Annotated in this window: 463 protein-coding genes and 6 tRNA genes (1 of these 469 running past the window's edge); 242 read left to right on the top strand and 227 right to left on the bottom strand. The window is 69.0% G+C overall.

Features of this window, described 5'->3' with window-relative positions:
• Positions 1-924: the 3' portion of a formate/nitrite transporter family protein gene (locus P1Y20_RS02345; RefSeq protein WP_304447048.1), read on the top strand. Its footprint begins 12 nt before the window's first position; the window shows 924 of its 936 coding nt (coding positions 13-936); its start codon lies beyond the left edge, outside the window; the stop codon is at positions 922-924.
• Here the strand turns inward: P1Y20_RS02345 and P1Y20_RS02340 are convergent, their stop codons facing one another.
• Complete coding sequence (locus P1Y20_RS02340; RefSeq protein ID WP_304447047.1) at positions 925-2,235, bottom strand: 5'-deoxyadenosine deaminase; 1,311 nt, start codon at positions 2,233-2,235, stop codon at positions 925-927.
• A 103-nt stretch (positions 2,236-2,338) separates the two neighbouring features.
• Between P1Y20_RS02340 and P1Y20_RS02335 the strand changes: the two genes are divergently transcribed.
• The 3 genes from P1Y20_RS02335 to P1Y20_RS02325 all read left to right on the top strand — a co-directional run bounded on the left by P1Y20_RS02335 (position 2,339) and on the right by P1Y20_RS02325 (position 3,895).
• Entirely contained in the window at positions 2,339-2,671 is a 333-nt protein-coding gene (locus tag P1Y20_RS02335) for an ArsR/SmtB family transcription factor (RefSeq protein ID WP_304447046.1), read from the top strand.
• A gap of 73 nt (positions 2,672-2,744) precedes the next feature.
• The gene (locus P1Y20_RS02330; RefSeq protein ID WP_368662156.1) at positions 2,745-3,050 is read left to right on the top strand and encodes a DUF8036 family membrane protein; all 306 of its coding nucleotides are present in this window, start codon (positions 2,745-2,747) and stop codon (positions 3,048-3,050) included.
• A gap of 161 nt (positions 3,051-3,211) precedes the next feature.
• On the top strand, positions 3,212-3,895 hold the full coding sequence (locus P1Y20_RS02325; protein WP_304447044.1) for a ferritin-like domain-containing protein: 684 nt from the start codon (positions 3,212-3,214) through the stop codon (positions 3,893-3,895).
• 155 nt (positions 3,896-4,050) lie between these two features.
• Here the strand turns inward: P1Y20_RS02325 and P1Y20_RS02320 are convergent, their stop codons facing one another.
• The 9 genes from P1Y20_RS02320 to P1Y20_RS02280 all read right to left on the bottom strand — a co-directional run bounded on the left by P1Y20_RS02320 (position 4,051) and on the right by P1Y20_RS02280 (position 11,976).
• Positions 4,051-4,239 (bottom strand): hypothetical protein, encoded by a 189-nt coding sequence (locus tag P1Y20_RS02320; protein ID WP_304447043.1) that lies wholly within the window; start codon positions 4,237-4,239, stop codon positions 4,051-4,053.
• Positions 4,240-4,581: 342 nt separating this feature from the next.
• Entirely contained in the window at positions 4,582-4,773 is a 192-nt protein-coding gene (locus P1Y20_RS02315) for a DUF7576 family protein (RefSeq protein ID WP_304447042.1), read from the bottom strand.
• 78 nt (positions 4,774-4,851) lie between these two features.
• Positions 4,852-5,703, bottom strand: coding sequence for an SDR family oxidoreductase (locus tag P1Y20_RS02310; protein ID WP_304447041.1), 852 nt, complete (start codon positions 5,701-5,703; stop codon positions 4,852-4,854).
• Between the two features lie 30 nt (positions 5,704-5,733).
• On the bottom strand, positions 5,734-6,942 hold the full coding sequence (gene glmU / locus P1Y20_RS02305) for a bifunctional sugar-1-phosphate nucleotidylyltransferase/acetyltransferase (protein WP_304447040.1): 1,209 nt from the start codon (positions 6,940-6,942) through the stop codon (positions 5,734-5,736).
• 381 nt (positions 6,943-7,323) lie between these two features.
• Positions 7,324-9,159, bottom strand: coding sequence for an FAD-binding protein (locus P1Y20_RS02300; protein WP_304449453.1), 1,836 nt, complete (start codon positions 9,157-9,159; stop codon positions 7,324-7,326).
• Positions 9,160-9,195: 36 nt separating this feature from the next.
• Entirely contained in the window at positions 9,196-10,080 is an 885-nt protein-coding gene (locus P1Y20_RS02295) for a succinate dehydrogenase/fumarate reductase iron-sulfur subunit (protein ID WP_304447039.1), read from the bottom strand.
• 4 nt (positions 10,081-10,084) lie between these two features.
• Positions 10,085-10,450, bottom strand: a complete 366-nt coding sequence (locus tag P1Y20_RS02290; RefSeq protein WP_304447038.1) for a succinate dehydrogenase/fumarate reductase transmembrane subunit — start codon at positions 10,448-10,450, stop codon at positions 10,085-10,087.
• Positions 10,450-10,842 (bottom strand): succinate dehydrogenase, cytochrome b556 subunit, encoded by a 393-nt coding sequence (gene sdhC / locus P1Y20_RS02285; RefSeq protein WP_304447037.1) that lies wholly within the window; start codon positions 10,840-10,842, stop codon positions 10,450-10,452. The genes P1Y20_RS02290 and sdhC overlap by 1 nt, the downstream gene beginning before the upstream one ends.
• Before the next feature lie 114 nt (positions 10,843-10,956).
• Positions 10,957-11,976, bottom strand: a complete 1,020-nt coding sequence (locus P1Y20_RS02280) for a succinylglutamate desuccinylase/aspartoacylase family protein (protein WP_304447036.1) — start codon at positions 11,974-11,976, stop codon at positions 10,957-10,959.
• Between the two features lie 112 nt (positions 11,977-12,088).
• Here P1Y20_RS02280 and P1Y20_RS02275 point away from each other — a divergent pair, with 112 nt between their 5' ends.
• Positions 12,089-13,444: a putative ATP-dependent zinc protease gene (locus P1Y20_RS02275; protein ID WP_304447035.1), complete on the top strand. Its 1,356-nt coding sequence runs from the start codon at positions 12,089-12,091 to the stop codon at positions 13,442-13,444.
• A 316-nt stretch (positions 13,445-13,760) separates the two neighbouring features.
• Positions 13,761-14,315 (top strand): DNA-3-methyladenine glycosylase family protein, encoded by a 555-nt coding sequence (locus tag P1Y20_RS02270; RefSeq protein ID WP_304449452.1) that lies wholly within the window; start codon positions 13,761-13,763, stop codon positions 14,313-14,315.
• Between the two features lie 29 nt (positions 14,316-14,344).
• On the opposite strand, the gene cysE is transcribed toward P1Y20_RS02270, so the two are convergent.
• Complete coding sequence (gene cysE / locus P1Y20_RS02265; RefSeq protein WP_304447034.1) at positions 14,345-14,917, bottom strand: serine O-acetyltransferase; 573 nt, start codon at positions 14,915-14,917, stop codon at positions 14,345-14,347.
• A gap of 355 nt (positions 14,918-15,272) precedes the next feature.
• Entirely contained in the window at positions 15,273-16,427 is a 1,155-nt protein-coding gene (locus P1Y20_RS02260; protein WP_304447033.1) for an acyl-CoA dehydrogenase family protein, read from the bottom strand.
• Between the two features lie 123 nt (positions 16,428-16,550).
• Between P1Y20_RS02260 and P1Y20_RS02255 the strand changes: the two genes are divergently transcribed.
• The 11 genes from P1Y20_RS02255 to P1Y20_RS02205 all read left to right on the top strand — a co-directional run bounded on the left by P1Y20_RS02255 (position 16,551) and on the right by P1Y20_RS02205 (position 27,476).
• Complete coding sequence (locus P1Y20_RS02255; protein ID WP_304447032.1) at positions 16,551-18,521, top strand: 3-hydroxyacyl-CoA dehydrogenase/enoyl-CoA hydratase family protein; 1,971 nt, start codon at positions 16,551-16,553, stop codon at positions 18,519-18,521.
• Positions 18,522-18,637: 116 nt separating this feature from the next.
• Positions 18,638-18,712 (top strand) — tRNA-Glu (locus P1Y20_RS02250).
• 165 nt (positions 18,713-18,877) lie between these two features.
• A complete protein-coding gene (locus P1Y20_RS02245; RefSeq protein ID WP_304447031.1) occupies positions 18,878-19,984 on the top strand; it encodes a tyrosine-type recombinase/integrase in 1,107 nt (368 codons plus the stop codon).
• Positions 19,985-20,146: 162 nt separating this feature from the next.
• Positions 20,147-21,559 (top strand): hypothetical protein, encoded by a 1,413-nt coding sequence (locus tag P1Y20_RS02240; protein WP_304447030.1) that lies wholly within the window; start codon positions 20,147-20,149, stop codon positions 21,557-21,559.
• Between the two features lie 1,619 nt (positions 21,560-23,178).
• Complete coding sequence (locus P1Y20_RS02235) at positions 23,179-23,799, top strand: hypothetical protein (RefSeq protein ID WP_304447029.1); 621 nt, start codon at positions 23,179-23,181, stop codon at positions 23,797-23,799.
• A 395-nt stretch (positions 23,800-24,194) separates the two neighbouring features.
• Positions 24,195-24,269, top strand: a tRNA-Glu gene (locus P1Y20_RS02230).
• 372 nt (positions 24,270-24,641) lie between these two features.
• Positions 24,642-25,229, top strand: a complete 588-nt coding sequence (locus tag P1Y20_RS02225) for an LURP-one-related family protein (protein ID WP_304447028.1) — start codon at positions 24,642-24,644, stop codon at positions 25,227-25,229.
• 176 nt (positions 25,230-25,405) lie between these two features.
• Positions 25,406-25,804: a cupin domain-containing protein gene (locus P1Y20_RS02220; RefSeq protein WP_304447027.1), complete on the top strand. Its 399-nt coding sequence runs from the start codon at positions 25,406-25,408 to the stop codon at positions 25,802-25,804.
• Positions 25,805-25,855: 51 nt separating this feature from the next.
• Positions 25,856-26,317, top strand: a complete 462-nt coding sequence (locus P1Y20_RS02215; RefSeq protein ID WP_304447026.1) for a hypothetical protein — start codon at positions 25,856-25,858, stop codon at positions 26,315-26,317.
• Between the two features lie 275 nt (positions 26,318-26,592).
• Positions 26,593-26,898, top strand: coding sequence for a HalOD1 output domain-containing protein (locus tag P1Y20_RS02210; protein WP_304447025.1), 306 nt, complete (start codon positions 26,593-26,595; stop codon positions 26,896-26,898).
• A 155-nt stretch (positions 26,899-27,053) separates the two neighbouring features.
• Positions 27,054-27,476, top strand: coding sequence for an Hsp20/alpha crystallin family protein (locus P1Y20_RS02205; RefSeq protein ID WP_304447024.1), 423 nt, complete (start codon positions 27,054-27,056; stop codon positions 27,474-27,476).
• A 98-nt stretch (positions 27,477-27,574) separates the two neighbouring features.
• Here the strand turns inward: P1Y20_RS02205 and P1Y20_RS02200 are convergent, their stop codons facing one another.
• From P1Y20_RS02200 to P1Y20_RS02180, 5 genes are all read right to left on the bottom strand, one after another.
• The gene (locus tag P1Y20_RS02200) at positions 27,575-28,999 is read right to left on the bottom strand and encodes a DASH family cryptochrome (RefSeq protein ID WP_304447023.1); all 1,425 of its coding nucleotides are present in this window, start codon (positions 28,997-28,999) and stop codon (positions 27,575-27,577) included.
• Positions 29,000-29,077: 78 nt separating this feature from the next.
• Positions 29,078-31,075 carry a SpoVR family protein gene (locus tag P1Y20_RS02195; protein ID WP_304447022.1) on the bottom strand — a complete coding sequence of 666 codons (1,998 nt, stop codon included), beginning with the start codon at positions 31,073-31,075 and terminating at the stop codon, positions 29,078-29,080.
• Positions 31,068-32,387 (bottom strand): YeaH/YhbH family protein, encoded by a 1,320-nt coding sequence (locus tag P1Y20_RS02190; protein ID WP_304447021.1) that lies wholly within the window; start codon positions 32,385-32,387, stop codon positions 31,068-31,070. Before P1Y20_RS02190 ends, P1Y20_RS02195 begins: the two co-directional genes overlap by 8 nt.
• Positions 32,378-34,657 carry a PrkA family serine protein kinase gene (locus tag P1Y20_RS02185; protein WP_304447020.1) on the bottom strand — a complete coding sequence of 760 codons (2,280 nt, stop codon included), beginning with the start codon at positions 34,655-34,657 and terminating at the stop codon, positions 32,378-32,380. The genes P1Y20_RS02190 and P1Y20_RS02185 overlap by 10 nt, the downstream gene beginning before the upstream one ends.
• Positions 34,654-36,726, bottom strand: a complete 2,073-nt coding sequence (locus P1Y20_RS02180; RefSeq protein ID WP_304447019.1) for a PrkA family serine protein kinase — start codon at positions 36,724-36,726, stop codon at positions 34,654-34,656. Before P1Y20_RS02180 ends, P1Y20_RS02185 begins: the two co-directional genes overlap by 4 nt.
• 403 nt (positions 36,727-37,129) lie before the next feature.
• Between P1Y20_RS02180 and P1Y20_RS02175 the strand changes: the two genes are divergently transcribed.
• The 3 genes from P1Y20_RS02175 to P1Y20_RS02165 all read left to right on the top strand — a co-directional run bounded on the left by P1Y20_RS02175 (position 37,130) and on the right by P1Y20_RS02165 (position 38,870).
• A complete protein-coding gene (locus P1Y20_RS02175) occupies positions 37,130-37,522 on the top strand; it encodes a DUF5820 family protein (RefSeq protein WP_304447018.1) in 393 nt (130 codons plus the stop codon).
• Between the two features lie 25 nt (positions 37,523-37,547).
• A complete protein-coding gene (locus P1Y20_RS02170) occupies positions 37,548-38,000 on the top strand; it encodes a UPF0179 family protein (RefSeq protein WP_304447017.1) in 453 nt (150 codons plus the stop codon).
• 66 nt (positions 38,001-38,066) lie between these two features.
• Positions 38,067-38,870 carry a hypothetical protein gene (locus P1Y20_RS02165; protein ID WP_304447016.1) on the top strand — a complete coding sequence of 268 codons (804 nt, stop codon included), beginning with the start codon at positions 38,067-38,069 and terminating at the stop codon, positions 38,868-38,870.
• On the opposite strand, the gene P1Y20_RS02160 is transcribed toward P1Y20_RS02165, so the two are convergent.
• On the bottom strand, positions 38,851-39,633 hold the full coding sequence (locus P1Y20_RS02160) for a M14 family metallopeptidase (RefSeq protein ID WP_304447015.1): 783 nt from the start codon (positions 39,631-39,633) through the stop codon (positions 38,851-38,853). The two genes, P1Y20_RS02165 and P1Y20_RS02160, sit on opposite strands and share 20 nt — an antisense overlap.
• Positions 39,634-39,687: 54 nt before the next feature.
• Positions 39,688-40,170: a DUF309 domain-containing protein gene (locus tag P1Y20_RS02155; protein ID WP_304447014.1), complete on the bottom strand. Its 483-nt coding sequence runs from the start codon at positions 40,168-40,170 to the stop codon at positions 39,688-39,690.
• A 158-nt stretch (positions 40,171-40,328) separates the two neighbouring features.
• Between P1Y20_RS02155 and P1Y20_RS02150 the strand changes: the two genes are divergently transcribed.
• Positions 40,329-40,973, top strand: coding sequence for a helix-turn-helix domain-containing protein (locus P1Y20_RS02150; RefSeq protein WP_304447013.1), 645 nt, complete (start codon positions 40,329-40,331; stop codon positions 40,971-40,973).
• Positions 40,974-41,131: 158 nt separating this feature from the next.
• Here P1Y20_RS02150 and P1Y20_RS02145 read toward each other — a convergent pair whose 3' ends face one another.
• A complete protein-coding gene (locus P1Y20_RS02145) occupies positions 41,132-41,572 on the bottom strand; it encodes a hypothetical protein (protein WP_304447012.1) in 441 nt (146 codons plus the stop codon).
• Positions 41,573-41,615: 43 nt separating this feature from the next.
• Positions 41,616-42,047, bottom strand: a complete 432-nt coding sequence (gene nikR, locus P1Y20_RS02140) for a nickel-responsive transcriptional regulator NikR (RefSeq protein ID WP_304447011.1) — start codon at positions 42,045-42,047, stop codon at positions 41,616-41,618.
• A 328-nt stretch (positions 42,048-42,375) separates the two neighbouring features.
• Between nikR and P1Y20_RS02135 the strand changes: the two genes are divergently transcribed.
• Positions 42,376-42,460, top strand: a tRNA-Leu gene (locus tag P1Y20_RS02135).
• A gap of 129 nt (positions 42,461-42,589) precedes the next feature.
• Positions 42,590-43,453, top strand: a complete 864-nt coding sequence (locus P1Y20_RS02130) for an MOSC domain-containing protein (protein WP_304447010.1) — start codon at positions 42,590-42,592, stop codon at positions 43,451-43,453.
• On the opposite strand, the gene P1Y20_RS02125 is transcribed toward P1Y20_RS02130, so the two are convergent.
• From P1Y20_RS02125 to P1Y20_RS02110, 4 genes are read right to left on the bottom strand one after another with little or no spacing between them, the layout of a single operon-like run.
• Positions 43,338-43,796 (bottom strand): DUF3006 domain-containing protein, encoded by a 459-nt coding sequence (locus P1Y20_RS02125; protein WP_304447009.1) that lies wholly within the window; start codon positions 43,794-43,796, stop codon positions 43,338-43,340. The two genes, P1Y20_RS02130 and P1Y20_RS02125, sit on opposite strands and share 116 nt — an antisense overlap.
• Before the next feature lie 42 nt (positions 43,797-43,838).
• A complete protein-coding gene (locus P1Y20_RS02120) occupies positions 43,839-44,108 on the bottom strand; it encodes a DUF3006 domain-containing protein (protein ID WP_304447008.1) in 270 nt (89 codons plus the stop codon).
• Positions 44,101-45,600 (bottom strand): lamin tail domain-containing protein, encoded by a 1,500-nt coding sequence (locus P1Y20_RS02115; RefSeq protein ID WP_304447007.1) that lies wholly within the window; start codon positions 45,598-45,600, stop codon positions 44,101-44,103. The genes P1Y20_RS02120 and P1Y20_RS02115 overlap by 8 nt, the downstream gene beginning before the upstream one ends.
• 15 nt (positions 45,601-45,615) lie before the next feature.
• Positions 45,616-45,876: a DUF8072 family protein gene (locus P1Y20_RS02110; RefSeq protein ID WP_304447006.1), complete on the bottom strand. Its 261-nt coding sequence runs from the start codon at positions 45,874-45,876 to the stop codon at positions 45,616-45,618.
• Between the two features lie 66 nt (positions 45,877-45,942).
• On the opposite strand from P1Y20_RS02110, the gene P1Y20_RS02105 reads away from it, so the two are divergent.
• Together P1Y20_RS02105 and P1Y20_RS02100 are read left to right on the top strand one after the other, a co-directional pair.
• Positions 45,943-46,791, top strand: coding sequence for an inositol monophosphatase family protein (locus P1Y20_RS02105; RefSeq protein ID WP_304447005.1), 849 nt, complete (start codon positions 45,943-45,945; stop codon positions 46,789-46,791).
• An 81-nt stretch (positions 46,792-46,872) separates the two neighbouring features.
• Positions 46,873-48,048, top strand: coding sequence for a DUF63 family protein (locus P1Y20_RS02100; RefSeq protein WP_304447004.1), 1,176 nt, complete (start codon positions 46,873-46,875; stop codon positions 48,046-48,048).
• A gap of 377 nt (positions 48,049-48,425) precedes the next feature.
• Here the strand turns inward: P1Y20_RS02100 and P1Y20_RS02095 are convergent, their stop codons facing one another.
• The 3 genes from P1Y20_RS02095 to P1Y20_RS02085 form a co-directional block, all read right to left on the bottom strand.
• Entirely contained in the window at positions 48,426-50,132 is a 1,707-nt protein-coding gene (locus tag P1Y20_RS02095; RefSeq protein WP_304447003.1) for a YcaO-like family protein, read from the bottom strand.
• Positions 50,133-50,204: 72 nt separating this feature from the next.
• Positions 50,205-51,017, bottom strand: a complete 813-nt coding sequence (tbsP, locus tag P1Y20_RS02090; RefSeq protein ID WP_304447002.1) for a transcriptional regulator TbsP — start codon at positions 51,015-51,017, stop codon at positions 50,205-50,207.
• An 84-nt stretch (positions 51,018-51,101) separates the two neighbouring features.
• Complete coding sequence (locus tag P1Y20_RS02085; protein WP_304447001.1) at positions 51,102-52,778, bottom strand: CHAT domain-containing protein; 1,677 nt, start codon at positions 52,776-52,778, stop codon at positions 51,102-51,104.
• Positions 52,779-52,874: 96 nt separating this feature from the next.
• Here P1Y20_RS02085 and glyA point away from each other — a divergent pair, with 96 nt between their 5' ends.
• Entirely contained in the window at positions 52,875-54,125 is a 1,251-nt protein-coding gene (glyA, locus tag P1Y20_RS02080) for a serine hydroxymethyltransferase (protein ID WP_304447000.1), read from the top strand.
• A 5-nt stretch (positions 54,126-54,130) separates the two neighbouring features.
• Here glyA and P1Y20_RS02075 read toward each other — a convergent pair whose 3' ends face one another.
• The gene (locus P1Y20_RS02075) at positions 54,131-55,123 is read right to left on the bottom strand and encodes a DUF4352 domain-containing protein (protein WP_304449451.1); all 993 of its coding nucleotides are present in this window, start codon (positions 55,121-55,123) and stop codon (positions 54,131-54,133) included.
• A gap of 55 nt (positions 55,124-55,178) precedes the next feature.
• Positions 55,179-55,559, bottom strand: coding sequence for a hypothetical protein (locus P1Y20_RS02070; protein ID WP_304446999.1), 381 nt, complete (start codon positions 55,557-55,559; stop codon positions 55,179-55,181).
• 198 nt (positions 55,560-55,757) lie between these two features.
• Here P1Y20_RS02070 and P1Y20_RS02065 point away from each other — a divergent pair, with 198 nt between their 5' ends.
• Entirely contained in the window at positions 55,758-56,696 is a 939-nt protein-coding gene (locus P1Y20_RS02065; protein WP_304446998.1) for a bifunctional methylenetetrahydrofolate dehydrogenase/methenyltetrahydrofolate cyclohydrolase, read from the top strand.
• A complete protein-coding gene (locus P1Y20_RS02060; protein ID WP_304446997.1) occupies positions 56,696-57,193 on the top strand; it encodes an NUDIX domain-containing protein in 498 nt (165 codons plus the stop codon). Before P1Y20_RS02065 ends, P1Y20_RS02060 begins: the two co-directional genes overlap by 1 nt.
• A gap of 105 nt (positions 57,194-57,298) precedes the next feature.
• Here the strand turns inward: P1Y20_RS02060 and P1Y20_RS02055 are convergent, their stop codons facing one another.
• The 3 genes from P1Y20_RS02055 to P1Y20_RS02045 form a co-directional block, all read right to left on the bottom strand.
• Positions 57,299-57,643: a cupin domain-containing protein gene (locus P1Y20_RS02055; protein ID WP_304446996.1), complete on the bottom strand. Its 345-nt coding sequence runs from the start codon at positions 57,641-57,643 to the stop codon at positions 57,299-57,301.
• 47 nt (positions 57,644-57,690) lie between these two features.
• A complete protein-coding gene (locus P1Y20_RS02050; protein ID WP_304446995.1) occupies positions 57,691-58,482 on the bottom strand; it encodes an SDR family oxidoreductase in 792 nt (263 codons plus the stop codon).
• A 278-nt stretch (positions 58,483-58,760) separates the two neighbouring features.
• Entirely contained in the window at positions 58,761-59,468 is a 708-nt protein-coding gene (locus tag P1Y20_RS02045; RefSeq protein WP_304446994.1) for a DUF7117 family protein, read from the bottom strand.
• A 31-nt stretch (positions 59,469-59,499) separates the two neighbouring features.
• Here P1Y20_RS02045 and P1Y20_RS02040 point away from each other — a divergent pair, with 31 nt between their 5' ends.
• The 3 genes from P1Y20_RS02040 to P1Y20_RS02030 are packed head-to-tail and all read left to right on the top strand — an operon-like array spanning position 59,500 to position 61,214.
• Positions 59,500-60,039, top strand: a complete 540-nt coding sequence (locus P1Y20_RS02040) for a DUF7528 family protein (RefSeq protein ID WP_304446993.1) — start codon at positions 59,500-59,502, stop codon at positions 60,037-60,039.
• 46 nt (positions 60,040-60,085) lie between these two features.
• Entirely contained in the window at positions 60,086-61,012 is a 927-nt protein-coding gene (locus P1Y20_RS02035) for a DUF1028 domain-containing protein (protein WP_304446992.1), read from the top strand.
• A gap of 55 nt (positions 61,013-61,067) precedes the next feature.
• Positions 61,068-61,214, top strand: a complete 147-nt coding sequence (locus tag P1Y20_RS02030) for a DUF8555 family protein (protein WP_304446991.1) — start codon at positions 61,068-61,070, stop codon at positions 61,212-61,214.
• 290 nt (positions 61,215-61,504) lie between these two features.
• Here P1Y20_RS02030 and P1Y20_RS02025 read toward each other — a convergent pair whose 3' ends face one another.
• Entirely contained in the window at positions 61,505-61,786 is a 282-nt protein-coding gene (locus P1Y20_RS02025) for an amphi-Trp domain-containing protein (protein WP_304446990.1), read from the bottom strand.
• A 194-nt stretch (positions 61,787-61,980) separates the two neighbouring features.
• On the opposite strand from P1Y20_RS02025, the gene P1Y20_RS02020 reads away from it, so the two are divergent.
• Positions 61,981-62,268 carry a PadR family transcriptional regulator gene (locus P1Y20_RS02020; protein WP_304446989.1) on the top strand — a complete coding sequence of 96 codons (288 nt, stop codon included), beginning with the start codon at positions 61,981-61,983 and terminating at the stop codon, positions 62,266-62,268.
• Positions 62,269-62,372: 104 nt separating this feature from the next.
• Here the strand turns inward: P1Y20_RS02020 and P1Y20_RS02015 are convergent, their stop codons facing one another.
• The gene (locus P1Y20_RS02015; RefSeq protein ID WP_304446988.1) at positions 62,373-63,608 is read right to left on the bottom strand and encodes an AI-2E family transporter; all 1,236 of its coding nucleotides are present in this window, start codon (positions 63,606-63,608) and stop codon (positions 62,373-62,375) included.
• An 82-nt stretch (positions 63,609-63,690) separates the two neighbouring features.
• On the opposite strand from P1Y20_RS02015, the gene P1Y20_RS02010 reads away from it, so the two are divergent.
• The 3 genes from P1Y20_RS02010 to P1Y20_RS02000 all read left to right on the top strand — a co-directional run bounded on the left by P1Y20_RS02010 (position 63,691) and on the right by P1Y20_RS02000 (position 66,715).
• Positions 63,691-64,947, top strand: a complete 1,257-nt coding sequence (locus P1Y20_RS02010) for an MgtC/SapB family protein (protein ID WP_304446987.1) — start codon at positions 63,691-63,693, stop codon at positions 64,945-64,947.
• Positions 64,948-65,010: 63 nt separating this feature from the next.
• Positions 65,011-66,354, top strand: a complete 1,344-nt coding sequence (locus tag P1Y20_RS02005) for an aminotransferase class III-fold pyridoxal phosphate-dependent enzyme (RefSeq protein ID WP_304446986.1) — start codon at positions 65,011-65,013, stop codon at positions 66,352-66,354.
• 160 nt (positions 66,355-66,514) lie between these two features.
• Complete coding sequence (locus P1Y20_RS02000) at positions 66,515-66,715, top strand: hypothetical protein (RefSeq protein WP_304446985.1); 201 nt, start codon at positions 66,515-66,517, stop codon at positions 66,713-66,715.
• Positions 66,716-66,942: 227 nt separating this feature from the next.
• Here the strand turns inward: P1Y20_RS02000 and P1Y20_RS01995 are convergent, their stop codons facing one another.
• The 3 genes from P1Y20_RS01995 to tenA are packed head-to-tail and all read right to left on the bottom strand — an operon-like array spanning position 66,943 to position 68,638.
• Complete coding sequence (locus tag P1Y20_RS01995; protein ID WP_304446984.1) at positions 66,943-67,263, bottom strand: ribbon-helix-helix protein; 321 nt, start codon at positions 67,261-67,263, stop codon at positions 66,943-66,945.
• Between the two features lie 44 nt (positions 67,264-67,307).
• The gene (locus P1Y20_RS01990) at positions 67,308-67,979 is read right to left on the bottom strand and encodes a TenA family protein (protein WP_304446983.1); all 672 of its coding nucleotides are present in this window, start codon (positions 67,977-67,979) and stop codon (positions 67,308-67,310) included.
• Positions 67,976-68,638 carry a thiaminase II gene (gene tenA / locus P1Y20_RS01985; protein ID WP_304446982.1) on the bottom strand — a complete coding sequence of 221 codons (663 nt, stop codon included), beginning with the start codon at positions 68,636-68,638 and terminating at the stop codon, positions 67,976-67,978. The genes P1Y20_RS01990 and tenA overlap by 4 nt, the downstream gene beginning before the upstream one ends.
• A gap of 118 nt (positions 68,639-68,756) precedes the next feature.
• Between tenA and P1Y20_RS01980 the strand changes: the two genes are divergently transcribed.
• The 9 genes from P1Y20_RS01980 (at position 68,757) to P1Y20_RS01940 (ending at position 79,225) form a co-directional block, all read left to right on the top strand.
• Entirely contained in the window at positions 68,757-69,668 is a 912-nt protein-coding gene (locus P1Y20_RS01980) for an HhH-GPD family protein (RefSeq protein ID WP_304446981.1), read from the top strand.
• 52 nt (positions 69,669-69,720) lie between these two features.
• Entirely contained in the window at positions 69,721-70,299 is a 579-nt protein-coding gene (locus P1Y20_RS01975; RefSeq protein WP_304446980.1) for an NADPH-dependent FMN reductase, read from the top strand.
• 58 nt (positions 70,300-70,357) lie between these two features.
• The gene (locus tag P1Y20_RS01970; protein WP_368662133.1) at positions 70,358-71,080 is read left to right on the top strand and encodes a YIP1 family protein; all 723 of its coding nucleotides are present in this window, start codon (positions 70,358-70,360) and stop codon (positions 71,078-71,080) included.
• Positions 71,080-73,230, top strand: coding sequence for a DHH family phosphoesterase (locus tag P1Y20_RS01965; protein WP_304446979.1), 2,151 nt, complete (start codon positions 71,080-71,082; stop codon positions 73,228-73,230). The genes P1Y20_RS01970 and P1Y20_RS01965 overlap by 1 nt, the downstream gene beginning before the upstream one ends.
• Positions 73,231-73,353: 123 nt before the next feature.
• Complete coding sequence (locus P1Y20_RS01960) at positions 73,354-75,123, top strand: DUF7289 family protein (protein ID WP_304446978.1); 1,770 nt, start codon at positions 73,354-73,356, stop codon at positions 75,121-75,123.
• Between the two features lie 56 nt (positions 75,124-75,179).
• On the top strand, positions 75,180-76,832 hold the full coding sequence (locus P1Y20_RS01955) for a tRNA uridine(34) 5-carboxymethylaminomethyl modification radical SAM/GNAT enzyme Elp3 (protein ID WP_304446977.1): 1,653 nt from the start codon (positions 75,180-75,182) through the stop codon (positions 76,830-76,832).
• Between the two features lie 62 nt (positions 76,833-76,894).
• Positions 76,895-77,599 (top strand): MBL fold metallo-hydrolase, encoded by a 705-nt coding sequence (locus P1Y20_RS01950; RefSeq protein WP_304446976.1) that lies wholly within the window; start codon positions 76,895-76,897, stop codon positions 77,597-77,599.
• 45 nt (positions 77,600-77,644) lie between these two features.
• Complete coding sequence (locus P1Y20_RS01945; RefSeq protein WP_304446975.1) at positions 77,645-78,148, top strand: SHOCT domain-containing protein; 504 nt, start codon at positions 77,645-77,647, stop codon at positions 78,146-78,148.
• Positions 78,149-78,205: 57 nt separating this feature from the next.
• The gene (locus P1Y20_RS01940) at positions 78,206-79,225 is read left to right on the top strand and encodes an NAD(P)/FAD-dependent oxidoreductase (RefSeq protein ID WP_304446974.1); all 1,020 of its coding nucleotides are present in this window, start codon (positions 78,206-78,208) and stop codon (positions 79,223-79,225) included.
• On the opposite strand, the gene P1Y20_RS01935 is transcribed toward P1Y20_RS01940, so the two are convergent.
• Entirely contained in the window at positions 79,218-79,844 is a 627-nt protein-coding gene (locus P1Y20_RS01935) for an MBL fold metallo-hydrolase (RefSeq protein ID WP_304446973.1), read from the bottom strand. The genes P1Y20_RS01940 and P1Y20_RS01935 overlap by 8 nt on opposite strands.
• 95 nt (positions 79,845-79,939) lie before the next feature.
• On the bottom strand, positions 79,940-80,134 hold the full coding sequence (locus tag P1Y20_RS01930) for a cold-shock protein (protein ID WP_304446972.1): 195 nt from the start codon (positions 80,132-80,134) through the stop codon (positions 79,940-79,942).
• Positions 80,135-80,281: 147 nt separating this feature from the next.
• Between P1Y20_RS01930 and rqcH the strand changes: the two genes are divergently transcribed.
• The 3 genes from rqcH (at position 80,282) to P1Y20_RS01915 (ending at position 84,267) form a co-directional block, all read left to right on the top strand.
• Entirely contained in the window at positions 80,282-82,408 is a 2,127-nt protein-coding gene (gene rqcH, locus P1Y20_RS01925) for a ribosome rescue protein RqcH (RefSeq protein WP_304446971.1), read from the top strand.
• A gap of 143 nt (positions 82,409-82,551) precedes the next feature.
• Complete coding sequence (locus P1Y20_RS01920; protein WP_304446970.1) at positions 82,552-83,247, top strand: DUF4013 domain-containing protein; 696 nt, start codon at positions 82,552-82,554, stop codon at positions 83,245-83,247.
• Between the two features lie 36 nt (positions 83,248-83,283).
• On the top strand, positions 83,284-84,267 hold the full coding sequence (locus P1Y20_RS01915) for a DUF4013 domain-containing protein (protein WP_304446969.1): 984 nt from the start codon (positions 83,284-83,286) through the stop codon (positions 84,265-84,267).
• A 51-nt stretch (positions 84,268-84,318) separates the two neighbouring features.
• Here the strand turns inward: P1Y20_RS01915 and P1Y20_RS01910 are convergent, their stop codons facing one another.
• On the bottom strand, positions 84,319-85,380 hold the full coding sequence (locus P1Y20_RS01910) for a zinc-dependent alcohol dehydrogenase family protein (protein WP_304446968.1): 1,062 nt from the start codon (positions 85,378-85,380) through the stop codon (positions 84,319-84,321).
• 144 nt (positions 85,381-85,524) lie between these two features.
• Between P1Y20_RS01910 and P1Y20_RS01905 the strand changes: the two genes are divergently transcribed.
• A complete protein-coding gene (locus P1Y20_RS01905; RefSeq protein WP_304446967.1) occupies positions 85,525-86,592 on the top strand; it encodes an mRNA surveillance protein pelota in 1,068 nt (355 codons plus the stop codon).
• A 206-nt stretch (positions 86,593-86,798) separates the two neighbouring features.
• Here the strand turns inward: P1Y20_RS01905 and P1Y20_RS01900 are convergent, their stop codons facing one another.
• Positions 86,799-87,542, bottom strand: a complete 744-nt coding sequence (locus P1Y20_RS01900; RefSeq protein ID WP_304446966.1) for an MBL fold metallo-hydrolase — start codon at positions 87,540-87,542, stop codon at positions 86,799-86,801.
• Between the two features lie 107 nt (positions 87,543-87,649).
• On the opposite strand from P1Y20_RS01900, the gene P1Y20_RS01895 reads away from it, so the two are divergent.
• The gene (locus tag P1Y20_RS01895) at positions 87,650-90,391 is read left to right on the top strand and encodes an ATP-dependent helicase (protein WP_304446965.1); all 2,742 of its coding nucleotides are present in this window, start codon (positions 87,650-87,652) and stop codon (positions 90,389-90,391) included.
• A 15-nt stretch (positions 90,392-90,406) separates the two neighbouring features.
• Here the strand turns inward: P1Y20_RS01895 and P1Y20_RS01890 are convergent, their stop codons facing one another.
• From P1Y20_RS01890 to P1Y20_RS01880, 3 genes are read right to left on the bottom strand one after another with little or no spacing between them, the layout of a single operon-like run.
• Positions 90,407-91,675 (bottom strand): FAD-dependent monooxygenase, encoded by a 1,269-nt coding sequence (locus P1Y20_RS01890; protein ID WP_304446964.1) that lies wholly within the window; start codon positions 91,673-91,675, stop codon positions 90,407-90,409.
• A gap of 2 nt (positions 91,676-91,677) precedes the next feature.
• A complete protein-coding gene (locus P1Y20_RS01885; RefSeq protein ID WP_304446963.1) occupies positions 91,678-92,193 on the bottom strand; it encodes a DUF6789 family protein in 516 nt (171 codons plus the stop codon).
• Between the two features lie 51 nt (positions 92,194-92,244).
• A complete protein-coding gene (locus tag P1Y20_RS01880; protein ID WP_304446962.1) occupies positions 92,245-94,923 on the bottom strand; it encodes an AAA domain-containing protein in 2,679 nt (892 codons plus the stop codon).
• A 100-nt stretch (positions 94,924-95,023) separates the two neighbouring features.
• Between P1Y20_RS01880 and P1Y20_RS01875 the strand changes: the two genes are divergently transcribed.
• Positions 95,024-95,404, top strand: coding sequence for a hotdog family protein (locus P1Y20_RS01875; protein ID WP_304446961.1), 381 nt, complete (start codon positions 95,024-95,026; stop codon positions 95,402-95,404).
• Positions 95,405-95,410: 6 nt separating this feature from the next.
• Here P1Y20_RS01875 and P1Y20_RS01870 read toward each other — a convergent pair whose 3' ends face one another.
• Positions 95,411-96,220, bottom strand: a complete 810-nt coding sequence (locus P1Y20_RS01870; RefSeq protein ID WP_304446960.1) for a manganese catalase family protein — start codon at positions 96,218-96,220, stop codon at positions 95,411-95,413.
• 296 nt (positions 96,221-96,516) lie between these two features.
• Positions 96,517-97,293, bottom strand: a complete 777-nt coding sequence (locus P1Y20_RS01865) for an enoyl-CoA hydratase/isomerase family protein (protein ID WP_304446959.1) — start codon at positions 97,291-97,293, stop codon at positions 96,517-96,519.
• Positions 97,294-97,377: 84 nt separating this feature from the next.
• Between P1Y20_RS01865 and P1Y20_RS01860 the strand changes: the two genes are divergently transcribed.
• The 5 genes from P1Y20_RS01860 (at position 97,378) to P1Y20_RS01840 (ending at position 100,626) form a co-directional block, all read left to right on the top strand.
• The gene (locus P1Y20_RS01860; RefSeq protein WP_304446958.1) at positions 97,378-97,929 is read left to right on the top strand and encodes a hypothetical protein; all 552 of its coding nucleotides are present in this window, start codon (positions 97,378-97,380) and stop codon (positions 97,927-97,929) included.
• A gap of 30 nt (positions 97,930-97,959) precedes the next feature.
• Entirely contained in the window at positions 97,960-98,337 is a 378-nt protein-coding gene (locus P1Y20_RS01855) for an AtzH-like domain-containing protein (RefSeq protein ID WP_304446957.1), read from the top strand.
• The gene (locus P1Y20_RS01850) at positions 98,337-98,558 is read left to right on the top strand and encodes a DUF8527 family protein (protein WP_304446956.1); all 222 of its coding nucleotides are present in this window, start codon (positions 98,337-98,339) and stop codon (positions 98,556-98,558) included. Before P1Y20_RS01855 ends, P1Y20_RS01850 begins: the two co-directional genes overlap by 1 nt.
• Positions 98,559-99,100: 542 nt before the next feature.
• Positions 99,101-100,267 (top strand): thiolase C-terminal domain-containing protein, encoded by a 1,167-nt coding sequence (locus P1Y20_RS01845; RefSeq protein WP_304446955.1) that lies wholly within the window; start codon positions 99,101-99,103, stop codon positions 100,265-100,267.
• Entirely contained in the window at positions 100,264-100,626 is a 363-nt protein-coding gene (locus tag P1Y20_RS01840) for a Zn-ribbon domain-containing OB-fold protein (protein WP_304446954.1), read from the top strand. Before P1Y20_RS01845 ends, P1Y20_RS01840 begins: the two co-directional genes overlap by 4 nt.
• Positions 100,627-100,632: 6 nt before the next feature.
• Here P1Y20_RS01840 and P1Y20_RS01835 read toward each other — a convergent pair whose 3' ends face one another.
• The 3 genes from P1Y20_RS01835 to P1Y20_RS01825 form a co-directional block, all read right to left on the bottom strand.
• Positions 100,633-101,559, bottom strand: a complete 927-nt coding sequence (locus P1Y20_RS01835) for a TSUP family transporter (protein ID WP_304446953.1) — start codon at positions 101,557-101,559, stop codon at positions 100,633-100,635.
• A gap of 90 nt (positions 101,560-101,649) precedes the next feature.
• Positions 101,650-102,597, bottom strand: coding sequence for a zinc-dependent metalloprotease (locus tag P1Y20_RS01830; RefSeq protein WP_304446952.1), 948 nt, complete (start codon positions 102,595-102,597; stop codon positions 101,650-101,652).
• 37 nt (positions 102,598-102,634) lie between these two features.
• Positions 102,635-103,087 (bottom strand): hypothetical protein, encoded by a 453-nt coding sequence (locus tag P1Y20_RS01825; protein ID WP_304446951.1) that lies wholly within the window; start codon positions 103,085-103,087, stop codon positions 102,635-102,637.
• Positions 103,088-103,287: 200 nt separating this feature from the next.
• Here P1Y20_RS01825 and P1Y20_RS01820 point away from each other — a divergent pair, with 200 nt between their 5' ends.
• Entirely contained in the window at positions 103,288-104,337 is a 1,050-nt protein-coding gene (locus tag P1Y20_RS01820; protein WP_304446950.1) for a M20/M25/M40 family metallo-hydrolase, read from the top strand.
• Here the strand turns inward: P1Y20_RS01820 and P1Y20_RS01815 are convergent.
• The 6 genes from P1Y20_RS01815 to P1Y20_RS01790 all read right to left on the bottom strand — a co-directional run bounded on the left by P1Y20_RS01815 (position 104,334) and on the right by P1Y20_RS01790 (position 112,112).
• Positions 104,334-104,960, bottom strand: a complete 627-nt coding sequence (locus P1Y20_RS01815; protein WP_304446949.1) for an isochorismatase family protein — start codon at positions 104,958-104,960, stop codon at positions 104,334-104,336. The two genes, P1Y20_RS01820 and P1Y20_RS01815, sit on opposite strands and share 4 nt — an antisense overlap.
• Positions 104,961-104,963: 3 nt before the next feature.
• A complete protein-coding gene (locus P1Y20_RS01810; protein WP_304446948.1) occupies positions 104,964-106,817 on the bottom strand; it encodes a hydantoinase B/oxoprolinase family protein in 1,854 nt (617 codons plus the stop codon).
• Between the two features lie 2 nt (positions 106,818-106,819).
• Positions 106,820-108,877: a hydantoinase/oxoprolinase family protein gene (locus tag P1Y20_RS01805; RefSeq protein WP_304446947.1), complete on the bottom strand. Its 2,058-nt coding sequence runs from the start codon at positions 108,875-108,877 to the stop codon at positions 106,820-106,822.
• A gap of 87 nt (positions 108,878-108,964) precedes the next feature.
• The gene (locus P1Y20_RS01800) at positions 108,965-109,609 is read right to left on the bottom strand and encodes a helix-turn-helix domain-containing protein (RefSeq protein ID WP_304446946.1); all 645 of its coding nucleotides are present in this window, start codon (positions 109,607-109,609) and stop codon (positions 108,965-108,967) included.
• A gap of 203 nt (positions 109,610-109,812) precedes the next feature.
• A complete protein-coding gene (locus P1Y20_RS01795; RefSeq protein ID WP_304446945.1) occupies positions 109,813-110,904 on the bottom strand; it encodes a LeuA family protein in 1,092 nt (363 codons plus the stop codon).
• On the bottom strand, positions 110,904-112,112 hold the full coding sequence (locus P1Y20_RS01790) for a CaiB/BaiF CoA transferase family protein (RefSeq protein ID WP_379736912.1): 1,209 nt from the start codon (positions 112,110-112,112) through the stop codon (positions 110,904-110,906). Before P1Y20_RS01790 ends, P1Y20_RS01795 begins: the two co-directional genes overlap by 1 nt.
• Positions 112,113-112,272: 160 nt before the next feature.
• Between P1Y20_RS01790 and P1Y20_RS01785 the strand changes: the two genes are divergently transcribed.
• The 3 genes from P1Y20_RS01785 (at position 112,273) to purF (ending at position 114,318) form a co-directional block, all read left to right on the top strand.
• Positions 112,273-112,458 carry an LSM domain-containing protein gene (locus P1Y20_RS01785; RefSeq protein ID WP_304446943.1) on the top strand — a complete coding sequence of 62 codons (186 nt, stop codon included), beginning with the start codon at positions 112,273-112,275 and terminating at the stop codon, positions 112,456-112,458.
• Entirely contained in the window at positions 112,455-112,628 is a 174-nt protein-coding gene (locus tag P1Y20_RS01780) for a 50S ribosomal protein L37e (RefSeq protein WP_304446942.1), read from the top strand. Before P1Y20_RS01785 ends, P1Y20_RS01780 begins: the two co-directional genes overlap by 4 nt.
• Positions 112,629-112,821: 193 nt before the next feature.
• On the top strand, positions 112,822-114,318 hold the full coding sequence (purF, locus tag P1Y20_RS01775) for an amidophosphoribosyltransferase (RefSeq protein WP_304446941.1): 1,497 nt from the start codon (positions 112,822-112,824) through the stop codon (positions 114,316-114,318).
• On the opposite strand, the gene P1Y20_RS01770 is transcribed toward purF, so the two are convergent.
• Genes P1Y20_RS01770 through P1Y20_RS01755 form a run of 4 tightly spaced genes read right to left on the bottom strand, consistent with a single transcriptional unit; the run spans position 114,315 to position 117,555 of the window.
• Positions 114,315-115,004 carry a TOBE domain-containing protein gene (locus P1Y20_RS01770; protein ID WP_304446940.1) on the bottom strand — a complete coding sequence of 230 codons (690 nt, stop codon included), beginning with the start codon at positions 115,002-115,004 and terminating at the stop codon, positions 114,315-114,317. The genes purF and P1Y20_RS01770 overlap by 4 nt on opposite strands.
• Positions 115,005-115,055: 51 nt before the next feature.
• Positions 115,056-115,823, bottom strand: coding sequence for an ABC transporter ATP-binding protein (locus tag P1Y20_RS01765; RefSeq protein WP_304446939.1), 768 nt, complete (start codon positions 115,821-115,823; stop codon positions 115,056-115,058).
• On the bottom strand, positions 115,820-116,539 hold the full coding sequence (locus tag P1Y20_RS01760; RefSeq protein WP_379736906.1) for an ABC transporter permease: 720 nt from the start codon (positions 116,537-116,539) through the stop codon (positions 115,820-115,822). The genes P1Y20_RS01765 and P1Y20_RS01760 overlap by 4 nt, the downstream gene beginning before the upstream one ends.
• Positions 116,536-117,555 carry an ABC transporter substrate-binding protein gene (locus P1Y20_RS01755; protein ID WP_304446937.1) on the bottom strand — a complete coding sequence of 340 codons (1,020 nt, stop codon included), beginning with the start codon at positions 117,553-117,555 and terminating at the stop codon, positions 116,536-116,538. The genes P1Y20_RS01760 and P1Y20_RS01755 overlap by 4 nt, the downstream gene beginning before the upstream one ends.
• Positions 117,556-117,887: 332 nt before the next feature.
• On the opposite strand from P1Y20_RS01755, the gene P1Y20_RS01750 reads away from it, so the two are divergent.
• The gene (locus P1Y20_RS01750) at positions 117,888-118,748 is read left to right on the top strand and encodes a hypothetical protein (RefSeq protein WP_304446936.1); all 861 of its coding nucleotides are present in this window, start codon (positions 117,888-117,890) and stop codon (positions 118,746-118,748) included.
• A 1-nt stretch (position 118,749) separates the two neighbouring features.
• On the top strand, positions 118,750-119,772 hold the full coding sequence (locus tag P1Y20_RS01745; protein ID WP_304446935.1) for a thioredoxin domain-containing protein: 1,023 nt from the start codon (positions 118,750-118,752) through the stop codon (positions 119,770-119,772).
• A 151-nt stretch (positions 119,773-119,923) separates the two neighbouring features.
• Here P1Y20_RS01745 and P1Y20_RS01740 read toward each other — a convergent pair.
• Positions 119,924-120,006 (bottom strand) — tRNA-Ser (locus P1Y20_RS01740).
• A 40-nt stretch (positions 120,007-120,046) separates the two neighbouring features.
• On the bottom strand, positions 120,047-120,805 hold the full coding sequence (locus P1Y20_RS01735; RefSeq protein WP_304446934.1) for a hypothetical protein: 759 nt from the start codon (positions 120,803-120,805) through the stop codon (positions 120,047-120,049).
• 55 nt (positions 120,806-120,860) lie between these two features.
• Here P1Y20_RS01735 and P1Y20_RS01730 point away from each other — a divergent pair, with 55 nt between their 5' ends.
• Both P1Y20_RS01730 and P1Y20_RS01725 read left to right on the top strand, forming a co-directional pair.
• The gene (locus tag P1Y20_RS01730; RefSeq protein WP_304446933.1) at positions 120,861-121,067 is read left to right on the top strand and encodes a hypothetical protein; all 207 of its coding nucleotides are present in this window, start codon (positions 120,861-120,863) and stop codon (positions 121,065-121,067) included.
• A gap of 91 nt (positions 121,068-121,158) precedes the next feature.
• Complete coding sequence (locus tag P1Y20_RS01725) at positions 121,159-121,623, top strand: universal stress protein (RefSeq protein WP_304446932.1); 465 nt, start codon at positions 121,159-121,161, stop codon at positions 121,621-121,623.
• 27 nt (positions 121,624-121,650) lie between these two features.
• Here the strand turns inward: P1Y20_RS01725 and P1Y20_RS01720 are convergent, their stop codons facing one another.
• The 8 genes from P1Y20_RS01720 to P1Y20_RS01685 all read right to left on the bottom strand — a co-directional run bounded on the left by P1Y20_RS01720 (position 121,651) and on the right by P1Y20_RS01685 (position 128,744).
• Positions 121,651-122,115 carry a GNAT family N-acetyltransferase gene (locus P1Y20_RS01720; RefSeq protein WP_304446931.1) on the bottom strand — a complete coding sequence of 155 codons (465 nt, stop codon included), beginning with the start codon at positions 122,113-122,115 and terminating at the stop codon, positions 121,651-121,653.
• 80 nt (positions 122,116-122,195) lie between these two features.
• On the bottom strand, positions 122,196-123,866 hold the full coding sequence (locus P1Y20_RS01715) for an acetate--CoA ligase (protein WP_304446930.1): 1,671 nt from the start codon (positions 123,864-123,866) through the stop codon (positions 122,196-122,198).
• Positions 123,867-123,872: 6 nt separating this feature from the next.
• Positions 123,873-124,394 carry a hypothetical protein gene (locus P1Y20_RS01710; RefSeq protein WP_304446929.1) on the bottom strand — a complete coding sequence of 174 codons (522 nt, stop codon included), beginning with the start codon at positions 124,392-124,394 and terminating at the stop codon, positions 123,873-123,875.
• Entirely contained in the window at positions 124,391-125,965 is a 1,575-nt protein-coding gene (locus P1Y20_RS01705) for a sodium:solute symporter family transporter (RefSeq protein ID WP_304446928.1), read from the bottom strand. The genes P1Y20_RS01710 and P1Y20_RS01705 overlap by 4 nt, the downstream gene beginning before the upstream one ends.
• Complete coding sequence (locus P1Y20_RS01700) at positions 125,962-126,489, bottom strand: hypothetical protein (protein WP_304446927.1); 528 nt, start codon at positions 126,487-126,489, stop codon at positions 125,962-125,964. The genes P1Y20_RS01705 and P1Y20_RS01700 overlap by 4 nt, the downstream gene beginning before the upstream one ends.
• 69 nt (positions 126,490-126,558) lie before the next feature.
• On the bottom strand, positions 126,559-127,164 hold the full coding sequence (locus P1Y20_RS01695) for a uracil-DNA glycosylase (protein ID WP_304446926.1): 606 nt from the start codon (positions 127,162-127,164) through the stop codon (positions 126,559-126,561).
• Positions 127,165-127,206: 42 nt separating this feature from the next.
• Complete coding sequence (aroC, locus tag P1Y20_RS01690) at positions 127,207-128,358, bottom strand: chorismate synthase (RefSeq protein ID WP_304446925.1); 1,152 nt, start codon at positions 128,356-128,358, stop codon at positions 127,207-127,209.
• Between the two features lie 77 nt (positions 128,359-128,435).
• Positions 128,436-128,744: an MTH1187 family thiamine-binding protein gene (locus tag P1Y20_RS01685; RefSeq protein WP_304446924.1), complete on the bottom strand. Its 309-nt coding sequence runs from the start codon at positions 128,742-128,744 to the stop codon at positions 128,436-128,438.
• Positions 128,745-128,818: 74 nt separating this feature from the next.
• Between P1Y20_RS01685 and P1Y20_RS01680 the strand changes: the two genes are divergently transcribed.
• Positions 128,819-129,682 carry an alpha/beta fold hydrolase gene (locus P1Y20_RS01680; protein WP_304446923.1) on the top strand — a complete coding sequence of 288 codons (864 nt, stop codon included), beginning with the start codon at positions 128,819-128,821 and terminating at the stop codon, positions 129,680-129,682.
• 113 nt (positions 129,683-129,795) lie between these two features.
• Here the strand turns inward: P1Y20_RS01680 and P1Y20_RS01675 are convergent, their stop codons facing one another.
• Complete coding sequence (locus P1Y20_RS01675; RefSeq protein WP_304446922.1) at positions 129,796-130,065, bottom strand: hypothetical protein; 270 nt, start codon at positions 130,063-130,065, stop codon at positions 129,796-129,798.
• Positions 130,066-130,269: 204 nt separating this feature from the next.
• On the opposite strand from P1Y20_RS01675, the gene P1Y20_RS01670 reads away from it, so the two are divergent.
• Positions 130,270-131,499, top strand: coding sequence for a sulfatase (locus P1Y20_RS01670; RefSeq protein ID WP_304446921.1), 1,230 nt, complete (start codon positions 130,270-130,272; stop codon positions 131,497-131,499).
• A 1-nt stretch (position 131,500) separates the two neighbouring features.
• Here P1Y20_RS01670 and P1Y20_RS01665 read toward each other — a convergent pair whose 3' ends face one another.
• Complete coding sequence (locus P1Y20_RS01665; RefSeq protein ID WP_304446920.1) at positions 131,501-131,740, bottom strand: DUF2061 domain-containing protein; 240 nt, start codon at positions 131,738-131,740, stop codon at positions 131,501-131,503.
• A gap of 160 nt (positions 131,741-131,900) precedes the next feature.
• On the opposite strand from P1Y20_RS01665, the gene P1Y20_RS01660 reads away from it, so the two are divergent.
• Entirely contained in the window at positions 131,901-132,236 is a 336-nt protein-coding gene (locus tag P1Y20_RS01660) for a hypothetical protein (protein ID WP_304446919.1), read from the top strand.
• A gap of 341 nt (positions 132,237-132,577) precedes the next feature.
• Here P1Y20_RS01660 and P1Y20_RS01655 read toward each other — a convergent pair.
• A tRNA-Gly gene (locus P1Y20_RS01655) sits at positions 132,578-132,648 on the bottom strand.
• 214 nt (positions 132,649-132,862) lie between these two features.
• On the opposite strand from P1Y20_RS01655, the gene P1Y20_RS01650 reads away from it, so the two are divergent.
• The 26 genes from P1Y20_RS01650 (at position 132,863) to P1Y20_RS01525 (ending at position 148,734) form a co-directional block, all read left to right on the top strand.
• Positions 132,863-133,738 (top strand): putative RNA uridine N3 methyltransferase, encoded by an 876-nt coding sequence (locus tag P1Y20_RS01650; RefSeq protein WP_304446918.1) that lies wholly within the window; start codon positions 132,863-132,865, stop codon positions 133,736-133,738.
• 2 nt (positions 133,739-133,740) lie between these two features.
• The gene (locus P1Y20_RS01645) at positions 133,741-134,748 is read left to right on the top strand and encodes a 50S ribosomal protein L3 (RefSeq protein ID WP_304446917.1); all 1,008 of its coding nucleotides are present in this window, start codon (positions 133,741-133,743) and stop codon (positions 134,746-134,748) included.
• Positions 134,745-135,491, top strand: a complete 747-nt coding sequence (gene rpl4p, locus P1Y20_RS01640) for a 50S ribosomal protein L4 (protein ID WP_304446916.1) — start codon at positions 134,745-134,747, stop codon at positions 135,489-135,491. The genes P1Y20_RS01645 and rpl4p overlap by 4 nt, the downstream gene beginning before the upstream one ends.
• Before the next feature lie 58 nt (positions 135,492-135,549).
• A complete protein-coding gene (locus P1Y20_RS01635; RefSeq protein WP_304446915.1) occupies positions 135,550-135,801 on the top strand; it encodes a 50S ribosomal protein L23 in 252 nt (83 codons plus the stop codon).
• Position 135,802: 1 nt separating this feature from the next.
• The gene (locus tag P1Y20_RS01630; RefSeq protein WP_304446914.1) at positions 135,803-136,534 is read left to right on the top strand and encodes a 50S ribosomal protein L2; all 732 of its coding nucleotides are present in this window, start codon (positions 135,803-135,805) and stop codon (positions 136,532-136,534) included.
• Positions 136,531-136,959 (top strand): 30S ribosomal protein S19, encoded by a 429-nt coding sequence (locus tag P1Y20_RS01625; RefSeq protein ID WP_304446913.1) that lies wholly within the window; start codon positions 136,531-136,533, stop codon positions 136,957-136,959. Before P1Y20_RS01630 ends, P1Y20_RS01625 begins: the two co-directional genes overlap by 4 nt.
• Positions 136,960-136,966: 7 nt before the next feature.
• The gene (locus P1Y20_RS01620; RefSeq protein ID WP_304446912.1) at positions 136,967-137,428 is read left to right on the top strand and encodes a 50S ribosomal protein L22; all 462 of its coding nucleotides are present in this window, start codon (positions 136,967-136,969) and stop codon (positions 137,426-137,428) included.
• Positions 137,428-138,462 carry a 30S ribosomal protein S3 gene (locus P1Y20_RS01615; RefSeq protein ID WP_304446911.1) on the top strand — a complete coding sequence of 345 codons (1,035 nt, stop codon included), beginning with the start codon at positions 137,428-137,430 and terminating at the stop codon, positions 138,460-138,462. Before P1Y20_RS01620 ends, P1Y20_RS01615 begins: the two co-directional genes overlap by 1 nt.
• Positions 138,462-138,683, top strand: coding sequence for a 50S ribosomal protein L29 (rpmC, locus tag P1Y20_RS01610; protein WP_304446910.1), 222 nt, complete (start codon positions 138,462-138,464; stop codon positions 138,681-138,683). The genes P1Y20_RS01615 and rpmC overlap by 1 nt, the downstream gene beginning before the upstream one ends.
• A 1-nt stretch (position 138,684) precedes the next feature.
• Positions 138,685-138,993, top strand: a complete 309-nt coding sequence (locus P1Y20_RS01605; RefSeq protein WP_304446909.1) for a ribonuclease P protein component 1 — start codon at positions 138,685-138,687, stop codon at positions 138,991-138,993.
• Positions 138,984-139,358 carry a 30S ribosomal protein S17 gene (locus tag P1Y20_RS01600; RefSeq protein ID WP_304446908.1) on the top strand — a complete coding sequence of 125 codons (375 nt, stop codon included), beginning with the start codon at positions 138,984-138,986 and terminating at the stop codon, positions 139,356-139,358. Before P1Y20_RS01605 ends, P1Y20_RS01600 begins: the two co-directional genes overlap by 10 nt.
• A 2-nt stretch (positions 139,359-139,360) precedes the next feature.
• Positions 139,361-139,759: a 50S ribosomal protein L14 gene (locus P1Y20_RS01595; RefSeq protein WP_304446907.1), complete on the top strand. Its 399-nt coding sequence runs from the start codon at positions 139,361-139,363 to the stop codon at positions 139,757-139,759.
• Positions 139,756-140,118, top strand: a complete 363-nt coding sequence (rplX, locus tag P1Y20_RS01590) for a 50S ribosomal protein L24 (RefSeq protein WP_304446906.1) — start codon at positions 139,756-139,758, stop codon at positions 140,116-140,118. Before P1Y20_RS01595 ends, rplX begins: the two co-directional genes overlap by 4 nt.
• On the top strand, positions 140,111-140,818 hold the full coding sequence (locus P1Y20_RS01585) for a 30S ribosomal protein S4e (RefSeq protein WP_304446905.1): 708 nt from the start codon (positions 140,111-140,113) through the stop codon (positions 140,816-140,818). Before rplX ends, P1Y20_RS01585 begins: the two co-directional genes overlap by 8 nt.
• Positions 140,815-141,333, top strand: coding sequence for a 50S ribosomal protein L5 (locus P1Y20_RS01580; RefSeq protein WP_304446904.1), 519 nt, complete (start codon positions 140,815-140,817; stop codon positions 141,331-141,333). Before P1Y20_RS01585 ends, P1Y20_RS01580 begins: the two co-directional genes overlap by 4 nt.
• A gap of 1 nt (position 141,334) precedes the next feature.
• Positions 141,335-141,514, top strand: a complete 180-nt coding sequence (locus P1Y20_RS01575; RefSeq protein WP_304446903.1) for a 30S ribosomal protein S14 — start codon at positions 141,335-141,337, stop codon at positions 141,512-141,514.
• A gap of 2 nt (positions 141,515-141,516) precedes the next feature.
• Positions 141,517-141,909, top strand: a complete 393-nt coding sequence (locus P1Y20_RS01570; RefSeq protein ID WP_304446902.1) for a 30S ribosomal protein S8 — start codon at positions 141,517-141,519, stop codon at positions 141,907-141,909.
• Entirely contained in the window at positions 141,909-142,445 is a 537-nt protein-coding gene (locus P1Y20_RS01565; protein ID WP_304446901.1) for a 50S ribosomal protein L6, read from the top strand. The genes P1Y20_RS01570 and P1Y20_RS01565 overlap by 1 nt, the downstream gene beginning before the upstream one ends.
• A complete protein-coding gene (locus P1Y20_RS01560; RefSeq protein ID WP_304446900.1) occupies positions 142,445-143,179 on the top strand; it encodes a 50S ribosomal protein L32e in 735 nt (244 codons plus the stop codon). The genes P1Y20_RS01565 and P1Y20_RS01560 overlap by 1 nt, the downstream gene beginning before the upstream one ends.
• Complete coding sequence (locus tag P1Y20_RS01555) at positions 143,172-143,615, top strand: 50S ribosomal protein L19e (protein WP_304446899.1); 444 nt, start codon at positions 143,172-143,174, stop codon at positions 143,613-143,615. The genes P1Y20_RS01560 and P1Y20_RS01555 overlap by 8 nt, the downstream gene beginning before the upstream one ends.
• 2 nt (positions 143,616-143,617) lie before the next feature.
• Positions 143,618-144,172, top strand: a complete 555-nt coding sequence (locus P1Y20_RS01550) for a 50S ribosomal protein L18 (RefSeq protein ID WP_304446898.1) — start codon at positions 143,618-143,620, stop codon at positions 144,170-144,172.
• Complete coding sequence (locus P1Y20_RS01545; RefSeq protein WP_304446897.1) at positions 144,169-144,807, top strand: 30S ribosomal protein S5; 639 nt, start codon at positions 144,169-144,171, stop codon at positions 144,805-144,807. Before P1Y20_RS01550 ends, P1Y20_RS01545 begins: the two co-directional genes overlap by 4 nt.
• The gene (gene rpmD / locus P1Y20_RS01540) at positions 144,807-145,271 is read left to right on the top strand and encodes a 50S ribosomal protein L30 (protein ID WP_304446896.1); all 465 of its coding nucleotides are present in this window, start codon (positions 144,807-144,809) and stop codon (positions 145,269-145,271) included. Before P1Y20_RS01545 ends, rpmD begins: the two co-directional genes overlap by 1 nt.
• Positions 145,271-145,765 carry an uL15m family ribosomal protein gene (locus tag P1Y20_RS01535; protein WP_304446895.1) on the top strand — a complete coding sequence of 165 codons (495 nt, stop codon included), beginning with the start codon at positions 145,271-145,273 and terminating at the stop codon, positions 145,763-145,765. The genes rpmD and P1Y20_RS01535 overlap by 1 nt, the downstream gene beginning before the upstream one ends.
• Complete coding sequence (secY, locus tag P1Y20_RS01530; protein ID WP_304446894.1) at positions 145,765-147,270, top strand: preprotein translocase subunit SecY; 1,506 nt, start codon at positions 145,765-145,767, stop codon at positions 147,268-147,270. The genes P1Y20_RS01535 and secY overlap by 1 nt, the downstream gene beginning before the upstream one ends.
• 93 nt (positions 147,271-147,363) lie before the next feature.
• Entirely contained in the window at positions 147,364-148,734 is a 1,371-nt protein-coding gene (locus P1Y20_RS01525; protein WP_304446893.1) for a DUF8148 domain-containing protein, read from the top strand.
• A 90-nt stretch (positions 148,735-148,824) separates the two neighbouring features.
• Here P1Y20_RS01525 and P1Y20_RS01520 read toward each other — a convergent pair whose 3' ends face one another.
• The 4 genes from P1Y20_RS01520 to P1Y20_RS01505 are packed head-to-tail and all read right to left on the bottom strand — an operon-like array spanning position 148,825 to position 155,582.
• Positions 148,825-149,214: a DUF8076 family protein gene (locus P1Y20_RS01520; RefSeq protein WP_304446892.1), complete on the bottom strand. Its 390-nt coding sequence runs from the start codon at positions 149,212-149,214 to the stop codon at positions 148,825-148,827.
• 2 nt (positions 149,215-149,216) lie between these two features.
• Complete coding sequence (locus P1Y20_RS01515; RefSeq protein ID WP_304446891.1) at positions 149,217-151,862, bottom strand: DUF1156 domain-containing protein; 2,646 nt, start codon at positions 151,860-151,862, stop codon at positions 149,217-149,219.
• Positions 151,863-151,864: 2 nt separating this feature from the next.
• Positions 151,865-152,803, bottom strand: a complete 939-nt coding sequence (locus tag P1Y20_RS01510; RefSeq protein WP_304446890.1) for a hypothetical protein — start codon at positions 152,801-152,803, stop codon at positions 151,865-151,867.
• Positions 152,796-155,582: a hypothetical protein gene (locus tag P1Y20_RS01505; protein ID WP_368662132.1), complete on the bottom strand. Its 2,787-nt coding sequence runs from the start codon at positions 155,580-155,582 to the stop codon at positions 152,796-152,798. Before P1Y20_RS01505 ends, P1Y20_RS01510 begins: the two co-directional genes overlap by 8 nt.
• Before the next feature lie 553 nt (positions 155,583-156,135).
• On the opposite strand from P1Y20_RS01505, the gene P1Y20_RS01500 reads away from it, so the two are divergent.
• A complete protein-coding gene (locus tag P1Y20_RS01500) occupies positions 156,136-156,393 on the top strand; it encodes a hypothetical protein (protein WP_304446889.1) in 258 nt (85 codons plus the stop codon).
• Between the two features lie 5 nt (positions 156,394-156,398).
• Here the strand turns inward: P1Y20_RS01500 and P1Y20_RS01495 are convergent, their stop codons facing one another.
• Both P1Y20_RS01495 and P1Y20_RS01490 read right to left on the bottom strand, forming a co-directional pair.
• Complete coding sequence (locus tag P1Y20_RS01495; RefSeq protein WP_304446888.1) at positions 156,399-157,700, bottom strand: site-specific integrase; 1,302 nt, start codon at positions 157,698-157,700, stop codon at positions 156,399-156,401.
• Positions 157,701-157,858: 158 nt separating this feature from the next.
• Complete coding sequence (locus P1Y20_RS01490; protein ID WP_304446887.1) at positions 157,859-158,032, bottom strand: hypothetical protein; 174 nt, start codon at positions 158,030-158,032, stop codon at positions 157,859-157,861.
• Between the two features lie 105 nt (positions 158,033-158,137).
• Here P1Y20_RS01490 and P1Y20_RS01485 point away from each other — a divergent pair, with 105 nt between their 5' ends.
• Complete coding sequence (locus tag P1Y20_RS01485) at positions 158,138-159,562, top strand: hypothetical protein (RefSeq protein ID WP_304446886.1); 1,425 nt, start codon at positions 158,138-158,140, stop codon at positions 159,560-159,562.
• A gap of 5 nt (positions 159,563-159,567) precedes the next feature.
• On the opposite strand, the gene P1Y20_RS01480 is transcribed toward P1Y20_RS01485, so the two are convergent.
• The 4 genes from P1Y20_RS01480 to P1Y20_RS01465 form a co-directional block, all read right to left on the bottom strand.
• Complete coding sequence (locus P1Y20_RS01480) at positions 159,568-160,752, bottom strand: iron transporter (protein WP_304446885.1); 1,185 nt, start codon at positions 160,750-160,752, stop codon at positions 159,568-159,570.
• A gap of 66 nt (positions 160,753-160,818) precedes the next feature.
• A complete protein-coding gene (locus P1Y20_RS01475; RefSeq protein ID WP_304446884.1) occupies positions 160,819-161,139 on the bottom strand; it encodes a hypothetical protein in 321 nt (106 codons plus the stop codon).
• 109 nt (positions 161,140-161,248) lie between these two features.
• Positions 161,249-163,495: an amino acid permease gene (locus tag P1Y20_RS01470; RefSeq protein ID WP_304446883.1), complete on the bottom strand. Its 2,247-nt coding sequence runs from the start codon at positions 163,493-163,495 to the stop codon at positions 161,249-161,251.
• Between the two features lie 33 nt (positions 163,496-163,528).
• Positions 163,529-163,948, bottom strand: coding sequence for a universal stress protein (locus P1Y20_RS01465; protein WP_304446882.1), 420 nt, complete (start codon positions 163,946-163,948; stop codon positions 163,529-163,531).
• A gap of 168 nt (positions 163,949-164,116) precedes the next feature.
• Between P1Y20_RS01465 and trkA the strand changes: the two genes are divergently transcribed.
• The 3 genes from trkA to P1Y20_RS01450 all read left to right on the top strand — a co-directional run bounded on the left by trkA (position 164,117) and on the right by P1Y20_RS01450 (position 168,577).
• Positions 164,117-165,445: a Trk system potassium transporter TrkA gene (trkA, locus tag P1Y20_RS01460; RefSeq protein WP_304446881.1), complete on the top strand. Its 1,329-nt coding sequence runs from the start codon at positions 164,117-164,119 to the stop codon at positions 165,443-165,445.
• Complete coding sequence (locus P1Y20_RS01455; RefSeq protein ID WP_304446880.1) at positions 165,442-166,929, top strand: TrkH family potassium uptake protein; 1,488 nt, start codon at positions 165,442-165,444, stop codon at positions 166,927-166,929. The genes trkA and P1Y20_RS01455 overlap by 4 nt, the downstream gene beginning before the upstream one ends.
• A 64-nt stretch (positions 166,930-166,993) precedes the next feature.
• Positions 166,994-168,577: a TrkH family potassium uptake protein gene (locus P1Y20_RS01450; protein ID WP_368662155.1), complete on the top strand. Its 1,584-nt coding sequence runs from the start codon at positions 166,994-166,996 to the stop codon at positions 168,575-168,577.
• 15 nt (positions 168,578-168,592) lie between these two features.
• Here the strand turns inward: P1Y20_RS01450 and P1Y20_RS01445 are convergent, their stop codons facing one another.
• Both P1Y20_RS01445 and P1Y20_RS01440 read right to left on the bottom strand, forming a co-directional pair.
• Entirely contained in the window at positions 168,593-168,955 is a 363-nt protein-coding gene (locus tag P1Y20_RS01445) for a DUF7975 family protein (protein ID WP_304446878.1), read from the bottom strand.
• A gap of 148 nt (positions 168,956-169,103) precedes the next feature.
• Complete coding sequence (locus tag P1Y20_RS01440) at positions 169,104-169,250, bottom strand: hypothetical protein (protein ID WP_304446877.1); 147 nt, start codon at positions 169,248-169,250, stop codon at positions 169,104-169,106.
• 58 nt (positions 169,251-169,308) lie between these two features.
• Here P1Y20_RS01440 and P1Y20_RS01435 point away from each other — a divergent pair, with 58 nt between their 5' ends.
• The 5 genes from P1Y20_RS01435 (at position 169,309) to P1Y20_RS01415 (ending at position 172,544) form a co-directional block, all read left to right on the top strand.
• On the top strand, positions 169,309-169,956 hold the full coding sequence (locus P1Y20_RS01435) for an adenylate kinase (RefSeq protein WP_304446876.1): 648 nt from the start codon (positions 169,309-169,311) through the stop codon (positions 169,954-169,956).
• A 73-nt stretch (positions 169,957-170,029) separates the two neighbouring features.
• Positions 170,030-170,917: a DUF106 domain-containing protein gene (locus P1Y20_RS01430; protein ID WP_304446875.1), complete on the top strand. Its 888-nt coding sequence runs from the start codon at positions 170,030-170,032 to the stop codon at positions 170,915-170,917.
• Between the two features lie 41 nt (positions 170,918-170,958).
• On the top strand, positions 170,959-171,537 hold the full coding sequence (gene cmk / locus P1Y20_RS01425) for a (d)CMP kinase (protein ID WP_304446874.1): 579 nt from the start codon (positions 170,959-170,961) through the stop codon (positions 171,535-171,537).
• Positions 171,538-171,544: 7 nt separating this feature from the next.
• Positions 171,545-172,408: an RNA-guided pseudouridylation complex pseudouridine synthase subunit Cbf5 gene (locus P1Y20_RS01420; protein WP_368662131.1), complete on the top strand. Its 864-nt coding sequence runs from the start codon at positions 171,545-171,547 to the stop codon at positions 172,406-172,408.
• 63 nt (positions 172,409-172,471) lie between these two features.
• Positions 172,472-172,544 (top strand) — tRNA-Pro (locus P1Y20_RS01415).
• Between the two features lie 74 nt (positions 172,545-172,618).
• Here P1Y20_RS01415 and P1Y20_RS01410 read toward each other — a convergent pair.
• Positions 172,619-173,422, bottom strand: a complete 804-nt coding sequence (locus tag P1Y20_RS01410) for a hypothetical protein (protein WP_304446872.1) — start codon at positions 173,420-173,422, stop codon at positions 172,619-172,621.
• Between the two features lie 403 nt (positions 173,423-173,825).
• Between P1Y20_RS01410 and P1Y20_RS01405 the strand changes: the two genes are divergently transcribed.
• The gene (locus P1Y20_RS01405) at positions 173,826-174,401 is read left to right on the top strand and encodes a hypothetical protein (protein WP_304446871.1); all 576 of its coding nucleotides are present in this window, start codon (positions 173,826-173,828) and stop codon (positions 174,399-174,401) included.
• 281 nt (positions 174,402-174,682) lie between these two features.
• Here the strand turns inward: P1Y20_RS01405 and eif1A are convergent, their stop codons facing one another.
• Positions 174,683-174,967 carry a translation initiation factor eIF-1A gene (eif1A, locus tag P1Y20_RS01400; RefSeq protein WP_304446870.1) on the bottom strand — a complete coding sequence of 95 codons (285 nt, stop codon included), beginning with the start codon at positions 174,965-174,967 and terminating at the stop codon, positions 174,683-174,685.
• A gap of 138 nt (positions 174,968-175,105) precedes the next feature.
• Positions 175,106-175,843: a PGF-CTERM sorting domain-containing protein gene (locus P1Y20_RS01395; RefSeq protein WP_304446869.1), complete on the bottom strand. Its 738-nt coding sequence runs from the start codon at positions 175,841-175,843 to the stop codon at positions 175,106-175,108.
• 204 nt (positions 175,844-176,047) lie between these two features.
• Between P1Y20_RS01395 and P1Y20_RS01390 the strand changes: the two genes are divergently transcribed.
• On the top strand, positions 176,048-176,326 hold the full coding sequence (locus P1Y20_RS01390; RefSeq protein WP_304446868.1) for a hypothetical protein: 279 nt from the start codon (positions 176,048-176,050) through the stop codon (positions 176,324-176,326).
• A 92-nt stretch (positions 176,327-176,418) separates the two neighbouring features.
• Here the strand turns inward: P1Y20_RS01390 and P1Y20_RS01385 are convergent, their stop codons facing one another.
• The gene (locus P1Y20_RS01385) at positions 176,419-177,390 is read right to left on the bottom strand and encodes a hypothetical protein (protein ID WP_304446867.1); all 972 of its coding nucleotides are present in this window, start codon (positions 177,388-177,390) and stop codon (positions 176,419-176,421) included.
• A 96-nt stretch (positions 177,391-177,486) separates the two neighbouring features.
• On the opposite strand from P1Y20_RS01385, the gene P1Y20_RS01380 reads away from it, so the two are divergent.
• The 4 genes from P1Y20_RS01380 to P1Y20_RS01365 are packed head-to-tail and all read left to right on the top strand — an operon-like array spanning position 177,487 to position 180,131.
• Positions 177,487-178,182 (top strand): glycosyltransferase family 2 protein, encoded by a 696-nt coding sequence (locus P1Y20_RS01380; RefSeq protein WP_304446866.1) that lies wholly within the window; start codon positions 177,487-177,489, stop codon positions 178,180-178,182.
• Between the two features lie 49 nt (positions 178,183-178,231).
• Positions 178,232-179,200, top strand: a complete 969-nt coding sequence (locus P1Y20_RS01375; RefSeq protein WP_304446865.1) for a beta-ribofuranosylaminobenzene 5'-phosphate synthase family protein — start codon at positions 178,232-178,234, stop codon at positions 179,198-179,200.
• 52 nt (positions 179,201-179,252) lie between these two features.
• Positions 179,253-179,573 (top strand): transcription factor S, encoded by a 321-nt coding sequence (locus P1Y20_RS01370; RefSeq protein ID WP_304446864.1) that lies wholly within the window; start codon positions 179,253-179,255, stop codon positions 179,571-179,573.
• A 42-nt stretch (positions 179,574-179,615) separates the two neighbouring features.
• A complete protein-coding gene (locus tag P1Y20_RS01365) occupies positions 179,616-180,131 on the top strand; it encodes a hypothetical protein (protein WP_304446863.1) in 516 nt (171 codons plus the stop codon).
• A 1-nt stretch (position 180,132) separates the two neighbouring features.
• Here the strand turns inward: P1Y20_RS01365 and P1Y20_RS01360 are convergent, their stop codons facing one another.
• The 4 genes from P1Y20_RS01360 to P1Y20_RS01345 form a co-directional block, all read right to left on the bottom strand.
• The gene (locus tag P1Y20_RS01360) at positions 180,133-180,993 is read right to left on the bottom strand and encodes a ZIP family metal transporter (protein WP_304446862.1); all 861 of its coding nucleotides are present in this window, start codon (positions 180,991-180,993) and stop codon (positions 180,133-180,135) included.
• Between the two features lie 54 nt (positions 180,994-181,047).
• Positions 181,048-181,740 carry an SDR family NAD(P)-dependent oxidoreductase gene (locus P1Y20_RS01355; RefSeq protein ID WP_304446861.1) on the bottom strand — a complete coding sequence of 231 codons (693 nt, stop codon included), beginning with the start codon at positions 181,738-181,740 and terminating at the stop codon, positions 181,048-181,050.
• A 49-nt stretch (positions 181,741-181,789) separates the two neighbouring features.
• Positions 181,790-182,893 carry a hypothetical protein gene (locus P1Y20_RS01350; RefSeq protein WP_304446860.1) on the bottom strand — a complete coding sequence of 368 codons (1,104 nt, stop codon included), beginning with the start codon at positions 182,891-182,893 and terminating at the stop codon, positions 181,790-181,792.
• Positions 182,894-183,001: 108 nt separating this feature from the next.
• Complete coding sequence (locus P1Y20_RS01345) at positions 183,002-183,454, bottom strand: DoxX family protein (RefSeq protein ID WP_304446859.1); 453 nt, start codon at positions 183,452-183,454, stop codon at positions 183,002-183,004.
• A 171-nt stretch (positions 183,455-183,625) separates the two neighbouring features.
• Here P1Y20_RS01345 and crtID point away from each other — a divergent pair, with 171 nt between their 5' ends.
• The 4 genes from crtID to P1Y20_RS01325 are packed head-to-tail and all read left to right on the top strand — an operon-like array spanning position 183,626 to position 187,378.
• Positions 183,626-185,137 (top strand): bifunctional phytoene desaturase/3,4-desaturase, encoded by a 1,512-nt coding sequence (gene crtID, locus P1Y20_RS01340; protein WP_304446858.1) that lies wholly within the window; start codon positions 183,626-183,628, stop codon positions 185,135-185,137.
• Positions 185,134-186,009: a prenyltransferase gene (locus tag P1Y20_RS01335; RefSeq protein ID WP_304446857.1), complete on the top strand. Its 876-nt coding sequence runs from the start codon at positions 185,134-185,136 to the stop codon at positions 186,007-186,009. Before crtID ends, P1Y20_RS01335 begins: the two co-directional genes overlap by 4 nt.
• Positions 186,002-186,847, top strand: a complete 846-nt coding sequence (gene cruF / locus P1Y20_RS01330) for a bisanhydrobacterioruberin hydratase (protein WP_304446856.1) — start codon at positions 186,002-186,004, stop codon at positions 186,845-186,847. The genes P1Y20_RS01335 and cruF overlap by 8 nt, the downstream gene beginning before the upstream one ends.
• A gap of 42 nt (positions 186,848-186,889) precedes the next feature.
• Positions 186,890-187,378, top strand: coding sequence for a CBS domain-containing protein (locus tag P1Y20_RS01325; RefSeq protein ID WP_304446855.1), 489 nt, complete (start codon positions 186,890-186,892; stop codon positions 187,376-187,378).
• Between the two features lie 3 nt (positions 187,379-187,381).
• Here P1Y20_RS01325 and P1Y20_RS01320 read toward each other — a convergent pair whose 3' ends face one another.
• The gene (locus P1Y20_RS01320) at positions 187,382-188,338 is read right to left on the bottom strand and encodes a phytoene/squalene synthase family protein (protein WP_304446854.1); all 957 of its coding nucleotides are present in this window, start codon (positions 188,336-188,338) and stop codon (positions 187,382-187,384) included.
• Between the two features lie 174 nt (positions 188,339-188,512).
• Here P1Y20_RS01320 and P1Y20_RS01315 point away from each other — a divergent pair, with 174 nt between their 5' ends.
• Positions 188,513-188,911 carry a universal stress protein gene (locus P1Y20_RS01315; RefSeq protein ID WP_304446853.1) on the top strand — a complete coding sequence of 133 codons (399 nt, stop codon included), beginning with the start codon at positions 188,513-188,515 and terminating at the stop codon, positions 188,909-188,911.
• 36 nt (positions 188,912-188,947) lie between these two features.
• Here P1Y20_RS01315 and P1Y20_RS01310 read toward each other — a convergent pair whose 3' ends face one another.
• The 5 genes from P1Y20_RS01310 to P1Y20_RS01290 all read right to left on the bottom strand — a co-directional run bounded on the left by P1Y20_RS01310 (position 188,948) and on the right by P1Y20_RS01290 (position 193,351).
• Positions 188,948-190,345 (bottom strand): FAD-binding oxidoreductase, encoded by a 1,398-nt coding sequence (locus P1Y20_RS01310; protein WP_304446852.1) that lies wholly within the window; start codon positions 190,343-190,345, stop codon positions 188,948-188,950.
• Positions 190,346-190,514: 169 nt separating this feature from the next.
• Complete coding sequence (locus P1Y20_RS01305; RefSeq protein WP_304446851.1) at positions 190,515-191,756, bottom strand: ornithine cyclodeaminase, nickel-pincer nucleotide-dependent; 1,242 nt, start codon at positions 191,754-191,756, stop codon at positions 190,515-190,517.
• Positions 191,757-191,803: 47 nt separating this feature from the next.
• Complete coding sequence (locus P1Y20_RS01300; RefSeq protein WP_304446850.1) at positions 191,804-192,190, bottom strand: hypothetical protein; 387 nt, start codon at positions 192,188-192,190, stop codon at positions 191,804-191,806.
• 41 nt (positions 192,191-192,231) lie between these two features.
• Entirely contained in the window at positions 192,232-192,510 is a 279-nt protein-coding gene (locus tag P1Y20_RS01295; RefSeq protein WP_304446849.1) for a hypothetical protein, read from the bottom strand.
• A gap of 67 nt (positions 192,511-192,577) precedes the next feature.
• A complete protein-coding gene (locus P1Y20_RS01290; RefSeq protein WP_304446848.1) occupies positions 192,578-193,351 on the bottom strand; it encodes an SDR family NAD(P)-dependent oxidoreductase in 774 nt (257 codons plus the stop codon).
• Positions 193,352-193,433: 82 nt separating this feature from the next.
• Between P1Y20_RS01290 and P1Y20_RS01285 the strand changes: the two genes are divergently transcribed.
• Positions 193,434-194,117 (top strand): SOS response-associated peptidase, encoded by a 684-nt coding sequence (locus P1Y20_RS01285; protein ID WP_304446847.1) that lies wholly within the window; start codon positions 193,434-193,436, stop codon positions 194,115-194,117.
• On the opposite strand, the gene P1Y20_RS01280 is transcribed toward P1Y20_RS01285, so the two are convergent.
• A complete protein-coding gene (locus tag P1Y20_RS01280) occupies positions 194,118-194,630 on the bottom strand; it encodes a gamma carbonic anhydrase family protein (RefSeq protein ID WP_304446846.1) in 513 nt (170 codons plus the stop codon).
• A gap of 83 nt (positions 194,631-194,713) precedes the next feature.
• On the opposite strand from P1Y20_RS01280, the gene P1Y20_RS01275 reads away from it, so the two are divergent.
• Genes P1Y20_RS01275 through P1Y20_RS01265 form a run of 3 tightly spaced genes read left to right on the top strand, consistent with a single transcriptional unit; the run spans position 194,714 to position 197,328 of the window.
• Positions 194,714-195,424 (top strand): fumarylacetoacetate hydrolase family protein, encoded by a 711-nt coding sequence (locus tag P1Y20_RS01275; RefSeq protein ID WP_304446845.1) that lies wholly within the window; start codon positions 194,714-194,716, stop codon positions 195,422-195,424.
• A gap of 41 nt (positions 195,425-195,465) precedes the next feature.
• Positions 195,466-196,647: a M24 family metallopeptidase gene (locus P1Y20_RS01270; protein WP_304446844.1), complete on the top strand. Its 1,182-nt coding sequence runs from the start codon at positions 195,466-195,468 to the stop codon at positions 196,645-196,647.
• 30 nt (positions 196,648-196,677) lie between these two features.
• The gene (locus P1Y20_RS01265; RefSeq protein WP_304446843.1) at positions 196,678-197,328 is read left to right on the top strand and encodes an HAD family hydrolase; all 651 of its coding nucleotides are present in this window, start codon (positions 196,678-196,680) and stop codon (positions 197,326-197,328) included.
• 1 nt (position 197,329) lies between these two features.
• On the opposite strand, the gene P1Y20_RS01260 is transcribed toward P1Y20_RS01265, so the two are convergent.
• The 3 genes from P1Y20_RS01260 to P1Y20_RS01250 all read right to left on the bottom strand — a co-directional run bounded on the left by P1Y20_RS01260 (position 197,330) and on the right by P1Y20_RS01250 (position 199,165).
• On the bottom strand, positions 197,330-198,325 hold the full coding sequence (locus tag P1Y20_RS01260; protein WP_304446842.1) for a mechanosensitive ion channel family protein: 996 nt from the start codon (positions 198,323-198,325) through the stop codon (positions 197,330-197,332).
• 91 nt (positions 198,326-198,416) lie between these two features.
• The gene (locus P1Y20_RS01255) at positions 198,417-198,761 is read right to left on the bottom strand and encodes an avidin-fold protein (RefSeq protein ID WP_304446841.1); all 345 of its coding nucleotides are present in this window, start codon (positions 198,759-198,761) and stop codon (positions 198,417-198,419) included.
• A 122-nt stretch (positions 198,762-198,883) separates the two neighbouring features.
• Positions 198,884-199,165 (bottom strand): hypothetical protein, encoded by a 282-nt coding sequence (locus P1Y20_RS01250; RefSeq protein WP_304446840.1) that lies wholly within the window; start codon positions 199,163-199,165, stop codon positions 198,884-198,886.
• A 368-nt stretch (positions 199,166-199,533) separates the two neighbouring features.
• Between P1Y20_RS01250 and P1Y20_RS01245 the strand changes: the two genes are divergently transcribed.
• Both P1Y20_RS01245 and P1Y20_RS01240 read left to right on the top strand, forming a co-directional pair.
• A complete protein-coding gene (locus P1Y20_RS01245; RefSeq protein ID WP_304446839.1) occupies positions 199,534-200,727 on the top strand; it encodes a redox-regulated ATPase YchF in 1,194 nt (397 codons plus the stop codon).
• A gap of 71 nt (positions 200,728-200,798) precedes the next feature.
• On the top strand, positions 200,799-201,197 hold the full coding sequence (locus P1Y20_RS01240) for a DUF5789 family protein (protein WP_304446838.1): 399 nt from the start codon (positions 200,799-200,801) through the stop codon (positions 201,195-201,197).
• Positions 201,198-201,463: 266 nt separating this feature from the next.
• Here P1Y20_RS01240 and P1Y20_RS01235 read toward each other — a convergent pair whose 3' ends face one another.
• A complete protein-coding gene (locus P1Y20_RS01235) occupies positions 201,464-202,510 on the bottom strand; it encodes an AI-2E family transporter (RefSeq protein ID WP_304446837.1) in 1,047 nt (348 codons plus the stop codon).
• A gap of 176 nt (positions 202,511-202,686) precedes the next feature.
• On the opposite strand from P1Y20_RS01235, the gene P1Y20_RS01230 reads away from it, so the two are divergent.
• Complete coding sequence (locus tag P1Y20_RS01230) at positions 202,687-204,021, top strand: M14 family zinc carboxypeptidase (RefSeq protein WP_304446836.1); 1,335 nt, start codon at positions 202,687-202,689, stop codon at positions 204,019-204,021.
• Here the strand turns inward: P1Y20_RS01230 and P1Y20_RS01225 are convergent, their stop codons facing one another.
• The 4 genes from P1Y20_RS01225 to P1Y20_RS01210 form a co-directional block, all read right to left on the bottom strand.
• On the bottom strand, positions 204,022-204,261 hold the full coding sequence (locus tag P1Y20_RS01225; protein ID WP_304446835.1) for a DUF8593 domain-containing protein: 240 nt from the start codon (positions 204,259-204,261) through the stop codon (positions 204,022-204,024).
• A 61-nt stretch (positions 204,262-204,322) separates the two neighbouring features.
• Positions 204,323-205,525, bottom strand: coding sequence for a M20 family metallopeptidase (locus P1Y20_RS01220; protein WP_304446834.1), 1,203 nt, complete (start codon positions 205,523-205,525; stop codon positions 204,323-204,325).
• Positions 205,518-206,921, bottom strand: a complete 1,404-nt coding sequence (locus P1Y20_RS01215; protein ID WP_304446833.1) for an APC family permease — start codon at positions 206,919-206,921, stop codon at positions 205,518-205,520. Before P1Y20_RS01215 ends, P1Y20_RS01220 begins: the two co-directional genes overlap by 8 nt.
• A gap of 71 nt (positions 206,922-206,992) precedes the next feature.
• Positions 206,993-207,688: a helix-turn-helix domain-containing protein gene (locus P1Y20_RS01210; RefSeq protein WP_304446832.1), complete on the bottom strand. Its 696-nt coding sequence runs from the start codon at positions 207,686-207,688 to the stop codon at positions 206,993-206,995.
• A 189-nt stretch (positions 207,689-207,877) separates the two neighbouring features.
• Here P1Y20_RS01210 and P1Y20_RS01205 point away from each other — a divergent pair, with 189 nt between their 5' ends.
• Positions 207,878-208,429, top strand: coding sequence for a metal-dependent hydrolase (locus P1Y20_RS01205; protein ID WP_304446831.1), 552 nt, complete (start codon positions 207,878-207,880; stop codon positions 208,427-208,429).
• A gap of 55 nt (positions 208,430-208,484) precedes the next feature.
• Positions 208,485-208,874, top strand: coding sequence for a pyridoxamine 5'-phosphate oxidase family protein (locus P1Y20_RS01200; protein WP_304446830.1), 390 nt, complete (start codon positions 208,485-208,487; stop codon positions 208,872-208,874).
• On the opposite strand, the gene P1Y20_RS01195 is transcribed toward P1Y20_RS01200, so the two are convergent.
• Together P1Y20_RS01195 and P1Y20_RS01190 are read right to left on the bottom strand one after the other, a co-directional pair.
• Positions 208,868-210,103: a beta propeller repeat protein gene (locus P1Y20_RS01195; RefSeq protein ID WP_304446829.1), complete on the bottom strand. Its 1,236-nt coding sequence runs from the start codon at positions 210,101-210,103 to the stop codon at positions 208,868-208,870. The two genes, P1Y20_RS01200 and P1Y20_RS01195, sit on opposite strands and share 7 nt — an antisense overlap.
• A gap of 47 nt (positions 210,104-210,150) precedes the next feature.
• Positions 210,151-211,200, bottom strand: coding sequence for a DUF7972 family membrane protein (locus P1Y20_RS01190; RefSeq protein ID WP_304446828.1), 1,050 nt, complete (start codon positions 211,198-211,200; stop codon positions 210,151-210,153).
• Between the two features lie 145 nt (positions 211,201-211,345).
• Here P1Y20_RS01190 and P1Y20_RS01185 point away from each other — a divergent pair, with 145 nt between their 5' ends.
• Complete coding sequence (locus P1Y20_RS01185; protein WP_304446827.1) at positions 211,346-211,708, top strand: nuclear transport factor 2 family protein; 363 nt, start codon at positions 211,346-211,348, stop codon at positions 211,706-211,708.
• A 141-nt stretch (positions 211,709-211,849) separates the two neighbouring features.
• Positions 211,850-212,806: a nucleoside hydrolase gene (locus P1Y20_RS01180; protein WP_304446826.1), complete on the top strand. Its 957-nt coding sequence runs from the start codon at positions 211,850-211,852 to the stop codon at positions 212,804-212,806.
• On the opposite strand, the gene P1Y20_RS01175 is transcribed toward P1Y20_RS01180, so the two are convergent.
• The 12 genes from P1Y20_RS01175 to P1Y20_RS01120 form a co-directional block, all read right to left on the bottom strand.
• Positions 212,803-213,999 (bottom strand): MFS transporter, encoded by a 1,197-nt coding sequence (locus P1Y20_RS01175; protein WP_304446825.1) that lies wholly within the window; start codon positions 213,997-213,999, stop codon positions 212,803-212,805. The genes P1Y20_RS01180 and P1Y20_RS01175 overlap by 4 nt on opposite strands.
• 90 nt (positions 214,000-214,089) lie before the next feature.
• Positions 214,090-214,716, bottom strand: coding sequence for a VOC family protein (locus P1Y20_RS01170; protein WP_304446824.1), 627 nt, complete (start codon positions 214,714-214,716; stop codon positions 214,090-214,092).
• Positions 214,717-215,060: 344 nt separating this feature from the next.
• Positions 215,061-215,606, bottom strand: coding sequence for a hypoxanthine/guanine phosphoribosyltransferase (hpt, locus tag P1Y20_RS01165; protein ID WP_304446823.1), 546 nt, complete (start codon positions 215,604-215,606; stop codon positions 215,061-215,063).
• Positions 215,607-215,700: 94 nt separating this feature from the next.
• Positions 215,701-217,218: an aldehyde dehydrogenase family protein gene (locus tag P1Y20_RS01160; protein ID WP_304446822.1), complete on the bottom strand. Its 1,518-nt coding sequence runs from the start codon at positions 217,216-217,218 to the stop codon at positions 215,701-215,703.
• Positions 217,219-217,346: 128 nt separating this feature from the next.
• Complete coding sequence (locus P1Y20_RS01155; protein WP_304446821.1) at positions 217,347-217,586, bottom strand: hypothetical protein; 240 nt, start codon at positions 217,584-217,586, stop codon at positions 217,347-217,349.
• A gap of 2 nt (positions 217,587-217,588) precedes the next feature.
• Positions 217,589-218,737 carry an XdhC family protein gene (locus P1Y20_RS01150; RefSeq protein ID WP_304446820.1) on the bottom strand — a complete coding sequence of 383 codons (1,149 nt, stop codon included), beginning with the start codon at positions 218,735-218,737 and terminating at the stop codon, positions 217,589-217,591.
• On the bottom strand, positions 218,734-220,047 hold the full coding sequence (locus tag P1Y20_RS01145) for a VWA domain-containing protein (RefSeq protein ID WP_304446819.1): 1,314 nt from the start codon (positions 220,045-220,047) through the stop codon (positions 218,734-218,736). Before P1Y20_RS01145 ends, P1Y20_RS01150 begins: the two co-directional genes overlap by 4 nt.
• Positions 220,044-220,958: an AAA family ATPase gene (locus P1Y20_RS01140; protein ID WP_304446818.1), complete on the bottom strand. Its 915-nt coding sequence runs from the start codon at positions 220,956-220,958 to the stop codon at positions 220,044-220,046. The genes P1Y20_RS01145 and P1Y20_RS01140 overlap by 4 nt, the downstream gene beginning before the upstream one ends.
• A gap of 102 nt (positions 220,959-221,060) precedes the next feature.
• A complete protein-coding gene (locus tag P1Y20_RS01135; RefSeq protein WP_304446817.1) occupies positions 221,061-221,951 on the bottom strand; it encodes an FAD binding domain-containing protein in 891 nt (296 codons plus the stop codon).
• Positions 221,951-224,404, bottom strand: a complete 2,454-nt coding sequence (locus P1Y20_RS01130) for a xanthine dehydrogenase family protein molybdopterin-binding subunit (RefSeq protein ID WP_304446816.1) — start codon at positions 224,402-224,404, stop codon at positions 221,951-221,953. The genes P1Y20_RS01135 and P1Y20_RS01130 overlap by 1 nt, the downstream gene beginning before the upstream one ends.
• On the bottom strand, positions 224,401-224,958 hold the full coding sequence (locus tag P1Y20_RS01125) for a (2Fe-2S)-binding protein (protein WP_304446815.1): 558 nt from the start codon (positions 224,956-224,958) through the stop codon (positions 224,401-224,403). The genes P1Y20_RS01130 and P1Y20_RS01125 overlap by 4 nt, the downstream gene beginning before the upstream one ends.
• The gene (locus P1Y20_RS01120) at positions 224,955-225,599 is read right to left on the bottom strand and encodes an SRPBCC family protein (RefSeq protein ID WP_304446814.1); all 645 of its coding nucleotides are present in this window, start codon (positions 225,597-225,599) and stop codon (positions 224,955-224,957) included. Before P1Y20_RS01120 ends, P1Y20_RS01125 begins: the two co-directional genes overlap by 4 nt.
• A gap of 193 nt (positions 225,600-225,792) precedes the next feature.
• Between P1Y20_RS01120 and P1Y20_RS01115 the strand changes: the two genes are divergently transcribed.
• Positions 225,793-225,957, top strand: a complete 165-nt coding sequence (locus P1Y20_RS01115) for a hypothetical protein (protein ID WP_304446813.1) — start codon at positions 225,793-225,795, stop codon at positions 225,955-225,957.
• The gene (locus P1Y20_RS01110; RefSeq protein WP_304446812.1) at positions 225,954-226,628 is read left to right on the top strand and encodes a nucleotidyltransferase family protein; all 675 of its coding nucleotides are present in this window, start codon (positions 225,954-225,956) and stop codon (positions 226,626-226,628) included. The genes P1Y20_RS01115 and P1Y20_RS01110 overlap by 4 nt, the downstream gene beginning before the upstream one ends.
• A 12-nt stretch (positions 226,629-226,640) precedes the next feature.
• Here the strand turns inward: P1Y20_RS01110 and P1Y20_RS01105 are convergent, their stop codons facing one another.
• The 5 genes from P1Y20_RS01105 to P1Y20_RS01085 form a co-directional block, all read right to left on the bottom strand.
• The gene (locus tag P1Y20_RS01105) at positions 226,641-227,270 is read right to left on the bottom strand and encodes a PH domain-containing protein (RefSeq protein WP_304446811.1); all 630 of its coding nucleotides are present in this window, start codon (positions 227,268-227,270) and stop codon (positions 226,641-226,643) included.
• Complete coding sequence (locus P1Y20_RS01100) at positions 227,248-228,048, bottom strand: PH domain-containing protein (protein WP_304446810.1); 801 nt, start codon at positions 228,046-228,048, stop codon at positions 227,248-227,250. The genes P1Y20_RS01105 and P1Y20_RS01100 overlap by 23 nt, the downstream gene beginning before the upstream one ends.
• 169 nt (positions 228,049-228,217) lie before the next feature.
• On the bottom strand, positions 228,218-229,648 hold the full coding sequence (locus P1Y20_RS01095; protein ID WP_304446809.1) for an oligosaccharide flippase family protein: 1,431 nt from the start codon (positions 229,646-229,648) through the stop codon (positions 228,218-228,220).
• A 126-nt stretch (positions 229,649-229,774) separates the two neighbouring features.
• The gene (locus P1Y20_RS01090; protein ID WP_304446808.1) at positions 229,775-231,256 is read right to left on the bottom strand and encodes a sulfatase family protein; all 1,482 of its coding nucleotides are present in this window, start codon (positions 231,254-231,256) and stop codon (positions 229,775-229,777) included.
• On the bottom strand, positions 231,256-231,414 hold the full coding sequence (locus tag P1Y20_RS01085; protein WP_304446807.1) for a hypothetical protein: 159 nt from the start codon (positions 231,412-231,414) through the stop codon (positions 231,256-231,258). The genes P1Y20_RS01090 and P1Y20_RS01085 overlap by 1 nt, the downstream gene beginning before the upstream one ends.
• A 161-nt stretch (positions 231,415-231,575) precedes the next feature.
• Here P1Y20_RS01085 and P1Y20_RS01080 point away from each other — a divergent pair, with 161 nt between their 5' ends.
• From P1Y20_RS01080 to P1Y20_RS01060, 5 genes are all read left to right on the top strand, one after another.
• A complete protein-coding gene (locus P1Y20_RS01080; RefSeq protein ID WP_304446806.1) occupies positions 231,576-233,048 on the top strand; it encodes a sulfatase-like hydrolase/transferase in 1,473 nt (490 codons plus the stop codon).
• Positions 233,049-233,186: 138 nt separating this feature from the next.
• Positions 233,187-234,584: an O-antigen ligase family protein gene (locus P1Y20_RS01075; protein WP_304446805.1), complete on the top strand. Its 1,398-nt coding sequence runs from the start codon at positions 233,187-233,189 to the stop codon at positions 234,582-234,584.
• Positions 234,585-234,674: 90 nt separating this feature from the next.
• Positions 234,675-235,985 carry a sulfatase-like hydrolase/transferase gene (locus P1Y20_RS01070; RefSeq protein ID WP_304446804.1) on the top strand — a complete coding sequence of 437 codons (1,311 nt, stop codon included), beginning with the start codon at positions 234,675-234,677 and terminating at the stop codon, positions 235,983-235,985.
• Positions 235,986-236,088: 103 nt separating this feature from the next.
• Entirely contained in the window at positions 236,089-237,243 is a 1,155-nt protein-coding gene (locus P1Y20_RS01065; protein ID WP_304446803.1) for a glycosyltransferase family 4 protein, read from the top strand.
• A gap of 126 nt (positions 237,244-237,369) precedes the next feature.
• The gene (locus P1Y20_RS01060; RefSeq protein ID WP_304446802.1) at positions 237,370-239,169 is read left to right on the top strand and encodes an ABC transporter ATP-binding protein; all 1,800 of its coding nucleotides are present in this window, start codon (positions 237,370-237,372) and stop codon (positions 239,167-239,169) included.
• Between the two features lie 72 nt (positions 239,170-239,241).
• Here P1Y20_RS01060 and P1Y20_RS01055 read toward each other — a convergent pair whose 3' ends face one another.
• The 4 genes from P1Y20_RS01055 to P1Y20_RS01040 all read right to left on the bottom strand — a co-directional run bounded on the left by P1Y20_RS01055 (position 239,242) and on the right by P1Y20_RS01040 (position 244,550).
• Positions 239,242-239,949 carry a glycosyltransferase family 4 protein gene (locus tag P1Y20_RS01055; RefSeq protein WP_304446801.1) on the bottom strand — a complete coding sequence of 236 codons (708 nt, stop codon included), beginning with the start codon at positions 239,947-239,949 and terminating at the stop codon, positions 239,242-239,244.
• 711 nt (positions 239,950-240,660) lie between these two features.
• Positions 240,661-241,893: an adenine nucleotide alpha hydrolase family protein gene (locus tag P1Y20_RS01050; protein WP_304446800.1), complete on the bottom strand. Its 1,233-nt coding sequence runs from the start codon at positions 241,891-241,893 to the stop codon at positions 240,661-240,663.
• 58 nt (positions 241,894-241,951) lie between these two features.
• Positions 241,952-242,830, bottom strand: a complete 879-nt coding sequence (locus P1Y20_RS01045; RefSeq protein ID WP_304446799.1) for a glycosyltransferase family protein — start codon at positions 242,828-242,830, stop codon at positions 241,952-241,954.
• Between the two features lie 49 nt (positions 242,831-242,879).
• Entirely contained in the window at positions 242,880-244,550 is a 1,671-nt protein-coding gene (locus P1Y20_RS01040; RefSeq protein WP_304446798.1) for a hypothetical protein, read from the bottom strand.
• Between the two features lie 455 nt (positions 244,551-245,005).
• Between P1Y20_RS01040 and P1Y20_RS01035 the strand changes: the two genes are divergently transcribed.
• Positions 245,006-245,884 carry a hypothetical protein gene (locus P1Y20_RS01035; protein WP_304446797.1) on the top strand — a complete coding sequence of 293 codons (879 nt, stop codon included), beginning with the start codon at positions 245,006-245,008 and terminating at the stop codon, positions 245,882-245,884.
• Here the strand turns inward: P1Y20_RS01035 and P1Y20_RS01030 are convergent.
• On the bottom strand, positions 245,849-246,037 hold the full coding sequence (locus P1Y20_RS01030) for a hypothetical protein (RefSeq protein WP_304446796.1): 189 nt from the start codon (positions 246,035-246,037) through the stop codon (positions 245,849-245,851). The two genes, P1Y20_RS01035 and P1Y20_RS01030, sit on opposite strands and share 36 nt — an antisense overlap.
• A gap of 234 nt (positions 246,038-246,271) precedes the next feature.
• On the opposite strand from P1Y20_RS01030, the gene P1Y20_RS01025 reads away from it, so the two are divergent.
• Together P1Y20_RS01025 and P1Y20_RS01020 are read left to right on the top strand one after the other, a co-directional pair.
• Positions 246,272-247,405, top strand: a complete 1,134-nt coding sequence (locus tag P1Y20_RS01025) for a glycosyltransferase family 4 protein (RefSeq protein ID WP_304446795.1) — start codon at positions 246,272-246,274, stop codon at positions 247,403-247,405.
• Entirely contained in the window at positions 247,402-248,940 is a 1,539-nt protein-coding gene (locus P1Y20_RS01020; RefSeq protein ID WP_304446794.1) for an O-antigen ligase family protein, read from the top strand. The genes P1Y20_RS01025 and P1Y20_RS01020 overlap by 4 nt, the downstream gene beginning before the upstream one ends.
• On the opposite strand, the gene P1Y20_RS01015 is transcribed toward P1Y20_RS01020, so the two are convergent.
• Both P1Y20_RS01015 and P1Y20_RS01010 read right to left on the bottom strand, forming a co-directional pair.
• Positions 248,910-250,184, bottom strand: a complete 1,275-nt coding sequence (locus P1Y20_RS01015) for a glycosyltransferase (protein ID WP_304446793.1) — start codon at positions 250,182-250,184, stop codon at positions 248,910-248,912. The genes P1Y20_RS01020 and P1Y20_RS01015 overlap by 31 nt on opposite strands.
• A complete protein-coding gene (locus tag P1Y20_RS01010; protein WP_304446792.1) occupies positions 250,181-251,266 on the bottom strand; it encodes a glycosyltransferase family 4 protein in 1,086 nt (361 codons plus the stop codon). The genes P1Y20_RS01015 and P1Y20_RS01010 overlap by 4 nt, the downstream gene beginning before the upstream one ends.
• Positions 251,267-251,471: 205 nt before the next feature.
• Here P1Y20_RS01010 and P1Y20_RS01005 point away from each other — a divergent pair, with 205 nt between their 5' ends.
• The 6 genes from P1Y20_RS01005 (at position 251,472) to P1Y20_RS00980 (ending at position 255,807) form a co-directional block, all read left to right on the top strand.
• Positions 251,472-252,134 (top strand): hypothetical protein, encoded by a 663-nt coding sequence (locus P1Y20_RS01005; protein ID WP_304446791.1) that lies wholly within the window; start codon positions 251,472-251,474, stop codon positions 252,132-252,134.
• 90 nt (positions 252,135-252,224) lie between these two features.
• Positions 252,225-253,349: an inorganic phosphate transporter gene (locus P1Y20_RS01000; protein WP_304446790.1), complete on the top strand. Its 1,125-nt coding sequence runs from the start codon at positions 252,225-252,227 to the stop codon at positions 253,347-253,349.
• 55 nt (positions 253,350-253,404) lie between these two features.
• A complete protein-coding gene (locus tag P1Y20_RS00995; RefSeq protein WP_304446789.1) occupies positions 253,405-253,824 on the top strand; it encodes a universal stress protein in 420 nt (139 codons plus the stop codon).
• Between the two features lie 169 nt (positions 253,825-253,993).
• Positions 253,994-254,602 (top strand): GAP family protein, encoded by a 609-nt coding sequence (locus tag P1Y20_RS00990; RefSeq protein WP_304446788.1) that lies wholly within the window; start codon positions 253,994-253,996, stop codon positions 254,600-254,602.
• 242 nt (positions 254,603-254,844) lie between these two features.
• Positions 254,845-255,039 carry a cold-shock protein gene (locus P1Y20_RS00985; RefSeq protein WP_304446787.1) on the top strand — a complete coding sequence of 65 codons (195 nt, stop codon included), beginning with the start codon at positions 254,845-254,847 and terminating at the stop codon, positions 255,037-255,039.
• A gap of 162 nt (positions 255,040-255,201) precedes the next feature.
• The gene (locus tag P1Y20_RS00980) at positions 255,202-255,807 is read left to right on the top strand and encodes a class I SAM-dependent methyltransferase (RefSeq protein WP_304446786.1); all 606 of its coding nucleotides are present in this window, start codon (positions 255,202-255,204) and stop codon (positions 255,805-255,807) included.
• 9 nt (positions 255,808-255,816) lie between these two features.
• Here the strand turns inward: P1Y20_RS00980 and P1Y20_RS00975 are convergent, their stop codons facing one another.
• Together P1Y20_RS00975 and P1Y20_RS00970 are read right to left on the bottom strand one after the other, a co-directional pair.
• Positions 255,817-258,165 carry a cation:proton antiporter domain-containing protein gene (locus tag P1Y20_RS00975; RefSeq protein WP_304446785.1) on the bottom strand — a complete coding sequence of 783 codons (2,349 nt, stop codon included), beginning with the start codon at positions 258,163-258,165 and terminating at the stop codon, positions 255,817-255,819.
• 229 nt (positions 258,166-258,394) lie between these two features.
• Positions 258,395-258,646 carry a DUF7861 family protein gene (locus tag P1Y20_RS00970; RefSeq protein WP_304446784.1) on the bottom strand — a complete coding sequence of 84 codons (252 nt, stop codon included), beginning with the start codon at positions 258,644-258,646 and terminating at the stop codon, positions 258,395-258,397.
• Between the two features lie 186 nt (positions 258,647-258,832).
• Between P1Y20_RS00970 and P1Y20_RS00965 the strand changes: the two genes are divergently transcribed.
• Positions 258,833-259,648 carry an enoyl-CoA hydratase/isomerase family protein gene (locus tag P1Y20_RS00965; RefSeq protein ID WP_304446783.1) on the top strand — a complete coding sequence of 272 codons (816 nt, stop codon included), beginning with the start codon at positions 258,833-258,835 and terminating at the stop codon, positions 259,646-259,648.
• 388 nt (positions 259,649-260,036) lie between these two features.
• On the opposite strand, the gene P1Y20_RS00960 is transcribed toward P1Y20_RS00965, so the two are convergent.
• The 5 genes from P1Y20_RS00960 to P1Y20_RS00940 all read right to left on the bottom strand — a co-directional run bounded on the left by P1Y20_RS00960 (position 260,037) and on the right by P1Y20_RS00940 (position 265,607).
• Positions 260,037-260,771 carry a universal stress protein gene (locus P1Y20_RS00960; RefSeq protein WP_304446782.1) on the bottom strand — a complete coding sequence of 245 codons (735 nt, stop codon included), beginning with the start codon at positions 260,769-260,771 and terminating at the stop codon, positions 260,037-260,039.
• 2 nt (positions 260,772-260,773) lie between these two features.
• Positions 260,774-262,204, bottom strand: coding sequence for an APC family permease (locus P1Y20_RS00955; RefSeq protein WP_304446781.1), 1,431 nt, complete (start codon positions 262,202-262,204; stop codon positions 260,774-260,776).
• Between the two features lie 305 nt (positions 262,205-262,509).
• Positions 262,510-263,334 (bottom strand): CPBP family glutamic-type intramembrane protease, encoded by an 825-nt coding sequence (locus P1Y20_RS00950; protein WP_304446780.1) that lies wholly within the window; start codon positions 263,332-263,334, stop codon positions 262,510-262,512.
• A 228-nt stretch (positions 263,335-263,562) separates the two neighbouring features.
• Positions 263,563-264,813, bottom strand: a complete 1,251-nt coding sequence (locus tag P1Y20_RS00945; protein WP_304446779.1) for a DCC1-like thiol-disulfide oxidoreductase family protein — start codon at positions 264,811-264,813, stop codon at positions 263,563-263,565.
• Complete coding sequence (locus P1Y20_RS00940) at positions 264,810-265,607, bottom strand: hypothetical protein (protein ID WP_304446778.1); 798 nt, start codon at positions 265,605-265,607, stop codon at positions 264,810-264,812. The genes P1Y20_RS00945 and P1Y20_RS00940 overlap by 4 nt, the downstream gene beginning before the upstream one ends.
• A 434-nt stretch (positions 265,608-266,041) precedes the next feature.
• Between P1Y20_RS00940 and P1Y20_RS00935 the strand changes: the two genes are divergently transcribed.
• Positions 266,042-266,998, top strand: coding sequence for a DUF2334 domain-containing protein (locus tag P1Y20_RS00935; RefSeq protein ID WP_304446777.1), 957 nt, complete (start codon positions 266,042-266,044; stop codon positions 266,996-266,998).
• A 55-nt stretch (positions 266,999-267,053) separates the two neighbouring features.
• On the opposite strand, the gene P1Y20_RS00930 is transcribed toward P1Y20_RS00935, so the two are convergent.
• The 10 genes from P1Y20_RS00930 to P1Y20_RS00885 form a co-directional block, all read right to left on the bottom strand.
• The gene (locus P1Y20_RS00930; protein WP_304446776.1) at positions 267,054-268,073 is read right to left on the bottom strand and encodes a deoxyhypusine synthase; all 1,020 of its coding nucleotides are present in this window, start codon (positions 268,071-268,073) and stop codon (positions 267,054-267,056) included.
• A gap of 44 nt (positions 268,074-268,117) precedes the next feature.
• Positions 268,118-268,879: a Nif3-like dinuclear metal center hexameric protein gene (locus P1Y20_RS00925; protein WP_304446775.1), complete on the bottom strand. Its 762-nt coding sequence runs from the start codon at positions 268,877-268,879 to the stop codon at positions 268,118-268,120.
• 261 nt (positions 268,880-269,140) lie between these two features.
• A complete protein-coding gene (speB, locus tag P1Y20_RS00920) occupies positions 269,141-269,971 on the bottom strand; it encodes an agmatinase (protein ID WP_304446774.1) in 831 nt (276 codons plus the stop codon).
• A 2-nt stretch (positions 269,972-269,973) separates the two neighbouring features.
• On the bottom strand, positions 269,974-270,348 hold the full coding sequence (locus P1Y20_RS00915; protein ID WP_304446773.1) for a translation initiation factor IF-5A: 375 nt from the start codon (positions 270,346-270,348) through the stop codon (positions 269,974-269,976).
• Positions 270,349-270,487: 139 nt separating this feature from the next.
• Positions 270,488-270,844 (bottom strand): hypothetical protein, encoded by a 357-nt coding sequence (locus P1Y20_RS00910; protein ID WP_304446772.1) that lies wholly within the window; start codon positions 270,842-270,844, stop codon positions 270,488-270,490.
• Positions 270,845-270,955: 111 nt separating this feature from the next.
• Positions 270,956-272,023 (bottom strand): aminotransferase class I/II-fold pyridoxal phosphate-dependent enzyme, encoded by a 1,068-nt coding sequence (locus P1Y20_RS00905; RefSeq protein WP_304446771.1) that lies wholly within the window; start codon positions 272,021-272,023, stop codon positions 270,956-270,958.
• Positions 272,024-272,065: 42 nt separating this feature from the next.
• On the bottom strand, positions 272,066-273,901 hold the full coding sequence (locus tag P1Y20_RS00900; protein ID WP_304446770.1) for an ABC1 kinase family protein: 1,836 nt from the start codon (positions 273,899-273,901) through the stop codon (positions 272,066-272,068).
• Between the two features lie 6 nt (positions 273,902-273,907).
• Positions 273,908-274,264: an Hsp20/alpha crystallin family protein gene (locus P1Y20_RS00895; RefSeq protein ID WP_304446769.1), complete on the bottom strand. Its 357-nt coding sequence runs from the start codon at positions 274,262-274,264 to the stop codon at positions 273,908-273,910.
• A 103-nt stretch (positions 274,265-274,367) separates the two neighbouring features.
• The gene (locus tag P1Y20_RS00890) at positions 274,368-275,153 is read right to left on the bottom strand and encodes a hypothetical protein (protein ID WP_304446768.1); all 786 of its coding nucleotides are present in this window, start codon (positions 275,151-275,153) and stop codon (positions 274,368-274,370) included.
• A gap of 52 nt (positions 275,154-275,205) precedes the next feature.
• The gene (locus P1Y20_RS00885; protein WP_304446767.1) at positions 275,206-276,420 is read right to left on the bottom strand and encodes a cytochrome P450; all 1,215 of its coding nucleotides are present in this window, start codon (positions 276,418-276,420) and stop codon (positions 275,206-275,208) included.
• Between the two features lie 126 nt (positions 276,421-276,546).
• Between P1Y20_RS00885 and P1Y20_RS00880 the strand changes: the two genes are divergently transcribed.
• The 3 genes from P1Y20_RS00880 to P1Y20_RS00870 are packed head-to-tail and all read left to right on the top strand — an operon-like array spanning position 276,547 to position 279,935.
• A complete protein-coding gene (locus P1Y20_RS00880) occupies positions 276,547-277,782 on the top strand; it encodes a molybdopterin molybdotransferase MoeA (RefSeq protein WP_304446766.1) in 1,236 nt (411 codons plus the stop codon).
• The gene (locus P1Y20_RS00875; protein ID WP_304446765.1) at positions 277,779-279,662 is read left to right on the top strand and encodes a molybdopterin biosynthesis protein; all 1,884 of its coding nucleotides are present in this window, start codon (positions 277,779-277,781) and stop codon (positions 279,660-279,662) included. The genes P1Y20_RS00880 and P1Y20_RS00875 overlap by 4 nt, the downstream gene beginning before the upstream one ends.
• 42 nt (positions 279,663-279,704) lie before the next feature.
• Positions 279,705-279,935 carry a hypothetical protein gene (locus tag P1Y20_RS00870; RefSeq protein WP_304446764.1) on the top strand — a complete coding sequence of 77 codons (231 nt, stop codon included), beginning with the start codon at positions 279,705-279,707 and terminating at the stop codon, positions 279,933-279,935.
• Position 279,936: 1 nt separating this feature from the next.
• Here the strand turns inward: P1Y20_RS00870 and P1Y20_RS00865 are convergent, their stop codons facing one another.
• The 5 genes from P1Y20_RS00865 to P1Y20_RS00845 all read right to left on the bottom strand — a co-directional run bounded on the left by P1Y20_RS00865 (position 279,937) and on the right by P1Y20_RS00845 (position 283,135).
• The gene (locus tag P1Y20_RS00865) at positions 279,937-280,587 is read right to left on the bottom strand and encodes an HAD family hydrolase (RefSeq protein ID WP_304446763.1); all 651 of its coding nucleotides are present in this window, start codon (positions 280,585-280,587) and stop codon (positions 279,937-279,939) included.
• 31 nt (positions 280,588-280,618) lie between these two features.
• Positions 280,619-281,008 (bottom strand): LWR-salt protein, encoded by a 390-nt coding sequence (gene lwrS, locus P1Y20_RS00860; RefSeq protein ID WP_304446762.1) that lies wholly within the window; start codon positions 281,006-281,008, stop codon positions 280,619-280,621.
• Position 281,009: 1 nt separating this feature from the next.
• Positions 281,010-281,285 (bottom strand): 4a-hydroxytetrahydrobiopterin dehydratase, encoded by a 276-nt coding sequence (locus tag P1Y20_RS00855; RefSeq protein ID WP_304446761.1) that lies wholly within the window; start codon positions 281,283-281,285, stop codon positions 281,010-281,012.
• 162 nt (positions 281,286-281,447) lie between these two features.
• Positions 281,448-282,908: a sodium:solute symporter family protein gene (locus P1Y20_RS00850; RefSeq protein ID WP_304446760.1), complete on the bottom strand. Its 1,461-nt coding sequence runs from the start codon at positions 282,906-282,908 to the stop codon at positions 281,448-281,450.
• A complete protein-coding gene (locus P1Y20_RS00845; RefSeq protein ID WP_304446759.1) occupies positions 282,905-283,135 on the bottom strand; it encodes a DUF3311 domain-containing protein in 231 nt (76 codons plus the stop codon). Before P1Y20_RS00845 ends, P1Y20_RS00850 begins: the two co-directional genes overlap by 4 nt.
• Positions 283,136-283,681: 546 nt before the next feature.
• Here P1Y20_RS00845 and P1Y20_RS00840 point away from each other — a divergent pair.
• The gene (locus P1Y20_RS00840; RefSeq protein ID WP_304446758.1) at positions 283,682-283,939 is read left to right on the top strand and encodes a GNAT family protein; all 258 of its coding nucleotides are present in this window, start codon (positions 283,682-283,684) and stop codon (positions 283,937-283,939) included.
• A gap of 190 nt (positions 283,940-284,129) precedes the next feature.
• Complete coding sequence (dnaG, locus tag P1Y20_RS00835) at positions 284,130-285,572, top strand: DNA primase DnaG (protein ID WP_304446757.1); 1,443 nt, start codon at positions 284,130-284,132, stop codon at positions 285,570-285,572.
• 23 nt (positions 285,573-285,595) lie between these two features.
• On the opposite strand, the gene P1Y20_RS00830 is transcribed toward dnaG, so the two are convergent.
• Both P1Y20_RS00830 and P1Y20_RS00825 read right to left on the bottom strand, forming a co-directional pair.
• Positions 285,596-286,042 carry a GNAT family N-acetyltransferase gene (locus P1Y20_RS00830; protein WP_304446756.1) on the bottom strand — a complete coding sequence of 149 codons (447 nt, stop codon included), beginning with the start codon at positions 286,040-286,042 and terminating at the stop codon, positions 285,596-285,598.
• Positions 286,042-287,382: a DUF92 domain-containing protein gene (locus P1Y20_RS00825; RefSeq protein ID WP_304446755.1), complete on the bottom strand. Its 1,341-nt coding sequence runs from the start codon at positions 287,380-287,382 to the stop codon at positions 286,042-286,044. Before P1Y20_RS00825 ends, P1Y20_RS00830 begins: the two co-directional genes overlap by 1 nt.
• A 117-nt stretch (positions 287,383-287,499) precedes the next feature.
• On the opposite strand from P1Y20_RS00825, the gene P1Y20_RS00820 reads away from it, so the two are divergent.
• Positions 287,500-288,108 (top strand): undecaprenyl diphosphate synthase family protein, encoded by a 609-nt coding sequence (locus P1Y20_RS00820; protein WP_304446754.1) that lies wholly within the window; start codon positions 287,500-287,502, stop codon positions 288,106-288,108.
• A gap of 129 nt (positions 288,109-288,237) precedes the next feature.
• Here P1Y20_RS00820 and uppS read toward each other — a convergent pair whose 3' ends face one another.
• A complete protein-coding gene (gene uppS, locus P1Y20_RS00815; RefSeq protein ID WP_304446753.1) occupies positions 288,238-289,155 on the bottom strand; it encodes a polyprenyl diphosphate synthase in 918 nt (305 codons plus the stop codon).
• A gap of 94 nt (positions 289,156-289,249) precedes the next feature.
• Between uppS and P1Y20_RS00810 the strand changes: the two genes are divergently transcribed.
• Together P1Y20_RS00810 and P1Y20_RS00805 are read left to right on the top strand one after the other, a co-directional pair.
• Positions 289,250-289,444 carry a cold-shock protein gene (locus P1Y20_RS00810; RefSeq protein ID WP_304446752.1) on the top strand — a complete coding sequence of 65 codons (195 nt, stop codon included), beginning with the start codon at positions 289,250-289,252 and terminating at the stop codon, positions 289,442-289,444.
• Positions 289,445-289,547: 103 nt separating this feature from the next.
• On the top strand, positions 289,548-289,943 hold the full coding sequence (locus P1Y20_RS00805; protein ID WP_304446751.1) for a DUF5778 family protein: 396 nt from the start codon (positions 289,548-289,550) through the stop codon (positions 289,941-289,943).
• A 23-nt stretch (positions 289,944-289,966) separates the two neighbouring features.
• Here the strand turns inward: P1Y20_RS00805 and P1Y20_RS00800 are convergent, their stop codons facing one another.
• The gene (locus P1Y20_RS00800; RefSeq protein WP_304446750.1) at positions 289,967-290,125 is read right to left on the bottom strand and encodes a hypothetical protein; all 159 of its coding nucleotides are present in this window, start codon (positions 290,123-290,125) and stop codon (positions 289,967-289,969) included.
• Between the two features lie 142 nt (positions 290,126-290,267).
• Here P1Y20_RS00800 and P1Y20_RS00795 point away from each other — a divergent pair, with 142 nt between their 5' ends.
• The 7 genes from P1Y20_RS00795 (at position 290,268) to P1Y20_RS00765 (ending at position 296,180) form a co-directional block, all read left to right on the top strand.
• The gene (locus P1Y20_RS00795; protein ID WP_304446749.1) at positions 290,268-290,624 is read left to right on the top strand and encodes an SHOCT domain-containing protein; all 357 of its coding nucleotides are present in this window, start codon (positions 290,268-290,270) and stop codon (positions 290,622-290,624) included.
• Positions 290,625-290,670: 46 nt separating this feature from the next.
• Positions 290,671-291,117 (top strand): DUF63 family protein, encoded by a 447-nt coding sequence (locus P1Y20_RS00790; protein WP_304446748.1) that lies wholly within the window; start codon positions 290,671-290,673, stop codon positions 291,115-291,117.
• Positions 291,118-291,199: 82 nt separating this feature from the next.
• Positions 291,200-292,306: a siroheme decarboxylase subunit beta gene (ahbB, locus tag P1Y20_RS00785; protein WP_304446747.1), complete on the top strand. Its 1,107-nt coding sequence runs from the start codon at positions 291,200-291,202 to the stop codon at positions 292,304-292,306.
• Positions 292,303-292,947 carry a precorrin-2 dehydrogenase/sirohydrochlorin ferrochelatase family protein gene (locus P1Y20_RS00780; RefSeq protein WP_304446746.1) on the top strand — a complete coding sequence of 215 codons (645 nt, stop codon included), beginning with the start codon at positions 292,303-292,305 and terminating at the stop codon, positions 292,945-292,947. Before ahbB ends, P1Y20_RS00780 begins: the two co-directional genes overlap by 4 nt.
• On the top strand, positions 292,944-294,344 hold the full coding sequence (gene hemA / locus P1Y20_RS00775) for a glutamyl-tRNA reductase (RefSeq protein ID WP_304446745.1): 1,401 nt from the start codon (positions 292,944-292,946) through the stop codon (positions 294,342-294,344). Before P1Y20_RS00780 ends, hemA begins: the two co-directional genes overlap by 4 nt.
• Before the next feature lie 153 nt (positions 294,345-294,497).
• Positions 294,498-295,133: a hypothetical protein gene (locus P1Y20_RS00770; protein WP_304446744.1), complete on the top strand. Its 636-nt coding sequence runs from the start codon at positions 294,498-294,500 to the stop codon at positions 295,131-295,133.
• On the top strand, positions 295,134-296,180 hold the full coding sequence (locus P1Y20_RS00765) for a methyltransferase (RefSeq protein ID WP_304446743.1): 1,047 nt from the start codon (positions 295,134-295,136) through the stop codon (positions 296,178-296,180).
• Between the two features lies 1 nt (position 296,181).
• Here P1Y20_RS00765 and P1Y20_RS00760 read toward each other — a convergent pair whose 3' ends face one another.
• A complete protein-coding gene (locus P1Y20_RS00760; RefSeq protein ID WP_304446742.1) occupies positions 296,182-296,757 on the bottom strand; it encodes a GNAT family N-acetyltransferase in 576 nt (191 codons plus the stop codon).
• 267 nt (positions 296,758-297,024) lie between these two features.
• On the opposite strand from P1Y20_RS00760, the gene P1Y20_RS00755 reads away from it, so the two are divergent.
• Both P1Y20_RS00755 and P1Y20_RS00750 read left to right on the top strand, forming a co-directional pair.
• Positions 297,025-297,699, top strand: a complete 675-nt coding sequence (locus P1Y20_RS00755) for a helix-turn-helix domain-containing protein (RefSeq protein ID WP_304446741.1) — start codon at positions 297,025-297,027, stop codon at positions 297,697-297,699.
• Positions 297,700-297,813: 114 nt separating this feature from the next.
• Positions 297,814-298,722 (top strand): HFX_2341 family transcriptional regulator, encoded by a 909-nt coding sequence (locus P1Y20_RS00750; protein ID WP_304446740.1) that lies wholly within the window; start codon positions 297,814-297,816, stop codon positions 298,720-298,722.
• Between the two features lie 20 nt (positions 298,723-298,742).
• Here P1Y20_RS00750 and P1Y20_RS00745 read toward each other — a convergent pair whose 3' ends face one another.
• Positions 298,743-299,432 (bottom strand): DUF1405 domain-containing protein, encoded by a 690-nt coding sequence (locus P1Y20_RS00745; RefSeq protein WP_304446739.1) that lies wholly within the window; start codon positions 299,430-299,432, stop codon positions 298,743-298,745.
• A gap of 94 nt (positions 299,433-299,526) precedes the next feature.
• Between P1Y20_RS00745 and pdxS the strand changes: the two genes are divergently transcribed.
• The gene (gene pdxS, locus P1Y20_RS00740; RefSeq protein WP_304446738.1) at positions 299,527-300,435 is read left to right on the top strand and encodes a pyridoxal 5'-phosphate synthase lyase subunit PdxS; all 909 of its coding nucleotides are present in this window, start codon (positions 299,527-299,529) and stop codon (positions 300,433-300,435) included.
• A 39-nt stretch (positions 300,436-300,474) separates the two neighbouring features.
• Positions 300,475-300,915: a universal stress protein gene (locus tag P1Y20_RS00735; RefSeq protein WP_304446737.1), complete on the top strand. Its 441-nt coding sequence runs from the start codon at positions 300,475-300,477 to the stop codon at positions 300,913-300,915.
• Positions 300,916-301,014: 99 nt separating this feature from the next.
• Here the strand turns inward: P1Y20_RS00735 and P1Y20_RS00730 are convergent, their stop codons facing one another.
• From P1Y20_RS00730 to P1Y20_RS00710, 5 genes are all read right to left on the bottom strand, one after another.
• A complete protein-coding gene (locus tag P1Y20_RS00730; protein WP_304446736.1) occupies positions 301,015-301,461 on the bottom strand; it encodes a helix-turn-helix transcriptional regulator in 447 nt (148 codons plus the stop codon).
• Between the two features lie 120 nt (positions 301,462-301,581).
• The gene (locus P1Y20_RS00725; protein WP_304446735.1) at positions 301,582-302,736 is read right to left on the bottom strand and encodes a Gfo/Idh/MocA family protein; all 1,155 of its coding nucleotides are present in this window, start codon (positions 302,734-302,736) and stop codon (positions 301,582-301,584) included.
• A gap of 70 nt (positions 302,737-302,806) precedes the next feature.
• A complete protein-coding gene (locus P1Y20_RS00720) occupies positions 302,807-303,859 on the bottom strand; it encodes a glycosyltransferase family 4 protein (protein ID WP_304446734.1) in 1,053 nt (350 codons plus the stop codon).
• Positions 303,860-304,017: 158 nt separating this feature from the next.
• Entirely contained in the window at positions 304,018-304,440 is a 423-nt protein-coding gene (locus tag P1Y20_RS00715; RefSeq protein WP_304446733.1) for an SCP2 sterol-binding domain-containing protein, read from the bottom strand.
• Between the two features lie 91 nt (positions 304,441-304,531).
• A complete protein-coding gene (locus P1Y20_RS00710; RefSeq protein WP_304446732.1) occupies positions 304,532-305,410 on the bottom strand; it encodes a homoserine kinase in 879 nt (292 codons plus the stop codon).
• 88 nt (positions 305,411-305,498) lie between these two features.
• On the opposite strand from P1Y20_RS00710, the gene P1Y20_RS00705 reads away from it, so the two are divergent.
• Positions 305,499-306,401 carry an acetamidase/formamidase family protein gene (locus P1Y20_RS00705; protein WP_304446731.1) on the top strand — a complete coding sequence of 301 codons (903 nt, stop codon included), beginning with the start codon at positions 305,499-305,501 and terminating at the stop codon, positions 306,399-306,401.
• Between the two features lie 41 nt (positions 306,402-306,442).
• A complete protein-coding gene (locus tag P1Y20_RS00700) occupies positions 306,443-306,616 on the top strand; it encodes a hypothetical protein (protein WP_304446730.1) in 174 nt (57 codons plus the stop codon).
• 153 nt (positions 306,617-306,769) lie between these two features.
• Here P1Y20_RS00700 and P1Y20_RS00695 read toward each other — a convergent pair whose 3' ends face one another.
• Entirely contained in the window at positions 306,770-307,387 is a 618-nt protein-coding gene (locus P1Y20_RS00695) for a DUF6149 family protein (protein WP_304446729.1), read from the bottom strand.
• 130 nt (positions 307,388-307,517) lie between these two features.
• Here P1Y20_RS00695 and P1Y20_RS00690 point away from each other — a divergent pair, with 130 nt between their 5' ends.
• The 7 genes from P1Y20_RS00690 (at position 307,518) to P1Y20_RS00660 (ending at position 315,973) form a co-directional block, all read left to right on the top strand.
• Positions 307,518-308,777, top strand: a complete 1,260-nt coding sequence (locus tag P1Y20_RS00690) for an NAD(P)/FAD-dependent oxidoreductase (protein WP_304446728.1) — start codon at positions 307,518-307,520, stop codon at positions 308,775-308,777.
• A 98-nt stretch (positions 308,778-308,875) separates the two neighbouring features.
• On the top strand, positions 308,876-309,289 hold the full coding sequence (locus P1Y20_RS00685; protein WP_304446727.1) for a DUF7124 domain-containing protein: 414 nt from the start codon (positions 308,876-308,878) through the stop codon (positions 309,287-309,289).
• A 49-nt stretch (positions 309,290-309,338) separates the two neighbouring features.
• Positions 309,339-310,205: a DUF7847 domain-containing protein gene (locus P1Y20_RS00680; protein ID WP_304446726.1), complete on the top strand. Its 867-nt coding sequence runs from the start codon at positions 309,339-309,341 to the stop codon at positions 310,203-310,205.
• A gap of 43 nt (positions 310,206-310,248) precedes the next feature.
• Positions 310,249-310,467, top strand: coding sequence for a hypothetical protein (locus P1Y20_RS00675; protein WP_304446725.1), 219 nt, complete (start codon positions 310,249-310,251; stop codon positions 310,465-310,467).
• A 50-nt stretch (positions 310,468-310,517) separates the two neighbouring features.
• Positions 310,518-311,048 carry a DUF5815 family protein gene (locus tag P1Y20_RS00670; RefSeq protein ID WP_304446724.1) on the top strand — a complete coding sequence of 177 codons (531 nt, stop codon included), beginning with the start codon at positions 310,518-310,520 and terminating at the stop codon, positions 311,046-311,048.
• A 194-nt stretch (positions 311,049-311,242) separates the two neighbouring features.
• Positions 311,243-314,443, top strand: a complete 3,201-nt coding sequence (gene carB, locus P1Y20_RS00665) for a carbamoyl-phosphate synthase large subunit (RefSeq protein ID WP_304446723.1) — start codon at positions 311,243-311,245, stop codon at positions 314,441-314,443.
• A gap of 402 nt (positions 314,444-314,845) precedes the next feature.
• Complete coding sequence (locus P1Y20_RS00660) at positions 314,846-315,973, top strand: hypothetical protein (protein ID WP_304446722.1); 1,128 nt, start codon at positions 314,846-314,848, stop codon at positions 315,971-315,973.
• Between the two features lie 6 nt (positions 315,974-315,979).
• Here the strand turns inward: P1Y20_RS00660 and P1Y20_RS00655 are convergent, their stop codons facing one another.
• The 4 genes from P1Y20_RS00655 to P1Y20_RS00640 form a co-directional block, all read right to left on the bottom strand.
• The gene (locus P1Y20_RS00655) at positions 315,980-317,467 is read right to left on the bottom strand and encodes an MATE family efflux transporter (RefSeq protein ID WP_304446721.1); all 1,488 of its coding nucleotides are present in this window, start codon (positions 317,465-317,467) and stop codon (positions 315,980-315,982) included.
• Positions 317,464-318,063: a TetR/AcrR family transcriptional regulator gene (locus tag P1Y20_RS00650; protein WP_304446720.1), complete on the bottom strand. Its 600-nt coding sequence runs from the start codon at positions 318,061-318,063 to the stop codon at positions 317,464-317,466. Before P1Y20_RS00650 ends, P1Y20_RS00655 begins: the two co-directional genes overlap by 4 nt.
• A gap of 416 nt (positions 318,064-318,479) precedes the next feature.
• Positions 318,480-320,231 carry an Nramp family divalent metal transporter gene (locus tag P1Y20_RS00645; RefSeq protein ID WP_304446719.1) on the bottom strand — a complete coding sequence of 584 codons (1,752 nt, stop codon included), beginning with the start codon at positions 320,229-320,231 and terminating at the stop codon, positions 318,480-318,482.
• Positions 320,232-320,369: 138 nt separating this feature from the next.
• Entirely contained in the window at positions 320,370-320,942 is a 573-nt protein-coding gene (locus P1Y20_RS00640; protein WP_304446718.1) for an ArsR family transcriptional regulator, read from the bottom strand.
• Positions 320,943-321,361: 419 nt separating this feature from the next.
• Between P1Y20_RS00640 and P1Y20_RS00635 the strand changes: the two genes are divergently transcribed.
• Positions 321,362-323,083, top strand: coding sequence for an L-lactate permease (locus P1Y20_RS00635; RefSeq protein ID WP_368662130.1), 1,722 nt, complete (start codon positions 321,362-321,364; stop codon positions 323,081-323,083).
• Between the two features lie 22 nt (positions 323,084-323,105).
• Here the strand turns inward: P1Y20_RS00635 and P1Y20_RS00630 are convergent, their stop codons facing one another.
• Entirely contained in the window at positions 323,106-323,240 is a 135-nt protein-coding gene (locus P1Y20_RS00630; protein ID WP_304446717.1) for a hypothetical protein, read from the bottom strand.
• Between the two features lie 309 nt (positions 323,241-323,549).
• Between P1Y20_RS00630 and P1Y20_RS00625 the strand changes: the two genes are divergently transcribed.
• Positions 323,550-323,789, top strand: coding sequence for a HalOD1 output domain-containing protein (locus P1Y20_RS00625; RefSeq protein ID WP_304446716.1), 240 nt, complete (start codon positions 323,550-323,552; stop codon positions 323,787-323,789).
• Positions 323,790-324,150: 361 nt separating this feature from the next.
• Positions 324,151-324,438, top strand: a complete 288-nt coding sequence (locus P1Y20_RS00620; protein ID WP_304446715.1) for a PadR family transcriptional regulator — start codon at positions 324,151-324,153, stop codon at positions 324,436-324,438.
• A 1,291-nt stretch (positions 324,439-325,729) separates the two neighbouring features.
• Here P1Y20_RS00620 and P1Y20_RS00615 read toward each other — a convergent pair.
• Positions 325,730-326,905 carry an endonuclease/exonuclease/phosphatase family protein gene (locus P1Y20_RS00615; RefSeq protein WP_304446714.1) on the bottom strand — a complete coding sequence of 392 codons (1,176 nt, stop codon included), beginning with the start codon at positions 326,903-326,905 and terminating at the stop codon, positions 325,730-325,732.
• Positions 326,906-327,038: 133 nt separating this feature from the next.
• Between P1Y20_RS00615 and P1Y20_RS00610 the strand changes: the two genes are divergently transcribed.
• The 3 genes from P1Y20_RS00610 to P1Y20_RS00600 all read left to right on the top strand — a co-directional run bounded on the left by P1Y20_RS00610 (position 327,039) and on the right by P1Y20_RS00600 (position 329,782).
• Positions 327,039-327,587, top strand: coding sequence for an HD domain-containing protein (locus P1Y20_RS00610; RefSeq protein ID WP_304446713.1), 549 nt, complete (start codon positions 327,039-327,041; stop codon positions 327,585-327,587).
• Between the two features lie 40 nt (positions 327,588-327,627).
• On the top strand, positions 327,628-328,344 hold the full coding sequence (locus P1Y20_RS00605) for an SDR family oxidoreductase (RefSeq protein WP_304446712.1): 717 nt from the start codon (positions 327,628-327,630) through the stop codon (positions 328,342-328,344).
• A 124-nt stretch (positions 328,345-328,468) separates the two neighbouring features.
• Entirely contained in the window at positions 328,469-329,782 is a 1,314-nt protein-coding gene (locus P1Y20_RS00600) for an RDD family protein (protein ID WP_304446711.1), read from the top strand.
• A gap of 4 nt (positions 329,783-329,786) precedes the next feature.
• On the opposite strand, the gene carA is transcribed toward P1Y20_RS00600, so the two are convergent.
• Positions 329,787-330,854, bottom strand: coding sequence for a glutamine-hydrolyzing carbamoyl-phosphate synthase small subunit (carA, locus tag P1Y20_RS00595; protein ID WP_304446710.1), 1,068 nt, complete (start codon positions 330,852-330,854; stop codon positions 329,787-329,789).
• A gap of 104 nt (positions 330,855-330,958) precedes the next feature.
• On the opposite strand from carA, the gene P1Y20_RS00590 reads away from it, so the two are divergent.
• Together P1Y20_RS00590 and P1Y20_RS00585 are read left to right on the top strand one after the other, a co-directional pair.
• Complete coding sequence (locus tag P1Y20_RS00590; protein ID WP_304446709.1) at positions 330,959-331,372, top strand: Lrp/AsnC family transcriptional regulator; 414 nt, start codon at positions 330,959-330,961, stop codon at positions 331,370-331,372.
• Between the two features lie 54 nt (positions 331,373-331,426).
• Positions 331,427-332,383, top strand: coding sequence for a diacylglycerol/lipid kinase family protein (locus P1Y20_RS00585; protein WP_304446708.1), 957 nt, complete (start codon positions 331,427-331,429; stop codon positions 332,381-332,383).
• A 20-nt stretch (positions 332,384-332,403) separates the two neighbouring features.
• On the opposite strand, the gene P1Y20_RS00580 is transcribed toward P1Y20_RS00585, so the two are convergent.
• Positions 332,404-333,120 carry a PHP-associated domain-containing protein gene (locus tag P1Y20_RS00580; protein WP_304446707.1) on the bottom strand — a complete coding sequence of 239 codons (717 nt, stop codon included), beginning with the start codon at positions 333,118-333,120 and terminating at the stop codon, positions 332,404-332,406.
• A gap of 52 nt (positions 333,121-333,172) precedes the next feature.
• On the opposite strand from P1Y20_RS00580, the gene P1Y20_RS00575 reads away from it, so the two are divergent.
• The 4 genes from P1Y20_RS00575 to P1Y20_RS00560 are packed head-to-tail and all read left to right on the top strand — an operon-like array spanning position 333,173 to position 335,855.
• The gene (locus tag P1Y20_RS00575; RefSeq protein WP_304446706.1) at positions 333,173-334,111 is read left to right on the top strand and encodes a diacylglycerol/lipid kinase family protein; all 939 of its coding nucleotides are present in this window, start codon (positions 333,173-333,175) and stop codon (positions 334,109-334,111) included.
• A 50-nt stretch (positions 334,112-334,161) separates the two neighbouring features.
• On the top strand, positions 334,162-334,740 hold the full coding sequence (locus tag P1Y20_RS00570) for an NUDIX hydrolase (RefSeq protein ID WP_304446705.1): 579 nt from the start codon (positions 334,162-334,164) through the stop codon (positions 334,738-334,740).
• 57 nt (positions 334,741-334,797) lie between these two features.
• Entirely contained in the window at positions 334,798-335,496 is a 699-nt protein-coding gene (locus tag P1Y20_RS00565; RefSeq protein WP_304446704.1) for an SDR family NAD(P)-dependent oxidoreductase, read from the top strand.
• Between the two features lie 56 nt (positions 335,497-335,552).
• Positions 335,553-335,855: an amphi-Trp domain-containing protein gene (locus P1Y20_RS00560; RefSeq protein WP_304446703.1), complete on the top strand. Its 303-nt coding sequence runs from the start codon at positions 335,553-335,555 to the stop codon at positions 335,853-335,855.
• A 164-nt stretch (positions 335,856-336,019) separates the two neighbouring features.
• Here P1Y20_RS00560 and P1Y20_RS00555 read toward each other — a convergent pair whose 3' ends face one another.
• Positions 336,020-336,490 carry an SHOCT domain-containing protein gene (locus P1Y20_RS00555; RefSeq protein ID WP_304446702.1) on the bottom strand — a complete coding sequence of 157 codons (471 nt, stop codon included), beginning with the start codon at positions 336,488-336,490 and terminating at the stop codon, positions 336,020-336,022.
• Positions 336,491-336,771: 281 nt separating this feature from the next.
• Between P1Y20_RS00555 and P1Y20_RS00550 the strand changes: the two genes are divergently transcribed.
• On the top strand, positions 336,772-338,154 hold the full coding sequence (locus tag P1Y20_RS00550) for an NAD-dependent succinate-semialdehyde dehydrogenase (protein ID WP_304446701.1): 1,383 nt from the start codon (positions 336,772-336,774) through the stop codon (positions 338,152-338,154).
• Here the strand turns inward: P1Y20_RS00550 and P1Y20_RS00545 are convergent, their stop codons facing one another.
• Positions 338,155-338,667 (bottom strand): DUF6789 family protein, encoded by a 513-nt coding sequence (locus tag P1Y20_RS00545; RefSeq protein ID WP_304446700.1) that lies wholly within the window; start codon positions 338,665-338,667, stop codon positions 338,155-338,157.
• 130 nt (positions 338,668-338,797) lie between these two features.
• On the opposite strand from P1Y20_RS00545, the gene coxB reads away from it, so the two are divergent.
• Genes coxB through P1Y20_RS00530 form a run of 3 tightly spaced genes read left to right on the top strand, consistent with a single transcriptional unit; the run spans position 338,798 to position 342,368 of the window.
• Positions 338,798-339,616 (top strand): cytochrome c oxidase subunit II, encoded by an 819-nt coding sequence (gene coxB, locus P1Y20_RS00540; protein ID WP_304446699.1) that lies wholly within the window; start codon positions 338,798-338,800, stop codon positions 339,614-339,616.
• Positions 339,613-342,108, top strand: a complete 2,496-nt coding sequence (locus P1Y20_RS00535) for a cbb3-type cytochrome c oxidase subunit I (RefSeq protein ID WP_368662129.1) — start codon at positions 339,613-339,615, stop codon at positions 342,106-342,108. The genes coxB and P1Y20_RS00535 overlap by 4 nt, the downstream gene beginning before the upstream one ends.
• 2 nt (positions 342,109-342,110) lie before the next feature.
• Complete coding sequence (locus P1Y20_RS00530) at positions 342,111-342,368, top strand: cytochrome C oxidase subunit IV family protein (RefSeq protein ID WP_304446698.1); 258 nt, start codon at positions 342,111-342,113, stop codon at positions 342,366-342,368.
• Here P1Y20_RS00530 and P1Y20_RS00525 read toward each other — a convergent pair whose 3' ends face one another.
• Genes P1Y20_RS00525 through P1Y20_RS00510 form a run of 4 tightly spaced genes read right to left on the bottom strand, consistent with a single transcriptional unit; the run spans position 342,369 to position 345,320 of the window.
• A complete protein-coding gene (locus tag P1Y20_RS00525) occupies positions 342,369-342,647 on the bottom strand; it encodes a DUF7410 domain-containing protein (RefSeq protein ID WP_304446697.1) in 279 nt (92 codons plus the stop codon).
• A 6-nt stretch (positions 342,648-342,653) separates the two neighbouring features.
• On the bottom strand, positions 342,654-344,093 hold the full coding sequence (locus P1Y20_RS00520) for a hypothetical protein (protein ID WP_379737776.1): 1,440 nt from the start codon (positions 344,091-344,093) through the stop codon (positions 342,654-342,656).
• A 32-nt stretch (positions 344,094-344,125) separates the two neighbouring features.
• The gene (locus P1Y20_RS00515) at positions 344,126-344,839 is read right to left on the bottom strand and encodes a DUF7546 family protein (RefSeq protein WP_304446695.1); all 714 of its coding nucleotides are present in this window, start codon (positions 344,837-344,839) and stop codon (positions 344,126-344,128) included.
• Positions 344,840-344,879: 40 nt separating this feature from the next.
• Entirely contained in the window at positions 344,880-345,320 is a 441-nt protein-coding gene (locus tag P1Y20_RS00510; RefSeq protein ID WP_304446694.1) for a hypothetical protein, read from the bottom strand.
• A gap of 106 nt (positions 345,321-345,426) precedes the next feature.
• On the opposite strand from P1Y20_RS00510, the gene P1Y20_RS00505 reads away from it, so the two are divergent.
• Positions 345,427-347,022: an acetolactate synthase large subunit gene (locus P1Y20_RS00505; protein ID WP_304446693.1), complete on the top strand. Its 1,596-nt coding sequence runs from the start codon at positions 345,427-345,429 to the stop codon at positions 347,020-347,022.
• Between the two features lies 1 nt (position 347,023).
• Here the strand turns inward: P1Y20_RS00505 and P1Y20_RS00500 are convergent, their stop codons facing one another.
• From P1Y20_RS00500 to P1Y20_RS00490, 3 genes are read right to left on the bottom strand one after another with little or no spacing between them, the layout of a single operon-like run.
• Positions 347,024-347,479, bottom strand: a complete 456-nt coding sequence (locus P1Y20_RS00500; protein WP_304446692.1) for an amphi-Trp domain-containing protein — start codon at positions 347,477-347,479, stop codon at positions 347,024-347,026.
• Positions 347,480-347,534: 55 nt separating this feature from the next.
• Positions 347,535-347,894 (bottom strand): DUF7977 family protein, encoded by a 360-nt coding sequence (locus P1Y20_RS00495; RefSeq protein WP_304446691.1) that lies wholly within the window; start codon positions 347,892-347,894, stop codon positions 347,535-347,537.
• A complete protein-coding gene (locus tag P1Y20_RS00490; protein ID WP_304446690.1) occupies positions 347,887-348,933 on the bottom strand; it encodes a zinc-binding dehydrogenase in 1,047 nt (348 codons plus the stop codon). The genes P1Y20_RS00495 and P1Y20_RS00490 overlap by 8 nt, the downstream gene beginning before the upstream one ends.
• Positions 348,934-349,030: 97 nt before the next feature.
• Here P1Y20_RS00490 and P1Y20_RS00485 point away from each other — a divergent pair, with 97 nt between their 5' ends.
• Positions 349,031-349,681, top strand: a complete 651-nt coding sequence (locus P1Y20_RS00485) for a MogA/MoaB family molybdenum cofactor biosynthesis protein (protein WP_304446689.1) — start codon at positions 349,031-349,033, stop codon at positions 349,679-349,681.
• Positions 349,678-350,514: a sugar nucleotide-binding protein gene (locus tag P1Y20_RS00480; protein WP_304446688.1), complete on the top strand. Its 837-nt coding sequence runs from the start codon at positions 349,678-349,680 to the stop codon at positions 350,512-350,514. The genes P1Y20_RS00485 and P1Y20_RS00480 overlap by 4 nt, the downstream gene beginning before the upstream one ends.
• A 128-nt stretch (positions 350,515-350,642) precedes the next feature.
• Here the strand turns inward: P1Y20_RS00480 and P1Y20_RS00475 are convergent, their stop codons facing one another.
• Together P1Y20_RS00475 and P1Y20_RS00470 are read right to left on the bottom strand one after the other, a co-directional pair.
• Positions 350,643-350,960, bottom strand: a complete 318-nt coding sequence (locus P1Y20_RS00475) for a cupin domain-containing protein (protein WP_304446687.1) — start codon at positions 350,958-350,960, stop codon at positions 350,643-350,645.
• Positions 350,961-350,985: 25 nt separating this feature from the next.
• Positions 350,986-351,507 carry a hypothetical protein gene (locus tag P1Y20_RS00470; protein ID WP_304446686.1) on the bottom strand — a complete coding sequence of 174 codons (522 nt, stop codon included), beginning with the start codon at positions 351,505-351,507 and terminating at the stop codon, positions 350,986-350,988.
• A gap of 107 nt (positions 351,508-351,614) precedes the next feature.
• Here P1Y20_RS00470 and P1Y20_RS00465 point away from each other — a divergent pair, with 107 nt between their 5' ends.
• Genes P1Y20_RS00465 through P1Y20_RS00455 form a run of 3 tightly spaced genes read left to right on the top strand, consistent with a single transcriptional unit; the run spans position 351,615 to position 353,567 of the window.
• A complete protein-coding gene (locus P1Y20_RS00465; protein ID WP_304446685.1) occupies positions 351,615-352,433 on the top strand; it encodes an aldo/keto reductase in 819 nt (272 codons plus the stop codon).
• Between the two features lie 47 nt (positions 352,434-352,480).
• Positions 352,481-353,197, top strand: coding sequence for an MBL fold metallo-hydrolase (locus tag P1Y20_RS00460; protein ID WP_304446684.1), 717 nt, complete (start codon positions 352,481-352,483; stop codon positions 353,195-353,197).
• Between the two features lie 46 nt (positions 353,198-353,243).
• Entirely contained in the window at positions 353,244-353,567 is a 324-nt protein-coding gene (locus tag P1Y20_RS00455) for a hypothetical protein (protein ID WP_304446683.1), read from the top strand.
• Between the two features lie 113 nt (positions 353,568-353,680).
• On the opposite strand, the gene P1Y20_RS00450 is transcribed toward P1Y20_RS00455, so the two are convergent.
• The 4 genes from P1Y20_RS00450 to P1Y20_RS00435 all read right to left on the bottom strand — a co-directional run bounded on the left by P1Y20_RS00450 (position 353,681) and on the right by P1Y20_RS00435 (position 357,242).
• Positions 353,681-353,998: a DUF7126 family protein gene (locus tag P1Y20_RS00450; RefSeq protein WP_304446682.1), complete on the bottom strand. Its 318-nt coding sequence runs from the start codon at positions 353,996-353,998 to the stop codon at positions 353,681-353,683.
• A 2-nt stretch (positions 353,999-354,000) separates the two neighbouring features.
• The gene (gene guaA, locus P1Y20_RS00445) at positions 354,001-354,918 is read right to left on the bottom strand and encodes a glutamine-hydrolyzing GMP synthase (RefSeq protein ID WP_304446681.1); all 918 of its coding nucleotides are present in this window, start codon (positions 354,916-354,918) and stop codon (positions 354,001-354,003) included.
• Positions 354,918-356,558 (bottom strand): CTP synthase, encoded by a 1,641-nt coding sequence (gene pyrG / locus P1Y20_RS00440; protein WP_304446680.1) that lies wholly within the window; start codon positions 356,556-356,558, stop codon positions 354,918-354,920. The genes guaA and pyrG overlap by 1 nt, the downstream gene beginning before the upstream one ends.
• Positions 356,559-356,648: 90 nt before the next feature.
• Positions 356,649-357,242: a dienelactone hydrolase family protein gene (locus tag P1Y20_RS00435; RefSeq protein WP_304446679.1), complete on the bottom strand. Its 594-nt coding sequence runs from the start codon at positions 357,240-357,242 to the stop codon at positions 356,649-356,651.
• Between the two features lie 53 nt (positions 357,243-357,295).
• Here P1Y20_RS00435 and P1Y20_RS00430 point away from each other — a divergent pair, with 53 nt between their 5' ends.
• The 3 genes from P1Y20_RS00430 (at position 357,296) to P1Y20_RS00420 (ending at position 359,806) form a co-directional block, all read left to right on the top strand.
• Positions 357,296-358,150 carry a PspA/IM30 family protein gene (locus tag P1Y20_RS00430; RefSeq protein WP_304446678.1) on the top strand — a complete coding sequence of 285 codons (855 nt, stop codon included), beginning with the start codon at positions 357,296-357,298 and terminating at the stop codon, positions 358,148-358,150.
• A 134-nt stretch (positions 358,151-358,284) separates the two neighbouring features.
• On the top strand, positions 358,285-358,719 hold the full coding sequence (locus tag P1Y20_RS00425; RefSeq protein ID WP_304446677.1) for a hypothetical protein: 435 nt from the start codon (positions 358,285-358,287) through the stop codon (positions 358,717-358,719).
• A gap of 31 nt (positions 358,720-358,750) precedes the next feature.
• Positions 358,751-359,806 (top strand): DUF7972 family membrane protein, encoded by a 1,056-nt coding sequence (locus tag P1Y20_RS00420; protein WP_304446676.1) that lies wholly within the window; start codon positions 358,751-358,753, stop codon positions 359,804-359,806.
• Position 359,807: 1 nt separating this feature from the next.
• Here P1Y20_RS00420 and thrS read toward each other — a convergent pair whose 3' ends face one another.
• From thrS to P1Y20_RS00385, 7 genes are all read right to left on the bottom strand, one after another.
• Complete coding sequence (gene thrS / locus P1Y20_RS00415) at positions 359,808-361,748, bottom strand: threonine--tRNA ligase (RefSeq protein WP_304446675.1); 1,941 nt, start codon at positions 361,746-361,748, stop codon at positions 359,808-359,810.
• Positions 361,749-361,848: 100 nt separating this feature from the next.
• Positions 361,849-362,346: an HTH domain-containing protein gene (locus P1Y20_RS00410; protein ID WP_304446674.1), complete on the bottom strand. Its 498-nt coding sequence runs from the start codon at positions 362,344-362,346 to the stop codon at positions 361,849-361,851.
• A 109-nt stretch (positions 362,347-362,455) separates the two neighbouring features.
• Positions 362,456-363,472, bottom strand: a complete 1,017-nt coding sequence (locus tag P1Y20_RS00405; RefSeq protein WP_304446673.1) for a TIGR04024 family LLM class F420-dependent oxidoreductase — start codon at positions 363,470-363,472, stop codon at positions 362,456-362,458.
• A 41-nt stretch (positions 363,473-363,513) separates the two neighbouring features.
• On the bottom strand, positions 363,514-364,545 hold the full coding sequence (locus P1Y20_RS00400; RefSeq protein ID WP_304446672.1) for a dipeptide epimerase: 1,032 nt from the start codon (positions 364,543-364,545) through the stop codon (positions 363,514-363,516).
• Positions 364,542-365,561 carry an N-acetyltransferase DgcN family protein gene (locus P1Y20_RS00395; protein WP_304446671.1) on the bottom strand — a complete coding sequence of 340 codons (1,020 nt, stop codon included), beginning with the start codon at positions 365,559-365,561 and terminating at the stop codon, positions 364,542-364,544. The genes P1Y20_RS00400 and P1Y20_RS00395 overlap by 4 nt, the downstream gene beginning before the upstream one ends.
• A 53-nt stretch (positions 365,562-365,614) precedes the next feature.
• On the bottom strand, positions 365,615-366,493 hold the full coding sequence (locus P1Y20_RS00390; RefSeq protein WP_304446670.1) for a Vms1/Ankzf1 family peptidyl-tRNA hydrolase: 879 nt from the start codon (positions 366,491-366,493) through the stop codon (positions 365,615-365,617).
• A gap of 24 nt (positions 366,494-366,517) precedes the next feature.
• Positions 366,518-366,862, bottom strand: a complete 345-nt coding sequence (locus P1Y20_RS00385) for a DUF5802 family protein (protein WP_304446669.1) — start codon at positions 366,860-366,862, stop codon at positions 366,518-366,520.
• A 108-nt stretch (positions 366,863-366,970) separates the two neighbouring features.
• Between P1Y20_RS00385 and P1Y20_RS00380 the strand changes: the two genes are divergently transcribed.
• The 3 genes from P1Y20_RS00380 to P1Y20_RS00370 all read left to right on the top strand — a co-directional run bounded on the left by P1Y20_RS00380 (position 366,971) and on the right by P1Y20_RS00370 (position 369,770).
• Complete coding sequence (locus P1Y20_RS00380) at positions 366,971-367,666, top strand: DUF1405 domain-containing protein (RefSeq protein ID WP_304446668.1); 696 nt, start codon at positions 366,971-366,973, stop codon at positions 367,664-367,666.
• Between the two features lie 53 nt (positions 367,667-367,719).
• Positions 367,720-369,018: a hypothetical protein gene (locus P1Y20_RS00375; RefSeq protein ID WP_304446667.1), complete on the top strand. Its 1,299-nt coding sequence runs from the start codon at positions 367,720-367,722 to the stop codon at positions 369,016-369,018.
• A 68-nt stretch (positions 369,019-369,086) separates the two neighbouring features.
• Positions 369,087-369,770: an ArsR/SmtB family transcription factor gene (locus P1Y20_RS00370; protein WP_304446666.1), complete on the top strand. Its 684-nt coding sequence runs from the start codon at positions 369,087-369,089 to the stop codon at positions 369,768-369,770.
• Here P1Y20_RS00370 and P1Y20_RS00365 read toward each other — a convergent pair.
• Complete coding sequence (locus P1Y20_RS00365) at positions 369,767-370,633, bottom strand: sulfurtransferase (RefSeq protein WP_304446665.1); 867 nt, start codon at positions 370,631-370,633, stop codon at positions 369,767-369,769. The genes P1Y20_RS00370 and P1Y20_RS00365 overlap by 4 nt on opposite strands.
• Before the next feature lie 150 nt (positions 370,634-370,783).
• Complete coding sequence (locus P1Y20_RS00360) at positions 370,784-371,254, bottom strand: DUF8526 domain-containing protein (protein ID WP_304446664.1); 471 nt, start codon at positions 371,252-371,254, stop codon at positions 370,784-370,786.
• A gap of 95 nt (positions 371,255-371,349) precedes the next feature.
• On the opposite strand from P1Y20_RS00360, the gene gatD reads away from it, so the two are divergent.
• Positions 371,350-372,591 carry a Glu-tRNA(Gln) amidotransferase subunit GatD gene (gene gatD / locus P1Y20_RS00355; protein WP_304446663.1) on the top strand — a complete coding sequence of 414 codons (1,242 nt, stop codon included), beginning with the start codon at positions 371,350-371,352 and terminating at the stop codon, positions 372,589-372,591.
• Positions 372,582-373,496: a GNAT family N-acetyltransferase gene (locus tag P1Y20_RS00350; protein WP_379736761.1), complete on the top strand. Its 915-nt coding sequence runs from the start codon at positions 372,582-372,584 to the stop codon at positions 373,494-373,496. The genes gatD and P1Y20_RS00350 overlap by 10 nt, the downstream gene beginning before the upstream one ends.
• A 7-nt stretch (positions 373,497-373,503) precedes the next feature.
• Here P1Y20_RS00350 and P1Y20_RS00345 read toward each other — a convergent pair whose 3' ends face one another.
• Genes P1Y20_RS00345 through P1Y20_RS00335 form a run of 3 tightly spaced genes read right to left on the bottom strand, consistent with a single transcriptional unit; the run spans position 373,504 to position 376,241 of the window.
• A complete protein-coding gene (locus tag P1Y20_RS00345) occupies positions 373,504-373,782 on the bottom strand; it encodes a ubiquitin-like small modifier protein 1 (RefSeq protein ID WP_304446661.1) in 279 nt (92 codons plus the stop codon).
• A gap of 51 nt (positions 373,783-373,833) precedes the next feature.
• Positions 373,834-374,991, bottom strand: a complete 1,158-nt coding sequence (locus P1Y20_RS00340; protein ID WP_304446660.1) for a DUF8167 domain-containing protein — start codon at positions 374,989-374,991, stop codon at positions 373,834-373,836.
• Positions 374,991-376,241 carry a TrkA C-terminal domain-containing protein gene (locus tag P1Y20_RS00335; protein WP_304446659.1) on the bottom strand — a complete coding sequence of 417 codons (1,251 nt, stop codon included), beginning with the start codon at positions 376,239-376,241 and terminating at the stop codon, positions 374,991-374,993. The genes P1Y20_RS00340 and P1Y20_RS00335 overlap by 1 nt, the downstream gene beginning before the upstream one ends.
• Positions 376,242-376,317: 76 nt before the next feature.
• Here P1Y20_RS00335 and P1Y20_RS00330 point away from each other — a divergent pair, with 76 nt between their 5' ends.
• Positions 376,318-377,532 carry an NAD-binding protein gene (locus tag P1Y20_RS00330; RefSeq protein WP_304446658.1) on the top strand — a complete coding sequence of 405 codons (1,215 nt, stop codon included), beginning with the start codon at positions 376,318-376,320 and terminating at the stop codon, positions 377,530-377,532.
• Between the two features lie 38 nt (positions 377,533-377,570).
• Here the strand turns inward: P1Y20_RS00330 and P1Y20_RS00325 are convergent, their stop codons facing one another.
• The 5 genes from P1Y20_RS00325 to P1Y20_RS00305 form a co-directional block, all read right to left on the bottom strand.
• Positions 377,571-377,876 (bottom strand): hypothetical protein, encoded by a 306-nt coding sequence (locus P1Y20_RS00325; RefSeq protein ID WP_304446657.1) that lies wholly within the window; start codon positions 377,874-377,876, stop codon positions 377,571-377,573.
• A 157-nt stretch (positions 377,877-378,033) separates the two neighbouring features.
• The gene (locus P1Y20_RS00320) at positions 378,034-379,509 is read right to left on the bottom strand and encodes an HPP family protein (protein WP_304449447.1); all 1,476 of its coding nucleotides are present in this window, start codon (positions 379,507-379,509) and stop codon (positions 378,034-378,036) included.
• 42 nt (positions 379,510-379,551) lie between these two features.
• A complete protein-coding gene (locus P1Y20_RS00315) occupies positions 379,552-380,277 on the bottom strand; it encodes a guanosine phosphorylase (RefSeq protein ID WP_304446656.1) in 726 nt (241 codons plus the stop codon).
• A gap of 70 nt (positions 380,278-380,347) precedes the next feature.
• Complete coding sequence (locus tag P1Y20_RS00310) at positions 380,348-381,214, bottom strand: ATP-dependent ribose-1-phosphate kinase (protein WP_304446655.1); 867 nt, start codon at positions 381,212-381,214, stop codon at positions 380,348-380,350.
• 45 nt (positions 381,215-381,259) lie between these two features.
• Positions 381,260-382,111, bottom strand: a complete 852-nt coding sequence (locus P1Y20_RS00305; protein ID WP_304446654.1) for a DUF63 family protein — start codon at positions 382,109-382,111, stop codon at positions 381,260-381,262.
• Between the two features lie 71 nt (positions 382,112-382,182).
• On the opposite strand from P1Y20_RS00305, the gene deoC reads away from it, so the two are divergent.
• A complete protein-coding gene (gene deoC, locus P1Y20_RS00300) occupies positions 382,183-382,812 on the top strand; it encodes a deoxyribose-phosphate aldolase (protein WP_304446653.1) in 630 nt (209 codons plus the stop codon).
• Here the strand turns inward: deoC and P1Y20_RS00295 are convergent.
• A complete protein-coding gene (locus P1Y20_RS00295; protein ID WP_304446652.1) occupies positions 382,809-383,978 on the bottom strand; it encodes an outer membrane protein assembly factor BamB family protein in 1,170 nt (389 codons plus the stop codon). The two genes, deoC and P1Y20_RS00295, sit on opposite strands and share 4 nt — an antisense overlap.
• A gap of 106 nt (positions 383,979-384,084) precedes the next feature.
• Here P1Y20_RS00295 and P1Y20_RS00290 point away from each other — a divergent pair, with 106 nt between their 5' ends.
• Positions 384,085-385,335: a tRNA (N(6)-L-threonylcarbamoyladenosine(37)-C(2))-methylthiotransferase gene (locus P1Y20_RS00290; protein ID WP_304446651.1), complete on the top strand. Its 1,251-nt coding sequence runs from the start codon at positions 384,085-384,087 to the stop codon at positions 385,333-385,335.
• A 231-nt stretch (positions 385,336-385,566) separates the two neighbouring features.
• Here P1Y20_RS00290 and P1Y20_RS00285 read toward each other — a convergent pair whose 3' ends face one another.
• The gene (locus P1Y20_RS00285; RefSeq protein WP_304446650.1) at positions 385,567-386,763 is read right to left on the bottom strand and encodes a glycoside hydrolase family 26 protein; all 1,197 of its coding nucleotides are present in this window, start codon (positions 386,761-386,763) and stop codon (positions 385,567-385,569) included.
• 117 nt (positions 386,764-386,880) lie between these two features.
• Between P1Y20_RS00285 and P1Y20_RS00280 the strand changes: the two genes are divergently transcribed.
• Both P1Y20_RS00280 and P1Y20_RS00275 read left to right on the top strand, forming a co-directional pair.
• Positions 386,881-387,225 (top strand): hypothetical protein, encoded by a 345-nt coding sequence (locus tag P1Y20_RS00280; RefSeq protein WP_304446649.1) that lies wholly within the window; start codon positions 386,881-386,883, stop codon positions 387,223-387,225.
• 42 nt (positions 387,226-387,267) lie between these two features.
• Positions 387,268-388,881 (top strand): glycosyltransferase family 2 protein, encoded by a 1,614-nt coding sequence (locus tag P1Y20_RS00275; RefSeq protein WP_304446648.1) that lies wholly within the window; start codon positions 387,268-387,270, stop codon positions 388,879-388,881.
• A 32-nt stretch (positions 388,882-388,913) separates the two neighbouring features.
• Here the strand turns inward: P1Y20_RS00275 and P1Y20_RS00270 are convergent, their stop codons facing one another.
• Positions 388,914-389,840, bottom strand: a complete 927-nt coding sequence (locus P1Y20_RS00270) for a cation diffusion facilitator family transporter (RefSeq protein WP_304446647.1) — start codon at positions 389,838-389,840, stop codon at positions 388,914-388,916.
• Positions 389,841-389,923: 83 nt separating this feature from the next.
• Positions 389,924-390,472, bottom strand: coding sequence for an HIT family protein (locus P1Y20_RS00265; protein WP_304446646.1), 549 nt, complete (start codon positions 390,470-390,472; stop codon positions 389,924-389,926).
• Positions 390,473-390,719: 247 nt separating this feature from the next.
• Here P1Y20_RS00265 and P1Y20_RS00260 point away from each other — a divergent pair, with 247 nt between their 5' ends.
• On the top strand, positions 390,720-390,920 hold the full coding sequence (locus P1Y20_RS00260; protein WP_304446645.1) for a DUF7835 family putative zinc beta-ribbon protein: 201 nt from the start codon (positions 390,720-390,722) through the stop codon (positions 390,918-390,920).
• Positions 390,921-391,475: 555 nt separating this feature from the next.
• On the opposite strand, the gene map is transcribed toward P1Y20_RS00260, so the two are convergent.
• Together map and P1Y20_RS00250 are read right to left on the bottom strand one after the other, a co-directional pair.
• Positions 391,476-392,369: a type II methionyl aminopeptidase gene (gene map, locus P1Y20_RS00255; protein WP_304446644.1), complete on the bottom strand. Its 894-nt coding sequence runs from the start codon at positions 392,367-392,369 to the stop codon at positions 391,476-391,478.
• Between the two features lie 259 nt (positions 392,370-392,628).
• Positions 392,629-393,522, bottom strand: a complete 894-nt coding sequence (locus tag P1Y20_RS00250) for an isoaspartyl peptidase/L-asparaginase (protein ID WP_304446643.1) — start codon at positions 393,520-393,522, stop codon at positions 392,629-392,631.
• Positions 393,523-393,675: 153 nt separating this feature from the next.
• Here P1Y20_RS00250 and P1Y20_RS00245 point away from each other — a divergent pair, with 153 nt between their 5' ends.
• The 4 genes from P1Y20_RS00245 (at position 393,676) to P1Y20_RS00230 (ending at position 397,309) form a co-directional block, all read left to right on the top strand.
• Positions 393,676-394,707, top strand: a complete 1,032-nt coding sequence (locus P1Y20_RS00245; RefSeq protein WP_304446642.1) for a thiamine pyrophosphate-dependent dehydrogenase E1 component subunit alpha — start codon at positions 393,676-393,678, stop codon at positions 394,705-394,707.
• Between the two features lie 6 nt (positions 394,708-394,713).
• Positions 394,714-395,724 carry an alpha-ketoacid dehydrogenase subunit beta gene (locus P1Y20_RS00240; RefSeq protein WP_304446641.1) on the top strand — a complete coding sequence of 337 codons (1,011 nt, stop codon included), beginning with the start codon at positions 394,714-394,716 and terminating at the stop codon, positions 395,722-395,724.
• Between the two features lies 1 nt (position 395,725).
• Positions 395,726-396,718: an NAD(+)/NADH kinase gene (locus P1Y20_RS00235; protein WP_304446640.1), complete on the top strand. Its 993-nt coding sequence runs from the start codon at positions 395,726-395,728 to the stop codon at positions 396,716-396,718.
• An 84-nt stretch (positions 396,719-396,802) separates the two neighbouring features.
• Positions 396,803-397,309, top strand: coding sequence for a VOC family protein (locus P1Y20_RS00230; RefSeq protein WP_304446639.1), 507 nt, complete (start codon positions 396,803-396,805; stop codon positions 397,307-397,309).
• A gap of 9 nt (positions 397,310-397,318) precedes the next feature.
• Here P1Y20_RS00230 and P1Y20_RS00225 read toward each other — a convergent pair whose 3' ends face one another.
• Positions 397,319-399,154 carry a 2-oxo acid dehydrogenase subunit E2 gene (locus P1Y20_RS00225; RefSeq protein WP_304446638.1) on the bottom strand — a complete coding sequence of 612 codons (1,836 nt, stop codon included), beginning with the start codon at positions 399,152-399,154 and terminating at the stop codon, positions 397,319-397,321.
• Positions 399,155-399,293: 139 nt separating this feature from the next.
• Here P1Y20_RS00225 and icd point away from each other — a divergent pair, with 139 nt between their 5' ends.
• On the top strand, positions 399,294-400,556 hold the full coding sequence (icd, locus tag P1Y20_RS00220; RefSeq protein ID WP_304446637.1) for an isocitrate dehydrogenase (NADP(+)): 1,263 nt from the start codon (positions 399,294-399,296) through the stop codon (positions 400,554-400,556).
• 93 nt (positions 400,557-400,649) lie between these two features.
• On the opposite strand, the gene P1Y20_RS00215 is transcribed toward icd, so the two are convergent.
• The gene (locus P1Y20_RS00215; RefSeq protein ID WP_304446636.1) at positions 400,650-400,988 is read right to left on the bottom strand and encodes a cupin domain-containing protein; all 339 of its coding nucleotides are present in this window, start codon (positions 400,986-400,988) and stop codon (positions 400,650-400,652) included.
• A 69-nt stretch (positions 400,989-401,057) separates the two neighbouring features.
• On the opposite strand from P1Y20_RS00215, the gene P1Y20_RS00210 reads away from it, so the two are divergent.
• From P1Y20_RS00210 to P1Y20_RS00200, 3 genes are read left to right on the top strand one after another with little or no spacing between them, the layout of a single operon-like run.
• The gene (locus P1Y20_RS00210; RefSeq protein WP_304446635.1) at positions 401,058-401,582 is read left to right on the top strand and encodes a DUF5817 family protein; all 525 of its coding nucleotides are present in this window, start codon (positions 401,058-401,060) and stop codon (positions 401,580-401,582) included.
• Positions 401,579-401,938 carry a hypothetical protein gene (locus P1Y20_RS00205; protein ID WP_304446634.1) on the top strand — a complete coding sequence of 120 codons (360 nt, stop codon included), beginning with the start codon at positions 401,579-401,581 and terminating at the stop codon, positions 401,936-401,938. The genes P1Y20_RS00210 and P1Y20_RS00205 overlap by 4 nt, the downstream gene beginning before the upstream one ends.
• 40 nt (positions 401,939-401,978) lie before the next feature.
• Positions 401,979-402,359 (top strand): hypothetical protein, encoded by a 381-nt coding sequence (locus P1Y20_RS00200; RefSeq protein WP_304446633.1) that lies wholly within the window; start codon positions 401,979-401,981, stop codon positions 402,357-402,359.
• Between the two features lie 6 nt (positions 402,360-402,365).
• Here P1Y20_RS00200 and hmgA read toward each other — a convergent pair whose 3' ends face one another.
• Positions 402,366-403,577: a hydroxymethylglutaryl-CoA reductase (NADPH) gene (gene hmgA, locus P1Y20_RS00195; RefSeq protein ID WP_304446632.1), complete on the bottom strand. Its 1,212-nt coding sequence runs from the start codon at positions 403,575-403,577 to the stop codon at positions 402,366-402,368.
• A gap of 100 nt (positions 403,578-403,677) precedes the next feature.
• Here hmgA and P1Y20_RS00190 point away from each other — a divergent pair, with 100 nt between their 5' ends.
• The 4 genes from P1Y20_RS00190 to P1Y20_RS00175 all read left to right on the top strand — a co-directional run bounded on the left by P1Y20_RS00190 (position 403,678) and on the right by P1Y20_RS00175 (position 406,773).
• On the top strand, positions 403,678-404,520 hold the full coding sequence (locus P1Y20_RS00190; protein WP_304446631.1) for a formate/nitrite transporter family protein: 843 nt from the start codon (positions 403,678-403,680) through the stop codon (positions 404,518-404,520).
• A 246-nt stretch (positions 404,521-404,766) separates the two neighbouring features.
• Positions 404,767-404,976, top strand: coding sequence for a hypothetical protein (locus tag P1Y20_RS00185; protein WP_304446630.1), 210 nt, complete (start codon positions 404,767-404,769; stop codon positions 404,974-404,976).
• Between the two features lie 51 nt (positions 404,977-405,027).
• Complete coding sequence (locus P1Y20_RS00180) at positions 405,028-406,563, top strand: amidohydrolase (RefSeq protein ID WP_304446629.1); 1,536 nt, start codon at positions 405,028-405,030, stop codon at positions 406,561-406,563.
• Between the two features lie 24 nt (positions 406,564-406,587).
• On the top strand, positions 406,588-406,773 hold the full coding sequence (locus P1Y20_RS00175) for a hypothetical protein (protein ID WP_304446628.1): 186 nt from the start codon (positions 406,588-406,590) through the stop codon (positions 406,771-406,773).
• Position 406,774: 1 nt separating this feature from the next.
• On the opposite strand, the gene gpmI is transcribed toward P1Y20_RS00175, so the two are convergent.
• Positions 406,775-408,307, bottom strand: coding sequence for a 2,3-bisphosphoglycerate-independent phosphoglycerate mutase (gpmI, locus tag P1Y20_RS00170; protein ID WP_304446627.1), 1,533 nt, complete (start codon positions 408,305-408,307; stop codon positions 406,775-406,777).
• 94 nt (positions 408,308-408,401) lie between these two features.
• Here gpmI and P1Y20_RS00165 point away from each other — a divergent pair, with 94 nt between their 5' ends.
• Complete coding sequence (locus tag P1Y20_RS00165) at positions 408,402-409,676, top strand: DNA double-strand break repair nuclease NurA (RefSeq protein ID WP_304446626.1); 1,275 nt, start codon at positions 408,402-408,404, stop codon at positions 409,674-409,676.
• Between the two features lies 1 nt (position 409,677).
• Here the strand turns inward: P1Y20_RS00165 and P1Y20_RS00160 are convergent, their stop codons facing one another.
• Positions 409,678-410,022 (bottom strand): DUF7113 family protein, encoded by a 345-nt coding sequence (locus P1Y20_RS00160; RefSeq protein ID WP_304446625.1) that lies wholly within the window; start codon positions 410,020-410,022, stop codon positions 409,678-409,680.
• Between the two features lie 82 nt (positions 410,023-410,104).
• On the bottom strand, positions 410,105-411,046 hold the full coding sequence (locus P1Y20_RS00155; RefSeq protein WP_304446624.1) for a DMT family transporter: 942 nt from the start codon (positions 411,044-411,046) through the stop codon (positions 410,105-410,107).
• Between the two features lie 180 nt (positions 411,047-411,226).
• Here P1Y20_RS00155 and P1Y20_RS00150 point away from each other — a divergent pair, with 180 nt between their 5' ends.
• Positions 411,227-411,712, top strand: a complete 486-nt coding sequence (locus P1Y20_RS00150) for an Lrp/AsnC family transcriptional regulator (RefSeq protein ID WP_304446623.1) — start codon at positions 411,227-411,229, stop codon at positions 411,710-411,712.
• A gap of 1 nt (position 411,713) precedes the next feature.
• Here the strand turns inward: P1Y20_RS00150 and P1Y20_RS00145 are convergent, their stop codons facing one another.
• Positions 411,714-412,934, bottom strand: coding sequence for an MFS transporter (locus P1Y20_RS00145; RefSeq protein ID WP_304446622.1), 1,221 nt, complete (start codon positions 412,932-412,934; stop codon positions 411,714-411,716).
• A 185-nt stretch (positions 412,935-413,119) separates the two neighbouring features.
• On the opposite strand from P1Y20_RS00145, the gene P1Y20_RS00140 reads away from it, so the two are divergent.
• From P1Y20_RS00140 to P1Y20_RS00120, 5 genes are all read left to right on the top strand, one after another.
• On the top strand, positions 413,120-414,934 hold the full coding sequence (locus tag P1Y20_RS00140; protein WP_304446621.1) for an ATP-binding protein: 1,815 nt from the start codon (positions 413,120-413,122) through the stop codon (positions 414,932-414,934).
• 55 nt (positions 414,935-414,989) lie between these two features.
• Positions 414,990-415,412: a universal stress protein gene (locus tag P1Y20_RS00135; protein WP_304446620.1), complete on the top strand. Its 423-nt coding sequence runs from the start codon at positions 414,990-414,992 to the stop codon at positions 415,410-415,412.
• 52 nt (positions 415,413-415,464) lie between these two features.
• The gene (locus P1Y20_RS00130) at positions 415,465-415,869 is read left to right on the top strand and encodes a MoaD/ThiS family protein (RefSeq protein ID WP_304446619.1); all 405 of its coding nucleotides are present in this window, start codon (positions 415,465-415,467) and stop codon (positions 415,867-415,869) included.
• A gap of 38 nt (positions 415,870-415,907) precedes the next feature.
• Positions 415,908-416,549, top strand: coding sequence for a helix-turn-helix domain-containing protein (locus P1Y20_RS00125; RefSeq protein WP_304446618.1), 642 nt, complete (start codon positions 415,908-415,910; stop codon positions 416,547-416,549).
• Positions 416,550-416,634: 85 nt separating this feature from the next.
• A complete protein-coding gene (locus P1Y20_RS00120; protein ID WP_304446617.1) occupies positions 416,635-417,300 on the top strand; it encodes a nitroreductase family protein in 666 nt (221 codons plus the stop codon).
• Positions 417,301-417,325: 25 nt separating this feature from the next.
• Here the strand turns inward: P1Y20_RS00120 and P1Y20_RS00115 are convergent, their stop codons facing one another.
• Positions 417,326-418,279, bottom strand: coding sequence for a DMT family transporter (locus P1Y20_RS00115; protein ID WP_304446616.1), 954 nt, complete (start codon positions 418,277-418,279; stop codon positions 417,326-417,328).
• An 86-nt stretch (positions 418,280-418,365) separates the two neighbouring features.
• Between P1Y20_RS00115 and P1Y20_RS00110 the strand changes: the two genes are divergently transcribed.
• Positions 418,366-419,007, top strand: a complete 642-nt coding sequence (locus tag P1Y20_RS00110) for a ribonuclease H family protein (protein WP_304446615.1) — start codon at positions 418,366-418,368, stop codon at positions 419,005-419,007.
• Between the two features lie 44 nt (positions 419,008-419,051).
• The gene (locus P1Y20_RS00105; RefSeq protein ID WP_304446614.1) at positions 419,052-419,540 is read left to right on the top strand and encodes an HVO_2922 family protein; all 489 of its coding nucleotides are present in this window, start codon (positions 419,052-419,054) and stop codon (positions 419,538-419,540) included.
• Positions 419,541-419,547: 7 nt separating this feature from the next.
• Here P1Y20_RS00105 and P1Y20_RS00100 read toward each other — a convergent pair whose 3' ends face one another.
• Positions 419,548-420,444, bottom strand: coding sequence for an EamA family transporter (locus P1Y20_RS00100; RefSeq protein ID WP_304446613.1), 897 nt, complete (start codon positions 420,442-420,444; stop codon positions 419,548-419,550).
• 181 nt (positions 420,445-420,625) lie between these two features.
• Positions 420,626-422,371, bottom strand: a complete 1,746-nt coding sequence (locus P1Y20_RS00095) for a heme-binding protein (RefSeq protein WP_304446612.1) — start codon at positions 422,369-422,371, stop codon at positions 420,626-420,628.
• 101 nt (positions 422,372-422,472) lie between these two features.
• On the opposite strand from P1Y20_RS00095, the gene pyrH reads away from it, so the two are divergent.
• The 6 genes from pyrH to P1Y20_RS00065 all read left to right on the top strand — a co-directional run bounded on the left by pyrH (position 422,473) and on the right by P1Y20_RS00065 (position 429,417).
• Positions 422,473-423,153: a UMP kinase gene (pyrH, locus tag P1Y20_RS00090; RefSeq protein ID WP_304446611.1), complete on the top strand. Its 681-nt coding sequence runs from the start codon at positions 422,473-422,475 to the stop codon at positions 423,151-423,153.
• Between the two features lie 35 nt (positions 423,154-423,188).
• Positions 423,189-424,865: a lysine--tRNA ligase gene (gene lysS / locus P1Y20_RS00085; RefSeq protein ID WP_304449446.1), complete on the top strand. Its 1,677-nt coding sequence runs from the start codon at positions 423,189-423,191 to the stop codon at positions 424,863-424,865.
• A gap of 55 nt (positions 424,866-424,920) precedes the next feature.
• Positions 424,921-426,696, top strand: coding sequence for a site-2 protease family protein (locus P1Y20_RS00080; RefSeq protein ID WP_304446610.1), 1,776 nt, complete (start codon positions 424,921-424,923; stop codon positions 426,694-426,696).
• Positions 426,697-426,742: 46 nt separating this feature from the next.
• Positions 426,743-427,552 (top strand): molybdopterin synthase, encoded by an 810-nt coding sequence (locus P1Y20_RS00075; protein WP_304446609.1) that lies wholly within the window; start codon positions 426,743-426,745, stop codon positions 427,550-427,552.
• Between the two features lie 273 nt (positions 427,553-427,825).
• Positions 427,826-428,077: a DUF7123 family protein gene (locus tag P1Y20_RS00070; RefSeq protein WP_304446608.1), complete on the top strand. Its 252-nt coding sequence runs from the start codon at positions 427,826-427,828 to the stop codon at positions 428,075-428,077.
• Positions 428,078-428,274: 197 nt separating this feature from the next.
• The gene (locus tag P1Y20_RS00065; protein ID WP_304446607.1) at positions 428,275-429,417 is read left to right on the top strand and encodes a site-2 protease family protein; all 1,143 of its coding nucleotides are present in this window, start codon (positions 428,275-428,277) and stop codon (positions 429,415-429,417) included.
• Here the strand turns inward: P1Y20_RS00065 and thiL are convergent.
• Entirely contained in the window at positions 429,414-430,280 is an 867-nt protein-coding gene (thiL, locus tag P1Y20_RS00060; protein WP_304446606.1) for a thiamine-phosphate kinase, read from the bottom strand. The two genes, P1Y20_RS00065 and thiL, sit on opposite strands and share 4 nt — an antisense overlap.
• A 76-nt stretch (positions 430,281-430,356) precedes the next feature.
• On the opposite strand from thiL, the gene P1Y20_RS00055 reads away from it, so the two are divergent.
• The 4 genes from P1Y20_RS00055 to P1Y20_RS00040 all read left to right on the top strand — a co-directional run bounded on the left by P1Y20_RS00055 (position 430,357) and on the right by P1Y20_RS00040 (position 432,988).
• Positions 430,357-431,379 (top strand): flippase-like domain-containing protein, encoded by a 1,023-nt coding sequence (locus tag P1Y20_RS00055; RefSeq protein WP_304446605.1) that lies wholly within the window; start codon positions 430,357-430,359, stop codon positions 431,377-431,379.
• A 42-nt stretch (positions 431,380-431,421) separates the two neighbouring features.
• Positions 431,422-432,078: a LysE family translocator gene (locus P1Y20_RS00050; protein WP_304446604.1), complete on the top strand. Its 657-nt coding sequence runs from the start codon at positions 431,422-431,424 to the stop codon at positions 432,076-432,078.
• 64 nt (positions 432,079-432,142) lie between these two features.
• Positions 432,143-432,592, top strand: coding sequence for a 30S ribosomal protein S19e (locus tag P1Y20_RS00045; protein WP_304446603.1), 450 nt, complete (start codon positions 432,143-432,145; stop codon positions 432,590-432,592).
• A 45-nt stretch (positions 432,593-432,637) separates the two neighbouring features.
• On the top strand, positions 432,638-432,988 hold the full coding sequence (locus tag P1Y20_RS00040; protein WP_304446602.1) for a DNA-binding protein: 351 nt from the start codon (positions 432,638-432,640) through the stop codon (positions 432,986-432,988).
• 78 nt (positions 432,989-433,066) lie between these two features.
• Here the strand turns inward: P1Y20_RS00040 and P1Y20_RS00035 are convergent, their stop codons facing one another.
• Positions 433,067-433,624, bottom strand: coding sequence for a type 1 glutamine amidotransferase domain-containing protein (locus P1Y20_RS00035; RefSeq protein WP_304446601.1), 558 nt, complete (start codon positions 433,622-433,624; stop codon positions 433,067-433,069).
• A gap of 136 nt (positions 433,625-433,760) precedes the next feature.
• Between P1Y20_RS00035 and hisS the strand changes: the two genes are divergently transcribed.
• Both hisS and P1Y20_RS00025 read left to right on the top strand, forming a co-directional pair.
• Complete coding sequence (gene hisS, locus P1Y20_RS00030) at positions 433,761-435,065, top strand: histidine--tRNA ligase (RefSeq protein ID WP_304446600.1); 1,305 nt, start codon at positions 433,761-433,763, stop codon at positions 435,063-435,065.
• An 81-nt stretch (positions 435,066-435,146) separates the two neighbouring features.
• Positions 435,147-436,610 (top strand): sulfatase family protein, encoded by a 1,464-nt coding sequence (locus P1Y20_RS00025; RefSeq protein WP_304446599.1) that lies wholly within the window; start codon positions 435,147-435,149, stop codon positions 436,608-436,610.
• On the opposite strand, the gene P1Y20_RS00020 is transcribed toward P1Y20_RS00025, so the two are convergent.
• The gene (locus tag P1Y20_RS00020) at positions 436,607-438,061 is read right to left on the bottom strand and encodes a sulfatase (RefSeq protein ID WP_304446598.1); all 1,455 of its coding nucleotides are present in this window, start codon (positions 438,059-438,061) and stop codon (positions 436,607-436,609) included. The genes P1Y20_RS00025 and P1Y20_RS00020 overlap by 4 nt on opposite strands.
• A gap of 182 nt (positions 438,062-438,243) precedes the next feature.
• On the opposite strand from P1Y20_RS00020, the gene truA reads away from it, so the two are divergent.
• The 3 genes from truA to P1Y20_RS00005 all read left to right on the top strand — a co-directional run.
• Positions 438,244-439,047, top strand: coding sequence for a tRNA pseudouridine(38-40) synthase TruA (gene truA / locus P1Y20_RS00015; protein WP_304446597.1), 804 nt, complete (start codon positions 438,244-438,246; stop codon positions 439,045-439,047).
• Positions 439,048-439,127: 80 nt separating this feature from the next.
• Positions 439,128-440,918, top strand: coding sequence for an oligoendopeptidase F (pepF, locus tag P1Y20_RS00010; RefSeq protein WP_304446596.1), 1,791 nt, complete (start codon positions 439,128-439,130; stop codon positions 440,916-440,918).
• A gap of 48 nt (positions 440,919-440,966) precedes the next feature.
• Positions 440,967-441,827, top strand: an 861-nt coding sequence (locus tag P1Y20_RS00005) for an AAA family ATPase (RefSeq protein WP_304446595.1), incomplete at its 3' end; no start/stop codon positions are given.

Below are 441,827 nucleotides of genomic sequence, written 5' to 3'. Positions count from 1 at the left end.
CCCCGAGACCCCGAGTCGGAAGTCCGCGATGCGGTCGACCGGTCCCAGAGCGGGGCGCCCGCCGATGGGAAGGTCATCCGCGACCGCTTCTCGGCCGACGAGATATTCCAGCGCGTCATCGTGAGCGCGGACGAGGAGATAGACGCGACGACGCGAGAGCTGTTCTTCAGCGGACTGGCGGCGGGGTTCGCCATCACGCTGGCGTTCCTCCTGCACGCCGTCGTCACGGCCGCCGTCCCGGGACCGATGGGGCCGACGGTCGGGGCAGTGCTCTACCCCATCGGCTTCGTCTACATCATCATCGGCCGGTATCAGCTGTACACCGAGAACACGCTCCCGCCGGTGGCGCTCGTGCTGACGCGGTTGACGAGCGTCCCGGCGCTGTTGCGCATCTGGGTGGTCGTCCTCTGTGCGAACGCGGTCGGCGCGGCGCTCGGGGCGCTGGTCCTCTCCCAGACCGGCGTGTTCTCGCCGCCGGCGGCCGCGGTCGCCGTCGGGTTCGGGACGGAGGCCCTGGAGACGTCGTGGTGGGACCTCTTCGCGAAGGCGCTGTTCGCCGGGTGGCTGGTCGCGGGGCTGGTGTGGCTCGAACACGCCTCGCGCGACACCATCAGCCGCATCGTCCTCGTCTACGTCATCTTCCTCTGCATCCCCGTCGGGGGGCTGTACCACTCGGTCGTGTCCATCTGCGACGCGTTCTACCTCGCGTTCGAGACCGGAACCGGCATCCTGCCGGTGCTCTGGGAGTTCGTCACGCCGGTCGTCCTCGGCAACACCGTCGGCGGCGTCTTCCTCGTCACGCTGGTGAACTACATGCAGACGCGCGACCGCTACCCCGAACCGCTCGCCGAGCGCCCGACGCTCTCGCTCCGCCAGTGGCTCGTCGGGTGGGGGCGCTCGCCGCGCGTCGACCGCTCGGACTGACTACACGCCCAGTCGGTCGGCGAGCGAGTCGGCGACGTCGCGGGCACGCGCCCGGATGGCGTCGGCGTCCGCGACCACCACCTCTCCCCGGTCCTGTAACACCCGCCCGTCGACCATCGTGAAGCGGACGTCGTCGCCGCGGGCGGCGAAGACGAGGTGCGAGAAGGGGTCGTACAGCGGCGTCGCGCGCGTGAGGTCGGTGGTGAGGCCGATGACGTCGGCGCGCCACCCCGGTCGCAGGGCGCCGACGCGCTCGAAGCCGGCGGCGCGCGCGCCGTTTCGCGTCGCCATCTCGAAGACGGTCCGCGCGGGGGCGGCCCGCGAGTCGAGGCGGTCGACCTTCTGGAGGAGGCTGGCCTGGCGCATCTCCGTGAACGGGTCGAGCGTGTTGTTACACGGGGGGCCGTCGTTGCCGAGCGCGACGTTGATACCCTGGTCGAGGTAGTCGACGACTGGCGCGACGCCGGAGGCGAGTTTCATGTTCGAGGACGGACAGTGCGTGACGTGGGTGCCCGTCTCGGCGAGCACCTCGCGTTCGGCCTCGGAGGTCCAGACGCAGTGCGCGAGGACGACGTCCTCGCCGGTGAGGCCCACCTCGTCGAGCCAGTGGACGTTGCGCCGACCGGTGTCGGCTTCGACCTGCGCTATCTCGTCGCGGTTCTCGCTCGCGTGGGTGTGGATGCGGACGCCGTCGTGGCGGTCGGCGATGTCGCGCGCGCCGCGCAGGCACGCCTCGGTACAGGAGACGGCGAAGCGCGGCGTGACCGCGTAGCGGATGCGGCCGTCGGCCGTGTCGTGGTAGCGCCGGACGAGTCGCTCCGAGTCCGCGAGCGCGTCGTCGGTGTCCTCCAGCAACCCCTCGGGGGCGCGCTTGTCCATCAGCACCTTCCCCATCCGCGCGCGGATTCCGAGGTCGGTCGCGGCCTCGAACGCCTCCTCGCTGTGGGCGACCGAGAGGTGGTCGATGCACGTCGTCGTTCCCGTCTCGACGAGTTCGAGGTAGCCCAGTTCGGCGGCGACGCGCATCTCCTCGGCCGAGAGGGAGGCCTCCATCGGGAGGACGTAGTCGAACAGCCAGTCGAGGAGTTCCGTGTCGTCGGCGATGCCCCGCCCGAGGCTCTGGACGGAGTGGACGTGCGCGCCGACGAGGCCCGGCGCGAGCAGGTCGTACGCGCGTCGGTCGTGGTCCGGATAGCGGTCGACGAGGTCCGTGCGCGGGCCGACCGCTTCGATCGTCCGCCCCGAGACGACGACGGCGCCGTCTTCGAGGACCGTCGTCGAGTCGGCGAGGACCGTCCCTGTGAGTAGCATCTCGATAGCTCCGGCCGTCCAGAGAGCGACCGTCGGCAAGTCAGCTTTGGTCCCGAATGCGGACCGTGTGCGTTCTTTACCCTGGCCGTCGTACCACCCGGTAATGGAGGCGGCGCTCTGGTACGTGCTGACGGGGACGCGTGGCGGTCCGAACCGCGCGCGTATCCTGTGGACGCTCAGACAGCGGCCGCGCAACGCGAACCAGCTCGCAGAGACGCTCGACCTCCACTACGAGACGGTTCGCCACCACCTCGACGTCCTCCAGGACAACGACGTCGTGACGCGCGGCGGCGAGGGATACGGCGCCGTCTACCTGCCCTCCGAGCGCGTCCGCCAGCAGTGGGACGTCGTCGAATCCATCCTCGGAGAGGTCGACATCGAACCGGAGCGCGACGAGCAAGCCGGAACGGATACGGGGGTTGACACGGACCCATGAGAGTACAGACGAGACAGATGACGAGCGAAGGACCGACCCCGAGTGTACGTGCGACGGAGGAGCAGCCGTGACCATGCTCATCGACGCGATGCGCGTGCTCATCGCGGTGAACCTCGTCCTCCTCGGAGTGCTGCTCGCCATCTGGGTGCGCAACTTCGCGCAGTTCCGCTCGAAACACACCTTCGGGCTGACGCTGTTCGCCGCGTTCCTCCTCGGCGAGAGCGCGCTCGCGCTCTACCTGTTCGCGTTCCACCCCGTGTTGGCGCCCTGGGTGGCCGACGCGACGCTCGTCCCCCGTCCCGCCCAGATAGCGATGGTCTCGCTCCGGGTGCTCGAACTGGTCGCCGTCGGGTTCCTCGTCTGGATCACCTGGGACTGACGGCCCGACGCCGACTCCCCCTCTCGAAGACGACGGATGGTAGTATTTTCACGATATTGAGAGTGTTTTGCGGGGAATTCCGCACGAATTTCGGTCCCTCTTCGGGAAACGTTATTTTTCTAACAGGGCGTCAGTCCCAGTTGGCGTACTGACGCCGTACTATGACGGACTTCGACGACACCGACACGACGCAGGAGAACGGTACGGGCCGACGGGACTTCCTCTCGACGGCCGCGAAACTCGGCGGCGGCGCGGCGCTGCTGTCGTTCGCGGGGACGGGGGTGGCGGCCGCCGACGGCCACGAGTCGGACGACGGGCCGACCGACGTGGACATCCTGAACTACGCGCTGACGCTGGAGCACCTCGAGTACGCGTTCTACCGCGACGCGCTGGAGCACTTCGACGAGCGTCACTTCGAGGGCGTGGGCAGCCCCGGCGACCGCGTGTTCAACTCGCCGCGCCCGCGCTACGGCACCTACCAGCGCTTCGAGGAGATTCGCGACCACGAGGGCGAGCACGTCGACGTCATCGCCGCGACGATCGAGGACCTCGGCGGCACGCCCGTCGAGGAGGCGGAGTACGACTTCCCCTACGAGAACGTCGCAGAGTTCGTCACGCTCGCGGCGACCATCGAGAACATCGGCGTCTCCGCCTACGCGGGCGCCGCACCGATGATACAGAACAGCGACGTCCTCTCGGCCGCGCTCAGCATCCACAGCGTCGAGGCGCGCCACGCGGGCTACCTCAACCTCCACGAGCTGCGCCTGCCGTACCCCGACGCGTTCGACCCCGTCCGCACGATGGACGAGGTCACGGAGATCGCGAGCGGCTTCATCGTCGAGTAACGACCCGACCGACCGGAACACGGCTCTCGATTCACGCTGTCTCTCGGGTCGCGCGGGCACTGGGCACGCCCGCGCGGTTCGCTACTGCCGGACGACACGACCGCGAGCGCCGCGGTCGGTCCGGGCCATCGAACCTCGACCGTCGAGCGGCCGCCCTACACCCGGCGGGGGGTGAGCGGTCCGCCGACGCGCTCACAGACGCGCGCCACGAGGATGAGGCCGAGCGCGACGGTCCACATGGCGGCGGCGACGCCGACGGTCAACCCCGCGACCGCGAGACCGATGAACCCGACGAGTTCGAGGACGATGGCGGTGAGGACGAGACCGCCGACCAGGGATTCCATCGTCTACGGGGACGTCGAGAACCCGCATAGTTAGTCTCACGGCAACCGCGAGTCACCGACCACTTACCGCGAGCACCGTCGCCGTCGCTCGCCGTTATCCGGCGGTTAACGCCACGGAGAGACGTCTCCTGTACGACGAGAAACCAAGGTGGGGTGGTGCACCGACGTCCGAAGAGCCCGTGGACGTCGATGCGACCGGTCACAGGTGGGGTCCCGGCGGATGCCGGGTTGGCTCCCGTGTACACTCGACTGGAAGCCAATCTATCTAACTCCGAGGACCATAATATGTGTATCGTCGGTCGGAATCCCTGAATTATCCGGTATCGGGGTACTACGCGCCGGTCAGGCCGGCGGCCCGTCCCACGCGTCCCGGCAGTCGGGCCCACAGAAGTGAGCCGTGTGCGCCTTCGCGTCCTCGACCCAGGTGACGACGCGGTGGTTCGGGTCGCGAATCAGGGGGTCGTCGCAGACCGCACAGCGCGGCGCGTTCGACTCGTCGACGTCGTCGTCGAGGTCCGAGGTGGGGTCGACCATCACTGCGACACCACCGTTCGGGGGCGAGAGAGTGTCATGAGTCGGGAGAACGCCCGCGTCCCACTTAGCTACCGCGACTCACGTCTCCGGCTCGTAGTCGGGGTCGAACAGGCGTGCGGAGGCGGGACCGGGCGAGGCCCCCTCGACGACCGCGTACCGCGAGAAGTCCTCGACGCCCGCCGCCCGGAGGACCTCCTCGTCGTAGAAGGCGTTTCCGGTGCACTCGCTCGGTCGCTGGCGGACGATTTCCCTCACGGTGTCACAGAGGACCTCGGGCGTGCGCCAGTCCTCCTCGGTCCCCATCCCGAAGTAGCGAGTCGCGCGCGAGTCGATGGCGGTCACGGGCCAGAAAGCGTTGACGCCGACGTTCTCGCCCGCCAGTTCGTCGGCCAGCGACAGCGCGAGGAACGTCATCCCGAGTTTCGAGAGGGCGTAGGCGGCCTTCCCGGGCGCCTTCTCGACGCGAATCGGCGGCGACGCCATCAGGACGTGGCCGTACTCCTGTTCGCGCATGTACGGGAGGACGGCCCGCGAGCAGACGTACGCCGCCCGGACGTTGACGTCCATCATGAGGTCGAAGCGCTTCGCGGGCATGTCCGCGACGTTCGCCAGCTGGATGGCCCCCGCGTTGTTGACGAGGACGTCGACGCTCCCGAGTTCCTCGACGGTCCGGTCGACGGCGTCGTGGACCGCCCGCTCGTCGCGCACGTCGAGCGGGATGGCGAGCGACTCGACGCCGCGCTCTCGAATCTCGCGGGCGGTCTGCTCGACGCTCCCGGGGAGGTCGGCGTCGTCGGTCTCGGTCGTCTTCCCCGTCGAGACCACGTCGGCGCCGCACTCCGCGAGCGAGAGGGCGATGGCCTTCCCGATGCCGCGGGTCGTGCCGGTGATGAACGCGACCCGTCCGTCGAGGTCCGGTGTGTCGAGCATGACCGTACCACGCACGCCCGGCGGTAAGGACTACCGGTCGCGCGTCACCGACTCGCCGGGCGTCGTCGTCGCGCCGGCCGAGAGGACGACCCCGGGCGCGAGCGTCGTGTTGATACCCGTCTTCGCGCCGTCGCCCGCGACGACGCCGTACTTGCGCCGCCCCGTCGAGACGCGCTCACCTTTGACGGTCTGTTTCACGTCACCACCGTCGTGCCGGAGGTTCGCCACCTGCGTCCCCGCGCCGAGGTTCACCCCGGGGGCGAGCAGGCTGTCGCCGACGTACGAGAGGTGCGGGACGTTCGACCCGCGCATGACGACGGTGTTCTTCAGTTCGACGCCGTGGCCGACGTGGCAGTCGGGACCGACGAGCGTCGCCCCCCGGAGGTAGGCGTTCGGCCCGACGCTCGCACCCGAACGGACGAGCGCCGGTCCCTCGATGACGACGCCCGGTTCGACGACGGCGCCCTCCTCGACGACGACCGGACCGCGCAGGTCGGCGTCGCCGCGCACCTCGCCGTCGACGCGAGACGAGAGGTCGGCGAGTTTCCACTCGTTGGCCGTGAGCAGTTCCCACGGTCGCCCGACGTCCATCCAGCGTTCGACCTCGACGGCACGGACCTCGTACTCGTCGATGACCCGCGCGAGGACGTCGGTGAACTCGTGTTCGCCGCGCTCGCTCTTCGGGACGTCGAGCCAGTCGCGCGCCTCGGCGGGGAAGACGTACGCGCCCGCGTTCGCCAGTTCGGTCGGCGGGTCGTCGGGCTTCTCGACGATGTCGACGACGCGCCCGGCGTCTCGCGAGTCGGTCCCCTCGTCGCTCGCGAGGGTGAGAACGCCGTAGTTCGTCGGGTTTGCGACCCGGTAGGCGGCGACGGCGGGGCCGCGCTCGAACAGTCGCTCGATGCTCGCCGCGTCGTAGAGGTTGTCGCCGTAGAGGACCGCGAAGTCGCCGTCGATGTACTCCCGGGCGCAGTCGACGGCGTGGCCGGTCCCCAACTGCTCTTCCTGGACGGCGAAGCGGACGGGGACGCCCGCGTACTCCTCGCCGAAGTACTCGCGGACGTCCGCCGCCTCGTAACCGACGACGACGAGCAGTTCCTCCGCTCCGGCCGCCACCGCGGCGTCGGCCGTGTGCGCGACGAGCGGTCGGTCGGCCACCGGAAGCATCGGCTTCGGCGTCGAGTGAGTCAACGGTCGCATTCGAGTCCCCTCGCCCGCGGCGAGGATCACTGCCTGCATACCCGCAGTCCTCGGGCCACCCGCATAGGCCTTTCTCGCTGGGAACGGGCGACAGATTTATGAGAACAGCGTCGACCGAAGCTACACGGTACCGCGTCGACCGGGGGAATGACGCGACGTACCGTTCAGTCACAGCAGTCGTCGGTAGGAGTGGAAGGGGCGGGAATCGAACCACGCGAAGCCCAGCAGGTTCCCGTCACGGACATGTCTGTCCCGACGGTTAGACTTCTACCACGCATGCCCTTCCGCTGACGGGGAAGCGTTCTCTCCCAGGGGTCATATAGGCATGGGTGCCGTACCCGTGATGCCTCGGCCACATAACTTATATCCTCGACACGTCACTGATGTGGGACACTCTCGAAACGAGAAAAGTCGTGCCGGTCAGTAGCTTCGCTCTTTGGGTTCGTACTCGCCGCCCTCCCCCTCCAGGATGACGGGCGTGTAGTAGAGGTCCGGGCGGCCGTCGTTCCAGGCGACCTGCGTGTGCTTGAGCCACTGCTCGTCGTCGCGGAACTGGTACTCCTCGCGCCAGTGCGCGCCGCGGAACTCCTCGCGCGCCAGCGCGCTGAGCGTCAGCGCCTCGGCGAGGTCGATGAGGTTGCGCGTCTCGATAGTGTGGAGCAGGTCCGTGTTGTACGTCCGCGAGGGGTCGCTGACGGCGACGTCGCGGTAACCCTCGCGCGCCGCACGGATGTCGCGCAGCGCCTGCTTCAGCCCCGCCTCGTTGCGGAAGACGTTGACGTTGCGCGTCATCGACTGCTGGAGGTCGGCGCGGATCTCGGCGTGGTTGACGCCGTCGCGTTCCATCAGTTCCTCGACGCGAGCGTTCTCCCGGGCGACGGTCCGTTCGACGACCTCGGGTGCGGGCGCGTCGAGGAGCGCCCCGCCGTCGGCGACGACGTCCTCGCTCCCGGCGTCTATCTCGCCGGGCGTGACGGGCGTGTCGACGTGGCCGTCCTCGGACTTCGCGGAGGGGCCGGTCTGTATCTGGGCCGTCTCGGGCTGGCGGGTCGCGGCGTGGCGGCCCGCGCGGGCGCCGAAGACGATGAGTTCCGGCAGGGCGTTCCCGCCGAGGCGGTTGGCACCGTGGACGCTCACGCAGGCGCACTCGCCGACGGCGTACAGTCCCTCGATGCACGTCTCGCCGTTCTCGTCGGTCTCGATGCCGCCCATCTCGTAGTGCTGGCCGGGCTTGACCGGCATCGGCTCCTCCAGGGCGTTGACGCCCTCGAAGTCCTCCGCGAGGTGGAGGATGTTCTCGAGGCGGTCGATGATGCGCTCCTCGCCGAGGTGGCGCATGTCGAGCATGACGCTGTCGTTCTCGAAGCCGCGGCCCTCGTTGGCCTCGGTCTGTTCGGCGCGCGCGACGACGTCGCGCGAGGCGAGTTCGCCGACGTTGTTGGCGTACCCGCGTTCGAACATGAAGCGCTCACCCTCGCTGTTGTAGAGGATGCCGCCCTCGCCGCGGACGCCCTCGCTGATGAGCACGCCCGTCGAGGGGAGCGTCGTCGGGTGGAACTGGACGAACTCCATGTCCTGCAGGGGGACGCCGGCGCGGTAGGCCATCGCCGCCCCGTCGCCGGTGTTGGCCACGGCGTTCGTGGTGTGGTCGTACATCTGGCCCGGCCCGCCGGTGGCGATGACGACGCCGTCGTTCGCGACGAAGCCGTTGATGCGCCCCGTCTTGATGTCGTAGGCGACGACGCCGTGACAGCGCCGCGCCTCGGGGTCCTCGTGGTCCGTGACCGCGAGTTGCATCACGTAGTGTTCCTCGTAGACGCGGATGCCCCGCTTGACGACCTGCTCGTACATCGTGTGCAGGAGGTGGTGGCCCGTCTCCGCGCCCGCGTAGGTGGTCCGCGGGAACGAGAGGCCACCGAACGGTCGCTGGGAGACGCGCCCGTCGTCGTCCCGGGAGAACGCCATCCCCCAGTGTTCGAGCTGGATGGTCTCCTTCGGGCTGTCCTGACAGAGCGTCTCGACGGCGGGGGCGTCGCCGAGGTAGTCGGAGCCCTTCATCGTGTCGTAGGCGTGGTCCTCCCAGGAGTCGCCGTCGCGCAGCGCGGCGTTGATGCCCCCTTCGGCCGCGCCCGTGTGACTGCGTACCGGGTGGAGTTTCGAGACGAGCGCGACGTCCGCACCCTCCTCGTTCGCCGCGATGGCCGCTCGCATGCCGGCGCCGCCCGCCCCGACGACGACGACGTCGTGTTCGTGAATTGCCATGGTAGTAGTAGTCGTTGTAGTGTCTTCGGATTACCAGAACTTGAGGTTGTTCTTCACCGCCTCGCGCTTGAGTTCCTGGATGTGCTCGGTGAGGGGGATGTCCTTCGGGCAGACCTCGGTGCAGGAGAACTGCGTCTGACAGCGCCAGACGCCGTGTTCCTGTTCGAGTATCTCGAGGCGGTGCTGTTTCAGCTCCTCGCCCTCGCGCTCGTCCATCGCGAAGCGGTAGGCCTTGTTGATGGCGGCGGGGCCGAGGTACTCGTTGTCGCCGGCCGCGATGTTACACGAGGACATGCACGCGCCACACCAGATACAGCGCGTGGACATCTTCACCTTCTCGCGGTTCTCGCGGGTCTGGTGCTGTTCTTCTAGCCCCGAGGGGAGGTCGTTCGTCTGGAAGAACGGCTCGACAGCGTCCATCTGGTCGTAGAAGTGCTGCATGTCCACGACGAGGTCCTTCACCACCTCCTGGTGGGGGAGGGGTTCGACGCGGACGGGGTCGGTGAGGTCCGACAGCTGGGTCTTACAGCAGAGACGCTGGCGCCCGTTGACGAACATCGCGTCGGAGCCACAGATGGCCTGCCGACAGGAGTGTCGGAAGGTGAGCGAGGAGTCGTAGTGGTCGCGCGCGTACATCAGCGCGTCGAGCACCGTCATCCCCTTGTGGTAGGGGACGACGAACTCGTCGAAGCGCGGGCGCTTCTTGCCCTCGACTTCGGGGTCGTAGCGGAACACCTTCAGGGTGTACGTCTCGCCGTCGAGTTCCGTCTCCTCCTCGACGGCCTCGCGCTCCTCCTCCTCGGCGCGGGCACGTTTGCGCTCCATGCGCCGCTGCTGCTGGACGGGCGCGCTCGGCGCCTGTTCGTCGGATTCGGTCTCGGTCTCGGTCTCGGATTCGGGGAGTTGCGTGCTCATTGTGTTAGAGGAAGCCGTTCATCGCCAGTGCCACGTAGGTCCCCTGGGCGACGAGTGCGAGCGCCGCGAGCGCGAGGCCGGCCCGCGCGACGCGCTGCTGGGTCCCGGAGAGCCCCTGGTTGACGAGAGCGTTGTAGACGCCGTTGACGCCGTGGAAGGTGGCCGTCACGAGGAACAGCCACATGGTCGCGAAGTAGCCGACCTGCCCCATGCGGGCCTGCGTGCCCATGAAGGTGATTTCGGCGGCGTGGTTCACGAAGTGAAGTAGCATGAAGTGGAAGGCGAGGACGCCGACGAGGAACACCGCCGTCAGGCGCTGGAGCAGCCAACCGGTGCCCTTGCGCTCGAACGAGGAGTAGTGCTCCGCCATCAGAGCGCCCCCGCGAGGAACGTCGGCACGCTGGCGACGACGATGGCGCCCGTCAGCACGACCGAGGCGTAGAAGCTCTTGTCCTGGGCGCCGAGGCCGACGCCGAGGTCGACGAACAGCAGGCGGACGCCGTTGAGGATGTGGAAGACGGCGACCGCCAGCAGGCCGACCTCGAGGAACCGGACGAGGAGGAGTTCCTCCAGCCCCTGTAGCGTGTTCGTGTACATGTCCGGACTGACCGTCGCCGTGCTCAGGACGGCGATGTGCGTGAAGAGATATCCGATGAGGACCCACCCGGTGAACTTGTGGAACACCCACGCCCACATGCCGGCGGAGAAGTCCCGCCACCGGCCGAAGTCCTCGACGAGGCCCCTGTCGTACGACTGGCTCATGTATGTCCGTGACAGGGGGCCACCGGGTATAGTAGTTACTAACTCACCGTCTGCGCGGGGTCGAGCGGCCCCGAGGCGACGGAATGAGCCTTCGAAAACCGACAGGTTTACTTCTCACGGCGTGCGGGTGATGGCCTGCTCCTGTTCGAGCGCGCGGAGCGTCTTCTCCTCCAGTTTCACGAGGTGACAGAGCGGGTTCCCCGGGTAGACCAGCGGGTTCTCCAGGACGCCGACGAGCAGGCCGGTGAACGGTGCCTCGACCGTCTCCGTGTCGGCGCGGAACGGGTCGGAGATGGTGCAGATGACGTCGTCCTCGTAGACGAGCGTCCCCCGCTCGTAGTTCATGTCGACGAGACCGCCGACGTCGGCGCGGAGCCACGTCTTCTCGCCGCTGTCGTCGATGACGGTCCGCCACCCCGGCCAGCGGACCTGTTCGGCCGGCCGGAGGCCGAACTCCGCGAGGACGCTCAGCACGCCGTCGAGCGCCCGGTCGATGAGCGACCGCTGGAAGCGGTGGGCCTCCCCCATCTCGATGGTGATGGTGGGAGTCCCGGCGTCCGTGGCCTCCCGTCGGAGCGTCCCTTCCGGCCCCTCACTGGAGAGGATGACGTTCGACGCGAAGGCGTTGGCGAGGCGGGCCGTCTCCGTGTGCTCCATGTCGCCCCGGACGTGGAGCATGTTCGTCCGCCCGCGCGTGGAGGTGTGGAAGTCGAGGCCGTAGTCGCAGGGTTCGATGAAGTTGCGGAAGATGCGGTTGGCCATCCGCTTCGCGCCCGTGCTCGTCTCGCTGCCGGGGAACGAGCGGTTCAGGTCGCGGTCGTAGATGGGGAGGTAGCGCTGCTGGGCGATGAACCCGGGGACGTTGAGGACGGGCAGGCAGACGAGGGTCCCCGCGAGGTCGGCGTGGTTCCAGGTGTGGGCGACCTCGCGGACGACCTCGATGCCGTTCAGTTCGTCGCCGTGGGCCGCCGCGCTGAGGAACACGGTCGGGCCCTCGCGTTCGCCGTTGACGACGGTGACGGGGATGCGAACCGGGTCGCCGAGGTAGGTCTCGCTGACGCTGTAGCGGAGGTTCTGCGTCTCGCCGGGGGCGACGGTTCCCCCGTTGTAGGTGAACGCGTCGGGCGCTGCCATGGCAGGACACTGGTGTGACGAGGTAAATACCTCCCCGTCTCGCGGTCGCGGGTCCCGGACGGGCGTCGCTGATACCGGCACGCATTTGGCGACGCCGCGAATGGTACCGTCTATGTCCACCACTGATGAAAACCGAGTACGAGTTGGCGTCCTCTCGCTACACAACAGCAAGGAGACCAAGGCGATCCTCAACGCCGTCGAGGACCTCGGCCACGCCCCGGAGTGGCTCCGCGCCGAGAACACCGCGATCTCCATCGAGGACGGCGACGTCGCGATAGAACCCGAGGTGGACATCGTCGCGAACCGGCTCCTGCTCTCGAACACCGAGGAACCCGCGGAGGGCCTCGGGTTGGCGACGACGTTCAACCGCCTCCGCCCGATGCTCAACCAGCCGGGGGCGGTGCTGACGGCCATCCACAAGTTCGCCACGGCCGTCACGCTCGCGGACTGGAACATCGCCGTCCCCGACGCCCTGCTCGCGCTGTCGAACGACGGCCTCAACCGCAACCGCGACCGCTTCGGCGACGTCGGCGTCTACAAGACCGCCATCGGGACGCACGGCGGCGGCACCTGGAAGGTCGACCTCACCGAACCCGTCAACCCGAAGGTCGGCAACCGACAGGCCTTCCTCCAGAAGCTCATCGAACTCGACGACGAGCGCCACAGCGACCTCCGGGTGTACGTCGTCGGCGAGCACATCGTCGGCGCGATGCGCCGGTACGCCCCCGAGGGCGACTGGCGGACCAACGTGGCGCTCGGCGGTGCCGTCGAGGACATGACCGACGAACTGCCCGAGGAGGCCTCGGAGACGGCGCTGTACGCGGCCGAGGTGCTCGGCCTCGACTACGCCGGCGTCGACCTCGTGAAGGGGAAGGACGGCTGGTACGTCCTCGAGGTCAACCCGACGGCGGGGTTCAAGGGCCTCTACCAGGCCACCGGCTCCAGCCCCGCCCCCTACATCGCGAAGATGGCCATCGAGCGCGCCGGCGGGACCGTCGACGACGAACGGGTCCGCGAGCTCTCGGCGACCCTCGACGACTCGACGCCCTCCTGTGCTCCCCGGGTCGCTCCCTACGACTCCGAGGACCAGCCGCTCATCGGTTACATCGAGGAGGTCGTCGTCAGCGGGACCAGCGGCTCGACGGGCGCGCTGGCGAAGTCCGACACGGGCGCGACGCGGACCAGCATCGACACGTCGCTGGCCGCCGAAATCGGCGCCGGCCCCATCAAGAGCATGACGCGCGTGAAGTCGGGGAGCGTCAAGTCCGGGAAGGCCCGCCCCGTCGTCGACCTCGTCATCGGTATCGGCGGGCGACAGCACACCGTCACCGCGAGCGTCGAGGACCGCAGCCACATGGACTACCCCCTCCTGCTCGGGCGCGACATCCTCGAACACTACCGCGTCGACGTCCGCCGGCGCGCGGACGGTGACTACTCCGACGACGACGAGGAAGCGCTGGAGGAGTAACCCCTCGGCCGTCGACAGACGTCGCCCGAACCGGCCGCCGACCGACTCGCCGCGCGATTCACGCCCGGACCTTCTTGTACGAGAACGCGACCAGCATCGCCGTGACCTGACCGTCGCCGCGAAGCGGGTCGCGACGTCGCTTCGCGCCGTCAGTGGTGCCTGTCCGCCCTTCCGACGTGCCGCGGACGGCGGCCCGCCCTCTCGGGGCCGTGACCGTCCGCGATGCGCAACTGTCGTGAGCCCTCGGCCCGTCGGTTCGAGCACTGTGGAACCCACCGACGACGACGTGCGGACGGTCCTCGGCGACGACCCGGTGATGGCCGACCTCCTCGACCGCCACGACCCCTACGTGGAACCGGAGTGGACGAACGGCTACGAGCGACTGCTCGTCAGCATCATCAACCAGTCCATCTCGACGGCCTCGGCGAGAGCGGTCAGGGAGCGCGTCTTCGCCCTGTTCGACGGCGAGGTGACTCCCGAGGCGGTCCTGAACGCGACCGAGTCGGAACTCGTCGAGGCGGGCCTCGGCGAGCGGAAGACCGAGTACGCGCGCCACGCCGCCGAGGCCTACCTCGAACGCGACCTGACGCCCGCCGGCCTCGCCGACCACTCGGACGAGGAGGTCATCGACGAACTGACCGAGATTCGCGGCATCGGCGCGTGGACGGCCCGGATGTACCTCCTGTTCGTCCTCGAACGCGACGACGTTCTCCCCCTCGGCGACCTCGCGGTCCGCCGCGGCATCGAGACCCTGTACAACGACGGCGAGGAGATGAGCCGCGAGGAGATGCGGTCGCTCGCCAAGCGGTGGCGTCCCTATCGGAGCCACGCGGTCCGATACATCTGGGCGGAGTACGAGTCCGACGAGTAGGCGGAACCAGTCGGACGCACGTTACTGCGCTACCGCGACGGGCAGCCGGGCGCCACTTCGTCCGGTGCCTCGGCGGTTTCGGCCTCGGCCGGCTCGCCGACGGGCTTCGCCGGCACGCCGGCGACGGTCGTCCCCGGCGGGACGTCCTCGACGACGACGGCGCCGGCACCGACGCGTGCGCCCGTCCCGACGGTGATGTCGCCGATGAGCGTCGCGTTCGCGCCGATGAGCACATCGTCCTCGACGGTCGGGTGGCGCTTGACGGGGTCCGAGTCGGCCCCCCCGAGGGTGACGCCGTGGTGCATGTGGACGTCGTCACCGATTTCGGCCGTCTCGCCGACGACGACGCCCATCCCGTGGTCGACGAACAGCCGGTGGCCCACGGTCGCGCCGGGGTGTATCTCGACGCCCGTCAGGACGCGGGCGACGTGCGAGACGACGCGCGCGGCGAGCGCGTGGTCGGCGGCGAGGAGCCGTCGCGCGAGGTAGTGGAACCAGAGGGCGTGCAGTCCCGGATAGGTGAGGACCACCTCAAGCGGACGCTTGGCGGCAGGGTCTGTCTCGTAGGCGGTGCGAACGTCTTCGCGAAGTCTGTCGAACATGGTATGGTAGCTGGCGTGGTGCGATGGGCGTGCGAAACTCGACGAGAAGAGCGGGCTCACCAGCGACAGCGGGGGCACCGACGCGAGCGGTGGACGAACGGTCGGCGACGACGGGTGCTGTCGCGCATGCCCCTCCCTTCCCCCGGTGTGGACAAAAGGGTAACGAGAGTGGTTTCCAGGCTCGTCCGAACGGTCCCCACAGACGGCGAACCGGCAGGTCTAGCCCCCGCACGAGCCCGGCGGCTGCGGTTCACCGTGAGACGCGCGAAGCGCGTCGAGCGACGTCTCTGTCCCGGTTTTGACGCCGAGTGCTGTGCGACCGAGTGGAGTACACCCGAGGTGTCAAAGAGTGGGGTTAGAAACCCTTCCCCAGCAACTCGCGGGCGATGATGTTCTTCTGAATCTCCGTGGTGCCCTCGTATATCTGAGTGATCTTCGCGTCGCGGTAGAGGCGTTCGACGTCGAAGTCGTTGACGTAGCCGGCCCCGCCGTGTATCTGGACGGCCTCGTTGGCGCAGTCGACGGCGACGCGGGAGGCGTACTCCTTGGCCATGGAGGCGAGCGTCGTCAACTGGTCGTCGGAGTTGTCGACGCTCCAGGCGGACTTGTAGGTCAGCTGTCTGGCGGCCTCGGTCCGGGTGTGCATGTCGGCGAGTTTGTGCTGGATGGCCTGGAAGTCGCCGATGGGGCGGCCGAACTGTTCGCGCTCCTTGGCGTAGTCGAGCGCGCGTTCGCAGGCGCCCTTGGCGATGCCGATACCCTGGGCGGCGACCATCGTCCGGGTGACGTCGAAGAACTGCATGAGCTGGAGGAAGCCCATGCCGCGCGTGCCGACGAGGTTCTCCTCGGGGACGCGCAGGTCGTCGAAGACGAGTTCGGCGGTGTCGCTCGCGCGGATGCCGAGCTTGCCCGTTATCTTCTCGCTCGTGAACCCCTCGCGGTCGGACTCGACGATTATCTGTGAGAAGCCGTTGTATCGACCCTCGGCCTCGGGGTCGGTCTTGCACATCACGACGAAGAAGTCGCCGACCGACCCGTTGGTGATCCACATCTTGTTGCCGTTGAGTACCCACTCGTCGCCGTCCTTCTCGGCGGTGGTCGAGACGGAGGAGACATCGCTGCCGGTGTCGGGTTCGGAGATGGCCGCGCCCATGATGGCCTCGCCGATGGCGACGGGTTCGAGGTACTCCTCTTTCTGTTCCTCGGTGCCGAACTCCATGATGGCGTCGCTGCCGAACGTCGTCGCCGTGATGGAGAGGCCGACGCCGGGGTCGACGGCGAACAGTTCCTCGACGACGAGCGCCGTCTCGAGGGCGTTGTAGCCCGCGCCGCCGTACTCGACGGGGATGTTCGCGCCGGTCAGCCCCATCTCGGCGGCCGTCTCCAGCACCTCGAAGGGGAACTTCTCCTCGACGTCGTACTCCCCCGCGACGGGGGCGACCTCGTTCTCCGCGAAGCGCCGGACCTCGTCGCGAATCTGCCTCTGTTCGTCCGTCAGGTCGAAGTCCATGACGCCGTACCTCTCCCCCGATTCCACATAATCGTTTTCCGCAGTTGGTAAACCGACCAGGAGTTGTCGGAGAACGGATGGGAAACGTTGAACTCGACCGCCCGTAAGGCTACGAACGTCACTATGGAATCCGACGACATCCAGACTATCGCGGTCCTCGGGGCCGGGAACATGGGTCACGGCATCGCCGAGGTGGCGGCGATGGCGGGCTACGACGTGATGCTCCGGGACATCAACGAGGAGTTCGTTCAGAACGGCTACGAGCAGATCGAGTGGAGCCTGAACAAACTCGCCGAGAAGGAGCAGTTAACGCAGGAGGAAGCCGACGCCAGCATCGACCGCATCACGCCGGTCGTCGACATGGAGGAGGCCGTCGGCGACGTCGAGTTCGTCATCGAGGCCGTGCCCGAGAAGATGGACATCAAGAAGGACGTCTACGGCGACGTCGTCGAGTACGCGCCGGAGGACGCCATCCTCGCGACCAACACCTCCTCGCTCTCCATCACCGACCTCTCGGAGGTGACTGAGCGACCCGAACAGTTCTGCGGGATGCACTTCTTCAACCCGCCGGTCCGGATGGCGCTCGTCGAGGTCATCTCCGGTGCCCACACCGCCGACGAGACCCTCGACGTGGCCGAGGACCTCGCCGAGGCGTTCGGCAAGACGCCCGTCCGCGTGCGAAAGGACGTCCCCGGGTTCGTCGTCAACCGCATCCTCGTCCCGCTGATGAACGAGGCGTGCTGGGTCGTCGAGGACGGGACGGCCACGATGGCGGAGGTCGACTCGACGGTGAAGTTCGACATCGGCCTGCCGATGGGTGCGTTCGAACTCGGCGACCAGGTCGGCAACGACGTCACCTACCACGTCCTCGAGTACATGCACGACGAACTCGGCGAGGCGTACGCCCCCTGCCCCCTGCTGGAGGAGACGGTCGAGGAGGAGCGCTACGGCAAGAAGGTCGGACGGGGCTTCTACGACTACGAGGACGGCGACGGCGCACAGGTCCCCACCGACCAGACCCGCGACGACGTCAAGCGCCGCCTGCTGGCGACGATGGCCAACGAGGTGGGCCACCTCGTCGAGCAGGACGTCGCCCCGCCGCGCGACATCGACCAGGCCGTGATGCTCGGGGCGGGGTACCCCGAGGGGCCGGCGAAGATGGCCGACAAGGCCGGTCTGGAGACGCTCGTCGAGACGCTCGAAGCGTTGGAGGAATCGACGGGCGCCGAGCGCTACGCGGTCGCGGACGGCCTCCGCGAGGCTGCCGAGGACGGCGGGTTCCACGGGAGTGCCGACGACGGCGAGACGACAGAGTTCACCACCATCAGCGTCGAGTACCCCCGCGAGCGGGTGGGCCACATCGTGCTCGACCGCGAGGCGCGGATGAACACTATCAACCCGGACGTCCTCGACGAACTCTCGGCGGCCGTCGACCTCCTCGAGGACGACGACGACGTGCGCTCGATTCTCCTCACCGGGAAGGGCGACCGCGCCTTCTCCGCCGGCGCCGACGTCTCCGGGTTCGCCGCCAGCGCCGAACCGCTGGAGGCCATCGAACTCTCCCGGAAGGGCCAGTCCACGTTCGGGAAACTGGAGGAAGTCGGCATGCCCGTCGTCGCCGGTATCGACGGCTTCGCCCTCGGCGGCGGCCTCGAACTCGCCGCCTGCGCGGACCTGCGCATCGCCAGCGACCGTTCGGAACTCGGCCTGCCCGAGCACAGCCTCGGCCTCCTGCCGGGGTGGGGCGGTACCCAGCGCCTCCAGCGCCTCATCGGCATGGGTCGGGCGAAGCAGGTCATCTTCACCTCGGACCGCTTCGACGCCGAGACGATGGCGGACTGGGGCTTCGTCAACGAGGTCGTCCCGCACACGGAGTTCGACGAGGCGGCGCTCGACCTCGCGGAGCGACTCGCCGGCGGCCCCCCGGTCGCCCAGCGCCTCACCAAGCGCGCGATGCTGCGTGGCTCGGAGGACATCGAGGCCGGTCTCGAACTCGAAGCGCAGGCGTTCGGTCACCTGATGGGGACCGACGACCTCATGGAGGGTATCACCGCGTTCTCGACCGACCGCGACCCCGAGTTCGAAGGGAAGTGAACGCGGGCGCCCCGACCCGGTGTGGCGGTTTTCTGACTTGCTCGGACTGGTAGGTCGTGTCAGCGACGGCTCGAAGGACAGCCTTTATCAAGAGGTGGTGCGCAGGTACAGTCGCCGCTCGGTTGGTGTAGTCCGGCCAATCATGTTGGCCTTTCGAGCCAACGACCGGGGTTCAAATCCCCGACCGAGCACTGGACGGCTTCGCCGTCGTGTGTTTTCCGCCTGCTCAAACACCAATGAGCAAGCATGCCGACGCCAATTACACAAAATCGGATCACCTCATTCGAGCGCTGTATAGCGATTCTCCCAAATTGTCAGGCCAATTTGAAAAGCTGGTTAGTCGGAGGGGGTTTCCAATGAGCCAGGATGCACTCGATGATACGGTAATCGTCCCTGGCCCGTCCAAAGAGCGATTAAACCAACGCCAGCTACTCGATTATCAAGAGATTAGACGGGAGTTCATCGAATGGTTACTCCATCTCGGCAAGAACCCAGACCGTGCTGTAGGTTACAGTGAATCGACCGTTCGCCAGACTGCTTATCGGACGGACCAATTTTTCCGCGCTGTATGGGATGAGAGAGGGTACACTACCGACGTTACCTCTGAGGATGCTGACGCCTACATACGCGACCTCACATACTCCGACGCCAGTGAGTCACACAAGTCGAATACGCAGAAATCACTCCTTCGATTGTTTCGCTGGAGAGTACACACTAGGGGAGGATCCGAGTGGGAACCACCGTATGCGTTTTCGTCAGGGGACGCAACGAGACCACGGGATTACTTTACCAGATCCGAGAGACGGCAACTCCGCGAGGCGGCACTTGAATACGGGAGTATTCCGGGGTATAACGATCTCACACCGGAACAGCGTGACCGATGGAAAGGGTATTTAGCCCAGCGATTCGGGAAGCCCAAGTCAGACGTACGACCTGCTGATTGGGAACGCGCGAATGGGTGGCAGACCCCTACTCTCGTCTGGGTCAGTCTAGATTGTGGTCTACGCCCTATCGAAGTAGAACGAGCTGTAACCTCATGGGTGGACATAGACAATGGGGTACTCAGGATTCCCAAAGAGCAGTCAAGCAAGAACGTAGACAACTGGATCGTCAGTCTCCAGTCTCGAACGGTTCGCGCACTTGATCGATGGCTGACCGAGCGGAGAGCATACGATCGATATACTGGAACTGACGCTCTGTGGCTGACCCGACATGGTAACCCCTATCGGTCACAATCGCTCCGTCACGTCCTACACCGCCTCTGCGATCTCGCAGATATCTCGACTAAAGGGCGGTCTCTCTCGTGGTACTCTATCCGAGCATCCACAGCGACGTATATGACCCATGAGGAAGATCTGGCGGCAGCACAGGCTCAACTACGGCACAAGAGCCCGACAACAACAATGCGGTACGATCAAGCTCCGATAGAATCTCGACGTGACGCTCTTGACCGTATGGGATGAACAAATATTGGGCGCAGATTCACGATTCTCGGTTAGTCACGCAGGAAGCCGGCGCCCGCCCCGCACTCCCGCAGAGGGGCAAACTCTGAAAGACATTAATCAGGTTCCAATGGAACCCTCATAAATTTATAAGCTCGATTGATATCTGGAGTAATGCGCAGAGTGGGACTCAATATTATCCCAGAGCCAGATTCACACGATACTCCGTATTATGTCCCTGAAAGCGCTCCAGTAGTCAACACGAACGAATCTGATGTCGAATACATCTGTGGTAAGTGTGAAACTACACTGGCCGAACTACCATATCAGGTAACGCTATCCGCTGTACTAGCGAATTTGGATGAACTGGAGACAATTGACGCGGAAATCCATGTGGTACAATGTCCAGAATGTAGTTTATTCAATGAATTCCCACATAAAAATAATAATCCAATGAATGACTCTTCATCACCGCCGGACTTCAAGGAAAATTTAGAGAGACTTCTTCGCCAAAGTGAAAGAATACTTTCAGATGAGGACTATGACCCAGAAGGTCATTTTATTGATCCAGACACGCATTTGCTAAATAATTGGGATGATATTTACAATTTATCGCATAAAGATTTGCTCCAACTCCCGAGATACCTCTCTGATGCTGTTTTCATGACATCCCCGCCCCGGATTTCATACGACCACTTTCTCTATTGGGGATGGACCGCTGCTTTTGCCGTTGAACACCCGATCTCCCAAGAGGAGCCATATCAGGCTGTCGTTAGAGAATATCTTTCTCTCGTTCATTTCATGCTTTTCAAATTACGACATATTAATTCAAGAGTATTCTATACTAGACAAGGGATTGCAACCACCATTGACGGTAAAGAGATTTCATGGGAGGAAGCTTGGAGAGTTGTTGATTGGGGTAACCCGAGTCTTGACCATCTTGGTGTTCTTCCCGACCGATATGCTTCTACGGCTGGATTTGCAGTCTTAGAAGGATTGCTCAATAACCATTGCGACGCTATTTCAAGTAGTGATGGAGATGTCACCACCGATGTGGCGAGCCCGTGGCACCCCTGTCAATCCACACTAAAGGGGGATGTAACGTATCACGATAAACTCCAGATTTGGAGACATCACAGCGCTTCACTCACTGTAGAGAGGACACTGTCACAAATTGACGACCTTACACGTTATAATCGAAATACATTGATCGGAAATATGTCCGGTGTTGAAAAAATAGTTGGGAAGGAATTAGAGTCAACAAACCATTTCCTAAGAGTGGTGGCAGACCAGCGAAACGCGAACCTCCATGGTCAGCTTTCTACTCGGGTAATAGGGAATCTAATTACCACGCTCAGTTCACTTCTCATCTGGGACATGATCCCTGAGGATGGTTTTGAAGAGCATCAAGAGATGGTGGTTGAGAAAGTCAATAATCAAGATAATGAAGCCTTTGAGAACGTCCTATCAGCTCCAGCATTTATGCCGGTGGATCGCGTTCAGCACCTACTAGATATAGATACTGTCACCCCAGCAGACCCTCGGTATCCAGAGGGACTCAGGCATTTCAAGTACGATGATTATCAAGACGAGTGAACAGTAGCCAAAAGCGTGGGATGGTACTGGTCTATCTAATGTAGTTGGTGTCTTTTCGCAAATGGAGGACACACATTATATCAGCAAATGAGCTATTAATTTTGTATATGTAACAAAGCACACAAAGATATATTCACGATAGAATTAGAGAGATTATTCCATTAATCACTGGAGATGTATTTAATACGTATTATGATTAGTCATTACCCCCCGCTTAGTTGCGCAGGAACGCGGCGGCCGCCTCGTGGCTGCTGATAAGGAGACAACTTTAGTATCCCCATGGGTGGTTACCATTAGCCAAGAGTTCACTGGCAGTTTGGCCATGGGCATATTTGCACACTTCATAACTGAATCTCCCTATAGATTGAAAATGTAAATTCTAGCCTCGCGGACAATTTATATACGGATATCGGTACGTGGCCGGTTCGCCTACTTGCAGTTTGAACTGCTGGCCAATCGCTCAGCCAACCAGTTGATTTTGCTGGGCTTGGTCTACCAGAACTTTGGCCAGCCAACTGGCGAAATGAAAGGGGGGCGAAAAGAGGAGTCGTCATCACCATAGCCAAATAGAGACGGTGGCCGGGGGGTCGCGCGTGTGCGGCCGCGCTTAAATTGATGGAATCATATAATAGCAGTTGGTTGTTCTACGGATCTCCCCTACTTCTTGTCTCCTTGTCCAGTAACTAACTTTGGAGACTAGCGCTAGGAGACTAGCACTTGAAGAGGCTGGGGGCCCGCCGGCTTCCTGCGTTAATAATAGAGATTACAAACCGTAACCTACTAACTAGGTTATCTCCACTGGTTAGCTACCTTGGCTAGCTGCTTGACGCAGCGAGCTCTCATCCGCGACGTAGCTAGTTTCCAGCAGTTCAAAACGGCTGCGATGTGGCTGAGAATTCACAGCTTTCGCTCTGAGCGGTTTTATTTAATTCCGAGACCCAAACCACACACTCAAGAAGAAATCGCACAGCGTGCCGCACAGAGCTTCTGGCAGTTTGGGTGAGGTTTCTCCCAAAGACGTTCGGGCCTTGCTCTCAGATTGCGTGTGAGGTCACTCAGCTGCTCCTCACCGTTATGGATGAGTTCTTTCGTCGCGTAAGGGGTAACCCCGGGCTCAGAAAAGATTTTCAGACAGACATCCATGGTCGTCAGGAGACCTTAGAACCGATTCCGACGTTACGCCAGTAAAATATCGTAATTGTTCAGCCAATATCACCGAAATTCTGTGGCCAGGTTACAGTAGTTGGCTCTCCGGGGGGATGGCTGAGTGTAATAACCCCCTACACTACCACGTAACTTGAGCAAGGTGTTTAAGTGATATTTGTATTTTAGCCAGGTTCTGGATATACACCTTTTTTCTCAGAAGTTTTATTTTCTTTTATTCTTCTTTTTCGGTCTCTCTGTGAGAAGTATGGTATCCAACATCGCTAGTTGTTCCATAGAACTCATCGCCAACAAACAGGCGCGGGGCGGCAGGCTTCCTGCTTCGATGGCCAAATTGAAACCTGTAGATGGGCCCGTCTTAATATGGATGCTTCACTCACATCGGAAGCCCATCTAAAGTGAATTACTACGAATCAGTCAGTATATTTAATGTACTGATGTCTTAATGAGTCGATATGATAAGGCTGAATTTCATCAACGGCAGTGGACCAGATTGCGGGAATATTCCTAGTTTGGTGAAAGAATATAAAAATCTGCGGCCGAATGAAAAGGTCCACTATATTCACAATGGAAATACAACTGATGACCAGTACGAATTTAGATCAATATCGAACCACTTGCAACAGCAAGGGCATGTAACGATATTTGAATACGGTAATATAATGAAGATCCGGTCAAATATTTCAGACAACTTTGATTCGAATGCAGGACCTATGATTAAAAAACATACACACGATGCTATTTCGTCTCATCCAAATACACGCCGCCAACTGAGGGAGCTCTGCAAACTCCGAGGAGTGGGGGTGTCTAGAGCCTCAATGCTATTAGCTACGATTTTTCCCAATGATTATTCAATGGTTGACCTACCAAGGATCCGTGCATTCATAAACTGGTATATCCCGCAAGTATCATCGTACTCCAAATATGCAAATCTGATAACTCTTTTCCAGACATATGACACTATCAACGGTTATATAGAATATACTGAAGTTATCAATCAATTATCTCAAAGTTTGGGGATACCACACAGAGAAATCGGTATGGCCCTTTGGGCCTATGATCAATTACAAATATAACCCGAAATCTAAGTCGATATATTTGCCAGCGACAGATTATGATACAGTCGAACAACCAGTTTGGATCGCTATATTTATCTTCTTCAAGAGATTTTTTATATCGATTTATTTTGATAATACAATATCGATACTAACTGCCTATTGGCTGGTCGGATACAGGGGATAAACAAGGCAGTACCTCCGGGCATGCTGGTTCATAGAACACTATTATTGTCGAAATGGTGTCTGAAATCAATTAGCCACCCGGCTAATCGAAGTTGGCTATAGACCAACGACACCGGGTATTATATACGTTGTATCCGATTTTCTTTATAGAGCAGGTAGGATTTGGCCGGGACCAATCGACTAAATCGCAATGCGGCGCGCGAAGCGCGTGGTGCGCAGATACAGTCGCCGCTCGGTTGGTGTAGTCCGGCCAATCATGTTGGCCTTTCGAGCCAACGACCGGGGTTCAAATCCCCGACCGAGCACGTTTTCGAACGGAGTGTGAAAAAGCGCACAAAGAGGGATTCGAGCGGCGAGCAGCCTCGCTGCGAGCGAGTTCACATCCCCGACCGAGGGTTCTGCGACGAACGAACGTGAGGAGCGAACGCGACACTCGGCGGCGTAACGCCGCCTGCGGTGGCGGAACCTGCGGTAACCGCAGTCGTCGTTTCGTTCGGTGCCGGCCGAGGGGAGTTCGGTCGGTCGGCGTACGGACCACGTGGTATCCGTTCGTGGGACCGTGGTCGAACCAGCCGATATCGCGGGTGTAGAGCGACGGACCAGGTGACGTCGATTCGTACTATGACTGTCAATCTCGTGCAGGTTTTAAGTATCGTCGCAGTATAATTGCCCGAGAAGTGACACGAGACTACGAACTCGCGGCCGTCGACCTCGCGGGCAGCCAGTTCACCGTCGAGCAGACTGGACGGGACGAGAACTTTCGACCCGAGTACGAAGCCAGGGACGTCACCGGCGACACGGTCTTCCGCGGCACGTACAATATGTACCAGAATCCAGGCGAGTTCTCCTTCGTCGACGCCGACGGCGACGAGGTCGTTGCCGTGACGGCCAGCGGTGCCCTAGACATCGCCGGCGACTACCTCCTCACGGACAGCCAGACCGGGGAAGACCTCGTGATACTGGAAAACGACCTCTCTCCGTCCCGGGACACGTGGCGGATTCGCGACGCCGACGACCGTTCGGTCCTCGCCGAGATCAACTCACGAGGCGCACTCGTCACGCTGGGCCGCAAGGTCCTCCCGTTCGGCCAGTGGATCGCCCACGAGTACACGATAACCGATACGGAGGGTGAGCGTGTGGGCTCCATCGAGTCCGAGTTCGCGATGTTCGACGAGTACGCGGTCACCCTCAGCGATACCAGTGCGGTGCCGACGGACCCAATCGTGGTCGGGACAGCGGTTATCGACGCGGTTCAGGGGACCTAGAGTCAGTTCGTGGCCGTCGGCAGCGGTGCCCGAGACGAGACGTGTCCACCACTCAGGGCCAGCGAGGTCCGAGGTGAGAGGCGAACGCTCCGAACGGTAACGTCTCCGGTAGATACCGGCGAACGGACACGAGTAGCGGTTATCTCCTCGCGGCGCCTTTCGGTCCATGGTACCAAATGACAAACTACGACACGAGCGGGCGCCACGCCGCCCTCTCCGAGTTCGAGGTGGGGTTCGAGACCGAAGACGGCGTGTGGCGGGAGGCCGAGTGGGGGGAGATGCGGGTCGGGTACGAGACGTACCTGACGGACTTCGACGACGCGCCGTTGCTGGAGGGATTACCGAACGACCGGTGTCAGTGCCCGCACTGGGGGTACTTACTGTCGGGACGGATGACCGTCCGGTACGCCGACCACGACGAGGCGGTCGAGGCGGGCGAGATGTACTACATGGCACCAGACCACACGATGGCCGTAGACGCTGGAACCGTCCTCATCGAATTCAGCCCACGCGAGGAGTTCGCGGCGCTCACGGAGGTCGTCGAGGCGAATATGGCTGCGCTGGAGGGACGGTGAGCGGCACGCGCGGCCGCAACGCTTAACGAGACGACAGGACTCGTGGGACCTATGCCGGGGACAGTAGACCACACCGAGACCGAAGAGACCGAGACCGACATCGAAGACCGCGAGGAGGTCGCGGAGCGCCGGGAGGTGACCGACGAGGAGAGCGAAGAGACGCACGAGGAGGAGACCGAGACCCCCGTGGAGGGTCCACGGAGCACCCCGTTCGAGACGGCGACGGAGGCGCTCGCGACGGTCTTCGATATCGACCCGCGCCGCGGGGAGACCATCACCGACCTGCGGACGAGCGACACCGACGAGGGGCGTCAGCTTGTCGCCGAGGTAGAGCGCTCGCGGAAGACGGCGGTCCGCGCGCGCGTCGCGGACGCGAAGCGCACCGCCCAGCGCGTCGGAAGCCTCGCGCTCGTCCTGGCCGTCGTCGGGGCCGTCGTCTACGGCCTGCGCCAGGGCAAGCGCCGCGGCGGTTCCGACGACGTCGACGACGAGGTCATCAGCCTCGAGGAGTGACCGGCCGCTGACGCCGACACGCGCGAACCGCCGGGCGGACCGAACGGCCGTTTTTCGAACCGATCCGACACCGAGCGACGGGTACCTGCCGGGCGCTACCGACGAATATCGACAGAGCCGGGAATATCCTGTAAAGTACCGTTCCGGGGGCGTCTCTAAAATATACGCAGTAAACGAAAGTAGACGTAATAAAGAATAGTACCACAAACAATAACGTTGTCTGACGAAGGCTTTTATCGGGTACCGACACAGGAGGTGGTGTAACTGGTGTGACAATGGGAACTGCAGAACGCGTGCACGCGACGACACCCCCCGAGCAGACGAGAACCGACCGCGAGGACGAGCGCCCCGAGGACGACGTGGATGGCGACCCCTCCCTGAGCGTCGCCGTCGTGGAGGCCGTCGGCGAGGCACTGGACGTCGACCCACAGGACCTCGACGCGCTGTACGGCGCGGTGGACCCCGACGCACTGGACGCGCTGTTTCGACCCGACGCCGACTGTGACGTCAGCGTCCGGTTCCACTTCGCCGACTGTCTGGTGACCGCACGCAGCGACGGGACGGTCCTCGTCGAACCGTAACCGACGCGACGACCGTCCACCTACCGAACCGGAAAGGCGGCACGTATCCTTTCGGTAACGTAGCGTTAGTTCGCCTCATTAGAGTCTATATCACCTGATATCACGGCTCTCGAAATCTTGATTATATAGGGCGACCATAGAACGTACCGATACGTATGGCACCCCGACGTACCCCCTTCGAGGAGATGGACCGGATGTTCGACCAGATGCGCCGCTCGATGCTCGGTTCGTGGAACTGGGACGGCCAGAGCGGCACCGACCACTGGGAGGCGCTCCCCGGCGGCGCGAACATGAGCGTCGAACGCCGCGACGACGGTATCGTCGTCTACGCCGACGTTCCCGGCTTCGAGCGCGAGGAACTCGACCTCACCTTCGCGGACGGCGTCCTCACGCTCTCGGGCAGCCACGAGACGAGCGACGACCACAGCACGCGCCACCGCACGGTCCACGAACAGGTGTCGGTCCCCGGCGACGTCGACGTCGAGGGCGTCAGCGCCACCTACCGCAACGGCGTCCTCGAGGTCCACCTCCCCACGACCGAACCGGCCCCCGAGGACCACCGCATCGACATCGACTGAGCGCACCGCGACCCGGAGGCCGCGCGTCGCTTCGCCCCCGGTCCGCTTTTCGCCGCACTGGGTCGGCCAGTCTCACCGCCGCGTTCGCCGAACGCGGGTCAGTCGAGCGCGTCGTAGCGCGCGTCCACGTCCACCATCGGGCGCGGGTAATCGACGCCGAGACGGGCGTCGTACAGCGCCTGCCGGTCGTCGGTGAGGTCCCACGGTCGGTGGACGGCGTCGCCCGGCACCGCCGCCAGCTCCGGCACCCAGGTCCGGACGTACGCGCCGTCCGGGTCGTAGTTCTCGGCCTGCCAACGCACGTCGAAGTGGCCGTCGCGCGAGTGGTTGCCGACGCCCGCGACGTACGCCCAGTTCCCCCAGTTCGAACAGGGGTCGTAGTCGACCAGCCGCGACTCGAAGTACGCCGCGCCGAGTCGCCAGTCGAGACCGAGGACGTCCGTCAGGAAACTCGCGACGTTCTGCCGGCCTCGATTGGACATGTAGCCCGTCTCGTTCAACTCGCGCACGTTCGCGTCGACGAACGGGACGCCCGTCTCGCCCGCCGCCCACCGCGCGAACGCCTCGCGGTCGGTCGACCACCCCTTCTCGACGTCCCGAATCCCGCTCCGGGTGAAGAACGCTCCGCCGTGTTTCTCGAACTGGAACTGGAAGAAGTCGCGCCACAGCAGTTCGAAGACCAGCCAGTAGGTGTCCTCGGTGGCCACCCGCTCGCGCTCGTAGCGGCGCACCTCGTCGTGGACGAACCGCGGGGAGAGACAGCCGTGGGCCAGCCACGGTGAGACCTTCGAGGAGTAGTCGGCCCCGAGGAGCCCGTTTCGCGTCCGCTTGTACTCCCGGAGGTGGTCGCCCGTCCAGACGTACTCGTCGAGGCGCTCGCACCCGGCCGTCTCGCCCCCCCGGAAGCGCAGCACGGCACGGTCGTCGTCCGCCGGTTCCGGGACGCCGAGGTCGGCGTGCGTCGGGACGTCGCCTGTGTCGACGTCGGGGAGGGTGAGCGACGCGGGGGTGGCGGCCTGCTCGCGGACCTCGCACTCGGCCTCGGTCTCCTTTCGCCACGGGGTGAACGTGTCGGGGATGCCGTCCACGTCGCTCGCGAGGTCCTCGGGGTGGTAGAGCGTGTGCGTCCAGTGGCGTTCGACGTGCACGTCTGTTGGTTCGAGCGCTTCCTCCACCCCTGCCCCGACGCTCCGCTCCTCGGTCGCGGGGAGCGTCTGGTGGTGGACGATGTCGACGTCGCACTCGCTCGCCACCTCGGGGACGACGTCCTCCGGCGGACCGACCCGGACGAGCAGGTCGCCGCCCAGGTCGCGCAGCGACGCCCGGAGGTCCGCGACGCTCTCCCGGAGGAAGCGCGCCCGGTGGGGACCGGTCTTCGGGAGTCCGAACGCGCTCTCCTCGAACGTCCGCGGGTCGAAGCAGTACAGGGGAACGGTGCGCTCGGCGCGCGCGGCGCGGCGGAGCGGGTCGTTGTCGTGGACCCGGAGGTCGGCGCGGAACCAGACGAGTGCGGTCTCACCCATTCACTGAGTGAAGGCGCGCTCGACACAAGAGGCTCCAGAAGGCGGCAGTCGAGGGAGGGGACGGCGAGCGACCCGCGCTCAGGCCAGCCACTCCTCGGGTTTGGTGTCGTAGTCGACGTCCGTCGCCGCGAGGTGTTCGACGTCGTCCCACGGCAGGTCGCGGACGGCGAAGTCGTCGCCGTCGAAGCGGATGAGCTTCCCGCGCTCCTCCGGCACGGGTTCGCGGTCCCGGCGCCGGGCGACCTCCACGTCGTGGTCGTCGAGTTCCTTCACGATGGTCTTCAGGTTGACGGGGCGACCCCACAGTTCGAACACCCGTTCGAGCACCTGCTCGGCCTGCTTGACGTCGAGCATGACGCCGTTGTACTGGTGGGCGAGCAGGAGCTCGTTGCGGTTGTTGTAGTTGCCGTCCTCGACGACGACCGTCGGCTTGCCGAAGTTGGTGAAGCGAAGCATGAGCTTCTTCTTCACGTCCTCGACGGCCGTGCTGGTCGCGCGGTAGTCCCGCGTCGTGTGGGTGTACTCGTAGGTGAAGTAGTGGTTCTCCTCGACGAACTCCTGGGTGAGGAACTCGTCGAGGAACGTCACGTCGTTGTGACTCTCACGTATCTCGCGCATGCGGTCCCAGCCGCGACACCGGTCGACGGCCGCGAGCGACTCCTCGACGCTCTCGTAGCGCTCGTCGTCGAACATGTAGCGCGCGATGCGTTCGAGTTCGTTCTGCGTCAGGCGCTTCAGGAACCCCCGGTGCTGGCGCTTGACCAGCGAGTAGTGGCGCTCGCAGAGTCCCTCGTAGGAGAGGACCTTCCACGGGTACCGTTCGAGGTCGACCTCGCCGGCCCGCGCGGCCGCGAGACCCTCGGCGTCGACCCGCGAATCCTCGGGGTCGAGGTCGGCGAGGCTCCCCTCGGTGACGGTCGCGATAGAGGGGGCCGGTTCGAGCGCCGCGAGCACGTCGTCCATGTCGACGCGGTCGTGGAAGTTCCGCCAGGTGATACCCCGCACGCGCAGGAGACACTCGGCCACCTCGCGGCGGTTCGTCGTGTTCTCGATGTACTCCCACAGCTCCTTGCCGAGCTTGTAGGGGTTGAACCCCGGCGAGCCGAGCACCATCGACTGGTGGTCGGCGTAGTCGACGAACTCGTTGGGGCCGGCGAAGCGTTCCTCGCCCATCATCATCGACTCCCAGTAGGCGGCCCACCCCTCGTTCATCACCTTCGTCATCTTCTGGGGGGCGAAGTAGTACGCCTCCCGGCGAAGCACGTCGATGACCTCGCGCTGCCAGTCCTCGAAGTCGACGGCCTTCCCCGCCTCGGGGTCGTAGCGCTTGCCGTGGTTGCGCAGGAACGCGAGCACGTCGAGTTCCGGTTCGGCGGGGAACTGCGCCCGGTCGGCGTCCTCGCGCTGGTCGTCGAGCCACTCGTCGCTGAACACCTGGCGCTTGACCTCGTCGCTCAGGCCGAGTTCGTCCAGCCGGGCGGCGATGTCGTCGCCCTCGAACGCCTCCCTGTCGTCGGCCCGCGCCGGCCCGTAGGGCTCGTGCTGGTCGATACAGTCCTCGAGACAGAGGACGTGGTCGATGAACGCCTCGACGTCCTCGCGGTCGACCTCCGGGTCGGACATGTACGACTCGATGAGGCTGGCGTGGCCGGCGAGCATCCGCGCCGCGTCCGGCGTCTCCGCGAACAGTCCGAACCACTGGTTGTGCCGGAAGAAGTCCGAGTGCGCCTCGACGTGCGTGATGACGGCCTTCTGGTCGGCCGTCGTGTTCGACACCTGCAGGAACGCGTGCGCCGGGTTGTCGTTGTTGACGATCTCGAACGCCTTCCCGCCGAGGAACTGGCGCTGTTTCTGCTGCTGGTCGTACTTCATCCCCCACCGCCAGTGCGGGTAGCGCTCCTGGAAGCCGTCGTAGGCGATGAGCTCGTTCATGTCGTCGTAGTCGATGATCCAGTAGTTCACGGGGTAGGGGTCGAGCCCCAGTCTCCGCGCGAGGGCGTTCGCCTCGCGGACGGGTTCGCGCAACTCGGCGGCGACCCGCTGCTTCCGGACGCGTTCGGTCTCTGTCTCACTCATTGTCTTCGGTACTCAGGATGGTGTAGATGGCGTCGACGACGTCGTCGGGGCCGGTGACGTACGCGACGGCGACGTTGGTGCGGTCTCTGAAGTGACGTTCCACCTCGTCTGCGTGGGTCGCGTTGATGGCGTTGCCCGACGGCTGGGTCTCCACGTAGGCGTGGAGGTTCGCCGGAATCTGCTCCATCAGCGGGATGACCCGCTCCTCGGTGTCGTTCGAGGAGTTCTCGCTGTCGCCCGCGGCGAACACGTAGCGGTTCCACTCGTCCCACGGGTACTCCTCCAGCAACTCGGCGGCGAGTTCGTAGGCGCTGGAGATGCGCGTCCCGCCGCCGCTTCTGATGCCGAAGAACTCCTCGCGGTCGACGGCCCACGCCTCCGCGTCGTGGGCGATGTAGACGAACTCGGCGTTGTCGTACTTCCCGGTGAGGTACCAGTCGAGGGGGGTGAACGTGCGCTCGACGAGTTCGCGCTTCTTCTCGCGCATGCTGCCCGAGACGTCGCGGATGTTCACGACCACGACGTTCTTCTCGCGCTCCTCGACGATTTCGGGGTAGCGGAAGCGCTCGTCCTCGCGCCGGAAGGGTATCTGTCGCAGTCCCTCGCGGCGCATGCGCTGGATGGGCGTCTCCGCGTCGACGTTCGCCTCCATCTCCTCGATGCTGCTCCAGCGGTCGCGCTCCGAGTCGGGGATGTCGCTCGCGGCGTCCTGAATCCACGCCCGCGAGACGGGGATGTTGTTCGAGCGCGCCCAGACGAACACCTCGTCGACGCCCCAGCCGGTGACGCGAAGCGCCTCGCGGACGTAGTCGCCGTCGAAGTCCATCGCCAGTTTGCGCTTCAGCCCCTCCTTGAACAGGTGCTCGAAGTCGAGCGTGCTGGCGGGGCCGGTGCGCGTGATGTCGGTGTAGTCGCCCTCCTTCTCCTCGATGACGCGCTTGCCCTTCGGTTCGAGGTCCAGGCCGAGCGCCTCGTCGAGTTCCTGGGCGAACTCCTCGGGGTCCATCTCGTAGTACTCGTGGTCCCCACCGTCCTCGCCGGGCTTTCCCTCCTCGCCGTCGCCGTCACCGTCGCCCTGCTGGGGCTGGCCGACCGGGTCGCCCGGGTCGGGCGTCCCGCCCTGACCCTGACCGACGCCGCCCTGGTCGAGCTGGTCGTAGGCGAACTCGGGGAGGTCGATGATCTTGATGGGGATGCGCACCTCCTCCGGGAGGCTCTGGCCGAGGTCGCCGTACCGGATGAACTCCGAGAGGTCCTGGCGGCGGTCCTCACCCACTTCGCGGTACCGTTCGAGGTCGTCTCTCAGTCCCATCGGTAGCTCACCTGGCTCATGACGTGTCGGCTGGTCAGCTCCGCGCTCGCGGCGCTGTAGCCGAAGAGGTCCTGCATGTTCTCGACGGTCGCTTCCTTCACCGACTCCGTCTCCGTCCCGCTCGGCGGGTCGTCCCACTGGCGGGGGTCGAAGTCCTCGAACACCCGGCGGACGTCGTCCCAGTCGTAGCTCCCCAGGACCGTCTCGATGACGGGGATGTCGCGGAGGTCGACGTCCTGTAGGCGGAACTCGTCGTCGCGGTTGCGCCACGCGTGTCGGTTGAGCGCGGTCATCACCTTTTCGGTCCGGAACGCCCGGACCGGTTCCTCGGGATCGCTCCCGTCGTAGTGCGACTCGTCGAACCGGCCCAGGTGCTCTATCTCGAAGACCTTCATCTTCAGCGGCTCCGGGGACACCTCCTCGCCGCGGGCGTTCGTGATGGTCTCGCCCTCGCTCCAGGCGTAGACGTGCTCGACGTACTCCTCGACGGTGGCCTGGTCGACGCGCTTCTCGCGCATGATGGCCGAGAGCACGTCGCGCTGTTGCTGGCGGAAGACGCGGTTCTTCACCTGCACGAGGCGGTTCTCGAACTCGGTGTGCTCGGCGTTCGAGAACACCGGCGCGTCGACGAAGCCGTCGGCCATCGCGTTCAGCACGTCGCGGGGCATGATGACGTGCTCGACGGGCAGGTCCGGGTGGTGGCGGTCACTGCGCTCGTGGAGCAGGTCCGCGATGGCGTCCCGCGTGTAGGTGACGGGGATGCCGTGCTGGCCGTCGCGGGCGTTCTGCCCGAACTCGAAGTCGTCCTTCTCGCGGCGCTCGTCGCCGTCCTGAATGAAGCCGGCGTCGAACAGCAGCGCCTTGTCCACCAGGTCCAGCCCCGGCGGCAGGTCCTCGGTGTCGAGGCGGGTGACGACGTCGTACAGCGCCGCCGCCTCGACGGCGTGCGGCGCGAGTTCCTTGGTGTGGACCTGCCGGCGGTTGTCACGCACGTCGATGGTGACGGGTTCGCGGATCTTCGCCGCCAGTTCCTCGTAGGAGGTGTCGGTCCAGACGGCCGTCTCGTTGGTGAGCTCCCGGCGCAGGAGTTCGGCCTCCAGCGAGAGGTTCGTCAGGTAGCGGAACTCGTGTTTGTCGAGGCGACGCTTCAGCGCCTTCAGTGGGTCCTGTCCGTGGCGTTCGGCGTGCTGGTTCAGCTGCGCCTCCAGGTCGGGGTTCGAGATGATGAGCAACTGCGTGTCGATGTCCATCCCGATGCCCTTGTCCAGTTTCACGCTCCCCTCGTCGGGGACGTTCAGCAGTTTCTGGAGCAGGTCGGCGTGCTGGGCGGCGTCCTCGACGAGCGTCAGCAGGCCGTTGCCCTGCGAGAGGACGCCGTCGTAGCTGAACGCCTGGGGGTTCTTGCGCCCGCGCGAGTCGAGCGCCTGGAGCATCCCGTGCATCCACGACCCCACGAGGCGTTCCTTCGGCGTGCCGTCGTCCTCGCTGTGGAGGACGCCGATGCCGGTGCCCACGTCGGCGACGAAGTTCTTCACCCGGAGGTGTTTGGGGTCCGTCACCGCCGAGAACAGGTCCTCGCGGCCCTGCCGGCGGTAGCGCTCCTCCAGGTAGTCGTACGCCTCCCGGCAGAACGGGTCGAGGCGCGCCTCCACCTGGACCTCCAGGTGGTCGTCGAGGCGCTCGTTGAGCTGTTCGAGGAGGTCCTCGCGTATCTCGCGGGGGAAGACCGTGAGGGGGTGCGACTGCACCGGGCTCACGTACCACTCCTCCTCGTTGCTCACCGGGGACTCGCCGTAGGTGAACCCCGAGCCGTCGGTGTCGGCGCCGGAGACGTTCCACTCGACGGTGTAGCGCCGCCCCTCGTCGGTCTTCGAGTACTCCCGGAGGCCGTTGATGAGGCAGCGCTTCAGCTCGGACTTCCCCGTCGCGGTGGGGCCCTCGAGCCAGATTATCTTCTCTTCCTTCCCGCGCCGGGCGGCGATGGAGCGCAGGTCGTCGACGAACTCGTTGAGCACCTCCGTGTTGCCGAGGATGGCGTGTTCGCCGTCGTTGTGCGGGTCGTCGAAGAAGCGATAGCGCTCGTTCTCCTCGCCCTCCTCGACGACCTGTCGGGTGCCGGCGGCCTCGATGGCCTCGAGCAGGTACTTGCTCGCGTGCGACGCGATGCGAGGCTCCTCGAAGACCCGCTCGACGTACTCAGCGAGGCCCATCGGTTCCTCGTAGGTCTCGGTCAGCGCGCGGTCGGCCGCCCGGATGAAGTCGTGGCTCATTCCTCCATCTCGGTCCGGGCCACCTCGGCGCCGGCGAACTCGAGCACCTCCTTCGCGCCCTCGCGCGAGTAGCCCTGGTCGGTCAACGCCTCTATCCACGCGTTGCGCTCGTCGTCCTCCAGTTCGCCGCTGGAGACGAGCGCCGAGAAGTTGATGTTGTGCTTCTTGTCCTCCCAGAGCTTGCGCTCGAGCGCGCGGCGCAGGCGGTCGTTGTCCTGGGGGTTGAAGCTCGTTCCCTCGCGTGCGCGCCGCGAGACCCAGTTCGAGACCTCCTGGCGGAAGTCGTTCTTCCGGTCCTCGGGGACGTTGAGCTTCTCCTCGACGCTCCGCAGGAACGTCTCGTCGGGTTCCTGTTCGCGGCCGGTTATCTCGTCGGCGACGGTGTCGTCGTCGATGTAGGCCATGACGTGGTCCATGTACTTCTCGCCCTGGCGCTGTATCTCGTCGACGTCGTACGCCAGCGCGTGGCGGACGTCCTCGATGGCGCGCGCGCGGTACTCCTCGCGGACCATCTCCAGGTAGCGGTAGTAGCGCTCGAAGCGGTCCTCGGGGATGGAGCCGTGGTTCTCGAGGTTGGTCTCCAGGTGGTTGAACGTCGTCAGCGGCGAGAGGAAGTCCCGCCCGCGGTGCATCGAGTCCATGATGGCCTCGGCTATCTCGTCGCCGATGAACCGGGGACTGACACCCTCCATGCCCTCGCCGATGTCGGCGAGGTCCTCGGCCTCCTCGCGGAGCTTCTTCACGTCGATGTCTTCGCCGTCGTCGATCTCGCCGTTGTAGGCCTTCGCCTTCTGGACGATGTCGACGGTGCCGCCCGAGGGTTCCTCGATGCGGGTGAGGACGCCGAACAACCCCGCCATCTCCAGGGTGTGGGGTTCGACGTGGATGTCGGGGACGTCCGCGTTGCGCAGCATCTTCCGGTAGATGCTCGACTCCTCCTCGTACTGGAGCACGTAGGGGAAGTCGATGCGCTTGGTGCGGTCGTTGAACGCCTCCATCTTCTCGTCGCCCTTCTTGTCCTTGTACTCGGGCATGTTGGTGCGTCCGACGATGACCTGGTCGATGTCGATACGGGGGTTGCTCTTCGGCTTGATGGTCTGTTCCTGCGTCGCGTGCAGGAAGTCGTAGAGGAACTCCCGCTGGAGCTTCAACAGCTCCTCGCCGGAGAAGATGCCCCGGTTGGCGTTACAGAACGCCCCGGAGTAGTCGAACGCCCGGGGGTCGGACTCGCCGTAGATGGCGAGCTTCGAGTAGTTGACGTCGCCCGTCAGCTCGGTCTCGTCCTGGTTCTTCTTGTCCTTCGGCTCGAACGTCTCGACGCACTGTCGTTTGTTCTCGTCGGCGACCAGCCGGATGACCTCGACGTGGGTCTCCAGGACGGCCTGGAGGTCGTCGTCGTAGTGGTCGAGCAGCCGGTCCATGTAGAACTCGCTGGCCGGGTCGAGGCTCTGCTCGTTGCGGATGGTGTAGGGCGCGTCGAGGCGCTCGTTCAGGTCGTCGATGACGCGCTCGCGCTGGGCCTGTGGGAGCAGGACGATGGGGTCCTGGTCCATCGGCGAGCGGACCACGTCGTCGGCGGGGTCCTGGTCGCGAATCACGTCGCAGAGGTTCGTCCACCGGAACGTGTACATCCGGCCGTCGTCGCGCGCGGTGTAGTCCTCGAAGTACCGGCGCACTTGCCGGTCGAAGTCGGACTTCCCGGACCCGACGGGACCGAGCAGGAGTTTGATGCGCTTCTCCGGGCCGAGGCCGCGAGCCCCGCTCTTGACCTTGTTCACGAACTCGTGGATGGACTCGTGAATGTTGCGGCCGTAGAAGGTGTTCTCGCCGTCGTGGAGCGGGTCCTCGCTGGCGAGTCGGTACTCGACGACCCCGAGCCGTTCGTCGTACTCGGTGCCGTAGTAATCGAACATGTCCGCGACGCGCTGGTGTGCGTTGCGCGCGATTCGCGGCTCGTCGTACACCTCGCGGAGGTACCAATCGAAGCTCCGGGCCTCTCGTAGGTCCGCTGGTATCGAATCCCGGTACTCCCGACTGAGCTCTTCGAGGGTTTCCATGTCGCCTGTCATGGTATCACGGAGACGGTGTGTCTCGTTCCCGGTTCGCCCCGGGACGGACAGCCACGCTGCCCGCAAGTCCGACGGTCAGGCCCGCCCCGGCCGCCCCACACGGGCGTGTTGCGTGTTATCACGTGTCTGTGTGCGCCACCTACGACTCAGTCGCCGGTCGGGTGCGCACGAGGACGGATGGACGGGCAGTTGACCACCGATACTGCTGCGTTTGTTATCCGCTCACATAGATAAGTCTTACCACGGCGTTCGGAAACCCGATAGGTTCTCGCCCGAAACGAGGCACGGAACCGTACGCCCGCGTTCCTTCTCCGGGAAGTGAGCACCCGGGGACCCGGACCCGTTTATAAGCGCGAGACGCGGCGACCGGACGACTGATAGCCGTCGCCGAGGTACCTCGAGTATGACCGACGACCTCGCCGACGGCTGGCAGGTCTGGAGCGACGCCGACGACCGGCTGGTACTCGCGTACCGGCCGGACGTCTTCAACGGGGGCGACTTCCCCCCACCCTGTCTCCCGACCATCTACGTCACCCGCGGGTCGCGCACCCGCCGTCCCGGCGTCAGGCCGACGCCCCGCCCGGAGGACCCCTGGCACGTGACGCTCTTTCTCGAACCGGAGGTCAAGCGCGACCCCGAGTTCCACGACGCGCGCGAGGCGGCGTTCGAGGCCGCCTTCGACCTCGCCGAGCGCTTCGCCGCCGGCGAGATAGACTATCGGGGACTGTACCAGGTCCCCCGCGAGGCGTACTTCGAGCGCCTCGACGACCTCACGGGCGGCGGGCGGGACGCTTAACCGGCCGCGCGTCCGTCACTCCCACATGGCCACCGTCACCCTCATCGGTCCCCGCCTCGCCGAACCGGGGACCGAGTTCGTCTTCAACGGCGAGTCCCCCCGCTGCGAGGGCTGTCCCTACCGGGGACAGTGCCTCAACCTCACCGAGGGGGTCCGGTACCGCGTCACGGGGACGCGCGACTCGGGCATCCTCGAGTGCGCCGTCCACGACACCGGCGTCACCGCCGTCGAGGTGGAACCCGCCCCCGTGCGCGCGAACGTGAAGTCCACCGGCGCCTACGCCGGGTCCTCGGCGACCCTCGAAGGCCCCTGTCCCTACACGGAGTGCCCCAGCCACGAGTTCTGCGAACCGCTCGGCGCCGACTTCGAGGAGTCGTACAAGATACAGGAGGTGCTCGGCGACCCGCCCCACGACTACTGCGCGCTCGACCGCGACCTGACGCTGGTGGAGTTCGCGCCCCGGGACGTCGACCGGTAGGCTATCTCACGGCAGGGTGTCACACGGTAGCGAAACGTGCATCCCGACGAGTCGAGAACCGCCACCGTGTCCCTCCCGGTCAACCCCGAGCACCCTCTTCCCCACGAACTCGTCGCCCGCGAGTACGTCCCTGCACTCGGTGCACTCGTCGGCGCGAGCCTCGCACGCGTCGACGCCGTCTCCCTCCTGCTGGACGAGTCCGAACTGACGCTCGACGTCGACGACGCGGAGCGGGCCGAACGAACGTGGGAGGCTGTCCGAGACGATTTCTCTCCGAGCGCGGACCCACCGACGACCGCCGACGACCGGGCGTGGTACCGGGCCCCCCTCCCCGACGCGGCCGAGGCGCTCCGGGCGCTCGTCGACCTCACCGACGGTCACGTCGGGCGTCACTTCGTCCAGACGCTGGTGCTCGTCCGCGACGAGGCGGCCGTCCTCCGGGCGGTCCCGCACCACTCGCGGGCGGCCGTCGACGCGTCGCTCCTCGAACGCGGAAACGGGGCGCTCGCGGACCGGTACGCCTGTCTGGTTCCCTGGGCCGAGGGAGTGTGCTGGGAGTCGGCGGACCGGCGGTTCGCCGTCGAGGGCGGGTCGCTCTGTCGAGAGACGCTCGACGGACGCCGCGGCACCTGCTGGGGACTCGCGAACCTGCGGTACGTCGACCGGGGGCCCGACCTGCTCCGACTGACGTGGCGGCCCCCGGCGTGGCCGGACGGTCCCCTCGGACGGGTCCTCTCGGCGACGGTCGGACGGCTCGGGGAACCACCCCAGTCCCTCCCGGTCCCGGACGAAGAGACGTGCGACGCGGTCGCTACGCGGCTGGAGCGGTTCCTCGCGGTCTACGAGCCGACTACCCGAGCGTCCGGGTGAGTTCGGCGGCGTAGCCGAACTCGTTCTCGTAGCCGTAGGAGGACATCAGGACGGGGTAGAACGGTTCCTGTGCGACGAGTTCGTCGTCGCCGGCCGTCGCGAAGGTGGCACCGGGGGCGACGCGCTCGAAGTTCGCCACCCGGACGTCGTAGGACTTCGCCGGGCGTTTCGGGATGAGGCGTTCGAGGCGGTAGACGGGCAGTTCGTCGGTGTGGCGTTCCCTACCGGGGAGCGCGCCCGTCGCCCCGAGGAACTCGCGGACGAGGACCTCGGCGTACTCCTTCGCGCTGTCGGAACCCTGCTCGCCGGCCTCCACCTCGACGACGTCGGCGTACTCGATGAGGCGCCCCTCGGTGAACCCGCCCGCCTCGACGACGGCGTCGATGGAGAGGTAGGGACAGACCGACTCGATGAGGGGGTCGGCGTCGTTCACGATGGCGAACGGGCGGTCGTACGACTGCGTGGAGTGAATCGAGAGGGTCGTACAGCCCCGAAGCTCCTGCATGAGGTCGTGTGCCAGTCTGCGCTCGTAGTCCTCGGAGTCGGGGTCGCCCGGGAACACGCGGTTCAGGTCGGCGTCCGTGTAGCGGACGCCGCGTTCGAGCGCCCGTTCGTTCGCGACGACGAACTTCACCGGCCGTTCGACGGCGGGCTGTTCGTCCAGTATCTTCGTGACGGCGTGCGACCCACACGGCTCGTCGCCGTGGATCGCACCGACGACGGCGAGCTCCGGCTCGCCCTCGCCCAGCTGTTCGACTCGCATTTCCCGACAGTACGGAGGGTGGCCATTTGAGTGACGCGGTCCGGGACGGTCGCGTCAGTGCTCCAACGTCTCGACGTACGCGAAATCGGCGTCGCGCGCGACCGGCCGCTCGCCGTCGAGTTCGATTCGCCACCCCTCGACGGCCGTCGGGTCCGAGAGGGCGTTCGTCAGCGTCGACCGGACGTCGAGCACGTCGACGCCGTAGAAGTCGCGGGGGACGCCGTGGAAGTACTGCAGCGCCGTGCGGAACAGCGAGCGCATCCCGTCGTCGTCGCGGAAGTCAACGTGCTTGTACGCACCCGCGGCCACCTGGACCATCCCGTGGAGGAACTTCGACTCGGTCGAGCCGCGGCCGTAGTTGTACCACTCGTCCTCGAAGCAGTCGTGCGAGGCGTGGTACTCCCCCGAGTTGTAGAGACGGACGCCGTGGACCGTCGCCCGGCGGAGGGTGGCGTGCTCCCACCGCCCGTCGGCGCGCCACCCCGTCGGGTCGCCCTCCGGCGGTGCGACCGACGGGTCGCGGGTGTGGTCGTCCATGGGGGTACCCACACGCCGTCGCGGTGTAGCACTGTCGGTGGCCCCCGGTGACGACGGGACCACACTCGGCGGCCGATTCGACCGCGGACGTTCGCGCGCGTCTACAAAAATAGCTTCGACTGTAAAGGTTTGTATAGCTCCCTGCACGGAGTTCGGACGTGAACCTCATCGCGGAGTTCGATATCGTCTCGCCGACGCTCCGCCGGTCGATACGGGCGGTCCCCGGGACCGTCGTCACGACCGAGGACTTCCGGCGAGTCGACGGGTCGTTGCACTTCGTGTTCTGGGTCGACACCGACGACGCAGAGGCGTTCGAGGCGGCGATGGGGGGAGACGAGACGGTCGCTTCGTTCTCGCTGCTCGCGACGGTCGACGGCCGGCGGCTCTACCGGGCGACGCTCTCCGAGTCGGGCGAGAGCGGGGTTCTCTACCCGTCGATGGCGACGCTCGACGTCACGCTCCTCGACGCGACGGCCACCGAGGACGGGACGCGTGTCCGTGCGCGCCTCCCCTCGCGCGAGGCGCTGTGGGGACTCCGCGAGGCGTGCGAGGAACGGGACGTCCCTTTCCACCTCCGGGGCGTCTTCGGCCTCGAATCGGTCGAGGCGGGTCGCTACGGACTGACCGAGAGCCAGCGCGAGGCACTCGTCGCCGCCCACGAGGCGGGGTACTACGAGGTGCCCCGGGAGACGTCGCTCGCGACGGTCGCCGACCGACTCGGCATCTCCACGCAGGCGCTCTCGGCGCGCCTGCGGCGCGGTCAGTCGAACCTCATCGAGCACACGGTCGTCAACCGGGACTGATATAAAGGGTTGAGTGGACAACCCACGGACTCAGGAACGTTCCGTGAGCGGGTGAACCTGGGTGGGGAGGTGGCCGTGGGGCAACAGCGTGGGGATGCACGCCAGCCGGTGACGCCGTCGGCGCCGCTCCGGCCACCGTACACCCACCGTCCGTTTACTCAGAGGTCCTTCGCGATGCTGTTCAGCGCGTTCATCCGCTGCGAGCGACCGCCGAGGTCGTCGGGGTCGAGGAACCGAGCGAGTCGCGTCTCCCGGACGTGTTCGCGCAGCGTCTCCAGGACGCGGTCCTCGACGGCCAGTCCGCGGAGGTACGTCGCCAGTTCGCGCAACTCCGCCTCCGACGCCCGGCGGCCGCCGTCGGCGCCGGTCAGGTTCCACGCGACGTCGCGCGCGTCGTTGCCCTCCGGGAGCGTGGCCCCGCCCGCGAGCACCAGCGCACGGGCCGTTACCCACGGGACGACGGCCGGCGCGTCGTAGTCGAGGTCGCGCAGCAGGTTCTCGGCGCGGTCCGAGAGGTCGAACTGGCGGCGGGTGGTGCCGACCGAGGCGAGGAGTTTCAGTTCGTCGCCGTCGCGGGTGAGAAACGGGGCGGTCGCCATAGCGGAGGCAGGGCGCGGAGCGTAATGGACCCGGCGGTTCGCCTCAGGAATCGGCGGCGAGCGTCCGCTCGAAGTCGTCGACGGGGATGACGGAGTAGTCCACGGTGAGGGTGTCCTGCGTCGCGCGAATCTTGCCGACGAACGTCGATATCTCCTGCAGGCTCCCCTCCAGGATGAACAGTTCCATGCAGTAGTGGTCGCCGACGTGGTTGTGGACGTTCGAGGCGACCAGCGTCTCGTGTTCGTGGCGCAGGTGCATCATCCGCTCCTCGACGGCCGTCGTCTCGTAGTTGAACAGCACCGTCACGACCGCCATGAGCCGACGCTCCTCGAGGCGTTTGTCCTCGAACTCCCCGAGCAGGTTCCGCGCCGCCTCGCGGACGACCTCGCTGCGGCCCGTGTAGCCGTGTTCCTCGGCGAACTCGTCCAGCCGTTCGAGCAACGAATCGGGCATCGAGACGCTGACTACGGTCATGTATTAACTGAGGCCCCTTCAACTATTATAGCTTAGTATCCGCCGGACGGGAGGTCGGTCGCACGCCGTGTCGTCCGTCGAGAGTCGAGCGTTCTCGGGACGGGCCGGAGACGCGGGCCTCGCACGGATTGTTAATTTGATAATTAGTTTTATTAACCTCGGTCGAGTAGCTCCGGTCGCCCGGTCGACTCCTGCTCGGTGTCGCTGGGTGAATGACTACTGCTCGCATGGTACGCCGGGGTCCTCCCGGCGTCATGTCCGCCGCCGACGAGCGACGGGGCCGGCTTCGCAACGCTTTAGCGCGCGCCGGGACGACTCACGACCGCGTGCGAGGGTAGCCAAGCCTGGCCAACGGCGGCGGACTCAAGATCCGCTCCTGTAGAGGTTCACGGGTTCAAATCCTGTCCCTCGCATCGTGCGAACGATGCGGAAGCCCGCACGGAGCGGCCTTCCCTCGCAAGACTCCTCGGAACGATGCGCAGGGAGCCACGGCTGGACCCCCCGTGGTAACCTTCTTACGTCGTCGCGGGCGAGAGCGACCGATGGCGGAACTCCGGCGCATCACGACGTACCCGGTGAAGTCGCTCGACCCCCGTTCCTCGACGACGGCCCGACTCGACGGGCGCGGCGCGCTCGCGGGCGACCGGGAGTACGCGATGGTCGCGGCACCCCCCGACGCACCGCACGACCCCGAGTCGGCCTCGGTCGGGGGACGTGGCGACTACGTCAACGGCAAGCGCACGCCCCGCGTCCACCGCCTGCGCTCGTCGGTCGACCGCTCGGCGGGGACGCTCACCCTCCGCGAACACGGTCGAGACGAGACGCACGCGTTCGACCTCGACGACCGGACGGCGCTCGATTCGTGGTTGAGCGACTACTTCGGCGAACCCGTGAGCGTCCGCCGCGAACCGACCGGCGGCTTCCCCGACGACCGGCAGTTCTCCGGTCCGACCGTCGTCAGCACGGCGACGCTTCGGGAGGTGGGGTCGTGGTTCGACCTCCCCACGGACGACGTCCGCCGTCGGTTCCGGGCCAACCTCGAGGTCGGCGACGTGCCCGCCTTCTGGGAGGACCGCCTCTACGCCGACCACGGCGAGGCCGTCGCGTTCCGCATCGGGGACGCCGAACTGCTGGGGGTGAACCCCTGTCAGCGCTGCGTCGTCCCCTCGCGCGACCCCGACACCGGCGAGGCGGTGTCGGGCTTCAGAGAGCGGTTCATCGAACGACGGGCGGCCACCCGCCCCGACTGGCTCGACAGCGACCGCTTCGACCACGACTTCCGCCTCATGGTCAACACGCACGTCCCCGCGTCGACTCGCGGGGCGACTCTCCGGGTCGGTGACGAGGTGGCGGTCCTCGGGACGCGGTCGCTCGACGGGGCGGGTAGTCGTCACGCTCGCGGGTGAGACGGTCGAAGCGCTCGCGCGCGGTACGCCGGCGCTCGCGCGTGGCGTCCGGGTCGTACTCGAGCGCGACCACCCGCCCGAAGAGGAGGTGTGCCCGGAAGACCGCGTCCACCGACCGGCCGGCCGGCGGGAGGGCGCTCCGGGGTCGGTGGACCGTCCCGCCGCGGTCGAGCACCAGCACCGCGGTCTCGCCCTCGAACCGGTCGACGACGGCCGTCTCGGTGCTCGCGCCGGGAGCCAGCGGCGGCGCGGGCGACGTGTGGGGTGCGACCGCGCCGAGCGGTGTGAGCGGCGCGACGAGCAACTGGACGAGCGCGAACGGCGTGAACAGGGACAGGGACACGACCGGCGCTGGTCCCGTCCTCGGTCATAAACCCTCGTCCGCCTACTCCTCGTCGTCGGGTCGCCGCGCGAGGCGGTCGAAGCGCGACTGGGCGTCCTCGCGCCGGCGTGTCGTCTCCTCCGGGTCGTAGTCGAGGTCGACGACGGCGTCGTCCTCGATTCGGACCGTGACGACGGCGTCCTGCCGTCGCGCCCGAGACGGCAGGTCCGTCCGGGGGACGACGACGTCCCCGACCGTCTCGCCGTCCTCCTCGAGCAGCAGTACCGCGTCGTCGCCCTCGAACCGGTCGAGCACCGCCGTGTACTCAGGCATACGACTCCGTGAGGGCGCGCTGGCCGTTGTCCCTTTCGACGACGACCGTGTCGCCGTCGTTGTTCCAGACGGGCGACCCGGCGTTCCAGTAGAGGTCGCCGCTCCCGTCGCTCCCGCTCCCGGTGCGCAGCGTCACGCGCTCGTCGGGCGCGAGGTCGACCCCCTCCGGGACGGTGTAGGTCTTCCCCGCCTCGTCGCTGACCGTCCACCCCGAGAGGTCGAGCGACGCCTCGCCCGTGTTCTCGAAGACGACGTACTCGTCGTTCAGGTTCTCCCGGTCGTCGCCCGCCGCGTCGGCGTGTATCGTGGCGACCGACAGCGCCCCCTCGCCATCCGCTTCGTCGCCCTCGGCGTCGTCGCTCCCGTTCGCGCCCGACCCGTCGTCACCGGTGCGCGGCGCGTCGTCGTCCGTCGCCTCCGAGACGGCGCGCCCCTCGACGGTCGCACGGAGGGCGAGGTCCGCCGTCGTCTCGTCCGGTGCCGGCTCCCCCTCGCGGAGCGAGCGCGGGTCTGTCGGGGCGTCGTGCCGGGTGTACACCCCGGCGCGCTCGCCGTCGCTGACGACCGCTATCTCGCCGTGGGTCGCCGTCCAGTAGGTCCGCACGTCGTGGGCGGCCAGCCGTTCGAGCGTCTCCTCGTGGGGGTGGCCGTACTGGGAGTCGTAGGCGCTCGACACCACCGCGACCGGCGGGTCGGTCGCGTCGAGGAACGCCTCGCTCGTGCTGGAGGAACTGCCGTGGTGACCCGCCGCGAGCACCGTCGTCGGGAGGGACCCGCCCGCCTCTTCGAGGGCGGCGCGTTCGCCCGCCGTCTCGGCGTCGCCCGGCAGGAGGAACGTCGTCTCCCCGTAGTCGACGGCGAGGACGACGCTGTTCTCGTTTCGCTCGCGGTTCGCGAGGTAGCCCTCCGGCGGGCCGAGGACGTCGACCGAGGTCCCCGCGAGGTCGACGGTGTCGCCGGCCTGCGTCCGGTAGAGGGGGACGTCGTGGCGCTCGACGGCGTCGAGGTACGACTCGTAGGTCTGCGTGCTGGCGGCGATGCCGGGGTCGTACACCGCGCCGACGCCCTCGCGCTCGGTCTCGTAGTGTTCGATGACGGCCGCGTGACCACCGATGTGGTCGGCGTCGGCGTGGGTGGTGACGAGGTGGTCGACGCGGTCGACGCCGCGGCGGTCGAGCGCCGCGATGACCGCCTCCCCGTCGTCGGTGTAGTCGCCCGAGTCGACGAGCATCGTCTCGCCGGCCGGTGACACGAGCAACGTCGCCGCCCCCTGTCCCACGTTCAGGTAGTGGACCGAGAGCGTCCCGTTCGCGCCGAGCGCCGGCGCCGAGGCGCTCCCGTTCGCGGCGGGCGTTCCCGTGTCGTTGCCGGTCTCGCTCTCGTTGCCGGCGTCGGAACCGTTCGGTCCGGTGGCGTCGGGCGGCGCGCCGGCACAGCCGGCGAGGACGAGCAGACAGCAGACGAGGAGGGCGCCGAACGCGTCACCGCGCATCGTCGGGACCACCCCTCACGCCGCCTCCACGTCGCGTACCTCGCCGACGATCTCCCACCCGGACGCGGTCTGACGGGCGGCGAGCAGCGGGTCGTCCTCGCCGTCGGTGACGAGCCGGAACGTGGTGTCGGTGTCGCCGTCGACGCCCTCGGCCTGGAACGACTCCTGGAAGAACTCGGCGCTGCGCATGGCGAGCGTGACGGTGTCGCCGCCCTCGAAGTGCAGGCGGACGGCGTCGGGCGCGATGTTGTGGACGCGCTTCGCGAGCGTGTTCATACCCCCTCATCACCCGCATCGATTATAATCGGTGATACTTTCGCCCGCGCCGCCGAGGGGGCGAGTATGAGCGACGGGAGCGACGCGAACGACGCGAACGACGCCGGAGAGCGGAGTGCGGCGACGCGACTGGCGGTCGCCGAGCGCGCGGCCCGCGCCGGCGGGGCGCTCGCCGTCGAGCGCTTCCGGCGCGACGTCGACGTGGTGGCGAACCCCGGTTCGATAAACGCGGTGACGCGGACCGACCGCGACGTCCAGCGCCGGGTCGTCGACGTCGTCCGCGAGTCGTTCCCCGACGACGCCGTCGTCGGCGAGGAGGCGGACGCGGGGACGGCCGTCCCCGACGAGGGGCCCGTCTGGGTCGTCGACCCCATCGACGGGACGAACAACTTCGTCAGGGGCCTCCGCACCTGGGGGACGAGCGTCGCCGCCGTCGTCGACGGCGCCCCGGTCGCCGCGGTCAACCACTTCCCCGCGCTCGACGACACCTACGCCGTCGGGCCGGGCGGCGTCACGCGGAACGGGCGGGCCGTCGCGGTCCGGACGGAGGACGACCCCGCGCGGTGCACCGTCGCCCCGACTGTCTGGTGGGACGCGGACGACCGCGAGGCGTTCGCCGCCGCGGCGCGCGCCGTCGTCGAGCGCTTCGGCGACATGCGACGCACCGGGAGCACGCAGGCGACGCTCTCGCGGGTGGCCGCGGGCGGCCTCGACGGCGCCTTCACGGACGTCACGCCGCACCCGTGGGACTCCGTCGCCGGCGCGTTCGCGGTCGAACGAGCGGGCGGGGTCGTCACCGACCTCGACGGCGAGGACTGGCGCTGGGCACCCGACGTCCACGGACTGGTCGCGGCGAGCGAGGCCGCCCACGCCGAGGTGCTCGACGCCGCCCGCGAGCTCCTCGCGGTTCGATAAGGTCTCGCGAGGGAGGGGGTTCGTGCGCTCGCGACGCACGGGACCGGAACCCTCAACACGACGGGGAAAACCTCTCAGGACATGGAACTCGCAGAGCGCTTCGGCCTCGACCGCGTCAGCCCCGAGCGGGCGTGGGTCTACGCCGCAGTCGCCGCCCTCTTCGCGCTCGTCGCGGGGTCGCTCGTCTTCGGCGACCTCGTCTACGACCGCTTCATCTGGCAGTACTTCTGGGGTCCGGTCGTCGCGGACGCGAACAACGCGCAGTGCGCGGTGTTGACCGGCGGGAACGTCGACCTCGTCTACGACGCAGCGACCTGTTCGAGCGCGGAGGCCGAGGGACGCATCGTCGCCGAGCCGGGCTACACGCTCGTCTCGGAGGTGGGCTACGCCGCGACGCTCGTGTTCATGCTCACCGGCGTCCTCTTCCTCGTCCGGGCGCTCGACGTCGTCCGGGAGCCGGCGGCGTTCTTCGCGCTCGTCCCGTACATGTTCTTCGGCGGGGCGCTCCGCGTCGTCGAGGACGCGAACGACGCCGCCGTCGTCGCGAGCGGCGTCGACCAGCTCGTCGCCTACCCGCTGAACACGCTGCTCATCAGCCCGGTCATCTACTTCACCGTCTTCGCGCTCACGCTCGCCTCGCTGCTCGCCGGCGTCGCGCTCGAGCGCGCCGGCGTCGTCGAGCGCTACGAGTCGCCGCTGTTCGCCCTCGGGTGCGTCTACCTCCTGGCGACGTTCGGCTACCTCTACTGGGTCGTCGTCGGCCGCCTCGAACCCGTGCTGTCGAACGCCGGCTTCTACCCCCAGATGCTCCTCCTCACGGTCGCGCTGTCGCTGGTCATCGCCGGCACGATTTACGTCGCCGCCGAGCGCTTGGTCCCCGCGGTCACTGCCGGGACGGGCCTCATGACGCTGGTCGTCCTCTTCGCGCACAGTCTCGACGGCGTCGCGAACGTCCTCGCGACCGACTGGGCGAGCGAACTCGGCCTGCCCTTCCAGTACTCGCCGAAGCACCCCGTCAACGAGTTCATCATCGAGTACTCCTCGGTCGTCCTCCCCGAGAACGTCGTCACCGCCATCGGGAGCGCGTGGCCCTTCCTGCTCGTGAAGGTGGTCGCGGCCGTCCTCGTCGTCTACATCTTCGACGAGGCCATCTTCGAGGAGAGCCCGCGCTACGCCATCGTCCTGCTCGTCGCCATCGTCGCCGTCGGCCTCGGGCCGGGCACCCGCGACATGCTCCGGGCGACGTTCGGCATCTGACCACCGCGCTCGCTCACGCCCCGCCCGCGGCAGGGACGTCGGTCCCGAACGCGTCCCGGTCGAGCGTCGTCGCGGAGCGCGTCTCCCCGCCCGCAACCCAGGTGGACCACCGTCACCGACTCGGGGGGCGACGCGAGGCCGAACGCGGTGCGGGACTCGACGCTGTCGCCGTCGACGAGCGAGACGCCCTCGACGCCGGTGTCGGTGACGAGGGCTGGTTCAGGGGGGGGGTCGGCCCGGTGACGGACCGAGACACCCCGAGAGAGCGACGACCGCGCAGCGGACGAGCGGACGGGCGACTGCCGCACGGCGGCTGTCGGAGAACGTCGTTCCACGCCACTCGTGGCCCTATCGAGCGCGTCGTGTCGCCCGTCGAGTCACGGAAACGGGTGGTGTTCGCGCCGCAGGCGTGCCTCGAACCCGAGCGAGGCGGGGACCGACTCCGCCCGCGCGCCGAAGTACGACTCGTCCACGAACAGCGGTTGTGCCTCGGGGAGGAGCACGCGCACGACCTCGAACCCGAGGGCGTCCACGTCGCGGGGCGTGAGGCGCGCGGCGTAGGCGTCGAGTCCCGCGTCGGCCACCCGGTCGAGGAGGGCGGAGAGCGCGGCCGCGTCGGTCGACGCCTCGACGGCGAGTCCGGACGCGGGGACGGTCGCCTCCGGGGCGACGAACCCCTCGACGGAGTCGGGGCGCGATGCGAAGTGGCCGATGCGTCCCCCCGCGTTCGCGGCGTCGCCCCGGCCCATCCCGCGCAGTTCGAGCCAGTTCTGTATCGCCTCGCAGCACGCCGACCGGGCCGCCCGGGCGGGGTCGAGCGCGCAGGCCGTCCCGAGGGCGAAACGAGGCCACTCTCCCTCGCGGTGGACCGCACAGGCGACGACGGGGACGTCCACGTCCTGGGTGAGCAGCGTCGGCGTCACCGACAGTCCCTCGGCGCGTGCGCGGCGGACGAGCGTCTCGAAGCCCTCGTCGTCGATAGCGAGGCCGAGGGGGTCGTACGTCGAGTACCACGCGAGCATCGACGCGTCCCGTTCGAGGACCTCGGTCAGCCCCGCGACGAGCGCCCCGGCCCCGCCGTTGCCGAGGCCCAGTCCCGTCGTGATGGTCGGCGCCTCCGTCTCGTAGGGGAAGAAGACCCGTTCGGCCGGGAGCGCGACGCTCGCCCCCGAGTGGAGGTCCTCCCCCGGCACCCACGTCGTCGTCTCGTCGTCCCTCGGGACAATCCCCTCGGGAGTGACGAAGCGCGAGAGGGACACCGCCCCGGGGAGCGTGGCGGCGGGGGCGGCGGGCAGGTCTCCTCGGCGATAGACGGCGGCACCGTAGCGTTCGAGCGCCTCGCCGAGGGCCTTCATCATCGCGGCGTCCCAGTCGGGGTCGACGCCGGCGGCGTGCACCGGCGCTCGCACGTCGCTGAACCCCGCCGTGTCGGCGAGCGAGGCGAGGTAGTACGGCAGGGGGAACGACTCCGCCTCCCCCACCTCCGCGACCGGCCCGACGCGCCCGTCGAGCGCCCGCTCCGCCCGCGCGAGGGCGTCGTCGAGCGAGCGCGACTCCCCCTCGCGTCGGAGCGCCCAGTCGCGCTCGGGCGCGCACGAGCAGTGCGGCAGCGCCAGGAACTCACGCTCCGCGTGGGGGACCTCGAGGACGCGCCCCAGGGGCGCGTCGTCGCCGTCGAGCAGGCCGACGGCCGACCGGGCCGCGAGCGTCCCCGCCAGCCGCGCGGTCGGGGCGTCCGGGCCCGCACCGTCCTCGACACGCTCCGCGCTGGCGGCGACCCGACCCCGCAGGCAGTCGTAACAGCCGGTCGACGGGCCGAACCCCGAGACGCTCGCGTCGACGTCGGGGAGCGCGCGGCCGCCGACGCCGCCCAGTTCGACGGCGAGCCAGCGCCGACGGACCTCGTTCGCGGTCGCGAAGACCTGCGCTCCGACCGGCCCGACGACGACGGTGAGGTCGGCGTCCGTCGCGTCCGCGTCCGCGAGGGCGTCGGCGGACGCCGTCGCCACGGGGACCGACGCGTCGGCCAGCGTCTCCCGGAGGGCAGCGAGGGCGGGGCCGTCGCCGACGAGTTCGACAGTCATGCCTGTGAGAGGCGGTGGAGGACGGAAAAGTCGGGCGGTTGTGCGCGCTCGCGGTCGTCGCGGTCTCGCCGTCTACGAGGCCAGGAGGCTCTGGGCGACGTTGGCGAGTTCGTCCGTGTCGGCCTGGCGCAGGCGGTCGTCGCCGAGGACGAGGCGCAGGCGCGGGCGGCCGACGTCGATGGGCACCTTCTCGGTGTCGATGAGGCCGAGTTCCTCGAGACGGGTCTTCGTCCGCGAGAACGTCGCCTTCGAGGCGATGCCGACGTCCTCGCCCCACTTCGAGATGTCGTACAGCAGTTCCTCGTTCTTCGCCGCGACGAGCAGGCTGATGGTCACCTCGTCGAGGCCGTCGCCGTCGCCGCGGGCGGTCTCGAGCGAGGCGAGCACGCCGTCGAAGTCGCCGGCCGCGTCGGTGCCGATTTCGCTCCCGAGCGTCTCGCGGACGCGCGTGATGGGCGGCGTGCGGAGCTTGAAGTCCGTCGCGGCCTCCCAGACGGCGTCGTACTCGTCGCGGGCGTTGCCGACGAAGTCCTCGTCGTCGGTGACGAGGCCGGCGACCCGGTCACCGGCGCTCACGACGGCCATGACGGCGTCGTCGGAGACGAGCAGCGTGTTCGACGGGACGTCGAACGAACGCAGTTCGAGACGGCCGGCGTCGATGAGGTCGGCGGCCGTGCTGGCGACGAGGAAGTCGTCGAGCACGTCCTTCAGCATCCGTTCCTCGCCGAGCAGGCGGACCGACACGTCGTCGGCAGCCGCGAGCGCGTCGACAACCGTCTCGAACGTCGACGCCGAGGGGTTGACGACGTACGTGGTGCCCTGACTGTCGGCGAACGCCGTCGCGAGCAGCGCGTCGATATCCGATTCGAGTATGTTTTCAGTCATTGTTGATTCTATATGGTAACCAGGTATTTAATTTCATTGTTTATCAGTAATTGAAAACGCTCGTCGACTTTATATTCACTCGATTCAGGGGATATCCACCTCCTCGAGGAACGTGTCAGGCCAGTAGAGATTGCCATCGAAAACGACCGGGAGTTGGTGGGTCGTGACGAAGTCGACGACCGCGTCGCGCCCGAGTCTGCGGTCGGCCGTGGTCCCCCGCAGTCTGCGACAGGTCTCGAACGGCGCGTGGAAGCCGTCGCCCACCCGGCCGTCCGCGGGGACGGTGTAGGTGAGGTCGTAGCCGTCCTCGACCTCGTGGAGGTGGACGATGGCGGGTTCCGCGCCCGTCAGCGCGTACGTCCCGTCGCCGACGACGGCGTAGTCGGTGCTCATCATGATCTGTCGCCGGGCGAGTTGCATCGCGCGCTCGATGCCGAACCCGCACATCAGCAGGCGGGCGAACGTCGTCCCGACGGTGGCCGCCGGCCGGTTGAGCACCGTCCGGAGCGTGACGGCGCCCGCGACGCTCCCGCCCTCGACGAGCGCCCGCCCCTGGTGGTACGACCCGCAGGCGTTGAGGAAGAACGTCCGGACGCCCGAGCGCGCGAGGCTCTCGCAGTCGAGCCCGCCGTCCGAGCACTGGAGCCCGCCGACCTCGCAGTGACCGATGTAGTGGAGGAAGTCGTGGTCGGTCTCCAGCAGGTCCGCCAGTTCCGCGACCGAGAGCCCCTCGCGGACGGTCACGTCGACGGGCAGGCCCGCCGACCGCTCGCGGTAGGTGCGCGCGACCGCCTCGTGCTCCCCCTCCATCGCGTCGTCGTTGAGGACGACCGTCACGTCGAGCACGTCGTCGGGCGACCCGTTCCGGAAGCGGTTCTCGAACGCCGCCGCCGAGGGGGTGAACGCCGAGACGGGGACGCCGTCGGCGAGCCACGCGTGGAGTTCGCCGGCCTGTAACTCCGGGTCGACGACGTCGACGGAGGCGACCGGTCCCTGTCCGGGACCCCTGAAGAAGTCGTCCAGCGAGCGTCGGAGGAGCCCCTGGGCGTCGATGTCGGATGACTCGGGGAGGTAGACGAGGCTCATCGCGTCGAGCAGGTAGGGGAGACAGGCCAGCGTCTCCGGGCCGGGGTCGGCGTAGGTCGCGAGGTGCCACTCCGGCCAGTGTGGCGCGAGCGCCTCGGTCGGCACGGTGAGGTACGCCTCGAGGCGCGCCGCCGGTGCCGCGTCGGCCAGCGCCGCCGGGCAGAGGCCGTGGTCGGCGAGCGCCTCGCGCCCGCACGCCGCCACCTCGTCCGGCCGCTCGCGCACGAGGCAGTCGAGGTAGAAGACGTGCCGGAGGAGGGCCGCGACCTCCGTCTGGAACCCCGGCAGCGGCGAGAACTCGTGGGTGACGCCGCAGGTCTCCAGGGCGGGCACGTCGTCCGCCAGCGTGACCGTCGCGCCGAGGTAGTACGCGAGGGGCGCGGCGACGAACAGGTGCTGGCGGTCGGCCGGGAGGCGGAAGTCGACGCCCGTCTCGGGGCGGTCGGCGGCGAGCGTGGGGGGAACGGTGGTGTCGGCCTCGGGGTCGACCCGGAGGAGCGGCGGGTGGGGCCTGAGGTCCGGGTGGGAGCGCGAGGCGGTCGGCTCCCGGACGAGCGCGGAGAGGTTCGTGAGGGCGGTCGCGACGCCCTCGGGCGTATCCGGGAGGTCGAGTATCGGCACGTCGGCGAGGTTCCGACCGACGGATTCCGACATGTCACCGGTGCACTCCCTCATTCATTCATCGATACGAGTAGACTCGTAAAGACCTATCGGCGGGGAAAGCCGGGGGTGAAGGGTAGATTATTCAGGGACCCCTCCCGATTGGCGCACATGGACTACGAACGCGTCCGCGCCGTCGACCCGGCGGTCGCAGACGCGCTGACGGCCGAGGTGGACCGTCAGCGCGAGACCCTGGAGATGATCGCGAGCGAGAACCACGTGAGCCGAGCCGTCCTCGAGGCGCAGGGGAGCGCGCTGACCAACAAGTACGCCGAGGGCTACCCCGGCGAACGCTACTACGCGGGCTGTGAGCACGCCGACGAGGTGGAGGAACTCGCCATCGAACGTGCCCAGGAACTGTGGGGGGCGGAACACGTCAACGTCCAGCCCCACTCCGGGACGCAGGCGAACATGGGCGTCTACCTCGCCATGCTCGACCCCGGCGACAAGGTGCTCTCGCTGGAACTCTCCCACGGCGGCCACCTCAGTCACGGCCACCCCGCGAACTTCACCGGGAAGACCTACGAGGTCGAGCAGTACGAGGTCGACCCCGAGACGGGCTACATCGACTACGAGGGCCTCGACGCGCTCGCGCGCGAGTTCCAGCCGGACATCATCGTCTCGGGCTACTCCGCGTACCCCCGCGAGGTCGACTGGGAGCGCATCCAGGAGACGGCGGAGGCGGTCGACGCCTACCACCTCGCGGACATCGCGCACATCACGGGGCTGGTCGCGGCGGGCGTCCACTCCTCGCCGGTCGGCGTCGCCGACTTCGTGACGGGCAGTACGCACAAGACCATCCGCGCGGGGCGTGGCGGCATCATCATGACGAGCGAGGAACACGCCAGCGCCGTCGACGCGGCCGTCTTCCCGGGCGCACAGGGCGGCCCCCTCATGCACAACATCGCGGGGAAGGCCGTCGGGTTCAAGGAGGCGCTCGAACCCGAGTTCACCGAGTACGCGGAGCGGGTCGTCGCCGACGCGAAGGCGCTCGGCGAGCGCCTCCAGGAGCGCGGCTTCTCGCTCGTCTCCGGCGGCACCGACACGCACCTCGTGCTCGTCGACCTCCGCGAGTCGCACCCCGACACCACCGGCGGCGACGCCGAGCGGGCGCTCGAACAGGTCGGCATCATCCTCAACAAGAACACCGTCCCCGGCGAGACGCGCTCGCCGTTCAACCCCTCGGGTATCCGCGCGGGCACGCCCGCCCTCGCCGCCCGCGGGTTCGACGAGGACGCCAGCCGCGAGGTAGCGGACCTCATCTACCGCGTCGTCGACAACCACGACGACACGGACGTGAAGGCCGAGGTCGCGGAGGACGTGAAGGCGCTCTGCGCGGACTTCCCGCTGTACGAGGAGTAGTCGACCTACCGGAGCGCCCAGAACTCCTTCGCGCCGGGGGCGAGCGCGGTGACGTCGAAGGCGAACAGCACCCGCTCTGCGTCAGTCGGGACGGCGTAGGCGAGTTCACCCCGCCGCGCGTCCCCGGGAGCGACCGCCGCGTCGTCGTCGAACGGCTCGGGGAGCGCGGCAGTGGCGGAGAGCGCCCGCTCGTGGGCGCGACCGGTGCCGTCTTTCACCGCCGTCTGGAGGTCGTTCGAGACGACGAGCGGTTCGTCACCGCGGTTCTCGACGCGGAGCGTCGGAATCACGTACTCCGTGCCCTCCGGCGCCGCGGTGACGCCACCCGTCGCCGTCCGGACCGCCTCGACGGCGACCGTCACGCCCTCGCGGGTGACGTCCGACCCTGGCTCGCGGACCTCGACCGCGAGGTCCTGGTCGAGGACGGCCGGCCGGGCCACCCGGTCGTCCAGGTCGACCTCGACGCGGTCGTGGTCGAACCCGTCGTACCCCCGGAGGTCGAACACCAGCGTCAGGTCCTCCGCATCGGCCGGTACCTCGTACACCAGCGGGCCGCGGACCACCTCCCCGGGGACGAGGTGGTCGCTCGCCAGCGCGCCACCGCCGTCGCCGGTCGCCCCCGAACGCTCGTAGGTCTCGCCCGACCCGTCGCGGACGACGCCCCCGACGAAGCCACCGAACGCGACGACCGACTCGCTCTCGTTCTTCACCGCGAGGTCGACGACGAGGTACGTCCACCCCTCGCGCGCGCTCGACCCGCCGACGTCGGTCGTCCGTTCGACCGAGCGGACCACCATCGTCGACGCGCCGTCGGTGAGCGCCCGGCCCACCCCCACCGGACCGTCGCCCGCCGCCGTGGGCGTCGTCTCGTTACCGAGCGCCGACCCCCCGCCGAGCGACCCGTCTCCCGACGCACACCCGGCGAGGACCACCGTCCCCGCCGTCGCACCCCCCAGTAGCAACTCCCGTCGCGTGATATCGGACTGTCTGCCTCTCATGGCCACCGTTTCGCGGGAGTATCGGGTTCCCGCGTAAAAGCCTTTGTAAACACGTTTACATTTTCACGGCGGCGTGTGACTCACCGTTCTCGACCCGTCGGCGCCCGGATTCGACGGTTCGTGAGAGTCGCCCGATGATACGTGTCCACCGAGTGTGATGTCTCCCCGTGGAGTTTCCTCGCGTCGGCCGTCCCGTGGCCGTGAACGACGACAGGGCGAGGGGGACGGTTCGACGGGTCGCAAGCGCGAGGACGTCGAGGACGCTCACCGTCTCGCGCTCGACCACGCTCAGCAGCGCCTCTCGTTCGAACGCGAGGAGGTACCCCCCGACGAGCAAGGCGATACCCACTACGACCGTCATCCCCGTCCGCACCGGCCGGCCGAGGACGCGCCGAGTGTGGTACGCTAGCGAGCGGACGAACGGCAACCGGTTCACGACGTCCCACCCCGGCCCACCCGGCACTCCTAGAGTCGTGGTACCGTAACGCATTCCAACGCGATGCCCGTATCCCCCGCAGGGTTCACCCCGATACCGGCCGGTTCGATACACGAACGTGCGCACAATTCGCGTTTTTGACCCCAGAAGTGAGCACGGACCCGAGCGTTGAAGGTGTCCGGTCCCGGCCGTTCGGGTATGACCGAGTTGATCGACGGGAACGCCGTCGCCGCGGACGTTCGAGACGGCCTCGCGGACGCCATCGGGACGCTCGCTGACGCGGGACACACGCCCGGTCTCGCCACCGTCCTGATGAGCGACGACCCCGCGAGCCAGACGTACGTCTCGATGAAACAGCGCGACTGCGAGGAGGTCGGCATCGACGGAACCCACGTCGAACTCGACCCCGAGGCCGACGCGTCCGAACTCTACGACACCATCGACGAGCTGAACGGTGACCCGTCGGTGCACGGAATCCTGGTGCAGATGCCGGTCCCGGAGCACGTCGAGACGCGCCGGGTGTTGCGCGCCATCGACCCCGCGAAGGACGTCGACGGCTTCCACCCCGAGAACGTCGGGCGATTAGTGGCCGGAAACGCCCGCTACAAACCCTGTACTCCACACGGCGTCCAGAAACTCCTCGAAGCATCCGACGTCGACCCCGAGGGGAAAGACGCCGTCGTCGTCGGGCGCTCCGACATCGTCGGCAAACCCATGGCCAACCTCCTCCTCCAGAAACAGCCGGGAGGGAACGCGACGGTGACGGTCTGTCACTCCCGGACGAAGGACTTGGCGGCGAAGACCCGGCAAGCGGACATCGTCGTCGCGGCCGCCGGCGTCCCCGAGATGCTCGATGGAAGTATGCTCTCGGAGGGAGTGACGGTCATCGACGTGGGCGTCAACCGCGTCGACGTCGCCGAGCGAAGCTCGGCGGGCAGTCGGACTCCGTCCGACGATGCCGACACGGGAAAGGGCTACGAACTCGTCGGCGACGTCGACTTCGAGAGCGCCAAAGAGAAAGCCAGCGCCATCACCCCCGTCCCCGGTGGCGTCGGGCCGATGACGCGCGCGATGTTGCTCTACAACACGGTGAAGGCCGCCAGCGAGCAGGAAGGAGTGGCCGTCGACCTCCCGTAGTGACCCCGACGCCGGAGGAACTCGTCGCCGCCGCCGCGGGTGACGTCGCCCGGTTCGCGGCGACGGTCTCCCTCCCCGCCGCGGAGTGGGAGTCCGTCCGGGACCGGGGAGACGTCGCGTGGGGGGTCGGCGCGGCGGTCGTGGACGCGGGACGCCTGCTGCTCGTCCGACAGCGGGGGCAGTGGCTCCTGCCGGGCGGGATGCTCGAACCCGACGAACGCCACGCCGAGGGGGCGGCCCGGGAGGTGTACGAGGAGACGGGTGTCCCCGTCGAGGTGACGGGTCTGGGTGCGGTGGTCGAGCAGACGTTCCGCAACGCGGCGACGGACGAGGCGTTCGACGTCGCGTTCGTCGCCTTCCACGCGACCCCCGAACACACCCGCCTCGCCGACGACCCGGGACTGGAGGGTGAGGCCATCGAGGACGTGGCCTGGCACGGGACGGTCCCCGCCGATACGTTCCAGCGCGAGATGGTGACGGCGCTGTTCGAGGGGTAGCGGCGGTTCGAGAGAATGGGACGAGGCGTCCGGGACGTCACGCTCGCCGCACGACGACGCTCGTCACCGCCCCGACCCCCTCCACCTCGGCGCGTGCGAGGCACCTCAGTCGCGGTCCGTCCAGAAGTCGAACGACCGCCCCGGCGCGAAGACGTCGAGGCCGACGGCGCGTTCCTCGCCCGTGTTCTCGACGCGGTGGGCCTCCCACGCGTCGAGCCAGACCGAGTCGTACTGTCCCAGCGTCACCGAGTCGCCCTCGGTGTGTATCGTCAGTTCGCCCGCGAGCACGAGACAGACCTGCTCGTTCTCGTGGTCGTGCATCGGCGAGGCGTGGCCAGGGGGTTTCTCGAACCACTCGAAGGTGAAGGCGTCGCTCCCCGCGAGGGAGACGCGCCGCCAGCCCTCCTCCGGTTCGTACGTCGCTGCCGCGTCGAACTCGACGGGTTCCATGCGCTCCCGTCACCTGCCCGGAAAAAGAGCGTACCGATAGGGGTGACCTACAGGTTCGAGTCGCCGAGGCCCCCGTCGATGGGGACGGCGACGCCGTTGATGTATCCCGAGAGCGGCGAGGAGAGGAAGGCGACGGTGTTACCCAGCTCCATGGGGTCGCCGATGCGTCCGAGCGGGTTCGACGCGCCGCGCGCGTCCAGCCCCTCCTCGTAGGAGTCGTACTCGCCGCGCTCGACGCCCTGCTCGATGAGTTCCCGGATGCGCCGCGTCTCGTGGGGACCGGGGAGGACGGCGTTACAGCGCACCTCGGGGGCCAGTTCCGTCGAGAGCGTCTTCTCCAGCCCGATGACGCCCATCCGGACCGCGTTCGACAGCACGAGCGACGGGATGGCCTCCTTCACCGACCGCGAGGTGATGGTGACGAGGGTGCCGCCGCCGTCGGCCGCCAGGTGCTCCGCCGAGGCGTGGACGAGGCGGACGACGCTCATGACGAGCAGGTCGTAGGCGGCGTACCAGTCCTCGTCGTCGGTGTCGAGGAACGGCCCGGAGGGAGGACCGCCGGCGCTCGTCACGAGGTGGTCGAGGCCGCCGAACGCCTCCACAGTGGCCGCGACCAGCGCCTCGACGTCGTCGGGGTCCGTGAGGTCCGCCCGGACCGGGACGACCTCGCCGGTCGCCACCCGCTCTATCTCCTCGACCGCCTCGGCGAGCGACTCCTCGCTTCGCCCGTTGACGACGACGTTCGCGCCCTCCCGTGCGAGCGCTTTCGCCGAGGCTTTCCCGAGACCGCTACTCGACGCCGTCACCAGTGCCGTGTTCCCCTCGATTTCGAGGTCCATACCTCCCGCTGTTCCGGCGGGGACTTATCCGTTGGTGACGGACGCCCTCGGTTGACTCCGGTGTCGTTCGGCGGGCGTCGGCCGCTGGTTCTGCGACGCCGAACGTCTCGCCCGCGAGCGCGTGAGTTCAAGTACCGGGACGGGACCACCCGACGTATGGTGTGAGAGCCACCGACGGACGAACTGGGCCGGAGCGCCGCCACCCGCCGTCGGCAGCGAGAACGGCGGCCTGTACGCCACACGGGTCCTGTGAGCGACCGCGTCGACCGACGGGGGCCTCACGCCATGGCGTCGAGGCGGTTTCGCGCCGCGGCCAGCGCCCCCTCGTCGCCCTCGACGAGGTACGTCCCGACGTCCTGAGCCGTCCGCGCGAGTCGCTCGCTCTCCGCCGGGTCGACGTCGCCGTCGAGCGCCTCGATGCGCTTCGCGTGGTCGCGTAGCGTGCCCAGCACCCGACTGGCGACCGGGTCGGGGTCGTCCTCGAGGACGGTCACCGCGTCGCGCCGGTACGCGAGGACGGCGTTCGCGTAGGCGAGGCCACGCGCCGCGCGGAGCGACGACGGCACCGCGTCGGGGGCGGGACGCTCGTCGAGGTCGGTGCCCCGGAGTAGACGCAGGAGGTAGAGCTCGGCCGCCTCGTCGGTCCGCATCCGCCGACCGGCCTCGCGGGCGGCGGCGGCCAGTTCCGCCGCCGCGAGGTACGTCTCCGAGAGCGGCTTCAGTTCCCCCTCGTTGATGAACCCCGACCGGCGGGTGAACTCGCGGCACCGCTCGGCGGCCAGGTCGACCGCCGCGTCGAAGTCGTCGTCGGCACGTGCGCGCGCCTCGGTGAGGTCGAGCGTGACCGGCGCGTCGGTGTGGCGGGTCCGCCCGTCGACCCCCCGGCTGCGGAGGCTCCCGCACTCCGGACAGGACACCTCGCCGGTCTCGTAGTACGACCACCGGGTCCCACACTGGCTGCACTCGCGTCGTCCCCGGACCTTCATACCCGGTCTATGCCCCGCTGGGGGGAAAACCGTGGGTGGTCCGCGACGGGTCGACCTGTCCGACCGACAGGGTTTATTCCGTCCGCGGGAGAACGTCGTTCCATGCCTCGGAGTACCCGCGCTCCTGGTCGAGAAATACCCGCGAACTGAGTCCTCACCGGTCGCGAGAGCGACGAGTACCGTCGACGACGACGACATCCCCGTCGTCGTCGTTCGCCTCGACGATGCGACCCACCGGCTCTCGCACACCGAAGCGCGTGCGTTACGCACCTCGCTCGACGACGCCCTCCGTCGCACCGAGGAGTTCGTCCACACCGTCGGCGAGCACCGCCCCGACGGGACGTACGTCGTCTCGCGTCGGCGCGCCGACTCGGCCGGGCATCGGAAGGTGTTCGACGCCTTCGGCACGCTCTGTGGCCTGTACGACGACCTCCCGGAGACCTTCACCGCAGTCGACGTCGAGGGAGTCTCGGGTGGGCGGCGCCACATGCTCGTCTGGCACCTCGTGGAGCACCCAGCGTTCGACTGCCGGATGGTCAGCAAGCAACCGTTGACCGCCCGAAAGGGGTGAACCGTCACGAACGAAGGCTTTTCTCGGTGAGGTCGAACACGCGACCATGCAGCCCAGCCCATCGACGTTCTCCATCGTCGCGCGCGACCCGGAGACGGACGCGGTCGGCGTCGCGGTCCACTCGAAGTTCGTCGGCGTCGGTGCCGTCGTCCCCTTCGCCGCGGCCGACGCCGGTGCCGTCGCCACCCAGAGCTTCGCCAACGTCGCCTACGGGCCGGACGGCCTCGACCTGTTGCGCGACGGCGAGCGCGCGGGCGACGTCGTCGATGCGCTGACCGCGGACGACCCGGACGCGCCGACCCGGCAGGTGGGCGTCGTCGGGCAGGACGGCTCGGTTGCGGCGTTCACCGGCGAGGAGTGCTTCGACTACGCCGACGACGTCCAGGGGGACACCTACACCGTACAGGGCAACATCCTCGAGGGGCCGGAGACGCTGACGGCGATGGCGGAGACCTACGAGGCGACCGGCGGCGGCCTCCCAGAGCGCCTGCTGGCCGCGCTGCGAGCGGGTAACGAGGCGGGCGGCGACAAGCGCGGCGAGCAGGCGGCCGCGCTCTACGTCGCCAAACCCGAGGGCGGCTACGACGGTGGGAACGACCGCTGGATAGACGTGCGCGTCGACGACCACGAGACGCCCATCGACGAACTCGAACGGGTGTTCCGGCTGTACGACGTCACCCTCCTCGCGCGCGCCGAACCCGAGGAGACGCGCGAACTGAGCGGCGAGGCGGCCCTCGGGGTCGAGACGATTCTGGCAGACCTCGGCCTCTACGACGGGACGCCGAGCGAGACGTTCGACGAGGACGCCCGCGCGGCGCTGGAGGACTTCCGCGGGCTGAACAACTTCGAGAACCACTCCCTCGACGTGCTGGAGGACGCACTGGCGAGGGGGTGGGACGACGCGGCGGGCGAGGGCGAGACGCGTCTCGTGAACGCGCTCTGGCACGGTCTCTCGCGGCTCGAACGGCGCTGAATCGCGCGACGTGAGCCGGCCACACGCTTTTGGTTCCGGCGCGGGTGAGTCAGGTATGCGCAGCGAAGAGGAGGTCCGCGAGCAGTACGAGTTCCTCAAGGAGCACCTCGACAGCGAGGACATGCGCCACGAGGGCGTCCGACAACTCTTCACGCACTACCGTCGGGCGCTCGGGTGGGTGTTGGAAGAGGAACACATGTGAGCCGGTGCCGGTAGGTTTATAACACTGTGACGGCTTGTGTCTGATGACGCTTCGCTTGGAGGGCCGAAGCGTCAGCGGGGACCAATTCAGGGCGGCGGGCCCGAGCGGGCGTTTTCATCCCGCTGGGCCCGCTTTCCTTTCCGAGAACTACCATACACGAGCCGAGCGGCCGTTCTGGGTACGTCCGACCGACGAGCCAACGGCCCGTCGACGTCGACGAACGAGCCAGTCGCTCTCTCGTTCCCGTGACTCCGTGTGCGCGACGGTCGAGAGCGCGGTAGGGGTGTGAGTTACTCGACGGAGAGGCCGCCCGACTCGCCGCCGCCGCTCGACTCGCCCTCGCGCCACTCCAGTTCGAACTCGACGCTGAGTTCGGGCGACCCCGACCCGGTCTCGCGTTCGGCTTTCACCTCGAAGGTGGGTCGGTCGGGGACGTCGAGCGACACCGACTCGCCGCCGTCCGAGAGCGTGATACCCTCGCCGGCCTCGAGTTTGTCCGCGACCGCCCGGAGGTGGGCGGCGATGGTCGCGCGCGATTCGGTCTGTTCGGACTTGAAGAGGACTTCCTCCATGTGTGGGGGATGGTGCGCGCGGAAGATAAGTCGGTCGCCGGACGGTCATCGTCTCGTGATTTGACGAGACGGAAGAGTCGGATGCCGACCCGCGAATCGCGGCCGTGTAGCGCGGTTCGGTCCCCGTCGCAGTGAACGGTTGGCCCTCGGCCGACATGTTTATACCGCCGTCGAATTATTATCTTAAAACACACATGTACGACCTGACCGGTTTCCAGCGTGACCTCCTGTACGTCATCTCCGGGCGCGAGGAGCCCCACGGCCTCGCCATCAAGGAGGAACTCGAGGACTACTACGAGAAGGAGATTCACCACGGACGGCTCTACCCGAACCTCGACACGCTCGTCGAGAAGGGACTCGTCGAGAAGGGACAGCGCGACCGGCGGACGAACTTCTACACGCTCACTCGACGCGGCCGCCGGGAGATCTCGGCCCGACAGGAGTGGGAGGAACAGTACCTCAACGGCGAAATCGAGGCGTAAGTCGCCCATCGTTCGTCGGGGCCTTCCACCGCGTCGGCCTCTCTCTTCACCTCTCTTCTCGCGTCGTCGGCCGTCTCCTGTCGCACGAGCGACGGGACCGTGGGTCAGTCGCCGTCGGAGGGGCGGTTCGAGGTCGGGTGGGGCGCGTCGCCGGGCGTCCCCGACGGGTCGGTGGCGCGGTCGGGGTCCGGGTCGTCGCCCACCGTCGCCGTCTCGACGGGCGACCCCTCCGGCAGGTCGAACGACCGCGGGAGGACGCCGGGGTCGACGCTGTAGGGGCGCACCGACCCCTCCGAGAGCAGTTCCGGGAGCACCAACGTCGCGAAGTGGTAGATGAAGACGAGCAACACCGGTCCGAGGAAGATACCGTACCAGCCGAACAGCAGCGGGCCGAAGATGTAGGCGAACATCACCATGCCGATGTGGAGGTTCCGCCCGGAGACGTACGGCCGGAGCACGAAGTCGGGAACTGAGTCGACGACGACGAACGAGACGGCGAAGAACAGCACGACGAACCAGAGCGGCCCGCCGGTCGTGTACTGCTGGACGAGCAGGTACCCGGTGAGCGGGAAGTAGACCAGTTTCATCCCGACGACGGGGATGAGGCTGGCGGCGCCGGTCAGCAGGCCGAGCAGGGTGGGGTAGGGGACCGGTTGACCGGGGACGACCTCGTTCAACAGCGTGTAGGAGACGGCCCCGATGATACCGGTGAAGACGGCGTTGAGGATGTTGCCGAAGAAGATGCTCGCGAGGTCCGTGTCGACCGCCCGGCAGTAGTCCCTGAGGATGCCCCGTCGGTCGTCGAAGCGCCTGTAGAACCACCGCGAGAAGCGTCCGCCGTCGCGCAGGAGGTAGAACGCGAGCGCGAGGACGACGAACACGTGGAGGAGGGCGTTCCCGATGAACCCGAGGTAGCCGAGGGCGTCGTTGAACGCCTGCTGGGCGAAGTCGCGGAGCGTCGGGTCGTTGAGCAGCGTCTGGGGGTCCTCGACGATGTAGGAGACGTCGATGTACGGCCTGATGAGCGGTTCGAGCGGGCCGAGGTCGATGCCCTCGCGGACGGAGAGGCGCTGGTACTCCTGGATACCGACGGCGACGACGTAGGCGAACAGCGAGAGCGCCGGGAGCGCGAGGACGAACAGCGAGACGAGGGCGGCCAGACTGGGCGGGTAGATGCGACGCTTCAGGCGCTCGTAGACGGGCCGCGTCGCGTAGTAGACGAAGAGTCCGAAGATGAACGTCCCCACGAACGAGTAGACGACGAGCGCGAACGCACCGGCGAGGGCGACGCCGACCACCACCCACGCCACCTTCGACCGGTCGAGAGACGGGGGGTCCATACCCTCTCATTCCGGGAGCCGAACAAAAACCCCGCGGCGGAAGGAGCGCTTATCAGGTATTGAGCACTATGTATAACTACATATGTCACAACACACCGCCGGGCTGCTCGACCCGGTCGTCGCCCGGTTGCTGCTCGCCGCGGCGCTGGGACTGTTCCTCGGTCTCGAACGGGAGTGGTCACACCGGTCGGCGGGGGTGCGGACGTTCTCGCTCATCTCGCTGCTGGGTGCCGTCTTCACCGTCCTCGACTCCGAGGGCCTGCTCGTGGTCGGCGCCGTCCTCGTGACGGTCCAGGGGGTCGCGCTGGTGGTCCGTGGACTGGTCGTCGACGAGGGCCTGTCGCTGACGACGGCCGTCTCGATGCTCGTCGCCTACGGCGTCGGGGTGCTCGTGGCGTCCGGTTACGTGACGGCGGGCGTGACCGTCGCCGTGCTCTCGTCGTTCCTGCTCGTCCTGAAGCGCGAACTCCACGGGTTCGCGTGGGGGTTGACCCGCTCGGAACTCCGCTCGACCGTCGAGTTCGGCGTCCTCGCGTTCGTCGTCTACCCCCTGCTCCCCTCCGGCGAGTCGACCGTGACGGTCGCCGACCTCGAGGTGGCCGTCGAACCCCGCCTCGTCTGGCTGCTGGTCGTCAGCGTCGCGGCCATCGGCATCGTCAACTACGCCATCGTGAAGGCCTACGGGAGTCGCGGCATCGCCGTCACGGGTTTCTTCGGCGGCCTCGCCTCCTCGACGGCGGTGGTGGGGACGATGCTCGACCACGTCCGCCAGCGCCCGGAGGCGGTCTCCTACGCCGTCGCGGCCGTCCTGCTGGCCGACGCGGCGATGGCCCTTCGCAACCTCGCCATCGTCCTCGCGTTCACGCTCGGGCGGGGGCCGCTGTTCGGCCTGGTCCTCCCGCTCGGCCTCCTCGTCGTCGGGAGCGTCGCCGTCGCCGCGTTCATCGCCGACTGGGACGAGAGCGTCGAGGTGGAACTCGACAGCCCGTTCTCGCTGCGCACCGCCCTCGGCTTCGGCGCGCTGTTCGCGGTCATCCTCACGGGGTCGGGCGTGGCGCGCGCACTCCTCGGCGACACCGGGTTCCTCGTCGCCGCCGCCCTCTCGGGGCTGGTCTCCAGCGCCGGCGCCACCACCTCCGCCGTCGTCCTCTACAACGGCGGGGCGCTCGACGCGAACACCGCCGTCCTCGGCGTGCTGGTCGCCACCGTCTCCAGCGTCGGCGTGAAGGCCGCCCTCACGCTCGCCAGCCCCGACCGGTCGTTCGGCTACCGGGTCGCCGTCTGGAGCGCCGGCCTCGCCGTCGGCGCGACGGCCGCGAGCGCGGTCCTGCTGTTCTAACCCGCCCGTAACAACTGCCGCAAACACAAGACCTTCTTTACCCCCCGAGTGCCAACCGGATTCATGGACCGCGAGACGACGACGCCGGCGGTTCGGTCGATGCCGGGCAAGCGCGCCCGGCAGTGGGCCGCCCGCCACCGAGAGCACGCCGCCACCACCACCTACGTCTACGACTTCGTCTGGGACCTCACCGGTGAGGCCGACGGCCCGTTCTGCACCGACGTCGACGGGAACGTCCTCATGGACTTCACGAGTCACGTCGGCGCCGCGCCCCTCGGCTACAACCACCCCTACCTCCTCGACCGCCTGCGCGAGTTCGACCTCGTCGACCCGCTGAAGATCGCCGGCCAGGACTTCTACGTCAGCGGCGAGGGCGTCGGTGACGAGGGGCTCCCCGGCCCCACCGGCCTGATGGAGCGCCTCGTCGAGGCGACCGACCACTACGGGATGGATACCGTGTTCCTCTCGAACTCGGGGGCCGAGGCCGTCGAGAACGCCATCAAGATCTGCTACGACGAGTCGGGGGGGAAGTACGGCATCACCTTCCAGGGTGCCTTCCACGGCCGGACGCTCGGCGCGCTCTCGCTCAACCGCTCGAAGGCGGTCCACCGCCGCGGCTACCCGGAACTCGCCGGTATCCACGACGCCCCCTACTGCGACGACCGCCGCTGCACCCCCGCGACCTGTTCCTGTGGGTTCTTCGCGGACGACACCTCCCAGCTCCGGCGCATGCTCGACCCCGAGTCGGGCTACGTCGACCCCGACGAGGTCGCCTACCTCGTCATGGAACCCGTCCAGGGCGAGGGCGGCTACCGCATCCCGAGCGACGCGTTCGTGCGCGAGGTGGCGGACCTCGCGGCCGAACACGACCTCCTGCTCGTCGCCGACGAGATACAGTCGGGGATGGGCCGCACGGGGGAGATGTGGGGCGCCGACCACTTCCCCATCGAACCGGACGTCATCACGGCCGCGAAGGCGCTCCGCGTCGGCGCGACCGTCGCCCGCGAGGACGTCTTCCCGGCCGAGCGGAGCCGGCTCTCCTCGACGTGGGGGGCGGGCGACGTCGTTGCAGCGGCGCAGGGGGCACTCACGCTCGACGCCATCGCCGACCTCGACCTGCTGGAGAACGCGACCCGGCGCGGGCGCCAGTGCGTCGAGACGCTGCGCGACGCCGACCCCGAGGGTGTCGTCGACGTGCGCGGCCTCGGCCTGATGCTCGCCGTCGAGTTCGAGACGAAGACGCTCAGGGACGACGTCATCGACGCGGCGCTCGCCCGGGGGTTCCTCACGCTCGGCTGTGGCTACAAGACCCTCCGCCTCCTGCCGCCCCTCGACGTCACCGAGCGCGAGATAGCCCTCGCCTGCGACCTGCTGCTGGCGGCCGTCGCGGACGCGACGGCGGCCTGAGTGGGGGCGAGACGAGGGGCACGACGACCGTGCCGCACCCGTACGCGTGCTCGTCTGCACCGAGCGCGGTGCGCAGACGCGCCGAGTTCTCCCCGAACGTCACCGAACGACGGTCACTCTCGCGGTAAAGAGTTATGCGTGAACCGTGCGTCCACGCAGCATGGGTTCGGGCACGGAGGTCTCCCACGAGGTGGCGTTGAGCGAGTCGAACACCTTCCGGTTCCTGCCGGGTGCGATGGACGGCGTCTCCTGTCCCTGCTGTTTCCGCGACCTGCTGGTCCGGGAGGTCATCGAGCGCGGCGCGTGTACGGGCTGTGAGGCCTCGCTGGAACTGCGCCTCGTCTCGGAGTGTGCGGAGTAAGGGGATTGGAACACTACCGTCGACCAGTACGAAGGAGAGGACGACCCGAGAGAGCGGCTATCGACCCTCCGAACCCGACGCTCGGCGGAGCGGGTGCGGGAACACGACGACTCGCACCGGGCGCGAACGAGCGAAGCGAGTGAGCGCTCGGCCTTTTTCGTCCAGTTTTTGACGGGGGGTGAGGCGCGGCGAAGCCGTGCCGAGGCTCCCGTGAAAAAGGTGGGTGTCTAGAACTGGTAGCGTCGGCCGTCGTTCTCGGGGGGACTCGGCGCGCCGGTCATCTCCTCGTAGGTCATCCCCGAGAGGTACTCGTCGTAGGTGACGTCGAAGCCGCTTCTGAGGTGGAAGTCGGCCCGGCCCGTCTCGACGGTCGTCTGGAAGAACTGGTGGAGGGCGCGCCGGACGAGTTCGTCCGGGTCGTCGGGGTCGAGCATCGTCGTCAGGAAGGCGAGTTCGGTGCGCGTCTCGCGGTCGAGGTCGACGGTCAGGTCGTCGCCGAGGTCGCGGTAGGAGCGCTGGACCGCGTCGTTGAGGTCGTCGAGGCTCATGGCGTCACCTGTCGTGCCGGAGGGAAACCCGTTGCGTTAGTGGGTCAGTCCTCGACCGGCGCCGCGCGTTCGTAGGCCGCGTCGAAGAACGCCACCTCGTACTCGACGGCCCGCTGGAAGAGGCGGGTCAGGCGGCGCTCGCGGGCCGGCGAGAGCGACCCGTCGAGCGCGTCGAGTTCGTCGCGCAGGAACCCCACGGTCGCCTCGAACGCCGGACCGGTGTGGAGGTCGACCCACTCCGCGAGGTAGAACTGCTCCGGGCGTTCACCCTCCCCGCTCGCCCACGTCAGGTAGACCCACTCGACGGGGACGAGGACGGCGAGCGTCTCGGCGTAGCCGCCGTCGAGCGCCCCCCTGAGCAGGAGGTCCCCGAAGCGCTCGGTGACGGGGTCGAGGGTCGGGTCGGTCCGGTCGCGTTCGGGGACGGCGAGGGCGTCGAACGCCCGGCGGAAGTAGTCGGTCTCGTCGGTCGTCACCGCGCCGAGGAAGCCGGCGAAGTCGGCTTTCGCCTCCAGCGTCGGGGCCTGCGCCGCGGCGTGGGCGACCACGTCGGCGAGGGTGGTGACGAACGCGAAGTCCTGGACGAGGTAGTGGCGGAAGACGGCGTCGTCGAGCGTCCCCGCGTGGAGTTCGCGCGCGAAGCGGTGGTCGGTGGCCGCCGTCCAGTCGTCGCCCGTCGCCGCGCGCAGGCGGTCGGTGAGGCGGTCGTCGGTCATAGCGGCCACTCCTCCCGGCGGTAGGCGGCGTCCCAGAACAGGTACTCGTACCGCGAGGACGTGAGGAACAGCTCCCGATACTCCTCGCGCGCCTCGGGTGAGGCGTCGGCGGCCACGTCGTCCATCAGTTCGCGACACCACGCCGCGAGTTCGGTGAACTCCTCGTCGGAGTAGGTGCGTATCCACTCGGCGTACCCCTCGTGGTCGGGGAGGCCGTCGGCCGCCAGCCGTCGTCCCGTCTCGTTGAACCCCCACATGCACGGCAGGAGCGCGGCCACCGTCTCGCCGAAGCCCTCGTAGCCCGAGCGCACGAGGAAGTCGGTGTACGCCCGCGTGGTGGGGGTGGGTTCGGTCGCCTCGAGGTCGGCCTCCGAGATGCCGAACTCGGCGGCGTACGACCGGTGGAGGTCCATCTCGGTGTCGAGCGTCTCGTGGAGGAGCGTGGCGAACCGGCCCATCCGGTCGAGGTCGGGCGCGTGGGCCGCCCCGAGCGCGAACACCCGGCCGTACTCGACGAGGTAGACGTAGTCCTGGCACACCCACTGCCGGAACGGTTCTTCGGACAGCGTCCCGTCGCCGATACCCCGAACCATCGGGTGGTCCATCGTCGCCGCCCAGATGGGTTCGGCCACCTCGCGCAACTCGTCCGTGAAGGCCATGCGGGGAGTCGGGAGAGGAGGGAGTAAAGCGTTACCACCGGCTTGTACCACGGCGTTTCAACGAGGTCGACAGCGGGAAACCACCACCGCTAAACGCCTCCCGGGCGAGGGGTCGACGATGACCGACCCCGCGGCCTCGTTCTCGCTCCCCGACGACACCGATACGGTGCGCGCGGCGCTCGTCGAGTGGTACGAGGCCGACCACCGCTCGTTCCCCTGGCGCGAGACGACCGACCCGTACCGCATCCTCGTCTCGGAGGTGATGAGCCAGCAGACCCAGCTCGGGCGGGTCGAGGCGGCCTACCGCGAGTTCCTCGATGAGTGGCCGACCGTCGAGGACCTCGCGGCCGCCGACCGCTCCGAGGTGGTGGGCTTCTGGACCGACCACCGCCTCGGCTACAACAACCGCGCGACGTACCTCCACACCGCCGCTGGCCAGGTCGTCGAGGACCACGACGGCGAGTTCCCGACGACGCCCGACGGCCTGCAGGACCTCCACGGCGTCGGGCCGTACACCGCCAACGCGGTGGCGAGCTTCGCGTTCGACAACGGGAACGCCGTGGTGGACACGAACGTCAAGCGCGTCCTCTACCGCGCGTTCGACGTCCCCGACGACGACGCGGCGTTCGAGGCGGCCGCGAACGAACTGCTGCCCGCGGGGGAGTCCCGCGTCTGGAACAACGCGGTCATGGAACTGGGCGGGGTGGCGTGCGGGAAGACGCCGCGCTGCGACGAGGCGGGGTGTCCCTGGCGGGCGTGGTGTCGCGCCTACGAGACGGGCGACTTCACCGCCCCCGACGTCCCGACGCAACCGAGTTTCGACGGGAGCAGGCGCCAGATGCGCGGGCGGGTCGTCCGCGCGCTCCGCCAGCACGGCGCGCTCGAACTGGACGCGCTCGGCCACCGCGTCCGGGTTGACTACACCCCCGAGGGGACCCACGGCCGGGAGTGGCTGACCGACCTCCTGTCGGACCTCGAATCGGACGGCCTGGTGAGCGTCGACGACGACGTCGCCCGGCTCAGTCGCTGACGGCCGGAACGCGATTCGCAGTCGTTTTGCCCCGCAGGCGACACTCTCCACCATGAACGACACGCACGTCGTGGCCATCTGCGGGAGCCTCCGCGACGCGAGTTTCACCCGCATCGCGCTCGACCACGCGCTGTCGGTCGCGGCGGACCTCGGCGCGAGCACCGACCACGTCGACCTCCGTGACCTGGACCTCCCGGTCTTCGACCCGGACGACCGCGACGCGGGCGACGCCGACGAACTGCGCGAGCGGGTGACGGCCGCCGACAGCGTCATCCTCGGCTCGCCGGTCTACCACGGCTCGTACACGGGCGCGCTGAAGAACGCCCTCGACTACTGCGGGTTCGACCACTTCGAGCACACCACGGTCGGCCTGCTCGCCGTCGGCGGCGGCGCGTTCCCCGTCACGACGCTCGAACACCTCCGGTCGGTCTGTCGCGCGCTGAACGCGTGGGTCATCCCCCACCAGGCGGCCATCCCGAGCGCGCGCTCGCAGTTCGACGGCGACGCCTTCCTCGACGAGAAGATAGAGGAGCGCGTCGGGACGCTCGGGCGCCGCCTCGTCGAGTACGCCCACATCGAACCCGACCCGAACACCGTCGAGAGCATCGAGAACGTCGGGGGCGACGACTGATGCGACTGACCCCGCGGGCGCGCGCTCACCACGCGAACCGACCCCCCGCGCTCCGCCCGTGACGCAGTGGGTCGAGTCGGTCGAGGGCGGGCGCGAGCGCGGGGTCGGCGGCCTGGTCCGCGCGTGGGTGGCGGTCCTCACCCGCCCCCGGGCGTTCTTCGAGCGCGGCATCGCCCCCGGCGACCAGGCACCTGGCCTCGTCTTCGCCGTCGCGGTGGCGCTCTGTCACCTCGCGGGCCGCTTCGCGCTCGACCCGAGTGCGGTGCCGACCATCGGTGGCCGCCCGCTCGCCTCGGCGGCGTTCGTCCTCCTGGTGGTGGCGCTCGTGGTTGCACCGCTCGCGCTCCACCTCACGGCGGCGGTCCAGACCGTCCTGCTCGCGGCGTTCGTCCCCGAGCGCGCCGGCATCAGCCAGACCGTCCAGGTCGCCGCCTACGCGACGGCGCCGTGCGCGCTCTCGGGCGCGCCGGTGCCCGCGCTCCGCCTGCTCGCGGCCGGCTACGGCGTCCTCCTGTTCGTCCTCGGGCTGTCGGTCGTCCACGACGTGTCGCTCGCGCGGGCGGCGCTCGTCGGCGCGCTCCCGGCGCTGTTCGTCTTCGGCCTCGCCTACGGCGGCGTGACGGCCGTCGAGACGCTCACCGGCCTCGACCTGGTCGGACCGGCCGACCCCGAAGCGGCGGGACCGCTGACAGGTAGCGTGGCGCTGGTCGGGTCGCGAGGGGGGCGTACTGAGCGGTCGATTCCGACAACCGTTTCAACCCCGACAGATAGCTTCGAGTAATGGGTACCTGTATCATCTGCGGCACCTCCGTCGATGGCCGCATCTGTGAGAGCCACCAAGAGGACGTCGTCTTCGAGTTCCGAGGCAACCACCCGAACCAGCTCGTCCCCGGTCGCTTCTACCGCGGGAGCGTCGACGGCTACGCCGACTTCGGCGTGTTCGTCAACATCGGCGACAGCGTCACGGGCCTGCTCCACCGCAGCGAACTGACCCGCCGGCTGGAGAGCCTCGCCTGGGACGTGGGCGACCCCGTCTACGTGCGCGTGAAGAACGTGCGCGACAACGGCAACGTCGACCTCGGCTGGTCCATCCGGCAGGCCGACCGCGAGTTCCGCGGCGCGCTCGTCCACGACCCGAGCGCCGACCCCTCGACGTTCCTCCCCGAGGACGACGACGAGGACGAGGAGGACTCGACGCCGACCGTCCGGACGCCGGAACCCGATTCGGCGGGCGAAGACGACGCGGAGAGCGGCGACGACGCGGAGCCGACCTCCGACGGCGGGAGCGAGAGCGAGCGCGTGGATTCGGACTCGAACGCGGGGCCCGCTGCCGCCGTCGCCGGCGGTGGCGCGGCCGCCGCGACCGAGGTGACCGACGACACCGACACCGACACCGACGCCAATGTCGACGCCGACGCCAATGTCGACGCCGACCTGCCGCGCGTGGCCGTCGCCGACCTCGACGACCACGTCGGCGAGGACGTCGGGCTGGAGGGGCGCATCGCGAGCGTCCGCCAGACGAGCGGTCCGACGGTGTTCGAACTCCAGGACGAGACCGGCGCGGTCGACTGCGCGGCGTTCGAGGAGGCCGGCGTGCGCGCCTACCCCGACGTCGAACGCGGTGACCTCGTCCGCCTCGACGGCGAGGTGCGCCGTCGCCGCGGCGAACTCCAGGTGGAGACGGAGACGCTGTCGGTCCTCGACGGCGAGGACGCGGCGGCCGTCACCGGTCGCATGGCCGACGCGCTGGACGAGCGCGCGCGCCCCACGGACCTCGACCCCCTCGCGGCCGACGACGCCGTCGAGGCGGCGCTCGACGACGTGCGCGACGCCGCGACGGCCATCCGCCGCGCGGTCATCCAGGGGCGCCCGGTCGTCGTGCGCCACGACGCGACGGTCGACGGCTACCTCGCCGGCGCGGCCATCGAGCGCGCCGTCCTCCCGCTGGTCCGCGAGGAGTACAGCAACACCGACGCGCCGTACCACTACTTCGACCGCCGCCCGCTCGAGGACGGCGTCTACGACATGGACGACGCGACGAAGGACGCGACGATGATGCTCTCGAACCGCGAGCGTCACGGCGAGGAACTCCCCCTCGTCGTCTTCGCCGCGGCCGGCGCGACCCGCGACTCCCTCGACGGGTTCGACCTCCTCTCGGTGTACGACGTCGAGCGCGTCGTCATCGACGGCAGCGCGGCCGACGAGGAGGTGGCCGACGCCGTCTCGACGCTCGTCAACCCCGCGTTCGCGGGGAGCGACGCCGACACGAGCGCCACCGCGCTCGCCGTCGCCGTCGCCCAGCACGTCAACGAGTCCGTCGCGGACGACCTGCGTCACCTCCCCGCCGCGAGCTTCTGGGAGGACACCCCCGAGTCGTACCTCGACCTCGCGGGCGACGCCGGCTACCGGACGAAGGACATCGAGCGCCTCCAGGAGGCCATCGCCCTCGAGGCGTACTACCAGTCCTACCAGGACAAGCGCGAACTCGTCATCGACCTGCTGTTCGAGGCCGAGGCGAACGAGCGCCTCGTCGAGCAGGTGAGCGAGCAGTTCCGCGAGAAGCTCACGTCGGAAGTCGAGACCGCCGAGGCGAACCTCGAACGGCGCTCGGAGGGCGGTATCGCGTTCGCCGTCCTCGACACCGACGCCTACACCCACCGCTTCGACTTCCCCTCGACGGACGTCCTGCTCGACGCGGTCCACCGGCGCAACCGCGACGGCTCGTTCGTCACCCTCGGCGTCGGGACCGACGAACTGCACCTCCGGAGCACGTTCGACATCGACGTGCGCGCGGTCGCCGAGGCCGTCGCCGAGGAGGTCGACGACGCCGGGGTCGCCGCCCGCGGCGGGCGCAACCGCATCGAGTTCGTCGCCGGCGAGCGCGACGCCGTCGTCGACGCCGTCGTCGACGCCATCGCGCGGACGGCGTAACCGTTCGGTCACCCCCGTACACGCGGTAATCGCCCGTTAACCGCCTTCTCCCACGTTCAACTGTTCGTTACACTCACGTTATCCGACGGGTAGCTAACCGTCCGGTGTCCCGAGCGGATGGTGATGCGAGCGAACCGAGGGCGGGTGACGGACGGGGAAGCGCGCGGGCAGTCGGCGGTCGTGGGGTTCGTCCTGGTGGTGGGTCTCTCGATGCTCGGCATCGCGTCGGTGCTGTTCCTGGGTGCGGGGGCGCTCACGGAAGTCGAGGAGCGCGCGTCGCTCGGCCAGGCGGAGAACGCGTTCTCGCAGTTCGACGCGCGTGCGAGCGGCGTCGCACTCGGCGACGACGACGTCGCGCGTGTCGACACCGGGCTCGGAGGGGCCGACGGCGACGTGGCCGTCGCGGAGGACGCGGGGTGGCTACGCGTGACGGTGACCGACGAGGACGGGGAGCGGCAGGTGGTCAACGAGACGCTCGGCGCGGTGACCTACAGCGAGGGCGACACCGTCGTCGCCTACCAGGGTGGGGGGGTCTGGCGGGCCCAGGACGGCGGGACGACATTGGTGTCCTCCCCCGAGTTCCACTACCGGGACGACACCCTCACGCTCCCGATACTCACCGTCGAGGGGGACGACGACGGGGACGGGACGCTGACCGTCCGCCGGGAGGCGACCGAACGCGTCTCGCTCGCCGGGGCGAACCCCCTCGACGGCGCGACCGTCGAGGTGACCGTCCGGAGCGACTACTACCGCGGCTGGGACCGCTACTTCGACGAGCGGACGGAGGGACAGACGAGCGTCGACGACGACGCGCGAACCGCGACCGTGACGCTCGTGGCGCCCGAGACGCGCCCGCCGGTCGGGGACGCGGTCCGTTCGACGGCCCGCAACGGCGACTTCGTCATCGCCGGCAACGGCGCCAAGACGGACGCCTACGACTCCCGTGTCGGGGCGTACGACGACAGCAAACGGAACGGCGGGGACGTCCGCGTGGCCGGCGACGCGGACGTCCGCGGAAACGCCCACGTCCGCGGGGACGTCCGCTCGGGCGGCGACCTCGAAATCAGGAGCAACGCGGCTGGCGTCGACGGCGACGTGTACTGGACGGACGACTCCGACCTCAAACACGACGGCGGGTACGACGGCGGCGAGCGGATAGACGGCGTCGAGACCGTCGAGAGCATCGACGGGCAGGTCGAGTCGGCGGTCGACCGCGCCTACCACGCGGGGTACAACGACAACGGCGACACCGACGCCATCGACGGCGAGCGACTCGTCGACGGGTCGGCGACGCTCGACGCGGGTCGGTACGCGCTCACCGACCTCACGCTGTCGAGCGGCGACCGCCTGACGCTCGATACGACCGACGGCGACGTCACGCTCGCCGTCCGGGACTCGGTTCACCTCTCGGGGGACGCCGAGATAGCCGTCGAGGGGCCGGGGAGCGCGCGCGTGTACACGGGGAGCGCCCACGCCACCGACGGGACGCCGACCGACGGCTGGAACTGGACCGACCCGAACGCGCCGGCGCACGTCCTGGTCGAGAGAGAGGGCGGGGCGGGGCCGCAGGTGACCGTCGAGGGCGACCGGGCGTCCGGGTTCTGGCTCTACGGGACCTCCCGGACCAACGTGCGCTTCGACGGCTCGCAGGGCGGGGTCCCTCGCTTCACGGGTGTGGTGTACGCACCCGCGGGGCCGGTCGGCGAATCGAGCGTCGCGCTGCGCCACGCGGAGGTGTACGGGGGTATCGTGGCGGGCCAGACCACCATCGAACAGGGTGGGGCGGTCCACTACGACCGCGCACTGACCGAGACCGATAGCCTGCCGACGGACGACGAAGAGGACGCGATACGTTACCTCCACGTGACCCGCAACCGGATGACCGTCTCGTAGTCACACGCGGCGAAACCGCAGACTCTTGTCGGTCGCCGCCCTCCCATCGGCAACGAATGAGCACCCAGCCGACCGAGACGGACGCGTTCGAGCGCACCTGTGAGGCGCTCGTCCGGCGTATCCTCGACGGCGAGGTCGACCGCGAGGGGCTCGAACGGGCGAAACTGGAGGCGTGTTCGGAGCACTCCGCACCGAAGGTGCCGAAGAACTCCGAGCTCCTCGACTTCGCGGGCGAGGAACACAGAGACGAACTCGAACCCGTCCTCCGGCGCAAACCGGTCCGGACCGCCTCGGGCGTCTCGCCGGTGGCCATCATGACCAGTCCGCACATGTGCCCCCACGGGAAGTGTCTCTACTGCCCCGGCGGGCCGGCCAGCGAGTTCACCTCGTCGCAGAGCTACACGGGCCACGAACCCGCCGCCGCCCGCGGCGTCCAGAACGACTACGACCCCTACGGGCAGGTGACGCTGCGCCTCGAACAGCTCCGGGAGATCGGCCACCCCGTCGACAAGGTCGAACTCATCCTGATGGGCGGGACGATGACGGCGCGGAGCCACGACTACCAGGAGTGGTTCGTCAAGCGCGCGCTGGAGGCGATGAACGACTACGACGTGACGAAGGAGCCCGAACCCGCCGAGGGCGAGAGCTTCGCACAGGCCCCCGAGGACGTCGACTTCCGCTACCTGGAGGACGTCGTCGCCGAGAACGAGACGGCGGACGTGCGCAACATCGGGACGACCTTCGAGACGAAGCCCGACTGGTGCGACCCCGAGCAGATACACCGGATGCTCGACCTCGGCGGGACGAAGGTCGAACTCGGCGTCCAGACCACCTACGAGCGCATCAACCGCGAGATGCACCGCGGCCACGGCATCCAGGCGTCCATCGACGCCAACCGCCGCCTGCGCGACGCGGGGTTCAAGGTCGGCTTCCACATGATGCCCGGCCAGCCCGGCATGTCCCTCGACATGTGTCTGGAGGACTTCCGCGAGCTGTTCGAGAACACCGACTGGCGGCCCGACTACCTGAAGATATACCCGACGCTCGTCGTCCGCGGGACGCGCACCTACGACATGTGGCACACCGGCGAGTACGACCCGCTGACGAACGAGGAGGCCGCGGAGCTGGTCGCGGAGGTGAAGTCGATGATACCGACGTACACGCGCCTCCAGCGCGTCCAGCGCGACATCCCCGCGGACTTCATCGACGCCGGGGTGTGGAAGTCGAACCTCCGGCAACTGGCGCGCGAGCGCATGGAGGAGCACGGCTGGACGTGCGACTGCATCCGGTGTCGGGAGGTCGGCATGAACGACGCCGAACCGGAGTCGGTCGAACTCGACACCCTCACCTACGAGGTCTGCGGCGGCACCGAGCAGTTCATCTCCTTCGAGGACCCCGACAACGACCTCCTCGTCGGGTTCTGTCGCCTGCGGTTCCCGAACGACCCGGTCCGGCGGGAACTCGCGGACGCCGCGCTCGTGCGCGAACTCCACGTCTACGGGAACGAGGTCGGCGTCGGTCTCGACTCCGACGACGGGTTCCAGCACAAGGGGTTCGGCCGACGACTGCTCCGGGAGGCCGAGCGGCGGGCCGCCGACGCGGGCTACGGGAAACTCGCCGTCATCTCCGGCATCGGCGTCCGGCAGTACTACCGCGAGAAGCTCGGCTACGTCCAGGACGGCCCGTACGTGAGCACGCGCCTGGACTGACCGTCACCCTACTCGACGGCGGTCGCGGACTTCCTTTTCCCTCCGGGGCGCTTCTCTCGACTATGGAACGAGTCAGGGGGGACGTCCACCGCCTCCAGCTGGGCTGGGTCGAGCCGTTCGTCGTCAACGCCTACGTCGTCGACGACGGGGGGACGGTGACGCTCGTCGACACCGGGATGCCGGCCAACCGCCGGTCGCTGCGCGGGGAACTCGCCGCCGCCGGCTACGACCCCGCGGACGTCGACCGCGTGCTCCTGACGCACTACGACCTCGACCACGTCGGCGGGCTGACGGCGCTCGCGCGTCGGCTGGGCGGCCCGCGCTTCGACGCCGAGGTGTACCTCGGCGCGGCGGACGTCGCGCTGGTCCGCGGCGATACCGACCCGCCGTGGTTCCACCACAAGGGGGCGTTCCACCGCCTCGCCCGCGAGGCGTTCGACCTGCGCGACGTGGCGCTCACGCCCGTCGAGGACGGCGACCGCATCGGCGGGTTCACGGCCCACCACACGCCGGGACACAACCCCGGACACACGGCGTACGTCCACGAAGCGGGCGTCGGCTTCGTCGGCGACCTGCTGTGGGAGACCGACGGCGCCCTCGAACTCCCCTTCTGGGGCGACTCCTACGACCGCGCGGCGATGCGCGCGAGCGTCCGCGCGCTCGTCGCGCGCGCCGCCCCCTTCGACGTCGTCTGCGTGGGGCACGGCGTCCCGTTCGTCCGGGGCGGCGGGGAGCGTCTCCGGGCGTTCGCCGCGGGGCTGGCGTGAGGGCACTGCGAACGGTTTTATCCCGGCGGCGGAGTATCCCGAGGTATGGACGACGACGGGCCACTGGCGCGCCTCCGCGAGAACGCGACGGGCGTCGCCACGACGCTGGTGACGGGGCTGTGGCTCGCCGGCCTCTTCACGGGCCAGGAGTGGTGGCTCGCCGCGCTCATCGTCGGCTACGTCGTCGTAATCCCCATCGTCGCGATGCTGTTCGGCGACGAGGAGGACCGAGCAGAGTGGTGGGACGAGGAGGACACTGACTGGTGGGGAGGCGTCGGCGACTGGTTCGGCACGGGACGCGGCGACGAGCGCACCGACGAGGACCACGTCGACGCGTCGACGCGGGACGCCTCAGTACCGGACGACGAGACGCCGCTCGAGACGCTCCGGCGGCGCTACGCGGCCGGCGAACTCACCGACGCCCAGTTCGAGCGGAAGCTCGACCGCCTGCTCTCGACCGACACGCTGGAGAACGCCGAGGACGACCGTGCGCGTCGCCTGAAGCGCGAGCGCGAGCGCGAAGCCGAACGGGAGCGCGAGTCCGAGTGACTCGCCGACGCCGTCCGCCGGACGGGGGTTTTTGCTCGGTGCGTCCCTCGTAACGGTATGGACATCGCCATCGTCGGCGCGGGTGCCGCGGGCGCCGGTGTCGCCTACGCGTTGCGCGAGGCGGACGCCACCGTCACCGTCTTCGAGAAGTCCCGGGGCGTGGGCGGGCGGGCCGCGACCCGTCGGAAACACGGCTGCCGGTACGACCACGGGGCGAACTACGTCAAGGCGAACGAGGACCGTGTGACCGACCTCGTCGGCTCGACGCTCGGGACCGACGGCCTCGTCGACGTCGAGGAACCCGTCTGGACGTTCGACGCCTCGGGGACCATCGAGGAGGGCCGCGAGAGCGACGAGCACAAGTGGACCTACGAGGCGGGCATCACCCAGCTGGCGAAACGTCTGTTCGCACACACCGACGCGACCGTCGAACTGGAGACCCGTGTGGGGGCAATCGAGCGCGAGGGGGAGGGGTGGACGCTGGCCGACGTCGACGGCGCCGACCTCGGGACGTTCGACCGCCTCGTCCTCACGCCGCCGGCCCCGCAGACGGCGGCGTTGCTCGACGCGACGGCGTGGGACCACGACCTCCGGAACGAACTCCGCGAGGCGGTCGAGGCCGTCGACTACCGGACCGTCTACAGCGTCCTCCTGCACTACGACTTCGAACTCGACCGGCCGTGGTACGCGCTGGTCAACACGGACAAGGAACACGACCTCGGGTGGCTCTCGCGCGAGGAGTGCAAGCCCGGCCACGTGCCGGCCGGCGAGTCGCTGCTCGTCGCGCAGATGGCCCCCGAGTGGTCGCGCGAGCGGTACGACGACGACCCTGAGGTCGTCAAAGAGGACGTCGCCGACGTCGTCACCGCCCTCCTCGGTGACGAACGCCTCGCCACCCCCGACTGGACCGACCGCCAGGGGTGGCGCTACGCGCTCCCCGAGGGCGGTCTCGAGGGCGACGCCCACCGGCGCTGTGCGGGCCACGGCCTGTACGTCGCCGGGGACTGGGTCGTGGGCGAGGGGCGCGTCGGCCGGGCGCTCGCCTGCGGCCTCGACGTGGGCGAACGCCTCAGGTAGGCCGGCCGACGAACTCGACGAACGCGCGGAGTCTCTCGCTCGCGTCCTCGAGCACCGACGAGCCGTGATACAGGAGCGCGGCGTCGAAGTCGTAGTCGAGCAGGCGTTCGAGCGACGCCTCCGCCTCGTGGAGGTCCTCCGAGTAGACGGCCGGCGGGAGGACGAAGTACCCCGGCGGGATGCCGCGCTGGTCCGACCCGCTAACCGCGTCGCCGAGGACGGCCAGCGAGCGCCCCTCGTCGACGAGGGCGTGGTGGTCGTCGCGGTGGCCGGGCGTGGCGACGGCGACGAACTCGCCGATGCGGTCGCCGTCCCCGTAGCGGTGGTCGACGCCGTCGACGTCGGACGAACCCCCCTCGGGGAGGTACGTCTCCGCGCCGTACGCCTCGACGACGGCCTCGAGGCCGCCGACGTGGTCGCCGTCGGCGTGTGTGACGACGAGACGTTCGGGCGTCACGCCGGTGGCGTCTACCTCCTCTCTGAGGACGTCGGTCGTATCGGGAAAGCCACAGTCGAACAGCGTCGGTGTGTCGCCGTCGACGAGGAACGCGCGGTAGCGCGCCGCGCCGCGGGTCCGGAGCGTGAGGTCGTACACGTCGGGGACGAGTTCGGTCGGCATACCCGCGGTTCTTCGCGGGCGGGGCGCTAAGGCCTTCGGCCGCGTGCTCGCGTCGTCTCGAAAGAAAGCGTCGTTCGTTCGGTGCTGCGGGCGCCTTACAGGCGCTGCAGGTTCTTCGCGCGCGGACCCTTGTCCGCCTGTTCGATGTCGAATTCGACCTCCTGACCCTCTTCCAGGTCGGGGCCACCGACGTCCTCCATGTGGAAGAACACGTCCTCGTCCGCGTCGTCGCTCTCGATGAAACCGTAGCCGCCCGTGTCGTTGAAGAAGGCGACCGTACCAGTTGCCATTACGTCCGACTCTCCCCCGCGAGGACTCATAACAGTTGCGGACCGGATATCGTCGCGCGAGACGCTGACACCGTCGAGAGCGTCACGTCGACGGGTGCGACCGCGGAGAACGACACGCCTTTTCGCGTCCCCCGTGCAGGGAGGGGTATGGAGCGAAAGCGAGAGCTCACGAGCGTCGACTGCGCGGCCCTCGTCACGGAGTTGGGGGCGTACGAGGGCGCGAAGGTCGACAAGGCCTACCTCTACGGGGAGGACCTCCTGCGGCTCAAGTTGCGCGATTACGACGAGGGACGCCTCGAACTGCTCGTCGAGGTGAGCGACGACGTGAAGCGCGCGCACCTCTCGGCCCCCGAGCGCGTCCCCGACGCCCCGGGACGCCCGCCGAACTTCGCGATGATGCTCAGGAACCGCGTCTCCGGGGCGGACTTCGCCGGCGTCGAACAGTTCGGCTTCGACCGCATCCTCACCTTCCACTTCGAGCGCGAGGACGGCGACACCTACGTCGTCGCGGAACTGTTCGGTGACGGCAACATCGCCGTCCTCGACGAGAACAGGGAGGTGATGGGCTGTCTGGAGACGATTCGTCTGAAGTCGCGCACCGTCGCCCCCGGCGCGCTCTACGAGTACCCCTCCGCACGGCTGGACCCCTTCGACGTCCCCTTCGAGGGGTTCGTCGAACGCATGGAGGACTCCGACACCGACGTCGTGCGGACGCTCGCCACCCAGCTCAACTTCGGCGGCCTCTGGGCCGAGGAACTGTGCACGAGAGCGGGCGTCGAGAAGACGAAGGACATCGCCGACGCGACCGAGGCGGACTACGAGCGCCTGTTCGACGCCGCGGAGCGACTGGAGACGACGCTCCGGACCGGGGCGTTCGACCCCCGCGTCTACTACGCCGACCCCGACGACGGCGACGAGGACGCCGACCCGGTGCGCGTCGACGCGACGCCCCTCGCGATGGAGGACCGGGAGGGCCAGCACGTGGAACAGTTCCCCAACTTCAACGCCGCCCTCGACGACTACTTCTACCACTTTGAGGCGGAGACGGGCGACGGCGGCGGCGTCGAGAGCGCGCGCCCCGACTTCGACGAGGAGGTGGCGAAGTACGAGCGCATCATCGCCCAGCAGGAGGGTGCCATCGAGGACTTCGACGAGCAGGCCGACGCCGAGCGCGAGAAGGCGGAGACGCTGTACGCCCGTTACGACCTCGTCGCGGAGGTGCTCGACGCCGTCCAGTCGGCCCGCGCCGAGGACGTCCCCTGGGACGACATCGAGGCGCGGTTCGCGGAGGGACGCGAGCAGGGTATCGAGGCCGCGGAGGCCGTCGAGAACGTCGACGGCGCGAACGCCCGCGTCACGCTCGACCTGGACGGGACGAGCGTCACCGTCGACGCGACCACGGGCGTCGAGAAGAACGCGGACCGCCTCTACCAGGAGGCCAAGCGCGTCGAGGAGAAGAAGCAGGGCGCGCTGGAGGCCGTCGAGGACACCCGCGAGCAACTCGCGGCGGTGAAGCGCCGCCGCGAGCAGTGGGAGGCGCCCGAGGAGGACGACGGCGAGGGCGAGGGGGAGGACGAGGAGGTCGACTGGCTCTCCCGGCGGTCGATTCCCGTCCGGCGCGACGAGCAGTGGTACGAACGCTTTCGCTGGTTCCGGACGAGCGACGGCTTCCTCGTCCTCGGGGGGCGCAACGCCGACCAGAACGAGGAACTCGTCAAGAAGTACATGGAGCGCGGCGACCGCTTCTTCCACACCCAGTCGCCGGGCGCGCCGGTCACGCTGTTGAAGGCCAGCGAGCCGAGCGAGCCGACCCGCGAGAGAGACCTCCCCGAGCGGAGCCTGGAGGAGGCCGCCCAGTTCGCCGTCTCCTACTCCTCCGTGTGGAAGGAGGGCCTCTACGCAGCGGACGTCTACATGGTCGGTCCCGACCAGGTGTCGAAGACCCCCGAGTCCGGCGAGTACGTCGAGAAGGGGTCGTTCGTGATTCGCGGCGAGCGGACCTACTTCGAGGACACCCCCGTCGGCGTGAGCGTCGGAATCACCTGCGAACCGCAGACGCAGGTCGTCGGCGGCCCGCCGAGCGCCGTCGAACCGCGGGCGGCGACGAGCATCCGCGTCGAACCGGGACGGTACGCCCAGAACGACGCCGCAAAGCTCCTCTACCGGGAGTTCCGCGAGCGCTTCGCGGACACCTCCTTCGTCCGCAAGGTGGCGAGTCCCGACCGCATCGCGGAGTTCCTCCCGCCGGGGGGGAGCCGTCTCGCGGACGACTGAGCGGGACGTCCGTCAGGTCCGGAAACCGGACCTTCCGGCGGTCGAGCAGTGCTGTTTATCTCCTCGAATGTCCTACCGGTGGCGTTGATTTCGCCCCGGAGTGACGGGACTGGCCCGACGGGTGCGTCACAACGGTGATTCCAATGATAACTGAAGCACTCACCTACATCCAGCGCAGCGACGAGGTGGGGAAGACCCTCCTCGTCGGGACCGCGCTGACCCTGTTCAGCTTCCTGCTCGTGCCCGTCTTCCTCCTCGTGGGCTACACCGTCCGGGTGCTCCGTGCGGCGCTGACCGACCGCGACCCCCCGGCCTTCGACGAGTGGGCCGACCTGCTGGTGGACGGCGTGAAGGCGTTCGTCATCGGCGTCGTGTACTTCGTCATTCCCCTGGCCATCCTGGCGATAGCGGCCGTCGCCGGCGGAGTGAGCGTCAACGCCGGGTCGGGTCTCGGCACGATTCTCGCGGGTGGCGTGAGCCTGCTCGTCGGCCTGCTCGCGCTGGTCGTCGGGCTCGCGTTCCTCTACGTCTTCCCCGTCGGTCTCGTCCGGTTCGCCGAGACGGACCGCCTGGGGAGCGCCTTCGAGTTCCGGTCGTTCACCCCGGTCCTCACGAACGGGACGTACGCCGTCGCGTGGCTGCTCGCGCTCGTCGTGGGCGTCGCCGCCGGCGTCGTCAACGGCGTCGTCCTCGGCGTCCCGTTGCTCGGCTTCATCGGCGCGGCGCTGGTGAGCTTCTACGGCGGCGTCGTGACGGCGTACCTCTACGGACGCGGCGTCGCCCTCGCCCGCGGCGAGGAGCGCGCCCCCGAGGAACCGGCCGGCAGAGCCGCTATCTAGGCGGGGGTTTATCACCCGCTACTTCGTTTTTCCGACGTGTTCCGCGACGCCCTGCTCTACCCGCTCTCCGGCGGCCGCGCCGCCGGAGCCTACCTCCTCGGCATCGTCCTCCGCTTCGTCGCGACGGTCGGCGACCTCGTCTGGTTCACGACGGCCGTCGTCCTCGCGGTCGAACTGACCGGCACCACGCCGACGGTCGACGGGTCCGGTGACCTCCCCTCGCTCGCGGCGCTCGGCGGTGTGCTCGCGTTCGGCCTCGGTCTCTCGCTGGTCGCGCGAGTCGCCTTCCGCTCGCACGCCGTGGCCGTCGGCCGGTCGGTCGCCGGGGCGACCGACCCCGTCGCACCCCCCGCCACCTCGTTCGTCCGCGCCCGCGACGCGCTCGGTGGGTGGGCCGTCCTCCTCGGCTACCTCCTTCCCGGGCTCGTCCTCGTCGGCCTCGCGGCCCTCGTCGGTTCGCTCGCCGTCAACGAACCGTTCGCCCCGCTCGTCGACACGGTCGGGGCGCTCTCGTTGCTCGTCGGCCTGCTCGCGCTGGTCGTCGCCGCCTACCTCGTCCCGGCCGCGACCGTCCGGTTCGCCCACGAGGGGAGCGTCTCCGCGGGCTTCGACCTCCGGACGGTCGTGGACGCGACGTTCAGCGAGGACTACGTCGTCGGCTGGGCCATCGCCGCCGGCGTCGTCGTCGTCCTCGTCCCCATCACCCTCCCGTTCTACTTCTTCTTTCTCGTCGGCGTCCTGCTGCACTTCCACCTGAACGTCACCGCGCGCTACCTGCTCGCCCGCTCGGCGAGCGCCGCGCTCGGCTACGACGAGCCCTCCGGGTCCGAGTCCGGGGACGACACACCGGCCGAACGGCCGGAGCGCGGGGAACGCGTCTCGCTCGACGACACCGCCTCCGCGCGGGCCGCCGCGGAGGCCGACTGGCGCGCGACCCGCCCGCGCCCGAGCGAGGTGGGGTCCGACGTCGCCGAGGACGACCCCGCCGCGGAGGAGTTCCGCAGGCGACGCGGTGAGTGACCGACCGGTGCCGTCGCTCTGTACCGCGAAAAACGGGAGGAAGCTGTGGTCTCAGAACGCGTCGATGACGGGGATACCGACGGTGTCGAAGTCGGTCATCGCCTCGAGTTTGTCCGAGACGTCGTCGAGGCCGACCGTCTCGCTGACGACGGCGCTGGGGTTGAGTTTCCCGGTGGCGACCATGCGGAAGATCTCGTCGTAGCGCGTCGGGGGCATGCCGAGCGAGCCGATGAACTCGATCTCCTGCATCGTCATCGCGTCCGTCGGGAGCGACACCATCCCCTGTTCGTCCTGCGTCGTGAGGCCGATCTGGATGTGCTGGCCGCGCCGCCCGAGGCTCAGGACGGAGTTCTGGCAGGTGGTGGCGATACCGAGGGCGTCGACGGAGACGCTCGCGCCGCCGTCGGCGATGGCCTGCACCTCGCCGGGGACGTCCTCGACGTCGCCCGCGTTGACCGTCTCGCTCGCGCCGAGGTCCTTCGCCTTCTCCAGTTTCTCGCCGATGAGGTCGACGGCGATGACGTTCGCGCCGAGGGCGTTCGCGATGTGGACCGCCGAGAGGCCGACGCCGCCACAGCCGTGGATGGCCACCCAGTCCCCCGCGCCGACGTCGGCGCGGTGGGCGAGGCCGTGGAACGCGGTCATGAACCGGCAGCCGAGGCCCGCCATGTCGACCGAGGAGACCCCGTCCGGGAGGTGGACGAGGTTCTGGTCGGCGGCGGGGACGTGCATCTCCTCGGCGAAGGCGCCGGGGACCGCCTCGACGAAGCCGAGCGGCATCACGTTCTCGCAGGTGTTGCCGTGGCCGGTCCGGCACTCGATACAGGTGCCGTCGCCGAGGTTGAACGGGACGGCGACGTGGTCGCCCTCGCTGAACCGGGTGACGTTCTCCCCGACGGCTATCACCCTTCCGGCGGGCTCGTGACCCAGTATCTGGCCCTTCTGGGGCTGGATGCCGAGCCAGTCCCAGTCGCCCTGCCAGCCGTGCCAGTCGGAGCGGCAGATGCCACACGCCTCCATCTCGATGACGGCCCCGTCGGGAGAGGCCTCTGGGTTGTCCACGTCTTCTACTTCGAGCGGTTCGCCGTGCTCTTTCAGGACTGCTGCGCGCATTACACACGGTAGTTGGTTACGTATGGCATAAACGTATCCCGGGCCGTCGAGACAGTTCTCACTCCGAGTACGAACGGTCGGAGAACCACCACGCGTCGAGGGCGGATAGCAGGGCACTTACCACGGCGTCGCGCAGTGTCGTCCATGCGTATCGCCGACCGGCATCGCGTCGAGGGGGGCCGCGAGCGAATCACCGTCGTCCCGGAGACGCTCGACGACCTCTGGCACCTGAGCTACGTGCTCGAACCCGGCGACAGCGTCGGGAGCGACACGACCCGCCGGGTCCGCCGCGACGACGAGAACCTGCGCGACACCGGGGGCGAGCGCGAGCACATGTACGCCACCATCGAGGTGGAGGAGACGGAGTTCGCGCGCTTCGCGAACCGCCTGCGCGTCTCCGGCGTCATCGAGGACTGCTCGCGCGAGGACCAGCTGGGCTTCCACCACACGTTCAACGTCGAGACCAACTCGGAACTGGAGATAACCAAGCACTGGAAGCCGGACCAGCTCGACCGGCTGAAGGAGGCCGAGGAGGCGGCTGACAACCCGGACGTCGCCATCGCCACCGTCGAGGAGGGGGCCGCGCACGTCCACACCGTCGCGCAGTACGGCGCCGAGGAGCGCACCTCGCTGTCGGGCGCGACCGGCAAGGGCGAGTACGCCCGCTCGCGCACGGAGCTGTTCGCCGAGTTGACGACGGTGCTGGAGACGATGGACGCGGACGCAATCATCCTCGCCGGCCCGGGCTTCACGAAGCAGGACGCGGCGAAGTACATCGAGGAGAACGCCCCCGAGATCGCCGAGAAGCTGACGATGGTCGACACGAGCGCCGTCGGCGACCGGGGCGTCCACGAGGTGCTGAAGCGCGGCGCCGTCGAGGACGTGCAGGCGGAGACGCGCATCGCCCGCGAGGCGGAACTCATCGACCGCCTGATGAAGGAGATAGCCGAGGGGGCGAAGGCGGCCTACGGCGTGGAATCGGTCGCCGAGGCCGCCGAGTACGGCGCCGTCGAGACCCTCATCGTGGTCGACGACCGCCTGCGCGAGGAGCGCGGCGGGAAGGGCGACTGGTCAGTCGACGCCAACGAGTTGCTGGAGACGGTCGACCAGAAGGGCGGCGACGTGGTCGTCTTCTCCTCGGAGTTCGCCCCCGGCGAACAGCTCTCGAACCTCGGCGGCGTCGCGGCCATCCTCCGCTACCGGCTCGACTAGCTAGCCGAGCGGTGCGGCCGTGGTGAGGTGTGGTCGAGGCGGCTGGCGAACCGGACAGGTGGGACGCGCGTGGTATACACGTCCTGCGCGCGATGGAACCGTCGACGCGACCCAGAGGCGGGGTGAAAATAGTTGTCGGGGGTGCAGCGCGGGGTATTTCGAGGGGTTCGAGGCGGCAGGGGGCACTTTCACCGACCGGTCGGCATTCAGACCTCGACGGAGAGGCCGTCGCGGGCGAACGTGACGTCGCCGGTGTAGTGCTCGCGAAGCGAGTCGAGCATCGCCCCGTGGCGTCCCTCGGTGTGGGGGTAGAGGTGGGTGAGGAAGACCCGGCCGTACTGGCGCCCCGAGAGCGTCCGCCCCAGCTGGCTCGGGGTGGGGTGGTTGTCCACGTCCACCTCGTCGGGGAAGGAGCAGTCGTGGACGAGGACGTCCGACCCGTCGGCGAGGGCGGCGACGTCGTCGGTGGCTTCGGTGTCGCCGCTGACGGTGAGCGTCGCGCCGTCGGCCTCGAACCGGTAGGCGAGACACGGCATCGAGTGGACCGTCTCGACGGCCTCGACGTCGTAGCCCGCCACCGAGAACGCGCCGGGTTCGACCTCGCGGACGACGAGGTCGAGGCGTCCCTGCATGTAGTCGTGGACGTCCAGCAGCCCCTCGACGAGCGCGGCCGTCCCCGACGGACCGACGAGTTCGAGGTCGGTCGCTCCGGAGAGCCAGCGCGCCTTGAACAGCGCCATGAGGTCGCTCACGTGGTCGAGGTGGTGGTGGGTGAGCAACACGGTCGGGACGCCCTCGTACCCGACGTCGGTGTTCGCGAGCGCCGAGAGGACGCCGCTGCCGCAGTCGACGAGCAGCGGGGCCGCCTCGTCGGCGGTGAGCAACAGCCCCGTCTGGGCGCGCTCGCCGGTCGGCATCGCGCTCCCGGTCCCGAGGAACGTGAGGTGCATGGGCGGAGTATCGGGGTCGATACCCAAAGTTCCCGTGCCGTCGACTGCGGGTTTCAGATTCACTCCGGGGCGAATCGACTTACCCGCGCGGGCCCAACCTCGCCCGAATGAGGGGACGGGAGTTACTCGCGGCCGACGAGTTCGACGTCGACTTCTCGCCGGCCGACGTCCCCATCGACGACGAGGGGGTCCTCGACCTGCTCGACCCGACCGTCGCGCGCTGGTGGGTCGACGCGTTCGGCGAACACGTCCCCCAGAACGGCGGCTTCTTCACCCCGCCCCAGAAGGAGGCCATCCCGCTCATCCACGACCGGCGCAACGCGCTGGTCTGCGCGCCGACGGGGTCGGGCAAGACGCTCTCGTCGTTCACCGCCATCATCGACGACCTCTATCGTCGGGAGCGGGAGGCGGGGCTGGAGAACTCGGTCTACTGCCTCTACGTCTCGCCGCTGAAGTCGCTCGCCAACGACATCCACCGCAACCTCGACGTCCCCCTCTCGGGCATCGCCGAGCGCTCGGACGCGGACGTCGAGATACGCCACGCCATCCGTCACGGCGACACGCCCGACAGCGAGCGCCGGCGGATGCTCGCAGAGACGCCGCACATCCTCAACACGACGCCGGAGACGCTCGCCATCCTGCTCAACTCCCCGAAGTTCCGCGAGAAGCTTCGCACCGTGGAATACGTCGTCGTCGACGAGATACACAGCCTCGCGGAGAACAAGCGCGGCACGCACCTCGCCGTCTCGCTCGAACGCCTCGAGGCGCTCTGCGAGGGGTCGCCGACGCGCATCGGCTGTTCGGCGACGGTCGAACCGCTCTCGACGGTCGCGGAGTTCCTCGTCGGGCGCGAGGACGACGGCACCCCTCGCGAGTACGAGGTGGTCGACGCGCGCTTCGTCCGCGAGTTCGACGTCGAACTCACCTGTCCGGCGGACGACCTGGTCAACACGCCGACCGAGGTGGTCACCGACCGCTTCTACGACACCCTCCACGAGTGGGTGGGCGAGCACACGAACACGCTCGTGTTCACCAACACGCGGTCGGGCGCCGAGCGCGTCCTCCACAACCTGCGGGAGCGCTACGACGCCTACGACGGGACGAACTCCGGCTGTCACCACGGGTCGCTCTCGAAGGAACGCCGCCGGGCGGTCGAGGAGGGGCTGAAGGCCGGCACCCTCGACGTGGTGACCACCTCGATGAGCCTCGAACTCGGCATCGACATGCCGCACATCGACCTCGTCGTCCAGGTCGGTTCGCCGAAGTCGGTCGCGGCGCTCCTCCAGCGCGTCGGGCGCGCCGGCCACCGCCTCGGCCGGACGGTGACCGGCCGGGTGGTCGCGCTCGACCGGGACGACCTGGTCGAGTGCGCGGTGATGCTGCGCAAGGCCGAGGAGGGGTTCGTCGACCGGGTGTTCGTCCCCGAGAACGCCCACGACGTCGCCGCCCAGCACGTCTACGGGATGGCCATCAACGCGGTCCGACCCGAGGCAGAGGTGCGCGCGATTCTCCGGCGGTCCTACCCCTTCCGGGACTACGACGACGAGCGGTGGGAGACGCTGCTTCGCTACCTCACCGCCGACTACCCGGGCCTCGAGTCGCGCAACGTCTACCCGAAGGTGTGGCGCGACGAGAACGACCCCCCAGACGGGGAGTACCACTACCCCGAGTTCCCGGTGGGTATGCCACTCATCGGCAAGCGCGGCCGCCTCGCGCGCGTCATCTACATGACGAACGTCGGCACCATCCCGGACTCGTTCTCCTGTGACGTCTTCGTCCGCGGGGCCGACGAGTGGGTGGGCCAGCTCGACGAGGCGTACCTCGACACCCTCGACGCGGGCGACGTCTTCGTCCTCGGCGGGTCGAACTACGAGTACCGCTACCGCCGCGGGTCGAAGGTGTACGCCGACCCCACGGGTGCCCGACCGACCGTCCCCTCGTGGTTCTCCGAGCGCCTCCCCCTCTCGTACGACCTCGCTCTGGAGGTGCTCACCTTCCAGGCGGACCTCCTCGACCGACTCGAGGAGGGAGGTCCCGCGGCGGTCCGCCGCTGGCTCCGCGAGTTCCCGCTCGACGAGCACAGCGTCCGCGCGCTGACCCGGATGTACGACCGCCAGGTGCGCTACGTCGGCGCCGAGGGGGTGAGCACCCACGACCGCCTCGCCGTCGAGGTGGAACTCGACCGCGCGACCTACCGGCGTCACTACTACGTCCACGCGAACTACGGCCGGCGGTTCAACGACGGGTTCTCGCGGCTCGTCGCCCACCGGTGCGCGCAGGCGGCGAACGCGAACGTCACCGTCGCCGTCGCGGACCACGGCTTCGCGCTCTCGATGCCGCTCAACCGGAAGGTCGACCTCGTCGAACTCGTCGAGGGCATCGACCCCGGGGACGTGCGCGCCGACCTCCGCGCGGCGCTGTCGGGAACGGACCTCCTCAAGCGCTACTTCCGCATCAACGCGACGCGCTCGCTGATGATACTGAAGCGGTACAAGGGGTACGAGAAGTCCGCGAGCCAGCAGCAGGTGTCGAGCGAGATGCTCCTCGGGTTCGCGGCGGACCTGGAGGACTTCGCCGTCCTGGAGGAGACCTACCGCGAGATACTGGAGGACAAACTGAACGTCGAGGCGGTCGAGCGGGCGGTTGCGGCCGTCTCGCGCGGCGACCTCCGGGTGACCCACCACCGCGTCGACTCCCCCTCGCCGCGGGCGTTCGGCCTCGCCGCCCTCGCCGCGAGCGACGTCGTCCTCGCCGAGGACGAGAGCGCGGTCCTCCGGGAGTTCCACGAGCGCGTCCTCAGCGAACTCGGCGAGGAGAGCGCCCGTCCCACGCTCGGCGAGACCGACTGAGACGACGCGCGACTGCTACGCCCACGTCGGCGCGTCGACGAGGTGTTCGCGCGCGACGGTGACCGACGTCGCCCCCCACGCGAACAGTTCGACGGTCCGGCGGGTGCCCGGGAGGTGGGCGGCGACCCCCACCCCGGCGGTGAGCGCCGCCCGGCGGACGGGGTCGGGAACGCGCCCCTGCGAGAGCACTAGCGCCGTGAGCGCCGCCTCCCCGCGGCGCTGGGCGCGGACGACGCGCTCGATGGCCGGGCGACGCTCCGCCTCGAACCGGGCGAGCGCCCGCGCGGGGAGGACGCCGTCGCTCCCGTCGAGCGCCTCACAGATGACGCGGTGGGCGAGGACGGCGTCCTCGACGGCGAGGCCGTTCCCCTGCCCGCCGACGGGGGAGGCGACGTGGGCCGCGTCGCCAACGAGGAGGAGGCCGTCGTCGACCCAGCGCTCGCTCACGCCGGGGTCGATGTGGAGCAGCGAACACGCCTCGAAGTCGGTGAGGTGGTCGTCGAGCGCCGGGCCGAGCGCCGGGTCGACGGCGCGCACCCGGTCGCGGAACGCCTCGATGCCCGCCTCTCGGAGGTCGGGATACGTCCCCGCCTCGACGAACCAGCCGAGTTGCGCCTCCTCCTCGCCGAGGCCGAAGTAGAGCAGCGTCCCGGCGGCGTCGAACCGGGCCTGTGCGTCCTCCCCGACGGCGTCGGCCGGGAGCTTGAACCAGAGCAGTTCGAGCCGGGAGTCGAACAGCCCGGGGTCGATGCCCGCCGCCGCCCGGACCGTCGAGTACCGGCCGTCGGCGCCGACGACGCAGCGCGCCCGGACGGTCACGCTCTCGCCGTCGGCGTTTCGCGCGCGGACGCCGACGACGCGACCGTCCTCGGACAGGAGGTCCCGGACCGGCGTGTGCGGCCGGAACTCGAACCCGTCGTACGTCGCGGCGCGCTCGACGAGCAGGCGCAACAGGGCCGGCTGCTCCATCAGGACGCCGTAGTTGTACGGACCGGGGGACGCGGAGAGGTCGAAGAGGTCGAACGCGCGCCCGTACACGTCGACGCTCGGGCGGCTCACCTCGACGTGGTCGAGGGCGAGGACGTCCGCGAGCAGGCCCATCTGGTCGAACAGGCGGAGCGCGACGGGTTGCCAGAAGTACCCCCGGAACGCACGGTCGAGGTCCGCGCCCCGTTCGAGCAGCGTGACGTCCACCCCGCTCCGCGCGAGCAGGTAGCTCAGGACGCAGCCGGCGGGGCCGGCGCCCACGACCGCCACGTCCGTCTCGGACGCGTGCTCGTCCATCGTCAGACGAGCGTGTCGGGGCGCGTGCTGAAGTAGGTGAAGACGAGGCCCAGACCGAAGCCGTACACCCAGTGGGCGACGAGCGTCAGCGCGACGTAGAGGTAGAGGGCCGTCCCCGTCTGGCCGGCGTAGAAGGCGATGACGAACCCCGTCCACAGCACCGTCCCGAAGGAGATGCCGCGCTGGGCCATCGTCCCGCCGGGGAGGTACGCCTCGACGGACGCGAACAGGAGCGGCCACGTCGTCATCCCGCCGGCGAGGAAGATGAGGTAGCCGGCGGCCTGCAGCGGCCCCTCACCGAGGACGTCCTGCAGGGCGATGAGCCGTGCGAGGTCGGCGAACGACGCCGTCTCGAACGCGCCGAGCCCCTGCGCGATGAGCAGGACCACCGTCATCAGCGCGGTGCCGACGAACCCGCCGGCGGCGCCGACGACGCCGTCGACGATGACGCCCTTCAGCGAGTCGGCCGGGTCGGTCGGGTCGGCAACCGTCTTCGTGTCGGACTCGTCGGTCGACATACCACGCGATACGTGCGCGTGCGACAAAAAGCCGCGCCGGCGCGTCCGCGGTCACGACCGCGCCCAGGTGAGCATCTCCGCGTAGAAGGGGTCGCTCTCCAGCGCCGCCGCATCGCCGACGAGACAGAGCGCCCGCTTCGCCCGCGTGAGCGCGACGTTCACGCGGCGGTGGTCCTCGAAGATGGGGCCGTCGAGGCGGCCCGTGGCGACGAACGAGACGACGATGACCTCCTTCGCGGAGCCCTGGAAGCGGTCGACGGTGTCGACGGCGACCCCCTCGGGGACGCGCCGCGTCAACTCCGCCACCTGTGCCCGGAACGGGGCGATGACGCCCACGTCCCCGGGGTCGACGCCGGCGTCGAGGTACGCCTCGACCACCTCGCGGACGCGCTCGGCCTCCCGCGGGTTGGTGTTGCCGACGGCCGCACCGTCGGGGTCGACGAACGCCACGGCGTCGCGCAGGTCCGCGGGGAGGGCGTCCGAACGGACGCCGTCGAGGTCGGAGAGCCGGCGCCCCGCCACCTCCGGCGTCGCGGGGCGCAGTCGACCGTCGTAGAACGACGCCGAGGAGAAGTACTGGATGCGCTGGTTCATCCGGTACTGGCGGTCGAGCAGCACGGCGGCGTCGGGGTAGCGTTCGGCGAGGCGCTCGAACAGGGAGGTCCCGAGGTCGTTCTCGCTCCTGACGACCGGCGGGAGCTGCTGGTGGTCGCCGACGAGGACGAACCGCTCTGCGAGGTTGGCGGCGGCGAGCGTCGCCGGTTCAGTCAGCTGGCCGGCCTCGTCGACCACGCAGACGTCGAACTCGCACTCGCGGAGGACGCGCGACCCGCAGGAGGCGGTGGTGGCGGCGACGACCGGTGCAGAGCGCAGTTCGCGGACGCGGTCGTCCGGGTCGCCGCGAGGGTCGAGGCGGGCGTCGAGCATGTCCGCGCGGACGCCGGATTCGGTGCCGACGCGGACGAACGCGTCGAACCCCTGGTCGCGGAGGGCCTCGAGGGCGTTGTCGACCGCGCGGTTCGTGAACGCCGACAGCAGGACGCGCTCGCCGCGCTCGACCATCGCGCGCACCGTGCGGGCGAGGGTGTAGGTCTTCCCCGTCCCCGGCGGCCCCTGGACGAGCGCGCAGTCATCGGCCGTGACGGCGAGTTCGACCGCCCGGTTCTGCGCCTCGTTGTTGTCGATGAACGTCTCGTCGACGCGCCCGAACTCGGGGTCGCGCCGGCCGAACAGGACGTCCCTTCGTGCCTCGGACCCCTTCAGCACGGCGTCGTGGAGCGCCGTCAGCATCCGGTCGACCGAGAACTCGGAGGGGTAGACGTCGAGGCGGCGCAACTCGACCGGTTCGTCCGTCGAGACGACGATATCCGGGCGCAACTGCTCGACCCGGGCGAGTTCCGCGGTCCCCCGCGTCGGGTGGCCGTCGCTCGCGAGGACGACGTCGCCGGCGCGTATCTTCGAGACGGCCTCCGTGCTCGCCGCCCGGAGTTCCCAGCGGCCGTCCTCGCGCCGGCGCTGGCCGAGGGGTTCGAGGTCGACGAGCGCCCGGTCGTCGGCCGCGCGTTCCTCGCCGGTCTGTTTCCACAGTTTGGCGTACTCGCGGTGGACCTCCCGGCGCTCCTCCTCGATGGCGCGGTAGAACCGCTCGAAGTAGGTGCGCTCCTCCTCGGGCAGCGGCCGGCCGATGGCGCCCGCCTTCGACTCCTGGTCGAGGCGTCCCGAGACGACCATGCAGGTGTCCTGCTCGAAGCAGTACTCGCACTTCGCGTTCGCCTCGTACCCCGTGGGAACGTCGCCCCGGACCTCCCCTGCGACGAGGGCGTTGCGCTGGCGCAGGACGTACTGGACGAGGCCGGCGCCGATGGAGAAGTCCTTCGCGGGCGTGAGGTCGCCCGTCTCCTCGTTGCGGTCGAGGACGCTGTTCTTGGTGTAGAGGAGCGTTCCGGTGTCGGGGAGGGTGCGGCCGCCGTCGGTGGCCGCCTGGGCGTCGCGCTCGGCCAGCAACAGGGCGTAACAGGCCGCCTGCACCTTGTCCTGGAAGCGGGGGTCCGACCGGAGGTTCTTGCCCGTCTTCAGTTCGACCGGGGCGCCGCGGCGAATCGCGTCGGCGCGGCCCTTGATGCCGACCGTCTCGCCGATGAGCGTCTGCTCGGAGCGCCAGTCGTCCTCCTCGGTGAGTCGCCCCTGCTGGAGCCACCCCTCGATGGCGCGGGCGTTGCGCCGCACGTCGTCCGCCACCTCCGTCGCGTCCCGCCCGAGCAGGCCGAGTTCGAGGCCCGCGTCCGCGACGTGGTCCTCGATGGCCGCCTCGAGGTCCCGGCCCCGCAGGAGGTCGCCGAACACCTCGTGGACGAGCGTCCCCATCACGACGGGGTAGTTGAGCGGCACGCCGGAGAGCTTGTTCAGGTAGTAGAGCCGGGGGCACTGCACCCACGAGCGGATGGCCGTCACGTCGACGAGGAAGTCGGGTTCGACGACGACGAGCGACGACCGCGAGGTGCTGTACTGGGTCTCGCCGTTCCACTCGCGCGTCTCCGGGTCGGTGACGAGCAGTTCCATCCCGGGCGAGAGCACCGCGGCCGTCTCGGTCCACTTCCCCCAGAGCGTCACCGTCACCGGCTCCGCCTCCCCCTCGGGCCGGAGTCGCACTTCCGCCAGCTCGCGCTCGCCGGAGCGCGTCTCGACGGTTCGGGGCTCGTCCACCTCGACGACGGGGCCGCGGAGCGTCACTACCCCGTCATGACGCGTCGGGGAGAATGAGGGTGTCGGTCGCGGGGAGAGTGACGGGACCGGACCACCCTTTTTGTATCGGGGCGGTGGACGGGGCGATATGGTCGACCTCTCCCCGGGCGACACGTACACCTACTCGCGGACGTTCACCCGCGAGGACGTCGAGCGGTTCGTCGAACTCTCGAACGACGCGGGCACGCACCACCTCGAACCGGACGAGGAGGGTCGCCTCGTCGTCCACGGTCTCCTGACGGCGACGCTCCCGACGAAGCTCGGGGGCGACCTCGACTACCTCGCACGCGACATGGTCTTCGAGTTCCGGCGGCCCGTCTACACGGGCGAGGAGATACGCTGTGAACTCACCGTCCTCGACGTCGTCCCGCGCGAGGGGCGCGTCGACCTCACCTCCGAGGCCATCTGCACCAACGAGGCGGGGACGGTGGTGATGACCGGCGAGTTCGAGGGCGTCGTCTTCGAGTGACGCGCCTCACTCGACGTCGTTGTACATCTCGTCGAGCATCTCGTCGACGTCGGGGGCGCCGCCTCCCGGCTGGTAGCCGAAGGAGAACTCGCCCTTCCCGTCGGGCGAGGCGCCCTGCGTCCACGCCTCCTCGGGGTCCTCGTGGCGCTCGCGGAACGTGGACATGAACTGGTAGTTGACGTCCTGGTTCTCCTTCTCCTGGGGGAAGCTGTTGGGCACCGGCACGACGTCGCCGAGGTCCTCGATGGCCGCGTGCCACTGGTTCTGGTGCATCGTGTCGCGCGCGATGAGGTAGGACAGCATGTCCTTCATGCCGGGGTCGTCGGTCATCTCGTAGAGGCGCGCCGCGAGCAGGCGGCCCGTCGACTCGGCCATCACGTTCGCGTACATGTCCGCGGCGAGGTTGCCGCTGGCGACGACGTAGCCGCCGCTGAACGGCACGCCGTTGCTGTCGACCGGCATCGCGTGCAGGCCCGCCGAGAGCGCCTGCCGGGGCTGGCCGCCCTCCATCATCGCCGCGATGACGGGGTCCTCGGCCGCCTCCTCGCGCACCTCCCTGGAGGCCCCCTCCAGGTTCTTCGTGACGGCCGTCGCGAGCATCTCGATGTGCCCGAGTTCCTCGACGGCCGTCTCCATCAGCAGGCGGCGGTACTCCTGCTTCTCGCTCGGCACCGCGAACGCCTGGAACATGTACTGTAGCGCGACGCGCATCTCGCCCTCCGCCCCGCCGATGGCCTGCTGGAGCATCTTCGCGAAGTAGGGGTCCGGTTCGGTGACTTCGACCTCGTACTGGAGTTCGTTTTCGTGGAAGAACATCTCGTTACCTCGTCACGGACGACGGTCGGCGGGGCCATATAAGTTTATGAACGCACAATAATATGGACTATAACACTATTTCTTCATAAATTGTGGAGTCTTGGCAGACGCTCGTCGGCATCGGGCGTTCCTCGACGGCACGGAGTCCCCATACGGGTCGCGTCGGGACGTGCCGACTCGTACCACGGAGCAGTCACTAAGCGACGGGGTTGCAGGTGACGGGTGTACAAGCGGGGAGCGTCGACGCGTTCGAGAGCGCGCCGACCGGACGGACGGCGAACCGGACGGGCGGCGAGCTACTCGAAGTCGGCGTCGCGCTTCTCGACGAACGCCTCCATCCCCTCGCGCTGGTCGTGGGTCCCGAAGAGGCCGCTCCAGAGGCGGCGCTCGTAGGTGAGGCCGGCCGAGAGGTGCGTCTCGTGGACCTGATTGAGCGCCTCCTTCGCGGCCTGGAGCGCGAAGGCGGGCTTCTCGGCGAGGTCGGCGGCCATCCCCGCGACGTACTCGTCGAACTCCTCGGGCGCGACCACCTCGTCGACGAGGCCCATCTGCTGGGCGTCCTGCGCGTCGACGCGTTCGCCGAAGAAGACGAGCTTTCGGGCCATCGAGTCGCCCACGATACGCGAGAGACGCTGGGTGCCGCCCCAGCCGGGGACGATACCAAGGTCGACCTCCGTCTGGCCGAGGACGGCGTCGACGCTCGCCACCCGGAAGTCGGCGGCGAGCGCGAGTTCGCAGCCGCCGCCGAAGGCGTAGCCGTTCACCGCGGCGATGACCGGCGCGGGGAACCCCTCGATGGCGTCGGTGACGCGGTGGCCGACCTCGGCGTACGCCTGCGCCTCCGCCACCGACAACTGCGACATGTACTCGATGTCGGCGCCGGCGACGAACGCATCCTCGCCCGCACCCGTGAGGACGAGCACCCGGGTGTCCTCCTCCCGGGCCGTCGCCAGCGCGTCGAGCAACGCGTCGAGGACGTCGGTGTCGAGCGCGTTCAGTCGGTCGGGGCGGTTGACGGTGAGCGTCACGACGGCGCCGTCGCGGTCCGCGAGGACCGGGGCTGACTCGGACATGTGTGCGAGGTGATGCCGAGCGACGGTATAGTTCTGCCCCCGACGTCGACACGTTCATGCGATTCGATACCAACGGGTGAGACGATGCGCGTACGTGACTGGCAGGACGTCCTCCGGGACGTCGTCGAGTCGAAGGCGGACCCCGGCGAGTGGCGGGCCGTGGCCGGCGACCGGCGGCGCGGCCTCGGCGAGGACCTGTACCTCTCACACCCCCGGGCGGGCGTCTACCAGCTGAAGACCTACGCGAAGAACCCCTACGAGGTGCGCGGCGTCGGCGCCGAGGTCGCACGCCGGGTCGACGACGACATCGACCCCCTCTTCCCGCGTGACGTCGGTGGTCGCTTCGGGGTCCAGTCCCCGCCGGAGGACGAGTCGGCCGCCGAGTCGGCGGCGACCCGCCTCGGGGCGGTCGTCGAGACGCACCTCGACGCGCCGACGACGCCCGACGCCTTCTTCGAGGACGTGATGGACGCCGTCGACAGCCCCGCCTACGGGCCGATGGACTACGGGGGGTTCGCAGGGGGGCGCACGGAGGCGCTCGACGCGCTCGCCGAGACGTTCGAGGAGGCCGAACGCCTCCTCGACGCCGAGTTCGACGACCTCGTGACCGACGACGTGGGCCGCGGGTTCCAGTAGGGGTAAGTCGCCGGCGCCGGTTGGTCGACCATGGACGCCGAGACGACCGTCCGGGAGTACTACGCCGCCCTCCGCGACGGCGACCCGCTCGCGCCCTTCTTCCTCGAAGCCGACGGCGTCGTGAAGTTCGGGCTCTCCGAGCGCCTCGCGGGCTACGACGCGGTCGCTGATGGACTCCACGAGCAGACCCGGACGACGACCGACTGGGTCGTCGAGAGCGCCGCGCTCGTCGTCGAGACGCGCGGCGACGCCGGGTGGTTCTCCGACGACGTGTTCATGGCGTGGACGGACACCGAACGGGGAATCAGGTACGAGTTCGACACGCGCTGGAGCGGGACGCTCCTCCGCGTCGAGGGCGAGTGGCGCGTCGCGGGGATGCACGTCAGCACGACCCAGGAGGGGCTCTGATGGTCGGGCCGATGTCGGACGACGACCGGAACAGTCTCGCCCGCCGGCTGAAGGTGGGGTTCGTCGTCCTCATCGGCGCCTCCGCGGGACTCATCACCTCACAGGGCGAGGCGACGGCGCTCGAGGCGCTCCTCATCACCGTCGTCGGTCTGGCGTTCGGCGCGCTCGTCGTCTGGGTGGTGTTCCCCGAAACTGGTGGTACTGGACGCAACGGTCGCTGACGTTCGTAGGAAGCGTTCGACCCCTCCGGCCCGTCGGGCCTCGCAGGCTCCCCCTGGCCGTCGCGTCGCGGTGTCGAGACCGGTACGGTGGTGCCTCTGACAGCGTCCGATGGCCGTCGACGGTACGACGGTGCTCCTGGTGGTCTCTCCGGCGCCGTCGGGGCGCCGGCCCGCGGATGGCGGTCGGCCGGGTTCTCCCGTGGGGGCGACGACCGAACGGATGACGCATCGTGGGGATGTTCGCGTGCCGTGGGTGGTGACGTGCTCGATGGTCGGTCGACGCCCCCGCGCTGACGCGCCGGGAGTCGAGTGTGACCCCCTCGGGAGAGGTCATCTTCCGCTATGACGATAGGACAAGTCAGAGTTGCGCCTGATAGTGTAGGGTCTATTTTATACCCCGTTCCGAGTCCGCGAGCCCCGAGAGCGAAATCGTTCGATAGAGCGCCGCTACGAGCACCTCGACCGGAGAGCCCGTTCGCCGTCCGGGGAAGCCGTCACCCGCGCGCGCCACACCTTAGTGCGCGGCCCTCGGACGGTGTACCATGACACGAGCGAGCGTCGTAGGCGCCGGGATGACGACCTTCGGAGTCCACGAGTCGACCCTCGCGGAGTTGTTCGCCACCGCGGCCCTCGACGCGTACGACGACGCCGGCGTCGGGCCCGACGACGTCGACGCGTTCTACTTCGGCAACGCGATGGGCGGCCAGACGGAGAACGACACGCACCTGGCGCCGAAGCTGGCCTCGGAGGTGGGCATCGCGGGCGTCCCCGCCCAGCGCTTCGAGGACGCCTGCGCCACCTCGGCCACCGCGTTCAAGAACGCCGTCCAGGCGGTCGAGGCGGGTATCCACGACACCGTCCTCGTCGGCGGCGTCGAACGGTGTACGCCCGAGACGGGCCTCGGGACCGGCGAGATGACCCGCATCTTCGCCAGCGCCTCCCACCGCCAGTACGAGCAACCGACAGGGCTCACCTTCCCGGGCGTGTTCGCGCTGCTCACGAAACGCCACATGCACGAGTACGGCACCACCGAAGAGCAGCTCGCGCACGTCGCCGTCAAGAACCACGCGAACGGCCAGCGCAACCCTCGCGCGCACTTCGGACGGGAACTGACGGTCGAGGACGTCCTCGAGTCGCCCGTCGTCGCCGACCCGTTCCACCTCATGGACTGCTGTCCGTTCTCCGACGGCGCGAGCGCGCTGGTCGTCACGAGCGACGAGCGCGCCGACTCCTACGACGACCCGGTTGACGTGACGGGCGTCGGCCACGCCACCGACATCGTCCCCCTCTCGGCGAAACCCGTCCCGCACGCCACGCAGGCCGCCCGCGACGCCGCGGCGGGGGCGTACGAGCAGGCCGACGTGACCGCCGACGCGATGGACTTCGCGGAGGTCCACGACTGCTTCACCGGCGCCGAGGTGATGGCGAGCGAGGCCATCGGCTTCTTCGAGGACGGCGAGGGGGGCCCCGCCGCCGCCGAGGGGCGCTCCGCGCTCGACGGCGACCGGCCCATCAACCCCTCCGGCGGGTTGAAGGCGAAGGGTCACCCCATCGGCGCGACGGGCGCCGCGCAAATCGTCGAACTCACCGAACAGCTCAGGGGCGACGCCGGCGACCGGCAGGTCGAGGGCGCAGAGCGCGCCGTCGCGCACAACCTCGGCGGCGACGCCGGCACCACCGTGGTGTCGGTCGTGGAGGTGCGCTCGTGAGCCTCTCCTACGACGAGTGGGCGGCGTCGCTCCGGGAGGGGACGCTCCTCGGCGTCACCTGCGCCGACTGCGGGACGACGTACGGCACGCCCTTCTCGGTCTGTAACGAGTGCGGCGGCCGCGACCTCGACGCCACCGACCTCCCCGAGGACGGCGAGGTCTACTCGGTGACGACGGTGAACGTCCCGCCGGTGGGCTTCGAGGGACCGTATCAGGTGGCGCTCGTGCAGGTCGGCCCGGCGCGCGTCACCGCCCGTATCGCCGACGATGACGAGGTGGACATCGGAGACGGCGTCGTCCTCGACGGGGCGATGGAGGCCGACGACGGCCACCCCGCGCCGGTGTTCCGCCGGGCGTAGTCACCCTTAGAGCCCGCCGACCACGGCGGGGACGGTGTTCCGGAGGATGTTCAGCCCGATGACGAGCAGCAGGGCGACGACCGCCCGGTTGAACCACCGCTCGTCGACGCCGACGCGCCGGAGGTACGTCCCGAGGAACAGGCCGACGAGCGTGACGACGGAGATGGCACAGCCGAGCCACAGGAGGTACGGCGTCAGCAGGCCGACGGCCGCGGTCTGGACGATTTTGATGGTGAAGACGACCGCGAACACCATCGACACCCCGCCGACGTAGCGCTCGCGGTCGCGCTCGAACGTGTGGAGGTACGCCGGGAGCAGGGGGCCGAGGTTGGCCGCGCCGAGCAGGAACCCGGTGGCGAGGCCGACGCCGCCGAGCGCGACCGGGTGGTGGGCCTCCTCGACGACGACGAAGTTCTGCACCACCTGGAAGGCGACGTACGCGAGGATGAGCAGCGCGATGAGCATCGGCACGAGCGGGCCCGCCTGGTACCGGGAGAGGAAGGTGACGCCGACGACGGTGCCGACGGCGGCGAGGACGACGAGCGGCCACTCCCGCCTGACGTAGGTGAGGCCGGTGTTCGTCTCGCCTACCTGGAAGACGTTTATCATCCACGGGGGGATGGCGAGGACGACGACGGCGACGACCGGGTCGATGACCGACGAGAGGACGGGCGTGGCGATGAGCGCGTAGCCGAACCCGACGGCCCCCTTCACCGCGCCGGCGACCACGGCGACGGCGAACACGAACGCGAGCGTGGTCGTCGTCACGTCGCCGGAGAACCCAGCGGTGACGCGTCCGCTGCCGGGGTAGAGCGCGACGGCACCGAGGACGACGACCGCGGTCGCGAACGTCATCAGGACCTCGCGGTAGTGAAGCGCGAGGAGGTTGTCGAGGAACGTTCCGGCGTCGAGCGTCGGGGAGTCGGTGGCCATCTACTGAGTGCTCCTGGCCGGGATACACACGCCGGGATGATATACCCGTCAACGGCGGTAACGCTGGCCGAGAGCTACGACGCGGCCACCTCAGGCGACGCGGGTGAGCCAGGCGGTCGGGTTGCCCAGTTCGTCGTCGGAGGGGAGGTTCTCCGGGCGCTCCCACACCAGGCTGGCCGTCTGGAGGTCGCGGGCGCTCACGACCGCCTCGAAGAAGTCCTTGCCGCGCTCGTACTGGCGGCGCTTGCGCCCGAGACCGAGCAGGCGTCGGAACAACTGCGCGATCGGCCCGCCGCCCTGACGCCGGGCGTCGAGTTTCGCGCGGAGGTCCGCGTACTCGTCGTCGAACGTCCGGTCCATCAGCAACTCGGCGTAGCCCTCGACGGCGGTCATCGTCGTGTCGATGGCCCGGAAGTCGTCGCGGTCGAAGCGCGCCGCCGAGAGGTCGCGCAGCGTCGACTCGATGAGGCCCTCGAGGTGGTCGGAGAGCCACGGCGCCGCGCCGAACTCCGCGGCGTGGGTCACCTCGTGGAAGGCGATCCAGCGCCGGAAGCGGTCCTCGTCGGCGTCGAGTTGCCGGGCGACCCGCGAGATGTTGGGGTGGACGAAGTAGAGCGCGTGGTCGTCGCTCCCGCTCAGGAGGCGCGGGTCGTACTGGCCGAGGACGTTGTTCGCGAGGAAGCCGATGGCGAACGCCATCGACCCGGTGTTGACGGTGCGGGCGATGCCGGGGATGAACCCCTGGTCGGCGTCGAGCAGGTCGAGGATGCGCTCGAAGGTGGCGACGTTGGCGTCGACCCAGTGGTGGCGGTTCTGCACCTCGACGGTCGCCGGGAGGTCGAAGTCGACGCCCGCCTCCGCGCGGATGCGGTCGCGCGCCGCGCGCACGTCGGCGGCGTACGCCTGCCGGTCGGTCGCCGAGAGGTCGAGGTCGCCGGGTGCCGTCACTGCCTTCGCGGCGTCGCCGACGGCGACCCAGTCCACCGGCCCCTCTCCAGAGGCGTCCGTGACCGCACGAACCGCGCGATAGAAGTTCATATCGAAGGGAGGTCCGTGCGACTCAAAGCCCTTCCGACTACTCGGCTTCCCGGACAGACTCGGACGCCGGCGCGTCCAGCGTGACGGTGACCTCCGGTTCCTCCGCCTCCTCCTCGTCGCCCCCGCGGAGCTTCACGACGGCCGCGAGCGCCACCACGAACAGCAGGCCGACGACGGCGCCCACGGCGAGTTTCCGGTTCGACTCGTCCTCCTCGCTCTCGAAGCGCTCGGGGTCGAACTCCTCGTACTCGTACTCCGACTCGAACTCGTCGAACTCCTCCGCGTCCTCCTCGTCGCCGCCACGGAACTTCCGGAACGCGAGGAACCCGCCGACGGGGAGCGCGAGGCCGGCGAGGAAGCCGACGAGGACGAACAGTTTCCCGCGGCCGCCGCCCTCCTCGTCGTCCTCGCTCCCGGTCGACTGCTTCGAGAACGGGGCGTTGAACGTCGCCCCCTTGAAATCCGCCTCGAACACGGTGATGTCGGGCATGGTGCGACCATCGTGGCGCGGGGATTTAGAGTTTGGCAGGGTGTCGTGGTCACCCCGCGCTCCCGTGAGTGCCGCCCGTTCGAGGGAACGGGGTAGCGACGAGCACTCGTCTCACCGATACCAGCGTCCCTTGCCGGTGACTGTGACATCGGGCGGGTTGCTATCGGGGCGTTGATACCTCACGGGAGAGAGGGGTACGTATGGACGAAGCTCACAGAGAGTTCCTCGACGAACTCCTCGCGACGCACAGCCCGTCCGGTTTCGAGTCGCCCGCTCTCAGCGCCTGGGTCGACTACGTGAGCGAGTTCGCCGACGACGTGACCGTCGACGCCTACGGCAACGCCGTCGCCACCTCCGAGGGGGACGAGCGCTCGGTCGCGTTCGGCGGGCACGCGGACGAGATCGGGTTCATGGTCCGCGACGTCGACGACGACGGCTTCCTCGCGCTCACGAGGGTCGGCGGGTCCGACAAGACCGTCGTCCGCGGGCAGCACGTCGTCGTCCACGCCGACGACCCGGTCCCCGGCGTGGTCGGTCAGACGGCCATCCACCTGCGCGAGGGCGACGACGAGATTCCGGACATAAACGAGAACTACGTCGACGTCGGGGCCACCTCGAAGGAGGAGGCGGAGGAACTCGTCGAGGTGGGCGACCCCGTCACGTTCGCCAGCCGGGTCGAGAACCTGCAGGGGTCCCGCCTCGCCGCCCGCGGGATGGACAACCGCGTCGGCATCTGGGCGGCCGCCGAGGGTCTCCGGCGCGCCGTCGAACGCGACGCCGACGCCACCGTCCACGCCGTCGCGACGGTCCAGGAGGAGGTGGGCCTCAACGGCGCGAAGATGGTCGGCTTCGACCTCGCGCCGGACGCGTTCGTCGCCGTCGACGTCACCCACGCGACGGACGCGCCGAAGACGCCGAAAGAGAAGTCGACGAGCGTCGACCTCGGGGGCGGCCCCACCGTCGCGCGCGGGAGCACGAACCACCCCGGCCTCGTCAGGGGCGTCCGCGAGGTGGCCGAGCGCGAGGGCATCGACGTCCAGCTGGAGGCGGCCGGCAGTTACACCGGCACCGACGCCGACGCCGTCTTCGTCTCGCGCGGCGGTATCCCGTCGCTGAACGTCGGCGTCCCCAACCGCTACATGCACACGCCGGTCGAGGTGGTCGACACGGCCGACCTCGACGCCGTCGCCGACCTGCTCGGCGCGGTCGGTGCGAGCGTCGACGCGTTCGACCTGACGGCCGGCCTCTAGAGTTCCGAGAGGACGTCGTCGGTCGTCACGACGTCGCCGTACTTCGCGTCGATGTCGAACAGGTTGGCGCGGTGTGGGCCCTCGGCCCGGTCGCCGACGGCGTCGCGGGGGACGATGGTCCGGTAGCCGTGCTGGAGGCTGTCGACGGCCGTCGCGCGGACGCAGCCGCTGGTCGTCACGCCCGCGAGGACGAGCGTGTCGACGCGGTGGGTCGTCAGTTCCGTCGCGAGGTCAGTCCCGAAGAAGGCGCTCGCGTACTTCTTGAGGACGACGCGCTCGCCCTCTCGGGGTTCGAGACGGTCGTCCACCCGCACGGCGTCGGTACCGAGGCGGAGGTCGCGCAGCGCGGGCACCTTCTCGACGAACACGCCGGCGTCGCCGTAGCTCTCCTCGTAGGCGACCGTCGTGAAGTACCGCGGGAGGTCGCGCTCGCGGAACGCGTCGAGGAGTTCTCGGGTACGCTCGACCACGCTCTCCACGTCGGAGCCGAGCGCCGAGTCGGGGTCGGTGAACGCCTCGACGAGGTCGATGACGACGAGCGCCGGTCGGTCGCCGAAGCCGACGTCGCGGCCGAAGTCGCGCTCGTCGTAGGCCGCGAAGGGTGCGTCGGGGTCGCCCGACATCGGTCAGTCGTGACGCGCGTCGAACGCGCGACGCTCCTCGGCGATCTGTTCGGCGAGCGCCGCCTCGTCGGGGAGCGGGCCGAAGTCGAACTGTGGGAGGTCCTCGCGGTTCCCCCGGAGCCTGGACCGGAGCGACTCCGTCTCCGCCTCGTCCACCGCGCCGTCGGCGAGCGCGACGCCGTACGCCTCGCGGGCGGCGTCCGCGCTCACGAGGCCGCGTTCGACCTCTCTGGCGACGAGGTGGGGGTCGCGCGCGAGCGGGTCGCCGAGGCCGCCGCCGCCGGCCGTCTCGAAGACGAGTTTGTCGCCCGCGCTCACCGCGACGTTCTCGACCTTCGAGGGGAGGTCCTCCTCGGTGCCGTCGGTGCGGACGAGCGTCTTCCGGGATGGCTGGGCGTGGGCCCCCCCGTCGACGCCGTAGGGGTAGGTGAGCGCCCGGTCGTCCTGGAAGGTGATGGCGCCGTCCTCCTCGAAGGTGTACACCTTCCGGACGCCGTGGCCGCCGCGGAACTCGCCCGCGCCGCCGGTGTCCGCCCGCGCGGAGTACTCGTCGATGGTGAGGGGGTAGTACGCCTCCTGGTACTCGGCGGGGACGGTCTTGAACATCGGCCACCACGAGTGGCCGTCGAGGCCGTCGCCGCCGGGGCGGGCCGGAATGCCGCCGTAGAGGATTTCGAGCAACTGGAAGTCGTTGCCCTCCGAGTCGGTGCCGGCGTAGACGAGGTTGGGGCTCGTCCCGTAGCTCCCCGCGACGGAGAACTGCTCGCCCAGCGCGTCCGAGAACACCGCCTGCAGGATGTCGAAGTGCCGGGCCATCAGCGTCAGACGGTTGCCGAGGGCGGCCGGGAACTCCGGTTTCAGCACGCTCCCCTCCGGGATGGTGACGTCGATGCGGTCGTAGAACCCGTCGTTGAACGTCAACTGCGGGTCGAACGCCATGATGAGGAACACCCCGGTGAACATCTTGAACATGTTCTCGTTCAGGAGGAAGTTCACCGTGCCGGGCACCTGCGGGTCCGTCCCCGTCCAGTCGATGACGAGGCGGTCGCCCTCGCGGGTGAGTTCCATGTGGAGTTTGATGGGGCCGTTGCCCCGGCCGTCGTCGTCGGCGAAGTCCTCGAAGGTGAACGTCTCGCCCTCCGGGAGCAGGTCGCGGATGAGACGGGTGACGCCCTCGCGGGTGCGGTCGAGGATGGCGTCGCAGGCTGTGAGGTACGTCTCCTTGCCGAATCGCTCGCAGAGTTCCTGGATGCGCGCCTCGGCGGTCGCGGTGCCGGCGGCGAGCGCCTTGATGTCCGCCTCGGCGTGGGCGGGCAGGCGGGTGTTGTGCTTGAACGTCTCCAGGAGTCCCTCGTCGAAGACGCCCTCCTTGTACAGTTTCGTCGGCGGGAGACGCACTCCCTCCTCGAAGATGGTCGAGGCGTCGATGGGGATGCTCCCCGGCGTCTTCCCGCCGACGTCCATCAGGTTCCCCCACTGGCTGGAGAAGCCGACGAGGTCGTCGTCGTAGAAGATGGGTCGCAACAGGAGCATGTCCGGCGTGTGCGACACCGCCCCCTCGCACATGTAGGGGTCGTTCGTCGCGACGACGTCGCCGTCGCGGAGGTCCTCCCACCCGAACGACGCGTTCTCGATGATGTCGTCGATGGCGCTGCCGAACTGGCCCATCACCATCCGCCCCTTCCGGTCGGCCATCATCGGGAACTGGTCGGACTGCTCGCGGATGACCGGCGAGATGGCCGTCGTCTCGACGACGCGGTCCATCTCGTAGCGGGTGTTCGCGAGCGTGCTCTCGACGATGTCGAGGGTGGTCTGGTCGATGTCGTGGTCTCCGACGAAGTCTGGTTGGGTACGCATGTTCACTCACCTCGGGTGACGACGAGCGATTCGAAGCGGTCGACCGTCGCGGTGTGGTCCGGCTGGATGACCACCGTCGAGTCGTCCTCGACGACGACGGCCGGGCCGGCGACGACGTTCCCCGGTCGCAGTTGCGACCGGTCGTAGACCGGCGTGTCGTGGTACTCCCCGTCGAAGTAGACGTCGTGGTGGCCGGTGACGGCGCCGGCGGCGTCCTCGCCGCCCGCCTCGCGCGCCTCGAGTTCGACGCCCTCGATGGTGCCGCGACCGATGACCCGCAGGGTGGCGATTTCGAGCGGTGCGTCGAGCGAGAAGTCGAACTGGCGCTCGTGGCGCGCCTCGAAGGCCGCCTTCAGGCCGTCGAGGCCGTCGCCGTCCACCAGGTCGTCCGTGTCGACCGGGATGGACATCTGGATGTCCTGACGGAAGTAGCGGCAGTCGGCGAAGTAGTCGAATCGGTGGGCGTCGTCCGCGACGCCCTCCGAGCGGAGCCAGTCGGCCGCGTCCGCCTCCAGCGTCTCCAGGGCGTCGCGGACCTCGCGCCCGTCGACCTCCTCGTCGGTCCGGAGGTACGTCTCCGCGAACTCGTTCTGGATGTCGCTGGTGAGGAAGCCGAACGCGGACATGACCCCCGGTGCGGGCGGGATGACGAGCGGGTCGGCACCGATGAGGTCGGCCAGCGCGTTGGCGTGCATCGGCCCGGCACCGCCGAAGGCGACGAGGCCGAACTCGCGGGGGTCGTACCCCCGCTCGACGCTCACGACGCGCAGCGCGCCGTACATGTTCTCGTTGACGATGTCGAGGACGGCCTGTGCGGCCTCCTCGACGCTCGACCCGCGCTCGTCGGCGATACCCTGGATGGCGTCGCGGGCCGCCTCGCGGTCGAGGTCGAGGTCGCCGCCGAGTTTCACCGACGGCGGGATGCGACCGAGGACGACGTTCGCGTCCGTCACCGTGGGGTCGGTGCCGCCGCGGCCGTAACAGGCCGGGCCGGGGTCGGCGCCCGAACTCTCGGGGCCGACGACGAGCGAGCCGTTGATCTGGACGCGGGCGATGGAGCCGCCGCCCGCACCGACGGTGTTGACGTCCACCGCGCGGGACTTGAACTCCCGATACCCCACTTTCGTCTGGCGAGTCGTCGACGCCTGGCCGTCCTCGACGAGGCTCACGTCCGTCGAGGTGCCGCCCATGTCGAGGGTGAGGACGTTCGGGATGCCCTTGCGCTCGGCGATGGCGGCGGCGCCGACGACGCCACCGCTCGGCCCCGAGAGCGCGAGTTCGACGGGCCGGCGCTTGGCCGCGTCCGTGGACATGATACCCCCGTCCGAGCGGACGACGTTGAGCGCGGCCGACGAGCCGGCGGCCTGCAGTTCGTCGTCGAGGTCGTCGAGGTAGCGGATGACCTGCGGGCGGGCGTAGTCGTTGATGACGGTCGTGAGGGTGCGCTCGTACTCGCCGTACTCGGGGACGATTTCCGAGGAGATGGAGACGGGGAGGTCGGGGTACTCCGCTTCGAGTATCTCACGGACCGCCCGCTCCTGTTCGGGGTTGAGATAGGAGTTCAGGAGGGCGACGGTGAGCGCCTCGACGCCGTCGTCGACGAGGGCGGCGGCGGCCTCTCGTACCTCCGCCTCGTCGACGGGCGCGAGTACCTCGCCGTCGGGCGACCCGACGCGCGCGCTCACCCCTCGCGTGTCGACGAGGTCCGCGAGCGGTTCGGGTTTCTCCATCGCCATCCAGCCGTACAGCGGGCCGGGCGTCCACGCCCGCGCGAGGTGGAGTATCTGCTCGTGGCCCGCGGTCGTCAGCAGGCCGACGCGCGCGCCCGTCTCCTCCAGGAGCATGTTCGTGACGACCGTCGTCCCGTGGAAGACGAGGCCGAGTTCGTCCATCCGCGCGTCCGCTTTCTCCATGGCGGCCCCGACGCCCGTCACCACCCCCCGTGAGGGGTTGTCGGGCGTCGAGAGGACCTTGTCGATGGTGAGCGCCTTCGTGTCCTCGTCGAACACGAGTACGTCGGTGAAGGTCCCACCGACGTCGACGCCGAGGTTGTATGTCATTATCTCACTACCACAGACACTCAACCGACTATCGCGGGCTAATAGTTACCCCTCCGCAGGTTGGCCGTTTATATCTGCCTCGGGAAATCACCAGCGCGCGCGGCCGTCGGACTCCCTGAGCATCTGCGAGAGGAGCGTCCCCTCGGCCTTCCGGAGGTGTTCGAGAAAGGTCGGGCGGCTGATGTCGAGGCGGGCCGCGAGTTCCTCGCTCGTCACCTCGCGTGGCCACTCGAAGTAGCCGGCGTCGAGCGCCGTCTCGACCACCTCGCGCTGGCGGGGCGTGAGCGAGGAGGACCCCTCGCCGAACTCCGAGAGGCTCCCCAGCGTCACCGACCCCACCTTCCGGAAGTCCTCGACGATGGCCTTCAGGTCCTCTCGGTCGAAGACGAGGACGTGGTAGACGCGCTCCCGGGAGCCGATGCTCGTCGTGCGTCGGAGGACGCCGTGGTTCTTCAGGATGGCGCCGTAGGCGCCACAGGAGCGCTTCGTCACGAGGAGCGTCTCGTCGTCGAGGCGGTCGACGTGGTGGACCTCCTCGGCCGCGCGGAGGTGGTCCTCCCAGTCGTCGGCGTGCCCGTTCGCGTGCAGGACGAAGGTCACGTTGTGGTCGTGGAGTTCCTCGATGTCGATGTCGAGTGGCCCCTCGTTCTCGTCGGCGAGGGCGGTCAACACGCACGCCTTCTCCTGTTGCAGGTGTAGCTCAGCCTGGTACACGACGTCCCCTCCGGACAAGCGAACAGAGTCGGTCGGACGGGTATAAGTGTTTGTTACGCGACCGCTCGGCGCACACGACCGGCACGACTACGCGAGAGTGACGGCACGTCCTCACTCCGGCTGTCGGAGCGGTTCCCACCTCGACAGGCTCGACAGGTCCGCACGGTCCGGAGTGGTTCGCCCGGGAGACGGACGACGAGGCGTCTCACGGCGTGGCGGTGCTACGAGGCGAACTCCCGGCGCGCCAGGTCGACCGCCTCCTCGGTGTCGAGCGGCCCCTCGGCGGCCAGCCGGTCGAGGTAGGCGGCCACCGTCTCCTCGTCGGCGTCGGCCCCCGCGCGCTCCAGGAGTTGGCGGGCGCCCGAGCGGCCCGTGCCGGCCCCGAAGACGAGGCGACGCTCGGCGCCGAACGCGCCGGGGTCGAACGGTTCGAACGTGCGCGGTTCCCTGAGCATCGCGGCGGTGTGGATGCCCGACTCGTGTTCCATCACCTCGCTCCCGAGAATCGCCTTGCGCGGCGGGACCGACTCCTCGAGAGCGGCGAGGACGGTCCGGCAGGCCGGGACGAGGTCGGCGGCGGTGACGCCGAACGACTCGCCGTACTCGAGGACGCCCGCGATGACCACCTCCTCGACGGCGGGGTTGCCGGCGCGCTCGCCGAGCGAGGCGACCGAGACGTCCGCCTTCCCCACCCCCACCTCGTGGGCGACGAGCGCGTTCGCCGTCGCGCAGCCGAGGTCGTCGTGGAGGTGGACGCCCACGCGCGCCAGGTCGACGCCCTCGCCGAGGGCGGTCAGGTCGTGACGGAGCGAGGCGGGCGTCCGGACGCCGACCGTGTCCGCGAGCGTCACCATCGGGAGGTCCGGGTAGCGCTCGAAGGCGGCGACGAGGTGTTCGCGCTCGGTCCGGAAGGCGTCGACGAGCGTGAGGTGCGGGGTCGCCCCGCCGTCGCGGACGCGTTCGATGGCCGCGTCGAAGCGCTCGAACATCGTCTCGCGGTCCGTCCCGAGGGCGTGCTCCAGCTGGAGCGACGAGAGCGCGCCGAACACCTCGACGACGTCCGCCTCCGCGTCGAGTGCGGCGTCGACGTCGCCGGAGACCGCGCGGGCGAGCGCGACGACGTCCGCCTCGCACTCGTCGGCGAGCGTCCGAGTCACGCGGACGTCCTTCTCGCCGGTGACGGGGAAGCCGGGCTGGATGGCGTCGACGCCGAGGCGGTCGAGCGCGCGGCCGGCCGCCACTTTCTGTGCCTCGGTGTAGTTCCGCCCGGGCATCTGGTCGCCCTCGCGGAGCGTGACGTCGCAGAGGTACATCAGAGCACCCCTCGCTCGCGCAGTTCAGCGAACTCCTCCTCGGAGAGGCCGAGTTCCTCGCGGAAGACGGCCTCCGTGTGTTCGCCGTGGCCCGCGCCGGCGTGTTCGACGGCGCCGGGCGTGCGCGAGAACTTCGGTATCGTCGCGGCCGTCTTCAGCGACCCGAGGTCGGGGTCCTCGACCTCCACGATGTCGTTCCGGGCCGCGTACTGTTCGTCCTCGAAGATGTCCGCGATGTCGTAGACGGGGCCGACGATGGCGTCGACGGCCTCCATGCGCTCGATGGCCTCCTCGGTGGTGTGCTCGCGCGTCCAGGACTCGATTATTTCGTCGAGTGCCTCGACGTTCTCCACGCGGCGGTCGTTGTCCGCGAAGCGGTCCTCCTCGACGATGTCCGGGCGACCGATGGCCTCGGCGACGCGCTCGAAGATGCGCTGGTTCGAGGCGGAGAGGGTCATGTAGCCGTCGCGCGTCTCGTAGACGTTGCGCGGGGCGGCGCTCGGGTGGCGGTTGCCGGTGCGGTCGGCGACGTGCCCCTGCTTGTCGTAGGCCTCGACGTCGCCGACGAACAGCCGAAAGAGCGGTTCGTAGAGGCTCACGTCGACGACCTGCCCCTCGCCGCTGCCCCCGCGGCCGAGGTCGCGTTCGTAGAGGGCGAACATCGTCGCCTGGACGGCGAAGTTGGCGGCCGTGAGGTCCGCGAGCGAGATGGGCGGGAGGAGCGGTTCGCGGTCGGGGAAGCCGTTGGCGTGCGCCCACCCCGAGATGCCCTCCGCGACCGTCCCGAAGCCCGGTTTCTCGGCCCGGGGGCCGGTCTGGCCGTACCCCGAGAGACGGACGACGACCAGTTCGGGGTTGCGCTCGTGGAGCGTCTCCGGCGAGAGGTCCCACTTCTCGATGGTGCCGGGGCGGAAGTTCTCGAAGAACACGTCGGCGTCGTCGACGAGGTCGAGGAGGAGCTCCCGCCCGTCCTCGTCGCTCAGGTCGAGCGTGATGCAGCGCTTGTTGCGGCCGATCGACTTCCACCACAGCGAGGTGCCGTCCTCGAAGGGCGGCCACTCCCGCAGCGGGTCGCGGTACTCCGGGTGTTCGACGAACACGACGTCCGCGCCGTGGTCCGCGAGTTGCGTGGTGGCGAACCCGCCGCTTATCATCCCGGAACAGTCGACGACTCGGAGTCCGTCGAGCGGACCCTCTCGTGTGCGCACATCAACCATGGTGACTCATCCGCCCGACACCGTCGAGCTGTGCTAACAGGCGTCGGTCGAGTAAGAGTAGCTTGCTCCATCCTGCGTAGGGCATTTAAGTACCCTGAGGCGCTGACGGCGTGCCGGTGGTATTAATAGCCCTGCGCGTGCGACTCCGCCTATGACTGGCAGACCTCTCGACGTACTCGAAGAGTCGCTCGGCACCGACGTCACCGTTCACCTGAAGGGCGGCGAGGTGTTCACCGGCGAGCTGACCGGCTACGACCAGCACATGAACCTCGTCATCGACGAGGGGGAAGACATAACGATTATACGCGGCGATAACGTCGTCTCGATAACTCCATGACTGGTGCAGGAACCCCCTCCCAAGGGAAGAAGAACAAGACGACGCACGTGAAGTGCCGTCGCTGTGGGAACAAGTCCTACCACGTGAAAAAGAAGGTCTGCTCGTCGTGCGGCTTCGGCAAGTCCGCCAAGCGTCGCGAGTACGCCTGGCAGTCGAAGAAGGGCGAGTAATCGTTTCGTTCTGCGGTCCTCTCCACCCGCGAGCGGTCGCGCCGCGGGTCCGTCCCCACCTCCCCGACCAGCCGACGGTCCGTGTCGCCCGACCGTCCCGTCCGTTGCACGTTCGTGCATACAACCCCCGTCGAGTAGGGAAACGAAACGCAGGTCGGTGGGGTTTTTACTCTCCGCCGTCCGAGGACGACACATGACAGCTGGGTGGACGGCGGGCCCGACGGAGAAGTGCGGCGTCGTGGGGGTCGCCCTCGCCGACCGAGACGCCGCCCGACCGCTCTACTACGCGCTCTACGCGCTCCAGCACCGCGGCCAGGAGTCCGCCGGCATCGTCACCCACGACGGGTTCCAGCAGTACGACCACGTCGGGATGGGACTCGTCGGCGACGCCTTCACCGAGGCCGACCTCGACGGCCTCAACGGCCGGGTCGGCATCGGCCACGTCCGCTACCCGACGGCGGGGAGCGTCGACAGCTCCTGCGCCCAGCCCTTCTCCGTCTCGTTCAAGAGCGGGTCGCTCGGCCTCTCGCACAACGGGAACCTCGTCAACGCCGAAGAGGTCAGGGAGGACCTGGAGGGACTCGGCCACGCCTTCACCAGCGACGGCGACACCGAGGTCATCGCCCACGACCTCGCGCGCAACCTCCTCGACGGCGACCTCATCCGGGCGGTCCGGCGTACGATGGGACGCATCCACGGCTCGTACGCGCTCACCGTGATGCACGACGACACCGTCGTCGGCCTGCGCGACCCGGCGGGGAACCGACCGCTCTGTCTTGGCGAACTCGACGGCGGCTACGTCCTCGCCTCCGAGTCGGCGGCCATCGACGTCCTCGACGGCGACCTCATCCGCGACGTCCGCCCAGGCGAACTCGTCGTCCTCGAGGGGGACGGCTCGGGCTACGAGACCTACCAGCTCGTCGAGCGCGAGAACACGGCGCACTGCTTCTTCGAACACGTCTACTTCGCCCGGCCGGACTCCGTCATCGACGACGAACTCGTCTACGAGGTGCGCCGCGAACTCGGGCGCGAACTGTGGGCGGAGTCGGGCATCGAGACGGACGTGGTGATGCCCGTCCCCGACTCCGGGCGGGCGTTCGCCTCGGGGTACGCCGAGGCCGCGAGCGAGGCCCGTGACACCTCCGAAGACACCTCCGAGAGCGGCGGTGACGTCGAGTTCGCGGAAGGGCTGATGAAGAACCGGTACGTCGGGCGCACGTTCATCATGCCGACGCAGGACGCCCGCGAACGCGCCGTGAAGCTCAAACTGAACCCCATCCGCTCGACCGTCGAGGGGCGGTCGGTGACGCTCGTCGACGACTCCATCGTCCGGGGGACCACCTCCAACCAGCTCGTCTCGCTGCTCTACGAGGCGGGCGCGACGGCGGTCCACATGCGCATCGGCGCGCCGCCCATCGTCGCCCCCTGCTACATGGGCATCGACATGGCCACCCGCGAGGAACTCATCGCCTCCGACCGGACGACCGAGGAGATACGCGAGGTCATCGGCGCCGACAGCCTCGCGTACCTCTCCATCGACGCGGTGGCGCGGGCGCTCGACACCGCGCGCGCCGACCTCTGTCTCGGCTGTGTCACCGGCGAGTACCCCTTCGACATCGACGGCGAGGCGACCGACCGGGACGTCTCGCGGCCCGCCATCGGCGGCCGGCCGGCGAGTGCGGACGACTAGTCACCCAGCGGTGGGTCGATGGCCCGCGCCGCCGTCGTCTTGAACGCGGCGACCACCTCGTCGCCCACCGCGAGGTCGAGACGGTCGACGCTCTCGCAGGTCACGACGGCCGCGAGGTCGACGCCCTCGGCGACGCCGACCGTGACCGTCGCGATGGCGTCGCCGGCGTCGATGGCGGCCACCGTCCCGGTGAGCCGGTTGCGCAGGCTCGTCCCCGAGGTGGCCCCCGGCGCCACGAGGACCACCGCGTCCGACCGGACGGCGATTTCGACGTCGGTCGCCTCCACCGGCGTCCGGGCCGTGAGGTCGCCAGCCGGGGTGCTGACGGTCGCCAGTTCGCCGTCGCGGTCGACGACCGTCCCCGGAATCACGGACTCGGTGACGGTCGCCACGCCCGCGAGTTCGACGCGGAGGCGCTCGAACCGCCCGACGAGGTCGACCGCCGCGGGCGTGAGTTCCGTCCCGCCGCCGCCCTTGCCCCCCCGGACGCGGGTCGTCAGCGGGCCGAGGGCCTCCTCCAGTTCGACGACCCGCCGCTGGAGGTGTGGATACGACCGCCCCAGTTCCGTCGCCGCGGCGTGCATCGACCCGTGCTCGGCGATGGCCCGGAGCATCTCGACGTCCCGCCGGGTGACGGTGACGTCGTCGGTCGCGAGGTGGGGCTCGAACCCCTTTCTCGTCGTCATGGGTCGTTCGATGTGGGTGTGCGGCGAGGGGAGAAAGCGTCCCCGGTTCGCTCAGTAGACCAGTTCCCCGGAGATGAACTTTCGGGTGCGAGCGTCGGTCGGGTTCTCGAAGACGGCCTCCGTCGGCCCACACTCGCTGACGTCGGCGTCGAGCAGGACGGCGACCCGGTCCGCGACGCGCTGGGCCTGGTGCATGTCGTGGGTGGCGACGACGACGCCGATGCCCCGGTCGCGCGCCTCGGTGATGGCCTCCTCGATGACGGCGGTGTTGCGCGGGTCGAGGTCCGAGGTCGGTTCGTCGAGCAGGAGGACGTCGGGGTCGTACGCGAGCGCCCGGGCGAACGAGACGCGCTGGGCCTCGCCGCCGGAGAGCGACCGCGCCGTCTGCTCGCGGCTGTCGGCGAGCCCGACGACCGTCAGCGCCTCCTCGACGGCGGCGGGGTGGCCGTTCGACCGGACGAGTGAGCGGAGTTCCTCGCCGACCCGGTCGCGCCACGAGCGCCGTATCCGGAGGCCGTACTCGACGTTCCGGGCCACGCTGGCGTCGAACAGCCCGGCGTCCTGGAACACCATCCCGATACGTCGACGGAGCGCGAGGCGCTCGCTCTCGCCGGCGGCCCAGACGTCGACGCCGTCGAACTCGACGGTCCCGTCGTCGGGACGCTCGAACAGCGCCAACAGTCGCAGCAGCGTCGTCTTCCCGACACCGGACGGGCCGATGACCGCGACCACCTCGCCCCCCTCGACGGTGAGCGAGAGGCCGTCGAGGACGGTCGTCCCGTCGTAGGCGAGCGAGACGTCGCGAGCGCGGAGCGTCACCGCACCACCCCCTCGTCGCCGAGGCGGACGACGATGGCGTTCACCACCAGCACGACGCCGACGAGGACGGCACCGAGCACCATCGCCGTCTCGTAGCGCCCCTGTCGCGCCTCGAGCTGGATGGCGGTCGTCAGCGTGCGCGTCTTCGAGATGCCGTCCGCGCCCGCGATGTTCCCCCCGACGATGAGGACGGACCCCACCTCGCTTATCGCCCGGCCGAACCCGGCGAGGACGGCGGTGGCGATGCCGTACCGCGCCTCCTTGAGGGTGACGAGGGCGACGTCGGTCCTGGTGCCGCCGAGGACGCGGGCGGCGTCGCGGACGTTCTGCTCGACGCCGGCGACGGCCGCGAGGCTGATGGCCGTGATGGCGGGCGTCGCCAGCACGAACTGCGAGATGATCATCGCCCGCTTCGTGAACATCAGGTCCAGTTCGCCGAGCGGCCCCTGGTTCGAGACGGCGAACAGCACGACGAGGCCGACGACGACGCTCGGGAAGCCCATCCCGGTGTTGATGACCGACACGGCGAAGCGCTTGCCCGGGAACTCCGTGAACCCGAGCGCCAGCGCGACGGGGAGGCTCACGAGCGAACTCAACAGGACCGCGATGACGCTCACGTACAGCGACACCTCGATGGTGCTCAGGACGTACACGGGTTCGAACGGGAACTCGACGAACGCGAGCGGAGCGGGACTCGCAACGGGAGACACGGTCACTCGCTCGACGCGTTGTTCTCCGTCGCGTTACCGCCCGTCGCGTTGCCCCCCGTCGTATTACTACCGTTCGTGGTACCGTTCGTCGCGGTGCCGTTCGCCGACTCGCTGCTCCACCCCTCGGGCACGTACTGCTGGAAGTCGGGCTCCTCCGAGAGCGCCCGCGGGAAGAAGAGCTGTTCGCCGTTGGCCTCGAAGTCCTCGATGAGCTGCTGGGCCTCCGGGCTGGTGATGTAGCCGATGTACGCCATCGCGAGGTCGTAGTTGACGTTGTCGTGCACAGCGGGGTTCACCGCCATGATGCCGTAGGGGTTCGAGAGCAACTCCGGTCCGCCCTCTATCGGTCCCTGGACGAGGATGACGAGGTCGATCTCCGAGCGCTGCGAGAGGTACGTCCCCCGGTCCGCGAGGGTGTAGCCCTCCTGTTCGTTGGTGACGTTGAGCACCTCGCCCATCCCCTGGCCGGTCTCGTTGTACCAGTCGCCGCCCGGGTCGACCCCCGCCTCCTCCCAGATGGCGAGTTCCTTGGTGTGCGTCCCGGAGTTGTCACCGCGGGAGACGAACGTCGCCTCCTCCTCGGCGATGGTCGCGAACGCCTCCTCGGCGGACTCCGTCCCCTCGATGCCCGCCGGGTCGTCCTCGGGACCGACGACGACGAAGTCGTTGAACATGATGTCACGGCGGTTGACGCCGTACCCCTCCTCCATGAACTCGTCCTCCTGGGAACGCGCGTGGACCATCACCACGTCAGAATCGCCGTTGCTGGCGGTCTCGATGGCCTCGCCGGTCCCCTGGGACACCGAGTCGACGGTCACGCCGTACATCTCCTCGAACGGGACGTTCAACTCGTCGAGGAGGCCCGTGTCGTACGTGCTGGTCGTCGTCGTCAGCGTCAGCGTCTCGCCGGCCACGTCGGCGCCGTCGCCGCTGCCGCCAGCGAGCTGTTCCGTACACCCGGCGAGCCCTGCCAGCGCCCCGCTCGCCGCCGCGGCGAGGAACGCTCGGCGTTGTATCTGCATGGGAACATCGTTGTAGGGGTGATAGAAATACGTTTCGCCGCGGCGACGGGTCACGCTAGCGTGGTCGGTTACGGTTACACTAGTGGTGCTCGGGCATCGAGAACGAAGGGAGACAGTAGGGGGAAATAAAAGTATATAAATAAATTTGGTAACGGCAGTTATTGCTGCTGGACAGGATGTATATGATATAGCTGCTGGCCAAGTAGTCCAACACGCCCGATGTAGATGTTCTAGGCCAATCTAAAACGGCAAATCGCCGATACTCTTAAGTTAATAGACGTCTAAGATGGGAATAGTTCCCCCTTGACACCAACAGGGAACGAGCAAACCGGATGAGTTCACGCCGACAGAGAGCCGCGACCGATAGAGGCCAGCAGACACTTGACGAGGCCATAAAGTCGCGGTTGATACACGAACCGGTCGTAGGTGCAGTCCCCCGTGTTGAGTTGCCTGACGTGGAGTGTGAAGCGTTCATCGAGACCCATCACTGTTCACGCTCGGTGCTCATCAGTCTGGACGATGCCCGGCGGGCTATCAACCGAAACGAGTGGTCAGAGGTCCTCACAGACTACCACATCCCAATAACAACAGCAACGGAGAAAGACGGGATCACCACCGGCCGGAGTATGGACGAGGTCCTCCGTATCCTCGAAGTGATTCAGCCAGCGATTCATGTCCCAGATGTCAGTTTCGCATATGGGTATATGGACGATCTCACGATCGCTGAAGTCGCTGACGCGTATGTCGAATACGTCGTTGAACTCTCTCGCGAAATCAACGATCGCGACTACGATATCCGTCTTATGCCCACGCAGAAGGGGTGGACCACGGACCACTTCGAGCCTTATCGCCGACTTCGAGAGGACTACGGGATTACCGACTATGCGTTCTATTGTGGGCAGTCTATCGGTGGACACGCTGGAAATGCGCTCCACAAAGACCGAAGGGAGGCACGGACCTTCATTACGACTGTTGACCCCGAGAACGTGATGCTAATCGGTCGGATGTCGCCTGACGAACTCCGACAGTTCGAGCCCCGTGTCACGTCGGCTGCTGGGCTAAACTACTGGCGCACACGATGTCAGACGTCCTCCGGATACTCCTACAGACAGTATCGCGAGCTGGACGCTGAAATCGATCAGGCGCTCAAATGGAACCACGAAGCGAAACAGAGCAACTTGAGGATTTACTAACATGGGAAACAACTCCACCCGAGGATCATCCTGGTCCCGAACAGAAGAGCAACCCGAACCGACGGACGAACCCGCCCAAACGGATGTCACTACGTTCTCGGACAGCGACGAGGTGTCGACGAATCAGAGTGGACCTGTTGGGCCCGGAGCCGGTGCAGGAGCAATCGCTGGGAGCTCATCGCTCGTCGGACAGGAGCAGGGCGAGCATGACGAGGAACATCCCGTCAATGATGAAGTTCCTGACGAGGAGTTCCATGACAACGAGTCCGATGAAGGAGAGCAACCGGAGAAGGACGTCGACGAGGACGAAGACGACGAGGAAGAGGACGACACCGTCACTATCACACAGGTCGTCGACCCGCTGAGCTTCGTTTCGTTCGATATGCAGCCAGTGATGAAACGGGTCGCTGAGAACTACGATGAGCAGGTCGATATCGAGTTCGTTCCGGCACCCGTCCGTGAGATCCCGGAGGAACCTCCTGCCGCTCGAAACGGAATGCCATTGGATCCGTCTGTCTGGTCTGATCTCCCTGAGACGACGGAGATGGCTACTCGTGCTTGGATTGCAGCAATGCGTCAGGGATGTGGTGATGAGTATCTCCGACGGACCTGGATAACCGTCTTCGCAGAAGGCATTGCTCCAGATCAGACGACTCTCCGGACCACTGCAGAGGACCTGGATCTCGACGTGAAGCAGTTCGATGCGGACATGGACGATGTCGACCTACCGACTGGTGCGTGTCCCGAACTCCCGGTCACGAACGTGGCGACAGACGTTCCCGCGCCCAAGACGGGTCCGCTGAGATACGCCGAATTGCGGGTACTGCTGGCAACGAGGGGTGTAGCGGCGACTGCTCGTCGGTCGGTGGATGAGTTCGTCGCGGAGCACCAACCAGTCGCAACCGCAGAAGTCCGGGAGGTCTACGAGCATCCTACACTCGAAGAAGCAGTCGCTGCTCTCGAACAAGCAGAAGGGGTCAGTCGGCAACACATCGGCATTGGAACCTTCTGGAGACGTTCCTGATATCAATATTTAGGACCGACGCACCAGACGGTCGCAGGGCATGAGCCCACGCATATTCAACCCAGCTACGATTGGCCACGGGCCACCGTCACATAGGATTAAGTCGGTCTCGTTCCCCAGGTGTGGTGACGCGCACCCAGTACGAGGAAAGCGGTGGGGATGGGATTCGAACCCATGAGGCCATAGGCCACCTGTTTTCAAGACAGGCGCGTTAGTCCACTCCGCCACCCCACCTCGAACGTGGGTTCGATGGCTCCGTCTTAAGACTTGTCGGTTATCGCGTCAGTTGTAACCCGTCTTCCACGACCACGGCGAGGCCGAGGTCGTCCAGACACCCGGTCGTGTGTTCGGGGACGAGGCGGCCGGCGCGCCGACGGGCGCGGAGCAGCGTCAGCACCTCGGCGAGGTCCGCGCCCGTCTCGACGACCGGGAGCATCGGGAGGTAGTCGACGTCGTGGTCGACGTCGAGCGCCCGGTCGGTGAGCGTCTCGACGGCCGGCGGCGCGTAGGCGTCGGCGTAGTCGACGGGGTCGGCGAAGCCGGCGTAGTAGACCCGTCCGCCCGTCGCAGGGCCGAGGACGGTGGCGCTGCTCCGGAGCTTCATCGCCGCGTTGTCGACGTGCGAGCGCTGGAGGAGGGGGACCGTCGGTTCGACGGCCGCGGCAGTGGTGACGCCCTCGCCGTCGAGCAGGTGTGTCAGCGTGTTCCTGACCCGACCGGCGAACGTCTCCCCGACCTGGACCTCGAAGCGCGCCGCGTCCGGGTCGCGCAGGGCGTCGCGGACGACGGCACGTACCTCCGCCTCGGCGGTCGCCCCCTCCGCCCCGCTCGCGCCTCCCTCGGGGAGCGCCTCGTCCGGGCGGTAGTTGACGAGCAACTCCGCACCGCTCGCCTCGACGGCGGCGACGACGTCGCGGAGCATCGCGGCGTAGAGGTCGCTCACCTCCTGCTCGGTGAGCGGCGAGCTCTCGACGAGCGAGGGCAACACGAGACCGGGACGGGGCGGGTCACAGAGGACGGCGACGGTGGTCACGTGTCGTACACGGGCACCCGGCGACTTTATGTCCGTGGGTCGGGACCGGGAGGGCATGTACGGGACGCGTCCGCTCACGTCGCTCGCACTGCTCGCCGTCGTCGGGACCGCCCTCGGCGCCGTCTGGTCGCTCACGGGCCTCGCGGCGAGCGAGTTCGCCACCGCCGGTCTCGCCGTCCTCGCGCTCGTCGTCGCCGCCGTCCTCGTCGCCACCGTCGTCGGGCGGCGCGCGGCGCCGACCCGCGAGAACCCCTACTGGTGAGGACTGACGCGAATTCCGGTCGTTCTCGATTCGATGGAACCAGCTCGCCGTTTTATTGCCCGTCTCGTCGTCGTACTAGTCGGTGAGAACGATGTACGACACGATACTCGTCCCGACGGACGGTAGCCCGGGCGCGCAGAGCGCAGTCGAGAAGGCCTTCGACCTCGCGGAGACGTACGACGCGACCGTCCACGCCCTCAACGTCGTCGAACTGGTCTACACCTACGACTTCGACCCCGGCCGACTGCTCGACCAACTGCGGGCGGCGGGCGAGCGGGCGACCGAGGACGTGGCGACGGCCGGCCGCGAGCGCGGCATCGACATCGTCACCGCCGTCGAGCGGGGCTCGCCCCACGAGGTCATCGTCGAGTACGCCGCGGACCACGACGTCGACCTCATCGTCATCGGTACCCACGGCCGGCGCGGCGTCCGGCGTGCCCTCCTGGGGAGCGTCACCGAGCGCGTCATCCGACTCGCGGACGTCTCGGTGCTGGTCACTCGCCGGAAGGAGGACACGGGCGAGGGCGACGACGAGACGGCAGCGACCGACGCCTGAGTACCTCCCCGGGCCGAGGCCGCTCCGCTACGCCAGGTCGTGGACGAACTCGACCTGTTTCGGTTCGAAGTCGTGTCCGCGATAGAACCGCCTGGCGCCCTCGTTGCGCCACTCGCAGGCGACCTTCAGGAGGTCGTAGCCCTCCTCTCTGGCCATCACTTTCACCGCCTCGACCGCCGCCGAGCCGTAGCCGCGGTCCCGGTACTCCTCCCGTACGAGCAGGTCGACGAGCCGAACGTACTCGGCGCACGTCCGCGACGGGTGAGTCCCCTCCCTGAGGACGAGGTAGCCGACGGTCGCCTCGTCCCGAATCAGCACCACCCTCACGTCCTCGCTCGCGAGGAGTTCTCTGAACCCGTCACCCGAGACGTCGTCCCGACTCGAGTAGGAGAGTTCGTTGAACCGCGAGTACCGCTCCATCTCCGTCGCCAGCGAGAACCACAGGTCGACGAGCGTCTCGACGTCGGCCGGTCCGGCCTCGACGAGGTCCATGCCCCGAGGTTTCGCTCGCGGGGCTTCAGACTACTGCCACCGGGTGAGGTCGTCACACACCCCGGACGACCGACGTGCGTTCAGGATGTGTCGTCCGCAGCCTCGCGCTCGCGGAGCTTTCGGCGCTGTATCTTCCCGGTCGTCGTCTGCGGGAGGTCCTCGACGAACTCCAGTTCGCGGGGGTACTCGTACTTCGCGAGGCGCTCGCGCACGAGGTCCTGGAGTTCCCGGCGAAGGGCGTCGTCGGTCGTCGTCCCCGCGACCGGCTCGACGAACGCCTTGACGACCTCCCCGCGCGTCTCGTCGGGAACGCCGACGACGCCGACCTGCTCGACGGCGTCGTGGTCGAGGAGGGCCGTCTCGACCTCGCCGGGGCCGACGCGGTAGCCGGCGGTGATGATGACGTCGTCGTCGCGGGCCTTGAACCAGAGGTAGCCGTCGTCGTCGCGGGAGGCGAGGTCCCCCGTGAGGTGCCAGCCGTCGACCCGCGCGGCCTCGGTCTTCTCGGGCAGGTTCCAGTACTCCCGGAAGACGACCGGGTCGCCCGCGCGCCGCACGGCCACCTCGCCGACCTCGCCCGCCTCGACCACGTCGCCGGTCTCCGGGTCCACGACCGCCACGTCGTGACCGGGGACGGGTTTACCCATGCTCCCGGGGCGGGCCGGGAACCAGTCCCGGCAGTTACACACCAGGAGGTTCGCCTCCGTCTGGCCGTACAGTTCGTTCACGACGACGCCCGAGGCGTCGTCCGTCCCTCCGAGTTCCTCGTCGGCCCAGTCCAGAATCTCGGGCGTGAGCGGTTCGCCCCCCGAGCAGACGGCCCGCAGCGAGAGGTCGTAGCGTTCGGCGGGTGCGTCGACGCCCATCAGCATCCGGATGGCCGTCGGCGGGACGAACGAGCCGGTCACGTCGAACTCCTCGAGTATCTCGAACGCCGTCTCGGGGTCGAACTTCCCGGTCGGGTAGCCGACGACCGCCTGCCCGTAGTGCCACGCCGGGAAGACGAGGTCGCCGAGCGCGCCGATCCACGCCCAGTCCGCGGGCGTCCAGTAGACCCCCTCCACGTCGCGCTCGAAGTACATCGAGAACGCGGGGCAGTGACCGGCCCAGACCCCGTGACCGTGGAGGACGCCCTTCGGCGGCCCGGTCGACCCGCTCGTGTACATGACGATGGCGGGCGTCTCTGCATCGGTCGGAACGATGTCGAACTCGTCGGGGCGTCCGGCGAGGAGCGCGTCGAAGGCGCGGACGTCCTCGCCCACCGCTCCGTCGCCGTCCGCCTCGACGACGCTCGGTGGCGAGGCGCAGTCGGCCGCGGCCGCGCGCACGGCGTCGATCCGACTCGGGTCCGTGACCACGACGCGCGCGCCGCTGTCGTCGAGGCGGTAGGCGAGGGCGTCCTCCCCGAACAGGACCGAGAGGGGGAGCGAGACGGCGCCGAGCTTCCAGCACGCGAGGTGCGTGAGGACGTTCTCGGGACGCTGGGAGAGGACGACGGCGACGCGGTCGCCGCGCTCGACGCCCAGGTCACGGAGGCCGTGCGCGAGGCGGTTCGACAGGCGGTCGAGGTCCGCGAAGGTGTACGTCTCGCGGCGGCCGTCCGGGTAGCCCTGGTAGAGCGCGATTCGACTCCCGTCCTCGTGTTTCCGCACCAGGTCGTGGGCGGCGTTGTAGTCGTCGGGCAGGTCCCACGCGAACGAGTCGCGGGCGTCGTCGTAGGTGTCGTAGTCGAGTGAAACGTGGAAGGGCATGGCAGGTCAGAGGAAGGCGAACCGCGGCGTCTCGACCTCGCAGTCGACGTGCGAGAACGACTCCCGATTCGCGAGCCGTTCGAGGAGGTCGGCCTGTTCGTCGCCGTCGGCGGTGTTCGAGAGCTCCCACGCGACGCGCTCGCCCGACGCCTCCCACTCGACGACGAGGCGGGCGCGGCGGGTGCGCGTCCCCTGACGGAGGCGGAGCGTGCGGAGAGACGCGAGCGGGACCGAGAAGCCGCGCTCGGAGTGTGCGAGCGCCGCCTCGGGCGTCGCGTCCTCGAGGAACGCGCGGGTCGCCTCGCCCATGTCCGCCCGCAGGAGCATCGACCGGAACGACTCGCCGGCGAAACACCAGACGAGGCGCTCGTCGGTCACCAGCACCTCCCAGAACTCGAAGGAGTTCGGGCGGCGGCGGAGCCACTGTGTGAACCAGCCGACCCGGGGTTCGTCCGGTTCGGGGTCGGTCGGGGAGGCTCCCGACGCCCCCTCCCCGGCCCCCTCCTCGGCGGGTCGCCCCCGGGTCATCGCTCCATGAGCGCCGCGATGTCCGCGGGCACGCGGTTATCGCTCTGGGTGGCGAGCGAGACGAACACGAACAGCGCGATGGCGACCAGCAGCGCGACGACGCCGACGGGGAGGCCGGCGAACAGCGAACCGTAGGCACCGGAGACGCTCTCGGCGGCACCGACGTACCCGAGCGGGTCGAGGATGCGCGGGGCGGCGCTGAACAGCAGGTTGACGCCCATGCCGCCGACGGCGGCGGCGATGGCGCCCCACCGCGTCGCGCCCTTCCAGTTCAACCCGAGGGCGGCGATGGGGAAGATGGCGGCCGCGAAGAAGCCCCAGCCGATGGTCCCGAGGATGCCGACGAGTTCGGTGGAGTAGAACACGACCACCGTCGAGAGGACCGTGAGTCCGACGAGCGCGGCCTGGGTGACGCGGAGTTCGACCCGGTCGTCCTGGATACGCGTCCCGAACGCCCGCGGCAGGTCGCGGGAGACGGCGGCGGCGCCGATGTTGAGGAACGAGTCGCTCGTGGACATGATGGCCGCGAGCAGCGCCGCGAGGATGAGCCCCGCGACGATACCGGGCGTCTGTTCGAGGACGAACAGCGGACCGACGATGGACGCGCTCGCGGGTTCGGCGATGTTACCCGCCTCGACCATCGAGCGCATCGAGAGGCCCGTCGAGAACGCGAGGAGGCTGGACACCGCGTAGGAGATGGCCGCGATGGGCGCGCCCCAGCGCAGAATCTTCAGGTTCCGGCTCATGTAGAACTTCGTGATGAGGTGGGGCTGGCCGGCCGAACCGACCGAGAACAGTATCCACCAGCCGAGCGCGCTGAAGATGGCGAGCGAGGCGGTGTCGCCGAGCGCGCCGAACGGCGAGACGAGCGCCGGGTCGGCCGTGGCGAGGTTCCGCGAGATGTTCTCCATCCCGCCGCCGAAGTCGATGGCGAAGTAGAAGACGAACACCGCACCGACGATCATCGTGATGGCCTGGACGAAGTCCGTCCAGACGCCGGCTATCATCCCGCCGAGCATGCTGTAGAACAGCAGGATGACCGCGCCCGCGAACAGGCCCGTCGTCACGTCGATGCCGAAGATGGCGCGCATGACGTACTGGAGCGCCGCGAGGTTCGTCGCGAGGTAGGCGATGACGCCCACGATGACCGCGATGCCCGTCAACCCGCGGACGGTGTCGCTCTCGTAGCGGACGTACATCCCGTCGGCGAGCGTCAACACGTCGCGGACGTCCGCGAGGATGCGCATGCGCTTGGCGAGGACCACCCACGTCAGCAGGAAGCCGATGGGGGCGCTGAAGAAGATCCACAGCGCGGTCGTCCCGCCGGCGTATATCAACTCCGGGCCGCCGACGAAGCCGAACCCGGACTGGATGACGGAGAACGCCGTCAGCGCGAGCACCCACGTCCCGATGGACTTGCCGGTGATGAGGAAGTCGCTCGTGCTCTCGGTCTGGAGGTAGCCCCACACCCCGATGGCGAGCACCAGCAGCATGTACGCCGACCCGAAGATGAGCACGTACGGGCTGTCGGCGATGGGAATCTCCTGTAGCGGGGCGAGCGGTAGCGTCATTCGCGGTCACCCCCGTCGGTCCGGCCGGCGCCCTCCGCGCCGCCGGGACCTGCGCCCCCGGCGTCGACCGTCGCGCGCTCCGGCGCGAGGGGGAACTCCTCGCGCGACTGGTGCGAGCGCACCTCGGTCATGATGTCCGAGACGACCTCGTCGCCCCCGACGACGGGGAACAGCACGGCGTAGTAGACGGCGCCGAGCAGCGGGAGCACCCAGATGAACACGAGGTAGAACAGCGTCGACCGCGGCACCCCGAGGACGTAGGTGTACTCCGTCTGTCCCGGCGTCCAGAGCAGCCAGATACCGGTCAGCCCTATCAGGAACAGGAGGAGGAGACCGCCCAGTAACCCCGTGTAGGGGTGCAAGTCCAGTTCGCGTCGCCCGCGCTCTATCGACGACGCCCCGACGACGCCGACGATGAGGAGCGCGGCGAGGTACGAGAACACCTGATACTGGCCCGCGACGGCGGCGACGAGCAACGCCACCGTGAGGAGCCCCAATCCGACCATGTACCGGTTCCGTGGCATGACCTAACAGGGCGGTCGGACCCCCATAATGGCCGAGGTTAACATGTGAACCGCGCCGCCCGAACGGGGCTATCGCCCGCGCCTCCCCTTCGTCTGACGGTAATCCCGGTCGAGGAGCGCGCCGAGGTGGTCGACGAACGCCGTCTGCTGGTCCGGCGTCGGGTCGGGGTGCATCGGGACGAGTTCGAACCCCCGGCCCCGGACGGTGGTGGCGTGGTCCGTCTCGATGTCGAAGTCCTCCGGCCGTCGCGTCGTGTACTCCGTCGCCAGCGCCCGGCAGACCCGTTCGCCGACGGGCACGAGTATCTCGGGGTTTATCATCCGTATCTCCGCGGTGAGGTAGCCGTCGCAGGCCAGCACCTCCTCGTCGGTCGGCCCGCGCTCGGGATGCCGACAGCGCGTGAGGTAGGTGAGGAAGGCGTTTTCGGGGACGACCTCGTCCCCCGACCGGTCGACGAAGCCGACCCGTTCGAGGACGTCGAGGACCGCCGTCCCCTCGAAGGGTACCCCCGAAGCGTCGGCCGCCGCGTCGGGGTTCTCGCCGACGACGAGGAACTCCGCGTCCACGGGACCGTACCCGTGGACGACCCGCTCGCGCGTCTCGCACAGCCCGCAGTTCGTGCACGCCTCGTCCATCCCGAACGGGTTGAAGAGGGTGTCCTGGTTGGCGTCCATCGACGGGAAGTCGGGCGGGAAGGGGGTAAAGCCGGCGTCCGGCTACTCGTCGTCGGGACTGCTCGGGTGGTAGTCGGTGTCGTACTCGCCCGGCGCGGCGTCCAGTCGGTCGGGGTTGACGCGCCCGCCGAGCAGCATGAAGTCGAGGACGGTCAGGTTGAGCATCGCCTCGACGACCGGTACCGCCCGCGGCGGGAGGACGGGGTCGTGCCGGCCGATGACCTGCACCCGCTTCTCCTCGCCGGTCTCCCAGTCGACGGTCGTCTGTTCCTTCGGGATGGACGTCGGCGCGTGCCAGGTCACCTCGCCGTAGACGGGTTCGCCGGTGGTGATACCGCCCTGGATGCCGCCGTGGTCGTTCCCGACGGGGACCGGCTCACCGTCGTCGCCGAACGTCCAGTCCTCGTTTCGGTCGTAGCCGGACACCGAACGTGCCTCCCGTCCGAGACCGAACTCGAAGGCGGTGGTGGCGGGGATGGCCATCATCGCTTGCCCGAGACGGGCGGAGAACGAGTCGAAGCGCGGGGCACCGAGGCCGCGAGGGACGCCGCGCGTCTCGAAGTAGATGGACCCGCCGATGGAGTCGCCCTCGTTCTGGTAGCGGTCGATGACGTCGAGCATCTCCTCGGCGGTGTCGGGGTCGGCACACCGGACGGGGTTCTCCTCCGTGTGTTCGAGCATCTCCTCGAAGCTCACCTCGGGGGCGCGCACGTCGCCGATCTGGTTGACGTGGGCTTTCACCTCCACGTCGAAGTGGTCGAGGACCTTCCCGGCGATAGCGCCGGCGGCGACCCAGTTGACCGTCTCGCGGGCGCTGGAGCGACCGCCGCCGCCCCAGTTGCGCGTCCCGAACTTCGCCGAGTAGGTGAAGTCGCCGTGGCTCGGTCGCGGGGCCGTCACGAAGGGTTCGTACTTGCCGGAGCGGGCGTCCTTGTTCTGGATGACCATCCCGATGGGCGTGCCCGTGGTGTAGCCGTCCTGAATCCCCGAGTGAATCTCGACGGCGTCGGGTTCGTCGCGGCTCGTCGTTATCATCGACTGGCCGGGCTTGCGGCGGTCGAGTTCGCGCTGGACGTCCTCGACGGCGAGTTCGAGGCCGGCGGGACACCCCGAGACGGTGACCCCCATCGCGTCGCCGTGGCTCTCCCCGTACGTGGTGACGCGAAAGAGCCGACCGAACTGGTTGCCGTTCATGCCTCCGGGTTGGGACGCTCGCATTTAGCGTTTGCAGAAGACGCAACGGCGTCCGGTGCCCGCCGGTCGCCCGCGACCTACTCGCCCCGCGCGGGGCGACCGAGGTGCTCCTCGACGGCCGCCACCTTCTCGCTGGCGCGCTCGTCGCTCGCGCGCTTGTCGTCTATCTTGAGGACCGTGCTCACCCGGTCGGCGTCGACGGCGGTGTGGGCGGCCTTCACCGCGTCGAGCAGTTCGTCTATCGACGCGGCCTCGACGACGGTCCCCATCGGGTTCGTCTCGTACGCCACGTCGAAGTCGTCGAGCGCGGCGACGGCCGCCGCCACGTCCTCGCCCATGCTCCCCTCCTTCACCGGTGCGACGCTCAACAGTGCGATGACGGTCATGGCGTGAACCGTTCACACGGAACGGGGTAAAGCGTGGCGGTGGACCTTATGGGCGTGCGGGCTGTCACGCCGCCATGAGCTTCGACCGAGGGCGCGTCACCGCCAACGGCGTCGCGTTCGAGTACCTCCAGGCGGGCGACCCCGACGGCCCACTCGCGCTCTGTCTCCACGGCTTCCCGGACGACGCGACGACGATGGAACCGTTACTGGACGCCTTCGCCGACGCGGGCTACCACGCCGTCGCGCCCTACATGCGCGGGTACGCGCCGACCGGCCTGGCGACCGACGGCGACTACTCGGCGGGGGCGCTCGGGCGCGACGCCGTCGCGCTCGCGGGCGAACTCGGCGACGGGCGCGCAGTGCTCGTCGGCCACGACTGGGGCGCCGTCGCCGGCTACGTCGCCGCCCGCATCGACCCGGATGCGTTCGCCACGCTCGTCGGGATGGCGGTCCCCCCGCACTTCGTGACCGTCGCACGGCGCGACCCCCGCCAGTGGCTCCGGAGCTGGTACATGGCTGCCTTCCAGCTCCCGGGGGCCGAACGGCTCCTCCGCGCCGGCGACTTCGCGCTCGTCGAGTTCCTCTGGTCGACGTGGAGTCCCGGCTGGGACTACCCCGAGGAGCGCATCGAGACGGTGAAGAACACCCTCAACGCGCCGGAGACCACGAGCGCCGCCCTCGCGTACTACCGGCAGTTCGCACGCGACCTCGCGACGCGGGAGGCGACCCGCGAACCGCGACCGCTCGAGACGAGCGCGCTCCTCCTCGCGGGGGCCGACGACGGCTGCATCGGTCCGGAACTGTTCGCGGACGCCGACGAGGCGTTCGCCGGTGACTGCCGCGTCCTGCGCGTCCGGGACGCGGGACACTTCCTGCACCGGGAGCGGCCGGCGGTGGTCTCCGAGGCGGCCGTCGACTGGTGCGACGGTCGGGTGTAACCCGGGCGTCGCGCGCGACGGCGTCTCGCGGCGGCGAAAAGAGAACCGGAAACCCGAGCGGGAACGAACGTCGGACGTCCACCCGACGTGGGACGACCGGGCCCGTCGGCCGACTACTCGTCGAGGTAGCCGAGCGAGCGGAGGCGACTGCGGACCTCGGCCTCGTCGACGCGGGGGGCGAGGTCGCCTTCCCGTTCGACGTGGAGCAACACCTCCTCCATCACGTACCGGACGTAGGCGTCGACCGTCTCGAACTCCGTCCCGGGGACGCGCCGGTCGACCCGGTCGTAGAGGTCGGTGGGCAGTGTCACCGTTCGACCGTCGCTCTCCGGGCCGACCCCCTCGCCAGTTTGCTCGTCGATGACGTCGCGCGAGTGGCTCATGTACGGCCGGCTTCCGGGGGGAGACGCATTGTTATATGTCAGTTATCCATCTCGAACGTGGGACGGTCACGACGGCGGCCCGGTCGCGGTCCGTGCGAGGTCGCGACCGGATTCGCCTCCCGTCGGTCGAATACGTTCTATCGAAACGTGACCGTCAGGATAACGATACGACTAACGAAGCGCTCGACGGGGGTACGCCGGGGCATGAGTGACGCGCGTAACCTCGTCCTGGTGACGATAGACAGCCTCCGCGCCGACCGCTGCGGGCTTCGCGGCGACGACGGGACGACGATGCCCGCCCTCGCCCGCCTCGCGCGCGAGGGGTTGACCTTCGAGCGGGCCGTCGCCCCCGCGGCCGCGACCAACGGGTCCGCCTACTCCTTCCTGACGGGAAGCTACCCGCTCGACCGGTCGAGCGCCGACTCGCGCGTCGACTCGCTCCGCGCGCACGTTCGGGCGCGCGAGACTCTCGCCCAGCGGCTCTCGCGGCGCGGGTACACGACGGCCGCGTTCACGGCCAACCCGTGGACCTCCCGCTACTTCGACTTCGACGAGGGGTTCGACCACTTCGAGGACTTCATGTCCGACGACGCCAGCGAGTCGTTCATCCGGGACGGCGCGCCGCGCAACGCCGTCGCGGCCGTCCTCGTCCAGGCGCTCAACTGGTGGCAGGGCCAGGACATGTTCATGGCCTGGGAGGCGTTCTACGACGACATCCGCGAGTGGCTTGCGAACGCCCCCGAACCGTACTTCCTGTGGCTCTTCCTCGTCGACCCGCACATGCCCTACCTCCCGCCGAAGGCGTACCGGAGTCAGTCGCTCGCGCGCACCTACGCCGCCAACGCGTGGCTCTACGCCGGCCGCGACATCGACCCCGACTCGCGGGTCCACGACGCGCTCGTGACCGCCTACGACGACACCGTCCGCTACACCGACGCCTTCCTCGACCGCCTCGCCGGCGACGTCGACGACGACCTGCTGGTCGTCCACGCCGACCACGGCGAGGCCTTCGGCGAGCAGGGCCGGTACGGCCACGGCTACGGCCTGCCCGAGTCCATCGCGCACGTCCCCCTCGTCGTCGCCAACGGCCCGACCGGCCGGGTCGAGGCACCCTTCTCGCTGTTCGACATGCCGGACCTCCTCACGCGTCTCGCCACCGACCCGGACGCCGACCCCGCGAGCGAGCACGACGCCCCCTACGCTCGCGCACGGACGAACCACCCCCAGCGCGTCCTCCGCGGCCGCGACTGGAAGTACGTCCGGAGCCCCGTCGAGGAACGCCTCGTCAGCCCCGACGACGACCGGACGCCCATCGACAGTCCGGAACTGCTCGACCTCTGTCGCGCCCTCGTCGACGACTGGGCGGCCGACGACGCGGAGCGCCGGCGACTGACGGACGCTGCCGAGTCGGTCGCCGGGACCGGGCGAGTGTGAGTCAGTCCGTGGCGACCCCCCACGACACGTGGTCCCAGGCCCGTTCGTAGCAGTAGTACGTCGCCGTCTTCACGACGTTCGTCGCGAGGCCGATGCTGAGCGCGTCGCTCACGTCCCCGACGACGAGCCACGCCACCGCCACCGAGACGACCACCATCACCACCCTGTACAGCGCCGTCTTCAGCAGTGCGCGCTCTCGCGCCTGCAGCGGCCGCCGCGTGAGCGAACCGACTCCGACCATGTCCACTGTTGGTGGACCAGCCGCAAAAGTAATCATATATGGCTACTTCCTTGCCGATTAGAAACTATCAATGGTTTCGTCGCGCTCGGCGACGGCGGAGACGGAACCGTCGGGAGGCACGCCCCGGAACGTACTTGTCCGGTGAGACGGACTCCGACTCGTGTTCTCGCACCGCGACCTCGCGTACCTCCTCGCGCTCCCGGTGGGCGGCCTCGCCGCCTTCCTCGCCATCGGTGTGACCGAGGGGAACGTCGCGCTGCTCGCGCTCCCGCTCGGCCTCTGCCTCCCGCTCGCGTATCAACTCCTCGGGTCCGTGGGTGGAACGGACCGGCTCTCGCGGACCGACCGCGCCACCGTCGTCGCGGGGCTGTTCGCGGTCCCGCTGGCCGCGTTCGTCCCGAGTCCGTACGGATTCGTCGCGCTCTTGCTGGTCGGCATCGGCGTCCCACAGGGGTATCGGGTGGTAACGACGAGGAGGGGGGACGAGGGCGTCTGAATCGTCGCCGGAGCGTGTGGGCGGAGATGAAACTCCGCGCGAGTGGATTCGAGAGGAGTGCGCTGACTGGGATGTGGACCCCGGTCGCTCTGCTCACTTCGTTCGCGTCGCTCCCTGATTCAAATCTCTTCGTCCCGCAGATAGTGATTTCCGAGAGGTGACGCGGAGACGGGACTCCGTGTCGGTGGAAATCACAGAAGTGCGCTGACTGGGATTTGAACCCCGGTCGTTCCGCTCGCGGTGTTCGCTTCACTCCCTAATTCAAATCCCGCCGTATCGACTGCACTCGAATCCGAGAGATGCGCGGAGATGAAACTCCGCGCGAGTGGATTCGAGAGGAGTGCGCTGACTGGGATTTGAACCCAGGTTGTGACCATGGCAAGGTCACGTGATACCACTACACTATCAGCGCGTGGTGTGGTGCTTCGACTGCAACCAATCGTGGGCAGGGGACGGATAAAAACGTACCGGAGTCCCTCGGGGTGTGTGACTCTCAGCCGTGAGACGCTGCTGCACCGAAAACGGTCATGAGAGGCGGTCTCAGGGCTGTGGGGAAACGCTACCCTTTTAGGACTCGGCTGGGTACGACCGGCACAGTCTCGTGCACAGCGAGGAAGCGTACCGGCATGACACGTACCGTACTCGTGCCGTCTTCGCTCGTCCGGGAATCCCGCGACAAACGGGAAGCGACCCGTAAGCTGGGATACGTCGCCCGCGCGGCGACGGTCTTCCGGACCGACCGCCTCGTCGTCTACCCCGACCGTTCGGGGGAGCGCCGATGGGGTGGCGGGTTCGTCCGCACCGTGCTGGCCTACGCGGCCACACCACCCTACCTCCGAAAGGAGGCCTGGGGGCGGCGCGACGAACTGGAGTACGTCGGCGTGCTGCCGCCGCTCCGCGCCGTGACACAGACCGGCTCCGGATCCGACGATTCGGGGTCGTTAAGACAGGGAATCGTGACCGAGGTCGGATCTGACGGGCGCGTTCGGGTCAATTGCGGTATGCAACACCCACTCTCGCTGGTCGTACCGCCGGAGACGGCGGTCGAACAGGGGGAACGCGTAACCATCAGGGTCTCTTCGCGACGGCCACTCCGCGCTCGCATCGTCGACGCCCCACTTCCGGGGCTGGCGGTCGAGGCGACGGAGCTCGATACGGCGCTCTCGCGCCCCGACGCCGGCGTCCGCATCGCCGCGTCGCGCCACGGTGAGGAACTGAGCGTCGCGCGACTGGGCGAACTCGCCCCGCGCGTACGTGACGGGTACACCGTGGTGTTCGGGGCACCGGAACGTGGCCTCCCGGAGATACTGGGGGTCGAGCCCCCGCGGCCCGACCCCCGCGACGACATCGACGCCGTCACAGACGGCGACTCGCGGTCCGCCGAACCGGACGCCCACGACCGGTTCGACCTCTGGCTCAATACGGTTCCGCATCAGGGCAGCGACGTCGTCCGAACGGAGGAAGCGATGTTCGCGACGCTCGCCTGCCTCAACCTCGAATAACAATGCCACAACCAAGCAGACCACGAAAAGGCTCGATGGGCTTCAGCCCACGCGTCCGTGCGTCGAGCGAGGTGCCCCGTATCAGCACCTGGCCCGACGACGACGGCCAGCCCGGGCTCCAGGGCTTCGCCGGCTACAAGGCCGGGATGTCCCACGTCGTGCTCGTCAACGACGAGCCCAACTCGCCGCGGGAGGGGATGGAGGAGACCGTTCCTGTCACGGTCGTCGAAACCCCGCCCATGCACGCGGTCGCGGTCCGAGCCTACGAAGACACCGCATACGGCCTCCGCCCGCTCACCGAAGTCTGGACCGACGAGTTCCACGAGGACCTCGGCCGGGCCATCGACCTCCCCGAGCAGGGCGACGGCCAGGAACAGCTCGTTCGTGACGCCCTGGAGTCCGGCGACCTCGGCGACGTGCGCGTCATCACGCACACGACGCCGGGCGCGCTCCCGGGCCTCCCGAAGAAGAAACCCGACGTGATGGAGACGCGCGTCGGCGGCGGCAGCCTCGAAGACCGCGTCGAGTTCGCGCTCGACCTCGTCGGCGAGGGTGGCGAACACAGCGCCTCGGACGTGTTCCGGGCGGGCGAGTTCGCCGACGTCGCAGGGATTACCCAGGGCAAGGGGACGCAGGGTCCCGTCAAGCGCTGGGGCGTCCAGAAGCGCAAGGGGAAGCACGCCCGTCAGGGCTGGCGGCGCCGCATCGGTAACCTCGGCCCGTGGAACCCCTCGCGCGTGCGCTCGACGGTCCCCCAGCAGGGGCAGACCGGCTACCACCAGCGCACCGAACTGAACAAACGCATCCTCGCCCTCGGCGACGAGGAGGTGACGCCCGACGGCGGCTTCGTCAACTACGGCGACGTCGGCGGCGAGTACATGCTCGTCAAGGGGTCGCTTCCCGGTCCGAAGAAGCGCGTCCTGCGCTTCCGACCCGCCGTCCGACCGAGCGAGAAACCCCGCCTCGACCCCGAGGTGCGGTACGTCTCTACCAAGTCTAACCAAGGATGAAGGCCACAGTACGCGACCTGGACGGCGGGGACGCGGGGGAACTCGACCTGCCGGAGGTCTTCGAGACCCCCTACCGACCCGACCTCATCGGTCGGGCCGTTCGCGCCGCCCAGGCGAACCGAACCCAGGACTACGGCGCCGACGAGTACGCCGGGATGCGAACCCCGGCGGAGTCGTTCGGCTCCGGGCGCGGCATGGCCCACGTGCCGCGACAGAACGGCGTCGGACGCCGCGTTCCCCAGGCCGTCAGCGGGCGCCGCGCGCACCCGCCGAAGGCCGAGAAGGACCGCGGTGAGAAGATAAACAAGAAGGAGCGCAAGCTCGCCACCCGCTCGGCGCTCGCCGCCACGACGGACGCGGACCTCGTCCGCGAACGGGGCCACCGGTTCGACGACGGCGTCGACCTGCCCCTCGTCGTCAGCGACGACTTCGAGGACCTCGTGAAGACGAAGGAGGTCGTCGACGTGCTGGAGGCGCTCGGCGTCGCCGACGACATCGAGCGAGCGGACGCGGGCAAGACGGTCCGCGGCGGTCGCGGGACGACCCGCGGGCGCAAGTACAAGCGCCCGAAGTCGGTCCTCTTCGTGACCGCCGGCGAGCCCTCGAAGGCCGCCCGCAACCTCGCAGGGGCCGACGTGGCCACCGCCCGCGAGGTCAACGCGGAGGACCTCGCCCCCGGCACACACGCCGGTCGGCTCACCGTCTTCACCGAGAGCGCTATCGAGGAGGTCGCAGACAGATGAGTACGCGAGCACGCTCCGCGCGCTCCCTACTCATCGCTTTCACCAGAGGTGAGAACCGATGAGCGTAATCAAGTACCCGAACGTCACGGAGAAGGCGATGAACGAGATGGACTTCCAGAACAAACTGGAGTTCGTCGTCGACGCGGACGCCTCGAAGCCCGAGATCAAGTCGGCGCTCGAAGAGCAGTTCGACATCGCCATCGACGACGTCAACACGCAGATAACGCCCGACGGAAACAAGAAGGCCACCGTGCGTCTGTCCGAGGACGACGACGCACAGGAGGTCGCCTCCCGTATCGGGGTGTTCTGAGATGGGACGCAGGATTCAGGGGCAGCGACGCGGGCGCGGCACGCCGACGTTCCGCGCGCCGTCGCACCGCTACAAGGCGAAGCTCGACCACCGCGCCGTCGAGGACGGCGACGTCGTCCGCGGCGAGGTCGTCGACATCGAACACGACCCCGCCCGCTCGGCGCCCGTCGCGGCCGTCGAGTTCGAGGACGGCGACCAGCGCCTCGTGCTCGCGCCCGAGGGCGTCGCCGTCGGCGACGAGATTCAGGTCGGCGTCAGCGCCGAGATCGCCCCCGGCAACACGCTCCCGCTGCGGGAGATTCCCGAGGGCGTCCCGGTCTGCAACGTCGAACGGCAGGCCGGCGACGGCGGCAAGTTCGCCCGCTCGTCGGGCGTGAACGCGACGCTGCTGACCCACGACCGGAAGGCGGCCGTCGTCCAGCTGCCGAGTGGCGAGATCCGCCGCCTCTCGCCAGACTGCCGCGCCACCATCGGCGTGGTCGCCGGTGGCGGGCGGACGGAGAAGCCGTTCGTGAAGGCCGGGAACAAGTACCACAAGATGCGCGCCCGCGGGACGAAGTGGCCGCGCGTCCGTGGTGTGGCGATGAACGCCGTCGACCACCCGTTCGGTGGCGGCGGCCGCCAGCACCCCGGCCGCCCCAAGAGCGTCTCGCGGCACGCGCCGCCCGGCCGCAAGGTCGGTGACATCGCCAGCCGGAAGACCGGCCGCGGCGGTAACCGAGGGAACAAATGAGCTCAGACTACCAGATCGGTCGCGACAAGGACGAGGAGTTCACGTACCGCGGCCACACGGTCGAGGAACTCCGGGGGATGACCCTCTCGGAGTTCGCGGAACTGCTCCCCGCACGCATGCGGCGAAGCATCGAACGCGGCCTGACCTCGGAGCAGGAGAAACTGCTCGAGAAGGCCGACAAGCGCGACGACGACGAGTCGGCGAACAACCCGATTCGGACGCACCAGCGGGACATGCCGATCGTCCCGGCGTTCGTCGGCAAGACGTTCGCCGTCTACAGCGGCCAGGAGTTCGAGCGCGTCCTGGTAGAGCCCGAGATGCTCGGGCACTACCTGGGCGAGTTCGTCCTCACGCGCACGTCGGTCGAACACGGCCAGGCGGGCATCGGGGCGACGCGCTCGTCGAAGTTCGTCCCCCTGAAGTAAACGAACCATGGGAATCAGCTACAGTGTCGACGCGGACCCGGAGACCACGGCGAAAGCCATGCTCCGAGAGCGTCACATGAGCCACAAGCACAGCAAGGAGATCGCCCGCGCGATCAAGGGCATGACCGCCGGCGACGCGCAGGCGTACCTGCAGGACGTGCTCGACGAGAAGCGCTCCGTCCCGTTCAAGTCCCACAACTCCGGCGTCGGTCACCGAAAGGACATCTCCGGGTGGGACGCGGGTCGCTACCCCCAGAAGGCCACGGAGGCGTTCCTCGACCTCCTCGAGAACGCCGTCTCCAACGCGGACCACCAGGGCTTCGACGGTGACACGATGGAGATCATGCACGTCGCCGCCCACAAGGTCGGCGAGTCGCCCGGGCGCAAGCCGCGGGCGTTCGGTCGCGCGACCTCGTGGAACACCCCGCAGGTCGACGTCGAACTCATCCTCGAGGAGGTGGACGACTAATGGCAGACGAACACGAATTCATCGAGAACGGCCTCCAGCGCACGCAGATAGACGAGTTCTTCGGCGACGAACTCGCGCGCGCGGGCTACGGCGGCATGGAAGTCGCCAAGACGCCCATGGGCACGCAGATCATCCTGTGGGCGGAGAAGCCCGGGATGGTCATCGGCAAGGGCGGGAAGAACATCCGGAAGATCACGTCGGAACTCGAGCGTCGCTTCGACCTCGACGACCCGCAGATCGACGTCCAGGAGGTGGACGAACCGGACCTGAACGCCCAGATCGTCGCCGACCGCCTCGCCAACGCGCTCGAGCGCGGTTGGTACTTCCGCAAGGCGGGTCACACGACCATCGACCGCATCATGGACTCGGGCGCGCTGGGCGCCGAGATCGTCCTGAGCGGGAAGGTCACCGGCGCGCGCTCGCGCGTCGAGAAGTTCAACCGGGGGTACATCAAGCACAACGGCGAACCCGCCGAGTCCATCGTGGACCGCGGCGACGGCGTCGCCGTGATGAAGCTCGGTACCATCGGCGTGACGGTGAAGATCATCCCGCCGGAGGCCGAACTCCCCGACGACTTCGAGATCCACGAGGACATCGACGTCTCCGAGTACGTCCTCGAACCCGAGGAGGTCGAGGGCGACGTCGAGGAACTGCTCGAATCCGAGCCCGGCGAGGCCAGCGAACCGGTCGAGACCGGTGTCGAGGCCGACGCCGAGGACGACTCCGAGGCGGACGACGGCAGCGCGCCGGTCGCCGAGGAGGAGGTCGTCGAGGAGGAAGTCCTCGACGAGGAGCAGGAACTCGCCACGCCCGAGGAGGGCGACATCGAGGAGGAACTCGACGACCTCGACGAGGACGTCGAGGCCGAAGCCGAGGACCTGCTCGATGAGATGGAAGCCGAGGAGACGGCCGAAGTCGACGTCGAGGAGACCGTCGAGGGTGACGACGAGAGCGCCGGCGGCGCCGACGAGGCGTCCGACGCGCCCAACACCCCTGACGAGGAAGACGAATCCGACGAGGAGGTCGAGGAGTAATGGCCATCCTCTACACCGAAGAGCTCCGCGACATGACGCCGGCCGAACGGCAGGTCGAACTCGACGAGCTCGAGACGGAACTGCTCAACGCCCGCGCCGTGCAGGCGGCGGGTGGCGCGCCGGACGACCCCGGCCGCATCAAGGAGCTGCGTCGCACCATCGCGCGCATCAAGACGGTGCAGCGCGAGGAAGGCGACCTCGAAGACGAAGCGAGCGAGTAACATGCTGACAGCCGAGACCCTCCCACGACACGAACTCGTCGGCCTGCACGTGCGGGTCGTCGAGTCGACCGACCCCACGCTCGTGGGCGTCGAGGGCGAGGTCGTCATGGAGACGACCAACACGCTCACGGTGGAGGGGGCTCGGCCCGTGCAGGTGCCGAAGGCGGTCGCGACGTTCGAGTTCGCGCTGCCCGCGAGCGGCGACGAGCCGCGAACCGACGACCGCGAGTACGTCGTCGTCGAGGGCGAGCGACTGGTCGCGCGACCGGCCCGACGCACCGAACGCACACGAGGATCACAATGGCAATAGGACTGAACGTTCCGGAACCGGAGGAGACCTGCTCCGACGCGAACTGCCCGTTCCACGGCACCCTCTCGGTGCGCGGGCAGACCGTCGAGGGGCGCGTCGCCTCCACGGACATGGACAAGACCGTCGTCGTCGAGCGGGAGTACGACGTGTTCGTACCGAAGTACGACCGCTACATGAAACGACGCTCGCGCATCCCGGCACACGCGCCGGCCTGCCTCGAGCTGTCGGAAGGCGACACGGTCCGTATCGCAGAGACACGACCGCTCTCGAAGACGAAATCGCACGTCGCGGTGGAAGTCGTCGAGCGGTTCGAGACAGCGAGCGACACCATCAGCACGCCGACCGTCGAGTCGGAGGGTGAGTGACCATGCAGGCACTCACCGCCGACGTGACGCCCGGTCTGGAGAAGGGCTCGCTCATCACGTGCGCCGACAACACCGGCGCGCGCGAGCTCCGAGTCATCTCCGTCTCGGGCTACCACGGCACGAAGAACCGCCACCCCAAGGCCGGCCTCGGTGACAAGGTCACCGTCTCGGTCACGAAGGGGACCCCGGAGATGCGACGACAGGTCCTCGAAGCCGTCGTCGTACGCCAGCGCAAGGCCATCCGCCGTCCCGACGGGACGCGGGTGAAGTTCCAGGACAACGCGGGGGTCATCGTCGACGAGAACGAGGACCCGCGCGGGACGGAGATCAAGGGCCCCATCGCGCAGGAAGTGGCAGAACGCTTCGGCAGCATCGCCAGTACGGCGACGATGATCGTATGACCCGACAACCACGCAAACAGCGAAACCAACGCGCCAACGCGCCGCTCCACGAGCGGCAGAAGCAGGTCCGCGCACCGCTCTCGCCGGAGCTCCGCGACGAGCACGGCCGGCGGAGCGTCCGCGTCAACGTCGGCGACACCGTCGAGGTGCTTCGCGGCGACTTCGCCGGCGAGACCGGCGAGGTGGCCCGCGTCGACCTCCGGGACGCCGTCGTCAACGTCGAGGGCGTCACCATCGAGAAGGCGGACGGGGAGGAAGTCCCCCGGAGCCTCGACGCGAGCAACGTCCGCGTGACCGACCTCGACCTCTCGGACGAGGTGCGCGAGGCGCGACTGACGGAGGACGAAGACGATGAGTAAACACCAGAAACGACTCTCGGTACCGAAGTCGTGGCCGGTCGAGCGCAAGACGGCGACCTTCACCGTGAAGGCGGGCGCGGGCCCGCACGGTGAGGCGGGGGTTCCCCTGCTCGTGCTGCTGCGCGACGTGCTCGGCTACGTCGACTCGAAGAAGGAAGCGCGCTACGCGCTCGACAACGACAGCGTGCTCGTCAACGGCCAGGCGGCCCGCGACGAGCGCCGCCCCATCGGGATGTTCGACATCCTCGGGTTCCCCGAGCGCGACGAGTACTACCGGGTGTTCCCCGGCACGGGCGGTCGGCTCGCGCTGACGGCCATCGCGGCCGACGCGGCCGACTCGAAGCTCGGGAAGGTCGTCGGCAAGCGCACCGTCGCCGGCGGCGACACGCAACTGACGCTGCACGACGGCCAGACGCTGCTGACGGACGACGACGACGTCGCCGGGAAGGACTCGGTCGTCGTCGACAACGAGTCGAAGGACATCGTCGCACACTTCGCCTACGAGGAGGGCGCGCTGGTCACCGCGGTCGACGGCCGCCACGCCGGCGAGATCGGGACGGTCGAGGAGATCACCGTCACCGCCGGGAGCGGTTCGAACACCGTCTCGGTCTCCCAGGAGGAGGGCGAGGGCTTCGAGACCGTCGAGGAGTACGTCGTCGTCATCGACGAGAACTTCACCGACGGGGTGAGTGACGAATGAGCGAGTCGGCCGAGTTCCACGAGATGCGCGAGCCGACCGTCGAGAAGGTCGTCGTGCACATGGGCATCGGCGAGGGCGGACAGCCGCTGGCGAACGCCGAGGACATCCTCGAGGCGGTCACGGGTCAGGAGTCGGTCCGGACGGTCGCCAAGCGGACGGTCCAGGAGTTCAACATCCGCGAGGGCGACCCCATCGGCGCGAAGGTCACCCTCCGGGGCGAGCGCGCCGCCGAGTTCCTCGACACCGCGCTCGAACTCGCCGACATCCGGCGTCGGCAGTTCGACGAGACGGGGAACTTCAGCTTCGGCGTGGACGACCACACCGACTTCCCCAGCCAGGAGTACAACCCGAGCATCGGTATCTACGGGCTGGACGTGACGGTCAACCTCGTCCGTCCCGGCTACCGCGTCCGCAAGCGCGACGCGGTCACCCGGCAGATACCGTCGAAACACCGACTCACCGTCGAGGACGCCATCGAGTTCCTCGAGGCGGAGTTCGACGTCGAGGTGAACTGATATGAGCGAGAGCGAAACCGAACAGGAGACTGGCGAGCACGCCGCGAAGCGAACCGGCCAGCTCGAGACCTGCCAGCGCTGCGAGCGCCAGCAGGGTCTCGTCGGCAAGTACGACATCTGGCTGTGCCGGCAGTGCTTCCGCGAGATCGCCCGTGGAATGGGCTTCAAGAAGTACAGCTAACCATGGTGGACAACGACCCCCTCGCCAGCGCGCTCTCCGGCCTCGACAACGCCGAGCGCGTCGGCCATCTGACGCAGACGGTACAGCCCGCCTCGAACACCATCGGCTCCGTCCTCGAGGTCTTCTACGACCGCGGGTACATCGACGGCTTCCAGTTCGTCGACGACGGGAAAGCCGGCCGGTTCGAGGTCGAACTGAAGGGTGCCATCAACGAATGTGGCCCCGTCAAGCCGCGCTACTCCGCGAAGGCGGACGAGTACGAACGGTGGGAGAAGCGGTTCCTGCCGGCGCGCGACTACGGGGCGCTCGTCGTCACGACGAGCGAGGGCATCATGAGCCACTACGAGGCCCGCGACCAGGGCATCGGTGGCCAAGTCATCGCGTACGTGTACTAATGACCCGAACCGAAATCGAACTACCGGAAGACGTCAGCGCGTCGCTGGACCACCTCGACCTCACCGTCGAGGGACCCAACGGCTCGGTGACTCGCAAGCTGTGGTACCCCGACGTGTCGGTCGCCGTCGAGGACGGCCTCGTCGTCATCGAGAGCGACGAGGAGGACCGAAAGACCAACGCGACGGTCGGTACCTTCGAGAGCCACGTCCGCAACATCGTCCACGGCGTGACCGAGGGCTGGGAGTACGAGATGAAGGTCCTCTACTCTCACTTCCCGATGCAGGTCAACGTCGAGGGCGAGGACGTCGTCATCAACAACTTCCTCGGGGAGAAGGCTCCCCGACGGACGACCGTCCACGGCGACACCGAGGTCCAGGTCGACGGCGAGGAACTCGTCCTCTCCGGGCCGGACAAGGAAGCCGTCGGGCAGACGGCGGCGGACATCGAACAGCTGACCCGCATCAACGACAAGGACAACCGCGTCTTCCAGGACGGGGTATACATCACGTCGAAACCGAACCGAGGTGATGCCTGATGGCAGACGACGAGAACGACCGGAACGACGAGGACGTCGCGGAGCTCACCGACATCTCCGGCGTCGGCGAGGCGAAAGCCGAGTCGCTGCGGGAGGCGGGCTTCGAGACCGTCGAGGACGTCCGGGCCGCGAGCCAGGACGAACTGGCGGAAGCCGACGGCATCGGGAACGCGCTCGCCGCGCGTATCAAGGCCGACGTCGGCGGACTCGAACTCCGCGAGGAGGACGAGACCGAGGCGGAGATCGAAGACGAGACCCCCGAGGCCGAAGCGCCCGCCGAGGAGGACGTCGAGACGGAACTGCAGCCCCGTGGGCTCGCGGAGAAGACGCCCACGCTGGACGAGGAGACCGACCGGCTGCTCGCCCAGCGCAAGCGCGAGGGCACGCCCGCGTTCCGCCGCCAGGACTACCACAAGAAGAAGCGTACGCCAGAGTCGTGGCGACGCCCCCGCGGCGGCCTGTCGAAACAGCGCCGCGGCTTCAAGGGGAAGGGCCCGAAGGTCCACTCCGGCTACCGGACGCCGAAGGCGGTCCGCGGCCTGCACCCGAGCGGCTTCGAGGAGGTCCACGTGCACAACGTCGCGGACCTCGACGGTGTCGACGGCGACACCGAGGCCGTCCGCATCGCCTCCACGGTCGGCGCGCGCAAGCGCGAGCGCATCGAGGAGGAAGCCGAGGACGCCGGCATCCGCGTCCTGAACCCGACGTACGTCGAGGTGGAAGTCAATGACTGACCTGAGCGCACAGAAGCGACTGGCGGCCGACGTCCTCGACGTCGGGAAGAACCGCGTCTGGTTCGACCCCGACGCACACGGCGAGATCGCGGACGCCATCACGCGCGAGGACATCCGCGAACTCGTCTCGCAGGGGACCATCGACACGAAGAGTGACGCGCGCTCGAACTCGCGCGGTCGCGCCCGCGAGCGCAACCGCAAGCGCGCCTACGGCCACCGCAAGGGCCCCGGCTCCCGCAAGGGGAAGTCGGGCGCCCGCGAGGGCAAGAAGAAGAGCTGGATGAGTCGCATTCGCGCCCAGCGCGCGACGCTGCGCGACCTCCGAGACTCGGGCGAACTCGACCGCTCCGAGTACCGCGAGCTGTACGGCATGGCGAGCGGCGGGGAGTTCGACAGCGTGAGTGACCTCGAACGATACGTGGAGAACAACTACTAACAATGGCAACCGGACCACGATACAAAGTGCCGATGCGGCGCCGCCGCGAGGCACGAACGGACTACCATCAGCGGTTGCGCCTGTTGAAATCCGGCAGCGCACGCCTCGTTGCTCGCACGAGCAACAAGCACGCCAGGGCGCAGCTGGTGACTACCAGCGACGAGGGGGACCGCACGCTAGCCAGCGCTCACTCGAGCGACCTCGCCGACTACGGCTGGGAGGCGCCGACGGGGAACCTCCCCGCGGCGTACCTGACCGGCTACCTCGCCGGCCTGCGCGCCGTCGACGAGGGCCTCGACGAGGCGGTACTCGACATCGGCCTCAACACGGCGACGCCCGGCAGCAAGGTGTTCGCCATCCAGGAGGGCGCCATCGACGCCGGCCTCGACGTCCCGCACAACGACGAGGTGTTCGCGGAGTGGGAGCGCACCCGCGGCGAGCACATCGCCGACTACGCGGAGCAGCGCGACGAGCCGCTCTACGGCGGCGACTTCGACGCGAGCACGCTACCTGAGCACTTCGATGACGTACGAGAACGACTGGAGGAAGACCGATGAGTAACGGAAACGGCTGGGAGCCGAAGACGCGACTGGGCCGGATGGTCCTCGACGGCGACGTCACGGACATGGGCCAGGCCCTCGAGACGGGCCTGCCGCTCAAGGAGCCGGAGGTCGTCGACCGTCTGCTTCCCAACCTCGAAGACGACGTGCTGGACATCAACATGGTCCAGCGCATGACCGACTCCGGGCGACGCGTGAAGTTCCGGTGTTCGGTCGTCGTCGGCAACAAGGACGGCTACGTCGGCTACGCGGAGGGTCGCGACGACCAGGTCGGCGGCGCCATCCAGAAGGCCATCGAGGTGGCGAAGCTGAACATCATCGCCGTCCCCCGCGGCTCGGGGTCGTGGGAGGACCGCCCCGGCGGGGTCAACTCCCTGATGCGCCGAACGACCGGCAAGGCCGGCTCCGTGAAGGTGGAGATCATGCCCGCGCCGCGCGGGCTGGGGCTGGCCGCCGCGCCGACCGTCCGCAGCGTCCTGGAACTCGCCGGTATCGAGGACGCGTGGACGAAGTCCCACGGCAACACCCGGACGACGGTCAACCTCGCGAAGGCGACCTACAAGGCACTGGAGAACGTCTCGCAATCTCGGACGCCCCAGCGCGCCCGTGAAGTCCAGCAGGAGGCCCGCTGATGCGGGCGCTCGTGCAGGTCCGCGGCGAGGTCGACATGAGCGCCGGCGTCCGCGACACGATGTCGATGCTCAACCTCGGGCGCGTCAACCACTGTACGTTCGTGCCCGACACCGAGGCCTACCGCGGGATGGTCACGAAGGTCAACGACTGGGTCGCCCACGGCGAACCCTCGGAGGAGGTCGTCGCGACGCTCGTCGCGACGCGCGCCGAACCCGCCGAGGGGAGCGACGACGTGGACGACGAGTGGGTCGCCGACAACACGGACTACGGCAGTATCGACGCGCTGGCCGAGGCCATCGTGGCCGAGGAGACGACGCTGCGCGAGCAGGGTCTCTCGCCGACGCTGCGGCTCCACCCGCCGCGCGGCGGCCACGACGGCATCAAGCACCCCACGAAGGAGGGGGGCCAGCTGGGCAAACACACCACCGAGGGGATCGACGACCTCCTCACCTCGATGCGATAATGACCAGCAAGAAACGCAGACAGCGGGGCTCGCGCACGCACGGCGGCGGCACGCACAAGAACCGACGCGGGGCCGGTAACCGCGGCGGTCGCGGCCGCGCCGGGCGCAACAAACACGAGTTCCACCAGTACGAACCGCTCGGCAAGTACGGCTTCAACCGCCCGGAGAAGGCGAAGGAGACGGTCGTCACCGTCGACCTCCAGAAGCTCGACGAGGACATCGCGCTCCACGTCGAGGAGGGGGTCGCCGAGGAGACCGACGACGGCTACGCCGTCGACGCGCGCGACGTCGCCGAGGACGGCCACAGCGCCGACGCCGTGAAGGTGCTCGGCAACGGCCAGGTGTTCAACACCCTCGACGTCACCGCCGACGCGTTCTCCGACAGCGCCGTCTCCCTCATCGAAGACGAGGGGGGGAGCGCCACCCTCACCGAACGCGGCGAGGCTCGCCACGCCGAAAAGCATACACCCGACGACTCCGGACCGGACGAGTAATGAGTTGGAAGGAGACCGCCGCACCGGTACTCACGCGGATGCCCACAGTGTCCCGTCCGGAGGGACACGTGCCGTTCCGCCGTAAGCTCACGTGGACGGCGGGCGTCCTCGTGTTGTACTTTTTCCTGACGAACGTGCTCATCTGGGGCCTCCAGGGCTCGGGCACCGACGCGTTCGGTCAGTTCCGCACCATCCTCGCCGGAGGACAGGGGAGTATCCTGCAGCTGGGTATCGGTCCCATCGTCACCGCGAGCATCGTCCTGCAGCTGCTGGGCGGTGCGAACCTGCTCGGGTTGGACACGAACGACCCGCGCGACCAGTCCATCTATCAGGGGCTCCAGAAGCTGCTGGTCGTGGTGATGATCTTCCTGACGGGCATCCCGCTGGTGTTCTTCGGGAACTTCCTCCCGGCGAGCCCTCAGCTCGCGGGTGAGCTCGGCACGTCCCTGTTCGCCGTGCAGGTGCTCATCTTCGCGCAAATCGCCGTCGGCGGTCTCCTCATCCTGTTCATGGACGAAGTCATCTCGAAGTGGGGTGTCGGGAGCGGCGTCGGGCTGTTCATCATCGCCGGCGTGAGCCAGGCGCTCATCGGCGGGTTCTTCGGCTGGAGCGGGCTCGCCGAGGGTGCCCAGGACGGCTTCTTCGCCACCTGGTTCGGCATCCTCACCGGGCAGGTCCAGACCGGGCCGCTCACGCAGCTGAGCGGCATCGAGTTCCTGCTGTTCGGCGAGGGCGAACTGCTCGCGCTGTTCACGACGCTACTCATCTTCGGCATCGTCGTCTACGCGGAGTCCGTCCGCGTCGAGATCCCACTCAGCCACTCGCGGGTCCGCGGCGCGCGCGGTCGCTTCCCGGTGAAGCTCATCTACGCGAGCGTCCTGCCGATGATCCTCGTCCGCGCGCTGCAGGCGAACATCCAGTTCCTGGGGCGCATCCTCGTCTCGCAGAGCCCGGGCCAGCAGGTCATCACCATCTTCGGCACGGAACTGCCGTGGCTGGGGACGTACACGGCCCAGCAGGGACAGCTCCAGCCGAGCGGCGGGCTGTTCTACTACTTCGCGCCCATCTACTCCCCGCAGGAGTGGATTCCGGCGCTCTCGACACAACCCGTGGACATCTTCATCCGCATCGGGGTCGACCTGACGTTCATGGTCATCGGCGGCGCCATCTTCGCCATCTTCTGGGTCGAGACCACCGGCATGGGGCCGGAGGCGACCGCCCAGCAGATCCAGCGCTCCGGGATGCAGATTCCGGGCTTCCGGAAGAGCCCGGGCGTCATCGAGAAGGTGCTCGAACGCTACATCCCGCAGGTCACCGTCATCGGCGGCGCCCTCGTCGGCCTGCTCGCCGTCGCGGCGAACATGCTCGGCACCATCGGCACCGTCTCCGGGACGGGCCTGCTGCTGACGGTCTCCATCACGTACAAACTGTACGAGGAGATCGCCGAAGAACAGCTCATGGAGATGCACCCCATGATGCGCCAGATGTTCGGCGCGAATAGCTGATAATCTGGAAGGCAGCGGGGTTCTCCCGCACGATTCCGTTTCTTCGGGACTTCACGAACATGAGCAGCGCGACTATCTCGGCGAGGTGGTCGCGTGACCTCCGCGGTCGGATGTCAAAGTACCACCTCTGGGGAGGTCCCTGTCCAGAGGCCGTGGGCCGACCATCCACGAGCAGCGGAGAAGACCCAACTCCTCGAATACGCCTGCGAGTGGCCCGAAGGAGCCCCCATTGCGTGCGCGGTACGCGACCTCTTCGGCGAGGAGACGGACCTCGCTGGCGCAGACGCGCAACTCGCTCGGCGCCTCTACGAGAACTACCCAAAACTCTTCGAAACCACCCGACAGGACGGCCTTACGTGGGTTGAACCCCGACCGGCTGCCTTTCACTTGACTGCAAGTAAGCACGGCGCAAAACCGACCGACGGGACCGGGGTCGCCCTGTCGAACGCGAAGAACATGCTCCGCCGTCGTCGGACCATCGACGACGACCCGGTCTGGGGAGACTTCCTCGGGGCGTTCGCAGCGAAACGCGACGCTACGGACGACCGCTTCCACGCCTTCGAAGCGAGGGACAATCCCGACGAGCACCTACTCGTTCCCTACGAGACGCGCTTCAACTCCTCCCGTCGAGTTGCCGGGATGGTCGAGCGCTACAACACCGCCTGGGAGCGCGCGAGTGAGCGCTCCGACCGAGCGGTCCTCGTGACACTGACCACTGACCCGAAGCGCTTCGAGTCGATATACGCGGCGGCTGACTCGCTGAGTACTGACCTGAATCGTTTCCGGTCGTGGCTGGCGAGTCCTGCCCAGCTCGGCGAGCGCCCGCCGTCGCTGGTCGTTCGTGAGTTCACGCAGAGGGGCCTCATTCACGCCCACGTCGTGTTCTTCGGTGTTCCGTGGGTTGCCCCGCAGAAGCGCATCGCGACGTACTGGAGCGCACGTCGCGACCGTGGCGAGATTGTGGACGTACGGCAGCTCACTAACCGCGACGGTCGGTGGCTCTGGCGGAACAGCCGACCGACGGGAGCGGCCTATTCCCCCCGTCGATACCTCGCGAAGATGCTCCACGAATTCGACGAGGTGGCCGACACTGACGTAGCCACTCTCCAGCGGGGAGCGAATGCGCTTCGTGGAGCGACCTCCATGAGTGAGCGACCGGAGACGAGCGAATCGTCGGAACCGCACGCTCGACCAGCGCTCTGCGACCGCGCTCGAACGTGGGCACAGGTCGCGCTGTACTGGGCAACCAACACGCGGGTGTTCACCGCTTCCCCCGTCCTGAAGACAGAGCGGGAAGGTGAGAGGAGACCGGAGTCGTCTCGCTGGCGATACCTCGGTACCGCCCGATACGAGCAGTTCCCGGCGAGTGTAACGAACGGAGCATGCGTTGTCACTCCTGGTTCCCAATACCATCCAACTACGGAGATTACCGACCCGCCGCCTGTAACCACTTGTGTGTCATAGTTATTACCAGCTCTCCTCCGGCTTCCGGGCCCCTATAGAGGTATCTTCACCATCCCCGTTTCGTTGAAGAGTGTCTCCGGCGCAGGCGGTCTACTTCCGCGCGACGGCCTGCGTTGGACTCATCCGCTGAGGTTCCTCGACGAAGAGTTGTCCGACGTCGAGGTACTCAACGTCCCCGCTTCGCTCTACGCGAACGCGGAATTCGTCGTCTTCGACGAGTCGACCATCGATGAGGAACTGTACCGCATCCATCGTCCCGAGTGAGCGAGACTGTCGGATTGTTTGACGCAGGACAGCGAGAATGGCACTACGGTCGTCCCCGCTCGCGTTGTAGAGCAGGTCTTCGAGGCTCGTCACCGTGACTGGCGTCTCGATGGCATCGTTGCTGGCGAGCGCTCGGAAGAACGAGAGCGCCCCAAGTTCGCTATCAGTCTCGATGAGGCGTTCGGTCACGATGTTGTATCCTTGCTGGAGTGTCATAGTTAGAATTGACTCAGGTTCATTTCCATCACGTTCTCGTAGCGCTCGTCGTTGGTCACTTCGGCCATGAATTCGGCGAGTTCCTCTCGGTCGTTAGTCTTCCACTCCTTGAGGTACTCAGCAGTGTTCTGGTCGGTCTTGTACAGGTGGTAGAGATACTGCACCTTGTCGATATCCAGCAACGCGTCGCCGTTCGACCCTTTGTTGAGCTTGCTCTCGATGTAGGTGATGCGTTCATCTGCGGCGACTGGCTCCTTCTTGTTTCGTGGCCCCTTGACAAGTTTCTCGTCTTCGAGGTCGCTCACGTTCAGGTTCTTCGCGAGTAGATGTTTGTTCAGGTTATCAAACTCCTCGGAGCCGCGCTGGCAGAACGCGGCATACGCCTGTGAGAGTGGGTCGATGCTTGCGGGAAGGTTCACGGAGCCTTCGAGCACCTGTTCAATGACCGAGTCGACGGTGTCGAGTGCTTCGGCAATACCAACGTTCTCACCGTCCGTGTAGACGTCGGGGTAGTGCTTCGAATAGTAGTACATGCACTTCCCGCGGAGGATGACGCCGAGGTCAGCCTTCGAGAGGTCCTCGTGACGCTCGCGTTCCTCTGCCTCGATGTCCTGTAGTTCGAAGAAGAGGCTCTGCCTGAGCTCTGTGAGCGTCAGTTCTTCGTCGACTCGCTCCTTGTTGGCGTAGACGAGGATATCGTACTCCGCGTTATCGAGTTCGGAGATGTGGGGGTTGTTCGGCATCTCCGACTGAACCGGGTACGCTCCCGTGATAGTGAATCCACTTCGAATGAGTGCTTCCAGTATCACGGACCACGCTTCGTTCTCGTTGTGGTGGTACGTGAACACCATCTCGCCTTCCGGCTTCAGTACGCGGTTACACTCCGAGAAGACGTTCGCCAGCGACTCGACAAAGAACTCCTCGTCTTTATTCGCGCTGTTGTTCGCGACGATTTCTCGCGCCTTCGGAACGAGTTCTGGTTTGAACTCGTCATACTCATCGTAGAGGCACTCTCTCAGCCAGACATAGAAGTAATCGGAAAGCTCGGAGTACTGGACGTTGTCGTAGTACGGTGGGTCCGTGATGACGAAGTCAACCGACTCGTCAGCTTCGTCGAGCCGTTCAGACGTTTTGCAATTTAGGCCACGAACTCTCCTCTCGGAAATAGACTCACGTTCAACATAGAACTGTTCTACATCACCATTCCTACTATTTTTCACTTTTTCGAATGGTCGTTCACAAAATTCTTTCGCATCGTAAACTTTGTCGAAGAAATTGCTGAGTGAAGATATGTTTCCCGCATTATTCAGGGGGTTAGGCTCAACTGGCTGTACCTTCGGACTGTAGGCGTGCCGTTCAAAAACACTGATACCCTTGGAATTGCCTGGGTGCCACCGACAAAGTTTTGAATTATATTCCAATGACGCAGAGATGGTCGTTATCAACAATTCTGACACCTTAGTTGCCGCGGCATCTTCGAACTGCTGTTGTCTGGTCTCTATCGCCTTCTTGAAGAGCAGACCGAAGGTAAGCAGGTGACGGTCCGTGTACAATTCATTGAATTCCTCATAATTGTAGTTCAACAGAGCGTCTGTCTTGTCACCGCTCGGTATGCTCTGTTGGGGAATTGGAAGCTCAGGACGTTCCCCACTCAAATGGATATCTGCCTTCTTGACGCGTTTCTCGTCTACATCAGTGAACTCCTTGATACGCTTGTCACCGCGAGGAGTTACATATTGCAGAGCGAAACGTTCGAATGTCGGTTGTTCGCCGTGCCGCTGGAGAGTCTCCTTTACGTCATGTTTGTGACCACTCGAGCAAGTGTACTTCCCATATCCGTAGGTACCATCGTTGGGGTCAAATTCATGACCACAGTTCGGACAGACCTCGTGTCCATCTTCTGAGACAGTGATGGTGTCTCCACCAACAACCGAAACCTTGTCTCCTTGCTGACGCCCCTTGTTCCGTTCCTTAAGTTCGATAATCCGGTCGTCGCAACCTTGGTTAGGGCAGTAGAGGGCTCCTGACCGTGTTTTCATGGTTTTTGCAAGCTGATACTTGGGGAACAACTGAACCTCTTCCTTGCAGGTTAGACACGGAATTCGCTGTGATTGGAAGTAGTACAGTACTTCGCACTCCTGTCCTGTCTCGGGGTCAACTGTCGTGTAGTACTCTCCAAGTTCCTCGCGGACCTCCTCCAGAATCCGGTCGAATTCGCGTTTGAGGACATCGAGGTTGACGTCGTCCATCGACTTCTTTTCCGTCCACCACGCGACCGGGTTGAGTTCGTAGCCAATGACGTCCGCTCCGAGGCGGTTCAGTTCGACCAGTGTCGTCCCGCCCCCACCGAACGGGTCGAGGACAGTGACGTCACGGTCGATATGTTTGTCGTTCGGGTTGAGTTGCTCGTTGTACGAATCGATGTACAGTCCATCGTGACTCCCACTGTCCCGTTCAGTCAGGATGTCGTCTTTGTCAATTGTGTCGTCTGTCAGCGCTGCCAGACCGAGACAGCGGAACGTTGAACCGGGGCGACGCGCCCACCATTTGTGTAGCGAGTAGATGGGGCGGTACACGTCGCGCCTGTACGTCTCTTTCTCTGCCAACTGGTCCATCAAATTAAGAGGGAGTTTGTCCCAGGATTCCATGTTCAAGCACCTCCAGCCGCGTTCGTTTCGATGTGCAATACCGGGGTCATGCACTCCGGCAGGCTGAACCCGCCATGCATGATTTTCTTCGTCGCACCCCGTTTCGTCCAGTTGTAGTGACCACGCACGAGATAGTGGTCCCGTACCCGTTGAATAATGTTCGCCTGTTCGAGCAGTTGGTACGCCTGACTGTTCCCGACTTCGCAAAATCGACCGCTGAACTTCGCCGAGAGCGACTCTTCTTGTTTATCGGGCAGTGAGTACGGCGAGTTCCCGAGGTGATTCACGTAGCCGTGGTCGCTCGTCACGAGGAACGACGTGTGGACACTCTCGTGGACGATGTCTTCAAGCAGCGTCTTCGTATCCTCGTAGATGTCCTCGATTTCTTCAGTCGAGTAGTTGCCCTTGAGTGCCTCTTCAAGGCGTTTATCGGGATGTCGCGTCCAAACGTACTCGGGTGACGTGTCGGGGAGCTGTGGCACCTCAAGGTCACCGATGTAGCGGTAGTCCTCACGATCGACGGCCGAGGGACTCTGGACGCCGAACCATTCTGGACAGATGAACTTCGTCTCACTGGGAAGCCGCTCGATGGGCGCCCATGAGAGTGAGACGTTCCAATCGTGTTCGTCGGCAAGCTCTCGTTCGAGGCGGAACCCCTCGCGGAGACTCAATGCGTCCATGATGACGCCACAGCCATCGTCCAAGCTTGTGATAGGGTGGTCACCCATCTGGTCTCGGAGGTCGTCATACAACGTGGGGTAGACCTTCGCCAACTCGCGTTCAAGGAGCCGAGTTCGATACTCTGAGTTGTCGAGCTGACGGTCACTGAGTGCGTCCTCGTCGTCCCAGATACGCCGAAAGCACTCGAATACGCCGTCGAAAACGTTCTCCTTGTGAAGGAGCGCGTCGAACTCCTCGGCCCCGTACAGTCCCTCAGTCATTTTTGTCCACCTTGAGACTGACGTCGAACGATGCCCGTTCGGGAACGTCTAAGTCCCAGACGAGACTCAACAACGCCTGTCGGGACATCGGCTCGGCCGGGTCGACAACAAACGTCTCGTCGAGCGAGACGCGCTGGTCGAGTGCGCCGGCAGTAATGCCGTACGCGGAGAGATCATCGGTCGTCAGCGTGCCTCGGACTCTGATAGTGACCTCGTGAATCTCCCACTCGATGCCAATGTCACGCTCAAGCGTGTCGATGAGGTCTGGCTTGTTGTCGGCATCGATGGTCCCCATGACGGGATGAGGCTGGATTCGTGGTCCGTCATCGTGCTCGATACCGAACTCGCTGAGGAGGTCATCAGCCGACATCCCCTTGATGGAGACCTTCCCTTCCCTGACGTCCGTCGCATCGAACTCAAAGCCACAGTCACAGGTAGTCCCCTGCAGTTCGTCTCCACATTTGGGACACTCCAGTATTGCCGACCCAAATGTCGACGTGGTCGTGGTTGCACCCTCACCACGAGAATCGCCCGTCTTCGTCTGAGCTGTCCCCTCGTCAGTGGTCTGTCGCGTGTCGATGCTGATGGTGTTCGGTTCATCCTCTTCTTCGTCTTCGACGTACTGCTCGTGAGCGAGGTTGGTGTCACTGCCGAGGCTTCCAACGCGTTCCTCGAAATACGTCCCGACCTTGAGCACACCGTCACGACAGAGCGAGTCGATAGCATCTCGCAGTTCGTCCTCACTGGTGAGGGTAGTGTACGCGGTGTTTCGGTAGAAGTCGTTTTTGAGGTATTCGTACTGAATCCCAGCAGGACCAGCTTCCTTGACGGCCTTTTTCACCTCCGAGCGCAGCTGACTGCTGTCGGGTTTGACGACCTCGATGGTCGCTGCGTAGAAGTCCGTGTTCCCGCCTGTCGGGAGGTCCTGTGGAAACAACCCTCGGTCGGTAGAGGTGTGAACGGTCCCATACTTGTCGCGAACGCGGTCGCGGAGGTTCTGGTAGTTCTGGTCGTTGATGCTATCGAAGCCCTCCGGCAGGACGTTCTCTTCGCGGATGAGACACTCGCCAGCGACGACCTTCCGCGCCAGTTCGATGATGCCAGTGTTCGTATCGACACCCGAGCGCTTCCCGGGCGTGACCAAGACGAGCGAGTTGTTGTACTCGCGTTGCTGCCCAGTCGTGAGGTCCTCGAACGCCTCATCGTAGTCTCGACTCGCACCCAGTGAAACGATGATTTTCAGTGCCTTGTTGTCAGGGATGTCCTGTTCGGTGTTGACCGGGTCAAGGATGTAGACGTTGTTGTGACCAGCGAAGAGGTCGTCTCGGATGAGCGATTCGACACGATGAATCGCATCGTGTTTATGGATATCCTGTGATTTCTTCTCGATGCGCGCTGCCGGGTTCTCGTCGACATCGAAGGCGAACTCCCCGTTGATGCGATGGATGTGCCATGCGTGGCCGTAGACCGCCTCAGAGAACGTCTGATAGATGCGGTGGGCATTAGCGCCTTTGCGCATCGTCCCCATCAACATCTGGCGCTTGTTCGCGCCCTCTTCGCCCGCACGGGCGAGACTATGGAGTAAAACGATATTGAGGAGCTCCTCGGTGAACTCCCCGAATGTCCCGTCTGAGTGCTGCAGGCGATGATAGTCGTTGATGTACTTCCCGACGAGCGGAGCGTCGATGTACTGGAACCGGTCTGTATACCCGAAGACATCGATATCACCGGTCAGGATGAGGTCCACTCGCTCGTAGTTATCGCGGAGGATTTCAGCCAGAAACCGAAGGAGCCCCCGCGCATCCGAACTAATCCGCTGTTCGGAGTACTTCTCCATCAAGAGCGTAAGCATGACCGGGTGGAACGGATAGTACCGCTTGATGCGGTCCTGCATCCGCTGATAATCTTCGAGTTGGATCTGGTCGTTCTGGCGGTAGACGTCCGTGTATTCTTTGGCGAGTGCGGCGACGCCGGCTGAATCGTCAACGGTACCGATGAGTCGGTGGAGGATGAACTCAATTTTCTCGTCTCGTCGAGAGGAGAGGTCGTGAGTGAATGGGTTCGTTCGCTGCGTAATCGCCTGAACTGATTCGTTCTCGTATAGGAGCGAGACGAAGACGCTCAACGGTGTGTCGTCACGACCTGCTGCTTCGAGGAGATTCTGTAGGAAGGCGAGATTGTCGTCACGATACTCCGACCGGTTCGACATCCCGAACCACCGCTCGAACTCGTCGATGAGCACCAAGGTAGGGGTCTCGTCGAGGGTATCTCGGATTTGATGAACAGTCGGAGCCCTCCCATCCGTCCACTCGTCGATACCCAGATAGTCTCCGACGGCCACCGAAAGCCGGTCGTAGTCCCTATCCAAGTTGAACATCTGGAGCGCGGCCGTCTGTGTCTCTTGGGGGAGGTCGATATCGAGACCGCGCTGGTCAAGCCATCGCTGGCCGATATCGGGCGAATTGAACAGGTGGTAGACCACGAGTTCGATGTGGCTTTTCCCGCTCCCGTATCCGCCGCCGATGATTTGCCCCCCTTCGTCGAAATCGGCATCGCTGCGGAGCTTACGAGCCGTGTTGTGGATAATCGTCGTGAGCGTTTCTGTGGGGTAGGTGATATCGAGGATACGCTCTGCATCCTGCTCGGGTGATTCGCGGTCGTCGTAGAGATTGTACAGACTGACCTCGTCGAGTAGCCCGGCAGGGTCGATTGTCTCATCTTCCCCTCGAATCTCCTCACTTGGAGAAGCGTACTCAGCGATAACCCGCTCAGTCATCACGGACACCGGTGCCGTTCGGTCTGACTCGGAAATCCATGTCCGTCATGTGAACCAGTACGCTAAAAATGCTTACCATAGTAGAGATTCGCGCAAGCGAGAGATGTCAAATATAATGCTATATCGAGATAATGGACTCCTGAACCCTGGCCTGAACACTACCTACTCCGAGGCCGACGGCCAATAATTTGTATTAATCAAGACACTCCACGAAGTATGTGTTTATATGAATGCTGAATATCCCCCTACGGCGAGTGTGCTGTCGAAGTAGTACACAGCCCCCTACACGTACTCGTCTGAAATATTTACTAATAATTCTGTGAACTCTATAGGACATATCGCTCAATGTTAATTATGATATTGGCAGAGATACTTGAGAAATATAGTTACACTTCTCGGATTCGCATAACGCTTATTCACTTCAGCAGACAACTGGCGTCACAGATGCTGACCCGTTCACGGACGGTATGTTGAAAACACCGCTGTCGTAACCCGCCATACAGCAATTGATTACCCCTTGATTAGAGGTTCGTATAAAACACACTATCACAGAACCATGTCCACAGAAGACAAACCATCCATCGATTCGACTGAACAGCTTACGAACGACCAAGTTGACCTCGCGGAATACCCCGAAGAGCTCCACCAACTAATCGAGTTAGTGTGGTCTCACGAGGAGGCCGCCAAGGAGATTGCAGGGGATGGAAGCCCTGACGCGTACCTGGCCCGAATCCTGTTGGCGCTCGCCTACGGTCGAACGCCTGAAGCCGCAGACCGAGCGCACCTCCTGAGTGATTCCACGAATGACAAATGAAGGGACTACTCGTCGAGGAGACGGTCCATGAGGAGGTTGACAACCTCGTCCTTCCCGAGCTCCTGTTGAAGTCGCGCCCGGAGTTGAGTCCGCTCGGGGTCGTCCGCCTCGTTGATGAGTCCCGCGGAGACGTCTTCGGTCATGCGACTCTTGGCGAGACGGACACCGGGGTCCTTCGGTTCGCCGCACTTCGGGCAGAAGCGCTCGCTCGGTTGGAGCAGCTCACGGCAGTTACTGCACGGGACGGGTTCCATGTCCGGACCGTCGTCTTCGCCAGCAGTTGGGATTCCGAGTTGCGTTCGAATCCCGTCGTTACGCTGGTCGTCCGTCGTCTGGTCGTAGATAGCGAGCATCCGGTCATCGCTCCATCCGGCGACATGTTGGATTTGCTGCGGGTTCAGCCCCCCCTCGTTACTGAGTCGGGTCATCGCCGCGTGGCGGAATGCATGCGGGTTGACCGGCTTGTCGATATCCGCTCGCTCAGCGGTTCGTTCGAGGACACTTCGGATTCCGTCAGGGGACAGTGCACCCTCTTGAGGACGTTCGGGGTCGTATCCCTGCGTGGTCCAGAGCGGAGCGCGAGGGTTCTCGGGGTCTGGATGACCGAAGTTTATCCAGGTCTTCAGTTCGCCCATCGACCAGAGCAGCGGGCGCTTTCTATCATCGAGTCCTTTGTGTCCCCCAACAGCCTCGGAGTTCGGTTTCCAGTGGGCGTCAGGGCCTTCGACCTGTACGTCCCCGACCCGGAGTTGAGAGGTGAGCGTAACACGGGGACCATCGGCGAGAAATGTGATGAGAGCACGGTCTCGCTGCGTGTTCCGGCCACGTCCGGCGGCCTGTTTCAGGTCTTCAACATCCCCCGGGGTGAGGAGCATATCAGGGTCCTTCGCTCTGACCTCTTGGGAGGGAATCTCGATGTCCTCCCAGAAGAGGTATGCTCCGTATTCGTCGCGGTCGTTGAGCCACTCGAAGAACAACCGAAGGACTCGGCAGTAGTTGTACATTCCGCCACCAGTCGGGTCGAGTTCATATCCACCTTCGTCCGCGGGTCGGGTGAGAAGGACCAGGAAGTCGTCGAGGTCACTCTTTCCCATGTCAATCAATGGAGTGGCAGCCCGTTCACCGGCATTTCGGAGAGTGCTCAAGTCGGTCGTGAGCGTGGTCGGGGCCCATCCCTGAGCCTCTCGGTGGTCGTGGAACGCGTGAATCGCTTCGCGGTCACGTTCGTCGAGATTCGAACCTTCGAGGAGTTCGAGCTGCCGAACGTGCTTTTGTTCGAGACCTCCAGCATCGTTTACGTCCGCCATGACAGGAGTACGTGGGGACAGATTATAGGGTTGTCGCACCGAAAATGCGCCAGATGTTCGGACAGTCGAGCGACTGACGGCGACACCCTCCTCGGTGTTTTTCACGGCGAGGAGCGGCGGCTACGCCCGTCGCGTCCGACCCCCTCGGCCGACCGCCCTCACTCCGCGTCGGGGTGTTTGGGGTAGTTCTCGAGCGTGTAGAACTCGTCGTGGTCGCACACCTGACACCGGCCGGGCGGTCTGAACTGGTGGTCGGCCGTGTGGAGGCCGGCGTAGACGACGTGGCACTCGCCGCAGACGTACATCTGTGGCTTCTGTGGGACGTGAGCCATGGGCCACCAGTTGTCACTGGGAACGAAATAGTTCTGCCATCCTGAGAGGGACAGTCACGACCGGCGAACGACACGCTCAACCGCCCCCCGGACGAACGGCGAGTAATGGATACGGAGCGACCGGCGCGCTCGCGTCGACTCCTCTGGCGGTTCGTGTGGACCGCGCTGACGGGGGCGGTCCTGCTCGGGGTCGTCGACACCGTCGCGGCGAGCAACGCGGCCGTGAGCCTCTCGGAGGGGTCCGAGGCGGGTGGCCTCGACATCCCCCGCTGGCTCTACATCATGACCGGCGGCGCGACCATCGGCGCGTCGGCCGTCCTCGCCAGTTTCGTCACCGACCGGCGGTTCATCGAGGACGCCCACGACCAGCGGTTCGTCCTCCCCTCGCGGGCGGGCGTTCGGCGCGGCCTCGTGCTCGCGGCGCGCGCGCTGGGCGTCCTCGCGCTCGTCTACGTCGTCTGGCAGGGGTCCGTCGGCCCGCAGGTCCCGACGGTCAACGCGGCCATCATCCTCGTGTTCGCGGGGGCGCGGGCGGGGCTCACGATGGTCGCCTACCTCGTCGCGAACCCGTGGCCCGCGCTCGACCCGTGGCGGACCGTCGCGAACCGCCTCCCGACGCTCGACCGACCCTACCCCGAGCGACTCGGTCGGTGGCCCGCCGTCGTCGGCTTCCTCGGCCTCATCTGGGTGGAGACGACGACGCTCGTCAGTTCGGTCCCCGCCGTCCTCGCCTGGGCGCTCGTGGGGTACACCGTCCTGACGCTCGCCGGGGCTGTCGTCTTCTCGCCGGCGGCCTGGTTTCACAACGCCGACCCCATCGCCGTCATGTTCCGGTTCTACGGGAGCGTCGCGCCGGTTCGCTGGCGCGAGACGGGGCTGTCGGTGCGCGTCCCGGGCTTTCGCCTCCCCGACACCGACCTCGTCTCCGACGGGGCCGACGTGGCGTTCGTCGTCGCGCTGGTCTGGGAACTGACGTTCACCGGGTTCGTGACCACCACGACCGGCGGAGCCCTCGTCCGGGGACTGGTCGGCGTCGGCCTGCCGCCGCTGGTCGTCTACGCGCTCCTGTTCGTGGGGGGGTACCTCGCGTTCCTCGGGGCGTACCGGTACGCGGCGACGCGCTCGCACCGCGTCTCCGAGACGTACCTCTCGACGCGGACGCTGCTGGTGCGGTTCGCACCGCCGCTGCTCGCCATCGCCGCCGGCTACCACCTCGCGCACTACCTCGGCTTCTTCGTCTCGCTGACGCCGCGGCTGGCGGACGTCCTCACGAGCCCCCTCTCGCCGGCGGCGAACCCGCTCGTCCTCACCGTCCCCACCTGGTTCGGCGCGCTCCCCATCGCGTTCGTCCTCGTGGGACACGTGCTGTCGGTGTGGCTCGCGCACGCGACGGCCTACGAGACGTTCCCGGCGCGGATGCAGGCCATCCGGAGCCAGGCGCCGTTCGTCGTCGTGATGATAGCGTACACGGTCGCCAGCCTCTGGCTCCTGTCGCTGCCGACGGCGTCCCCGCCGTTCGTCGGCGGCTGAGACACCTATCGCTCGACAGTGACGGTCCGCTCGGGCATCTCGAAGAAGGCGGTCTCGTAGCCGTCGTGGCGGGCGACCTGTGGGGGGACCGCCACCCGGAGGGTCACCTCGTCGCCGTCGGCCAGCGCGTCGACGGGGGCAGCGTAGTGCGAGCCGAGGTCCGGCGAGAGGGTCTCGACCAGCCGGTCGTCGAAGGCCGTCTCCCCGCCGCGCCGGACCGTCGCCGACAGCGACATCGAGGGGAGGACGAACTCGTTGTACGGCGTGCGGGCGACGACGACGAGCGTCTCCCCCCCGTCGCGTTCGACCGCGAGCAGGTCGAGGACGGCGTCACCCGTCGTCGTCCGGCCCACGTGCGTCCCCGGGAGGGTCTCGACGGGCGGGACGACGCCCATCGAGTGGCCGCCGTCCATCCCCGTCCCCGCGCTCCCGTTGGCCCCGTCGTCGCGGTCCATGCCGTCGTGGTCCATGCCGCCGTGGTCCGCGTCGCTCCCGTTCGACCCGTTGTGCTGGCCCGTCGCGCCGCCCATCCCCACGTCCATCTTCATGGGGGGAATCGCGTCGCGCTCGCCCGCCCGGTCGCCGGTCCGGTCCAGTTCGAGGCCGTACACCTGGTCGGTGTCGAAGGTGAACGCGAACTCGCCCGAGTGGACGCCCTCGAGGCGGCGCTCGAAGGCACCGGTGCGCTCGACGCCGGGGCGTCCGACGGTCACCCTCGCCGTGTAGTCGCCCTCGCCGTCGAGCGGGAAGTTGTCCCCGTAGTGGAACCCCATCTGCTGGGAGAGCATCGGGTAGAGCACCTCCTGGGTGACGGTCGAGCCGTCACGGTCGACGCGGACCGAGACGTCCGAACCCGTCGGGAGGACCCGGCCCGACGCCTCGTCCCAGACGGCCACCATCAGGTGGACGGCGTCGTCGTTCGTCACGACGACCTTCTCGCGGTCGCGGTTGGTGACGTTCCAGAACCGGTGGGGGTAGGAGTACAGCAGGGCGAGACCGTAGGGGCCGGCGCTGGTCCGACCGTACATACCCATCGACTCGGTCACCGCGGGGACGTAGACGGCGTCCGGTCGGTCCTCTACGAGCGGGGGGTCGCGCCACGCCGACTGGGTCCCGAACCCGCCGAGACAGCCCGCGAGCGCGAGGGAGGCTCCACCTGCGAGCGTTCGGAGTACGTCGCGCCGTCGCATTGGTGAGACTAGTCGACCTGCGCGAATACGCCTATTGGTTCGACGGTCGAAACCCACTCGAGTCGGTCAGTCGTTCGAGCGGTGTCCACCGGCCGAGCGCGTGATGCGCCGCCGGCGGCGGGTGTACGCCCGCCAGAGAACGAGCCCGGTACCGGCGTAGACGGCGAGCAGCCCCCCGGCGAGGCCCCCGACGCCGACCGTCGCGGCGACGGCACCCGGGAGGACGAACAGGACCGTCGCGGCGACGCCCAGCAACACCCCCGGGAGGCCGACGGTCATGTAGGCGACGGCCGTCCCGAACGTGAGCTGTCGCTGACCACAGCCCGGGCAGTTCGACTCCTCGGCCGGGATGGGTCGGCCGCAGGCGACGCACGGTATCCGACTCACGTCACCACGTAGGGGTATCGATATTAATGAATGTTCGCATTAGTTAACTTTCGCTGAGAGTCGTCGGCGGGAGACATCCACGAGCGAGGAGAGGAGTGGCGCGCTGACGTCAGCCGAACAGGCGTTCGCGCAGGCCGCGGTCGCGCTTCTGTTCGGCAAGCAGGACCGAACAGTCCACCTCGTCGACCACGTCGAGGACGAGCGACCCCGTGACGAGACGCTTGAGCAGACCGCGCTCGGTCGCGCCGATGATCATCATCGTCGCGTCCTCGGCGGCGCGGCCGATGGCGTCCTCGACGTCGCCGGTCTCCACGCGGAGCGTCGCGTCGGGGAGGCCGTTCTCGGCCGCCCACTCCTCGAGGAACGCCCGACCCGCGGCCTCGTCGTCGTTGACGTGCAGCAGGGTGATTTCGCTGTCGTACTCCCGGCGCAGGAGGCCCGCGATGGCGGCGCTGAGTTCGGAGTCGGGCCCGCCGGCCGTCGGGACGAGGATGCGCTCGGGGTCGAACCCGCGGTCCTTCAGCACGAGGAAGTCACACGGGAGGTTCGACGTGAGTTCGTCGATGGCGCCCTCGGCGCGGCCGGGCGACCCGTGGGTGTCGCGGCCCCACCCCATCACGACGAGGTCGGCCTCGTGGTTCTTTGCCGCGTCGAATATCTCCTCGAACCCGCGGTGCGAGACGATGGTACTCGTCTCGACGGGGACGCCGAACGTCTCGGCGTCGGTCCGGGCGCGGTCGAGCAGGTCCTGTGACGTGGCGTCGATGGCGTCCATCTGGTCGGAGGCCGCCGTCAGCGGCGTCTGGTCGGGCAACTGGACGATGTGGACGGCGTCGACGGTCCCCCCGCGCACCTTCGCGACGGTGCTCGCGAGCGTGATGAGGTCGCTCTCCGTCCGGGGGTTGGCGAGGGGGACCATCACCCGGTAGCTCCCGCCGTCCGGCTGGGGCTGGACGGTCGCGGCCGCCGACACCGCGCGGTCGGGGAACGTCTCCGGCTTCGAGAGGACGTACCGCGAGAGCACCCCCTCCTTCTCCGTCCGCGAGCGGGCGTAGAACAGGTACCAGAGGACGGCGAACGCCACGAACGCCAGACAGAGCAGGACGATGGTCACCGAGAAGAACGCGATGAGCGCGAACGAGATGACGGCGCCCGCGACCGGGATGGCGGGGTAGAGCGGGACGCGGTAGTCGGGGTCGTAGTCCGCCGGGTTCGCCTGGCGCATCACGACGAGCGCGACGTTCAACAGCCCGTAGATGACGAGGTGGAGGACGCTCCCGGCCGTCGAGAGGAGTTCGAGGTTACCGAAGGCGATGAACACGAGGATGAACGCGCCGGTGAGTGCGATGGAGCGATACGGCGTCCCGTAGCGCGGGTGGATGTTGTTCAGTTCGGGCGTGACGAGGCGGTCCCGTCCCATCGCGAAGTTGATGCGCGAGGAGGCGAGGATGGAGGCGTTCGCCGAGGAGGCCGTCGCGAGCAACCCCCCGAACAGCATCGCCGCCGCTCCCAGCGGCCCGATGAGGATGCGCGCGACGTCGACGACGGCGGTGTCGTTGTTCGCGACGACGCTGTTGTCGACGGCCGCGAGGACCGTCACCAGCACGAGCGCGTAGATGAACGTCACGATGACGACGCTGCCGAGGACCGCGCGCGGGAGGTTCCGCCCGGGGTCCTGTATCTCCTCGGCGACGGAGGTGATCTGGACGAACCCGAGGTACGAGACGAAGATGAGCCCCGTTACCGGGAGCAGCGGGGTGTAGCCGTAGGGGGCGACGGGGCGCAGCGAGGAGACGTCGGCGTTCAGCAGGCCGAAGAGGGTGAACACCGCGAGGATGCCGACGAGCGTGATGACGATGACGTTCTGCAACCGGCCCGTCTCCTTCGCGCCGGCGTAGTTCACGAAGATGAACAGCGCCGCGCCGGCCAGCGCGATGAGTTTCGAACCTGTCAGCGAGACGACCACGAGGTCGAGGGTCGGCACCGCGACGCCGAGGTAGGCGTCGAGCATCGACTGGATGTACTGGCCGAAGCCGAACATGTAGAAGGCGCTCGCGAAGGCGAGGCCCATCCAGTTACCCCAGCCGGCGATGGAGCCGAACAGCGGCCCGAGGGCGTGGTTGACGTAGTAGTACGCGCCGCCGGACTTCGGCATCGCGGTGCCGAGTTCGCTGGCCGAGAACGCCGTCAGGATGGCGATGGCGCCGCCGAGGACGAACGCGACGGCCGCGAGCGGCCCGACCTCCGCCACGGCGGTCCCCGGCAGGATGAAGATGCCGGCGCCGACCATCGTCCCCACCCCGATGGTGAGTGCGGCGAGCGGGCCGAGGTCCTTGGCGAGTTCCTCGTCGCTCACGTCGACGCACCCCTGCGAGAGAAGCGTGCGTCGTTACGCATCGTCGGCTTCACGTGAGGGGAGGGCGACGACGGGACGGTCGCCCTCGGTGACGAGTTTGCGCGTGCGGTCACCGGAGAACAGACGGGCGAGCAGGCCGTCCTCCCGGGGGCGGAAGGCGACGACGCTGGCGTCGAGGTCGGCGGCGGCCGCGAACACCTCCTCGACGACGTCGCGCGCGTAGCGCGTCTCGGTGTTCGCGTCGGGGAACGTCTCGCGGAAGGCGGCGTAGGCGTCGGCGGCGAGCTGTTCGCTCTGTTCGACGGGCGTCTTGTCTGGGACGCCCTCGCCCTTCTCGACGACGTGGACGACGGTGACCGAGTCGGGGTCGTAGGGGGCGAGCGCCCGGGCGGTCTCCCGGGCGTCGTCCTCGTTCGCGACGGGGACGAGGACGTGGTCGAGGAGGGACGTCACGCCGCGACCCCCCGGCGGACAGCGACGGCTGGTGTCGGTATTCTCATACCCACAGGAACGTCGAGGCTCCGCTTAACGCTTCGCACTCGCCGACTCCACCCCGCCGTCGGCCCATGAAAACGGATTTGAGCCCCCGAGTCCACCTCCGACTATGCGAGGGCCACCGGAATGCGCGTAATCGTCATCGGTGCCGGCGAGGTCGGGTCGAGCATCGCCGACAACCTCAGCGGCAGCCACGAGGTGGTCGTCATCGACATCGACACCGAGCGTGCCGAGTCGCTCACCTACGAACTCGACGTGCTCTCGCTCGCCGGCGACGGGACCGACATCGACGTCCTCGAGGAGGCGGGCGTCGAGTCGGCAGACATCGTCATCGCCAGCACCGACGACGACGAGACGAACGTCGTCGCCTGCGGGACGGCCAAGGCCGTGAGCGACGCGTTCACCATCGCCCGGGTGAAGCGCCCCAAGTACCTCCGCACCTGGCAGCGCTCCGAGCAGGCGTTCAACGTCGACTTCATGATCTGTACGGACCTGCTCACCGCCAACGCCATCGTCGGGGTCATCGGCTTCCCGACCGCCCAGGACGTCGACATGTTCGCGAGCGGGGCGGTGCAGATGACGGAGTTCAAGATACCCGGCGACAGCCCCGTGGCGAACCAGACCGTCGCGGAGGCCGACTGCTTCGAGGAACTCACCTTCGCGGCCATCATCCGCGAGGACGACATCGTCATCCCGACCGGGCAGACCCGTATCGAACCGGGCGACGAGGTGGTCGTCATCGGCAACCCCGAGAGCGCCCGCGCGTTCAGCGCGGCCATCGCACCCCGCAGGAACGGCCCGAAGGACATCGTCATCGTCGGCGGGAGCGAAATCGGCTACCAGGTCGCCCGCCTCCTCGAGGAGCGGGGGTTCAGTCCCCGCCTCATCGAGCGCGACGCCGACCGCGCGCGCTGGATCGCGGAACACCTGGACGACACCCTCGTCCTCGAGAGCGACGCGACCGACCGGGACTTCCTCGCCAGAGAGCGCGTCGGCGAGGCAGACGCGCTCGTCGCGGCGCTGGAGAACGACCAGCAGAACCTGCTCGCGACCCTGCTCGCGAAGCGCATCGGTACCGACCGGGCGGTGGCCGTCGTCGACACGGCCGACTTCGCCGACCTCTTCGAGGCCGTCGGCGTCGACGTCGCCATCAGCCCCCGGGAGGTGACCGCGGAGGAGATCATCCGGTTCACCCACTCCCAGCGCACGGAGAACGTCTCGATGATAGAGGGCGACCGCGCCGAGGTCATCGAGGTCGAGGTGGACGCCGACAGCGTCCTCGCCGGCGAGCGCATCAGCGACGCGGCCGCCCGCCTCCCGAACGTCGTCTTCGGCGCCATCACCCGGAACGGCGAGTTCATCACCCCGCGCGGTGACACGGTCGTCGAACCCGGCGACCACGTCATCCTCTTCGCCGAGACGGAGACGGTCGAAGAGGTCGCCGACCTCGTATGATACGGGTCCGGTGGCGGACGAGCGTGAGCTACCTGGGAACGGTGCTGAAGGGGCTCACGGTCCCGCTGCTGGTGTCGGCGCTCGTCTCGCTCGCCTACGGCGAGTCGGTCGTCCCGCTCGGCGCGACGGCGGCGCTCTCGCTCCTCGTCGGCGTGACGCTCGAACGCCTCGAACGCGACGGGCTCGGCCCCCGGGAGACGTTCCTGATGGTCGCGCTCACCTGGCTCTCCATCGCCCTGCTCGGCGCGCTCCCGTTCTTCCTCGCCGGGACCGGCGTCTTCGCCGACCCGGTCAACGCGCTGTTCGAGGGGATGAGCGGCATCACCACCACGGGCGCGACGGTCATCAACGACTTCGAGGCTCACCCGCGGGGCGTGCTGTTCTGGCGGCAGCTGCTGCAGTGGCTCGGCGGCCTCGGCATCCTCATCCTCGCCGTGGCGCTGCTCTCGCAGCTCTCCGTCGGTGGCGCGCGCCTCATGGAGACCGAGAGCCAGACCACCGACCTGACGAAGCTCGCGCCGCGTATCACGGAGACGGCGCGCCTGCTCGGCGGCCTCTACGCCGCCCTCACCGCGGCGATGACGCTCATCCTGCTCGCGCTGTACGCCGTCGGCGCCGCCCCCGGGATGACGCCGTACAACGCCGTCTCCCACGCGCTGACGACCGTCTCGACGGCGGGGTTCTCCCCGGAGGCCCAGAGCGTCGGGGCGTTCTCGCCGGTCGTCCAGTGGGTCGTCGTCGCGTTCATGTTCGTGGGCGCGACGAACTTCGTCCTGCTCTACTACCTCGTCCGGGGCGACCCGACGCGCCTGCGAAAGAGCGAGGAGTTCCGCTTCTACCTCGCGGTCGTCGCCGGGGCGACGCTGCTCACCGCGGGCTTCCTCGCCCTCGACGGGACCTTCCCCGGGACCGAGGAGACCGTCCGCCACGCGACCTTCCAGGTCGTCTCCATCGTCACGACGACCGGCTACGCCTCGACGGACTTCAACACCTGGTCGGTCGGCGCGCGCCACGTCCTCTTCCTCGGGATGTTTATGGGGGGGATGGCGGGCAGTACCACCTGCTCGATAAAGACGTTCCGCTGGCTGGTCGTCCTGAAGTCCTTTCGACGGGACCTCCTCACCGCGATTCACCCCGACGCGATTCGGCCCGTCCGCCTCGGCTCGTCGGTAGTCGACGAGGAGACCATCCGCGACGTCTACGCCTACGTCCTGCTCAGCGTCGTCATCTTCGTCGCGCTCACCGTCTTCATCGTCGTCGACGTGGGCCGCGCGGGCGTCCGGATGGGCGAGTTCGACGTGATGAGCGCCGCCGCCTCCACGTTCCTCAACATCGGGCCGGCGTTCGGCCCCGCCGGCCCCTACGGCTCCTACGACGTCTTTCCCACCACGACGAAACTGGCGATGGTCGTCCTGATGTGGGTCGGTCGCATCGAGATCATCCCCGTCCTCGTGCTGTTCACGCCGCGGTTCTGGCGGGAGTAGCGGCACCCGGGAGCGGTGGATTGATACCGCGGCCGAAGGAGGGAGAGACGTGAACCCGTCGAGAGTGGTCGCGCGGAGGCGGCGTCTGCGCGTCCGGTGGCGGACGAGCCTCGGACTCGTCGGCATCGTCCTCCGGTACCTCTCGGTGACGCTCGTGGTCCCCCTGCTCGTCGCGCTCTACTACGGCGAGGACGTACTCGTCTTCGCCGTCACCATCGTCGTCACCGTCGCGGTCGGGACGCTCCTCGAACGACTCGACCCCGACCCGGACCTCGGGCCCCGCGAGGGGTTGCTCATGGTGGCGCTGACGTGGCTGGCGGTCGCCGGTATCGGGACGCTCCCCTACCTGCTCGCGGGGATGGGGACGGAGTCGACGCTGCGCTACCCGACGAACGCGCTGTTCGAGTCGATGAGCGGCTTCACGACCACGGGCGCGACGGTGATGGGCGACATCTCCTTCGACAGCCACTCGCACGCGCTGTTGCTGTGGCGGCAACTCACCCAGTGGCTCGGCGGCATGGGCATCGTCGTCCTCGCCGTCGCCATCCTCCCCGAACTGTCGGTGGGGGGCGCGCAGTTGATGGACGCGGAGGCACCGGGACCGAGCCTCGAGAAGCTCACCCCGCGCATCGCCGAGACCGCGCGGGTGCTCTGGCTCGCCTACCTCGGGTTGACGGTCCTCGAAATCGTCCTGCTGTACGCGCTGCACCGCGGCGGCCTCGCGCCGAACATGGACTTCTACAACGCCGTCTCTCACGGATTGACGACGATGCCGACCGGCGGCTTCTCCCCGGAGGCGCGCTCCATCGAGGCGTTCTCGGCGGCCGTCCAGTGGGTCATCGTCCCGTTCATGGTCGCGGCGGGGGTGAACTTCGCGCTCGTCTGGCGGGTGGTCACCGGGTCACCCGAGCGCCTCGTGCGCGACTCCGAGTTCCGGACGTACCTCGGGCTCCTCGGCGTCCTCAGCGCGCTCGGCGCGCTCCTGCTGTTCACGGGCGACGGCCTCGCCACCGACAGCGCGCTCGTCGGCGGGGAGTACCTCGCGGACCTCCGCGAGGCCGTCGTCGGCGACGCCGAGCGCTCGCTGCGCGACGCAGTCTTCCAGTTCGTCTCGCTCATGACGACGACCGGGTACGCGAGCACCGACTTCAACGCCTGGAGCGAGTCGACGAAGTACCTGCTGCTCGTGGCGATGTTCGTCGGCGGCTCCGCCGGGTCCACTGGTGGGGCGATAAAGGTGGTCCGATGGCTGGTCATCGTGAAGGCCCTCCGCCGGGAACTGTTCACGACGGCGCACCCGGAGGCGGTCCGTCCCGTCCGCCTCGGGGGACGGGTCGTCGACGAGCGTGCCGTCCGCGGCATCTTCGCGTTCACGCTGCTCTACTTCGTCCTCTTCGTCGTCGGCGTCGGCGTCCTGCTCGTCGACGCCAACCGCTTCGAGTACACCCTCTCGGCGTTCGAGGCGATGAGCGCCGTCGCCGCGACGCTCGGCAACGTCGGCCCCGGCTTCGGGTCGGTCGGCCCGATGGGGAGTTACCTCGGCTTCTCCGGGTTCTCCAAACTGTTCATGGTGTTCCTGATGTGGATCGGACGGCTCGAGATCATCCCCGTGCTGGTGTTGCTGACGGGGGGCTACTGGCGCTCGTAGCGGCTCCACCCGCGCTCAGACGCGGACGACGCGCAGTTCGTACCCCTCCCCGTGGTCGTAGACGCGGCGGAACAGTCCCTCGACGAAGTCGGCGGCGTGTTTCGCGTCGGCGATGGCCGAGAGATAGACCACCCCCTCGGGGGCCTTCCGGGTCTCCGGCTGGGCCACCTTGAACACGTGGAAGTCCGCGAGGAGGGTGTCGAGGCGGTCGCGCTCGTCGGCGTCGCACTCCAGTCGGAGGACGCGGTCGGCGTACCGGACGGTCGCGCGGTCGGTCTCGAAGACGGCCCCCTCGCTGTCGCGGGTCCGGTGGGCCGTGATGGCGTCGACGACGAGCGAGAGGCGCTCGCGGGGCGCGTCGGCCTCGAATCGGGTCATACGGGGAGTAGCGGCGACGGGGACTTAAACCGACCCCGGTGGCGGCCGGTACACGCGATACGGTGGCGGCGAGGAGGGCGGGGACGGACGCGACGCTCACCACCGCGTCGCCCGCCGCGTCGAGCGTCGCGCTCTCCCAGCCGGGACCTCAGCCGACGTCGAGGACGCGGGTGGCGTCGTCGGAGGGACGTGCGAGAAGCCGGTCGAGGAGCGGGCGGGCGGCGGTTCGGTCGGCGTGTCGGCGCTCGTACGCCTCGGCGACGGCCTCGTCGGTGGCGCGCGTGTCGTCGAACACGACCGGAAACGCGGCCGGTTCCTACAAACCTTTTAGCCCGGGGGCAGAGGGATGGGTCATGAGCAATCCGCGAATCCTGCTGATCGGACCGCCGGGTGCGGGCAAGGGGACGCAGAGCAAGAACATCGTCGAGACGTACGGCGTCGAGCACATCACGACCGGCGACGCCCTGCGCGCGAACAAGGACATGGAGACGGAGTACGGCAAGCCCCGCGAGTTCATGGACCGGGGGGAACTCGTCCCCGACCCCGTGGTGAACGAGATCGTCGTCACGGCGCTCTCGGAGGCCGACGAGGGGTTCGTCCTCGACGGCTACCCCCGGAACGGTTCGCAGGCGGAGTTCCTCGACGACCACGCGGACCTCGACCTCGTCGCGCTGCTGGAGGTGAGCCGCGAGGAACTCGTCGACCGGCTCACGGGCCGCCGGGTCTGCCCGGAGTGCGGTACCACCTACCACGTCGAGTTCAACCCGCCGGAGACGACGGGCGTCTGCGACGAGTGCGGCAGTCAGCTCGTCCAGCGCGACGACGACACCGAGGAGACGGTCACGGAACGGCTCTCGGTGTACGAGGAGAACACGGCGCCGCTCGTCGAGTTCTACGAGGAGCGCGGCCTGCTCCGGCGCGTCGACGGCGAGGGGACGCCCGACGAGGTCTGGCACGACCTGCGCCAGGCCATCGAGAGCGCGCTGACGTCGACCGAGTAGACGCCGGTCGACCGCCCGCCCGCCGACGCACGGGATGACAGGGTTGATAGTGGCCCCTCGCTTACCGTGGGCAATGGCACGGGTAGCTACGAAGGTCGAGGACCTCATCCACGAGGACCCCGCCATGGCCGACGCCCTCCAGGTCGTGCTCGACCGGGCCGACGACGGCACCGTCGAGTGGAGCGACGTGGACGACGAACTCACGAGCGGTCAGTGGGGTCGGCTCATCGAGAAGGGAGTCCTCCGGAGCACGAGCGGCGACGGCTTCGCCATCCAGGACCGCGTCGCCGTCGAGGAGGCGCTCTCCGGCGACGGGGCGAAGGAGGCGCAGGCCGCCGCGGCCGACGAGGACTCGGGGTGGTCGTCGTACGACAAGGCCGCCGGCATCGGCGCGCTCGGGATGATGGCCGGGTACATGCTCCCGGACGTCCGCAACGCCATCGGCCAGACGCTCGACGTCGTCGTCGGGCCGCTGAACGAGGCGCTCCCGTTCTACGCCGTCGTCCTCGTCCTCGCGATGGTGACGGGGCTGTACTCGACGCTCCTGCAGGCGAACCTGATGGACACCGAGAAGATGGGCGAGTACCAGGCGAAGGCCAAGGAGATACAGAACCGCCTGAAGGACGCCAAAGAGCGCGGCGACGACGCGGCCGTCGAGCGCATCCAGCAGGAGCAGATGGAGGCGATGGGCGACCAGATGGGGATGATGAAGGAGCAGTTCCGCCCGATGGTGTGGATCATGCTGTTCACCATCCCGGTGTTCCTCTGGCTCTACTGGATGATCCTCGAGAACGGCGGGAGCCTCGGCTCGGTGACGATGCCCCTGTTCGGCGAGGTCCAGTGGACCCAGACGGCGTTCCTCTTCCCCGCCTGGATCTTCTGGTACTTCGTCTGCTCGATGGGGTTCACGCAGGTCATCCGCAAGGCGCTCAACATCAACACGACGCCGTCGACCTCGTAACGTAAGACAACCTCTTTTACCCTCTGTGCCGGAGTAGGGACATGTTGATAACCGTCTCCGGACCGGCCGGCAGCGGCAAGAGCACGGCGGCCGCCGCCCTCGCCGAGGCGCTCGACTACGAGCACGTCAGCGGCGGCGACATCTTTCGCTCCGTGGCCGCCGAGCGCGACCTCACCCCGCTCGAACTCAACCGCCTCGCCGAGGAGGACGACGCCATCGACCGCGACCTCGACCGCCGCCAGCGCGACCTCGCCAGCGAGGCCGAGGACGTGGTGCTCGAATCCCGCCTCGCCGGGTGGATGGCCGGCGACTACGCCGACCTCCGCCTCTGGCTCGACGCCCCGCCCGCGGTCCGCGCCGCCCGCATCGCCGACCGCGAGGGCAAGGAGAGAGCCGTCGCCCGCGAGGAGACCACCGCCCGCGCCGAGAGCGAGGCACTACGCTACCGCGAGTACTACGGCATCGACATCGAGGACCGCTCCATCTACGACCTCGCGCTCAACACCGCACGCCTCGGGCCATCCGGCGTCGTCGGCGTCATCGTCTCGTTCGTCGAGGCCTACCACCCCGACCACGACGAGGGGAAATCAGAGATAACGGGCGTCCGCTACGAGTTCTGACGTGACGATGCGCGGCCCACCCGACGAGCGTTCGACGGACGACCTGCTCGACTTCGGCGTCGTCAACCTCGACAAACCGCCCGGCCCCTCCTCCCACCAGGTCGCCGGCTGGCTCCGCGACCTCGCGGGCGTCGAGCGCGCCGCCCACGCGGGGACGCTCGACCCGAAGGTGACCGGCTGTCTCCCCGTCCTGCTCGGCGACGCCACCCGGACGGCGCAGGTGTTCGACGACAGCGTGAAGGGGTACGTCGCCGTCCTCGAACTCCACCGCCCCGCGCCGACGGACTTCGACGCCGTCGTGCGCGAGTTCGAGGGCGAGGTGTACCAGAAGCCGCCGCGCAAGAGCGCCGTCAGCCGCCGCCTGCGTGCGCGGACGATTCACGAACTGACCGTCCTCGAACGCGAGGACCGCCGCGCCCTCCTGCGCGTCGAGTGCGCGCCGGGCACCTACATCCGGAAGCTCTGTCACGACATCGGCCTCGCGCTCGGCACCGGCGCGCACATGGGCGCGCTCCGGCGCGTCCGCACGGGGTCGTTCGACGACACCGCCCTCGTGACGATGCACGACCTGACCGACGCGCTCGCCTTCGCCGCGGAGGGCGACGAGTCGCTCCTCCGGGAGTGCGTCGCGCCCGCCGAACGCGCGCTGGTCGACCTCCCGCGAGTCACCGTCGCCGAGAGCGCCGCCGAGCAGATAGCCGAGGGCGCGCCGGTCTACGCGCCGGGCGTCCTCGCAGTCGAGGACGCCGGCAGGGGCGAACTGGTCGCCTGCTACACCTCCGACGGCGCGGCGGTCTGCATCGGCAATCTGGTCGGTGACCCCGCGGCCGATTCGGGGGTCGTCGTCGAGCTAGAGCGCGTGCTGGTGTGATGGCACGGCGACGACGAAGCGAAGTGCTTAACCCGGGGACTGCCATCCGTTGAAACGCGAAGCGGGACCGTGGGGTAGCCTGGTATCCTCTGCCGATGGGGTCGGTAGGACCTGAGTTCGAATCTCAGCGGTCCCATATCTTCTGCCGTTCGTAACTCCGTGAGCGGCAGGTCAATAGACGGCACAAGGAACAGACATTGTCACTGGAGCCTACTCAGAAGAGTGTAAATTGTTAAACGTTCGACCAAACGGATCTTCCTGTTCGCAAATAGATATAAGTATATTACGTGCATCATACATTAAATCCTCACCCTCGTCTGTATCTATTTCTTCCCCTTTCTTTATTTTCGAAGCCATCATGCCGATTTTTCCATATGTAGTAGATATCTTACTTATCTCAGATGACGTCTTATTAGGCATCAGATCATATAGAAATATGTCAGGGGTTTCTAAGTAATGTAATCGGCGATGACGCTGTTTAGCGATGGTGCGGAACGCGTAATCTAATTCCCGTTTGATTGTGGGGAGTTTTAGCGCTATATCCCCCATATATGCCTGGGAGTAGTCATTGATTTCGTTAGCAATGTAATCAAAATCCTCTAGGGTGTAGGCACCGAATGTATCCCAATACTCTCTTGCACAATCTATAAGCCACGCTCGCCACTCCTCCGCTACATCTCGTATCGCATCTAATCGTCGTTGTGGAATATCCTCTCTAAAATTATGGTAGAGATTCCCGCGGTGTTTTTTTACCTCCTGCAATATGCCTTCAAATTCACTTGGAGGTTCTCTGTCCACCGTCTCTAAAATCTGTTTTGTAACTGTCCACTGCTCTGCGAGGTTTTCACCAAAGATATCTATTCCTGTGTTTAATACTTCGGTTCCTACGTGTTCCATCACCGTTGCATAATAATTTTCAAGTGTGCAAAATCCGACGCGTCGACTAGCTTGGTTGTCAAAATTTAATTCATCGTAAATGCGGAGGTATTGCTCCCCAAGCGAATTATCTATCATCAATAACTGGAACGAGTTCCTTGATAAATAAATTTTCTTAGAAAAGTTCTTCAATTTGTGAACTGGGGAGTCGCTCACTAATTTCGACGCTGGTTTTCATGTCGGTAAGACGATACAGTTCGTACACGAACTCGTCTATAGGGTGTCAGTATACTGAATCTGAATACGTAAGTGGCCACGGCCATCGCTGAATAAACATCCCAGAATCCCTGTAGCAGCCCTTAACCTAGAATGTATTCAGGCGTGACTGACCTATCTATCTGACGAAAGGTGTAAATCGTTAGCGAGCTTTAACTACTACTCGATTCCGTGCGGGCCGACGTCGACCCACCGCGAATCGGAGACACACATGGCTCACTACGAACGACGGAGAATCGAGAGACCGACGACCAGATGGCTGCGGGTGAGCACCCTCGGCGGGCTGGTCGGCGGGATACTGATGGCGTTGACGGGCCTCGCGCTCCTCAGCGTGCTGAACGAGGCGGAGTTCGTCGTCGTCGAACCCGTCGGGTGGTTCGCGATGGTGCTCCTCGCGCTCGCGCTGCCGGCACTGTACGCCAGCGAACGCGACTGGTTCGGCTGGCCGGGGAAGATAGGGTTCGCGCTGCTGAGTATCGGCTGGGTCGTGGCGACACTCGGCCTCACCGTCGGCACGTACACGATGCCGCCCACGTCGGAGACGGGATTCCTCGTCTTCCTGCTGGCGTTCCTCGTCGCGGTCATCGGGATGCTCGTCTTCGGTGTCGCGGTCCTCCGCAGTGACGGGGCGACCATCCCCCGGTCCGCGGCGTGGCTGCTGATACTGGCGCTCCCCGTGGGGGTGCCCTTCGCCATCGCGTTCACCACGTACGTGATGGGCGAGGGCGCGGACCCGTGGGCCGGCCCGATGCTGTTCTACGGCCTCGCGTGGGTCATCTACGCGCGCTCCCTGCGCCAGCGACGGGCCGAGTCGCCCGCGGTCGAACCGGCCGGACAGTAGTTCGTTCGCCCCCGGTTGCGCTCACCTTCCTGCGACACTCCCTCGGGAGTGACGACCGTCCGACAGTGTCGACAGTGCAACTGTAACCTGCGAGCGATAGGTCCCGTCAGTCGACGCCGGACGCTGGCGACGACCGACGGACTGCGCGCCGGGGTCCGTCGACCACCCGAACGACCACGACGTGATGGAGGTCCGCCGAACGGGAGGTGATAGCAGTCGCTGGTGGGTCACAGCCGGCGGAGACGGTTCGTGGGCTCGCTCGCCGCTCGCCCGGAAAAGTGTCAGTCGATGTGCCCTTCGCGACGGAGCTGGTCCGCGTCCTGGCCGGTGTAGCGCCACTCGATGTTGGCCTTCTCGTCCTGCCAGTCCCAGGGTTCGACGAGGACGACGTCGCCCTCGTTGATCCAGGTGCGGTACTTCATGCGACCGGGGATGCGGCCCATGCGGTTCTTGCCGTCCTCACAACGGACGCGAACGTGGTTCCCCCCGTTGTGCTCGGTCACGACGGCGAACAGCTCGTCACTGTTGGGCATTCGGAGGTTCCGACGCCCTGTGTCTTCGCTCACGGGCGCCCTAGGCGAGACGGACAGTTAAGTCATTGGGGGCGAGGGGTAGCGTTTGACACGCGTTCCGGGGGGTGTCCGGGAACCCGATACCTGGCAGTCGGAGCCGACACCCACCCCGGCGGGAGTCCCGGGTCCGTCTCAGCCGCGACGCGCCAGTGCCGCCACGCACGCCAGCGCGACGAGCGCGGCCACCACGCCGAATCCCGGCCCCTGCACCTCGGTCCCGTCGTCGCTCGCGTTCTCCTCCTCTGCATCGCTCTCGTCCGCCCCGTCCCCGTCGGTGGCGTCGGCCTCCTCGTCGGTCGATTCCTCGGGCGTTTCCGTCTCCTCGGGCGGGTCGGTCGCGTTCAGCTCCTCGTCGTCGTTCGTCCCGTCGCCGTCGGTGTCGGGCGTCGTCGGCGAGAGGCCTTCCTCGACCTCTGTCCCGTCGCGGACGCCGTCACCGTCCGTGTCGTTGTCCGTCGGGTCGGTCCCGCGCTGGACCTCCTCCCCGTCCGAGAGACCGTCGTCGTCCGTGTCCCGGACGGTCGGGTCGGTCTCGAACTGGCGGACCTCGACGTAGTCGGAGAGGCCGTCGCGGTCCGTGTCACGTGACTCCGGGTCGGTGCCGTACTCGTTGACCTCCTCCCCGTCCGAGAGACCGTCGCCGTCCGTGTCGGCGAGGTTCGGGTCCGTGTCGTACACCGACGTCTCGTTCTCGTCGGTGAGGCCGTCGCCGTCGGAGTCGACCGGCCCCTCCGGCGTCGTCTCGTTCGTCTCGTTCGACTGGAGCGCCACCTCCCGTGTGGTGGCCACCGCGCCGCCGGCCGACGCGGCGACCAGCGCGACGGCGAGCGTGAGCGCGAGCGCGGTCGCCCTGACACGTGTGAAAGACATACACACACCTCTGGCTGTCCAGACGATTTGTACTTTCCGACGACTCGACCGCGCCCCGGCCCCGGGCGACCGGTTCACGGTCGACGGGGTTCCCGAACGATGTCGACTAGCCATCAGGAAGGGCGTTCGACTCCTCCGCCCTACACACATAGCCACGAGACACAGGGTCGCAAGCGCGTGAGTGTCAGGTGAGGGGTAGATAGGATGGCACTCACGAAGCAGGACGGGACGAAGGGGGGAACGAGCGAACTGCGCGACCCGGAGGCGCTTCCACCACAGCGCGAGTGTTCACGCTGCGGGGGCGACCGGTTCTACGTCTACGGGCAGGACGGCGAGCGCCCGCACTTCGCCTGTACGGCCTGCGGCGGACGGACGGACGGCGCGGACGAACGCAGCGCGATGGCGTCCTCGTCGTTCGGGACCCTGGTCAGGACCGTCACGGCCGCCCTACCGCTCGTCGCGGCCGACCGACGACGGGACTGACGCCCGGTCGGACGGACCGGCGACCGAACCGCGACGGAACAGGCGACGGCTCCGGTTTTCTCACGACGATTCGGCAGCGGCGCCGACCGCGCTCAGACGTATCCGAGCGCGGCTAGCCGGTCGCGCATCGTCTCCTCGTCGGCCTCGGCGGCACTCGTCACCCCGTCGTCGACCGTCTCGCGGGGTTCGCCGTCGACGACCGCCCACGGCACCTCCACCAGCCCCGGGTGGCGGAGGTTCGGGGGATGGCCGTAGACGGGGCGCCCGAGGGGCCAGACCCGCTGGCCGTAGAGGTTGCCGTGGTCGCTCGTCAGCACCGTTCGCCCCGGCAGGTCGTCGACCAGCGCGAGCGCCGCCTCCAGGCCGGCCGAGAGCGTCGCGGCGTACCCCTCCCACACCGCGTCGAACGTCGTCGTCCCGTCGCGCAGCGCCTTCCAGGGCGTCGTCGCGTCCGGATGCGCCCCCTCCCCGCCGCCCGGCGCCCAGGCCGCGGCCGAGTCGTCGACGCCGAGCGAGGCGGGGTAGAACGGGGCGTGGGGCTGGACGAAGTGGACGACGAGGCGCTTGTCGTCCTCGAACGCTTCGCGGGCGGCGTCGGCCGTCGCCTCCGGCGGCACGGTCCCGATGCCCTCGTCGAACGCCTCGTCCCAGAGGTCGACGAGGCGGTGGAACGAGTCGGGCGCCCACCGGGAGACGAGCGGGTTGGCGTTGACGTAGACGATATCGCCGAACTCGCGGTCGGCCCACGTCTTGCGCGTCCACTCGGCGGTCATGGAGGCGACGCTCGTCGCCCGGCGGTAGTCGTCGAAGCGCGCGAGGTCGGCCACCGTCTCGAAGAGGTCCGCCCGACAGGAGTCGAGGACCAGGAGGTTGTCCCACTCGGCCGCGGGGAGGTCGACGCCGCCGTCGCCGTAGCGCAGACGCGAGACCGGCCCGTCGACCCGCGTGACGACCCGGTTGTAGCGCCACTCCGGGTCGCGGTAGTGCTCGCGGAGTTCGCGCACCGCGTACGAGAGCGCGTCGACGATACGTGCCGGGCGAGAGGGCGGCGAGTCGGAACCCATTGGCGACTGGTGGAGGGGTGGGGCGGTTCGGGGATAAGTCGTGCGGCACGCCCCCCGAACCGCCAGCGTTAACCACTCGCCGGCGGCCCGTCGGGTATGGACGCCACCGTCGTCATCCCCGCGTACAACGAGCGCCGTGTCGTGACGCGCGCGCTCGACGCCCTCGCCGGGCAGGGGGCGACGGTGGTCGTCGTCGTCGGTGGCGACGACGGTACCGACCGCGCGGCGCGCGCACACCCTGCCGCGGACCGCGTTCTCGTCGACGACGGCGAGGACGGGCCCGCGGCCGCCCGCAACCGGGGTGCGTGCGCCGCGGACACCGAGGTGGTCTGTTTCACCGACGCCGACACCGTCGTCCCGCCGGGGTGGGTCGAGCGCCACCTGAGCCACTACCGCGACGAGCGCGTCGTCGGCGTCGGCGGCCCCCTCAGACCGCTCGACGGCGACGCGACGGACCGCCTCCTGTTCAAACTCCTCTCCGACTACTGGTACCGCGTCTCCTGGCCGGTCGGGTTCGTCCAGGCGAGCGGGAACAACTGCAGTTATCGCCGGGGCGCGTTCCTCGACGCCGGCGGCTTCGACGAGTCGCTCCCCTTCATGGAGGACACCGACTGCTCGCTGCGGATGAAGGCCTACGGCGAACAGGTGTACGACCCCCACGCGTGGGTCCGGACGTCGGTCCGCAGACAGCGCGAGGAGGGGTACTGGGGGCTGCTCTGGCGCTACGTCGTCGGCTACGCGCGCTACGCGACGGGGCGGGACCCCGGCACCGGCTACTTCCGCGACTGGTAGGCCTTTCCGGTGACGCAACCGGCATACGACCGCCGCGTGTCCCCCCGGCATGGTTCGAGTCGAGACGGGCGCGCGCCTCCACTTCGGGTTCCAGAACCTCTCGCTGGCCCACGAGCGCCTCTACGGTGGCGTCGGCGTGTCGCTCGACGGGCCGCGCGCGGTCGTCGAGGCCCACCCCGCGGGCGACGTCGACGCCGACCCGGAACTGGCGTCGACCGTCGAGCGCGCCTGCGACGTCCTCTCGGTCCCCGGCGCGCGCGTCCGCCTCGTCGAGGGGTTACCGCGCCACGTCGGCCTCGGGAGCGGCACCCAGCACGCGCTCGCGGCGTTCGCGGCCGTCGCCCGCGCCCACGACCGGACGGCGACGGTCCGCGAGGCCGCCCCCGCGCTCGGCCGAGGCGGCCGAAGCGGCGTCGGCGTCGCCGCCTTCGAGCGCGGCGGCTTCGTCACCGACGCCGGCCACCCCGCGGAGCGCTTCACCACCGCCCCGCCACCGCCCGGCGAGTGGACGGTCCCGGCGGTCCTCGCCCGCCACGACGTGCCCGCCGACTGGCGCTTCCTCCTCGTCGTCCCCGACGCCGCCGACGGGATGCACGGCACCGAGGAGGACGAGAGCATGCGCTCGGTCGTCGAGCGCGCGGACGCCGCCATCGCCGACGACCTCGCGGCGACGCTCCTGCGGCGCGTGCTCCCGGCCGTCGCGGAGGGGAACGTCGACCGTTTCGGGGCGGCCGTCGCCGCCTTCGGCCGCCTCAACGGCGCGTGGTACGCAGACGAGCAGGGCGGCGTCTACCGCCCGCCCGCCGGCGATATCGTCGCCGAACTGCGCTCCTCGCCGGCTGTCAGCGGTGTCGGGCAGTCCTCGTGGGGGCCGGCCGTCTACGGCGTCACCGACGCCGACAGGGAACGGGCGGCGCGCTCGGCCGGCCGCGAGGCGCTCGCCGACGCCGGCGTCGAGGGGAGCGTGTCTGTCGTCGCAGGGCGCAACCGGGGGGCGCGCATCGTCGACGACGGCTGAGGGATGAGCGAGTCGCCCGGTCGTTTTTCACCGACGGCGACGTAGTCGAGCCATGCAGTTCTGTGACGACTGCGGTTCCCTGATGCACGCCGACGGTCCGGAGATGGTCTGTTCGTCCTGCGGCGCGCGTGTCGAGAAGGACGCGGAACGGGCCGCCGAGTTCGTCAGCACGGAGCGCCAGACCTTCGACGACGTCGTCGAGACGACCGAGGACGCCGGCGACGAGGGCCTCCCGAGCGCGAAGGAGGTCTGCGAGCAGTGTGGCCACGACCGAGCGTGGTACACCATCAAACAGACCGGGAGCGCCGACGAACCGCCGACGCGCTTCTTCAAGTGCCAGGAGTGCGGCCACCGCTGGCGGGGCTACAACTGACCGCCGAAGGACGTATGTCTCTCCCTCGCACACTAGCCCGGCGTGAGTACCCCGCTGCGCGTCGAGGTCCACCCGGGCTGTGAGGCCGTCGTGGACTTCGACCCCGACCTGACCTTCGAGTGCGTCGAGTCGTGTACCTGGTGCTGTCACCGCGGCGTCCCCCTCTACGAGGACGAGGCGGCGGGAGCGCCCCCTGCGGCCCGCGCGGCCGTCGAGCGCGCGACGAGGAACGTCGGCGGCCGTGACGTCGTCGGGCGTGAGGACAAAGACCGCGAGGAACACGTCGACGTCGACGGCCGGGCCTGTCGGTTCCTCGACGACGACGGTCGCTGTGCGCTCCACGCCGAGTACGACTGGAAGCCCGCTCGCTGTTCGGTGTTCCCGCTCTCCGTCACCGTCGAAGACGGCGAGATACACGTCGACGTGCACGACGCTGCACGTACCTACTGCGAGGGGCTCGGGGTGTCGGACCGGCGCGTCGTCGACGACCTGGCGGCGTTCCTCCCGCGACCGCTCTGGGAGGTCGACGACCCGACGAGCGAGACCGTCCCGCGGTAGGTCAGGCCCCGAGCGCGACCCACGCGAGGAAGACGGCGAGCGCGCCGAGGCCGGTGCTGGCGACGGCGTGGAGGCGGAGGCGGTCGAGCAGTGCGTGGTCGTCGGCGGTTATCCCAGCTAGTTCCGAGACCTCGCTGCCCACCTCACAGCGCGGCAGGAAGTCCATCGCGATGTGGAGGAAGACCCCGGCGGCGAAGCCGAAGACGGCGGCGTTCGTCGCCGGCGCGCTCGGCAACCCCAGCGCGGCGGCGGGGATGGCCGTCAGCCCGACGCCCGCCGCGGGCAGGAGGAGCACCGACGCCGAGCGGCCGTCGCGCGCGAGGCGGCGGGCGGCGGCGTAGCCCGCCGGCCCCTTGTGCGAGACGATGGCGAGGCCGAGCAGGAGGCCCACCTCCGGCATGGTCCCGTAGACGAGGCCGATGATGAGCCCCGCCGAGAGGGCGTGCGCCGAGAGCTGCGCCGCCGTCGCGTCGAACGGCAGGTCGAGGTGCGAGACCCGGTGGCCGAGGGTGTGCGACCCGAAGCCGACGAGCAGGCCCGCAGCCACGCCGAAACCGCCGAGTTTCGGGTCGAGGCCGATGGCCTGCGGGAGGAGGAACGCCGCGGCGCTGGCGACCATCGCACCGCTGGCGAGGCCGTAGCCCCAGACGAGGCGGCGGGCGTCGACGCTCGCGGCGGCGCGTACACCCAGGGGTGCGGCGCCGGCCATCGCCCCGAACGCGACCCAGCTGATGACGCCCACCTTCCAGAGTCCCGCCGAGAACGCGACGACGGAGAGCGCGACGAACGCGACGACGGCGCTTCCGCCGACGAGCGAGGGAGCGCCGAGCGCCGGCCGGTCGACCGTGTCCGTGATACCCATCTGGTTAACAACTCGACGCTCTATATTACTAAAACCCTCGGTCGAGGGCGAGGCTCAGCGCGTCGCGCGCTTCCACGCCTTCAGGTCGAGGACGCCGCCGTCGAGGTCCTCGGTGGGAGCGTCGGCGGCCGCCCAGTGGAACAGTCCGGCGACGTCGTCGGGGTCCCGGCCGACCCCGCCGGTGAGGTCGGTGTCGACCGTACCGGGGTCGACGACGCCAACGGCGGCGTCGAGTTCGACGGCGAACTGGCGGGCGAGCGCCTCCGCGAACGCCTTCGAGACGGCGTAGGAACCGTACCCCTGCTTCGGGTCGCGGGCGACCGCTCCCGACGGGACGAGGATTCGCGCCCCGTCGTTCAGGTGGGGGACGGCCTCCCTGACCGCGGCGTAGACCCCCCGACCGTTGGTCCGCAGGTGGTCGTCGAAGACGCTGTAGGCCTCCTCGACGAGCGGCGTGTTCCCCGGCGTCCCGTGGTAGACGCCGGCCCCCGCGACGACGAGGTCGATACCGTCGCCCTCGCGGGCGGCCACCTCCATCAACCGCTCGACGTCGAACTCGTCGCGCACGTCGGCCCGGAGGCCGGTGACGTGCCCGCCGTCGGCCTCGATGTCGTCGACGACCGACGAGAGCGTCCCGTCGCTCCGGGCGCAGACGACGACGTATGCCCCCTCGCTCGCGAACCGGCGGGCGACGCTCGCTCCGATGCCCCGACTCCCACCGGTCACCACCGCTGTGGTCCCTTCCATGCGGGTGGGAGGGGAGGAACCGGTTTCGTCGTTTCGTCCGGCGCCTCACTCACGGCGTCGGTCGCTGGACGTCGAGGGGGGTCTCGACGCCGTAGCCGCGTTCGAGGCGGCGAACACCCTCGAACAGACAGAGCGCGGCGTGGGGCACCAGTGTCCCCGAGTCGCTCGCCGCCAGGCGGTCGGCCTCGTCGAGGGACACCCACTGCAGGCCCCCTCGCTCCCAGTTCGGCCGACTGGCCTCGCGGAGGTATCGGGTGAAGGTCGGCGACCCGACGAACAGGAGCGCACAGAGGAGGCCGTTCCCACCGACGAGGTTCACGCCGGCCCCCGTGTAGTCGAGGTGCGCGTCGCCCCGGTCGAGCAGCGTGCGCAACCGCCCCACCCCTTCGTGACCGAGCGGGTCGTCCCCCTCGGTGTCGAAGAACTCCTCGGAGAACTCCGCGAGCAGGCAGCGTTCGAGGCTCGGCGGGTCGCCCGCTACGTCGGGTGCGACGATGCCCGCGCCGGGGAACGCGAGCGCGCCGGGGTAGTGCGCCACATCCGCCGACCGCCGCGCGAGGACCGTGGCGTAGCCGTCGTCCGCCTCGAAGACCGGCAGGACGCCCGCGCCGAGGTGGGTCGGTGACGGGTCGTCGGTGAAGAACGCCGACGCCGTCGGCGCGACGCGCCGCCGCCGGGGGAGGTCGGCCGACCGCACCGCCCGGCGGACCGCCGCGTCGGACGCGTCGCACGCGACGCCCGCCTCGAAGAGCGCGCGGTACAGTTCCTCGGCGAGCGCCTCGGTCGTCGAGAGCCCGGAGAAGAAGTCGGAGCGGACGAGGCGGAAGGGCGGCCCCCGGCGCGTGGACGCGAGTGCGTACGTCGCGCCGTTCCAGAGACCGGCCCCGTCCGACCGGGCGGCGTGTCTGGCGCGAAAGCGCTCGACGAGACGGTCGTCGACGGCGGTCCGCACCCCCTCGACCGTCGGGTCGAGGACGTCGCCGATGGGCCGGGGGGTGAGCCACTCCCGTCTCGCGGCGAGCGGATACGTCCGGCGCTCGCCGTCGACGGTGACGCGATACCGGTGGGCCGCGTCCCGGTAGAACGCGACGGCGGCGCGGCCGGCGAGGCCGGTCCGGACCGCCTCGCGTCGCCACCGGTCGTAGTCGCTCATCGTCGTGGGTTCTCCTCCGCCCGCGAAACGGTTTCGCGCTCGTCCCGTGAGCGCCGGTCGGCCTCGCGTTCGTGCTGCGTCGTCGGCTCGTGTTCCGTCGGTCCTGCGTTACTTCTCGCGGGCGCGCTCGAGGAAGATCAGCGCCGCGCCGAGCATCGCCGTGTTCTTCACGAAGTGGTTCTGCTCGTTCGCCTTCTGGTCCTCGTCGGCGTTCCAGAAGTCGTGCATCGTCGGCGTGATGGCCGCGAGGAAGGTCGCGACGGCGCCCGCGGCGAGCGTCGGGACCCGCCAGAGGACGATGCCGATGCTCCCGAACGAGAGCATCCCCAGCGCGAAGGGGACGAGGCGGTCGGCCTCGGGGACGCCCTTCGACTCCGCGTAGGCGACCTGCCCCTCGATGTTGCGGAGGCTGTCGATGGCGGTGTACGCGAGCACGCTCCCGAACAGGAGGCGACCGAGGAACGACGGCGCGTCGCGGCCGCCCTCGCTCGCGACGTCGACGTCGGTGTCGGTGTCGGTCTCAGCCGAGTCGCTCTCCGTCTCGGTCGTCGTCTGGGCCATCTATCGCTCCCTCGCCGTGGTGCGCGTTACTGGACGGTTCATACCACCCTCTATGGAGGGTACGGGAGTTAACTCCGGAGGTTCTCGGAAGGCTTGCCGGTTCCGGTAACTACGTGACGTGTTCACGTCCGACCACGCGCCTTTTAGACCGCTCCGCGCGAACCGTACGGTATGGTTGTACGTCAGGACGTCGAGGGGACGCCGCTCGCCGGCCGGTCGGTCGTCGTCGTCGGTGGCGGGTTCGGTGGCCTCTCTGCGGCCTGTTACCTCGCACGGGCGGGCGCGGACGTCGAAGTGCTGGAGAAGAACGAACAGATGGGGGGGCGCGCCTCCCGGCTGGAGGCCGACGGCTTCCGCTTCGACATGGGGCCGTCGTGGTACCTCATGCCGGACGTCTTCGAGCGCTTCTTCTCGCACTTCGGGAAGGAACCGTCCGACTACTACGAACTGGAGCGCCTGGACCCCCACTACCGCATCTTCTACAAGGACGGCGACAGGGTCGACGTGACCGACGACCGGGGGGAGATGGTGGAGCTCTTCGAGTCCATCGAACCCGGTGCCGGCGAGGCGCTGGAGGACTACCTCGACACGAGCGAGACGCACTACGAGGTGGCGATGGAGAAGTTCGTCTACGAGGACCGCCCCCGCCTGCGCGACTGGGTGGACCTGGACGTGATGCGGGCGGCCCCCATCGGTCTCCAGCTCGTCGGGACGATGGACGGCTACGTCGCCGACTACTTCGACGACCCGAAGCTCCAGCAGATAATGCAGTACACGCTCGTGTTCCTCGGCGGGTCGCCGAAGAACACCCCGGCGCTGTACAACATGATGGCGCACGTCGACTTCAACATGGGCGTGTTCTACCCCGACGGCGGCATCGGCGCCGTCGTCGACGGCCTCGTCTCCCTCGGCGAGGAACTCGGCGTCGAGTTCACCACCGACGCCGAGGTGACTGAGGTGACGAAACGGCGGGAGGGCTTCCACGTCGAGACGACCGATGGAGCGGTCTACCGCCCGGAGTTCGTCGTCAGCGACGCCGACTACGCCCACACCGAGCAGGAACTCCTCCCCGAACACGAGCGCCAGTACGACGCCGACTACTGGGCGTCGCGCACCTACGCGCCGAGCGCCTTCCTCCTCTACCTGGGCGTCGAGGGCGACGTCGACCCGCTCGAACACCACACGCTCGTCCTCCCGACCGACTGGGATTCCCACTTCGACGACATCTTCGAGGACCCCGCCTGGCCCGACGACCCCGCCTACTACGCCTGCGTCCCGAGTCGGACCGACGACGCCGTCGCCCCCGAGGGCCACAGCAACCTGTTCCTGCTCGTCCCCGTCGCACCCGGCCTGGAGGACACCCCCGAACTGCGCGCGGAGTACCGCGAGTTCGTCCTCGCGGACCTCGCCGAGCACACGGGCGTCGACCTGCGCGACCGCATCGTCTTCGAGAAGTCGTTCTGCGTCGACGACTTCGCCGCCCGCTACAACGCCACGCAGGGGACCGCCCTCGGCCTGGCACACACGCTCCGACAGACCGCGCTCCTGCGCCCGCCCCACCGCTCGAAGGCCGTCTCCGGCCTCTACTTCACCGGCGGGTTCACCACGCCCGGCATCGGCGTCCCGATGTGCATCATCGGCGGAGAGCATACGGCGGGGGCCCTCGTAGACGACGTTCGATGAGCGACTACCCGACGGTCGAGGACCTCCTCCCCCCCGAGGAGACGCGGCTGGGCTACCTGCTCCGCCTCTCGCGCCCGCGCTTCTGGTTCTACCTCGCGGGACCGGTCGTCGTGGGGGCCGTCTACGCCGCCGAGGGGGTGGAAGAACTGTTCGCGCCGCTCGCGGTCGCGCTGTTCGCGTACTTCCTCGTCCCGGCGAACGTCTACCTCTACGGCGTCAACGACGTGTTCGACGCCGACGTGGACGCCCACAACGAGAAGAAATCGGAGCGCGAGGTGCGCTTCGAGGGGAGTCGCCTCGCCGTCCTCGTCGTCGCCGCGAGCGGCCTCCTCGCGGTCGGGTTCGTCCCCTTCCTCCCGACGGCGGCGCTGCTCGCGTTCGCCGCGTTCGCCTTCCTCGCCACCGAGTACAGCGCTCCGCCGCTTCGCTTCAAGACGACGCCGCTGCTCGACTCCGTCTCGAACGGCCTCTACGTCCTCCCCGGCGTGGTCGCGTACGCCGCCCTCGCGGGGGAGTTCCCGCCCGCGGCGGCCGTCGCCGGCGCGTGGCTCTGGACGATGGGGATGCACACGTTCTCCGCGATTCCGGACATCGACCCGGACCGGGCGGCCGGCATCAGGACGACGGCCACCTTCCTCGGGGCACGCCGCACCTACGCCTACTGTGCGGCCTGCTGGCTGGCGGCGGCGCTCGTCTTCGCCACGGTCCACCCCTTCTTCGGCGTCGTCCTCCTCGCGTACCCCGTCCTCGTCTTCGGCATCGTCCGCTCGGGGGTGGCGGTCGAGGGGGCCTACTGGTGGTACCCCGCCATCAACACGCTCGTCGGCACGGTGATAACGCTCGGCGGACTCTGGGTGCTCCTGTATGAGTGAGGTCGGCGCGACGCTGACGCGAGCGCGCGTCGAGACGCGTCTCGACGACCTCGTCCGGGAGAACCGCTTTCTCATCGCCGTGGTCTTCCCCGCCGTCGGGGCCGTGTTGCTCCTCGCCAGCGCGGAGGGCCTGCTCGGCCCGCTGAACTACAACCCCTACCTCATCCTGATGGGGGTGCTCGTGATGCGCCTCCCGCTGGTCGCGGGGGTCGCCCCGCTGGTCGACCGGCGGGCGACCGTGGCGCTGCTGGCGCTCGCGGCCTACGCCTACGGCATCGAGTACGTCGGCGTCTCGACGGGGTGGCCCTACGGTGCCTTCGAGTACACCATCGACCTCGGGCCGATGCTGTTCGGGAAGATTCCGGTGGGACTGCCGGTGTTCTTCTTCCCGCTCGTGCTCAACAGCTACCTGCTCTGTCTGCTCCTGCTCGGCGACCGGGCGCGCCGGGCGGCCGTCCGCCTCCCGGTGGTCGTCGCCGCCGTGCTGGCGATGGACCTCGTGCTCGACCCGGCGGCCGTCGCCATCGGCTTCTGGGAGTACGCGAACGGCGGAATCTACTACGACGTGCCCGTCTCGAACTACCTCGGGTGGGTCGTCTCGGCGACGGTGGCCGTCGCCGCCTTCGACTACGGCTTCGACCGGAGCGGCCTGCGCCGGCGCGTCGAGGAGTGCGAGTTCATGCTCGACGACCTCGTGAGCTTCGTCCTCCTGTGGGGGCCGGTCAACGCCTACTTCGGCAACTGGTTCCCCGTCCTCGTCGCGGGCCTGTTCGGCCTCGGCCTGGTCGTCACCGACCGCTTCGACTTCGACGTGCGCGACTCCGTCCCCTGGCGGTGACGTACCACAACCGATAGTGTCCCCACCCCCGTACGCCCCGCCATGCTCTACGTCCGCGACCTGCTGACCGAACCGGTCGAGACCGTCGCGCCCGACGAACAGGTGAGCGAGGTGCTCTCGAAACTCGCGCGCGCCGACTTCAACGGCTTCCCCGTCGTCGAGGACGACCGCGTCGTCGGCGTCGTCACCCAGGGCGACCTCGTGCGCCTCTTCCAGACCGAGGAGCGCGTCCTCTGGATTCCCATCGGCCTGCCGCCGTTCACCGAGACGCTCACCTACGCGGTGAACGTCTCCTGGGACGACCTCGACCTGGGTATCGACCTCGCGCGGAACGTGAACCGCCCCGTCAGCGAGGTGATGACGGCGGACGTCGTCACCGTCGCACCGGACGACGACCTCGACCGGGTGCTCGAACTGCTCTCCGGCACCATCAACCGCCTGCCGGTGGTCGACGAGGACGAACGGCTGGTCGGCATCGTGACGCGCGAGGACGTCATCCGGGCGCTGCGCGACGAGCGGGCGGCGGAGTGAGAATCAGCGGACGGGCTGGGGTTCGCCGGCGCCGGGTTCGGCGTGGCGGTCGCCCGTCATGGGGATGGCGCTCACCTTCGCGAACACCGTCTCGGGGTCCTTCGAGAACGCCCAGTAGGCGCGGGTCTTGGCCGCGACCCACGTCTTGCGGGCGGTGCTCAGTTGTGGCGTCGTCGAGAGTACGTCGTAGTCCCGCCCCCGGATGAGGCGGTGGTGTTCGGCGTACAGCACCGCCGCGAGCAGGACGGCGAACTGGCAGTCCCTCGGGAGGAACTTGATGCCGGCGACCCCCTCCCGGTAGCGTCCCTCGGCGCGGCGCAGTTCGGCGCGCATCACCTCGCGGAACGCCTCGTCGACCTCGAAGCGCTCCAGTTGCGCGTCGGTGACGTCGTACTTCCGGAGCGTCTCCTGTGGGAGGTAGATACGCCCCCGGTCGACGATGTCCTCCCGGACGTCCCGCAGGAAGTTGGTGAGCTGGAAGGCCTCCCCGAGCGCCCGGGCGTAGGGGCGGGCCTCCTCGTGCTGGTCGGGGTTCATCACCGTCGTCATCATCTCCCCGACGGCGGACGCCGACCCCCGCATGTACGCCTCCAGTTCCTCGTAGGTCTCGTAGCGGGTCTTCTCGATGTCGGTGAGCATCGCGTCGACGAACACCTCCACCTCCTCGTCCTCGATACCCACCTCCTCGCGGAGCTCGCTGAACGCGGCCAGTACGGGGTCCTCGGGGGGCTGCCGCCCGAGCGCCTGGTCGCGGATGTCGGCCAGCCGCGCTCGCTGCTCGCCGGGCGTGAGGTCGGAGTCCTCGTTGTCGACCACCTCGTCCGCGATGCGGAAGAACGCGTAGAGCACGTACGTGGGCCGTCGGACGCGCTCGGGCAGCACGCGCGTCGCGAAGTAGAACGTCGGCCCGGTCTGTCGGTGGATCGACTTGCTCCGGGCGAGCTGCGAGTTGTCTACCATGAATGTGGACCGCCTTTATATTAGGGCGGCGGCGGCTTATGCCTTTGTGCGTCGGCAGCACGAATCGGCTCCGTCCCTCGATTTCACTGAGCCAGTGACAGGACGGCCGTGGGTGGGCGAACGACCCCCGGTCGGCGGGGACGTTTATCACGGTCGGGCGTGTCCCTCTACGGTATGGTACGGTTCGTCGTCGGAACGAACGGTGTCGAGACGAGCGACCGACTGGTGGAGTACCTCTCGGGGCGCGTGACCCCCGACGACGAGGTGTACGTCGTCAACTCCCAGAAGGGCGGCGACGCGACCCGGGGGGACGACGTGCGCGGCGGGACCGAGGCGCTCGAACGCTTCGAGACGGGCCTCGAGTGCAGCGTCGCCACCCACCAGTTCGTCCGCGGTAACAGCCCCGCCGAGGACCTGCTCTCGGCCGCCCACGAGTACGAGGCGGACGAACTCGTCATCGGCATCCGCAAGCGCAACCCCACGGGCAAAATAATCTTCGGCAGCACGGCCCAGGACCTCCTGCTCAGCACGGAACGGCCGGTCGTCGCGGTGCCACTGACCGACGGGCGCTGAACGGGTCGAACAGAGGCGGTCGCGGGCGACCCCCGCTCAGGGAGCCGGTGCGACGTTCTGGTTCATCCGGAACAGGTTCTCGGGGTCGTACGTCGCCTTCAGTTCGGCCAGTCGGTCGTAGTTCTCGCGGTAGGCGGCGCGCTCCTCCCCGACGTCCTCCGGGACGAAGTTGACGTACACCCCGCCGGTCGCGTGGGGCGTCATCGCGTGGTACAGTTCGCGTGTCCACTCGATGCACTGCTCGTCGAGCGCCGGGTCCTCCCACCGGGTGTGGAGGTTCATCAGGAACGCCGCGTCCCGGTGGGGGTACGCCGTCGCCCCCGTCGGGACCTCGTTGATGGCGCCACCGAGCTGGGCGACGGCGATCTCCGACAGCGGCGTCGGGATGGTCTCCGCGTACTCGACGAACGTCGTTATCATCCCGTCGGTCATCTCCTCGAAGTTGTGGGACTTCCAGTAGTTGCGCGCGCCGGGCGTGAGCAGCGGGTCGAACATCCCCTGCCACTCGGCGTAGCGCATCGGACCGACCGCGTCCGCGACGGGGTCGCCGATGTCCCTGACCGGCCGGAGCGCCGCCTCGCCGTCGGCGGCGTCGCCGGCGTAGAACAGCGCGAGGATGAGCACCTTCTCGCCGTGCCACTCCTCGGGCAGGAACGGCAGCGGCGGCGCGTGTCGGAAGACGAACCACGCCGACACCTCGTTCGGCACGTCCGCCACGACCTCACGGTACTCCGTCAGGACGTCCTCGGCGTCGTCGAGTGCGTGGACGACCGGGCCACAGAGCACCTCCGGGCCGACCTCGTGGAGGTCGAACTCGAAGGAGGTCACGACGCCGAAGTTACCGCCGCCGCCGCGGAGCCCCCAGAAGAGGTCCGCGTGCTCCGACTCGCTGGCGCGACGGAACTGCCCGTCCGCGGTGACGACCTCCGCCGACCGGAGGTTGTCCGCGGTGAGGCCGTACGTCCTGCTGAGCCACCCGAACCCGCCGCCGAGCGTGAGGCCGGCGATACCCGTCGTCGAGTTGTAGCCGACGGGCGTGGCGAGGCCGAACGCCTGGGCCTCGTGGTCGAACTCCGCGAGCGTCGCGCCGGGTTCGACGTGCGCCACCTTCGCCTCCGGGTCGACGTGTATCGACCGCATCCGTGAGAGGTCGATGACGAGGCCGTCGTCACAGACCGCGTTGCCCGCGATGTTGTGCCCGCCGCCGTAGACGGAAACGAGCAGGTCGTGCTCGCTCGCGACGGTCACCGACGACACGACGTCGGCGGGGCCCGCACAGTGGGCGATGGCCCCCGGTCGCCGGTCTATCATCGCGTTCCACACCTCGCGCGCCTCGTCGTACGCCGGGTCGCCCGGCCGCAGGACGTCGCCGCGGAGGTACTCCTCGAGCGTCGCTATCGCTTCTTCGCTCACTACTGGTTTGTGTGCTGTCATACTGCCACCCCCGGAGCTAGGCATGCGAACAGTACCCATAGTTCCTTCCCAACGCCGACGGCCGCGGTACTATCGTTTTACGTACAATTTCGCGGCGATGGTGCAACGCGACGGTCGAGACAGAAGAACCACACCGCGCACGATTGCTCGCCGGGGGGCACGACGTCCCTCACTCCTCGCCGCCATAGATGACGTGCTCGGCGAGGATGGGGACGAACGTCCCGATGTCGGTGACCATCCCGACGGCCTGGGCGCTCCCGCGGTCGAGCAGTTGCGTGACCGTCGAGGGGTTGATGTCGACGCAGACGGTCCGCGTCGTCGAGGGGAGGCAGTTACCGACCGCGACCGAGTGCAACAGCGTCGAGAGCAGGAGGACCATGTCGGCCTCGTGGGCCTGCTCGCGGATGGCGTTCTGCGCCTCGATGGCGTCGGTGATGGTGTCGGGCAGCGGCCCGTCGTCGCGGATGGACCCCGCGAGGACGAACGGGACGTCGTTGGTGACGCACTCGTACATCACGCCGGACTCGACGAGTTCCGACTCGACCGCCTCGCGGATGGAGCCCGCGCGGATTACCTCGCTGATGGTGTAGATGTGGTGTTTGTGGCCCTTGCGCGGGTGGTCGAGCGTCTCGGTGTCCATCCCGAGGGAGGTGCCGTAGAGGTCGTGTTCGAGGTCGTGGACGGCGAAGCCGTTGCCCGCCGAGAGCATGTCGATGTACCCCTCGCTCACGAGGCGCGCGAGGTCCTCGCGCGCGCCAGAGTGGATGAGCGCCGGGCCGCAGACGGCGAGTATCTTCCCGCCCTCCTCCTTGACCTCGCGGATGGACTCGGCGATGGCGGCGATGGTGGACTCGGAGGGCCGCTCCGCGGAGACGCCCCCCTGCATGAACCCGAACGGTCCCTCCGACCCGCGGGAGCGTTCGGGCGGGCGCACCCGGACGCCGGCCTCGCCGGCCACGACGAGGTCGCCCTCCTCGACGGCGTTGAGGACCTTCGTGTACGCCCGGGGGCCACCCTCGGCGCCCGGTTCGACGACGACGGCGCAGTCCATCTCGACGCGCTCGACGGGCAGCCAGCGCCCGTCGTAGCGCACGTCCGTCGGGTGGTTGGTCGTCGAGTAGAACCCCTGGGGGACGACCTGGTCCTCGGGGGCGGGCGAGAGGGTGGCGTCCTTCGGGTCGGCGGGGTTGGCGCCGATCTGATGGAGCTCGTGGACGATGGACTGGAGCGCCGAGGCGGAGTCGGCGGAGACGACGAGGCGGGCGTAGGACTCCTCGGTCTTCGAGCGCCCGATCTCGAACGTCTCGACCTCGAACGACCCGTCCATGTCCATGACGATGCCGAAGGCCCCGCCCATCATCCCCGAGTCGATGATGTGCCCCTTCAGCTCGACCACGCGAGAGACAGTCATACCTCCCGCTGAGCGGGGACGGGCCAAAGCGGTTGTGACTCGCGGTGTCAGGCGTCGGCGCGACAGTCGACGGTCCACTCGCACGCCGTCGCCGCCACGAGGCGGTCGTACAGCGCGCGCAGTCCCGCCGACCCCGTCTCGGGGAGGACGTGCAGTTCGACGGTCCCGTCGCGGACGACGACCCGGAAGGTGTCGCGGGTCCCGTCGTCGTGGACGAGGTAGAGCGGCAGGGGGAGGTCGAACCAGTCGCCGTAGCGGTAGGGCCCCCCGTCGAGGACGTCCCTGAGCAGCGCGTCGAGGGACGACTCGTCGCGTTCGACGGCGGGTGCGAGGACGAACACCACCCCGCCGTCGTGCTCGACGGTCGTCGAGGAGAACCGGCGCTCCGGGCGGGCAGGGATGGCGAAGGTCGGGTCCTCGGCGGCGTCGGTCACGGGCACTCCTTGGCCGTCGTCCGGTTTAAAATCGAGGGCGATTACGGCCGTCTGAACGTGTACCTGAGGCCCTCGTCGGCCACGGTGAGTTCGCCCGCCTCGAAGTCGAAGTGGAGCGTCACCTCCCCCGTCGTCGAGAACTCGTGGAGGGGCATCCCGGCGTCGACGCGCCCGTCACGGGCGAGTTCGAGCGACGCGCTCCCGAAGTCGGCGCGGACCGCGTCCGCACCCGCGGTGACCGTCCCCGACCGGGCGAAGCGGTCGAGCGCGTCCACGACGCGGTCCCACTCCCCGAGCGAGAGGGCGAGCGTGTCCTCCATACCGTCCGTTCGAGGCGTGGACGGAAAGACCCGCGGTCGCCCTCGACGTCGACGTCGGTGTCGCCGGTCAGTACCAGGTCGCGCCGGCGTCCACGTTGATGTCCTGTGCGGTCACGTGGCGGGCGTGCGGCGAGGCGAGGTAGGCGACGAGTTCGGCCACCTCGGCGGGCGGGACGAGTTCCTCGATGGGGAGGTCGTCCAGAATCTGGCGCTGTGCGGCCTCCTCGGGGGAGATACCCTCGCGCTCGGTGCGGGCCTCGAAGACCCGGCGGATGCGGTCGCCCTCGACGGCGCCGGGGCAGACGGCGTTGACCGTCACGTCGTCGTCGCCGAGTTCGAAGGCGAGCGCCCGCGTGAGACCGACGACGGCCATCTTCGACGCCGCGTAGGGCGTCCGGAGCGGGTAGGGGCGCTTCCCGGCGATCGAGGAGATGGTGACGAGGCTCCCCCGGTCGCTCTCGCGGAGGTACGAGGCGGCGTGTTTGGCACAGAGGAACGGCCCGAGGACGTTCACGTCCTGGACGCGCAGCCACTCCTCGGCGGTCACCTCCTCGACGGGCGTCGTCGGCCCGGCGACGCCCGCGTTGTTCACGAGGCAGTCGAGGCCGCCGAACTCCTCCGCCGTCACCTCGACGGCCGCGGCGACGGACTCCTCGACGGTGACGTCCGTCGGAACCGAGAGCACCCGGTCGTCGGGAATCTCGCTCGCCGTCTCCGCGAGGCCGTCCTCGTTGCGGGCGGCGAGCGCGACGTTCGCGCCGTGGTCGGCGAGCGTGCGTGCGATTTCTCGGCCTAGCCCCTGGCTGGCACCCGTGACGAACGCCGTCGTTCCGGAGAGCATGGCCCCCGTTCGGAGACGGGTGTGTTAGGTGTTGTGTCGGGACGACCCGCAGGGTCATAGCCGCGGGGACCGTGCTACGACTATGTGCGGACGATACAGCCTCTTCACCCCGCCCGAGGACCTGGAATCGCGCTTCGACGCGACGTTCGACGTCGAGTACCGCCCGCGCTACAACGCCGCGCCCGGCCAGCGTCTCCCGGTGATTCGGGACGCCGCCCCGGGGACCATCGGCGAGTCGCGCTGGGGGCTGATTCCCGCGTGGGCCGACGACGACACCGGGGGGCTCATCAATGCCCGCGCGGAGACGCTGTCGGAGAAGCCCGCGTTCCGCGAGGCCTACGAGCGCCGGCGGTGTCTCGTCCTCGCCGACGGCTTCTACGAGTGGGTCGAGACGGAGGACGGAAAGCGTCCCTACCGCGTCACCCGCCGGGACGACGAACCGTTCGCCCTCGCCGGCCTCTGGGAGACGTGGACCCCCGAGGAGAAACAGACGGGCCTCGACGAGTTCGGCGGGGGCGGTCCGGACCGGTCGGTCGACCCCGTCGAGACGTTCACCATCGTCACCCGCGAGCCGACGCCGTTCCTCGCCGACTACCACCACCGGATGGCGCTGCTGTTGCGTCCGGCCGACGAGTCGGCGTGGCTCGACGGCGAGCGCGTCGAGGCGGTCGAACCGCCCGACGACGACGCCCTCCGCGCGTACCCCGTCTCGACGCTCGTCAACGACCCCTCGAACGACTCGCCCGCCGTCGTGCGGGAGGCCTGACTACTCGAACAGTTCCTCGTGGCGGGCGGCGAGGTTCGCGTACTTGCCCGTCGAGTACGCCTCGAACAGGCCCGCCGCGTCGAGGTTCGTCTCCGAGAGCGGCCGGGTCGACGCCGGGACGCCGGAGACGAAGCTCTCGGGCGGGACGGCGGTGCTCCCGAGGACCACCGCGCCCGCGGCGACGATGCTCCCCTCGCCCACCTCGCAGTCGTTGACCGTCGCGTTGAACCCGACGAGGACGCCGTCGCCGACGTCGGCGTCGTTCAGGACGGCACCGGAGGCGACCATCGACCGCTCGCCGACCGTCGAGACGTGGATGGCGGTGTTCTCCCCGACGTGGGACTCCCGGCCGACGCGGACGGGACCGACGTCCCCGCGGAGGACCGCCCCCGGCCAGACGTTCGCGTTCGACTCCACGGTGACGTCGCCGACGAGCGTCGCCTCGCGGCTCACGTAGGCGTTGCCGTGAATCCGCGGTCCGTCCCCCTCGAAGTGGTAGTGGCGGCTGTCCATACCCCCTCACACGCCGCGTCGTGTCAAATGCGTATCCCGACAGTTCGGTTCACTCATACGTCTCGGCCGCCGACCCCTCGCGCGTGAAACTCGCACGCATCGCGACCGACGACGGCACCGTCACCGGCGAGGTCGACCCCGAGACGGGCGTCGTCACCGCCGACGCCAGCTACGAACCGGAGGCGTACGACCTGCTCGCGCCCTGCGAACCGACGGCGCTCTACTGCGTCGGGCGCAACTACGCCGCCACGCTCGACCAGATGGACTACGACCGCCCCGAGGAACCCGACTTCTTCATCAAGCCGCCCGTCTCCGTCCTCGCACCGGGCGCGCCCATCGAGTACCCCTCCTTCACCGAGGAGTTCACCTACGCCGGCGAACTCGCCGCCGTCGTCGACCGGGAGTGTCACGACCTCGCGCCCGAGGAGGTCGACGACGCGCTCCGGGGGTACACCATCATGAACGACCTCGACGCGCTCGACCAGCAGGGACGCACCGCCCGGAAGGCGTTCGACGGCTCCGGCCCCCTCGGTCCCTACATCGAGACGGACCTCGACCCCGCGGACATCGAGATGCGGACGCTCGTCGCGGGCGAGGAGCGCCAGTCGGCGACGACGGCACAGATGCTCTTCACGCCGCGCGAGGTCGTCTCCTACCTCTCCGAGCGGTTCACCTTCAAGCCGGGCGACGTGGTCGCCTTCGGCAGTCCCGCCAACCCCGGCCTCCTCGAACCGGGCGACGAGGTCGAGATAACGTACGAGGGCGTCGGCACGCTGCGTAACACCGTCGTCTGAGCCCCGCAACCCTTTTGCGCTGGCCTCGTGACCCGAGAGCAATGACGACCCGTCTCCCCGACGGCGAGTACGACGCCCGGCTGGAGCGGGTCCGCGACCGGCTCGCGCGCACCGCCTGCGGCGCGGCCGTCGTGTTCGACGCGACGAACGTCGCCTACCTCACCGGGTTCCACCACGTCGCGACCGAACGGCCCGTCGCCCTCGCCGTGACCGCCGACCGCGTCGCGGTGACGGTCCCGCGCCTCGAAGTCGAGCGCGTCACGGACAACCCCCGTATCGACACCGTCCACGACTACTTCGACTACCCCGGCGGGATGCCGATGGCGACGGTCGCCTCCATGCTCCGCCACCTCGACGTCGACCGGGTGTACGCCGACGCCGACGGCGCTCCGGGCGTAATGGGCTACTCGGGGCCGCCGCTCTCCTCGTACGTCGAGGTGACGGTCCAGGACTGGGTGTCGCGGATGCGGTGGTCGAAATCGGACGCCGAGGTGGCGCTGCTGCGCGAGTCGGCGCGGTGGGCCAACCTCGGCCATCGACGCCTCGCGGACGCCCTCGTGCCCGGCGCGCACCCGGCGACGGTCGGCCAGCGCGCCTCGACGGCCGCCTCGCGGGCCATGCTCGACACCCTCGGGGAGCGCTACGTCCCTCGCGTTCGCGGCGACGGCCCCGTGAGCGTCGGCCTCGTGAGCGACGGGGAGACGGCGCTCCCGCACGGCCACACGCCGAACCGGCGGCTCCGCGAGGGGAGCGTCGTCGTCACGGGCGCGACGGCGAACGTCGACGGCTACGGCGCGGAACTGGAGCGGACGATGTTCGTCGGTGACCCGACCGACGAGGACGTCCACTACTTCGAGGTGATGTGCGAGGCGGGGCGTGTCGCCGTCGACGCGCTCGCGCCGGGCGTCCCCGTCGCCGACGTGGACCAGGCCGTCTGGGACTACTTCCTCGAACAGGGCGTGACCGACCTCGCGCGCCACCACACGGGCCACGGCCTCGGCCTCGCGCCACACGAACCCCCCTACCTCGACCGGGGGTGGGGCGACGCCGACGAGGACCCCGGCAACCACGTCGTCGAACCGGGCCACGTCTACGCGGTCGAACCCGGCCTCTACACCGAGCGTGCCGGCTACCGCCACTCGGACACCGTCGCCGTCACCGAGGACGGCGTCGAGCGACTCACCTACTTCCCCCGGTCGCTCGGGGAGAACGTCGTCCGATAGACTCATTCGGCCTCGCGGAGAGGGGCGACCGTGTCGTACGACGCAGTAGTGTTCGACAACGACGGCGTCCTCACGGAGATAACCGACTGGGCCGTCCTCCGGGGGGCGGCCGCAGACGCGTTCGCCAGTTTCGACGTGGACCCGAGCGACGACGACCTGCGCACGGTCCTCTCGCACGTGACCGTCGACGGACTGGAGGCGGTGTGTGCGCGCCACGGCATCGACCCCGAGGCGTTCTGGTACCGACGCGACACGAACTACGCCGACGTCCAGCGCCGCGAGATACGCGACGGCCGGAAACCGCTGTACGACGACGTCGACGCCGTCCGCGCGCTCGACCTCCCGAAGGGAATCGTCAGTTCGAACCAGCACGCCACTGTCGAATACATCCTCTCGCACTACGGCCTCCACGACCACTTCGAGACCTACTACGGTCGCCAGCCGACCGTCGAGGACGTCCGCCGGAAGAAACCCGACGCGCACTTCATCGACCGGGCGCTCGTGGACCTCGGGACGCGGAACGCCCTCTACGTCGGCGACAGCGAGAGCGACGTCGAGGCGGCGCACAACGCCGGCATCGACTCGGCGTTCCTCCGGCGTCCGCACCGCGCCGACGCGGTCCTCTCGACCGACCCGACCTACGAGTTCGAGACGCTGGCGGCGCTCACGGAACTGGTCTGACTCAGTCGCCGTCGGGAGACCGTTCGAGGGGGCGACGGGGCGGACCGGTCTCGACGCGCCCCGAGAGGTCTATCTGCGGGTAGGGGATGTCGATACCGGCCTCCTCGAAGCGCTCCTTGACGGCGCGGACCACCTCGCTCCGGACGGTGAGGTACTTCCGCCGGTTCGGCGTGTCTATCCAGAACCACGAGTCGAGGCCGACGTAGGAGTCGGCCAGCGGGTCCTCGCTCAACTGCACCGTCGGGGTCGGGTGTTCGAGCACCTTCGGGTGGGCGGTCGCCTCCTCGACGATGATGTCGGTCGCCCGCTGGATGTCGTCCTCGTAGCCGATGCCGAAGGTGAAACTGATACGGAGTCTGTCCCGCGCCGTCGGGTTCAGAATCTCGTTCTCCGTGAGTTTCGCGTTCGGGACGGTGATGATCTCGTTGTCGAACGTCTGGATGCGCGTGACGCGGAGCGAGATGTCGGTGACGATTCCCTGGGAGGGGAGGTCGCCGCTCGAGGGCCACTCTATCCAGTGGCCGATGCGGAACGGCCGGTCGACGTAGATGAACACCCCCGCGACGAAGTTGGCGATGAGGTCGCGCAGCGCGAACCCGATGGCGAGCGTCGCGGCGGCGCCGATGGTCGTGAACGACGAGAGGAGGTTCCCGTAGCCACCGACGGCGAACCCCACCGCGAGCGCCGCGAACGCGAGGACGATGCGTGCGATGCGCACGAGCGGTCGCTGGGCGTCGCCCTCGACGTCCCGCGCGGCGAGCGCGCGGCGGACGAGCGGGAGGCCGACCGTCCGGCCCAGCAGGTAGAGGGCGAGGAACACCCCGACGAGCGTGATGAGCCCCCCGAACACCTCCGCGTACGGGACGCCGACGTCGCGGAGCGTCTCCCCGACGGGGCCGACCCGGTCGGGCGTGAGACTGACGTTCCCCTCGCCCGAGTCGTTCGAGCCGTTGAACTCCGCCTGCAGCGGCGTCAGCACGACGGCTACTCCCCCCATAGAACCACAGTTCGGTCCAGCCATTTGCTCCGTCTCCGACTCACTCGTGGGGGGCTCATATACGGCACGGCTCCGTGGATTCCGCCCGGGGCTAGTCGACCTCTTCGAGGACGGACGCTCCCGTGCCGGGCTTCGACTCCCACTCCCACTCGTCCTCGACGCGGACGCGGCCGTCGTCGAGGACGGAGACGACCCCCACGGAGTGTCCGGTCGCCGTCTCGCCGTCCTCGTGCAACTGTGCGTAGCGGACGTCCCACCGTCGTCCGTCGAACGTGCCGACCAGGTGGCCCGTCACGACCGACCCGCCGGCGTAGCGCGCGTGTATCCGGTCGTCCACCTGTTCGAACTCGAAGGTGGTGTCGCGGCCCACCTCACCCGTGGCGTCGTTGGCGACCCCGGCGAGCGTCCGCCCGTCGAGCGAAATCTCGTCTGCCATACCGGCCCGTTCCGTCCGTCGCGCGTAAACGTTCGCACTCGCGGGTGAGTCGTCTCGTCGACGTGAGAACGACGTTCGAAAGAGACGGCGTCACGACCCCGTGTGGTAGTACGTCGAGCGCGTCAGCGGTTCGGACGGCCCTGGACGCGCACCTGGAACTGCGCGTCGACGCCGGGGACGCGGAGCGTCGTCTCCTCGCCGCGCCGACGACGGGCGACCCGTCCGACGAGGAGCCGGAGGGCGAGGACGGCGGCGAGCGCCGCCGCCGCGAGGGCGAGGTTCTCGGCCGCCCAGAGCGCGAGCGGGACGAGCGCCAGCATGGCGAACATCGTGAGGACCGACCTGGCGTCGGTCGGCGTTCGGGAACCGTACAGCAGGTCGGAGCGGATAGGGTGTCGTGACATGCGGTGAACTCCGTGCCGGGGGCGGTGCAACCGCATCGTCTCCCGGCCGTACTCAGTAGAACGTCCCCGAGGTATAAAAAACATTCTCTAATGTTGATAGGTTGTGAGAAATGCAACCATGTCACACAGTGTGGGTGGGCCGCTCGGACGCTCACGACCCGGTACAATCTGTGACAAGGTGCATGTTATTAGCCCTCACAAACGCCGAGTAACCATTATGTTTCAGCATACATTAGTATGAAATAGCCCTCCATTCGAGCGTCTATATAGATATTCATGGCCCGTCCCGAGGGTCCGTCCCGTGTTCGCACGACACGCCGAGCCGTCGAGTCGCAACCGTTTCGGGGGTCGCTCGCCGAGCGAGTCCAATGAGTTACAAGATCGGTCTCGTGGGCAAGCCCTCGGTGGGCAAGTCCTCCTTCTTCAACGCCGCGACGATGAACGACGTGCCGGAGGGTGCCTACCCCTTCACCACCATCGACCCGAGCGTCGGCGAGGCGTACGTCCGCGTCGAGTGCGCCGCCCCCGAGTTCGGCGAGACCTGCACCCCCGAGACGGGCTTCTGCGAGGGCGGCACCCGGTTCGTCCCGACGAAACTCGTCGACGTGGCGGGCCTCATCCCCGGCGCCCACGAGGGGAAGGGCCTCGGCAACCAGTTCCTCACCGACCTCAACGAGGCGGACGTCCTCGTCCACGTCGTCGACTTCTCCGGGACGACGGACGTCGAGGGCGAGGCGACGGAGGGTCACGACCCCCGCGAGGACATCGCCTTCCTCGAGGACGAACTCGACCAGTGGTACCTCGGCGTCCTGGAGAAGGGCATCGAGCGCTACCGCACCGGCTACCACGGCGCCGACAAGGACGTCGAGGTGTCGCTGGCCGAGCAGATGGACGCCTTCGGCATCACCAAAGACGAGGTGAAGCAGGTCGTCCTCGCGCAGGGGCTGGACCTCGACCCCGACACGTGGACGGAACCGGACCGCCTCGAACTCGCCCGCGAGATACGGAAGCGCACGAAACCGATGGTCGTCGCGGCCAACAAGATGGACACGCCGGAGGCGCAGGCCAACTTCGCGGAGATAACCGCCGACCCCGACTACGACCACCTCACGGTCGTCCCGGTGAGCGCCCACGCCGAGAAGGCGCTGAAGAAGGCCGACGAGGCCGGCGTCGTCGACTACACGCCCGGCGCGTCGGACTTCGAGGTCGTGGGGGACGTCTCGATGGAGCAGAAGACCGGCCTCGAACGCATCCGCGACTTCGTCACCGAGTACGAGGGGACGGGTGTCCAGCGCGCGCTCGAAGCCGCGCTGTTCGGCGAACTCGGGGCCGTGGCGGTCTTCCCCGGGAGTTCGAAGGGCGTCGTCACCGACGAGGGGAAGGTCCTCCGGGACTGTTTCCTCCTCCCTCCGAACTCCACCACGGAGGACTTCGCGTACTTCCTCCACACCGACATCGGCGACGGCCTCCTCCACGGCATCGACTGCCGGAGCAAGCGGCAGATCGGTGCCGACCACGAACTGGACCACCGCGACGTCGTCGAGATACTCACGACGAACTGAGCGGTCGAGACGGCGGCAACGCTCCCGCCCGCCCACAGACCTTTTCGTCGTCCCGGCGTAGCGAGACCCCCATGTCCGGAGACAGAGACCGCGCCCAGGACCGCATCGGCGAGCGAAAGCGCGAGCGGGCGGAGAACGTCGAGTCGTTGCTCGACGAGGTCCAGACCGACCTCGGCGAGCGGGAGTACCCCGTCCGGAGCGAGGAACTGGCGAAGGAGTACGCGGACCAGCCCATCGACCTGCCCAACGAGACGGAGTCGCTCGGGAGCGTCTTCGACCGCATGACCCAGAGCGAGGAGTTCGACACCCCGGAGGAGGTTCGAGAGGCGCTCTACGGTGAACTGACGGGCGAGGCGGGCGGCGACGAGGAGTACAACGCCGGCCGGGACCTCGAAGCGCTCGACGACGACGCGGACGCGGACACGGTCGACGTGGAACCGGAACAGTTCGACGAGGAGACCGACCGGTAGCCGAAACGAACGGGCGTCGAGTCGGTATCCACTGCGGCCGTCACCCCCGACTCGACGACGGTGTGTGCCATCCGAATCCGGCCGTCGTCGGTGCGGCGGGTGACGGGGGAACGGGAACGCGCGTCCGGCGGCGCGAGGCGGCGTGCGTCCACACCCCGCGTCCGCAGGTGTTCCGAGGGCGGACGGCCGCAAGTCGGTTGTAGCTACACCCGTTCCCCGCGGGGTATGAGTATAGGTCGTCCGAGGCGACGGTCGCAGTGGGCGAATCAGCGCGCGATGCTGGAGTCCTCCGCGAGTTCCCGGGCGGTGACCTCGGCGATTCGCTTCGCCATCCCGAGGAGGACCGGCCCGAAGAACAACCCCATGACCCCGAGGAGGGCGAGGCCGCCGAAGATACCGAGCAGGAACAGTCCCGGGTTCAGGTTCGCCTCCCGACCGCCGACGACCGGCCGGAGGTAGTTGTCGGAGAGGCTGACGACGAGCGCACCGTAGGCGAACAGCGCCGCCCCCGGGACCGGTTGTCCGGTGACGACGAGGTAGAGCGACGCGGGGAGCCAGACGACGGACGCCCCGATGAGCGGGAGCAACGAGAGCCCGAACGTGACGACGGTCCAGAAGACGACGTCCGAGAACCCGACGGCGTAGAACCCGATGCCGGTGAGGAGTCCCTGTACCAGCGCGACGACGACGTTGCCGACGACGGCGGCCCACATGAGCCGGTCGCACTCGCCGAGGAGGTCGCGCTGGACCGACGGGCTGAGCGGCAGGACGCGTCGGACCCAGCCGACGACGTCGGCCCCGTCGACGAGCAGGTAGTAGAGCAGGAACAAGGTGACGAACAGGCCGATGCCGAGGTTCGTCACGGTCGTCACGACGTTCAGCGCCTCGGCGAGGACGCGCTGGGTCCCCTCCGACCCGTTCCGGTTGACCATCTCGCCGAGTCGCTCCGGAATCGTCGGCAGGAGCGCGTCGAGTTCGACGGCGACGCCGAACGTCGTCCGGAGGAACCGTTCGAGTCCCTCGTAGTTGGCCGCCCCGGTCCGGAGCAACTCGACGATGCCGAGCGCCTGCTGGGCGGCCACCCCGAGGAGGACCGCGACGGGGAGCAACAGCAACCCCACCGTCACGGTGATGAGCGTCGCCGCCGCCACCCGGGAGCCGACGCGCGGGGCGAGACGCCGCTGGACCGGGTAGAGGAGGTACGCCAACAACACCGCGAGCAGGACGTACTGGAGGAACGGCCGTACCAGCGCGTACGCCAGCGCGGCGGCGACGAACAGCAGGACGACCAGTACCGCCCGGTGTCTGTTCATGCAGCTGATACGTGGTCGGACGCAAAAACCTACCGCGACGGTGTCGGCGAGCGACAGGTCGCCGTGACCGGAGGGTCGAATCGACGGGAGCCCGTCCGGCGGACGACCTCGCACCACTTTCTTTCGAAAAATCGGCCAAAATTATTATACGTAATCTAGTCCAGTTGAACAGTATCATGCGACGACGTACCTATCTGAAAACGACCGGAACGGCCCTCCTAGGGCTGGCGGCGACCGGGACCGCAGTTGCCGACGACGACCGACGCGGGAACTACCGCCCCGGTGGCCCGTGGCCGGGCAGCGAGCACGCGTACAACCTCAACGCCTACCACACGAACGAGGAACTCGCGGCCGACCTGCAGCGCCTCGACCGCAAGAGCGACCGCATCTCGCTGACGCAGATCGGTCGGTCGGCCGGCCTCGGCGGACCCATCTGGGAGGTCACGGTCGGCGACGGCGACACGGGCGTCCACCTCATCAACCAGATTCACGGCGACGAACCCGTCGGGACGGAAGTGACCCTCAGCCTACTGCGCGACCTCGCGCTCGGGAACTCGAAGCAGGTCGACCTCCTGCTCGACGAACTCTCGTTCACCGTGGTCCCCCGGGTGAACCCCGACGGGGCGATGTTCGAGTACGACATCGACGACGACGGGACCGACGAGTGGATCGGCCGCCGGACCAACACCCAGGACTGGGCGGAGGGCGACTCCGCGTACCGGCCGTCCTACCACTACGCGACGCCCGACGACGCGCACCCCGGCTACGACATGAACCGGGACTTCAACATCGCGCTGGACGCGGACGCCATCGACGAGCAGGACGGGTCGTGGTCCCAGAGCGACAGCGGCGTGAACTACTACGACGTCGAGTACGAGGGCTACACCCTGCGGTCGAGCGGGCTCATGCTCGCGCCCGAGGTGCGCGCCGTCGCCGCGAGCGCGCTCCGCGCCGACCCGGACTACGCCATCACGCACCACCACCAGGGGCGCTACCTCTACCCCGGTTCCGGCGACGGCAACCAGCCCCCTAAGCAGACCATCATGAGCGTCATGCCCGCCTACGGCGAGGCGTACCTCGACCGCTCGCCGTTCGACTTCGACGGCGCGGACGTCGAGCAGGTCGTCGACCCGTTCATCGACGCCGAGACGAGCGAGCGGTCGCTCCAACTGAACGTCCTCGTCGAGGAGGCGCTCGGCCAGCGCGGCGACAGCGTCTTCGACAGCGTGACCCGCTACGGCTACTACCCGCTGTGGGGGTCGTACCTCGACACCGTCTGCCCGAACACGGGCGCGGCGGGCCTGCTCTACGAGGTCGCCGGCCAGACCGACGACCGCGGCCAGCAGGGCTTCGGCCAGATGGTCCAGGCGACGACGGTGGGCTTCATGGCCACCTTCGAGGCGATGGCCGACGGCTCCATCGACGACGTGGACGCGGAGAAGTACTGGGACATCCCCCTGACGGGCGACCCGCTGGAGAACCCCCACGGCGTCGACCTCCCGACGCGGTAGTCAGATTCGGAGACGAACCGACTCCTCCTCGACGTCCGCCACGTACTCCCTCTCGAGGCGGTTCGTGTCCTGTTCGACGGCACCACCCCACCCCAGTTCGTCGGCGAGGTCGTCGTCGACGTCCCCGTCGACGGTGACGTGGAGGTCGCCGTCGCTGACCGACGAGACGGTCCCTATCTCCTCGCCGGTCTGGGAGACGACGCGCTTGCCGACCTGCTCGTCCGTGAATTCGGTTGCCATGTGACCGACTTCGACGGTCGCCCAGTTGAACGTTGGGCCGGCACTCGCCTGACGGCCCGGGCTACCCGAGCAGGTCGCTCGCTCCCTCGACGACGATGTCGGCCACCTCGACGACCTCGTCGGTGTAGACGAACTCGCCCGCCCCGTGGATGTTCTCGCCGTCGGGACCGACGATGACCGTCGGAAGGCCCGCCCGCTCGCCGAAGTAGTTGAAGTCGCCGACGCTGGAGAAGTAGGCGATGGCGGGGGCGACGCCCGTCACGCGCTCGGCCGCACCGCGGAGCGACCCGACCAGCGGGTGGTCGGGGTCGGTGACGTAGGGGCCGTAGCGGATGTCCGGTTCGGGTGCCTCCCGGAAGCTCACATCCACCTCGCTCTCGAGGTCGAGCGCCGCGATGGCCGTCTCGGCGTCGGCGCGCACGTCCGCCTCGCTCTCGCCGACGACGACGTGGCGGTCGACCATCAGGCGGGCGCGCTCGGGCACCGAGAGCGTCTGGCTCCCGCCGTCGAGCAGGAGCGGACAGACCGACCCGTCGCCGAGTTCGGGGTGCGTGCCGACCTCGATGTCGGTGAGCGCCTCGGCGACGCGCCCGGCGTCGACGACGGCGTTGACTCCCTTCTCCGGCTGCGAGCCGTGCGCCGCCTTCCCCCTGACCGTGATGTCGTAGAGGAACCGGCCGCGCGCGCCGAGGACGAGCGCCGGGTTCTCGACGTCGTCGCCCTGCGAGAGGACGGGGCCGGGTTCGGTGACGATGGCCGCGTCGCAGTCGTCGGTGTAGCCGTCGCGGACGAGACGGTCTGCGCCGAGGCCGTAGGGGCCCTCCTCGTCGACGACGGCCGTGAACAGCACGTCGCCGGCCAGGTCCCGCTCCGCGAGTGCCTCGAAGGCGACCATGATGGCGGCGAGGCCGCCCTTCATGTCGCAGGCGCCCTGCCCGTACAGTTTCCCGTCCTCGATGCGCCCCGAGCAGGGGTCCTCCGCCCAGTCCTCGACGAGCTTCACCGTGTCCATGTGGGCGTTGAGCAGGAGCGTCGGCGCGTCGGGGTCGTTCCCCTCCAGTCGGGCGACGACGTTGTCCCCCTCGTAGCCGGTGATGTCCGGTTCGCTCACGTGGTGGTACTCGGGGGCGAGGTCGCGGTCGGCGAGCCAGGCGTAGACGAAGTCCGCGAGGTCGTGCTCCTCGAAGTACGGGCTCGGGATTCGCACCATCTCCTGCAGGAGGTCGATGGTCGCGTCGGGGTCGACGACGCGGGCGTCAGTCATCGCCCACCCCCTGCCCCTGGGTGACCTCGCGGTCCGTCGCGGAGACCCCCGGGAGCGTCGAGAGCAGCGCGTCGACGTCGACGTCGCGCTGCTCGCCGCGGTACCAGTACACCGCGAAGACGACGATGCCGACGAGCAGCCACGGGACGTACACCGTCAGCGACCCCTGGTAGGCCTGCGTCAGGAGCGCGCCGGCGCCGAGCGTCGCGACGACGCCCGTCAGCAAGAGCAGGCCGCCGATGTCGAACGCCGCCTGCGAGGCGAGGTCCGGCTTCGTGAAGTAGACGTAGAGGACCGTAATCGAGACGGTGAAGTACGCGATGAGGTAGCTGAACGTCGCGATGACGATGACCTGGTCGAGCCCAGAGCTCCAGAACGTGAGCGCGCTGGCGACGACGTACAGCGTGAGCAGCGACCAGTGAGGCGTCCCGAACCGGTCGTTGACCTCGCAGAAGCGCTTGGGGAACACCTCGTCCCACGCCCACGAGTAGGGCATCTTGATGCCGGCGGCCATCACCGCGTGGACGCTGGAGGCGGTGGCGAGCAGGCCGCCGATGGCGACGATGGCGATGGCGCTGTCGCCGAGGAACGCCTCGGCGGCGGTCGCCATCGGGCGGGCGGAGTTCGCGAGGACCGTGTAGTCCGCGACGACCCCGTAGAGGACGATGGCCGTCCAGACGTACAGCAGGATGAGGATGAGCGTGCCGCCCGCCATCGCCAGCGGGAGGTTCCGGCCGGGGTTCTTCACCTCCGCGCCCATCTGCCCGGCGACGGCGATGCCGATGTAGGCGTAGAAGAGGGGGACGGCGGCGGCGAGGAAGCCGTCGGACCCGCCGGTGAAGAACGGCTGGTAGTTCGCCGGGTCGACGCTGAAACTCCCCGGCACGACCAGGACGAGGATGGCGAGCATCAGGAACGCGAAGATGGCGTTCTGCGAGACGCTGTAGCCCTTGTTGCCGACGAGGTTGATGAGGAAGAGGACCGTGAGCAGGCCGAACCCCGCGAGCGCCGGGTCGACGCTCGGGTAGAACACCTGGAGGTAGCTGCCGAACCCGAGCGCGAGGACGGCGTCGGCGGCCATGTACCCGAGCCACTTCGACCACGTCACGAGGAAGCCCGGGAGGCGGTTCTCGAACGTCCGTGAGATGTAGGCGTAGGAGCCGGCGGCCGCCGGGAAGATGGTGGCCATCCAGCTGTAGTTGATGGCGATGCTCATCGCGAGCACCCCCGAGAGGACGACGACCAGGATGACGCTCGGCCCCGTCGTCGCGCTCGCCGTCCCGAGCGTGACGAACAATCCCGCCCCCAGGGTCCCCGCCACGACGGTGCTCACGGCACCGAAGAGCCCGATGTTACGCGAGAGACTGTTCCCCTCGTTCGTACTCGATGTAGACATATGGTATCACCCGTCACTAGTCGGGCATAACTCCCCTCCCTAGCATGGGTGGCCGGCGGGCGGACCGGCGCTCAGGCGGAGCCCAGGAGCTTCGATTCGGCCTTCCGGAGGTGTTCGAGGAGCGTCGCCTTCGAGACGCCGGCGTCGTCGGCCAGGTCGGCGGCCGTCACCTGCCGGGGCCAGGTGTAGTAGCCCCGACTGCGCGCGAGGTCGAACACCTCGCGCTGGCGCGCCGACAGCGCGTCGAGCTGGAAGATACCGCCGCCGCTGGCCGGCGCCGTGATGAGTTCGACGCGGATGTCGGCGTCCATCTCCTCGCGGACCTCCTCCAGTCGGTCGTGGACGGTCCGGCGCGTCTCGTGGACGAGCACCGTCCAGTACTCCCGGCCGTCGACCATCCGCACCGGTTCGTCGGGGATGAACCCCCGCGAGACGAGCGCGTCGTTGATGCTGTTGTCCAGGTCGTACTGGACGACGATACCTCGCGTCGCGCTCCCCGGGACGACGCTCCCCACCGCCGGGTCGGTCGGCGCGCCCGTCTCCCAGACCGAGTCGGTGAGGTCGGAGTCGCGAATCGCCGCCAGCAGGTCGTCGAGCGCCTCGGCCGTCTCGGCGTAGGCGGTGAACCGACCGGTCGCGAGGCCGTCGATGTGGTGGACGCCGTGGCCGAGCAGGCCGGCGTCGACGTCCGCCGTCACCTCGAGCGTCCAGCAGTCGGGGTGCCAGATGTCGAGCGAGACGCGCACGCCCGGTTCGTTCGTCGCCATCCTCGGTTGTCACACGACGAGCAAGGACTAAGCCCTGTCTCTCGCGACCCGTTCATGGACGGGGGGTCGATACGGTGCGGACCGGTCGCCCGGCGGACCGGTCGACGACGACGAGCGCGGGCGCGTTCACGGCGATACGCGTCGGGCACGACAGAAGTCGTTATATATTCAGTCCCCGACACGTCGGACATGGTAGACGTCTCGGGGCACTTCGCGTTCTGTCTCCTCTTCACCCTCCCCGCCTGGTTGCGCTGGACGGGGCGCACGAGCCTCGCGTTCGTCGGGGTGGCGTTGCTCACCTCGATGCTCCCCGACGTCGACCTCTTCCTGCGGAGTTTCCTCCCCGTCGTCCACCACGGCATCACCCACACCGTGTTCTTCGTCGGTTGCGTCGCCCTCCTCGGTGGGGCCGTCGCCGCCGCCCTCGACACCTCGCGGGTCGAACGGCTGGTCCACGACGCGACGGTCCCCCGCCGGACGGTGTTCGGCTTCGTCGCCGGTGGCCTGTTCGTCGGGGGGGTGAGCCACCTCTTCGCGGACGTCCTCTCCTCGCCGGACGTCGCGCTCCCCATCCGGGCGCTGTGGCCGCTCTCCGACGCCCCGCTCTCGGTCGACCTCATCTACTACGACGCGTCGCTGTGGAACGCCGGGCTGTTCGCCGTCGCCGTCGCGCTCCACCTCGCGGTCGGTTACTACCGCGGCCTCGGGACCCTCCGGACGCCCCGCGTCGAAGGGCGCTGACCCGGTGGGGGTCGGGGACGTCCACCCTTATCCCGGTCGCGCTCGTGCGTGGGCCATGGGAGAGACGGTCCCCGAGGAGGCGGAGCGACTGCTCACGAGCGACCCCGTGATGGCCCACCTCGCGACCTGTCGCGAGGGCCGGCCCCACGTCGCCCCGGTCTGGTACCACTACGCCGACGACGAGGTGGAGGTGCTCACGACGGGGCGAAAGCTCGCGAACGTGCGTGCGAACCCCCGCGTCGCGCTCTCGATACAGCGCGACGAGGGTGGGCACGCCGAGTGGATGGTGTCGCTGCTCGGGACCGCACGCGTCGTCGAGGACGAGGACGAGTTACGGGCGGCCGCGGCGCGCATCAACCCGCGCTACGGTGCCGACCCCGACGCGTGGAGCGACAACACCCTCGTCCGCGTCGACGTCGGGTCGGCCACCTACCGGACCTACTGACCGGCCGAGCGCTCGAGTATCGTCCCGTCGTCGCCGACCGCGAGCGCCCGGCCGTCCCCCACGCTCGCGCCGCGCAGCGACCCCCCCGGAGCGAGGAAGCGCTCCCACTCGCCGCCGTCGCGCTCGAACACCGCGCCCTCCCCGGCGGCGACGGTCAGGTCGTCGTCCGAGGCGAGGGCGACGAGCGCCCCGTCACAGACGCGTTCGGGCGTCCACCGGCCGTCGGCGTAGCGGTGGACGACGCCGTCGTCGGCGCTGACGAGGCAGTCGTGCGCGGCCAGCGTCACGACGTCGGTGAGCGTCCCCGCCGCGTCGCAGCCGACGCGTTCGAAGCTCCGGCCGCCGTCGCCCGTCTCGAACACGCCGTCGTTCGTGTCGCAGGCGTGGCCCGCCTCCCCGGCGAGCGAGAGGCCGCTCATACTCGACCCGCTCCCCGGAGTCTGCGGCTCGTCCCAGGCGACCTCGCCGTCGCGATAGCGCCCCCGGAGGACCGTTCCCGACCCCGTCGCGAGGAGGACCGTCTCGTTCCCCGCCTCCCCGCCGGCCGCGACGGCGCTCCAGGTGTCGGTTCGGTCGCCCGGCGCGGAGTAGTCGACGTGCCGGCCGGTCGCCGCGTCGAACCGGGCGAGCGCCCCGCCGTCGCCCGCGACCCACACCGCGTCCCCGTCGTCGGTGGCGGCGACGCCACGGAGCGCGTTCGACGCCGCCCCGGGCCCGTCGCGGAGCGCGACCGCCCAGCCGTCGTCGTCGTCCGAGAGGACGACGCCGCCGTCGCCGACGGCGTAGGCGGCGTCGCTGGCGACGGCGACGTCGGTGAGGGTGGCCTCGGTCGGCGCGTCGACACGGCGCCACGCCGGCTCCGCGTCGGGGTCCGGCGTCCGGGTCGCCGTCTCCGGGCGCTCGTCGCGCTCCTCGCCCTCGTCGGTGGTCTCTCGGTCAGTCCCGTCGTCGCGTTCGTCTCGCACCTCTCGACCCTCGTCGTCGGGCGTCGCCCCCGCGTCGCCGGCGGCAGGTCGCGCCCCGGTCGGCTCGCGGCCGGTCAGGTAGAGCGCGAGAGGTGGGAGGACGTAGGCCGCGACGGCGACGATGGCGAACCCGCGGTGGACGAACGTCAGGATGCCGAACGCGGTCAGCGCCACGGTACAGAGGGTGTGCACCCACGTCCGCGTGTAGCGGCGATAGAAACCGACGAAGCCGTCCCACTCGGCGGCGTCCGCGTTGGCAGTCATCGGTCGGTACACGAAACCCGCCCCAATCAGCCCTTCGGCTCCGCGTGTCAGCGACGGTCGGGGTCCTCGCCGGGGATGCCGCGCGTCAGATCGAAGGGACCGAAGTCGCCCGCCGTCTGGCGAGCGACCGTCGCGATGCGAACGACGTACACGGAGAGGACGACGAAGGGGCCGACGGCGAGCGTGATGCTCGCGGCGACGAGCGCGACGAGCGGGGGGAAGCCGACGCCCAGTTCCACCAACCGGCCGTGCGTGAGGAGGACGAACCCGCCGACGACGAGCGCCGGGAACCCCACGTACAGCAGCATCCGCGAGAGGTTGGCGAGTTCCTGCTGGAGGTAGACCGTCTTGAAGTAGAGGCGCGCGACGTGCGCGCACTCGAGGAGGACGACGAGTCGCGTCAGCAGCGCGTCTGCCCCCGCGGAGAGCGGTCCGTCGCCGTCCGCACCGTCCGCCCCCGAGGGTCCCAGCGTTCGCAGGGCGCGCGCGCCACGCGCGTACCGGGCGTCGTCGAACGAGAGCGCGACGGAGATGACGTGGAACGTCCCGTAGGTGGCGTCGTCGAGCGTCGCGCTCGCGTCGTCCAGTTCCGCCGCGAGTTCCGCCGCGTAGCGTTCGAGGAGGCGACGGACCGCCGGGTCGCACGAGGCGGCCGCCGTCGCGAGCGCGGCCGTCTCCTCCCCCGCGGCGAGCAGCAGACGGCGGAGGAACGCGCCCGGCGCGGCGGGGACCGCCACGGTGTCGAGCACGGCGGCGACGGACAGCCGGTAGGTCGCCGTCTCCTCCAGCCGGGTGGCGAAGTTCCCCGTCGTCCCGAACTCCTGCGAGAGGATGAGCTGGTTGATGGCGAGGACGACGGTGACGAACGGGAGCATCCCGCCGAGGAGCGCCGAGAGGAGCGTCCCGGCCGGCCCCGGCCGGTCGACGACGAGGACGCCGGCCCACGCCAGGGCGACGCAGCCGACGAACAGCGCCGCGCAGAGGGCGACCGCCATGTAGGTCCGGTCGCCTTCGAGCAGCAGCCAGCGCCAGAGCGCCGCCCGACGCCGTTCGGTCGTCTCGCTCGCCCGCTCGGTCGCGTCGGCCTGCGAGGTCATCGCTCGGGTGCGACACGCGCCAGATGTAATAAACCCCGACGCGGCGAACGTGAACTCGGACCGTGCGAAACCATTACGTCCTCGGCGTCGTACCTCAGCCGTCCCGTCCGCGCGGGCGGAAGAGACACTAACGGAGACCGACACAATGGGGACGACAGACGACACGACGGAAGAGGTACTGGACCGCCACCTGGAGGCGTTCGGCGCGCAGGACATGGACGCCATCCTCGCGGACTACGACGAGGACGCGGTCGTGGTGGCGCAACTGGAGACCTATCGCGGGCTGGACGAGATAGAGGAGCTGTTCGCGGGGCTGTTCGAGGAGTTCGACGACCCCGACGTGACGTTCTCGCTCGACGAGTCGCTCGTCGAGGACGAGTACGGCCACATCGTCTGGCGCGCGAGCACCCCCGAGACGGAGTACGAGTTCGCGACGGACACCTTCGTCATCCGCGACGGGAACATCGTCGCCCAGACCTTCGTCGCGAAGACGTCGGACGCGGCCTGAACGCGGCGGACGACGGGTGCGTCGTCGCACCACCGCGTCGACGCGACCGGTCCGTCGCGTGCCGTCTCGCACCGACCGGACGACGCACACCGTCCGGGGAGCGGACCGATTAATTAAGAGCGTCGCGTGTCACGCTCGCGTATGTCACGACGAGTCATCGTCGACACGGACACCGCCGGCGACGACACGCAGGCGGTGCTCATGGCCGCGCTCGCGCCGTCGCTCGACGTGGAAGCGGTCACGATAGTCGGCGGGAACGTCCCGTTCGACCGGGAGGTAGAGAACGCGAAGTACACCCTCGACCTCGCCGGCGTCGCCGACGAGGTCCCCGTCCACGAGGGCGCGCGCGGCCCGCTGGTCAAGGACTTCGAGCACGTCGAACACATCCACGGCGAGGGGGGACTCGGTGGGTCCCTCCACCCCGACACGGGTATCCCGTCGGCGTCGGGGTTCGCGCCCGACGCCATCGTCGAGGCCGCCCGCGCGTCGCCGGGCGACCTGACGCTGGTCTGTATCGGCCCGCTGACGAACGTGGCGCTCGCCCTCCGGCGCGAACCCGCCCTGGACGACCTGCTCGACTCGGTGTGGGTGATGGGCGGCGCGGTCAACACGCTGGGCAACGACCGTCCCGCGGCCGAGTACAACTTCTGGGTCGACCCGGACGCGGCGAAGGTGGTCGTCCGCGAACTGGACGTGACGCTGGTCGACTGGGGGGTCTGTCTCCGCGACGGCACCTTCGGCGCCGACCGGCTGGCGCGCTTCGAGGAGGCCGACACGCGCTACGCCGAGTTCTTCACGACCGTCTCCGAGCAGGTCCGCGCGTTCAGCCGCGAGCGACTGGGCGAGGACGTCACCACCCAGCCGGACTCGCTGACGATGGCCTGCCTCCTCGCGCCCGACCTCGTGGAGGAGGCGTCGACGTACTTCGTCGACGTGGACGAGCGCGAGGGGATGACCCGCGGCTACAGTCTCGTCGACGAACTGGGCATCACGGATGGCGAGCCCCGGACGCGCGTCGTCGAGTCGGTCGACGAGGAGGGGTTCTACCGGGTGTTCTCCGACATGCTCCTCCACGGGAACCCCGAGCGCTCGCTCTAGACCGGGTCCGAGAGGAACGCGCCGGCGAGGGCCATCGACGCGCCGGCCAGCGCGAGCGCGAGCAGGCCGGGGGCGAACCCGCCCGTGAGGTCGCGCGCGGCCCCCACGAGGAGGGGCGCGACGAACCCGCCGACCTCGCCGACGGCGAACACGAGGCCGACGGCCGTGGCGGTGAGGCGCGGGCCGATGCCCTCCATCTCGGTGGGGAGCGCGCGCACCAGCGGCGCGACGCCGCCGACGCCCACCCCGCAGACCGCGACGGCGAGCGCGGCACCCCACACCGGCGCGGCGGTCGAGACCAGCCCCGCACAGCCGAGCGCCGTGAGCGCGCCGCAGGCGACGACGGGCGCGCGGCGCTTCGCGAGCGCGTCCGACAGCGGCGGGACGACGAGCGTCCCGACGACGCGGGCGACGACGAAGCCGGTGGCGACGCCACCCGCGAGCGCGGGCGTCAGCCCCCGCGATTCGAGGACCGCGGGGAGCCACCCCTGCAAGCCGTGCATGACGAACAGGTACCCCGAGCCGACGACGACCAGCAGGCGGAGTTCGCCGTGGGAGAGCACCCGCGTCAGGTCCCGGCGCACCGACGGGGCGGGGCCGTCGTCGCCGAAGCGGGGGGCGCTGAACCACCACGAGACGACCGCCCAGAGCCCCGCGAACGCGAGGGTGACGAGGCCGCTCGCGACGAACGTCGGTCGCCAGCCGCCGAGCGCGGGCCCGAGCGTCGGGCGGGCGACGAACGCCGCGGCCGTCCCGACGTACGACCCGAGCAGGTAGACCGTCGAGAGCGTCCCGACGCGGGAGGCGGGGAACAGTTCGGAGACGAGCTTCGGCAGGCCGAAGGTGACCGCCGTCGCGCCCACGCCCAGCAGGACCGTCAGCGCGAGCATCGTCGGGTAGTCGGGCGCGACCCCTCGAAGGACCTGTGCGAGGCCGAACAGGACCGTCCCCGCGCCGATGGCCCGGAGCGGCCCGACGCGGTCGACGACCAGCCCGCTCGACAGCGAGAGGGGGACGTAGGTGAGCGGCACCGCGCCGACGAGCAGCCCCGCCTGCGTCGAGGTGAGGCCGAGGTCGTCGGTCATCGGGGTGAGGAAGGCGGAGAGCGCGAACCAGACGAACATGAGCAGGCAGTAGCTCGCGCCGCCGAGGACGACCAGCAGGTACGACCGCGGCGGCGGCGTCTCGTCCATACCGGGAACGCTCGTCGAGGCGGCTACGGCCTTTCGGTTCCGGACGGCCGTCGAAGGACCCGCCGTCCCGACCGAGTACGCGACTCGCCGTCAGACGCCGGCGCCGGTCGGCGCGTCGGGCAGGTCGTAGGGCTCGCTGTCGAGGCCGAGTTCCTCCAGGGCGGCCTCCATGTGCTCCTCCTGGGCGTACTCCGCGCCGTCGGCGACGCGGTGGCGCTGGGTCGCCGCGAGCACCTCCCCGCGACGGTCGTCGGGGATGTCGTACTTGTCGGTGGCGAGTTCGATGACGAGGCCGTTGTGGTCGCGGGTGTACAGCGAGTGGAACACCCCGCGGTCGAACTCGTTGTAGCCGCGACCGGCCGCGTCGAGCGCCTCGCGCGTCTCGACGAAGCGCTCGGGCGCGACGCTGAACGCGAGGTGGTGGACCGCCCCGACCGTGGGGCGCTGGGGGTTGGGATTCGAGGGGCGGTCGTCGCTCACGAAGAAGGTGAGGATGCGCCCGTCGCCCGTGTCGAAGAACAGGTGCGTCGAGGAGGGGTCGTCGAGGTTCGGCTGTCTGAGCACGAGCGGCATCCCGAGCAGGTCGCGGTAGTACGCGAGCGTGTCCGCCTCGTTGCTCCCGATGAGCGTGATGTGGTCGGTGCCCGCCAGCCGGATGGGGCTGTCCGGTCGCTCGGCGGTGACCTCGCTCGCCGCGTCGGTGGACGTGTCGGTCATCGTGTGGTCGACGGTAGGGCCCGCGATCACATACGTCTGCCCACCGACTCGGCGACCGACGCCGCGCGCAGTCCTCGCTGGGTGCGGCGCGCGTCGAGCGAGCGGTCCCGGGCGCGTCGAACAGGGGGCTCTGCTCGCCGGGGATGAGCGTGTCGAGCACGAGCGCCGACGACACGGCGACGCATCACGCCGGCGGAGTCGACGATACCGGTGTTCGACGGGAACGGGGCGACGGGGAAGGCGGCGAACGCCGACCCGCGAGCACTCACGAGGCCGTCGCGCTCGACACGTACGAAACCCGTCGTGTATATACAGGAGCGTGTACGGCCGGAACGCGCGCTGCCTCAGTGGATGGTGACCGCGCCGCCCTCGACGGTGATGTCGACGAGGCTGGTCGCCTCGTGGTCCGTGTCGTCGAGTGCGGTGGGACCGGCCTTCCGGATGACGACGACGATGTCGGCGACCTCGGCACCGATGTCGTCGAAGGCGTCGCAGATGGCCGCGAGCGTCCCGCCCGTCGAGAGCAGGTCGTCGACGACGAGCACGCGGTCGCCCGCTTCGACGTCGTTGATGTACATCTCCGACTCCGAGTAGCCGGTCGTCTGGTGGAGGGCGACCTCGTTCTCGAGCCCGTAGGACCGCTTGCGGATGACGACCAGCGGGATGTCGGTCTGGAGCGAGAGCGCGGTCGCCAGGTGGATGCCCATCGCCTCCGGGGCGACGATCTTGTCCACGTCGAGGTCCGCCGCGCGCGTCACCCCGACGACCACCTCCCGGAGGAGCTGGGGCTGGAGCATCGGCACGCCGTTGCTGATGGGGTGGACGAGGTACTCGTAGCCGTCCTTGTCGACGATGGGGGCTTCGTGCAACGACTCGCGGAGTCGATTCATGGCGAGCGTTCGCACATTCGAGAGAAAAGCGGTTCGTTCTCCCGTGTCTCCCCGCCCACGCGGTCGCGCGGTTCGCGGTGGAGGAGCGGCGTCTCTACCGGAGCGAGAGGTTGATGGTCTTCGTCTGTCGGTAGTGGTCGAGCGTGTCGGCACCGAGTTCCCGGCCGATGCCGGACTGCTTGTAGCCGCCGAACGGGAGGCCGGGGACGAGGTCGTGGTAGCTGTTGACCCAGACGTAGCCCGCCTCGATGTCGCGGGCGGTCCGGTTCGCCTGTGCGATATCGTCGGTGATGACGCCGCCGGCGAGGCCGTAGTCGACGTCGTTGGCCAGTTCCATCATCGAGTCGTAGTCGTCCCAGCGGAACACCTCGAGGACCGGGCCGAATATCTCCTCCTGGACGGCGGGGTGGTCGTGGTCGAGGCCCTCGACGACGGTCGGCTCGACGTAACAGCCGTCGGCGAGCACCTCGTCGTCGGGTCGGTCACCGCCGGCGAGGAACCGGCCGCCGGCCTCCCGCGCCCGGTCGAGGTAGGCGAGCGTCCGGTCGACCTGCTCGCCCGAGACCTTCGGCCCGAGGTCGGTCTCCTCGAGCAGCGGGTCGCCGACGGTCCTCCCGTCGATGGCGGCGACCAGGCCATCGAGGACGGCGTCGGCGACGTCCTCGTGGACGAACAGTCGCGACCCGGCCTCGCAGCACTCCCCGGTGTTGTAGAAGATGGCCGCGCTGACGAGGCGGACGGCCGTCGAGACGTCCACGTCGGGGAAGACGACGACGGGGCTCTTCCCCCCGAGTTCGAGCGTCACGTCGGTGACGTTCTCCGCGGCGGCCTTCATCACCTGCTTGCCGACGGCGGTCGACCCCGTGAACGCCACCTTCCGGACGTCCGGGTGGCCCGTGAGCGGTGCGCCGGCCTCCTCGCCGAAGCCCGTGACGACGTTGACCACGCCGTCCGGGACGACGTCGTCGACGAGTTCGGCGAGGCGGAGCGCCGACAGCGGCGTCTGTTCGGCCGGCTTCAGCACCGAGCAGTTCCCCGCCGCCAGCGCGGGGGCGAGCTTCCACGACGCCATCAGCAGCGGGAAGTTCCACGGGATGACCTGTCCGACGACCCCGTAGGGCTCCGCGACGACCTGCCCGAACCGCGACCCCGCGGTCATCGTCTCCCCGGGGTTCTCGCGGACGACGCCGGCGAAGTACCGGAACTGTTCGGCCGCGCCGCGGACGTCTATCGTCGCCTCCGAGACCGGCTTGCCGTTGTCGAGCGACTCCAGGCGCGCCAGGTCCTCCGTGTGCGACTCGATGGCGTCCGCGATATCGTTCAGAACGCGCTGACGCTTGCCGGCGGAGTATCCCGACCACGTCCCCTCGAACGCCACCCAGGCGGCCTCGACCGCCCGGTCGACGTCGGCCTCGCGCCCGCGAGCGACCGACGCGAGCGTCTCGCCGGTGGTCGGGTCGGCCGTCTCGAACGTCTCGCCGTCCGCCGCCGGGACGAACTCGCCGCCGACGTACAGGTCGGTGTGGTCGGGGACGGCGGCCTCGGCCGCCTCCCGGTGGCGCTGTCTGACCTCGTCTCGCCGCTCGTCGACCGAACGCGTCTCGCTTGCCATGTACGACTACACCCGGGAGTGTGAGCGAGAAAAGCGTTCCTCACCGACGGCGGGAGAAGAAACCACTATCGGTTTCTCTGTCGCGTTTATTGTCCGTGATAGTAACCGATAGAGACGACGTCACGCGCTCACCGGCGGACCGGACTCGGCGCTCCGGCGGTCAACACGTGCTCGTCGGTGTCCGGCGCGTAGAGGACGAGCGCGCCGTCCTCCCGGCGTTCGGCGCGGAACCTCGGCGCCTGGGGGACGTCGTAGTCCCCGGGCGCGTAGTAGTTCGCGGCGATGACCCACTCGCGGACGAGCATCCGCCCCGGCCGTGGCGCGTCGCGCGCGGCGTCGTCCGTCGGTTCGTCGTCGGTACCGGCCATCGTCAGTCGGTGCTCACGTCGACCCGGTCGTGAATCGGCCCCCTGCTCCGGCCGAGGTGGTCCGGCGTCCGGTCGTTGGCGACCGCGAGCAGTTCCGCGACGATGCTGTACGCTATCCGGTAGGGCGTGTCCCCCCCGAGGTTCAGTCCGATGGGGGTGTAGACGCGTTCGAGGTCGGCCGGCGTGAGTTCTACCCCCTCCTCGGCGAGCGCCTCCCGCATCTCGCGGAAGCGCTTCTCCGGCCCCATCAGCCCGACGTACGCCACGGGCGTCTCGAGCAGTTCCGCGAGCGTCAACCGGTCGTCGACGAAGTTGTGGGTCATGACGACGGCGTAGGTGTCGTCGTCCCACTCCCGGAGCGTGGCCACGTCGCGCGGCGCGGCGGACACCACCTCGTCGGCACGGGGGTACCGGTCGCGGCCCGCCCGCCCGCCGCGGAAGGTGACGACCGTGACCCGGAAGTCGACGAGTGTGGCGAGTTCGACGACAGGCCCGGTGTCGTGGCCGGCCCCGAAGACGACGAGTTCGGGCGGCGCGGTCACCGCGTCGAGGAACACCTCGACGGTCCCCTCCTCCCCCTCGAGGGTGACCGTCTCGCTCGCACCCCGTTCGAGGAGACGGTCGAGCGGGTCGGCCACCGCCTCGCGGAGCCACGCCGGCAGGTCGTCCTCGCCTCCGTCGCCGTCCGCGTCGAACCCCCGCCCGGGCCGGTAGACGGCGCGCGCGCCCAGTGGGAGGTCGCCGCCGACCACGGCCGCGACGCCGACGTCCTCGCCGCGTTCGCGCGCCGCCGCCACCGTCCGGTAGGACTCGGTGAGCGGTTCCAGGAGGACGGTGATGACGCCGTTGCAGCCGACGCCCATCCCCCAGACGTCGTCGTCGCCCGTGAGGTCCCACGTCTCGGTGCGCGGTTCGCCGGCCGCGAGGACGTCCGCCGCGAGTTCGCGGACCTCGTCCTCCAGACAGCCGGCGGTGATGCTCCCCGCGCCGCCGCCGGCCGGGTCGACGAGCATCTTCGCTCCCGGTCGGCGGTAGGCGCTCCCCTCGACGGCGACGACGGTCGCCAGGACCGCCTCGCTCCCCGCGTCGAGGACTGTTCGTATCCGTTCGAAGACGTCCGTTTCCGGAACGCTCCAGTCGTTCGTGGTCATGCTAGTGGTGACGGGGTGTCGGAACCCCCCCGTCGCGGGTCGTACTCGTACCCGATGCGACCGCCGGCCCCGTTCCGGCGCAACTGCCGGCCGACCTCCGCGAGGTCGTCGGGTGTGCCGAACGCGAACAGGCCGTCGACGAAGGGGAGCGCGGTCGCCATCCCCCGGGCCGTCGGTTCGTACGACGGCGAGGAGGCGAGCGGGTTGAGCCACAGGACGGCGGCCGCGCGGCGCGCGAGTCGCGCCAGTTCGCGCTCCAACACCTCGACGCGCCCCATCTCGAGGCCGTCGCTGACGACGAAGACGACCGTCCGGCCGTCGACTGCGTCGGGGTGGCTCTCGCGAAGCGTCGCGAGCGACCCGCCGATGCGGGTGCCGCCGCCCCACTCCACCGCCGCGCGGTCGAGGGCGTCGAGCGCGGCGGTCGCCGTCGGCTCATCGAACGCCGCCGACACCTCGCGGGCGTCCTCGTCGAAGAAGACGACCCGCGAGTCGCGCCACTCGGCGCGCGCGCGCCGGAGCACCCCGAGCAGGAACGACCGGTCGACGGTGTCGAGTACCGACCGGCTGACGTCGACCAGCCACAGCGCCCGCACCTCGCTCGGCGGGCGCTCCCGCCGCGGCAGCGAGACGACGGTCCCCCCGGTGGCGAAACTCGACCGCAGCGCGCGCCGGACGTGCGCCCGGTCGTCCCCGCCCGGCCGCCACCGGCGCCCGCGAAGGGTGGCGACGCCCTCGGCTACCTCGTCGACGGCGGCCGCGAGTGCCCGCCCCTCGTCGACGGCCCCCTCTACGGAGGTCCGACTCCCCGTCGGACTGTACCAGGCGGCCTCCGTCGCCTCCCGGTCCGCTTCGTCGCCGGACCGGGAGACGACCGCACCGAGGGTCCCGGTCGTCTCCCACGCACGGTCGTCGCTCTCGTCGTCGCCCGCGTCGGGCGCGTCCCGCGTGTCGAGCGCCACCTCCTCCCCCTCGGCGGGGTCGCCCCCGAGCGGCGCCAGGGCACCCTTCGGTCCCTCGCGCCGGGGTGCCGGACCGCCCGGCGCGAGACCGGCGGTGAGTCGCCGCCAGAACTCCGGGAACTGCCGGTCGAACGTCGGGACGTCGTCGGGGTCGGAGACGAGACACGCCCGGAGCGCGGCCCGCGCCGTCGCCTCGTCGTCGAACCCCACCTCGACGAGCGCGCGGGCGGCGGTCGTCCCGCGGTTGGCCGGCACCGGCACCCCCGCCCGCCGGAGCGACCGGAGGAACCGGACCAGTTCCTCCCGGACGTGGTCGCGCGCCGCGGCGAAGTCGGGGACGTCGCTCATTCCGCCTCCGCCCCGGCCGCGTTCGCCTCCTCGACCAGGGCCGCGAGCAGGTCGTCGTCCACGCGTTCGATGTCCTCGACCTCTTTCAGGAGACAGCCGAGCGTGTTGCGCACCTCCGCGGGCGACAGCGGGTCGGTGCCGTCGTCGCGGCGCAGTTCGGCGACGGCGCGCGCCCAGTCGATGGTCTCCGCCGCCCCCGGCGGCTTGCGGAGCGGTTCCTCGCGGAGGCGGCCCGCCATCCGGCAGAGTTCGGCGGCGACGGCCCCGTCGAGTTCGGGGACCCGCCGGGCGAGGATTGCCCGCTCCTTCTCGACGGAGGGCGGCGAGAGGTGCAGGTAGAGACACCGGCGCTTGAGCGCGTCCGAGAGCGCCCGCGTCCGGTTCGACGTGATGACGACGACGGGCGGCGTCGCCGCTCGGACGGTGCCCAGTTCGGGGACCGTCACCTGGAAGTCGCTCAGCACCTCCAGCAGGAGCGCCTCGAACTCCTCGTCGGCGCGGTCGACCTCGTCGATGAGGAGGACGCGCGGGCCGTCGTCGCCACGGAGCGCCCGCAACAGCGGCCGTTCGAGCAGGTAGGGCTCCGCGAAGACGGAGGCGTCGTCGTCGCCGGCCTGCACCGCGAGCAACTGTTTCGTGTAGTTCCACTCGTAGAGGGCGTTCTCCGCGGTCAGCCCCTCGTAGCACTGGAGGCGGACGAGGTCGGTGTCGAACCCCGCCGCGAGCACCTTCGCGAGTTCGGTCTTGCCGGCGCCGGGCGCACCCTCGACCAGCAGCGGCTTGCCGAGGCGGAGCGCGAGGAGGACGGTCGTCACGATGTCGTCCGCCGCCACGTAGTCCTGCTCGTCGAAGAGCGCCCGGAGGTCGTCGTCGGTCACGTCCGCGAACGCCGTCGTCCGTCGGTCTGTCATGTCTGAATCGGTCTCGTGGTCGTCTGGCTGTCCGTTCGGTGCCCCCGACGGTGACCCCCGGCCCGCGGCGATGCCCACGGGTGCGGGCCGGGGTGTGCCACGTCAGTCGGCCGCGGCGGGCGCGGCGGCGCGGTCGGCCACCTCGCGCAGCGCCCGCTTCGCGTACACCTCCAGGAGTCGAGCGCGGAACTCGGCCGACGCCTGCAGGTCCGACAGCATCATGTCGGTGTCCAGGTCGTCGGTCGCGTGGCCGGCGGCGGCGTCGACGGTGTCGGCGTCCAGCGGTTCGCCGACGAGCGCCTCCTCGACGCCCCCGAGGCGGACGCCGTGGTCCATCGCACCGCTCGCGCCCACCCGGGCCGACGAAACCGTGTCGCCGTCCGTCTCGACGAGCGCCGCGACGCCGACCATCGCGTAGCCCGACGACGGCGACGCCTTCTTCGCGTACGCGCCGAGCGCGTCGGCGGCCGACGGCACCTCGAGACGCGTCAGCAGCTCGTCGGGCGCGAGGTCGGTCGCGTACATCCCGAAGAAGAACTCGTCGACCGGTATCTCGCGCTCGCCCTCGGGCCCCTCCGCGACGAGCGTCACGTCGGAGGCGAGCGTCGCCCCCGGCAGGTCGGAGGCGGGGTCGGCGTGCGCGAGGTTCCCGCCGACGGTCCCCCGGTTTCGCACCTGCCGGTCGCCGACCTGTTCGACGGTGGCGGTCAGCGCCGGCGCGTGCTCGTGGGCCGCGTCGGCGGCGAGGAAGTCGCTGTAACTCGTCATCGCGCCGACGACGAGCGTGTCGCCCTCGACGCGCACGCCGTGCAGGTCCTCGATACCCCCGACGTCGACGAGCACGTCCGGGCTGGACAGCCCGCTCTTCATCGCCGGCAGCAGGCTGTGGCCGCCGGCGAGCAGTTCCGTCTCGGCCGCCGAGTGCTCCTCGAGCAGGTCGAGGGCCTCCGCGACGCTCGTCGCCTCGTAGTAGTCGAACTCGTCGGGGAACATCACTCCGCACCTCCCTGGGTCGCGTCGTCGTCCGGGGGAGCGACCTCGCCGCCGTCGGCGGCCGCACCCTCCTCGACCGCCCGCCAGACGCGCTCGGCGGTCATCGGCATCTCGACGCCGTCGACGCCGAACGGGTCGAGCGCGTCCGCGACGGCGTTGACGACGGCCTGGGGGGCGGCGATGGTGCCGGCCTCGCCGACGCCCTTCACCCCGAGGGGGTTGACGGGGCTCGGCGTCACCGTCGAGTCCGTCTCCATCTCGGGGACGTGTTCGGCCTTCGGGACCGCGTAGTCCTGCATCGACCCCGTGAGGAGCGTCCCGTTGTCGTCGTACTCCGCCCCCTCGTAGAGGGCCTGGCCGACGCCCTGCGCGACGCCGCCGTGGATTTGCCCCTCGACGATCTTCGGGTTTATCTGGTTGCCCACGTCGTCGACGGCGACGTAGCGCTCGAACTCGACCTCGCCCGACTCGGGGTCGACCTCCACGACCGCGACGTGCGTCCCGAACGGGAAGACGAAGTTGTCGGGGTCGTAGAACGAGGTCGCCTCCAGCCCCGGTTCCAGCCCGTCGGGGAGGTCGTGGGCGAGGTACGCCTGCTGGGCGACCGCCTGGATGCCGACCGAGCGGTCGGGCGCGCCGGCGACGTGGAACTCGCCGGCCTCGAACTCGACGTCGTCGGGGTCGGCCTCGAGCTGGTGGGCGGCAATCTCCGTCGCCTTGTCGACGACCTTGCGCGCGCTCATGACGAGCGAACTGCCGCCGACGGCCGCCGAGCGCGAGCCGTACGTCCCCATCCCCTGGGGAATCTCGTCGGTGTCGCCCTCGACGACCTCCACGTCGTCGTAGTCGATACCGAGTTCGTTGGCGACGATCTGTGCGTAGGTCGTCTCGTGACCCTGCCCGTGGCCGGAGGTGCCACAGAAGGCCGTCACCGTCCCCGAGGGGTGGAACCGCACCAGACTGGATTCCCAGAGGCCCGCCTGTGCGCCGAGTTGCCCCGCTAGCTCGGAGGGCGCGAGCCCACAGGCCTCGATGTAACAGGAGAGGCCGATGCCGAGGTAGCGTCCCTCCTCGCGGGCCTCCCGCTGGCGCTCGCGGAAGTCCTCGTAGTCGACGAGGTCGAGCGCCCTGTCGAACGGCTTCTCGTAGTCGCCGCTGTCGTAGACGACCGCGACCTGCGTCTCGTAGGGGAACTTCTCGGTGGGGACGAAGTTGTGCCGGCGGAACTCGGCGGGGTCCATCCCCACCTCCTTCGCGCCGAGGTCCATGAGGCGCTCGACGAGGAAGGAGGCCTCCGGCCGCCCCGCCCCGCGGTAGGCGTCGACCGGCGGGACGTTCGTGAACGCGCCGGTGACGTGGGCGTGGATGGCCGGGATATCGTACTGGCCCGACAGGAGCGTCCCGTAGAGGTACGTCGGGACGGCGGGCGCGAACGTCGAGAGGTACGCCCCGAGGTTCGCCTTCGTGTCGACGCGGAGCCCGAGGACGGTGCCGTCCTCGTCCATCGCGAGTTCGGCTTCCGTCTCGTGACCGCGGCCGGGCGCGTCCGTGAGGTACGTCTCCGAGCGCGTCGCCGTCCACTTGACGGGGCGTTCGAGGAGCTTCGAACACCAGGCGACGAGCGCCTCGTCGCCGTAGTGGTGTATCTTGCTCCCGAAGCCGCCGCCCACCTCCGGCGCCTTCACCCGGAGTTTGTGTTCCGGGTGGCCGATGACCCCCGACATGAGCAGCCGGTGGAGGTGGGGGTTCTGCGAGGTCATGAACACGTCCAGTTCGTCGGTGCCGGGGTCGTAGGTCGCCACGGCGGCCCGCGGCTCCATCGCGTTGGGGATGACGAGCTGGTTCACCAGGTCGATGCTGGCGGTGTGGGCGGCGTCCTCGAACGCCGCGGCGGTCTTCTCCTCGTCGCCGATCTCCCAGTCGAAGGCGACGTTCCCCGTCGCGTCCTCGTGGAGTTGCGGGGCGTCGTCGTCGAGCGCGTCGCCCGGGTCGGTGACCGCGTCGAGGCGGTCGTAGTCGACGGCTATCTCCCGGACGGCGTCGCGCGCCTGGTGGCGCGTCTCCGCGACGACGACGGCGACGGCGTCGCCCTGGTAGCGGGCGTGCCCGTCGACGAGGATGGGGTGCGAGACGGCGTTGAGGCTCGGCAGGAGCCAGCCGACCGGCAGGTCGAACGAACCGCCTCCGGGGGTGTCCTCGCGCCACAGGTCGTCGTTGGTGTAGACGCCGACGACGCCCGACATCTCCTCGGCTGCGCTCGTGTCGACGCCCTCGATGCGGGCGTTCCCGTACTGGCTCCGCACGACGGCCATGTGCGCCGTGTTCGCCAGCTGGATGTCGTCGGTGTACTCGGCCGTCCCCGTGACGAGCGCGGGGTCCTCGCGGCGTTCGATGGCCGACCCGAGGATGTCGGCGGCGCTCACCTCGGAGGGGTCGAGCGAGTCGATGCTCATTCGCCCGCACCCCCCTCGTCCGTCGCGTCGCCGTCGGCGGACGGGTAGCGGCGACGGAGTTCGCCGCCGTCGGCGACGGCGCCGCTCCCCATCGACTCGGCGGCGTTCTCGACGGCGTTGACGATGTTCTGGTAGCCCGTACACCGACAGAGGTTCCCCTCGAGACCCTCGCGTATCTCCTCGCGGGTGGGGTCCGGGTTCTCGCCGAGCAGGTCGGTCGCGGTCATCATCATCCCGGGGGTGCAGTAGCCGCACTGCAGGCCGTGTTCCTCCTGGAACCCCGTCTGAATGGGGTGGAACTCGCCGGCCGTCGCGAGCCCCTCGACCGTCTCTATCTCCGCGCCGTCGGCCTGGACGGCCAGCGCCGTACAGGACTTCATCGCGTCGCCGTCGAGCCGGACGGTGCAGGCGCCACAGAGGCTGCTCTCGCAGCCGACGTTCGTCCCGGTGTAGCCGAGTTCGTCGCGGAGCGCGTGGACGAGGAGCGTTCGCGCCTCGACCGTGAGGTCGTGTGCTGTACCGTTGACCGTCAGCGTGATGTCGTGTTCCGTCATTTCGAATCAGTCGATTGCGACCGCCCGAGGAGTCTGTCGACGAGGCCCGCCTCGTCGTCCTCGTCCGCCTGTGCCTGCGCCTCCTCCACGTCGGCGAGCGTGAGTTCGTGGAGGCGCGACTGCACCGAGGAGAAGAACCGTTTGACGATGCGGTTCGCCACCGGGTTGATGACGCGCTGGCCCATGCCGGCCACGCGGCCGAACACGTCCGCCTCCGTCTCCCAGTCGACTTCGACGCCGTCGTCGCTCTCGCCGAGGGTCATCCCGGAGGCCATCTCGAAGGAACTGTCGCCGGAACTCCCCTCGCCCGAAGCGTGCATCCGCGGTTGCTCGCGCTCGTCGATGGTCACCACCGTCTCGAACGTCGGGTTCACCGGCCCGACGCTTATCTGGATGAGGGCGGCGTAGTGCTCCCCCTCGCGGAACGCCCGCCGGGCGATGACCTCCGGGTCGCCCGTCAGTTCGGCGTCCCGGTCGGCCGCCCGCTCGGCGAGTTCGTCGAAGTCCGGGTCCTCGTCGTCGACGTGGAGCAGGAACTCGCACCCCGGCAACGCGTCGGCTATCAGAACCGGGTCCGAGAGCGCGAGCCACACCTCGTCGACGGTCGTCTCCTCCAGTTCGAACGTCCCGCTGAATTCCATGTCGGGTGAACACCTCGTGGCGGCGCGTGTCAGGCACCTCCATGGGATGGACCCACTATGTTAGTAAAATACTTTGCATTTCTAGAAAATTGAGCAATTGTGAAACCTTCTATGGTTCACTCCAGTCGGGGTAGTAACCAGTCCGAGAGCGAGGAGGCCAAGAGCTATGTCGGCGCTGGGGCGTGTGTGGACCATGTCCCGAGCGGGTCTCGGCCCTCGACGCGCGGCGACAGCGACGTTGCTCGACCACCGCGAGGCGCGCTACGGGTCGGTGGGGCGCGAGACGGGCGCGCCGACGGCCGACCCGCTCGCCCCCGGAGCGTCCGTCCCGGTCGTCCCGCACGGGGTGGTCGAGTGAGCGACGACGGCCCGCGCGTCGTCACCGCCGAGGAGGTGGGCGCCATCGAGGAGAAGCCGCGCCCGTCGGTCGTCGGGGTGGTGCTCGCCGCGGGGACGAGTTCGCGCTTCGGCGCGGCCAACAAACTCCTCGCGGACCTCGACGGCGACGCGCTGGTCCGACACGCCGCCCGGACGCTGCTCGACGCACACCTCGACCGGATAGTCGTCGTCCTCGGCCACGAGGCGGTGGCAGTCGGAGAGGCGTTGGCCGACCTCGCGGTGACGTTCGTCGAGAACCCCGACTACGCGGCGGGCCAGTCGACGTCGGTCGGGGTGGGCGTCCGCGCGGCGGTCGAGGCGGACGCCGACGCCGCCGTCTTCCTCCCCGGCGACATGCCGTTCGTGGGGAGCGAGACCGTCGACCTGCTCGTCGACGCCCACCGCGCCGGGGTCGGGAGCGCGCTCGCGGCCGCCCACGACGGCCGGCGCGGTAACCCCGTGCTGTTCGACCGCCGGCACTTCGACGCGCTCACCCGGGTCGACGGCGACGTCGGCGGGCGCCGCGTACTGCTCGGGAGCGACGACGCGGCGCTGCTCGCGGTCGACGACCCGGGCGTGCGGCGGGACGTCGACACGCCCGAGGACCTCTCGGGGGGCCGTGGCGACCACCACCGGGACCGGGACTCGTAGCCGACGCGTGGGTCACTCCCCCCGGCGCGCTTCGAGGGCACGCCGGAGCGCTCGGACCTCCTCGCGGACGGCCCGCCACTCCGCCGTCGTGCCCGGGAGGCCACCGTCGGGGACGTCCCCCTCCCCGACCCGTCCGATGCGCCGGCTCACGAGCGACTGGACGGTACTCGGGTCGTCGACGTCGCGGAAGCTCAGTTCCTCGCCGGTGCTCCCCGCGGTGTCGAACGTCAGCGTCCCGTAGCCGAAGAGGGTCCCCGTGACCCCCTGCGCGTAGGTGGCGTTCTGGACCGTCTCGTAGCCGACCGAGAGCACCGACCGGGAGAGGACGCCGCGCTTGCGGTAGAGCCCCCGGTCGGTGACGACGTAGTCGGTGTTCCGTACCACGAGGTACGCCGCGAGCGGTATCGACAGCCCCCCGACCAGCACGCAGAGCGCGAGCAGCGTGACCGCCGGGTGGCTCGGGACCGGCCCGACACCGAGGAGGGCGGCGACCCCGAGCGCGAGCAGGACGACGCCGACGGCGACGCCCGGGAGGACCGTCTGGATTCGCGGGCCGCCCCGCCAGAGGACGGTCTCCCGCTCGTCGAGGGCCAGCCAGTCGGGCGTCGCCGTCGGCGACTCACTCGCGGTCCGTGCGCTCATCGCGGTCCTCCGTGGTCCGGGACCGGGTCCGCGTGGACTCGAACTCGTTCTCGGGGAGTCGCCGGCCGGTCCGCGTCCGCCGGGGCTCGTCGGCGCGGTCCCCGTCGGTCGACGACCCGTCCGTCCCTGAATCGTCGGTCGCGTCGAGGGCCGCGTCGCCGTGCCCGTCGGTGGCGTCCGGCTCGTCACCGGGGACGAGGCCCTCGTTCTCGCGCTCACCCTCGCCCTCGACGAGCGTCCGGATGGCGCGGAGTTCGTCGAGGATGTCGCCGAGGACGTCCTCGGGGCGTTCGTCGTCGGCCTCCTCGCTCCGGCCGCCCGGGCGGGCGCGCCGAATCTGGCGGTTGATGCGCTCCTGGACGGACTTCGGGTCGGGGACCGACTGGAAACGCATCTCGACGCCGGCGCCGCCCGCGGTCGAGATGTCGACGTTGCCGTAGCCGACGTACGTCCCGAGCGGCCCCTGCGTGAAGGAGGTGTTCTGGACCTTCTCGAACCCGATCTTCCGGACGTCGCGCGAGAGGATTCCCTGTTTCCGGTAGAGTCCCTCGCTCGTCAGGAGGTAGACGGTGTTCTCGCGGTTCAGGTACGCCCCGACGACGATGGGGATGCCGACCAGGACCAGGGAGAGGGGGATGCCGACGACGAGGGCGGGGACGATGCTGTAGACGTGGGGCTTGCCCGACCAGAGGACCTCCTCGCCCTCGTCGAGGGTGAGCCAGTCGAACGACCCGGCGTCCGCGGCGTCGGCCGCGCCGGAGGGTGCGTCACGTTCCATGCGTGGGTGTTTCGCCCCCGGGTAGATATATCCACGAACCGACTCGGCCGGCCGAGTCGGCCCGTCCCTCGCCCCCCGCCTCAGCCCTCCCGGTCGTCGACCGGGAGGGGAAGGGGTGGGTCGTGTCCGCTCCACACCACGCGGCGACCGACCGGTGGCGTCCCGGTGGCTACCGGACCGCGTCGACGACGACGCGGACGTCGGTGCGTTCGACGCCCCCGACGGCGAACAGGACGGCGAAGTAGCCGACGGGCGCGGCGGCGAGCGTGACGAGCCAGGGGGGCGAGACGACGGCGAAGGCGGCGTACATCGCGAGGGTGGCGACGACGACGCGTCCCAGCCGGCTCCAGTCGGGGACGACCCGGAGGTGCGACTGGAAGGCGACGCCGAGGACGAGGACGGACGCCCCGAACGTGACGAGCGTCGTCGCCGCCGCGCCGGCGACCCCCAGCGCGGGGATGGCCCACCAGTTGAGCAGGACGTTCGCGAGGACGGTCCCCCCCTGGACGACCAGCGGGACGCGCGAGTCGCCGGCGGCGTAGAACAGGTTGGTGTAGAACTCCCCGAGGCCCATACAGAAGAGGCCGGCCGCGACGAGGACGAGCGCGAGCGCCCCCTCGCGGGCGACCGCCGGCGTGGAGAGCAGGCCGATGAGGTCGCTCCCCACGAGCGCGAACCCGGCGATGGAGGGGAGCCCGAAGGTCGCCGCGTAGCGGACGCCGCTGTTCAGGAAGCGTCGAATCGTCGCGTGGTCGCCCTCGGCCCAGAGCTTCGAGAACTCCGGGAAGAACGACGTCGTCACCGGCAGGAAGTAGAGGCGCATGAGGTAGGCGACGGAGTAGGCGACGGAGTAGACGCCCACGGCGCTCGCGCCGAGGAAGTAGCCGACGAGGACGCGGTCGACCCGGTGGAGGAGCGAACTCGACACCGTGCTCCCCATCGCGCCGAGCGAGAACCGGACGCACTCGTGCAACTGGTCGGTCGACGGCCACGCGAGTCCCCCCTCGACCGCGATGGCGCCGTAGGTGAGCAGCGTCAGGCAGGCGTGGACCGAGAGGGTGGCGAGGAGTACCCCCACGATGGTCCCCTCGACGACGAACACGACGGCGGCGACGGCCCCCACCGAGAGGTAGACGTCGACCGCCTCGATGGCCGAGAAGCGCTTGACGCGTCGGGTGGCGCGGTAGTGACTCCGCCCGAGCGTGAACAGCGTGTGGACGAGGACGTAGCCGCCGCCGAGGACGAACAGCGGGGCGTACGACGCCGACTGGAGCGTGTAGCGCGCGAGCGGGTCGGCGGCGAGCGCGAGCGCCCCGCCGCCGAGCGCCGCGACCCCCCCGCCGAGGAGGGTGACGGCGGTGAACAGCCCCGCCGGGCGGCCCGTCTCGTGGATGTACTTGACGTAGCCGGCGTCGAGGCCGAGCAGGCAGACCAGCGAGAGGACGGTCGCGATGGCGTTGACCTGCACGTAGGCGCCGTAGTCGCCGACGCCGAGCGCGACGGTCAGGAGGGGGATGAGGACGAGCCCCCGCACCTTGAGCGAGAGCTTGAACAGCGTGGTGACGAGGATGTCGCCGGAGACCTTCGAGGCGAGGCTCATCGGTCGGGAAGGGGGGTCGCGGCGGTCGTCGAGGCGGTCGGTGCCGGGAGCGGTCGGGGGGAGGCGACGGCGCGGTCGCTCACGCCTCGCCTCCCGTCCGGGTCGGGTCGGTCGCCGCCATCGGCGCTACAGGTACCCGAGGTCCTCGAGGCGCCGCCGGGCGGAGGCGGTCGGTTCGGCGGGGGCGTCCCCGGCGGGGAGCGACAGGTCGCCGTGGTGCCGGTGGAGCGTCGCCCGCAGTTCCCCGCGGATGGGCGACGCCCTGGCGACGTCCTCCGTCTCGCCGGGGTCGGTCGCGAGGTGGTACAGTGCCTCGCTGCCGTCGGTCCCCTCGACGTACTTCCACTCGGTCGTCCGGAGACAGCGAAGCCCCCGGTCGAAGCGTTCGAGCGCGTCGGGCGTGGCTTCGCCTCCTCCAGGTCCGTCCGCGGCGCGCTCGCGGACGACGTCGATCGACGGCTGCGGGGCGGCGTACTCCGCGACGACGTACTCGCGGGCGGGGACCGTCCCCGTCGCGTCGGGGCGGACGGAGTGCGCCGAGACCGTCTCCTCCGTCGGGGCGTCGAGGCCGCAGGCGTCGAGGAGGGTGGGCAGGAGGTCGCGCACCTCGACGAGCGCGTCCGTCGTCGTGCCGGGGTCGAACGCCGGCGGGTAGCGGACGACGAGGGGGACGTGCAACAGCGTGTCGTAGAGGCAGAACTGGTGGTCCATCATCCCGTGGTCGCCGATGTTCTCGCCGTGGTCGCCCACGACCACGAACAGCGTCTCGTCGAGGGTGCCGCGCTCGCGGAGGAAGGCGGCGAGGCGACCGATGCGGTCGTCGAGGTAGTTGAGCTCCGCGCGGTAGAGCGCCTCCAGCGCGTCGAAGTCGCGCTCGGTCATCGTCACGGCCCCGGTGAGGTACGCCCACGCGTTCTGGTTCACGCGGTCGAGGTCCGCCGCCGAGAGGTGGGCGGGCAGGAACCGCTCCCGGTAGCGCGCCGGCGGGTCGTACTCCAGGTGGGGTTCGAAGTAGTTGAGGAAGGCGAAGAAGGGGCGTTCGGAGTCGCGCAGGTGGCGTTTCATCCTGGCGTTCGTCAGCCACGCCCCCGAGTCGTAGGAGTGGCGGAGGGTGCGCGCGTAGAGGGCGTTCACGAGCGTCCGCGGCAGGTCGCGGTCGACCTCCGAGAGGACGGCTCGCAGGCGCTCGCGCGTCCCGTCGTTGCCCTTCGCGATGGCGGCGAGGTCGGCGCCGCCGGGGAGGAGCTCCCAGCCGACGCGGAACTCGTCGAACCCCGCGTCGAAGCCGAACTCCTCGCTCACCCAGGTGTTGTTCGAGTAGGCGACGGTGTGGTAGCCCGCGCTCCCGAGGCGTTCGGCGAGCGTCGGGACCGACGGGTCGAACCGCCGGGTCCGCGCGTGCGCGCCGTGGTCGGTGGTTCGCTGGCCGGTGAACAGCGAGGCGTGGGAGGGCAGCGTCCACGGCGCGGTGGTGAACGCGTTCTCGTAGGTCACCCCCTCGGCGGCGAGGCGGTGGAGGTTCGGCATCACGTCGGGCCGGCCGAGGACGCTGTCCGCCCGGGCGGTGTCCATGACGACGAGGACGACGTCCGGCCGGTCTCCGGTCATCAGCGACCGCTCCCACGGGTCGGCCGGTCGTCGCGCGCCTCGCCCGTCCCACCCGCGGCTGGCGGCCGTCGGGCGCTCCAGCCGGCGAGGACCGCCCAGCGCTCCCGGCGGGGAACCCCACGGCCGAGCCGTCGGCCGCGGTCGGGAGTCCGGTGCATAGTTGTCGGATACTCCCAACGCGGATTGATAAAACTATCCAGTCAGTCGACGAGAGAGGCCGTCACCGTCGGCGTTCACTGTTCGTCTCGTGACAGTCGAGGTCGAATCACCGTATCAACACGGTGATATGGGGTCTGCCCGTTGCGGGAGACATATCGTGGTGAGACGACAACCGACCGTGGTCGTCCTCGTCGGCGACTGTCTCCGGGCGGCGGACGCGACGGACGCCCTCCTGCCGTTCGCCCACGACCTGGCGGACGTGCGGTTCGAGCGCTGCTACGCCCCGAGCACCTGGACGCTCCCCGCCCACGCCTCGCTGTACGCGGGGAGGACGCCCGCCGAGCACGGCGTCACGCGCCGCGGGGACGCGCTGACGGACGCGACGCTCCCCGAACGCGCCCGCCAGGGGGGCTACACGACCGCGCTGTTCAGCGAGAACCCGACGTTCAGCACCCACTACGGCTTCGACCGCGGTATCGACTACGTCGACGACTTCGTCGACTCGAAGCTCGTCCGGAGCGACTTCGCCATGGAGAACCACGTGCGCGAACCGTCGCTCCGGGACGGGCTTCGACTGCTGCGCGACGTCGCCCGGAGTTCGGCCCCCGCGAAGAACCTCCTGAACGCGCTGTACGGCCCCCTCGCGTACGCCTCCCTCGGCTCGTCCACCGAGTACCCCCACCACGGCGACCGCGTCCTCTCGCACCTCGGGTCGTTCCTCCGCGAGCGAGAGGGGGACGGGAGTCCCTCGCTCTCGCTCGTCAACCTGCTCGACCCGCACAACCCCCACCACGCACCCCCGGACGCGGGGGCGATGCTGACGGGCCTCTCGCTTCCCGACGACGAGCGACGGGCGCTCGGCGCCGCGAACGACAACAAGCGCTACCTGCTGGAGCGCGGGGACGACCTGCCGCGGGCGGCGCGGAGCCACTTCGACTCGTGGGAGGCGGTCCTCGCACGCAGACACGACGTCTACCGGGCGCAGGTGCGCGGGACGGACCGGTTCGTCGAGGCGTGGGCCGCCGCGAACGAGACGGCCGTCGAGGAGGCGCTCGTCGTGGTGACGGGCGACCACGGCCAGCTGTTCGGCGCGGAGGGGATGGTCGGCCACCACACCTCGCTGCACCCCCACGGCGTCCAGGTCCCGCTGCTCGTCTCGTTCCCCGACTCGTGGGCGGCGAGCGAGGCGAGTGTGTCGGAACCGGTCGGCTGGCTCGGCCTCTCGGCGGCGCTGTGCGGCGTCGTGAGCGGCGAGGTGGACTCGGGCGAGGCGTTCGTCGAACGGGTGCGCGAGGCGAGTCGGACCGCGGCGGGCGTTCCAATCCTGGCGGACGGCCCGACGTGGAACGTCTCCGAGTTGCGACCGCGCTTCGACGACGACCTGGTCGACCGCCTCTGCGTCCGGAAGGTGGGCTTCGTCGAGGGCGACCGCCAGGTGGTCTACAGCTCCCCGTGGGAGAGCGAGGCGGTCGAGCGCACCGAGTACCGGCTCGCGGACGGGACGCGCGAGGAAGTCGAGTCCGCCGCGGTGGGGACGCCGTCGGTGCCGTTCGCCGACTGGCTGGTCGAGCGCCAGCGCGACGACGGCGAGGCGGTCGTCTCCGACCGGCTGAAACAGCTGGGCTACCTCTGAGGCCGGCGGGTGGGCCAGTTCGGCCCCCGGTGTGACGGCTCGGCCATCCGGCAGTGACGGCGCGCTCGCGGCGGCTCGCCGCGTCCCCGGAGTACGTATGCAAAGAGACATTACTCGCGCCGGGGACTGCTCGAACGTATGAGACTCACCCCGAGGCGGAGCCGCGAGGGCGCCGGCGGGCGCTGGCGGACCCGCCTGGAACGAGTCCTCCTCGTCGCGCTCGCCGTCGCGTACCCCTTCCACTTCAGCTACCAGGGGCCCACCGGCGGCGTGAACGTCAGCTACGGCGACGCCGTCGTCGCCCTGGTGGGGGTGCTGTTCCTCCTCGGCGCCGTCGGTCGCTTCCGCGTCTTCAGATACGCGTGGGCCGTCGCCGCCTTCGTCGGCGTCGCCGTCGTCTCCGTGCTCGTCAACGGCCTCGTCCCGCCCGTCGCCGAGACGTTCTCGTGGACGCCCGCCGTCGCCGAGGTACTGAAACTGCTCGGTGCCGTGGCGTGGATGGTCGCCATCTACGCCCTCTGCGTGACCGACCCGGCGCGGCGGTTCAGGGACTTCTCGCTCGTCTCGGTCGCGCTGGCGGTCGTCTTCGGCGCGTGGAGCGTCTCGATGGTCCTCGCGGGCGCAGTGCGCCACACGGGGCCGTTCACGATGCCGAACGTCTACGCCAACTACCTCCTGCTCAACGTCTTCCTCGCGTGCTACCTCGTCGGCTACTACGGCGTCACCGGGCGGTCGCCGCGGGCGCGCTGGCCGCGCGCCCGGCGCTGGGGGGCGACGCTCGCGCTGTGGACGGTCGTCCCGTTCCTCGCGGGCGCGATGGTCGCCACCGGCTCGCGAGGGGCCGCCATCGGCCTCGCGGTGGGCGGCGTCGCCCTCGCCGTCACCGCCCTCCGGTGGCTCCCCGAGGTGCGCCCCTGGTTCGCGGGGCTCAACGCCGCCGTCTTCGGCGCGTACGCCGTCGGCGGGGTCTACGCCTTCATGCGCTACCAGCCGCGGGTCTTCGACCGCTTCGTGCGCGTGCTCGACGGCGACGCGCGCAACCTCGACAGCCGACTGGAGAACTGGGCCATCGCGTGGGACGCCTTCACCGCGAACCCGCTCCTGGGACTGGGCTACGGCCAGTACCCCGCCCACATGGCCGAGGTCGTCGGCGGGGGCGGCATCGGCGCGCACAACACCTACCTCACCGTCGCGGCGGAGACGGGCATCGTGGGACTGGTCGTGTTGTTAGTGCTGGTGGGGTTGCTGGCGGTCGACGGACTGACGCTCGTCTTCCGGGAGCGCGCGTTCGTCGCCGTCCCCGTCTTCGCCTTCGTCGCGGCCGCGTTCGGCCAGGGCCTCGTCGCCGACGTGAACACCTTCCGCGCGCTCTGGATCGGCGTCGGCGCGCTCGGGGCGTTCTACTACGCGAGCGTCGACCGACCGCTGGATCCGCTTTCTAGCGTGTTTCGACGGTGGGTGGCGGTGGGAGACCCGGAGAGTGTGGTGGGGCGGAAGTTCAGGTCGAGAGTAGACACGTCTGGTCCGTCACAGTGACCGCCCGATAGCGACGGAGTAATCTATTTTTGTCTGAATTGAACGAACCGAATCATATATTCGATGCGGCCACTCACCGCTTAACAATTAATGACGAATATCGCGCTGGTCGTGCTCGACACGCTCAGAAAAGACACGTTCGACGAGTACTTCGACTGGGTACCAGGGCGTAGATACGAGAACGCGTGGTCGACGAGCCATTATACCGTCCCAGCGCACGCGTCGCTGTTCACGGGGAAGTATCCGAGCGAGATCGGAGTCCACGCAAAACACGAAACGCTCGATTGTGACTCGCCGACTCTCGCAGAACAACTCAGTGACGCGGGCTACCGGACCCGTGCCCTCAGCGCCAATCTGCTGGCGTCACCGCTGAACGACTTCGACCGGGGGTTCGACGAGTTCGTTCCAACCGGGAACGCGTCAGGTACTGACGACGACATCTTCAACTGGAGAGACGCGATCGAGAACGCGTCGAATGCAGGCCTACTGAGGGACATCGAAGTCCTTTCTAAGTGCCTACTGAGCGACTCGAAAACGCTGCGGTCGCTCAAATACGGATGGAAAATAAAGACGGATTCCGTCCACAGTGCCGAGGATTCACTCTCGAAAATCGAGCGCATGGAGTTCGGTTCGGACGAGTTCCTCTACGTGAATCTGATGGACGTCCATACACCATACAAGCCCCCGAGGGAGTATCAGACGGTACCGTACGAGGGGGTAAGTATTGAACAATGGGCGGAGTCCGGAGAGCGAAATCCGAACGAGAGGCTAAAAACCGCGTACAACGATTGCGCGCGATATCTGTCGGACAAGTACAGAGAGATCTTCCACGAGCTCGAGGAGCACTTCGATTACATAATCACAGTATCCGACCACGGCGAGCTATTTGGCGAGCACGGCGTCGGACAACACATCTGGGGCGTGTTCCCAGAACTCACACACGTACCGGTCTGTATCAGTGGCTCTCATCGAGAGAACGTGTCGTCTGACCGTCCGACCAGTCTTTTAGACGTGTACCAGACGATATTGGACCTTGCACAGACCGAAAAAGATGCCAGAGGAGAAAGTTTACTTGACTCACCCAGTTCAAACAATTATATCTCTGAGTGCCATGGTCTGAGAATTTCATGGTTGAATAAGTTACAAGAAGCCGGCGTCGAAAGAGAGAGAATAGAGAAATTAGAACAAACAGTACGAGGTGTCGTATTCAAACGCGGTTCGTACGTCTACGAGCAAGCCGAAGGTGATCTAGTTCACGCGGGAGGAGACGATGCAGACACCGCGTTATCGGAGTTCGAGGAGATCGTGAGTGGACTCGACGAGATCTCCGTGGAGGCGGGAGAGCAGCGAGCCTACACAACCGAGGTCCAGTCACAACTGGAAGACCTCGGTTACCTGTAGAGAGGGCGGTCGAGAGTCGTTACAAGTCCATCATCCGACATGACCTCGCCACACGAGACGCCGTACTGGCAGCAAATCAGCGACCGTGAACATCATCCAGCTAATGAACGATAATCCACACATCTGTTTCATCTCGCCGTGGCTCTACAGATACATCGAACAGGAGGACGGGAAGGCGTCGGGCGGGGCGGAGCGCCAGCAACACCTCATCGCGAGCGAACTCCGGGAGCGAGGGTACGACGTCTCCGTCATCGTCGGGGACTTCGGCCAGCCAGAGAGGTACGAGGTCGACGGGTTCGACCTCTGGAAGGGCTGTCCGACGGACGTGGCCGGGCCGCGCGAGATGCTGAACCGGGTGTACCAGCTCCGTAAGACGATGAAGGCCGTCGACGCGGACGTCTACTACGTTCGGGGCGGGCCGCGCCTCCACTTCGTCACGCTCCTGCTCGCCAAGTCGCTCGGGAAGGACCGGCTGTTCTGCATCGCGAACGACTCCGACGTCGATCCCGAGTACCTCGAACGACGCTACGGGAGAGCGTTCACGAAGCTCTACCTCCGGAGCATCGGGGAGACGGAGTACCTCGTCGCCCAGACCGAGCGCCAGCGAGCGCGGATTCGAGAACAGGTCGGCGTCGACCCGACCGTGATTCCCAACGGCTACGACCTCCCGCCGCGCTCGGAGCTACTGGAGCAGGACGACCGCGAGTACGTCCTCTGGATCGGGACGAGCGACCGGGACAAGAAGAAACCGCTGCGTCTCCTCGAATTGGCCGACTCCCTTCCCGAGGAGGAGTTCGTGATGGTCTGCCAGCAGGAGAGCAGCGACGCGTTCTACGCCGAGCTGGCGGGGATAGTCGAGGACCGGCCCAACATGGAGTTCGTTCCCGGCGTGGCTCCCGACGCCATCCACGACTACTACCGCGAGGCGAGCCTGCTCGTCAACACCTCCGACTACGAGGGGTTCCCGAACACGTTCCTCGAAGCGTGGCGCTACGCCGTGCCCGTCGTCTCACAGCGGTTCAGTCTCGACGTCTTCGAGGAGGGTATCGGCATCGAGTCCGGGTCGATGAAGCGACTGGTCGAGGACGTCGGTCGGTTGCAGCGAGACGTGGACGAACGACGCGAGATGGGCGAGCGAGCGCGGGCGTACGTCGAGGAACATTACCAGTTGGAGGCGGTCGTAGACCGGTACGAGGAGGTGTTGAACGGAACCCGGGAGAGAGGAAAGTCGAAGTCAGTCGTCTCGTCGTCCGACTGAGACCAACAGTCGATGAGGGTCGTTCGCACGGTTTTGTAAGGAGCCGCAACCGCGCTAATTATATATTGCCACTCGGAATGAAATAGCACTCATCGGTCGTGATGGGGGTTAAACGAGTACGTCACTATGAGCAGGAATCTATCGACGCGTGATAAACTGCGTGCGCTGTATCGGGTCGCGCTCTTTCGACCGGGCTACGCCGCGGGGGTGATCGCGGCGAGCGTCGTCGCCGCCCTGCTGGAGGGGATCGGCATCAGTTTCCTGTTACCCATCGTCGAGATCGCACAGGGACAGGCCCAGCCCGAGCAGGCGGACGGGATGCTTGGCGCGTTCGCGCAGGTGTACACCTTGCTCGGAATCCCGTTCACGCTGGGCTATCTGGTCGCCGGTGTCCTCCTGATTATGACCGTCCGCTTCACGGCGAGCTTCCTCGTCGGGTGGCTTCGCGCCGCCGTCGAGACGTACTACGTTCGCCACCTACAGGTCAACGCCTTCGAGCGGGCGCTCGACGCTCGCATCGGTTACTTCGACCAGGAGGGCTCCGACGACATCCTGAACGCCATCGTGACGCAGTCGGAGTACGCGGGGCGCGTCATCAAGTACTCGATACAGGCCATCGAGCAGGGACTGCTCTCGTTGATGTACATCTCGATCGCGTTGTACCTCGCGCCAATCCTCACGCTCGTCACCGCCGCGTTCCTCGGTGTCCTGACGTTCGTCTTCCGCAGCGTCCTCGAGCCTGGCTACTCGCTCGGCGACCTGGTCGCGGACGCCAACGAGCGACTACAGGCGTCTGCTCAGGCGGGTACGCAGGGTATCCGTGAAGTGAAACTCTTCGGTATGACCGGCGAACTGTTCGGCAAGTTCACCGAAGCGGTCGACCAGTTTGCGAACTCGCAGATCAAACTCCGTCGAAATCAGGCCGCGATCAAGAACTTCTACCAGCTCGCGACTGCCGTCAGCGTGTTCATGCTCATCTACCTCGCCATCACCTTCGCGTCGCTCTCGCTCGGCGCGCTCGGCGTGTTCCTCTTCGCGATGTTCCGTCTCGGGCCGAAGATCAGTGCGCTCCAGAACCACATCTACCGCGTCGAAGGTGAACTCCCACACCTCGTCCGAACGCAGGAGTTCATCGGCCAACTGGACGAACAGAAAGAGCCGGACGCCGGCGACAGACCAGTTCCGGACCAGCTGGACGAGATCACCTTCGACGACGTGACGTTCTCCTACGAGACGGCGGAGGAGATCGTTCTCCGAGACCTCTCGTTCTCGGTCGACCGGGGCGAGTTCGCGGCGTTCGTCGGACCATCCGGGGCCGGCAAATCGACCATCGTCTCCCTGCTCGTCCGGATGTACGAACCCGACGAGGGGCGAATCACCGCGAACGGAACGCCGATAGACGAGTACGACCTGCGCGAGTGGCGCTCGCGTGTCTCGCTCGTCAGGCAGGACCCCTTCATCTTCAACGATACTCTACGACGGAACATCACCGTCGGGAAGCGAGACGCCACGGAAGAGGAACTGGAACGGGTCTGTGAGATTGCGCAGGTCACGGAGTTCCTTGACGATTTCCCGAGCGGGTACGACACCATCCTCGGTGACAACGGGGTCCGGCTCTCCGGTGGGCAGCGCCAGCGGATCTCGATCGCTCGGGCACTGCTGAAAGACGCCGACCTGCTCATCCTCGACGAGGCGACGAGCGACCTCGACTCGCACCTCGAAGAGAAGGTGCACACGGCGATCGAGGAGATGGAACGGGACTACGCAGTCATCGCTATCGCCCATCGACTTTCGACGGTCGTCGGGGCAGACCGAATCTACACGCTGGAAGACGGGAGGATCACGGAAGAGGGCCCGCATCGCGAACTGCTGTCTCGGGACGGGAAGTACGCCGAATTGTACAGCATACAGTCGTCGGTGCACTAGTTCGGGGACGTCCGGTAACTTTCGAAGCGACGAACCAGTAGCCGACGATAGACGACGGCAGAGGGGGAATTTTCAGCGATTCACCTTCTGCTCGATGAAATCGAGGATGTCACTCGCTCGTTTCGTCCACGTATACTGCTCGACGTCGTTTCGAGCCGTAGCTGCGATTTCCGACGCGAGTTCTCTATCGTCCAGAAGTCTGTTGATCTCGTCGCCGAGCTGATCGGCATCGCCGGGGGGGACGAGCAGCCCGTTTCGTTCGTGCGTCAGCACCTCTTCGATCGTCGGTATCGAACTGGCGACGATGGGGTTGCCGGTCGCCATGTACTCGAACAGTTTGAGCGGGGAGGGCATCCACGCCTCGCGAGTGTACGGCGCGACCAGAACGTCCGCACTGAGCTGGTACGTGTGAATCCGGGACGGTTCGACGAACCCGGTGAACTCAAGGTTATCTGTGGTAGGGACTTGAGACTGTATACGGTCGATGTCCTCCTGATAGCCCCCGACGACGAGGACGGTTCCCTGTATCTCTCGGGCGACTTCAGCGAGAAACTGTACACCTTTTCTCGGGTAGAGGTGACCGGTGTACATCACGAACTTCTCCGCCAGTGGGAGGCCCAGTTCCTCACGGGCGCGTTCTTTGGACGTTCCTCGATACGGAGTGAGGTCGACACCGTCGTGAGCTACGAAGGTGTCGCTCTCGTCGACCATCCCCTCTCGGACCATCTCGTCCTTCAGATAGGTAGTCAGAGGGACGACGCCATCTATGTTTTTGAACATTCGATGCTCGAATCTCGAACCGAGGAGGTTGTGTGGCTCGTGAATGAGCGTCGGAGAACGGCTCTGCGGAAGTCGATGGTACCATTCGGAGAACGCAGCTATCGGGTAGAAAAGCCGACTGTAGATCGTATCTGATCGAGTTATTTCCCCCTCGTATATTTTGTGTAGAAGCCAGTAATTTACCAGTAGTATCTTCGAGATTCCTTCTATTGAATCCGGTATGAATTCCGATTCATCAGAAAGCGTATTGATAGTGCGAATAGAGAATGGATGATTTAGTCCGTAGTAGTCGGAAAGAGAGTCCCATGTTATATTCTGATCCGCGTTTCCATAACTCGGATGAACGAAGCAGATTTCTTCGTCTTTTTCAACAAAAGCATCACACATTTTCATCTGTTGTATTGTGTGAGCTTCTTTACTAGGTAATCGTGCGTTGGAAAGGTAGTATAACATTAGATAACTATTAATATTTATTGAGGTAACCGGGCATCACATGTATCCTAACTTTGCCAATTGTTGTTGAATCTTGTCTTCGTCAACATACTCGTCTCGTTCCCCGGGGCTATTTTGTAAATCATACCACTTTCTATTTATCTCCCGTGCAATTTTTGTTGGGTCCTGAAATCCTTTATATATCTCAGACAATGAGTACATGCGAGATACGATGAATAGCCCTAACTAAACATCATCGGTTTGGGTGAAATAATATATTCATGCTCGTGCATCAAGATAGAGTTCGAGTGAGCTAATCGCTCTGATTTCGTTGCTATGGTCGCGGCCGTCCTGATGTTCCCGCCAAATACGAAGCGGGTCGATTTCAGTATCAATGGTTCGATTACAAAACTTGGAGACCAAGAGATACATCGAGTCCCGCAATTCACAGTCGGTTCGAAATGCTGCCGCGAAATCGATGTAGTTCGTTGCGGGATGGAGATAAGGGATACCCATTTGAGCTGCGATTTCCCGAGCGAGTCCTAATCGTTTACTTCGTATCCAACCCCGAGCCCGGTTAGCCGTGAGTGGAAGACCGAAGTGTGCATCCGTCGGAAGAGAAAATAGTTCCGGGAACGCGTTGAGGAATGCTTCTTTGAATAGATTCCGGTTTTTACGGTGTTGCCGTGGGAGGTTAAGAGCGACATCCAGCCAGCAGGGTCGCAAAAACGGCGTCCGATAGTGATTGGAATGAAGTACGATGGGTGCGATAAGACACTGCTGTCGGAGCGCGAAGTCGAGTTGTTCTTCGTAAGATAACTTCTTTCTCGTAATATAAGGTTCGTCAGGTAGTACCGAGACTGGGTCGAATTGAGAGCTCACAAGCCCGCCACAGTATCGCTCGTGGTCCGCAAAATATTCGCACGCAGCGCCCCAATCCTTGCTGGGCTGATCAGGTTGGTGGCCACCCACAGATGGGTCACCCATAAACCCACTCCAAATCACTGCATCGTCTTCTACAAGGGTTGGAATCTGAGAGTTGACATACCCGTCGAGTACTCGACCGGGGGTTTTTCGACTCGCGGCATATTCTCGAATCGAGCCGAGCGACCAGTCGAATGATCCAACAGACAAATCGATTGCAGTATTACTGACACCAGCGACTTCCGCTACTTGTCGTCCTATTTCCAAGTCCCATGTCCCTGGTGAACCAAAACTAATAGTATGAATATCTGATAAATCTACTGCTGGATGGTCCAACAGACCACCGAGTATGGCACGAGAGTCGAGACCGGCACTCAGAGGGACAACGTGGGTCGTCTCACAATCTGTAAGAGCCAGTTCTGCATCAATCGCTTCACCGAATGCATGCTGGACATTGGTAACGAGTTCATCGCGGTCTAGTGTCGGTACTTGCGCCGACGCAGATCGTGAAATGACATCTGGGAGACTACTACGTGCGCAAACGGGATAATAACCGAAATAGAGGACACTGTCGATTAGATCATTCATTTCTACGTGGTGAGAGATCGATAGCTGTATTCGATTTGGGCTGTAGTATACGTCATCGTTAGCTAAGACGTCTAGCACACACCTCAAGTACTTTCGCAAATTTCTTTTTTCGAATTAAGCTCAACAGAGTTACTAAATTTTTACTCAATCGATCTACTACTATAGTCGTGTCCGCACCAGTAAAGTATACTCTCTTCCCACTCTGGCGATTTATTTCGTCCACTGCCTGCCTAACATCCGCAGATTTGCTAGCACCATGCCCTTCGAGATCAATTAATCGACCATGAAATACTTTCACGGGGCGGCTGACGCAGCCAGGCGACCTGAAAAGACAGTTGTACTCGCGTGACAGAGTATGAACACGGGTGTCAGATTCGAACAAGGCCCGCTTGAACGACGCCTGATCCGGAGGATGCTCCATAACTCTCTCATCGTATTCGTATGCCTTTACCCACTCTTTGAATAAATTATCTGTGTGCGAATTGGAACAGTACGCGATGAGTCCGGTGTTATATTCTGGAATACCCATAGGTAGCGTAGTCAGGGGATGGTCAGGCGGTATTTCGATACCGCCAAAGTCGTAATCGCTGATATTATGAGCAGCCGCCAAGTCCCAGTGTCCTAATATATCGAACAACTCACTTATATCGTCCTCAACGTGTATATCAGTATCTAAATATATCGTCCTATCAAAAGGAGATTTCGAAATATTATATACTTTTTCACCGAAATCATGTGAATTGTCGGAGGATTCAATAGTGATGTCGAATATACTCGGGACATCGTTCTCGGAGTCAGTTATAATAGCAATCGGTATATCTCCCATCGAAGCACGGGCACTTCTAGCAGAAACCGTTGCTTCCTCCACGAAGCGCTGTTCAGTAGCAATATATAGGATACCCCGCTCAGAAGATGCAACCCTCGAACTCTCATGCATTAAGCTTCTATCGAAGTCCAATATCCATATAGATTGGTTTTTGCAAATTCTAATTATCAAATAAGTTATTCTCAATATCTGAAAGACAGATGCCGTTTTTGAAAGTACAGCCGTCACCTCTCGGCTCAAGCGACAGTCGACCTAGGACATTCAGGATTCGAAACGTGTGAATCACCTGTCGGCCCGAATGAATCTCGTCGAACTGGTCTCGGGACATGATTCCCCAGATCGGATTCCCGTCGTACGTTCGGGGTGACATGTACTCTCGATAGATTCGTTCTACCGGGTCTTTCAGTGGCGTTCCGGTGAGAACCCGCTCGATTTTTCGAACCCACGAGGATCGCTCGTGAAACGACGTCTCGACCTCAGAGATCGAACGATCAGCCACGTCTGCATACAGTTCTTTGGTATAGCGTTCGTAGAGTGAACGGTCGTAGCGGTGTTCGGGAGCGACTGTCAGCCAGAAGTTCACGAACTCAGTGTCCCAGAGCGGGTGCCACCAGTCGTATCCCCAGAAGTCGAACAGTCCATTCCGTAGGATGTGTTTCGCTTGTCTTTCCTGCCAGTCCCAGAGTTCGAACGCATCAATGACGTCGTCTCGCGTCGAGAGGCCGTCGATGTCCGTCGCCCTGACGATTCTGTCGCGGAAGACCTCGTCGAATTCGGAACTCCACTCGAAGAGTTCGTAATGGTTCGAGAGAATCGAATCGATGTACTGTTCGAGACTTCCATTATTTGCGTCGATCAACGATGCAGGGATATGATCCCCAGTCGTCGAGGCGGCGTCACCAGTTACGAAGACGGAATCTTCCGGGACTCTACCGTCTTCGGACAGTTTTTTCAACGCAATCGCGGGCCCGATCGTCGGTACTGCGTCGATGATACCAGCGTTCCGGTCAAGTTCGACTCGTTTGTCGGAGTGGTACCACTCGCGCCACTCGTCGTGGTCCTGAGTGACGTAGACCCATTCGAGTCCGAGTGAATCGGCGATCTCCTCACAGTACTTCGACTCGTCACCCGAATACTCGTAGGTGAACGCGATCGTGTTCTCGTACTCCAAGCGAGCGAGCATCGTCGCGAGGAGCCGAGAGTCGTAACCCGCGCTCATGTTGAGTACGATCGGTCGACCGTCTGCGTAGTCGATGAGCCGCGAGAAGGCGGCGACGAGAACGTCGTCCAGATCAGAGAGGAGTTCTCTGGTCGTCGATTCCCTGGGAGTTTCGTGTCGGTACCGGTAGTACTGTTCTCGGTGTGCGGGAGCAGACGCATCCTCACTGAGTACGACGAACTCTCCGGCTTGGACCTGATAGATGTCGTCGAACAGGGTATCGCGACCGGTAACGTATCCCGTGACGATGTACTCCGCTTCGTGTACTGGGTCGCGATTCGAGCGGCCGACGCGGTCGACGATTTGGGAACTGTCCGTCCCGACGAGGACACCGTCTGTCGAGTTCGTGTAGAATAACGGAATACTCTGTATCCTGTCGGTCGCGAGAACCAGGTCGCCATCGACTTCGGTGATTAGGGCGAAGAACCCATTTACGGACCGCAACTTGTCGACCAGTTCGCGTGTGGAGTTCGCGCCCTCGAAGAACGTGCACAGGCGTTCCGTGCTGTAGCACTCCCCAGCGACGAAACCACTCCCCCGAACGCTGGTACTCTCGACAGTCGACCACTCAGATTCGTAGGTCAAGCAGTATTCAGACTTCGTTGAGTTCACGTGATGGTATACCCCTTACCTGCCACTGCTCAGGTCAACTCTATAGAACTTCTCGTTCACAGTTCGCGGCGCGACAGGTGACGGTCAGACGTAATCCATGAATGAGGCGGTTCGAATACCGTTTCCCAGAGCGGAGTATCTATAAATCACTAATGCAACTACTGGACCAAATGGTCGCCCTCCCTATCGTCCTCGCATTCTTGGTGTTACTCGGCACGGCTTATTTGTACGATAACAAGACGTTCAGAGTACTGGCCCCGCTCGCCCTGGTACTCCATCTCGTCGTTGGTCTCGTTATCCTTCCGGAACTACCCTACACGTGGGACATCGGAAACTATCACAACGCTGCGACCACGATACTCGGAGACACACCTCCGGAGGCATCGAGTCGTGTCGCAGCGTTCGGCTCCCTCCAGGCCATCTTCTACGCCGCGTTCGAACCACGGACCGAGACGATGGTCGTGGTCAACTCCTTCCTGGCCGTCCTCCTGCCCATCCCCGCAGTCTCGCTCGCGAGGTCGCTCTACCCCTCCGCGAAGAGCTGGGAGGGTGCAATCGTCGCGCTGGTCCTGTTCTTCCCCGTCTCGTTCCTCTTTCTGACGCTCCCCATGCGGATGTCTATCTCGATGATACTCGCCTTCTCGGTACTCGCGCTCATCGTCCGGTCGTTCGTCGAGTACGAACTGTGGCCGACCGCGCTCGCGTTCCCGATGATCGGGATACTCACGCTCATCCGCCCCGAGCTGGGCCTGATCATCACCGTCGCGTCGGTCGGCGCAGTCGTCGTCCACATCGCCGACTACGTAATCGAACGGGACATCACGATCCCGATGCTCTCGGTGTTCGCGGTACCGGTCGGGGCGCTCGGGTTCGCCGGGTTCACTCGTTTCTTCTCGCTAAAGACGCTCGAAGAGGAACGAGACTGGCGCGCACAGGGTGGCGCGGCGTACCTCCAGGACATGAGCTACGAGTCGTGGACCGACGTCCTCCTCTCCGCGCCTCTCCGGGGAATCTACTTCCAGTTCGCCCCCTTCCCCTGGCAGGTCGAGTCGACGTTCCACCTCCTCGGTCTGAGTTCGCTCCCCATCCTGCTCGTCCTGAGCGCGCTCGCGCTCTACTCCTTCGTGAGGAAAGAGACGGACGTCACCGTCGCGATGCTCCTCCTGACCGTCTACTTCGGCGGCATCGTCGGCTACGGCCTCGTCAACTCGAACTTCGGGACGAACGTCCGCCATCGAATCATCTTCAACTTCCTGCTCGTAATCTTCGCAGGACCGGCGTTCTACGACAGCAAACAGCTACTCGCGCGGAAATACGAAAGTTGGCGCGAGTAGCGCGCTGACGCCGACGAGGAGGGCGACGAGGTAGAAGATCAGTCGATAGGAGGGCAACCCGGTGGTGAATATCCAGACGAAGCCGACGACGGAGAGTATCCACGCGTCGACCCGGAGCGCGGTCGCGACCATCGAGGCGTCGAGAGTGACCATGTACGGACAGAGACAGTCAATAGAGTGTAAATGTTGGCGTTTTCGACCGATGAAGTGGGCCGCAATCGACCGAACGAAAGCACTCACGACATAGGTGGTCCACGGTATCAAACAAGCTTTATATTCAGCACCATACACCCTCTTTAATAATGCCGAGTCCTCCCGCCGGTCCGACCACCTGCGGTATTCGTCTCCGTACCGAGGACTCCCCCCTCTCCACCGACGGTGTCCACCGTGCCTGACGTCGCCCTCGTCCACCCGGAACTCCACCGCAACCGCGGCGGCGCGGAGGCCGTCGCCGCGGCCACCATCGACGCCCTCGAAGCCGACCACGACCTCACCGTCTTCGCCTTCGGGGACCCCGACGTCGAGGTGCTGAACCACTGCTTCGGTTCGTCCATCAGTAGTCGAGCCCTCTCCACCGTCACTCCCTCGCCCTCCCTCCTCTCGAACCTCAGCGCCCGTCGCCCCGAGGGGAAGTTCGGCCTTCTGGAGAGCGCCGTCGTCGTCCGCACCCTCCTCGACCACGCGTCCGAGTTCGACCTCGTCGTCAGCACCAAACCCGAACTCCCCCTCGCGCGAAGCGTCCAGTACGTCCACCACCCCGTGTTCTTTCCCCCTACGACCCCCGACGAGGGGAGCCGCGCGAGCACGCCCGACCGCGCCTATCGCACCCTCTGCAGACGCCTCGCGGGCTTCGACTCCAGCGCCACCTACCACCCGAAGCGCCTCCTCACGAACGCCGCGTGGACCGCGGGCGTCCTCGAAGCCACCTACGACGTCCCGGCAGACGTCGTCCACCCACCCGTCCGCGTCGGTGACTTCGACGGCCGCCCGTGGGACGAGCGAGAGGACGGATTCGTCTGCGTGAGCAAACTCGTCCCCGACAAGCGCGTCCACGCCTGCATCGACGTCGTCGGTCGGCTCCGCGAGCGCGGCCACGACGTCCACCTCCACGTCGTCGGCGACGGGCGGGGCGAGTACGCCCGGCGCGTCCGCGAGTACTGCCGTCGCCGCGACTGGCTGACGTGCGAGGGGTTCGTCGCCCGCGACCGACTCGTCTCCCTCCTCGAACGCCATCGATATGGAATCCACGGCAAGCGCTACGAGCACTTCGGCATCACCGTCGCGGAGATGGTCGCCGCGGGGATGCTCCCGTTCGTCCCCGCGACGGGCGGTCAGGCCGAGACCGTCGGCGACGCCGACCTGCTCACCTACCGGGACGCGGACGAGGCCGTCGAGAACGCACATGCGCTCCTCTCGGACCCGGCGCACCGCGAGGTAGTACGGACGCTCCCCGACCCCGAGCGGTTCGCCGCCGGCACGTTCGAGACGCGAATGCGAGGCATCGTCCGCGAGGCGCTATGACCACGCCGTCGCTGGCGGCGCTCCTGCGCGCGGACGCAGACTGCTCGCGGACGGACGTCCTCGCCACCGTCGCGCTGCTCGTCTGCGGGCTGTTCCTGTTCGCGCCGCTGGCCACCCGTGCGGACGTGACGCCGCTCTACGCCGTCGTCGCCGCGCTCGCGGGCGTCTACGCCTACCTCGCGGCCCGTCGACAGCTCCTCGGCGGGAGCGTCGTCCTCCTGGTCACCCTCGCGACGTTCTCCGCCGACTACCCCCTTACCGGGCGTGCGGGGGAGTACGCCTCCCAGCTCGGCCCGAAGCTCTGGCTCTTCCAGGGGCCGCTGCTTCTGGCGCTCGGCCTGCTCGTGTTGCACCGCGACCGCCTGCCCCGCGACCTCCCGCCCGCGGGCGTCGCCCTCGGCCTGTTCGCCCTCTGGACGCTCGTCCCCGTCGCCCTCGGCCGGCCGCTCGACACCCGCGCGGCGGTGTACTTCGCCCTCCTCGTCGGCCAGTGCTGGCTGACCTACGTCGCCGTCTACTACACGGTACGGAGCGGGGCGCTCGGCCCCCGCGCCGTCCCGCTCGCGCTGGTGGTCGTGCTCTGCGCCCACCTCCTGCTCGCGGTCGCGCAGGTGGTCAACGGCGACTCCTTCGGCCTCTCGACGCTCGGCGAACCCGTCGACAACGCGTTCGAGGCGGTCGGCCCGTTCCGCTCGGGGACCCACGTCGCCGGGTTCACGGGCATGTCCTACCGGCTGGCGGCGCTCGCGACGCTGCTCGTCCCCGTCGGCGTCGGCCTGCTCGCCGAGCGCTGGCGCGCCGGCGCGCTCCCCCTCGCGGTCGGCGGTGTCGGCGCGACCGGCGCGCTCCTCGCGCTGACGTACACGAGCGCCGGCCAGGCCGCCTACCTCGTCGCCTGCGTCGCGCTCCTCGTCGCCTTCGCCTGCGACGCCCTCGGCCTGCTCGAGCGACGCTCGGTCGTCTTCGGCTGCGCCCTCCTCGGCTACCTCGCGCTCGTGGCCGCCATCGTCGCCGTCACGCGCGCGCCGGAACTGCTCCTGTCGGTCGCCGACGCCCTCCCGCTGGTCGACGCGCGCAACCTCGACAGCCGCCTCGCGCAGTACCGCGCGGGGTTCGCGCTCGCCGCCGACCACCCCGTCGCCGGCATCGGCGGCGGCAACTTCGTCGAACACGCCCACGAATTCGGCGCGAACCGCAGACCCATCCACAGCGCCTACCTCTCGCTCGCGGCCGAGACGGGGCTGGTCGGCCTGCTGCTCTACGTCGGCGCACAGGTGTCGGTGCTCGCGAGCGCCGCCACCTCGGTCGCGGAGCGCTCGCTGCCCGCCCTCGGCTTCCTCTGTGGCTTCCTCGGCCTCACCACCCTCGCCGTCTTCGACCACCTGACGCTGCTCAGTTACGTCTGTGCGATACCGCTGTGGGGGCTCTGCGCGGCCGTCGACGCCGAGGCGGCGGGGACGAACGCAGGTACGGACGCGGCGGCACGAGGCGCGGGGGGCGTCGCTCAGGCGACGCGCGCGAGGAACGACTCGTAGTCGGCGACGTACGAGCGCAGCGAGAACGACTCGACGATTCGACGCCGCCCACGCTCGCCCATCGCCCGTCGCTCGTCGGGGTTCGAGAGCAGGCGCTCGACGGCCGCCGCCAGGTCCGCCGGCTCGCCGGGGTCGACCAGCAGGCCGGTGACGCCGTCTGCGACGACGTCCGCCGTCCCGCCGACGTCCGTCGCGACCACCGGGAGTTCCATCGCCGACGCCTCCCGGACCGCCCCCGGGATGCCCTCGTTGTGCGAGGGGAGGACGAAGACGTCGAGACCGGCGAGGTACGACGGGACGTCCTCGACCCAGCCGAGGAAGGAGACCCGCTCGGTGAGGCCGTAGGCCTCGCGCTGCGCGAGCAGGTCCGCCAGGTGCGCCTCGTCCTCCGGTCGGGCAGGCGCCCCGGCGACGGCGAAGACGACGTCGTCGCGCGACTCGGCGAGGAGGCGGGCCGCGGCGAGGAGGTCGTCGAGCCCCTTCCGCGGGTTGATGAGGGCGGCGGTGCCGACGCGGAGCGGCCGGTCGCCCTCACCCTGGCCGACGCTCCACTCGTCGACCCACCCGGACGACGACGCGCGCTCGTCCGCCCCGCCGGTCGCCCCCTCGTCGGCCCCGCTCGCCTCCACCCCACCGGCCTCGACCCGCCGCGGGTCGAACTCCTCGGTGTCGATACCCTTGTGGAAGACGACGAGCTTCTCGCGGTACGCGCGGTACTGCGCCGCCGTGAACCCCCGTCGCGCCTGTCGGCGCGACTCGATGAACGCGTAGTCGGTCGTCGCGAGCGCGAGGCGGTTGAGGTGGCGAACCGCCCCCGTCGACTCGCGCAGGAGGCCGATGTTCCAGACCACGGGTGCCGACCCCGCCAGCGAGGCCGGGAGGGCGGTCAGGTACGTCCGCAGGCCGTTACACCAGAGCACGTCGGCGCGGGCGAAGACGTCGCGCGCCTCGGCGTTGAACTGGAGTATCCTGAACCCCAGCCGTGGCACGCGCCTCGGCCCGGCGTCCAGCAATCCGCCGTCGTACGTGTCGAGCACCCCCCGGTAGGGGACGACGCGCACCTCGACGCCGGCCTCGCGAGCGCGACGCGCCACGCCGTCCTCGCGCTGGGTCAACAGCACCGGCTCGAACCGCTCGCGGTCGAGGCGCTCGAGCAGGCGCAGGAGCATCTTCGACCCGCCGCCGAGCGAGTCGTACCCGGTGCGAAAGAAGACGACCGTGACGCGCTCGCCGCCGGCGCTCATCCGACGAGCGCGCGCAGTTCGCGGGTCGTCTCCTCGACGGTCCGGTCCCAGCGGTACTCCGGGGAGAGGTCGACGTCGTCGGGGCGCTCGCGGAGGAACGTTTCGAGCGCCGACGTGAACCCGGAGACGTCGTCGAGGGGGACGAGACGGAGGTACGGCGAGTCGACGGTGCGGACCTGTTCGAGGTCGCTCGCGACGACGGGCGTCCCGGAGGCGAGCGACTCCAGCACCGTCCGGGGGACGCCCTCGGCCCGACTCGGGAGCATCATCGCGTCCGCGCTCCGGTAGACCGCCGGCATCTCCTCCTGGTCGACGTAGCCGAGGAACTCGACGTCGGCGGCTAGCTCCCCGGCGAGGCGACGCAAGTCACCCTCCAGCGGCCCCTCCCCGCAGAGGTAGAGCGTCACGTCCGGGAACGTCGCGGCGAGGCGGTCGACGGCGCGCAGCACCGTCTCGGGACGCTTGCCCTCGACGAGTCGGCCGACGAAGACGACCGACGGCACGTCGGGGTCGACGAGGTCGCTCTCCGGCCCCTCGGGCGCGTAGCGCTCGGTGTCGATGCCGTTCGAGACGACGCGAATCTCGCTGCCGACGTCGAACTCGCGCACCCGGCGGCGGTCGACGTCGGTGTAGCAGAACACCCTGTCGGCGCGGTTGAACGTCCAGCGCCCGAGCGACTTGAGGTAGGCGTCGAACACCCACTCGGGGGCGTTCTGCGAGTAGAGACCGTGGTTCGTGATGGCGAGCGGGGGGCCGCCCACTCGTCGGCGGAGCGCCGCGAGGTTCGTCGAGAAGTAGAGGTGCGAGTGGGCGTGGACGACGTCGAACTCGTCGGCCCGGCGCAGGTAGTTCGCGACGCCGAGGGAGATGCCGTTGCCCGCGAGCGTCGTCGTCGGGGCGCGCTTGACCACGCGGTAGCCGTCGCGGCGCGTGACCCCCGCCTCCTCGTCGTCGTCCGCGAGGGTGAGTACCGTCACGTCGTGTCCCGCCGCCGCCTGGTCCCGACTCAGCGCGTGGACGTGGTAGGGACCACCGCCCCTCACCTCCGGGTAGACCTTCTGGGCGACCCTCAGAATCCTCATCGTTCCAATGAGTTCTTCCGACGCGCAAAACGCTTACTCTCTCCCCCGACGCCGTCATCCCAAAGGGTTTCTCTCCCTGCCCCGAACAGGAGACGGAGTACCGACCACCACAGATGAGACACACAGCGAGCAGGCAGTCGACGGAGGGAGGTCCCCCCGCCCGCGGGCGGGGAGCGACGCCGACGCGTCCCGGGGGTACCGGACGATGAACCCGAATCGCGTCGACAGCATCGTCGACCTCGCCTACGGGGTGTTGATATTCGTCTCGGTGGGCCTGATACTGCTCGTCGGGACCGAGACCGGCCTCGCGTTCGGCTTCGGCGTGCTGGTCTCGTTCGTCATCCACATCGCCTGGAAGATGGCGCGCTTCGACCCCGAGTGGATGACCACCGCCGTCAGCGAGACGGTCGAGAAGACGGTCGGGGAGACGGTCGAGAAGACCGTCGACGAGAAGGTCGGCGAAACGGTCGAGAAAACGGTCGGTGAAACCGTCGAGAAGACCGTCGGCGAGACGGTCGAGAAAACGGTCGACGAGAAGGTCGGCGAAACCGTCGAGAAGACGGTCGGTGAAACCGTCGAGAAAACGGTCGGCGAGACGGTCGAGAAGACCGTCGACGAGAAGGTCGGCGAAACCGTTGAGGAGAAAGTCGACAGGACCGTCGAGGAAAAGATGGGCGAGACCGTCGAGCGGACGGTGGACGAACGGTTGGCCTCCGCCCAGGCGCGGGGCGAGCGACTCGACGGCCTCTCCGGGGAGACGGCGTCGCCACCCCCGGGCGGGGACGAGCGCGACGACGCGGAGATGGAGACGGACGACGCGGACGACGCGGACGGCGAGGAACCGGACGCCCGGTCGGACGCCGAGTAGCGACGACGGGGGACGCGGACGGTCCGACGACTGACCGGCGACAGACACAACCGCTATGGGTATTCGGGTCCGTCGTTCACAGGTTCAATTATGACTGACGTCCTGTTTCTCGGCGGTATCCTCGTGGCCGTGTTCGTCGGCTACAACATCGGTGGGTCGACGACGGGGCCGGCGTTCGGGCCCGCGGTCGGCGCCGGCGCGGTCTCGAAGGCGACGGCCGCCGGCCTCATGACCGTCTTCTTCTTCGTCGGCGCGTGGACAATCGGCCGGCGTGTCGTCGACACCCTCGGGCGGGAACTGGTGTTCGACCCGGGGGTCTTCACGCTGGAGACGAGCATCGGCGTCCTCTTCTTCATCGGGCTGGCGCTGTTCGTCGGCAACGTCTTCGGCGTCCCCGCCTCCACGTCGATGACGGCCGTCGGCGCCATCGCCGGCCTCGGCCTCGCGAGCGAGGAACTCAACTGGGCCGTGATGGGCGAGATAGCGACCTGGTGGCTCGTCGCCCCCGTCATCGGCTTCTGGGTCTCGCTGGTCATCGGCCGGTACTTCTACACGCGCCTCAACCGGGTGGTCGCGATGGAGCGAAGCGACGGGCCGCTGCTCGAACTCGACCGCTCGGGCGTCCTCCCTCGCCCCAGGCCGACGGAGACGACGAACCGCCGCGAACTGTTCGGCGTGGCGACGGTCATCGCCATCGGCTGTCTGATGGCGTTCAGTTCCGGCACCTCGAACATCGCGAACGCCATCGCGCCGCTGGTCGGCAGCGGCGTCCTCGAGATGAACCCCGCCATCGCCATCGGCGGGGTCGCCGTCGGCATCGGGGCGTTCACCATCGCCCGGCGGACCCTCGAGACGATGGGCAGCGACATCACCGAACTCCCCCTCACGGCCGCCATCGTCGTCGCGACGGTGAGCGCGACGCTCGTCGTCTTCCTGTCGGCCATCGGCATCCCCGCGAGCTTCGTCGTCATCGCCACGATGTCCATCATCGGGCTGGGCTGGGGGCGCGCGACCCGACCCATCACCTTCCCGGGCGCCATCCGCGGCGAGGACGTCGGACCGCTCGACCAGCGCCCGGCCGACGTCCCCCGTGCCTCGGACCTCTTCGACCCGGCGACGACGGCCCGGGTCGTCCTCATGCAGAACGTCGTCCCGCTGGTGGCGACGGTCGGCTCGTACCTCACCTTCCGGTTCGTCCCCGTCTTCGGGCTCTGACTACCCCCGCTCCCCCGGCACGCGAGTTTATCACCCCCCGCCCGATACGGGAGCCATGGTCTCGCGCGTCCTCGTCCCGATCGACGGCTCGGAGATGGCCACCCGGGCGCTCGAATACGCGCTCGAAACGCACCCCGACGCCGAGGTCACGCTCCTGTACGTCGTCGGCGAACCGTCGCCGATGATGGGCAAGGCGCTGCGCCTCGTCCTCGAGGAGGACCTCGGGGACGCCGCGGCGGACCTCGCGGAGGGGGTGTTCGCGTCCGCCCGCGACGTCGCGGCGCGCCACGGGGTCGACGTCGACACCGAGGTCGGCCTGGGGAACCCGGGACGCGTCATCGTCGACCGCGCGGCGGACTTCGACCTCGTGGTCGTCGGGAGCCACGGCGGCGACCTGCAGTCGCGCCTGTTCGTCGGGGACGTCGCGAAGGCGGTGTTCCAGCGGTCGCCGGTCCCGGTGACGGTCGTCCGGTGAAGGGGTGAGCGCCGCCCGGGGACGAGACGCCGACTCACATATTCCGCCACACACGAAACAAATTTGATACGTATTGCTGTCCACCTCTCGTCATGATCGGCAAGCCGCTTCGAAGGGGGTGGGTCACGCTGTCGACCGGCGGGGCGGGGCAGACGGTCCACGGACGGCGATGAGCCTCCTGACCGTCCTCCCGCTCGCCATCGTGATGGTCGCCGGGCCACAGCTACTCAGTGCCGTCTTCCTCGCCACGAGCGAGCGGTGGCGGCGCAACTCCGCGCTGTTCGTCCTCGGCGCGTGCCTCTCCATCAGCACCGTCGTCGCGCTGGCGTACCTGCTCGGGAGCGGTGCCGCGAGCCAGGGGGCGTCGCGGCCGCTGCTGGACGCCGTGGTGGTCGTGGTCCTCCTCGCGGCCATGGTCGACACCTACCGGAGCCGCGAGGAGGCGGAGCCGCCTGCGTGGATGGGGAGACTCGGGAGCGCGAGTCCGCGGTTCTCCTTCAGGCTCGGCTTCCTCCTCCTGGGGTTCTTCCCGAGCGACCTCCTCACCTCGGTCGCCGTCGGGTCGTACCTCGCTGGACACGGCCTCCCGCTGACCGACGCCGCCGGATTCGTCGCCCTGACGGCCCTCCTCCTCGCCCTGCCGGCACTCGCTGTGCTCGCGCTCGGTGAACGCGGCGAGGCGGCCCTGCCGGACGTCCGCGACTGGATGGAGACCAACTCCTGGCTCGTCAACGAGGTGGTCCTCGCGTTCTTCGTCGTCATCGTCGTCACCGGGTGAGAGTCGTCCGGGAGCACCGAGCACCGTCCACGCCGTCTCCGGTACGCCCGGACCCGAACGACGGATACCCCCAAAGCCGACGTGGTCACCGACGGTCCGACGTGCGTCCCGCGCCGAACCCGACACTGTGGTCGGCTGTCTCGAATATTCCGGTCGGTGTAGAATTCCGTCCAAAACACTACCCCCGTGGTACCACAAACCTCGGAAGTCTTATGCGTCGAGCTACGGTGTGTTCAGAAGCAATGGCGAAAGGAAACGTTGACTTCTTCAACGACACTGGCGGCTACGGTTTCATCTCGACGGACGACGCGGACGACGACGTGTTCTTCCACATGGAAGACGTCGGCGGTGCGGACCTCGAGGAGGGCCAGGAAGTAGAGTTCAGCATCGAACAGTCCCCCAAGGGGCCCCGCGCGTCGAACCTGACGCGCCTGTAATCAGTCCAGTACACCGCTGACCGGCGGCGAACGACACACCGTTTTGCGACGACCGACCACCCTCGTAGAGTCGCACGTCTTCGCACACGCGACGAGAGCGTCGAGCCGCTGCACCCGGTCGGAGTCCGACGGGGCTTTACGCCCGCGCACACGTTCTCGAACGTGGATTCTCACGAGGTACGACGACAGTGGGCGGAACGGTCCGGAGAGTACTCCCCGGAGTACTACGCCTACTACGGGCCCGACGACACGAGCGAGACGGTGCACGCGCTCCTCGACCGGTTCGTCGGGCGCGACGCGCGCGTCCTCGAACTCGGCTGCAGTTCGGGGCGCCACCTCTCACACCTCCACGAGGAGGGGTTCGAGGACCTGTCGGGTATCGAGGTCAACGACGACGCCCTCGACGTGATGGAGGAGGTCTACCCCGACCTCGCCGACGCCGGGACGTTCTACCTCGACGCCATCGAGGACGTCGTCGGCGACTTCGCGGACGACCGCTTCGACGCGGTCTACTCCGTCGAGACGCTCCAGCACCTCCACCCCGACGCCGAGTGGGTGTACGCGGAACTCGCCCGCATCACGGCCGGCCTCCTCGTCACCGTCGAGAACGAGGGGGAAGGGGAGCACGAGGTGAACTACGTCGACGACGACGTCCCACTGTACTACCGCGACTGGAACCGCGTCTTCACCGACGTGGGCTGCGTCGAGGTGGCCGTCGAACGGGGGAAACGGGACACCGTCCGGGCGTTCCGTCCGCCACGTGAGTGAGTCGCCGCGTCAGGACGACCCGACGACCGCGACCGGACAGGGTGCCTCTTCGAGGATGTAGTCGACGCGGTGGCCGAGGAACGCCCGCTGGGTGACGTTCCGGACGCTGCTGCCGAGGAAGACGAGGTCGGCACCGGTGTCGGCGGCGAGCGAGACGACCGTCGCTTCGGGGTCGGTGTCGCCGTCGGCGACCACCACGCGCGTCTCCACGCGGGCACCCATGCGGCGGCCGACGGCCGCCTCGTTCTCGACGAGGTCGGCGCCGAGGTCCATCGCCGGGGTGACGTCCGGACGCGTGGCGAAGACGTCGGTCGTCCGCGGCGGGTCGACGACGTTGACCACCTCGACGACCGCGTCCCGCGCCCGTGCGACGGCGAAGGCCGCCTCGGCCGCCCGGCGGTTGTGCGTCGTCCCCGTCGTCGGCAACAGGATGCGCTCGACCGGGTAGTCCCGGACGCCCTCGCCGTCCCCGAACCGCTCGTGGTCCGAGCGCACCACCAGGAACGGACAGGGCGAGTCGCGGATGATGGTGTCGACTGCGTCCGTGAACAGGGGTTCGTCGGGCCGACGCCCGGGCGTCCCGGTCCCGAGCACGAGGAGGTCGTACCCCCGGCGCGCCTCGTCGAGGACGGCGCGCGTCGCGTCGTCACCGCCGGCGCGGACGATACCCCGGACCGTCGACTCCCCCGTGGCGGCGATTCGCGACCGCATACGGTCGAGACAGCGCGAGGCGGTCGACCCGTGGTCCTCGCCGTCTTCGGGTGACGACGGGACCGCCCGGCCCGCGCGCCGGCCGACCCGCCCACGAAGCGAATCGAGCGTCCAGGTCGACGCCCCGGCGTCGTCCCCCTCGCTGACGTACATCGTCGTCACCTCGACCTCGCGGCCGGCGACGAGGTCGCCGAGCAGTCGCGCGGCGAACTGTGACTCGACGCTACAGCGCGTCGGGAGCAGGACGCGGGAGAGGCCGCCGACGAACCCCCGGCGCGCCTCGTCCTCGGCCTCCAGGCGGGTGCGCTCGGCCTCGCCGACCTCGATGTGCGGGAGCGCCCACCGGATGACCGCGGGCGCCATGAGCGAGGTGACGAGCGCGACCATGACGATGATGCTGTACATCTCGGTCGTGAGGATACCCAGCCCGAGGCCGATGGTCGCGACGATGATCTCCATCGCGCCACGCGCGTTCATGCCGCCACCGATACCGATGGCCTCCCAGTTCGACAGGCCGACCGCCCGTCCGGCGACGAAGACGCCCCCGAACTTGCCGACGCACGCCACCGCGAGCACGACCAGGCCGACGAGGAGGACCGTCGGGTCGAGCAGCGCCGCCACGTCCATCCGGAGGCCCGCGATGGCGAAGAACACCGGCGCGAAGATGCCGAGCGTGACCACCTCGAAGAGGTGTCTGAGCTGGTAGTCGAAGCGGTTCACCTGACCGACGAGGATGCCGACGACGAACGCGCCGAGGATGGCCTCCAGGCCGAGGTACTGGGTGACCGCGCCGGCGGCGAGCGCCAGCACGACGAGCAGCGTTATCATCGTCGTCTCGCCGCCGACGACGTCGTCGACCCAGCGGACGAGGCCGTCGACCGCGCGCCGACCGAGCGTGAAGGCGACGACGAGAAAGACGACGACGGAGACGACGGTCCGGAGGGCGGAGGCGGCGTCGACGGTCCCGCTCTGGGCGAGGCCGGCGACCGTCGCGAGCAGTATCCAGCCGATGGTGTCGTCGACCATCCCGGCCGCGAGGATGAGCTGACCGAAGTCCCGCCGGACGATGTCGAGGTCGATGAGTATCTTCGCGATGACCGGGATGGCGGAGATGCTCATCGCCGTGGCGATGAAGAGGCTGAACACCAGTCGCTGGTCCGCCGACGCGATGAACTCACTCGGGAGGTACCAGCCGAGCGCGAACCCGGTGGCGAACGGCAGGAGGATGCCGCCCAGCGAGAGCACGACGGCCACGCGACCCTTCCGGAGGATGAGGTCGACGTCGGTCTCCAGCCCGGTGACGATGAGGAGCATGATGAGCCCGACCCACGAGATGACCTCCAGCAGGTGGAACTGGCTCTCGGGGACGGCGAAGACGGCGTCGTAGACGCCCGGCAGGAGCACGCCGAACAGCGACGGCCCGAGCACCACGCCCGCCAGCAGTTCACCGACGACGGCGGGCTGGCCCACCCGGCTGAACGCGATGCCGAGCGCCCGCGCGACGAACAACAGGAGCGTCAACTGGACGATGACGACGAGCAGTTCGTGGTGGCCGAGCGGGTCGACGACCGTCTGGAGCGCGGTGCTCGGCGCCTCGGCTCGGGCGACCAGCGCGGCGGGCGAGCCAGGCAGTGGTAAGTCCGTCATCGCGGGGAGAACGGTGGGCTGCGGCGGACGGGTCGCACCGTCGACCGGCGGTCGAGCCGTCGGCACTCGCGACGTCCGAGCGACCGCACGACCGACGCGCGACGGATGGCGACGCGGAACTGTCGAGTGGCGTTCACACGAGGGGCAACGTCACCGACCGACGTTAACGCAGTGGCGCGGCGCACGAGGTGGCTCCACGGAGACGGGTCCGAACGGTCCGCCGACCGGCTCACCGACCGCCCTTCTTCCGGTACCAGACCGTCTCGCCGACCGGCGACGCTCCGGGTGGGAGGTCGAGACGCCCGACGAACAGGTCCCGGACCGCGAGCGTGACCCGGAGGTCGACCGACTCGCCGGCCGCGTTCGTGACCGTCACGAGACAGTGGCCGTCGCGCTCGACGAGTCGCTCGACGGTCCCGCGGTCCCACCGGTCGAGGTCGTGCGTCGGCTTCCGGGCGTGGACGCGGTCGTGGGTCGTCACGGGACGGCGTACGGGCCGAGCCGGTGTTCAGGGCTCCGGTGCGACCCCGGCGTCGAGCACCGGGGGGTCCCGTCGCTCACCACGACGGCGGCTTTCCGCGACGGCAGGTCCCAGCACGGCGCGGGTAGTGACGGCGAACCCACACCAGCAGGGAGCTTGAACACCCCCTGCGACGGACGTTCGGTGATGTTCGACCCGTCGCAACTCACCTACCGAACCGAAGACGGCGCGGCGCTGATTCGCCTCGACCGCCCCGAGAAACTGAACGCGCTGAGCGAGCCGCTCGTCGAGGAGCTCCGGACGGCGATGGAGCGGGCCGTCGACGACGACGTCCGGGCCGTCGTCCTCACCGGCAACGGCGACGCCTTCTCCGCCGGCTACGACCTCACCGAGTCGGGTGGGACACCCGACTCGGGGACCGTCCCGTCCGTCGAGGACGGCCTCGAACGCCAGCGTCACGTCCTCCCGCTGTTCACGACGATTCACGACCTCCCGATACCCGTCGTCGCGGCGGTCAACGGTCACGCGCTGGCCGGCGGGTCCGACCTCGCGCTCACCTGCGACCTCACCATCGCCGGCGAGTCGGCCACCTTCGGCTACCCCGGCGTCAGGATGGGCGGGCTCTCGCTGTCGCTCGTCTACCCGTTCGTCATGGGCATCAAACACGCCCGCGAGCTGATGTACACCGGCAAGACGGTCGACGCGAGGGAGGCCGAGCGGATGGGGATGGTCAACCGGACCGTCCCCGACGACGACCTCATGGACGCCGCGTGGGCGGAGGTCGAGGCCATCAAGAAGACGCCGAAGGCCACCGTCCAGATAACGAAGCACATGCTCAACGACGTCGTCGAGATGCAGGGCTACCGCCCCACGGTGCGCAACAGCGGCTACATGGCGACGCTCTCCCACCAGTCGGAGTACGGCCAGCGGTTCTTCGAGATTCGCGAGAGCGAGGGCGTCGGCGCCGCCATCGAGTGGATGAACGAGACCGACAAGCCCTGACCGGGCGTCCGGGGACGACACCCCTCCGCGACGCCGACGCGCGAGCGCATGCCACGGGGGTTCGTCGGGGGCCGAACCCGGCGCGCGGAACCGGCCCGCGACCTCACGTCGTCACGTGCGACGGCGCGAGGTCGTCGAGCACCGCCTCGCCGTCGACGTCCGGGGGGCACCTCCGGGACCGTCACGATGCGAAGGTCGTCGAACAGGGCGCGAATCCGGTCGACCTGCTCCTCGTGAGCCGCGGCCCTCGACAGACAGCGCTCACAGTCCGTGTCCGCGTCGGTCACCACCCGGTTCACGACGAGCGTCGACCCCTACCGAACCGTCGACCCCCGGGCTCTCCACGGACGTCTCACCGAACGGGGACGCGCGTTCGTCGAGACGCTCCTCAGCCGGTCGCACCGTCCGGTTCCGGGTCGTACTGGACCACGAACACCGGCCCGAGGAACCGGTCCGCGACCTGGTCGGCCGGCATCCCGAACACGAACGTCGCCAGCGACGGGTCGGTCTCGCCCATGACGACGGCGTCGAACGCCTCGGCCGTCTCGACGATGGCGCCGAGGGGGTCGCTGGCGCGCTCGATGCGCGTCTCGATGACCGAGGGGTCCATGCCGAGCGCCCCCAGTCGGTCGACCATCGCGTCGAGGTGCACCCGGACGTCGGCCTCGCTCTCCCCCGCTTCGAGCACGTGATACACCGTCACGGAGGGACCGATGCCAGCGAACACGCCCGCGACGACGTCGGCGAGGCGGTCGGTCCTCCTGGTCCCACCGACCGGGACGAGCACGTCCGCGACCGGCCCTGTCGCGTTCGGGACGAGGACGGCCGCGCAGTCGTGTTCGCGTATCGTGCGGTCGATGGTCTTCTGCCCGTCGTGCGTGAACACGAGTCGCCGCTCGACGGTCGCTCCCGCCTCGTCGAATATCGCCTCGTAGTCGTCGAGTCGCTGTGTCGCCCGGTCCTCGAACTGGAGGTGCGCCTGCCCGGTGGCGGTCTGTTCGGGGATGACGTGGTACCCGAGCAGGACGACGTGGGTGTCGGCGAGGAGTTCGGGGACGCCTTCCGGGACCGTCTCCCCCTCGAGGACGCGAACGGGGACGAGTACCGGCGTGCGGTCCGTCATCGCTACACGTCACCTCTGAGCACGACCGCACCGGCGTAGTACCGGTACCAGAGGTACGAGACCGCCATGACGACGAACCCGATGGCGATGGAGACGGGTTGCATGAACGCGATGAGTCCGAAACTCGCCAGCGCGCCGACGGCCGGTACCAGCGGGTAGCCCGGCACCCGGAAACTGGGCGAGTACCACGGCGGACTCCGCCGTCGGAGCACCATCATCACGACGCACATCAGGCCGTACATGACGAGGTGGAGGAAGGAGGCGACCTCCGCGAGCAGTTCGACCCGCCCGGTCGCGACGAGCGCGAGTATCGGGCCGCCGGCGGCGAGCAACGCGACGTGCGGCGTACCGTAGCGGAGGTTGACCTCGCTCGCCCGGCGCGGGAGCAGCGCGTCGCGGCTCAGCGCGTACACCGCCCGGGAGGCGCTGAGGATGGACGCGTTCGCGCTCGAGAACGTCGCCAGGAGGCCGGCACAGAGGATGGCGATGGCACCGGGGACGCCGAGGAAGGTCCGGGCCACCTCGACCATCGCCGTCTCGCCGAACTGACCGAGCTGGTCCGACCCGAAGGCGCTGATGGCGACGAAGACCGTCACGACGTAGAAGACGGTGACGACGAGGACCGACCCGACCATCGCCAGCGGGAGGTTCCGCGCCGGCCGTTTGATCTCCCCCGCGACGGTCGCGACCTGGGCGAACCCCAGGTACGAGGTGAAGACGAGCGCGGCGGTCGTCAGGACGGGGAAGTACTCCCTGGAGAAGAACGGCTCGGGGGTGCCACCGGGGCCGAAGACGCCGACCGTGTCGAGGAGGCCGTACGACAGGAACCCCGCGAGCACCACGAGGAGGACGCCCACGACCACGTTCTGTATCTTCGCCGTGTTCTCCGTGCCGGCGACGCTCAGCGCGGTCAGCGCCCCCCCGAACAGCAGGCCGGTCGCGACGACCGGGTCGAACGCGAGGCCGACGCCGACCTCGGCGAGGACGGCGCTCGCGTAGTGCCCGAGGCCGACGAGGTAGAACGCGGAGGCGAACATCAGCCCGAGCCACAGGCCGAGGCCGACGATCGCCCCGTAGCCCGCTCCCATCCCCCGCGAGACGAAGTAGTATCCACCCCCGCTGCGGGGCATCGCGGTGGCGAGTTCTGACGTCGGGAGGGCGACGAGCAGCGCGATACCCCCGCCGATGGCGAACGAGAGGGTCGCCGCCAGCCCCGCGTTGTTCGCCGCCAGCCCCGGGAAGACGAAGATGCCCGCGCCGATCATCGTCCCGATACCGATGGCCAGGCCGCCGACGAGGCCGATGGTTCGTTCGAGTTCGACGTCGTCCTCGTAGACCGTCGCCTCGTCGGTGACCGCCGCCGGCTCCGACAGCGGTGCCTCGCCAGCGACGTTCTGCCCCGCTAGCTCGATGTCGACGGGCTGCTCGGCCATGCTAGACGTTCTTTCAACTGTTTGATAAAACTAACGACGAAAACGGCGCGAACGTCGTCCAGAGCGGTCGAAAATGCTGAATTCGTCCTTCCAGTACCAGTCGTAGCGCGGTCGTTTCGGCCGAGGTGATACCCGGCGTCGAGGGAACCGGCCGAATCGAGGGCGCCCTCTGGACGACGAACGCATGGAGGGTCCGTCGGCCTGCGTCGGTCCGTCACGTGGCGTCGCACGTCGGCGGTCGGGTACGGCCGTCACGGTCCCCCGGTGGACGTGCGGTGGTCGGGACGTCGGTGGGGCCGTGGCGGTCAGAGGACGGTGGTCAGCGCCGGGACGAGCAGCGCGACGTGAGCCGACGCGTGCGCGAGCATGGCGGCTTCGAGGCTGTACCGCCAGTAGACCCAGCCGAACGCGACCCCGCCGACGGCGTTGAGGGCCACGATTCGTGCGACGGCCGACGGGGTGAGTGACGTCTCCGCGGCCGCGGCCGGGAGGTGAGCGGCGCCGAACACGACGGCCGCACCGACGATGGCCGCCCAGACGACCGGGGCCGAGGGGCGAGTGGGCCGGCCCGTCAGCCGCCACCCGACCCAGACGAGGAGGGTCATGAACCCCCACCGGGGGAGGACCTCCTCCGCGATGCCGCCGTACAGGAACCGCGCCGGAATCGACGCCAGAACCGTCGCCACGGTGGTCGCCTCCGTGGCGGTGAGGCTGCTCTCCGCGCCCGCGAGGAGCGAGAGTCCGGCGTCGAGGACGACGATGAGTCCCCCGACGGCGAGGCCGACCGGGACCGCCGTGCGAGCCGCTCTCCGGAGGGGCCGTCGCAGCGACTCGCCCTCGACGCGCGCGACGACGTGCGACCGAAAGCCGAGGCCCGGCGCGAGTCGCGCACCGACGGCCGCCGCGACGAGGACCAGCACGGCCGGCTGGACCAGCGACGCGACGAGGAGGACGGACCGCGGGACGTCCGGGACGGTGGGAAGTCCCTCCGGAGCCAGCGCCAGCGAGACGCCTACTCCCGCGACACCGAGGAGGCCGAGGCCGAACACCGCGGCGGTCCGCCGGAGATAGGTCCGCCTCCCGGTCTGACTCCCTTCGAGTCGCGACCCGGGCTCGACGTCCGTGTCCATTGTCCATCCGATGTCAGAGAACCACCATGAAAGTTACTGGAAAGAGGGACGGCCTCGGGTACTCGTGGCGGACGTTCTTGGTCTGATGTCGGACGCGACGCTGTCGGTTCGGGTGCTGGCCTCGGCACTCATAGAGGTCGTCATCACCGGGGGCCTATGCCGGTTCGGTGGAGTGCGTCGTCATCGGCCGAGTGGAGATGTGGGAGACGCGAAGGAGTGCCTGTCGGACTACTGCGAGAGGTCGCCGTCGGGGTCGATAGAGCAGGTGAAGTGACGGTTGCGGTTCTCCGCGACGTAGCCGTAGACGCGCTCGCCGACGGCGGCGACGGGTGTGAGACCCATCACCCACGCGAGGGGGGCGAAGACGCGGAACTGCCGGAGCAGCTCGCGAAAGGCGTCGTAACCGCGGTGGGCCTCGCCGTCGTCGAAGAGGAACATGGCGGCGTCGAAGTCCACGTCGGTCCGTTCGCGGTAGCGCTTCGGGACGTCCGACTGCGAGTAGAACGTCACCGTGTCGTTCACGTCGAGCAGTTTGAAGGGGTAGAGGCTGCGCGCGCAGAAGTAACACCGCTCGTCGAAGACGAGGTCGACCGGTCGGTCGCTGACGAGGCGCTCGTAGAGGCGGTCCCACGCGAGGAAGAGCGCGAACAGGAGGAAGACGTCACCGAAGAAGATGCCCATCGTCAGGAGGATGCCGACCTTCATCGCGAGCAGACCGAGGAAGAAGAGCGTCACCGACCGCCTGGCGAGGACGGCCACGAGCAGGCCGAGTTCGAGCACGAGCGTGGAGACGGCCATCGCCTCGACGGCGAGGGGGTAGTTCACCAGTTCGACCCCGAGGGGAATCGGCTGGTCGTAGATGACGCTCCGGACGGAGAGGATGCGACTGAGGTTGCTCGCCTCGGCCCAGCCGAGGCCGCCGGCGGCCAGTTTGTCGAACCCGGACCCGAAGTAGAGGATGGCGACCGCGAGCAGGCTGTAGGTGAGCGCGTCGGCGCGGTAGGTCCCCCGACTGGAGCGTTTCAGCCGGTCGACGAGCGACCCCAGTTCCCGGTCGCCCGTGCGCCGGACGCCGTCGGCGGAGAGTTCGTCCTGCTCGGCGAACAGCGCGAAGAAGACGAGGAAGTAGACGCCGAGGAAGAGGGCGGTCACCGAGCCGTGGGCGTCGAGGGTGAACCGGACGGTGGCGAGGTGGCCGACGAGCACGGCGGCGAGCGTCGCGGTCCACCGGAGGCGGTAGCCGACGAGCACCGCGAGGAGCGTCGCGATGAGGAGCCACTGTTCGACGACGAGCACCGTCGCGTTCGGCGGGAGGACGAAGGCGTACTCCTCGAAGGCGACGTACGGGACCTCCATGCGTGCGTGCCAGTCGAACCAGAACGTCCGCCAGACGAGGTAGCCCGCGAGGACGACGCGCGCCATCGCGAGGTTCACCGGCGTGTCGCGCGTCCGGTCGGCGACGTAGTTGACGAAGCTCACGTGCCGACACCCCCGACGGACCGGGCGTCACGGGACGGACCGGGGACGGCGGCGACGGGCCGTCCCGCCCGCGGCGTCCGCACGTCGTCCGAGCGCGACTCCCGGTCGGCCTCGGCGTTCGTCCCCTCGACGACGTCGGCACCCTCGGTGTGCTCGATGGCACCCGGTTCGTGAATCGCCAGGCGGTCGCTCGGTCCGTCGTACGAGAGGAGGAGCGTCTCGTCGGTGTCGGTCACCTCCTGGCCGTCCTCGCTCGTCGAGACGTTGAATCGGTACAGACGGACGCCGACGAACTCGTCGTAGTTCGAGAGGCGCTGGGGCGTCCAGGTACCGGTCGTGCTGTGGGGTGGGAACCGGAGGAACCGCCACGGTCGCTCCTCCTCGACCGACGACCGGTAGCGCGTCGCCCGGTCGAGGAGATACTGCCCCATCTCCCGATTCCCCTCGGCGGTGCGTTCCGTCCGCATCTCCCGGTGGAGGTCCGCCATCGCGACGCCGTTCGCCCCGAGCGTCGCCTTGTTGTCGTACTGCAGTTCTCGCCCCTCGGCGTCGACGACCCGCAGTTCGTAGTGGGTCTGGTCCTGGTCGCGCACGTCGGAGAACTTGTGCCAGTGGACGACCGGCGCGGGGATGACCGAGACGAACAGGTTCACCGCGATGAAGACGGTGAAGAAGCCCGCCAGGTACGTCCCCCTGATGTACCTGTTCCCGGCGAACGCGACGGCGACGATGGCGGCGGCGAAGAACCCGACGAAGAACAGCGGAACCAGCAGGTCCATCGTTCCCTGCATCATCGCGTCCTCCACGCTCTGATTCGACCGGACCACTCGAACGCGCTCGTGGCTGCTGCCGACGGGACCCCCGGCCCGTGACGGGACAGCACCCCCATAGATATTCCCAAACAATACATAACCATCGTTAGTGTGTTCTTTCCTCCATGTATGTTCGTACCGGCGTCGGTAGTTCGCTTGAGGACCGTCTGTGAAGGGACATTAAATTTGTTACGAGACCATCAGTTAAACCGTCGACAGTTTCGACCCGTCGAAACGGCTCGTTGTCCGCGAGACGGGGGCGCTACCCGACGAATAACAATCCCCGGCGCTCGCGACGCGGAGGTATGGACAGCGGGACACGGTCTGACGGACCGAGTGGGGACGAGTCACCGAACGCCGATAGCACTCGCCGCAGTCGAGTAATCGGGGCAGTCGGCGCGGGCGTCGTCGCGCTGGTGCTCCTGACGGCCACGCTGGTCGGCGGCCCCGGCGTCGACGCGACCCTCCCGTGGGAGGCGGACGACGGACGGTCGAACACGACCGACGCGCGGGACGGCGAACCGACCGGCGACCGCGAGGCGACGGCCGACGCCGGCGCGAAGACGTGGGTCGAGTACGACTCCGTCGTCGTCTTCCGGAACGACGACATCCAGCCGTACTACCGCGCCGAGACGATGCGGAGCGTCGACCGAATCTTCGTCGAGGAGGGCGTGCCGGTGACGCTCGGCGTCGTCCCCCGGGCGGGTGACCGGGTCGACCTGAGCGAGGGTGAGCTCTGTCCCTACCTCCGGGAGAACGCCGCGACACATCCCGGTACGTTCGAGTTCGCCCTCCACGGTTACACCCACGAGCGCCTGACCGACTTCCACGGCGGCAGCGAGTTCGGCGGCCTCGACCCCGCGGCCCAGCGCGACCGGCTCGCACGCGGGACGACGGCCCTCACCGACTGCGTCGGCGAGCGGCCGACGACGTTCATCCCGCCGATGGACACCTACGACGAGTCGACCGTCGAGGCGCTCGGGGAGGCGAACTACACACTCGTCTCCGGCGGCGGCTGGTTCACCGCGGAGTACTACGACAGCGAGGGCGAGTTCACCGACGGCGGCCTCCGCCACGTCTCGAACGACGGCGGGTTCGTCGCCAACTGGACGACCGGTGACTTCCACGACGGCGAGACGCTCGAACGTCGATACGACGAGTCGGCCGCCGCGGACGAGGTTCACGTCCAGATGCTCCACTACCAGGACTTCGACAGCGCCGACAGACGGACGCAGCTCAGGGACCTCATCCGCCACATGAAGGCGTCCGGTGACGTCGCGTTCCTCACCCTCGGCGAACTGGGTGAGCACATGGACGGAGAGACCATCAGGCGGACCGACGAGGGGTGGGAACTCCTCGAAGTCGACGAGTAACGGGTGGTTCGAGGCGATTCGCCGGGGCGGGGGCGGCACGGACCGGGCGCTCGACTCAGGCCGCGTCTTCCATGCGCTCGCGTGCGCCCGCGACGAGCAGGGGGAGGTAGACCGTCGCGTCCCCGAGGACGGTGACGTTGCGGGCGTCCTTCTCCAGTTTCCCCCACGAGCGCGCCTCGTCGAGGGTCGCCCCGGAGAGCCCACCGGTCGCGGCGCCGTCCATCGTTATCTGGACGGCGTAGTCGTAGGCTCCCGGCGTGACGAGCATCGTCTGCAGGGTGAAGTTCTTCGGGACGCCGCCGCCGACGAGCAGACAGCCCGCGCGGTCGGCCTCGTAGGCGAGGTCCGTCAACGGCGACATGTCGCGCAGCGCGTCGAGCGAGAACGGGGACGTCTGGGAGTACATCCACGCCTGCAGGCCGAGCACCGAGTCCTGAATCGCCGGACAGTAGACCGGCACGTCGCAGTCGAAGGCGGCGGCCGCGACGCCCGCGTCCTCCGCGACGCCCTCGCGGTCGTTCACCTCGGCGTTCGCCCGCCCGAGTTCCGCACAGAACCGGGCGATGGAGACGCTCCCCTCCTCCTCGAGCGGCGGGAACACCTCCTCGCGGAGGTGCGACTCGAACAGCGCGAAGTGCTCCTGGGGGAGGTAGACGTTGTAGATGCGGTCGACCTCCTCGTCGCGGAGGCGCTCGTCGTGTTCGCGCTCGGTTCGCTCCGGCGCGCCGGTGCGGCCGTGGTGGTGCTTGCCGCCGACGGCCTCGATGGCGTCGTGGGTGAGGTTCGCGCCGGTCGTCACCAGCGCGTCGACGTGGCCGTCGCGGACGAGGTCCGAGACGACCCGGCGCATCCCGGTGGGGACCATCGCGCCCGCGAGCGAGAGGAAGACGGTGCAGTCCTCGTCGGCGAGCATCTCGGCGGTGACGTCGACGGCCTCGTGGACCGCCGCCGCGCCGATACCCGCCCTGCCGTACTCCTCGACGAGGTCACCGACGGTCATGCCCGCGCGCACCTGCGCGTGCCCGAGCGGGTCGTGCTGGAACTCCTCGCGGTCCGAGTCGGAGTGGTCGGTCATTGGCGCTACTGGGCCGGGGGACGATTTGAATACTGGGAAACGGGTCAGAGACCGGTCGGGTGCGAGAGGTACGTCGTCTCCACGCCCCACTCCGAGCACAGCCCCGCGAGCGACCGGACGCCGAACGTCTCGGTCGCGTAGTGGCCCGCGAGGAAGACGGTGACGCCCGCCTCGCGCGCCTCGTGGTACACCTGCTGTTTCCCCTCCCCGGTGACGAACGCGTCGACGCCAGCCTCGCGTGCCTCGTCGAGCCAGTCGGCACCGCTCCCGGTGACGATAGCGACCGACTCGATGCGCTCCGGTCCGAAGTCGAGGACCTGCGTCCCCGCGCTCCCCTCCAGGTCGTCGAGCGCGTCGCGCACGTCGTCCACCGTGCGGGAATCCTCGAACCGCCCCCGTTGGCCGATGTGGACCGGGCCGAGTTCGCCGAACGCCTCGCGCGCACCGAGGCCGAGGTGGTCGGCGAGACCGGCCGCGTTCCCCAGTTCGGGATGGCCGTCGAGCGGGAGGTGCGAGACGTAGAGCGCGAGGTCCTCGCGGGCGAGCGGGGCGATGCGTCGGTAGTCGCGGCCCGTCACGCGGTCGAGCCCGCCCCAGACGAGGCCGTGGTGGGTGAGCAGGAGGTCCGCGTCCGCCTCGGTAGCCGCCTCGATAGTGGCCTCGGCGGCGTCGACGGCGACCGCGACGCGGTCGACCTCGGCCTCGTCCGGCCCCACCTGGAGGCCGTTGGGGCTGGCGTCCACGTCGGCGTAGTCGGCGGTCGAGAGGCGCTCGTCGAGGCGTTCACGAAGTGTCGAGAGGCGCATACCGGCGGGTCGGCCGCCACGGTTAAGAACCCTCCCGGCGTCGGGTGAGAGTACCTGCCGTCAGGCAGGGCCGAGACGCGAACGAGGTGCTTCCCAATGGGTAAATTCAGGAAAGCCTTCTTCGTGTGGCGACGGATGCCCCGAAGCGCGAAACGGCGTATCACGCGCACAGCACGGCGAGTCGTCCGACGGGTCACGCCGTAGCAGCCCCCCGTCGACTCGATTCTGGAGACGCAACTCGAACAGCGGCAGTTCTGTCGACTAACGGTCGTTCCCGTCCTCATCCTCGTCCCCGTGTGCGTGTGCGAACACGAACGCGCGGAGCAGTTTCCCCGCCAGCGTCGCCGCCTGGCCGTCGTCGCGGTCGTTCACCTCTACGACGTCGAACCCGACGCAGTCGGGCGCGAGCGCCCGGACGACGCGGTGCATCTCGCGGGGCGCGAGGCCGAACGGCTCCATCGTCCCCGTCCCGGGGGCGTAGGCGGGGTCCGCGGCGTCGATGTCGACGCTGAGGTAACACGGCCCGGCGAGGTCCGGGGCGGCGGCCCACTCGTCCACGTCCTCTGGCGGGACGACGGTCACGTCGGCCTCGCTCGCGCGTTCCCACTCGGCCTCGCTCCCGGTGCGCGCGCCGAGGACGACGGCCTCGTCGGCGACGTCGAGGGCGTGGCGCGTGACCGTCGCGTGACTCAGCGGGTTGCCGTCGTACTCCGCTCTGAGGTCGAGGTGGGCGTCGAGGACCACCACGGTCGCGGGGTCGCAGGCGCGCACGCCGGCGAGGGAGACGGTGTGCTCGCCGCCGAGGAGCAGGGGGAGCGCGCCGTCGTCGCGCACGTCCGAGAGCGTCCCCTCGAGGAAGGTGAGGTAGGCCTCGGCGTCGTCCCAGGCGTGGATGTCGCCCGCGTCGTGGACGCCGAGGTCGGTGAAGTGCGCCGCTGTGTGGTGGTCGAAGTCGTCGAACGTGCGGGAGAAGGTCCGCACGCGGTCGGGTCCGAATCTCGTCCCTGGTTGAAACGTCGTCGAAACGTCGAGCGGGGCACCGACAAGCACGTACGCCGCCGCCTCGCGCTCGGCGAGCGCCCCGGGGAACATCGTCAGACGATCTTTCGCTGGTCTTCGTACTGCAGGTACTCGATCTCGTCGTTCGAGGCGGGGTCGATGCCCTCGGGGACGCGCATCGTGATGGTCTCGTAGGACTCGAGGTCCATCACCTGCATGTCGTTTCCGTTGACGCTGATGACCTGGCCCTGCTTGCGGTCGATTATCGGGACCCACACCTTCGCGTCGACCGGCTGGGTGAAGTTGCGCTTCTTGCTGTCGAAGACGCCCTTGCCCTCGACGCGAGCCTTCGCGCTTCCGTGCTTGCCGGGCTTGGCCGTGCTGTACGAGTTGATGACGCACGGCGTGTCCTCGATCATCACGTAGCTTCCTTCCTGAAGGTCGCGAACCTCGTTCTGTTGTTTCGCCATGCCTGCGCCTATCCATGCCGGCGGTATAAGCGGTACGGAACCACTTCTTTCGAGGGAGGGTGGGCGGCATAGCGAGCGGACCCTCCCTCGAAAAACGGACGGGGCCTCGGAACCGGGAGCCGACTCCCGGTCGCTCGGCTCAGCTCTCGTCGGGCGTCGCGTCCTGCACCTCGACGATTTCGGCCTGTGGGACGAACGTCTCGCCGCCGCCGGTCCGTATCTGGAGCGTTCGACCGGGGAGGGCGGGGTCGTCGTCCTCCGCGGGTTCCGCCGGGACCGACACCGCGGCGACCCCGTCGAGGGTGAGCGTTCGCCGCTGGACGGGGTCGCCCTCGTGCTCGACCGTCGCCCACGTCTCGACGTCGAAGTCGGAGATGTTCTCGCCGAAGTACTCCTCGGCGTCCTTGTCGACCGCGTCCTCGGTCTGGGACTCGCCGGACGTGCGGCGCCCCTCCTGGACCTCCTCGTGCTTGTACTGGTGTAGGTAGACGAGCATCACAGCGGGTACGAGGGCGACCGAGTAAAACGTTCACCCTGCGCACACGTCCGAGGGGGCCGACGGCCGCCAACAGCGCATCCCGTCCCCACCGTCGCGCGGGCCGAACCGCTACCCGTGGCGGGAGAGGAACGCGTCGAGTCGGGCGAGCCCCTCCTCCAACTCCGCGGTCGGGAGGCCGAAGCCCAGCCGAACGTAGTCGGGCTGGCCGAAGGCATCGCCCGGCGCGAGGACGACCGACTCCTCCTCGACCACCCGCTCGCAGAACGCCTGCCCCGTCGCGAACCCGTCGGGGACGGTGATGAACCCGTTGACGCCGACGGGGTCGTACCACGCCAGGTCGTGTCGTTCGACGAACGCCCGCGTCCGGTCGCGGTGGTCGCGCGCGAGGCGTCGGCTCTCGGCGAGAATCGTCGCGCGGTCGTCGAACGCCTGGCGGGCGACGTGCTGGCCGAACGCCGAGGGCGAGATGGTGGTGTAGTCCTTCCAGTTCCAGGCGGCCTCGACCACCTCGGGCGGGCCGGCCAGCCAGCCGAAGCGCAGGCCCGCCAGCCCGTAGGCCTTGGTGACGCTCGTCGTGCTGACGCCGAACTCGCCCATGCTCGCCACCGGCGGGAGGGGGTCCTGGGCTAGCTGACGGTACACCTCGTCGCAGAGCAGGTAGGCGCCGTTGTCGGCGGCGACGTCGTAGACGGCACGGACCGTCCCCTCGTCGAGGTAGCGGCCGGTCGGGTTGTTCGGGTTGTTGAGGACGACCAGCGTCGTCTCGGGACGCATCGCGCCCGCCACGGCGTCCACGTCAAGGTCCCACCCGGGAGGGTCCAGGTCGACCGTCGTCACCTCGCCGACGGCGTCGGGGAGCGACCGGAGCGACTGGTACGTGGGCGTGACGACGACGGCGTGGTCGCCCTCGTCGACCAGCGAGAGGACGGCGAGCAGGTTCGCCTCCTGGGCGCCACAGGTGAACAGTACCTCCTCGTTACCCCGGCCGTACGTCGCGGCGACGTCCGCCCGGAAGTCGGGGTCGCCGTTGGTCGGGATGACGTACCCCAGGTCGCCCGGGTCGGTGTCGAAACGGGAGGCGGGGAGGCTCCGGATGCCGCTCTCGGCGAGCATCACGTCGGCCTCGTGTTCGACGCGCGCGAACCAGCGCTCCAGCGCGAAGGGTTCGACGTCCATGGACGGCGTTCGGGCGAGGAGCTAAAGGCTGTACGTGGTCCCTCACCGCTCGCGCGACGTACCGTCCGACCGCGCCGTGCTCGTCCCCTCGCTGGAGGCGGCCCGGTCGTGACCGTTCGCGGTCGGCGTACCGGCGTCCGAACTCGCGCTCCCCCCCGGCGCGCGCCCGTTTCTCGCGCTCTGTCCGCCGGGTGCGCTCTGCCCGCCGGTCCCGTCGAGGCCGCCCGGTTGACGCTGTCGGAGGTTCTGTCTCGTGAACTGCGGCTGGGCGCGGATGCCCGTCTGCTTGCGGAACGAGAGGAACAGTAAGACGGCGAACGTCGTCGCGACGATGCCCGCGACGGCCGTCGCGAGCGTCGCGCCGGCGGCGTAGAGGATGGCCGTCGCGAGGCCGCTCGCCAGGAGCAGCAAGGTGTAGCTGAGGCGCTTCGCGAGGTCCTCCATCACGCCGTCGGGGTCCGCGAACTCGGCGGTGACGGTGACGTTCCCCCGGTCGAGGTCGTCGAGCGTCCGCTCCAGTTTCGGCGGGACGCGGACGATGGACTGCGTCGCCTGGTTGACCTCCTCGACGCGCTCCTCGACGAACTGCTGGACGCCCGCCTCGAGGAAACCCTGTTCGCGGAGGTAGGTCGTCGCCACGTCGATGAAGTCGAATTTCGGGTCGAGCGTGACGCAGACCCCCTCGACGACCGTCGCGACGCGCAGGACGAGCGCGAGGTTGGGCGGGAGGCGGAGCGGGAACTCGTAGATGGTGTCCTCGACCTGGTTGACGATCTGCTGGACGCGGTACTGCTCTATCTCCTCGCCGCGCACGTCCGCGATGGCGAGTTCCATCACGTCGCCCATCGTCTCGCGGTCGGCCTCCGGCGAGAGCGTCCCCATCTCGATGAGCGCGTCGAGGATGGCGTCGATGTCCTGGTTGGCGACGCCGATGTAGAAGTCGACGATCTTCTCCTGGATGAACGGCGGGACACGCCCGCTCATGCCGAAGTCGTAGAAGACGATGGTGCCGTCGTCCTGGACGGCGAGGTTGCCGGGGTGCGGGTCGGCGTGGAAGACGCCGTCCTCGATTATCATCTGGAGGTAGACCCGCTGGAGGGTCTCGGCGAGGCCCGTGCGGTCGACCCCGAGCGCGTCGAGGTCCGCTATCTCCGATATCTTCGTTCCGGGGACGAACTCCATGGTCAGGACGCGGCCGGTCGAGCGCTCCTCGACGACCGCCGGGATACGGATGGCGTCGTTGTCGGCGAAGTTCGAGCGAATCTCCTGGAGCATCCGCGCCTCGCGGCCGTAGTCCATCTCCTCGCGGATGACGGTGGCGAACTCGTCGGCGAGCGTCTCCAGCGAGAACGACTGCGCCTGACCGACGAACCGCATGAGGATGGGCAGCGAGAACTGGATGACGCGGAGGTCGGCCTCGACGAGCGACTCGATGTTCGGTCGGCGCACCTTCACCGCGACCTGCTGGCCCTCGTGGCGTGCGACGTACACCTGCCCGAGGCTCGCGCCGCTGATGGCCTCGGTGTCGAACGCCTCGAACGCCTCCGCGGGGGCACCGAGTTCCGCCTCGAGCACCTGCCGGGCCTCGGCCCACGGTGCGGCGGGGACCTCGTCCTGGAGCGTCGAGAACTCCTCGATGTACTCCGGCGGGAGGATGTCGGGGCGCGTCGACAGCAACTGGCCGAGCTTGATGAACGTCGGGCCGAGCGTGAGCATCGACTCGAGGAGCGTCCGCGCGCGCTGGCGACGCATCTCCGGGGTGACCTCGCGGGCCTTCCCGAAGAGGAAGAAGCGCCGGCGGTCGCGGGCGTACGCGAGCAGGACGGGCAGGAACTGCCACGCGACGACGAAGAAGCGCCGGTACGCGCGGGCCGTCACGCCGCCCTACCCATCCCTCACCGGAATCGGTTCGTCCGGCGCGGCCGACGTCTTCGGCAGCGTCAGTTCGAGGACGCCCCGCTCGATGGTCGCCTCGGCGCCGTTGCCGGTCGCGTCCGGCGGGAGGCGCAACTCGGCGTCGAGGAACAGCGAGCGGTCCTCGCTGAGGTAGCGGAACTCGTCGGGGAGGTCCTTCGCCCGCTGCACCTCGAGGCGCAGCGTCCCCTCGTCGACGCGGGCGTCGACGGTGTCGGCGGTCGCACCCGGGAGGTCGACGACGACCAGGTAGGCGTCGTCCGACTCCAGCAGGTCTGCGAACACCGCGTCGGGAAGGTCCTGCAGCGCATCGCGCAGGGCAGACATACCCGACGATAGTCACGCGAAGGCGAAAAACCCCCCGGTCGCGGCCCGTCGGAGGCGGGAGGGACGGAACGCGACGCCGGCCGCGACCGGGCCGAGCGAGCGCTCAGAACGCGACGAGGACGACCCCCGCCCCGGCGAGGAAGGCGAGTGCGGTGGCGGCGGGCGCGAGCGCCCCGCGGACGACCCGGCGGGCGACGCCGCGCTCGTCGGTGTCGGAGACGAGCAGCGAGCCGTCGTGCGGTTCGAGGCGTGCGTTCACCTGGCCGACCGCCGTGCTGACGCCCCGGTCGTAGACGGGTTCGCCGTAGACGTACGCCCGCTCGCCGGGGTCGAGGCGCGCCTCGACGTACCGGCGGTCCGACCCGGTCGCGACCTCGAGCGGACCGAGCGACAGCGAGGTGTCCTCGCCGTCGAGGTCCTCGCGTTCGGCGACGAACCGCCGGATGCGCTCGGGCGGCGGCCGTCCGCCGGGGACGGTCGCCACGCGCTCGCGTTCGAGGCGGCTGTCGAGGCCCGCGGGGAACGCGAGGACGCTCCCGGTGTCGTCCTCGACGCGGAACGGGACGGCTTCCCGTCCGGCGGCGACGTCCTCCCAGTAGGTGCCGTGCTGGCCGGTGCGCTCCTCCTCGACGGTCCAGGCGCAGACGAGACAGGGCGTTCCGGAGAACGGGGCGGTGAGGGTGTCCTCGTGGACGCCGGCCGTCCCACGGACCTCGACGGGACCGCTCGTGTTCGGGAGGTCGACCACCGGCGTCGGGTCGGTGGCGACGAGGCGGTACGCGAGGAGCACCTGCGTCCCGGCGAGGGCGGCGACGGCTAGGCCGACGAGTGCCAGAACGGCCGCGACGAGGAGCGCGAGGGAGGGCTCCGGGAGCGTCTGGAGGGCCATACCGACCGTTCTGAGCGCCGTCACCTAACGGTTCGCCCTCGTCGGTCGGGACTCAGTCCCGGCGCTCGATTCGGGCGGGGAGCGACTCGACGCCGTAGATGAACGAACTCCGGACGGGCGTCAGGTCGTCCGTCTCTACCTCGAGGAGGTCGAAGCGCTCGAAGAGGACGCGCAGGGCGACGGTCGCCTCGAGGCGGGCGAGGGGCGCGCCCAGACAGTAGTGCGTGCCGTAGCCGAAGCCGAGGTGCTGGTTGGGCGTGCGGTCGGGGACGAAGGTGTCGGGGGCGTCGAATTTCGCGCCGTCGCGGTTCGCCGCGCCCAGCCAGCAGACCACCCGGTCGCCGGCCGCGATGTCGGCGCCGCCGAGCGTCGTGTTGACGGTGGCGACCCGCGACATCGCCTGCACGGGCGCGCGGTAGCGCAGGACCTCCTCGACGGCGGGCCCGAGCGCGTCCGGTTCGAACCCCGAGAGGTGGTCGGCCTCGGCGAAGGACCGGACCGCGTTCCCGACGAGGTTCGTCGTGGTGACGTTGCCCGCGATGAGCAACAGCATGCAGAACCCGAGCAGTTCCGTCTCGTCGAAGCCGGCCTCCTCCTCGGACTCGACGAGGCGCGTGACGAGGTCGTCCCGGGGGTGTTCGCGCCGGTCGGCGATGAGTTCGCCGAAGTAACTGGCGAGTTCCATCCCGGCCTGCATCTGTCGCTGCTGGAGGTCGCCGTTGCCCTCGCCGTCGCCGTCCGTCGAGGCGACCATCGTCGTCGACCACTCGCGGAACCGGTCGCGGTCCTCGCTCGGCACGCCGAGCAGCTCGGCGATGACGATGACCGGCAGGGGGTACGCGAGGGCGTCGACGACGTCCATCCGGTCGCCCTCGACGTCGTCGAGCAGGTCGTGGGTGAGGTCCTCGATACGGGGTTCGAGGGCCGCGACCGCGCTCGGGCGGAAGAACTCCTCGACCACCTCGCGCGAGCGGTCGTGTTTCGGCGGGTCCTGGAACAGCATCGTCTCCAGCAGGAACTCCTGTTCGCCCCCGGTCGAGCGGTAGTCGCTCGCCTCGCGCGGGTCGACCGAGAACGTCTCGTCGTCGCCGAGGGCGGTCTTCACCTCCTCGTACGCGAGGACGTCCCAGCAGCGCCGGTGGTCGTCGTAGTGGACGGGGGCCTCGGCGCGCCGGGCGGCGTACCAGTCGAAGGGGTCGAGCCACGCGTCGGGGTCGGAGAGCGCCTCGGGGAAGGTCAGTAACGACGGCGGGGTCGAAGAACTCATCGTCGGGGGTTGGGAGGCTGTCTGTATGAACCTACTGACGGCCCCGGACCGACTGCCGTCGGTCGGGCCTCGAGAACACGCGGGAGCGTCGCGGGTGCTTTTGCCCCCGGGCGCCAACGACGACCCATGACCGACGTGAGCGAGACGGGGTTCAAGTCCGTCACGCGGGTCGCCGCGGCGCGCGAGCGACTCCTCGACGTGGCGACACCCCACGAGCGAACCGACCGCCTCCCGGTCGCGAACGCCGACGGCCGGATGCTCGCGGGGGCCGTGAGCGCCGAGCGAGCCGTCCCGCACTACGCGCGGGCCGCGATGGACGGCTACGCCGTCTGCGCGCGCGACACCTTCGGGGCGAGCGACCGCTCGCCGACCGTCCTCCGGGAGGCGGACGAGGAGGTGGCGGACGGCGAGGCCGTCCGGGTACACACGGGGAGCGCCCTGCCGCCCGGCGCGGACGCGGTGGTGATGGTCGAGCAGACCGAGCGCGTTCCCGTGGGAGAGGGGACCGACGTCGAGGTGTTCGACGCGCTGGCGGAGGGAGAGAACGTCGGCCCCGTCGGCGAGGACGTCGACGCCGGCCAGGCGCTCTACGAGGCGGGCCACCGACTGCGTCCCTCCGACCTCGGCCTCCTGCGCTCGACGGGCGTCCGGGGGGTCGAGGTGTACGAGCGCCCGACCGTCGGCGTGGTTCCGACCGGCGAGGAACTGGTCGAGCGCGACCCCGGTCCCGGCGAGGTGGTCGAGACGAACGCCCTCACCGTCTCGCGGTACGTCGAGGCGTGGGGCGGGCGGGCGACCTACCGCGACGTCGTCACCGACGACCGCGAGGCGCTCCGGGCGGCCATCGAGCGCGACCTGACGAAGGACGTCGTCGTCACGACCGGCGGGTCGTCCGTCGGCGCGCGCGACCTCATCCCCGAGGTCGTCGACGACCTCGGCGAGGTGCTGGTCCACGGTGTCGCGCTGAAGCCGGGGCACCCCTGCGCGCTCGGCGTCGTCCGTGAGACGCCCGTCGTCATGTTGCCCGGCTACCCCGTCGCCTGCATCGTCAACGCCGTCCAGTTCCTCCGACCGCTGTTGAAGCACGTCGGGCACCTCCCGCACGTACCGCACCCGACCCGGGAGGCGACGCTCGCGCGGAAGGTCCGCAGCGAACCGGGGGTGCGGACGTTCGTGCGCGTCGAAGTCGACCAGGGCGACGAGGGGGAGGACGGCCTCCGGGCCACGCCGACGCGCGCGAGCGGGTCGGGCGTCCTCTCGTCGGTCGCGCTGGCCGACGGCTGGGTGGTCGTCCCCGAGTCCCGCGAGGGGATGCCCGAGGGCGAAACGGTATCCGTCGAGGACTGGGAGTACCGACCATGAGAAAGGAGTTCCGCGACCTCGCGCCCGCCGAGGAGGCCCACGACGCCATCGCGTCGCTCGACCTCGGGGGCGGGGTCGAACGCGTCCCCCTCAGGGAGGCCCGCGGTCGGGTCCTCGCCGAACGGGTGGACGCCGACCTCGACGTCCCGGGGTTCGACCGCGCCAGCGTCGACGGCTACGCGCTCAAGGCGCGCGACACCTTCGGCGCGGACGAGGCCGACCCCGCCGTGCTCGACCTCGCCGGCGTCGTCCACGCCGGCACCGAACCCGACCTCGTCGTCGGCGAGGGGGAGTGCGCCGAGATATCGACCGGGGCGGTGGTTCCCGAGGGAGCCGACGCCGTCGTGATGGTCGAACGGACGACCGAACGCGACGGGCGCATCGAGGTGCGGACGGGCGTCGCGCCGGGCGACCGCGTCATGTTCGCGGGGGCGGACGTCGCCGCCGGCGAGCGGGCGCTCGGCCCGGGGACGCGCCTGACACCGCGAGAGATCGGCCTGCTGTCGGCGCTCGGCGCCGACTCGGTCCCCGTCCGCGCGCGCCCGACGGTCGGCATCATCTCGACGGGGGACGAACTCGTCCGCCCCGGCGGCGCCCTGAACAGCGACGCCGGTCAGATATACGACGTCAACTCCTACACCGTCGCGACGGGCGTCGAGGAGGCCGGCGGCGAGGCCGTCCTCTACGACCACGCGGGCGACGACTACGACGAGATGGAGCGCCTGCTCGTGCGCGCGGCCGAGGAGTGCGACCTCGTGCTCTCCTCGGGGTCGACGAGCGCGAGCGCCGTCGACGTCATCTACCGGGTCATCGAGGAGCAGGGCGAACTGCTGCTCCACGGCGTGGCCGTCAAACCGGGCAAGCCGATGCTCGTCGGTCGACTGGAGGGGAGCGCGTACGTCGGTCTGCCGGGCTACCCCGTCTCGGCGCTCACCATCTTCAGGACGTTCGTCGCGCCGGCCGTCCGCCGGGCCGCCGGCGTCCCCGAACCGCGGACGGCGACCGTCGCGGGGCGGATGGCGACGAGCGAGCGCTACGCCGAGGGTCGCCTGCGCCTGATGCCCGTCGGCCTCGTCGAGGGGGGACCCGAGGAGGGCGACGACCCGCTCGTCTACCCGGTCGACAAGGGGAGCGGCGCGACGACGAGCCTCGTCGAGGCCGACGGCATCGTCGAGATGCACCCCGACACGGGCTACCTCGACGCCGGCGACGCCGTCGACGTCCGCCTGTTCTCGCCCGACGTCCGGGCACCGACGCTGTTCGCCGTGGGCGAGGACGACCCCGCGCTCTCGCGGCTGCTCGACGGCGTCGACCGACCGCGCTTCCTCGCCCTCGGGGGTCGGGAGGGTCTGCGCCGCCTGCGGAACGGCGTGCCCGACGTCGCCGTCGCGACGGGCACCGACGACCCCGGGTTCGACGCCGTCGAACTCGGCGCCTGGACCCGCGAGTGGGGGCTGGTCGTGCCGAACGGGAACCCCGAGGGCGTCGAGGGGCTCGCGTCGCTCGTCGACCGGGACCTCCGGTTCGTGAACCGCGCGTCGGCGTCCGGACTGCGGACGACGCTGACCGACGCGCTGGCGGCACTCGCCGAGGAGCGCGGGACGAACCGCCACGACCTCGTGTCTGCCATCGACGGGTTCGAGGCGGGCGTGCGCGCCCACGAGAGCCCCGCCCGGAAGGTCCTCGCCGGGCGCGCCGACACCGGTCTCGGTCTGCGCGCCACGGCTGACCGTCTCGACCTCGGCTTCGTCCCGGTCGGCACCGAGACGGTCCGGGCGTTCGCCGCGCCGGCCCGCGCCGAGAAGCCGTCAGTGCGGGCGCTCGCCGACGCCATCGCGGAGGGGTCGCCGTTCGAGACGCTCTCCGGCTACGACGGCTGAGGCGACACGTTGACTACGCGTTAGCACGAACCACCCGACACGATGACGGGGGAGACGATCACCCGCTGCGGGCACGAACTCGACGCGGAGTACCTCTATCCGGCCGACGCCGTCGTCCTCGAACTGTACGAGATGAGCGGGACGCTGCGGGTCCGCCTCGCGGTCCCCTGCCCCGAATGCGACGAGGCGGTCGAACTCGACACGCGCGTCGAACGGACGGCGACCGCGTCCGTCGAGGTCCCGCTCGACGACAGCGAGGACCAGTACGACTGAGTCAGTCGCCCGACGACGACGGGGCGAGCAGTTCGTCGAGGCGCGTGACCCGCCGGTCGCCGAGGACGCACATCCCACGCCGGTCGTGACCGTGTCGTTCGACGTGGATACCGTCGAGGCCGGCGTTCCACGCCGCGCCGACGTCCTGCGGACCGTCGCCGGCGAGGAAGCCTCGCGCGTCGGTGTCGACGCCGAGCGCGGACACGGCGCGACGGACCGGTGCCGGGTCGGGTTTCCACCCGAGGTCGTCGCTACAGCAGACGACGGCGTCGAACCAGTCGCCGATGTCGAGGTGTGAGAGCGCCGCGTCCGTGAGCCACTGCTGGGAGTGCGTGACCAGACCGACCGGCCGGTCGAGGTCGGCGACGAAGGCGACGTCGTCGTAGAGGAAGGAGTGTTCGGCGCGCGCGAGGGGGTCCTCGACCTCGTGGAAGACCGACCAGAAGTCGGCGGGGTCGAGGCCCAGCGCGGCCAGGGCGTCCCGGCGCGGGCCGCCGAGGCCGTACCAGACGGTCTCCGCCTCGGCCGGGGTGAAGTCGTGGCCGACGCGCGCACCCACCTCGGCCATCACGTCGTGGAGGTAGGCGGGGTCGACGTCGATGACCGTCCCGTCGAGGTCGAGCAGCCAGAAGTCGTAGGGAGGGACCGACATCTCGGAGGCTAGTATAGCCTATCGGACGCTATCAGCCTTCCGACCGGACGTGGACCGAACTCCCGAGGTAGTTCTTGACGACGTCCGCCGGCGTCGTCGCGTTGCCGAACGTCCCCTCCGAGAGTTCCTCGCGGATGGCCTCCTTCAGCGCCTCGAAGTGGCCGGGGGAGGTCCGGAGTTCGCGGAACGCCACCGACTCGACGGGGACGCCGAGGGCGTCGCTCGCCAGGTCGCGCAGGTGTCCGGGGGCGTTTGCCTGTCCGCGCCAGAGGTTGTCGCGGAAGAACAACCAGCCCTCCTGGCCCGGCGGGTCGGCCGCGCGCTCCATCGTCGTCTCGAAGGTCCGGGGGGAGACCGAGACACCCTCGGTGTCGGGGTCGAGTCGGAAGCGGACGCGGAAGACGTAGGCGGCGTCGGGCATCTCAGGCGACGTCGTCGAAGCGGGCGGCGAGGTCGACGTCCTTCTCGGTGATGCCGCCCTCTTCGTGGCTCGTCAGGTGGACCTCCACCTCGCGCCACCCGATGACGATTTCGGGGTGGTGGTACGCCTCCTCGGCGATGCCCGCGATGCCGGCGGCGAAACCGACGCCGGCGAGGTAGGCGTCGAACTCGTAGGTACGGACGAGTTCGTCGCCCTCGTGGTCCCAGTCGTCCGGCGCGCGCTCCGCTATCTCCTCGTCGCTCAGCAGGTCTGCCATGCGCGGGCGTACGACCGCCGGGCCGATAAGGGTGGGGTGTCGCGTGGGGCGAACTGGCGGCGCGGCCGTCGGTCTCGCAGGCGGGTGCGCCGCACGGTCGCGGCCCGCCGGCGGGCGGGGGTCAGGCGATAGCGACGCTGGTCCCGTCCTCGTATATAACGACTAGTCCGCGCGGAGTCCCTCGAAGTACACCGCCCGTTCCTCGGCGGCGGCGGGCGTCGTCACCAGCGAGACGCCGACCGTGAGCGCGAGGCCGAGTGCCATGCCGACGAGCGACCCACTCCAGCCGGCGTAGCTCGCGGGTACCTGCGCGAGGAAGACGCTCGCGAGGTAGAACGCCTGACTGCCGAGGACGCCCGCGAACATGCCCGCTCGCGTCGTCCGGGTCCAGTAGAGCGCGACGGCGACCGGAAGTGCGAGCTGTGCGAACCCCCCGAATGCGGTGTCGCCGATCTGGAGCAGCGTCGCGTTCGTGGTCAGGCTGAGGGCGAACGCCCCGAGCGCGAAGCCGACCACGCCGAGGCGGGCGACCAGTGCCTCCCGGTCGGGTGCGCCGAACAGGGGTCGGTAGACGTCGCGCGTGAGGTACGACGCCCCCGAGAGGAGCATCGAGTCCGAGGAGGACATCATCGCCGCGAGTGCCCCGGCGATGACGACGGCCGCGAACCACGGCGCGGTGTACTCCTGGAGCAGGATGGGGAGGACGTTGCTCCCCTCGGGGACGACGACGCCGAGGCCGCGCGCCCACGTCCCGAGCATGAACGCGGGGACGAACAGCAGGAGGACGAGGACGGGCCAGAGCGTGAACGTCCGTTTCAGCGTCTCCTTCGACCCGGCGGCGAAGAAGCGCTGGTTTATCTGGGGGAACATCGTGACGCCGAAGGCGATGCTCACCGCCGTCGAGATGACGTACTGGGGCGTGTACGCGCCCCCGCCGAGGGCGAGGAACTCCGGGGCGGTCTCGCCCACCCGTGCCGTCGCGGCGGTCGGCCCCCCCACCGCCGCGAGCACCCACGCCACCGCGACCCAGACGACCGTGAGCATGAACGCCCCCTGGAGCGTGTCGGTCCACGCGACGCCGCGCATCCCCGAGATGGCGACGTACAGGATCATGAACAGGGTGATGACCAGCGCGCCGGCCCAGTAGGGGACCGCGCCGTCGGTCAACGCCGAGAGGGCGATGCCCGCGCCGCGCTGCTGGAGCATCACGTAGGGAAACAGCCAGAAGAGGCTGATGCCGGCGACGAGGCCGCGCAGCGCCGTCGACCCGAAGCGGTCGCCGAGCATCTCGCCGAGGGTGACGTAGCCGTGCGTGCGCCCGACGAGCCACTGCTTGTAGCCGAGGACGTACCAGAGGACGGCGAACAGCAGGCCGTCCATCACGCCCATGATGAGGATCCACTCCGGGCCGATGTCGTAGGCGATGTTCGGCCCGGCGAAGAAGGTGAACGCCGAGAGGAGGGTCGCGAACGTCGTGAACAGGAGGACGACGGTCCCGAGCGTCCGACTGGCGAGGTAGTAGTCCTCGGCGCTGTCGTCGGTGAGACGGTAGGCGACGACGCCGACGCCGAGCGCGACGGTCAGGTACGCGCCGACGATACCCAACTGGAGCGCGAGGCTCACGCGCGGTCACCCCCCGACGGTCCGGACTCGATGCCGACGCCCCAGGCGCGCGCGGCGAACGTCCGGAAGACGACGGCCGCGAGCACCATCCAGCCGACGTGCCACCACAGCCACAGCGGGAGGCCGTAGACGACGGTACTATCGCGCCAGAGGAACCACGGCACCCCGAGTGCGACGAGTGCGAACAGTACCACCGCCCAGAACGCCGCGGTCCGATCGAGTCCCATTCGTACCAGCGATTGTAGACAGACTGACGTAAGTGTTGCTAATGCGCTTCGAAGGGAGGTATTGAAGAAATATTTCCACCGGAAGTGGTCGTTGGAGTCCTACTCTCGTTCGTCCTCAGCGACGGGGCGTGCGCTCGACGGCCGTGTCGGGGGCGCGTAGGACCGGTCTGGGGGTCGTCGACGACCAGAGAACTGACGCCGCCCAGCGAGCGGCCACGTGTCACTCCGCGTGCGAGAAGCCCCTCCAGGCGGAGGGGGCGTAGTGGGGTACACACGACGTGAATCCCATGACAGGTACGTTTGGGTGGACGGCAGTGCGCCGTCCCGCTCGTCGCGCGCTGCGGGCGAAGTGATACCAGACCTCGCTGTCAGCGTCCCACGTAAATTCCGACTCGCCATTGGTAGATTGGTATACGGGTCTTAACGCCCGTTATAGTCTCATTATCCGACTGATTACACCCGCTACCGTGTGCTATAGTGTAACACTATTTATATAGGAGGGCCGCATCTGGTCGTCCGACCCCGGCGGTGGGGTCGTGACCTATCATGGATGCAGACGACATGGTCGACGTGTGGATAGCCGCGGTCGGCGAAACCCACGACGACGACCCACGGCAGGAGCGGTTCTTCACGGAGCACTGGCGGGCCGAACGGTTCGTCGAGGCGTTCCTCGGCGACTCCCCGCCGGACTGGGAGACGGACGACGGCGGGACCGCGCGGACGCAGGTGGCCGACCGGTGGGGACGCGTCCAGTGCGTCCCCGCGACCGACCTCCAGGTGATAGAGGCTCCGACACCCTCGTAACCACCCGAGCAGGGGGCCGACGGCGCGACCGCCGCGAGGAGCGACTGCGGGCTAACGGTGTCGCATCCTTTATACGGCTCTCGGTGACAATTTATATCTATGCCATGCACGCGCGCATGGACGGCGCGGGTACCGCCCGCCTCACCGACGCGACCGACCGGTCGCACATCACCATCACACCCATCACGCCATGCACGACACCGCGAAGTACCTCATCCACGCCAACATCACTGCGGACGGAGTGGTCGAGCGCAGTGACGTCGTCGGCGCCATCTTCGGACAGACCGAAGGACTGCTCGGCGACGACCTCGACCTCCGCGACCTGCAGGACTCCTCGAAGGTCGGCCGGATAGACGTCGAGATCGACTCCCGCCACGGCCAGTCGTTCGGGACCGTCACCATCGCGAGCGGCCTCGACCAGGTCGAGACCGCCATCCTCGGCGCGTCGCTCGAGACCATCGAGCGCGTCGGCCCCTGCCGGGCGACCCTCGAAGTCGAACGCATCGAGGACGTCCGGGCCGCGAAGCGCCGCGACATCGTCGACCGCGCGAAACAACTGCTCGGCGAGGCCTTCGACGGGTCGATGCTCACCAGCCAGGAACTCATCGAGGAGGTCCGCCGCTCCATCCGCGTCGAGGACATCACCGAGTACGAGGGCTACCCCGCCGGCCCGCGCGTCGCCGACAGCGACGCCATCATCGTCGTCGAGGGGCGCGCGGACGTCCTCACCCTTCTGCGCTACGGCATCAAGAACGCCGTCGCCGTCGAGGGGACGAACGTCCCCGACGCCGTGGCCGACCTCACCAAGGAGCGCACCGTCACCGCCTTCCTCGACGGCGACCGGGGCGGCGACCTCATCCTGAAGGAACTCTCGCAGGTCGGCGACGTCGACTACGTCGCCATCGCACCCGCCGGCCACAGCGTCGAGGACCTCGACCGCAGCGACGTCATGCGCGCGCTCCGCGAGAAGGTCGCCTTCGACGCGCTCGACGGCGACGGCGGCACCAGCGTCGTCGCCGCCACGGACGGGAGCGCCCGTCCCGCCCCGCCCGAGGTCACCACCGCCGACCCGGAGGGCGAGGCCGTCGTCGACGCCCCCACCGAACCCACCCCCCCGTCGGTCGGCGACGAACCGTCGCCCGACGTCGAGACGGCCGAACCGGCCGAGGAGGCCGACGCGAGCGCCGCCACGACGGTCGGCGAGGCGGCCGGTTCCAGTACCGAGAGCGCCGAGCCCGAGACCGAAGCGGTCGAGGACGGACCAGAGGAGGACGAATCGGTCGAGGACGACGCCCCCGACTCGGGGGCGGACGAGGCGGCCGCGGTCGCCCCCGAGACGCTCCCCGAACACGTCGAGGGAGTCGTCGGCGGCGAGAGCGGCCGGGCGCGGCTGCTGTCGGCCGACTGCGAACCGCTCTCGGAGGGGGAGGCGGAGGAGGCGTTCGACCTCGTCCGGGACGCCGAGGCCGTCCCGGACGCCGTCGTCCTCGACGGGGAGGTCACCCAGCGCCTCCTCGACGTCTGCGCCCAGCGCGGCGTCGGGCAGGTCGTCGGCCGGAGCAGGGGCTCGTTCGTCAAACAGCCGACGAGCGTTCGCGTCCGGACGGCAGAGGAGTTCCGAACGCGGGACTGACCACACGTTCCCCTCCGGTTCTCTCAGTCCACGCGACGAACGAACAGGAGGCCGTCCACCGGGTCGTCGTCCGGCCCGTAGTGGTCGGGGAGCCGTCGCTCGACGGAGAAGCCGACCGCGTCGTAGAACGCCCGGGCGCGGTCGTCGTCCGCCCGGGCGGTGAGCGACACCCGGCCCGTCCCGGTCCGGACGGCCCGGTCGCAGACCGCCTCCAGGAGTCGCGTGCCGACTCCCGAGCGCCTGCTGTCGGCCGCGACGGCGAGTTCCGCGACGTACCACTCGTCGTCGTCGGGGACCGCGAGGACGTAACCGACCGGCCCGTCGTCGACGACGGCCACGAGACACGGCAGGGCGCCCTCCGCGCCGAGCGAGAGCAGTTCGGGTTGCGGTTCGGCGAGCGTCGCCTCCTGGAGCGTCGCCAGCGCGGGCGCGTCGTTCCGGGTCGCCGACCGGACGGTCGGGGACGCCATCAGAGCGCCACCGCGGGGAGACCGAGTGCGCAGGCGCCCGCGACGACGGCCGCCACGAGCGTCGCGAGGAAGTTCACGCCCTGGTTACCGACGACGCCCCCCTCGACCGTCGCGCCGAGGACGCTGTCGGCGGTCATCCCGACGAATCCGGCGACCACGACGACGAGCGCCGCGACCACCCCGAGGTCGAAGAAGAGGGCGGCGATGCCGGCGACGACGGCCGTTCCGGCGAGTCCCGCGACGACGCCCTGCCAGGTGACGCCGCCGTCCGTGCCGGGAGGGACGCGTTCGAGGGTGGTGATGAGCCGCGGGGGGCCGTAGAGGCCGCCCACCTCCGACGAGAGCGTGTCGCCCATCGCGGCGGCGACGGCCCCGGCGAACGCGAAGAAGAACACCGACTCAGGGAGGCCGATCACCGAACTGGTCGCGGCGCCGAGGACGGCCGCGAGCGCCACCGCCGAGTTGGCGAGGACGTTGCCGCTCCCGCGCGCGCCGTCGTTCCCCTCGGCGAGGCCGCGTTCGCGCTTCTGCTCGTAGCGGAACTTCGTCGAGAGGCCGCCGATGCCGAAGAAGGAGACGAGCACCGCGAGCCAGCCGAATCCCCCCAGCATGACGGTGAGGAACGCGAGGAACACCCCCGCGAGCATCCCGGTGATGGAGGCCGTCTCCAGCGCGTACGAGAGGTACCCGAGGGCGACGGTGACGGCGAGGCCGACGACGACCTGCTGGGGGGTGAGCGCGAGCGCGAGGTCGTCGAACAGCCACAGCACGAGCGCGACGGTGAGCAGGACGAGCGGGTCGTCGCGCTCGAAGAGCATCGAGCGCAACAGCGCCGCGAGCAGCGCCCCGGTCGCCGCGAGGAACAGCGCCTCCGGCGGGACGAACCGCGAGGCGACGTCGAGGGCAGCGGCCGCGAGTTGACCGAGGACGCCCGCGCCGAACCCCACGGCGACGAAGGCCGCCACCGCGTAGAAAGGGTCCCCCCACAGCCCTCGGACCCCAGCCTCCGCGAACGCGCCGACGACGACGAGCAGGAGGGTGGCGACGACGACGGCCGTCGGGAGGCCGACGGCGGTGAGGAGCGCGAGACCGGCCGCCGCGAGCGCGAACCCGGCGAGGCCGTACAGTCGGCCCTCCTCGCGGTCCCCGGGGCGGGCGAACAGGTCGAACAGACGGCCCCCCTTGCTCGCGGTCAGGGCGGCGACGGCGACGAGCAGGAACGGGAGCACCGCTGTCACCGTCGCGACCGGAGGGTCGAGGCGTCCCGCGAGGGCGGGCACGGCGAGCGAGAGCGCACCGACGAGCGCGAACGCGCCCGCCCGCCGGACGGTAGAGTCCACGCCCCCCGGTTCCCCCGACGCGCACTTAACCCTCCCGGGTAGCGATGAATGTCATCGGCCGCCGAAGGCGTGCCTCATGCCGTGAGGCTTAGGTCCCTCCGTCGTGCAGAGGGGGGCGTGGGACTCTACGACCGCTATCTCGCGCTTCGCATCGGCCGAAGCCGCGCCCGGCACCCCCGGACCGTCGCGCTCGTCATCACCGAGCGCGACCTCCTCGAACCCGGGGCCTACGAGACGCTCGAGTCCGTCCTCGGCTGGGCGTTCGACTACGGCGCCGAGCGCGTGATGGTGTACGTCTCCGTCCTCGACGAGGCCGCCGTCCCCACGCTCCGCGGGTCGTTCGACCGCCTCGACGCCCCCCGACCCCTCGCCGTCCGCGGACCGGAGGACGGAGAGCGCGCGGACGCGCCCATCCAGGTGAGCATCGGCCTCGGCGGCCGCGCCGAGTTCGCCAACGCCGTCCGCGACGTCGCGCACGCCGTCGAGCGCGGCGACCTCGACAGCGCCGACATCGACGAGGAGCACATCGAGGCCGGGCTCGTCTTCCCGACGGCCCCGGACCTCGTCATCAAGACCGGCGCCGAACGGCTCTCCGACTTCATGATATGGCAGTCGGTCTACTCGGAACTGTACTTCACCGACGTCAACTGGCGTGACTTCCGCGAGCGCGACTACCTCCGCGCCGTACGGGACTACCAGGACCGACAGCGGCGGTATGGACGCTGAGCGAAGCGAAGCGTCCAGACGACGCGAGTCTCGCGGACGTTCGGCCGTCGGGCGAACGCGGGACGCTCGACGGGGGTGGTGGCGGAGGGCGACACCTGAGCGGAGCACCCGGACGCCGTCGCGAGCGTCTCAGTCCGCCTTGAGTTCGATGTCGACCTCCTCGACGCGTTCGTCGGGCAGGTCGATGTCGGCGTTCTCCGTGCGCAGGCGGCCGAGCAGTCGCGCGCGCTCGTCGCTGCCGACGGCGGTGAGCAGCGCGAGCGCGCGTTCGGTGCGGGTACGCTGCCAGGACTCCTGGCGCGACTGGTAGGTGCGGATGGCCCGGAGGAAGTCGACGCGGGAGAACTCCGGCCAGTAGGGCGCACAGAAGAAGACGGCCGCCTCGTTGCCGTTGGCGTGCCACGGGAGGAAGTTGCTCGTGCGTTCGTCGCCGCCGGTCCGGATGATGAGGTCGACGGCGCGAGCGGGGCCGCCCGAGAGGCGTTCCTCGACCGCCTCGACGTCCACGTCGGCGGCGGCGAGTTCACCGCGCTCGACGGCGCCGGCGATGCCGCGGGCGGCGTCGAGCAGTTCGGCGCGCCCGCCGTAGCCGAGCGCGACGTTCAGGTACTGCGAGTCGTAGTTCTCCGTCTGCGCCTCGGCGTAGTCGATAGCCGTGCGCACGCGGGGCGGGAGGCGATAGAGCTGTCCGATGGCGCGGATGCGGACGCGCTCCTCGTGGACGTTCGAGTCGTCGGCGAACTGGTAGAGCTTCCGTTCGATGAGGTCGAACAGTTCCTCGCGTTCGGCCGGCGGCCGGTCGAAGTTCTCCGTCGAGAAGGCGTAGAGCGTGAGTTCCTCGATGCCGAGTTCGGAACACCAGTCGAGCATCGCCTCGGTGGTCTCGGCGCCCGCACGGTGGCCCGCGGCGGTCCCTTTCCCCTGACGGTCCGCGTACCGGCGGTTGCCGTCCTGGATGACGGCGACGTGCGTCGGCGTCCCCGAGAGTTCGCGTTCGAGGAGTCGTCCGTAGAGGCCCTGCAGTCGTCGTCTGACCCGCCGCAGCATATGGCCCACACTGTTCGGCCGGCGTGATGAGTCTTGTGACACGCGGCCGTCGGCCGCAGGCTTTTACTATCGGTACCGCGAGATGCCGTACGTAATGGCGACCGGAACGGTTGACTTCTTCAACGACACGGGCGGCTACGGCTTCATCACTACCGACGAGTCCGACGAGGACGTGTTCTTCCACATGGAAGACGTCGGCGGTCCCGACCTCGAGGAGGGTCAGGAAGTGGAGTTCGACATCGAACAGGCGGACAAGGGCCCGCGGGCGACGAACCTGCAGCGACTCTGAGTCCGAGGTAACAACGCCGGCGCGCTCCGCGCTGGCCCGATTTTCTCTCACGACGAGCGACCGCGACCGTGAGGCGTAAGCCGTTCGCCGGTGAGTCTCGGCCATGGAGACGCTCGACGACGACCTGTACGAACGCGCGAAGGCGCTGCTCGAACCCGGTGACATCCAGCTCGACGGCCTCATCCTCCACACCGACTACACGAGCGAGGCGGAGTCGCGCCTCCACGAGACCACCCTCGAAGTCGGGGACGTCATCGCCGAGTTCGCCGACAAGGGCGACTGGTACGTCTTCTCAGGCAACGACGACCCGCGCTTCGGGCTGAACCAGCACCAGGGCCTCACCATCGCGGAGGACGAGTTCGTCTGGGAGTGCCAGCAACTCCTCCGCGACGGGACCTTCGACGTCGTCTTCTACTACGAGGCGACCGACGAACAGGAGGAACTGTGCGAGGCCGTCTCGGACCTCGGCTACCGCGTGACGGGCGTCCGGGGCGACTGACGCCGGACCCCTGGCAGAGCCGGTCAGACGCAGTCGGGACAGCGGCCGTTCCACTCCGACTGGTTGGCCGGACCGACGACGCCGTCGATGTAGAGTTCCGCCCACCCCGACGAGCGCGCCGCGTGCTCGTCGCCGAACTCCTCCGTCCGGCCGCAGTTCTCGCAGACCACGAAGACACTCATGCGCCACGATAGCCCACCTCGGTATAAAAATCAGCCGACACCGCCGGGAACCGCGTCGCCGGTCGGGAAACAAGACGCTTACCGCCGGCGTACGTAGAGTTCGCGGTCGCCACGAACGTGGCGTCCTCGGAGGTAACGAGACATGGCTACGACGACCGAACTCGCCGGAATCGTCGCGCTGGCGTTCGTCGCGCTCGGCGCGTTGCTGGTGCTCCCGATGGTCATGATGGGGACCGGCACGATGAGCGCCGGGGGACCGATGATGGGTGGGGGATACGGCACCGCGCCGGGGTGGCTGTCGGCCGTCGCGGTCGGCGCGCAACTGCTCGTCCTGTCGTTGCTCGTCGCGCTCGCCGTCCTCGCCTACCGGGCGACGGTCGCCCGGCCGCGGGTCGACCCCGCGGTCGAGGAACTCAGGCGCGCGTACGCTCGCGGCGACCTCTCGGACGAGGAGTACGACCGCCGGCGCGAACGACTCACCCGCGAGGAGCGAGGGTAACCCGCTAGGGCGTGCACTCAAGCCCCCGGGGGTCCTCCCTCGAACCGTGTCCGCTTCGCTCACGTCGAACGTCGGGTGGGCCGCCCTCACCGTCTGCGCGTCGCTCGTCCTCACCGGGGGGACCTGGCTCGTGCTCCAGCGCCACGTGCCCGCCGTCGCCGCCACCGCGGGATGCGCCGGCCTGTTCGCCGTCTTCGGCCAGACGCTCGACGCCGTCTCGACGTTCGTCGGCGTCGACGTGCTGTCGTTCGTCGAGCAGGTGCCGCTCTCGCGGTCGATTCTCGACGCGACGGCGGCGCTACCGACCGCCCCGCTCCTCGGGAGCGCGTGGCTGTTCGTCGGCCTGAAGGTCGGCCTCGCCGTCGCGCTCGTCGCCCTGCTCGCGGACCCGCGACGTCCCCTCGGCGCGACGGACCGCCTCGCGCTCCTCGCGGCGGGGGCGTTCGGGCTGGTCCCCGGCCTGAGTAACCTCTGGCTGTACGCGACCGCCTGACGCCGACGTCGGGCCGACCGACGCGACGGCACCGCAGGGGGCGAACGCGGGGCTTATACCCCGGTAGCTCCCAGTTTCGAGTATGACTACGGCCGAGCAGTTGGGCCGCGTCGACCGGGCCGTCATCAACGCCTTCCAGGGTGGGTTCCCGGTCGTCGAGCGCCCCTTCGAGCCGGCGGCGGCCGCCCTCCGCGAGCGCGGCATCGACGTCTCGGCGGACGACCTCCTCTCGCGCGTGCAGCGCCTCGACGAGCAGGGCGTCCTGACGCGCTTCGGCGCCCTCGTCAACGCCGAGGCCATCGGTGGGACGGCGACGCTCGTGGCGATGCACGCCCCCGACGACGAGTTCGACGAGGTCGTCGAGGCGGTGAACGCCCACCGGGAGGTGGCGCACAACTACGAGCGCGAACACCCCCACCTCAACGTCTGGTTCGTCGTCTCGGTGGCCGACGCCGACCGCGTCGAGACCGTTCTCGCGGCCATCGAGGCCGAGACCGGCCAGCCGACGTACAACCTCCCGAAAATCGAGGAGTTCCGCGTCGAGGCGAAGTTCCTCCTCGACGGGCCCATCCCGGAGGGGGACGTCGACCTCTCGCACCTCGGCCCGGCGGTCGAACCGACCGACCGGACGACGCTCACGCCCGCCGAGCGCGACCTCGTCGTGGAGATTCAGGGCGGCCTCCCGCTCACCGCCACACCGTACGCAGACGTGGCCGACGCCATCGGGCAGGAGACGGGGTGGGTCGTCCGGACGCTGAAGCGCTTCGACAGGGAAGGGAAGGTCCGGCGCGTCGGCGTCATCCCGAATCACTACGCCCTCGGCTACACGGAGAACGGGATGACGGTGTGGGACGTCCCCGACGAGGTGGTGAGCGAGGTCGGCCCGGCGGTCGCCTCCCTCGACTTCGTCACGCACTGTTACCGGCGGCCGCGCCACGAGGGCGTCTGGCCGTACAACTTCTTCGCGATGACCCACGGCCGCTCCGAGCGCGAGAGCGCGGAGCGCGTCGAGCGGGTGCGCGAGGTGATGGCGGCGTACTGGGACGTCGACGCGGAACCCGCCTCGGCCCGCCGGGCGGAGTCCGGCGACGTCGGCGAGGGCGACTGGGACACCCTGTTCTCGACGCGCATCCTGAAGAAGACGGGCATCCGCATGGCCGAGCGCGCGAGCGCCAACACCCAGCCGTGATACCGCTCCTGCACGACTTCTCGGGGCGGCGCGTGCTCGTCTTCGGTGGGGGGCGCGTCGGCGCGCGCAGAGCGCGGACGTTCGCGCGCGAGGCCGACGTGGTCGTCGTCAGCCCCGCGTTCGAGGGCGGGCCGTACGGCGACGCCTCGCTGGTCCGGGCCGCGCCGCGCCCGGTGGACGCCGACGCGTGGGTCGAGCGGGTCGCGCCGGCGCTCGTCGTCGCGGCGACGGACGACCCGGACCTGAACGACGCCGTCGCGCGCGCGGCGCGCGAGCGGGGGTGTCTCGTCAACCGCGCCGACCGCTCCGGGGACCGCGAGGCGGGCGACGTGGCCGTCCCGGCGACGGTCCGCGACGACCCCGTCGTCGTTGCGGTGTCCTCCGGCGGGCGCAGTCCGGCGGTGAGCCGCGTCCTCCGACGGCGCATCGAACGCGAGGTCGAGGGGGCGGGCGAACTGGCGCGACTGACCGGCGACCTCCGCGAGCGGTTGCGCGAGGAACAGCCGCCGGAGCGCCGCCGGGCGGCCGTACGGGCGGTCGCGGAGTCCGACCGCGTTTGGAAGACTTTAGGTTCAGGAACGGGTAAGGCAGAACAGATAGTGGACGAAATCGTCTCCGCGCAACTGGGTGAGTCGCCGTGACGGTCGGGAGCGGCGTCATCGCCGGTGTCAGCGTCTCACACCGCACCGCCGACCTCGACGCCATCGAGAGCGCCGGCCGCGTCGACCGCGACGACGTCGTCCGGTCGCTGCTGACCACGCCGGGGGTCACCGAGGCGTTCGCGCTCCGGACGTGCAACCGCGTCGAGGCGTACGTCGTCGCCGACGCCCCCGAGACGGGGCGAGCCGCCCTCGACCGGCTGTTCGGCGAGCGCGCGGTCGACGCCACCACCACACTGGACGTGCCGGTCGACGCCCGCCGCGAGCTGAGCCACGAGGAGAGCCTGCGACACCTCATGCGCGTCGCCTGCGGCCTGGAGTCGCTCGTCGTCGGCGAGGACCAGATACTGGGCCAACTGCGTGACGCCTACCTCGACGCCCGGTCGCTCGGGAGCGTCGGGCCCGTCCTCGAGGACGCGCTGATGAAGGCGGTCCACGTCGGCGAGCGCGCCCGGACGGAGACGGCCATCAACGAGGGGGCCGTCTCGCTCGGGAGCGCCGCCGCGCGCGTCGCCGGCGAGGAACTCGACCTCTCTCGCGCCACCGCGCTCGTCGTCGGGGCGGGCGAGATGGGGTCGCTCGCCGCCCGCGCGTTCGCCAAGCGCGCCGACCGCCTGCTCGTCGCCAACCGGACGGTCGACCGCGCCGAGTACGTCGCCCGGACACTCGACGTCGAGGCGGGCGCCGTCGGCCTGAAGGCGCTCCCCGCGGCCGTCGCCGAGGCGGACGTGGTCGTGACGGCGACCGGGGCCGACCGCCACGTCCTCGACGGCGACGTCCTCCGCGGCGCGGGCGAGACGCTCGTCATCGACATCGCCCAGCCGCGCGACGTCGACCCGGCGGTCGACGCCCTCTCGACCGTCACCGTCTACGACCTCGACGCGCTCCAGTCGGTCACCGACGAGACGACCGAACAGCGCGAGGCGGCCGCCCGCGAGGTCGAGGCGATGATCGACCGCGAGTTCGACAACCTCCTCTCGCAGTACAAGCGAAAGCGCGCCGACGAGGTCATCGCCGCCATGTACGAGGGCGCCGAGGGGATGAAACACCGCGAGGTCAAGCGCGCGCGCTCGCGCCTGGAGGCGAGCGACGGCCCCGACCTCACCGAGGAGCAGTACGACATCCTCGACTCGCTCGCCGACGCGCTCGTCGGCCAACTGCTCGCCGCCCCCACCAAGAGCCTCCGGGACGCCGCCGAGAAGGACGACTGGAGCACCATCAACACCGCAATCCAGCTGTTCGACCCGCACAACGACCGCCCGGTCGGCGGCGAGGACGGTCGACCCGCCATCCCGGAGGGCGTCACCGTCGACGACATCCCGGAACCGGTCAGGGAGGGGATGCCGCCGGCGGTCCTCGAACAACTGAGCGACGACTGAACGCTCTGTGAGCGCCGACGGAACGGCGGCGCGTCGGCCCTCGAACGTCCGAGTTTCGAGGTAATTTTCCGCAATTGACATGAGCGAGCGACGCCTATCGCTCCCCGATTCTGTCGGTCGCCATCGAGCGCACCGGAGAGTCGGAGACCTCACATGGCTCGGTACGAACGGGTCGCCCTCGAGGCGCCCCAGGGACGCTGGACGGAGACGCGACTGCACACGGCCGGGAGCGCGGGCCTCGTCGGAGGCGTGCTCTACGGGTTCTCGACGCTCCTCCCGGAGACGCCGGTCAGGACGGTCGCGGCCGCACTCGGGGGTCTCTTCGGCCTCCTCGCCGTGGTCCTCCTCCTCTTGGGTATCGCCGGCTACCACCTTCGCTACGGCCACCGGTACGGCCGTCCCGGGACGGCGTTCGCCGCGCTGACGGGACTCGCGGTCGTCGGCATCGGCGTCGGTCTCGTCCTGAACACGACGACGACCATCCCCGACCCGCTCGCCCCCGAGGAGGCGACTCTCGGAGGGACCGTCTGGTTCCTCTCGATGCTGCTCGGCTACCTGTTCGCGACGGGCTACGGGGTCACGCTCCTGCGCGCCGGGACGCCCTCGCGCCTCGGGGGTGTGCTACTCGTGTCGAGTATCCCCCTCGCCGTCGTCGTCGCCCTCGCCCTCGACGCCGCCGGGTCGACCGTCGAACTGGTGTTCACCCTCCCGTTCGGCCTCGCGTGGGCCGTCCTCGGGTACGCCCTCTGGCGTGACGACGCGACGATAGCCGAACCCGTGGAGGTCTGAGTGCCCGTCGTCCCGACCGCGCTCGAACGGGTCGTCCTCCTTGGACTCAACCGCGGGCCGGGCGCGACGCTCGACCTCGTCGGCGCGGCCGGGGCGCGGGCGGTCGCGACGGCCATCGACCTCGGCGTCTTCGAGGCGCTGCGCGACGGTCCACTGTCGCTCCCGGAACTGGCTCGCGCGACGGGGACGGACGAGGCCGGCCTCTCCGTCCTGGTGGGGTTCCTCGACCGCCTCGGCTACGTGACTCGTCACCGCGACCTCGTCGAGAACACGCCGATGACGACGCGATGGCTGGTCGCTGGCGAGACGGACGTCGGGCCGTGGCTCACCTTCTGGAACGACCTCGTTTTCGCGTTCTGGGACGCACACCTCGAGACCGCGGTTCGGGAGGGAGCGCCCCCACAGACCATCTACGAGTGGTTCGACGAGGACCCGGAGCGCTGGCGGGCGGCACAGTCGGGATTCCTCGGTGCGGCCCGTGTGGTCGTCCCCGAGTTCGTCCGCCGAACCGACCTCGGTAGCGCCCACCACCTGCTCGACGTGGGCGGCGGTCACGGCCTCTTCGCGGCCGCGTTCTGTCGCGCCCACCCCGGCCTCCGGGCGACCGTCTTCGACCGGGTGCCGGCGCTCGACCTCGCGCGCGAGGTCGCCGCCGCCGTCGGCGTGAGCGACCGGGTCCAGTCGCGTGAGGGCGACTACTTCCGTGACGACCTGGGGTCCGGGTACGACGTGGCGCTCGTCTGTAACGTGCTGCACGCGCACACTGCCGACGAGAACCGCCGATTACTCGCCCGGGTCGCCGACGCCATCGCCCTCGACGGCGAGGTGGTCGTCCTGGATCAGTTCGGCGGGAGCGCCCCCACCTCGCTGGGCCAGACGGCGCTCGCCTTCGAGGACCTCAACTACCTCGTGACGCTCGGCGGGCACACCCACGACGCGGCGGACGTGAGCGAGTGGCTGACGGACGCGGGGTTCGGGCCGCCCGCGCGAACCGACCTGCGGACGGTCCCCGGCGTGAGCGTGCTCCGGGCGCGGCGCGCGGCGTGAGCTATCGCTCCCCGTCGAGGACGGCCCCCGGTCCCTCCCACTCACGGGTCAGCAGGCCGTAGCTCTCGTCGTCGACGCGCTCGCCGTCGAAGACGTGCGCCTCGCGGACGGTCCCCTCGTGAGTGAACCCGAGGCGCTCACAGAGCGTTCTGGACCCCTCGTTCGGGGCCATCACGGTCGCGGAGATGCGGTGCAGCGAGAGCTCCCGGAAGCCGTAGTCGAGGAGGTGCGCGCAGGCGTCGAGGGCGTACCCCCGTCCCCACGCGTCGGGGTGGAACCAGAGGCCGAGGTTGGCCCACCCGCGCGACTCGTCGACGGGCGCCAACTGCACGGACCCGACCGGTTCGTCCGCGAACTCGCCCTCCCGCGGGACGGGCAGCAGGGTGACGCCGTCCTCGTTGGTGTCGTGGGGCCAGCGCTCCTCGCGGTAGCGTTCCTCGGTGTGGGGACGCCGGAAGTGGGTGATGTACCGGCGCACCTTCGGGTGGTTCACCCCCTCTGTGAGGAACGGGCGGTCGGCTTCCTCGGGTACTCTGAGGTCGATGCGGTCGCACTCGACGAACGTGGGTCCTGGCATGTGGTGGTCGCTACGCGGTCGGCTGGCGGTACGGCGAACGTGTCGGCTGACGTCGCGCGAGTCGGCTCAGAACCGGGAGAAGCGGGTCATCGGTCAGCTCTGTCGCTACTGTTCGCTTCCACGATTTAAGGGTTGGGGCTTCTCACGGTGGGAGGGCAGTGCGTACGACGGGCACCCCTCGCGCGGCGGAGCCACGGACCGTCGTCATCGGGGGATTCGGGTCGGCGTCACATTTAATAAACGGCTTGTGGACCGATGAAGCTAGCAATGGCGGACGACGGCGGGAACGAACCGGTCATCGTCAGGTTCACCCTCCAGCAGCCGACGCTCCTGTGGACCCTGCGCCGGTGTCCGACCGCGGAGGTCCTCTGGGAACAGTCCGACGTGACCCCGAACGGCGAGCAACTGCTCCTGTGCTGGGTCGAGACGGACGACTACGACGCCTTCGAGGCGACGCTGTACGACGACCCGACGGTGACCGCCCCGCGTCGTCTCATCGAGTTCAGCGACCGCCGACTCTACCAGGTCGAGCAGGTCGGCGAGGGGCGCGCGCGGAGCATCTACCCGACCATCGCGGCGGTCGGCGGCATCATCCACCGGTGCGTCGGAACGGGGGACGGGTGGAGCTATCAGGTCACGTTCCCGGACCACGACGCGCTGGAACACTTCCACGCGTTCTGTACCGAACACGACCTCGGGTTCAGACTCGTCCGGAAGTTCGAGCAGGTCGGCGAGCGCGAGGACCGGGAGCCACTGGGGTTGACGGAGAAACAGTACCGGATGTTGACCTACGCCGTCGAGGAGGGCTACTACGAGATACCGCGACGGACGGACCTCGCGACGCTCGCCGAACGGATGGACATCTCCCACCAGGCGGTCTCCGAACGCCTGCGCCGCGCCATCAACGCGCTGGTCCACGCCACCGTCGACGTCGAGGGGTAGACGTCGAGGAACGGTACCGAGTCCCGTGACGGCGCAGGGACGAACCGTACGACGACTCAGTTGAGCGGTACGGAAGCTGGCATTATTTATAAACACCCCGCCGCCATGTCCCGTATGCAGACCCACATCGTCCCGGTCGGGTTCGATTACGACCGGCTCATCGCGCCGCTCGTCCGGGACCGACTCGACGTGGACCGCGTGATTCTGCTGGAGGGGGCGGTGGGGAGCGAGGCGAACGTCGAGTACTCGCGTGAACTCGCCTCGAAACTGGAGAGCGACTTCTCGAACCTGCTGGGCGCCGAGACCGAGCGCCTGCGCATCGAGGACGTCTACGACTACGACACGGCCTTCGAGCAGGCGTACGACCGCATCAGCGCCGAACTCGACCGCGAGGGCCGCGAGGAGGGCGAGGTGTGGGTGAACATCGCCTCAATGCCCCGAACGGTGTCGTTCGCGTTCGCCACCGCCGCCCACTCCATCGGCGTCGAGCGCCAGGCCGACCGCGACCGGGTCCACACGTACTACACCGCCCCGGAGAAGTACCTGGAGACGGAACTCGCGGAGGAACTGCGCGCGAGCGTCGACCTGCTCGCCGACCTGGAGACGGACGACGAGCGGGTCGCGGAGCGTGTCGAGGGCGCCCGTGACCTGCTCTCGGAGTTCGACGAGCGCGGCACCACCATCGGCGCCAAGCGCATCGGCGAGCGCCACATCGTCGAACTGCCCGTCGCCTCCTTCTCCTCCGTCAAGCCCTTCGAGGAACTCGTGTTGTTCACACTGGGCGAACACGGCGAGTTCGAGTCGGTGAGCGAACTCGCGGGGACGCTGGCGCGCGAACTCGGCGAGGAGTACACCGACAGTTTCCGCTCGAAGGTCATCTACAACGTCGACCGACTCGGCCCCGGTGGGAAGGGCTACATCGAACAGGAGGAGGACGGGAAGTCCTACCGGACGCGCCTCTCGCGCATCGGGAGCCTCTGGGTGCGCGCGCACGCGAACGACGAACCGGACGCGTTGCTGTAGAACCGGACGTGCTCCTCTAATCACTCCCGTCCCAGTCGGCCGCCGAGGCGCAGTTGGAGTTTCTCGACGCGCGTCGAGAGCGCGAGGAACAGGGGGAGGACGGTGAATAGGACGGCACCGAGCGCGGCTATCTGGAGGGCGGTGACCCCCGCCCACGGTGCCGCGTCGGCCACGGGAATGAGGGTGTGGTGGGGGTCGCCGACGACCGGGTAAAAGTAGTCCACGACGAGGTCGACGGTGTACCAGAGGGTGGCGACGGCGACGGCCCACACGGGGAAGTCAGCGTAGCGGTGGACGACGAACGCCTGGAGTACCATCGCGAGGTGGCTCCAGAACAGGAACTGGAACATCGGGTCCCAGGCGACGTACCCCCACTCGGGGAAGAACGCGACCAGCGCGTAGGGCGTCCAGAGGCCGAGTTTGATGCAGCCGAAGAACGCGAGCGCGTTCAGCGCCTCGTTGGGGCGGCCGAGTTTCCACGCGCCGATGGAGCAGGCGATGAACAGCGTCGCCAGCGGGCTGTCGGGGACGAACGGCCACATCACGGCGGGCGTGAGCGAGAACTGCGGCCCGTAGTACCAGAAGCCGAAGGCGGTCCCGACGAGGTTGATGGCGACGACGAGCCAGGCGAGTCGGAGGCCGAGGTCCTCGACCCACGCCGGGAGGGGGGCGACGTAGCGGGGGAGCGCTTCTCGCTCGGGGAGCGACATGCACGGGTCTGTGGACGACGGGAGAAAAACGCTGCCGGTCGGCGCGAGCGACCGAAGGGCACGCGTTAAGTGCGTTCCGTCCTCACCGTCACCCATGAGCGACGCGACGAACCTTGAGGAACTGAAGCGCGGCACGGACCTCGTAAAGCGCGGGTTCGCGAAGATGCAGAAGGGGGGTGTCATCATGGACGTGGTGACGCGCGAGCAGGCGCGCATCGCCGAGGACGCGGGGGCGGTGGCCGTCATGTCTCTCGAAGCCGTGCCCGCCGACATCCGCAAGCGCGGCGGCGTCGCGCGCATGGCCGACCCCGGCGCCCTCCGCCAGATAATCGACGAGGTGTCCATCCCCGTCATGGGCAAGTGCCGCATCGGCCACACCACCGAGGCGCAGATACTCGAAGCGACGGGCGCCGACATGCTCGACGAGTCGGAGGTGCTCACGACCGCCGACGACGAGTACCACATCGACAAGCGCGAGTTCACCGCCCCGTTCGTCTGCGGCGCGCGCAACCTCCCCGAGGCGCTCCGGCGTATCGACGAGGGCGCGGCCATGATCCGCACGAAGGGCGAGGCCGGCACGGGCGACGTCAACCAGGCCGTCAAGCACCAGCGCGCCATCCAGCGCGCCATCCGCACGCTCTCGGGCATGAACTACGAGGAGCGCCAGGAGTGGGCCCGGACCCACGAGGCGCCCGCCGACCTCGTCCACGAGACGAGCGAGATGGGCCGCCTGCCCGTCGTCAACTTCGCCGCCGGCGGCATCGCCACGCCCGCCGACGCCGCCCTCATGATGCGGCTGGGCTGTGACGGCATCTTCGTCGGGTCCGGCATCTTCGGCGCCGAGGACCCCGCCTCGATGGGCGAGGCCATCGTCGAGGCCGTCAACAACTGGGACGACCCCGAGACGCTCGCGGACATCGCCACCGGCATCGGCCGGGGGATGAAGGGTCAGCCCAACGAGACGATGCCCGAGGAGGAGAAACTCCAGGGCCGCGGCGTCTGAACCCGGCCGAGTTATCTCTACCGCGCCCCGTTTCTACCCATGTACGAGCGAGTCCTCGTCGCCACGGACGGCAGCGAGAGCGCCCGGCGAGCCGTCGCGCACGCCGTGTCGCTCGCCGCCCAGGTCGGCGCCGACCTCCACGCCGTCGCCGTCGTCGAGACGCGCACCGCCTACGACAACGCCATCGTCGACCCCGAGGTCGTCCGCGAGAACCTCCGGTCGGAAGCGGAGGACGCCCTCGCCGAGGTACGCGCGGCCGCCGAGGAGCGCGGCGTCCCCGTCACGGTGCAGGTGACGGAGGGCGTCCCCCACGAGCGCATCCTCGCCGCCATCGACGACCGGGGCGCGGACCTCGTCGTGCTGGGCGCGACGGGCCGCTCCGCGTTCAAGACGGCCCTGCTCGGGAGCGCGACGACGGCGGTCCTCCGGGAGGCGTCGGTCCCGGTCGTCGTCGTCGATGGGGAGACGGAAGCGGACTGACCCCGGTGTCGCAGGTCGGTCGCGACGTGCGCACCGAGGGCGAGCGAACGAGAGTGGAGTTCGAGGGGACGGTGCGATTTGCGCGCCGGAGTTCCCGTCCTACGCGTCGAACGGCCGGGGCGCGCGCTCGGCCTCTCTGACGTCGGCGGGTTTCTCTAGCGCGGTGTAGCGCTCCTCCAGCGTCTCGACGGCGGCGAACACGGGCGTCGACTCGACCAGTCGTCGGCCGTCCTCGGTCGGGCGGTAGAAGACGTAGGGCAGGCCCTCGTGGCGCTCGCCGGGGGCGAGTTCGCCGCGCTCGACGAGACCGACCTCCTCCAGTCGCGAGAGCTGCCGGTAGAGCGTCGCGGGGTTCAGCTCGGAGGTCCAGCGCAGTTCGGCCTTCGAGGGGGCGCCCCGCGGGTGGCCGACGATGGCTTCGAGCAGACGGAAACGTCGCTCCTCCATCGCGGCTTCGAGCTGGGCACGGCGTCGGTCGGTCTCGGCGCTCAACGAGGAGAACGACTCGCGAGAGGTCCCTCTCGGGGGGGAGTCGGCGGAAGACATGGAGCCACCTACGGCGAGGGGGTAGTTAGGCCCTCGTACTTCGAGGCGCTTCGGGAGTGCCCACCACGGCCGAGGGTCGCACGCACGGCTGCCGGCCGGGACGAACCGGGGTCCGACGACCTACTGGTCGGCCGACTGCGCTTCCCCCTCGTCCTCGTTCCCCTCGATGAGGTCGGCCAGCGGGTTGTCCTCGATGTCCAGCGGGAGGTCGACACGCCCCCGGCGGCGCGAGGACTCCCAGGCGGCGAAGGCGAGTTCCGTCCCGGCGAGGGCGTTGGCGCCCGATATCTCCGGTTCGCGACCCTCGCGCAGCGCCTCGACGACCTCCTCGATGGCGCGCTCGTAGAAACTGGGCTTGGCGAAGCGACGCGAGGAGAACCCGGGCAGCCGCTCGGAGACCATCATCACGCCGGCGCGGACCGTGCCGTAGTTCGGCGAGTGGATGTCGTCGGCCGTCGAGACGGTCTTCCAGTTCTTCCCGTCGACGCGGTAGCGCAGGGCGGGACCGTCCTCGACGCCGAGTTCGATGACGCCGTCCGTCCCGACCAGTCGGAGGTAGCAGCCGACGAAGCCCATGCCGTCACCGGTGGCGGCGAGGCCGTAGACGCCGTTCTCGTAGCGCCACTGGGCGAAGCCGTGGTTCTCGTTGTGCGCGCCGAACCAGACGTTCTCCTCGCGGAAGTCGATGCCCGCGAGCAGCCACTCGGCCTCGGCGTCGTCGGTGTAGTACCGACAGAGGTCGAACTCGTGGACGCCGGCGTCGAAGAGGTTGTCCTCGGCCCACTCGATGCGCTCCAGGTCGCCGACGGTGCCGTCGTCGAGGAGTTCTTTCGCCTTGCGGAACGGCTCGCCGAAGCGCCGCTGGTTGTCGATAGTGAGCTGGACGTCGTTGGCGTCGCAGGCGTCGACCATGCGCTTGCAGTCGCCCCAGGTCGTCGCCATGGGCTTCTCGCAGTGGATGGCCTGTGGGACGCCGCTCTCGGCGCAGCCGACGACGATGTCGGCGTGGATGGCGGGCGGGACGCAGACGCTCACGATGTCGGGGTCGGCGACGCGGAGCATCTCCTCGTAGTCCTCGAAGACGTTGCCGGCGTCGATGTCGAAGCGTTCGGCGAAGGCCTCCGCGTTCTCGCGGACGATGTCGGCACAGGCGACGACCTCGCAGTCGTCGAGTCGCTGGTAGCCCGGCGCGTGGCGGTAGGCCATCGCGTAGCCGGTTCGCCCCTTCTTCTCCGGGTTCGCCCCGGTTCCGATTATCGCAACACGATATCCCATTCGTTCCAGAGCAGCCTCCCCGCCGCTATCACTATGACGTGACTACCGGCGGTAGGTTCGGACTAGCCCCTCACTCGGTGCCCGCGCGGCGATAGACGAGGGCGGTCTTGCGCGCGATGGAGTCCCAGTCGAACTGGCGCACCTTCTCGTAGTTGTACGCTCCCATCCCCGCCAGGTCGGCGGCGGCGGCCGTCCGGAGCGCGTCGCGCAGGGCGTTCGGGGCCGACGGGTCGTAGGCGAACCCACCCTCGTCGTCGACGAGTTCGGCGACGCACCCGCGTCGCGGGGCGACGACCGGCCGACCGAACGACATCGCCAGCAGCGCGGTGCCGGAGGTGAGCACCTCCTCGAAGGGGAAGACGGTGACGTCGGCCGCGTTCATGTACACCTGGATGTCCTCGTCGGGGACGAACTCGAGGACCGGCCGGACGCGCTCGTCGCGCGCCGCGAGGCCGAGTATCTCCTCGCGGATGGTGTCGTTCCAGGGGCTGCCGACGACGAGCAACCGGGCGTCCGCGTCCTCGACGGCGGCGAACGTCTCGATGAGTTCGACCACGTTCTTGTACGGGCGGATGAGCCCGAAGTAGAGGAACACCCGCTCGTCGTCGAAGCCGAGTCGCTCGCGGGCCGTCTCGCGGTCGACCTCGTTCTCGTAGCTGTCGATGTAGTGGCCGTGGGGGACGACGTCGATACGGTCGACGACGCGCTGGGGGAGATGGTACTCCGTGGCGATGAGGTCGCGCGCGCTCTCGCAGTGGACGACGAGTCGGTCACAGAGGCGTGCCGCCAGGTTCCGTACCGCGGCCTCCAGCCGCGGCGAGCGACGCTCGTGGTCCGCGAGGTTGTGGACCGTCCAGACCGTCCGGACGCCGAGCGACTTGAGCACGAGCAGTTCGACGAGGAGCCGCAGCCCCAGTACCGCCGTCAGCGGCGCCCGCTCGGTGACGAAGTAGCGGTGGAGCCAGTGGATGTGAAAGACGTCCGGGCGCCCGTTCTCGCGGACCGCCTCGAGCAGCGGGAACGGTCGGTCACACTGGCTGAGTCTGACGTCGTAGCCGCACTCCGACAGTCCGTCGCGGAGCTGTCGCTGGTAGGAGTTGCTCCCGCTGTAATCCGGGTACATCAGCACCAACTGCTGCTCCGGAGTCTTCTCCCCCGACACTCTCGTGTGTGGCTGGATTAGCCCGGATAATAAGTTTTTATCGCTGGCGACGTCGGCGCTCCCCGGTAGCGTGTCTCGGTTTTCGACCGCGAGGGCGGGTTCGCGGCGGGCGCCACGACTCAGTAGACGTACTCGGTGTCGACGGTCGCCGCCAGATCGACCAGTCGCGTCGCCGCCGCGCTGTACGCGAGGACGCGCTGGAGGTCGCCGTCGAGTTCCAGTCGCCCGTCCATCAGCCCCTCGATGGCGCCGAGGTCGCCGCGCGTCATGGCGACCCAGTCGGCGTAGCGCCCACGCAGGACGAACCCGTGGTCGACCGCGTCGGGGGAGTCCACCTCGCGACAGCCGTACGCCTCGCCGTCCTCGAGGCCGACGAAGAAGTACCGGTCGGTCGGCAGGCGGTCGTCGGCCCGGAGGTGGAACACCATATCGCCGTCGAACCCGACGCCCCACCCCTCGCTCAGTTCACCGTAGCGGTCGTCCTCGTTGACGGCCGCCTGCCACGCCCGAATCCACGCCTCGCTTGGGAACTCGTGAGCCATGTGTCTCGTCCGTCGCCCGCGCGACGTCCCACTCAACGAACAGGTACCGGATAAACGTTGACCCGCCGAGGGGGCGGGACCGCCACCGCCGTCAGCGATACACCGTTGACCCCTCGCCCACCCGCGAGAGGTAGGCGACGGCCTCGGTGCCGGTCGCCTCGAAGGCGTCGACCATCGCGGTGGCGACGTCGCGACGCCCGCCGGGGCGACAGACCGCGAGGACGGCGGGGCCGGCCCCGCTGATGGTGACGCCGTGAGCGCCCGCCTCGCGGGCCGCCTCGCACACCGCGTCGTAGCCGTCGATGAGGGCCGCGCGGGCGGGCGTCACGACCGGGTCGTCCATCCCTCGCCCGACCAGTCGGGCGTCGTTGCGCGCCATCCCGGCGACGAGCGTCGCGGCGTTCCCCACCGTCGCCACGAGGTCGGTCATCGAGACGCGCTCGGGGACGACCCCCCGTGCGTCGCGCGTCGAGACGACGATGTCGGGGAGACAGGCCACCAGCGGGAGGTCCGCGTCGACGGACGTGACGCCGTCGTCGGTGACGACGGTGAACCCCCCGAGGATGGCGGGCGCGACGTTGTCGGCGTGGGCGTCGCCGGAGACGACGGCCTCGCCCTCGGCGGCGACCGGGACGAGTTCCTCGCGGGTGTGGCCCCGGTCGTACAGTTCGTTGAGGGCGACGGCGGCGGCGGCCGCGCTCGCGGCCGACGACCCCAGCCCCGAGGCGGGGCGGACGCCCTTGTCGATGCGGATGTGGGCGGGGGCGTCGAGCGCCTCGGCGACGGCGCCGACGGTGTTGCGCTCGGGGTCCTCGGGGATGTAGCGCGCCCCGACGCCGGTCACCTCGATGGTCGTCCGCTCGGCCTTCTCGACGCGGACGATGTCCGCCGGGCGGTCGAGCGCCACGCCGAAGACGTCGAAGCCACTGCCGAGGTTGGCGCTCGTCGCGGGGGCCCGGACGGTCAGCATGCCAGTCGGTTTCGATACGGAACGGAAAAACCTAGCGGAGTGGACGACGACGCGGGGTTCTAAGCCGGCGCACCCCGTCACCTCGGCCATGCCACAGCGACGCACCGTCGACGACGACTCCGTCGTCTACGCCTTCTCGCCCGACCTCGAACCGGCCGTCACCGTCGCGCCCGGCGACGCCCTCACCGTCGAGACGCGCGACAGCCTCGAAGGCGAGGTACAGCGCGACGAGGACCGCATCGAGAGCGTCCCCGAGGAGGTGAACGCCGCGACCGGTCCCATCGGCGTCGAGGGTGCGGCGAGGGGTGACGCCCTCTCGGTCGCCATCGAGGAGGTCCGCCTGGCGGAGGACCGCGCCCGGGCCGTCACCATCCCCGGCTTCGGCCTCCTGCAGGACGACCCCGACGTCGAGGCCCCCTTCACGCGCGTCACCCCCATCGAGGACGGCGAACTGCGCGTCGGCGATACTACGATTCCCCTCGACCCCTGCATCGGGACCATCGGGGTCGCTACCGCCGAGGAGGAGTACTCGACGCTCGTCCCCCACGACCACGGCGGGAACCTCGACACGACCGTTATCCGTGCGGGCGCGACGGTCTACTTCCCCGTCTTCCAGCCCGGCGGGCTGCTCGCGATGGGCGACTGCAAGGCCGCGATGGCCGACGGGGAACACTGCGGCACCGGCGCGGAGGTGGCGACCGAGATAGACCTCACCCTCGACGTGGTGGCCGACGCACCGCTCGCGCGTCCGCTGGTCGAGACGACCGAGGCCTGGACGTTCCTCGCCAGCGCCGAGGACCTCGAGACCGCCTGCGAACTCGCCGTCCGCGACGCGTGCGAGGCACTCGCTCGCGAACACAACACGTCGTTCACGGACGCCTACGTGCTCTCGAGTCTCGTCGCCGACCTCGAAATCAGTCAGGTGGTCGACCCGCTGAAGACCGTTCGCTGCGCCGTCCCGAAGGCGGCTCTCGAGAACCCGCTGGCCTGAGCGACGGAGGGGCACGTACCGGCGGGTCGAGAACCCCGGCCATGACCGGTATCGTCGGCGGCCTCGGCGAGTGCATCGAGTGGCGTGTCGGCGAGTGCATCGAGTGGCGTGTCGGCGAGAACGCCCACTACGTCGACGGGGCCGTCCACCCGCTCGACGCCCCGTGGGAACTCCTCGCCTACCCGCACCTGAGCCACCGGACGAGCTCGGCCTAGGCCTGCTCACCCTCGGCGTCGGGGTCCGTGGGGGGTGCCCCCGGTTCGACGCCTACGGCGACCATGGCGAGTCGGGCGCAGTACCCCGAACGGTCGCTCGACGGGGCGGTGCGGGCCGGCGACGAGTGTGCGGACCGCGTCCTCGAAGGGTAGTCAGTCGGCGTTCGCCTCGTCCTCGTCGGCGTCGGCGTCGGCGTCGCGGACGCCGGGGGCGTCGCCGAGGCTCACGTCCTCGGGTTCCTCGCCACCGCCGACGTTCAGCGCGCCCGTCTCGTCCTCGACGTACACGTCGTCGGAGAAGCCCTCGACGGCGTTCTCGTAGGTCGCCTCGTCGAGTTTCTCGTGGGTGGCGGGCGCCTCGGGGACGCCGCCGGCGGGGTGGAACTCGCCGAGCGGGTCGTCGATGGTCACCCCGTGGCGCTTGAAGAACGCGTCGTACCGCCGGTAGTGCTCCTCGAACTCCTCGGCCGGAATCTCCATCATCTCCGTCCAGCCGTGGTTGAAGAAGTCGAAGTTGGCCTGGAGGTGGGTTATCTCGCGGGCCTCGGCCTCCGAGTAGCCCGCGGAGAGCGCGGCCACGTAGGCGTCCATCGTGGCGTCGAAGAACCCGTCGAGGTGGTCACGGCGCTCCTCGCGGCGCGCCTCGTCGGCCTTCCCGAGGAAGATGCGGGTGTGGAGTTTCACCAGCCCGTAGTTGGCGACGGTGCTGACCCCCGGCGTCGTCAGCGCCTTCTTCGCGGCCCAGTGGCGCGGGTTCTGACGTATCTTCATCGCGTTTCCGTAGGGACGCACCGGGCATGAATGTTGGGCGAGGCGGCCGTGGTGGCCGAGTGTGACGGTTTCGGGCGCGAGAATCCGGCAGATAGCAACCCACATTAAGGGGGCAGACTAACCGGGGCGCATGAGTACGTCGCATGTCATTATCGGTGACGGAATCGCGGGGAGTTCCGCCGCGGAGACCATCCGCGAGTCGGACCCCGAGGCCGACGTAACCGTCATCACCGACGAGGGGGAGGCACTCTACAATCGTATCCTCATCAAAGAGTTCGCGAAGGGCAAGATGCCCGCCGGCCCCATCTCCATCCACGACGAGTCGTGGTATACCGAACGGGACATCGACCTGCAACTCAACACCCACGTCACCGAGGTCGACACCGACGCCCACGAGATTCACACTCACCGCGGCGACGTCGTCGACTACGACACGCTGCTCATCGCCACGGGCGGGACGCCGACGCAACTGCCCGTCCCCGGCAGCGACGCCGACGGCGTCCACCACTTCTGGACGTTCGAGGACGCCCGCGCCATCAAGGACCACGCCGAGCGCGCCGAGACGGGCGCGGTCATCGGCGCGGGCCTGCTCGGTATCGACCTCGCGGCCATCTGCGGCGCGCAGGACGTGCACGCGAACTACCTCATGCGCGGCAACGCCTGGTGGCGCTACGCGCTGAGCGAGGAGGGCGCCGAAATCATCCACGAGGCGCTCCGCGAGAACGACGTCACGCCCGTCTTCGGCAGCGGCGTCGACCACTTCGAGGTCGACGACGGCCGCGTCACCGGCGTCGTCGACCCCAACGGCGAGCACTTCGACGCCGACTTCGTCGGTGTCGCCATCGGTCTGAACTACAACACCGAGTACCTGCAGGACAGCGGCATCGAGCGCACCGACAACGGCTCCATCGTCGTCGACGAACAGATGCGGACGAACGTCGACGACGTCTACGCGGCGGGCGACCTGACGTACTTCTACGACGTACTCATCGAGGAGATGGCGCAGAACGGCGCGTGGGGCAGCGCCAAGGAGCAGGGCTCCATCGCGGGCGCGAACATGGTCCACGACCAAGGTGGCGACGCCGAGGAGGCCACCTTCGAGTGGGTCTCCTCGTACTCCATCACCCACTTCGACTTCCCCTTCCTCTCGTTCGGCCACCCGACCATCGGCGACGACAGCGTCGAGCGCAAGTACTCCGACACCGAGTGGCGCCGCGTCGCCATCAAGGACGGCAAGGTCGTCGGCGGCGTCCTCATCGGCGACCTCGCGCCGCAGTCGAAGCTGAAGAAACTCGCACGCGACCGCGTCGACGTGAGCGAGAGCAAAGAGCTCCTGCTGGAGGAGACCATCGACCTCGAGAAGTTCGAGGCGCCGGAAGCCTCGAGCTGAGGGCGCGAGTCGGGACCCGACCGGTCGGCCGGTCGGCGAGGCGACGGTTCACGACCGACGACCGAAGTGATTTTGCGGCCGGCGGGTAACGTCGAGACATGAACGGCGGTGGCTCTTCGGACATGACGTTGGCCTTCGAACTGGACGCGCTGAAGCGATTCGCCGACCCCGAGGCGGTGTTCACCGACGCGCGGACGTGGACGAAGTACCTCGGCGTCGTCAGCGAGAAACCGACCTACGTGGTGACGAACTTCACCCGGAAGAACCGCATCCGTCAGGACTTCTTCTCCGGCCCGCGAGGGAAGAGAGAGAGCCTGGAGAACGTGAAACGCCAGTTCGACACCGACCGGCACGTCTTCGTCGGCACCGACGAGGCCGACGAGGCGCTGGCCGAGGAGGTCGACTGGGAGTTCCTCCCGCTGGAGGCGGCCGCCGAGGCCGCCGGGTGGACGCTCGGCGACCCCGACCCGCCGACGACGGCGAGCGGCGAGGAGCGCGACGACTGGCCGTAACGGTCGAAACACCTGAATATTTATCCGTCGGCGCGAGCGACTCTCGCGTATGGTCCTCGATATCGGTGCGGCCCTCTCGGCGGGCGTGAGTCGCGCCACGAACCGGAACGGACTCCTCCTCCTCGGACTGTTCGCGCTACTGAGCGTCGTCAGTGGACTGGCGACGTCGGCCGTGGTCGCCGAGTTGCTCCCCCAGTTCGTCGAACAGTTCGAACGGACGCTCGTCGAGACCGCCCAGCAGCAGGGCGACCCCGAACTCGCCGAGCAGTACGAGGGCATCTCCGCCGAGACGGAGGACGCCGAACCGCTGGTGCCGATACCGTACGGCGTCGCGGTGGCACTCGGGCTCCTCGCGCTCCTCCTCACCGAGGCGGTCCGCATCGTCGCCGACCGGACGTTCGTCAGCGACGAAACGGAGGGGCTGTACGAACCCACCCGCAACCTCCCGCTCGCGCTCGTCAACAGCATCGTCGCCGCCATCGTCGTCGGCGTCGTCGTCGGCGTCGGCTTCCTCGTCGGCCTCGTCGGACTCTTCGTGGGCGGTCCCATCCTCGCGTCGTTCCTCGCGATGAGTTTCTTCTTCGTTCGCCAGGAGATCGCCGTCGAGGACGAGAACTTCGTCGACGCGCTGCTCGGGAGCTGGTCGCTGGCGAAGGGCGACCGACTCCAGCTGTTCGTCCTGGCGCTCGTGCTGTTCATCGTCGGCGTGCTGTTCAACCAAGTTCTCGGACTCGTCACGGGCGTCATCCCCGGCGTCGCCGGTCTCGTCGTGAACTCGGTGGTCACCGCCGCCGTCGCCGTCTTCGCGAGCGCCGTCGCGGCCGACGCCTACCGCCAACTCGTCGCGGCCAAACGCACCCCGGCGTCCGCCGAACGGCTGGACGACGCCGACGAGTGGAACGACCCGGCCTGGTGAGACGAGCGCAACGCCTTACTCGGCGGCAGACGTATCACCTGCCATGGCAGACCGGACGAACGTCGACGTCGAAGTCGACGTCGAAGTGGACGAGCAGGAACTGGAGATAGAGGTCGGCGAGACCCGGAGCGCGGAGGCTGAGCTGGAGGTCGACGGCCTCACCATCGAGGTGGAGGTGTCGATTGCGGTCGAGGAAGATGATGGGGAGGAAGACGAAGAAGACGAAGAAGGGGACGACGAACAAGAAGACGACGAGGACTGAGCCGTCCGGCAAACGCGATACTTAACAGCGAGACGCCGTAACGGTCGGCCATGTCTGAACCCCGCGTGCCGGGTGGCCGAGGTGGCGAGCTGTCGCTCCCCTGCGGTCGCTCCGTCAGCGTCCACGACCTCGACATGGGGATGCGGGAGTTCGCGTGTCCCTGCGGCGGGACCCACGCCGTCGTGATGGACATGCACCCGCTCAGCCGCTGGGTCCCCGAGGACCTCGTCGCCGTGTTGCGCGAGACGGTGGGCACCACGACCGGCGAGTCGTTCGACACCGTCCACGTCATGGGGATGGTTCTGGAGGAGTTCCCCGAGGCCGTCGCCAGCGAGGACACGAGCGAGGACGGCCACGTCGGCTTCGCGCTCGTCTGGGTGACGGACTTCGACTCGCGGCGCCTCCACGAGGTGGTCGTCGAGTTGCTGGTCGAACTGATGGAACACGCCGTGAGCCACGCGAGCGACGAGAGCGCGATGACCGAGTTCGAACGGCAGATGCTCGAGTTCGACGTGGGGGCGTTCGTCGAGCAGTACCGTGCCCAGCGCGACTTCGACGACGAGTTCGACCGCCCGGCGTGAACCTCTCTCCTCGGCTTCTGTACGCTCGACGCCTTCTCCGACCGTTCGTGCGGTATCCGTCGTACCTCGTCCGATGGAGTGGACGGACGGCGAGTTCGGCACGCTGCCCTCGCGCGTTCCGAAATTCGTAATCCGATTTCGTTATTCGTAGCTATTCGCCGGACTTATTACGATGTGACGATTCCAGCAGGGTAATGAGCGACGAGGAGACCTCGCGCGATGCCGAGTCGGCATCCGACGAACGGACGATCCTGCTCATCGGCAGCGGGCCGATTCAGATAGGCCAGGCGGCCGAATTCGACTACTCCGGCGCGCAGGCGTGTCGAGCCCTCGAGGAGGAGGGCGCCCGAGTCGTCCTCGTCAACTCCAACCCCGCGACCATCATGACGGACCCGGAGATGGCCGACAAGGTGTACATCGAACCCATCACCCCCGAGGCCATCGCGGAGATCATCCGGAAGGAGCGCCCCGACGGCGTCATCGCGGGGCTGGGCGGACAGACGGGGCTGAACGTCACCGCCGAACTCGCGGAACAGGGCATTCTGGAGGAGTACGACGTCGAGATAATGGGGACGCCGCTCGACACCATCTACGCGACGGAGGACCGCGACCTCTTTCGCAAGCGCATGGAGGACATCGGCCAGCCGGTCCCCCGCTCGACGACCATCACGCTCGACGAGGGCGAGTCGGTGACGAACCTCGACGAGGACGCGCTGCGCGACCGGGTCGACGACGCGGTCGAGGCGGTCGGCGGCCTGCCGGTCATCTCGCGGACCACCTACACGCTCGGCGGGAGCGGGTCGGGCGTCGTCGAGGACATCGAGGAACTGTACGAGCGCGTCCGGAAGGGCCTGCGCCTCTCGCGCAACAGCGAGGTGCTCATCACGGAGTCCATCGCGGGGTGGGTCGAACTGGAGTACGAGGTGATGCGCGACGCCGACGACTCCTGCATCATCATCTGCAACATGGAGAACCTCGACCCGATGGGTATCCACACGGGCGAGTCGATGGTCGTGACCCCCTCGCAGGTCATCCCCGACGACGGCCACCAGGAGATGCGCACCGCGGCGCTCGACGTCATCCGCGAACTGGGCATCCAGGGCGGCTGTAACATCCAGTTCGCCTGGCGCGACGACGGGACGCCCGGCGGCGAGTACCGGGTGGTGGAGGTGAACCCCCGCGTGTCGCGCTCCTCCGCGCTCGCCTCGAAGGCGACGGGCTACCCCATCGCCCGCGTGACGGCGAAGGTCGCCCTCGGCAAGCGCCTCCACGAGATAGAGAACGAGATCACCGGCGAGACGACGGCCGCCTTCGAACCGGCCATCGACTACGTCGTGACGAAGGTGCCGCGCTGGCCGAAGGACAAGTTCGGCGACGTGGACTTCGAACTCGGGACGGCCATGAAGTCCACCGGGGAGGCGATGGCCATCGGTCGCACGTTCGAGGAGTCGCTGCTGAAGGCGCTCCGGTCGACCGAGTACGACCCGAGCGTCGACTGGGCCGAGGTGGACGACGAGACGCTGGAGGCCGACTACCTGACGACGCCGACGCCGGACCGCCCCTACGCGATGTTCGAGGCGTTCGAGCGCGGCTACACCGTCGAGGACGTCGTCGACCTGACCGGCATCTACACGTGGTACGTCGAGCGGTTCAAGCGCGTCACCGACTCCGTCGCCGCCGCCGAGGCGGGCGACTTCACCGCCGCCGCGACGGCGGGCCACACGAACGCCGAGATCGCCACCGCGACGGGCAGCGACGTGGGGGCTGTCGAGACGCAGGTGCCCGGCCGTACCTACAAACAGGTCGACACCTGCGCCGGCGAGTTCGCGGCCCAGACGCCGTACTACTACTCCTCGCGCCAGCCGGAGTTCTTCAGCGGTCCCTACGAGGGTGACGCCGCGGCGGGCGAACTGCGCGTCGACCGCGACGTCGAGAGCGTCGTCGTGGTCGGCGGCGGCCCCATCCGCATCGGTCAGGGCGTCGAGTTCGACTACTGCGCCGTCCACGCGGTGCGCGCGCTCCGCGAGATGGGCATCGACGCCCACGTCGTGAACAACAACCCCGAGACCGTCTCGACGGACTACGACACCTCCGACGGCCTCTTCTTCGAACCCATCACGGCCGAGGAGGTGGCCGACGTGGTCGAGGCGACCGGTGCCGACGGCGTGATGGTCCAGTTCGGGGGACAGACGAGCGTCAACATCGGCGAACCGCTGGAGGACGAACTGGAGCGCCGCGGCCTCGACTGCTCGGTGCTGGGAACGAGCGTCGACGCGATGGACCTCGCGGAGGACCGCGACCGGTTCAACCGCCTGATGGGCGAGATGGGCGTGCGCCAGCCCCGCGGCGGGACCGCCACCAGCGAGTCGGAGGCGCTCACGCTCGCCCACGACATCGGCTACCCCGTGCTCGTGCGCCCCTCCTACGTCCTCGGCGGGCGCGCGATGGACGTCGTCTACGACGACGAGGAACTCACGACGTACATCGAGGAGGCGGTCCGGGTCAGTCCCGAGAAGCCCATCCTCGTCGACGAGTTCCTCGACGGGGCGGTCGAACTCGACGTCGACGCCGTCAGCGACGGCGAGGACGTCCTCATCGGCGGCATCATGGAGCACGTCGAGAGTGCGGGCGTCCACTCCGGTGACTCCGCCTGCACCATCCCGCCGCGCTCGCTCGGGCGCGAGGTGAACCGCGAGGTGCGCGAGGTGACCGAGAAGATCGCCCGCGCGCTCGACACCGTCGGCCTGCTGAACGTCCAGCTGGCCGTCAAGGACGAGGAGGTGTACGTCCTGGAGGCGAACCCGCGGGCCTCCCGGACGGTCCCGTTCGTCTCGAAGGCGACGGGCGTCCCCATCGGCAAACTCGCGGCGAAGGTGATGGCCGGCGCGTCGCTCGCCGACCTCGACGCGACCGAGCGGGTGCCCGAGCACATGAGCGTCAAGGAGGTCGTCCTGCCGTTCGACCGCCTCCCCGGTTCGGACCCGCGCCTCGGCCCCGAGATGAAGTCCACCGGCGAGGTGATGGGCACCGCGCGGTCGTTCGGCAAGGCCTACGGAAAGGCCCAGGACGCGACCGGCAAACCGGTCCCAACGGAGGGGACGGCACTCGTCGACCTCCCCGTCAACGGGTTCGAGGAGTTCTTCGACATCGCGGAGGCGGACGACGTCGAGACCCGCCGCGACCTGCTCCGCGAGGGGGCTATCGACCTCGTCGTCTCGCGCGAGCGGCCCACCCTGGAGGTCTGTGTCGAGGAGGACGTCACCTACTTCTCGACGGAGGCGAGCGCCGAGGCGGCGCTCGACGCGATTCGCGCTCGTGACGACCCGCTCGACGTGCTCGCCGTCTCCGAGCGCCCGACGCGCCGCGAGCAGTGGGGCGAACCGAAGTCGGAGTAGGGACGCCGCGCCCTTCGACGCGAAAGGACACGACCGACCGAGTGACCGAACCGTCGTCCATGACGCTCGGTTCGTCGCCCCGACGGCGGTGCGCTCGGCGGTCGCTCGTCCGGCGGCTGACAGGTCGTCGGCGAACGGACGCCTATCGTCACTCCGAGACGGGTTCAACTCCACCGTGTAGAGACAACACCCGTCCCGTCCTCGGGACTCGCGTCGTCCAGTTGCAGGGAAACAGAACACGCGACGAGCCGCGCAGCGGGCGTTTTCGCGAGGAACAGGACGACCCGACCGTCCCAGCGTGGCGACGAACCGCGCCGCTCGGACGATGCTGCGAGAGACTCCCACGCGAAGTGGCACGGAAATGGCAAGAACTGTTATCTATCAGCCGACGAAAAGTATACCATGGATTCCGATAGGTCGCGCCGACGGCCGGCGCGTACCTCACGCCCGTCGCGCGGGTCGTCGCGGGGCGGCGGCAGCGGTTCCGAGGACACGACGATACTGGAGAACATCGGCGGCATCGCCGTCGTCGCGGGGGGTGTCATCGTCCTCCTGCTCGGCCTCGCAGCCATCGGGCTGTGGGTCGTCCCGTCGCTGTTCGGCGGCGCCGGACCCGCCGACAACGCGACCAACGACACCAACGACTCCGACTTCGGGCTGACCGACGGGAACGAAACCGCGTCGAACGACACCGCCGACGGTGCGAGCGACGACCAGGCCGGGAGCGACGCGGCCGACGACGGCGGTGACGGAGCGGACGAGTCGGGTAACGGTGACGACGGGGCGGGGAGCGGCGACAGCGGCGACAGCGGTGGCAACGACGGTGATGCAGGTGACGACGGCGGAGATACCGACGACGGTGCCGGTGACGATGGAGACGACGGCGACGACACCGACGGGTCGGACGACGACGCCGACTCTGACGACGGAGGTGCCGACGATGGGGACACCGACGACGGTGACGACGCCGGAGACGACAACGACACCGACGACGACGGCACTGACGACGGGAACGAAACCGACGACGGCGATGACGGGTCGGACGGTGACGGGAACGAAACCGACGGCGGTGACGACACGGACGAGGGGTCGACGAACGAGACGCAGGGATCAACGGGCGGTGACGGAAACGAGACTGACGACGGGTCGAACGAGACGCAGGGATCAACAGGCGGTGACGGTTCCGACGGGTCAACGGACAACAACGGTTCCGACGACGGGGGCACCGACGAGTCGAACGAGACGCAGGGATCAACGGGCAGTAACGGGTCCGTCGACCAGAACGGAACCGAGGACGGTGCCGGCGGAGAGTCGGACGACACGGAGGAATCGACCGATACCGGGGAGAACACGTCGGGTTCGGGGGGCGGGAGTGACGCGGGAACCACGAACGAGACCGAGAACGGAAGCGACGGCGGGGAGAACGAGACCGACGGCGGTGTCGTGGCGGAACTCGTCAACGAGACCGCGGACCTGCTCAACGGGACCGACGACGAGAACGGGACCGACGACGACAACGCGACGGCCTGACCCGGGTCAGTCGTCGCCGGCCGGGTCGGCGCGGGGACCGGGACTGCGCGAGGTGAGGTCCACGTCGCGCCACGTCCCGCGCCGGAACCAGAGATAGGCGAGGAGGCCGCCGGCGACGTTCGAGACGGCGAACGCGACCCACAGGCCGAACTCGCCGAGCCACCCGGTCGCCACCCACGCGAGGGGGAGGCGGATGCCGGCGAGCATCGCTATGGAGACGCCGGCAGCGATGAGCGTCTTGCCGGCGCCACGGAACCCGCCGCTGTACGAGCGCATGACACCGATGAAGCCGAAGGTGGGGGCGACCACGCGCAGGAACTCGGCGCTCGCGTCCACGACGGCCGGGTCGTCGGTGAACACCGCCGAGATGGGGCCGGCACCGAGGAAGATGAGGACGCCGAGCGCCGTGAGCGTCACGAGCATCACCTTCGCTCCGTAGTCGTTCGCGCGCGCGGCGCGGTCGGGTTCCTTCGCCCCGATGTTCTGTCCGGTCATCGTCTCGACGCCCTGCGAGAACGCGATGGCCGGGAGGAAGATGACCGAGAACACGCGGGTCCCGATGCCGTAGGCGGCGACGACGGTGGTGGGGAACGCCGCGATGATGAACAGCAGGAGGTTCACCGACAGCGCGCGGCCGGTCCCCTCGATGGAAGCGGGCAGGCCGATGTCGACGAGGCGGCGGGCGTACCGGCGTTCGGGGACCAGGTCGCGGACGCGAATCCGCACCCCCCGGGTCCCCTGAAAGAGGATGGCGAGGCCGACGAGGAACGCGAGCGACCGCGAGAACACCGTCGCGATGGAGGCCCCGGCGATACCCGACCCGGCGTAGCCGGTGAGGGCGAACAGCGTCGACTCCAGGCCTCTGAGACCGAGGTAGCCGAACAGGGGGTTGTTCTCGAACCCGAAGATGAGAATCGGGTCGAGCGCGATGTTGAGGACGACCGACCCGAACATGACGAGCATCGGCGTCACGGTGTCGCCGTAGCCGCGCATCAGCGAGATGAAGACGGCGAAGCCGAACACCGAGAGCAGGCCGTAACAGTACACCTGCATGTAGCGCGTGGCGAGGGGGACGACCTCGGGAGCGGCGCCGAGGACGCGCAGGAAGTCCTCGACGAGGAAGAAGCCGATACCGCCGAGAACGAGCGAGACGACGACGGTGAACCCGATGGTCTGGGAGGCGGCGTACTCGGCCTTCCGGTCCTCGCCGGCGCCGGTGTGCTGGGCGACGAGGACGCTCCCGGCCACCGAGAGGCCGAGCGCGAGCGCGATGAGCAGGAACACCATCGGGAACGCGAACGTGATGGCCGCCAGGGCGTTCGTGCTGTACTGTCCGAGCCAGAAGGTGTCCGCGAGGTTGTACGCCGTCTGGAGCAGGTTGGTGATGACGATCGGGACCGAGAGGTAGAGCAACGGTCTCGCGATGCTCCCCGAGGTGAGGTCGAGTTCCTCGCGCCCGTCGAAGATCGCTCGGAGGTGGTCGCGGATGCTCACTCCACGACGACCCCCGCACCGTCCGCGAGCAGCGACGATTCGACGTACCCGAGCAGCGACCGCCGGGTGTTCTCGAAGGGGTACTCGACGGCGACGTAGCGACTCCGGGCGCCGTTGATGACCGTGACGAAGAAGTCGGCGGTGGCGTCGGGGTCGACGTCGGAGCGGAAGACGCCGCGCTCGACCCCGGCCTCCACGACCGCCTCGAACCGGTCGTGGATGCGCCGGTCGAAGCGCGTGAGGTGTTCCCGGAACGTCTCGTCGTAGGGACCCTGCGCCTTGATCTCGAGGATGGCGGTCTGGAACTCCTGGTGGGTGTCCTCGTCGCGCGGCGTCAGCATGAACTCGACCAGCGCGACCAGCTCCTCGGCGGGGTCGTCCCCCGTCGGTTCCTCGATGGCCTCGTCGAACGACTCGTAGAGGTACTCGAGGAACGAACAGAGGAGGTCGTGTTTGCTGTCGTAGTAGTAGTGGAGCGTCGCCTTGCTCTTGGTCGATTCGTCCGCGATGTCCTGCATCCGCAGGGACGCGTAACCGTGCTTGCAGAGCGCGCAGTAGGTCGCGCTCATTATCTCGTCTATCGTTTCGTCGGTCATAGGTGAAAGGAGCCAGCCGAGCTGACTGGCCAGTCAGTTACTAGTACTGACTGGCCGGTCAGTTAAGTACGTTCTGTTCCACTGACGTGCAGTCCCCTGATGACCCGTCACACGGTGTCAGGCGGCGTGTAGCGGCCTTCGAGAATCAGTCGTCGGCGAAGGTCACGACAGTGAGTGGGCGGTCGCTCCGCGGTGGTTCGAGAACGCTCCGCAGGGTGGAACCCTCCTGCGGCGAACGGACCGTCGTCGGAGACGGGCGGTCTCGGTCTGGGTGTGCCGCGGGACGCGGAGCGGTCGCACACGAAATCGAGTGCCCGGCGTGTGAAACTCCACTGTCGTGGTCTCCTTCCTACCGGACACCTGATACCGTCGACCAGTCTAACATCAACGTATGGGAAGCGGCAATCGGCGGTGGGTCAGGAGAAAGGCCCGCGCGCCGCCTCGCTCCCCTCGACAGTGTCGGTGGCGCGACGTTTGGCGAGTGCGGTCCTGCCGACGGCGTACACCTGGACGAGCGCGAACGTCACCCAGAGGAGGTAGCCGCCGGGCGCGCTGCCGACGACGGTGGCGCTGGTGTGGAACGCGTCGACCCCGAGCGTCGACAGCGTCTGGTCGACCAGGAGGACGGTGAAGTAGCCGAAGAAGGCGGCCGCCCACCACATCACGACGAGTCGGGCCCACCCCGGTTGAACCGGTTCCGGGAGACGGACGGTGTTGACGAGCAGCGTGAGGACGATGTAGGGCCACATCATCATCCCCGACATCGCCCCGCCGACGACGAGGAGGCTGAAGGGGTCCTCGATGGGGACGGGCAGGACGAGGATGAACACCCCCCAGCCGGTGAAGACGGTCAGCAACACCCAGAACACCCGCGAGAGGCTCCACCCGGCCGCCCGCCCGTACCCTTCGTAGACGATGTCCGCGCTGTTGCGGACGAACGACTCGACGATGGCGAACTCGGTGGTGAACAGCGCGAGGAAGAGCGCGACGTAGAGGAGCACCCGTCCCAGGGGTCCGAGCGCGGGGACGACCTCGAGCAGCCACATGTCCACCGCGCTCGCGCGCGTACCGGGAGCGAGCGCGCGCGCGACGGCCATGAGCGCCGTCGCACCGACCAGGAGGCCGACGACGAACGTCAGGAAGTGTTCGAGCTGGGCGACACGCCACCAGGCGCGCCAGCGCCGGAAGTTCTGGCGGGTCCCCCGGAAGAAGAAGCCGTCGCGCTGGACCGGTTCGGGGTCGTCGCCGATGAGCGGGTTCTGTACTCGACCCTGGTAGCGCCCCATCCCGTAGCCCTTCTCGCGCACCCAGAGGCTCTGTGAGAGGTTGAGGTAGCCCCCCGCGCCGGCGTACGCGAGGCCACCGAGGAAGACCGCGACGTCACGGTCGGGCGGGAGCGTCCCGACGCTGAGCGCACCACGCGGGACGTTCGCGAGTTCGGCCACCGGCGCGACGACGGCGAACACCCCCAGCGCCGCGGCGAGTGCCAGCACGACGAGCACCAGCTGTAACCGCTCGACGACGTTGTACACCAGCGGCGTGAGCTGGTAGGTGAGCCAGACGAACACCATCAGGACGACGCCGAACGCCCGCCAGCCGACCAGCGAGAGGCCGAGACCGGGGAGCCGGTAGCTCCCGAGACCGAGACCGGCGGCGCCGATGCTCGCCGCGCTCGCGGCCCACCCGGGCCAGCCCAGACTCACGAACCCGGCGAGGAGGAAGACCCACGGCCAGCGCGAGTCGACCCGGCCGAAGGCGCGAAAGACGCTCTCACCCGTCGCGAGCGTCCAGCGCTGGACCTCCGTGTTGACGACGAACTGCGTCAGCACGCCGACGAAGAACGCCCAGTAGAGCGCCCAGCCGTTCTGGGCGACGAGCAGCGGCCAGAACAGCGTCTCGCCGCTGCCGAGGGAGGCCCCGAGCATGATGGCGCTCGGCCCGACGAGGTGACTCACCCGGGGGACCTTCGGGAGGTCCAGCAGTCGAAAGCGCCCGCCGTCGCCCGTCTCCGGCGCCGTCTCGTCCTCGGGAGCGGTCTCCAGGTTGTCGTAGGCGACGGGGATGTACACCGACCCGCGGTACTCCGCCGCCGCCTCCTCGTCGGCGTGGAGTTCGGACTCCTCGGCGTGGGGCTCCGCGTCGTCCGGGGGCGTGTTCTCCCTCTCCATCGCTCGTCAGTCCGTCCGCCGTAATCGCGCGCGACAGCGTCGGGCCGCCGGCGTTCTCGCGGGCGGGTCAGTGTCACGCCGTCGCGGTGAGTACGTACTCCGTGTGCGGGTCGGCAGGTTATACTTACCTGACTCGTCTCACCCGCCGAGGAAGTGCCAGATGTGCCCGCGCTCCTTGGGTGGGTCGACGCCGGGGAGGTCCTTCAGAGCGGGCTGGATGGCGTTCCACCACCCCTCGGCCGTCTCGTACCCCGCTGGATTCGCCGGGAAGACGTCCGCGAGGAAGTCCGACTTCTTCGCGCTCGGGTGGGCCTTCAGGTAGTCGTAGGCCGCCCGCAGCGCGTCGCGCCGGGCCGCGAGCGTCTCGCCGGTCCCCGGCAGGTCGACGCGCTCGATGGCCGTCTCCCGGGCGACGAGTTCCTCCGGCGACCCCCAGTCGGCGTCGTCCGCCGGGCGTTCGATGGGAATCCACCAGACCCGACCGCGCGCGCCCACCTTCCGCGTCGCGAGCAACCCACGGTCGACGAGGTCGTTGAGTTTGTTGTGCGCGGTCCGCCGCGAACAGTCGAGTGCCTCCATCACGTCGCTCGCGGTCAGCGGCCGGGCGAAGTCGGTGCGCTCCTCGAAGACGGTGAGCGCCGCCCGCGCCGGAATCCGGTCGGCGTACTGTCCGTGTTCGTTCCGCACGCGCTCGCCGGCCGCGTCGTCCATGCGCGCGGCGACGTGAGACACCAGGATAAGCCTTTACACACGACGGTATCGACCTGTACTCTCGTGTGTACCGACCAATTCACACGACTGTTGTGGTCCCCGTGTGCCGAGGTGGCGCGACCCGTGTGACAGGGTACGTAGCGTCGTATCGGGACGTTACGACCCGCTCTGTCACCCGTAAGGGTGACGTTTCGAGCAGCTGGTAACCCGACGCACGTCCGGCGGTTGTCGGTTCGACCGAGGGGGAGTCTCGTCCGCTCGCGAGTCGGACGGCGGGTTCCCCTCACCGGGCCGTCGTCCGGCTTTTTTCTCCCCGATAATCGCATATAACGTTAATTATAAATGGGTCAGGCGCTATGCCAGGTCCATGCCAGTCCGACAGAACCGGTTGGACGCGGAACGCAGGGAGGTGAGCGACTGTGGCTAGCGCAGTCGAGATTCTGATGGCGGTGTTCCCCCTCGCCATCATCGCGTATTTGATGGTGGGCCGCTACTGGCCCGCGACCCGGGCGATGCCCGTCGCCTGGCTGTCGGCTATCGTCCTCGCCTTCATCGGGTGGGGGATGACCCCGCGGTGGATCGCCGCGGCGAGCATCTACGGGGGAATCACGGCGTTGACGATCATCTACATCGTCTTCGGCGCCATCCTGTTGTTGTACACGCTCAAACAGACGGGCGCGTTCGACGCCATCAACGCGGGGTTCACCTCCATCAGCGAGGACCGCCGCGTGCAGGTCGTCCTGCTCGTGTTCCTCATGGGGTCGTTCATCGAGGGTGCCGCCGGGTTCGGGACGCCCGCAGCGGTCGTCGGTCCGCTGCTCGTCGGACTCGGCTTCCCGCCGCTCGCGGCGGTCGTCGTCGCGCTCACGGGGAACCTCATGGCCATCACGTTCGGTGCGGTCGGAACGCCGCTCATCGTGGGCCTCATCGACGTGTTCGAGAGCGCGGGCGTCGCCACCCCCGCGGGGGCGACCGTCCCCGAGTGGGTGGGCATCATCGCCGTCTGGGCCGCCTCGTTCCACGTCGTCGTCGGGATGTTCCTCCCGTTCATCGGCGTGGCGATGATGACGCGCTTCTTCGGCGAGGAGCGTTCCATCAAGCCCGCGCTCGAGGTCCTCCCGCTGACCATCTTCGCGTGGGCGTCGTTCGCGGTTCCCTACTGGTTGACCGCCTACTTCATCGGCCCCGAGTTCCCCGGCCTCCTCGGCGCGATGGGCGGGATGATCATCGTCGTCTCGGCGCTCAAAGCCGGGTTCTTCCACCCCGACGAGGACTGGGACTTCGCGCCCCAGTCGGTGTGGCCCGACCACTGGGTCGGCGACATCGAACCCGGCGAGACCAGCGACCGCGAGGGGACCGTCGCCGCCGACGGCGGGTTCGTCACCGACTCGCCGCGAGAGGCCGACACGATGTCCCTCTGGAAGGCGTGGGCGCCGTACGCGCTGCTGGCCGTGCTCCTCGTCCTGACGCGCGTGTGGGACCCCCTCACGACGTTCCTGAACTCGACGCTCGTGCTCCAGTGGGCGGACATCCTCGGGACGGGCGAGACGAACAGCCTCGAGTTGCTGTACCTCCCCGGCGCGGTGTTCGTGCTCGTGCACCTCGTGACGATTCCGCTCCACGGGATGGGGGGACAGCAGATCAAGGACGCGTGGTTCGAGACGATAGAGAAGGTCACGCCCGCGGTCATCGCCCTGCTGTTCGCCGTCGCGACGGTGCAGGTCATGATCCTCTCGGGCAACGCCGCGGACGTACCGAGCATGCTCGAGGTGCTCTCGACGACGACGGCGGACACCGCCGGAGGCATCTACCCGTTCTTCGCGCCGTTCGTGGGCGCGTTCGGGGCGTTCCTCGCCGGGTCGAACACGGTCAGTGACATCCTCTTCGGGACGTTCCAGTACAACGTCGCCCAGGACCTCGGCGTCTCCCGGACCATCCTCGTCGGCGCACAGGCCGTCGGCGGGGCCATCGGGAACCTCATCGCCGTCCACAACGTGGTCGCCGCGCTCGCGGTCGTCGGCCTCGTCGGCGAGGAGGGACGCGTCATCCGCTACGAACTCATTCCGCTCGCGTACTACGGGGTGATGACGGGGCTGTTGACGCTCCTGTTCGTCTACGTGCTGTTCCCCGGAACGTTCTGAGGACGCACACCGATTTTTTCACTCAGCGCGTCGCGCTGAGGTCGTACCACGTGTCGGAGGCCACCCACGCGCTGTAGCCGCTCGTGAGCTTGATTCGGGCGTTCGGGAGCTGCAGGACCTCGACCTCGCCGTCGGCGTCGTGTCGGTTGGTGCTCATTGGGATCACGTCTCGGCGGTCGGCGCCGGACACGACCGAGTAGAGAACGGAAACCCCCTTTGTTATCCCATGGTTAGCCTCGGTTCGGGGCCGGCCGCCCCCGGTCGACGAAACCGCACGGCGGCGACGTCCGGGGACACGGTATGGGTACATTACCGAATTTAATACAGTTTCTTATCTATGAATACTGTCGAGAGGGGAGTGGGGTGCCCTCTGGGGGTCGGAGACCGCACGGTGAACGCCAGCGAGAGTGTTCGTTTCGGTGTCACGAACAACAAACTTATTACATCTTATTTCCGGAACGTGAATATGTTCGACTCCACTACGTCCGTCGTCGAGGCGGTGGCCAAGGAGCTAGCGGTCGACCCTACTTCGCTCCCGCCGCTGTACGAGACCGTCGACCCGGACGCGCTCGACTCGCTCGCCACCACCGGTATCACGGTCAGGTTCACGCACGCCGGGTGCGACGTCCACATCGAGGACGGTATCGTGACGACCGAGACCCGGGCGGGGAGCTACACCGAGCGGGGCGTCTCCGCGACCGATTGACTGGTCGAGGGAGTTCGTCTCTGAAAACTCGTCCGCCACGGGATTTTACCGGTCTTAACGATACAGTCCGTCCGGTAAACGCCGTCGTACGCTCGCGTATTCCCCATGTAACTCAGTTGCATCCGTTGCAGACGCGGCTCATGGAGCCGTATAACGGCACACGCGGGGGCGTTCGGGGCCGGTATCGTTTCGGACCGTTGCACGGGCGCGCATCGAGCTACCTTGTATCTAACAGGTTCGAACGTTGTATTTTGAAGCCCCTATAGATGTCAGTAGCGGACATAAGCCACGACAACGCCGGAGACGGCCGCTAGAGGGCCCCAACTAACAATGACACTACCGGGGGAACGGTCAGCCGGCAATGACGCTCTTCGAGCTAACAGGATTCCAGCGCGACCTGCTGTACGTCATCGCAGGCGAAGGACGGCCGTCTGGACAGCAGATCAAGGACCGAATCGAGACCGACACGGGGACGGAAGTCACCCACGGGCGACTCTACCCGAACCTCGACACGCTCGTCAACAACGACTACGTCGAGAAAGGCCAGATCGACCGTCGGACGAACTACTACACCCTCTCGGAGAAGGGACGCGACGCCATCGGCTCGCGTCGACAGTGGGAGGACTCGTACCTCCCGGAGGAGCTCTGAACCCGGGAGACAGCCGCGACCGGTTCCCAGGTGTCGGCCCTCCAACGTCATCGACCGAAGAGCGACCGTGAGCGGGGCGCACGCCGGACAGGTGCTCACCGCGGGCGTCTCGATACACCTTCTCGTGATGGTGACGCTCGTCGACCGGCTCGCCGTCCTCCTGCGCGCGTCGTGTGGCCGCGATCGAAAGTTGACCGTCTCGCGTCGAGGGCGAGAGCATCCCGCCGTCACGTCGCTGGTCCTCCACGAGGCGTGGGGCGCGCTCACGGTTCGCGGCGTGGTCGCGGGACCGCGTGCGACCCCCGGTCGCTCGGCGGGGGCTCTCGGGTGTTTCGGCTCGGAACGCGCTCGGGTGCCCGTTCGTGGCGGCCGGTCGTCGTCCCACGGCTGGCTGCCGACGCGCTCCGCGCCGGACTGGTCGTCTCCTACCGCGCGCCGGCGCTCCTCTGGCTCGTTCTCGTCACGCCGGTCGGCGTCGCTCTGCTGACGACGTTCCCCCGTCGGGATGGTGCTCGCGGCGCGCGCAGGACTCGTCGACTACCCGGCGATGCGTCGACACTGACGGGTCACGGCGGTCGCCGCCCTCGCCGTCGGTTCGTTCCTCGGGTGCCGAGACTTCACCACATGGTCGTTCTCGGTCTCCCGCCCGCGGGTGCCGACGGCGTCGGTCCGGGGTCCTGTGGGACGGAGCGCTCGGCGGCCGGCTTCGGCGAAACGTGAGAGCGCAGGGGGGCTGAAAGGGGAGGAAGGGAGCCACCGGGCGGGGACCCCCACCGGAGACCACCGGGGTATCGCCGAGGAGCGCCATCCGGGTACCGTGAAAGGCCCGATGCTGAACCGGGTTCCGTGGTCAGATACCGGGCAATCAGTGGTATGGCATGTCACGACATAAACGTCGCGTAACGTCAAATCCCCGTTTCACTCTCCGGGCCGTGCCGGAACGGACGGTCCACACAACGTAAACTAACTATCGCGATACAGAATCCGGTAAGGGTGGTGTGGCGCCGAGGGTCGCGCGTTCCCCGACGAATACGCCGTCTGCGACTCATCGAGCGTTCCGCGAGCATCGCGGCTCGTTCGCTCTCGTCACGCTCTACGAGTCTTTGCCTGGTCGGTGACGGACCGACGTGGTGTCCCGGAAAGACTGCGGGGAGACCGATACGCTCAACTAGGCGCGCTCAGAGGTGTGGGACGGAAGCGCCGGGCGTGCCAGTTCGTCTATGCCACACTCGCGCACCCGCCGCTTCCGGCGCATCACGCGCCTCGTACCCGGTCGTGTGTCACTACCCGGTCAGCGTCCGGTGTCGACGTCCGCCCAGACGAGTCGGTGGTCGGAAGCCGTCGCGACGGCCGCGCCGAGCCCTCGCTTCGCGCAGTCGGTCGCCGGCCAGACGACCTTCGACCCCCGGAGGCCGAGGTCGGGCGAGGGGAGCACGTAGTCGATCTGGTCGACCGAGTCGAACGTCGCCTGCGGGTTCCCCCGCCGCGCACCGCCGGGACTCGTCGGGAGCCGGCGCGCCTCGAAGTCGTCGTTGTCGAGGAGGAACTTCGTCGCGGCGTCGTACGTCTCCTTCTGTCCGGGCGAGGCGTTCATGTCGCCCATGAGGACGTACGAGGCGTCGTCCGCGAGACCGCCCTGCACGCCGTCGTCGTCGTAGAGGTACTCCGCACCGGCGACGTAGTCGGCGAACAGGCGGACCTCGTCGTGACAGCGCCTCCCGTTGAAGTTCTCCGGGCCGTCGAACCCCGGCGGTGTCGGGTGGGCGAGCAGCGAGTGGACCGTCCGCCCGCCGACGTCGACAGGGACGTCGACGTGCGTCTTCGAGGAGAGGCGGAACACCTCGGCCTCCTCGTCGTTCAGGTAGAAGTCGGACTCGTCGTCGTCGCGGACGGCGAAGTTGTCGGGCATGTCGGTCCAGCGGAACTCCCGGAACGAACGCACCGCCGACTCCTCGATGGGGTAGCGACTGACCAGCGCGAGGGCGTACTGGCCCGGGAACAGTCCGAAGCCGAAGGCGTCGTCGCCGTAGGCCTGGCTGCCGGGGTCGTCGACCGTCTCGCCGTTGTTGTCGAGGTCGTAGCCGCTGTGGACGCCGGTGTTGCTCTCCGGCACGTAGACGTACTCGTAGTCGATGCCCGAGAGGCCCGGCGCCTGCGGGTCGGTCAGGTACTCCTCGACGAACGCTCGCGCGTTCGTCCGGTCGGTCCGTTCACCCTTCTGTACGTTGTTGACGACCTCGTTGAGCGCGAGGACGTCCGGACGCGCCTCCTGGACGACCCGGGCGGCGGCCGCCGCCTGTTCGTCTCCCGGTTCCTGGACCTGGTCGGTGGTCAGGTTCTCGATGTTGAACGCCGCGAACCGGACGCGGTCGGACGGCGTTCCAGTCGCCTGTCCGACCGCACCGTACGCCGCGAGCGACCCGCCCGTCGCCGCGAGGAACCCGCGTCGCGTGAGTTGCGTTGGCATGTTGCGGTCGGAGGTTTTTCTCCGGCAGGTAAGTGTGTTGTCTCATCTGTCGATACTGGTGAAACAGTGCTACGGGCGACGAGGTGCGTCCGAGTGCCGAAGTAGCTACGCCCGTCCGGCGAGAGGGGGGCGCATGGACCACGACACCGTCGACCGCGCGTTCCCCGAGCTGGCCGCCATCGAAGACGAGCACCTCCGGGAGGGCGTCCGTGAGGCCTGGACGCGGGCGATGGCCGACACGGGTGTCGAGGACCTCGGGGCCGTCCCGTGGTTCCCGCCGGTCCAGCGCCGACTCGACCTGCCCGACGCCACCCTCGTCGACCACGTCAGGGACGTGACGGCGGGGGCGCTCGCGCTCGCGGAGGCGCTCGTCGAGCGCGGGTACGACCTCTCGCTCGACACGGTGCTCGCCGGCGCGCTCGTCCACGACGTCTCGAAACTCTACGAGTTCGACGGGATGGCCGACACGGAGATAGAGCGCCTACTCGGTCACCCGCACTACGGCGTCGCCGTGGTCGACCGCGCCGGCCTCCCGGTCGAGATGGCTCACATCGTGCTCTCGCACACCTCGCGGACGACGGTCGACCCCGCCACGCTCGCCGCGAGCGTCGTCAAACTGGCCGACGAGGCGGCCGCCGCCGCGCTCCGCCTGCGGGCGGTCGACGACCTGCGCGACGCCTAGGCGCGAAAGGTCGAAACCCCTCCCCACCGTTCGACCACTCATGAGCGACGAGACCGTACTGGTGGCGGGCGCGAGCGGGCGGACCGGACGCGACGTCGTCGACGCGCTGCTCGACGCGGGCGTCGAGGTGCGAGCACACACGCGCTCGCCAGAGGAGGTGGAGACGCTGGAACTCCAGGGTGCGTCGGAGGTGGTCGTCGGCGACCTCCTCGACTTCGCGGACGCGCGGGCGGCCGTCAGGGGGGTCGACACCGTCGTCTGCGCCGTCGGGACGACCCTCGGCCTCGGTGCGCTCCGGGGCCCGCTCGTCGACGGCAAGGGCGTCATCAACCTCGTCGACGCGGCGACCGACGAGGGCGTCGAGCGCTTCGTCCTCGTCTCCGCCATCGGCGTCGGCGACTCCCGCGAGGGGATGCCGAGACCCTTCCGGGCGTTCCTCGACCTCTTCGGCATCGTCAGCGCGAAGGAACGGGCGGAGGCCCACCTCCGGCGCTCGGGACTCACCTACACCGTCCTCCGCCCCGGCGGGTTGACCGACGCCCCGGCGACGGGCGACGTGCTGGTGGGGGAGGGCGGAGACACCGTCTCGGGGACGGTTCCCCGGGCCGACGTCGCCCGCCTCGCCCTCGCCGCGCTGTTCACCCCCGAGAGCGAGAACCGCACCTTCGAGGTCGTGAGCCGGGCCGGTCGACGCGGCGACGTGACGGGCGTCGTCGAGGTGCCGTGGGAGACGCCGGACCCCGTCGCGAACCGCTAGCCCGTCGACCGACGGGTACGACCGGTCCCGGGTACGGTCGCGGCCGCCGTCCGCCACGTCGGGTCACCGACGAGCGGTCACCAGTACCGACAGTGGTACGTCACGTCCGGACGACCGTCCGTCGATGGAACACGCCCTCCACCTCTTCGGGGTCGTCCACCTCGACCGGCGGTCGAAGGTCGCGGCGGAGGTGACGTCGGCGCTCGACCGGACGGACGCCGACGCGCTGTTCGTCGAGTTCCCGGAGCGACTCGCCCCGCGGACGTTCGCCCGCGCGCTGGTCCGCGCGCCGGCCGCCACGCTCGGCTACCTGCTCGTCTCGCTCGTCGTGGTCCCGCTCTACCTGCTGTTCGCGCGGACCTACGGGCCGACCGAGTTCGCGATCGCGACCGACCTCGACCGTTCAGTCCCGGTCCACCACGTCGACCGGAGCCTGCTCGCGTACGGCGCGGACGCCGGCCTCGCGGCGAGCGCGGCGAACTGGCTCCTCGTCCTCGCGACGGGAGCGCTGACCCCGGTGAGCGCGGCGAGCGTGACGGTCGCGCTGCTCCTCGCCACGGCGCTCGTCGCGTTCGTCGCGCGGCGCTCGCGGCCGCTCGCCGCCGTCGTCGGCACGGCCGCGCTCGCCGGCGGGGTCGCGCTGGCCACGCTGGTTCCGCTCCCGACACCGGTCTGGTTCCTCCTGGCGACGGTCCTCGCCTTCGAGGTGCTCACGGTGCGCACGCTCGGCGCGCGGAACCGCCATATGCTCGGGCGCGTCGAGGCGCTCTCGGCGGCGGCGGGCTACGAGTCGTCGGTACTCCTGACCGGCCGGGCGCACCTCCCGGGGATGCTTCGCCTCGCGGTCGGTCCCGCGTCGGAACTCGACGTCCGCTGGGTCCACCGCTCGCGGTGGCTTCGCTCGGGAACCGTACGGCGCGACCCCGAGCCACCGGCGCGCGCGAACCGGCTGGGACGACTCGGAGACGTCCTCGGTCGCGGCGGCGTGACGACCCACCCCGCGGACGACCCACCCGGCCTCCCCGCCTCGCTCCGCCGGCGGGCGGCGGCGAGCGTCCTCGACCTCGTCGGACTGCCGGTGGTCGCGTTCGTCGCGGGCGTCGGCCTCGGCGTCGTCGGGGCCGCGCTCCCCGTCGAGGGAGCGACGGGAGTCGGCGTCGAGGCCGGCCTCCTGCTGGGCGGGCTGGGGTACTTCCCGCTGTTCGAGTGGTATCGCGGGCAGACGCCCGGGAAGGTCCTCCTCGGAATCGCCGTGAGCGACGCCGACGGGACGCCGCCGGCGCTCTGGCGGGTCCTCGTCAGGAACGCCCTCCGGCCGGTCGACTTCCTCGTCTGCTACGCCCTCGGCGCGCTGGTCGCGGGCGTCACGAGCGAGCGACAGCGGGTGGGCGACCTGCTCGCGGGGACGGTCGTCAGAGAAACGGTGAGTGGGGACTGAGGCGTCAGTCGGCGACGACGGGCGCGCGCGCGCCGACGTCGGTCATCGCCAGCACGTCGTCGAAGAAGCCGAGCGTGTCGTGCGGGCCGGGGTTGGCCTCGGGGTGGTACTGGCGGGTGATGACGCCGAGGTCCTCGCTCTCGAGTCCCTCGGGCGTGTCGTCGTTGACGTTCACCTGCGTCACCGAGAGCGGGCCGGGGTCGGCGACGGTGTAGCCGTGGTTCTGCGTCGTCATGACGACCTGTCCGGAGCGCAGGTCGCGGACCGGCTGGTTGACGCCGCGGTGGCCGAAGGCCATCTTCTCCGTCTCGCCGCCGAGGGCGTCGGCGATGACCTGCTGGCCGAGGCAGATGCCAGCGAGCGGTATCTCGCCCGCGAACTCGGTGACGAGCGACTGGGCCGCCTGGAAGTTCTTCGGGTCGCCGGGACCGTTCGAGATGAACAGCAGGTCGGGGTCGACCGCCTCGATGTCGGCGGGCGTCGCGTCGTAGGGGAGGCGGTGGACGGTCGCGTCGCGCTCGACGAGCGACTCCACGATGGAGCCCTTCGCGCCGCAGTCGACCAGCGCCACGTCCGCCCCCGCCCCGTCCGCGTTGTAGACGGTCGGCGCGTCCACGGACACCTGTTTGCCGATGTCGACGTGCTCGCTCATCCCCTTGCACTCGGCGAGTTCCGCGAGCGCGTCCTCGGGGGTGACGTCCTCGCCGGCGGCGATGCCGCACTTCATCGCGCCCTCCTCGCGGATGCTGGTGACGAGGTCGCGGGTGTCGAGGTGGTCGACGGCGGGGACGTCCTCGCTCGCGAGCCACTCGGCGACGTCGTCGGTGAGTTCGCGGGCGACGACGGCGCGCGGGTGGACGCGCTCGGACTCGAGGCGTTCGTCTCGGACGCCGTAGTTGCCGACGAGGGGGTACGAGAAGGTGAGGACCTGCTCCTCGTAGGAGGGGTCCGTGAGGCTCTCTTCGTAGCCCGTATAGGCGGTCGTGAACACCAGTTCTCCACGTGTCCGACCCGGGGCACGAGCACGCGCTTCGACAACGCGCCCGCCCTCGAGTGCAACGTAGGCGTCCATCGTTACGAACATCATAGGACTAACCCCGTATAACCGTTGTGTTCGAAGCCAAGTTACGAAATTCGTAATCGCCAAGTGCGAGGGGCGTGTACCGACGACCCTCCATGGACAACCTCGACCGGCGCATCCTCGACATCCTCCGGCGAGACGCCCGGACGCCGTACACGGAGATCGCGGCGGAGGTCGGTACGAGCGAGGGGACGGTCCGCAACCGGGTCGACCGCCTCGTCAGCGACGGGGTCATCGAGCGCTTCACCGTCGCCACGCGGACGGGGAACGTCAAGGCGATGATCGAGGTCGGCGTCGACGTGAGCGTCGACACGAGCGAGGTGAGCCGACGGATGGCCGAGTGGCAGGACGTCGACTTCGTCTGGCAGGTCTCGGGCGAGGAGGACCTGGTGCTCATCGTCGACGCGGCCGACACCCGCGGCATCAACGACCTCATCACCCGGGCGCGCGAGCAGGGCGAGGTCGTCAGCACGAAGACGCGACTCATCCTCGACGAGAAACTCGGGTGAGTCGACCCGCCCCGGGACACCGTTATCCCCGCCGGTGACGAACGCGCCCCCGAGATGGCACCGACGCGGGGGACGGCCGACCGTCGGGTCGGGGAGGGCAGTCGCGTCCTCGTCCTCAACCGGGCGAGCGGCGTCGCGGCCGCCGGCACGGCCCGCGCGCTGGGCGTAGAACGGGGGTTCGTCGTCCGCGAGGCGGACGGCGACGCCGTCGTCGAGACCGCCCGGGCGGCCGCCGAGGCCGGCGCGACGCTCGTCGTCGCCGGCGGCGGCGACGGCACGGTGAGCAGCGTCGTCCGGGGCATCGCCGCCGCCGACGCTCTCGACGAGGTGGTCCTCGGCGTCGTCCCCTGCGGGACGGGCAACAACTTCGCGGCCAACGTCGGTGTCAGGAACGTCACCCACGCCTTCGAGGTCGTCCGCTCGGGCGAGGAGCGGCGAATCGACCTCGGCCGCGTCCACGTCACCGACGCCGACGTCACCGACGAGCGCCCGTTCCTCAACTCCTGCGTCGCGGGGCTGACCGCCGACGCGAGCGAGCGGACGTCGGCGGCGCTGAAGCGGCGCTACGGGCCGTTCGCCTACGTCGCGACGGCGCTCGGCGCGGCGCCGACCTACGAGTCGCTCCCCCTGCGAGTCGAGGGGCCGAACGGCGACGCCTGGCGCGGCGACGCGCTCTGCGTCTTCGTCGGAAACGCCCGCGGTCTCCCCCGCGGGGGACGACTCCGACTGACGCAGGCGAACGTCGAGGACGGCCTGTTCGAGGTCGCGCTGGTGAGCGCCGCGCCGGCGCTCGAACTCGCCGGCGATGAACTGCTCCGGCGACTGTTCCGGGAGGGGACGGCCAACATCGAACTGCGCTCGCTCGCGGCCGTGAGCGTGCGCTCGGAGGAGGGGCCGGTGCGGTTCAGCCTCGACGGGGAGATGGTGAGCGCGAACCGCCTCGACGCCGAGACGGTCCCCCGGGCGCTCCGCGTCCGCGTCGGTCCGGGCTACGTGCCGACGCCGCGATAGCGCGTACGCGAGAGGAGTGGTCAGTCGTCCTCGCCCGGCGGGCGCCCGACGCCCGGCGTCGCCCCCTCGTCGGCCCAGTCGGGGCGCTGGAGGTGGCGTTTCTGCTGGTGGATTCGGTGGTAGAACCCGCGGATGAGGCGGTCCGGGAGTCGGTTGCCGACGCGCGGTTCGACTCGTCCCTCGCGGATGGCCGTGACGATGGCCCTCGGCGTGAGTTCGTGTGCGTCCACGCGCGTGTAGGCGCGACCCACCTCGACCGGGTAGTGGGCGTCGCTCCCGCCGACCAGCGGGAGGCCGTGTTCGTCCGCGAGCCGTCGCACCCAGGACTCCGTGCGCGGGTGCTTCCCGTTGACCTCGATGGCGTCGAAGGGGGCGTCGACGTCCCGGACCGTGCTGTTCCGGTAGGGGTGGGCGATGATGGCCGCGCAGTCGCGGTCGTGGGCCATCTCGACGACCGCTTCCGGAGAGAGGCGTTCCGGCCGGGAGAAGCGCGGCGGGTCGGGGCCGACGACGAGGACGTGTCCTCGCGTCGTCGTCACCTCGATGCCCGGGATGGAGACCGTGTCGCCGGTCGGGAGCGGTTCGTAGTAGTCGTGGTTGGTGAAGGCGACGCCGTCGAGCCCTCGCCAGCGCGCGCAGTAGTCGAGCAGGCGCGACCCGACGGGGTCGAAGGGCGTCGCTCGGGCGGTGAACCCGTGGAAGAAGCGAGTGTGCGTGTGCAAATCGAGCGCGAACACGACGGACCTACGAGCGGGTAGGACTTTGTCGTTCCGCCGAGAACGCGTCGCCATGCGCCACGACGACGGCCCCCCTGCGACCGACCAGCGTACCCTCGTGCTCAACCCGGTCAGCGGCGACGGGAGCCACACGGACCACGTCCGCGAACTGGCCGACGCTCACGGGTTCGACGTCCGCGAGACCGAGCGCTCCGGCGACGCCATCGAACTGGCGCGGACGGCCGCCGAGGAGGGTGCCGACCTCGTCGCCGCCTGCGGGGGGGACGGGACGCTCAACGAGGCCGTCCGAGGCCTGTGGAACGCGGACGCGCTCCCCGACACCGCCTTCGCCGTCGTCCCCGGTGGAACGGGCAACAACTTCGCCGGGAACGTCGGCGTCGAGGGCCTCGACCACGCGTTCGACCTCGTCGAGACGGGCGAGTGGCGCACCGTCGACCTCGGCCTCGTGCGCGTCGACGGGGGCGACCCCGTACCCTTCCTCAACTCCTGTGTCGGCGGGCTCACGGCGAACGCGAGCGCGAGCACGTCCTCCGAGCAGAAAGACCGCTTCGGCGTCCTCGCGTACGTCTTCAACGCGCTCCAGGAGATGACGGCCTTCGACGGCCTCACGCTCGACATCACGCCGGTCGGCGGCGGCGAGCACTGGCGCGGCGACGCCGCCTGCGTCCTCGTGGGGAACGGCCGACGGTTCCCGGCGGAGGGCGGCACCCAGGCGAACATGGAGGACGGTCACCTCGACGTGACCGTCGTCGAGGACTACCAGACGGTGGACCTCGCCGGCGAGGCCGCCGTCCACCGGCTGTTCGGCCGCGAGACCGAGAACATCACACGTCTCCAGGCGACCGCGCTCGACGTGACCGTCCGCGAGGCCGACCCGGTGACGTTCAGCCTCGACGGCGAACTCGCCACCGCCGCCGACCTCCACGTCGAGTGTCGCGCGGGCGTCCTCCGCCTCCCCGTCGGTGAGGCGTACGACCCCGCGCCGGAGTGACACGCGCCGGAACCCGAAGGGTCCTTAAGACGGCTCTCCGAGGGGGGGATATGAGCGCAGACGACGCGGACGCCGGCGGCACGCCGGCGTCGGAGCACGCGAACGCGCGACAGGACGTCATCGCGGTCGACGCCGACGACAACGAACAGGGTCTCGTCAATCGCCTCGAGGCGCACACCGGCGACGGCGTCCGACACCGGGCGTTCACCGCCCTCGTCTTCGACGCCGAGGGACGCATCCTCCTCGCCCAGCGCGCCGCCGACAAGCGCCTGTGGGACACCCACTGGGACGGGACGGTCGCCTCCCACCCCGAGCAGGACCAGAGCCAGGAGGACGCCACCCGCCAGCGACTGGAGGAGGAACTCGGCATCACGCCCGACCAGTACGACGACCTGCGGGTGACGGACAAGTTCGAGTACAAGCGCTACTACCTCAACGAGGGCCTCGAACACGAGGTCTGTGCGGTGCTGAAGCTCACGCTCGACGACGTCTCGATGGACCCGGACCCCGAGGAGGTCGGCGGTCTGCTGTGGGTCGACTACGAGCACCTCTACGAACACCCGCGGCTCTACCGACAGCTCCGCCTCTGTCCCTGGTTCGAGATAGCGATGCGCCGCGACCTCGGGTAACCCTGGCGACCGCGGATTCTGAGATACGCTCAAACCGTTGGGGGTCGTAGAGAACCCATGGCCACCGAGGTGTACGACCGGCTCGAGGGACAGGTCGCGCTCGTGACGGGAGCGACGCGGGGAATCGGGCGAGCGGTCGCGGCGGCGCTCGCCGACCGCGGCGCGACGGTGTACGCCGGGGCGCGCAACACGCGGGACGTCGACGTCCCCGACACGATTCCGGTCCGTCTCGACGTCACCAACGAGACGACGGTCGAGGACGCCGTCGAACGCATCCAGCGCACCGAGGGGCGTCTCGACGTCCTCGTGAACAACGCGGGCGTCGAGGGACCGGAGGCGCCGCTGCACCGCGTCGGCACCGACAGCATCGACGCCACGCTCGACACGAACCTCCGCGGACCGGTGCTCGTGACGAAACACGCCCTCCCGATTCTGCTCGACCGGAAGGGGGGCCGGGTCGTCAACGTCTCCTCGGGGATGGGCGCGCTCGGCGAGGGGATGAGCGGCGGGTACGGCCCCTACCGAGTCTCGAAGGCCGGCCTGAACGGCCTCACGACGTACCTCCACGGCGAGTACGGCAGCGACGGTCTCCTCGCGAACGCGGTCTGTCCGGGCTGGGTCCGGACGGACCTCGGCGGGTCGGACGCCCCCCGGTCCGTCGAGGAGGGCGCCGACACCGTCGTCTGGCTGGCCCGCTTCAAGCCCGGGAGCGAGAGCGGGCGGTTCTGGCGCGACCGCGAGGTCATCGACTGGTAGGACGAAGACGTGTCACAGTCGACGGGTTTTCGTCCGTGGGACGGGTATCGAGCATCATGTCCGAAGAGACCACGGCGTCGGGCGACGAGCGGTCGGTCATCCGTTCGGGACGCAACTTCGAGCAGGAGTACCGACTGAGCGCGAGCGAGGCCGGCGAGTTCCTCGTCAAACTCGGCGAGCAACTGCGCGACGGCGACGAACTCACCATCGTCGACGAGGAGTGGGAGCTCCCCTTCGCGTTCGGCGAACCCGTCGAACTCGAGATCGACTTCGACGGCATGGGCGAACCGGAACTGGAGATCGAAGTCGAGATACCCGGCCACGCGGACGACGAGGCGCCGGACGTCGTCGGCGAGTAGGCGCTCGCGGTTGGACCGTCGAAACCGCGGTCGAGGGCCACGAAAACTGCGTTTCGGGTACGGTACCCCGCGACCCGTTGCCGAAGCGTGCGCACCAGACCCCGCGTTCGGGCGTTTCTACGAGGGAGACGTGCTCGCGAGTGTGATAACGGAATTCCGATGACTCACTCTCTCAGCCGAGTGTCCTCCATCGACACACGCTCGGAGGGGGAATCCGATTCGGTTTCCAAGAGAGCCTCGGTTTTCTGTTCGAACTCGTCGTCCGACAGTTCACCACGTGCGTATCGCTCTCGGAGTTCCGCAAGCGGGTGGTCATCCTCACGCGTGGTACCACCAATACCTCGCGGTGGCGAATTCCCTTCGTTCATACCAGTCTCAAAGAGGGAGAATACCCAGAACCCACAGCCGACGAGGACAACAAGACTCACGACGCCGATGAGGTAACTGCCCGAACTCAGCGAGCGAAACAACGTTCCGAACGCGACGAGTCCGAACACGGCCAAGAGCCCACCGAGCATCGCTCGATGGAGCGAGGAGGCAAGACGGTCTGTGTGCGAGATGTCCATCTCGTTCTCGATAATGTAACTGAACACAAGTATCTTCGGGACATCGACACCTACAGGGATGGACTCCACGGTTTGGGGTCTCCAGTATCGGAGAACGGTGCCCCTCCGGTGAGCCCCCCGTGTCGGCCGACCATCGACCGGCGGTGTCAGAACGACCGACAGCGACGAGACCGGCGGACTGGTTCGAATGGAGTACCCTCCCCGGAGCACGTGAGTTGTGGCATCCCGAACGTCGAACCTCTGGGACGGCGCGCTCGGAATCGCTATCGCGACTACCGGTTTATCGCCGCCGGGGGACCGGTCGGGAATCCAGCACCAAGCACTATGACCGCCCCGCGAGTGCGACGCGTATGGACCGTATCAACCCGGCCACTGGCGAGCAACTCGACCCGGTCGAGACGGAGGACGAAGCGGACGTCGAGCGAGCGGTCGAGCGGGCGAGCGAGGTGTATCCGGAGTGGAGCGGCCGACGCATGGAGGAGCGTCAGAAGCTCCTCGCGCGGGCCGGCGACGTCCTCCGGGAGAACAAACAGGAGTACGCGGAGCTGATGACCCGCGAGATGGGCAAGCCCATCTCGGGGGCGCTATCGGAGGTGGAGAAGTGCGCGTGGGCCTGTGACCACTACGCCGAGAAGGCGGGCGAGTACCTCGCCGACGAGCACATCGGGACGGAACCGCACGCCGACGCGTTCGTCTCCTACGAACCGCTCGGACCTGTACTGGCGGTGATGCCGTGGAACTACCCCTTCTGGCAGGTGTTTCGCTTCGCCGCGCCGACGCTGACGGCGGGCAACACGGGATTGCTGAAACACGCTTCGAACGTCCCCGGCTGCGCGCAGGCCATCGAGGAGGTGTTCCGCGAGGCGGGCTACCCCGAGGGGGCCTTCCAGAGCCTCATCGTCGGCTCGGACCTCGTCGAGCAGGTCGTCGAGGACGACCGGGTGCGGGCGGTCACCCTCACCGGGAGCGAGGGGGCGGGGCGAGCGGTGGGGGCGACGGCGGGCGAACAGCTGAAACCCTCGGTGCTAGAACTGGGCGGAAGCGACCCGTTCGTCGTCCTCGAGGACGCGGACGTCGAGGCGGCCGCGGCAGTGGGTGCCCGGGCCCGGACGCTCAACTCGGGGCAGTCCTGCATCGCCGCCAAGCGGTTCATCGCCGTCGAGGAGGTGTACGACGAGTTCCTCGACGCCTTCGTCTCGGAGATGGAGGCGCTGACGGTCGGCGACCCGATGGAGGAGGAAACCGACATCGGTCCGCAGGCCCGCGAGGACCTCATGGCCGACCTCCACGAGCAGGTCGAGGACACGCTGTCGGACGGGGCGGAGCTCCGGACGGGCGGCGAACCGCTCGACCGCGACGGGTTCTTCTACCCGCCGACGGTGCTCACCGACGTCCCGCGCGACGCGACGATGAGCTGTGAGGAGGTGTTCGGCCCCGCCGCCGCGGTCTACGAGGTGCCCGACGAGGAGACGGCGGTCGACCTGGCGAACGACTCCACCTACGGTCTCGGTGGCTCCGTCTGGACGGAGGACCTGGACCGGGGCGCGCGCGTCGCCCGGCGCATCGAGTCGGGGTGTGTGTTCGTCAACGAACTCACCAAGTCCGACCCGCGCATCCCCTTCGGCGGCGTGAAGGACTCGGGCTACGGGCGCGAACTCGGCGAGTTCGGCATCAAGGCGTTCGTCAACGAGAAGACGGTGTGGGTGCAGTCCGCCGCCGACCAGGACGTCTAGTCAGACCAGCGAGTCCGGGCGCGTCGAGAGGTACTCGAAGACGAGGCCGAGGGCGAACCCGTAGACGAGGTGCGCCGCGAGGGTGAACCCGAGGTACAGGACGAGCGTCAGTCCCGTGAAGCCGCTGTAGAAGCCCATCACGAAGCCCGTCCACAGCGCGCCCCCGAAGAACAGGCCGCTCACCGGGGGCCGCTCGCCGGGGAGGTACTCCATCAGCGCCGCGAACAGCAGCGGCCACGGCACCATCCCGTTGGCGAGGAAGATGAGGTACCCCACCGTGACCGGCGAGGAGACGTCGGAGAGGCCGACGGGTTCGGTGAGCGATGCGAACGAGGCGAACGAGAACGCGCCCACCGACGCGGCGAGGAAGAGGACGCCCGTCATGAGCGCCGTCCCGGCGAGGCCGCCCGCCGCCCCGATGACGCCGTCGGCGACGATGCCGAACAGGCGGTCGTACTCCGCGACCTGTTCCGCCAGCGTGGGGTCGTCGAACTCCTGGGACGTGTCTGCCATAGCGCTAGATAGCACCCAGTACTGTGATAACAATTACCACATGTGTCCGTGCGGCGGATTTTCTGATACACGTTAACATGTGGCACAAAGTTGAAGAGTGCCAGCGATGAAGACGAACCGAGGGGATGGGATGTACCGACCGAACGCGGGGGTGTTCGTCCAGCTAGACGGACTCGTACCGAGGGGAACGCGGACGAGCGTCTTCTCGGAGATCTACTGGGTGTTCCTGCTCCTCGGGACGCTCGTCGGGGTCGTCGTCGTCGGCTACATGCTGTACAACGCCTACCGCTACCGCGACGGTGCCGACCGGGCCGACGACGGGGACGCCGAACGCCCGCGCCTCGGCGAGTTGCCGAGCGGCGGCGGCAAGGGACGAAAGCTCTTCCTCTCGTTCGCCATCAGCGCCGTCATCGTCGTCTCGCTCGTCCTCTGGACGTACGGGACCCTGCTGTTCATCGAGCGCCCCGGGACCGCGGCCGCCGCCGCGGGGGACGCAGACGGCGAGGTCGTCGAGATAGAGGTCGTCGGCCGGCAGTTCATCTGGGAATTCGTCTACCCGAACGGTCACACGACGACCGGTGAACTGCGCGTCCCGGAGGACACGCAGGTCCGACTGGCCGTCACCTCGGCGGACGTGTTCCACAACTTCGGCGTCCCCGCGTTGCGCGCGAAGGCGGACGCCATCCCCGGCCAGACCACCGAGACGTGGTTCGTCGCCGACCGCCCCGGCGAGTACGAGGCCCACTGCTACGAACTGTGCGGGGCCGGCCACTCCGAGATGAAGGCGACCGTCGTCGTGATGGAGCGCGGCGAGTACGAGGAGTGGTACGCCGGGACCGAAGGGGACCGAAACGCGACGGGCGGGAACGAAACGAGTGAGAACGCGACGAGTGAGAACGCGACGAACGCGGGGGCGTCGGTCGTCGCGGCCGGAGGTGAGCGCGCGTGAGTCGCCGGCGCGACGGGAACCGGACCGACGGCGGGCACGTCCACGAGGGCGGCCGCCCCGTCGCCGAGGGCGAGGCGTCCCACGAGCACGGCCACGACCTGCCGCCGCAGTCGTCGATACGGCGCTGGTTCGTCACGACGAACCACAAGGACGTCGGCGTCCTCTACCTCGTGACGTCGCTGTTCTTCCTCGTCTTCGGCGGCGTCCTCGCCCTGCTCATCCGCCTGCAGTTGCTCGAGTCGGGCGGAACGCTCCTCTCGGGGGCGGCGTACAACCAGACCGTCACGGCCCACGGCCTGCTGATGGTGTTCTGGTTCCTCTCGCCGTTCGCCTTCGGGTTCGCCAACTACGTCGTCCCGCTGCAGATCGGCGCGAAGGACCTCGCGTTCCCGCGGCTGAACGCGCTGTCGTACTGGCTCTACCTCGCCTCGGGGTTGCTGTTCGCCGTCTCCTTCTTCCAGGGCGGGACGTTCTCCGGCGGGTGGACGATGTACGCGCCGCTCAACGTCCCCACGTTCATGCCGGAGGTGGGGGCGACGACGGCGATACTGGCGCTCGTCCTGTTCGTCACGTCGGTGACCGTGGGGTCGGTGAACTTCATCACGACCATCCACCGGATGCGCGCGGAGGGGTTGACCCTGCGTCGGATGCCGCTGTTCACGTGGACCATCCTGCTGACGGTGTGGATGATGCTGTTCGCGTTCGCGGCGTTGCTCGCGGCGCTGCTCATCCTCTCGTCGGACCGCCTGCTCGGAACGACCTACTTCGCCGCCACCGACGCCGCCGGGTCGCTCCTGTGGGCGCACCTGTTCTGGTTCTTCGGCCACCCCGAGGTGTACATCGTCTTCTTCCCGGCGCTCGGCGCGATGGCCGAGATATTCCAGACGTTCACCGGACGGCGCATCGTCGGGCGCAAGTGGTTCATCGCCGCGATGGTGCTCGTGGCGCTGCAGTCGTTCGCCGTCTGGATGCACCACATGTTCCTCACGAGCATCAACCTCCAGGTGAAGACGCTGTTCATGGCGACGACCATCGGCATCTCGCTCCCGTTCGACCTGATGGTGTTCGCGCTCATCTACACGATGCTGAAGGGGCGCATCCGCTTCACGACGCCCTTCCTGTTCGCCTTCGGCGCGCTCGTGCTGTTCATCCTCGGGGGCATCACCGGCGTCTTCCTCGGGGCGGTGGTCCTCGACTACGAGTTCCGGGGGACGTACTGGGTCGTCGCGCACTTCCACTACGTGATGGTCGGCGGGGTGACGGGGCTCGTCGGCGGCCTCTACTACTGGTTCCCGAAGATAACGGGGCGGATGTACGACGAGTTCCTCGGAAAGGTCCACTTCGGGCTGTACTTCGTCGGGTTCAACCTGCTCTACTTCCCGATGTTCCTCGCCTGGGAGACGCCCCGGCGGGCGTTCGACTACCCGGCGGTGTTCACCCAGTGGCACCAGCTCGCGACCGTGGGGGCGTTCGTGCTGGGCGCGTCGTTCCTCGTCATGTTCTACAACCTCTACGTCAGCCTCGCGAGCGGCGAGGACGCCGACGCCTGCCCGTGGACCTACGGCACCACCGCGGAGTGGGCGGTACCGTCGCCGCCGCCGCTCGAGAACTACCCCGGCGTCCCGAGTTACAGCACCGGTGCGCTGCGGTTCCTCGACCGCCCGGCGCTCGGCGCCGCGACGGACGGGAGTGGGGGGGCGACGACGCGGGGCGACGGTGGCGGGTACGGGGAGGGACACGCCGAGAGCCACGCGAGCGTCTGGCCGTTCGGCATCGGCGTCGCCGCCTTCCTCCTCTTCCTGGGGCTCTCCGGGCTCCGGGACGGCGGCCCGCTCTACCTCGCCGTCGCGCTCGCCGGCACCGCCCTCGCGGCGTACACCCTCGTCGGGCTGGCGCGCGAGCGCTTCGCCGGCCCGACGGGCCCGTTCGGCGAGTCGTGGCCCTTCGAGGCCGTCGAGAACACCAAACTCGGGATGTGGGTGTTCCTCGCGAGCGACGTCGTCCTGTTCGGCGCGTTCATCGGCTCGTACGTCTTCATCCGCGTCGCGTTCGGCTGGGGGGCGTGGGAGGTCGTTCCCCACGACCCCCTCCCCGGACTGGTGAACACCTACCTCCTGCTGACGAGTTCGTTCGCCGTCGTGCTGGCGCTCGTCGCGGCCGAACGGGGGAGCCGCCGGGGCGTCGTCGCCGCCCTGGGCGCGACGTTCGTCCTCGGCGTCGGCTTCCTCGTCAACAAGGGCATCGAGTGGTACGAACTGTTCCACGAGGGGGTGTGGCTCTCGACGAGTCTCGAGTCCTCGACGTTCTTCCTCACCACGGGCCTCCACGCCGCGCACGTCGTCGTGGGGCTGCTCATCGTGCTGTACATGACCGCGCGGGCGAACGGCGGGGCGTACCTCGACGACGGCCGGCCGGTGGAGTACTTCGGGCTCTACTGGCACTTCGTCGACATCGTCTGGCTGTTCCTGTTCCCGCTGTTCTACATCCTGTGACCATGAACGCGAAAGGCTACACGCTCGTCTACGTCGTCCTGTTCGTCGCCGCCACCGCGCAGGTACTCGTCGAGTTCGCCGGCCTCGCCTACTGGACGGCCTTCGGGGCCATCATCGGGCTCTCGGCGGCGAAGGCGCTACTCGTCGCGGGCTACTACCAGCACCTCGTCAGCGAACCGCGGTCGGTGAGCTACGTCGTCCTCACGGGCCTGCTGGCGGCGCTCGCGCTGACGCTCGCGGCGGCGTACTCCATCAGCTAGTCAGACCAGGACGAACACGTACGTGTAGGTGATGCCGAAGGTGACGAGGACGATGGCGGCGATGACCTTCAGGTGGTAGACGAAGAGGTCGTCGGCCTCCTCGTCGCTCGCGTCCGCCGCCGCGGCGCGCTCCTCGTCCGTACAGGCCGTCCCGTGGCGCTCGGCGACGTGGAGCGCCCGGAGACGCTCGTCGGCCAGGGGTCGCTCGCAGTACGGACAGACGACGGGCGTGGCGTCGTCGGGGACGAGCGTCGGCGGCGGTGGACGTGGTGAAGGCATGGTGGGTCACCCGCCGAGGAACGGCGGTCGGGCGTACGGCTGGGTGAGCAGCCAGATGCTCGTCGTCGTGTAGAGCACCATGAGCGCCACGTAGGGGTACTGGCTCCGGAGCGGCTGGAGTCGGCCGGTGAACGTCTCGAAGGCGACGACGTGCGCCACCCAGACGCCGACGAGGTGGCCGAGGACGACGAACCCGACCTGGAGGCCGCCGAACCACGCCGGCGGGACGAGGACGACGAGCGCCATCGGCGGCGAGAGGGGGTCGGCGAGCGTCGCCGCGAGCGCCGGCGAGAGCGAGAGGAAGTAGCCGAGGAAGTGCGCGAGGTGGTAGCCGGCGGCGATGGGGACGAGCGCGAGGACGAACCGCCGGTCGAGTTCGGCGGGCGCGACGAAGGCGTCCGCGGAGCGACGCGCCAGCCGAGCGGCAAGGCGGAACGCCCCCAGCGCGAGGAGGAAGCCGACGACGAGCGCCCCGAGGTAGACGGCGAGCGGCGGCAGGCCGGCGTCGACGAGCGGGCGCGCCACGCCGGCCCACGCCGCCGTCGAGACGAGGCCGTCGAAGGTGGTCACCCACACGAGCGCGACGACGAACGCCACGTCGTCCGGGCCGGCGACGAGTCGACGCGCGCGCACACGCCCGCCGTCGGCGCGGACCGACCGCTCGGCGGTGCGCGGGCGGTCCGTTGGAGAGCCGGAGAGACCGGAGACGGTCAGCGCCGCCCCCGGAACCCGGAGGGCGAGTCGCCCGTCGACGCGCTGGACGGGGGCGAGTGCACCGTAGTAGCGGAAGACGCGGGAGACGGGGTCGACCCGGTCGAACCACACGTCGCGGCCGACGACGCTCGCGCCGGCGAGCGTGACGAGGGTGTAGCAGAGGACGACCGACGCGAGCAGGCGGGGGGCGTCGGCCAGCGGGCTCACCACCTCCAGCCACACCAGCGCGAGGAGGGCGACGACGCTCGGCCACGCGCCGAGACGCGCCGGGTAGGGGTACCCGAGCGAGGGGAGGTGGCGGGCGATGGTCCGCCAGGGGTCGAGCGCCGGCCACGTGTTCCCCACGAGGTAGACGGTCGTGGAGTAACCCGCCCACCAGCCGACCCAGACGAGGAGGACCCCGAGGTTGGCGACGGCCGCGACCGGACCGACGAAGCCGACGACGACGACGGCGAGGAGGGCGAGGACGCCGACGAGCGAGAGGAGGCGACGGCCGACCGTCCGTGCGCGGTCGAGCGAGACGGTCGGGCCGCGCTCGTAGGGCGCCCGGACGAGGGCGCGGTCGGTGACGACGCTCGTGAACAGGAAGGAGGCGACGACGGCCCCGCCGCCGGTGACCGCGAGGAGCCACGACGGGACGGTGACGGGCGCCGCGCCGCCGAGCGACCCGGCGTGCGCGTGGACGCTCCCGACGAACGCCCCGCTCGCGATGACGACGTGCCCGCAGAGCAGCGCGAGGAGCGCTCGACGCAGTCGGCCGGGCGTCACGTCTCCCACCCCCCGGCCAGCGCGCCCGCCCCGGCGAGCAGGGCGACCGCGAGCACGTAGGCGGCCGTCGAGACGTCGAACGAGAGGGCGGCGGCCGCCAGGGCGGCCGTCGACCCTCCCGCCGAGAGGGAGGCGAGCACGGGGAAGCTACAGCCGAGACAGGAGACGACGCCGACGACGCCCGGGAGGGCCGCCGCGCTCGCCTCCAGGAGGCGCGCGTAGACGAGGTACGCGAGGCCGAGGTAGCCGACCGCGAGGTACGGGACGAAGTAGACGTGGCCGGTGTGGCCGACGTAGGCGACGCGCGGGCCCCACCCCGGCGCGGAGGGGGTGAACTGCCAGCCCGTCAGGTGGGCGTGGGAGTGGTCGGCGCCGTGGGCGTGAGCGTGGGCGGTCGCGGCCCCCAGCAGGGTCGGCGGGTCGACGAGGCCGGAGAGCCAGGCGAGCAGGAGGAAGTAGCCGCCGGCGAGGAGTGCCGCCGCGAGTCGGCGGGGACGGGTGGTCGGGGACGGCCTCGTCCGGACCAGCGCCCAGACGCCGAGGTTTATCCAGACGAACGGGTAGACGACGTACCGGGGGTCCGTGGGTCGGGCGCCGGTCGCGCCGAAGTACCCGACCACGAGCAGCGCCTCGGCGACGAGGACGGCGGCGGCGAGCCACCACCCGTCCGGCGTGCGCCCGAGCAGCCGCCGGGCGGTGGCGACGCTCACGGGCGACCACCCGCGAGCACGGCGTGTTCGCCCACCCGCCTCACCCCCCGAGGAGGAGGAGGCCGGAGACGGCGAGGACGAACAGCGCCCCGACCGCCCACGCGCTCACGGCGAACGCCTCGGCGCTCGTGCGCCCGCGAAACCGGACCGTCCGGTAGACGCCGACGACGAGGAACGCACAGAGCGCGAGGACGGCGCTCGCAACCGCCAGCGCGCCGGCCAGCGGACTCATCGGTCCGCCCGCGAGCGCGAGGACGACCCCGGCCCCGACGGCGAGCGACAGGAGCAAGAACAGCGCCGTCCACACCGCCGGACGACGGCTCGCGGCGACGAGCGCGGCCGCCCCCCGGCTCAACCGGTCGCCGCGCTCGGGCGACGACGGCGAGTACCGCCGTCCCTCGCGCAACCCGAGGAGCACGGCGACGACGCACGCCAGCGCGGCCCCCGTCAGGAGACCGCTCGCGAGGTTCGTGAGTGTCATGGTATGTCTAGTCATAACACTATCAGTCGGCTTAAATCGTCGTTCACGGCGGTCGACCGGTTCGCGGGGCACCCGATTGATGTAGGCCGCGCGCGTCGGTCGGGCTATGAAGACATCAGACCTCCTGGTCGCCTGCCTCGAAGCCGAGGGCGTCGAACACGTCTTCGGGCTCCCCGGCGAGGAACTGGAGGACATCCTGTTCTCGCTCGCCGACTCGCCCATCGAGTTCGTCCCCGTCCGTCACGAGCAGGGCGCGGCGTTCATGGCCGACGTCCACGGGCGGTTGACCGGCGACGCGGGGGTCTGCCTCTCGACCCTCGGCCCCGGCGCGACGAACCTCATGACGGGCGTCGCGGACGCCCACCTCGACAAGTCGCCCGTCGTCGCCATCACCGGGCAGGGGAGCAGAGAGCGCCTCCACCAGGAGAGCCACCAGTTGCTCGACGTCGTGAACACGTTCGCCCCCATCACGAAGTGGAACACGCGCCTCGACGACCCCGCCATCGTCCACGAGTCGGTCCGGAAGGCGTTCAAACTCGCCGAACTGGAGAAACCCGGCGCGACGCACCTCGAACTCCCCGAGGACATCGCGGCCGCCGACAGTGCCGACGAACCCATCCGCCCCCGCGAGCGACGGGTCCGCCGGGCCGCGCCCGACCCCGGCGCCGTCGAGCGGGCCGTCGAGGTCCTCGCGGGGGCCGACCGACCGCTCGTGCTCGCGGGCAACGGCGCCGTCCGGACGCGCGCCGCCGAACAGCTCAGGGCGTTCGTCGAGGGGCTGAACGCCCCGACGGTCGCCACCTACATGGGCAAGGGGGCGGTGTCGGACGCCGACGAGCACTCCCTGCTGACGCTCGACTCGGGGACGGAATCGCAGGCCGAGCGCGTCATCGACCGGGCGGACACCGTCCTCGCCGTCGGCTACGACATCGCCGAGCACGACCCGGAGAACTGGAACCCCGACGGCGAGAAACGGATCGTCCACCTCGACTTCGAACCCGCCGAGGTGTACGAACACTACGTCCCGGAGGTGGAGGTGGTCTGCGACATCGCCGCCGGTCTGGAGGCGCTCTGCGCGGCCGACCTCGACCCGACCGGCGACGACTGGTACGCCGACCTCAGACAGGCGCTCGCGACGGACGTGACGCGCGCGCCCACCGAGGACGAACCCTTGAGCGTCCGGCGGGCGCTCCCCATCGTCCGCGACGTGCTGGCCGACGAGGACGTCCTCATTTCCGACGTGGGGAGCCACAAGATGGCCATCGCGCGTCACTACCCGACCTACGAGCCGAACACCTGCATCGTCTCGAACGGGCTGGCGAGCATGGGCATCGCCGTCCCCGGCGCGGTGGCGGCCGACCTCGTCACGGACGGGAACGTCGTCGCCGCCACCGGCGACGGGGGGTTCCTCATGAACGCCGCGGAACTGGAGACGGCCGGTCGCCTCGGCTGTTCGTTCACGGTCCTGCTGTTCAACGACGACGACTACGGCCTCATCCGGGAGAAGCAGTCGGCCCACCGCGGCGGCGCGGTCGGGACCGCCCTCGGCAACCCCGACTTCCCGGCGTTCGCCGAGAGCTTCGGCGTCTCCGGCCACCGCGTCGACTCCTGGGACGACTTCCGGGAGACGTTCGCGGCGGCGGTGGCGAGCGACGACCTCTCGCTGGTCGAGGTACCCCTCGCGCGCGTCGACGACCGCTAACTCACTGGATGGAGAGTTCGTCGTCCTCCTCGACCTCGTCGGCGCGCCAGTAGAGGCCGAACTCGACGCCCTGGCGGCCGGCACCGAAGACGGGGTCGTTGCCCGACACCTCGACGGCGAAGTCCATCGCCTCCGGCGGGTTGACGGTGGCGCTCTCGTTGCCCACGACGAGCGTCACCTTCTCGCTGCCGGCCCCCGTCCCCGACTCCTGACTGTCGGCGGCGTTCGTGGTACTCGTCGTACTGGCGGCGTTCCCGTCGGTCCCGCGCTGGCTCTCGGGCGTGCGCGCCTCGTCCTCGGTGCCGGTGACGGAGGACCTCCCGGACGTGTTCGCCTCGGTACCCGAGGACGACTCACCCGTCCCGGTCGCACTCCCGTCGAGTCTGTCGGCGAACTCCCGGAGGTACGCCGCGACTTCCGCACGGGTCATCTCGCGTTCCGCTTCGAGCGAAGACATGCGGGGGAAGGCACTCGTCTGCGAGACACACCCGTTGTGCTTGCCAGAGAAAGGTCTACCGGCGGAGGCCGCTGACGGCGGCCCACACCGCAAGCGCGCCGAGGGCGAGCGCCGGAATCAGCGGGACGGTGAGGTAGGCGTCCCGAAAGGAGAGGCCGAGCGAGGAGATGAGCGGCTCCGAGTAGGGGAGGTAGAGCACTATCGCCGGGGCGACGATGAACGCGACGAATATCATGCCGACGAGCACCCAGCCCCGCCAGTCGAACTCCGACTCGTCGGGGCCGGGAACGCCGTCGACGTCGCGGACGTACGCGCGCGTGGTGCGGGCCCGAGCGGGTCGCTCGCCCTCGTCGGGGCCGTCGCCCTCCTCGCGGAAGCGGTCGGGGTCGTGGACGTACCCCTCGCGCTCAGGCATCGTGCTCGCTGTCGGGGACGACGACGACCTTGCCGAAGCCCTCGCGGTCCTCGAGCATCGCGTGGGCGCGCTGTACCTCGCTCATCGGCAGGACGTCGCGGACGTGGACCTCGAAGGTGCCGTCCCAGACGAGGGGAAGGACGTCGTCTATCTCGCCGGGCGTCGCCATCGTCGAGCCGAGTATCTGCTGCTGGTTCCAGAAGACGCGGTTGAGGTTCGTCTCGGCCATCGCACCGGTGGTCGCGCCGCAGGTGACGATGCGCCCGCCCTTCGCGAGCGCCTTCTGGGAGGACTCCCAGGTCGCCGGGCCGACGTGGTCGACGACCACGTCGACGCCCCGACCGTCCGTGCGGTCGCGAATCTCGCTCGCGAAGTCGACCTCCTCGTAGTTGACGACGTGGTCGGCGCCGCACTCGCGGGCGTGGTCGAGTTTCGCCTCGGTGCTCGCGGTGGCGTACACCTCCGCGCCGGCGTAATCGGCTATCTGGACGGCCGCGTGGCCGACGCCGCCGCTCGCGCCGAGGACGAGCACCGACTCGCCGGGGCCGACGTCGGCCTGCGTGACGAGCATCCGCCACGCGGTCTGGAAGACCAGCGAGGCGGCCGCGGCGGTGTGCCACTCGACGTGGTCGGGCACCGTCACGAGGTTCTCCTCCGGGACGGCGGCCTGCTCGGCGTGGACGCCGCGGACGTGCTCGCCGATGAGGTGGTAGTTCACGCAGAGCGACTCCTGACCGTCGCGGCAGAACTCGCACGTCCCGCAGTAGCGCCCGGCGGTGACGGCGACGTGGTCGCCCTCGCTGAACCGGGTGACGTCCTCGCCCACCTCGCTCACGACGCCGGCGGCGTCGCTGCCGGGGATGTGGGGCATCTCGAGGTCGACGCCCGGGAGGCCGCGGCGGGTCCAGACGTCGAGGTGGTTGAGCGCGCCCGCCTTCACGTCGACGAGCACCTCGTCGTCGCCGACGGTCGGGTCGTCGAAGGCGTCGTAGCTGAGGACGTCCACGTCACCGTGTTCCGTGAACTGGACGGCGTGCATATCGAGGGGTCGGACGGGCCGGACAAAACGCTGCCGATGCCACGGTGTGACACGCCCGCGCCCGACCGTTAAGGGGGCTCCCGTCGAACCGGGGACCATGGCGAACCACCACTCGACCGACGGCGACGGACGCGACGGAGACGACGCACACGCGGGAGACGGCCACGACCACGACGGCCACGACGGCCACGACCACCACCACGACCACGGCGAGGCGGGGACGCACGACCACCACCACCACGACCTCGACACCGTCGCCGCGGCGGTCGTGACGGTCTCCTCGACGCGTACCTCGGAGGACGACCCGGCGGGCGACGCCATCGAGGAACTGCTGGTCGCGGCCGGCCACGAGGTGGTCGACCGCGAGGTGGTCCCCGACGACTTCGAGGCGGTCCGCGAGGCCGTCGAGGCGGCCGTCAGTGGCAGAGCGGACATCGTCGTCACGACGGGCGGCACGGGCATCACGCCCGACGACGTCACCGTCGAGGCGTGCGCGGTCCTCTTCGACAAGGAACTGCCCGGGTTCGGCGAACTGTTCCGACAGCTCTCGCGCGAGGAGGTCGGGACGCGCGTCGTCGGGACGCGCGCGGTGGCGGGCGTCGTCACGCACAACCCGACCGACGACAACCCGGTCGGGGGCGTCCCGGTGTTCTGCCTGCCCGGCAGCGAGAACGCCACCCGACTGGGGACGCGCGAGATAATCGCCCCGGAGGCGCCCCACCTCGCGGGGCTCGCGAAGCGGACGTGAGCGCCCCGGTGCTGGTCGTCGGCGCGTCGGGCTACCTCGGCCGGAGCGTGGTGGACGCGCTCCGCGAGCGCGGCGTCTCGACCGTCGGCACCTACCACCGGAACCGCCGTCCCGGCGCGAGCGTCGGTTACGACTTCTTCGAGGACGACCCGACCGTCCTGCCGCTCGAGGGGTGCGAGACGGTCGTCTTCGCCGCGCACGTCGAGCGGACGTCCCACGACCGCGAGCGCTTCGACGCGGCGCTCTCCCGCCTCCTGCGCGCCTGCACGGGCACACGGTTCGTCTACGCCTCCAGCGTCGGCGTGTTCGACGGCGAGACGGGCGGGTACGTCGAGTCCGACCCCCCGAACCCGAAGTCCCGTTACGGGCGGCGCCTCGCCGCCTTCGAGCGACGCGTCGCCGACGCCCTCGACGGCTGCATCCTCCGGTTCGACTACCTCTTCGGGTCCTCCCGGGGGACGCTCGACGACCGCCTCGCGCACACCCGCGAGCGCCTGCGCGCCGGCGAGACCGTCGAGTACTACGCGGACATGTTCAAGAGTCCCGTGGCCGTCTCCGACGCCGCCCGCACGGTCGCGACGGTCGTCTCCGAGGAGGTCGACGGCGTGGTGCACGTCCCGACCCCCCGGACGAGCGTCTTCGCCTTCCACCGCGCCGCGATGGCCGCCCTCGGCCTCCCGTACCGGCGGGTACGGCCGACGACGATGCCCGACGACCCGGTGCTCCACCGCGACACGTCGCTTCGCTCCGAGCGCTTCGCCGAGCACGTCGGGTTCCGTCCACGGTCGGTCCGGCGTGCGATGCAGGACGCGCGGACGGCTCTCCGCGTCTGAGGAGGGGCTCCGCGACGGTGAGGACGAGGGCGGGGACGAGCGTGAGTGTCGTCGCCGCGAGCGGCCGTCGAGGTCGGTGGTCGGTCAGCCTCGGCGCGACGCAGGCGTCGAGACGGGGGGAGCGCGGTTCAGGAGGGGAGCGGACAGAGGCTCGCGGTGAGGACGGCCGGGTCGTCGGTGTCGTTGCGCGCGCCGTGGACGACGCCGCGTTCGTTGAGGACGACCCCCGGGGCCTCGACGGACGCCTCCTCGTCGCCGCGAATCACGGTGACGGTCCCCTCCACGACGTGGAAGACGTTCGTCGCGTCGTCGTGCTCGTGTGGCGGTACCTCGGCGCCGGGGCCGAGCGCGAAGAACTTCACCAGCACGTCGTCGGTGACGACCAGTTCGCCCGACTCCACCTCGCCGTCCGCGGGCGTCGGGACGTCGTAGCGGTCGAGTGTCATGGTGCCCACTCGGGCGCGCGTCGCCTTAGTTTCGCAGGGCGTAGTACGCGTCCTCGAACGCGAGGAAGTCGTACTCGGAGACGAGCGCGACGACCGCGGGAGGGAGGGGTTCGGGGGACGACGACGCGACGGCGTGTTCGAGGAGGGCGCGCTCGGTCGCGGCCAGCGGGGGGACGGCGAGGGTGTGGACGACGGCGTCGGCCGTCGGGTCGCAGGCGCGGGCGCGGAGCGTGACGCGGCCCTCGTGCTCCTCGGTCGTCAGGTCGTAGTAGCCGCCGGCGTAGCGCACGGTGTCGGCGCGCTCGACGCTCAGTCCGGTGGGCGCGTCGACGACGGCGCGGCCGTCGACGATGGCCGCGTCGACCCACTGTTCGAGGCGTTCGGAGACGAGCGCCACGCTCGCGTCGCGGTCGGTCGGGACGTCGGTGGGGTCGTCGACTGCGAGCGTTCGTTTCGGGGGCCGGGCCGTCGCACTGGGGAGGCCGGCCAGCGCTACCGTCGCGCTCCCGCCGGCGAGGAGCATCGTTCGTCGAGTAGGGGTCTCCATACACGGTCGGTTCGGACACGTTGGTAAGTACTTTCTGTGGCGACGGTTCGGGCGGTCGATGCGTCGCTGTCGGAAGGTATTCACCCCGGGGGGCCCACGTCCCCGACATGGAATACGCCACCGTGCAGGGGGTCGACGTGCCGGCGGTCGGCCTCGGGACGTGGCGGCTCACCGGCGAGGAGTGCCGGGAGACCGTCCGCACCGCGCTCGACCTCGGCTACCGCCACGTCGACACCGCACAGGCGTACGGCAACGAACGGCGGGTCGGAGCCGCGTTGCGCGACGCGGACGTCGAGCGCGAGGACCTGTTCCTCGCGACGAAGCTCTCGGGCGGCAACCGCGAGTACGACGACGTGCTGCGCTCGACCGACGAGAGCCTCGCGAAACTCGGGACGGACTACCTCGACCTGTTGCTCGTCCACTGGCCGAACCCCCGGACCCCGCTGGAGGCGACCATCACCGCGATGAACGACCTCGTCGAGGCCGGGAAGGTGCGCCACGTCGGCGTGAGCAACTTCGGCATCGAGCGCCTCGACCGCGCGCGCGACCTGTCGGACGTCCCCATCCTCACCGACCAGGTGCAGTACCACCCCTACTGGGACCAGCGGGAACTGCTCGACTACTGTGCCATCCACGACGTGCTGGTGACCGCTTACAGTCCACTGGGTCACGGCGGCGTCCTCTCCGACCCCGTCCTCGAGGCGGTCGGCGAGCGCTACGGGAAGAGCCCGGCGCAGGTGGCGCTCCGGTGGCTCGTCCAGCAGGACGGCGTCTGCACCATCCCGAAGGCCACCAGCCGCGACCACCTCGCGGCGAACCTCGAGGTGTTCGACTTCGAACTCACCGACGAGGAGATGGAGCGCATCCGCCAGCCCTCGAAGGTGCGCACGCTGACGGGCTTTCTCAGGGCGCGGCTCTCGCGGTGAGCGAACGGTCACGATAGCTTATCAGGCGGGCCGTCGACAGGGGTTGTATGCCCGCACGACTCTCCGAGCACTGCTGGGTCATCGAACTCCGGGGCGTGAACGCGTACCTCGTCGCGGACGAACCCGAGACCGACGAAGACGCCGACACCGAGGACGCGGAGCGCGTCCTGACGCTCGTCGACGTCGGGTCGCCGCTGGACGCCACCCGCCTCGCCCGCGAGGTGGAGGCGACCGGCCACCGTATCGAGGACGTCGAGCGCGTCCTGCTCACCCACTACGACATCGACCACGTCGGCGGCATCGGCCGCCTCGACCTCCGGGACGCGACGGTGTACATGGGCGCGCCGGACGTCGACTACCTGACGGGGACCTCCGCGCCCGCCGTCGACTCGCCGAAGGGGGCGCTCCAGCGCGTCCTCGCGCCGTTCGCGAGGACGCCGCGGGTCGACGTCGAGACGGTCGCCGACGGCGAGGAGGTGGGGAGTTTCGTCGTCTACGAGACGCCCGGCCACACCGCCGGCCACGTCGCCTACGTGAGCGACCACCTCTCGGCGGCGTTCGTCGGCGACCTCGTCGTCGAGTCCGACGGCGACCTCTCGCCGTCGCCGTGGGCCATCAGCGACGACACGGAGGCAGTCACCGAGAGCATCCACGACCTCGCCGACCGGATGCCCGCCGTCGAGATACTGGGGATGGGCCACGGCGTCCCCTTCATGCGAAACGGGAGCGTCCGCCTCGCCGAACTCGGCGAGCGCATCGAGTAGTTCCGCCACCCACACGGTTAGGCGACTGGCGCGTGAACCCGCGGCCATGAGTCAGGACGACCTGCCCGAGGGCTGGCACGAGAGTACCGTCGACCAGAACGCCGCCGAGCGCTACGACCCCCGACCGCCCATCCTCTACGAGGCCGACGACGAGGTGTGCGTTCAGGTCGTCCCCGCCGGGGCGAACGGTCCCCACGGCGACGAGGACCGCTGGCGCGTCGCGCTCCTCGAGGGCACGTCGCTCAGTCCCGAACGCGTCGAGGCCGCGACCGAGGTCGAGGGCCGCGACGACGCGATGGCGCTCGCGCGCGACCTCATGGCCGCCTACAACGAGCAGGGGAGCGTCGAGGACGCCCGTCACGCCATCTAAGAGCGCGTAGACTACGTAGAGGTCATAGAAATCCGAGCGCGCGATACGCACCGAACGGCGGTCACCGCTCGACGGTCGACGCGACGAGTACCGAGAGAGGCCGGGACGGGGACTCAGACGAGTTCGTCGGCGACGGTGTCGGCGTCCATCAGGTCGGGGTCGACGATGAGGCCCGCGCTGGCCCGGGCGAACTCCGGGACGGTCTCGTGGGCGTAGACGACGACGCGGACGTCCGGGTTCAGTTCGCGCGCGAGCGGGATGGCCGTCGCGAGGCCGACGTCCGTGACGACGAGGAGGTCGGCCTCCTCGATGCCCGCGTCGCGGAGGGCGTCGCGGGTCGCGGTGCCGGCCGCGCGGGTGGTCTGTGCGCCGTGCGCTTCGAGTGCCGCCGACAACTCCTCGGGGTCCGAACCGACGATGACTGCCTGCATGGTCACTCGTACTCGATGGTCGCGGGGGGCTTGTGCGTGACGTCGTAGACGACGCGCGCGACCGACGGGACCGTCCCCGTGATGCGCGACTGGATGCGCTGGAGCGTCTCCCAGTCGAGTTCCTGGGCGCGGGCGGTCATCCCGTCGCGCGACTCGACCGACCGGACCGCGACGATGTGGCCGTGGACGCGGTTGTCGCCTTTCACCCCCGTCCCCTTGCCGACGACGGCGGCGAACGCCTGCCACGGGTCGTACGCCTCCAGTTCCTCCTCGACGATGTGACACGCCTCGCGGGCCACGTCGGCCTTCTCCGGCGTCACCTCGCCGACGACCCGGACCGCGAGGCCCGGACCGGGGAAGGGCATGCGCTCGCTCACGACCTCCTCGAGGCCGAGCGCGCGGGCCACCTCGCGCACCTCGTCCTTGTAGAGGTCGCGGACGGGTTCGACGATGCCGTCGAAGTCCACCACGTCCGGCAGGCCGCCGACGTTGTGGTGGGACTTGATGCCCCCCTCGCTCTCGATGCGGTCGGGGTAGATGGTCCCCTGGACGAGGTAGCGGGCGTCGGTGCCCGTCGCCTCGCGCTCGAACTCGCGGATGAACTGCTCGCCGATGACGTGGCGCTTCTCCTCGGGGTCGAGGACCCCTTCGAGGCGGTCGAAGAAGCGCTCCTGGGCCTCCACGATACGGAGGCTCTCCATGTAGTCGAACGTCTCCCTCACCTGGTCGGTCTCGCCCTTGCGCATCAGGCCGGTGTCGACGTAGACGGGGGTGAGCTGGTCGCCGATGGCCTCGTAGGCCAGCGCGGCGGCCACCGAGGAGTCGACCCCGCCCGAGAGCGCGATGATGGCGTGCTCGTCGCCGACCTGCTCGCGTATCTCCGCGACGGCGTCGTCGACGAACGGTTCGACGTCCACCATCAGGCGCTCACCTCCCGGTCGCCGCGCACTCTGTCGAGCGCCACGTCGAGCAGCCCCATGAACGGAGGGCTCGCCCGGCCGGGGCGCGAGCGGAACTCGGGGTGGAACTGCGTTCCGATGAAGTAGGGGTGCTCGGGGAGTTCGAGTATCTCCATGCGGTTGTTGACCCGTCCCGAGAAGACCAGTCCTGCGTCCTCGAGCGTCTCGATGTACTCGGGGTTCACCTCGTAGCGGTGGCGGTGGCGTTCGACGCACTCGCCGCCGTAGAGGTCGGCCGCGAGCGTCCCCGGCGTCACGTCCGTCTCGTAGGCGCCGAGACGCATCGTCCCGCCCATGTCCTCGACCTCGTACTGTTCGGGCAGGAGGTCGATGACGGGGTTGGGGGTGTTCTCGTAGAGCTCGGTCGAGTGTGCGCTCTCCAAGTCCGCGACGTTCCGCGCGAACTCGACGACGGCGAGCTGGAAGCCGAGACAGAGCCCGAGGAAGGGGACGCCCTCCTCGCGGGCGTAGCGGACGGCGTCGACCTTCCCCTCGGTACCGCGCACGCCGAAGCCGCCGGGGACGACGATGGCGTCGGCCCCTTCGAGGCGCGCGCGGTGGTCGGCGTCCATCTCCTCGGCGTCGACCCAGCTGACGTTCACGTCGACGCCGTGTTCGAGGCCGGCGTGCTTCAGCGCCTCGTGGACCGAGAGGTAGGCGTCCTCCAGGGCGTACTTCCCGACGAGGGCGACGTCGAGTTCGCCGGTCCGCTCGCGCGTCACCAGGTCGCGCCACCCGGTCGCGCGCTCGTCGCGCGGGAGGGCGCGGTCGGTCAGGCCGAGACGCTTCAGGACGTACTCGTCGAGGCCCTCCTCCTCGACGGTGAGCGGGACGTGGTAGATGTCCTCGACGTCGGGGTTGGAGAACACCGCGTCGGTGGGGACGTCACAGAAGAGCGCGATTTTTCGCTTGACGTCGGCCTCGAGGTCCGTCTCGCAGCGCCCGACGAGGACGTCCGGCTGGAGGCCGATGGAGCGCAGTTCCTTCACGCTGTGCTGCGTGGGCTTGGTCTTCTGCTCGCCGTTCTTCGAGTAGGGGACGAGCGTGACGTGCATCAACAGGAAGTCGTCCTCCTCCTGCTCGTGGACGAACTGGCGCAGCGACTCGAGGAACGGCATCCCCTCGATGTCGCCGACGGTGCCGCCGACCTCGACGATGCAGACGTCGTGGCCCTCGGCGGCCTCCCGGATGCGTCGCTTGATGTCGTCGGTGACGTGCGGGATTATCTGGACCGTCTTGCCCAGGTAGTCGCCCGCGCGCTCCTTCTCGATGACGTGCTGGTAGACCTTCCCCGTCGTGACGTTGTGGTCGGCCGTCATGTCGATGTCGAGGAAGCGTTCGTAGTTCCCGAGGTCGAGGTCGACCTCCGCGCCGTCCTTCAGTACGTAGACCTCGCCGTGCTGGAACGGGTTCATCGTCCCCGCGTCGACGTTGAGGTAGGGGTCGATCTTCACCGCGGTGACGTCGAAGCCGGCGTTCGCCAGCAGGCGACCGGTGCTCGCGGCCGTGATGCCCTTCCCGAGGCCGGACATCACACCGCCGGTGACGAAAATGAACTTCTTGCCCAGCGAGGGGTCGTAGTCCGTGGGCGCTGTCGGCATACTGAGGGTGTGAAGGTCGCGGGCAAAACGGTTTCGGGACTGCGCCGTCCCGTCAGGGAGTCACACGCCAGAACGCGACGGCGAAACCTCTCAGCCGAGGTGGTCGCGGAGGAACCCGGCGACGTGCGCCGCCGCCTTCTCGCCCTGCCCGACGAAGTGGTGGTCGGCACCCATCGCGACCACCTCGCAGTCGTGTTCGCGCGCGCGCTCGACGACCGGTTCCCACTCGGCGGTCGTGTCGCGCTCGCCGTAGACGACCTGCACCGGGCAGGCGATGGCGGCGAGCGCGGCCGCGGCGTCGAGGCTCCCGTCGAGACGGGCAGCAGGGGCGAGCGCGCTCACCGCCGCCACGTCCGTCTCGACGGCCGCGAGCAGGGCGACCGCCCCGCCGAAACTGTAGCCGAACAGCGCGACGGACGCGAAGCGCTCGCGCGCCCACTCGACGGCGCGGACGGCGTCGGTCCGCTCGCCGCGCCCCTCGTCCCACGCGCCGTAGTCGAAGCGCAGGCAGGCGATGTCGGGCGAGAGCGCGTCCGAGACGGCGGTCAGACGGCGGTCACCGCGGTGGCCACCCATCCGGGGGTGGGGCGGGCAGGCGACGACGCAGGCGTCGGTATCGGTGTCGGGGGTATCGAGGCTGGCGCGCACGTCGCGCGCGCCGCCCACGACGACGGGGTCGCTCATACCCCTCCCTCGGCGGTAGGCATTTTAATACGCAGGGGTGACAAAACGAGGCCATGGGCATCCTCTCACGGACCTCGTACGTCATTCGCTCGAAGATAAACGCCCTCCTGAACCGAGCGGAGGACCCGACGGAGACGCTCGACTACTCCTACGAGCAGCTCCGCGACGAGCTACAGGACGTGAAACGCGGTATCGCGGACCTCACGACCCAGAAGAAACGACTGGAGATACAGAAACGTCGACTGGAGGAGAACGTCGACAAGCACAACGAACAGGCCCGCGAGGCCGTCCGGCAGGACCGCGACGACCTGGCGCGCAAGGCCCTCGAGAAGAAGAAGCAGAAAATGAACCAGATCGAGGAGCTGGAGGGTCAGATAGCGAACCTGCAGGACACGCAGGACTCGCTGGTCGAGAAGAAAGACACGCTGGAGAGCCGCATCGAGGAGTTCCGCACCAAGAAGGAGTCGATGAAGGCCCGATACGAGGCCGCCGAGGCCAACACGCGCGTCTCGGAGGCGATGACCGGCGCGGGCGACGAGATGGCCGACCTCGGGCGCTCCATCGAGCGCGCCGAGGAACGCACCGAGGAGATGGAGGCACGGTCGGCCGCGATGGACGAACTCCAGGACTCCGGCGCGTTCGACGACGTCCTCTCGGACAAGGACTCCATCGACCGCGAACTCGACCAGCTCAGCTCCGACAGCGAGGTCGAGTCCGAACTCGACACCCTGCGCGCGGAGATGGGCCGCCCCTCGGGCAACGGGGGGGACGAGGCCGCGAGCGACGCGGACGTCGAGGAGACGCTCGACGACCTCGAAGCCGACGTCGAGGCCGACACGGCGTCCGAACTGGAGACCGAGACCGAGGCGGACGCCGAGTCGGAGCGGTCTGACGACTCGTCGAACTGACGGACGCGCGCCTCTCGGTCCCCGCCCGCGGTCGACGTGGCGGCGCGGCGACGAGTTCTCGCGGCCCCCGAACGAACGACGAGCGGTGCTCCCGAACCGGGTACGGTTTAGTCGGGCCCCCGAGTAGCTCGCGTATGGTCGATACTGGTCGTTCAGACGAACGGATGACGCGCAGGCGAGCGATACGGTCGCTCGCCGCCGGAGCGGTGGGTACCTCGACTGCGCTGGCCGGGTGCGTCACCACGGACCTGTCGGTCACCGCCGACGGGGTCGAGGGGTCCGACGTGTTCGAGTCGTTCTCGCTCTCCGATTCCATCTCCTGGGGGAGCAACCGCGCGTGGGTCGGGGCGTCGCTCACCGACGCCGCAACCACTGACCTGCAGGTCCGGTCGTTGACGGTGGTCACGCCGAGCGGGTCGGCGTACTGGACCGGGACCGTCTCGGGGGGCGCGACGAGCGCCACGATGAGCGTCCCGGTCGGGACGCGCGTGACCGTCTCCGCGTTCGACAGCGACGACGCGCTGGTCGACTCGCTCCCCCTGCGCGTCGGCGGGAACACGTTCCCGTGACCCGCCACCGTGATGCGGCGAGAGGTGGACGATGAGCGACGACGGGGAGAACGGCGACGTGCCGAGCGACACGATGCGCGGTCGGCTGCAGGCGAACCCGTTCAAGATATGGGTCCTGATGGACGCCCGCCGGGAGGTGGTCGCGGCGCTGGTCGTCACGGCGGTGTTCGTCGCGCTGACGGTGTTCAGCGTCCTCGGTCTCAGCCCGTTGCGCGTCATCGTCACCCAGCACAACGCCACCTGGTGGCTGTTCTCGCCGATGGTCGGCGCCATCATCACCGGCGTCACCCTCGTCGTCACCATCTCGCAGCTGGTGCTCTCACAGGAACTCGGGGCGCTCGGCGACCAGCGCGAGCGGATGCAGGGCGCCATCGACTTCCGCGAGGACGTCCGCTCGCACCTCGGGACCGAGGTGAGCCCGCCGGACCCGGCACAGTTCCTCCAGGCCATCCTCGACGGCATCCAGAGCCGCGGCAACGAACTGTCGGAGGTGGTCGACGAGACGAGCACCGCCGACGACGAGTCGCTGCGCACCCACACCGGTCAGTACGTCGAGAGCCTGAGCGACCACGCACAGACGGTCGGCGGACGGCTGGAGGACTCCCAGTTCGGGACGTTCGACGTGTTGTTCGCCGCGCTCGACTTCAACTACTCCTGGAAGATACACGAGGCGCGGCGCCTCCGGCAGGCGCACGGCGGGCGCCTCTCCGAGGAGGCCGACGAGACGCTCGACGACCTCATCGACCTGCTGGAGTTCTTCGGGCCGGCCCGCGAGCACTTCAAGACGCTCTACTTCCAGTGGGAACTCGTCAACCTCATGCGGGTGTTACTCGCCGCCTCGATACCGGCCATCACCGTCGCCTTCGGGATGTTGCTCTACGTCGACGCGAACACGTTCACCGGCGTGACCCTCGGCGTCGACAACCTCGCGTGGGTCGTCAACGCGGCCTGCGCGGTGACGCTCGTCCCGTTCGCCCTCTTTCTCTCCTACATCTTCCGCATCGGGACGGTGGCGAAGCGGACGCTCGCCATCGGGCCGTTCATCCTCCGGGAGACGGAGCGCTCGGAGAACATCGACTGGGAGTGAGCTACTGCTCCGTCCCGAGGAAGTCCGGTTCGACGCGCTTCTCGTCGCGTTCGGCGACGACGTGGTCGACGAACGCGTCGAGGGAGACGTCCTGTCGCTCGCGTTCCTGCCGGTCGCGGACCGACACGGTGTCGGAGTCCGCCTCGTTGCTCCCGACGATGAGCATGTAGGGGACGCGGCGCTCGTGGGCGTCCTGTATCTTGCGCCCGACGGTCCACGAGCGGTCCTCGACGCCGACCCTGACGCCCGCGCGTTCGAGTTCGCCCGCGACCTCCTCGGCGTAGGGGACGTCGTCGTCGGTGACGGGGAGGACGCGGACCTGCTCGGGGGCGAGCCACAGCGGGAACCGGCCGTTGAAGTGCTCTATCATCACGCCCATGAAGCGCTCGAACGTGCCCAGCAACGCGCGGTGGACCATCACCGGGCGGTGTTCCTCGTTGTCCTCGCCGATGTAGGTGAGGTCGAGGCGCTCGGGGATGTTGAAGTCGAGCTGGACCGTCCCGATGGTCCACGTGCGACCGATGGCGTCGACCGCGTTGACGCCGACCTTCGGGCCGTAGAAGGCCGCCTCGCCGTCGTCGACCTCGTAGTCGAGGCCCTCGGCCTCGAGGGCGTCCTCCAGCGCGCCGGTCGCCTCCGCCCAGATGTCGTCGCTCCCGACGGCGTTGTCGCCCTTCGTCTCGAGGACGTACTCCGCCTCGAAGTCGAAGTGCCCGTAGATCTCGTCGATGGCCCGGAGGACGTCGACGATCTCGCCCTGGATCTGGTCCTTCCGGATGAAGGCGTGGCCGTCGTCCTGGGTCATGCCCCGCACGCGCAGGAGCCCCGAGAGTTCGCCCGACTGCTCGTTGCGGTAGACGGTACCGAACTCGGAGAAGCGGACCGGCAGGTCGCGGTACGAGCGCTTCTCCCGCCCGTAGATGTAGGCGTGGTTCGCGCAGTTCATGGGCTTCAGGCCGTACTCGGTGTCGTCCTGCTCCCAGTTGAACATCTCCCCCTGCGCGGTGAAGTTGTCGTAGTGACCCGTCGGCTTCCAGAGGTCGGCCTTGTTCAGTTCCGGCGTCCACACCTCCTCGTAGCCGAGGTCATCGTTCGTCTCGCGGATGTAGTCCTCCAACTCGCGGCGGATGCGCATCCCGTTGGGGTGGTAGTGCGCGCACCCCGGGGAGTGCTCGGGGATGGAGAAGAGGTCGAGTTCCCGGCCGAGCCGCCGGTGGTCGCGCTCCGCGGCCGCCTCGCGCCGTTCGAGGAACGTGTCGAGGTCGGCCTCGCTCTCGAAGGCGGTGCCGTAGACGCGCGTGAGCGTCTCGTTCGCCTCCTCGCCGCGCCAGTAGGCGGCGGAGATGTCGAGCAGTTTGACGGCGCCGATCTCGCCCGTACTCTCCACGTGTGGGCCCCGACAGAGGTCCTGCCAGTCGTCCTGGACGTAGAAGGTGACGACGTCGTCGTCCGCCGCCTCGGTCTCCAGGATGTCGCGCTTGAACGGGTTGTCCTCGTATAGCTCGAAGGCCTCCTCGCGCGTGCGCTCAACGCGCTCGATGTCGTAGTCGGCCGCGACGATGTCGCGCATCTCGGCCTCGATGGCCTCGAGGTCGTCCTGGTCGAGGTCGACGTCCGTCACGTCGTAGTAGAAGCCCTCGTCGGTCGGGGGACCGATGGTGAGTTTCGCCTCGGGGTGGAGACGCTGGAGTGCCTGCGCGAAGACGTGCGCCGCGGAGTGTCGGAGCACGGTGAGGTACTCCTCGCTCCCGTCGGTGACGATCTCGACGCGCGCGCCCTCGTAGACGGGGGCGGCCTTGTCGACGAGGTCGCCGTCGAGGACGCCCGCGACCGTGTCCCGCCCGAGGCCGGGACCGATGGCGAACGCGACGTCCTCGACGGTGGCCCCCGCCTCGACGGAGAGGTCGGAGCCGTCCGGCAACGTGACCGTGATTTCGCCCATACCCGAGGAAACCGAGGACGCGGGATAAGTGTGTTGAGACCGTGGGACGCCGTTCGCTACGGGGTCGAGGAGGGGGACGCGAGGGACCGCGCGGCGCCCGTCAGTCGGCGCGAATCGAGACCTTCGCCGTCGTCGACGAGTGCTCCGGGTCCTCTCCGGCACCCTCCAGGCTGTCGAGGTGGTCGCCGACGGAGCGACAGCCGTCGCCGTCGGCACACGGCGCGACGAACGCGAGGTCGCCGTCGGTCCGGTGGGCGAGCGCCAACGCCGGGAGTCGGAGGTTCTCGTGGCACTCGTCGGTGAGCATCGAGCGCGCCTCTCGGCGCTCGAACCCGACGAGGTCGACGTCCGACGACGCCGCCCACTCGCGGAACTCGTCGACCGTCCCCCGGATGTCCCGACCGACGGGCGTCTCGGCCGCGGGACCGGAGAGACAGACCCCCTCGCCCCAGACGTGGACGGTGACGTCGTCGAGTTCGCCCGCCGCTTCGAGGCGTGCGAGGCGGTCGAGCGTCTCGTCGAGGCGGACCTGTCGCTCGCTAGCAGTGAGCGACCGGACGTACAGTTCGACGGTTTCGGAGTGGGCGGAGTCGGTCATGTGTCGTCCGATTGATTGGAATACCTACTGAAAAACGTTTCTCCGGGTGCCACATTAACACATCCATTTCGACAGGGGTCTCTAGGGGACCTATTTTCACGCTTTCGAATCACTCACCGAACTCGACCGTCGCCGGGGCGAGCGCCTCCATCGTGGCGAGACGGGCGTCGTGGTCGAGGCGGCCGAACGAGCCGACCCGGACGGCGTCGAGGCCGTCGACCGCCGCGAATCGTTCGACCGTCTCGCGGACCGCCTCGGGGGTACCGGCGGCCGCCAGGTCGGAGAGCAGGCCGTCGGGGAGCGCCTCGACGGCCGCCTCGCGCTCGCCCGCCTCCCAGAGCCGGTGAATCTCGTCGGTGACGTCCTCGTGGCCCTGTCGGGCGACCGACTCGCGGTAGTACGGCCCGTAGGTCGCTATCATGAACGCGACCTGCCCGCGGGCCGCCTCGCGGGCGCGCTCGCCGTCCTCCAGGGCACAGCACCGGAGGGTGAGCGCGGTCCGGAGGTCGTCGGGGTCGCGCCCGCCGAGGTCGGCACCGCGCCGGAAGTCCGCGAGCCGCTCGCGGAGGCCGTCGGGGGTGAACAGCTGGGGGACCCAGCCGTCGGCGAAGCGCCCCGCCAGTTCGACCGCCTTGGGACCGAGGGCGGCCACGTCGACGGGCGCGGGGTGGGCCTCGCAGGTGAGGCGGAGGCCGCCGACGTTGAACACCTCGCCGTCGTAGTCGACGCGCTCGCCCGACTCCACCTGTCGAATCACGTCGATACACTCCCGGAGGGTTCGCAGCGGTCGGTCGAACGACCGGCCGTGCCAGCGCTCGACGACCGGCGGGGAACTCGTCCCCAGGCCCATCCGGTAGCGCCCGTCGGAGAGTTCCTGCAGGGTGGTCGCGGTCTGTGCGAGCAGGGCCGGCGTCCGCGAGTACGGCGAGAACACGTCGTTCGAGAGGCCGATGCGGTCGGTGTGCGCCGCGAAGTGCGCGAGCAGCGAGACGGCGTCCCGCCCCGTCACCTCGGGCACCGAGACGCGCGCGTAGCCCAGTTCCTCGGCGCGGCGCACCTGCTCGACCAGCACCGAGAGGTCGTCGTAGTCGCCCACCGGGAGGACGAGGTCCATGTCGACTGACATCGTCCCTCACCGCGTGGGGGGAGGACTTGAAAGGTGCCCCGTCAGGCCGCGCCCGTGCCCGGAGCCTCCACACCCGAGAGGTCGACGACGCCGCCGGGCATCGGGACGCCGTCGTAGGGGTCCTCGGCGAGCAGGAGCGAGCCGTCGAGGTCGGCGTAGTCGAGCAGCGGCGCGAGGTGGCACGCCGCGGCGATGGCGGCGTTCGTCTCGACCATGCAGCCGAGCATGACCTCCAGCCCGTGCGCGCGCGCCGCGTGGACCATCTCGACGGCCTGACGCGGGCCGCCGCACTTCATCAGCTTGAGGTTGGCGATGTCGCAGGCGTCGGCGACGCGGGGGACGTCCGCGAGCGTGACGCAGGACTCGTCGGCGGCGACGGGCACCGCCGAGCGCTCGTGGACGTAGCGCAGGCCGCCGGGCGTCCCGGGGGGGACCGGTTGTTCGAGGAACTCGACGTCGTGGGCGGCGAGGACGTCGCTCATCTCGACCGCCTCCCTCGGCGTCCAGGCGGCGTTCGCGTCCACCCGGAGACGGACGTCGGGGGCGGCCCCGCGGACCGCCTCCAGAATCTCCTCGTCGCGGTCGGTGCCGAGTTTCGTCTTGAGGACGGTGTAGCCGGCGTCGACGGCCTCCGCCGTCTTCTCGCGCATCACGTCCGTCTCGTCGATGCCGATGGTGTACGAGGAGGTGACCGTCTCGGTCGGGTCGAGGCCGAACAGGCGGTAGAGGGGGACGTCGAGGCGTTTGGCCGCGAGGTCGCAGCAGGCGATGCGGACGCCGGCCTTCGCGGCGGGGTTGTCGCCGACGAGCGAGTCGAGGCGGGCGTCGATGCCGTCGAGGTTGTGCGGGTCACCCACCGCCTCGACCGCTTCGAGCAGGTCGGGGAGGACGGCCTCGACGGTGGCGGCCGTCTCGCCGTAGTAGGTGGCGGGGGCGGCCGCGCCGACGCCGGTGTGCTCGCCGTCGCTCACGCGGACGACGACGTTCTCGGCCTCGGTCTGGACGCCGCGGGAGATGCCGAAGGGGTGGGCGAGCGGCAGGGAGACGCGCTCGAACGCCGTCGTCAGGGTCACCGTATCGCCTCCACCAGGTCGCTCGCGTCGAACCGGACGGGGTCGACCGCGGGCGCGTCGATGGCGTCGCCGAAGTCGGAGAGCGCCGCGCGCGCCGCCCCGTCGTCGAGGTGCGAGGTGTTGACCGCTCCCCCGACGACGCTCGCGGGGTGGACGGGCGCCGCGAGCGACTCGTAGAGCGCCGCCGCCTCGTCGGCCGGGAGGAGGTCGAACGCCTCGTAGCCGTGGACGACCTCGCGACCAGCCTCGTGACAGAGCACGAGGTGGTCGGGCATCGACCCGTGGAGGATGCCGCAGGTGACGGCGGAGTACGCCGGGTGGACGATGGAGCCCTGCCCCTCGACGAAGAGGTAGTCGTACTCCTCGGCGCGCTCGACGAGCATGCGCTCGACCGCGCCGGCCGTGAAGTCGCTTATCGTCCGGTCGATGGGGATGCCCCACCCCTCTATCATGATGCCCGTCTGGCCCGTCGGGACGAAGCCGGCGTTCAGCCCGGCGTCGCGGGCCGCCTCCAGCAGTTCGAGCGTGGCCGTCATCTTCCCGACCGAGCAGTCGGTGCCGACGGTGGTGACGACCGTCGCGTCCAGGTCGCCCGCGACCCCCTCCGCGACGGTGAGGTCCTCGGGCGGGTCCCGGACGTCCCACAGTTCGCAGTCGTGTTCCTCGGCGAGCGCCGCGAAGCCCTCGTCCTCGCTCAGGAAGTAGTGGAGGCCGGCCCAGACGTCACAGCCGCGTTCGAGCGCGCCGGCCACGTCGTCGCGCCAGGTCTCGTCGAACCCGCCGCCGATGGGGGCGATGCCGACGACGAACGCGTCGATGTCGGGCACGTCGTCGATGCCGGCGACGACCGGTGCGTCCTGGACGTCCGGGAGGAACTCCGAGACGCGGCGCTCGCCGTCGGCGGCGAGGTCGCGGTCGAGGACGGCCACGACGTCGTGGTCGCTGTAGCGAAGCAGGCCGACGGCCGTCTTGGCGCCGTCGGGGAACTTTCCGTGTGCAAGTACCGCGAGTCGCATACCCCCACCTCTCCGTGGGGGACATTAAGCCCCACGCGACGCGACGGGAGCCGTCAGACGGCCATCAGGTGCGTCCGCCAGAACGCCCGTCGGGCGTCGTCGAGCGCGTCCTCGGGGTCGCCCGTGGCGTCGACCGCCCGCGTGACCGCCGCCCGCTCCTCGAACCGGTCGAGGACGGTCCGCTCGCCGACGACGTACAGCGGGTCCGAGACGCCGTCGAGGGCGTCCTCGCACCGGTTCAGGTGGTCGGCTATCTGGCCGTCGCGGATGCGCTCGAAGCGCCCCTGCGAGAACCCGCCCTTCGAGTGCTGTTCCTTCACGTCGCTCTCGAAGCCCCGGTAGTCGACGCGCTCGTCGCCCTCGTAGACGCCGAGCGCGAAGGTGTCCGCCCGGACGAGCGCGAGGGCGTACCGGCCCACCGGGAGGAACCACTCGCGCTCGACGCGGAAGCGGTCGTCCCACGTGCAGAACGCGTCGGGGAGCAGCGGCGGCGAGAGCGCGACGCTCACGAGGCCGGCGTCGTCGGCGTAGACGAGACAGGGGGCGGCCCGCGAGACGAGCGCCGCGCGTTCGCCGAGCAGGTCGGCCAGGGGGTCGGGGACGCCCTCGTGGACCGCGGCGGAGAGCCCTCCCTCCGCCCCCGTCTCGACGCTCTCGAGGCGCGAGAGGACGGCCTCGGTCCGGCGACGACCCAGTCGCTCGCGGCGCCGGAAGGCCAGGTCCGGTGCGTCGGCGGCTTCGAGTTCACCCTCCAGTCCAGCGAGGCGGTCCTCGAGGCGGTTGACGCGCTCTTCGGCCTCCTGACGGGCGGTGGCGGCCTCGCGACGGCGCTCGCGCTCGGCGTCGAGCCGTCGTTCGAGGTGGTGGCGCTCCTCCTCCAGGTCGTCGATTCGGTCGCGGAGGGCCGCGCGACCGAGCAACCGGTCGAGCATGGGCCGACCGACGGGAGCGGGGGACTAAATACCGACGGGCGTCCCCATGCGAAGTAACTGGACGGCGCGGTCGGCCTTCGCCAGCAGCACCTCCCGGAGGTCGGGGATGTCCCGTTCCTCGCCCTCGACCCAGTCTATCGGGAGCGCGAGCGTCCCCTCCGGGAGGCCCGCCTCGCCGTGGACCGCGAGGTGCCGGGAGCCGAGTTTCATCACGAGGGGGGTGTCGAGGCGCTCTACGCCCTCGCCGGACGCGTAGTAGCGCCGGTTGACCCACTCGTGCTGTTCGCGCTGCATCGCCGGGCGGTCGCCGTCGTACGGCTCGACGTACATCCGCCCGAGATAGTATCCGCCTGAGAACTGTTCGAACATCGATGCAACTGTGCGTTAGCTATTGTCACACATAAGCTTTCCCGCGAACCCTTATGCGGACGTGCAATCAGACGACACGCCTTTGGCCGCCCGCCTCCCCCTCTGGATATGATACCGGAGCGGTGGGCGCGCTACTACCTGGAGAACGCGCCCAGCCTCGTCTGGCTCCTCGTCGCGAACGTCGCCGCGGTGCTCGTCGGGGTGCGCTACTACGTCGAGACGATGCCCGGCGTGAACACGTTCGTCTGGCCGCTGTACGCCGACTCGCCGGCCGCGACGTTCCTCGCCGCGCTCGTCTTCGCCACGCTCCTCCCGAACCTCGGGCGACGGCTGGACGACGCGCCCGTCAACCGTCCGCTCGCGTACCTCCACACCCTCACGTTCGTCTGGCTGGTGAAGTACGGCCTCTGGACCGCCGTCGCGCTCAACCTCCGCGTCTCGCTCTACTTCCCGGAGGTGTGGGCGTACTTCGGCATCGTCGTCACCCACCTCGCGTTCGTCCTCCAGGCGTACCTCCTCCCGCACTTCGGGCGCACCACGCGGGGGGCGCTCGCGTTCGCCCTCGGACTCTCGCTGCTCAACGACCTGGTCGACTACGCGTTCGCGCCACTCACCGGTTCGTGCGCGCTCGGCACCGTCGGCGAGCGCTGTCTGCTCTACCCGCCGCTGCGCTACGAGCCGGGGCTCGCCCTCCCCGTGCTGACCGTCCTCACGACACTCGTCAGCGTGTGGCTCGCGTCGCGCGCTTTCGACAGACTGCGGCCGGATGAAATGGTCGTTTCATCCGTCGGTGACCGGTCGTGAACGGTCCGAACGGAGTGCGCCCCTTTTACCGGTCCGCCGGTTACTCGCTCGTGATGGACAGGACGGGGACGGTGTTCGCACTCGGTGTGGGAGCGCTCGTGCTGCTCGCGGCCGTCGTCGGCGGAGTGGGGGCGACGGCGGGGACCCCGACAGTCGACGATGGGTCGGCGAACCAGTCGGCGACCGACGACGAGTCGACGAATCTGTCGACGGCCGACAACGGGAGCCTCGGGGAGGAAGTCTCGACGTTCATGCAGGTCAGCGCCGTCGAGACCCATCACCGGGTCGACCGCGGGATGTGGAACGCCGCGTTCGCGGGCGCCGAGAGCGAGGAGGAGCGACGTGAACTGCTCGACCGGCGCCAGGCGCACCTGGAGGAGCGACTGGCGGCCCTCAACCGGACCGACGGGGAGGACACCACCCGCGCCGCGGTCGGGATGCAGCTCCAGGCGGCCATCGTCGAGGCGCAGATGGAATCGCTCTCGGCGGACATCGACGACGCCGAGCGCGCCTCCGAACGGGTCGCCGTCGACGCTCCCGGTCTCGCGGAACTCGACGCCCGGGCGCGGTCGCTCGGCGAACGTCGAGGGCGTCCCCCGGCCGGCGTTCGCCCCGACCACAGGCCGCCCGCGCAGGAGACGACGCCCGGCGACGCCGAGCGCTCCGACCCGGACGACGAGACGGAACGGTCCTCCGGGTCGGGGTCGGAGAACGCCGCCGACCGCGACGACGCGACGGGAGCCGGCGGGCCGCCGCCGAGAGCCGGGAGCGCGGGGGCGGCCGGGACGCCCGACGCGAGCGCGGAGCGGGGACCGAGCGAACCCTACGAGCGAGCGAGCCGTGGCGGAGCCGAGGGGCGGAACGATACCCCCGGCGCGCCCGGCGACCGGGACCGCGGTTCCAGCGAACGAGCGAACGGGAACGGCGACCGGGGCGACGAGGCCGCCGAGAACGGGTCGCCGGGTGACGACGCGCGGAACGAAAACGGGGCCCCCGAGCGCGACCGGGGCGACGGCGCCCGCGAGGGGGCGTCCGGGCCGCCCGCCGACGCCGGGGACGACCGGAGCCGGGAGGCACGTGGCGGGGAGAACGGCGGAAGCGACGGGAACGCGCCGGACGGGGAGGACGACGCGGCCGACGGGAAGGCGAACGGGAACGACGACGGGACCGGGAACGAGCGTGCCGCGAGTGGGAACGGCGGTGGGGGCAGTGCCGAGGACGAGCGGGGAGGGGGTGCCGACGCGAGGGGGAACGGCGACACCGACGGGGACCGGAGCGGTGCGAGCGAGCGGGCCGGGAGCGGCGGGGGTGGGGGTCAAGGGAACGGCTCCCCGGCACGTGCCGGCCGCTGAACGACTCGAGCCGGTCGAATCTCCCCAGGAACGTCACCGTTTTGCCACTCGGTGACTAACGTGAGGTAATGGACTCCGCCGCGTTGCTCGACCTGCTCGGGAACGAGAACCGTCGGCGCATCCTCCGCCTGCTCGCCCGCAAACCCTGTTACGTCACCGAGATAAGCGAGTACCTCGGCGTCAGTCCGAAGGCGGTCATCGACCACCTCCGCAAACTCGAGGAGGCGGGCCTGGTGGAGTCGCGCGTCGACGACCAGCGGCGCAAGTACTTCTCCATCGCGCGGAACCTCCGTCTGGAGGTGAACGTCTCGCCGTACGGCTTCGGCGCCAAGAGCGCCTATCCGGCGAGTCGCGGCCTCGACATGACCCGCTGTCGGTACCTCACCATCGACGTGTCGAACCCCGACAGCGCGGCCGAACTGGGGGAACTCGCCGCCGAACTCGAACGCCTCGAACGCCTCGCCAGCGAACTCTCGATGGCCCAGCGCTGGGTCCAGGGGCGGCTGACGGAGGTGATGGACGGCATCTCCGACGGGGTGAGGGGTAACCCCTCCCTCGGCGCGCCGAGCGGCACGGACGCGCGCTTCTACGCGGAGGTGCTCTCCGCGCTCGCCAGGGGCGCCGAACGCGTCGAGACGGTCGCTCGACGCGCCGACGCCGACCCGGAACTGGTCGAGGAGGCGCTCGTCCGACTCGCGGACCACGGCGTCGTCGAACGGGACGGGGACCGCTGGCTGCTGGTCGACTCCTAGCGCTCGTCGACGGCGATGGGCGCGCGGATGGTGTTGCCCCACTCCGTCCAGGAGCCGTCGTAGTTGCGCACGTCGTCGTAGCCGAGCAGTTCGTGCAGCGCGAACCAGGTCAGCGAGGAGCGCTCGCCGATGCGACAGTAGGTGACGATACCCCGGTCGTCCGTGATACCCCGCGACTCGTAGAGGTCGCGCAACTCGTCCGCGGTCTTGAAGCGCTCGTCCTCGTCCAGGTTCTCGCTCCACGTGACGTTCGTCGCGCCGGGGATGTGGCCGGCGCGTCGGGCGGTCTCCGCGCTGCCCTCGGGGGCGACGATCTCCCCGCGGAACTCCTCGGGCGAGCGGACGTCGACCATCGGCACGTCGCGGTCGAGCGACTCGCGCACCTCGTGCTGGAACGCCCGGAGACCGTCGTAGGGGCCGGCGGCCTCGTACGTTCGGGGAGAGAAGGTGGGTTCCTCGGTCGTCGTCGGGAGGTCGTTGTCGAGCCAGTAGGCCCGTCCGCCGTCGAGCAGGCGGACGTCGTCGTGGCCGTAGTACCTGAACTGCCAGTAGGTGTAGGCCGCCCACTGGTTGGACTCGTCGCCGTACAGCACCACGGTCGAGTCGGGCGTGATGCCGTGGTCGCCCATCACCTGTTCGAACTCGCCTTTCTTGAGCACGTCGCGCTCGACGGCGTCCTGCAGGTCGCGGTCCCAGTCGAAGCCGATGGCGTTCGGGAGGTGGGCCTCGGCGTAGGCGTCCTCGTAGTCGCGGTCGGCCTCGACGAGTCGGAGGGCCGGGTCGTCCCGGCCGAAGTCATCGAGGTGGTCGTGGACCCACTCCGGCGAGACCAGTGCGTCGGTGGCGTACGAGTCGTCTACCATCGTCGAACCCACACGCGGCGCCCCGATAGTCGTCGCGCTGGCAGAGGCAGGCAGACGTCTCTCGCCCGCGCTAGCGGTCGTAGATGCCGTCGACGAGGAGACACCGGTAGACGAGACCGCTCCCGGTATAGAGCGCGCGTCAATCCCCGCTCAGAGGTCCTCCGTCAGGCCGGCCCGGAGGTCGCGGCCGAAGTAGTGGCCGAGGACGGCGACGAGGGCGCCCGCGCCGGCACCGGCGGCCGCGAGCGTGGCGCCCGAGTCACCGATGACGGCGAAGACGAAGAAGTCGGCGAGGACGCTCGCCGTGGCCGCGACGGCGCCCGCGACGGCCACCTCGGTGTAGTGGCGGCGCGCGGAGACGAGGCCGAGGCCGAAGGTGGCGAGGAAGACGCCGAGGAGGCCCACCGCGGGGACGAACGGGAGGAACGTCCCGACGAGGAACAGGCCGCCGAGCGCCAGCGCGAGCGCCACGACGAAGTACCGGAGGGAGAACACGCGTTTCAGGCGGCCGCCGAGGCGCTCTCTGCGGCTCGGGCCGGCCTCGGATGTGGAGGACGTCGCCGAGGGGGAGGACTCCGCGTCCTCTTCGAGTTCGCGGAGCAGGTCGTCGGTCCGGGACATGGTTGTGGATTCGTCCGCCCGGATATGTGCCTTTTCCCGGTCCGGCGGCGAGACGGTTCCGTGGGATTAAGGTCCGCCTCGGAGAAGGCAGAGGTATGAATGCAGGCGACCGCGTGCGCGTCGAGCGCGGCGACAGCGTCTACGAGGGCGTCCTCATGCCCTCCACGACGACCCAGGAGGTCGTCGTCAAGCTCGACGGCGGCTACAACGTCGGTATCGACCGCGACGGGAGCGACGTGACGGTGCTCGAGTCCGACGTCTACGAGGTCGGGGAGGGCGGCGAGCAGGAGACCTCGGCGGTCGCGTTCGACGACGACCTCCCGACCGTCGCGCTCATCTCGACCGGCGGGACCATCGCCTCGACGGTCGACTACCGGACCGGCGCGGTGACGGCGCAGTTCACCGCCGAGGACGTCCTCCGGGCCGTCCCGGACCTCGCCGGCCGGGCGAACTACCGCGGGCGCGTCGTCGCGAACATCCTCTCGGAGAACATGACGCCGGCCGTCTGGCGCGACCTCGCGCGGGCCGTCCACGAGGAGATCGAGGCGGGCGCCGACGGCGTCGTCGTGATGCACGGGACGGACACGATGCAGTACTCGGCGAGCGCGCTCGCGTTCATGCTCGACACGCCCGTGCCCGTCGTCTTCACGGGGAGCCAGCGCTCGGCCGACCGCCCCTCCTCGGACAACGTGATGAACGCCGTCTGCGCCGTCGAGGCCGCGAAGGCCGACTGCGCGGAGGTGCTGGTCTGTATGCACGCGAGCGAGAACGACGACCGCTGCGCGCTCCACCGCGGCACGCGCGTCCGCAAGAACCACACCTCCCGCCGGGACGCCTTCGAGACGGTCGGCAACGACCCCCTCGGGGTCGTCGACTACGACAGCGAGGCGGTGACGTTCGCCCGCGAGTACGAACCGCGCGGCGCGACCGACCTCGCGCTCGACGACGACCTGGAGGAGGAGGTGGAACTGCTGAAGTTCACCCCCGGCATGGACGAGGCGTTCCTCGACGTCTGCGAGGGGAAAGCGGGCGTCGTCGTCGAGGGGACGGGTCTCGGCCACGTCCACACCGACCTCATCGACCGCCTCGAGTCGATGGTCGACGACGGTACCGTCGTCGTGATGACGAGCCAGTGTCTGGAGGGGCGGGTCTGCGACCGCGTCTACGACACGGGCCGCGACCTGCTCGACGCGGGCGTCGTCGAGGGCGAGGACATGCTGCCGGGGACGGCGAAGGTGAAGCTCATGTGGGCGCTCGCCAACGCCGAGGCCGTCGAGGAGACGATGCGGACCCCGCTGGCGGGCGAACTGACCGCCCGGTCGGCGCCGTGGACGTGAGCGGCTTCGAGGTCCGACCGGCCCGGCCCGGGGACCGCGAGGCCGTCGTCTCGTTCACCGAGGACACGTGGGCCGACCGGGGGACGGGCGACTACATCGGCCGCGTCTTCGAGGAGTGGGTGGCGGGCGACGGCGACGGCCAGCGGACGCTCGTCCTCGACGCGGGGGACGACGTCGCCGGTATCTGTCAGGGCGTCCTCCTCTCGCCGACGGAGGCGTGGGCCCAGGGGATGCGCGTCAACCCCGCGTTCCGGGGGGAGGGCGTCAGCCTCGCCCTGACGCGGGCGGTGTTCGACTGGGCGGCCGGGGCGGGCGCGACGGTCTGTCGGAACATGGTCTTCTCGTGGAACGTCGCCGGCCTCGGCCAGTCGCGCGCGGCCGGGTTCGCCCCCGAGACGGAGTTCCGCTGGGCGCACCCGACACCCGACGCCGACGCGACCCCCGCCCACGACGTGGTCGCCGACCCCGCCGCGGCGTGGAGCTACTGGACCGACTCCCCCGCCCGCGAACACCTCCACGGCCTCGGCCTCGACACCGGCGAGTCGTGGGCGCTCTCGGAGGTCACCCGCGAGCGCCTCCGGGCGGCCGCCGACGAGGACGGCCTGTTCGTCGTGCAGGACGAGGGGACGCGCGCGATGGCGTACCGGACGAGAACCTACGAGCGACCGGACGACGAGGGGGGGAGCGAGCGGTGGGCGGAGTACGGCGTCGGCGCGTGGGACGCCTACGAGCACGCCGAGTCGCTGTTCGCGGGCGTCGCACGGGACGCGGCCCGCCTCGACGCCGACCGGACGCGCGTGCTCGTCCCGGAGACGGCACGGGTGGTCTCGGACGCGGCCTACGCCCGGGCGGGCATCAGCGACGAACCCGACTTCGTGCTCGCGGCCGACCTCACCGGGCGCTGACGACCGGTTACCCGCCGCTGACAGGTGGGAACATGGCGAGTTCGTCGTCTTCCGCGAGGACCGTCTCGTACCCCTCGTCGCTGACGAACGGGTTGTGCGTGTTCCTGAGCACCCTGATGTGCCCGCGGAGGTCGCCGTCGTCGTCGAGGACCTCCTCGCGCAGTTCGGGGTGACGCTCCAGCAGCGCGTCGAGCGCGTCGCCGAACGTCGCGCCCGCCTCCAGGTCGAGCGGGACCTCTCGCTCGCCGGCGGTCTCGGCGAGGTTGGCGAAGAGCTTCCAGTGCATGGTCGTCGATACCGACGGGCCACGGATATGTCTACCCGTCGCCGCCCCCGGTCAGTCGTCGGCCGTCGCCCGGTCGCGCAGCGGCGGCGTCCCCTGACCGTTCGCGGCCGCGTCGAGGCGGCGCAGCACGTCCGGTCGGGCGACGACGTACGCCGTCTCGCCGGCGGCGAGCGGCCGGTCGCGGTGGGGGACCGCCGTCACCCCCGCCTCGCCCGCGACGGCGACGACCGACCCCGCCAGGTCGCCGACCGCGAGGTCGCGGAGGGGGCTGTCCGGCCCGACGGTGACGACGCCGAGCGTCTCGTCGGCGGCGCGCAGGAGCGCGGCGAACTCCCGGTCCGAGCGGGCCGTCGCCGGGAGCGTGACGAGCCGGTAGCGCGTCGACGCGTCGAGCGATGCGGCGTCCGCGGCGTCGAGCGCGAGCGTGACGACGTCGCCGGCCGTCGCCCGGAGTTCGGCCGTCGTCACGAGCGACGGGGGGTCGTCGGTCCACACCTGGACGGCGTCGCCGGGGCTGGCCGTGAACGCCGGGTCCGCCCGCACCGCGACACCCGCGCTGCCGGGCGCCAGCGTCGGCCCGAGGCCGGCGACCCGACTGCCGAGCGCGAGGTACTCGACGTCCCCCTCCGGGGTGAGTTCGACGTCGACGCTCCCGACGCCGTAGTCGGCCTTCAGCCGGGTGACGAGCCGCGAGCGGAGTTCGTCGACGGTCAGTCCGCGGGGGAACGAGAGGGACTTGCCGGCGAGCTGGGCCGTCAGCTCCGGCGGCAGCGGGTCGTGCCCCTCGACGTCGGCTACCTCCTCGGGGAGCGTGACCGTGATGTTCCGACCGACGGAACGGACGATGCGCCCGACCTCCGTGAGGTCCTCCTCGACGACGGCGAGCGCGATGCGGTCGCCGAGCCGACCGCAGACGAGCGAGACGCCCGCCGCGAGGGCGAACAGCGTGACGTTCGCGAGCGCCGCCTCCCCGTCGACCGCCGCGTCGCGTTCGATGACGACGTCGAGCGCCGTCGTCGTGCTGAGCGCGAGGGCGACGACGCTCACCCCCGCGAGCACCGCGAGTCCCTCGGGAACCGGCCGGCGGGCGTACCAGCGGTGGCCGGCCCCCACGCCGGCGGCGATGGCCCCGGCCCCGGCGACGACCCCGACGCCGAACGCGACGTTCGCGCCGAACTGTGCGACGCCCTGGAACTGGGCCGCGAGCATCACCCCGCCACCTCCGCGAACCGGGACAGGGCGTCGCTCGCCCCGAGGGCGAACAGTTCGTCGCCGCTTCGCAGGCGCGTCTCGCCGTCGGGGACGAACCGCCACTCGCCGTCGCGGCGGACCGCGAGCACCGCGACGTCGTACTCCGCGCGGAGGTCGAGGTCGGCGAGCGAGCGGGCGGTCAGCGGGCCGTCGCCGACCGTGAGGCGACGGACGCGCCGACCGGCGCGCCGGAGGACGGCGAGGAGTTCGAACTCGCGGCGGGTGCCCCGCGCCTCGACGACGACGGTCGGGTCGGCGTCGCCGAGCAGCGTGCGGGCGTCGGCGCGCGAGACGGCGACCGTCAGCCGTCCCTCGCCGCCGGTGGCGGTCGGCGCGCTCGCCGACGAGGGGGTGTGGGCGTCGTCGTCCGCGTCGGTCGTGTCGGGGGCGCCGGTCGCGTCGTCCGCAGGGGCGGTGGAAGGGGTGTCGGCCCCCTCCGCGCCTCCGGTGGTCGAGCGCGCGCTCACCACGGTGCCCGCGACCCGTTCGTCGCCCGCTCGGAGCGTCACCTCGTCGCCGCGGGCGAGGCCGGTCGGGACGAGCGCGTCGAGCGAGACGGCGCGCTCGCCCGGCGGGACGCGCTTCGAAAGGCCCGAGAGTGGTGGCGCGGCGTCGACGCGCGCGCCGCCGCGTTCGTCGATGCGCACGACGGCGTCCGCGAGGTCGAACTCCGTCCGGAGGCGGTCGGCGACGCGCGCCTCCAGTTCCGAGAGCGGGAGGTCGCCGGGCAGTCGCCACTCGGTCTCGCGGATGCGGGCGCGGAGGGCGGGCGACAGCGGCGGGTAGCCCTCCATGTGGCCGACGTCGCCGACGACGTGGACGCGCACCTCGTCGCGGCCGCCGACGAGTTCGACGACGTCGGCCGAGAGGGTGCGCTCGCGCAGCGACCGCAGCGAGACGTGTCGGGGGAAGTCGGCGGCCATGGTGTCGCCGCGGGCGTGGGCGTACAGCGACATCATGATGATGACGACGATGGCGACGGCGACGCGCGCGCCGGAGGCGAGCACCGTCGGGTCGTTGAGCGCGAGCAGACCGCCGTTGACGCCCGCGATGGCGAGGCCGAGGACGACGACACCGAACCCGGGGATGGAGACGCCGGTGAAGTAGCGGACGACGAAACCGAGCAGCCACGACACCAGCGCGGGGATGACGCCCGTCAGCAGACCCAGGTAGATGCCGACGAGGACTTCGACGGGGAGGGAGGCCATTGCCCCTGCGTGGGGAGCGGGGTCATATATGGGTGGCGAACGGGACGTTTACGCCGCGAGGCGAGAGAGGGGACCCATGGCGCGAGCGGGAGCAGAGAGAGTAGCCGACGTCCGCAGACCACGGGTCGCGGTCCTGCTGACGGGTGTCGTCGCGGCCGTCGCCATCGTGACCGGCGTGGTCGCGCTCGTCGAGCAGGCCGCGCCGAGCACCGTCGTGCCGGTCTTCGGCTTCGTCCCGACCCCGCTCCGGCAGACCGCGGCGTTCGTCGGGACGCTCACCGGATTCACGTTGTTGCTCGCCGCCCACGGACTGCGGAGCGGCGGCCACCTCGCGTGGCTGGCGGCGGTCGTGTTGCTCCCCCTCGCCGCCCTCGCCGGCGTGCTCCAGGGGTCGCCGGTGACGGTTCCGGTGGTCGTCCTCGCGCTGGTCGCGCTGGCGGTGCTCGTGCGCACCCGGCGGGCGTTCAGTCGTCCGACGTCGCTGACCTCGACGCAACTGGCGGCCGTCGGTGCCATCGTCGCCTCGCAGACCTACGGCACCGTCGGGACGTGGGCGCTGCGCGACCAGTTCGGCGCGACCGTCACCAACCCCGTCGACGCCTTCTACTTCGCGCTGGTGACCGCGAGCACCGTCGGCTACGGCGACGTCTCCCCCGAGACGACCACCGCACGCCTGTTCGCGATGAGCGTCGTCGTCGTCGGCACGTCGAGTTTCGCCGTCGCGGCCGGTGCCCTGCTCGCCCCCCTCATCGAAGCTCGCTTCGCGAGCGCCCTCGGAACCATGTCCGACAGACGCCTCTCACTCATCGACGACCACCTCGTGGTCGCCGGCGCCGGCGACCTGACCGAACCGATACTCGAAGAACTCCTCGCCGCCGACGCCGAGTTCGTCGTCGTCGTCGAGAGCGCCGAGCGCGCGAACGCGCTCGCCGACCGCGACTGCCTCGTCCACGTCGGCGACCCGAGCGACGAGGAACCGCTGCGGACGGTGGGCATCGACCGCGCTCGCGCCTTCGTCGCGGCGACGGACGACGACGCGCACGACGCGCTCTCTATCCTCACCGCCCGCGAACTGAACCCGGACCTCCGCGTCGTCGCGGCCGCGACCGACCGCGAGAACGCGAAGAAGCTCAAGCGCGCCGGCGCGGACGCCGTCATCAGCCCCGCCGTCCTCGGCGGCCACCTGCTCGTCCGGAGCGCCCTCGGCAGCGGCGGGGTGGAGGAACTCGCCGAGCGACTCCTCGGGACCGACGGCGACGAGGCCGAAGCCGAAGCCGACCCGGGACGCTGAGCTGACCCCGGGGACGCAACACCGCCGCACCACGCCGGTCAGTCGTCGCTCTCGCGGGGCGGTGGGTCGGTCGGCGTCGCCTCGAGCGCCCGGTCGACGTGCGCGTCGACGTCGAGGACCGTCTCGAAGGCCAGCGCCAGCGCCGTCGAGAGCGACGGCGAACTCCCCGGCGTCGCGGTCACCTCGTGGTCGACCCAGCGCGTCGCGTCGGCGTCGTAGGTCGTCGACTCGACCACCTCGACCGCGTAGCCGACCTCCTGTCCGTCGTAACCGCTCGCGTACGGGACGACCGCCACCTCGACCCGCCCCGAGTGGTGCATCAGTCGAAGCTCTCGCGTTCCCATCACTGGACCGCGGAGAATCAACACCTCCCACCGGAATGCCGTCATCTACTGGTGGGTCGCGCGGAGTACGTTTCAAGCCCGCCGATGTTTGCGTCTGTTTCCCGCTGCAACAGTCGTACATGTAGCGTAGTATGACTGTTGCAGGCCGCCCGCGGGGTCACAGGCGGTGGTTACGGTCGAGGATGGTCACGTCACAGTCGAGGTGTGGGACGCGCTCGAAGGTCGGACGGGAGACGAAGCGGGAGGCCGCGCTCCGGTCGCGACTCGCCCCAATGATGACGAGGTCGTAGCCCGCGGCGTTCGCCGCCAGAAACGCCTCGATGGAGGCGCGCGCCACGCGCGTCTCGACGGGGACGTCGACCGTCTCGGCGATGTCCGCGAGCATCCCCTCGGCCGCCCGTCGGTCGCCCTCGTCGTCGATGCAGTGACAGACCGCCACGCGTCCGGTCGGGCCGGCCAGTCGGGCGGCGAAGTCGGCCATCTCGTGGGCGACGTCGCCGGTCTGCCGGACCGGGACGAGTACGCGCTTCCAGTGCGTCCGCTCGTCGCACGTACGGTGCACGAGCACGTCGACGTCGCCGCGAAAGAGGTCGCGGACGAACGGCGCGAGGCCGTCGCGGGCCGTCTCGTAGGGCGTCGCGACGAGGTCGCAGTTCGCCTCGTGGGCCGCGTCGAGGACCGTCCGCGCCGGTGAACCGCCCGCCTCGGCGACCATCACCTCGCAGGGGACACCCACGTGCGTCCGAATACGGGCCGCGCGCTGCTCGAGGTCGGTCGCCGCCTGCGCGGCCGCCCGACGCGTCCGCTCGCTCGCCGCGTCGACGGCGTCCGCGGACGAGCGCCCGCCGTCGGTCGCCGGCCGCGTCTCGTCGTCCGCCTCCGCCGCCTCGCGGTCGGCGTCGGTCACGAGGTCGAGCAGCACCACCTTCCCCGCGTCGTGGGCCGCGGCGAGGCGGGCACCGAGGACGGCCGTCGCGTCCGGAGCGTCGCCCCGCATCGGGACGAGCACGTGGTCGTCACCGCGTGTCGAGAGGTAGAGGTAGCGCGAGCGGGCGCTGTAGAGGTGGCGCCGCCAGAGGACGAACGCCACCGCGATGAGCGAACTGGAGGCGAAGATGCTCGCGACGTAGAGGAAGCGACCGTCGAACGCGAGGCCACTTCCGCCGGAGACGTCCGCCACGAGGACCAGCAGCGCGCTGGAGAACGCCGCCGGCTCCTCCACGTCGAACGCCCACGTCACCGCCCCCGTGAGGAAGACGGCGAGCGCGGCGCTCCCCGCGTGGACGTCCATCGGGTCGACGACGTAGACGTAGGTCCCGACGACGAACGCCGCCCAGCCACAGAGCGCGCCGACGGTGAGACCGACGACGAACCGGACGGGAGAGGAGTACTTGCCCCTGGGGTTCGCGAACAGCGTGTAGGCGCCGGCCGCGAGCGGGGGGAACAACAGGAACGAGAACCCCTCGAAGGTGTTCGACGCCTTCGTGACGAGCGCGAGCAACAGGGGGACGAGGACGAGCGCCGAGAGGTGGACGAGGTTGTGCGTGGCTTCGAGCCACGCGCGGAACTCGCGGAGTTCGCGCCGTTCGACGCGGCGCAGTCGGGCGAGCAGTCGGCGGAGCCGTCCTCGAATCACGACAGTACGTCGGTCGAGCGGCCGTATTGGGTGTTTCGTCTACAGCTCGGTCGCCGCCGTCAGCGCGATGCGGATGGCGCGCTCGACGTTGTCCTTCGCCTTCTCGGGGAGTTCCTCGCCCTCGGTCTCGCCCTTCTGGGTCCCCTCGACGAGGTTGCCGTCGACGGTGCAGATGGCGCCGGCGCGGAGGCCCTTGCGTCGGGCGAGCGTGAAGACCGCGGCAGCCTCCATCTCGACGGCGAGCAGGCCGGCGTCCTCCCAGTCGCGGACGTAGGCGTCGTCCTCGGCGTAGAAGGCGTCGTCGCTGGCGATGGGGCCGACGTGGACGTCCTCGTCGTTCGCTTCGGCCCCGTCGACGAGCGCCGTCAGCACCTCGTAGTCGGGGACCGCGGGGTACTCGACGGCCTCGTAGCGCCTGGTCGTCCCCTCGTTCTTCGCCGCGCCGGTGGCGACGACCATGTCGCCGATCTCGATGCCGGACTGGAGCGCACCGGTGGTGCCGACGCGGACGAACGTCTCACAGCCCACGTTCGAGAGTTCCTCGACGGCGATGGCCGCGGAGGGACAGCCGATACCCGTCGAGCAGATGGTGAGGTCGCGGCCCTCGAACGTCGCGTTGACGACCTTGTACTCGCGGTTCTCCGCGACGACCGTCGAGTCGTCGCACTGGGCGGCGATGCGGTCGACGCGACCCGGGTCGCCGGGAACGAGCGCGATGTCGTTGACGTCGCCCGGTTCACAGAGGATGTGGGGCTGTTTCGCCATACCCCCGCCTCCGGCCGGGCGGGTAAAAGCCCGCGGAATCGTCCCGTCCCGTTCCATCTGGTCCCGTCGCTCACTCCGACTCGACGTCCGACCCGACGAGGGCGTCGAGGCGCTCGTGGTCGAGCGTCGGGCGCGTCCCGGGCGCGCTCGCGACGAGGGCGCCGCAGGCGTTGGCGACGGCGAGCGCGCGGGCGTAGTCGCCGTCGTCGAGGAGCGCCGCGAGGAAGCCGGCGGCGAAGGCGTCGCCCGCGCCCGTCGAGTCGACCGCCTCGACTGGGTAGCCGGGGTGAGTGACGCGGCCGTCGGGCGACTCGACGGTGGCGCCGCCCGCGCCGTGTTTCGTGACCACGACCTGGTCGGGCACCCGCTCGCGGCGCTGTTCGGCCTCGCGGCTGTTGAGGAAGACCACGTCGGCGTGCGAGAGCGCCGCAGAGTAGTCCCGCGCCGAGAGACGGCGACCGGGGTCGAAGCTGACGCGCAGGCCCGCCTCGCGGGCGCGTTCGGCGAGGCGGGCGGCCGTCTCGGGGTGCTGGCCCGTCAGGTGGAGGTAGTCGGCGCGCGCGAGGTACTCCCCGGGGACGTGCTCGGCGGCGTACGACTCGTTGACCCCGTGGGTGCCGAGGACGTACGTCTCGCCGTCCGGCGTGACGAGGAGGTACTTCACGGCGGTCATCCCCTCGACGACGCGGACGCCACGCGTGTCGACGCCCGCGGCCACCAGTTCCTCGCGGGTGTCGACGCCGTCGCGGTCGTCGCCGACACTTCCGACGAGGCCGACGTCCACGTCGAGGCGAGCGAGGTGGGTGGCGACGTTCGCGGCGCTCCCGCCGCCCCCCTCGCGCCGGTCGCGGATGGTGGCCTCGGCGTCCGGTCCGGGGAGGGCGTCCACGAACAGGGTGACGTCCCAGTTGACGTGTCCGGCGCAGACGACGCGCATACTCCACGCCGGGGGGCGACGGGGCAAAACCCTGCTGACTCCCGCTCAGTGGACCAGCGCGGCCGCGACAGTCGGCGTCGGGTCGGCCATCGTGAAGAGGACGAGGTTGTGCGCGCCGGGACCGAGGCCGACGGCGGTGACGGCCGCGAGCAGGAGCCACCCCGCCGTCGGGTCCTCCTCGACGTACTCCGCGAGGACGGTGACGACGACGAGCGCGAGCGCCACCTTCACGAGGACGAACAGCCACGCCGCGCCGAGATAGGGCTCGGTGGGGAGGGCCGCCCCGACGTCGATGATGACCTGTGAGAGCGGCGTCTGCTCGCCGAACCCGAGGACGTCGATGCCGACGGCGGTGGAGACGCCGTCGAGGGTGTGCGCGAAGACGCCGAGGAAGCCCGCGGCGCCGACGATTCGCCCGACGTCCGGGCGGACCTGCAGGAGGCCGACCCACGCGACGAGGGCGGCGACGAGCGCGGCGAGCAACCCGATGGCGGGCCAGAGCGCCCGGACCGGTGGGGTGGCGAACGCGACGACGAACGAGAGGCCGAGGACGGCGCTCATCGCACCCAGCCCCGCGACGAGCAGGACGGCCGTCCCGAACCGGGCGTCGGGGCTGGCGAGCGAGGCGAGCGCCCAGACGACCCCCATCACCGCGAAGGTGGTGAGGTAGACCGTCGGCGACCCGAACAGCGGTTCGACGGGGTCGAGGACGGCGTCGACCTGGTAGAGCGCGTAGAGGCCGGCGCCCGTCACCATCCACGGTGCGAACGCGAGGACGGTCACCTCCGTCACCGCCGGGCGGGCCACCGCCAGCGCCCCGCCCGCGAGCGCGAGCGCCGCGAGGACGGCGAGGAGGTACGGGAGCGGTGGCAGTGCGAACCCGGCCGGGAGGAACATACAGGGCGGGGGGACCGACCGCTCGTAAAGCTTTACTATCGGTTTTTGTACCGGGAGTCGCTGGGTGGGGTATGAACCGCGAGGAGGTCGCCGCCCGCATCGACCACACCGTCCTCGGTCCCGAGACGACGCTCGCCGACGTCGAGCGCGTCGTGCGCGAGGCCGAGACCCACGGCATGAACGTCTGCATCCCCCCGTGTTACCTCGCCGAGGTGGACACCGACGTCACCGTCGCCACCGTCGTCGGCTTCCCCCACGGCCAGCACGCGACGGTCGTCAAGCGCGACGAGGCGGAGACCGCCTGGCGCGACGGCGCCGACGAACTCGACGTGGTCGTCAACGTCGGCCGGTTGACGGCCGGCGAGGACGACGTCGTCCGCGAGGACCTCGCCGAAGTCGTCGCGGCGACGCCGCTGCCCGTGAAGGTCATCGTCGAGACGGCGCTCCTGAACGACGACGAGAAACACCGCGCCTGCGAGGCGGCCGTCGCGGCGGACGCCGCGATGGTCAAGACCTCGACCGGGTTCGCCGACGGGGGCGCGACCGTCGCGGACGTCGAACTGATGAGCGAGTACCTCCCGGTGAAGGCCAGCGGCGGGGTAGGGAGCTACGAGGAGGCGGTGGCGATGGTCGAGGCGGGCGCCGAGCGCATCGGGGCGTCCTCCGGCGTCGCCATCGTGGAGGGTGCGCCAGAGCGCTAGGCGGTTTCGAGAGCGACCAGGTCGGTGCCCTCGTCGTCCGTCACCGGGACGTAGAGGGCGCCGTCGCCGGCCGAAACGTCGGGACCGACCCGCCCGCCGAGGTCCACCGAGAACCGCTCGCCGGTCCCCTCCGGGTCGAGCGCGTGGAGGCGGTCCCCGCCGACGTACACCGTGTCGTCGACGACGGCGGGGACGCCGGCTCGTTCGCCGAGGTGGTGCGCCCAGTGTTCCTCGCCGGAGTCACTGTCGAGGGCGTGGAGGGTAGAACCATCGACGGCGTACACGTAGGCGTCGGTGTAGGCCACCCCGAACCGGAAGTCCGCGACGCCCTCCGCGCGCCAGACCGTCTCGCCGCCGTGGTCGAGCGCGCGCAGGGTGTCGTCCACCTCGGTGACGTAGGCGTAGTCGCGGCCGAGGGTGACCGGTGCCTCGATGGACGCCCGGAGGGTTCGCCGCCAGACACCGGTGCCGTCGCGTTCGAGGACGTACACTTCACCGGCCTGCGTCGTCGTGGTCGGGGACCGGGTGGTACCGAGTGCCGGAGCGTTCACCGTGCCGTACAGCCGCCGTGACCGGCGTTCCTCGCCGGTTTCGGCGTCGAGAGCGCGGACGTACTCGCCGTTGCCGACGACGAGTTCCTCACCGCCGACCGTCGCGGGCGGGGTGAATCGCTCGTCCGCGGACCGGGACCACAGTTCTTCACCAGTCACGGCGTCGAGTGCCCGCAGGTCGGTCTCGACGGGGACGTACGCCGTCGCGTTCCGGACGAGCGGCACGCCGACCCACGACGGTTCGGTCGGGGCGGTCCACAGTTCCTCCCCCTCCATCGCGTCGAGGACGACCAGTTCCCCCGGGGCCGAGACGAAGACCTGCCCGTTGCTCACGGTGGGTGCGCGTCCCTCCTGGACCGGGTAGCGCCACCGCACCCGCGCGTCGTCGCGAGGGGCGCTCCCGCGGTAGTCCCAGCGGGTGTTCGACGCGTCGAACCCGGGACTCGACCACTGACCGTCGCTCCCGAAGGCGTGGTGCTCCGGGGGCGGCGGCGGGCCGTCGGTACCGGGCGTCGTGTACGTCGGTCGGTCGCTGCCGAGGGCGTCGACACATCCGCCGAGGGCACCGAGTCCGAGCGCACTCGAATGCGCGAGGAACCGTCGTCTGGAGGGCATCGTCCGAGTGCGTAGGTGTCTATCTGCAAATACGTTCGGGTCACAGACAGCTCACCCTCCGCGGAACGCCGCGCTTTTGCCCGCGCGCGACCGAACGCGAGTATCGATGGCCCGCTACCACATCGAGACGTACGGCTGTACCTCGAACCAGGGGGAGAGCCGCATCATCGAGCAGGCGCTCCGCGACGGCGGGCATCACCCCGCGGGCGGCGTCGAGGAGGCCGACGTGGCCATCCTCAACACCTGCACCGTGGTCGAGAAGACCGAACGCAACATGCTCCGGCGGGCCGAGGAACTCGAACGCGAGACGGCCGACCTCATCGTCACCGGCTGCATGGCGCTGGCGCAGGGCGAGCAGTTCCGCGAGGCCGGCCTCGACGCGCGGGTCCTCCACTGGGACGACGTCCCCGGCGCGGTGCTGAACGGCGAGTGCCCGACGCCGACGCCCGACTCGGAACCCGTCCTCGACGGCGTCGTCGGCATCCTCCCCATCGCCCGGGGGTGCATGAGCGACTGCTCGTACTGCATCACGAAGCACGCGACGGGCAAGATAGACTCCCCGCCGGTCGAGGAGAACGTCGAGAAGGCGCGCGCGCTCGTCCACGCGGGCGCGAAGGAGATACGCGTCACCGGCCAGGACACCGGCGTCTACGGCTGGGACACGGGCGAACGGAAGCTCCACACGCTCCTCGACCGCATCTGCGACATCGAGGGCGACTTCCGGGTGCGCGTCGGGATGGCGAACCCGAAGGGGGTCCACGGCATCCGCGAGGAACTGGCCGAGGTGTTCGCCGAGAACGAGAAGCTCTACAACTTCCTGCACATCCCCGTCCAGTCGGGGTCGAACGACGTCCTCGGCGACATGCGCCGCCAGCACCAGGTCCGCGAGTTCGTCGAGGTAGTCGAGACGTTCGACCGCCACCTCGACCACTGGACGCTCTCGACGGACTTCATCGTCGGCTTCCCCACGGAGACCGACGAGGACCACCGCGAGAGCCTCGACCTGTTCGAGCGGGTCCGCCCGGAGAAGGTGAACGTCACCCGGTTCTCGAAGCGTCCCGGGACGGACGCCGCGGCGATGAAGGGCCTCGGCGGGACGCTGAAGAAGGAGCGCTCGAAGGAGATGGTCGACCTGAAGATGGACGTCGTGGGGGCGGCCCACGAGTCGATGGTCGGCGAGACCCACGAGGTGCTCGTCGTAGAGGAGGGCACCGGCGACTCCGTGAAGTGCTACGACGAGGCCTACCGACAGGTCGTCCTCACGAACGCGAGCGAACGCGGCCTCGAACCGGGCCAGTTCCACGAGGTCGAGATAACGAGCGCGGAGACGGTCTACTGCTTCGGCGACCTCGTCTGAGCGTCGCTCGTCCGCCGAACCCCGCGACGACGACCGTTCCTCACTCGCCTGCGAGGGTCTCTACAGCGAACTGAAACGGACGTCGTAGCCACGGGAAAGCCGACGCCGGCCTCCCGAGCAGACGACGGTATGCGTCCCCGAGGACGGACCCTCCTGAAAGCCAGCGCGCTCGCCCTCTCGGCCGGTCTCGCCGGCTGTCTCGACGGCTTCGGGATGGACGACGACTCGGACTCAGAACGACCCCGCGAACTCGGCATCGGTGAGGACCCGCGGGTGGTCCGGGTACGCGAGCAGTATCCCCGACTCGCTCGCAGCCGTCCGGTAGGCCTCGTACGCGGGGACGGAGGTGCCATCGAACTCGACGGTCTCGGTCCCGCGCGACCCCCCGAAGACCGCCCAGTCGGTCTCCTTCTCCTTGTCGAACCAGCAGACCATCCGCACGTCGCGTTCGTCGACGTACGCGAAGAACGCCGTTATCCACTCGTCCTTCAGGTCGGGCCGGTAGCCGTCGCCGTAGCGCGAGGAGCAGGCACACTCGGTGAACGCGAGCGGTTTGTCCGAGACCTCGCGGACGTTCTCGACCATCGCGTCGTACACACCGTCCGGCTGCTTCCACCCACCCCAGGCGTCCCAGTTGTAGCCGTGGACGCCGACCCAGTCGACGTACGCGTCGCCGGGGTAGTAACGGTCGATGCCGACGGGTTCGTCCGCCCAGTTCCAGCGGCTCCCGTTGTTGACGGACCACACCCACCGGAGGTGGTCGGGGGTGAGGTCGGCGCTCACCCGGTCGTAGACGGTCCGCCACATCGCGACGTAGTCCTCGGACGTCGACTCGCCGTCGGAGGCGTCCCAGGGGACCCAGTCGCCGTTCATCTCCGGGGCGAACGTGAGGTAGAGCCGTCGGTCCGGCCCCTCGTCGGGGCGGAGCCACCGCGTCAGCGCGCTGGTCCAGTCGTCGAGTGGGTCGTCGTAGCGCCCCCCGGCGACGTCTGCCTCGACGGTCGGCGGCGTCGCCTCGCGCGACACGAAGTACGGCTGCCAGACGACGTTCGGGACGCTCCCGCGCTCCCAGACGTAGGTGAGCATCCCGTGGACGAAGGCTTCGATGGCGGCCGTGGGCTGTCCCACGTCGGCGAAGAGCGTGACGACGGCGCTGGGTCCGTCCTGCCACGCCTCGAAGGCGTCGAAGTGGCCGTCGTCGACGGACGGTGGCGATGTACCGATCAGCGTCCGACCGTCGCGGGGGTCGAAGGTCCGGGCGGGTCGTTCCTTCTGTTCCGGTCGCTCCGACGGTTCGTCCTCGGTCACGTCGGTCCGGGACGGGATGGCGCGTATGCGCGTGCCAGACACCGACTCGTGGAGGCCGACCAGTCCGACCGCCGCGCCCGCCACCCCTCCACACGCTTTCACGTACTGCCGTCTGTCCATCTATCCAGACATCACCCGCACGGGCCATTGTTATTCTCGCGTTAGAGAGATACAGGCTCGAACGTCCGGGATATATCCGCTGCTAACAATGAATCCAGATTCGTAATGACGTCGTAGATGACTACACTGGAAGACGCGTTCGCTCCGGACACCGACATACTCGCACCGGAGTTCGTCAAAGAAGGGACCTCGGTCGGCGGTGGAGTCGATACGCTGCACGGCTGTCCCGCCTGCGGGGCCGGTACCGTCAGCCGGCGACCGGTGGTCGAACACCCCGTCTGTGGCTACCTTGCGCTCGAAGAGTCGCCCGCGGAGCCGGACTGTCCGAAGTGCGGGGAGAGGCCGGCAGCGGCCAGCGGCAGTCCCCTCGTCACAGTCGGCGTGGTGTTCCGCTGTGACGTCTGCGACGCGACGTACGATGTCGACCCGAAACGGACGGCGCCGTCGTCCCGGTGTCGGTAATCCATGCGAGTACGTGCATACGCGACGGGACTTGTCGTAGCGATGGTACTGACCGGTATTGCGTTCACTATCGGCCTCGTGTTCTACTCACCGCTAGTGTTCCTCGCTGGAATCGTGACCACGAGCGCAGTCGGACTGGTAGTGGTCGTGTCGCTCGTGGGAGGGACCAGTGCTAACAGCCTGTTTGAGCGGCGGTATTCGGTACAACCATCCGTCGTTGCTCCCGTCGCTGTAACAGCCGTCCTGCTCTACGGGATATGGAAACTCGATGCGCTCTCACCTCTGTCGACGGTATACGCGACGTTGACCGTTGTGTCGGTTACGGTTCTGCTACAGTTTCTACTCCGCCATCGCGACCCCAGCATATCGCACCGGTTCGAGATTCCACTCTGGCCCATGGTCGTGTTATCACCGATGGTGGGCGGACTTGTACTCACGTACTGGGAGGCTCAGACACCAGTCTATATCGCTGGGTTACTGTTCCTCGGGCTGATCTACTTGTTGATCTGCGCAGCGTTGCTGGTTCCCCTCGCAGTCGTTCAGAAGAGTACACACGTTCGGAGCCCACCGCTCAACGAGCCGTTTCCGACGGTTAGCGTGCTGATACCCGCATACAACGAAGCGGGGTACGTTGGACCCTGTATCGAGGCCGTCTTGGATAGCGACTATCCCGACCAGCGCCTCGAAATCGTCGTCGTCAACGACGGTAGTTCCGACGGGACGTACGAGGAAGCCGCCCAGTACCGGGACCGCGGGGTGTCGGTCTACCACAAGTCGAACGGCGGGAAGCACTCGGCGCTCAATTACGGACTGCTCTGTTCGACCGGCGAGTACGTCGTCGCCATCGACGCTGATAGCCATGTCACACCCACCGCAATCACGCGGCTAGTTCGAGACCTGGAAGCGCACCCCGGGGCTGGTGCCGTCGCGGGGAACGTCAAGGTGACCAACCGGGACAACGTGGTTACGTGGCTACAGTCACTGGAGTATATCGTCAGCATCAACACATTCCGACGGATGTTCGGACTTCTCGGTTCTGTGCCCGTCATACCGGGGTGTCTCGGGGGGTTCCGACGGGAAGCGCTCGAGGACGTGTTCGGCTACGACCCGGACACGGTGACTGAGGATTACGACGTGACCGTCCAGCTCATCAAACACGGCTGGCGAGTCAAAACGAGTGAGGCCACTGTGTCGACAGAAGCGCCGTTCACGTGGCGTGACCTCTACCGCCAGCGGCTCCGATGGTATCAGGGGAGTTTCCAGACGATGTTCAAGCACGTCGATGTCTTCGCCGACGACCGTTCGAGGCTTCTCCACCGATTCGTCTTCCCGTTCACGCTCCTCTCGTCAGTCTTCCTCCCGTTAGTAACGCTCTCTGTGCTGATACTCGTTCCAACCTGGATACGTCAGGGTCGCGTGGATGAGATAGCGACCGTACTTTCGTTGTTCTTCGTCCTGATGGTCGCAATCGTCGGTGTTGCCCTCACGCTTGAGGCAGAGACGCCTCGTCACCTGCTATACGCTCCACTCGCGTTCACGGTCTACCGAGTCTTTCTCTCCGCGGTCGTTATCAGGGGGCTGATTGCGGCCGTCCTCGACACGGACGGCGATTGGCAGCACGTACGCCGTCTCGCCCAAGAGCGGAGAACTCGATAGAAGATAGCCCGTACCAGCACGCGTATTCGACCTCAGTCGGCCTCGCCGAACTCCCCGCGGTCGGGTCCGACGCGCTCGCCGTCCTTCCACTCGCCCAGTTCCCGCGGGTCGACGTGGACGAACACGTCGTCGACCTCGTCGATGTCGCCGATGGTCGCGACGATGGCCGTCTCGATGTCGTGGGCCTCGCGGACCGTCCGCTTGCCCTCGACCTCGACGTGCAGGCTCACGTCTATCTCCGGGCCGACGTAGTGTGCGACGACGTCGTGGACGCCCTCGACGTCGGGATGGGAGAGCGCGCGGGCGACGATCTCGTCCTGGAGGTCCTCGGGCGGGGCGGCGCCGACGAGGTAGGCGACGTTGTCGCGGACGATGTCGAGGCCGGTGTAGAGGATGCCGAGGGCGACCACCGCACCCGCGAGCGGGTCGAGCACCGGGAGGCCGACGCTCGCGCCGAGGACGCCGGCCAGCGCGGCCAGCGCGGTGAGGATGTCGGCGCGGTTGTCGAGCGCCGCCGCGCGGAGGGCGGGCGAGCGGTGGACCTCGGCCGCCCGGAGGCAGTAGCGATAGAGGAGGTACTTCGCGCCCGCGCCGCCCGCGAGGACGGCGACCGCGAGGACACCGGGGGCGCCCGTGGTCCCGCCGGCGAGCGCCGCCTCCAGCGACTGCCAGAGGACGGCCCCGCCGGCGGCGAAGAGGCCGAGGGCGACGAACAGCGAGACGAACGGTTCGATGCGCTCGTGGCCGTGCGGGTGGACCTCGTCGGGCGGCTGGGTCGTGACGTAGAGCCCCGCGACGATGACGAGACTGTAGACGGCGTCGCCGAGGCTATTGACGGCCTCCGAACCGACCGCGAGGCTCCCCGTCGAGACGTAGACGCCGCCCTTCGCGAGCGCGAGCAGCGCGTTGACCCCGAGGACGACGAGGCCCACGCGGCGGAGGGCGGCGACGCGGTCCATGTACTGCCCCGTATGCGAAGGGGGCTAAAGACGCTTCGCGTTCATCCGTCGAATCCGGCGTTTAGATGCGTCGAAACGGCGGTTCAGTCGAAGTCGACGCGGACCGCCCCGGTCTCCGTCACCGTCGCGTCCGACTGGGCGGCGAACGCCTCGTGGACGCGGTCGTACGTCTCCTCGACGGCCTCGACGATGACCTTCGTCCCCGAGACGACGGGCATGAAGTTCGTGTCGCCCTCCCAGCGGGGGACGACGTGCGTGTGGAGGTGGTCCGCGACCGACCCGCCGGCGGGACCGCCGAGGTTCAGGCCGGCGTTGAACGCGTCGGGACCGAGGGCGTCCTCGATAGCGTCGAACGTCCGCTGTTTCAGACGGGCGTGGTCGAGGAGGGTCGCGTCGTCGAGGGCACGGTAGTCGCCGGCGTGGTCGTAGGGGATGACCATCGCGTGGCCGGGGTTGTAGGGGTAGTTGTTGAGGAGGACGAAGGCGTGCGCCGAGCGAGCCACGACGAGGGTCTCCCGGTCGTCGCCACGTTCGGGCAGGCGACAGAAGACACACCCTTCGTCCGCCTCCGCCGACGCCGAATCGTCGCGCTCGACCCACTCGATGCGCCACGGGGCGACTAGTTGCTCCATACCGGCGCGACGAGGGGCGGGGCGTAAAACGTACGCATTCGACGGTTTCGTCGCACCGGAGCTCCTTTTAAAGGTATTGGCCTGTTTCCATCCGAGAGCGACGAAACGTCACGAGCAACAATATTGAACAGTCTAAGTCCCTCTCGATTCGTCACTCTGAAAACCGAACGACGGAAGTCGATTTCAGCTGTAAACAACCCCCAACGACTCTCGGTTTTTATACCCCCGACGGGAGTACGCCGTGTCGATGGCAGCAACACGAAATCAATCGGACGACATGAACGAGGGCTGTGCGGAGTGCGGCCGTGAGACTCCCCACGGCGTCCGCCTCGAGATACGCACCGAGAGCCAGAAGTCGGAGAACGCACAGTTCTCGCGCGAGCCCTACCGTGTCAGCACCTGCCGGGTATGCGGGACGGAGACGGCGCTGCGCATGAACAACGCGTAGCGTACCTGACGCACTCCGGGTGGTTTTCGGGACGTGTACCGTGACGTCGCTCACCGTGGACCGGACGGTCCCCGTCGCGTCTCCGTCTCCACGAGCGCACCCCCAGAATCCACCTGCGTACGGACGCGCAACGGTCGACGCTCGACGATAGTGCTAGTTGACGTGAGCGGAGCCGCGAGTACACCCGTCATCCCACCGTGTCGCTGCCGTCGGGGGGTGCTTCTCTACGGGTCGTATCCACGGTTCCGGCGCTCCGCCAGTAGTCACACAGCGACCCTCGACGTCAATTCCCGACGAAACTGTAGATAACGTACGAGAGCGGGACGAGGACGACGAGCAGTATTATCGCGATGACGATTATCTCGATGCCAACGGGGATTTGCAGGGGGGGAGACATATGGACACACAGTAATAAGGCACGTGTCATAAACCTTGTCGACAGGTGAAACCACGTGTATCTGACGCCGAGCACGTAGACGAAGGGATAGGCTCACGGTTCGCCGACCGAGTCCGAGCGTCAGTACTGGTTCCGCTCTGACGCCCCGACTGGCTCACTCACTGTCGCGTCGTCACCTCGCACCCGTCCTCGGTGACGATGACGGTGTGTTCTCGCTGGCTCACGAGGGTCCCCGCCGCCTCCTGGAGGACGGGGTAGCCGTGGACGATGCCCTGCTGTTTGAGCCGTCGGATGACCATCTCGGGGCGGTCGACGTCGAGCCACCGGGTGGCGAACGGGAGCGTCCGGAACTGCTCGGTTATCTGTTCGAGCGCCTGGCGGGCCTGCCGGTTGCGGACCGAGCGGTCCCGTTCGAGCGAGTAGATCTCCTCCGTGGCACCCTCGCTCACCTTCCCGCTGCCGTCGGTGGCGAACGGTTCGACGGCGACGACGTCGCCCACGGAGAGTTCGACGCCGGTGTCGACCGCCCGGTTGGGGATGTTCGGGGGGGTGTGTTGCTCCCAGTGACCGAGGCCGTGGCCCGTCAGGTTGACGACGGGGTTGTAGCCGTAGCCGTCGATGACGTGCTCGATTTCGGCGCCGAGGTCGCCGGTGCTCACACCGGGTTCGACGAGTTCGAGAGCGGCCTCCAGTGCCTGTTCGCTCGCCTCCGTCAGTTCGGCGTGTCCCGAGAGGTCGACCGTGACGGCGGTGTCCGCCAGCCAGCCGTCGATGTGGACGCCGATGTCGAGTTTCACCATCTCCTCGCCGATGGTCCGCTCGTCGTCGACGCCCGCGGCGCCGTGGGCCGCCTCGTGGTCGACGCTGATGTTGACCGGGAAGGCGGGCGCGCCGCCCAGTTCCCGGATGCGGTCCTCTATCCACTCGCTGAGTTCGAGGTAGCCGGACCCGACCTCGGTGCGCTCCGCGGCCTCGTCCCGCACCTGCGCGAGGATGCGCCCCGCCTCGCGGTGGTTCTCGTACGACTCGGTCGAGAGGTCGACGTCGCTCATACATCGAGGTGCGCAGGTCCGAGAGATAGGGCTTGTGTTGCACGCGAGCGACGCCCGAACCGGGGGGCAGCGGCCCTCCCCGTGAGTGCGGACCGTACACCGACGCTCCTAGCAACGGTTTATCGACGGCCCCTCGAAGCCGGGACGATGTCGGAACGCCCGTCCCGGCCGCCCGCGCGCGTCCCGTTCGTCGAACGGTCGGGGGTCGACCTCGACGCGCTGATGGACCGACGGTACCGGGCCGTCTCCGTCCGCCGCGCTACGGAGCGCGACTCGTCTGCATCCCCGAGGAGTTGAACGCGCTGCCGGCCTCGCCGTCGCGGTCCATGACGACGACGCCCGCCTCGCTCCCGGTGATGTCCTCGAACTCCTCGACGGCCAGCGTGGCGGCCGTCTCGGCGTCGCGGCCGAGTTCGAGGTGGTCGACCGCCCGGCGGGCGAGGGTGACGCGGACGATGTCCTCGCCGGCGCCGGTGGCGCTCGCGCCGCCCGCGTGCGTGGCGAAGAACCCCGACCCGACCTGGGGGACGTCGCCGACGCGCCCGGCGAGCGCGGCCCACCGCCCGCCGGTCGAGGTACAGGTCGCCACCCGCTCGCCGTCGGTGGCGACGGCGCCGACCGTGTCGTAGTCCTCCGGGCGGGCGTCGGCGCCGGTCGGCGCGCTCCCGCCGAACGTCCCGGTGAGCCACGCGAGTTGCCCCCGCAGGTCGTCGGCCGCGGGCGGCGCGGGGTCGAGGGCGGCCCACCGCTCGCGGGTGGCCTCGCTCTCCAGGTCGACGCCCGTCTCTATCCCGAAGGCGGCCGCGAGGTCGACCGCGTGGACGCCCGAGAGACAGACGTGCGGCGTCTCCTCCATGACGACGCGGGCCACCTCGCAGGCGTGTTCGACCCCCGGCATCGCGCAGGCCGCCCCGACGGCGCGGTCGTTCGTCATGATGCCCGCGTCGGTCCGGACGACGCCGTCGGACTGTCGCGCCCCGCCGACGCCCGCGTTGAACCGCGGGGAGGACTCGAGGACGCGAACCGTCTCGACGACGGCGTCGACGGGTGTGTCGGCCCGCGCGCCCGCCTCCGTCGCCTCGTCGAGGACCGCCTGCCGCGCCGCCGGTTCGTCGACCGTCCCGCCGGCCCCGCCGTGTGTGATGACGTGCATGGCCGGGACTGTCACCCGCGAGCGAATAGCGCTTCGCCTTCCGGTCCAGCCACGGACCGAGGTGACAATCAGAGTTACCTTCAGCTCTCTAGAAAATATCTGATAGTCCGTGACAAACTATAACCGCCCCGAGGCGAAGGCACGAACCGTCGTATGGTAACAATAGACATCGAGACGGAGGACGGCCGACGCGAGGCGCTCCGCCGGATGCTCACCATCCGGGCGTTCGACAGCACCGCGTCGGACTACTTCGCGGACGGCGAGATACCGGGGTTCGTCCACCTCTACATCGGCGAGGAGGCGGTCGGCACGGGCGCCTGTGCCGCCCTGGAGGACCAGGACTACATCACGAGCACCCACCGCGGCCACGGCCACTGCATCGCGAAGGGCCTCGACCCGAAGTACATGATGGCCGAACTGTTCGGCAAGCGCGACGGCTACTGCAACGGCAAAGGCGGGTCGATGCACATCGCGGACGTCGACGCGGGGATGCTCGGCGCGAACGGCATCGTCGGTGCGGGCCCGCCGCTGGCGACGGGGGCGGCGCTCACCGCCCAGCAGAAGGGCGAGGACCGCATCGCCCTCGCCTTCTTCGGTGACGGCGCGGTCGCACAGGGGCAGGTCCACGAGGCCATCAACCTCGCGGCGACGTGGGACCTGCCGGCGGTGTTCCTCGTCGAGAACAACCAGTTCGGCGAAGGGACGCCGGTGGACCTCCAGCACAACGTCCAGGCGCTCTCCGAGACCGCGGAGGCGTACGACATCCCCGGGTTCACCATCGACGGGATGGACATCACGGCGGTGTACGAGGCGGTCGGGCAGGCCCGCGAACGCGCCGCCAGCGGCGACGGCCCGACGTTCATCGAGGCGGAGACGTATCGCTACCGGGGGCACTTCGAGGGCGACCCACAACCCTACCGCGACGACGACGACGTCGCCCGCTGGCGCGAGCGCGACCCCATAGAGACGTTCAAGGACCGCCTCGTCGACCGCGGGGAGTTGACCGAGGAGGAGTACGAGGCGTTGCGCGAGGAGGCCGAGTCGACCATCGAGGAGGCCGTCGACTACGCCCGGAACGCCGAGGACCCGGCGCCCGCGGAGGCGTACGACGACATGTTCGCCGTCCCGGTCCCGGAGATAGAACAGTTCGCAGACCGCATGCGCGCCGACGGCGGCACGAGGTGAGACGGCATGAGCACGGAGACCCAGACCAGCTACGACCCGGACCAGACGACGACGATGACCATGCGCGAGGCGATACGACAGGCGCTTCGCGAGGAACTCGACCGCGACGAGGACGTCTTCCTCATGGGCGAGGACGTCGGCCACTTCGGGGGCGTCCTCGACGTGACCGACGGCCTCTACGACGAGTTCGGTGACACGCGCGTGCGCGACACCCCAATCAGCGAGGCGGGCTTCATGGGCGCGGGCGTCGGTGCGGCCGCCACCGGCTCTCGCCCCGTCGTCGAGATCATGTTCAGCGACTTCCTCGGCGTCAGCATGGAGCAGGTGATGAACCAGATGGCGAAGATGCGCTACATGTTCGGCGGGAAGACGGAGATGCCCATCACCGTCCGCACCACCGAGGGTGGCGGCATGGGCGCCGCGAGCCAGCACTCCGGCACCGTCCACACCTGGTTCGCGCACTTCCCCGGCCTGCTCGCGGTGACGCCCGGGACCCCGGCCGCGGCGAAGGGCCTGCTCAAGACGGCCATCCGCTCGGACGACCCGGTGTTCTTCTTCGAGAACAAGATGACCTACGAGCAGCAGGGGGAGGTCCCCACCGACGAGGAGTTCACCATCCCGCTCGGCGAGGCGAACGTCGAGCGCGAGGGCGAGGACGTCACCGTCGTCGCCACCCAGCGCCTCGTCGGGGAGTCGCTCAGCGCGGCCGACGAACTCGACGGCGACGTGAGTCTGGAGGTCATCGACCTGCGCTCGCTCTACCCGCTCGACACCGACACGCTCGTCGAGAGCCTGAACAAGACCGGCCGGATGGTCGTCGCCGACGAGAGCCCGCTCTCCTACGGCGTCCACTCGGAGGTCGTCGCGCGCGTCATGGAGAACGCGTTCTTCAGCATCGACGCACCCATCGAGCGCGTCGGCGTGCCCGACACGCACATCCCGTTCAGTCCGGCGCTCGAAGGGGAAGTCCTCCCCGACGCGGCCGACGTCCGTCGGGCGGTCCAGCGTATCACCTGACGTGGCGACCGTTGGACTCGTCGTGAACCCGTCGGCGGGCCGCGACATCAGGCGGCTCACCGGCGGCGCCACCGTCAGCGACCGCTACGCGAAGCTCCAGACCGCCCGGTGCGTCCTCGCCGGGATGACGACCGTCCCGTCGACGCCCGACCTGCTGGCGATGCCGGACAAGGCGAACATCGGGCAGGAGGTCGTCGAGGAGGCGGAGGACGTCGACGGCGAACTGCTCGACCAGCCGGTCACCGGTTCGGGCGAGGACACCCGGACGGCGGCCGCGGCGTTCGCCGAGCGCGCCGACTGCGTCGTCGTCCTCGGCGGTGACGGGACGAACCGCGACGTGGCGGCCGCCGTCGGGGACGTCCCCGTGGCGAGCATCTCGACGGGGACGAACAACGTCGTCCCGACGGCCATCGACGGCACGCCCGCGGGGGCCGCCGCCGCCCTCGTGGCAGCCGGGGCGGTCCCGAGCGACGCGGTGACGGTCCGCCACCGGACCGTCGTCGCGTCCGTCGACGACAACGGCGGGCGGCGCGAGTTCGTCGGCCTCGCCACCCTCTCGGTGCTCGACCGGCCGTTCGTCGGGACGCGCGCCGTCCTCGACCCGGGCGACTTCGTCGGGGGCGTCGTCTCGCGCGCCTCGCCGGGCGACGTCGGCCTCTCGGGCATCGCGGGCACGCTCGGCGCGGTGGCGCCCGACGACCCGGGCGGCGTCGGCCTCCGACTCGGGCCCGCCGAGGACGCCCCCACCGTCGTCCGGGCGATGAGCACCCCCGGCGTCGTCGGCCGTATCGGCGTCACCGACCACCGCCGCCTCGACGACGGCGAAGCGGTCGTCTTCGACGTTCCCGAGGGGGTGCTGAGCGCGGACGGCGAGCGCGAACTGGAGGTGAGAGACGCCCGCGTCGAGGTCCGCGCCCGCGCCGAGGGACCGCGGTTCGTCGACTTCCCGAGCGTGTTCGACCGCGCGGCGGCCGAGGGACTGTTCGTCGAGTGAGCGGTCCACGAACCGCCTCGCTCGCCGGATAGTCAGGAATCGCTGATAAACAATGATGTGTGCTACCGACGAACAGTGTCCGTCATGTCTCCAGTCGTACCTGACATCGGCGTCGACGTGCCCGAGATCAGCCAGGTGGCGTTCGTCGTCGAGGACATCGAGGACGGGATGGACCGCTTCGGGGCGCTCCTCGGCGTCGGGCCGTGGCAACTGTACCGCTTCGAACCGCCCGCGCTCCACGACACCACCTTCCGCGGCGAGGACCACGACTACTCGATGATACTGGCGCTGGCGACGGTCGGCGACACGATGATAGAGCTCATCGAACCGCTGGAGGGGCCGAGCCTCTACACGGAACACCTGGAGGAACACGGCGAGGGGCTCCACCACGTCGCCTGCTTCGCCTTCGAGGACCCGCCGGCGGTGGTCGAGGCGTTCGAGGAGAACGGGATGCCCGTCGTCCAGAGCGGCGTCTTCGAGGAGACGCCCTACTGGTACTTCGACACGGCAGACGACCTGAACGGGGTCATCTTCGAGACGGCCGACAACGTGGACGCGCTCCCCGACCCCGACCGGACGTACCCCGACTGAAGTCCCCGCTCAGGCGCGCCGCCACGATATCTCGAGGGGGACGTCGTCGGCCAGCGCGGCCGTGACGTAGCAGTTGCGCTCGCCGAGTTCGACCAGTCGGTCGAGGGCCGCGTCGTCCGCGCTCGATTCGAGTGTCACCGTCACCGCCACCTCTTCGAGCCAGCCGCGTTCGGGCGACCCCCGGACGCGGACGTCGACGTCCGAGAGCGGCGTGTCGCTCCGGTCGGCCTGCATCCGGAGGCTGAGCGAGAGACACGCGCCGAGCGACCCGAGGAACATGTCCACCGGCGTCGGCCCCGTCGCCCCGCCGCCGAGGTCCTCGGGGACGTCGAAGTCCCACTCGACGGGACCGACGCCGACGGTTCCCGCGGTATCGTCGCGCATCCGCGCGGTCACGTCGCGCTCGGGCAGGTCGAGCGCCTCCCCGGCCGGGACCCGTTCGACCGCCTCGGGGAGCAGCGACCACGGGTCCTCGGCGGCCTCCTTCAGCGACCCGAGGAAGCGCGCGGCGTCGGCCCCGTCGACGACCCGGTGGTCGAACGAGAGGTCGACCGGGAGCACCCGTCGGACCGAGACGCCCGACTCGGTGGCGACGGGGCGACGCTGGAGGGCGTCGACGCCGAGGATGGCGACCTGCGGCGGATTGATGACGGGGTCGAACGACTCGACGCCGAGGACGCCCAGGTTCGAGACGGTGAACGTGCCGCCAGAGAGGTCGTCCATCGTGTAGTCGCCGTCGAGGACCCGCTCGGTCAGGTCGCGGCGGGCGTCGGCGAGTTCCGGCAACGGGGTGGAGTCGACGTCGCGGACCACGGGGGCGATGAGCCCCGCCTCGACGTCGACCGCGAGGCAGATGTTGTGTTCCTCGTAGAGGCGGTGGGAGCCGTCCTCGAAGTGGGCGTTGAACTCGGGGTGGTCGTCGAGCGCGTCCGAGAGCGCCACGAGCAGCAGGTCGGTGAGCGACAGGTCCGCCGAGAGCGCCTCGCTCGCCGCCTCGCGCGCGGCGACGAGTTCCTCCGCGTCGATGGTCCGGTGGGCGGTGACGTGGACGGCCTCGCGATAGCTCTCGCCCAGTCGCCGGGCGATGGTCCGGCGCATCCCGTCGAACGGGCGCTCCTCGCGGAGGGTGAGGCCGGCCGGCGTCTCGGTCACGGGTTCGTCCGCGGACTCCGCGGCCGCCTCCACGTCCTCCTCGGTGACCGACCCCTGCGGCCCCGTCGCCTCGACGCTCGCCAGGTCCACCCCGAGTTCGTCGGCGCGCTTTCGCGCCCGGGGACTCGCCTTCACCTCGGCCGCGTCCCCCGTCGATTCGGCCGCCGCCGCGACGTCCTCGGCGGTTATCGACTCCTGCGGTCCGGTCCCCTCGACGCTCGTCAGGTCGACGCCCAGTTCCTCGGCCCGCTTGCGGGCGCGGGGGGAGGCGCGGACCTCCTCCACCCCGGTGGCCGATTCGCTCGCACCGTTTCCGGCGTGCTTGACCGCCGACTTCGGGGCGCTCTCGTCCGCCTCCGTGGTGGCCTCCTCCGACGCCGGTTCGCCCCCCTCGGCCACGTCGCCGTCGCCCAGGTCCGCCCGCACCTGCGTTTCGAGGTCCGAGACGTCCTCGTCGGCGCCCGCGATGATGCCGATGGGCGTCCCCGGTTCGACCTCCTCGCCCTCCTCCAGGTAGGTCGCCCGGAGGACGCCGCCCTCGCGGGCGTCGACCTCGGCGGTGGTCTTCTCCGACTCTATCTCCGCGACGGGGTCCCCCTCCTCGCACTCGCCGCCCTCGGCGACGTACCACTCGAGCAGCACCCCCCGTTCCATCTCCAGTCCGAGCTTCGGCATCCGAACGATGTACGCCATGACGTGGTACCAGTTGGCAAGTATCATAAAACCGGGCGGCGAGCGGAGCGGGGAACCGACCGAGAGCGGACGTGTCAACCGACCGGGGGCCCGCGGGGATAACGGCAGACATTTTAGCCAGACACTGGGAGGTCAACGTATGAGCTACGAGAAGGTCGAGGTGCCCGAAGGCGGCGAATCCATCACCGTAGCGGACGCCGAGAGCGACGAACTGGAGGTCCCCGACAACCCCGTCATCCCCATCATCTACGGGGACGGCATCGGGCAGGACGTCGGGCCGGCGGCCCAGACGGTCCTCGAGGCGGCCGCGGAGGCGACCGGGCGTGAGATACACTGGATGCGCCTCTACGCCGGCGAGTCCGCCCGCGAGATGTACGACGAGAACCTCCCGAACGACACCATCGAGGCCATCAAGGAGTTCCGCGTCGCCATCAAGGGCCCCCTGACGACGCCCGTCGGCGCCGGCTTCCGCTCGCTGAACGTCGCGCTCCGAAAGAAGCTCGACCTCTACACGAACATGCGGCCGACCTACCACCTCGACGGGGTCCCCTCGCCGGTCAAACACCCCGAGCAGATGGACATGGTCAACTTCCGCGAGAACACGGAGGACGTCTACGCCGGCATCGAGTGGGAGGCCGGCACCGAGGAGGTCGAACAGGTCCGCACGTTCATCGAGGAGGAGATGGGCTTCGACTCGACCATCCACGACGGCCCGGTCGGCATCGGCATCAAGCCCATCACGGAGTTCGGCACGAAGCGCCTCGTCCGCAAGGCCATCGACTACGCGCTGGAGAACGGCCGCGACTCGGTGACGCTCGTCCACAAGGGCAACATCATGAAGTTCACCGAGGGCACCTTCCGCGACTGGGGCTACGAGGTCGCCGAGGAGGAGTACGGCGAGGAGGTCATCACCGAGGACACGCTCTGGGAGGAGCGCGACGGTGACGCCCCCGAGGACGCCGTCGTCGTCAACGACCGCATCGCCGACAACATGCTCCAGCAGCTACTGACGCGCACGGACCAGTACGACGTGCTCGCCATGCCCAACCTCAACGGCGACTACCTCTCGGACGCCGCGGGCGCGCAGATCGGCGGCCTCGGCATCGCCCCCGGCGCCAACATCGGCGACGGGCGCATGCTCGCCGAACCCGTCCACGGCAGCGCGCCGAAGTACGCCGGCCAGGACAAGGTCAACCCCTCCGCGATGATCCTCTCGGGCCGCATCATGCTCGAGTATCTCGGCTGGACCGACGCCGCCGACCTCGTGAAGGACGCCCTCGAGGAGACCATCTCCTCGAAGCAGGTCACCTACGACATCGAGCGCCAGATCGAGGGCGGCGAGAAACTCGCCACCAGCGAGTTCGCCGAGAAGGTCGCCGAGAACATCCGCGACCGCGCCTGAGCCGGACGAACCCCGAGGCTCGTCGTTCCTTTTCGTCTTCGTCGTCGGCCTCGCGTTCCTCGCCCCGAGCGACGCCCCGCGGCACTCGCCCCCCTACTCCGACCAGTCGGCGTTCAGCCGCGGCGGCGAGAAGACGTCGACGCCCTCGACGGCGTCGTCGCCGTCGTTGCGCGCCGCGTGGGGTTCCCCGCCGGGGATGACGTAGGCGTCGTCGACGCCCACCTCGCGCTCCTCGCCGTCGACGACGAACGTGAGCACGCCCGCCGTCACGTAGCCGGTCTGTTCGTGGGGGTGGCTGTGTTCGGGCACCTCCGCGCCCGGTTCGATGCGGAAGTACTGTACGCTCATCTCCTCGCCGACGACGAGTTGCCCGAGGGAGACGCCCTCGACGGCGTCGACCAGGTCCCGGTCGCTTCGTGACATGACGTCCATGTCCGTCGCTCGCGGGGCACCACCCTAAGCGTTCGGAGGGTTTTCGATTGTCCGGAAAGTAGCACGGGTATGTACACGGTGGTCGGCTGTTCGCGCTGCTCGGCGCTGAACATCGTCGAGGGGCGCCCCGAGACGACGCGGTGTCCCCGGTGTCGCCGGACGACGCGCTTCGAGAAACTGCGCGCGCTCTACCGGAGCGACGACGTGGACGCCGCCCGCGAGGTGCGCGCGCGTCTGCTCGCCGAGCGGAGCGGGAACGAGGCGGCGTACGCGAACGTCGGGACGTTCGCGGCCACCGACGCCGACGCGGACGAGGCGGTCGTGACCGACGAGGCGTACCTCCAGTCGGGGGGCGTCGATACCGACGCGGTGCGCGAGGCGGGCGCGCGCGCCGAGCGCGGGCGGGGAAGTTCGCGGAGCCGAAAGCAGGTCGTCCTCGACGCGCTCTCGGACCTCGACCGGCCGACCGAGGCGGAGGTCGTCGACTACGCGACCGACGACGGCGTCCCCGCCGACTACGCGCGGACCGCTCTGGAGAAGCTCCGCCGCGCGGGCGAGGTGAGCGAGAGCGGCGGGCGCTACCGGCGGCTGTGAGCGCCGAGCGCGAGGAGCGACGGTTCGACCCGTGGGGAACGGCCGTCGGCGTCCTCGTCGGCCTGGCGGGGGCGCTCGTCCTCGCCCAGCCCCTCGGACCGTTCTCGCTGGCGGGGCGACGGGTGATGCCGATGGTGCTCTCGACGGTGGCGCTGACGGCGGGGTTCGCGCTCGGTGCCGTCGTCTACCACCGCCGCGGCCGGCGGTTCGTCGCGCTGGCCCACGGCGTCGGCGCGCTCGGGTGGGGACTCGTCGTCCTCGCGGCGGGCGTCGGGAGCGTCCTCGTCCTCTTCGTCGGGTTCGCGGTCGTCCTCGGGGGCACCCTCTTCCTCGTGAGCGAGACGCGCCGGCGGTAGGGGGGAAACGCTCATGTCCACCCGAAGCCCGTCTCCGGTGATGTCATCGGACGAGACAGACGCGAAGCGACGGAGGGGGGACCGCGGCCGGACCCGCTGGCTTACGCTCGGCGTCGCCCTCCTCGTCCTCCCGCTCGCCCTGTTGGGTGACGAGGTAGGCCTCTCGCCGGCGGCGACGGGGGGCGTCCTCGGCGCGGTCTACCTCACGCTCTCGATACTGCAGGTCCGGGCGGGGAACACCCTCGCTGCGGTCGGGTGGATGCTGTTCGTCGTCGCGGTGGGACTGCTCACGGTGGTGGGGATAGCGGGGAACACGCTGGTGCTCGCCGGCTTCGTCGCCTGCCTGCTCGGCGGCGGCGCGCTCGTGGTCTGGGACGCCGTCGTCGTCTCCGAGCGGGAGGCGCGGGCGGTCGAGGGCTGAGCCGAGTTACCGACCGAGTTCCTCGTGGGCGCTGGCGAGGTGGCTGGAGGCGAGCGCGCCGAGCAGCGAGAGTTCGCCCGCGAGCGTCGCGGTGGCGATGACCTCCGCCAGCGCGTCCGCGTTCGACCCCGGCGGGTCGCCGCCGCCGCCGACGCCGAGGACCGAGAGCGCCTCCGACTGGGTGGGGAGTTTCGTCCCGCCGCCGACGGTGCCGACCTCCAGCGAGGCGAGCGTCACGCTGGCGTAGAGGTCGCCGTCGCGCACGTCCGCCGTGGTGATGGTGTTGCTCCCCTCGACGACCTGTGCGGGGTCCTGCCCCAGCGCGAGGAAGGCGGCGGCGACGACGTTCGCGGCGTGGGCGTTGAACCCCAGCGCCCCCGCCTTCGCGCTCCCGACGAGGTTCTTGCGCGTGTTGGCCTCCGCGATGGCCTCCGGCGTCGTCTTCAGCACGTCGGCGACGAGGTCCCGGGGGAGGACGACGTCGGCGGCGACGGTGCGCCCGCGGCCCTCGACGGCGTTGACAGCGGCGGGTTTCTTGTCCGAACAGAGGTTGCCCGAGAGGGCGACGAGCGAGGCGGGCGTCTCCGCCTCGACGACCTCGCAGGCCGCCTGCGTGGCGATGGTGGCCATGTTCATCCCCATCGCGTCCTTCGTGTCGTAGGCGAACCGGAGGAAGACGTTGTCGCCGACGACGTAGGGCGTCACCTCGCGCAGTTCGCCGTGGCTCGTGGTACCCTCGGCGGCGTCGCGGAGCGCCGCCTCGTTGGCGCGGACCCACGACACCACCGCGTCGGCCTCGCCGACGTCCGCGACGCGGAACACCGGCGCACGTGTCATCGCCGACTTCAGGACGCGCGCCGTCGCGCCGCCCGCCCGCCTGATGGCCGTACAGCCGCGGTTGACGCTCGCCAGGAGCGCCCCCTCGGTCGTCGCCAGCGGGAGGTAGCGCTCGCCGGTCGCGGCGCCGCCGTCGAGGCGGACGGGACCGACGACCCCCATCGGAATCTGCGCCGCGCCGACCATGTTCTCGATGGCGGAGTCGGCGTCCGCGGCGTCGAACGAGTAGTCGCCGACCGTCGAGAGGTCGGCCCCGGTCTCCGTTTCGAGCAGGTGGCGGCGGGCGGCCGCGGCCGTGTCGGCGTCCGCGTGTGCTTCGAGTTCGTGCAGTCTGAGGTCGCCCTCGCGCACGCGCGCCGCGAGGTCCTCGGCAGTGGTCATACGCGGGGGTCGGCCGGGGAGGGGCTAAGGGTTGCCCTTCGGGACGTCCACGGGTGAGTACACTCATATGGGGAACTCGTGTACGCATCCGACAGCCACCATGGTGGACCAACAGACGGCGGGGTCGACGACCGACTCCCGGAACTTCAAACAGATACTGGAGAAGCAGGTGGAGAACGCGATTCGGGAGCTCAGGCGCTCGAACGGTGCGCTCGTCGTCTCCGGCCTCGCCGCCGGGATGAACGTGAGCTTCGGCGCGCTGTTCATGGCGATGGCGCTCACCTTCATGCCGGAGTTCGGCTCCGACCTCGCGAAACAGCTCACCCTGGCGAGCGTCTCCGCCGTCGGCTTCCTCCTCGTGATGATCGGCCAGACCGAACTGTTCACGGCCCACACCACGATGGCGTGGCTCCCCGTGCTGAGCGGGCACGCGGACCTCCGCGACCTGGGCCGGCTCTGGAGCATCATCTACGCCGCGAACCTCGTCGGCTGTACCGTGTTCGCGGGGCTGGTCTCCGTGCTCGGCCCCGCCCTCGGCATCGTCTCGCCGTCGTCGTTCGGGTCGCTCGCGGAGGCGTTGCTCCCCTTCTCGTGGTGGACGATACTCCTGAGCGGCGTCGTCGCCGGCTGGCTGATGGGGCTGGCGACGTGGCTGCTCGCCGCCAGCCGCGAGACCGTGAGCGGCGTGCTCGTCGTGTTCGTCGTTACCGCCGGCATCGGCTTCGGGCCGTTCCACCACAGCCTGCTGGGGACGACGGAGGTGCTCGGCGCGATGTTCCTCGGGACCGGCGTGACCCTCGCGCAGTTCGGGCACTTCCTCCTGTGGACGACCCTCGGGAACATCGTCGGCGGGTTCGTCTTCGTCGCGCTGCTCAACTACGGCCAGATATACTACGGCGACACGCCCGACTCGGTCGACGTCGACCCCGAGAACATCGAGTAATCAGTCGCCGGTCTGGGGGCGCTGGTCGACGGCACCGCCGTCTCGCGCGACCACCTCGCCGTCGACCTTCACCACCGCGACGCCCGAGCGGTCGAGTCGCGTGATGCGACCGGTGAACTCGAAGGCGTCGTAGTCGTCTCCGACCCGCCCGACGAGCGTGTGGCCGTCGGCGCTGATGGTGTCGTATCGCTCGCCGACCGGGTGCGGACCGCCGGGGTTGAAGCCCCGCCGCGCGCAAGTCGTGGTATGGTCGACATCGAGGACGACACCGTCGTCCCGTTCGTGAGCGCGCTGGAGGAGGCCCGCTGTCCGGAGTGCGGTGCGACCGTCGTCTGGCAGGTGAACCTCGACGCCGACGGGACGACCTACCGGGCACAGCACTGCGGCAACGACTACTACATGGTCCCCGAGACGTACCGGTTCGTCGTCGACGAGGGCGGCGTCTACGAGGAGTGAGCGGCGGCGCGATGAGCTAACCTTTTGCCGGACGGCGACGCGGTTCACCCAATGACGACGCCCGCCGACCTCGTGCTCACGAACGCGACGGTACACACGCTCGCCGACCCCGACGAGACGTACGAGGCGGTCGCGGTCCGCGACGGTCGCATCGTCCGGGTGGACGCCGCCTACGAGGTCGACTTCCTCGTGGGTGCCGCGACGACCGTCCTCGACCTCGACGGCGGCGTCGTCCTGCCGGGGTTCGTCGACGCCCACACCCACCTCCCGATGGTCGGGCGCTCGCTCGTCCACGCCGACCTCTCCGCGGCGGCGGCACCCGCCGACGCCGTCGACCTGCTCGCGGAGAACGCCCGCGACGACGAGGGATGGATACTGGGCTACGGCTACGACGAGAGCACGTGGGCCGAGGCGCGCTACCTCACCCGCGAGGACCTCGACGCGGTGAGCGAGGAGCGCCCCGTCGCCGCCTTCCGCGAGGACCTCCACACCGCGAGCCTCAACGGCGTCGCCCTGGAGCGACTCGCCGACGACCTGCCGGACGGCGACGTGCAACGCGAGGGCGGCGTCGCCACGGGCGTCGTCGTCGAGGACGCCGCGACCGCCGTCGCCGCCGCGGTCGAACCGGACGAGTCGGGGACGCGCGCGCTGGTGACGGCCGCCAGGGACCGGGCGCACGAACTGGGCGTCACGGGCGTCCACGACATGGTGCGCAACTCGGCGGCGCCGGCCGTCTACCGCGACCTCGACGCGGCCGACGCCCTCGACCTCCGGGTGCGCATCAACTACTGGAGCGACCACCTCGACTCGCTCGTCGAGCTCGGCCTCCGGACGAACGCCGGGAGCGACATGGTGCGCGTCGGCGCGGTCAAGAGTTTCACCGACGGGAGCTTCGGCGCGCGCACCGCGAAGCTCTCGGAACCCTACCGGGAGGGCGACGGGCGCGGCCAGTGGGTCGTCGCGCCCGAGGAACTCGACGCACTCGTCGCCCGGGCCGACGGCGCCGGCCTGCAGTTCACCGCCCACGCCATCGGTGACGCGGCCATCGAGGCCGTCCTCGACGCCTACGCGGAGTGCGAGGCACCCGGCGAGCGACGCCACCGCGTCGAGCACGTCGAACTGCTGCGCGAGGACCTCGTCGAGCGCTTCGCCGACCTCGACGTGGTCGCCTCCGTCCAGCCGAACTTCCTCAAGTGGGCGCGCGAGGGCGGCCTCTACGACGACCGACTCGGGCCGGAGCGCGCCCGCGCGACGAACCGCTACCGCGACCTGCTGGACGCGGGCGTCCCCCTCGCGTTCGGGAGCGACTGCATGCCGATGGATCCGCTGTTCGGCGTCGAGCAGGTCGTCACCGCCCCCGACGAGCGCCAGCGCCTCACCGTCACCGAGGCGCTGCGCGCGTACACGGCCGGCGCGGCCTACGCCGGCTTCGACGAGGACGAACTGGGCACCGTCGAGGTGGGCAAGCGCGCCGACTTCGCCGTCCTCGCCGAGTCGCCGTGGGCGGTCGCCCCCGAGGAAATCGCCGACATCGACGTGACCCACACCGTCGTCGACGGCGAGGTGGTCTACCGGCGGAACGATTAACTGCTCGAACATTCGATAGCTCGTATGGCCACCGAAGCCCTCCTCTTCGGACTGTTCCTCGCGGTGGCGGTCGGCGGGTCGCTCGCCCTCTACGCGTTCGTGAGCGAGGAGCGCGAGCGCCGCGAGGTGGCGGCGACCGACTGGGAGAGCGCCGAACGCGCCGCGCGGCGGGACACCCGCGACGGGCGCGAGGGACGCGACGGTCGGTAGGTCACCGCTCGACGAGCGACTCGCCGGTCATCGCCTCGGGTCGCGGGAGGTCCAGCAGTTCGAGGAGCGTCGGCGCGACGGCGTCCAGCCCCGCCCCCTCGCGGAGCGTCCGGTCTTCCACCTCACCGGGGCCGACGAGCATCGCGGGCACCGGGTTGAGGGTGTGGGCGGTGTGGGGGTCGTCCTCGGTCCCCATGTCGTCGGCGTTGCCGTGGTCGGCTGTGACGAGCACGTTCGCGCCGGCCCCCCGGAGCGCGTCGAGGAGGCGGTCCAGCTGGGCGTCGACGGCCTCGCAGGCGTCGACGGCGGCGTCGAAGTCACCCGAGTGGCCCACCATGTCGGGGTTCGCGTAGTTGAGCACGAGGAGGTCGGGGTCGCTCGTCTCGACCACCTCGACTGCGGTGTCGGTCAGTTCGGGGGCGCTCATCGCCGGTCGCCGGTCGTACGTCGGGACGTCGGGACTCTTCACGATGCGTCGAATCTCGCCGTCGAACTCCACCTCGCGCCCGCCGTTGAGGAAGTAGGTGACGTGGGCGTACTTCTCCGACTCGGCGAGACGCGCCTGTGTCAGTCCGGCTTCGGAGACGACCTCCCCGAGGGTGTCCGCGGGCTGGCGGGGCGGGAAGGCGACGGGCAGGTCGAACGTCGCGTCGTACTCCGTCATCGTCGTGAGGTGGACGTCCGGCGAGCGAGTCTCGAACGCCCAGACGGGGTCGATGTCGGCGAGCAGCCGGACGAGCTGGCGGGCGCGGTCGGCCCGGAAGTTGACGAAGACGACGCTGTCGCCGTCCGTCAGGGCGGGTCCGCCCGCGACGAGCGTGGGTTCGACGTACTCGTCGGTCTCGCCGCGGTCGTAGGCCGCCTCGACGGCCGCGACGGCGCTCTCGGCCTCGTGGGGGGCCTCCCGGTCGACGATGGCGTCGTAGGCGCGCTTCGTCCGCTCCCAGTTCTCGTCGCGGTCCATCGCGTAGTAGCGCCCGCAGACCGTCGCCACGTCGCCCGTGCCGGCCGCCTCCACCGCGGATTCGAGGTCGGCGAGGTAGCCCGACCCGCCGGTCGGCGCCGTGTCGCGCCCGTCAGTGAAGGCGTGCGTGACCGCCTCGACGCCCCGCTCGGCGGCGAGGTGGACGAGCGCGTGGAGGTGGGTCTGCATGGAGTGGACCCCGCCGTCGCTGACGAGGCCCATGAAGTGGACGCGCCCGCCGTGCTGGTGGGCGAAGCGGAGGGCGGCGCGGACGGCCGTGTTCTCCCTGAGCGTACCGTCCTCGACGGCGTCGTCGATGCGCGCGGCGTCCTGTTCGACCACCCGTCCCGCCCCGATGGTGAGGTGGCCGACCTCGCTGTTGCCCATCTGCCCCTCGGGGAGGCCGACCCACCGGCCGTGGGTCTCGAGGGTGGTGAACGCGCCGGTCTCGCGCAGACGGTCGACGGTCGGCGTCTCGGCCGCCGAGACGGCGTCCCGGCCGCCGTCGTCGACGAACCCGCTTCCCGCGCCGAGGCCCCAGCCGTCGAGGATGACGAGCGCCGCTCTCATTGGTGGACGGTGACGACGGAGGGGCAACTACCCTTCGGCTTTCGCGGGCGGAGCCGCGATGGCTTTTTCTCGCGGCCCCCCGACCATCGGTCGAATGACTCTCGACCCGGTGCACTTCGACGGCATCACCCGTCTCGCCGCCCGTCTCGGGCAGGACGTGGACACGAGCGACCACCGGGCGTTCGCCGAGACGGTGTGGGAGGAGTGGCTCGACCCCCTCTCTGACGACGGCGACGTCATCGTCGAACCGCTCGGAGAGCGCCGGCGACGGATGGTCGACGTCACCGAGGCCGCCCTGCAGGACGACCCCTTCTCGACGCGCCACGGCCTCGACTCGGGGACCATCAACCCGACGACGTTCAAGAACGGCCTCGTCCTCGACGTGGCGCAGGCGGCGATGAGCGCCGTCCCCTCGGACCTCGACCTCCACCGGGGCCGGACGGTGGTGATGACGGTCCACTCGAACGACGCGACGACGACGCTCGGCGACGAGTGGACGATGGCCGACGAGGGCTACACCCGCCAGCGCGTCCTCCACGCGCCGCGGGTGAGTCGCTACGAGGCGGCCGTGGTCCACGAACTCGCGCTCTACCTCGCCGAGAGCAGCCACGCGCTCGACAACGCCGGCATCGTCGAGGACCTGCTGGTGATGGACGGCCCCATCTACCCGAAGGGCCTGCTCAACTGGGCCGACCGCGAGCCCGAACTCGCCACCCTGCTCGTGGAAGACGAGCGACCGCGCGACGTCATCGGGAACTACCTCCGCCTGGTCGAGACGTTCGTCGAGCGCGACGTCCCGCTCGTCGGGTTCGTGAAGACGCCCATCTCGCGCTCCATCACGCGAACGGTCCGCGAGGGGGCGGGCAACGCGCCGTGGGTCAACGACGCCGCCTTCTTCTCGAAGGTGCTCGAACGCCGCGAGGAGGTCGACGGGGAGTGGGAGCGCCTCACGGACGCGCTCACGTTCACCAACTGGTTCGTCTCGCGGGGCGGCGCGGACCGCGAACTCTCGACGCTCGGCGACGCCTTCGGCCTCGAACGCCGCCTCGACCCCGCCGACTACGAGGTGACCTTCTGCGTCGTCTACGACCCCCGGACGGACGTCGTCTACCGGGTGGAGGCGCCGGCGGTGTTCACGCGCGACGCCGAGCACCGCGAGCGGTTGTTGTTACAGGTGCTGAAGGGCGTCGCCGTCGAGCGCGGCCCGCCGAAGGCCGTCGGAAAGGCCGACAGCCTCGCCGGTATCGGCAGAGCGGAGACGACGGCGCTCCGGGCGGCGCTCGAACGCGCCTTCGAGACGGAACTCGACACGGGGTACGACGAGGAGCGGTGGGGACCGTTCGGGCGGGGGAGCGCGAACGCGGACTGAGTCAGGGGTGGTTCTCGGGGTCGACCTTTATCACCTCGATGTCGACGTCCTTCTCGGGGACGCCGACGCGGGCGAACTGGGTCCGGAGGTGGTCCTTCGCGGCGGCGACGGCCTGGTCGCGGGTGTCGAACCCGTGCGGGGAGGGAGCCTCGAAGGCGACGCGGACCTCCCGGTCGTCGATGCGCTGGAGCTGGCCGCCGCTCTCGACCTCGTAGAAGGCGTCGCACACCCAGACGTAGGGGGCGTCCTCGTCGGGGGCGCCCCGGAACTCCGGGGCGCGTTCGCCGCGCTCGTAGAGGGTCCCGGTGAGGGCGGTGCCGCCACCGTGACCGCGGATGAGGAGCATATCTCGTTGCTGTAGGCGCGCGCGTCGGAAAAAGCGTGCGTCGTGTGCGTCGATAGCGTCTCGCGCGCGCTCGTGGCCGCCGTCACTCGGCGGGGAGCGAGCGCGACCGCCCCGCGAGCGAGGACAGCGTGTCGCGTTTGATGAGCGCGAAGCCGACGAAGATGGCGACGAAGCCGGCGAGCGTCGTGGCGTCGACGAGGTGGCCGAGGACGGCCCAGCTCACGAGCGCCGCGACGGCCGGTTCGACGTAGCCGATGAGGTTTATCTCGGTGGGGCCGACGCGGTCCAGCAGCGTGAAGTAGATGAGGAAGGCGACGACGCCCGAGACGAGCGTGAGGTAGACGAGCGCGGGGAGCGCCGGCCCGGACCAGTCGATGGCGGCCAGCGACTCGCCGCGGAGGTCGGCACCGGCGAACAGCAGGGCGCTGCCGACGACCATCCCCCACCCCTCGAGCGAACTGAGCGGCATCGTCGACTGGACGGGCCGGGTGAGGACGGCGCCGAGCGCGAAGCAGGCGCCCCCGAGGAAGACGAGGCCGACGCCGAGGAGGTTCGTCCCGGCGACCGCGCCGGGCGTCGGCGCCGCCACCACGACGACGCCGAGCAGGCCGAACGCGAGGCCGCCGGCCTCGACGGGGCCGAGGTAGTCGTCGGCGAGCAGGACGCTCGCGAACACCGCCGTCAGCACCGGCGAGAGGCTGATGACGACGCTCGCGACGGCGCCGGAGACGTACAGTTCGCCGAGGTAGAGCAGGCCGTGGTAGCCCGCGATGATGAACGCGCCGACGACGCCGACGGCCGCCCAGTCGCCGCGGGTCGCCGGGAGCAACCGGTCGGCGGTGAGGACGGCGTAGCCGAGGATGATGCCCCCGGCGACGACGTAGCGCAGGCCGGCGAACAGCAGCGGCGGGAAGTGTTCCAGTCCGATCTCGATGGCGACGAAGGACGTCCCCCAGAAGGCGGCCAGGAGGGCGAACAGGAGGCCGTCCCGTGGGAGTCCTCTGCAAGTAGTTGTGAGACTCATGGAGTTCTGTCCAACACTCTGCACCGGAGGTTGTTAAAGACTTCTACAACTATTCGACCTCAGTTGAGAGATTTATACTGAATAGTATCCTATTGTTGCATCTATAATAGAAGAACACGATGGATGTCGATGACACGGGGAGGGGTAGATTGAACCGGCTGTACGCACAGGGGACGTGCGATGGACGAGCGCGACATCCGGCTGCTGAAGGCCATCGCCGACCTCGGCACGGGCAGTCCCGAGCGACTCCACGAGGAGACGGACATCCCCGTCTCGACGATTCACTACCGGCTCAACAACCTGAAGGAGGCGGGAGTCATCGAGAACGACCTCTACGACGTGGACCTGGAGGCGTTCGGCCTCGGCGTGACCGTCATCGTCGAGGTGCTCGCGGACTACGCCGGCCCCTACGAGGAGGTGGGCGAGAAACTGCTCGCCGTCGAGGGGGTGACCCAGGCGCACTTCACGATGGGCGAGACGGACTTCGTCGTCATCGCTCGACTCACCGACTCGGACATGGTCGAGCGGCTCATCCGCGACTTCGAGACCATCGACGAGGTCGAGCGCACCAACTCGACGTACGTCATCGCGACGATGCGCGACACGCACAACGCCCTCCAGAGCTACAGTCTGGAGACGCTCGTCGAGGAACTGGCCGACGAGTAGACTACCGAAGCGAGAAGAGCGCGACGACGCCCGTGGCGGACGCCAGCGCGGCCGTGAAGAGGAACGTCGATGACCACCCCAGCGAGAGGACGAGCAGGCTCGTCAGCGTCCCGCCGAAGACGCCGCCCCAGAGCTTCGCCGTGAGGAGCACGGCGTAGTTCTCCGAGGAGTAGCGCTCGCCGTAGTACTCACCGACGAGCACCGACAAGACGGAGAACGACGGACTGCGGAAGAACATCGTCACGCCCGCGCACGCGACGAACGCCCACTCGAACCCCCGGCTACCGGCGACCACGCAGGCGACGAGCGCCAGGCCGCAGAGCGCGAGCGACCCGCCGAGGACCCGCTCGCGTCCTACCCTGTCAGAGACCGTCCCGACGACGAGGACGCCGGAGGCCTGTCCCAGCGCGACCAGCGATGCCGCCGCCACCGCCGCCGTCGGGGAGAGGCCGAGTCGCCCCGCGTACGCGACCACCTTCTCGATGAGCATCAGACCGACGCCGTTGACCACGGCGAAGAGGACGTACAGCAGCCAGAAGCGCGGGTCACGGACCATCGACCGCCAGGTGACGGCCGCGCTCGTACCGTCGTCCGGAGCGCGCACGGGTCGGTCGTCCGTCGACCCCCCGGAACCGCTCGATGGTCCCTCCCTCGACCCCGTCGGGTCCCGGACGACCCGGGCGGCGAGCAGCGACCCGCCGCCCGCGAGGACCGCGAGCACGAGAAGCGTCGGGGTGAACGCCGTCTCGACGCCGCGGCCGATGAGCGGGATGAGCAGGAAACTCGTCGCGCTGAACCCCATGCTCACCGCGCCGGTGACCATCCCCCGCCGCCCGGCGAACCACCGCGACGGCGTGTTTATCGCCACGTCGTAGGCGACGCCGACGCCCGCACCCCCGAGCGCGAACCACAGGTAGAGCGCCGGAAACGTCGGCGCGAGCGCGACGCCCGCGAACCCGGCGGCGAGGAGGAGGGCGCTACAGAGGAAGGGGAGACGCGGTCCGCGCCGGTCGCGCACCCACCCCGCCGGAAACCCCGTGAGCGTCTGTGCGACGACGAGGAGGGTAAAGAGCGTCCCGAGGGTCGTCCCCGGCGCTCCCGTCGTCTCCCCGAGCGGCCCGCGAATCACCGACCAGCCGTACTGGTAGGTCCCCGCCAGACCGGCGGCGAGCGCCGCGCCCACGACGACCGACCACCGCGACCCCCGAAACGCCCACGTCATGATACTACACCAACAGTTCGTGGCGCCCGACGGGGATAGCGGTGCGGGTCGGGGCAGGCGGGGAGAGGAGGCGAGAGGGCGAAGGCGGAGCAGGGGACGAGAGCGGGGAGACAGGGAGCGAGGGCGAGGGACGCAGCCGGCGTCGACGGGGAAAGCGTTTTACCGAGGACGACGACGACAGGGCAATGACCGACCTCGGAGACTTCTCCGACTTCCAGTCCGACGCGGGCGAGGCGACGCCGGAGCGGTCGAGCGACGGTGGCGACGGGCGCGAGTCGGGTGACGACCGTGACGACTTCGAGCGCGTGGAGGTACCCGACGTGGGGTCGGATCGCGGCATCGGGACGCTCTCGGCCTCCGAGGGCCTCGTCATCAGCGAGGACGAGCGCGACACCTGCCTGCGCGCGTACGTCACCGTCGAGAACCGCCGACAGGTCCGCATCGGCACCTACCTGCTCGCGCAGTACCCCGACGGCGAGCGCCTGTTCGCGCGCATCACCGCCCTCGAGTACGCCCAGGAGTTCCACGCCGACGACGCCACCGAGATACACGCGCGGCGCGCGATGCGCTCGCGCGGCATCGACGAGCAGGACTACAAGTTCATGGCGACGCTCGACCCCGTCGCCGTCCTCTATCGACAGGACGACGAGTTGCGCCGGCGGATGACCGACCGGGTGCCGCGCCCGGAGACGGTCGTCCGGCCGGCGACCGACCCCGAGGAGATAAAGACCGGCCTGAAGATGCCGGGCGAGGGGGTCTTCCTGGGACACCTCGCCGTCGGGGGGGAGAAGGTCCGGACGGCCGCCGAACCGCCGACCATCGACTACCGCCTGAAGGACGACTACGACGCGGGCGACCCGCTGGTCTTCCGCCACACGCTCGTCGCCGGCGGGACGGGGTCGGGCAAGACCCACGGCGCGAAGAACGTCCTCCGACAGTACCTCGCCGAGGACCGCGCCTACCCCATCGAGGCCGGCGGGCGGACGGTCCGGCCGGCCGTCGTCCAGTTCGACCCGCAGGACGAGTACGCCCAGATGCACGACGACAACCCGGACCTCGACGCCGAGACGGCCCGGCGCTACGAGCGCGAGGGGATCGCCCACGGTGGCCACGACGACACCGTCGCGTTCGTCCCGAAGGTGGGCGACGCCTCCTACGCGGCGAGTCACCACCGCGCCGAGCAGGTCGAGTTCACCGTCCCGTTCTCGATGGTCCGGGACAACACGTGGCTGGTCGCCGGCGGCGGCCTCAACGACAACCAGTATGGCGCGCTCTCACACCTCCTGAACCGGTTCTTCCGGAACTACGGCGACGGCGCCACCTACCGCCAGTTCGTCGGCTTCCTCGACGACCCGGCGCTGCGCGAGGAACTCCACGAGTCCGGGCGCGTCCACGAGGCGACGTTCGACGCCGTCAAGCGCCGTATCTACGGCTTCGGCGACGTCTTCGACCAGGACGCGCCGCCCATCACCGACCTCGTCCACGAGTTCGTTCGCCCCGGCGGCCTGACGGTCGTGCCGACCTACCACATCACGGCGAGTCGGGCGAAGGAGACGGTGGTGCTCGCGCTCTCGACGCTCCTCATCGACCAGAAGCTCTCGAACGACCCGCGCTACGAGCGCATCAAGGAGACGCCGCTCGTCCTCGGGATGGACGAGGCGCACAACTTCCTCACGGACGCCGAGAGCGTTCAGGCCGGGAAGGTCATCACGAAGTTCACCGAGGCGGCGAAACAGGGCAGAAAGGAGCGCCTCGGACTCTTCCTCATCACGCAGGACCCCCAGGACATCGCCGACGCCGTGTTCAAGCAGGTGAACACCACGGTGGTCCTCAACCTCGGCGACGAGGACGCCATCAAGTCGGTGAACATCCCCTCGAACCTCGAGTCGAAGGTGCCCTACATGGAGAAGGGGCAGATGGTGGTCTACTCGCCGGACAACTCCGAACCCGTCGAGATAATCGGCCTCTCGAACTGTCTGACGCGCCACGGCCGCGGGTAGCGTAGTGTGATAACACGGCGCAAGGATAATGTGCCGTGACGACCGAGAGACGAGTATGCGACACGTACTCGTCCCGTTCGACGGGTCGGAACCCGCCGAGCGGGCACTCGACCACGTCGCAGCGCAGTTCCCCGACGCGCGCGTCACCCTGTTGACCGTCATCGACCCGAGCGCGGGGTTCGCCACGGGAGCCGGCACACCGGGCACCGCCGAGGTGTGGTACGAGTCGGTCCGCGAGCGCGCGGAGACGAACCTCGCGGAGGCGCGCGCGGAGGCCGAGGCCCGTGGCCTGCGCGTCGACACCGTCGTCGAGACGGGGCGGCCCGCGGCGACCATCGTCGACTACGCCGAGAAACACGGCGCCGAGAGTATCGTCATGGGGAGTCACGGCCGCCGGGGCGTCTCGCGCCTCCTGCTCGGAAGCGTCGCCGAGTCGGTGGTCCGGCGCTCGTCCGTCCCGGTGACCGTCGTCCCGTAACCCGAACCAGTTCGGGGAGTGAGAGTTGTCGTTCGAGCGCCACCGCTCACCCATGGAGACGACCGACCTCCGCGAACGCAGCGACGACCGGGGAGCGACCACGGTGAACGTGCGCTGTACCGGCCACGTCCGGACGGCGCTGGGGACGCCACGGTTCGAGTATACCTTCGAGGGGAGCGACCTGCGGGCGTTCCTGGAGGCGCTGTTCGACGACCACCCCGAGTTGCGTGAACTGCTCATCGCGGAGACCGAGGCCGACGCGACGGCCCACGGCTGGGCGCGCCACGAGGGACCGCTCCCGGGGACGTGGCGGAAGAACCCCGAGGGCGAACAGACCCGCGCCTACGCGCGCGTCCTCGTCAACGGCCGGTTCAACGAGCACCTCGACGGACTCGACACCGACCTCGAGGAGGGCGACCGGGTGTCGCTGCTCTTCCCGTTCATCTACTGCTGTTAGTCGACAGGGCTATGCCGATTAACGAGCGGGTTGAGGACATGGCTCACGCTCGACTCCGCGTCGTCCTCCCCGAGGGAACGTGGATTCGCGACGTCTCGACCGACTACCCCGACGCCCACGTCCGCGTGCTCGCGGTGCTCTCTCGTCCCTCCGGCGGCGTCGGCCTCGTCGCCGTCGACGCACCCGACCTCGACGCCGTCGTGGGCGCGATGGACGACCACGAGGGCGTCGTCACGCTCGACGTAATCGAACGCGACGAGGACCGCGCGCTGGTCCGGTTCGAGACGCCGGACCCGCTGCTGGCGTTCGCGAGCGGCGCCGCCGGCGTCCCCATCGAACCGCCCGTCGACATCGTCGACGGGGAGGCGACGCTGTCGGTGACGCTGCCCCACGAACGCCTCCCGACGCTCTCGGCGTCGCTCGACAGTTTCGGCCTCGAGCACTCCGTCGAGTCGGTCCACCACGACACGAGCGCGGAACGACCGCTCACCGACCGCCAGCACGAACTGGTCGCGCGGGCGGCGGCGCTCGGCTACTACGACACGCCCCGGGCCTGCACGCTGACCGCACTCGCCTCCGAGGTCGGGTTGGCGAAGTCGACCGTCAGCGAGGTGCTCCACCGCGCCGAGGGGGCGCTCGTCGACCGGTACCTGCGCGAGCACCCCGGCACCGGGCGGTGACGCTCGGATACGTGGTAACACACTGAAACCGGTTATCGTCGCCGCCTTTGGGGGGTTCAAACGGCGCGCGCCCCTCTCGACGACGATGGCAACCACAGAGGTCAGCGAGCGACCGGAGACGTTCGAGGAGGTGGTCCGCGACCGGCGGTCCGTCCACGACTACAGCGACGACCCGGTCGACGACGCGACCCTCGACGACCTGTTCGACCTCGTCCGCTACAGTCCCTCGGGGTTCAACCTCCAGCCGTGGGAGTTCCTCGTCCTGCGCGACGACGAGAACCGACAGGCGCTCCAGGAGTGCGCCGGCGGCCAGGAGCACGTCACCGACGCTCCCGCCGCTATCGTCGTCCTGGGCAACACCGACCCCGCGGCCCACGCCGACCGCGTCTTCGACGACTGGCTGGACAAGGGCTACATCCCCGACGAGGAGACCCGCGACGGCCTCGTCGAGCACGTCGAGGGGTTCCGCGACCGCTCGGCGGAGGAGAACCGCGTCTGGACGACCCGGAGCACGGCGCTCGCGGCGATGACGCTCATGCACGCCGCGCGCAGCCTCGGGCTCTCGACGTGCCCGATGGAGGGCTTCGACGCCGACGCCGTCCGGAACACCTTCGACGTCGACGACGGCTACGAACCGGTCATGCTCCTCACGCTCGGCTACCCCGCCGAGGGTGCCGCCGACCGCGAGAACGACCGGAAGTTCCGCCGTCCCGTCGACGAGTTCGTCCACCACGAGTCGTTCGACGCCTGAGACGGCTCTTTGACGGTTTTTTCGGCTAGTCGTCGGCCGCCGCCGAGCGACGCGCACGCATCGAGCGCAGTTCGGCGCGGATGGCCGTCCGCTTGATGAGCGCGAACCCGACGAGGATGACGAGGAAGCCGAGCGCGGTCCGCGCCGTGATGAGTTCGTCGAGGAAGAGGTAGCCGGTCACGGCGGCGAAGGCGGGCGCGACGTAGGAGACGAGGTTGATCTCGATGGGTCCCAGTCGGTCGAGCAGGTCGAAGTAGATGAGGAAGCCGAGCGCGCTCGCCGCGAGCGAGAGGTACCCGAGCGCCGCGAGCGCACCCAGCGCCTCCGGCCCGGTGAAGGCGTCGACCATCGGGGCGAGCGACTCCCCGCGCGCGAGGCTCAGGACGTGCATCAGGAGCGCCCCGCCGAGCATCGACCACGCCTCCATCGACTCGATGGGGAGGCCGGAGTCGAGGCGGCGGCTGAGGACGCTTCCGAAGGCGAACGCCAGCGCCGCGGTGAAGACGAGCAGTTTGCCGACCACCTCCGCCGTCAGCAGGTTCGAGGGGTCCCGTACCGAGAGGATACCGACGCCGAGCAGGCCGAGCAGGAGGCCGGCGACGCCGACGGTCCCGAGGCGTTCGCTGGGGAGGAACGCGCGGGCGATGGCGGTGGTGAGCACCGGCGAGAGCGAGACGATGACCGCCGCGGCGGCGCTCGTCGTGTTCTGTTCGCCGACGAAGAGGAACGTGTGGTAACCCGCGATGAGGAAGACGGCACCGACGGCGACGTCCGCGACCTGCGCCCGGGTCCGCGGGAGGGGGTCGTCGAGGACGTACGCTGCGTACCCGAGCATGAGGACGCCGGCGACGTCGTAACGGACAGCCGCGAACAGCACCGGTGGGAACCCGTAGAGGTCGAGACCGGCCTTGATGGCCATGAACGCGGAGCCCCAGACGGCCGCGAGGACCAGGAACAGCGCGAGGTTTCGGTAGCGCACAGTGAGCGTGTGCGGTGAACGTCGGTCAACGTTTCGACACCGGAGCGGGGCACACGTTTATATCCACGTGGTGACGTATACGGGATATGGCCGCATACGGTCGGCCGACCCTGCGTGACCTGTTCGACGAGTCCCCCACACCGCACATCGCGCACCCCCCGCGCACGCACCACCGAGACTATTACGTCGCGTGCGACGGGTCGTTCCGCGACGGCGGCGGCGGACTGGGCGTCGTCATCGAGACCCGCGACGGCGAGCTCGTCGCTCGCCGGTCGCTCCCGGACCGGGTCCCGGACAACAACGTCGCCGAGTACCGCGCGCTCCACCTCGGGCTGGACCTGCTCGCCGCTCGCGCGCCGTCCGACGCCCGGGTGGGCGTCCTCGTCGACCACGACGACCTCGCCGCGAACGTCAACCGCGCGACCATCGCGACGCGCCAGCCGGCGCTCGGCCCGCCCCACCCCTACCGCGTGCCGTCGGCGACCCGCCACCACTGGCGGGGCATCCGCGCGCGCATCGCCGGGTTCCGCGAACTCCGCGCCGCGCGCATCGACAGCGGGGAGAACCCGGCGCACTCCCTCGCCAACGCGCCGAGACAGTACGCCCACGTCAACCGCGAACCGGCGCGCTGCGTCATCCCGAGGGAGAGCCTCGCCGACCCCGACCACACGCAGATCCCCCCGCCGTCGCGCGCCGACCGCCACGGGGGCGCGAACGCGAGCGACTGATCCGCCACACACGAACTAAGCCCATGCGTCGCCTTCCGTGAGATATGACTGAACGGACGCGGCTCACCGTCGACGTCGACGTCTCGCTCGACGAGGAACGGCTGAGCGTCGTGCTCGACGAGATAGAGGAGGCAACGACGGAACTGGCGACCGACGGTCTCGCCGGGGAGATTCGTCTGACGGTCGACACCGAGGGCACCGACGGTGCGGCCGAGCCGACTCCCGGTGGGACGAGCGAGGAGGCGTCCGCGGGAACGTCGACGGAGGACGACGAGGGACCGCCGAACGTCGAGAACGAGGCGGTCCGCTCGTTCGCCGCGCTGGCCGAGCGCGAGGCGTTCGAGGCGCCGCTGGTCGACTCGCAGACGGCGTTCGAGGTGTACGAGGACCGTGCCGGCCGCTGGCGGTGGCGGCTCCGCCACGAGAACGGCAACATCATCGCCGACTCGGGTGGGAGTTACGCCTCGCGGACCGGGGCGGTCCGGGGCATCCGGAGCGTCAAGCGCAACGCGCCCGGCGCGGCCGTCGAGTGAGCGTGACTCACCGCTGGACGAGGACGACGCCGACCAGGACGAGCGCCCCACCGACGACGGTGACGACGGTGACCGGTTCGCCGAGCAGGAACGCGCCGAGGACGACCGCGACGGCCGGTTCGACGGTGCTGACGATACCCGCACGGCTCGCTCCGATGCGCCGGAGGCCGGCGAAGAACGTCGAGACGGCGAGCGCGGTCGCTAGCACGGCGATGCCGACGGCGGCCGCCCAGCCCAGGGCGCTCTCCGGGAGCGCGAGTCGGCCGGTCGCCGTCCCGAACGTCAGAAACGAGAGCGCGGCCGCCGGCATGACGTAGGCGCTCAACACGACGCCGTCGGTCGAGTCGAGCGCCACGCGGCCGACGACGATGTACACCGAGTAGACGGCGGCGGCACCGAGGACCGTGAACACGCCGCGCGGGTCGACGCCCGCCGGGTCCGCACCGGTGATGAGGAGGACGCCACCGAGCGACAGGGGGAGCGCGAGCGCGTCCCGCGCGTCGAGCGACTCGCCGAGGAGGGTCACCGAGAGGGCGAGGACGAACACCGGGTAGGTGTAGAGGACGATGGTCGTCATCCCCGCCGTGAGCCGTTCGAGGCCGAGGAAGAACAGCGCGCTCTGGCCGGTGTAGCCGACGAGGCCGAGCAGGACGGCGGCCACGAGGGTCCGACCGCGCAGGCGCAGCGAGTCGAGGTCGCCGCTGCGCGCGCGGGCGACGAACAGGACCGGCCAGACGACGGCGGCCGCTATCGAGAAGCGCAGCGCGAGTACGGACGTGACGTTCAGGCCGGCGGCGAAGGCGTACTCGCCGAGGACGGCGAGCGTCCCGAAGCCGACCGCCGAGAGGACGACGAGGGCCACGCCGAGTGTCTCCCCACCGGACACCTCCTCGCGCGTGGCCATCGGTGGCGAGTCCGAGTCGGGCGGGCTACTTCTGTCCGCCGGTTGCGCGCCGCTCACGAGCGTGCGAACAGGTGACACTACCCCCCGTCGACGGGTGTGTCACGCACCCGCGACACCGTCGACGGCGACTCGTCAACGCATGGGGTCGGTGGGCGCGTCCTCGTACGTGAACCCGGAGTCGTCAGGCGAGGAAGACGTGTCGCGGGCGGTCGGCCAGCACGTCGCGGCCCCACTGGACGGTGTCGCGGAAGGCGTCCGACCGGAAGAAGGCCATGGCGTCCTCGCGGGCGCGCCACTGGCTCGCGATGAACATGTCGGTCGCCGCCTCGACGTTCACCATCAGGTCCGTCTCGACGTGTCCCTCCATGTCGGCGAGCAGGTCGCCGACGGCGTCGAAGCGCTCGACGAACTCCTCGCGGTACTCCGGTTTCGTCGTGTAGAACATCCCCATCGTCCCGAAGCCGGACTCCTCACCCGCCCGGGCGACGATGCCGGGGAGGTCGGCGAGGTACCCGCTCGCGGTGTCGGCCGCGCTCTGGGTCTCCCAGATGCTGACGACGGCGAGGCGCTCGCGCTCGCGGGCCGCGTACACCGCCGTCTTGACGTGCGTATCGTAGCGGTCGAAGCCGTCGGCCAGCGAGTCCACCTCGGGGACGAACGTCGCCTCGTCGGCGTCGGAGTAGAGCACGAGCGCGTAGACGTCCTCGCCGTGGGGCTTGCCGGCGTAGATGTCGAGGTCCGCGAGTTCGCCACGGATGTCGTCGACCGCGTCGGCGTCGGTGTCGACCGCACGCTCGTCCGCGCCGTCGTCACCGGCCTCACCGCCGACGACGCCGACCGTCAGGCCGGTCACACCGGGGAGGTCCTCCAGAAAGCCCGCGGCGGTGTCGACGGCGCGTTCGGTCTCCCACGCGCTGACGACGGCCGTCTCGCCGTCGGCCTCGTGGACGGTCGTCCCGCGGTGGCTGTCGTAGTGGTCGAAGCTCTCGCGCAGGTCGGCGACGGCCGAATCGACCTCCCGGTGCTCCGCTTCGGAGCGCACGAGCGCGACGTGCGAGCCGTCGGGGACGTCCGCGCCGAGGGCGTCGACGTCGGCGTCGAGGGTGTCGTCGGGGGCCCCGATGGCGTGCTCGCCCGTCGGGACGGGGGCGCCGGCGAGCAGGGCACCGAGGTCCGCCGGTGGAATGCGCCGGCCGAAGTAGAAGGGGCCGAACTCGGCGTAGCGCGAGGAGGAGGGGTCGAAGCGCATCTCGTAGAGGAGGTGTTTTATCTCCGTGGGGTCGTCGGCGAAGAGGGTGACGCCCCACTCGTGGTCGTCGAACCCGAGGCTCCCGGTGATTATCTGGGAGACCTTTCCCGCGTAGCCGCGCCCGATGTCGCCGTGCGCGCTCATGAGGTCGGCGCGCTCGTCGAACGGGAGGTCGTACCAGTTGTGCGGTTCCTCGCGGCGCTTGTCCATCGGGTAGAAACAGACGTGTTCGGCGTCGGGGATGGACGGGCGGATGCGCGACTCGATGTAGCGGCGGAGGCCGGCGTCGACCGCCTCCGGCCCCTCCTCGAAGTACGCCCGGCCGGACTCGGAGTACCCGGAGGCCTCCGTCACGGAGACGTACGACGAGGCGCGGTCGGTGAACCGGGCGAGTGCGGTGCCCTCGAAGCGGCGTTCGGCGGTGTCGAGGGCCGCCGTCGTCGGCCGCAGGTGGAAGACGAGCAGGTCCGCCTTGTGCCCGAGGACCGAGAAGACGGCGGTGGCGCCCTCCTCGCCGTCGACGTCGTCGAGCGCCTCGTGGGTTTCGAGGTAGGCGACGCCCTCCTCGACGGCCCGTTCGCGCTCGTCGTCGCTCGCGGCCCGCCACGCGTCCCAGTCTACGCTCCGGAAGTCGTGGAGGGCGTACCAGCCCTCGTCCGTCTGGGGGGGTCTCGGCATGGGTGTCGGTTGGGAGCGACCGGATAAGGGCGTTTGGAGTTCCCGTCCGCGGCGTCCGCGCTTGACAATTCTTAAGCGGGCCACCGGGTTACGCAGGGGCAATGAGAGCAGTCGTTTCTATCGGGGGGAGCGTCCTCGTGCCGGAGCTCGACGGAGAACGGGTCGCAGCCTACGCCGAGGTGGTCGAATCGCTCCTCGGGGCCGGCCACGAACTCGGCCTCGTCGTCGGCGGCGGGCGCGTCGCGCGCGACTACATCCGCGCGGGGCGCGTCCTCGGCGCGAACGAGATGGCGCTCGACCAGCTCGGCATCGGCGTCACCCGGCTGAACGCCCGACTGCTCGTCGCGGCGATGGAGGGGCAGGCCGCGCCGACGCCCCCCGAGGACTACGAGGAGGCCGCCGCCGTCATCTCGCGTGGCGACGTCCCCGTGATGGGCGGGATGGTCCCCGGCCAGACGACGGACGCGGTGGCCGCCGCGCTCGCGGAGACGGTCGGCGCCGACCGCCTCGTCTACGCGACGAGCGTCCCCGGCGTCTACAGCGCCGACCCCGACGAGAACCCCGACGCCTCGCGCTACGAGGAGATATCGACCGACGACCTCGTCGACATCATCGCGGAGATAGACATGAGCGCGGGGAGCAACGCCCCCGTCGACCTGCTCGCGGCGAAGATCATCCAGCGCTCGGGCACCCGGACGGTCGTCCTCGACGGCGACGACCCCGAGGCCGTCCGTCGCGCCATCGACACGGGCGAACACGACGGGACGGAGGTCGTGCCGTGAGCTCCGGGCCCGAAGAGGAGGGGACCACCGACACCATCGACGACGCCCTCGCGAGCGGCTACGACGCGCGCGAGGAGGAGCGCGGCGACGTCCACCGCGCGTTCTGGGCCGACGCCGTCGCCGACGAAGTCGAGGCCCGCGACCCCGAGGAGCCGGTCGTCGTGAAGGGCGGCGTCTCCCCCTCCGGCGTCCCCCACATCGGCCACCTCAACGAGGTGATGCGCGGCTACTTCGTCGCGGAGGCGCTGCGCGACCGCGGGTACGAGGTGAGACAGGTGTTCACCGCCGACGACCGCGACCCCCTCCGCGCGGTCCCCCGGACGCTCGCGACGCTCGACTGGGAGGTCGTCTCGCTCGGCGACACCGAGAACCCCGGCGCGCTGGGGCGGAACCTCGGCAAGCCCCTGACGGCCATCTCCGACCCCTTCGGCTGCTGTGACTCCTTCGGCGCCCACCAGACCCGCCTCCTGGAGCGGATGGCCGAGGCGATGGGCGTCCCCATCGACGTCGTCTCGAACACGGCGTACTACGAGGCCGGCGAGTTCGAGGCCGTCACCCGCGAGGTGCTCTCGAAGCGCGAACGCGCGCGCGAGGTGCTCGCCGACTACCAGGACAAGGTCGACGAGACGTACGTCCCGTTCAACCCCGTCTGCGAGGACTGCGGAAAGCTCACCGAGACGGTGACGGCCGTCGACCTCGACGCCGGCACCGTCGACTACGTCTGTACGGACATGGAAGCCGGCGGGCGCACCATCGAGGGCTGCGGTCACGAGGGGACGGCGACGTTCCGCGAGGGGAAGCTCCCCTGGCGCTTCGAGTGGCCCGCCCAGTGGAAGGTCCTCGGCGTCGACTTCGAACCGTTCGGCAAGGACCACGCGGAGGGCTCCTGGCCGAGCGGCGAGCGCATCGCCCGCGAGGTGTTCGACGTTGAGCCGCCCGTGCCGATGGTCTACGAGTGGTTCACCTACAACGGCGACGCGCTCTCCTCCTCGAAGGGGAACGTCATCACCGTCGACGAGGTGCTGTCGATGCTCGAAGTCGAGGTGTTCCGGTACTTCTTCACGAAGCCGCCGAAGCGCGCGCGCGACTTCGACGTCCGGACGCTCGACCAGCTCGTCGACGAGTTCGACCGCTTCGAGGCCGCCTACTACGGCGAGGTCGAGGACGCCGAGCGGACGCGCGCGGTCGCCGAGCGCGCCTACCCGATGGTCGTCGACGAGGCGGTCGACGGGGAGGCGGGGACGGCGCGCGTGCGCCTGCCGTACACCTTCGCGGCCGTCCTCGGGATGACCGACGACGTCGACCTGCGCGAGGCGATGGCCCGCCGGGCCGGGCACGTTCCCGACGGTACCCCGGGGTGGGCCGTCGAGACGGCGCTCGCGCGCGTCGAGTGCGCCCGGACGTGGGCCGAGCGCACCGACAACGAGTACAACTACCGCCTCGCCGAGGACCTGCCCGACGTCGAGGTGAGCGAGGCGGAGGCGGCCGCCCTCCGGCGACTGGCCGACGACATCGAGGCCGGGGCGACGGACGACGAGGCGGTCCAGTCGGCCATCTACGAGGCGGCCCGGGAGAACGACGTCCCCGTCGGGGAGTTCTTCTCGCTCGGCTACCGGCTGTTCCTCGACGAGGAACAGGGGCCGCGGCTGGGGCCGTTCCTCGCCGCGCTCGAACGCGAGTTCGTCCTGCGTCGCCTCCGACGCGAGGCGTAGACGGGGAGCGAGGCGAACCAAACCCTCTTAATCGGAACGACCCTCTCTCCGCTCGATGGTCAGTACGCTGACCCTGGTGGTCGCCGGGGTGGTCCTCTACACGGTTCTCGCGATGGCGCTTCGCGCACGCGGTCTGTTGCCCGACGCCGTCCGTATCTCCGGGCCGATAACGACGATACACACCCAGCGCGGGAAGGTGTTCCTCGACCGACTGGCGCGCCCCAAGCGCCTCTGGCGCGCGTGGGGGAACTTCGGCATCGGCATCGCCCTCGTCATCATGTTCGGGTCGTTCTTCCTCGTCCTCTTCGCCGGCTTCAGCGCGATGACGAACCCGCAACCGAGTCCCGTCTCCGAACCGCAGAACGTCCTCGTCATCCCCGGTGTCAACGAGTTCCTCCCCCTCTCCGTGGCACCCGAAATCATCCTCGGCCTGCTCGTCGGCCTCGTGGTCCACGAGGGCGGTCACGGCCTGTTCTGTCGGGTGGGCGACATCGACATCGAGTCGATGGGCCTCGCGCTGTTCGCGTTCGTCCCCGTCGGGGCGTTCGTCGAACCGGACGAGGAGTCGCGGAACCGCGCCGACCGCGGCGCCCAGACGCGCATGTTCGCCGCGGGCGTGACGAACAACTTCGCGGTGACGGTGCTCGCGTTCGCGCTCCTGTTCGGCCCCGTGGCGGGGTCCATCGCCGTCGCGCCGGGCGTCGCCGTCGGCGACGTCGTCGCGGACGGCCCGGCCGCGAGCGCGGGTCTCGAACGCGGCGACCGCATCACCGCCGTCGACGGCCAGCGGGTCGGAGACGAGGCGGCCCTGGACGCGGCGCTCGCCGACGCCGACCGCTCCGTGGAGGTGACGGTCGACGGCGAGGAGCGGGCGACCGTCGAGCGCGAACTCATCCTGACACGGACGACGCCGAGCGTGGTCGGAGACCTCGACACGAGCGAGGGACCGCCACGAGTGACGGCCGTCGGCGGCCAGGAGGTCGCGACCGAGGGCGAGTTCACGGAGGCGCTCCGCGCGGACGGTCCCGTCGGCGTCGAGACGACCGGCGGCGACTTCGAGATGGTCGGCGGCGCCTACGTCGCGACGGTCGACCCCGACGGCGGCCTCGCCGAGGCGGGCGTCCCAACGGACGCAGACCAGGTCGTCATCACGCGCTTCGCGGGCGAGCGCGTCCTGAGCTACGACGAACTCGACGCGCTCCGCCAGGAGACCAGCCCCGGCGACACCGTCGCCGTCGAGGTGTTCGTCGACGGCGAGAGCCGCACCGTCGACGTGACCCTCGGGTCCTCGACCGACACCGAGGGTGGCGTCCTCGGCGTCGTCCTCCAGCAGGGATACGGCGGCCTCGCGGTCGACGACCTGGGCGTGGACGCCTACCCGGCGGGACAGTACCTCTCTGCGCTCACCCAGACGGACCTGAGCGTCCAGTCGTTCCTCCAGCGCGTCGCGTTCGCCCTGTTCCTGCCGCTGGCCGGCGCGGCCGGCGCCCCGGGGCTGACGTACAACTTCGCCGGGTTCGTCGAGCCCATCACCAACTTCTACGTCGTCCAGGGGCCCCTCGCGAGCCTCGGTGGCGGGGTGTTCCTGCTGGCGAACGCGCTGTTCTGGACCGCGTGGATAAACCTCAACCTGGGCTTCTTCAACTGCATCCCGGCGTTCCCGCTCGACGGCGGGCACATCCTCCGGACGAGCACCGAGGCCATCACCTCGCGCGTGCCGCTGCCGGCGGGCGGCCGTCGTCGCCTCACGAGCGCCGTCACGACGGTGGTGAGCGTCACGATGCTCGCCGGCGTCTTCCTCATGGTGTTCGGCCCACAGCTGTTCGGCTGAGGCCGCGGGGGTAACCGTAAAGCCTCCGCGGGCACGTGAACGAAGTATGTACACGGTCGCCGTCGTCGGCGCGGAGTCGACGGTGCTCACCGAACGGCTCGTCTCGCGACTCGCGCGCTCCGGGCGCGTCGCCACCGTCTCGTCGCTCCCGACCGACCCCGACCCCGGGTTCGAGGCGGGCGACGACCTCCGCGCGGCGGGCGCGGGGACCGTCGTCGGCCTCGGGCCGGAGGGGACGACCACCCGTTCCGGCGCCCGGACGCTGGGCGAGACGCTCGACGACCTCGCACCGTCCGCGACGTACTGCGTCGTCGACGGCGTCGAGGGGACCGGCCTCCCGACCGTCGTCGCGGGCGAAGGCGACGCAGACGACCCGCTCGCGCGCGTCGAGCGCGCGGCCGACGCGGACCTCGACGCACTCGTCGCCGCCATCGAGGGGACCGAACCCCACGAGACGCTCGGGTCGCTCGTCGCGCGGGTGAAGCGGTCGCCGCACGCCGACCGGTCGGGCGCCATCGCCACGTTCACCGGGCGGGTACGCGCGAAGGACGGGGACGACGACCCGCGGACCGAACTGCTGGAGTTCGAGACGTACGAGGAGGTCGCCGAGGGGCGGATGGAGGCTATCTCCCGGGAACTGGAGGAACGCGAGGGTGTCTTCGAGGTGCGCATGCACCACCGGACGGGCGTCATCCCCGACGGCGAGGACATCGTCTTCGTGGTCGTCCTCGCCGGCCACCGGGGCGAGGCGTTCCGGACGGTCGAGGACGGAATCGACCGCCTGAAGGCCGAAGTCCCCATCTTCAAGCGCGAGGTGACGGTCGACGAGGAGTTCTGGGTCCACGAGCGCCAGTGACGCGCCGTCGCGGCGTGAGGGACGCGACCGGCCGGACGAGGGTGGAATAATCAGAAAGTATATACATATATGACCACCACGCATCTTATAAGAAACTGTGAGAATTACACCAAAAAGAAACGTTAGCGTGCTCGATAAAAGTTCTAAAGGATTCTGTGCGTATCGTGTAAGCTCACCTTTCAGTCTTTTTTGCACACTGTAAACGTGAATCGAAACGAAAATTCGCCCCCGTATATTACCCCCTGACCGAAAGCGGCGGTTGAGGTCAAGCACATGAGCGCAACTGCACCCGCCGCCGACCAACCGACCGTCGATACCAAAGAAGAACGCCTCCGTAACTACCTGCGCGACCGCGTCGAGGACGGAGAGATCTACTTCAAGGGCAAGTTCATCAGCGACGACGTCGACCTCTCGCCCAAGGAGATCGGCGCCCTGATGGTCAAGCTCCGCGACGCCCCCTCGGACCTCGAGATCGAGAAGTGGTCGTACACGAGCGCGACGACGTGGCGCGTCGCCCTCGCCTGAACGGACGGCGATACCACACACGCACGCGAACGCCCCGCAGCACGAGCACACACCCAGCGACGTACCGTCGCACGACAGGCACACGTCGACAGGTCCCCGACCGACCCGGCGTCCCGGACGAACCGACCCCCCCGCGTCGGACGCGACCGACCCACCCTAACACGGTGTTTATACCTCCTCCTCCCTACGTTCCGGCAATGGCCGACGTCGACGAGCCTGCGGCGGGCCCCCCCGCCGAACGGCTCCGCCCCGTGTTTCGCGTCTCCGAGACCCGACGCGAGAACGGGACGCTGCTCTACTTCGGCGAACCCACCGCCCCACCGGAGGCCCTCGAACGACACGTCTGGCCCCTGTTCCGCGACGCCGGGTACGAGGTCCGGCTGGCGACCGTCGACGACGGCGAGGACGACCCGATAACCGGCGTGGCCGTCGCCGACCACCGGACGGCACTCGTCGCCGAACCGCACTCCGTCGGCATCGACGGGGTACCGTGGTTCAACCTCCTGTTCGCGCTCCTCACCGTCTGTACCACGCTGTTCGCCGGGCTGGAGTGGTACGGCTACGAGTGGGGACTCGCAGACCCGGCGAGCCTGTTCCGCGCCTGGCCGTTCGCCGCCGCCGTCCTCGGCGTCCTCGGCGTCCACGAACTCGGTCACTACGCCATGAGCCGGTACCACCGCGTCGACGCCAGCCTCCCCTACTTCATCCCCATCCCGACCGTCTTCGGGACGATGGGTGCCGTCATCAAGATGGACGGGCGCATCCCCGACCGGCGCGCCCTGTTCGACATCGGAGTCGCCGGGCCGCTGGCGGGGCTGGTCGCGGCCGTCGTCGTCACCGCCGTCGGCCTCCGGCTGGAGCCGGTCACCACCGGTCCCATCTTCCAGATAGCGTCGCTGAACTATCCGCCGCTCATCCAGCTCATCGCGGCGGCCACCGGCCAGCCGCTGCGCTACGCCGGGGGACTGCGCGTCAATCCCGTCGTCGTCGGCGGGTGGGTGGGCATGTTCGTCACCTTCCTCAACCTCCTGCCGGTGGGACAACTCGACGGCGGGCACCTCGTGCGGGCGATGCTCGGCGAGCGCCAGGAGACGGTCGCGGCGCTCGTCCCCGCCGGCCTGTTCGCCCTCGGCGCCTACCTCCTGTTCGTCCGCGGGGAGGCCGTCGAGTCCATCCTGCTGTGGTTCTTCTGGGGGTTCATCGCGGTCGGACTCGCCTACGCCGGCCCCGCCCGCCCGGTCCACGAGGACCCACTCGACCGCAAGCGGGTGGCCGTCGGCGCGCTCACGTTCGTCCTCGGCCTGCTCTGTTTCACGCCGGTCCCCTTCCAGCTCGTCTAGTTGTGGGTGAAGCCGCGGTCGGGGAGCGCCTCGCCGTCGAGCGAGACGCCCTCGTCCCGTTCCACGACGTCGCCCACCACGGACACGGGCGTCGACGTGGCGGCCGCGACCGCCCCGGGGTCGTCGGTCGTGAACACGAGTTCGAAGTCCTCGCCGAAGGTGACCGCGAGGTCCGTCGGGTCCCCGTCCGCGGCGACCTCGCGCACCGCGTCGTCGACGGGGAGGGCGTCGCCGTCGACCCGGAAGCCGCAGTCGCTCGCCTCCGCTAGCTGGTGGAGCGAGCGCGCGAGGCCGTCGCTCGAGTCCATCATCGCGCCGGCGTGGGGGGCGACGGCGAGGCCGGCGTCGACCCGCGGCGAGAACCGAAAGAGGTCGTTCGCGCGGTCGGGCGCGTCGGGGAAGAGCCGGACGGCGGCCGCGCTCCGACCGAGCGTCCCCGTCACGCAGAGCGCCTCGCCGGGGGTGGCGCCCGACCGGCGGACCGGGGCGTCCGTCTCCCCGATGGCGGTGGTGGCCACGGTGAACTCCTCGTGGCCGTCGAGGTCGCCGCCGACGTACTCCGCGCCCACGTCGGCGCAGACGTCTCGCGCGCCCCGGAGGAACGCGGCGAGGTCGTCGGGGTCGAACTCGGGGGCGGCGTAGACCGCGACGGCCGCCGTCGCGCGCGCGCCCATCGCCGCCACGTCCGAGAGGGAGGCGCCGACGGCGCGCCAGCCGGCGGTGTAGCGCGTCGTCCCCCCGGGGAAGTCCGTCGTCTCGTGGAGCATGTCCGTCGTGACGACGAGCGAGTCGACGACCGCGGCGTCGTCACCGGCAGCCGGGAGCGTCTCGTCGATGAGCGCGAGGGCGGCGCGTTCGTCCATGTGCCGGCTACCGCCCGGCGCGCGAAAACCCGTTGTGGTTCGGTGGCTTGAATAACCGTTCGTGCACTGGGGAGGTATGGACATCGACCGGCGCGCCACGTTGCTCGGGTTTCTCGCGGCGCTGGCGGTCCTCCTCGTGGTGTTCGGCTTCGTCGGCATCGGGCCGGTCCTCGACACGATTCGGCAGGCGGACCCGGTGGTCCTCGCGGCGCTCCCGTTCGTCGCCGCGGCCTGGGTGGTGGCGTGGGGGCTGTCGCTGTACGTCATCCTCGGCGTCATCGGCACGCCCGTCCGGGCCACGACGGCCGTCCTCGTCTTCCTCGCGGCGACGTTCGCCAACAACGTCACGCCCTTCGGACAGGCCGGCGGGGAACCCATCACCGCCTACCTCATCGCCGACGTCACCGACGACCGGTACGAGTCCGGGCTGGCGGCCATCGCGAGCGCCGACGCGCTCAACTTCGTCCCCTCGCTCTCGCTCGCGGCCGTCGGCATCGGCTACTTCGCCGCGACGACGGCGCTCGGCCGGCGACTGCGCGTCGCCGCGCTCTCGCTCGTCGTCGTCGCCGGCCTGCTCGTCACCGCGCTGGTCGTCGGCTGGCGGTACCGCGAGACGGTCGAGAGCCGCCTCGCCGACGTCCTGACCGCGCTCGCCGGCGGCGTCGCCCGCCTCCTCCCCCGGCGGGAGCCGCCGCCGCGCGAGGCGGTCACCGCCCGAATCGGGGGGTTCTTCGTCGCCGTCGAGCGCGTCGCGCTGGACCGGAACCGGCTCGTCGTCGCGCTCGGCTGCTCGACCGTCGGGTGGCTGGCGCTCGCCGCCTCGCTGTGGCTCTCGGTGTACGCCCTCGCGCCCGACGCGCCCGTCTCGTTCGCGGCGACGCTGCTCGTCATCCCCATCGCGGGCGTCGCGAGCGTCACCCCCCTGCCCGGCGGCCTCGGGGGCGTCGAGACGGTCCTCATCACCCTGCTGGTCGCCACCGGTGCGACGCCCGTCGTCGCCGGCGGGGCCGTCCTCGTCCACCGCGTCGCGACCTACTGGCTCCCGACGGCCGCCGGCGGCGTCGCCACGGCGACGTGGGGCGTGAACGGGCTGGAGTGACCGGAGGTCGTAAGCGACCGAGCGCCCTGTCCACACTCGCGCATGTTCGACGCCGCCCTCGACTCGTTCGCGCTGTTCCTCCCGGCGGCCGTCGCGCTCATCCTCACACCCGGGCCCGACACGGTCTTCGTCCTCTCGCAGGGCGTCGGCCGCGGGCGAGCGGCGGGCGTGCGCTCCGCCGCCGGCGTGAGCACGGGCGTCCTCGTCCACGCCACCCTCGCCGCTCTCGGCCTCGCGGTCCTCGTCCGGGAGTCCCCGACCGTCTACGCGCTCGTGAAGGGCGTCGGCGCGGCGTACATCTGTTACCTCGGCGTCCGGACGCTCCTCGACGATGCCGGCGGGGAGTTCGAGGCGGCGGTGACGGGCGAGACAGGGCCCACCACGGCGAGTACCGACGACCCACCCGCCGCCTCCGCCTACCGGCGGGGCGTGCTGGTGAACGTCCTCAACCCGAAGGTGGCGCTGTTCTTCCTCGCGTTCCTCCCGCAGTTCGTGGTCGGGGAGGCCGTCCGGGCGTCGCTGCTGGCGCTCGGCGTCGTCTACGCCGCCCTGACGCTCTGTTACCTGAGCGCCGTGGCACTCCTCTCGGGACGGGTCCGGACGCTCCTCTCGGCCAACGCGAATCGCCTCCGGGTGGCGAGCGGATGGGTCCTCCTGGCGCTCGGGTGCTGGCTCGGTGTGGAGGGGTGGCTCGTGTGACCGCGCCGCACCGATTCGTGAGTCATCGATGTGTTTAAACGGCGCGCGCCGGAGGATACACCTAATGACGACGTTCTACGACGTCCCGGCCGACGCGCTCATCCAGGCCGTCGCCGAGGAACTCGACCTCGAGGAACCGGAGTGGGCCGCCATCGCGAAGACGGGCGTCTCGCGCGAACTGCCCCCCGAACAGGAGGACTTCTGGAACGTGCGCGCGGCGAGCCTGCTGCGACGCGTCGCCATCGACGGCCCCGTCGGCATCGGCAGCCTGCAGCGCCACTACGGCGGCGCCAAGCAGGGCTCGACGCGCTACCGCGTCCGGCCCGACCGCAAGACCGACGCCAGCGGGAAGGTCATCCGCACCATCCTCCAGCAACTGGAGGAGGCGGGGTACATCGAGACCGCGGACGGCGAAGGGCGCCGCGTCAGCGGCGAGGGCCGCGCGCTGCTCGACTCGACGGCGAGCGACGTCCTGTCGGATCTGGACCGTCCGGAACTCGAACGCTACGCGTAACTCGACGGCGTCACGGTTTTGTGTCATACTCACCAACACCCAGCCATGCCTGAGGAAGACGACATCGAGGAACTCCGACGCAAGAAGATGGAACAGCTCCGCGAACAGCAGCAGGGCGGCGGTGGCGAGGTCGACGAGGAGGCGATGCAGGCCCAGCAGGAACAGGCCGAGGCACAGCGCAAGGCCATCCTCCGACAGCACCTCACCGACGGCGCGCGAAAGCGCCTCAACACGGTGAAGATGTCAAAGCCCGACCAGGGCGAGCAGATCGAACAGCAACTCGTCGCGCTCGCCCAGAGCGGCCGCGTGCAGGGCCAGATAGACGAGGAGCAGATGAAACAGCTCCTCCAGGAACTGACGCCCGACTCGAAGAGCTTCAACATCCGGCGGCGATAACGCCCGTCGCCGGCCCTTCCGAGACGGCGTCTCCCGAAACCGACCAGTGACGGCACTCGGACGGACCGAGCCGTCGCGTTACGTTCTCTCGCCGGCGAACGCCTCGACGACGGCGTCGCAGAAGGCGGGCAGGTCGTCGGGGTTGCGACTCGTCACCAGGCCGTCGTCGGTGACGACCGTCTCGTCGACCCACTCGCCGCCCGCGTTGCGCACGTCGGTCCGGATGCTGTGGTACGAGGTCAGCGTCCGACCCGCGACCGCGTCCGCCTCGACCAGCACCCACGGGCCGTGACAGATGACGCCCACCGGGACGCCCGCCTCGACGAATCCGCGCACCAGGTCCACGGCGTCCTCGTCGGCCCGCAGTTCGTCCGCCCCCACGGCGCCACCGGGGACGACGAGGCCGTCGTAGTCCCCGGGCGAGACCTCGGCGAACGTCGTCTCGACCGCGAACGTCTCGCCCGGTTCGAGGTCGTTGGTGACGGTCTCGACCTCGCCGGTCTCGGCCCCGACGACGTCGACGCTGGCGCCGGCGTCCTCGACGGCCGCCTTCGGGTCGGTGAACTCGACCTCCTCGGTCCCTCTCGGGGCGAGGAGGACGGCGATACGCTTCTCGGCGAGCGGTTGGTCGGTCATCGAGTTCAGGGAGGGGTCGAGGACGAATCAAGACCGGGCCTGCGCTCGCGAGTCCGACCGGTGGCGGCCTGTGTCGTCGTGGCACGCGGTGACGTGCGACCGCGTCGTTGAAGTGTCCGCTTTGCGATTCTCGCGTATGTACGAGCGCATCAAGGGGTTCCGTGACTTCTACCCCGGCGCGATGGCCGCCCACCGGGCGGTCAGAGACGAGGTCGAGTCGACGGTGGGGCGCTACGGGTTCCGGGAGATAGCCACGCCGGCCATCGAACGCACCCAGCTCTACGTCGACAAGAGCGGCGAGGAGATCGTCGAGGAACTCTACTCCTTCACCGACCACGGCGGGCGCGAGGTGTCGCTCACGCCCGAACTGACGCCGACGGTCGCCCGCATGGTCGTCGAGAAACAGCAGGAACTGTCGAAGCCCATCAAGTGGTACTCGACGCGGCCGTTCTGGCGCTACGAGGAGCCCCAGCAGGGGCGCTTCCGGGAGTTCTACCAGACGAACGTCGACATCTTCGGCTCGTCGGCACCCGAATCCGACGCCGAGATACTCGCCGTGGCGGCCGACGCGCTCACCGGCCTCGGCCTCGACGGCGACGACTTCGAGTTCCGCGTCTCGCACCGCGACATCCTCGGCGGCGTGCTGCGTTCGATGGACGCCGACGTCGACGTGGCGGCCGCCATCCGGGCGGTCGACAAGAGCGAGAAACTCGAACGCGTCGAGTACCACAACCTGCTCGTCGACGCCGGCCTCGACCTGGCGAGCGCGGAGGCGTTCGCCGACCTGCTGGCCGAGGGCGACCTCGACGCCGTCGTCGACTTCGCCGGCACCGACGAGGTGGCGGCGGCCGTCGAGAACCTCCGGGCGGTGCTCGCCGCGACCGAGGACTTCGGCGCGCGCGAGTACTGCACGCTGTCGCTCGACACCGCCCGCGGTCTCGACTACTACACGGGCGTCGTCTTCGAGTGCTTCGACTCGACCGGCGAGGTCGGGCGCGCGGTCTTCGGCGGCGGGCGCTACGACGACCTCATCGAGAGCTTCGGCGGCCAGCCCACCCCGGCGGTCGGCTTCGCCGTCGGCGTGATGAACTCGACGCTCCCGCTCCTGCTCCAGCGCGCCGGCGTCTGGCCCGAGGAGGCCGTCTCGACGGACTACTACGTCCTCTCGGTGGGTGACACCCGCGAGGTGGCCGCCGGTGTCGCGCGCGACCTGCGCGCGCGGGGACACGTCGTGGAGACGGACGTCGCCGGGCGGAGCTTCGGCGCGCAGATGGGCTACGCCGACTCCATCAACGCCGAGACGGTCGTCATCGTCGGCGAACGCGACCTGGAGAACGGCGAGGTGACGGTCAAGGAGATGGCGAGCGGCGACCAGACGGCCGTCCCGCTGGAGGCGTTCCCCGGCGAGCGCCAGCGCCCGACGTACGACGACTACGTCTGAACCCGTCGGGGGCGGGCGACGACCGTCCACGAGTGTCGGTCGGCCGACAGACCTACCTCCGCGCCGGTCCGTTACTCTGCGATGCCAACTGGGAGGCCGAACGTGCTGTTGCTGTTGACCGACCAGGAGCGCGCCGACCTGGTCGAACCGGACGGCCTGTCCGTGGCGACGCCGGCCGTCGACCGCCTCCGGAGCGAGGGGACGTGGTTCGACCGCGCGTACACGCCCACCAGCATCTGTACGAGCGCGCGGGCGTCGCTGCTGACGGGTCTCTATCCGCACGCGCACGGGATGCTGAACAACAGCCACGAGGCGGACGCCATCCGCTCGTCGCTCCCCCCGGACCTCCCGACGTTCGGCGAACGCCTGCGAGACGAGGGCTACGACCTCACCTACGCCGGCAAGTGGCACGTCGACCAGCCCCGCGGCCCGGAGGGGTTCGGCTTCGAGTACCTCGGAGGGAGCGACCGCCACCACGACGACCTGGACGACGCCTTCGAGCGCTACCGGGCCGACCTCGACGTCGACCCGCCGGACGAGGAGGACCTCGTCGACCCTCTCTACACCGACGGCGAGAACCCGACGCTCGTCGCCGCGACCACCACCGTCCCGCCCGAGGCGACGCGCACCTACTTCCTCGCCGAGCGGACCATCGACGCGCTGGAGCGGTGGGTCGAGAACGGGGCGAGAGGGGGCGGCGGCGCGGACGCCGGACCCTTCTTCCACCGGACGGACTTCCTCGGGCCGCACCACCCCTACGTCGTCCCCGAACCGTACGCATCGATGTACGACCCCGAGGAGGTCGAACGGTGGGCGACCTACGCCGAGACGTTCGACGGGAAGCCGCGCGTCCACGAACGGTACCTCCACTACCGGGGCGTCGAGGGGTTCGACTGGGAGACGTGGGCGGAGGCCGTCGCGAAGTACTTCGGGTTCATGACGTTCATCGACGAGCAGCTCGGTCGAATCCTCGACGCGCTGGAGGACCTCGGGATGACCGAGTCGACGGCCGTCGTCCACGCCTCCGACCACGGCGACTTCACGGGGAGTCACCGCCAGTTCAACAAGGGGCCGCTGATGTACGAGGAGACCTACCGGGTCCCGCTGGTGGTGCGTTACCCGGGCGTCACCGAACCGGGCACGCGGGTGGAGTCGTTCGTCCGCCTGCACGACCTCGCGCCCACGTTCCTCGAGTGGGGCGACGCCCCGATACCGGAGGGCCTCCACGCCCGGAGCCTCGCGCCGCTGCTCGCCGGCGAGACCCCCGACGACTGGCCCGACTCCGTCTACGCGCAGTACCACGGCGACGAGTTCGGCCTCTACTCCCAGCGGATGGTGCGCACGGCGCGCTACAAGTTCGTCTACAACGGCCCCGACCGGAACGAACTGTACGACCTGGAGGACGACCCGGCCGAACTCCGGAACCTCTCGCAACACCCAGACTACCGCGCGGTCCGCGAGGCGCTGGAGGGACGGCTCGTCGAGTGGATGGAGCGCGTCGACGACCCGCTGCGGGGGTGGGTCCCGAAGACGTTCGGCGATTAGAGGTAGCCGAGGTCCGAGAGCCGTTCGCGGGTGCCCGCCGACATCGAGACGGTCGCGTCGTCGGGGTCGGCGTGGTCGAAGGAGTCGAGCCAGCGGTCGAGGCGGGCGTCAAGCGCCCGCGTCCGTCGCGGTGCCTCCCGCGCCAGGTTCTCGCGTTCCTCGGGGTCCTCGGCGACGCGGTAGTACCACTCCGTTCCGTCGGAGGCGCGGATGTACTTCTCCTCGTCCGTGCGAATCGCCCGGAGCGTCCGGTCGAACGCGCGGACCCGGTCGGGTATCGAGCCGAAGCGCTCGGCCAGCGAGTCGGGTGATGGTTGCGGACCGAGGTACTCGGCGAAGACGGCGTCGCGGGCCGGGGCGTCGGCGTCCGGGTGGAGCGAGTACCCCTGTGCGCGCTCGCGGAGTTCGGGCGCCTCGATACCGGCGGCGTCGAGCAGCGTCGGGACGAGGTCGAGTGGCTGGACGAGGTCCTCGCGCCGCTCGCGGAAGCCCGGACCACAGACGACCAGCGGGACGTGTAGCAGGGTGTCGTGGAGGTCGTACTGGTGACCGAGGAAGCCGTGGTCACCGATGTTCTCGCCGTGGTCGCCGAGGACGACCAGCAGGGTGTCCTCCCACTCGCCGGCGGCGCGGAGCGCCTCGCGCAACCGCCCGAGGTGGGCGTCGAGCGCGGCGAGTTCCCCCCGGTAGAGCGCGTGGAGCAGGTCGAACTCGCGGTCGGTGAGGTCGTACTCGCCGACGTCGAACGCGCGGGGGTCCTGTCGGAGCGCGACCGCCTCCTCGTAGCTGGCGTCCTCGGGCAGGAACGCCTCCGCGTACTCGCGGGGCGGGTGGTACTGGATGTGGGGTTCGATGTAGTTGAGAAAGCAGAGGAACGGGCGCGTCCGGTCCCGGTTCCGGAGCCACGCCTCGACCCACGAGGTGGTCCGTTCCGCGCCCTGGTCGTCGGCGAGTTCGCCGAAGAGGACGTTCGTCGCGTTCACGACGGGGTTGCCGTCGAACAGGCGCTCGCGGAGCGCGCGCACCTTCGCCAGCGGGTGTTCGGCGCGGACGACGGCGCCGAGGTCGACGTCCGACTGGACGTACTGCCAGCCCTTCCGGAACGTCTCGAAGCCGCGGTCGAAGCCGAACTCGGCGGTCACCCACGTGTTGTTCGAGACGCCGACCGTCTCGTAGCCGGCGTCGCGGAAGCCCTCCGCGAGCGTCGGGAGCGACTCGTCGAGGTAGGTGTGGCCGCCGCGCGCGCCGTGGTGTGACGGGTACGTCCCCGTGAACAGCGAGGCGTGCGAGGGGAGCGTCCAGGGTGCCGTCGCGAACGCGTTCGTGAACTCGGCGCCCTCGGCGGCGAGCGCCCCCAGTTCCGGCATCGGCGACTCGGCGGCCGGGACGGTGTCGCGCGCCCGGACGGTGTCGAGTACCGTGACGACGACGTTCGGACGAGCGCCGGTCATCGTCGCTCGCCCGCGTTCCGATGGCGTTCGACCGCGCTACCCCCCGGGCCGCGTCCGCTCGCGTCGATGGCGACCATAGTGTATCATCGCACTGACGCTACACTCGCTTCGCCTTTGCGGCGGCACCTGCAAGCACGAGTGGGCATCGAGGCGCTCAATACCGCGGCACGACGACGGCATCCATGCGCGCGTTCCGCATCGCGTACGACGGGAGCGACTACGCCGGCTTCCAGCGCCAGCCCGACGTCCGGACCGTCGAGGGGGACCTCTTCGCGGCCCTCGCTCGCCTCGGCGTCTACGACCCCGCGGACCACCGCCCGACGGGGTACGCGGCCGCGGGCCGGACGGACGCCGGCGTGTCGGCGCTCGCACAGACCGTCGCGTGCGAGGTCCCCGACTGGCTCACCCCGCGTGCGCTGAACAGCGAACTCCCCGCGGCCGTACGGGCGTGGGCGAGCGCGGACGTCACGGGGGCGTTCCACGCCCGTCACGACGCCACCTCCCGGGGCTACACCTACCACCTCCACGCGCCCGACGCCGACTCAGAGCGGGCGCGCCGCGCGCTCTCCACCCTCTCGGGGACCCACGACCTCCACAACCTCACGCCCGACGAGGGGCGGACGCGCCGGACCGTCGAGGCCGAGGTCGACGTCGACGGGCCGTACCTCGTCTTCGACGTCCGTTCGCCGGGGTTCCCCCGACAGCTCGTCCGGCGGCTGGTCGGCCTCGTCGGGCGCGTCGCGCGAGGGGAGCGCGACCCCGCGTTCGTCGAACGCGTCCTCTCAGCGGAGACGCTGTCGGACCCCGCGGGCGTCGCCCCCGCGCCGCCGGAACCGCTCGTCCTCACGCGCGTCGAGTATCCCGGCGTCGAGTTCGCCGTCGACCCGGAGGCGGCCCGGCGCGCCAGCGAGGTGTTCGAGGTCCGGCGCGTCGAGCGCCTGACGGGGGCACGGGTGGCGGGGACCGTCGCTGAGGGGATGCGATAGCGCGAGGGGTGCGATACGAGCCGGGCCGCGCGCGACGACGAGAGCGAGGGTCTTAATGTGAGACGGGGTAACCCACACGCATGAGTTCCGTCCCCGACCGGAGCGAGGTCCCCGAGGAGTACACCTGGGACCTCAGCGACATCTTCGCCAGCGAGGAGGAGTGGGAGGCGGCCTTCGAGGAGGCCGACGAACGAATCGACGACCTCGCCGCCTACGAGGGGCGCGCGACCGAGGACGCAACGACCCTCCGCGACGTCCTCGTGACCTACGAGGAGACGATGCGCGTCGTCTCGGACGTGGCCGCCTACGCGCGGATGCGCTCGGACGAGGACACGCGCGACCAGGAGAACCAGGCGCTGTTCGCCCGGGCGCAGTCGCTCGTCTCGCGCGCCCAGAGCGCGTCGAGCTACCTCGAACCCGAACTGCAGTCGGCCTCGCGAGAGACCATCGACGCCTACGTCGAGGCCGAACCCGACCTCGCGGAGTACGACCACTACTTCGACGACGTGCTCCGGATGAAACCCCACACCCGCTCGGCGGAGGTCGAGAACCTGCTCGCGGAACTGGGCGAGGTGACGGGGGCGGCCGGCGAGGTGTACACGATGCTGACGAACGCCGACATGGAGTTCCCGGCCGTCGAGCACCCGGACGGCGAGGAGGTCCGCATCACCCAGAGCAACGTCACGAAGCTCCTCAAGCACCCGGACCGCGAGTTCCGCCAGGAGGTCCACGCGTCGTTCTACGAGGAGTGGGAGACGGTGCGCAACGCCGTCGGCGCGGCGTTCAAGAACAGCGTGAAGGCCGACGTCAAGCTCGCCCGTGCGCGCGACTACGACACCGCCCGCGCGGCGGCGCTCGACGGCCCGAACGTCCCCGTCGAGGTGTACGACACGCTCGTGACCGCCGTCCGCGAGAACATCGGGACGCTCCACGACCACGCCGAACTGAAGCGCGAGGCGCTGGACGTCGAGGAACTGGAGATGTGGGACCTCTACGCCCCCATCGCCGAGGGTGAGAGCCCCGAGATACCCTACGAGGAGGCGAAAGAGCACATCGTGGCGGCCGTCGCCCCGCTGGGCGAGGACTACCAGCAGCGCCTCGCGGCGGGGCTCGACTCGCGCTGGGTCGACGTCTACGAGAACGAGGGCAAGCGCTCGGGCGCCTACAGCGGCGGGACCTACGACTCCCAGCCGTACATCCTGATGAACTACCAGGACGACATGGCGTCGATGTTCACGCTGGCGCACGAACTCGGCCACTCGCTGCACTCCGACCTCACGAGCGACGAACAGCCCTACGTCTACAGCGGGTACGAGATTTTCGTCGCGGAGGTGGCGAGCACGGTCAACGAGGCGCTGCTCACCCACCACCTGCTCGAGACCGTCGAGGACGAGCACTTCCGCCAGCACCTCCTCGACGAGTACCTCGAGCGGTTCCGCTCGACGCTGCTGCGCCAGACGATGTTCGCGGAGTTCGAACACACGGCCCACGAACTGGTCGAGGACGACGAACCCCTCACGCCCGACCGCCTCGACGACCTCTACGGCGACCTGAAGCGCGCCTACTACGAGCCGGCGCACGTCGACGACCACATCACCCGGGAGTGGATGCGCATCCCGCACTTCTACCGGGCGTTCTACGTCTACCAGTACGCCACGGGCATCAGCGCCGCCGTCGCCATCGTCGACCGCATCCTCGAGGAGGGCGAACCGGCCGCCGAGGACTACCTGCGCTTCCTCCGGTCGGGGTCGCGCGAGTACCCCCTCGACCTCCTGCGGGAGGCGGGCGTCGACATGTCGACGCGCGCGCCCATCGAGACGGCGCTCGGCACCTACGCGGAGTACGTCGAGGAGTTCGCGCGCCTCACCTGACGCGACCCAAAGTCACTTTTAGCTCAGATGCGTACGGTCGATACCCCTATGTCACGCAGCCCCTCGTTGCCGGATCGCCCTCAACTCGAACTCGATCCGGAGATGTCGCCCGCCGAGCGACTCGACGCGCTGCGGGACCACTTCACCCGTCTCGCAGCCGTCAACGACCAGCTCGAAGACCAGCTCGAAGACGCGAACTCCCGGCGCGACGCCCTCGAAGGCGACGTCGACGAACTCCAGCGCGAGAACGAGGCGCTGAAGGCCGCCGCCCAGTACCTCGCGACCGTCGAGGAGATATCGGGCGACGAGGCCGTCCTGAAACAGCACGGCAACAACCAGGAGGTGCTCACGGACATCCCGCCGCGCCTGCGCGACGACCTCGAAGCGGGCGACCGCGTCGCCATCAACGACTCGTTCACCGTCCAGCGCATCCTCGAACAGGAGACCGACGCCCGCGCACAGGCGATGGAGGTCACCGCCAACCCCGAGGTCGTCTACGACGACATCGGCGGCCTCGACGACCAGATACTCGAGGTGCGGGAGGCCGTCGAGGAGCCGCTGCTCAACCCCACGCAGTTCGAGAGCGTCGGCATCGACCCACCCTCGGGCGTCCTGTTGCACGGCCCACCGGGGACGGGCAAGACGATGCTCGCGAAGGCCGTCGCCAACGAGACCGACGCGACGTTCATCAAGATGGCCGGCTCCGAACTCGTCCAGAAGTTCATCGGCGAGGGGTCGCGCCTCGTCCGCGACCTGTTCCAGTTGGCGAGCGAGCGCGAACCGGCAGTCATCTTCATCGACGAGATCGACGCCATCGCCTCGAAACGGACGGACTCGAAGACGTCGGGCGACGCCGAGGTCCAGCGCACCATGATGCAACTGCTCGCCGAGATGGACGGCTTCGACGAC

Origin of the sequence: Halomarina ordinaria, from assembly GCF_030553305.1 — an archaeon.
GTDB lineage: Archaea > Halobacteriota > Halobacteria > Halobacteriales > Haloarculaceae > Halomarina > Halomarina ordinaria.
This window is presented reverse-complemented; position numbering and strand designations above follow the sequence as displayed.

Bases quoted from the DNA above. Each gene is read 5' to 3' on its own strand.
- P1Y20_RS02340 (WP_304447047.1), bottom strand. From the start codon at position 2,235: ATGCTACTCACAGGGACGGTCCTCGCCGACTCGACGACGGTCCTCGAA.
- P1Y20_RS02335 (WP_304447046.1), top strand. From the start codon at position 2,339: ATGGAGGCGGCGCTCTGGTACGTGCTGACGGGGACGCGTGGCGGTCCG.
- P1Y20_RS02330 (WP_368662156.1), top strand. From the start codon at position 2,745: ATGCTCATCGACGCGATGCGCGTGCTCATCGCGGTGAACCTCGTCCTC.
- P1Y20_RS02325 (WP_304447044.1), top strand. From the start codon at position 3,212: ATGACGGACTTCGACGACACCGACACGACGCAGGAGAACGGTACGGGC.
- P1Y20_RS02320 (WP_304447043.1), bottom strand. From the start codon at position 4,239: ATGGAATCCCTGGTCGGCGGTCTCGTCCTCACCGCCATCGTCCTCGAA.
- P1Y20_RS02315 (WP_304447042.1), bottom strand. From the start codon at position 4,773: ATGGTCGACCCCACCTCGGACCTCGACGACGACGTCGACGAGTCGAAC.
- P1Y20_RS02310 (WP_304447041.1), bottom strand. From the start codon at position 5,703: ATGCTCGACACACCGGACCTCGACGGACGGGTCGCGTTCATCACCGGC.
- glmU (WP_304447040.1), bottom strand. From the start codon at position 6,942: ATGCAGGCAGTGATCCTCGCCGCGGGCGAGGGGACTCGAATGCGACCG.
- P1Y20_RS02295 (WP_304447039.1), bottom strand. From the start codon at position 10,080: ATGAGCACGCAACTCCCCGAATCCGAGACCGAGACCGAGACCGAATCC.
- P1Y20_RS02290 (WP_304447038.1), bottom strand. From the start codon at position 10,450: ATGGCGGAGCACTACTCCTCGTTCGAGCGCAAGGGCACCGGTTGGCTG.
- sdhC (WP_304447037.1), bottom strand. From the start codon at position 10,842: ATGAGCCAGTCGTACGACAGGGGCCTCGTCGAGGACTTCGGCCGGTGG.
- P1Y20_RS02280 (WP_304447036.1), bottom strand. From the start codon at position 11,976: ATGGCAGCGCCCGACGCGTTCACCTACAACGGGGGAACCGTCGCCCCC.
- P1Y20_RS02275 (WP_304447035.1), top strand. From the start codon at position 12,089: ATGTCCACCACTGATGAAAACCGAGTACGAGTTGGCGTCCTCTCGCTA.
- P1Y20_RS02270 (WP_304449452.1), top strand. From the start codon at position 13,761: ATGGCCGACCTCCTCGACCGCCACGACCCCTACGTGGAACCGGAGTGG.
- cysE (WP_304447034.1), bottom strand. From the start codon at position 14,917: ATGTTCGACAGACTTCGCGAAGACGTTCGCACCGCCTACGAGACAGAC.
- P1Y20_RS02260 (WP_304447033.1), bottom strand. From the start codon at position 16,427: ATGGACTTCGACCTGACGGACGAACAGAGGCAGATTCGCGACGAGGTC.
- P1Y20_RS02255 (WP_304447032.1), top strand. From the start codon at position 16,551: ATGGAATCCGACGACATCCAGACTATCGCGGTCCTCGGGGCCGGGAAC.
- P1Y20_RS02245 (WP_304447031.1), top strand. From the start codon at position 18,878: ATGAGCCAGGATGCACTCGATGATACGGTAATCGTCCCTGGCCCGTCC.
- P1Y20_RS02235 (WP_304447029.1), top strand. From the start codon at position 23,179: ATGATAAGGCTGAATTTCATCAACGGCAGTGGACCAGATTGCGGGAAT.
- P1Y20_RS02220 (WP_304447027.1), top strand. From the start codon at position 25,406: ATGACAAACTACGACACGAGCGGGCGCCACGCCGCCCTCTCCGAGTTC.
- P1Y20_RS02215 (WP_304447026.1), top strand. From the start codon at position 25,856: ATGCCGGGGACAGTAGACCACACCGAGACCGAAGAGACCGAGACCGAC.
- P1Y20_RS02210 (WP_304447025.1), top strand. From the start codon at position 26,593: ATGGGAACTGCAGAACGCGTGCACGCGACGACACCCCCCGAGCAGACG.
- P1Y20_RS02205 (WP_304447024.1), top strand. From the start codon at position 27,054: ATGGCACCCCGACGTACCCCCTTCGAGGAGATGGACCGGATGTTCGAC.
- P1Y20_RS02200 (WP_304447023.1), bottom strand. From the start codon at position 28,999: ATGGGTGAGACCGCACTCGTCTGGTTCCGCGCCGACCTCCGGGTCCAC.
- P1Y20_RS02195 (WP_304447022.1), bottom strand. From the start codon at position 31,075: ATGAGTGAGACAGAGACCGAACGCGTCCGGAAGCAGCGGGTCGCCGCC.
- P1Y20_RS02190 (WP_304447021.1), bottom strand. From the start codon at position 32,387: ATGGGACTGAGAGACGACCTCGAACGGTACCGCGAAGTGGGTGAGGAC.
- P1Y20_RS02185 (WP_304447020.1), bottom strand. From the start codon at position 34,657: ATGAGCCACGACTTCATCCGGGCGGCCGACCGCGCGCTGACCGAGACC.
- P1Y20_RS02180 (WP_304447019.1), bottom strand. From the start codon at position 36,726: ATGACAGGCGACATGGAAACCCTCGAAGAGCTCAGTCGGGAGTACCGG.
- P1Y20_RS02175 (WP_304447018.1), top strand. From the start codon at position 37,130: ATGACCGACGACCTCGCCGACGGCTGGCAGGTCTGGAGCGACGCCGAC.
- P1Y20_RS02170 (WP_304447017.1), top strand. From the start codon at position 37,548: ATGGCCACCGTCACCCTCATCGGTCCCCGCCTCGCCGAACCGGGGACC.
- P1Y20_RS02160 (WP_304447015.1), bottom strand. From the start codon at position 39,633: ATGCGAGTCGAACAGCTGGGCGAGGGCGAGCCGGAGCTCGCCGTCGTC.
- P1Y20_RS02155 (WP_304447014.1), bottom strand. From the start codon at position 40,170: ATGGACGACCACACCCGCGACCCGTCGGTCGCACCGCCGGAGGGCGAC.
- P1Y20_RS02145 (WP_304447012.1), bottom strand. From the start codon at position 41,572: ATGGCGACCGCCCCGTTTCTCACCCGCGACGGCGACGAACTGAAACTC.
- nikR (WP_304447011.1), bottom strand. From the start codon at position 42,047: ATGACCGTAGTCAGCGTCTCGATGCCCGATTCGTTGCTCGAACGGCTG.
- P1Y20_RS02130 (WP_304447010.1), top strand. From the start codon at position 42,590: ATGGCGGAACTCCGGCGCATCACGACGTACCCGGTGAAGTCGCTCGAC.
- P1Y20_RS02120 (WP_304447008.1), bottom strand. From the start codon at position 44,108: ATGCCTGAGTACACGGCGGTGCTCGACCGGTTCGAGGGCGACGACGCG.
- P1Y20_RS02115 (WP_304447007.1), bottom strand. From the start codon at position 45,600: ATGCGCGGTGACGCGTTCGGCGCCCTCCTCGTCTGCTGTCTGCTCGTC.
- P1Y20_RS02110 (WP_304447006.1), bottom strand. From the start codon at position 45,876: ATGAACACGCTCGCGAAGCGCGTCCACAACATCGCGCCCGACGCCGTC.
- P1Y20_RS02105 (WP_304447005.1), top strand. From the start codon at position 45,943: ATGAGCGACGGGAGCGACGCGAACGACGCGAACGACGCCGGAGAGCGG.
- P1Y20_RS02100 (WP_304447004.1), top strand. From the start codon at position 46,873: ATGGAACTCGCAGAGCGCTTCGGCCTCGACCGCGTCAGCCCCGAGCGG.
- P1Y20_RS02095 (WP_304447003.1), bottom strand. From the start codon at position 50,132: ATGACTGTCGAACTCGTCGGCGACGGCCCCGCCCTCGCTGCCCTCCGG.
- tbsP (WP_304447002.1), bottom strand. From the start codon at position 51,017: ATGACTGAAAACATACTCGAATCGGATATCGACGCGCTGCTCGCGACG.
- P1Y20_RS02085 (WP_304447001.1), bottom strand. From the start codon at position 52,778: ATGAGGGAGTGCACCGGTGACATGTCGGAATCCGTCGGTCGGAACCTC.
- glyA (WP_304447000.1), top strand. From the start codon at position 52,875: ATGGACTACGAACGCGTCCGCGCCGTCGACCCGGCGGTCGCAGACGCG.
- P1Y20_RS02075 (WP_304449451.1), bottom strand. From the start codon at position 55,123: ATGAGAGGCAGACAGTCCGATATCACGCGACGGGAGTTGCTACTGGGG.
- P1Y20_RS02065 (WP_304446998.1), top strand. From the start codon at position 55,758: ATGACCGAGTTGATCGACGGGAACGCCGTCGCCGCGGACGTTCGAGAC.
- P1Y20_RS02055 (WP_304446996.1), bottom strand. From the start codon at position 57,643: ATGGAACCCGTCGAGTTCGACGCGGCAGCGACGTACGAACCGGAGGAG.
- P1Y20_RS02050 (WP_304446995.1), bottom strand. From the start codon at position 58,482: ATGGACCTCGAAATCGAGGGGAACACGGCACTGGTGACGGCGTCGAGT.
- P1Y20_RS02045 (WP_304446994.1), bottom strand. From the start codon at position 59,468: ATGAAGGTCCGGGGACGACGCGAGTGCAGCCAGTGTGGGACCCGGTGG.
- P1Y20_RS02035 (WP_304446992.1), top strand. From the start codon at position 60,086: ATGCAGCCCAGCCCATCGACGTTCTCCATCGTCGCGCGCGACCCGGAG.
- P1Y20_RS02030 (WP_304446991.1), top strand. From the start codon at position 61,068: ATGCGCAGCGAAGAGGAGGTCCGCGAGCAGTACGAGTTCCTCAAGGAG.
- P1Y20_RS02025 (WP_304446990.1), bottom strand. From the start codon at position 61,786: ATGGAGGAAGTCCTCTTCAAGTCCGAACAGACCGAATCGCGCGCGACC.
- P1Y20_RS02020 (WP_304446989.1), top strand. From the start codon at position 61,981: ATGTACGACCTGACCGGTTTCCAGCGTGACCTCCTGTACGTCATCTCC.
- P1Y20_RS02015 (WP_304446988.1), bottom strand. From the start codon at position 63,608: ATGGACCCCCCGTCTCTCGACCGGTCGAAGGTGGCGTGGGTGGTGGTC.
- P1Y20_RS02010 (WP_304446987.1), top strand. From the start codon at position 63,691: ATGTCACAACACACCGCCGGGCTGCTCGACCCGGTCGTCGCCCGGTTG.
- P1Y20_RS02005 (WP_304446986.1), top strand. From the start codon at position 65,011: ATGGACCGCGAGACGACGACGCCGGCGGTTCGGTCGATGCCGGGCAAG.
- P1Y20_RS02000 (WP_304446985.1), top strand. From the start codon at position 66,515: ATGGGTTCGGGCACGGAGGTCTCCCACGAGGTGGCGTTGAGCGAGTCG.
- P1Y20_RS01995 (WP_304446984.1), bottom strand. From the start codon at position 67,263: ATGAGCCTCGACGACCTCAACGACGCGGTCCAGCGCTCCTACCGCGAC.
- P1Y20_RS01990 (WP_304446983.1), bottom strand. From the start codon at position 67,979: ATGACCGACGACCGCCTCACCGACCGCCTGCGCGCGGCGACGGGCGAC.
- tenA (WP_304446982.1), bottom strand. From the start codon at position 68,638: ATGGCCTTCACGGACGAGTTGCGCGAGGTGGCCGAACCCATCTGGGCG.
- P1Y20_RS01980 (WP_304446981.1), top strand. From the start codon at position 68,757: ATGACCGACCCCGCGGCCTCGTTCTCGCTCCCCGACGACACCGATACG.
- P1Y20_RS01975 (WP_304446980.1), top strand. From the start codon at position 69,721: ATGAACGACACGCACGTCGTGGCCATCTGCGGGAGCCTCCGCGACGCG.
- P1Y20_RS01965 (WP_304446979.1), top strand. From the start codon at position 71,080: ATGGGTACCTGTATCATCTGCGGCACCTCCGTCGATGGCCGCATCTGT.
- P1Y20_RS01960 (WP_304446978.1), top strand. From the start codon at position 73,354: ATGCGAGCGAACCGAGGGCGGGTGACGGACGGGGAAGCGCGCGGGCAG.
- P1Y20_RS01955 (WP_304446977.1), top strand. From the start codon at position 75,180: ATGAGCACCCAGCCGACCGAGACGGACGCGTTCGAGCGCACCTGTGAG.
- P1Y20_RS01950 (WP_304446976.1), top strand. From the start codon at position 76,895: ATGGAACGAGTCAGGGGGGACGTCCACCGCCTCCAGCTGGGCTGGGTC.
- P1Y20_RS01945 (WP_304446975.1), top strand. From the start codon at position 77,645: ATGGACGACGACGGGCCACTGGCGCGCCTCCGCGAGAACGCGACGGGC.
- P1Y20_RS01940 (WP_304446974.1), top strand. From the start codon at position 78,206: ATGGACATCGCCATCGTCGGCGCGGGTGCCGCGGGCGCCGGTGTCGCC.
- P1Y20_RS01935 (WP_304446973.1), bottom strand. From the start codon at position 79,844: ATGCCGACCGAACTCGTCCCCGACGTGTACGACCTCACGCTCCGGACC.
- P1Y20_RS01930 (WP_304446972.1), bottom strand. From the start codon at position 80,134: ATGGCAACTGGTACGGTCGCCTTCTTCAACGACACGGGCGGCTACGGT.
- rqcH (WP_304446971.1), top strand. From the start codon at position 80,282: ATGGAGCGAAAGCGAGAGCTCACGAGCGTCGACTGCGCGGCCCTCGTC.
- P1Y20_RS01920 (WP_304446970.1), top strand. From the start codon at position 82,552: ATGATAACTGAAGCACTCACCTACATCCAGCGCAGCGACGAGGTGGGG.
- P1Y20_RS01910 (WP_304446968.1), bottom strand. From the start codon at position 85,380: ATGCGCGCAGCAGTCCTGAAAGAGCACGGCGAACCGCTCGAAGTAGAA.
- P1Y20_RS01905 (WP_304446967.1), top strand. From the start codon at position 85,525: ATGCGTATCGCCGACCGGCATCGCGTCGAGGGGGGCCGCGAGCGAATC.
- P1Y20_RS01900 (WP_304446966.1), bottom strand. From the start codon at position 87,542: ATGCACCTCACGTTCCTCGGGACCGGGAGCGCGATGCCGACCGGCGAG.
- P1Y20_RS01895 (WP_304446965.1), top strand. From the start codon at position 87,650: ATGAGGGGACGGGAGTTACTCGCGGCCGACGAGTTCGACGTCGACTTC.
- P1Y20_RS01890 (WP_304446964.1), bottom strand. From the start codon at position 91,675: ATGGACGAGCACGCGTCCGAGACGGACGTGGCGGTCGTGGGCGCCGGC.
- P1Y20_RS01885 (WP_304446963.1), bottom strand. From the start codon at position 92,193: ATGTCGACCGACGAGTCCGACACGAAGACGGTTGCCGACCCGACCGAC.
- P1Y20_RS01875 (WP_304446961.1), top strand. From the start codon at position 95,024: ATGGTCGACCTCTCCCCGGGCGACACGTACACCTACTCGCGGACGTTC.
- P1Y20_RS01870 (WP_304446960.1), bottom strand. From the start codon at position 96,220: ATGTTCTTCCACGAAAACGAACTCCAGTACGAGGTCGAAGTCACCGAA.
- P1Y20_RS01865 (WP_304446959.1), bottom strand. From the start codon at position 97,293: ATGTCCGAGTCAGCCCCGGTCCTCGCGGACCGCGACGGCGCCGTCGTG.
- P1Y20_RS01860 (WP_304446958.1), top strand. From the start codon at position 97,378: ATGCGCGTACGTGACTGGCAGGACGTCCTCCGGGACGTCGTCGAGTCG.
- P1Y20_RS01855 (WP_304446957.1), top strand. From the start codon at position 97,960: ATGGACGCCGAGACGACCGTCCGGGAGTACTACGCCGCCCTCCGCGAC.
- P1Y20_RS01850 (WP_304446956.1), top strand. From the start codon at position 98,337: ATGGTCGGGCCGATGTCGGACGACGACCGGAACAGTCTCGCCCGCCGG.
- P1Y20_RS01845 (WP_304446955.1), top strand. From the start codon at position 99,101: ATGACACGAGCGAGCGTCGTAGGCGCCGGGATGACGACCTTCGGAGTC.
- P1Y20_RS01835 (WP_304446953.1), bottom strand. From the start codon at position 101,559: ATGGCCACCGACTCCCCGACGCTCGACGCCGGAACGTTCCTCGACAAC.
- P1Y20_RS01830 (WP_304446952.1), bottom strand. From the start codon at position 102,597: ATGAACTTCTATCGCGCGGTTCGTGCGGTCACGGACGCCTCTGGAGAG.
- P1Y20_RS01825 (WP_304446951.1), bottom strand. From the start codon at position 103,087: ATGCCCGACATCACCGTGTTCGAGGCGGATTTCAAGGGGGCGACGTTC.
- P1Y20_RS01820 (WP_304446950.1), top strand. From the start codon at position 103,288: ATGGACGAAGCTCACAGAGAGTTCCTCGACGAACTCCTCGCGACGCAC.
- P1Y20_RS01815 (WP_304446949.1), bottom strand. From the start codon at position 104,960: ATGTCGGGCGACCCCGACGCACCCTTCGCGGCCTACGACGAGCGCGAC.
- P1Y20_RS01810 (WP_304446948.1), bottom strand. From the start codon at position 106,817: ATGCGTACCCAACCAGACTTCGTCGGAGACCACGACATCGACCAGACC.
- P1Y20_RS01805 (WP_304446947.1), bottom strand. From the start codon at position 108,877: ATGACATACAACCTCGGCGTCGACGTCGGTGGGACCTTCACCGACGTA.
- P1Y20_RS01795 (WP_304446945.1), bottom strand. From the start codon at position 110,904: ATGTACCTCTGCGACGTCACGCTCCGCGAGGGCGACCAGATGCCCGGG.
- P1Y20_RS01785 (WP_304446943.1), top strand. From the start codon at position 112,273: ATGACTGGCAGACCTCTCGACGTACTCGAAGAGTCGCTCGGCACCGAC.
- P1Y20_RS01780 (WP_304446942.1), top strand. From the start codon at position 112,455: ATGACTGGTGCAGGAACCCCCTCCCAAGGGAAGAAGAACAAGACGACG.
- purF (WP_304446941.1), top strand. From the start codon at position 112,822: ATGACAGCTGGGTGGACGGCGGGCCCGACGGAGAAGTGCGGCGTCGTG.
- P1Y20_RS01770 (WP_304446940.1), bottom strand. From the start codon at position 115,004: ATGACGACGAGAAAGGGGTTCGAGCCCCACCTCGCGACCGACGACGTC.
- P1Y20_RS01755 (WP_304446937.1), bottom strand. From the start codon at position 117,555: ATGCAGATACAACGCCGAGCGTTCCTCGCCGCGGCGGCGAGCGGGGCG.
- P1Y20_RS01750 (WP_304446936.1), top strand. From the start codon at position 117,888: ATGAGTTCACGCCGACAGAGAGCCGCGACCGATAGAGGCCAGCAGACA.
- P1Y20_RS01745 (WP_304446935.1), top strand. From the start codon at position 118,750: ATGGGAAACAACTCCACCCGAGGATCATCCTGGTCCCGAACAGAAGAG.
- P1Y20_RS01730 (WP_304446933.1), top strand. From the start codon at position 120,861: ATGTACGGGACGCGTCCGCTCACGTCGCTCGCACTGCTCGCCGTCGTC.
- P1Y20_RS01725 (WP_304446932.1), top strand. From the start codon at position 121,159: ATGTACGACACGATACTCGTCCCGACGGACGGTAGCCCGGGCGCGCAG.
- P1Y20_RS01720 (WP_304446931.1), bottom strand. From the start codon at position 122,115: ATGGACCTCGTCGAGGCCGGACCGGCCGACGTCGAGACGCTCGTCGAC.
- P1Y20_RS01715 (WP_304446930.1), bottom strand. From the start codon at position 123,866: ATGCCCTTCCACGTTTCACTCGACTACGACACCTACGACGACGCCCGC.
- P1Y20_RS01710 (WP_304446929.1), bottom strand. From the start codon at position 124,394: ATGACCCGGGGGCGACCCGCCGAGGAGGGGGCCGGGGAGGGGGCGTCG.
- P1Y20_RS01705 (WP_304446928.1), bottom strand. From the start codon at position 125,965: ATGACGCTACCGCTCGCCCCGCTACAGGAGATTCCCATCGCCGACAGC.
- P1Y20_RS01700 (WP_304446927.1), bottom strand. From the start codon at position 126,489: ATGCCACGGAACCGGTACATGGTCGGATTGGGGCTCCTCACGGTGGCG.
- P1Y20_RS01695 (WP_304446926.1), bottom strand. From the start codon at position 127,164: ATGGACGCCAACCAGGACACCCTCTTCAACCCGTTCGGGATGGACGAG.
- aroC (WP_304446925.1), bottom strand. From the start codon at position 128,358: ATGAACGGCAACCAGTTCGGTCGGCTCTTTCGCGTCACCACGTACGGG.
- P1Y20_RS01685 (WP_304446924.1), bottom strand. From the start codon at position 128,744: ATGACCGTCATCGCACTGTTGAGCGTCGCACCGGTGAAGGAGGGGAGC.
- P1Y20_RS01680 (WP_304446923.1), top strand. From the start codon at position 128,819: ATGAGCTTCGACCGAGGGCGCGTCACCGCCAACGGCGTCGCGTTCGAG.
- P1Y20_RS01675 (WP_304446922.1), bottom strand. From the start codon at position 130,065: ATGAGCCACTCGCGCGACGTCATCGACGAGCAAACTGGCGAGGGGGTC.
- P1Y20_RS01670 (WP_304446921.1), top strand. From the start codon at position 130,270: ATGAGTGACGCGCGTAACCTCGTCCTGGTGACGATAGACAGCCTCCGC.
- P1Y20_RS01665 (WP_304446920.1), bottom strand. From the start codon at position 131,740: ATGGTCGGAGTCGGTTCGCTCACGCGGCGGCCGCTGCAGGCGCGAGAG.
- P1Y20_RS01650 (WP_304446918.1), top strand. From the start codon at position 132,863: ATGACACGTACCGTACTCGTGCCGTCTTCGCTCGTCCGGGAATCCCGC.
- P1Y20_RS01645 (WP_304446917.1), top strand. From the start codon at position 133,741: ATGCCACAACCAAGCAGACCACGAAAAGGCTCGATGGGCTTCAGCCCA.
- rpl4p (WP_304446916.1), top strand. From the start codon at position 134,745: ATGAAGGCCACAGTACGCGACCTGGACGGCGGGGACGCGGGGGAACTC.
- P1Y20_RS01635 (WP_304446915.1), top strand. From the start codon at position 135,550: ATGAGCGTAATCAAGTACCCGAACGTCACGGAGAAGGCGATGAACGAG.
- P1Y20_RS01630 (WP_304446914.1), top strand. From the start codon at position 135,803: ATGGGACGCAGGATTCAGGGGCAGCGACGCGGGCGCGGCACGCCGACG.
- P1Y20_RS01625 (WP_304446913.1), top strand. From the start codon at position 136,531: ATGAGCTCAGACTACCAGATCGGTCGCGACAAGGACGAGGAGTTCACG.
- P1Y20_RS01620 (WP_304446912.1), top strand. From the start codon at position 136,967: ATGGGAATCAGCTACAGTGTCGACGCGGACCCGGAGACCACGGCGAAA.
- P1Y20_RS01615 (WP_304446911.1), top strand. From the start codon at position 137,428: ATGGCAGACGAACACGAATTCATCGAGAACGGCCTCCAGCGCACGCAG.
- rpmC (WP_304446910.1), top strand. From the start codon at position 138,462: ATGGCCATCCTCTACACCGAAGAGCTCCGCGACATGACGCCGGCCGAA.
- P1Y20_RS01605 (WP_304446909.1), top strand. From the start codon at position 138,685: ATGCTGACAGCCGAGACCCTCCCACGACACGAACTCGTCGGCCTGCAC.
- P1Y20_RS01600 (WP_304446908.1), top strand. From the start codon at position 138,984: ATGGCAATAGGACTGAACGTTCCGGAACCGGAGGAGACCTGCTCCGAC.
- P1Y20_RS01595 (WP_304446907.1), top strand. From the start codon at position 139,361: ATGCAGGCACTCACCGCCGACGTGACGCCCGGTCTGGAGAAGGGCTCG.
- rplX (WP_304446906.1), top strand. From the start codon at position 139,756: ATGACCCGACAACCACGCAAACAGCGAAACCAACGCGCCAACGCGCCG.
- P1Y20_RS01585 (WP_304446905.1), top strand. From the start codon at position 140,111: ATGAGTAAACACCAGAAACGACTCTCGGTACCGAAGTCGTGGCCGGTC.
- P1Y20_RS01580 (WP_304446904.1), top strand. From the start codon at position 140,815: ATGAGCGAGTCGGCCGAGTTCCACGAGATGCGCGAGCCGACCGTCGAG.
- P1Y20_RS01575 (WP_304446903.1), top strand. From the start codon at position 141,335: ATGAGCGAGAGCGAAACCGAACAGGAGACTGGCGAGCACGCCGCGAAG.
- P1Y20_RS01570 (WP_304446902.1), top strand. From the start codon at position 141,517: ATGGTGGACAACGACCCCCTCGCCAGCGCGCTCTCCGGCCTCGACAAC.
- P1Y20_RS01565 (WP_304446901.1), top strand. From the start codon at position 141,909: ATGACCCGAACCGAAATCGAACTACCGGAAGACGTCAGCGCGTCGCTG.
- P1Y20_RS01560 (WP_304446900.1), top strand. From the start codon at position 142,445: ATGGCAGACGACGAGAACGACCGGAACGACGAGGACGTCGCGGAGCTC.
- P1Y20_RS01555 (WP_304446899.1), top strand. From the start codon at position 143,172: ATGACTGACCTGAGCGCACAGAAGCGACTGGCGGCCGACGTCCTCGAC.
- P1Y20_RS01550 (WP_304446898.1), top strand. From the start codon at position 143,618: ATGGCAACCGGACCACGATACAAAGTGCCGATGCGGCGCCGCCGCGAG.
- P1Y20_RS01545 (WP_304446897.1), top strand. From the start codon at position 144,169: ATGAGTAACGGAAACGGCTGGGAGCCGAAGACGCGACTGGGCCGGATG.
- rpmD (WP_304446896.1), top strand. From the start codon at position 144,807: ATGCGGGCGCTCGTGCAGGTCCGCGGCGAGGTCGACATGAGCGCCGGC.
- P1Y20_RS01535 (WP_304446895.1), top strand. From the start codon at position 145,271: ATGACCAGCAAGAAACGCAGACAGCGGGGCTCGCGCACGCACGGCGGC.
- secY (WP_304446894.1), top strand. From the start codon at position 145,765: ATGAGTTGGAAGGAGACCGCCGCACCGGTACTCACGCGGATGCCCACA.
- P1Y20_RS01520 (WP_304446892.1), bottom strand. From the start codon at position 149,214: ATGACACTCCAGCAAGGATACAACATCGTGACCGAACGCCTCATCGAG.
- P1Y20_RS01515 (WP_304446891.1), bottom strand. From the start codon at position 151,862: ATGGAATCCTGGGACAAACTCCCTCTTAATTTGATGGACCAGTTGGCA.
- P1Y20_RS01510 (WP_304446890.1), bottom strand. From the start codon at position 152,803: ATGACTGAGGGACTGTACGGGGCCGAGGAGTTCGACGCGCTCCTTCAC.
- P1Y20_RS01500 (WP_304446889.1), top strand. From the start codon at position 156,136: ATGTCCACAGAAGACAAACCATCCATCGATTCGACTGAACAGCTTACG.
- P1Y20_RS01495 (WP_304446888.1), bottom strand. From the start codon at position 157,700: ATGGCGGACGTAAACGATGCTGGAGGTCTCGAACAAAAGCACGTTCGG.
- P1Y20_RS01490 (WP_304446887.1), bottom strand. From the start codon at position 158,032: ATGGCTCACGTCCCACAGAAGCCACAGATGTACGTCTGCGGCGAGTGC.
- P1Y20_RS01485 (WP_304446886.1), top strand. From the start codon at position 158,138: ATGGATACGGAGCGACCGGCGCGCTCGCGTCGACTCCTCTGGCGGTTC.
- P1Y20_RS01480 (WP_304446885.1), bottom strand. From the start codon at position 160,752: ATGCGACGGCGCGACGTACTCCGAACGCTCGCAGGTGGAGCCTCCCTC.
- trkA (WP_304446881.1), top strand. From the start codon at position 164,117: ATGCGCGTAATCGTCATCGGTGCCGGCGAGGTCGGGTCGAGCATCGCC.
- P1Y20_RS01455 (WP_304446880.1), top strand. From the start codon at position 165,442: ATGATACGGGTCCGGTGGCGGACGAGCGTGAGCTACCTGGGAACGGTG.
- P1Y20_RS01445 (WP_304446878.1), bottom strand. From the start codon at position 168,955: ATGACCCGATTCGAGGCCGACGCGCCCCGCGAGCGCCTCTCGCTCGTC.
- P1Y20_RS01435 (WP_304446876.1), top strand. From the start codon at position 169,309: ATGAGCAATCCGCGAATCCTGCTGATCGGACCGCCGGGTGCGGGCAAG.
- P1Y20_RS01430 (WP_304446875.1), top strand. From the start codon at position 170,030: ATGGCACGGGTAGCTACGAAGGTCGAGGACCTCATCCACGAGGACCCC.
- cmk (WP_304446874.1), top strand. From the start codon at position 170,959: ATGTTGATAACCGTCTCCGGACCGGCCGGCAGCGGCAAGAGCACGGCG.
- P1Y20_RS01420 (WP_368662131.1), top strand. From the start codon at position 171,545: ATGCGCGGCCCACCCGACGAGCGTTCGACGGACGACCTGCTCGACTTC.
- P1Y20_RS01410 (WP_304446872.1), bottom strand. From the start codon at position 173,422: ATGATAGATAATTCGCTTGGGGAGCAATACCTCCGCATTTACGATGAA.
- P1Y20_RS01395 (WP_304446869.1), bottom strand. From the start codon at position 175,843: ATGTCTTTCACACGTGTCAGGGCGACCGCGCTCGCGCTCACGCTCGCC.
- P1Y20_RS01390 (WP_304446868.1), top strand. From the start codon at position 176,048: ATGGCACTCACGAAGCAGGACGGGACGAAGGGGGGAACGAGCGAACTG.
- P1Y20_RS01385 (WP_304446867.1), bottom strand. From the start codon at position 177,390: ATGGGTTCCGACTCGCCGCCCTCTCGCCCGGCACGTATCGTCGACGCG.
- P1Y20_RS01380 (WP_304446866.1), top strand. From the start codon at position 177,487: ATGGACGCCACCGTCGTCATCCCCGCGTACAACGAGCGCCGTGTCGTG.
- P1Y20_RS01375 (WP_304446865.1), top strand. From the start codon at position 178,232: ATGGTTCGAGTCGAGACGGGCGCGCGCCTCCACTTCGGGTTCCAGAAC.
- P1Y20_RS01370 (WP_304446864.1), top strand. From the start codon at position 179,253: ATGCAGTTCTGTGACGACTGCGGTTCCCTGATGCACGCCGACGGTCCG.
- P1Y20_RS01360 (WP_304446862.1), bottom strand. From the start codon at position 180,993: ATGGGTATCACGGACACGGTCGACCGGCCGGCGCTCGGCGCTCCCTCG.
- P1Y20_RS01355 (WP_304446861.1), bottom strand. From the start codon at position 181,740: ATGGAAGGGACCACAGCGGTGGTGACCGGTGGGAGTCGGGGCATCGGA.
- P1Y20_RS01350 (WP_304446860.1), bottom strand. From the start codon at position 182,893: ATGAGCGACTACGACCGGTGGCGACGCGAGGCGGTCCGGACCGGCCTC.
- P1Y20_RS01345 (WP_304446859.1), bottom strand. From the start codon at position 183,454: ATGGCCCAGACGACGACCGAGACGGAGAGCGACTCGGCTGAGACCGAC.
- crtID (WP_304446858.1), top strand. From the start codon at position 183,626: ATGGTTGTACGTCAGGACGTCGAGGGGACGCCGCTCGCCGGCCGGTCG.
- P1Y20_RS01335 (WP_304446857.1), top strand. From the start codon at position 185,134: ATGAGCGACTACCCGACGGTCGAGGACCTCCTCCCCCCCGAGGAGACG.
- cruF (WP_304446856.1), top strand. From the start codon at position 186,002: ATGAGTGAGGTCGGCGCGACGCTGACGCGAGCGCGCGTCGAGACGCGT.
- P1Y20_RS01325 (WP_304446855.1), top strand. From the start codon at position 186,890: ATGCTCTACGTCCGCGACCTGCTGACCGAACCGGTCGAGACCGTCGCG.
- P1Y20_RS01320 (WP_304446854.1), bottom strand. From the start codon at position 188,338: ATGGTAGACAACTCGCAGCTCGCCCGGAGCAAGTCGATCCACCGACAG.
- P1Y20_RS01315 (WP_304446853.1), top strand. From the start codon at position 188,513: ATGGTACGGTTCGTCGTCGGAACGAACGGTGTCGAGACGAGCGACCGA.
- P1Y20_RS01310 (WP_304446852.1), bottom strand. From the start codon at position 190,345: ATGACAGCACACAAACCAGTAGTGAGCGAAGAAGCGATAGCGACGCTC.
- P1Y20_RS01305 (WP_304446851.1), bottom strand. From the start codon at position 191,756: ATGACTGTCTCTCGCGTGGTCGAGCTGAAGGGGCACATCATCGACTCG.
- P1Y20_RS01295 (WP_304446849.1), bottom strand. From the start codon at position 192,510: ATGGAGGACACGCTCGCCCTCTCGCTCGGGGAGTGGGACCGCGTCGTG.
- P1Y20_RS01290 (WP_304446848.1), bottom strand. From the start codon at position 193,351: ATGCTCTCCGGAACGACGGCGTTCGTCACGGGTGCCAGCCAGGGGCTA.
- P1Y20_RS01285 (WP_304446847.1), top strand. From the start codon at position 193,434: ATGTGCGGACGATACAGCCTCTTCACCCCGCCCGAGGACCTGGAATCG.
- P1Y20_RS01280 (WP_304446846.1), bottom strand. From the start codon at position 194,630: ATGGACAGCCGCCACTACCACTTCGAGGGGGACGGACCGCGGATTCAC.
- P1Y20_RS01270 (WP_304446844.1), top strand. From the start codon at position 195,466: ATGACGACCCGTCTCCCCGACGGCGAGTACGACGCCCGGCTGGAGCGG.
- P1Y20_RS01260 (WP_304446842.1), bottom strand. From the start codon at position 198,325: ATGGGGGGAGTAGCCGTCGTGCTGACGCCGCTGCAGGCGGAGTTCAAC.
- P1Y20_RS01255 (WP_304446841.1), bottom strand. From the start codon at position 198,761: ATGGCAGACGAGATTTCGCTCGACGGGCGGACGCTCGCCGGGGTCGCC.
- P1Y20_RS01250 (WP_304446840.1), bottom strand. From the start codon at position 199,165: ATGTCACGACACCCTATCCGCTCCGACCTGCTGTACGGTTCCCGAACG.
- P1Y20_RS01245 (WP_304446839.1), top strand. From the start codon at position 199,534: ATGAGTTACAAGATCGGTCTCGTGGGCAAGCCCTCGGTGGGCAAGTCC.
- P1Y20_RS01240 (WP_304446838.1), top strand. From the start codon at position 200,799: ATGTCCGGAGACAGAGACCGCGCCCAGGACCGCATCGGCGAGCGAAAG.
- P1Y20_RS01235 (WP_304446837.1), bottom strand. From the start codon at position 202,510: ATGAACAGACACCGGGCGGTACTGGTCGTCCTGCTGTTCGTCGCCGCC.
- P1Y20_RS01230 (WP_304446836.1), top strand. From the start codon at position 202,687: ATGCGACGACGTACCTATCTGAAAACGACCGGAACGGCCCTCCTAGGG.
- P1Y20_RS01225 (WP_304446835.1), bottom strand. From the start codon at position 204,261: ATGGCAACCGAATTCACGGACGAGCAGGTCGGCAAGCGCGTCGTCTCC.
- P1Y20_RS01220 (WP_304446834.1), bottom strand. From the start codon at position 205,525: ATGACTGACGCCCGCGTCGTCGACCCCGACGCGACCATCGACCTCCTG.
- P1Y20_RS01215 (WP_304446833.1), bottom strand. From the start codon at position 206,921: ATGTCTACATCGAGTACGAACGAGGGGAACAGTCTCTCGCGTAACATC.
- P1Y20_RS01210 (WP_304446832.1), bottom strand. From the start codon at position 207,688: ATGGCGACGAACGAACCGGGCGTGCGCGTCTCGCTCGACATCTGGCAC.
- P1Y20_RS01205 (WP_304446831.1), top strand. From the start codon at position 207,878: ATGGTAGACGTCTCGGGGCACTTCGCGTTCTGTCTCCTCTTCACCCTC.
- P1Y20_RS01200 (WP_304446830.1), top strand. From the start codon at position 208,485: ATGGGAGAGACGGTCCCCGAGGAGGCGGAGCGACTGCTCACGAGCGAC.
- P1Y20_RS01195 (WP_304446829.1), bottom strand. From the start codon at position 210,103: ATGACTGCCAACGCGGACGCCGCCGAGTGGGACGGCTTCGTCGGTTTC.
- P1Y20_RS01190 (WP_304446828.1), bottom strand. From the start codon at position 211,200: ATGACCTCGCAGGCCGACGCGACCGAGCGGGCGAGCGAGACGACCGAA.
- P1Y20_RS01185 (WP_304446827.1), top strand. From the start codon at position 211,346: ATGGGGACGACAGACGACACGACGGAAGAGGTACTGGACCGCCACCTG.
- P1Y20_RS01180 (WP_304446826.1), top strand. From the start codon at position 211,850: ATGTCACGACGAGTCATCGTCGACACGGACACCGCCGGCGACGACACG.
- P1Y20_RS01175 (WP_304446825.1), bottom strand. From the start codon at position 213,999: ATGGACGAGACGCCGCCGCCGCGGTCGTACCTGCTGGTCGTCCTCGGC.
- P1Y20_RS01170 (WP_304446824.1), bottom strand. From the start codon at position 214,716: ATGACCGACACGTCCACCGACGCGGCGAGCGAGGTCACCGCCGAGCGA.
- hpt (WP_304446823.1), bottom strand. From the start codon at position 215,606: ATGAATCGACTCCGCGAGTCGTTGCACGAAGCCCCCATCGTCGACAAG.
- P1Y20_RS01160 (WP_304446822.1), bottom strand. From the start codon at position 217,218: ATGGCAAGCGAGACGCGTTCGGTCGACGAGCGGCGAGACGAGGTCAGA.
- P1Y20_RS01155 (WP_304446821.1), bottom strand. From the start codon at position 217,586: ATGGCCGGTACCGACGACGAACCGACGGACGACGCCGCGCGCGACGCG.
- P1Y20_RS01150 (WP_304446820.1), bottom strand. From the start codon at position 218,737: ATGACCACGAACGACTGGAGCGTTCCGGAAACGGACGTCTTCGAACGG.
- P1Y20_RS01145 (WP_304446819.1), bottom strand. From the start codon at position 220,047: ATGAGCGACGTCCCCGACTTCGCCGCGGCGCGCGACCACGTCCGGGAG.
- P1Y20_RS01140 (WP_304446818.1), bottom strand. From the start codon at position 220,958: ATGACAGACCGACGGACGACGGCGTTCGCGGACGTGACCGACGACGAC.
- P1Y20_RS01135 (WP_304446817.1), bottom strand. From the start codon at position 221,951: ATGTTCCCCGACGAGTTCGACTACTACGAGGCGACGAGCGTCGCGGAG.
- P1Y20_RS01130 (WP_304446816.1), bottom strand. From the start codon at position 224,404: ATGAGCATCGACTCGCTCGACCCCTCCGAGGTGAGCGCCGCCGACATC.
- P1Y20_RS01125 (WP_304446815.1), bottom strand. From the start codon at position 224,958: ATGACGGAACACGACATCACGCTGACGGTCAACGGTACAGCACACGAC.
- P1Y20_RS01120 (WP_304446814.1), bottom strand. From the start codon at position 225,599: ATGGAATTCAGCGGGACGTTCGAACTGGAGGAGACGACCGTCGACGAG.
- P1Y20_RS01115 (WP_304446813.1), top strand. From the start codon at position 225,793: ATGTCCCGAGCGGGTCTCGGCCCTCGACGCGCGGCGACAGCGACGTTG.
- P1Y20_RS01105 (WP_304446811.1), bottom strand. From the start codon at position 227,270: ATGAGCGCACGGACCGCGAGTGAGTCGCCGACGGCGACGCCCGACTGG.
- P1Y20_RS01100 (WP_304446810.1), bottom strand. From the start codon at position 228,048: ATGGAACGTGACGCACCCTCCGGCGCGGCCGACGCCGCGGACGCCGGG.
- P1Y20_RS01095 (WP_304446809.1), bottom strand. From the start codon at position 229,648: ATGAGCCTCGCCTCGAAGGTCTCCGGCGACATCCTCGTCACCACGCTG.
- P1Y20_RS01090 (WP_304446808.1), bottom strand. From the start codon at position 231,256: ATGACCGGAGACCGGCCGGACGTCGTCCTCGTCGTCATGGACACCGCC.
- P1Y20_RS01085 (WP_304446807.1), bottom strand. From the start codon at position 231,414: ATGCACCGGACTCCCGACCGCGGCCGACGGCTCGGCCGTGGGGTTCCC.
- P1Y20_RS01075 (WP_304446805.1), top strand. From the start codon at position 233,187: ATGAGACTCACCCCGAGGCGGAGCCGCGAGGGCGCCGGCGGGCGCTGG.
- P1Y20_RS01070 (WP_304446804.1), top strand. From the start codon at position 234,675: ATGACGAATATCGCGCTGGTCGTGCTCGACACGCTCAGAAAAGACACG.
- P1Y20_RS01065 (WP_304446803.1), top strand. From the start codon at position 236,089: ATGAACGATAATCCACACATCTGTTTCATCTCGCCGTGGCTCTACAGA.
- P1Y20_RS01060 (WP_304446802.1), top strand. From the start codon at position 237,370: ATGAGCAGGAATCTATCGACGCGTGATAAACTGCGTGCGCTGTATCGG.
- P1Y20_RS01055 (WP_304446801.1), bottom strand. From the start codon at position 239,949: ATGTTCAAAAACATAGATGGCGTCGTCCCTCTGACTACCTATCTGAAG.
- P1Y20_RS01050 (WP_304446800.1), bottom strand. From the start codon at position 241,893: ATGAATGATCTAATCGACAGTGTCCTCTATTTCGGTTATTATCCCGTT.
- P1Y20_RS01045 (WP_304446799.1), bottom strand. From the start codon at position 242,830: ATGCATGAGAGTTCGAGGGTTGCATCTTCTGAGCGGGGTATCCTATAT.
- P1Y20_RS01035 (WP_304446797.1), top strand. From the start codon at position 245,006: ATGGTCGTGGTCAACTCCTTCCTGGCCGTCCTCCTGCCCATCCCCGCA.
- P1Y20_RS01030 (WP_304446796.1), bottom strand. From the start codon at position 246,037: ATGGTCACTCTCGACGCCTCGATGGTCGCGACCGCGCTCCGGGTCGAC.
- P1Y20_RS01020 (WP_304446794.1), top strand. From the start codon at position 247,402: ATGACCACGCCGTCGCTGGCGGCGCTCCTGCGCGCGGACGCAGACTGC.
- P1Y20_RS01015 (WP_304446793.1), bottom strand. From the start codon at position 250,184: ATGAGCGCCGGCGGCGAGCGCGTCACGGTCGTCTTCTTTCGCACCGGG.
- P1Y20_RS01010 (WP_304446792.1), bottom strand. From the start codon at position 251,266: ATGAGGATTCTGAGGGTCGCCCAGAAGGTCTACCCGGAGGTGAGGGGC.
- P1Y20_RS01005 (WP_304446791.1), top strand. From the start codon at position 251,472: ATGAACCCGAATCGCGTCGACAGCATCGTCGACCTCGCCTACGGGGTG.
- P1Y20_RS01000 (WP_304446790.1), top strand. From the start codon at position 252,225: ATGACTGACGTCCTGTTTCTCGGCGGTATCCTCGTGGCCGTGTTCGTC.
- P1Y20_RS00995 (WP_304446789.1), top strand. From the start codon at position 253,405: ATGGTCTCGCGCGTCCTCGTCCCGATCGACGGCTCGGAGATGGCCACC.
- P1Y20_RS00990 (WP_304446788.1), top strand. From the start codon at position 253,994: ATGAGCCTCCTGACCGTCCTCCCGCTCGCCATCGTGATGGTCGCCGGG.
- P1Y20_RS00985 (WP_304446787.1), top strand. From the start codon at position 254,845: ATGGCGAAAGGAAACGTTGACTTCTTCAACGACACTGGCGGCTACGGT.
- P1Y20_RS00975 (WP_304446785.1), bottom strand. From the start codon at position 258,165: ATGACGGACTTACCACTGCCTGGCTCGCCCGCCGCGCTGGTCGCCCGA.
- P1Y20_RS00965 (WP_304446783.1), top strand. From the start codon at position 258,833: ATGTTCGACCCGTCGCAACTCACCTACCGAACCGAAGACGGCGCGGCG.
- P1Y20_RS00960 (WP_304446782.1), bottom strand. From the start codon at position 260,771: ATGACGGACCGCACGCCGGTACTCGTCCCCGTTCGCGTCCTCGAGGGG.
- P1Y20_RS00955 (WP_304446781.1), bottom strand. From the start codon at position 262,204: ATGGCCGAGCAGCCCGTCGACATCGAGCTAGCGGGGCAGAACGTCGCT.
- P1Y20_RS00950 (WP_304446780.1), bottom strand. From the start codon at position 263,334: ATGGACACGGACGTCGAGCCCGGGTCGCGACTCGAAGGGAGTCAGACC.
- P1Y20_RS00940 (WP_304446778.1), bottom strand. From the start codon at position 265,607: ATGATGCAGGGAACGATGGACCTGCTGGTTCCGCTGTTCTTCGTCGGG.
- P1Y20_RS00930 (WP_304446776.1), bottom strand. From the start codon at position 268,073: ATGACCGACCACTCCGACTCGGACCGCGAGGAGTTCCAGCACGACCCG.
- P1Y20_RS00925 (WP_304446775.1), bottom strand. From the start codon at position 268,879: ATGCGCCTCTCGACACTTCGTGAACGCCTCGACGAGCGCCTCTCGACC.
- speB (WP_304446774.1), bottom strand. From the start codon at position 269,971: ATGTTCCCCGGGGCGCTCGCCGAGCGCGAGGCGGCGGCGTACGTGCTT.
- P1Y20_RS00915 (WP_304446773.1), bottom strand. From the start codon at position 270,348: ATGGCGAAACAACAGAACGAGGTTCGCGACCTTCAGGAAGGAAGCTAC.
- P1Y20_RS00910 (WP_304446772.1), bottom strand. From the start codon at position 270,844: ATGCTCGTCTACCTACACCAGTACAAGCACGAGGAGGTCCAGGAGGGG.
- P1Y20_RS00905 (WP_304446771.1), bottom strand. From the start codon at position 272,023: ATGGACGTCGAACCCTTCGCGCTGGAGCGCTGGTTCGCGCGCGTCGAA.
- P1Y20_RS00895 (WP_304446769.1), bottom strand. From the start codon at position 274,264: ATGTCTGCCCTGCGCGATGCGCTGCAGGACCTTCCCGACGCGGTGTTC.
- P1Y20_RS00890 (WP_304446768.1), bottom strand. From the start codon at position 275,153: ATGGCCCTCCAGACGCTCCCGGAGCCCTCCCTCGCGCTCCTCGTCGCG.
- P1Y20_RS00885 (WP_304446767.1), bottom strand. From the start codon at position 276,420: ATGAGTTCTTCGACCCCGCCGTCGTTACTGACCTTCCCCGAGGCGCTC.
- P1Y20_RS00880 (WP_304446766.1), top strand. From the start codon at position 276,547: ATGACCGACGTGAGCGAGACGGGGTTCAAGTCCGTCACGCGGGTCGCC.
- P1Y20_RS00875 (WP_304446765.1), top strand. From the start codon at position 277,779: ATGAGAAAGGAGTTCCGCGACCTCGCGCCCGCCGAGGAGGCCCACGAC.
- P1Y20_RS00870 (WP_304446764.1), top strand. From the start codon at position 279,705: ATGACGGGGGAGACGATCACCCGCTGCGGGCACGAACTCGACGCGGAG.
- P1Y20_RS00865 (WP_304446763.1), bottom strand. From the start codon at position 280,587: ATGTCGGTCCCTCCCTACGACTTCTGGCTGCTCGACCTCGACGGGACG.
- lwrS (WP_304446762.1), bottom strand. From the start codon at position 281,008: ATGCCCGACGCCGCCTACGTCTTCCGCGTCCGCTTCCGACTCGACCCC.
- P1Y20_RS00855 (WP_304446761.1), bottom strand. From the start codon at position 281,285: ATGGCAGACCTGCTGAGCGACGAGGAGATAGCGGAGCGCGCGCCGGAC.
- P1Y20_RS00845 (WP_304446759.1), bottom strand. From the start codon at position 283,135: ATGGGACTCGATCGGACCGCGGCGTTCTGGGCGGTGGTACTGTTCGCA.
- P1Y20_RS00840 (WP_304446758.1), top strand. From the start codon at position 283,682: ATGGATGCAGACGACATGGTCGACGTGTGGATAGCCGCGGTCGGCGAA.
- dnaG (WP_304446757.1), top strand. From the start codon at position 284,130: ATGCACGACACCGCGAAGTACCTCATCCACGCCAACATCACTGCGGAC.
- P1Y20_RS00830 (WP_304446756.1), bottom strand. From the start codon at position 286,042: ATGGCGTCCCCGACCGTCCGGTCGGCGACCCGGAACGACGCGCCCGCG.
- uppS (WP_304446753.1), bottom strand. From the start codon at position 289,155: ATGCTGCGGCGGGTCAGACGACGACTGCAGGGCCTCTACGGACGACTC.
- P1Y20_RS00810 (WP_304446752.1), top strand. From the start codon at position 289,250: ATGGCGACCGGAACGGTTGACTTCTTCAACGACACGGGCGGCTACGGC.
- P1Y20_RS00805 (WP_304446751.1), top strand. From the start codon at position 289,548: ATGGAGACGCTCGACGACGACCTGTACGAACGCGCGAAGGCGCTGCTC.
- P1Y20_RS00800 (WP_304446750.1), bottom strand. From the start codon at position 290,125: ATGAGTGTCTTCGTGGTCTGCGAGAACTGCGGCCGGACGGAGGAGTTC.
- P1Y20_RS00795 (WP_304446749.1), top strand. From the start codon at position 290,268: ATGGCTACGACGACCGAACTCGCCGGAATCGTCGCGCTGGCGTTCGTC.
- ahbB (WP_304446747.1), top strand. From the start codon at position 291,200: ATGACTACGGCCGAGCAGTTGGGCCGCGTCGACCGGGCCGTCATCAAC.
- P1Y20_RS00770 (WP_304446744.1), top strand. From the start codon at position 294,498: ATGGCTCGGTACGAACGGGTCGCCCTCGAGGCGCCCCAGGGACGCTGG.
- P1Y20_RS00760 (WP_304446742.1), bottom strand. From the start codon at position 296,757: ATGCCAGGACCCACGTTCGTCGAGTGCGACCGCATCGACCTCAGAGTA.
- P1Y20_RS00755 (WP_304446741.1), top strand. From the start codon at position 297,025: ATGGCGGACGACGGCGGGAACGAACCGGTCATCGTCAGGTTCACCCTC.
- P1Y20_RS00750 (WP_304446740.1), top strand. From the start codon at position 297,814: ATGCAGACCCACATCGTCCCGGTCGGGTTCGATTACGACCGGCTCATC.
- P1Y20_RS00745 (WP_304446739.1), bottom strand. From the start codon at position 299,432: ATGTCGCTCCCCGAGCGAGAAGCGCTCCCCCGCTACGTCGCCCCCCTC.
- pdxS (WP_304446738.1), top strand. From the start codon at position 299,527: ATGAGCGACGCGACGAACCTTGAGGAACTGAAGCGCGGCACGGACCTC.
- P1Y20_RS00735 (WP_304446737.1), top strand. From the start codon at position 300,475: ATGTACGAGCGAGTCCTCGTCGCCACGGACGGCAGCGAGAGCGCCCGG.
- P1Y20_RS00730 (WP_304446736.1), bottom strand. From the start codon at position 301,461: ATGTCTTCCGCCGACTCCCCCCCGAGAGGGACCTCTCGCGAGTCGTTC.
- P1Y20_RS00725 (WP_304446735.1), bottom strand. From the start codon at position 302,736: ATGGGATATCGTGTTGCGATAATCGGAACCGGGGCGAACCCGGAGAAG.
- P1Y20_RS00720 (WP_304446734.1), bottom strand. From the start codon at position 303,859: ATGTACCCGGATTACAGCGGGAGCAACTCCTACCAGCGACAGCTCCGC.
- P1Y20_RS00715 (WP_304446733.1), bottom strand. From the start codon at position 304,440: ATGGCTCACGAGTTCCCAAGCGAGGCGTGGATTCGGGCGTGGCAGGCG.
- P1Y20_RS00710 (WP_304446732.1), bottom strand. From the start codon at position 305,410: ATGCTGACCGTCCGGGCCCCCGCGACGAGCGCCAACCTCGGCAGTGGC.
- P1Y20_RS00705 (WP_304446731.1), top strand. From the start codon at position 305,499: ATGCCACAGCGACGCACCGTCGACGACGACTCCGTCGTCTACGCCTTC.
- P1Y20_RS00700 (WP_304446730.1), top strand. From the start codon at position 306,443: ATGACCGGTATCGTCGGCGGCCTCGGCGAGTGCATCGAGTGGCGTGTC.
- P1Y20_RS00695 (WP_304446729.1), bottom strand. From the start codon at position 307,387: ATGAAGATACGTCAGAACCCGCGCCACTGGGCCGCGAAGAAGGCGCTG.
- P1Y20_RS00690 (WP_304446728.1), top strand. From the start codon at position 307,518: ATGAGTACGTCGCATGTCATTATCGGTGACGGAATCGCGGGGAGTTCC.
- P1Y20_RS00685 (WP_304446727.1), top strand. From the start codon at position 308,876: ATGAACGGCGGTGGCTCTTCGGACATGACGTTGGCCTTCGAACTGGAC.
- P1Y20_RS00680 (WP_304446726.1), top strand. From the start codon at position 309,339: ATGGTCCTCGATATCGGTGCGGCCCTCTCGGCGGGCGTGAGTCGCGCC.
- P1Y20_RS00675 (WP_304446725.1), top strand. From the start codon at position 310,249: ATGGCAGACCGGACGAACGTCGACGTCGAAGTCGACGTCGAAGTGGAC.
- P1Y20_RS00670 (WP_304446724.1), top strand. From the start codon at position 310,518: ATGTCTGAACCCCGCGTGCCGGGTGGCCGAGGTGGCGAGCTGTCGCTC.
- carB (WP_304446723.1), top strand. From the start codon at position 311,243: ATGAGCGACGAGGAGACCTCGCGCGATGCCGAGTCGGCATCCGACGAA.
- P1Y20_RS00660 (WP_304446722.1), top strand. From the start codon at position 314,846: ATGGATTCCGATAGGTCGCGCCGACGGCCGGCGCGTACCTCACGCCCG.
- P1Y20_RS00650 (WP_304446720.1), bottom strand. From the start codon at position 318,063: ATGACCGACGAAACGATAGACGAGATAATGAGCGCGACCTACTGCGCG.
- P1Y20_RS00645 (WP_304446719.1), bottom strand. From the start codon at position 320,231: ATGGAGAGGGAGAACACGCCCCCGGACGACGCGGAGCCCCACGCCGAG.
- P1Y20_RS00640 (WP_304446718.1), bottom strand. From the start codon at position 320,942: ATGGACGACGCGGCCGGCGAGCGCGTGCGGAACGAACACGGACAGTAC.
- P1Y20_RS00630 (WP_304446717.1), bottom strand. From the start codon at position 323,240: ATGAGCACCAACCGACACGACGCCGACGGCGAGGTCGAGGTCCTGCAG.
- P1Y20_RS00625 (WP_304446716.1), top strand. From the start codon at position 323,550: ATGTTCGACTCCACTACGTCCGTCGTCGAGGCGGTGGCCAAGGAGCTA.
- P1Y20_RS00620 (WP_304446715.1), top strand. From the start codon at position 324,151: ATGACGCTCTTCGAGCTAACAGGATTCCAGCGCGACCTGCTGTACGTC.
- P1Y20_RS00615 (WP_304446714.1), bottom strand. From the start codon at position 326,905: ATGCCAACGCAACTCACGCGACGCGGGTTCCTCGCGGCGACGGGCGGG.
- P1Y20_RS00610 (WP_304446713.1), top strand. From the start codon at position 327,039: ATGGACCACGACACCGTCGACCGCGCGTTCCCCGAGCTGGCCGCCATC.
- P1Y20_RS00605 (WP_304446712.1), top strand. From the start codon at position 327,628: ATGAGCGACGAGACCGTACTGGTGGCGGGCGCGAGCGGGCGGACCGGA.
- P1Y20_RS00600 (WP_304446711.1), top strand. From the start codon at position 328,469: ATGGAACACGCCCTCCACCTCTTCGGGGTCGTCCACCTCGACCGGCGG.
- carA (WP_304446710.1), bottom strand. From the start codon at position 330,854: ATGGACGCCTACGTTGCACTCGAGGGCGGGCGCGTTGTCGAAGCGCGT.
- P1Y20_RS00590 (WP_304446709.1), top strand. From the start codon at position 330,959: ATGGACAACCTCGACCGGCGCATCCTCGACATCCTCCGGCGAGACGCC.
- P1Y20_RS00585 (WP_304446708.1), top strand. From the start codon at position 331,427: ATGGCACCGACGCGGGGGACGGCCGACCGTCGGGTCGGGGAGGGCAGT.
- P1Y20_RS00575 (WP_304446706.1), top strand. From the start codon at position 333,173: ATGCGCCACGACGACGGCCCCCCTGCGACCGACCAGCGTACCCTCGTG.
- P1Y20_RS00570 (WP_304446705.1), top strand. From the start codon at position 334,162: ATGAGCGCAGACGACGCGGACGCCGGCGGCACGCCGGCGTCGGAGCAC.
- P1Y20_RS00565 (WP_304446704.1), top strand. From the start codon at position 334,798: ATGGCCACCGAGGTGTACGACCGGCTCGAGGGACAGGTCGCGCTCGTG.
- P1Y20_RS00560 (WP_304446703.1), top strand. From the start codon at position 335,553: ATGTCCGAAGAGACCACGGCGTCGGGCGACGAGCGGTCGGTCATCCGT.
- P1Y20_RS00550 (WP_304446701.1), top strand. From the start codon at position 336,772: ATGGACCGTATCAACCCGGCCACTGGCGAGCAACTCGACCCGGTCGAG.
- P1Y20_RS00545 (WP_304446700.1), bottom strand. From the start codon at position 338,667: ATGGCAGACACGTCCCAGGAGTTCGACGACCCCACGCTGGCGGAACAG.
- coxB (WP_304446699.1), top strand. From the start codon at position 338,798: ATGTACCGACCGAACGCGGGGGTGTTCGTCCAGCTAGACGGACTCGTA.
- P1Y20_RS00530 (WP_304446698.1), top strand. From the start codon at position 342,111: ATGAACGCGAAAGGCTACACGCTCGTCTACGTCGTCCTGTTCGTCGCC.
- P1Y20_RS00525 (WP_304446697.1), bottom strand. From the start codon at position 342,647: ATGCCTTCACCACGTCCACCGCCGCCGACGCTCGTCCCCGACGACGCC.
- P1Y20_RS00510 (WP_304446694.1), bottom strand. From the start codon at position 345,320: ATGACACTCACGAACCTCGCGAGCGGTCTCCTGACGGGGGCCGCGCTG.
- P1Y20_RS00505 (WP_304446693.1), top strand. From the start codon at position 345,427: ATGAAGACATCAGACCTCCTGGTCGCCTGCCTCGAAGCCGAGGGCGTC.
- P1Y20_RS00500 (WP_304446692.1), bottom strand. From the start codon at position 347,479: ATGTCTTCGCTCGAAGCGGAACGCGAGATGACCCGTGCGGAAGTCGCG.
- P1Y20_RS00495 (WP_304446691.1), bottom strand. From the start codon at position 347,894: ATGCCTGAGCGCGAGGGGTACGTCCACGACCCCGACCGCTTCCGCGAG.
- P1Y20_RS00490 (WP_304446690.1), bottom strand. From the start codon at position 348,933: ATGCACGCCGTCCAGTTCACGGAACACGGTGACGTGGACGTCCTCAGC.
- P1Y20_RS00485 (WP_304446689.1), top strand. From the start codon at position 349,031: ATGGCGAACCACCACTCGACCGACGGCGACGGACGCGACGGAGACGAC.
- P1Y20_RS00475 (WP_304446687.1), bottom strand. From the start codon at position 350,960: ATGACACTCGACCGCTACGACGTCCCGACGCCCGCGGACGGCGAGGTG.
- P1Y20_RS00470 (WP_304446686.1), bottom strand. From the start codon at position 351,507: ATGGAGACCCCTACTCGACGAACGATGCTCCTCGCCGGCGGGAGCGCG.
- P1Y20_RS00465 (WP_304446685.1), top strand. From the start codon at position 351,615: ATGGAATACGCCACCGTGCAGGGGGTCGACGTGCCGGCGGTCGGCCTC.
- P1Y20_RS00460 (WP_304446684.1), top strand. From the start codon at position 352,481: ATGCCCGCACGACTCTCCGAGCACTGCTGGGTCATCGAACTCCGGGGC.
- P1Y20_RS00455 (WP_304446683.1), top strand. From the start codon at position 353,244: ATGAGTCAGGACGACCTGCCCGAGGGCTGGCACGAGAGTACCGTCGAC.
- P1Y20_RS00450 (WP_304446682.1), bottom strand. From the start codon at position 353,998: ATGCAGGCAGTCATCGTCGGTTCGGACCCCGAGGAGTTGTCGGCGGCA.
- guaA (WP_304446681.1), bottom strand. From the start codon at position 354,918: ATGGTGGACGTCGAACCGTTCGTCGACGACGCCGTCGCGGAGATACGC.
- pyrG (WP_304446680.1), bottom strand. From the start codon at position 356,558: ATGCCGACAGCGCCCACGGACTACGACCCCTCGCTGGGCAAGAAGTTC.
- P1Y20_RS00435 (WP_304446679.1), bottom strand. From the start codon at position 357,242: ATGAGCGACCCCGTCGTCGTGGGCGGCGCGCGCGACGTGCGCGCCAGC.
- P1Y20_RS00430 (WP_304446678.1), top strand. From the start codon at position 357,296: ATGGGCATCCTCTCACGGACCTCGTACGTCATTCGCTCGAAGATAAAC.
- P1Y20_RS00425 (WP_304446677.1), top strand. From the start codon at position 358,285: ATGGTCGATACTGGTCGTTCAGACGAACGGATGACGCGCAGGCGAGCG.
- P1Y20_RS00420 (WP_304446676.1), top strand. From the start codon at position 358,751: ATGAGCGACGACGGGGAGAACGGCGACGTGCCGAGCGACACGATGCGC.
- thrS (WP_304446675.1), bottom strand. From the start codon at position 361,748: ATGGGCGAAATCACGGTCACGTTGCCGGACGGCTCCGACCTCTCCGTC.
- P1Y20_RS00410 (WP_304446674.1), bottom strand. From the start codon at position 362,346: ATGACCGACTCCGCCCACTCCGAAACCGTCGAACTGTACGTCCGGTCG.
- P1Y20_RS00405 (WP_304446673.1), bottom strand. From the start codon at position 363,472: ATGTCAGTCGACATGGACCTCGTCCTCCCGGTGGGCGACTACGACGAC.
- P1Y20_RS00395 (WP_304446671.1), bottom strand. From the start codon at position 365,561: ATGCGACTCGCGGTACTTGCACACGGAAAGTTCCCCGACGGCGCCAAG.
- P1Y20_RS00390 (WP_304446670.1), bottom strand. From the start codon at position 366,493: ATGCTCGACCGGTTGCTCGGTCGCGCGGCCCTCCGCGACCGAATCGAC.
- P1Y20_RS00385 (WP_304446669.1), bottom strand. From the start codon at position 366,862: ATGTTCGAACAGTTCTCAGGCGGATACTATCTCGGGCGGATGTACGTC.
- P1Y20_RS00380 (WP_304446668.1), top strand. From the start codon at position 366,971: ATGATACCGGAGCGGTGGGCGCGCTACTACCTGGAGAACGCGCCCAGC.
- P1Y20_RS00375 (WP_304446667.1), top strand. From the start codon at position 367,720: ATGGACAGGACGGGGACGGTGTTCGCACTCGGTGTGGGAGCGCTCGTG.
- P1Y20_RS00370 (WP_304446666.1), top strand. From the start codon at position 369,087: ATGGACTCCGCCGCGTTGCTCGACCTGCTCGGGAACGAGAACCGTCGG.
- P1Y20_RS00365 (WP_304446665.1), bottom strand. From the start codon at position 370,633: ATGGTAGACGACTCGTACGCCACCGACGCACTGGTCTCGCCGGAGTGG.
- P1Y20_RS00360 (WP_304446664.1), bottom strand. From the start codon at position 371,254: ATGTCCCGGACCGACGACCTGCTCCGCGAACTCGAAGAGGACGCGGAG.
- gatD (WP_304446663.1), top strand. From the start codon at position 371,350: ATGAATGCAGGCGACCGCGTGCGCGTCGAGCGCGGCGACAGCGTCTAC.
- P1Y20_RS00345 (WP_304446661.1), bottom strand. From the start codon at position 373,782: ATGCACTGGAAGCTCTTCGCCAACCTCGCCGAGACCGCCGGCGAGCGA.
- P1Y20_RS00340 (WP_304446660.1), bottom strand. From the start codon at position 374,991: ATGCTCGCGGCCCAGTTCCAGGGCGTCGCACAGTTCGGCGCGAACGTC.
- P1Y20_RS00335 (WP_304446659.1), bottom strand. From the start codon at position 376,241: ATGGCCTCCCTCCCCGTCGAAGTCCTCGTCGGCATCTACCTGGGTCTG.
- P1Y20_RS00330 (WP_304446658.1), top strand. From the start codon at position 376,318: ATGGCGCGAGCGGGAGCAGAGAGAGTAGCCGACGTCCGCAGACCACGG.
- P1Y20_RS00325 (WP_304446657.1), bottom strand. From the start codon at position 377,876: ATGGGAACGCGAGAGCTTCGACTGATGCACCACTCGGGGCGGGTCGAG.
- P1Y20_RS00315 (WP_304446656.1), bottom strand. From the start codon at position 380,277: ATGGCGAAACAGCCCCACATCCTCTGTGAACCGGGCGACGTCAACGAC.
- P1Y20_RS00310 (WP_304446655.1), bottom strand. From the start codon at position 381,214: ATGCGCGTCGTCTGCGCCGGACACGTCAACTGGGACGTCACCCTGTTC.
- P1Y20_RS00305 (WP_304446654.1), bottom strand. From the start codon at position 382,111: ATGTTCCTCCCGGCCGGGTTCGCACTGCCACCGCTCCCGTACCTCCTC.
- deoC (WP_304446653.1), top strand. From the start codon at position 382,183: ATGAACCGCGAGGAGGTCGCCGCCCGCATCGACCACACCGTCCTCGGT.
- P1Y20_RS00295 (WP_304446652.1), bottom strand. From the start codon at position 383,978: ATGCCCTCCAGACGACGGTTCCTCGCGCATTCGAGTGCGCTCGGACTC.
- P1Y20_RS00290 (WP_304446651.1), top strand. From the start codon at position 384,085: ATGGCCCGCTACCACATCGAGACGTACGGCTGTACCTCGAACCAGGGG.
- P1Y20_RS00285 (WP_304446650.1), bottom strand. From the start codon at position 386,763: ATGGACAGACGGCAGTACGTGAAAGCGTGTGGAGGGGTGGCGGGCGCG.
- P1Y20_RS00280 (WP_304446649.1), top strand. From the start codon at position 386,881: ATGACTACACTGGAAGACGCGTTCGCTCCGGACACCGACATACTCGCA.
- P1Y20_RS00275 (WP_304446648.1), top strand. From the start codon at position 387,268: ATGGTACTGACCGGTATTGCGTTCACTATCGGCCTCGTGTTCTACTCA.
- P1Y20_RS00270 (WP_304446647.1), bottom strand. From the start codon at position 389,840: ATGGACCGCGTCGCCGCCCTCCGCCGCGTGGGCCTCGTCGTCCTCGGG.
- P1Y20_RS00265 (WP_304446646.1), bottom strand. From the start codon at position 390,472: ATGGAGCAACTAGTCGCCCCGTGGCGCATCGAGTGGGTCGAGCGCGAC.
- P1Y20_RS00260 (WP_304446645.1), top strand. From the start codon at position 390,720: ATGGCAGCAACACGAAATCAATCGGACGACATGAACGAGGGCTGTGCG.
- map (WP_304446644.1), bottom strand. From the start codon at position 392,369: ATGAGCGACGTCGACCTCTCGACCGAGTCGTACGAGAACCACCGCGAG.
- P1Y20_RS00250 (WP_304446643.1), bottom strand. From the start codon at position 393,522: ATGCACGTCATCACACACGGCGGGGCCGGCGGGACGGTCGACGAACCG.
- P1Y20_RS00245 (WP_304446642.1), top strand. From the start codon at position 393,676: ATGGTAACAATAGACATCGAGACGGAGGACGGCCGACGCGAGGCGCTC.
- P1Y20_RS00240 (WP_304446641.1), top strand. From the start codon at position 394,714: ATGAGCACGGAGACCCAGACCAGCTACGACCCGGACCAGACGACGACG.
- P1Y20_RS00230 (WP_304446639.1), top strand. From the start codon at position 396,803: ATGTCTCCAGTCGTACCTGACATCGGCGTCGACGTGCCCGAGATCAGC.
- P1Y20_RS00225 (WP_304446638.1), bottom strand. From the start codon at position 399,154: ATGGCGTACATCGTTCGGATGCCGAAGCTCGGACTGGAGATGGAACGG.
- icd (WP_304446637.1), top strand. From the start codon at position 399,294: ATGAGCTACGAGAAGGTCGAGGTGCCCGAAGGCGGCGAATCCATCACC.
- P1Y20_RS00215 (WP_304446636.1), bottom strand. From the start codon at position 400,988: ATGGACGTCATGTCACGAAGCGACCGGGACCTGGTCGACGCCGTCGAG.
- P1Y20_RS00210 (WP_304446635.1), top strand. From the start codon at position 401,058: ATGTACACGGTGGTCGGCTGTTCGCGCTGCTCGGCGCTGAACATCGTC.
- P1Y20_RS00200 (WP_304446633.1), top strand. From the start codon at position 401,979: ATGTCATCGGACGAGACAGACGCGAAGCGACGGAGGGGGGACCGCGGC.
- hmgA (WP_304446632.1), bottom strand. From the start codon at position 403,577: ATGACCACTGCCGAGGACCTCGCGGCGCGCGTGCGCGAGGGCGACCTC.
- P1Y20_RS00190 (WP_304446631.1), top strand. From the start codon at position 403,678: ATGGTGGACCAACAGACGGCGGGGTCGACGACCGACTCCCGGAACTTC.
- P1Y20_RS00185 (WP_304446630.1), top strand. From the start codon at position 404,767: ATGGTCGACATCGAGGACGACACCGTCGTCCCGTTCGTGAGCGCGCTG.
- P1Y20_RS00180 (WP_304446629.1), top strand. From the start codon at position 405,028: ATGACGACGCCCGCCGACCTCGTGCTCACGAACGCGACGGTACACACG.
- P1Y20_RS00175 (WP_304446628.1), top strand. From the start codon at position 406,588: ATGGCCACCGAAGCCCTCCTCTTCGGACTGTTCCTCGCGGTGGCGGTC.
- gpmI (WP_304446627.1), bottom strand. From the start codon at position 408,307: ATGAGAGCGGCGCTCGTCATCCTCGACGGCTGGGGCCTCGGCGCGGGA.
- P1Y20_RS00165 (WP_304446626.1), top strand. From the start codon at position 408,402: ATGACTCTCGACCCGGTGCACTTCGACGGCATCACCCGTCTCGCCGCC.
- P1Y20_RS00160 (WP_304446625.1), bottom strand. From the start codon at position 410,022: ATGCTCCTCATCCGCGGTCACGGTGGCGGCACCGCCCTCACCGGGACC.
- P1Y20_RS00155 (WP_304446624.1), bottom strand. From the start codon at position 411,046: ATGAGTCTCACAACTACTTGCAGAGGACTCCCACGGGACGGCCTCCTG.
- P1Y20_RS00150 (WP_304446623.1), top strand. From the start codon at position 411,227: ATGGACGAGCGCGACATCCGGCTGCTGAAGGCCATCGCCGACCTCGGC.
- P1Y20_RS00145 (WP_304446622.1), bottom strand. From the start codon at position 412,934: ATGACGTGGGCGTTTCGGGGGTCGCGGTGGTCGGTCGTCGTGGGCGCG.
- P1Y20_RS00140 (WP_304446621.1), top strand. From the start codon at position 413,120: ATGACCGACCTCGGAGACTTCTCCGACTTCCAGTCCGACGCGGGCGAG.
- P1Y20_RS00135 (WP_304446620.1), top strand. From the start codon at position 414,990: ATGCGACACGTACTCGTCCCGTTCGACGGGTCGGAACCCGCCGAGCGG.
- P1Y20_RS00130 (WP_304446619.1), top strand. From the start codon at position 415,465: ATGGAGACGACCGACCTCCGCGAACGCAGCGACGACCGGGGAGCGACC.
- P1Y20_RS00125 (WP_304446618.1), top strand. From the start codon at position 415,908: ATGGCTCACGCTCGACTCCGCGTCGTCCTCCCCGAGGGAACGTGGATT.
- P1Y20_RS00120 (WP_304446617.1), top strand. From the start codon at position 416,635: ATGGCAACCACAGAGGTCAGCGAGCGACCGGAGACGTTCGAGGAGGTG.
- P1Y20_RS00110 (WP_304446615.1), top strand. From the start codon at position 418,366: ATGGCCGCATACGGTCGGCCGACCCTGCGTGACCTGTTCGACGAGTCC.
- P1Y20_RS00105 (WP_304446614.1), top strand. From the start codon at position 419,052: ATGACTGAACGGACGCGGCTCACCGTCGACGTCGACGTCTCGCTCGAC.
- P1Y20_RS00100 (WP_304446613.1), bottom strand. From the start codon at position 420,444: ATGGCCACGCGCGAGGAGGTGTCCGGTGGGGAGACACTCGGCGTGGCC.
- P1Y20_RS00095 (WP_304446612.1), bottom strand. From the start codon at position 422,371: ATGCCGAGACCCCCCCAGACGGACGAGGGCTGGTACGCCCTCCACGAC.
- pyrH (WP_304446611.1), top strand. From the start codon at position 422,473: ATGAGAGCAGTCGTTTCTATCGGGGGGAGCGTCCTCGTGCCGGAGCTC.
- P1Y20_RS00080 (WP_304446610.1), top strand. From the start codon at position 424,921: ATGGTCAGTACGCTGACCCTGGTGGTCGCCGGGGTGGTCCTCTACACG.
- P1Y20_RS00075 (WP_304446609.1), top strand. From the start codon at position 426,743: ATGTACACGGTCGCCGTCGTCGGCGCGGAGTCGACGGTGCTCACCGAA.
- P1Y20_RS00070 (WP_304446608.1), top strand. From the start codon at position 427,826: ATGAGCGCAACTGCACCCGCCGCCGACCAACCGACCGTCGATACCAAA.
- P1Y20_RS00065 (WP_304446607.1), top strand. From the start codon at position 428,275: ATGGCCGACGTCGACGAGCCTGCGGCGGGCCCCCCCGCCGAACGGCTC.
- thiL (WP_304446606.1), bottom strand. From the start codon at position 430,280: ATGGACGAACGCGCCGCCCTCGCGCTCATCGACGAGACGCTCCCGGCT.
- P1Y20_RS00055 (WP_304446605.1), top strand. From the start codon at position 430,357: ATGGACATCGACCGGCGCGCCACGTTGCTCGGGTTTCTCGCGGCGCTG.
- P1Y20_RS00050 (WP_304446604.1), top strand. From the start codon at position 431,422: ATGTTCGACGCCGCCCTCGACTCGTTCGCGCTGTTCCTCCCGGCGGCC.
- P1Y20_RS00045 (WP_304446603.1), top strand. From the start codon at position 432,143: ATGACGACGTTCTACGACGTCCCGGCCGACGCGCTCATCCAGGCCGTC.
- P1Y20_RS00040 (WP_304446602.1), top strand. From the start codon at position 432,638: ATGCCTGAGGAAGACGACATCGAGGAACTCCGACGCAAGAAGATGGAA.
- P1Y20_RS00035 (WP_304446601.1), bottom strand. From the start codon at position 433,624: ATGACCGACCAACCGCTCGCCGAGAAGCGTATCGCCGTCCTCCTCGCC.
- hisS (WP_304446600.1), top strand. From the start codon at position 433,761: ATGTACGAGCGCATCAAGGGGTTCCGTGACTTCTACCCCGGCGCGATG.
- P1Y20_RS00025 (WP_304446599.1), top strand. From the start codon at position 435,147: ATGCCAACTGGGAGGCCGAACGTGCTGTTGCTGTTGACCGACCAGGAG.
- P1Y20_RS00020 (WP_304446598.1), bottom strand. From the start codon at position 438,061: ATGACCGGCGCTCGTCCGAACGTCGTCGTCACGGTACTCGACACCGTC.
- truA (WP_304446597.1), top strand. From the start codon at position 438,244: ATGCGCGCGTTCCGCATCGCGTACGACGGGAGCGACTACGCCGGCTTC.
- pepF (WP_304446596.1), top strand. From the start codon at position 439,128: ATGAGTTCCGTCCCCGACCGGAGCGAGGTCCCCGAGGAGTACACCTGG.